Source organism: Acidimicrobiales bacterium (genome assembly GCA_041394185.1).
GTDB lineage: Bacteria > Actinomycetota > Acidimicrobiia > Acidimicrobiales > Poriferisodalaceae > JAAETH01.
The window spans coordinates 288358-749730 of sequence record JAWKIQ010000003.1 but is presented as its reverse complement, the minus strand read 5'-3'; the positions used below and the strand labels follow the sequence as shown (position 1 = coordinate 749730).

Sequence of the window (461373 nt, the reverse complement as noted above, 5' to 3'; positions counted from 1 at the left end):
GGTACCAGAGCCGTCAACGTGATGTCGCCCGATCGGGCATCTGCGCAGTTTGCCGTCAACAGGAACTCGAGCCTGTCCGGTAGCAGATCGAGCCCTGGCGACAACGACCACACCGGCCGCGCAGGTGCAGCTTCGAGTTCGGGAAGTCGCCCCTGCACTTCGACGACCAGGGCGGTGCGCTCGAGCCAGGCGGCGTGAAGGTCGGCCAGCGCCTGGGCGTCGGGCGCCGAACAGTCGACGAAGACGCGGGGGCACCCCTGCCATTCGGCCGGGGCGGGCTGGCCCGGCATGACCAGCACGCTGCGTCCCAGTTCGGCGGGCCCGCGGCCGGCGCTGGGCGCATGGGCTGGTCGGGCGACCGGTGCGGGCTGGACCGAGCCCTCCCCATGACACCGCCTTACCTCGGCCACGGATTCGTGGATACCGCCGCAGTTGCCACAATGGATGCTCGCCATACGTTGTGCGAGGCTACCCAGGGGGCGTGACAGCCAAGCCCCTGAACCCGGCGAGGAGACAACAGTTGAACAGAATCAGACGGTTCATGTCTGCGAAGGGGAAAGCCGGCTGGTGGTTCTACTTGTTCATCCGGACTTCGATACGCCGGGTGCTGTACCCGTACTTCAGGGTGCGTGTGGTCGGCCGCGAGCACCTCGATGCCGCGACGCCGCTGATCGTGGCCCCGACGCACAGGTCGAACCTCGACGCACCGCTTCTGGGCGCAGCCCCGAACTGGCGTTGCAGGTCGTTGTCGAAGGAGTCCCTGTTCGAGAACGCGGCTTTGGGCTGGGTCGTCACCGCTTTGGGCTCCTTCCCGGTCAAGCGCGGATCGGCCGATCGCGAGGCTCTGCGCACCGCCCAGCAGTTGCTGGCAGAAGGCGAACGGGTGCTCGTCTTCCCCGAAGGCACCCGCCAAAGCGGCAACAACATCGGCGAGATCTTCGACGGGACCGCGTACCTGGCCTCGAAGTCAGGCGCACGAGTGGTGCCCATTGGAATCTTCGGAACCGAGGCTGCACTGCCCTCGGGAGCGAAGCGGCCCAGGCGTTCCACCGTGACCATCGTGGTTGGCGAACCCATGGACCCGCCGATCAACCCCGACGGTGGCAGGGTCAAGAGAGAGCACCTGGCCACCTTCACCGCAGAGCTTCGAGAAACCCTGCAGTCGTTGATGGACGCGGCCATCGCCGATTCGGCGAGCCGCTGAAGAGGTTCAGGCCGGAAGCTCGACCGCCGCTGCCGCCATGGCATCGGCTACGAACTCGGCAATGCCGTCTGGCAGCTTCTTGCGGTTGAAGGTGCGGACCAGCACCACATTGGCGCCCTTGTAACGCAGGAGCTTTGCGAAGGCGCGGGTGACCTTGCCGGGGTGTATCGCATGTGTCAGGAACCCCGCCACCGGGATGTCCCAGAGGTCCGGCAGGTTGTAGAGGTTCTTGCGCCCGCCTGGCATGTGCCCGGTGACGATGACGCCGTCGGTCCAGCTGCCGATGAAGACCAGGTCGGCCTGGGTGAGAGCGTCGAGAGGAGCCTCGGCGACGGGCGCCAGCAGCACCTCGCCACCTGCTGCCGCTGCGGCTCCGGCGACGTACTCGGCAGCTCGTTTGGTGTTGCCCGTACGGCTCTCGAACAAAACGACGATCTTCATGGCTCGAAATAGTAGGTCAAGCGTCGTCCACCATGGACATGACGTCGAGTCCGGTCTTTCCCATGCCAGGGGTATCGATCTCGACCACGGGGTCGTCTACGTCGTCGTATTCGAGCCTGAGGGCCCGGCTCATGGTGGCGTGCATGATGTAGGTGGCCGTCACGTAGGTGAACTCGAGGATCTCCTGGTCGCTGAGGTGCTCGCGCATCGCGTCGAACACCGCTTCTGGCACCCTGCCGTGCGCCAATGCCAGTGCGTCGGTGTAGGCCAACAACGCCCGCTCGAGCCCGTCGAAGCAATCGGCGACCTGCCAGTGCGGAACTGCCTCGATCTCGTCGTCGGTCCAACCCACGTCGCGGGCCGCCTTGCAGTGCTGAGAGAACACGAAGCGACTGCCCACCACCCAACCGGCGCGCAGCTGACCGAGCTCGCGCAGCTTGGGGCTGAGCAGACGGTCGGGGCTTCGGTAGAACTGAAACCCCGCCGTTGTGTGGTCGAACGCGTCTGGCACCAGTGCAAAGACGGTCCACCAGTTGCCGGGGGTTCCCGTGGCGGTGCCGGGTTTGGCGACCGGGTCGCGGTCGCCGAACAGCGAGCGATAGACCGCCCGGGCAAACCCGTGGGCGTCGTCGCGTCCTACCTGGCCGAGCCGTGGCATCGGTCAGTTCGATGCCGCCGCCAGCGCTTCCCAGATGGCGAGGGGGCTGGTCGGCATGTCGATGTGTGTGACACCGAGGTGAGCCACCGCGTCGACCACAGCGTTGTGGATGGCCGGCGTCGAGCCGATGGTGCCCGATTCGCCGATGCCCTTGGCGCCCAGTGGGTTCTGCGGCGAGGGGGTCTCGGTGTTCGAGGTCTCGAAGCTGGGGAACTCGGCCGCGCTCGGAATCAGGTAATCCATCAGCGTGGCCGACACCGGGTTGCCGTCCTCGTCATAGCGGACCCACTCGAAAAGCGACTGGGCCGCGCCCTGTGCGATACCGCCGTGCTGCTGGCCGGTGACGAGCAGGGGGTTCAGGATGGTGCCGCAGTCGTCGACCGCGATATGGCGCAACATCTGAACTCCGCCGGTTTCGGTGTCGACCTCGACCACCGAGACGTGGGCGCCGAACGGGAATGTGGAGCCCTGCCCGTCGAACACCAGCTCGTGTACCAGACCAGCCTCCATGTCGGCCGGGCGCTTCGAGTCGTCGTTGGCGGCGGCCTTGAGGTCGGCCCACGAGATTGCGGCCGCGGGCACACCGGCGACCTGCAGCCCGCCATCGCCCACGACGATGTCGGCCGGGTCGGCTTCCAGCAGGTGAGCGGCCAGCTTCTTCGCCTTCTCGAGCACCTCGCCCGCTGCGACCTTCACGGCTGAACCCGCTGTCTGCAACGACCGCGAGCCCATGGTTCCAGAGCCCTGGGCGATGGTGTCTGAGTCGGACTGGATGAGGTTGACCTTGTCCATCGGAATGCCCAGGGCATCCGAGACGATCATCGAGAACGCCGTGTCGTGGCCCTGGCCGTGGGCCGAGGTGCCGACGTACATGTTGGCCGAGCCGTCGTCGTTGATCTCGACCTTGCCCCACTCGGTGTGTAGGCCGAAGGGGGCCGTCACCTCGACATAGGCCGACACGCCGATGCCCAGCTGCTTGGTGTCGCCCGACTGGCGCCTGAGGGCTTGCTCGGCGCGAAGGTCGGCGTACCCCGATGCCTCGAGAGCGGCGTCGAGAGCGGTCTCGTAGTCGCCCGAATCGTACGCGGCGCCGGTGCGGGTGGTGAGGGGAAAGGCGTCCTTGGGGATGAAGTTGGCCCTGCGCACCTCGGCGGGGTCCATTCCGATGGCTGCGGCGGCCATGTCGATGATGCGCTCGACCATCTGGGTGGCCTCGGGCCTGCCGGCTCCGCGGTAGGCAGCGATAGGCGTCTTGTTGGTGCAAACAGCGCGAGCGCGAAAGGCGATGGTGGGAATGTCGTACACAGCCTGCGACATCATCTGGGTGGCCGTGGGCAACACGGTTCCGACCAGCGGGTAGGCGCCGACGTCTGACAGCACATCGGAGCGCATGCCCACGATCTTGCCGTCGTTGTTGATGCCCATCTCGACGTTCATCACGAAGTCGCGGCCCTGGTTGAGCGCCACGAGGTCCTCTGAGCGGGTGCTGGCCCACTTGACGGGCCGATTGAGGTCTCGGGCCAGCCGGGTCACGATTCCGAACTCGACATAGTAGCCGGCCTTGTTCCCGAAGCCGCCACCCACCCACGGGGCGACCACTCGCAGCTTCTCTGGCTCGACTTCGGCCAGCGACGCGATGAGCGGCTTGATGGAGATGGCGTTCTGGGTGGGAACCCAGGCAGCGAGCCTGTCGCCCTCGGGAGCGACCACACAGCCGTTGGGCTCGAGGGGTATTCCGGCGAGGCGCTGGCTTACGATGCGCTGTGAGACGACGTGGTCGGCACCCGCAAGCGGATCGACGTCCCACTGGTGGGCCGTCTGGAACACGGCGTTCGATCCGATCTGATCCCAAATGACCGGCGCGCCCTCGTCGACCGCGGCCTCGACGTCGACCACCGGGTCGAGCGGCTCGTAATCGACGATGACCATCTCGGCTGCGTCGCGGGCATGGGTTTCGCTATCGGCCACCACCACCGCGACGATGTCGCCGACGAATCGAACCCGACCCTTGGCCAGGTGAGGTCTGGCCGCGCTGGGGTCGGTGAACAGAGACGGGCTGTCCGGCATGGCAAGCGTCTCAGCGGTGTGCACCGCCACCACCCCTGGCATGGACGTCGCGTCGGAGATGTCGAGTTCGACGATGTCGGCGTGGGAGATCGTCGAGCGTACGAAGACGGCGTGCAGGAGCCCGTCGAATTCGAGATCGTCGAAGTATTCGTTTGAGCCTCGGAGAAGGCCCTCGTCCTCTTTGCGCAGAACTGCGTGACCAAGGATCGAACCAGACATCGACATGTTGCCCCCGGGGATTCGTGTGAGTGGCCGTGTAAGCCGTTCACCGTAGATCAAGTAGCGGTCTGATTCCTCGCCCGGTTACGATTGGCCCGCACTTCTCCCTGCATTTCGATCTATTTCGAGCTGAGGATTGGTCCGGGGTCGGGCCATCGAGGAGGCATCTTCATGTCGTCGACATCGACCTTTGACGCGTCGGACCACGGCCGGCGTGTCGAAATGCTGCGAATGGCATCAGACTGCGAGTACGCACTGGTGGTGCTGGGGCGGGTAGCGGCAGCACTCGCGGCGCTCGAGACGGCGCCCGGCCGCAGGGTCGCCGCCGTTGGCACAGGTTTCTGGGACGGGCCCAACTCACAAGACGCTGCTGCAGCGGCAGCCGATGTGGTCGCGCGCTGCGGCGAGGCGAGGCGTCGGCTGGTCAGCCTGGCCGCCCTGGCGCGCCGCGACGCGGCCCTTCTGCGATGAGCCGGTGCGGCGCCGACATCGATTACCTCGACGCATTGGTGGCGAATCTCGGGCGTGCCGGCACGGATACCAAGCGGGCAGCGAGGCGTCTGGCCCAGCGCTCGCGCTCGACGGGCCTTTACGACTGCAGTCGTTGTGCGGCGGTCGTCGACCACATCTCGGCGTTGCTCGACGACCTGACCCGCCAGATCAGCAGGCAAGTCGAAGCGTTCCGGATCGCAGACACCGCCGCAAGGGCCGGTCTGATCGAACGCAAGTTGTCCGAAGCCCGGATGGCTCTCGAAGCACAGGCTGCATTGTCGCCTGGCGGGCCGACCCGCGCCGTCGAGGCATTGCTCGACGGTGGCCGCCAGATCATCCAGTTCGACCCCTCCGGCGAGGGTCGAGTAGTCGAGGTGTTCGGCGATCTGGCTACCGCACGCAACGTGGCCGTGGTTGTTGGTGGCATGGGCAGCAGCGTCGAGAACTTCGACTCGACGACCGCTAGCAGGGCCTCGAACCTGTTTCGGCGCGTGGCTGGATTGGGAGCGGAAGTGGCGGTGGTCGCATGGAATGGCTATGACGCACCAGACGAGCTGGGTGCTGGTCCGTTGGCCTGGACCGAGGTCGTCAGCAGGGCAGCGGCCGACGAGGGCATCGACGAGCTGAATTCGCTGCTTGACCAACTGGGGCTGCCCGACGCGGTTCATCTGACCCTGCTGGGTCACAGTTACGGATCGCTCGTGGTGGCGGGTGTGGCCGCGAGCAGGGCCGACGTCGACGATGTCGTGGTCATGGGCAGTCCGGGCGTTGGCGGGTCAGACCCTCGCAGGCTCAACGGTGGCGTGCGGATGTGGACCATGGCTGCAGCAAGCGATCCCATCGACGACCTGGGGTGGTTCGGGGGCGACCCCAACGATCCCGGCACTGGATGGATACCGGTCGACGTGGCCGGCGACAGTGGCCACGGGTCCTACCTGACCGACGGCAGCCGGTCGCTGGATCAAGCCGCGCTGGTGGTGATGGGGCGGGGCGACGAGGTCGACGTCATATCCCACGGGCTGTTCGATCGGCTCGTGGATCATTTTGACGACGGCGACGACCTCATCGATCTGTGGAGGCTGTTCATGCGGTGAGCGTGGCGGCGTAGGGTTGGCCCATGGACCACTCACCCGAGCTCGATCCGATCGTGTTGACCGTCTGGTCTGACTATCTCTGACCTTGGTGTCTCGTCGGGACCGTGCGTCTCGCAAAGCTCGCGGCAGCCGCCGGACCTTCGGTGTCGATCGAGTGGCGCAGCTACCTCTTGCGCCCCGAACCCGAGGAACGCTCTATGGAGAGCTTCACCCGATACACGGGGTCTTGGGCTCGGCCGGCGGAGCTAGAGCCCGAGGCGGGCTTCGTCGTGCCCTGGAGCCAGGAACACGAGCCGCCCAGCCACTCGCTTCCGGCCGCAATCGCAAGCCGGGTGGCAGCGACGTTCCCCGACCGTTGGGGCGCCTATCACGGCGCGCTGTTCCACGCGTACTTCGTCGAACACCGCACGATCTCTGATCCCACGGTGCTGGTCGAGCTGGCCGCGCGCGTCGGCATAGACCCCCATGCGTTCGCCGAGCGATTCAACGAGCACGCGGCGACCTTTGCCCGCGAATCGATCGACGATCACAATGCTGCGGTGCAAGCGGGCATCGGCGGGGTTCCCGCTGTGGTCGTCGACGGCAAGTACCTGATCACGGGCGCCGTCGACGTGGAGGACTATCTGGCGGCGATCGATCAGGTCAGGTCTGAGCGACAGCAAGGCTGACCGTGTCGGGCCGCCTGGCTAGATGTCAGCCTCGGCCTTGGCTGGGGTGGGGGTTTTGTGGACGTGACGCCGCGACTACCTCGACTCGGCGTTTCGACAGTTTCTCCAGCAGGTCGGCACGACTGGCGGCCGAGTAGATCTCCAACTCGGCGTCTTGTTCGGGGTCCACGGAGGCGGCTATCGAGATGGTCTGTTCCTCGATGTGGGCCGCGACCGACCTGACCACCCGCCTGGCACTGCGATCGAGCCCGATCGCAACTCGCAGTATCGAGGCCAGAACCTGGACTATCCACCGGTCGCGTTCGGCTAATTCGCTGAACTCGACGTGTTTGGCTTTGGGAGCACTCTTGCGGTGGTATCGAGCCACCTGGGCCACGAGGTTGCGCTCGTGTTCGGTGAATCCGGCCAACTGTTCGGTGTTCAATATCAGGTACTGGCTGTGCTTGTGATGTGCGCTGTGACTGACGAACACCCCGATGTTGTGCAGCAGTCCTGCTGTCTCGAGCAGGTCGCGTTCATCGGCCCCGAGCCCGTGCCAAACAGTGAGATCGTCGAAGAGCTCCAATGCCAGGTCGGTTATGTGTTCGGCGTGTTCGACGTCTTCTTCGTAGCGGCGGGCAACCGTGAGGGCGCTTTCGCGTCGCAGATCGGAAAGGTGGTGCAGCGTCGTGCCGCCCGTCCGTCGCTGTGAGATGTCGAGCACGATGCCCGCTCGCAGTGCCAGCTCGCTGATGGTCCACTGCTGGATCCCGAGCGATCGGGTGATCTCGTCGAGCAGGACGGCGCCCGCGGCGATGATGTCCTTGCGGCGCTCGTCGAGCCCGCTCATGGCCAAACGCTGCTTGGGTGTCGACGACACGAGCTGGTCTGTCAGCGAAGCAAGGTCGGACGAGTCCAACACCTCTGGCCGGCCGGCCATGACCGCCAGGGTCTCGGCCGTTCCCGAACTGGCGATGTGAAGGCCGGGGTCCAGCAAACCGATCTCGGCGGTGAGGGGCGTTATGAAGCTGCGCACGTATCGACGACACGCCAGTGTCGACTTCTCATCGCACACGCCACCCGGAAAGAACCGATCGGTCAGGCGTATGGCGCCCAGCTTGAGGCTTCGGGTCAACATTGGCTGGGCAGAGTCAGCGACGACGAATTCGGTCGAGCCGCCTCCGATGTCGACGACGAGATGTCTGCGGTCGACCGGCACCGACTGGATCACGCCCAGGTGAATCAGCCGCGCCTCCTCCGCTCCGCTGATGACCTCTACCTCGACGCCTGCCTCGGCCATGGCTCGATAGATGAAGTCGTCGCGGTTCTTGGCCTCGCGAACGGCGCTGGTTGCATAGGCGTGTAGCTCGGCATCCCACTGGCCCGCTATCGCCGCGAACCTGGTGAGGCACTCGATGCCGCGATCGATGGCGTCTGGCGACAGGCGCTTCATGTCGCCACCGCCCGAGCCCAGTCGAACCGGCTCCTTCTCCCGGGTCAGGATGCGAAACGATCCATCGTCGAGGGTTGCGGCGACCATCAGGTGCATCGAGTTCGTGCCGATGTCGACCGCTGCGATTGGTCGTGTCACGTCAAGGATCGTAGGCGCCCGATTCGCACCCGGCCGCGACCTTCGGCACACTCGTGCGGTGGTTGAACGGCGAGCGGACAGCTCATCGCCGGCGCGGCTCGCCTCGTTCGGGTCGTTCCTTCGCGGCGAAGACGGCAAGGTCTACGAGGGTTGGCTCGTCGTCGCTGCCGCCGCGTCAGTGGTGTCGCTGATCGCCGGGTTCTTCTTTTATGGGCTCGGCACCTTCTTCACCGAGTTCCAGGAGGAATTTGCCTGGTCGGCGGCCGCAACCTCGATCGGATTCTCGTTGCGCAGCGAGGTCGGCGGTATCGCCGCGCCTTTGGTGGGCTGGGCCCTCGACCGCTACCCGCCGCGCCATCTGCTGCGCGCCGGGCTGTTGCTGTCGGCGCTGGGCTGCGTAGCGATGTCGTACATATCCCAGTTGTGGCACTTCTACGCCGCGATGCTGATGATCGCTGTTGGCAACACCGCCTCGGGCGGCCAGGTCGGCCAGTACGTGACCGCCACCTGGTTCCGCAAGCGGCGAGCGTTCGCAATGTCGGTCATGACCTTCGGAGGGGCGCTGGGCGGCACCTTCGCCTACTTCGTGGCATTGGCCATCGAACAATTCGGGTGGCGTCCCACCCTACGCTTCATGGCCGCGGTGCTGGTGGTGGTGGCGTTCACGGTCGGGCATCGGGTCAGGCGCAGACCAGCCGATCATCACCAGCCCCTCGATGGCGCCGGAGACATGCAGGCCAGGGCCAGCGATCACGAAATCCCCATCGGCGCCGCCGTCAGGTCTCGGTCCTTCGTGTTGGTGAACCTGGCAACCCTGTTCACCGACTTCGTCCGGGTCGCTTTCGTGGTTCACGTCGCCGCTTTCATCGAGAGCGACCTCGGTGCCAGCAAGGGTCTGGCCGGGGCAGCGCTGTTGATCTTCTCGATCGCTTCGGCGCCCGGGCGTTTGGTCGTCGGTCTGCTGGGCGACCGGTTTGCATTGCGGGCCGTGTTCGCCTTGACCATGGCGCCGTTCATCGTGGGTTTCTTGCTGCTTGCGGTCGCCAGTCGTCCCTGGCATGCCATCGTCGCGGTGCTGGTGGTTTCACCGGGTTTCGGGGGCTCGATCCCGCTTCGCCCTGCGATCTATGCCGACTACTTCGGCATCGCCACCCTGGGGCGGGTGATGGGAATAGGCCGTCTGGTCTCGACCACCGGCGGGGCCCTGGGGGCGTGGGTGCTGGGTCGCCTCGTCGACACCAACGGCGGCGACTACACCACAGGCTGGATCGTGGCCGCCGTGCTGGCCGCGGTGACCGTGCCCCTGGCGCTCATCGCCAAGCCGCCGACGGCACTGCAGGCGCGCCATCAGGCGGTCTAGGGTCAAGGTGTGGCCCACCGCACCAGCTTTCGTGTCAGGTTCTCCGAGATCGACCCCTATCGCCATGTCAATCACGCTGTGTACGTGTCTTGGCTCGAGGCAGGTCGTGTCGAGGCGCTCGAAGACGCAGGCATGGGCCTCGACCTCCTGCAGGCCGACGGAATCCAGATCGTCATCACCGCGATCGACGTCAAGTTCAAGAAGCCGGCGGTGGCGGGAGACGTGGTGACGATCGAAACCGAGGTCGCCGAGACCCGCCGTGCGTCTTCGCGTTGGCACCAACGAGTGATGCGCGGCGAAGAGGTTCTCGTCACCGCCGATATCCATGTGGGCATCTGCGACGATGCCGGACGGCCAACCCGGCCACCAGAGGGGTTCATGCACAAGCTGGCGGCGCTCGGAAACTGAGTTGGTTCAGACGATGCGGCGTCGATGAGCCCAGTCGGTCAGTTCGTGGCGGTTCGACAACTGCAGCTTGCGCAAAATGGCCGAGGCGTGGGTCTCGACCGTCTTCACCGAAATCGACAGCCGCCGGGCGATCTCTTTGTAGGCATACCCTCGCGCCAGCAGCCTGAGGACCTCGCGCTCGCGTGTTGTCAGCTGGTCGAGTTCGGGGTCGTCCGGGGTCGGCAGATGCGACGCGAACGCGTCCAGCACGAAGCCGGCCAGTCGCGGCGAGAACACAGCATCGCCGTCGGCGACCCGCTGGATCGCGTCGAGTAGCTCGTCCGACCCGATGCTCTTGGTCACATATCCCCGGGCCCCGGCGCGTATGACGGCAATGACATCGTCGGCAGCATCTGACACCGACAGCGCCAAGAACTTGGTTTCGACCATCCTCTGTTCTATGCCTTCGATCACCGCTGGTGCGTTGCCGCCCGGCAGGTGGACATCGAGCAGCACGACGTCGGGCCGGCATCTCGTGATGACGTCGATGGCTTCGTCGACATCGGCCGCCTCGCCCATCACCTCGAACACATCGCCGATGGTCGACTTGACGCCAGACCGCACCAGTTCGTGATCGTCGACAACGACCACCTTCACCCGTTGGTTGTTGGTCATCCCGTCTCCTCGGATTCGGCCAGGTCGGCCGCTGTGAGCGGCAACTCGAGCTCGACCTCGGTGCCCTCGCCCGGAGCTGTGATCACCGTGGCCGCACCTCCGAGCCTGCGCATACGGCCTCTGATCGACTCGCTGACGCCCCTTCGATCGGCTGGCACCGACGCCTGGTCGTAGCCGCATCCGGTGTCGCGCACGAACACCTGGACCGCGTCGGCGCCAACCTCGGCGAACACGTCGATTCGGCTCGTGCCGCTGTGCCTGGCGGCGTTGTGCATGGCCTCTCGGGCTGCGGCCAGCAAGCCGTCGATGCGTTCGTCGGCCGGGCGGTCGCCGACCACCACCACATCGATCGGCACGCCATGGTCGTCTTCTACGGCAGCGGCCGCGGTCTCGAGGCCCTCTCTCAGCCGGTCGCTGTGGCCGAGCCGACCGTCTCCGTGCAGCCACGATCTCAGCTCGCGCTCTTGACGCCTGGCCAGCTGAGCCATGCGGGCCGGATCGTCGGCGCTTCGCTGGATCAACGACAGGGTCTGAAGCACCGAGTCGTGCAGGTGAGCGGCCAACTCGGCCTTTTCCTCGGATCGGATTCGGTTGCGTCGCTCGTCGATGAGGTCTGCGGTGACCGAGCGAATCCATGGGCCCAAGACGATGCCCAGCCCGGCGGCGATGGCGATGGTCGCGAACACCACGTTGTTGACCGCGTCGAAATCGAAGTTGAGGGCCAGCAGTGCCACCAGGCCGCCAATCGTCAGTCCCAGCCCGCCGAGCACCCGAACGGCGACGACGGTCGGTGATGTGCGCCGGCTGTCGCTGCCCATCACGAACTCGCCCAGGTTTACGCGTCCTCGCTCGACCGCGATGACAAATCCTGTTGCCAGGGCCGCAACCGGCCAGACGATCGAGTCGATGAAGCCAGGCCAGGTCGCCCTGATCGCCAGCAACAGTCCGAGGGTGATCAGGCCAACACCCAATACCCGCTCGCTGGCGTCGGCCCGGGTCAGATCGGCCAGGGCCCTGGGGTCGTCGGTGGGGTCGTTGGCGAGGGTCGCCAAGTACAACGCGACGTAGAACACGACGCCCAGACCGCCGGCGATCCCGAGGACAACAAACGACACGCGCACCACCAGGGGTCCGACCCCCAATGAGCCTGCGAGACCGGCGGCGGTGCCCGTCAGGACCACATCGCTGGCGGCGCGTGTCGGGCGCCAGTCGAACCAATGCGTCGGCGTCATGTCCCGGTCTCCACCCCAGCATGATCGCGTAGGCAGCTGACGACGGCATCAGGGGCCAACCCTGATGCCACCCCTACACCCCGTGTCTCGCTCAGGGGAGTTTCAGGGTCGTCCCCGATTGAGAACAGACGACCTTGGTCGGACGATTGGCCCATGATCGACAACGATATGGACATGAGTACATCGGGCACAGAGCGCAGAAGGCTTCGCCGCAGCAGCGACCAGAAGCTCGCCGGTGTTTGCGGCGGAATAGCCAACTACTTCGAGATCGACCCGACGATCGTGCGGATCGGATTCGTGATCTTGGCCCTGATCGGGTTCGGGGCCGGGGTTCTGGCCTACGGGGTCATGTGGCTGGTGATGCCCGATGCCTCAGACCACACCGCACTCGACTCGGTCAGCGAATCGGTCAGGGGCAGCAGCGACAAGCGCAAGGCCGTCGCCATCGTCATCGGTGGCCTTGGTTTGGTGTTGCTGGCCGACGGGCTGGTCGACATCCGCGGCGGTGTGTTGCTGCCTTTGGTGCTGGTGGCGGCGGGTGTTGCGTTGATCGCGGGCCGGGACCGGCCACCCCGCGACAACGACCCGTCGCCGCACACACCGGGGCCAACCGCGGCATCCGGACCCGAAGGCGCCGGCACTGTCGAACCCGTCGATTCATTCGCGCCCGCTGTGTCCGACTTCGACACGGGTGTCGTGCCGGTGGCCTACCCGTCCCCAACAGCGTCGGCTGGATCCGGCCCGCCGCCGGCATCGTCGGCTCCTGCTGCCGACACTGTGGGAGGTAAGCCGCGTCGGGCGCCCAAGCCACCAAGTGTCATCACCCCCACCGTGCTCAGCCTCATGGTGTTGGCCTCTGGGGTCGTGCTGGTTCTGGACCGCGGCGGTGCCGTCGATGCCTCATTGGTGATGATGGGTGCGATCTGGCTGGTGCTGATCGCAGCGGGCCTCTTGTTGTCGACGGTGCGAGGCCGGGCAACGGGACTGATCTTCGTGGGGATCGTGGTCGTGATGTTCACGCTGACTGCTCGCTGGGTCGACCCGATACTCGACGACGGCACAGGCGAGGTGCGCTTCGCCCCGTCGACACTGGCCGAACTGGAGTCCGAGTATCGCCTGGGGGCCGGTGAGCTGGTGGTGGACCTGAGAAACATCGAGGTAGCAGGGGAACAGCGCGAGCTCGACATAACTCTGGGTGTGGGCGAGCTTCGCGTCTACTTGCCTTCCGAACCGGCGATCGACCTTCGGGTCACCAACGACATCGGCAATGTCGACTACATCGATCGCAACGACCATCTGGCCGACATCAACAGGGCGGGGTTGAGCAACTCGTTGGACCTCAGCACGGACGGCAACTCGCGCGCCGACGGGCGGTTGGAGATCAACATCGATACCGGAATCGGAAACGTGGAGGTCGTCCGTGTCCCGTGAGTTGCTTCCCAAACACAGGCTGGCACCGGTGCCCCTCATCTTCGGAGTGGGGTTCCTGGTGATAGCCATCACCTCGATGGCCGACACATCGTTGGACGAGGCCGAGACCTGGCTCTGGGCCACGGCGTTGATAGTCGTCGGTCTGGCGGGCCTGGTGGCCGTGCTGGATCGGGTTCGTTCGTCGGCCGATCAGGACGAGCCGTCGGTCTCCGAAGCGGAACCTTCGCCATCTGACACCGAGTCGCCCGTCGAGTCGTGACGAAGGTGCACGGTGGTCTGGGGGAACGGGATCTCGATTCCCTCGGCATCAAAGCGGTCCTTGATTCTGCGTCTCAGGGTCCTGGCCACCGCCCACTGTTCGCTGGGTTCGGTCTTGACTGCCAGGCGGATGGTCACGGCCGAGTCGCCCAGATCCTGAACCCCCAGACCTCGGGTTCTTCGAGAATCGTCGCCGTGTCCAACTGTTCTTGCCACATGCCGTCGGCCACCTGTTTGATGACGGTCGAGGCCAGCTCCAGGTCGGTGTCGTAGCTGACCCCGACGTCGAGCACCGTACGAGCCCACATCTGCGACATGTTGCCCACCCTGCGGATTTCGCCGTTGGGAACCACCCACAGAACACCGGTTACGTCACGCAGGCGGGTGGTGCGCAGGGTCACGGCCTCGATGGTGCCGGTGGCCTCGCCCACATCGACCACGTCGCCGACACCGTATTGGTCTTCGATGACGATGAAGATGCCGGCGAGGAAGTCGCGCACCAGCGATTGGGCGCCAAAGCCGATCGCAATACCAGCGATGCCCGCTCCCGCGATGAGCGGGCCGAGACTGATGCCGACCTCGCCGAGAGCGATCAACAAGGCCATCACCCAGATCGTCGTAGTGGCCAGGCTCTTCAGAACCGCCCCCAAGGTGGTGGCCCGCTGCTTCGAGCGTTCCTTTGCCACCGCCAGAGATTCGAAGCGGCGGCGTGCCTTTTCGGCCAAGATCTCGGTGGGCCCCATAGGCGGTGCGCTCACAACGGCGGTGGGGTCGACCACAAGGTCTTCACGCTCGGCGATCAGGCGGGCGATGAAGCGATCGATGGCCCTTCTGACGACTCGCGACGCAATCCATGCGACGGCCAGGATCAGTAGAACTGTTGCCGGCTTTTCGATGGTCCACTCGGCCAGGCGAGCCAGGTTGTCGGAGTTGGTCCAGCCGTGCACCGCATCGCAGACGATCCCCGGGTCAGGTCCACACGCAGATTCGAGGTCGGCCAGATATTCGATACCCATGGCTTTGCAGTGAATCACGCTCGCCGTTGGTTCGTGCCCAAGACATCGTCCCAGACCTTGGTGGTTACTCCGAAGTTGGTGCGGCTCTTTGCGTGATGGGCCAGATGGTGGTGGCGCCGCTGGGCCGACACGGTGTGAGGCATGTGATGGATGCGCCAGTGGGTGGTTTCGTAGGCCGCATAGCCGACCACGAAGCCGAGCCAACGAGCCAACGAGCCTGAGGTTCGGGTGAACAGATAGGCAGGCGATGAAGCGGCGGCGACCGCGCCATGCCCCAGCAGCCGCTTCGGAAGTGATGTCGCCAACGGATCTCGGTGGTGCATCCGATGCTCGCTGCTGACCACCCTCGGTGAACCTGGGTGATGAAACCCCACACGGTGAACCAGGTACTCGACCAGCGTCCACATCGCTACGCCAAAGGCGAATGACGCTGCGTTCTTCAGCCTTCTCACGCACCCGATCTCACCAGCAACAGGCACCCGATGCAACGCGCCCTGCCTATGGCGCACCATGTTTCGCGCGCATAGGGTGACGCCGAACTACTTGATCGAGATGTCCCCAACCATGGCAGCGGCGCCGACAGACGAAAGACGTACTCAATCATTGGCGTGGGGTCGCGCCCTTCCGTGGATCGTTGCGGGTTCGATCGCCATCGCCTCGGTAGCGGTGTTCCTGGTGCGCAGAAGCTCGGTCCAAGCCGAGCGTGACAGGGCCATCTCGTCGGCCGAGGCCCTGTTTGCCAACGTCGTCAAAGACACCGAGAGCCGGATCGGTCTCGAACAGTCCAAGCTGCTGTTCCTGGCAAAGGGCGCAGCTGCGTGGGCCTCTTCGGCCGGTGCAAACGACACCACATCGTTGGCCCGGTACATGCAGAACCTGCCAGTCGTCGACCGTGTGCCTGCGCTCAGATGGGTTGCCCTGGCCGACCTCGCCGACGGTTCTGTGACCGTCTCTGCTGCAGCCAGCGGTTCTGGCGAGCCGCTCTTGGAAATGGAAGGCGTCGATCTCGGTGCCGACGCGCGGGTCATCGAAGCCATAGCCGACGCGCCGTCCGGAGACTTGTGCTCGGTGTCTGTTCTTGGTCCGGCCGGCGAAGAACAGGTGGTCCTGATCACCACGTTGCCCGAGAACCCCGGCCGAGTCGTCGTGCTCGGCTTCGTGGGTCCGGTGTTCCTGAGCCCCGCCCTCGCTCACGAGGGTGTCGATAGCGCTTTGGTTCCGCCCGATGGCGAGTTCTTGGTGACCAGGTCTGACGGCGGATTGCCAGACTTCCGCTCGACCGCGGATGGTGTCATCTCGTTGTCGTCGGACGAGTCTGTTTTTCGCTACTCGGCACAACAAGACATCTTCGGTTCCGAGTGGGTGTTGGTGATGTCCAGCGGCCAGGACTTCCTGGACATTCCCGGCAGCTCAGAACACTGGGTGATCCTGGCTGCTGGGCTGACCCTGGCTTTGGCCGTGCTCGGATTGTTGACCACGCGGCAGCGGGCATCGGACCGCCGGGCCAAGGTCGCCGCCGAGTTGAGTCGCTCGAACCGTCGCTACCTGACCGGATTCGAGCGGGCCCCGATCGGCTCGGCCGAGATCACCGTCGACGGAACAATCGTGCGATCGAACCGTACGATGGCTCGCCAGTTGGGACGCGCTGACCAAGACATCGAGGGTTCGCGACTGTTCGACTTCGTGCATCCGGCCGACGCCCAGGATCAGGCTGATCGCTTTGCCGGGATGGTCGAAGGCAACGACCACACCAGCCAGGCCGAGGTCAGGTACCTGAGGCCCGATGGGCATGTCGTGTGGATAACGGAGTCGATCTCGAGCCTCGACCGCGCGGACGACACCGACCGACGGTTCCTCGTGCAGTCGCTGGACACGACGGCGCGTCGCGTGGCCGAACTCGAACTCGAACACATGGCCTTCAACGACGCGCTGACCGGCTTGCCCAACCGCGTCAGGTTGCTGGAGCACCTCGGCCTGGTACTCGAGCAGAGCAGCCTCGACGCCAGCCCGGTCTCGTTGTTCTTCATCGACATCGATCGCTTCAAGGTCGTCAACGACAGCCTCGGTCACTCGGCGGGCGACGAGGTGATAGCGACGGTTGGTCGTCGTCTGGCAGACCTGGTCGAGGCGCCACACTTCATCGCCCGATTCGGTGGCGACGAGTTCGCCGTTGTGTGCAGCGGCGTCGACGACGGCGAGGCGCTCGATCGGTTCGCTGACGCGTTGTTGGCCGACGTCCGACAGCCGATAGCCGTGGGTGGTGATGTGATCCACGTCACCGCATCGATAGGTGTCATCGTCGGCTCGGGCCGAGACGATTCGCCCGAGTCGATGCTTCGCGATGCTGATGCGGCGATGTACCGGGCCAAGGCGGCTGGGCGAAACACCGTCGAGCGCTTCGAGTTCTCGATGCGTGCCGAAGCTGTGAGGCGGCTCGACCTCGAGCGGTCACTGCGAAAAGCCATCGAACGCGACGAATTCACCATCCACTATCAGCCGGTCATAGATCTCAGCACCAACCGAATCGCCGGATTCGAGGCCCTGCTGCGCTGGCATCACCCAGAACTCGGTCTGCTCGAGCCCAGTCAGTTCCTCCAGATCGCCGACGAGGCAGGTCTGATGGATGAGATCGACGAGGTCACGTTGCAGCGAGCTTGCGCCCAGCTCAACGACTGGTCGCAGCGAAGTGAAGCTGCCAAGTCGTGGCACCTAGCGGTGAACTGCTCGCCAAAGTGGTTCCACGACTCGCGCCTGCGCGAGCTGATACCAGCGGTGCTCGGGTCGAGCTCGCTCGAGGCCAACCGGCTCTGGCTCGAGGTCACCGAGAACGACCTGTTGAGCGACTCCGACGCGGCGATGGCGACTTTCAGCGACCTCCACGACCTTGGGGTGAACGTGGCCATCGACGACTTCGGCACCGGCTTCAGTTCGCTCAGCTATCTGAGCCAGTTCCACGTCGATCGGCTGAAGATCGACAGATCGTTCGTGCAGTCACTCGACCGCAGCGACGCCGACGAAGCCATCGTCGCCGCAGTGGTCGAGATGGCCTCGGCCCTGGGCATCGGCACCGTGGCCGAGGGTGCCGAGAGCGAGGCCCAGCTGGCGGCACTGCGCCGTCTGGGCGCCGATTATGTGCAGGGCTATCTGCTGAGCCGTCCTCTGGCGCCCGACGAGGTCGAGCGAGCACTGGCCGAAATCGACTGAGTTGACGGGCCAGGGAGTTCAGCGGCCCAGATTGGTGACCACGGCTTCGGCCTCGCCGACCAGGGAGGTCATTGTTTCGGCGACGGTCGAGCGCGCGTTCAGGTAGCCGACGCTCTGGCCGGCGCCCGAATGCATGAGCGGTGCGATTTCGTGGCGTTCGATCTGTCCGAGTATGTCGCCCACCAACACGTCTTGATAGGGCATCTTCAGCGGGCTCGGGGCGCCCTCGGCTGCCCATTCGTCGCTCCACGCCGTACGGATCTGCCTGAATGTCTTGCCGCTGTCGGCCCGACTGATGACGGTGTCGGCGCTGCCGGCCGCAATCAGCTTGTCGACGATCTGGCCCTCGACGTGGTTCTCTTCGCACACGAGCCAGATGGTGCCGGTCCAAACACCTACGGCTCCCATGGCCATGGCTGCGGCGATGTGTCTGCCCGTGGCCACACCGCCGGCGGCTACCACAGGAACGTCACCACAGACGTCGACTATCTGAGGTACCAGCGAGAAGGTGCCCACGGTTCCGGTGTGGGCTCCGGCGTCGTAGCCCTGGGCGACGATGATGTCTGCCCCGGCCTGCAGCGCCCGAACGGCGTGTTTGGGCTGTCCCACCAGGCTGATCATCTTCATGCCCCGCTCCTTCGACGGGCCGATGACCCATTCAGGAGACCCGATGCCCAGCGCCAAGATGGGCAGCTTCGAGTCCATCACGACGTCCACCTGGGCGCGTGCGCTGGCCTCGCTTCGTATGAACCGGGTGCGCATGCCGGGCATACCGTCGTCGGGTACGCCGTACTTCTCGCGCAGGCCGGCCACGAACTGTTTGTGTTCTTCGGGAATCGCGGCTTCGACCTCGTCACGGTTGTCGCGTTCTGGCATGCCGGGCGGTATCACCAGGTCGATGCCATAGGGCAAGTCGCCAAGCTCCTGGGCCATCGTGGTCAGCGCAACCTCGATCTCCTCGGGAGTCGAGCGCGTGGCGCCCCACACCCCGATACCGCCGGCCTTGGTTACCGCGATCGCCGCCTCGAGCGAGTGGGTGAACCCGAAGATGGGGTATTTGCATCCGAGATCGTCGCAAAGACGTGTGTGAATGGGGCTGGGCATTGGTTCTCCTCGGTCTGGACCGAAACTAGCCAACGGTGTGCCGCGATACCGAAGCGAGCTCGGCGACGGCTGCCTTGGCGCCGGCGAGGTCGTTGACCGAAACCGCTTTTGCTCCGTCAGGAGACAGGAACAAGAACACGACGTCAGCGACGGTTTCGCCGGTCGCACGCTCGAGCGCGATGGCATAGGTAGCACCCTGGAGCTCGTATTTGCCCATACGCCGCGACAGTTCGGCCTGATCCACCGAGTCGGTCTTGTAGTCGACGATCACCAGCCCGTCGCCACGGCGATACAGCAGATCGATGTAGCCCTCGATCGTGGTCGAGGAGTCGACGGGAGCCGCCACATAGGTTTCGCGCCAGTGAGGCAACGTCACGGCCTCGCGCACCACCGGACTGTCGAGTGCCGAGTGCACAAGATCTGCGATGAGGGCCTCGTATCCGATCACCGCCTCGGCCGCGGCCTGCGCGGCCACGGTCTGTTCGACCCCGGCACCGCCATCGAGGTCTATCGTCTGCAGCACGGCGTGAACCGCTCGCCCGATCGCCGTTCCGTAGCGGCCCTTGTTCCAGGGCGGGAGGTCGATGTCGCGAGGGCCCTTCTGCATTCCGGGGTCCACGACGGATTCTGTCGCCTGGTCGGTCCGGGGCGTTGCGTACTTTGCGATGGTGGTGGCGGCCAGAGTCGACGAGACCGCGCCGCGGGCCAGTGCGGCTGAACGGGCGGTCTCCCAACTGGGACGATCGATGGTGTCGGCGGTGTCGGGGCTGGGTTGACCCGCGCTGCGCTGTGGTGTCGGCGACGGCGCAAAAACTGCGTGGTTGGCGTTGCCGCGCGACGCGGCGGCCTCGATGAGTTGCGCACCTGACAAGAGGTTGGCCGGCCGCTCGGCGTTGTTCTTGTTGCGCTGCCGTGCAGAGCGGTGAAGAGATACGACTAGATGATCGCGGGCCCGGGTGGCCCCTACGTACAGCAGCCGGAGCCGCTCGAGGTGATCCATCTGTTCGTCGATGGGCTTGAACTCGTCGTAGTCGGCGGTGGCGAGGTCTTTGCTCATCTTGATGACCACGTCGCCGCCTCGAGGGAAGGCGACCTGAACGCCGGCGCGCCTGGCGGAACCCGCCGTGGTGAGGCCCGAGAGAACGGTGATGGGAAACTCGAGGCCCTTCGAGGCGTGGATGGTCATGATTCGGACCGCGTCGGCGTCGGTTTCGGGCAGAAGCGTCTCGGCTACGCGAGATCCCTCTGCGCTCTGCAGCGTGGCCCATGAGATGAACTGCCTCAGACCACCACCCTCGCTGTCGACGTAAGCGCGCGCTTGGTCCTGGACGAATCTCAGGCGGCGCCATACGTCGCGAGGTCGGCTGCGGGCAACCCCGAGCTCGAGGAGCCGACGCTCTCGGATGATGCGCTCGATCAGCGCGCTGGGCGTGGTCCACATGCGTGCCCGGTGCAGCTCGCCCAGGTGCAGCATTGCTTGGGCGACCGGGTCGTCTGCGGCGATTCCGGGTGGGGGATCGGCTTGATGGTTCCACGTTCCGCCATGAACACGCCGCCAACGAAAGAGGTCGTCGTCGCCGCATCCATAGGCCGCCGAGCGCAGCGCGGTGGCCAGCGACAGTTCGTCGGTGGGGTCATCGACCGCTCGCAGAACGGCCATCAATTCGCGAATCTCGGCCGTGCTCCAGACCAGCGAAGAGCTCTCGGCTCGATAGTCGATCTGGGCGCTCTCGAGCGCACGCTCGAGAGCCGGCAACGAGGTCCGGGCCGGCAGCAGGACGGTGATGTCGTTGGGTCGACACGGCCGCCAGGTGCCGGAGTCCTCGTCGTGGACCTGCCAACCCTGGTCCAGCGCCTGCCCGATCACTGCAGCCACGTCTTGGGCTTCGGCGCGGCGAAGTTCGTCGGCAGACAGTTCGCCGTGTTCGGTCGCCCCCAGCACGGTCACGTGGTTGGTCTTTTCGGACAGGGGCGGGCGCCACGCAAGGAGTGATTGGTATTCGGGCTGCCGGTCGGCCTCGCCGCGTATCAGCTCGGAGAACACGGTGTTGACCCACTCGATAACGGGCGAGACCGTGCGGAAGTTCGTGTCCAGGCTTACCGGGCTGTCCGAGAACGTGTTCCTGGCCTCCAGGAACAGCGACACATCGGCCCTGCGGAACCTGTAGATCGACTGCTTGGGGTCGCCCACGAAGAACAGGCGGCCGGCCTCGGTTGGTATCTGATTCCAGGGCTTTGTGCCGGCATCAGGGTCTGCGCTGGCGATCAGCACCGCCAGGTCGATCTGGATTGGATCGGTGTCTTGGAATTCGTCGAGTAGCAAGCGGCGGTAGCGGCCGCGAAGCGCCTGGCGCGTCTGCCACCCGGTCTGGGGGTTGCGAAGCATCTGGCGGGCGAGCACCAGCAGGTCGTGGAACTCGAGCCTGCCATTGGTGCGCCGGTCTTCGACGTGCTCGAGAGTGAACCCCGCCACCACCGATGCCAGCCGACGGATGGTGCTGTCGGTGAGGCGAGCCACCTCGTCTGCGGCCATCTGTTGGGCAGACCGAATCAGGGCTCTGACGTCGTCGACGTCGCACCGCCAATTCTTGGCGGTGCCGTTGAGCCGGCCGCCGGGCGGCGACCGCAACACCTCGACCAGATCGAGCACGTCGTCGGTCGATTCCAACACCTGTCCCCACCGAACCAGGTTTGGGATCCAGGTCAACAGCTTGTCGTCTGCGCTCTTGCACTGGTCGGTGAGGTCGTCGATCTGGGCGATTCGATCGAGGATTGGTTGTATGCGAGGCCTGCTGAGGGGACCCGTCGATTGGTCGGCCTCCGCGACCAGGTCCCAGTTGTCGCGAAAGGCGATTGCGACGTCTCGCAGGTGTACGTCGAGCCGGATGCCGAGCGTGTCTGCCAACAACAACAGCTCGGCCTGGTCGTCGTCGTCTAGCAACTCGTCGAGGAAGCTCCTCCAGCGTTCGTCGAAGGCGACCTGGCTGCTGATCTCGTCGAGGACCTCGATGCTGGGCGGCAGGCCCGCCTCGACGGGGTGCTCGCTGAGAACCCGCTGGGCAAAGGCGTGCAGGGTCGAGATGGCCGCCCCGTCGACCTGGTCGAGGGCTGCGCTGCACCGCTCGGCCAAGAGGGCATCGGTGGTTTCGTCGGCGGTCTCCTCGAGCTTGCGCCGAACCCGATCGCGCAGCTCGAGCGCAGCTTTCTCGGTGAAGGTGATGGCTGCGATGTGGCGCATCTCGACGCCGGAGGCAACCAGCTGTATGACCCTTTGAACCAGCGCGCTGGTCTTGCCCGACCCGGCCCCGGCCTCGACGAACATGGTCGAATCGAGCCGATGAGCGATCTGGTCGCGAGCCGCTTGGTCGGCCGGAACCCGCTGGGTGGTGTCGGCCTCGCTCGACTCGATGTTGTCGAGGTCTGGTGGCTGGGGTTCTGGTTCGAACTGGGAGAAGAGATCGAGCTGGCTCATGGCGCGCCCGGGGTATCGGCCATGTCGAGCAGGAGTTCGGGCTCGGCCAACTCGCGGTATGGCCGCAGCAGCGGGTCTGTACGTTTGCGCTCCCACTCGCGCCGCCGGGCGCCCGAGCCGAGATGATCTGGATCGCAGTAGTCACAGCTGACGAAGAACTCGAAGCTCTCTCCGCTGGGTCTGGCCGGGAACACACCCTGTTCGAGGCCGTCGAGGATCGTCGCGAGGACCTCGTCGAAACGACCGAGGGCATCGTCGTCGAGTTCGAACCCGATCGACTGGTAGTTCGCTTTCGAGGTTATGAACCAATACATCGCCCGAACCGGGGTCGACTGGTCGCCGTGTTCGCGTCTGGCTGCCAAGGCATACACGGGTAGCTGGAGCTTCGTGCCGTTCGCGGTCTTGTCGACATCGCGCTTGATGTCGGTGAAGCCCCGGCTGCTGCCGGTCTTGTAGTCGATGACGATGATCGAGCCGTCGGGCGCGATCTCGACGCGGTCTGCGCTGCCTCTGATGTCAATCGTGCGACCGTCTCGCAGCCGATGCCGCAGAGGGCTCGAGTCGCCGAGCCCGAATGCGAGCTCGGCTGCAACCAGTCGCCCCTGGTGCTCGCGCCTCAGTTCGTTATCGAGCACAGCGAGGACATCTGAGACGATGCGTTTGCGGTCGCGTTGCCAGAAGAGCCGCTTGCCGACCAATCCTCGGCTCTCGGCAAGGTCGCAGTGGTGATCGACGATGTGGCGCAGGCGCTGGCGCGCCTCTGGCGACCAGGGCCTGCCGGCGTCGGGCACCAGCCCTTGGGACAGCTCGGTGTTGACGAACTCGTCCAAGGCCGAGTGGATGAGGCTGCCCTTGTCGAGCGCCGAGATTCGTGTCGCCTCGTCTGGGCGCTCGATGGGCTCGATGCCGAGCGCGTACCGCATCAGGTACGCGTGGGGACACGACGCCCAGGTCTCGAGCCGGGTGGGAGAAAAGACCGGATGGTCGGAATGGTCGCCTCTGGGCGCGGTGAACACCGAGGTGAGGTTGCCGTCGAACCGGGTGAACGAGCGCGAGGCCCTGGCGGCTATCAGCTCGGCGCCGCGCCTGAAGGCAGGTTCGCGACGGGCCAATGGATCGGCTGCGAGATCGGCGCCGACCCCCTCGGCGGCCAACCGGTTGAGCAGGCGCTGGGCCTCGTACTCCTGATCGGTAGCCGGAAAGGGCGCGTCGCGTATTCCTGCGACGAAGCTGGGAATCTCGTGCGCCCAATCGCCGGCCGAGGCGACGGCAGCGAACTCCTCGCTCCATACCCGCCGCTCGGCGAGTGCGCCCGCCGTGTCCAGGAGCCATCGGCTTGGCACCCGTTCGGCGCTCTTTCGCAGGTCACCCCTTGGAAACGACAAGACCCGTTTGCCCGAGGCCGAGGCCAGCGCAGCCAGGAAGTCTCGGTGTTCGTCGTCGAGGCGGCCCGAGACCAGCGCCAGAGCGCCGTCGAGGACCGCGCGCTCGTGGTCAGGCAGTAGCGAATCGTCTCGTCTGGTTGCGGGGAACACCCCTTCGGCAAGCCCCAGAACAAACACCGCGTCGAGCTCGAGGCCCGCGAGCTGACCCGGATGACCTACGAACACACCTTCTCCGAAGGTGCCGCTTCGGCCCAATCCGGCCTCGAGCTCTGCGTCGAGTGCGCGTCGGAACGTTCCGAGGGTGGGGGCGAGCTCTATCTCGCCCAGGCCGGCCAGCCGGTCTAGTGCGGCGTCGATTCGATCGGCTGCTTCGATCTCGTGGTCTGGCCAGTGGCGCTGGTCTGATCCCAGATATCGATTGAGCAGCGAGCGGGCCCAGGCACATTTTTCGGGCCACGAGCTGGGCACGGCGCCCGGATCGGTCAGGGCGACCAGTTCGGCCACGAACCGGGCCAGCTCGGCCGCCGAGCGCATCTGGCGCACGGCGCGCCGCCGTCGCGCCGAACGATCTGGGCGATCGTCGTGTTCGTCGACCGACTCGAGTTGGGTGCGGGCATCGGCGATGACGCGCTCGAGGCGCTGATTCCACTGCTCTGGCGAGCGGGTGATGCCGGCCTCGCGGCTGAGACGCTCCCAGTCGGCGGTGGGGGTGATGCCTGGCGCGTCGGCGACTTGCCTGATGGGGGCCGAGGAGAGCAGCGCCATGACGTCGGCCCGGCTGTAGCCGTGGTCCGACAGCGACAAGAGACAACGCAACGTGCGCCCGACGACGCTGTGACCCACCTCGTGTATCGCCTGCCCGTTGAACGGAACACCTGCGGCGTCGAGCTGTTCGGCCAGCAGCCTTGCGTATGGGTCGGCCGAGCCGAACACGACGGCCATGCGTTCCAGCGGCGTGCCGTCGACGACCGCCCGGATCAGCGACCGCACGACCGTTCGAACCTCGTCGTCGGCGTCTGAGACCGACACGATGTTGGAGGCAACGGGCACCTCGGCCGCGACCTCGGGCAAAGACACGTTGAGCTGGGCGCAGATAGTGCGCGCCGACTGGTCGGCGCGCGGGTGTCCGGTTGTGCCGACAAGCACCACGACATCGTTGTGCCGAGCGATGGTGGTTAGCAGCCGAGCGGCGGCCGCTGTCAGGGTCTTGGGCAGGTGAACGATGATGCGGCCGCGCCTGGCCACTTGGTCTGGGTCGGCGTCGATAAGTGAGGTCGCAACATCGAACAGGTCGAATTCGTCGTACCAGTCGGCGGCCAAGGCCTGTTCGGTCTGTCTGTGGATGGAGACCACATCGGCAGCCCGGCTGGATTGATCAGCCAGCAGGTCCAGCTGTGGGTCGCTGAGGTCGCGCAGCTCGCGGTGTACGCGCAACAGCTGGCGCTCGGTCGACGGGTGTTCTCGTACCGCCGAGAACATCGAGCGCCGGCCGGCCAAGACCTGCCTGATCGCCGCGGCGACGACCGGATTGGAAACCGGGCGCCGTCCCATTGCGGCCAGGTCGGGTGCCCCGATCAGCTCGGCGAGCCGATAGGTGGTGATCAGGTCTATGCCGGCGATGCCGACTCCAGCGTCTGTGATCTGCTGGCGGGCCATCGCCCGCCTCACCGAGACGCCTACATAGTTCGACGAGACGATGATCGTGACCGGTGCCAGCGGATCGTCGGCCTTGGCCTGCGACACGAGGCGGCGCAAGACCGAACCCGCCCGCGGCCCGTACTCGGTTACGACGACTCGAAGACTCACGCCCTCAACCTATTCGGTGCCTGTGACGGTCGAACGAAGCAGGCGGCCTCGCGGTTCACATTCCCGGTTGGCAAGGAACCTGTTCATCGGCCCCTTAGCAGCGCTGTGCGCCGGTCGACGTGCCATGACGAAGCTCTGAGGGGACCGACATGTCTGCACAAAGTCCAATAGGCCGAGTTCTCGGATGGGGTGCCGTCGCAACCGTGGCGCTGATGGCTGTGTCGTCCTCGACCGGCGCACCGGCAATAGAAGGCCAGGTGGCCGGCATCAGCATCGAGCGCTCCACCGCCGTCGGCAGCCAGATGACAGCCTTTGCTTCGAACCCCCCAGTGGTGATCTCGGACCCCGGCGGGGTTGGCGACGTCGGCATGCCGATCCAGTACATCGACGGCCGCATCAGCGGCTACGACCTGGCTGGCTTGGTCGTGACCTACGACGATGCAACCGACGTGTTGACGGTGACCTTCGACGGCCCCGGGGTGGTCGGCGATGCCGACGGTGATGGAGATCCTTCGACGACCGGCCTGATACTGGCCGGGCTGGGCGGCGTCGACGAGATCGAATTCGGCGGGGGCGAACACTTCTCCCTTCTGATCGACGTCGACCAGGACGGCGCGTTCGATGCCATCGCCGGCGTTGCCTCGGGCAGTCCATTGTCTGGCTACAACGTCGCAGCGCACACCGGCGGCCCCTTCAGCTTCTTCCCTTCGTTCGGCGGTGCCTATGGCGTCTCGTTGCCACAACACAACTCGGGTGCGCCCGCGGCTCCAACCCCTGCATCACCGGACTTGACCGTGTCGATTCCGCGTTTCTCCGAGTTGGCGGTTTCGCTGGGGCTCGAAGACGACAGCCTCGACTTCAACGTCAACGCCCACGTGGGTTCTAGCTCTTCGGCCGGCATCGGCGCCGAGTTCGTGCCGACTGCAGGTGTTGGCGCCGAGGTGAGGCTCGACGCCAGAATCGGTGACAAGGTCTGGATCGACAACGACTTCGACGGCATACAGGATCCTGGCGAAACCGGGGCTCAGGGCGTGAAGGTCGACCTCATAGACGCTCTGGGCAACGTCGTGGCCACCGCGACCACCGATGCCGCCGGTGAGTACGAATTCGCAGCCCGCCCGGACTCGTATCAGGTGCGGTTCGGTCTGTTGCCCGACCATTCGTTCACCCATCGAGGGCCCGGAGGCACCGACGACAGCGATGCCGACCTGGTGACCGGCTTCACGTCGAGCTTCACGGTCGAGCAGGGCGACGAACGACTCGACCTCGACGCCGGCCTGGTTCCCCACGACCCGTCGATCGACATCGAGAAGTCGACCAATGGCGACGACGCCGACACCGCGCCAGGGCCCGAGCTGACTCCGGGGTCCGAGGCCGCGTTCACGTACGTCGTCACCAACGACGGCAATCTCGAACTGATCGACGTTGCTGTAGTCGACGACGTGCTGGGACCGATATGCACCTTTGCGACGCTGGCCCCCGGCGAAACCGACCAGTGCTCGACCACCGCCGTGGTTCAGCCGGGCCAATACGTGAACACCGGCTCGGTCACGGCGACGCCGACCATTCACGGAAGGCAACTCGACCAGGTCTTCGATTCCGATGCCAGCCACCACTTCGGGGCCGTCAGGTCGGGCGTTGTCCTGGAGAAGTCGACCAACGGCCTCGACTCCGATTCGGGCCCCGGTGAAACGCTGGTCAGCGGTTCGCTGGCTAGGTTCGAGTACGTCATCGTCAACCCAGGAAACGTGGACCTCGTCGACGTGATCGTCGTCGACGACGTGCTCGGCGAGATCTGTCGCATCGACCGGATCGCCGTGGCGTCGAGCGCTTCGTGCGAGGCACAGGCCACCGTGGTGCCAGGTCCCTACGCCAACATCGGCACTGTCACGGCGGTGCCGGCCTTTGGCGCGCTGCGCTTCGATCCGGTGACCGATTCGGACCCCAGCCACCACTATGGCGAGGTGGTAACGGGCATCGATATCGAGAAGTCGACCAACGGCCTCGACTCCGATGCCGCCCCAGGCGAAACACTCCAGAGCGGATCTATCGCGACCTTCGAATATGTGATCACCAACACCGGCAACGTCGACCTGATCGAGGTGTCGGTGACCGACGATCACATCGGCTTGGTTTGCACCATCGCGCGCCTTGCTCCCGGCGAGGCCGATAGCTGCACCACGAGCATCATCGTGGCGCCTGGACCATATGTGAACGAGGGTGTGGCTATCGGAATACCCGAGGTCGGATCGACCACGCTGGACACCGTGTCGGACACCGACCTGAGCCACCATTTCGGGTCGGTCGACCCCGCCGTCGACATAGAGAAGTCCACCAACGGCGAAGATGCCGACACGGGACCGGGCCCATCGATCTATGTGGGCGACCAGGTCACATGGCTGTACCGAGTGACCAACTCGGGCAATGTCACCCTGACCGACATCGCTGTCACCGACGACGTCGAGGGGCTGGTTTGCACCATCGCGTCGCTGGGGGCAGGCGAATCCGACAGCTGCGTATGGACTGGTACCGCAATCGAGGGCGCCTATGCCAACGTCGGTAGCGTCACCGCCGTGCCGCTTGTGGCTGGTACGAGCCTGCTGCCTGTCAGCGACGCAGACCCCAGCCACTACACCGGCGTCGTTCGGCCTCCCGCTTGTGTGCCCGACATAGCCGGACCGCTCATGTGGGCCGGCAAGATCGACCGTTGGGACAGCGGCCTCGACGCCCAGGCGGGTTCGTTCATCCGAATCGTCACAAACGAGCCCGATAGCTCGCCAGGGCAGCCGCACGAACAGGTCTACGTCCAGGTGGGTGACACGATCTATGGGCCCACTCCGGTGGGTCTTGGTGAACTCTCGTTCACGGTCGATAGCCCTGGGCGGGTGGTCATCCTGCACTACTCGGTCGTAACCGGCGACACGTCCAACCCCAACTCGGTTGCGTTCTCGTTCTGCGGTACCGATCTGACCTAGCCGCCCCGGCCCGACGTCTTCGCGGCCGGGCGGGCCGCGTGCGATGATCGAGGCCGGGCCGCGACGTCGATCGGAGCACTAGTGAACGACCACAGTTGGGGATTCGCGACCCGTTCGCTTCACGCGGGCGGGCGTCCCGACCCCACAACCGGCGCCCGGGCCGTGCCGATTTACCAGTCGACGAGCTTCGTGTTCGAGGACACAGCAGACGCAGCCGACCTGTTCGCGCTGCAGAAATACGGCACGATCTACAGTCGCATCTCGAACCCCACCGTCGCCGCCTTCGAAGAGCGGATGGCCTCGCTGGAAGGCGGCATCGGGGCGGTGGCCACATCGTCGGGTCTTGCGGCCGAGTTCCTCACGATCACCTCGCTGTGCGATTCGGGCGACAACTTCGTGGCATCGGCTTCGCTGTACGGCGGCACGGTGACCCAATTCGACATCACCCTTCGGCGCCTCGGCGTAGACGCCCGCTTCGTCGCCTCACACGACGCCGCCGACTTCGAGAAGTACATCGACGACAACACCAAGCTCGTCTACACGGAGATAATCGCCAACCCCAGCGGTGCGGTGGCCGACCTCGAAGCGATGGCAGAGATGGCCCACCGAAACGGTCTGCCCCTGGTCGTCGACGCCACTTTCTCGTCGCCCTACCTGTGCCGACCCATCGAGTTCGGGGCCGACGTGGTGGTGCACTCCGCCACCAAGTTCATTGGCGGCCATGGCACGTCCATCGGGGGCGTCATAGTCGAGTCGGGCACATTCGATTGGGCCAACGGCCGGTTCCCCCACTTCACCGAGCCGGTCGACAGCTACAACGGGCTGCGCTTCACCGAGAACTTCGGCGAGTATGCGTTCTGCACCAAGGTCAGGGTCGAGCAACTGCGCGACATCGGTGCAAGCTTGTCGCCGTTCAACGCGTTCATGCTTCTGCAGGGTCTGGAGACCCTGCCCCTGCGCATGCGTCAGCACGTAGCCAACGCTCGAGCGGTCGCCGAATGGCTCGACAGCGACGATCGGGTCACGTGGGTCGCCTACTCGGGCCTGTCCTCCTCGCCGTGGCACGAGCGCGCCATGCGATACATGCCCGAGGGCCCGGGAGCCATCTTCTCGTTCGGCGTCGAAGGTGGGCGCGACGGGGGTGCGCGCTTCATAGAGAACCTCGAGATGATCAGTCATCTGGCCAACGTCGGCGACGCAAAGACGCTTGTCATCCACCCGGCATCGACCACTCATCAACAGCTGAGCGACGAACAGCTGACCGCGTCGGGTGTGGCCGCCGACACCGTACGAATATCGGTGGGTCTGGAAGACCTGGACGACATCCTGTACGACCTCGACCAGGGTCTGCGTGCTGCAACCGGCAGGGGGAGGAACCGATGAGCCAGCTCACAGGATCGACCGACTGGACGCCGCCGTCGGCGCGCGAGCGCAAGGCCATCATGGACAGAACGCGCGCGGTCGCCATGGTCGGTGTGTCTTCGAAGCGGTCGCGTGCCTCCAACTTCGTCGCCACGTACCTGCTCAGCAGACCAGACGACTTCGAAGTGTGGTTCGTGAACCCCCGCGAAACCGAGATCCTCGGGCATCGGGTCTACGCGTCCCTGGCCGACCTTCCCGCCGCACCCGACATGGTGGACGTGTTTCGTCGTCCCGAAGACCTTCCTGCCGTGGCACGAGAGGCGGTCGAGGTCGGGGCCAAGGTGTTCTGGGCTCAACTAGGTCTGTCGAGCGACGAGGCGGCGGCTATCGCCCACAGTGCAGGGCTCGATGTGGTGATGGACCGATGCCTGAAGATCGAGCACGCCCGCTTCGCCGGCGGGCTGCATCTGGCCGGTTTCGACACCGGTGTGGTTTCGAGCCGACGGGGCGACGCCTACTCCTAGCTCGGGTCGATTGTTGCTGGCACAGGTGCCCGCCGTGTCGATTGTTGCTGGCACAGGTGCCCGCAATAGGCTCCGGTGATGACACGCCATCTCGAAGTCTCACGCGACATCGCTGCCTCCCCCCAAGCCGTATTCGACGCAATCTCCGACGTGACCCGCATGGGCGAGTGGTCTCCCGAGTGTTACGCGTGTGAATGGATCGACGGCGCCACCGGTCCCGCTGTCGGAGCCAAGTTCGACGGTCACAACCGCAATGGCGACAATGAGTGGACGACACAGGGCGAGATCGTCGAGTGTGTCCCGGGCGAGCGATTCGTCTTTCACGCTCTGGCGCGAGGGTTCCACTTCGCCACCTGGGGCTACCAGATCGAACCCACCGAGAACGGCTGCCGGGTCACCGAGACTTGGGACGACCTGCGCCCAGACGAGATCATCGCCCGCGGCCCGGCCATCTCGGGTGTAGAAGACCGCACCGCGTTCAACGCCCAGTCGATGGCCACCACACTCGAGCGTGTCGCTGCGGCCGTCGAATGAAGCAGCGTGTCGCTGCGGCCGTCGAATAAGGCACAATGCTCTAATGATCTCCGCCTTCGTGTTGATCCAGGCCCGCCCCGATGCCATCTCCGGGTTGGCTTCGACGATCGCCAACCTGAAGGGTGTTCGCGAGGCCCACAGCGTGGCCGGCGGCGAAGCCGATCTGGTTGCGGTGCTGGCCGTGGCGAACCACGAGGGGGTCGCCCGAGTTGTTACCGACGGGATCGCCAAGCTCGACGGAGTCATCTCGACACGCACGCTCATTGCGTTTCGCTCGTTCTCGCAAGAAGAGTACGCGGCAGCGTTCGACGGCTTTGGTGACTAGACCGCCAGGCCCCTGGCGGTGCTCAGCAGCAGGCTGCTGACCCTGCGAGGGTCTTCGTACATCATCGAGTGACCCGCTCGTTCGAGCACCACCACCGTCGTATCCGCCATCGCCTCGATCAGAGGTCCGGCAGCGCGCCCAGGCGTCATCTTGTCCTCGGCACCAACCACGATCGTCGCGCGAGCCTGCACGGCAGCGGCCGCCTCGAGCGCACCGTCGTATGAGGCGCAGGCCAACAGGTCGCCCGCCAAAACCCCCGGTGGCGACATCTCGACGAGGGCCCGCATGGCCCCCAGCATCGCCTGGCCGGGATTGGGGTTGGGCCCCAGCTTCGACCCGGGGTGGTGGCTCCAGCCCGCCATCAGGGCAGCGGCCGCAGCCACATCGTTGTCGGCGGCCTTCAGCAGATCGGGGTGCACGGGCATGGCCGCCGCTGTGCCCATCAGCACCAGACCCTTCACAAGGTCGGGCCTCGATGCTGCGGTTTCGAGGGCGACGAAGGTTCCCATCGAGTGTCCGACGATCAGGGCCTGACCCATGTCGACGGTCTTGATGAAACGACCCAGCCATGCGCCCATCTCGGCGACCGAGGCAAGCGCCGGGCCCTCGCTGAATCCGTGACCTGGAAGATCGACGGCCAGTGCCGCCACACCACGGTGGGCCAGATAGCGGGTCTGTAGTTGCCACACGGTCGAGTCCATGCCGGCGCCGTGAACCAACACGACCAGTGGCCAGCCGGGTCGAGGCTCGACACCGCCGGTCGCGGCGTGGGCCCGCTTGGAATCGACATCGAAGTTCACCGCTGGCTCGCTTTCAGCGCCCGCGCCAGATCGGACACGATGTCGGTTGGGTCCTCCAGGCCAACCGACACCCGTATGAGATCCTCGCCGATTCCGGCAGCGGTCAGTTCGTCTGCGGTCATCTGGCCATGGGTCGTGCTGGCTGGATGGATCACCAAGGTCTTGGCGTCGCCGACGTTGGCAACGTGTGACGCCAGTTGGCACGACTCGATGAACTTGCGTCCCGCCGGGCGTCCACCCGCTATGCCGAAACTGAACACCGAGCCCGTCCCGCGCGGAAAGAGCCGTTGGGCGAGATGGTGATCCGGGTGTGATTCGCGGCTGGGGTGGGCCACCCACGAGACAGCGTCGTTGCTTTCGAGCATGTCCAGGACGGTGATGGTGTTCGAGACGTGTTTGTCCATTCGCAGCGACAGCGTTTCGAGTCCCTGCAACAGTTGGAATGCGTTCATGGGGCTCATCGCTGCGCCGAAGTCTCGCAACCCCTCTGCCCTGGCTCTGGTGGCCAGCGCCAACGGGCCGAACTCCTCGTGAAAGCAGACCCCGTGATATCCCGCATAGGGCTCTGTCATCGTCGGGAACTTGCCGGATCGGGTCCAGTCGAAGCGACCTCCGTCGACCAGGACGCCGCCCAGCGCCACTCCGTGACCGCCGATCCACTTCGTTGCCGAGTGCATGACGATGTCGGCGCCGTGCTCGATGGGCCGCACCAGGTACGGGGTGGCGAACGTCGAGTCGACCATCAAGGGAACGGAGTTGCCATGGGCGACCTCGGCGATTGCGGCGATGTCCAACACCTCGCACCGCGGGTTTCCGATCGTCTCGGCAAAGACCAACTTCGTGTTGGGCCCGATGGCGCCGGCAAAGGCCGCAGGATCGCGCGGATCGACGAAGGTGGTTTCGATACCGAACCTGGGCAAGGTCAGGCTTAGCATGTTGAAGCTGCCGCCGTAGATGTTCTTCGACGCCACGATGTGGTCGCCGGCCGACAGCAACGTGGCGACCGCCAGGTGCATTGCCGCCATCCCGCTGGCGGTGCCGAGCGCGGCGACTCCGCCTTCGAGGGCTGCCATCCGCTCTTCGAAAGCCGCGACCGTCGGATTTGATATGCGGCTGTAGATGTGGCCCGGCGATTCGAGGTTGAACATCGCCGCAGCGTCATCCGCGCTGTCGAACTCATATGACGTCGTGAAATAGATCGGCTGAGCGCGGGCGCCCGTAGTCGGGTCGCTTCGCTGGCCCGCGTGCAGGCTCAGCGTGTCGAAGCGGTGAAGATCGGGTTCGACCACGAGCACCTCCTGTGGCCGAGACCGTAGCGCCTCTGACAGATCGGCTCAGCCCAGGAAACGAGACCGCTCGTCTGGTGTCGGCAGCCGACAGGTCTCACGCTTGCCGAACCACCTGTACCGGTTGTTTGCCATCAGGCGGTATAGCCGGTCGCGCAGAGGCCGAGGCACCACCCAAAGAAGCTTCGCCAGCCGCCACGGGAACGGTAGGTGAGATGCGATACGAACCACAGCCGTCGACTCAGAAGACACACGGTCGGCCTCGACGAAGTAGATCGTGTCGACGCCGATGCGGGCTTTGCCGATCAGGCTCGACCCCGTAGGGCTCTGATTCGATGCGAAACGCAGCCGCCCGCGCCGATCCAGGCGCACGAGCAGGTCCACCGCTTTGTTGCACAGATTGCAGACCCCATCGAATACCACCACGGGGTAGCCGGTGCTAGCCGGGTGGTGGGGAGGGTGGTCGGGTGAACTCACCCTGTCAGTATTCCTGCTGCCGGCCGATGTCGGGCCTACAGGCCAACGGTGGCGACGGCGCTGGTCGATGACGCCAGGATCTTGCTGGCATCGTCGGGGCGGCCGAGCAGGAAGCCCTGCACGTATGCGACGCCCGACGCTTTCAAGTTCGTCAGCTGGGCCTCGGTCTCGACGCCTTCGGCAACTATTGGTGCGCCAAGTGCCGATGCGATGGACACGATCGCTCCCAGAATCGCGCACGGCTCGCCGGGACTGCACGATGTCTGCTCTCTCATCTCGCCCAGCATCATCAGCAACGACCGGTCGATCTTCAATATGTCGAACGGGAGTGTCAGCAGCTTCTCCATGTTCGAGTACCCGGTTCCGAAGTCGTCCAGGGCAAATCGCACGCCGGCATGGCGCAGGCGTTCGATGCGTTCGAGCCCGTTGCCACCGTTTTCGAGCATGGCCGTCTCGGTGACCTCGAGCACCAGGCGCCCTGGCTCGATTCCGAACTCGTGAAGCATCGCGAGGACACCATCGGCGAAGCGGGGTTCGCTGATCTGTCGATTGGAGACATTGACCGAGACCTTGACCGAGCTGTCCATCCCCGCTGCATCCCAGGCTTGGATCTGTTCGAGGGCGCCAGCGAGCACCCAGTGCCCGATTTCGCAGATCAGGCCCGACTTCTCAGCGACGGGGATGAACTCGGCAGGCGAAACCGAGCCCAGTACGGGACTGTCCCAGCGCAACAAGGTTCCGACGCTGCTGAGCCGGCCGTCCGTTGTATCGAAGATCGGCTGGTAGACGAGCCTGAACTCGCGATCGAAATCAGCCGACCGCAGCGCCCTGCCCATCGCATTGAACGCGTCGAGTTCGTGGTTCATCTGAGGCTCGAAGACAACAGCCATATCACCGCCGCGGCGTTTGGCCTCGTAGAGGGCTGTGTCGGCGTGGCGCAGCATGTCGTCGGAGCGTTCGGCGTCGTCGACGATGGCGATGCCGATGCTGGTGCGCAGGCTTTCGGACCGCTCGTGTAGACGGAACGGGAGCCGCATCGTTTCGAGCAGCCTCTCGGCCAGCTTCATGACCGCATCGATGTCGCGGGCCCGCGAGGCCACCAGCGCAAACTCGTCACCACCCAGCCGAAGCAGGGTCTCGTCGTCGCGCAACACATCGGACAGGCGTCTTGTCACCAACTGCAGCAGCCGGTCTCCGGCGGCGTGCCCGAGAGTGTCATTGGTCGCCTTGAAGCCGTCGAGGTCCAGCATCAACAGGGCCGCGACACCGGTTCCGTTGCGAACCGTGGCCTTTGCGCGCTCGAGCTCGGGCTCTAGGGCACGACGGTTGGGGAGACCTGTCAGCTCATCGATCAGCGCCTGGCGCTGCAAGGTCGACTTGAGCGCCAGTTCGTGGGTTACGTCGCGCATGGTCACCAAGTGACCGTCGACCAATGTGTCGTCGGTGAGATCCGATACCCGCACCTCGAAGCTGTGAAGGTCACCCGAGTCGACGTGGAGCCTGAACACGCGAGACCGCCGTATTGCCCCCTCGCCCCGAAGATGGCGGTGCAGCGATACACGCTCTAGTGCGGTGGTGTGGGCGACGATGTCGTCGATCGTGCGGATGGCGTTGGGCCCGAAGGTCCGCGCAAGCGAAGCCGACGCGTAGCTCAGTGAACCGTCGGGCGCGATGACGACGATCACCTCGGGCGAGTCGTTCAAAAGGGCCTCGGTGCGAAGCCCAGCCTTTATTTCGGCCCTTGCCGCCAACTCGTCGCGCTGCACCCTCTGGCGCCATCGCATCGATGTGGCGGCGGCCAGCATCGCAGCCGTGAAGGACACGATCGATGCATAGCGCGCACGGGTCTCGGCCTGGTCTGCCATGTTCGAAGCCCGCGTAGCTGCGGCATCGAGAAGTATCGCCAAGTCGTCGTGGTCGTGTGGTGGCATTTCGCCGACGTCTCCGCTGCGCAGCGCCATCCCGCAGTTGACGATCGCAGTGATCTCGGCGTCGGCGAGTGAGCGTTCGTCGGAGTCCAGCCTGGCCAGCGCACGGTCGTGTTCGCCGTCCAGCGTTGCCAGAGCTTCCGCCAGGCCACGGTTGTCGAGGGACCCCGTGGCTCCGTACATGGCGTCGGCGAAGGCGACCGTCGCCGCAGAGTGCCTGAGGTTGTTGGCCTCATTCGCGGCCGTCCGGTGTGAAATGGCCGAACTGGTCGTGGTCCAAGAGATGACCACCGCTCCTAGAACGGCCGCTATGGCGAGCACAGGCGCAGATATCACTGCCGACCGCAGACCCCTGCGGCCTCTGGAGGGGCTTTCCAGAACACCCGAATCTGATCGGTGTCTTAGGCCCGAACCTTTACCCAGATCTCCCGTGTGGGGAATCGTGGTCACCCCAAGGGGGTTATCAAGCACACTGCGGACTCACCGGCTGCAGCAAATGTCCTCACTAGACTCGACAGTCGCCCGAGACGCACCACGAGAGGCATCGATGTCAGAAGTTCGCAACACCATCATCATCGGCTCAGGTCCAGCCGGCCTGACCGCCGCCGTGTACACGGCGCGTGCCAATCTCTCGCCGCTCGTCATCGAGGGCGAGCCGTCGTCGACATCAGATCAGCCGGGCGGACAGTTGATGCTGACGACCGAGGTCGAAAACTTTCCCGGCTTTCCCGAAGGTGTGATGGGTCCCGAGCTCATGCAGAACATGCGAGGCCAGGCCGAGCGCTTCGGCGCCGAGATCCGCACCGAGAAGGTTTCTCGCGTGGACCTTTCGCAGCGCCCGTTCCGGGTCTGGGTGGGCGATCCCGATGCCGCCGAGCCGACCTATACGGCCCGGTCGATAATCGTCGCCACCGGGGCCCAGTCGCTGATGTTGAATCTCGACCGCGAGGTCGAGCTGATCGGCCACGGGCTGTCGACTTGCGCCACCTGTGACGGGTTCTTCTTCCGAGAGCAGGAGATCGCCGTCGTGGGGGGTGGCGACTCGGCCATCGAGGAGGCCACCTTCCTCACCAAGTTCGCCAGCAAGGTCACCATCATCCACCGTCGTGACGAGCTGAGGGCCAGCAAGATCATGCAGGAGCGGGCCTTCGCCAACCCGAAGATCGAGTTCCTCTGGGACAGCACCGTGGTTGAGTACCTCGGAGATTCGAAGCTGTCCGGTGTGGTGGTCGAGAACACGGTCACCGGAGCCAGGTCAGAGCTGGCCCTGTCGGGGTTGTTCATCGCCATCGGCCACAAGCCCAACACCGGCTTGTTCGAAGGCCAGCTCGACATGGAAGACACCGGGTACCTCATCACCGGTCCGGGCACCTACACGAACATCGAGGGTGTGTTCGCGTGCGGGGATGTCCAGGACCACACCTACCGCCAAGCCATCACCGCGGCCGGCTCTGGCTGCATGGCCGCAATCGACGCCGAGCGCTGGCTGGAATCTCAGGAGGGCTGAGTGCCGATCGACGTCGATCGATACCTCGAACGCATACGCGTCGAGGGTCCCGTCGGCGTCGACCTCGACTCGCTGGCGCGCCTGCAGAGAGCCCACATGACCTGGGTGGCGTTCGAGAATCTCGACGTCTTCCACCGGGTCGGAGTGACGGTAGACCCAATCAGCAATGTCGCGAAGATCGTCGACCGTGGGCGCGGGGGCTGGTGCTTCGAGGTCAACGGTGCCTTTGCCGAGTTGTTGACCTCCATCGGCTTCCACGTGCGGCTCCTGGGGGCTGCGGTATTGCTCGATGGGCCCAATGACGTCGTAGACCATCTGACCCTCGAGGTGCGGCTCGACGATTCGTATCTGGTCGATGTCGGATTCGGCGAATCGTTCTGGTGCCCGCTTCGGCTGAACACCGACGCCGTGCAAGACGGCGGCGCCGGCCAGTTCGCGCTTTTCCCCAGCCCCAAGGGGACCACCCTGACCAGCGTGGCGGCCGACGGCGGCCTTGTGCCGCAGTATCGCTTCAAGCGCGTGAGTCTGACCATGGCGGACTTCGAGGCCGCTTCCCAGAGACTCCAGTCAGCGGCGGGTGGTCACTGGGTCGACAAGCCCTTCGCCACCCGGCTGATCGATGGTGGTCCTCGGCGGGTCACACTGCTGAAGGATCGGCTGAAACTTCACGACGGCACCGACGTTCAAACTGTGCCGGTTTCGGCAGATGAGTGGAGCACGGAACTGGATCGCTGGTTCCACATGCGAACCGAATCGTTCTAGATCCCGGGTCTGGCGCTTCGCCGACTCCCGGCACTCAAGAACTACAAAGAGTGGCTGGCCCAACGCTGTGGGCGCAACTAAAGTAGGCAGTCTGTGACCAAATCAGTGCACTCCCTTCGGGTGGTATGTCTCTTCGCGGCCCTCACCGTATTCATGGGCGTGGTCGCTTTTGACGCGCCCGCCCGAAGCGCAGACGCCCAATCTGGGTATCTGCTCGGCACCGATGCCGGCCGAATCTTCGCTTTCGGTGATTTCGAGCCGCGTCAGCTGGTCAGCGCAGAGCCGATTGTCGACTTCACTTCGCTTTCTGACGGGTCCGGCGTGGTGGCTATCGACGCTTCGGGCCACCTGATCTCGGCCGGAGCGGTTTCGGTGCCCGCTGGGGTCGACAATTCGGCTTGGGCAATCGACGAGTGGGCGGTGGGAATCGTCGCCGTGCCCGGGCGTGAAGGATTTTGGGCTATCACCAGCGCGGGTCGGGTGCAGGTGGTGGGCGACGCGCCGGCCATCGCCGATGTCTCGTCACTCGATCTGGCCAGCCCCGTGGTCGCCGGGTCTGCGACCCCCGACGGTAGGGGTCTGTATCTGATTGGCGCCGACGGTGGCATCTTCGCGCTGGGTACTGCCAGGTTCTTGGGTTCGGTGCCCGAGGTTCTTCCCGGCGTGAGGCTCGACGCGCCGATCGTCGGTCTGGCTCCCACACCGAGCGGTCGTGGCTATTGGCTCGTTGCATCCGACGGCGGATTGTTCTCGTTCGGTGACGCAGCCTTCCGCGGGTCGATTCCACAGATCCTGCCCGGCGTGACGCTCAACAAGCCCGTCGTTGGTGCCGTCGGCTATGGGAGTGGCTATCTGATGGTCGCCTCCGACGGCGGCATATTCAACTTCAGCGAACTCGAGTTTCTCGGCAGTCTCGGAGGCGACCCACCCGCCGACCCCGTTGTCGCTGTGGTGCCGGTCGTCAAGTCGGGCACGACGTCGACCTCGTCGACAACTGCAGCCACCACGACGACTACCACCGCCAGTTCGACCACGACAACCTCCACGTCGTCGTCCACCTCGACCACCACCACGACTACGACGGTTCCGGCGACGACCACGACGACCTCGGTCACGACTACGACGGTTCCGGCGACTACCACCACGACCACGACGGTTCCGGCGACTACCACCACGACCACGACGGCTCCGACGACCACCACGACCACCGTCGCGGCCGGCAGCGACGCGACCATCACGATCTGGCACGACACGACGCCAGACTTCGCCTTTGTGGGCGTGCCCCAGCGCTGGGCCAACGTGATGGGCGAGGTCTCGGATCCCGATGGCATTGCACTGGTTCAGTACCGGCTCAACTCGGGGCCCTGGACCGAGATGCAGATCGGTCCGGACGTGAGGCGTTTGGCTGGGCAGGGACATTTCAACATCGACCTGCTGCTGGACGACATGAACTCGGGGTCGAACACAGTGGTGATCAAGGTCACCGACGCCGATGGAGGAGTCACCACCAAGAACGTCACCGTTCGCAAGGGTTCGGGGCCAAACTGGCCGCTTCCCGTGACGGTCGACTGGTCGTCTTCGGGCAACATCACCAACCTTGCCCAGCCCATCGATGGCAAGTGGCGAGTGGTTGGCGGCAAACTCAACAACGTCGACGACGGCTACGACCGCATCATCGCCATCGGCGACACCGACTGGACCGACTACCAGGTTCAGGTGACGGTCCGGTACAACTCGATTCACCCCGACGCGTATTCGTGGCCATCCAATGGTCCTGGCGTCGGCTTCGCCCTTCGCTGGAACGGGCACAACGACACCGTGATGCCCGGCTCACAACCCTTGCTGGGGTTCCGACCCGACGGAATCAACCCGACACCGTTCGGTGGCATCTTCTTCTGGCGCGATCGCACCGATGCCGCCGCGGCGATCGAGCTGTACGACCATGACAATGTCGTTCGAGACCGCGACACCTCCGCGACGATGGCGCCGGGCGAGACCTGGGTGTTCAAGGCCCAGGTCTTCGGTTCGGGAAACGTCACATACAGGTTGAAAGCATGGCCCCAGGGTCAGGCCGAGCCCAGCAGCTGGAATCTTGAATACACGATCAGCGGTGATTCCGACGCCCCGTCGGGCGGCTCTTTGGCCCTGATCGCCCACGAGGTCGACGCCACCTTCGGCGACGTCGTGGTCACCCCCCTGTAGGCGTCATCCGGTGATTCTCAGCGCCACGGCGGGCGCGATACTCGCAGCCCGCCTCGCCGGGAACGCGGCTGCGGCCAGTGATGCAACCACAGGGCCTATCGCTATGAGCATGACCAGCGCGACGGGCACGACGAAGTCCATCGAACCGGCAGCGAACGCATCGACGTTGGAGACGACCTGCCAGGCCGTCAGGATGCCGAGAAGCACTCCCATCACCGCTCCCTGAAGCGACACGAACGTGGCCTCTACCAGGAAGGCCGATCTGACGGTCTGGGCCGGATAGCCGATCGCCCGGAGTGTGCCGATCTCGCGTCGGCGTTCGCGGACCGCTCTGACCAGCACGATTCCCAGGCCGGCGACACCGATCAGTAGGCCGAGGCCCAGGTAGCCCTGCAGGATTCGGATGAAGCTGTTCTGCTGGCTCAGTTCTTCCTCGATGATCGACTGCACCGATCGGGCTTCGGCTCCGTCGACCAGGAGCGCGCCGCTTATCCGGGCGGCGAGTTCGTCTGCGTCGGCTCCCGCAGCTGCCGAGACGAAATAGCGGCTCGGTGCGCTCGCCGTCGAATCGAGCAGCGCCATCGTGTCGCCCGAGGTGTAGATCGCGTTCCACAGCCAGTCGGCTCTGAGCACCCCGGCGACTTCGAGTTCCAGTGGGGCTCCGTCGACGTCGATGACCGTGATCGTGGTGCCGGGGCGCACAGCCGTGTCGCCGAACAGGTACTCGTCGACGACGACCAGACCGGGTTGCGAGAGCACGTCTTGCCAAACCTGCGCCGGGTCGTCGTATGCGTCGGCGAATCCCGACATGTCCGCTCCGCCGAAGCTCACGTATCGCTCGTCGACCGCCGTCACCGGGCGGCTGGTCTCGCCGAAGGGCCCCTCGACGTCGAAGCGTCTGCGGTCCAGAGGAGCGACGACCTCGACATCGGCGATGCCGAGCAGGTCGGCCGCGGAAGTAGGGCTGTTCGGGTTTGCCTCGATCACGATGTCGAAGCCCGCCGCGGTCTGATCGGCGATCGAGTCACCTTCGCTGTCGAACACCGCGACCAGCACGGCCATGAATGTGATCGTGAAGATCACGAGGGAGAACATGGCCAACAGGAGGGCGTTTCTGGCCGGGCGCGCCAGCGGATACGCGAGACCGAGCCGCAAAGCGACACCGCGGCGACCAGTGCCGAATCGACCCAACAAACGTTCCCACAGCGCCTGGTTCGCAATCGACAGGGCGACAGCACCCGATACGAGAACCACTCCCTGGAACACGAACACCGAGATCTCGGGGTTGTCCATGGCGCGAGGAAGCACCGAGAACACCGCTATTCCCCACGCGATCGACGCCGCGCCCGCGGCCGAGGCGGCGACGCGGGGTCGGATCAGGCCCGCGGACACGATGCCGACACCGGCGACCGCCATCGGGACCGACACGAGCGCCGCAATCGGGTTGTCGGCGCTCGTCGCTACGAACAACAAGGCGCCGCCCAGCAGCGCCAGGCCCAGGCCGCCGGCCATGGTCAACGTCCTTCGCCGGGCCGAGGGCGGGGCCGGGAGGTCGCGGATGGCAGCGATGACGTTCATTCTCGCCAGCCTGATGCTGGCGATCCACACCGCCGAAAGTGTCAGAACCAGTCCGATGGCACCTGCCAGGAGCAGGCTCGATCCGTTGACGGTGAATGCGAGGTTCAGACGGTCCTGCTCGAACACGCGGCCGGTGAGGCCGGCGACGACCCAGCCGACACCAACACCTGCGATCAGGCCCAACAAAGTCGACGCGATGGCGTGGGCTGTGCCTTCGAGGGCCATGAGCCTCACGACCTGGCCGCGGCGCAAACCAAGAGCCCGCAAGATTCCGAGCTGGGAGCGGCGCTCGTCGGTCAGCATCGTGACGATGTTGATCACCAGGAGGATTCCCGAGATGACCGCGAACGCTCCGATGCTCGAGAAGATGGTGGTGAAGTCGGCTCCTTCGGCGTCGGCCTCGGCCAACAGCTCTGCCTTCCAGTCGCCGAGTTCGTAGTCGGAGGCGGAGATTCCGGCCTCGTCCAGGCGACCCTGAGCCCATTCGATGACGGGTTGTGTCAGGTCTGCGCCGTCTATCACGCCACCGGTGTTGGAGATGTAGATGTAACGGGTTGGCGCTGTGGCGCCCTCGTTGGTCGCGACGGCGCGTTGGTAGAGGTCGTCGAGTGTTCCCGGCGGGAGGTGCACGTTGTCGGTTCCTCGACCGCCCAGGCCGACCCGCGGCGTCACCGCAGATACCTCCATCTCGAGCTTCTCGCCATACGCGTAGATGTCGATCCGGTCGCCCTCGTGGGCGTCGAGAGTTCGGGCGAGCGGCTCGGAGATGGTCACCTGGCCGGCGCCGGGGGTAGCGCCGGCTTCGGCCAGCCCAGAATCGTCACTTCCGGCGAACTGTCTCGCTGAGTCGAAGTCGATCTCGAACGCCCAAACCGACGGATCGGCCAGGCGTTGCGTCTGTTGTCCGTGCGAGGTGGCGATCCTCAACCCGGTGGCGCGCACGACACCGTCGACTTCGCCGGGGAGTTGTTCGCTGAGGGCGGCCCACGCCTGATCTGCCACGACGGGATCTTCGGTGGTGAGGACTTCGTCGATGGGTCCGAGGTTCGTTCTGGCCACGTCTCGGATCGTGCTGGCAACCGTGTCTCCCACCACGAAGCTCGCAGTGATGATCGCCGTGCCCAGAAGCGCGCCGGCAACCATCAACGACGTCTCGGCGGGACGCCTTACGAGGTTGCGCATCGCTTGACGGCGCAGGACCGGTCGTCTGATCAGGTCGTGAACGCACACGGCAACCAGCGCCCCGGCGATGACGAGCATGACGACGGCGGTCATCGGGTCGTCTCCTGGTCGGCGATGCGACCATCGACGATGCGAACCAGGCGGTGACCGCTTCGCCCGATCGCCTCGTCGTGGGTCACGACGACAAGGGTTTGGCCTGCTGCGTTCACCTCGAACAACAGCTCGAGGATCACCTCGGCTGTGGCGCTGTCGAGGTTGCCAGTCGGCTCGTCGGCCCAGATGATGTCGGGATCGGTGACGAGGGCTCTGGCGATGGCAACGCGTTGCTGTTCGCCACCCGACATCTCGTTTGGCCTGTGGCCGAGGCGGTCGGCCAGCCCGACCTTCTCGAGCATCGCGTTGGCGAGGCCGCGCGCCTCAGAAGACCTGGTGCCGGTGGCCAGCAGAGGCAGTTCGACGTTCTCGGCCGCCGACAGCACCGGGATCAGGTTGAAGCTCTGGAAGATGAACCCCATGGTCGTGGCCCGATGTTCGGTTCGGGCTCGATCGGACATGGTGTGGATATTCGCACCGGCGACGACCACCGACCCGGAGTCGATCGCATCCAAGCCCGAGAGGCAATTCAGAAGGGTTGTCTTGCCATGGCCAGACGGTCCCATCACCGTCAACATCTCGCCTCTGGCGACGGTGAGGTCTATGCCGCGCAGTGCTTCGACGGCGACGCTGCCGGACCGGTACGTCTTGGTTACGGCCGCGGCTTCGAGGATCGGGGTCTGCATCGACATCGCATGCCTAGCTGGAGAGGAATCGGTGAGGGTCATGACTACAGCTTGAGTCAGCCCAAGTCTCGTCACATCGGGGAAGAACCCCTGGCGTACCCCTAGGCGCGCCGAGATCTCTCGGGGTTGTCAGCCTTCGGTGGCAGGGTTCGACGGCGTCAGCCGATAGGCGCAGCGCCGGTCGCCGGCCAGCAGATGTGAGGTTCTCTCGACGGTCACGTCTGGTCCGAGCGCGGCCCTGAACACCTCGAGCTCTTCCGAACACAACCCGGTGCACGCCTCGGCGGCGTCGCTGATGGGGCAGTGGTGCTCGACGAGAGTCACCGAACCTTCTGGACCGGCGATCGCCTCGGCCATGTAGCCCTCTGCCGAGCGGACCCTGGCGAGAGCAGATGCCCGCTTGATGAGTGAATGGGCGGCGCCCTGAGGTATCGACTCGCGATAGTGCGCCAACTGACGTTCGCTTCGGTCGTGGACGACCTTGCGCAGGCCCTCTTCGCCCACGGTCCTGCGGATCGACGCAATCAATTCGATCGTCAGGTCGCGGTGGCGGTCGGGGAACAACTCAAGCGCCAGCTCGGTCATCGACCACGTGGCCGATGGTCGACCTCGGCCGCCCTGGCTCGTGGGTTCGGATCGCTCCACCAGGCCGTTCGATTCGAGGTCTTCGAGGTGTTGGCGAACGGCGTTCGGGGTGATGCCGAGGTGGTCGGCGAGGTCTGTGACCTTCGAGCCGCCAGATCGTTTGAGCACCTCGAGGAGCATGCGTTTGGCATCGGTGATGGCGGAGCGGCTGGGGGTGGGTGACTCGGCCATGGAAACACCGTACAGGTCGACCCAGAAGTTTAGACAAGTCATCACTTGACTTATTTGCTGCGGGCGCAAATACTCAAGCCATGACTTCGTTAAATCCAGTGGATCATGCAGAGGGCGCTCGAGTCACCGAGGCCGCTGTGGCGAGGGTCGACGAGCTGTCCGTCGGCCAGATGAAGATGGCCAAGGTCGGAGACCGCCGGGTGCTCGTTGCCTGCACCGCTTCTGGAATCTCGGCGATCGACAACGCCTGCCCGCATCAGGGGTACGGGCTGGTGACCGGTGCACTCGACGCGGATCTGGTGACGTGCCAGTGGCACAACTGGAAGTTCCGAGTGTCAGACGGCCGATGTGTGGTGGGCGAGGAAGACGTCGAGTCGCATGCGGTCAGCATTCGCGACAACGAGGTGTGGGTCACCGTGACCGAACCCACGGTTGCCGAGAAGCGCGAGCGTCTGTGGCCCAGCCTCCAGAAGGCGATCGCCAACGACTACAGAGGTCAGATCGCCAGAGATGCGGCCCGCTTGCTCGACACCGGAGTCAGCGCCGACGAGTTGATCTCGGCAGGCGTCGCCTGGCGTATAGCCCACAACGAATGGGGCATGGGTCACGAGATGGCCAATGCCGCCGACTGCCTGGTGCTGTCCGATTCCTACGAAGGGCTCGACAAGACCATTCCTGTTGCCCAGGCACTTGCCGGTTTGGCGGAGCAGACCCGCGACAGGCCGCGCAACGAGGCTCCGCCGGCCGACGGTTCGATCGATTTCCACCAGGCGGTCGAGAGTGAAGACGCGCTCGGCGCTGTGGCTGCGGTGCGATCCTTGGTGCAGGCCGGCGATCGAGATCAACTTCGCACGCTCTTCGTCGAGTCGGTCGGTCGCCATCACCTGAGTTACGGGCACGGTGCCATCTACGTCCAGAAGTCGTTCGAGCTCCTCGACAGGACCGGGTGGGCCCACGCCGACGAACTTCTCTCCGAGTTGGCCTCCACGATCGTCTACATGACGCGCGAGGACACCCTTCCTTACATGGCCAAGGCGATACGGTCCATCCGCGAAGTCGACCTCGGCGCTCTGGCCAACGCGCCGGTCTTCGCCGATCGCGCCGATGCTGCCGAGAGGTTCTCTCAGGTGCTGCTCGATGCGTCAGAAGCACCAATCGCAGAAGCCGTCGACGCAGCCGTGACCGAGCTGGGCGTCGAGGGCCTGCTCGACGCAGTCGTGTTGGCAGTCAGTAAGCGTCTGCTTCGCTACGACACCTCGTGCGAGTCGGACCCTGAGGGAACCTTCGGCTGGCTCGATATCTCGCATGGCATGACCTACGCCAGGGCGGCGCGTTGGGCTTGGAGGGCAAATCCCGGAGTCGACGCGGCCCGGCTGGTCCTGTTCACCGTGTTTCTCGCGTTCGACACGGGGCGCCTCGAGCGGCGTGTGGGTGTGTCCGAGTCCGTCGCTGCGAAGGCAGGATCGGATCTCGTGTCCGCGATCCTGGCCGGTGACGAGGCCGCGGCCGTGGGCGCCGCGCTCGACCTGACTGTCGACGAAGCACGTGATGCGCTCGGGCAGGTTGCTCTCAGCGACGCGGCCGGGTCCTTCATCGTCGCAGCGCATCTGGTGAAAGGGACCGTGGCGGCGTGGGAGGAGGCGGCCACCATCGGCTCGAACCTGCCCTTGGCGGCCGTCGCGCGGCTTGCGGCAGCGCCTCGTGCCGAACGTTTCGTCGCCCGCAGCGCCGCCGAGGCCATCGCTTTCATCAAGACCGGCCAGCCGCCTCAGCGCTGAATGTCGTCGAGGCACCTGGCGGCGGGCGGGGTCGGCGCAACGACTGGTCAGCTCAAGCGGTCCGGCGTCGTGAGCTCTCGGATCTGGCGGGCGACGTCGGCGGCGTGCTCGAGAACCACCCAGTGGTCGTCGGACGAATAGATGGTGAGAATCGCTCCGGGAATGAGTTCTTGGAGTCGGCGACCGAGCGGTAGCGGGCTGATGGGGTCTTCGTCGGCCCAAAGGAGCAGGCACGGAACGCGTACTCCCGCGATGTACTCGTCGAGTGCTGGCTGCGGGTCTGCAACCCACTGCGCATCCCCTGGTTGGGCCCGGAGGTGCCATTCGTCGAGCCCGAGGCGTTGCCGATCGATGCCTGCGGAGGTGACGGCGAGGACGAGATGCGTTACGAGGTCGGGACGTGCGATCGCAACCCGCATGGCAACGAAACCGCCCATCGACTGGCCGATGAGTGCCGACGGTGTCGTGATCTGCTCGATGGTCCAGTCGACGAGATCGTCGAAGCTGCGCACCGCGGGCGAGGGTGGGTGACCGCCGAGTCCAGGCCAGTCGAGGGCCTCGGAGGGGTAGTCGTCGAGCTGCTCGCGGATCGGGTCCCAGAATGATCCGTGGCCTGAACTGCCCGGGAGGAAAACGAGGTTGGTGGTTGGCTCGCTCGACGGGTTCACAGCGCGATGATTCCAGAAGCACGCTGCTTGCGGTTCATCGGCCGCCTCGGAGCGGTCGGTGCGCGACGACGGAACGCCGATCCCTCCAGGGCGTCGCCCTGCGACACGCGAGCCTGCTGGTCGCCGTGCGACGGGAAGGTCGGCCTCGTGGTGCCCACGACCTGATCATCGCCGCCATCGCCGCCGCCTCAGGACGCACGGTCGTGAGCGCTGATCGCCGTGCCTTCGATTTCACCTTGACGTGTCGTTGCTGCAGCGACTGGCCGACCGGGAGCTGGGGGTGATGCACTCACTCCACGACATCAGGGGCCAAGGCCCCGACCCTCTGCCCATCGGGTGGTGAGCGGCTACGCCAAGACCACGGACCTCCTGACGACCGGCTATGTGCCAGGCGCGGCCTCGACGATCGCTGACACCTTCGTCCGCATGATCTCGACACGGGAGAGCACCTCGGGCTTCATCGTCTGCATGTTCTCTTTGAGAAAGGCGTCAGGTATGACGTTGACTTCGACGATGGACTGACCGTCTCGAAACTGATCGCGCGTCAGGTCAAAGTCTTCACCATCGATGCGGTTCCAGTAGTGGTGCTCGGTCTGCTCGCCGTCGATGAATACCTTGCCCAACACCAAGTCGCCACCGAGGTACTCCCACGCGACGAACGCCGACGCGTCACACTGCTGCCAGGAGGGGTTCTCGGGTGTGAACCTTGCTGGCTCACCGCAGGTTTCGGGGCACCAGCTCTCCCGTATGGCTTGAAAGATCAGGTCACGATCCCACATCTGCGTTCTCCTCCGTCTTTGAATGATCCGTCCGCAAGGCGATCGTAGTGAAGGGCTGTCACAGCGATGCCGGGCGCGCGCTGTGCGCGACGGCCGATCTGACGGATCGACGATGCGGGCGCCCGTGGAGCCACCCTGGTCGAGTGCAGCGACCAGCGGCGTCGTCGTTGGTCGTTACAGCTCGTTGGTGAGGTCGTGGTTGTCGGCCACGCCCGTGTCAACGCGGATCGGCCCGTCCGGACGCGAGATGACGAACCCCTGAATGACGTCGTCTTCGGACGCACCGGACGCTCGGCGACCGATCGAGTCACGTACTCGCCAAAGGGATCTTGCCGGCGTTCGGGTCGATCCGGAAACCGCAGAACATGTTGACCTCGACCGTTGCGAGCCAGCGCTACGCGTCGGTCTTGGTGGCGAACGGGGTGTCGGGCGGGATCTGCTTGCGGAGCTGCGGACGAGCGCTTGGTAGTGGCCGCTGGACACCTCGCCATGGAGCGGGCGACGGGAATCGAACCCGGATCATCAGCTTGGAAGTCGCACGAAGCTGATTCGGCGGCGCCGTGACCTGCCGAAACGTACTGTGAGCAGGCGGTTTGTCGGATGTGTCGCCGTTCAGGCTATGCCGTGTTGTCCGCTGTGACCGGCTGGTGTTGGCTGTTCCAGGCACGCCGCAGGCACGGCGTCTCAGCGCTCGAACGCCATCGCCGGGCTACTCCCTGGGCGAGCAGCGGACGATGAGATCTCGTACCCGTCGGATCAGGGCGTTCGGCCGGTCCAGCAGCGCGGCTCGTTCATGCAGGATCGCGGGAGCCACGAAGCCGTGCTCGATGAGGGCGGCTGCGAACGTGATGTCCTTCTGTCGCCCGGCGACGAGCTTCGACACGACGAGATCGTGCGGTTCCAGGCAGCGGGCGTACCCGGGTCGGGAATCTGGCCTGTCGAGGATTTCGGCTCGGTCCTCCCAGCCAGCCGGAAGTACTGCCGTGCTGATCTGTACGCCCTGCGCGTAGTAGCCGTACTTCTCGTGGAACTGCGAGAGCTCTCCGATCGCTCCGTCGACGGCATCGGCCTTGCTGGCGTCGATGTCGTTGCGGAACGCAACGTCAGCCTCCATCGACATCGTGACCTCCTCGGGCAAGCGTCCGACGTCTGCTGCCCCGAGGATCGCCTGGCTGCCGATGATGACGATGTCGCCGTCGCCGGTGATCGTTGCGGCAGCTCGAACGATGTGCGCGAGCTGCTCGCGGTTCACCGGCGGCCTCGGGGATTGCCGACGTCCTTGGAGCGCCACGCCTCCAGAGCCTTCAGGCGCTGCTCCTCGGTGAGCGCGCCGGCGAACGGGGAGTTCTGCCGGAGCTCCCGCCCGCGCAGGGAGCGATCGGTGAGCGCCGCGAGAATTCGATCGACGGGACCGTTCAAGAGGCGCGTCCACTCGTCGAGCCACTTCTTGGCCTGTCCTCGGGCATTGGGACGCATCTTGTCGATGTGGCGGAGTGCGTCACCGATCGTGCGTTCAGGTTCGGTGGCGATCCGGCCGGCGACGACGTAGGCAAGCCAGAGGCTGCGACGTTCGTCGCGACTCAGCCGGTCGGTTCTCGACTTGAGGGCTTCGACGTCCCGGCGGGAGATTCGGCGATGCGTGCCCACGGTGGTGAAGGGAAGGTCGCCGCGGTCGCACAGGTCGACGACGTGCTGGCGCGTGCAGTTGAGGATCTTGGCCGCCTCGCCCGTGGTGAGCAGTTCGTCGCCCCTGGGTAAGAGATTGGGGTCACTCGCGATGCCACGCATGTCGACAGACTACGCCGTAAACCCAATAAACACAACAGAAGGCGCTTTATTGTGTTTCTTGGGTATGCCGCGAAAGTGTGGTAGTCGAACTGGCGCAGGTCGTTTGGGCTGGAGGCGCAGGCGGAATCCTGTCTGTTGCGGCTATACCAGCGCCTCACCCGGTCAGGATCTGCACCCTGACCTGGGGTTTCGCGTGGAGCGGACGACGGGAATCGAACCCGCATCATCAGCTTGGAAGTGGCACGAAGCTGATTCGGCGGGCGGCGCCGTGACCTGCCGAAACGTGCTGTGAGCAGGCCGTATGTCGGATCTGTCGCCGTTCAGATTATCCCGTGCCGTCCGCTGTGTCCGGCTGGTGTCGGCTGTTCCAGGCACATCGTAGGCACAGTCGCGGTAGCTGAATCTGGGGAAGTGTAAAACTATAGCAGATCTGCTATAGTTATCGCATGGCATTGGATGTCTGCTCGGTGCGGGAGGCCGCGGATCGGCTTGGTGTCGACCGGTCGCGCGTGCAGGCGTTGATCTCGGCGGGCGAGCTGCGGGCCGACAAGGTCGCTGGGCGCTGGCTGATTCCGATGTCGGAGCTGGAGCGGCGGGCGAGGTCGGAGAACGCCGGCGGTCGGCCCTGGTCGCAACATCGAGCATGGGCGTTCCTCCGCGCGGTCGAGGACGGGGAGGTGTCGCCTGATGTTCTGCGCAAGCGTGCGTGGCAGCTGCGGCGACGGGCGCGCCGGGTGGAGTTGGACGTGCTGCCCGAACTCGAGTCGCAGCTCCTCGATGATCAGCGTGTCCTCGTCGGTGGTGTGCACGCCGGCTCGCGATTCGGCGCTGCCGTGCGTCCGCAGTTCCCGGCCGACCTCTACGTAGTCGAGCGAGATGTCGACGCGGTGATCGCTGAGCACCATCTCTTCGCTTCGGACGTCCCGCGGGTCGTCCTGCACGTGGTGGACGACCCGGAGGGTGCGGCGAGCTCGCGGGAGCCGGGAGCGGTGCCGCTGGCCGCGGCGTGGCTCGACGTGCTCGAGGCCGGCGATCGCTCAGCCCGTGAGCTCGAACACGAGCTCGAACGCAGGTCGAGGTAGCTCGTGGACGCCATGCCGACCGTCGTCTTCCCGGCAGGCGACCTGCCCGCGACTTCGCGCCGGGTGTTCGAGGCGCTCGGCGATCTGGCGGCCGAGGTTCCGATCGACCGGTGGTGTCTGATCGGTGGCTTGATGGTCGAGGTGGTGCTGCGAAGCCGTGGCGGGACGCCACTGCGTCCGACTGACGACGGCGATGTGGTGGGCGATGTACATGCCGATCGAGAGATACTGGCGAGAATCTCGGAAGCGCTCCGCCGCGCTTCGTTCGAGTTGGTGGAGACGGGGATGGAGGGTGAGTTCGGTGTTCGTCACCGCCGATACGACGGAACGACGATCGATCTGCTCGCGCCCGAGAACCGCACGAGAAATGTCGAGCCGCCACGGCCCGGACTCGAGCTGCTCGCCGCGCCCGGCGCCGAGCAGGCATTGCTCACCGCTACTCCGATCCGAATCGACCTCGCAGGGGAGCGTGGCGTCGTGCTCAGGGTGCCGTCGCTCGCCGGTGCGCTCTTTGCGAAGACAACCGCCTGGAAGGAACTGGTCGCGTCGCCCGATCGGAGCAAGCACCTGAACGATGCCGCCATGTTGCTCGCCGCAGCGAGCCTGGACGACTTGGCGGTCGCCGACAACGGACCGATTCCGCCCAAGGCACTCCGACGACGTTGGAGATGGCTCCAGGAGGCGCTGTCGGACCACCGCGCAGCAGGTTGGGGAGACGTCCCGATGGAGGACCGCGCCCCCGCCCTCCAGCGTCTCGCGATCGTCCTGTCGGATTGAAGAACGACCGGAGTTGACTGGGCTGAGCGCGGCCCCATCAGGAGAGGGGGAACTCGGCGTCAAACGCGTTCCCATCGTCGCTGTGCCACCTCACTCGCACAACTGACTGCCCTGCGCTGCCGAACGTCTGCATGTGCAGGCCGGCCCGCCATTCGCCGCCTGGTGACAGCCTCCGCAGCGGGGACTCCTCGAGGCGGAGTACTCCACCGCCTTCGTCGCCTGTTGCATCCTCGACGCTGACATCGAAAGCGTCCGACTCGCCGACGTTGACCACGACGAATGTGTCCTTCGGCCCGTCGCGGACAACGAGTCGCGGAGCGGCGGGCGAGGAGATCGCCGACGGCGAGTCGGCAGACAGCAGCATTGAGCTGTAGAAGTCGAGTAGTTGATCCGCCGCCCAGTCCCGGTTCTCGCAGCCGTGCTCATGCGAAGCCTTGATCTCAAGCAGTCGGTCTGCGGACCAGTCCTGCGGGCGAAGCTGATCAATCTCGCGGTGGTGATTCGGGCACAGCAGCACCAAGTTCTCCGGGGCGTGTCGCTCCTCGTCGGTCATCTCCGGCGCATAGCGAGCAGCACCTGGCTTGGCCCCGCGGATGTGAGCGATGTCAGCTCGCACGCCGTTCCACTGAGGGTCGGTCAGGCGCTCATCGCACCCCGGAAAGGCGCACCGATTGCACGAGAGCGCAAACAGCTTCTTGATCGTCGTCAAGCTGGGACCCGCCATCGACAGAGTGTCGCGCACGGCGGTGCCCTGTCGACGGACGAGGAGCTCGGCGTCACTCTCTACTCCTCGATCTTGCGCGCGACACGCTGCCTGGACCGACCAGCCTGTGCGCTACATCGACACCGCCCGCCATCAGCCGCCGCAGCCGTCCCGTTTCCGAACGCCGCCCCAACTCCGACGCCCTACACATATGCACCACCGTTGCTGCACGCGTTCGGAAACGCGCTCTGGTCGGTGATGCCGCACATTTCCGAGCGGGTGAGCGAGCGCATCCGTGCCGAACTGTTCGGCATGTCGAGGGTGCGCTGAGCGGGATTATGCGTGGGTTCAGTCGGCGGGCGGGCGGTAGATGATTCCGTCGTCGCCTCCGGTGTTCGTGCCGTCGCGGTTGGATATGAAGCCGCCCCAGGTGAGCATGACTGCGTCGGCCCAGACGCCCGCGCCGTCGGACGCGGTTGGCCCCGTTTCCGGCGGGAAGGCGCGACAGTGGCTGGTGTGGGTTGGAGGGCCATCCGAGGTCGTTCCCGGACCAGAATGGGATCTCGTCGCCAGTCAAGACCGGGAGCCCGTAGCCGCCCTGTCCGGCGAGCTTGCTCGGCCGCCCGTCCGTCGTGGAGGCGAGGTTGACGTTGCGGTCGAGGAGTTCGATGGGATGCCCGCCCACCGTGTTCGCACCGCACCGCGAAGCAGCGACCCCGTACCCGAGCCGGTTGCGTGGGTCGCAACCCAGTGAACCATTTGTGACTGCCGCCGGAAGCTCAGGGAGTACGGAGAACGTTCAACGGATCTCGCAATCCGGCTACCAATGCGGAAGGTAGTGCCCCAAGTCCGACTGCGCCGACGGCCAGTGTCGCTGCCGCCAGCGGAAACTCCAGCCCGATCCAGCCGCCGATCGTGATTCGTAGCCAAACCACACCGATGAGGACCCCAACGCATGCGCCAGGTATGGCAGCGAGGACGGTCGAACTCTCGACGAGCGCAACGAGTTGCACGCGCGACGAGCCGAGCGCACGTCGACGTCCGTAGTCGCGCCGACGAGCGCTCACCACGGCGAACACCGCCAACGCTCCTGTGATCGACGCCAGGCCGAGCACTGCGGCGACCAGAACACTCCCGAACCGCACGGTTGCGCTTTCGACCTGCGCCTGCAAGTCTGCGACCTCGATAGGAAGCGACACGCTCATGGAGCCGGGAGCCACACCCAGCGCTGCGATGGCAGCAGGACCGACTGTGACTGCTGCCGCCGGCGAATCCACTACTACGTGGTATCGGCGGATGGTGGAGAGTCCGTCGGACTGTGCCGGTTCACCTCGTACGAGGACGAAGCTGCTCAGATCGGAGAAGGGCCCGGACGCTCTGAACCGACCGACGATTGGCCAGATGTGTCCGAAACTGTCGGTCACCGCGCCACCTGCTTCGGTGAGCCCCAATCGTGTCATCGCGGCTTCGTCGACGAACGCCCCGGGTTCGTCGCTTGTGAACACGAGTGCTTCGTTGGCGCCGAAAACGGCGCGCGCAGGCACGGGTGCCGCGCCAGGCATCGTGGTGAGGCGAACGTCTATGGTCGACCCGAGTCCGACAACGGCCAGCGCAAGATCGATGCTCTCGACGCGGGCGAGGGCACCTGGGACGATCAGCGTTGGATCCAGATCGTCTTCGATGACGACTGATTGCCCTCCGCCGGAGGTGAACACGGCGGCGATCTCGCGCTGCTGTTGGACGCTTCGGCCGACTGTCAGGAGTGTCGCTGCGACCGCGATCGCGACGATGGTCGCGATGATTGCCGAAGTAACCCGCTGGCTACGAGCGATTGCCCACGACTCGATGAAGATCGTCGCCGTCACGACCGCTGACCTGGTGAGAGGGCGCCAATGTCGATGACGCGATCACACACGGTTGCTACTCGCCTGTCATGTGTGGCCACGATGACGGTGCCGCCGGCATCGACGTGAGAGCGAAGACCGGCAATCACGACAGCCGCATTGTCTTCGTCAAGATTCCCGGTCGGCTCGTCGGCCAGAAGCACGGGAGGGTCGCCGAGCAGCGCTCGACACAACGCAACCCGCTGGGCTTGACCGCCCGATATCTCGCCTGGCCGTCTGGACGGTGGCAGGTCGACACCGAACTCCGCGAGGAGCGCGATCGCTCGATCTTCTCCTTCACGTCGCCGCCGGCCACGATACACGTCACCTTCGAGGACGTTGTCGAGCACGCTGCGCGAGGTGTCCAGCACGGCGTCTTGGAAGACGAACCCGATCGTGGTCGCCCGAATCAGCGAGCGGGCGGCGTCGCCGATTCTCCACGGGTCTCGTCCGTCGAGGCGCACGGCTCCCGCTACTGGTCTGTTGAGGAGCCCGATGACGAACAGGAGAGTTGACTTGCCGACGCCTGATTGGCCCGTCAGGCCCAGCATGCACCCTGCGGGCACGACGAGTGAGACGTCGCTGAAGATCGGTGGCGTGTCGCCGTAGGCGAAGCTCAGTTGATCGAGCTCAATCAACCGGTTCCTCCGGTAGAACGACCTCGGTGCCGTCTCGGATTCCGTCAACTATCGCCAGTCCATCGACTGAGGTGACAACCGAGACCGCGACTTCGCCCGTCGGAGTCCGCACCGAGGTGGCCCCGCCAGCGTCGTGGCGGATGGCAGCTGTGGGGACTATGACGCCAACGACTGGGCGCTGGATCACGATCTGAGCGCTGAGTCTGGCTGCTCCAGCGATCGGAACGACATCGCACGGAGCGTCACAGATCGGCGACCCGATCGGTTCAATCATGATCACTGCGAGGCCGTCGTTCGTTCTGGTCGAGGCGCCGAGGCGGCCCGTCCAGGGTTCGTCCCCGGCTCGCTGGACGACGACCTCCGCCGCCGACGGGATGGACTCCAGCTCCTCGATGGCGACTGTCACGGACACGCGCGGAGTCGACTCGAGCACCTCAGCCACAACGTCATTGGCATCCACCGGTACGCCCAAATCAACGATCGCCCGAACCGGGAACGGACCTGGACTCGGCAGAGCGGATACATCGCCGCGCTCGACGATCCCGGTGGCGTCCAGGTCGAGGTTCGTTTGCCATGCCGCAACAGCGTCGCTCGTGGCAGCATCGAACCGTTGATCCGCGTCTCCGGGGAGCAGTCCGGCACGCACCAAGAACTCCTCGAGCGCGAGCACGTCGCGTCCTGTGCTGCCGACCGTCATCTCGCGAAAGAACGGAACAGGACTCGCCACGGCAATCACTGGCCGCTCGTTGATGGAAACTATCGGGTCACCCTCGCTCACCTCGGTGTCCAGAGGAAGTTGCGTCACTACTCCCCCCGCCGCGGATCTCAAGCTGGATAACGGAACCCATTCTGCTTCAACTGAGAACGGAATGGAGCGACTGAGTTCACCGGAGCGCGCCATGTAGGTCGCTGCCGACGGTTCGGGCTGCTGCAAATCGGGTGGATCCGTAACGGTGCGTCCCGCCCAGAACGACAGTGCCGTCACGGAAAGGACGGACACGGCGAACAGAGCGAAACGCAACGGCCTCCGGACCGTCACTCCGGCCACGGTGGACAGCGACTCAGAGCCACCTGTTGGTCGTCGACCGACGCAAACTGCGACGACACCTCGGCCCACGGATCCCAAGGTGGGCCGTTGCCTTTGGCGAACTCTGCCCGGAAGAACTCACGCGACGGGGCCTGCGAGATCTCGTACCCCAACTGATCGAGGCAGTCTGCCACAACCACCCCACGGTCCAGATATCGATCGGCAGTCTCTGCGTCAACCGGGTTCGGTATAGCACCGAGCGGCTCCTGACAGCGCGACACGATCGTGTCCATCTCCGAGTCGGACATGCCGGCGCGCGGCCGGTATTCGAACGCCCCACCACCCTCGGGCAGCGGAATGACCTCGACACCGGCCTGTTCCAAACACCCTCTTACTGACGAGACCCACTCGGTGGGGGTCAACGGGGCCGTTGTACTGGCCTGTCCGGATTCGCCACCGCACGCCGCAACCGAGCACAGCACGAACGCGGCAAGCGGTGCAATCCGACTCAAGGGTCACCCGTACGGCTGACAGAACGCGTACGTGCTACCGAAGTTCAAGTAGTCCGCGCTAGCGACCCAGTTCCCTGAGTAAGCACCGTTGCGCGTGATAGTCGTCCAGTTCGGAAGGAAGTAGTTCGCTGTCGAACCGCCCGGAGGAGTGTGAGCAAGTCCACCGAGAGCACGTGCTTGCATCGCTGCGATCTTGGTGCCGCAGTTCTTGTAGCCGTTCTCGCTCTGAATCGCCAGTCCTACCGACGGGGACGTGAGGAGCGCTCGTGCGGCGATCAGCGGCACTGCTAGCCGACGACGAAGCCTGGGGTTGACTGACATTGGCATCTCCGATCTGCCCGCAACGACAACTGTACGTTCATGTGGCCGCGTGGTCAACGGGCCACCTCGCATCTGAGCGCCGAAACCGACGCGAACGGGCCATCTGCTTGTACGACCAGGCGAGAGCGCTCCTCAATACGGCCTGCTGCAGCTCGATATTCGCGCCGCCGCCGCGGCCTCGAACCCGTCCGGGATCCGGCACTATGCGCAGGCTGGACCACTCAATAATCCTCTCGCGGGTCGGCCGGCGGGCGGCCCGTTGGGAGGGTTTCCGGGAGCCAGGTTCGGTAGTCGGGAGGGTTTCCGGGAAGTCGGGAGGGTTTCCGGGAGGGTTTCCGGGAGTCGGGAACTGGAGTCTGGCTGGTTCCCGATCGAAAGGAGCGTCGGATGGGGGAGGAGAAGCGGAAGCCCGGACGACCGCGAAAGTGGGCGTCGGACGCCGAACGGATGCGGGCGACTCGCGCCGCGCGGCGAGCCGAGCGGGAAGCGGCCTCGTCGCAAGAAGAGAACGACTCCAGCGACGCCGCCCGGCGGTGTGGGACGCCCATGCCGGTCGTCTCGCCAGTCGCTCCAACGAATCAGCCGCCGGCGTCCGCGGTTGCTCCAGAGCAGCTCGCCGATCACACGGACTGCGAGGCGACCATCGGTGCGTTGCGCCGCGAGCTGGTCGACCTCGAGGAGCGGTACGACGATCTCGTGATGAGCCGGTGGATGCTCAGCCGGAAGTACGAGCACGCGCTCGGCAGAATGCGCTCGCACGACCCGGCCGGCATCGTCTGGCTGGTCGAGCGACTCGCCGACTGGGAGCGCGAGAACGAGGCGAGGCGGATCAGGCGGCTGCAGGAACCGCACCGGGAATTGGTGCGTCGCCGGTACGAGGAGGAGTTCGACCGGCGACTCCAACAAGCACGTCACGCGTCGCAGTAGTGAGTCAGCTCTCCATCCGACGGCCGATCGCGTCGGCGATCTCGCGGCTTCGGCTCTCCGCCGCCTTGAGGTAGCGGAGGCTCGCCGCGCTCGATGCGTGGCCCATGATCGACATGACCTCCCGGAGCGAGGCGCCCGCTGTTGCAGCCTCGGTGCCGGCGAGGTGGCGCAGATCGTGGAAGCGGACGTGGCTCAGGCCGACCGCGTCCCTCGCCTTCGACCACTGCGGGGCGAAGTACGTGTTCAGCAGCGGGCCGCCCCGGAGCGACGTGAAGACGAGCGCGCCCGGCTCGACGACATCGACGTACTCCTCGATGTGGGCGGCCAGTCGGACCGCGATCGACTCGGCGACCGGGACGGTCCGCACGGCGCTCTCTGTCTTCGGTGGTCCGAGGGTCGGTCCCTGGCCCTTGATGTCGTGGAGCGCCTGCATCACTCGCAGCTCCCGGCGGTGAAGATTGACGTGCTCCATTGTCAGGCCGGCCAACTCGCCGAAGCGCAGACCGCTCGCCGCTGCCGTCCAGACCAGGCACTCGAACCTCGGGTGGATGGCCCCGGCGAGGGCGCGCACGTCGTCCCACCGGAGGAGCGGGCGCTCGATCATCCGCTCGGCCGACGCTCCCTTGATGCGGACCGGGTTGCGGGCGATCAGGCCGTCGTCGACGGCGGTCGTCATGATCGAGCGAAACAGCCGGTAGATCTTCGCCACCGTGTTGTGGTGCAGGCCGCTCGCTGCCAGCCGGCCGTGCCACGTCCGCACCGCGACTGGGTGGACGTCGCACAGGTCCACGTCGGCGAAAACGGCCACGATGTGGCGGAGCTGGCCCTCGTAGATCTCACGCGTCCGCGGACGCACCGGACGCTCGGCGACCCACCGAGTCGCGTACTCAGCGAACGGGATCTTGCCGGCCTTCGGGTCGATCCAGACGCCGCGGAACATGTCGGCCTCGATCGTGGCGAGCCAGCGGCGCGCGTCGGTCTTGTTGGCGAACGTGGTGTCGGCCGGGATCTGTTTCCCGAGGTGCCAGTAGCGCGCTTGGTAGCGGCCGCTGGGCAGCTTGCGGATGCTGCCGAAGGAACGGGCTCGGGCCATGAAAGGCTCCTCGTGCTCGGTGCCAACTCGGTAGGCACGTGTAGGCACGACGGCCCGTGGGACCCATCGGCGTTACGCTCGCCCGGCCAGGAAATCATTCCTGACCTGGGGTTTCGCGTGGAGCGGACGACGGGAATCGAACCCGCATCATCAGCTTGGAAGGGTGCGGCCGTTCCTCATGTCGAGTCGGCGGGGCATAGGTTTTGCCCATGGCCGTATTTGATCCAATCGAAACAGCGTCGACCGACGAGCTGAGGGCGCTCCAACTCGAACGACTGAAGTGGTCGGTAGCCCACGCCTACGACAACGTCGATCACTACCGGAACGCGTTCGACGCCGCTGGGGCGGGCCCTGGCGACATCAACGGCCTCGAAGACTTGGCCTCGTTTCCCTTCTTGATGAAGGACGACCTCCGGGCCAACTATCCGTTCGGCATGTTCGCTGTACCCCGCAGCGAGGTGGTGCGGGTGCATGCATCGTCTGGCACCACAGGAAAGCCGACCGTGGTGGGCTACACCCGCGACGACATCGCCATGTGGGCCCATCTGATGGCGCGGTCGATGTTCGCCGGTGGAGCCCGGCCTGGCGATATAGCCCACGTCGCCTACGGATACGGCCTGTTCACCGGTGGTCTGGGCGCTCACTACGGAGCTGAGGCGCTTGGCTGCACGGTCGTGCCCATGTCTGGCGGTCAGACCGAAAAGCAGGTCAACTTGATCCGCGACTTCGAGCCCAGAGTCATCCTGGTGACCCCGTCCTACTGCCTGAACCTCATCGACGAGATGGAACGCCAAGGCATGGACCCGGCATCGTCTTCGCTCGAAGTGGGCCTGTTCGGAGCCGAGCCGTGGACCGACGAGCTGAGAACCGAGATCGAGAGGCGCCTGGGTATCGACGCGGTCGACATCTACGGCCTCTCCGAGGTCATGGGCCCTGGGGTGGCGAGCGAATGCGTCGAAACCAAGGACGGACCGACGGTTTGGGAGGACCACTTCTTCCCAGAGATCATCGACCCCGACACCGGTGAGGTACTTCCGGACGGGCAGTACGGCGAGCTCGTGTTCACCTCGCTGACCAAGCAGGCGTTCCCGGTCATCCGCTACCGCACCAGGGACATCACCCGACTGCTGCCGGGGACGGCACGTTCCATGCGCCGCATAGAGCGGGTGACAGGGCGAACCGACGACATGTTGATCATCCGTGGCGTCAACGTCTTCCCGTCCCAGATCGAAGCCGAGATCATGAAGGTGCCTGGGCTCAGCCCTCACTTCGTCATCGAGGTCGGGCGATCGGGCAATCTCCAGACCTTGACCATCCGGGTCGAACCCGAGCCCGGTGCGGCCGTCGACGGCCTCGATCACGAGCTCGTCCACAAGGTCAAGGGCAACATCGGGGTCAGCGCCACGGTGGTGCTCGCCGAGGTCGGTTCGATCGAACGATCGCAGGGCAAAGCGGTCAGGGTCATCCGCACCTGAACCTGAGTCACTCAGTGGTGTGACAAATCGGCGGTTTCGCGCGCATGGCTTCGTCGCCTATCATGGCGCGCTCCGACGGAGGGCCAACGACGTCCCGCCGTACCCGATCGCCATTCGCCCCCCGAGTACCGCGAGGACGTCGCCAATGAACACGCCTTCGAGCCACACCCCTGCACGCCACAGCGGCTTGCCGTCCAAGCAGGGTCTCTACGACCCGTCGTTCGAACACGATGCGTGCGGTGTCGCCTTCGTCGTCGACATGCACGGCCGCAAGAGCCACGAAATGGTTCGCCGGGGTCTTCAGTGCCTCTACAACCTCGACCATCGCGGAGCCACCGGCGCCGAGGTCAATACCGGCGACGGAGCCGGCATGCTCACCCAGATCCCCGACGGGTTCTTCAGGGCTGTGTGCGACTTCGAGCTGCCCGCCGCCGGCACCTATGCGTCAGGGATGGCGTTCCTTCCGGTCGAGGACCCAGACGCGGCAGCCCGATCGATCGAGAAGATCGCCAACGAAGAGGGAATGAGCGTCCTCGGCTGGCGTGCCGTGCCGACCGACGCTTCGACGCTCGGCAGCTTTGCCCTCGACGCCATGCCGGTCTTCAGGCAGGTCTTCCTGGCCGGCGCCGACAGCGAACTCAGCGGTATGGACCTCGAACGTCGTGCCTACGTGGTGCGCAAACGGATCGAACACGAGGTCGGGGTCTACTTCCCGAGCCTTTCGGGCCGCACCATCGTCTACAAGGGCATGCTCACCTGCGACCAGCTGCCGGTGGTGTTCCCCGACCTGCTCGACGAGCGTTACGAGTCGGCTCTTTCGCTGGTCCATTCGCGTTTCTCCACGAACACGTTCCCGTCGTGGCCCCTGGCGCACCCTTACCGGGTCATCGCCCACAACGGCGAGATCAACACCGTCATGGGCAACCGCAACTGGATGCGCGCCCGCGAAGGCAGCTTCAAGAGCGACGTGTTCGGCGACAGTCTCGAACGGGCCTTCCCGATCATGACGCCCGACGCTTCTGATACCGCCAGCTTCGACGAGGCGCTGGAGCTATTGCACCTGGCGGGTCGTGAGCTGCCCCACGCGGTGCTGATGATGATCCCCGAGGCGTGGGAGAACCACGAGACGATCTCGGACGCCAAGCGCGACTTCTACCAGTACCACGCCACATTGATGGAGCCGTGGGACGGACCGGCGTCGATCGCGTTCACCGACGGCACCGTCATCGGTGCGGTGCTTGACCGCAACGGTCTTCGCCCGTCGCGCTACTGGGTCACCTCAGAAGGCCTGGTCGTCATGGCCTCTGAGGTCGGTGTTCTCGACATCGATCAGTCGACCATCGTGCAGAAGGGCCGGCTCCAGCCGGGCCGCATGTTCCTGGTCGACACCTCGCAGGGCCGCATCGTCGACGACGACGAGATCAAGGGCGAGTTGGCAGCGGCGAAGCCTTACGGTGAATGGCTCCGCGACGGGCTGCTTCACCTCGAGGACCTGCCGTCGCGCTTCTTGTTGACCCCGCAGCACTCCTCGGTCGTGCAGCGCCAGCGCACTTTCGGATACACCACAGAAGAACTGCGCATCCTGCTCACGCCGATGGCACGCACCGGCGCCGAGCCGATCGGGTCGATGGGCAACGACACTCCCATCGCCGTACTGTCCGAACGGTCGCGGTTGCTGTTCGACTACTTCATCCAGCTGTTCGCCCAGGTGACCAACCCGCCCCTCGACGCGATCCGCGAGGAGATGGTCACGTCGACGGCCTCTTCGATCGGGCCGGAAGGCAACCTGCTCGACCCCGGACCCGAGTCGTGCCGGCACATCGTGGTCCCTTACCCACTCATCACCAACGAGGAGCTGGCCAAGATCCAGTACCTCAACGAGGACGGGTCGCGTCCCGAGTTCGCCTCGTTCGCCATCGACGGCCTGTACCCGGTCGCCGAAGGTGGTGCCGGAATGCGCCAGGCTCTCGACGACGTGTGCTCGAAGGTCAGCGAGGCCATCGACAACGGCGCCAAGATCATCATCTTGTCCGACCGTTACGGCGACGCCGAGATGGCGCCCATCCCGTCGCTGCTGCTCACCGGCGCAGTGCATCAGCACTTGGTGCGCGAAAGGACTCGGACCAAGGTCGGGTTGATCATCGAGTGCGGCGACGCACGCGAGGTCCATCACATGGCCCTGCTCCTCGGCTATGGGGCGGGTGCCATCAACCCGTACATGGCGTTCGAGTCGATCGTCGATCTGATCCAGCACGACGTCATGAACGATGTCGACGAGCGCACCGCTATTCGCAACTATGTCAAGGCGTGCTCGAAGGGTGTCCTGAAGGTGATGTCCAAGATGGGCATCTCGACCGTCGCCTCTTATGCAGGTGCCCAGGTCTTCGAATGTGTCGGGTTGTCAGGCAACGTCATCGACCGCTACTTCACAGGCACCACGTCCAAGCTCGGTGGCGTCGATCTCGATGTGCTGGCCGAAGAGGTGGCCAAGCGACATCGCTTCGCGTATCTCGACAATCCGACCGAGGCTGCCCACCGCGACCTGTGGGTCGGCGGCGAGTACCAGTGGCGGCGTGAGGGCGAATACCACCTCTTCAACCCCGAGACCGTCTACAAGCTTCAGCACGCAACGCGCGCCGGCCGCTACGACGTGTTCAAGGAGTACACGAACCTCGTCAACGATCAGTCGAAGCACCTGGCCACCATCCGTGGCCTGTTCGAGTTGAAGCCCTCCGAGAACGGTCCGATCCCGATCGACGAGGTCGAGCCGGCAAGCGAGATCTTCAAGCGGTTCTCCACCGGCGCCATGAGCTACGGCTCGATCTCGGCTGAGGCTCACGAGACCCTCGCCATCGCCATGAACCGCATCGGCGGCAAGTCGAACACCGGTGAGGGCGGCGAGGATCCCGAGCGCTTCGTTGCCGACGACAACGGCGACCTTCGACGTTCGGCCATCAAGCAGGTGGCATCGGGGCGTTTCGGCGTCACCAGCGAATACCTGGTGAACTCCGACGACATCCAGATCAAGATGGCCCAGGGCGCGAAGCCCGGCGAGGGCGGTCAGCTTCCAGGCCAGAAGGTCTGGCCGTGGATCGCGAAGACCCGACACTCGACACCTGGTGTGGGTCTCATCTCACCGCCCCCGCATCACGACATCTACTCGATCGAGGATCTCAAGCAGCTCATCCACGACCTGAAGAACTCCAATCCCGAAGCGCGCGTTCACGTGAAGCTGGTCGCCGAGACCGGTGTTGGCACGGTCGCCGCCGGTGTTTCGAAGGCCAAGGCCGACGTGGTGCTGATCTCGGGCCACGACGGCGGAACCGGTGCTTCCCCGCTGACCTCGCTCAAGCACGCCGGCGGTCCCTGGGAGCTCGGCCTCGCCGAAACCCAGCAGACGCTGCTGATCAACGGCCTTCGCGACCGCATCGTGGTCCAGACCGACGGTCAGCTGAAGACGGGGCGCGATGTCATCATCGCTGCGCTGCTCGGCGCCGAAGAGTTCGGCTTTGCCACGGCCCCCTTGGTCGTTTCTGGCTGCATCATGATGCGGGTGTGTCACCTCGACACCTGCCCCGTCGGTGTCGCCACCCAGAACAAGGCCCTCCGCGAGCGCTTCAGCGGCAAGCCGGAGTTCGTCGTGAACTTCTTCGAATACATCGCCGAGGAAGTCCGCGAGTACTTGGCCCAGCTCGGCTTCCGCTCGATCGAGGAAGCGGTCGGCAGGGTCGACTGCATCGACACCCACAAGGCGGTCGAGCACTGGAAGGCCGACGGCCTCGACCTGGCTCCGATCCTCCACGTGCCAGAGTCGCCATGGGAACAGGACCGGTTCTGCTCGAAGTCGCAGGATCACGGGCTCGACCGAGCCCTCGACAACGACTTGATCCGCGAGGCGGCGCCGGCGCTCGACGGCGGTCAGCCGGTGGTGATCGACTCACCGATCTCGAACGTCAACCGCACTGTCGGCACCCTTCTGGGTTACCAGTTGACCAAGCGCCATGGCGGCGCCGGTTTGCCGGACGACACGATCCAGATCAACTTCAAGGGATCGGCCGGGCAGAGCTTCGGTGCGTTCGTGCCAAAGGGCATAACCATGCGCCTCGAGGGCGACGCCAACGACTACGTGGGCAAGGGGTTGTCTGGCGGCAGGATCATCGTCAGGCCACCGCAGGAGATTCCCGAAGACTTCGTAGCCGAACAGAACGTCGTCGCGGGCAACGTGATCGGATACGGCGCCACCAGTGGAGAGCTGTACCTGCGAGGCATCGTCGGCGAGCGCTTCTGCGTTCGCAACTCGGGCGCTACCGCTGTTGTAGAAGGCGTCGGAGATCACGGATGTGAGTACATGACCGGTGGCCGGGTGACGGTCATCGGCCCGACCGGTCGCAACTTCGGTGCCGGCATGTCGGGCGGAATGGCGTTCGTCTACGACCCAGACGACGTGTTCCACCGCAACCTGAACAACGAGATGGTCGACCTCGAGGTCATGACCGACGACGACGCCGAACTGGTTCGCGAGGACTTGAAACGGCATCGGGACGAGACCGACTCACCGATCGCCAACGCGATCCTCGAACGATGGCATTCGAGGCGACGGCACTTCAAGAAGGTCATGCCCAAGGACTACAAGCGAGTTCTCGAGGCCATGGCCGCTGCCGAAGAACAGGGCAAAGACATCGAAGAGGCCGTCATGGCCGCTGCGAGGGGTTGATCATGGGCGACGTAAGAGGATTCCTGAAGCACGACCGCGAGCTGCCCAGCCGCAGGCCCGTTCCGGTGCGTCTGCACGACTGGCGCGAGGTCTACGAGCCCTTCTCCGACGATGCGTTGAAGGTTCAGGCCAGCCGCTGCATGGACTGTGGCATCCCGTTCTGCAACAACGGCTGCCCACTGGGCAACCTGATTCCCGACTGGAACGATCTCGTCTACCGCGATCAATGGCGCTCGGCGATCGATCGGTTGCATGCCACGAACAATTTCCCGGAGTTCACCGGGCGGCTGTGTCCTGCGCCTTGCGAAGGTGCGTGCGTGCTCGGTATCAACCAAGATCCCGTCACGATCAAGCAGGTCGAGGTGACCATCATCGATCATGCCTTCGAGCAGGGATGGGTCGTTCCTCAACCGCCGGCGATCAAGACCGGAAAAACGGTCGCCGTTGTCGGGTCCGGCCCTGCTGGTCTGGCTGCGGCCCAGCAGCTCACCAGAGCCGGCCACGACGTCACGGTCTTCGAGCGGGCCGATCGCATCGGCGGTCTGCTGCGCTACGGCATCCCAGAGTTCAAGATGGAGAAGCGCCACATCGACCGGCGTCTCGAACAGATGGAAGCCGAGGGCACGGTGTTCAAGACGAACACCAACGTCGGCGTCGACATCAGCGGCGACGAGCTGAAGTCGCAGTTCGACGCCGTGGTACTGGCCGGCGGTGCGACCCAGTGGCGCGATCTGCCGATCCCCGGGCGCGACTTCAAGGGGATCTACCAGGCCATGGAGTACCTGCCGTGGGCCAACCGGGCCCAGCTCGGCGACATGGCTGCCGATGAGGTCCCGATCTCGTCGGCGGGCAAACGGGTGGTCATCATCGGCGGAGGTGACACCGGCGCCGACTGCCTCGGCACGGCACACCGCCAAGGTGCGGTCTCCGTGCACCAGTTCGAGATCATGCCCCGGCCGCCAGAGCAGCGCTCCGAGCGCAACCCGTGGCCCACGTTCCCGATGACCTACAAGGTCACCTCGGCCCACGAGGAAGGTGGCGAGCGGGTCTACTCGGTCAACACCGAAGCGTTCCTGGGAGACGACGAGGGCAACCTGCGGGCGATCAAGGCCCATGAGGTGGTGCTGGTCGACGGCAAGTTCGAGAAGGTCGACGGTTCGGACTTCGAGCTGCCGTGCGAGCGCGTGTTCCTGGCGATGGGCTTCACCGGGCCAGAGCAGGGTGGTCTGCTCGATCAGCTCGGCGTCGAACTCGACCCGAGGACCAACGTCGCGCGCGACGACAGCTACAAGACAAACGCAGACAATGTCTGGGTTTGTGGCGACATGGGTCGCGGTCAGAGCCTCATCGTGTGGGCCATCGCCGAGGGGCGGGCATGCGCCGCCTCTGTCGACGAGGCCCTGATGGGCGAAACCGCTCTTCCGTCGCCGATCAAGCCCACCGACCGACCCCTCGTCTAGAGAGGCGCGCGCCCAGAGAGCGTCTGCAACAAGTCGTCCAGCTCGGGGTCGGCGGCTCCGCCGACCTCGGCGAGGACCTCGCTGCACTTGACGGCGGCCCGGCGAGCTTCTGCCGTGTCGCCGCGAGCCAGAAGGCTCCGCAGCACGATGAGGTGGGCCGGTTCGCTCCAAGGCTCCATCGCTGCGGCGCGTCGTGCGTGGGCCAGCGCCCTGTCCTGATGGTGCATGGCCAGGTGGGCTTGGGCCGACTCGAGCAGGGCTACGAGCAGCCGCGACCTCAACGACCACCTCTGCTCGTTCACCCAGTCGGCCTCGTCGGCGTCTGCGAGGAAGTCGCCCCTGTAGGTATCGACAGCGGCATCGAGATGGTCTGTCGCCTGTGAAACCAGTCCGTCCTCGCGCAGACGCCGTGCCGTTTCGAGAGATGTCTCGAACTCCCACACATCGACCCGTATGCGTTCGGTGTTCAACGCAAGGGTGGTGCCGTCAGAGCGGACGAAATAGGGCGCGTCACCCGATACCCGCTCGGGTTCGAGGACGCGCTGAAGCAGGTTCAGGGTCGTTCTCAGGTTGCGGCGTGCTGCGTCCGAATCGGCGTCGGGCCACAGCGCCGACATGACCGCTTCGCGCGTCGCCGCTGGGTGGACGATCAGATAGCCGAGCAGAGACCGCACCCGTTCACGGCGCCAGTCGGCGGCATCGACCGCCTTGTCGCCGATCAGCAGTTCGCTGTGCCCCAAGATTCGTACTGCCCTGGGTTCAGAAGGCGGAACCGGCACCTCGGCCAGCACGGTGCTCGCCGCCTGTTGCTGACCAGGCGTCTGTGACGAAGCTGCGCGCCTGACCAGAGCCCTGGCCGGTTCTCCCACGGTCGAGAACAGCCACTCCCACCCAGCCCGTGCCTCCGGCCGGCCACAACTGGTCGCCGCCAACAAGAACTCGACCATCCCGTCGAGGAACAGTGCGGTGAGGATCTCCCCTGGATGTTCTGGCCACCCGACCTCGGCCATCTCGTCCGGCGAGCCGGCCCGCCAAGCCGCCAGCGCGTCGTACAACTCGAGATCCCGTCTGTGCAGAGGCCCGTTCATGTGGGCGACGAGCTCGTCGCGTTGGTCGGGAATCAACTCGAGCACCAACCGAGGAGCGACCAGATACATAGCCCGGGCTACAGAGTCGACTGGATGGTCGCCAGTGCTCTGCAGCATGTGGTTCGTCGCAGTTGAGATATCGCCGCGCTGCAAGGCGAGCACGGCTTCGACCATGCGCAACTGCACGAGGGCCCGCCAGTTCGTGGCATCGCTCAGCTTGCGAGCCTCGAACAGGCAGTGGTCGGCTTCGTCGAGTTTGCCGAGGCACGCCAGGGCGCTGGCCTTGAAGGCCAGCCAGAGGAAGCGGTCCCGGCCGCCGGCCATCCCCGGTTCCGACCCGATCGTCTCGATGATTTGTTCCCAGGATCCCTCGCGTAGCAACGCCCACAGAACCGAGTCGGCGGTTCCAGGAAGGTGAGGCCAAAGATCGCTCGAGGCTCGGGCGGCATCCGACGACGGTCGCCCCAGCTGTGCCAGAGCACCCGCCTCCATCCATTTCGCCAGGGCCGACAGGGTCGGCGCCAAACGATCGGGTTCCAGCTCGGCCACGCGCTCAATGACGGCCTGGGGATCGCCGGCCGCCAAGGCCAGCATCGCTCCGCCGATCGTGGTGATCTGCCTGGCCGACCTCGAGCCGGCGACCGTCAACTCGCCTACCCGTTGCATCGAAGCCATGAGGCGTGGCATGTCGCGGCTCACGTAGGTGCTGAAGACGACCTGCCCGAGCGCAGCAGCTTCGGCTTCGATGTCGCCCCGGCTCCTGAAACCTGCTGCGGCGGCATCGAAGGCGCTCCGGCATTTCGGGCTGGACGGCTTGTCGGCGCGGATGGCCAGCCCCTCGACAAAGCTGAACTCGGGGCTGTCGCGCAGCTGATCAGGGAACGATGCAGCCCAGGTACTCACCCGCGCCGCCGGCGGCTGGTGTTTCGAGATGATCGCCTCCCTGACCGCAGCCAGAAGGTCCCGGTCTTCGCCGCGGGTCCGCAGCATCAACTCGACCGCCGCGTGGTGCTCGGAGCGCTCCATCAAGGACCTGAATGCGGCTGCGCGTATGGGGCCGGCATCGATGTCGAGCACTTCTGACCAGAGCCGATGCGCCTCCCAACCATCGCTGCGACGACTGACGAGCGGGATCGGTGCAAGCACCGCCGGCTCTTGTCCGGTGAGGGCTACAAGTGTCTCGCTGTCCATCTCTCGAAGGGCTGCCAGGTGATCGAGGGCGATCCGTTCGTCGTTCGAGAGATGTGGCAGCACCTCCTCATGGAGGAACCTCCGGTAGTCGGCGTGCTGAGAGGCGAGCGAGACGAGGGCCGGCCAGCCACCCAGGTTCAGTACCTGCTGACCACCGATGTCGAGCGCTTCGTCCTCGGTCAACAACAGGTCATCAGGCGAGATCCTGGTCAGCTCCCGCTGCGCTTCCCATCGAGAAAGAGCCAGCGGCGGCTCGCGCCGCGTCGACAGAACGAGGTGAGCGTTTGAGGGAAGTTGATCGCACAGCCACTGGATGAGGCGATTGGCCTCTCCGGCTTCGGTTCCGAGGTGATGGAGATCATCGAGGATCAGGCATACGGGTTCTGGCGCCATGCTCGCGACGGCCGATGAGAGTTCTTCAGGGTCAGAGATCGGCCCGATCCGTGCAGCCAGGGCGATCGATGCCAGCAGTTGGTGTGCGTCGATGTCGTCTGGCTGGCACGTCAGCCACCAGTCGGTACCCCTGGGTGCCAGCTGGTTCCCGTGATAGGCCAGAGCCAGTGCGGTCGTCTTGCCCGTGCCTGCACCGGCTGCCAGCAACGTCAGGCGCGTGGCGTGCCGGTGCACCAACTGCCTTTGGATGCGCCGGCGTGGAGCGACCCCGGCCGCCACGCTCGGAGGAACGAACCGATGGGGCCGCAGCATTGCGTCCGACGCACCGACAGGGGCCCTGCGGCGCGAACGATCCAGCGGCGACACTTCTCCCATCGGGCCACTCATCGGCACAATTCGAGCAGATCTGCATCATCGAAGCGTCACCGGCCCGTTGACGCTTCGATGACGGTCGGTTCTTACCGTCGGCTGCGATGCAGACATCTGCGACGAAATGGATCGGTCCGACCCTCATAGCTCTGGGCGTTCTGAGCGCGGTGGCCGGGATCATCGGCCTCGTGGGCCACTTCGCGTCTGATGATCAAGACGCGAACGCTGCCGTGTCGACCGAACCGCCCGACGTCGTCTCGACTACGACTCGAGAACCCACCACCACCTCGACAGGGGCCACCAGCACCAGCACCAGCACCACGACGACTGCGGCCCCCACTTCGACCACGTCCGAGCCGGCTGAGCCCCTCGACCCCCGTGCGACCGTCCAAGACTTCTTCGCGAACTGGGCCGTCGCCATCGGTGAGGCCGACGTCGAGTTCCTCCTGGCGGCTTTGCACCCGGCGGTCATCGATCGTTACGGCACCGAGCAGTGCGCTGCGTACCTCGAGCAGGTTGCCGGCCAGCCGATCGAAGTCGAGGTCGTCAGCACGTCAGAGCTGATCACCGGTGAGTTCGCCCGCGACGGCCTCACCCGAGTTATCGACGACCTGGTTCTCGTCGAAATCGCAAGGCGAGACCGAGGCGCAGAAGAAGCAGTCGTCCAGCAAACCCGGCTCGGTTTTGTCGAAGGCGAACCGCGCTGGTTCACCGACTGCGGAGAACCCCTCGAGGAGGCCCCGTGAAGCATGTATCAGCCGCATTGGTGTTGGTTGCCGTGGTGCTCTTCGCCGCGGCGCCCCACGCGATCGCGCAGCCATCGCCCGGGCCGGTGGACTGGTGTTTCGGCGTCACCCACTTCCCCGACGATCCCATCGACAACGCTCCCAGCCGCGCCGATGTCGCCTTCACGCTCGATCCGGGTTTGGCCGGCCAACAGCTGCTGATCGTGACGGATCACCCGACGCCCGACGGGTCGGTGTCAGCGGGCTCGGGAACGGTCGAGTCCGACGGCTCGGCGGAGGTGGGACTTCCTCTCTTCTCGTATGGGCCGTTGGCCCTGACTGCGGCCATGGTCGTCGAAGCGGGCATCCAGGTCGATCCCGCCGATGCCGCAACCCTGTCGGGCCCCGACGTGGTTGCCATCGACGTGTCTGGTGTCGGCCCATTCGAGGTCGACGATCAAGAGCCCGTCTGTTCAGCAGCGTCACTTACCAGAGCAACGACCACCACCACGTCGACCTCGACGTCGACCTCGACGATCCCCGAGACATCGGTTCCGGCGACGACGGTGCCTGTCACCACCGGGTCGGGCGGCGGCACCACCACAACGGGCGGCGGGTCGTCCACTGGCACGAAGGGGTTCCCGTGGACTCCGGTGGGTCTGCTGATACTGGCGCCGGTGCTCATCGGCGGGGGTGTGTTCTTCAGCAAGTACCGCCGACAGGGTTGGAACTACACCCTGAGGGTCGAAGACTGGACCTCGATCGAAGAACCCAAGGGTTCGTTTCCCTGGTACAGCGGCTTCAGTTCGATCCTGGAGACGGGCATCGTTCCCTGGGCCATAGATCTCGACCTCGAGTGCCGCCTGTACATAGTGCTGCGACTGGTGCGAAACGGCGTACCGGAAACATCCCACATAACGGTGCAGATCAACGGCGATCAAAAGGTCGGTACCACGTCTGCTGCGCCAGGTGCCAAGAGTGCAGGACTGAAGATCACCAGAGATCTGCACAAGGAGTTCGACGCCGATCAGCTGAAAAAGCTGCGTGGCAACAAGAACTCGGCTCTCGATCCCTTCGACGGCAAGTGGCTCGAGTTCGACTTCGCCAAGAAGGAACGGACCGTTGTGGTGCAGCGGCCCGTACCGCTCGAATCCGACCAGGAGGCCGAGGTTCACGGACAGCTGATCTATGCGGTGGCGGTGTTCGCCGAGCAGGCAAAGGCCACGAGCGAACTGTGGACCAAGGTCTGGTCTGAAGTCGACGGCGCGGCCGCGGCCGGGATCACGGCTCTGTCGTCTGCCGCCGGTGCCGGGTTCACAGCCGAGGGTGGGCCGGTTGCGGGCATGGCGGCATCGAAGGCCACCAGCACAGCGCTCGAAACGCTCTACAGCGCGACCAAGAAAGGGCTCCAGTCACAGCCGATTGCCTTCATCATGCCCGTCTTGTCGTCGTACTCAGGCAAGAAGATTCCGCTGTTGGATCCCCGTCCGCCTGCTCCCGGATCGGCCGGTCGCCGCACCATGGTGGCACCCGGGCTTCGCATCGCCAGCGACGAGGACTTCACGGTCAGCGACAACGACGCTCCCAACCAGTTCGAGGCCGCAGACACGATCTACCCCGAGAGTTTCGAGAACTATCCCGAACCTCCCGGCGATCTCGACTATTGGCAGTTGTGGCTCAGGTGGCGAGCCAACCTCTACATAATCAGGGGATAGTCAGTGGGTGATGTCGCGGGTCTCTCCGACGACGAACGCGAGGTGCATGATGGCCAGGAACAACACCACCGCCAAAGCGATCGCTGACGCATCGAGCCCGATCTGATCTGCTGACCAGCCGACGATGATCGGCCCGAGGACACCGCCCAGGTCCTGGAGTGAACCGAAGCCGGCCAAGAACGCGGCCCTGATGTCTGGCGGGGCCAGATCGCTCCCCATGGTCAGAAGCGTGCCGGCGCTCAATCCGTTGCCGACACCGACCACAGCTCCAGCGAGGGTTACGCCGGCGGTGCTGTCGACGGTTCCCAGCAACAACAGACCGAGGCCCATCAGCCCGAAGGCGGGAATCGTTGCGTACAGGCGGCCGAATCGGTCCATCACGTATCCAGACACCGGGAACAGCAGCAGATCGGCACCGGTGCCGACCGCAACTATCAACCCGACGGCCGTGGCCGACAGGCCCAGCTCGTCGGCGATGAGCGGGATGACGATCAGGCGCCCGCGGCGGGCAGCGATGATCAGCGCCGGGCCGATCGACGACGTGACCAGGTGTCGCCAGTATGGGCGCAGAGTCGCCAACAGGCGTCCTTCACGCTCGGCCGGCGCGGCGTCCTGGATCCGTCGCTCGTGGCCCAGGGCAGCTATGGGGATGGCACCGCAAGCGAACACCACCCCACAGATCGCGAAGGTCTTGGCGAAACCGATCTGGTCGGTTAGAACGCCTCCCAAAGGTGGTCCGATGAAGAATCCGAGGCGCGACAGGCCGCCCATCAGCGACATCGCCCGGCCCCGGAGCTGGCCTTCCACGGTCCTGGCCACATAGGCCTGGCGCGACAGTCGTATGCCGACGGTCGACATGCCAGTTGCCAGCCGGATCAAGATGAGCAGTCCGGCCACCTGTGTCAGCCCGAGCACAGCAGACAGGACGGCCATCGCCGTCACCGAGCCGACCAGCATCTTGTTCTCGCCCAACCGGCGGGTAGCCGCGCCGACCGGCAGGCCTCCGAGCGTTGCGCCAACGCCCGTCGCTGCCATCACGAGCGACAGGGTCGTGAACGACAGACCGATCTCCTCTAGATACAGCGGCAGGATCGGCAGCATCATGCCCATGCCGAAACTGAAGGCACCCCACGGCAGATAGACGGGCAGGATCAGGCGGCGTAGAGACGTTGCCGTCGACTCGCTGGTCATCGGCCCAAGACTCTGCCCGACGCCGCCCTGGTGATGCGATCATCGAGCGCTGCCCCGAGACCGGGAAGACCGGTCAACTCGATGACGATGAGGTCGTGTCCGCGCCGATCGCACTCACGCAGCTTGCTGTAGAGATCCCTTGCCACCTGATCGAGGTCTTCCCTGGCGCCCAACGCCACTGTTGTCCAACCCTCGAGGGGTTCCAGGGCGTGCTCGGAATAGGTCAACAGGCAGGGCCTTTCGCCAGAGTCGAGGCCCTTGGGATTGGCGCCGGCTTGCATGGCGACGGTGCGGGTCGCGGGCGAATAGTGCTTCAGCATCCTGCCCGGACTGGCCGAGGCGTCGTCGTCTCTCACCGCCGACGAGACACGGCCGATTCGGGGTACCCCGAGTCGCAGCCGCTCGGCTGTCAGCGCCCCGTGCCGCAGAATGATCACGTCCGAGCCATCGACCCTCACTACGGTCGATTCGATGCCTGCGCTGGCGGGGCCCCCGTCGAGGATCAGGTCGACGCTGTCACCGAGATCGTCTTCGACATGGTCGGCTGTGGTCGCGCTGACGTAGCTGAAACGATTGGCGCTGGGAGCCGCAAGCGGCTCGGCCACCACGTCCAGCAGTGAAGCTGCCAGCCAATGATCGGGGGCCCGCAGCGCCACATCAGGCAACCCCGATGTCACTGCCGAGGGAACCGCAGGTCCCTTTTTCATGACAATGGTCAGCGGGCCGGGCCAGAACGCGTCGATCAACTCTCGGGCCAGTGCCGGCACGTCGGCAACCAGATCGGTGAGATCCCACTGGGGTCTGACATGAACGATCAAGGGATCGTCGGGCGGGCGCCCCTTGGCCGCGAAAATCTTCCTGATGGCGCGTTCGTCCAGCGCCAAGGCACCAAGGCCATAGACGGTCTCGGTCGGGAAGGCGACCAAGCCACCCGCCCGCAATATCTGCGCTGCCTCGACGTAGGCGTTTGTGTTGTCGCCCTCCGGGTCGAGTCGCAGCCTTTGCACCGAGCCAGCCTATTGCCCGATCCGCTGAGGAGCCGTTTCCGGGGTCGGCTAGCGTGAAGGCCCAGCGACTTGGGGGTCACATGTCTGAACGTCCGTCATATCTCGGCTTGCTCAACGCCATTGCCGTCGCCGAAGGCCAAGCCGAGCAGTTCCTCAACTATTGGGCAGCCACCACCCCCAACGACGCTGTTCGCAAGGTCATCGCCACCGTGGCGCTGCGCGAAGGCGAACACGCAAAGGCATTCGAGAAGCGGATCTGCGAACTCGGCTACGAGATGAGGCCCGGCGAAGCCGACGACGAAAAGCTCGAGATCGCCGCGTCCGCCGAACTGACCGACCGCCAGAAGTTCGAGCGACTCGGCCTGGGCGAACGCAACGACGGACCCGACGTGTTCTCGCGGATGTTCGACGACAAGACCATCGACATCCAGACCGGGGCGTTGCTGGGCCGCTACATCGCCGAAGAGCGCGACTCGGGTCGCCTGCTGGCCGACTGCTACGAGCAGCTGTGCGAGTGCGAGCCCGAATCCGACGACGACGCCGTGCTCGACGACGTAGTCGCCCGTCTCGAACGCATCGAGAAGAAGATCCGCAAGCTCTCCAAGCGCTGACCCACGCCTCCGGGTGAGCTATCGCACAGCCTCCGGGTGAGCTATCGCACACCCTTCGGCTTCTGCTGCGACATGTAGCCGAACATGTAGCCGGCCACCCTCCTCATCTGGATCTCGTCAGCGCCCTCGGTGATCCGGTACCGGCGATGGTGGCGATAGATGTGTTCGAAGGGCTTGTGGCGTGAATACCCCAAACCCCCGTGCACCTGCATCGCCTGGTCGGCGGCATCGCAACACAGACGGTTCGCCTGGTAGTTGCACATCGACACCTTGTCCGAGGCCATGAAGGCCCCCTCGGTGTCCATGATCCAGGCCGTCTTGTGGATCAACGCCCGCAACATCTCGGCACGAGCCTGCAACTCGACCAGCGGGAACTGGATGCCCTGGTTGGTCGACAGAGCCTTGCCGAACGGCTTGCGCTGCATCGCGTATTCGACCGCCTCGTCGATGCAGAACTGGGCCGCCCCCAGGCTGGAGGCCGCCTGGCGTATGCGATTCTCGTTGAAGAAGTGCTGAACGACCTGCAGGCCTCGACCCTCACCGCCGAAGATCGCAGCGTCGGAAACCCTGACATCGGTGAGCCTCACATGGGCGTGGTCGCTTGGCATGTTGAACGTCCACAGGTACTCGACCACCTCGAAACCGTCGCTGTTGGCAGGAACCAGGAAACAGGTGATCCCGTCACCATCGCCGGGCTTGCCGCTGGTGCGGGCAAAGATCAGATCGTGGCTGGCCTTGTGGATGCCGGTGTTCCAGGTCTTCTCCCCGTTGATGATCCACTCATCACCGTCACGAACCGCCACGGTCTCCATGTGGGTGGCGTCCGAGCCGTGCTCGGGCTCGGTGATGCCGAACGCAAAACCTCGCCGACCTTCGGCGAGATCGTCGATCCATTCGGCCTTCTGCTCGTCGGTGCCATAGGCGATCATCAGCAACAGGCCGACGTTGTTGCCCACGATCGAGTGCTCGTTCTGCAGATCGTTGTGCAGGCCCAGACCCTTGCGGGCCAGGTGTTCGCGGATGAGAGCCATACCCAGGTTGGTTCCGTTCATGCCCCCGTACTCCTCGGAGACCGGGTAGCGATAGAAGCCAGCCTCGTCGGCCATCCGCTTGACCTTGTGCAACAGCGCTTCCCATTCCTCGTTGGGCAGGCCGCCGCGATCCCAGTCAGTGCGGGCATCTTCGCGTCGGTGATCGAAGAAGCGGATGTTGTCGTCGGAGCGCTCTAGGGGCTTGATCTGAGACTCTATGAACTCGTCGAGCCTGTCGAGCAGGTCCTGGATGTCTGAGGGGATGTTGAAGTCCACGGAAGCTCCTCGCTGCATTCACCGGCTCTTGCGACCCTAGCCAGCTCGGGCTGTCGGTCTGAAGTTCGTCGGGTCGGATGTGCCCGACTAGCGTCGAATCCCATGATCGCAGTCGACGAGTTCCGCCGGCAGGCCCGCAGCTGGATCGCCCAGAACAAGTCTTCGGCCCCACCCGACTGGGGTGCGATCATGCCTCCCGAACGACGCGAACAGGGTATGCAGTGGCAAAGCCGCCTGTTCGAGGCCGGGTATGCGGGCATTCACTGGCCCGTCGAGTACGGCGGCCGCGGTCTCAGTGTGGCGCACCACACAGCGTGGGCCGAAGAGTGCCAGTCTGCGGGTGTGCCGTCGATCCTGAACATGGTGGGTCTGGTTCTGGCTGCGGGTGCTCTCATGGGTTTCGGTACCGAAGCACAGAGGCAGGCTCACCTACCCGAGACCGTTCGCGGTCAGCGGGTTTGGTGCCAGCTGTTCTCCGAACCAGGGGCCGGGTCAGATCTGGCCTCCTTGTCGACCAAAGCCGAACGCGACGGCGACACATGGGTCGTCAACGGCCAGAAGGTCTGGTGTTCGGGCGGCAGAGCCTCAGACTGGGGCATCCTGTTGGCCCGCACCGAACCCGACGCCCGCAAACACGAAGGAATCTCGTTCTTCGTGATCGACATGCACTCGCCCGGCGTCGAGGTGCGGCCGCTCAAGCAGATGACCGGCGAGGCCGAATTCGACGAGGTCTTCTTCACCGACGTTCACCTGCCGGCCGATGCGCTGATAGGAGACCGCGGTCAAGGCTGGATGATCGCCATGGCAACGCTCACGAACGAACGCGGGCACATCGGCGGTTCCGGAAAGGCGATTCAGCGAGCCCTCGACGAGCTGTTGGCCGATGGTCGCCGGCTCGACCCGGTCAAGCGTGATCGGCTGATGGCGTTGTACGCGGCCGGGCGTGCGTACCTGCTGATGGCCGAGCGGCAGGGTTCACAAGCCTCGGCTGCATCATCGCTGGGCAAGCTTGCGATGACCCTGTTTCGGTTCGACCTGGCAGAGTTTCGCGCCGATGCCGAAGGGCCCCAGGCGATGCTCGACGGTGCCGGTTCGAGGGGCCTCATGGCCGCGCCCGGCGGGTGGTTCGGTGGGGGAACCAGTCAGGTGCAAAGAAACATCATCGGAGAGAGAATCCTGGGCCTGCCGCGCGAGCCCAGGCCCTGACCGCTAGTTGCGACGCACGAACCACACCTGCTCGGAAGGGTAGTGGCGGGCCCAAACAGCCGGCGTCTCGTAGTGGGTGCCCGACGCGTCGGCCGGGGCGCGCAGTTCGAGATAGTTCTCGACGGTGAAGCCCGACGATCTGAACAGCTCGAACCACGCTGAGATCGGCAGGTTGAACTCGATGCCGCCTGGGTCGACCTCGGCCTCGGTCCAGTCGACCTCGCCCAGCTCGAAGTAGCTGCGATGCAGCCGATGGTCGGTGGCAGATCCGTCTGGCGGAATGCACACGATCGCCAGCGGGGAGTTGCCCAGCATCACCAAACGACCGCCAGGCCGGAGCAGGCGCGCCGCCTCGGGAACCCAGACCCTGGGATCGCACCAGATAGCGGCACCGTATTCGCTGATCGCGAAGTCGTAGCTCTGATCGGGCTTGTCGACCTCTTCGGCATTTCCGTGGATCCACTCGATGTCGGTGATTTCGTGCTCGGAAGCCAATCGTGCCGCTGTGGCCAGCTGCTTCGCCGAGTTGTCGATGGCGGTGACCGTGGCCCCTCGCCTGTGCATCCACGCCGATACATATCCGGTGCCACATCCCAGCTCGATCGCTCGAAGGCCGGTCATGTCGTCGGGCAGCAGTGGCGCATCGGCCTGAGGAACGGCCCAGATGCCCCACGTGGGCTCCGACGCAGCCCAGGCACGCTCGCCCATCTCGACCCACTGGTCCGCGCTGGCGTCCCAGTGCCTTCTGTTCTCTGCGACGTGGCGTTTCATGTACCTGGCTTTCTGAATCGGTCTGGCTGTGGCCATTGTGCGCCAGCCGATGAGGCAGACTCGGGGAATTATGGATATCGACGTCACCGACACGGGCGTAGACGTCGTCGGTCGGGCCCGGTCGGCTCATCTCGACTGGGGATGGCTGCTCGACCACAGCGACGACCCGGCCAGCGTCGACGCTGCGACCGGTCAGAGGAAGGGCCAAACCTTCGGCGCAGAGACCCCGCCGGCACCAGCGGTGACCATCGACGCGCAACGGGTGTCGCTCGAGTGGCCCAACCGGATCACCTCGGTGTCGTTGGGGCTGATCGCCTCGGTTGTCGACCTTCCTGAGCCACAGCCCGGCAACAAGGACATCACCGCCATCGGTCAGCACGGGGCGCACCTGTGGGACGGCGCGCGGCCAACGTCCGTCGAAGCGGTCGGCTTCGCAGGCCTGGTCGACGGCAGCGAGTTGGGTCGATTCGTCGGTGGTTTGCAACAGCGCGGGTTCGCCGTCGTAGAGGACGTTCCCCTGGGACGGCAGGGCGTCGAAGCCGTTGCCGAACGCATCGGCTATGTGCGGCGGACCATATTCGGCGATGTGTGGGAGCTGGCCGCTGATGTATCGGGCCATGCCGACAGCGCCTATTCGCAGGTGTTCCTGGGGCCACACACCGACGCGACCTACATGCACGACGCCCCGGGCTTGCAACTGTTCGTGTGCCAGGAATGGGCCGCCCAGGGCGGACGCACGATCTTGACCGACGGTTTCGCGGCAGCCGAGCGGATCTGGTCGAGCGCCCCCGAGCAAGCAAGTCTGCTGGCCAACAACGACGTGGTCGGGCGCTATGTCGAACCCGGGGTTTATCTGCAGGCGGCAAGGCCTGCGCTGCGGCTGGACCGGTTCGGCCAACTGGTGCAGGTGAGCTACAACAACTACGACCGCGCGGCCTTCCACCTGGGTGACTCAGACCACCGTTTCCGGCTGGCCTACGCAGCGCTGGCACGCGAGGTGGACGATCAGGCTCACTGGATCACGCTCGATTGGGCGCCTGGCCGCGCTCTGGTGTTCGACAACTGGCGCGTGCTGCACGCCAGAGAACAGTTCAGTGGAATCAGGCGTTTTCTGGGCGCCTACCTGAACCACGAAGATCTCGAGAGCGCCGTCAGGCTGAACCTGACCTGATCGCCTGCCATATCGATTCCGGGGTCAGCGGCAGGTCGATGTGTTCGATGCCGAGGTGGGCCAACGCGTCGCAGACCGCATTATGAACCGCTGCGGTAGCTCCGTTGCAGCCGTTCTCGCCTATGCCCTTGGTGCCCAGTCGGTTGCGGTCGGTCGGGGTGCACAGCGTCGACGTCGAAACGAAGGGCACCTCTGCGGCCGAGGGCAGACCATAGGTCGCGAAGTACGCGTTCTGTGGTGTCCCCTCGGCGTCGTATCCGAGGTTCTCCCACAGCGCCTGGCCAATGCCGGCGACCGACCCTCCGTGTTGTTGCCCCTCGACCAACTCCGGTTGCAACACCACCCCACAGTCGTCGACCGCTGCGTGGGCCAGCAGCCTCACCAGCCCCGTTTCCAGGTCGACCTCGACCACCGATGCATGTGTTCCGTAGGGGTGAGCCTCGCCCGCGGCAGCGTCCGACCGCAGAGCTTGGATGCAGCGGTTGGTGCCGCGCTGCGCGATGTCGGCCCAGCTGACGCGACGGGCCGGAACCCCGGCCACCGACAAGCCAGCAGGCCCCGACTCGTCGGCGGGCGACACGACGATGTCGTCGGCCGAGGCCTCCAGCATTGTCGCTGCGATGTGACGGGCCATGTCCAACACGTCATCTGTTGCGTTGGCCAGTGCCGTGCCCAACACCTGTGTGGCCCGCGAGCCGCCGGTCGTCAGCGCCTGGGGAACGGCATCGCTGTCCGAGTCGACGAAGTCGACGTCCTCAGGACCCAGGCCCAGGGCATCGGCTACCAGGCTGGTCATCGTCGTCAAGTGCCCTTGGCCGTGTGAGGCGCTGCCGCACTGAACCAATGCTCGGCCGTCTGAGGTGATGGTCACCCGGGCCGAGTCGACAGGACTGCCGCGTCCCGATGTCTGGGCATAACAGGCGACCCCCACGCCGATGGCGTTGCTGTTGTTGGCGGCCCTTCTAAGCGATTGTTCGTCGCGCCAGCGACCCAGATCGACCAGATCGAGCGCTGCCTCCAGCGCCCTGTGAGGGTCGGCGACGTCATAGTGCACCCCGCCCGGCGCAGTGTGTGGAAGCTCGTCGGACCTCAGCAGGTTCCGTCGGCGCAGGCCTATCGGATCGATACCCAGACGGCGGGCTGCCACGTCGATGATGCGCTCACGGGCATGGTTGGCCTCGGGCTGCCCAGCACCTCGGTAGGCGCCCACCGGTGTGGTGTTCGTCAACGCAGCGACGCTGTTCCAGTGCAGATTCGGTATCCGGTACAACCCGGTCGCCTGGCGCATCATCGACACCATCAGCAGGCCGGACATGTGGGCTGTGGATCCGGCATCAACGACCATGTCGACCGACAGCGAATGGATGCTGCCGTCAGTTCCGAGGCCGAGCTTCACCCGGCTGTGGGTGTCGCGGCCGGCCACCATCGAGGTCAGGTTCTCCCACCGCGACTGCACGTGACGAACAGGTCGACCTAGTTCGATAGCCGCCTTCGCTACCGCTACGAACTCGATCGGCAGTGATGCCCGCCCGCCAAAGCCGCCGCCGACCGCTGGCGACCGCACCCGAATCCGAGATGGCTCCAGGCCCAGGCCGCGGGCCAGCTCGTCGCGAATTTCGTGCACTCCCTGCGAGGTGCACCAGATGTCCAAACCTCCCGATGTGGTCGGTCGCACGATGATTGCGTCGGGCTCCATCGGGGCAGAGGCGACCCGGTTGTTGCGAACGTCTACTTCCACGACCACAGAGCTCGCGGCGGTGGTGTGGTGCTCGTCGGCGGTATCGGACTTCGGCGACAGCGCCGTGGTGAACACCAGATTCGAACCAGATTCGGGATAGATGGGTTCGGCGTCCAGTGCACCACCAGGATCGACGATGGGGTCCAGGGGGTCTGTCTCGACCACCACCAGCTCGGCGGCGTCCTGGGCCTGCGCCACCGACTCGGCGACGACCATCGCCACCGCCTCGCCGACATGGCGAACGCGATCGGCGGCCAGGGGATGTCGCGCCTGGCCCTCGTCGAGCGTTCCGAAATGGACGAACGGCCCGAGGCCCAGGGTGTCAGCGGTGTACACGGCGGCCACACCGGGTTGGCCCTCAGCCTCTCCGACGTCGACCCCGGCCAAGGAACCATGTGCGATCTGCGAGCGCACGAACACGACCTCGAGCCCATCGAACGCCAGATCGGCGGTGAAGGCCCTGGTGCCGGCCAACAGCTCCCAGTCTTCGATTCTCAATCCGGCGAACCTCCCCTCTCGGTTCTCAAGCTAGGCGATTGCCACTAGCGCAGTCACATTGATTGAAAAGTATTGAAAAGGACTAGCAAGGCAGTTAGGTTGCTGTCGTGACCAAGGTTTCCGGGGAACCCGACGTGATGCGAACCACGGCTGCGCGGTGGACGGCGGACACCGAACGTCTCGCGAGGTCGGCGGCGTCGTTGTCTGAGGTCACCAGCCTGGTCAACTGGCGCTGCAGTGGCGTGGCCCTGGCCGACCCGGCCGAAGCGCTCCGGTCCATCTGTCGTCGCTGGGCTGACTTGGCGGCGACGATGGCTCGCGTCGCGGACGAAATGGCCAGCGCAGACTCAGACAACATGTCCAGGATCGTTGCCGGCGGGGTCACAACGGCCGCCGACGCCATGTGGCTCGGCGAGCACCTCGGCTTGTTCGATTCCGACATCGAAGACATCGCCGTCGCCGCCCTGGGTCTGGCAGCGCTGGGCGCCGACCTCGACTCGGCACGCGATCGGGTCCGCTCGGGCGGTGCCGAGGGCCAAACCGACGGGGTGGTCTCTCTGGAAGATCTTCGGTCTATGGCGAGCTCAGATCTGTTCACCGCCGAGCAGCGCAATATCGCGGGCCGTGTGCTGGCGTTCGTGGGCGACGACGACAGCCGTGCCGAACAGCTGGGCCTGAAGGGGGACGGCGGTTTAGGCTGGGCCGAGCTCGGCGGCATGGCCTTATCGGCCGCAGGGTTTGTGCCGGTGTTGGGCGATGCCATCGACGCCGGCTTCGTTGCTTATTACGTGGCGAAGGGTGATTGGGTCAACGCAGCATCACACGCCGTGGGGTTGGTGCCGCTGCCGGGCGTGTCGGGCACCGGGGTCAGGGCCACCCGCGAGGCCGCGCAGCGCCTGGGGTCGACGCTGGCTGAGCGTGGAGCTCGGGGTCTGGTCAACGAGATCGCCGACGAAACAGCCGAAAGCTGGCTCCAAGACCGAGTGGTCGACGTGTCAGGCGATGTCGTGTACGCGCTGACCGGCGATGCCGAACTGGCCGAGCTTGCCGAGTTGGCCTCTGGGGTGGTGCTCGAGGGCGGTTTTCCCGAGGTTCGGACCGTCGAGGAGATCTTCGCCGACCACTACGACGACTTCTTCGACACCGCGTTGGCCCTGAGCGACGTCGGCACGGGACCTGACCGACCATGACCGGCTACCGTCGCGCTCGTGATGACGTTGCTGTTGATTCTCGCGGCGATCGTGGCGGTGCTGGCGGCCGTGGCGGTGTACGACCTGGCTCAGAGGCGCCATGCCGTGCTGCGCAACTTTCCCGTCGTGGGCCATCTGAGGTTCATCCTCGAGCGCTTTGGCCCTGAACTGCGTCAGTACATCGTCACCAGCAACGACGAGGAACGCCCGTTCAGCCGAGATCAGCGACGTTGGGTCTATTCGACGGCCAAGGACGAGAACTCGTACTTCGGCTTCGGAACCGACAATCGCTTCGAGACCGACGGTCACCTGTTCTTTCGCCATGCAGCTTTTCCAGCTCGCGAAACGACCGCAGACAGCGTGCCGGCGGCCAAGGTCTTGGGTGCTTGGCGTCAGCGTCCCGAGGCGTTCAGGCCTTCGTCGTTGACCAACATCTCGGCGATGAGTTTCGGGTCGTTGTCGGGTCCGGCCGTGCACGCCCTCAACTCCGGAGCCGCTCTCGCTCGGTGTCTGCACAACACGGGCGAAGGTGGCATCAGCGCCCACCACAGGCACGGCGGCGAACTCGTGTTCCAGATCGGTACCGGCTATTTCGGTGCGCGCGACGACCGGGGCGAGTTCAGCCTCGATGTGCTGAAACGCTCCGTCGATAGCGCGCCGGTGAAGGCGATAGAGATCAAGCTGAGCCAGGGCGCCAAGCCCGGGTTGGGTGGGGTCCTGCCCGGCGAGAAGGTGACGTCGGAGATCTCTGCGGCACGAGGTGTGCCGGTGGGAATCACGGTGCGCAGCCCGGCGTACCACTCGCAGTTCGGTGATGTTCCGTCGATGGTGGCTTTCGTCGAGGCGCTGGCCGAGGCAACGGGCCTTCCGGTCGGCATCAAGTCTGCGGTCGGAGAGGTCGCGTTCTGGGACGAGCTGGCGCGCTTCATGGCCAGCACCGGCACGGGCCCAGATTTCATCACCGTCGATGGAGGTGAAGGTGGCACTGGGGCCGCCCCGCTGGCCTTCTCAGACCATGTAGCGCTGCCATTTCGCGAAGCGTTCGCCGTGGTGTTCAGTGCCTTTGCCCGGGTCGACCTGCACAACGACGTGTTCTTCGTCGGCTCGGGCAAGCTCGGGTTTCCCGCCGAAGCTGTGTTGGCCATGTCGATGGGTGTCGACATGTTGGGAGTGGCGCGAGAGGCGATGCTGGCCGTTGGGTGCATACAAGCGCAGCGGTGCCACACCGGCCACTGCCCCACGGGTGTTGCCACCCAATCCAAGTGGCTGATGCGCGGCCTCGACCCCACCGACAAGTCGGCGCGTCTGGCCAACTACGTCACGGGCATGAACTCCGAGATTCTCAAGCTCGCACACGCAGTGGGCGAGCAGCACCCGGGCCTGGTGCATCCCGACACCATTGCCATCAGAGATGGGGGCCGGGGCCTGGTGTCGGCGGCCGAGATGTTCGGTCTCGATCCTGCTTGGTACGGCGACGAGAGGCGTGAACGCCTGCTTGCATCGCTGGCCGGTTAGCCGGCCGGGCCTGCATCAACCCAGCGCATCCGCCGCCAGCGCGAGGATCTGGTCCACGTCGACCGGTGCGGTGTCGGGGTACACAATCGCAATCTTGGCGATGGCGTCAGCGGCTCGGATCATGGTCCACGACCACACCAGAACTCGCTGGTTTCCGTCGTCGTCGAGGTAGACGACCGTAACCCGGTAGCCGAAGCCATCGGTCCCGTCTGGTAGCCGTTCGGCCTCGATGATCGTTCCTTCCAGCGTTTCCGAGTCGTACAGCGTCTCGACCCCGCGCTGTACACAGTCGTGCACTCCTTCGGCCTTCCACTGATCGAACCGCTCGTCTGCGGCCAGCGCTAGCGGCGTGGCAGCCGGAGCCTCGACCACGAACCATTCGATGGCCAGGCCGTCGGGTCCGTCGAAGGCTGCACTGGAGACGGGACCCAAGTCGCTGACGATCGTGCTGAGACCCTCACAGAACTCTGCCAGTGGCAGTTCTGAATCGACCGGTGCCTCGGTCCTGGCGATCAAGCCCCACCTCGCGTCGAGATCGTCCACAGTCATCAGAGGCCCAGCGTCGTGGTCGTCGGCGGTAGTCGACGAGGAAGAGCCTGCGTCAGACGTTTCGGTCGTCGAAGCCAACTCCGACGTTTCGGTGGTCGAGGGCTGGGCGGTGGTGGGTGTGGCGAGCGCCTCGGTCGTGCTGGTCGAACTCGCATTGGTGATGGTCGTCTGTGTATCGGTGTCCGACCCGCCGGAGCATCCGGCGAAACCAAAGGTGACGAGCCCGAAGACCACCAGTGCTGTCAGCCGCGAACCGCAATTCCTCACTACCGTGCAGTCGGCCGCGATCACCTTTTCGAAAAGGTCGCGCCGACGACCAGGCCTGGCTGTCACAGGTCGATGAGAAGCTGTTTCCCATGGCAAAGCAACCTCCAACACCAATCCGCAGCTCGGCTCACAGCGCCCTGTCGGACCTGGTCTGTGGCATCGACGCCGCGTGGGGTAAAGGGTGGGCGCCAGACGAGCTGGTGAGGGCGGCCGACAAGCTCTTCGACTCGACCAACGCTGCCGTCATGGCGACGGCGATCATTTTGCACCGCAGATCCCACCCCGCACCGGCCGGCGAAGACTGGCTCGAGCGTCTCGACCATGTCGGACGGGTCGCTCCTACCGAGCACCCCGAACGGCTCTGCGACGCGCTTGGTGTCGATGACCGAACGTTGACCCAGGTGGCCGGCAATCTCGCCAGCTGGCTGAAGGTGCTGCCGCGTATGGCCTTCGTTTGTGCCCCGCCCGGAACCATCGCAGCGGGCGCGGCACGCAGACCCAAGGCAATCGACAAGGCGAAGCTGCTCGAGCGGGTCAGGGCGTTGCTGGCCAAGGCCGAGGCCACCCAGTTTCCTCACGAGGCGCAGGCTTTCACCGCCAAGGCCCAGCAGATCATGACCAGCCACTCGATCGAGCTTGCCATGCTCGACGATCCTGCCGGCGAGGCTCCCGCTGCTCTTCGCATCTGGCACGATCCGCCATATGCCAGCGCCAAGGGCGACCTGCTCGCGTCAATCGCAGCCGCAAACGGTTGTCGCACGGTTTCCCATGGTGGTTTGGATGTGTCGACGGTCTTCGGGTTCCGTCACGATCTCGATTCGGTCGAGCTCTTGCACACGTCGCTGTTGGTGCAGGCCACGGCCGAGATGACCCAGCTCGAGACTCAGTGGCAACACGACAGGCGCCGTATCCGTTCGTTCAGGCACAGCTTCCTGATCGGCTTCGCGTCACGCATCGGTCAGCGTCTAGAACAGGCGCGCCGCCTGGCCACCGAGCAGGCTGGTGTCTCGTCTGACGCTCTGCATCCGGTGTTGGTCAGCCGCTCGCTCGCTGTCGACCGTGCCGTCGACGAGGTCTACCCGAACCTCTCCAGCAAGCGGCGGTCGCTGAGCAACTCGGCCGGCTATGTCGCCGGTACCATCGCCGCAGACCGTGCCAGCATCGGCCCTTCTACGCGGGTTGGTCGCGGACGGGCGGGCTAGGCGGCTTGGCCAGGGTGAAGAACACCACGCCGCCCAGTGCCAGGAAGCTCAAAACAACGAAGCCGGTGCGGTAGCTGCCGGTCGTGTCGGCCAGGATGCCTGCCACCAACGGCCCCAGCACCGTGCCCAGCATCACTATCAACGAGCTGACGCCCATTATCGAGCCGAAGCTGGTCGACCCGAAATAGTCGGCGCGCAGCGCCTGCATCAAGGGGCCTCGCACACCCCATGCCAGTCCGTGCAACACGACAAATGTCCAAATCCTCAGGGCACCGTTGGCGTAGGCCAGTATCAGCAGCCCCGAGGTGTGGCCAAACATCGCCAGCGACGCCAACATGCGCTTGTTGAACCGATCGCCCAGCCATCCGCCCAAGAGCATTCCCACGATCTGAACCAACGGGAGGCCACCTGCGACAAAGCTGGCCTCGGTCAACGAGTAGCCGTGCTCGGATGTCAGCAGCAAAGACAGGTGGGCCAAGACGGCACCGACGACGAACAGGGCACTCATGTGGCCCAGCGAGATGAGCCAGAACGCCTTTGTGCGCATGGCCTCCCGAGCTGTGAAATGCACATCGGTCAGGCCTTCGGCGCGCGGCTGGGTCGACGGGGTCGCCGTTTCCGGGTCTATGCCGTCGACGAAGGTACCATGCTCGGCCGGCGTTCCTTCCAGGTAGGTAGCGAGAGGCCATGCACACACCAGGTAAATGACGGCAGACCCCGCGGCAGTTCCGCGCCAGCCGAACTCCTCGATGAAGAACGCCAGGGCGGGTATCAACACGCCGCCTATGGCAAATCCCATGCTGCCAATCGACAATGCGCGAGCCGACGACGTTCGAACCACTGGACGATGGCCACCGTGACCGTGAGAAACCCACTGAGGCTGGTGCCCACCGAGATCAAGACGAAGGCGCCGAAGAACTGCCAGAGGTTCTGAACCCTGCTGAACGCCAGCAGGCCGATGGCGGCCATCACTATGCCCAGGCGGGCTACTCGTCTTGCCCCGAAGCGGTCGAGCGCCCAACCCTGAATCGGTCCCAGCAACGCCGACTCGGCGCGGTTCATCGAGTACGCGGCCGACAACGTCGACTTGCTCCAGCCGAACTGCTGCTCGAGCACAACCGCGTACTGTCCGAAACCCTGCATCACCATGCCCGAGTAGAGGGCCTGCAGCACGGCGCCAGCTCCGACCACTCGCCAGCCGCGAAAGCTGAAGATGCCCGGCTTCTTCTGGCGGGGGGCGGTGGCGCTGGCGGTTTGCACGAGATCCGACGGTAGCCCGTGCAGGCCTTGGAGCCCCAAGCGGGCGGGCAGGCGGCCTCGAGCAGGTGTAACTGTCACAGCCCCGCGGCATGCTCTGTTGGTGCAACCCAGCCCAGCGTCGGAAATCACCCCAGACTCGATCGCCCTGTGGCTGATGTCGGTCATATCGAACGCCGACGAGTTGGCGCGCGCGCTCGACGAGGCAACCATCTCCCACCTGGCCGAGGCCATACGCGACGAACAACGCCGCAGGGCCATCGAATCGGGCGATCAAGACGCGGTCATCGACAGGGCCTTCGACATAGCGTTCGGAACCGACGGCATGGCGGTGGCACCGTTCATCAGTGCCCCGTTTGTCGTATGCCCGGGTTCGATGGTCGCCAAGTCCAAGACCAACTACCGATCACGGTTCATCAACGTCGACGACTGCTGGATCTGGGAATCGGGCGAGTTGGTGCGCGAGGACAAGCGCTCCAACCCGGGCAGCGACGAGGGTTTCAAGGCTGTGGCGTTGTTGCCCGTCATCGAAGGCATGGCTCTCGACCAGGTGACCGGTCGCCAGCGCCAAGGCCAGTATCAGGCCACCAAGATCGTGTCGTACGAGATCCGTGGCGGCGAACTGGTCGAGGTCAGTCAGCGCGATATCGATGTCCGCAAGGCGCCCAGGCGATGAGGCCTCCGGCCGGTCCGCTCACAGGTCGCGGCCGCGACGCATGAGCCAGAAGCCGCCTGCGGCCGCAGCAGCGACCAGAAGCACCGCGGCCACCACGACAACAGCCGATGTGCCTCCCGCGTCGGGGCCGGTTCGCGCCATCATCGACTGGCTCGGCTGCATCGGGTCGAGGTTCCAGGTGAACCTGCTGCCGTCGACCTCGTCGGCGTTGTGCTCGATCGCTTCGCCGGGAAGCTGCACGTGGAACTGGAACTGGGCCGAATCGAACAGGCTGTCGATGGGTATGCCCGCCGAATCCTCACCCAGCAGCGAGCCGTCGGCCTCGGTCTCGATAGAGGCCTCGAACAGCCATTCGTCGCCATCCTGGGTGATGTCGACCGACGAAGTGGTGCCGTCTCCCGACTCGCTGAACATCTCGAGCAGTTCGGCCAGCTCGTCGGCATTCGCGAACTCGACCGTCGCCTTTATTCCACAGAAGCCACCCTCGTCGTACTCGTCGATTTCGGCGTTCTCGGGCACGCCGTCCATCGACAGGCCGGTGTCGCCGCAGATCTCTTCCTTGGTGGTAGGCATCAACGAGAAGCCGTCTTCTGGTGCGGCACCTTCGGCGTCGCCCATCACCGACGCCATGTCGATGATCGTTTCGTAGTCGATAGCGGTGATGAACACGGCCTGGCCCGAGCCGTCCGGTTCGACCGCTATGTCGACGTCTACCTTGAAGCAGCCGCCGAGGACCAGCATGGTCAGGGCCGCCAGGGCACAGACGCGCAAGAGGGTTTTGTTCATGCTCCTACAGTCGTCGGAACGTGGGTCGTGCTGAAGCAGCATCGCCGCTCAGCCCTCGGCATCTCCGTGGGTTCGCAACCCGGCCGCCATGGCAGCGACAAGTGGTGAACCCGGATCGATGCTGGTTCGGTGAACGGTCGATTCGGACAATGCATAGGCCATCACATCGCCCGAACCCACAACCTGTGCGATGACGTGGACCATGGGGTCGCCGGCCAACAGGCAACCGGCCAGCAGGGCACCGTTGGCTGCCGCGGCCAGGTCGTCTACCAGTTCGTCGACGTTGGTGATGCCCGGACCCACCAGAGCCAGCGAGCCGTCGGCGATGTCGAGGCCCAAGGACTCTGGGCGGGTGACGAAGAACGCCAGCCCGAGGCCCTCGGCCATCTGCTGGCCACGAGCGCCGACCAGCAGCATCACCAGGAACTGCTGTATCGCTTCGGAGTCGGACAGGTCGATGCGGAACAGGGCGCCCTCGCCGCTGACCAACCCCTCGACCATGGCATCGGCCTGGTCCTTGGCTTGTTGGGTGAACTCCATGTCGTCTCCCGCCAGCTAGCGTGCCGTCTCGTGGATGTTTTTGAACGACCTGAGATCTCGGTACCCGACTCCGATCCGCCAGCAGAACTGGTGCTCGACGACCTCGTCGAGGGCGACGGTGTCGAGGCCACCCCCGGCACGATGGTCACGGTCGACTATGTCGGCGTCGCCTGGTCCACGGGGCGCGAGTTCGACGCTTCGTGGAACCGCGGCGACACCTTCTCGTTTGGTCTCGGCGCCGGTCAGGTGATCAGCGGCTGGGACCAGGGTGTTGCCGGGATGAAGGTCGGTGGCCGCCGCCAAATCACCATTCCGCCCCACCTGGGCTACGGATCCAGGGGCGCTGGGGGCGTGATCGCCCCCAACGAAACCCTGGTCTTCGTGGTCGACCTCAGAAGCGTCGGTTAGGCCTCGAGCTCGCCGGCAGGCTCGTCCAGGCCCAGTTCGGCGCGCAGCTCTGCCAGCTTGTCGTCGGCGCGCGACAGCGAAACCGCCTCGCGCAATTCGGCCTCGGCGCCCTCGGGGGTGGCCGACCGCAGCTCGGTCTTGGCCTTGGCCTCGGCCAGCCGGTCGTTGATCTTGTCCTCGACCTTCGAAAGGCTCGGAGCGTCCTTTTCGATGGTCTGGTTCAGTGCGTCCATCGTCGAGTTGATGGCTTCCTGCATCTTGGCCTGCTCGATGGCGCCCATGAGCTCCATGCGCTTGGCCGTCAGTTCCTGCAACCTCATGGCGTTCTGCTCGACAGCAGACTTGGCCGCCTCTGACTGATCGAGGGCCAGGGCGTACTGCTCTTTCAGCGAGCCCAGGTTGTTCTCTGCAGCGGTGAGCTTCATGGCGAGGCTCGACGCAGAGTTGGTCCACTTCGAAAGGGCGTCGGTGTCGCCTTCGGTCTTGGCCTTTTCGGCACGAAGAAGGGCGGCCTTGGCCATCTCGCGAGCCTCGGCGACGTCGTCGGCCGACTTCTCGATGCGCTGTTCCAGCTTGGTGCGGTGGGCGATGACCTTGGCGGCCTGAGCGCGCAGAGCCTGGTCCTGCTTGCGGGCTTCCTCCATCGCCATCTCGATCTCGATCTCGGGGTTCATGGCCGCCTCGGCCTTGCCCCTGAACCAGGTTCGGATGTAGTTGATGATGCGCTTGAACATGAGTGGGGATCTCCTCACCGGGCTGGATCGACGCAGGTCATGCTAGGTCTAGCGGCGGCGGGTTGCGCTGCCTCCGGCCGAACGTGACCTGGAGGCCGAGTTGCCTGAGCTGGTGCTGCGGGCCCGGCTGGCCGATCCACCCGTGCTGCCAGACGTCAGCGATCCGGCCCCGTTCCAACGCTTGGGGGGTTTGCGGCCGCCTCCGCCCCCGCGCAGAATTCCACCGACCAAGATGCCTGTGGCTACGTCGCCCAACCCGCCGCCCCGCGTCTTGGGGGCTTCCCAACCCTTGCGACGGTCGCGCCGCGGTTCGACGCGGCGGGGCTTGCGATAGCGGTCGTCGAGCCGTGAGTCGACCCTCTCTCGTTGGTCAGACCGGCTCGGCTCACGATCTGGCGTATCGGTCTCGGCTCTCGTCGGCGCGCCAGGTTGGGGTTCGGCCGGTTGGCCGCCGTCGAGGTCGGGGCGTTCGGGTTCGTCGGGAACCGGGTCACCCTCGATGATGGCTTCGGCCGCGTCCAGATGCCACGCCGCTGTGTCGGCCGCGTAGTCGACCTGCGTCACTTCCCAGAGCGACTTGGCGGCCTCGATCTGTTCTTGCAGTTCGAGGAATTGGTCGTTGCCCTTCCGGAAGTGGTCGGTGGCCTCGCTGTTGTCGGCCATCGTCACCCGATCGGCCAGGTCGACGATGTCTAGGCCGATGGCGTCGAGTTCGGTCTTCACCTGCTCCTTGCGCTGCGCCATCTGAGCTGCGACCTTCTTGCGGTTCCGCGAGCGGGTGAACAACACCAGGCCCACGACAGCGGCGATTATCACGCCGAAGAAAATCAGCACCCCACCGATGCCGCCGCCACCCGATTCGGCCGCGGGTTGGGTCGATGCGCCGCCGGTCGTCGTCTGGGTCGTTGCCGCAGTGGTGGTCGTGACCGGTGCCACGGTGCCCGGAAGCGCTTGGCCGAAGGCCACGATGCCGTCGCCGACATCATCGAAGCTTCCGAACGAGGCATCGACGGCGTTGGTGACCTCTACGTCGGTGTACACGGCGCTGGCCGCCGAGATGAACCCGGGCGTCACCAGCAACACCGTGCCGTTGGTCTTGTCGCGAAGCGAACGCGCCAGCGCTTCGGGGTCGGGCGGGTCTTCGCCCAAGGCAGCCACCAGAACGAATACGCCCTGGTCCTGAAGGCTCGCTATGGCCCTGCTGACGTCGGCCTCGGTGGTTCCAGAGCCTGCCTCGACGTAGTAGCCGGTGTCGTTGAGGTTGGCGGCGATGCGGTCGACGCTCTGGGCCGATGCCGGACCGGCCAGAGCCGCGATCACCAATACGGCCGTTGCGAGCGATAGGACGAGGCGTACCAGGCGTTTCGGCATGCTCCCGAGACTACGAGACTAGAAGCCGGGGCTCGACCTCAATGCTTCTTGATGCCCGACCGGATCAGGGGCCTGTCGAACATCTGCAAGAGCACGTTCAGGTCGCGCCGAAACCTCCGCACGAACCTACGCAGTCGCCAGCCCGGATGGTCGGGAGGCACCAGCGCAGGCACCTCGGCCAGCCATTTGATGCTGGGCGCCCACCAGGGTCTCACCATGTGGCCGAGGATGATCACGCGGCTGTCAGGGGTGTGGTTGACGTCGACCACCTCCATGATTCCGGTCGACTTGCGGCGCCGCGAGAACCGTTTGCCCGCCTCGGTGTCTTCGGTGGTGAAGCCGAAGTGGCCGGCCCATTCTGCGATCGCGGCCCACGGCTCGCCACTGAATCGAAAGTCTGCATGAGGCGTTGGCAGTGCCTGGGCCAGAGTCAGTTGGGCTGCTTCTGCAACACTCAGCGGGCCGGCCAGCGGCAGCTTCGAGCGGAGATGGACAGGGAATCTCGATCGGTCGTCGTCGAGGATGTCTATGAGGTCGACGAGTGCTCGCTGCAACAGGATGGCTCTGGTGTGGTCGGCGTCTGGGACGGCCATGGAGTGAACCGCCTCGTCCAGACGATGGATGCGCTTCGACAGCCGACCTTCCCCCTCGAGCATCGTGGCGAACGAGTCGTACCCCATGACGGTCGTAGAGCGCACCTCGTTCTCGGAGTCGACCAGCATCAGTTCGCCCAACGCTCGCTGTTCGGCGGACCAGATGCGAAGCTCAGGGCCCAGGTTGGGGTCTGGGTCGTCGATGATGTCGCTGATGCGCGACAACGACTGCACCAATTTGCGGTTGTCGCCCACATCGCCGATCTCGAGGAACTGCACCTCGCGCCGAAGCAACTCCCACCAGCCGAAGTACTGGGCCAGCAGCCATTGGGTGCTGCGTATGGCGTATTCGGAGTCTGCTTTGGTCGCGTTCATGTATCTGGAGAGGAAGTCCTCGCTGATCACCTGATACAGCCGGCGCTGGAGGTCGAAGGCCGCAACAACCAGCGGTTCGCGGTAGCGCTCGAGGCGTTCGATTATTGCTTCGCGCTGGCGGGCCTGACGCTCGGACCGCAACCTCCAGCCCGTGGTCACCACCGCCGTCACCAGCGCCAGCGTGCCCGACAAGACCGCGGTCGCCAGGGCGCTCATGGGTTCCTCCTTCGCTCGCTCGTACATTTCGCGAGCCATCTCGCAGACGGCCTACTGTCGTCGGAATGGAGCTGCAGGGCAAAGTCGTAGTCATCACGGGTGGGGCCAGCGGTATAGGGCTGGGTCTCGCAGAGCGTTTCGCAGCGGAGGGTGCGGCCCACATCGTCGTGGCCGACCGCGACGAGGCTGGTGCCCGATCAGCCGCCGAAAAGGTCGGCGGTACCGGGCTTGCAGTAGATGTCGCCGACCAGGACGCAGTCGCCGAACTGGTGCGTCGAACCGAGGCCGACCACGGACCCATCGATCTGTTCGTCAGCAATGCGGGCTATCTGACCATCGGTGGTCTGGAGGTTCCCGACAGCGAGATCCGCGACATGTTCGACGTGCATGTCATGGCTCACGTGTATGCCGCTCGCGCGGTTCTGCCGTCGATGATCGAGCGCGGAGAAGGTTATTTGCTGAACACCGCGTCAGCGGCTGGGTTGCTCGCCCAGGTCGGCAGCCTCGCCTACACCGTCACCAAGCATGCTGCCGTGGCGCTTTCCGAGTGGATCGCCATCACCCACGGCTACCAGGGCATCAAGGTCTCGGTCTTGTGCCCTCAGGCGGTGTCCACCAACATCGGGCAGAACAGCCCATCGAAGGACCGCGCCGGTGGCAGCGTCCTGGGTGTCGCCTCGGGCGATGGTGTGTTGACCCCCGAGCAATTGGCCCAAACGGTCGTCGAGGCCCTCGCCGAAGAGCGCTTCCACGTGCTGCCGCACCCAGAGGTGCAGACCTACGTCGAACGCAAAGCCACCGACATCGATCGCTGGATAGGGGGCATGCAGCGCATGCAGGCCCGCCTCTACGCCGACACCGAGCAGCCGGGCGACTGGCTCCTTTGACAGGCGCCCGCGCGGGGTCAGTCGGACCTGCCTGCGAGTCGCCTACCTCTGCTCTGCACCTCGGTCATCGCCTCGTCGAGGTCGATCGTCGTCAGCACGCGGTCGCTGACCACTCGTTCGCCCGCGACCCACACGTCGGTCACATCGCGGCTCTTGGTCGAGAACACCAGCCGTGACACCAGCTGGTCGATGTCGGTGTTCGGGTCGCTCAGCGGTTGCCAAGACGGACGGTCCAGGTCGACACGAACGATGTCGGCCCACGACCCTGTGGCCAGCGTGCCCACGTTCAGCCCCAGCGCTCGGCCGCCGTTCGCAGTTGCCATCAACAGGGCCTGGGTCGCGGTGAGCGCACCCGGGTCGTGGGCCTTGACGCGAGCCAGCAGCGGCGCCAGCGCCATCTCGTCCCATAGGTCGAGGTCGTCGTTGGATGCCGCCCCGTCGGTGCCGAGCGCCACGTTCACGCCCGCCGCCAGCAGTTCGCGCACGGGTGCAATCCCCGACCCGAGCTTCATGTTGCTGGTGGGGCAGTGGGCGACGTGGGTTCCGCGCTGGGCGAAGGCGGCGATGTCGTTGTCGTCGATCCACACGCTGTGGGCGCTCAGCACGTGTCCGTTCAGAATTCCCGCCTGCTCCAGAACCTGAACCGTGCTGCATCCGTGGGCCGACTCGAGAGCGGCTCCCTCGGTCATGGTCTCGGCGACATGCAGGTGCAGGACGGTCTCGAGGTCTATCGCCATCTGGGCCAGTTCGACTACGACGTCGATGGGAAGGTCGTAGGGCGAATGGGGTCCGATACCGACGGTAATCCTGCCGTTCGGATCGTGGAACTCCGAGTGCAACGTCCGGATCTCTGCCATGCGGTCGGCGAGCCCGTTGGGAGTGCGCATGTGCACCGCCCCGACCACGCCTGGCGTGCACAGGTGCCTTCCACCGGTTGCCAAGACGGCTTGGATCATCGCCGCGTCGTCGAAGTACATGTCGCACGTCGTCGTGACCCCGGCGAGAAGCATCTCGGCGACGGCCAGGCGCATGCCCCATTCGACGTCTCCCGGGCCCAGCCGGGCCTCGGTTGGCCATATCGCCTCGGTGAGCCATCGTTCGAGGGGCAGTCCATCGCCCAGACCTCGCAGCAACACCATCGGTGCGTGACCGTGCGCGTTCACCAGCCCGGGCATCAGCAACCCGCCGACGTTGTCGATGACCGAACAGTCGGTCTGGCGGCATGGACCTGCGTGCATCACGCGGCCTTGGTCGTCGATGTCGATCTGACCGGGCGAGTGCACCTGGGCAGCACCATCGATGCACGTGACCACGATGTCGGCGACGAGGCTTCGGCTCATTGCCCCATCGTGCACGCGGTTCAGTCCGAGCGTCGAGCCTTGGCCCGTTTCTTCTGGAGCTTCTTGGCCTTGTGGGTGAGGCGCTCGGCGGCTGCGAGGTGCTCTTTTGCCGACTGGTAGTGGGCCTTGGCCTTTTTCTTGCGGCCCTGCTCGAGCCTTCGATCACCCAGCCGCTGTTGGGCGATGCCCAACTCGTGTTCGCGCGCTGCTCGCCGCCGCAGCTTCTTGACCTGCTGCCGCAGCTCGTCGTCGGCCAGCAGGGCGTCGGCGATGGCGCGATCAAGCATCGAGCCTGGTGTCGAAGCCGTCGCTTCGTCCGTGTCGTCAGCGTCGTCAGCGTCGTCGGTGTCGTCCGTGTCGTCGATCTCGTCCGACTCGGCCACAACGGTCGTCGCGTCGATCGGCGCAGCCGCGGACTGTTCGATCTCGTCGGCCATGTCGGCCAGTTCGACCATGCCAGCCTCGATCTCGACATCGACGTCGACATCGGGATCGCTATCGGCTTCGGCAGCGATCGGAGCGTCAGTCGCTTGCGTCGAGGCGCTGTCGACATCGTCCAGAGCCAGCACCTCGGCCAGGGTCGACGGGGTGAACGAAGCAGGTTCTTCGGCCCCGGGCGGTGCCTGTACCGGTGCTTCTGCTTCTGCCTCTGGCGTCGGCAGATCTTCGGTATCGCTCCTGACCGATTCGGCTCCGGTTTCGACCTCTTCGGCCGCCTCCTCGACCACCTCGCTGTCCGAGACGGTCTGGGAGCGTCTGTCGATCTCTCGCCGGGCGTCGAGGATCCATGCCGGCACGGCCGGCTTGGGGTCCCCGAATTCGGACGAGCGGATGGAGGGATCGTCGTTTCTGGTCACTTGGGCCTCGACATCGGTGTCTCCGGGAGACGTGTTGTCGATCGTAGGTGGCGCGGCAAGTGCTTGGTCGTCGGCCCGCGTCGGTTCTTCGATGGTGGTCGTGACGTCGTCTTCGAGCTCGTCGTCGGGCTCCAGCGTTAGGTCGTCGGCAACCAGCGACGCTGGCAGTTCGGTGTCGGGGTCGATATCTGTGGCGTCCTCGCTCGGGTCATAGGCGGCGAGTTCGAGGTGGCCCGACCCGCGCCGATCGCCCGACTGGGTGATGTCGCTCGGGGTTTGTTCGTGAGTCGAGTCGGCTTCCACATCTTGGTTGTCGACCGTTGGTGTCGGGACCTGCGACGTATCACCAGCAGCAGTTTCGGTGAATTGGTGTATCGACGCTGCGGCGTCGGACGGAGCCCCGGCATTGCGCGGCACCGACGCGCTGGCGGCCGCCTGACTGCGACGCTTCTCGAGTCGTTCACCCAGCCACAAGAGGTCTGCCCATCGCGACGCCGACTGTTCGTCGGCACCTTCCTGGCGGGCCAAAGCGGCGATTGTGGCGTGGTGGTTGGCCGGCACCAGGTCGGCGCGGATGGTTCCGTCCTTGGCCTGTCGACCCACGCCGTTGTAGTAGCGCAACGCTGTCTGGCGCTCGTCTGGCGCCCATTGGGACAGTCGCTTGTGGGCCCACGAGCCCAGGCGATCCTGGGCGAACAAGCGCTCAGCGGCCACGGCCTGTCGGCGCCGGTACCTCGGCCTCCAGCCAAAAATCAGCCAAAGTACGAGCACCAGTAGCACAAGAGCCACGATGACGATGGCCCAGGTCTGCGCCGTGCTGATGGCGATTTGAGGATTCGGTTGCATTTCGGGTCCTCCGCGGTGCTGGCGAAACTAGCAACAGGTGAGGCCGAACGCCACTAATAGTGGTTGAATTCCCCGAGATGACGACAGTTGTTCACGCTTCGTGATGTCGAGTATCGGGAGTGTGGCGTGGGCGGTTGCGGCGCTAGGTTCCAGAGCGTGCAGTCGGAGAGCCCTCGCCTGAGCATCCTGGGATGGGACGAGTCTCACCGCGAACAGCTGGAGGCGCCGGGCCCGGGGCGAGTGCTGGCGCGGGTTGCCACCGAACACCGGGGCTATTACGACCTCTTCGGCCTCGAGCCCGACCCCTTGGTGGTCGCTGACAATGCCGTCGTTTCTCCGGCGTTTCGCCGTGGGGCGACCGGGCCTCTCGATTTTCCGAGCGTTGGCGACTGGGTCACCGTTTCACCCGCCGCGGGCGCCGAAGGTGCCGACGTCATCGAGACCGTCTTGTCGCGGCGGTCTTTGTTCGTTCGGCGTGCGCCGGGACGCGAGCCCCGCCCCCAGGCCGTTGGCGCAAACATCGACCATGTGCTCATCGTCACCGGGTTGGACGGAGACCTCAGCGAACGGCGCCTCGAGCGTTACTTGGCCGTCGCTTATGGAGGTCATGCCCAGCCCAGCATCGTCTTGTCCAAGGCCGATCGCGCCGGGCATAGCGACGACATAGCGGACGCTCTCGTAGCCATAGACAGGGTGGCTCCAGGCGTTCGGGTCATCGTGACCTCCAGTGTCAGCCGACGCGGCGTCGACGAACTCGCCGACCTCGCGGCCGACAACTCCACCGTGGCACTGGTTGGCTCATCAGGCGTCGGCAAATCGAGCCTGGTCAACGCACTGGTGGGCGAGCAGCTGCAGTTGGTCCAAGAAACCCGCCAGGACGGTCGCGGCAGGCACACCACCGTTCGGCGAGATCTGATCCCCATGGCCAGCGGTGGCCTGTTGTTGGACACGCCGGGCATGCGCGAGGTCCAGCTCTGGGACGACAGCGGTCTGGATCAGGCATTTCCCGAGATCGCCGAAGCAGCGGCCGATTGCCGTTTCGGCGACTGTGCCCATTCTGGTGAGCCAGGCTGCGCGGTGGCGGCCGCAGTCGACACTGGTCTGATCTCAGCAGCTCGCCTGGCCAGCTATCGCCAACTGGAGGCCGAGGTCGAGGCTCTGCACGACGAACTCGAAGAGCGCAGGCGAAACCGGGGGGAAGGGCGCCGCGAACGTTGACTAGCGGCCCCGAAAAACGGGTGGACGCTTCTCGGTGAAGGCTGCCACGCCCTCCTTGTAGTCGTCGCTCTCGAAACAGCGGTGCACAGCCTCTTTGACCGTGGCCATGTCTCGCTGCGACTCGGGCTTGGTCAGCTCGCGAACCGCCAGCTTCACAGCCGCGATGGTCAGGGGTGCGTTCTGGGCGATGCTCGACGCCAGCTCATCGACTCTGGCTTCCAGCTGATCCTTGGCCACCACCTCGTTTACCAGGCCCATGTCGAGCGCCTGCGGCGCGTTGAACCTCGATGCGGTGAACAAGATCTCCTTGGCATTCGACGGCCCGACCAACGAGATCAGCCCTGCGATGCCAGGAGCGTTGTAACCAACACCCAGCCGTGCTGCCGGAATTGCGAACTGGCCGTCGTCAGCAGATATCCGGATATCTGTGGTCAGCGCAACAGCCAGACCTCCGCCCAGGCAATAGCCGTGAATGGCGGCGATCACCGGGATGGGAAGCGATGCAAGTGCGGCCGTCGCCGCTCCGGTGGTGTCGTCGTAGGCCGTGTTGGCGTTGCCATCCGAGCGGTGTTCGGAGAACTGCGAGATGTCGGCACCCGACGCAAACGCGCGCTCGCCGGCACCCCTCAGCACCGCGACCCTGATGTCGGGATTCGAGGCGATGGTCTCGGCCGCGTCGCGCATCTCTGCCCACATGTTGCGGCTGATGGCGTTGTGGCGCTCGGGGTGGTCGAGGGTGATGGTTGCCTTCGGCCCATCGATGCTCAGTCGTACGGTTCCTGCCATGGCTGCAGAACGTACTAGTGAAGTGGGCCGCGACGGCCATCGTGGTGTTCTGGCGAACTAACATCGGCGCGGTCCGTTTGCGTCGAGCCCATTTCGCCCGGCCCGAGCCGAAAGCACGTTTCCCTTGTCGTTTCGCATTCGCGCCCTTTCCCTTCTCGGCGCATCATCGCTCCTAGCCGTTGCCTGCAGCGGCGGCTCGTCGACCTCGGTCGATGCAGACGCCCAGGCCGCAGCCCAGACCACGACCACCGTCGAGATCGACCCGATGCCCAGCGCCAGCAGCTCGACGACCGAGGCGACGACCACCACCGCGGCCGAGGTTCTCGACACCACCAGCACCACCGTGCCCGCCGGGCCTTTCGCTCCGTTCACCGGGCTGCCGGTCGAAGAGGAGCTCACCAGGCCAGCCGTGGTGATCAAGATCGACAACCACCCCAACGCCAGGCCCCAGTGGGGCATCAACAACGCGGACATCGTGTACGAAGAGGTGGTCGAAGGAAACATCACCCGCTTCGCAGCCGTCTTCCACAGCGTCGACGCGTCGCCGGTGGGGCCTGTGCGCTCGGCGCGAACCTCCGACTTCGATCTGCTGACCGACAAGAACACGCCTCTGTTTGCCAACTCCGGCGGCAATCCCACCGTGCTCAGCATGTTGCGCTCGGTCGACGCGGTGAACGTCAACGTCAACGCGCTTCCCAACCTGTACTACCGCGAGCGCTCCAGGCGAGCGCCCCACAACCTGATGACCTCGACCGCCGACCTGATCTCGGCGAAGGGATCAGACGGCGGCACGCCGCCGCCCATGTTCCAGTACCGCGTCGACGGCGAGTCTCTGCCCGAATCCGCAGTCGAGATCAGCGGTGTGGACATCGCGTATGGGGGACACAACGTCTCCTACGACTGGGATCCCGAGCTGGGTGGTTGGGCCCGAACCCAGAACGGAACGCCACACACCGATGTCGACGGAGTGCGCGTCGCCCCGCCGAACGTCGTGGTCCAGATCATCTCTTATGGTCGTTCGCCCGCCGATGCCTCGTCGCCCGAGGCGATCTTGATCGGCGAAGGCGACGCGATGATCCTCACCGATGGCCACCTCATCGAGGCCAGGTGGTCGAGGCCCACCAAGTCCGACGTGGCCCAGTTCACCACCCTCGATGGGCAACCGGTCGAGTTGACCCCTGGCCGCACCTGGGTGGCCCTGCCACGCGTCGGTCAGGTGACGACCCGCTAGGCGGCGCCAACCCGGTCAGTTACCAGGTATCCAGGCCGCGTCGCGTCGCTCTCTGAATGCAGCGATGCCCTCTGCGGCCTCTTCGCCTGCGAACAGTTCGGCAGATTCCTTGGCGAGCGTTTGGAACGCCGCCGATCGCTCCATGGTGGGCACCCGCGCTACCAGCGATTTGGCCAGGCCAAGAGCCTTCGGCGCACCCTTCACGACGTTGCCGACGATCTCGGCGAGAGCGGCATCCAGCTCGTCGTCGGGGACCGCCCGGCTGATGATGCCGACCTCGGCGGCGCGCCTGGCGCTGATGCGCTCGCCCGTCAAGAACAGTTCGCGTGCGTCGCCCTGGCGCATCTTGGGCAGGCACACCACCGAGATGATCGCCGGAATGACACCAAGGCGCACCTCGGTGAAGCCGAGCTTTGCCGAGTCGATCGCCACGGAGATGTCGCACGAAGCAGCCAACCCGACGCCACCGCCCATGCAGTGACCGGCGATGCGCCCGATCACCGGTTTAGGTGAGTCGAGGATCATCTCGAACACGTCGACGAAGGTGCGCCCAGAACCTGGCTGACCGGCCGGCTTGGAAGACGACAGGTCGGCGCCGGCGCAGAACGTGCCTCCGGTGTTGGTCAGCATGATCACCCTCACCAGCTCGTCTGCCAGAGCATCTTCGAGGTGTCCGGCCAGCGAATCGATCAGCTCGACGCTGAGGGCATTGCGATTGTCGGGACGGTTGAGCGTGATGGTGGCGACGCCGGCCTCGACGTCATACAGCGTGGCTTGGTCCATGTCGGGCGACACTACCCGCGCACCGGGCCTCAGGCCTTGGCTAGGGCAGGACCACGACCCGTGTGCCTACGGGAGCCCAGTTGTAGAGGAACTGGGCCTGGTCCAGGCGCTGACGAACACAACCGCTGCTCCGGTAGGTGCCCAACTGCTCCTCGGATTGCATCGGGCGCCCGTCGGAATAGGTCGGTATCGAGTGGAACCCGATGGCCAGCCTGCGCCCCTTGGCGAAGCGGACCATGTATTCCATCGTTATCCCATCGTGCCCGGCGGTGGCCCAGCGCGACTTCGAGAAGACCTCATAGTGGCCCGGAGCCGGCGTGTCCCTGCGGCCCGAGATCAGGTAGGTGGCAGTTATCGATTCATCGGCCTCGATCAGCCAGACCCGCTGGTCTGAGTTCGAGTACACGATTCGGCGCCCAGATCCGGAGTTGGCGGGAACGGGGGTGTCTCGGTAGGGGCTGCCGAGTGTCGTGACCAGCCAGTAGCCGCCTGCGGTCGATGCGATGTCGGCGACGGGTTCGGCCGCGGACGCGCCGATGCCGCCTTCGTACACGGCCGTTCCAAAAGCGAACACGGCCCCGTTTGACGCGGCGAGGTAATAGCCACCGCCGCCGGTGGCGATCGCTGCGCCCGCGAGGTCGACGCCGCCGGTGATGTGCGCCGTTGCCGAACCGTGGAATGGTGCGTCTCCGAACGCGAACACCCCACCGTCGCCGCCGAACAGCCAGTATCCGCCGCCTCCTGCAGTGGCGAGCATGTCGACCACCGGAGCCGCCAGCGCGATGTTGCCAGCCGATCCGTGGAATGCGGCGTTTCCGTAGGCGAAGACTCCTCCGTCCGATGCGGCCAGCCAATAACCGCCGCCATCTGGGGTGGGGGTGATTGCCTTGACTGGCGCCGCCAGCGCGATGTCGCCCGCCGACCCGTGGAACCTGGCATCTCCGTAGGCGAAGACGCCTCCGTCGGATCCGACCAGCCAGTAGCCATCACCGCTGGGGGTTGGTGCGATGTCGACGACAGGGGCTGCCAACGTCACGTCCGACGGATCACCGTGGTGCGCCGCGTCGCCAAACGAGTGCACCCCGCCGTCCTTGGTCAACAACCAGTAGCCGTTGCCGTCCGGGTGTGCGGCCATGGCCACCACCGGTGCTGCCAGGTCTACGTCGGCCAGCGACCCTTGAAACGCAGCGCTACCGAACTCGTGGACATCTCCGCCGCCCACAGCCAGGTTGGCGAACGTGTCGTCGGCTGCTGCGGGCTGGGTCGGGAACAGCGCAACCACCAAGGCTGCCGCGAGCGCCGCGACGACTATGCGCTTGGTGCTGTTTCGTCTCGAGGTGACGGTCGTGTCCATGGCTCCCCGTGGCGGGGGTGGCCATGTCTCGCTGCGCTGGCTCTAGTCCTCGGCGGCGAGGGTCACCACGACCCCGGCTTCGTCGGCTTGTTCGAACTGCAGGTCGGCAATTCGGCCTGCCTCTTTCAGGTCGGCAGAAGCCGCACTGACGAGAGTCAAACGCGAATCTGTGTCGCGCACAATTGCAGATTCGACCTCGGTGCGAAGTGAACGCTTGGCCTCGGTCTTGGCGCGCCTGATCTCGCCGAGAACCTCGGATGCGGCCTCGAACACGGCAGGGTCTGCGTCGGCTGCGAGCTGTCGAATCTGATCGGCCGACGGCCACGCTGCGCGGTGGATGGAACCCTCCTGCCACCACGACCAGACCTCCTCGGAGACGAAGGCCAGGTGGGGGGCGAACATGCGCTGAAGGGTCGACAGTGCCTCGACCAGCGTGCGTCTGGCAGATGCCACCGCCTGCTCGGATCCGGCCCCGTACGCGCGGCCCTTGACCAGCTCGACATAGTTGTCGCAGAAGGGCCAAAAGAAGCCCTCGGTGCGTTCGATGGCGCGGGCATAGTCGAAGTTCTCGAACGACTCGGTTGCCACCTGCACCACGTCGGCCAGGTTTGCGAGAACCGATTTGTCGAGCGGCTCGGTCACCTGACCGGCCCAAGCGTCGTCGCCCGCCAGCCCCAGGACAAACTTCGAGACGTTCAAGATCTTGATCGCCAGTCGACGCCCGACCTTCATCTGGCCCTCGTCGACAGCGGTGTCTGTGCCGGGCCGGCCGTTGACGGCCCAGTAGCGAACGGCGTCGGCGCCGAACTGTTCCAGTAGCGGCAGCGGTGTGACCACGTTGCCTTTCGACTTCGACATCTTCTTGCGGTCAGGGTCGAGGACCCAGCCGGACAGCGCGGCGTGCTTCCAGGGCAGCTGGTCGTGTTCGCTGTGCGAACGCACCACGGTAGAGAACAGCCAGGTGCGAATGATGTCGTGGCCCTGCGGGCGCATGTCCATCGGGTAGACGCGTTCGAAGAGGTCTGGATCGTCGATCCAGCGTCCGGCGATCTGGGGGGTCAGCGACGACGTGGCCCAGGTGTCCATGATGTCGGGGTCACCGACGAAGCCGCCGGGTTGACCCCGTTGTGCCTCGTCATAGCCATCGGGCACGTCGGTCGACGGGTCGATGGGCAGGGCTGCGGCATCGGGAATGAGCCGCTTGTCGTACTGGACCTCGCCGTTCTGGTCGACCTGGTACCACACCGGAATCGGAACTCCGAAGAAGCGCTGGCGGCTTATCAGCCAGTCGCCGTTGAGGCCCTCGACCCAGCTCTCGTAGCGCTGGCGCATGTACGACGGGTGCCAGGTGAGCTGGTTGCCGCGTTCCACCAGCTGGGCGCGCAGCCCCGCATCGCGGCCGCCGTTGCGGATGTACCACTGCCGGCTGGTGACGATCTCGAGCGGTCGATCGCCCTTCTCGAAGAACTTGACCATGTGCTCGATGGGTCGGGGCTCGCCGATGAGTATCCCCTGCTCTTGCAGCAGTTCGACGATGCGGCCCTTGGCCTGCTTGACGGTCTTTCCGGCGATCTCGCCATAGTTGGCGTTGGCGGCGTCGACGTCGGTCGACTCCCAGCCCGGGGATCCCCACTCGACGTGGGTCAGCCGGCCACGGCGATCGATGACCGAACGGGTGGGAAGGTTCAGCTCGCGCCACCAGGTGACGTCGGTTGTGTCGCCGAACGTACAGATCATCGCGATGCCAGAGCCCTTTTCGGGATCGGCCAGGTGGTGGGGCCTGACCTCGACCTCGACGCCGAACAGTGGCGTTATGACCGTCTGGCCGAACAGGGGCTGATAGCGCTCGTCGTCGGGGTGGGCGACCAAGGCGACACAGGCGGGCAGCAGTTCAGGGCGGGTTGTCTCGATGACCACCGGACCCTGGCCGTCGGCGCGCTGGAACGGGATCTTGTGATAGGCGCCCGACTGTTCCTTTTCTTCGATCTCGGCCTGTGCGACGGCGGTTTGGAATGTGACGTCCCAGATTGTCGGGGCCTCGGCCTGGTAGGCATCCCCGCGCTCGAGATTGCGCAGGAACGCGGTCTGGCTGGTGCGCTGGCTGACCTCGTCGATGGTCGCGTATGTCATCGACCAGTCGACCGACAGGCCCAGCGTGCGCCACAGGTGTTCGAAGGCCTGCTCGTCTTCGAGGGTCAGCTTGTGGCACAGATCGACGAAGTTCGGGCGGGAGATCGGCAGTGCCTGCTTTCCGGGCTTGGCCGGAGGCTTGAAATCTGGGTCGTGGGGAGCCGAGGGGTCGCAGCTGACGCCGTAATAGTTCTGAACGCGGCGCTCGGTGGGCAGGCCGTTGTCGTCCCAGCCCATCGGATAGAACACCTCTCGGCCTGCCATCCGCTGGTAGCGGGCGACGGCGTCTGTGTGGGTGTAGCTGAAGATGTGACCGACATGCAGCGAGCCGCTCACCGTCGGCGGCGGAGTGTCGATGGCGAAAATCTCGTCTCGGGTCTTGGAACGGTCGAAGCGGTACGTCCCGGCGGACTCCCAGACCTCGTTCCAGCGCTCTTCCATACCATCGAGCGTCGGCTTGTCGGGCATCTTCGTCATGGGGTTCAACGCTACCCAGCCCACGCCGGGCCTAGAGCCACCTTTTCCAGTCGGTGGCCGGGTATCCGGCCGGTGGCGATGTCGAAGTGTCACTCTTTGAGCGATGGGTCTGCTGTCGAGCGGGGATGAAAGCCGCGGTTCTGCCGATCGGACGCTCGCTGTCGAGCGCCGCGATGCTTCGCTGGTACGCCGCGCCAGAGGTGTTGCTGCAATAGCTATCGCACTGTTGCTGGTGACCGCTCAGCTACCAGACGATCCCGCTCCCATCGTCGATCCGGCCGTCGTCGCGGTTCTGGTGGGCCTCGGGCTGATGCTGGTAAACGTTCTCGACCCGGCCAGGCGCGACGGCGTGCCGATGTCGGTGTTGCGGCGGGCCGCGTTGGTGCAACTGGTCATCGACTCGGCGGTTGTGGTCGGTGTGGTGTGGTTGGCCGGTGCCGATCCCAGAGGTCCGCTGTGGGTTCTGCTCGTGCTTCCGATCCTCGAGGCCTCGCTGCGATTCGGTGGTCGGGCGGCGATGTTGACGCTGGGGGCGATGGCGGTCGACTACGTATTGCGCGATCTCTATTCGGCCGCTCGCTACGACACGGTCACGTTCTCTCCCGCCGTTGTCGTGCAGCGTGTCGGGGCTTTGGCGGTCATCGGCATCACCGCTGGTTTCATGGCTGCAGAACTGGCCAGGGAGGCCGGCCGGCACCGCCAGGCACGTCGTTTGGCCGAGCGCCATTCGGCCACGCTCGAGGTGGTGGCCGAGGCAGCCCGCAAGATGACGTCGCTGGATCGGGTGTCTGTGCTGCGCAGTCTCAGGTCGTCGGCACGTCAGTTGGGGTTCGACCGCGTCGCCGTGGCGCACTGGAACGGTGCGGTCTGGCGGGCCGAGGTGGTTGCCGAAGGAGAGGCCGACGACGACGAGATGTCGAGCCTGTCGGAACGCATTGCCAGAGATGTGGCTCGCAGCGCCCGCCCTTTGACCCTCGGGCCAGAACAGATTTCCAAGCTGGTGCCCGGCTGTGGTCTGGCAGCGGCCGCAGCGGTTCCGGTCAGGTCCGAGGGCGAGGTTGCGGCCGTTCTGGTCGTCGGTGGCGTGGTGTCAGACGAGGTGCTGGGCGCGCTCGAGCTCATGTCGGCTCACGCCGGCGTGGTGCTGACCCATGCGTCTGCCCACGCCGAGATCCAACGCCTGCAGAGCGAGCTTCAGCACCAGGCGTTCCACGATGCGCTCACCGGGCTGCCCAACCGAGCCAGCTTCGCCGCCCGCTTTCAGCGCCGCCGCGACCGCAGGGCCGACGATGCCAACGGCGTGGCGGTGTTGTTCATGGACCTCGACGGTTTCAAGGTCATCAACGACACCCTCGGGCACGCCGCGGGTGACGAGTTGTTGTCTGCGGTTGCCGTTCGGATTCGTGAGGCGCTGCGGCCCACCGACACCGTTGCCCGCCTGGGCGGCGACGAGTTCGTTGCGCTTCTCGAGAAGGTCACCGATGTCGAGGGTGCTCGCGCGGCCGCCGAGCGGGTTCTCGAGGCGCTCGAGGCCGACTTCGTGCTGACGAAGGCCCGGGTGCGCCTCACAGCATCGATCGGCGTGGCCTTCCGTGAGCAGCTGCCCGACGATGTCGACGAGCTTCTGCGAACAGCCGACGAGGCCATGTATGAAGCCAAGCGCGAGGGCAAGGCGCGCGTTGTGGTGCTCGACGATCCAGATGCGTCGATGGCCCACACCCATCTCGAAGCGGGTTGAACTCCTTGTTACCCACCGGTAACTTATAACTCGTTACCCACTGGTAACAAGGTTCCCGCACGCCGACGGGTCAGCCCAGCGGCGACCGACAACGGAGGGTCCGATGGACTTCTCGCTCGAGTTGAACGAAGACCAGATCCAGCTCCAGAAGTGGGTTCACGATTTCGCCGAAGACGTCGTGCGCCCCAACGCCGAGGAATGGGACGAACGCGAAGAGTTCCCCTACCCAATCGTCGAGCAGGCCCAGGCAATCGGCTTGTACGGCTGGGAGTTCATGGCCGAGGGCATGATGAACGACCCAACGGGCCTCACTCTTCCCGTTGCCATCGAAGAGCTGTTCTGGGGCGATGCCGGCATCGGCATGGCCATCATGGGCACCGGTCTGGCCGCGGCGGGTATCGCCGCCTCGGGCACGCCCGAGCAGGTCATGGAGTGGGTGCCCCAGTGCTATGGCACCCCTGGCGATCTCAAGCTCGGCGCCTTCGCCGCATCCGAGCCCGATGCCGGGTCTGACGTCGGTGGCTATCGCACCCACGCCGTCTACGACAAAAAGACCGACGAATGGGTGCTGAACGGCACCAAGGCGTGGATCACCAACGGCGGTATCGCCGATGTTCACGTGGTGGTGGCCGTTGTGGCTCCCGAGTTCGGATCGAAGGGTCACGCCTCGTTCATCGTTCCCCCCGGCACCAAGGGTCTGTCGATGGGGCAGAAGTACAAGAAGCACGGCATCCGTGCGTCGCACACAGCCGAGGTCGTCCTCGACGACGTTCGTGTTCCCGGCAGCTGCCTGCTCGGTGGCAAGGAAAAGCTCGACGAGCGCCTGGCCCGTGTCCGCGAGGGCAAGTCCGGCAATGCCCAGGCCGCCATGCAGACCTTCGAGGCGACCCGGCCCGCAGTGGGTGCCCAAGCCCTGGGTGTCGCACGAGCCGCGTATGAATACGCGCTCGAGTACGCCAAGGAGCGCCACGCGTTCGGTCGGCCGATCATCATGAACCAGTCGATCGCCTTCATGCTCGCCGACATGGCCACCGAGATCGACGCCAGCCGCATGCTGATCTGGCGTGCCGCCTGGCTCGGCAAGCAGCGCAAGTTCAAGAACGCCGAAGGCTCGATGGCCAAGCTGAAGGCCGGCCGCACCGCTACTTGGGTCACCGAGCGCGCCATCCAGATCCTCGGCGGCTACGGCTACACCCGCGAGTACCCAGTCGAGCGCTGGCACCGTGACGCCAAGATCCACGACATCTTCGAAGGCACCGAGCAGATCCAGCAGCTGGTGATCAGCAGGGCGATCTCCGGTCTGCGCATCGAGTAGCGCTTGCAGGGGGTTTGTGCGGATTTCGGGTCGTTCGGTACCCTCTAGTCCAGTCGCTCTCCTTCGAGGACGACTTCTGTTTGCTCGGTGGCTTGCACGACTGCCCTTAGCCGGTTGCCGAAGTCTGCCAGTCTTTGGTAGGTCGTGAGCAGGTGCAACGTTGACTCGTGCTGGCCTTCGAGAAGGTCGAGATCCAGGTCGGTTGCGAGGTGGACGCGCACGTTGATCTGTCCCCGATTCCCGTAGGGCACGACCGTCACACCAACGAGTTCTCTGTAGGAGTCTCGGGCTTCGATGCCTCCCGAAAGCGTCGGCAGGTCGTCAGCGTCGAGGGGGAACTGTGTGAGCCGGTCCGCGAATTCAACGACTGTCTGATCGGCGAACCAGGCACGTCCCGTGCCAGCGAAGCCCTGGGAGTGGCATTTCAGGGCGAGCCGGCCGGTTCCGTCGTGATCGTGTTGCCAGCAAACGGCCAGCTGGTCGCCAGTCAGGATCTCGGCCCGAGTGGCCCAGGTCTCGATCTCGACTCCTTCGTTTCTCCTGGCCGTCTTGAACCAGCTGGCAAGGTCGGCCCAACCGATGGTGGTGCCGACGCCGAAGCGGGTTTGGAGGTGCAGATCCAAAGCTTCGATGTAGCGGTCGAGCGTGGGGTTCTCCCAATCTGATTGTGATCTGCGGAGGTCGTGCCGTAGCGCCCGGAGGACGTCGCAAAGCTCTGCTGCCGTTCTGACCGGGTATTCGTCTGATAGTGGATCGATGAATCCCTCGCTCCACAGCTCGGTTTCATCGCTGGACACGAACTGCTTGACCGCGTCTCGGGTGAACGGAAGGCCAGAAGCTGGAAAGTCCCGACCGAGGAACTCGAACAATGAGTCGATGTCGTGGGGTCCCAAGGATGCCTTGTAGCCGGCAAAGTCATCCTGCGTTTCGCGCCACGAGGCGTAGCGCTTCTTGGACAAGCACATACCCGTGCTCGTATAGACAACTGTCAGCGAAGCCACTGGGCCACACTAGATCGAAGCGCTCGTCGGGCCGGTGGAAGGGGTCGCCGGTGCCGTCGATTGCTGTGCCAGTCTTGCATGGTGTTCGGCAAGCGGAGACGAGAGCGGGCATCGATGGTGTCCGATCCTGTGGAACTGCTTGGTGAGGTCGAGTTGTCGTCTGGGACCCTGGTCGTCATCGACTTCGGATTGCTGGGCATGTGGTCGCACTCGGAATCGCCTCAGATCGAAGATGGTGATCCCGAGCTCGCCGAGCGGGCGAACTCGGCAGTCGACCTTCAGATCGTCGGACCCGATGCGACCGAAGTCGCTCGTCATCTCGATCTCGCCGCAGCGAAGGAGACGTTCGTCTTCGACATGCCGCCCGACGGAATCGACACCGTGCGCTCGAAGGTCGCCTCGGTCTGCGACTCTCTCGGGCTAAAGGCGCGAGTGGTGGAGGTCGACCGCATGCCGCACGGCGAGCGCGTGGCTCGACTGGTTGCGCTCCAGCCGGTCGGCGTCGAGGTGCCGTTCCACGGACCATGGGCAGTGGCCGCGGGCGGATTGCCAACGGGGGTCGCGCTGCCGGTCCGCGGCGTTCGGATGCCATCGGACGCGCCGGATGCGGGTCGCTGGAAGTCCGTGTGGCTCGATGTCGCCGATGGTGCTGTCGCAGACTCGATCGAGATGGGCCATGTGCCGGTCGACGAGGCCCGGCTGATGCTGTGCGACCTCGATCTGCTCGGCGCGTGGGTGCACAACGAGTCGCTCGACGGCCTCTACGACGTCGCGTTCTGGGGGCGCGATGCTGTCGAGGTCGCCTCGATCACCGGTGCGACGCAGGACCCATTGCTAGGAAACGATGCATTCGGTTGGGCCGACCTCGGTCTCGACCGTGCGCGAGAGGTCGTGACCGAGATTTGGGAGGTTGAACAGGCTGGCGAGTTGAAGTTCGCTGCCGACGTCAGGCCGAACAGCCACCACCATCAGATCCTCCGGCAAACGGTCAACTCACCGACGGAGTCGGGTTCGATCGAACTCGCCGGGGGACGTGGCGTCGGCTTCTTCACGACATGGGGCGACGGCGTGTTTCCCGTCTACCGAGATGTCGCCGCGGACGGGACGCTCCTGCGGGTCCGAGTCGAGCTCGGCAGCGCTGAGATCGTGGCTCGTTCGAGGCGACTTGAAGAACTCTGGTTCGGCAGCCTGTCCCAGCTGGCCTTCGTGAGCGCAGCAGTCGCCAACGACGGGGCGCCCGTCGGCTTCGTGTATCGCGAGCCCACCGATCGAGAGAATGACAGCGGCTGGTGTGTGCTTGCCGGCAACGAGTCCGACGAGTATCTCGATGATCCGGCCAACTTCGTTCTCCTGCCGCTCCGCAATGTGATCGCGTTCGACGAGCAGCTCGAGGAGTTGTTCTCTCGACCGGCGCCCGTCGCGTTCGAACGGGCGCCCACCGGTGAGCTCCGCGAGTGTGAGCCGCCCGCAATCCGGGACTGAGCAGCGTGCGGGCGCGTCCCCGACGTGTGGCCGGATCCTCGAGCTCGTTTCAAACCTGAGGAAGACTACATCAGAGCCGAGGCGATCAAGGCGGCGCAAGGTCTCACGTCCGCCGGCTATATGGTTGGTCTGTCGGGCGTAGTCGCTCGCGATCGCAAGGTGACCTTCAGGCTTGGTGCGCCGGAGCCAGCGGCGTCATAGCCAGGCAATCTCGGGTCTGCGGATCGAGTAGTTCTGTGCCCTTGCCATCACGGTCGTTGCGCCAGGATGGCTAGGAAGGGCGGTTGCTCTTTGTGGATCTCTGCGAGTGGCGGCGATATCCACCGGAGCAACTCGACACAGTCATGCCAGACCTGCCCGAGCGGGAGCATGGTTGTTGTGCCCGGCGCCTGGATTCCGTCGATGATCGGCTCGTGGTGAGCGCAGCGGTTGCGAAGCCTCTGGAAGGTCTCTGCCCGAGCGTGAACGTCCTTGCGGGTCGGTCGTCGTGGCTCGCCGTTTCTGTTCAGCTCGCCGGTCGCGAAGCCACGTCGCAGCGCAGGTCGCCAGAGTCGGCGGTCATAGTCGATCGAGCGCCCGAGGGCGGAGTGGCCGCCTTTGCTGAGGAGCCGTACCCAAGTGCCCAGCGACAGCTCAGAGATGACCTTGCCTGCACCGACCGAGCCCTTGTCGAGCTTCCTTCTGTACTTCTGCACGACGTCGGTGAGCATCTCCGCTGTGATGTCGTCGAGAAGCAGAGACGAGCTCGTCCACCACGTCTCCGAGCCGCAGAGGTCGGTCAGCTGCTGGTGAATCGTGTTGCGTAGCGCCACCTCCAGGTCTGCAGCCAGAGGTGCGAAGCTGCTGGTGAGTTCTATGTTCCAGCGGTACAACTCCCAGGCGTGCCCGTCGTCCGAGGCGGCAGCGCGGAAGCGGTCGAAGCGCGGTGTGGAGACCGCCGACTCGATCGCAGGGTTGAAACTCATCCCGGTTGATGGTACAGTCCGAAGTAATTCCCCGGTGTCGCTAATGCTTCGGCATGCGCCCGGGGTATTGATTTTTTCGGTCTGAGCGACCGCCCCCCGTCACGCTTCGGCGCCGCTGGCGCCCGAAGGGTTCCCGAAGCGTGACGGGGGCGGCAACCCGATTCACGAGGAATCGACGGGCCGCCGCAATACGGACGATGCTCCACGGCGCGTTGGTGGGTGCGGTGGCACTCAATCCGGGTCGTAGAGCCCGAGGCGCTCGGTCTCGCGCACGAGTTCGTCCATGACCGCCGGCGGGCTGGCGGCGACGATGTCGTTCCGAAGAACCAGCTTCGTTCCTCGCTCGACGGGCTTGCCCTCGTTGAGGATGCCATGGTCGAACACGACGATCCGACCGGACTTGACCGCAACGGTCTCGCCGTCGATGACGGTTTCGCCCCCGACGCATTCCTCGGTCGGCAGATAGGCGAGCAGCGTCAGGAGGCTCCGTCGCGACTCGTCCGGCCGCCAGGGTTCGTCCTCGTGCTCGGAGAATGCGCCGCCCATCGAGTACAAGTAGAACCGGCTCAGAGGATTGCATCCGAGGAAGGTCCACTCGTCGATCGGCGGATCGAGTCGGGGCGTACCGGGGCCACCGAACCACTCGCCAGGCCGTCCCAGATACGGCGAGACCGCGTCCCAAAGCAGCTCGGCGATCTGAGGCGACTCGACGACAGCTCGTTGCCGTGCGGTGAAGGCACCTCGGTTCAGGTCTTGCGGTTCGAAGTCGGCTGAAGCGGCGGCGTCGCTGATCGCCGCCAGATCCGTTTCCGAGAGCGCGCTATCGAGCACGCGAATGTCTCGGCGCCGACGCTCGAACTGCATGAGTTGAGAGTACGACGCGGAAGATCCCGTGGAGGCCAGGTTTGCTAGGCGATGCTCCTGGCCGTGTTGCGTTGTGCTGGATGGCCGTTCTCGGGACGAGCCGGCCAATGCCATTCGGGCCGCAGCGACATCACCTCAGTTGCACCGACTGATCTACGTCTCTGAGCCGGTGCGGTGCTCCCGTCTGCATCGGTTCCCAGCCCGACTCGAGGGCGAACTTGATGATCGACGAGACAGCTGCGGGTGACGTGGGGCGTTCCTCGCCCCACGTCTATGGTCCAGTTTGAGCTTCGAGTCGCTGGCCCGAACCCGATCCATGTTGAACAGTGACCATCGCGTAGCCGCTGTCCATCGACAAGGCCCACCGGTATGGCACCCCGTCGACGACGATTCTTCGGGAGTTGCGCTTGGAGAGAGCCATGTACGCGACCATAGTTTTGGAGGCGAGAGCTGCGAGGACGATCCCTACTCCCATCCCTACTTTCGGCTCGGAGAAGGGATGAACAGCGGTTTGCATCGGAGAGCTGTAGTCAGCGTTTCCCCTGGTCAGGCAACGAAAACGGCCACAGCGGTCACCAGTGGCTAAGTCTCGGAAGACCCACTACATCTTCGAAGGCACCGAGCAGATCCAGCAGTTCGTCACCAGGAGGGCGATCTCCGGTCTGCGCATCGAGTAGCAAAGACCAGCTCAGACCAGGTTTCTATGTCTAGGGAGGTGGACACCCGGTCCACCTCCCTTTCCATCTCCCGATTCGATGTGTCCGATGTGAACGCTCTCGAGCCGACCGAGCTCCACCTGCGGCGTGGGCGAGTTGCTCGATCCCGGCTCACACCTCGTGATCCGAAGTCAACGTGATGCCAGTCGAGTTTGGTGTTGTATCGGACCAGACTAACCCGTCCCATCGGAACAAGTAGGTGCGAATGACCACGTCATCTGGGCCGCCGTAGATGGCGACGTCCACAGCGACCACATCGGATCGGTCGGTGTCGTATGTCGCAGATGCGGCGAACAATCTGGCTCCATTGGGGAGCTGAATGCCGAGCGGGGGGTTTCAAGGACGTCGACACTTGGAACGGCCGTAGCTCCGCCGTGGCGGATGAGCTCGACGAGGAGCTCATCGGACACCGGAATCAACACGTTGCCGAGGGGTGAAGGTACCTCGGTTCAGGTCTTGGGGCTCGAAGTTGGCAGAACGAGCGACCTCGCCGATAACGGCCAGGTCGTCGTCGGAAAAGGCGTCGTCGAGCACGAAGATGTCCGGTCGAACCCGAGATGCGCTCATGTCTAGAAGTCTGGCTCAAGGGCCGCCGGGTTGGGGATCGCATCTTCCCGGCCCGGCTTCGAGGGGATCGACGAGGGTGCAAGACTCTTCCGGTGGAGTGGACCGACGACATGACCTTGCGCTTGGCACCAGGGACCACGACGCAGGAGCTTGCGGCGTTCCTTGGTGAGGCTCGGTCGGGAGACGCGTCTCGGCGCAGCACCCTTCTCGGGTTGGCGGAACGGTTCGGCTTGTCGTTCGAGGACGCGCGGTTGTGCATGGGGCGACACGAGGCGGGAATCGTGCGTGCTCGCTCTGGGAACTCAGCGAACGAGCCAGACCGAGCGAAGGATCCAGTCGCGTGGTTGTCGTATCAGCAGGAGATGGGCTTCTCAGCTGGCGACGACGTCGATCCGTTCTCGCTCGCGCAGCGCGAGCAGGCAGCAGCGCTCCTCGACCGAGCGCGTCGCAGAGAGCCGACCAAGGGCACGGAGGACGTTGGTGTAGCGATCATCGCCACAGAGTTGGCCGCTACGTCGACGGAACCCGACGTGAACCGCTACTACCTCCTCCTCGAGGCTGCGACGGCCGTATCGGTGGCCGCCGAGACTCTGATCGACACGCTTGGCAAGCAACCGTGTGCCCAACAGGGTTCGCAGCAATGGGCCGACGGCCTTGCGCTTGCAGGTGCTGCTCGCGCTATCACAGCGAAGTTCGCCGCTCAGCCCGATCCGGAACTGGAGGAACGCGGGCTCGCTCTCGTCGGTCGGATCGTCACCCGGGTGCTGGGCCAGTCGTATGCGCACGTCGGCCGAGCGATGTATGAGTCGGCACTTTGCATTCAACGCAACGGCGACCCCAATCGGGCTGCCGAGCATGTCGACGCTGTGCTGACAGACTTCGCGCCGCTCCTGCGCCGGTTCGAGGACGAGGACCCCGTCGACGAGGACGTCATCGCGCTTGAGTATCTCCGAAGCTGCATCAAGCTTGTCGCACAGGTTCGCGGGAGCAGCAGCGAACTTCGGTCGCTTCTCAGCCAAACTGAAGAAGCGCTCGCCCGCGGCATCTTGGAGTGATATCCGAACGGTCGGCCATCCCTACTTTCGGCTCGAAGCAGGGATGATCAGCGGTCCGCAGCGGACACCTCGAATCAGTGTTTTCCCTGTTCAGGCAACGAAAACGGCCACAGCGGTCACCAGTGGATAAGTCTCGCGATCTCCGGTCTGCGCATCGAGTAGGAAAGCTCAGCTCAGACCAGGCTTCTGTGTCGCTGCGGTTCCGAACCTCCAGCGTCTTTGCGAGAATCACTTCGTGGCTTCGCTGGGCGGTTCGCTCGTCAACGAGATGTTCGACTTCGACGGTGGCCGCCGCGTGACTATGTACGTTCCACCTGGTCCGCCCAGGTCGGTCGTCTATGCCGCCGATGGCGGGTGGCATACCGAACGGCTTGCTCGTGCACTTGAGACTCCGCCGGAGAATCCGTCGACGGTGATCGTCGGCGTTCACGGCCTCGACGATGACGATGGGCGCCTCCACGAGTACGTCGAATCGTTCGGACGTGAGCGCTTCGAGGCGTTCGAACGGTTCTTCGTCGACGAGGTGAACGCGTGGGCGACGTCTGAGCTGGGCGTTCGGCTACCCGCCGAGCGCACTGCGGTCTGGGGCGCCTCGTTGGGTGGAGAGTTCGCTCTGGCCATGGGGTTGCGCCACCCGGCGAAGTTCGGCGCCGTCCTGTGTGCCTCGCCAGGTGGTGGCTTCACGCCAACCAGTTGTGAGCTGCCGTCTGAGGTTCCCCGCTCCTATCTGGTCGGCGGAACGCAGGAGCAGTGGTTCTTCGACAACGCGACGAGGTGGGCGGACGCACTAACCGATGCGGGTGGAGACGTCGTAATCGAACAGCGCGACGGAGAGCACGGCGGCGAGTTCTGGTACGACGAGATCCCCCGGATGATCGCCTGGGCATTCACCCGCTGACGCCAAGCCACGGACCACGGCACCGCTGTACGCTCGGCGCGTGTCCGACCACAGCGAAGTCATCGAGTGGATTGCCGATTCCGATCCGGCGCTGCAGTGGCAGGTCGCGCGCGACCTGCTCGACGCACCTGAGGTCGAGTGGGCGTCGATTCGCTCACGCATCGAGTCCGAAGGTGTGGGAGCCGCGCTGTTGTCTCTGCAAGGCTCCGACGGCCAGTGGTCTGGGGGAGCGTTCGTGCCCGGCGGCTACGACTGGAGCCGAATGCGGGAAGAGGGCCAGCCGTGGACCGCTACCACCTGGGCGCTGACGCAGCTTCGTGAGTTGGGGTGGGATCCTTCTTCGCCCCGAGCTCGCGAGACGGTTCGGCTGGTGGGTGAGAACGCCCGCTGGGACCACGATGGCCAGCCATATTGGTCGGGCGAGGTCGAGGAGTGCATCAACGGCCGGACGGTTGCCGACGGTGCGTACTTCGGTGTCGACGTCGCCCCGATCGTCTCGCGACTGGTAGGCGAGTCTCAGCCCGACGGCGGGTGGAACTGCGAACGGTGCAACGGATCGATCAGGTCGTCGTTCGCCACCACGATCAACGTTCTGGAGGGCTTGCTCGAATTCGAGCAAGCGACCGGTGGCACAGCCGAGTCGCGCGCTGCTCGGCGGCGGGGCGAGGAGTACTTGCTGCATCGTCGTCTGTTCCTGCGGGCCTCTACCGGTGAGCCTGCCGACGCGCAGTTCCTGTCGCTGACATACCCGACCCGCTGGAGGTACGACGTCCTCCGGGCGCTCGACTATTTCCGGTCCGCAGCTCGAGCCGATGGCATGGCCCCCGATGAGCGTCTCGCGGAGGCGATCGAGCTGGTGCGTTCGAAACGCGACGAAGCCGGTCGATGGCGCATGGATTGGAAGCCCCGTGGGCCGACGTTGCTAGACCTGGACGAAGGGCCAGGCCACGCGTCTCGCTGGATCACCCTGCGAGCACTTCGAGTCCTGCGCTGGTGGGACGATCACAACGACAGGCGCGCCAGCTAGTCGACTTCGTTGTCGTGGCGCCTGCGGTGGCATGGGCTGCAGCGGAGCTGGAGTTCGTCGGTGTGGGTGCGTCGGGTTTGGTGCCACGGCGGGTTGTGGTCGAAGGTCAGCAGATCCGATCGCCCACAGTCGATGCAGGCGCGATCGCGTTCTTTGACGAGCCGCTTCTGGCGCTTGTTCGGCAGGCGGCGCCGGGTGGAGGCGTTTACGGGCTTGCGGTCTGCGCCGTGGATGAGGAGCCGCACAAACGACCGGTCTAGAAGGCGGGCGACAGCCGATTCGGTCACGGGTGTGCCGTCGTCGAGCGTGCACCCGTCGCCGCGGACGTGGACCACGACCTCGTAGTCGATGTTGCCCCGCCCACCCCCGCCGGTGCCGTCGATGAGTCGGGCCAGGGCGTCGTGGCGCTGCTGGGCAACCGTTGGCCAGGTGCCGTCGGGCTCTCGCTCGAGCTTGGCGCGCATGACCTCGCTGTCGATGGCAGCCTGAAGGGCTCCGCCGATGATGCCGTTGGTGCGGATGGTGGTGGTGCGTGTGCCGTCGGCGTGATTGCGGATGTGAACCGAACGGTCTCGTCGATGGCGAGCGTCTATGACCTCGCCGGGCTCGTTGGCCATGGTCCAGGCCGCTATTGCTTCTGGAAGGTTTGCCGCTGGAACTCGCTCGGCCAGATCGAGAAGCTCGGCCTCGTTCTCGGCGGTGAGGTATCGGGTGAGGACCTGGATCTTGGCGTAGCTGAGCCTGCCTTCTGCAAATGCGCTCGCGGACGGACCAAATGCGCCGAGAGTGCGACCGATGCGTATCCACTCACGCACAGTGCTGGGGGCGACGTCGAGGCGTTCGGCAAGCCAATGGGCAGCCGACGGAGCACCTTGGGCGATCCACACGGGACCGTCGGCGAATCTCGCCGACCCGATGCACAGGTCGAAGTGGCCGCGGGAGATTCGCCTTCCGAGCTCGACCAGGCCTTGAGCCACCCTCGTCTCGGTCGCGAGTTGCTCTACATCGACCATCATTTCTTGCCCCTCACCGTTGTTTCTGCTGCCTTTGGTGGCTCTGACCGCTTTTGGCGTAGGCCAAAAGCGTACTGAGGGGGTGGGACAGCAAATAAGGACCCCAAACAGCACAAGAAGTAGTGAGGTGACATCGGAGGGTGAAATCCGTCCGTTCGCGAACGGAAATCAGGACCGAGTCTGGAAAGAGGCCATGCCATGGACACTTTGATTCAGCACCATGGCGGCATGAACGCACAAACGATCCCTGAACACCGAGGCGACACTGATCCCCGAGTCCTCATCGGTCGCGCCGTCGAAACCGCCGGCTCCGTAATCGGCGCAGTTCGACCCGATCAGTTGGACTCACCGACGCCGTGCACAGAGATGGACGTCCGCGCCATGCTGGGCCATCTCGTCGGCGTCATCGACCGCATCGCTGCCCTGGGGCGAGGGGAAGACCCCTTTTCCGTGGTGGAGGTCTCTGCCCCTAACGATGACTGGTCCCAAGCCTGGAAGGCGTCGGCGCGCAGCCTCGTCGATGCCTGGCAGGACGATGCCGTGCTCGACCAGCCGATGGAGCTGCCCTGGATCCAGGGCGATGGCGCCAAGGTGCTCTCTTCGTATTACTCCGAGCTGACCGTTCACACGTGGGACCTGGCCGTGGCAACTGGCCAGCGGCCGGTCTGGGACGATGACGTGGTGTCAGCGGCTCTGGAAACCGGCAGCTTTCTCCCCGCCGAGAATCGGTTGGCCCTGTTCGAGGAGATCTCCGCAGCAATGGGCCTCGACGAGGTGGGGGTGCCGTTCGCCGATGCGATCCAGACGTCTGATGATGCTCCGGCCATCGACCGCCTGGTCGCCTGGAACGGTCGCGACCCCGGCTGGGGCTAGCTGTGCTGGTCGATCCAGTCGACCATGGCCGGTACGCCCTTCTTGTGAGCAGTGCGACCGATGAACAGCCCGACATGCCCGGCGCTCAGCTCGAGGTCGGTCACATCGTCAGAGCCGAGCAACCCGCTGAGGGGCCGGGTTGCGTCGGCGGGCACGATGTGATCCTTGGTCCCGAAGACGTTCAGGAACGGAACCTCGATGTCGTTCAGCGATACCCGTCGCCCGGCCAGCTCGAGCTTGTCGGTCATGAACCCGTTGTCCTTGGCGAGCATCTGGGTCGTCTGGCGAAACGCGCGGCCGGCGAAGGGAATCTGATCGTTGCCCCACATGGTCATGGCGTTGTGAGCGGCCACGTAGTCGTCATTCCACAGGTTGGCCAGCAGGTTCATGTTCGCCGACAGCTCTGCCATGGGCGTCAGGGACCGAATGGCGTCGCCGATGACGTTGCCGGGAACATTGCCCGATTCGTCGGTGACCAGATCGGGGTCGAAGTTGCCGCTTCCGGCTCGAAGCTGCGCCGGCATCTTGTTGTTGTCGACCGGGGTCGCCAGAGCGATCAGGGTGTTGATGGGGTCGTTGGGGTGTGCGGCGGCGTACAACAGGGCCAAGACACCGCCAAAGCAATAGCCGAGCACGTTCGCGTTGTCGGCGCCGCTGAGGTTTGTGGCAAACCGAACGATCTCGGGCAGGTACTGATCGCTATAGGTCTCGAGGCCGTTGTCGGCATCGGCAGCGTCTGGGATGCCCCACTCGACCAGGTACACGTCGAGGCCCCTGTCGAGGAGCACCTCGACCACCGAGTTGCCAGGAACCAGATCGAAGATGTAGCTGCGGTTGACCAGGCTGTGAACCAGGATCAGTGGTGGGCCGCCCCGCCGCTTGTCGCTGCGATAGCGCCACAACTCGACCTTGTCGCGCTGCCACACCGTGTCCTTGGGAGTGCTGGCCAGCGGCGGTCGGTCCATCCGGGCGTAGTGCAGCAGCCCGTTGCGGAACCCCTTGACCGTTCGGGTTGCAGACGTCGACATGCGCTCGACGAGGTCGGCCACCGGGTCCTTCGAGCCCTCACTCATCTTCGTCACCCTTCTGGTCGAGGCCATCGATCTTGGCTTCGAATTCGTCCAGCCGCTTGTTCAAGAGCCTGATCTGGCGTTCGAGACCGGCGATCTGGTTGGAGACATCTCTGACGTCTGTACCCGAAGGCAGGTTCACAGCGTGAAGCTGTCGCTTGATGAAGGTGGCTACGTCGTCTCGGGCACGCTTTTGAACCGCCCGGCCCAAAGTGATCGCTTCGATCACATCGGGGTTGGCAAGCGCCTTTTGCAGCGGGGGAGCCACCTGCTCTTCGACAGCGTCGTATGTCTTCTTCCAGATGGGCGGTTCCATGAGGAAAGCCTAGTGCTGGCGTACTGGGGCGCGCTCGGCCGACCGACCCGGAGACTCGAGACTGCCGGTCAGGCCGCGGCGCCGGTGTCGCTGACGAGTTCGCCCTCGGCGAGCGTTATGACACGATCGAACGCGTGCATCACAGCGTCGTCGTGGGTGGCGACGATGACCGTGCCACCACCCGCCTTGACCTGGGCCAACAGGTCGAGCAGCGTCTGCTTGCCCTTCGCGTCGAGACCCGAGAACGGCTCGTCGATCAGCAGCAGCCGATACGGGCGGCAAACCGCAACGGTCAGGCCGGCCTTCTGGCGAAGTCCGCGGCTGAAGTCGGTCGGCAGATCGTCGATTCGCTTCTCGAGCCCGAAGGCCTCCAACAGTGCGTCGGTGTGCTGCTCGGCGGGCGTGGTTCCGTGAAGTCGGCTCAGGTATTCGAGGTGCTCGCCCAGGCTCAGGTCGTCGTAGAAAACCGGGGTGTCGGGCACGTACGAGACCGTGGCGCGAGATTCTTCGTCGCCGGCCGGTCCACCGGTTATGGCCACCCAGCCTTCGGTGGCCTCGATGAGTCCGGCTATGAGCGAAAGCAATGTCGATTTGCCAGAGCCGTTGTGTCCAACCAGTGCCACCGTCTCGCCGAAGCCGATCTCGAGGTCGATCGGGCCCAGGGCGCGGGTGGATCCATAGTCCTTCGTGAGTGCATGGCACTCGAGAAGCGGGCGGGGTCGACGCTTTGGTTCGTTCACCGCGGGGATCCTCCCTTGGCCTGCGCTGAGGCCTCTTCCATCGACTCCATGATCGAATCTCTCATGCGAATCCAGCCCAGCATCGCCGAGGCGACGATGAGCACTATCACCGCGATGGGCCGGGCCGCGTCGAGGGTCGAATCGCCGCGCTCGAGGGCTCGCTGAGCCACGATGACGGGCAGGGCGCCGCTGCCCGCCAGCACGACTGGCCACACGATCCGGAACAGGGCGGCCGAGCCGGCGATCTCGTCAGGCATGAACAGGCCGTTGCTCGCATCGCCGGCGTCGACGCGTTTGGTGCTGATGGCTCCGCCTGCGACCGCGACTCCGGCTGCGGGCAGAGATGCCAATGCCATGACGGCCAGTAAGTCGACCGAAGCTGCCGTCGCCGCGGAGACTGCGGCCACGATCAGCATCCACACCGTCATCGCTCCGGTGGCGACCAGAAGATGCTGGAACAAGACCGACGCGCTCTCGACCGGAGCACCGTTCAAGAACGACATGTGGTCGATCTCCTGGCTGAACGGCTCGACCATCTCCAAGGAAGCCAGGTAAGAGACAGCGACATAACCGAACGCCAGGGCGGGTGTTCCCTTCCAGGCCCCGGCCATTGCCAGCCCTGCGACCGTCGCCAGGGCCACGACCCGAACGATTCGTTGAATCGGCCACCGCAGGTAGCTGCAGAGGTCGCGGTACAGCACGGGCACTCTGGCGACCAGGCCATTCGGCGAGACACGTACATAGGGTCGCCCCCGCGGCCGCTCGAACCCGAGCTGGCGCCTGAGAAGGATCAACGATCGGATGTCTTGTTGGGCCAGTGCGAAGCGAACCTGGCGGATGAGCTTGGACCGTCGCGATGCTCGCTCGATCGAGAGGCCCCCGATGGCGAAGGCCCCGTAGGTCGCCAACCCGAAGGCAACGATCGGGGCAGCCAGAGCCCACCAGGTGAACTCGACCGGCCACAACGCCATCTGGCCGACCAGCGTGGTGGGAGCCGTAGAGGTGTGGTTGACGACGTCGACGGTCGCCCAAACCACCAGCGCACCCGCCCCGAAACTTCCAACCCAAGCCCGACGTCGCAAGACGGGCAACGATGCCGCCACCAACGCCATGCCGGCCGCTGCGGTCATGATGGTCAGACCGATCAGGGTGCCGCTGCCCAGCCAGGCCAGCGCCGAGCCGGGCAGGCGTCGCTGCACTAATTCGCCGGCCAGCAGCCCCGCCGCGGCCCCAAGCAAGGCAGCTGTGGCCAGCAGACGCAGAACCGCATTGCGGAGGGCAACCCTGCGTGCGATGGGGGTCATCAGAACGTGTTGAAGCTCGGCGGGGTCGAGCGCCAGCGGCCCTCCGCTGGTGCCCGAGCGCACTCCGGCCATCAGAGCCACGGCAGCTCCGAGGCCCAACCACGAAGGGGCGTAGGTCTCGATCCACGAGATTCCGGCCTCACCCGCGGGCGAGCCGTCGATGAAGCCGAGGGCGAGGTAGAAGCCGTAGAGGGCGAACAGCAGGGTCACATAGGCGCGGTACAGGACGTCTCCGACCTTGATGCTGCCCCGGTGCCGCAGGCGTACCAGTGCGCGCAGCTCGGAAAGCGCCCGGACCGGTTGAGAGGGGTCTGTCGGAGTCTTATCGCCAGGCGACTCGTCTTCACGCACTTGCACAACCCTACGTGCTCGTTGTGAGGTCAAAGGGCGCGGCGGTCTGTAAGGATCGACGGTCGTGAGCCAGCCGATCCACGATGACGAGCCCGACACCGGCGAGGCGGTGGTGCGTGCCCTGTTGGCTGCCGATCTTCCCCATCTGGCGAATGCCCCCGTCGAGTACCTGCAAACCTCGGGCACCGACAACGCCATGTGGCGCGTCGTCGTGGAGGGATCGTCCGATCTCGTCGTTCGGTTGCCCCGACGTTCGGGGGCAGCCGGCCAACTGACCCGCGAGGCGGCAGTGATGCAACAGCTGCGAGGGTCCGAGCTGGCCGACGTTGTTGCGGTACCGGCTGTCGTTCATGTCGGTGACCCGCAGCCGGCCTTCGGTCATCCGTGGGCTGTGTATGAGTGGCTCGATGGCGACGACGCCTGGTCGGCACGCGATGGGCTCGACCTCGAACAGCTGGCCGTCGACATCAGCCAAACGGTGGCGCGCATGCGCCATCTGAGGGTCAGCGGCGTGAGACAGCGTCGGCGGGGAGAGCGAGGTGGGCCCATCGAGGCGGTGCTGGAAAGGCTCGACAGGTGGTTGACCGACCCAGCCTGGAACGCCCGGGCCCTTATCGACGTCGACGCCGTTGCCGCCATCGCCGCCCAGGCGGTTGGTCTGCCCGACGCCGAGCCGGTGTTTGTCCATGGCGATCTGATTCCCGGAAACCTTCTGGTGCTCGATGGGCGCCTGTCGGCCGTCATCGACTGGGGCGGGGCCGGTTATGGAGACCCGGCTCAAGATCTGGCTCCGGCATGGTCGGTGCTGGACGGACCCGGCCGCCAGATCTTCCGCCGTCTCGTCGAGGCAGACGACCAGGCATGGATCCGTGGTCGCACGATCGAGCTGGAGCACGCGGTTGGTGCGGTTCTGTACTACGTGCCCAGGGGCCATCAGCTCGGCGACGTGATGGAGCGAACGCTGGGGCGGATCATCGAAGACGCATCCGGGGCTTAGGGTTCATGCCGTGGCCGATATCGAAGACGAACGGGTACGCAACGCTCTGGCGACCGACCTCACCATCGACATCATCACCACCGGTGCCCGCAGCGGCCTGCCCCGTGAGACCGAGATCTGGTTCACGCGGGTCGACGGCGAGATCTACATCTGCGGAACCCCGGCCGAGGACGGGGGAGTGGGCCCCAGATTCCCCCGTGACTGGCTGGCGAACATGAAGGCGCACCCGGAGTTCATCTTCCGCCTGAAAGAGTCGGTGGTCGCCGAGCTGCCGGCACGGGCGGTGATCGTCACCGATGCGCAGGAGCGCCGCCGGGTGTACTCGGCGCCGGAAGCCGGGTGGTACCTCGAGCAGACCGGCTCGCTCGATCGGCTGGTGGCCGACGCCCCTCTGGTCAGGGTCGAGTTCGTCTAGGCGCCGGTCGGCTGTTGTGTCGGCAGCGGGGTTGAAGGCTTGTTCGAGCGTGCCTTGGACAGCAACCACAGGCCGACCCAGCCCTCGCCGATCATCGAAGGTATTGCAACCATGGCCAGGAATGCGCCCGAGTAGGCCTCGTAGTTGGGCATCGCTGCGTTGGCGATGGTGTCGATCACGTAGGTGACTCCGGCGATGGCGACGATGACGCCCATCAGCCGCGAGCCGAGTCCGGTGCGGATGATCATCGAGCCCAACAGCACCAGGTGCAAACCGAAGGCGACCAGCCCGATCAGCCACAAGGCGTCGAACGATTCGAGCGCTGCCGTGACCTGAAGCTCGGCCTGTGCCCTGCCGAGTGTGGCCACGCGCGTGGGGTCATCGACGATGTGCAGGACTTCGAAGAACTCCATGACCGCAACGCCCAGGAACACGGTGTAGCCAAGTCGAGCCCACGCAGCCAGAAGCGACAGGTCGGGGTCGTGGTCTCGAAACACGACGTGCAGCGCCCACGCCACTGCAATGTCGATGACGAACACGGCCAGGAACGCGACCAGCCCCAGGCGAAACAGCCCGGTCGAAGATGCGATGTTGTCGAACGTCGCCGAGGGGTCGTCGGTGACGACCATCGACTCGAGGACCAAGAAGTTGGCGAAGATCGCAAGCGCGAACAGCAGCACATAGCCCACTCCGGCGATCAGGGCCGCCGTCTTGGGACTGGTGGTGCGTCGGGCGGTCAGCGTCGGCCTGGATGCGGTTGTGGCGGCTGCCGACACGGCGGGGTCGATGGTCATGGTGGTCATGGTGAATCTCCTGGTGGCTACGAACTGGTGGGTACGAGCTGGTGGTGTCGCCCTAGCCCCGGGGCCTCACGACGATGGCGGCCTTGCCCTTCAGGCGACCGCTGGCCAGGTCATCGACGGCGCGGGGCGTCTCGTCGAGTGCGTAGGTGCGGTCGAGAACAGGCACCACTGCAGCCGACGACATCAGATCGGCCAGACGGTCGATCCAGCGGTGGCTCTCTTGGCTGATGAACATGGCCAGCCGCTGCTTGATGAAGGGCGACATTGCCGCAGCTCGCATCTGGCGGCCGACACCGCCGGTGAAGCGGTTGCCATCCTCTCCGCCGACGAACACGAGGGTTCCGCGCGGGGCCAGCGCCCTGCGCAGGCGGCGGGTCGGGTTTCGGCCGCCTGCGTCGACGATGACGTCGAAGCGTCGGCTGCCATCGAGGTACGACGAACCGGCTTCGCCACCGTCGTAGGCGATGAACTCGGCGCCGAGGTCGCGAACGACATCGGCCTTGGCGGCGCTGGCCACTCCGGTGACGTCGGCGCCCAGCGCCCTGGCGATCTGCACTGCGTAGCTTCCGACGCCGCCGGAGGCTCCAATGACCAGAACCGACTGGCCAGCCTCGACGCCGGCGACTTCGGTCAGGGCCTGCAGAGCGGTGATACCCGAAATGGCTGCAACGGCAGCGCTTTCGAACGAGACGTTCTCGGGCTTGTGGCTGAGCTTCGCTTCGTCCGCGGCGACGTACTGGGCGTAGGCGCCCGAAGCGATTCCGAATACCTCGTCGCCGACCGCGACACGGGTCACCGAGTCACCGGTTGCGACGACACGGCCCGAAACATCCATGCCAGGCACTGGGTTCTTGGGTTTGGTCAGGCCGTAGCCCGCCAGACGAACCAGGTAGGGCAGCCCGGTCATCAGGTGCCACACCCCTCGGTCGACGCCCGCTGCGTGGACCTCTATGAGGACCTGCTGGTCGCCTATCTCGGGCATCGGGATGGTCTCGATGTTGAAGACGTCGGACGATCCGTAGCGCCGCTGGGTCACGGCGGTCATCGCTGCGTCCTTGCCGTCGGTGCTTTCGCTCGGTTGAAGGGCTGTCTTGTCCATCTCGAATCCCCTGATTCGTACTAAGTACTGGTTGCTTGATCGTCAAGATATTGGTACTAAGTACGATTGTCAACCCGAAATCGCCATTGGACGATCGAGGACACCAAGGAGAACCCACCTTTGGCACAGACCAAGAGGCCCCGCCTGAACCGAGAGCGGGTGTTGGCCGGCGCAATAGAGCTGGCCGACCAGATCGGCATCGAGGACCTGACGATTCGCCGACTCGCAGACCACCTCGAAACCAAGCCGATGACGCTGTACCACCACGTGCCGTCGAAGGACGACATAGTCGACGGCATGGTCGACCTCGTCTTCGCCCAGATAGAGCTGCCTCCCGAAGACCTGGCGTGGGATCAGGCCATCCGGGTTCGGTGCGTGTCTGCGCGCCAGGTGCTGAACCGCCATCCATGGGCTCCGCCATTGATGGAATCGCGGACCACGCCCGGGCCCGCGCTGTTGCGACACCACGACGCGGTGATCGGATGCCTTCTGCGTGGCGGGCTTTCGTTCGAACTGGCGGCTCACACCTACGCGGTGATCGACAGCTACCTCTACGGATTCACGATGCAGGAAGCCAACCTGCCCTTCAGCGGAGGCGAGGAGATCGCCGGTCTGGCCGACGAGATCATGGCGGCAATGCCGGTTGGCGAGTATCCGAACCTGGCCGAATTCACCGTCAACGTTGCGCTCAAACCCGGATACAGCTTCGGCAGATCTTTCGAGTTCGGCCTCGACCTGATCCTGGACGGCTTCGTTCGCGCCGCCGCCGCAGGCTGACCGCGGCAAACTGGTCACGTGGAGCACTTAGCACGACGGGTCGTGGTTACAGGGCGGGTTCAGGGTGTCTGGTACCGCGACTCGTGCATGCGACAGGCGACCCGACTGGGCGTCTCTGGTTGGGTTCGCAATCGCCTCGACGGCACGGTCGAGGGCCAATTCGAGGGCCCGGATGCGGCCGTCGAGGCGCTGGTCGCGTGGTGTCGGCGCGGACCTACGCATGCCGACGTCACCGCAGTTGAAGTGACCGACACCATCCCCTCTGGCTCTGAGTCGTTCTTCATAGCCGAGAGCGTCTGAGAGGCCATCGATGCAATTCGAGTTCCGGCGGTTGTCTCGACCCGACTTCGGACAGTTGTCTGACTGGCTGTCCGAGGCGCACGTGCGTCGGTGGTGGAATCACGACCCGTCACCCGTTGCCGTCGAAGACAACTTCGGTCCCACCGCCGATGGCCAGGAACCGGCCGAGGACTACATCGTCGAGTACACGGGTGAGCCCATCGGGGTCATCCAGTTCTGCATGTTCTCGGACTATCCCGAATACGTGGACGAGATGCGTTCGGTGTACCCGGTCGGTGATGGCGATGCATCGATCGACTACTTCATCGGCCGTGCCGACCTGGTGGGCATGGGCATCGGTCGGGCGATGATCGCAGCATTCGCGCAGACCGTATGGGCCACCAAGCCAGCCGTTCAGCGCCTCGTGGTGCCGGTCAACTCGTCCAACGTCGCGTCGTGGAGGGCGCTGTTGTCGGCCGGCTTCGAGCTCGTGGCTCGCGGCGACATGGTTCCCGACAACCCCGTCGATCGGCCGTTGCACGAGATCCTGCAGCTGACCAGGCCGACATAGCCGAGCCCGGAACCGATCAGTCGGCGACTATGTCGGCATCCAAGAGGATGCGCCAGCTGATCAGGCGCATCTCGCCGTTCACCTCGGTGACGGCAAGCCAGATTTCGCCAGGACCGTTTTCGAACTCCGCCTTGTGGCGTATCTCGGCGATGTCGTATGTGCCGGGCAGACCTGTGATTGGCGTGTTGTGCCACTCCCGGTGGTCCAACTGGGTGGCCTCACCCGTAAGGCGCCCCGAATACGACTCGAGCCCGACCAGCGACGACTCGGTCAGCTCTCTCGACACCAGATCGGTCGGCCAACGGTCCATCAACGCATCGGCCGACAGCTCGGGGAAGACCGCCACGACCGTCTCGTCGGCAAACGCCAGGGCACGGTCGACGTCGTAGCTGAACGGTTCGATTCGGCCCAATAGGGAGTCGTCCCTGGCGTTGTGGGCCACGGCTGCAAGGCCGAGAGTCGCAACTGCGACCGCTAGCAGAGCAGCGGTCTGAGGCAGGCCCCACGAATCTTCTCGGGTGCGCCAGACCACATGAGTGTTGGCCACCCGGTCGCCGACGCGCTGGCGATGGGGGCCCGCCACAGCGGCGACGAAGCCGACCAAGTACAGCACCGGAAATCCATCGACGAGACGGAAGAACGTGCGCAACACAACGGCCTTGAACCCCGGCCTGGCGCCGTCGTCGCCCACCACCTTGAGGCCCAGCAGGCCCTTGCCCGGGGTCGTGCCGGTGATGGCTTCAGATGCCAGGTAGTAAGTCATCGAGATCAGAGTTGCCAGAAGCAGGCGCCCGTTGCTGAGCGTCAACATGCCCGCCTGGCCGCCTTCGTCGCGCAACGTGTACGCGACTATCGACAGCGGCACCAGATCGATCAGCGCGGCCAGCGAGCGGCGTTTCATGGGCGCAGGGTCTGGACGCGACGCTGCGTTGGAGGATTCGTCGTCGGCATCGAAGCCGGCAGGTACCGCTGTCTCCAGCAGCTCGTCGTGCATTGTCATGGTCGTGCCTGTCGGCCGAGGCACGACCAACTTGCCGAGGCCTACAACCAGCGCTCGACCAGCACCAAGTCGTGGTCTTCGGGGTCGGGCCTGCGGGTGAAGCCCAAGCTCTCCATCAGGCTCAACATGTGTGTGTTGTTGCGCATGACCGAGCCCTCCATGACGGTCATCCCGTGGTCACGCGCCGCCCCGAACAGTGCCTTCATCAACCTGGTGCCTATGCCTTGTCGCTGCACCTTGTCGCCGACGACGATGGCGAACTCACAGCTGCGACCGTCGGGGTTGATCACATAGCGGGCCACGCCGGCCTGTTCCTGGCGGCCGTCGATTTCGACCATGGCCACCATTGCCATCTCTCGCCGGTAATCGATCTGCGTGAACTGCACCAGCATCTCGGGGCTCAGCTCGTTGAGAGCGCCCATGAACCGGAACATCCTGGCCTCGTCCGACAGCTCGCGCACGAACGTGGCCTCGCTGTCGGCGTCTTCTGGCCTGATCGGGCGAATCGTCAGCACGCTGCCATCCGACAGATGGTCCTCGATAACGAGGTGCCTGGGATAAGGGTGGATGGCGACGTGGTCGTAGTGACCCTCGCGTGCCGGTGGGCGGGCTATACGGATACGGGCATCGACGGCGACCACTCCGTCCGGCCCTGCGAACAGGGGGTTGATGTCCAGCTCGACGATCTCTGGCATCTCACAGACCAGGTCTGACACGCTCATCAGAACGTCTATGACCGCGCTGCGGTCGACTGCAGGACGGTCCCTGAACGCGTCCAGCAGCCTCGACACCTTGGTTCGGTTGATCAGGCGGTCGGTCAGCACGCTGTTCAGCGGGGGCAGGGCTACGGCGCTGTCCTCCAGAACCTCGACCATCGTGCCGCCCGCCCCAAACAGGATCGTGGGGCCGAACACCTGGTCTCGGCTGGCACCCACGACCAGCTCGCGTGCCGCGTTGACCTGGGCCATCTGCTCGACCGTGACCCCCTTGATGCGTGCGTCGGGGCGCTGCTGGGCCACCGAGTCGACGATGTCGCGAAACGCCCGCTTGACCTCGGCGGCATCGCCGATGTTGATGCGTACGCCGCCAACGTCGGACTTGTGGGTGATGTCGGGTGAGTTGATCTTCATGGCCACCGGAAACCCGACGGTCTCGGCCGCGATCAAAGCCTCGGTGGCAGTGCCGGCCTCCATGGTGACGTTGATGGGGATACGAAAGGCCCGCAACAGAGCCTTCGACTCGACGTCGGACAACATCTCGCGATCGTCGACCAGAGCAGACTCGACGATCATCCGTGCACCTTCGAGGTCGGGTGCGTGCTTGTCGGAGAGGGGTCCGGGTGTCTCCAGCGCCAGTCGTCGGTTTCGGTGGTGTTGCGCCAGGTACGAGAACGCCTCGACCGCTCGTTCGGGGGTGATGAAATCGGCTACGCCACTCTTGGAGAACAGCTTTCGACCCTCGGCGACCGCGGCCTCGCCCATCCAACACGCCAGCACGGGTTTGGCCGGGCGCTGGGGCAGTGCATCGATGACCGCCTGTGCGGCCGCTGTCGGGTCTGTCATCGCCTGAGGGGTCAACATGACCAACACGCCGTCGGTGTTCTTGTCGCCATAGCAGGCGCGCACCGCTGCGCCGTATTCGTCTGGGCCGGCGTCGCCCAAGATGTCGACCGGGTTGCCCTTGCTCCAGTAGGGCGGCAAGAACCCGTCGAGGTTGGCGATGGTGTCGTCGGTGAGGTCGGTCAGATGCAGGCCCATGTCGCCGGCACGGTCCGCGGCCAGCACACCGGCACCTCCGCCATTGGTGATGATCGTCAGCCGGTTGCCGTGGGCCCTGGCAGGCGACGACAGGATCTCGGCCGCAGCGAACAGCTGGCCGAACGTCTGGGCCCGAACCGCGCCGGCACGCTCGAGCGCGGCGTCGAACACAGCGTCTGAGCCGATCAGGGCGCCGGTGTGGGTGTGGGCGGCCTTGGAGCTGGCGATGTGGCGTCCTGACTTCAGCACGATCACCGGCTTGAGCCTGGCTGTGGCGCGCAGGGCCGAGATGAAGTCGGGGGCGTGCTTGACGCCCTCGACATAGAGCAGGATCGCGTCGGTCTGCGGGTCGATCGCCAGGAACTGCATGACGTCGCCGAAGTCGATGTCGGTCGAGTTGCCCAGGCTGACGAGCGCCGAGAATCCGAGGTGGTGTGGTCCGGCCCAGTCCGAGATCGCCGAACACAGCGCTCCCGACTGCGATACCAGGGCCAGGCGGCCACGCGGTGTGCCTCCCTTCAGGAAGGTGGCGTTCATGTTGTGGCCCGGACGCACCAGCCCTACACAGTTGGGCCCCATGAACCTGACACCAGCGTGTCTGGCTGCCGACAGCAGGTCGCGCTCGAGTCGCGCTCCGCTGCCATCGCCCTCTCCGAAGCCGGCCGACAGCACGATTGCGTTGTGTATCCCGACCTCGCCGAGATCGCGGATGATGCCAGGAACGGTCGCCGCCGGTGTTGCGATCACGGCCAGGTCGATCTCTTCTGGCACCTCGTGGATGGAGGCATAGCAGGCCCGGCCCGCCAGCTGATCGTGCTTGGGGTTTATCGGGACTATTGGTCCGTCGAAGTCGTCGGCGATGAGGTTGCCGAACACCTGGGCCCCCACGCTCTGCCCCGATTCGGAGGCCCCGAAGACCGCGATCGAGCGGGGGTTCATCAAACGGCTGAGCGGGCTTGCATCCATGATCTCGGGCCTTCTTTTCGGCTACTTCCACCGTACGCCCGGCGAGCCGCCGGGCTCCACGATTCGGGGTGTGACATTCGCCTGGTGCTCCGAACGGCAGCACTACCATCTCGCCCATGGCGCGCGTTGCGGAATCAGACCTGGTCGATTCGATTTTCGTCGAACGGTGGTCGCCGCGTGCGTTCACCGACGAGCCGGTGACCGACGCCGAGCTGGCCGCAGTTTTCGAAGCGGCTCGTTGGGCGCCATCGTGGATGAACAACCAGCCCTGGATATACCTCTACGCCACCACGCCCGAGGATCGCCAGGCGATGCTGTCGGTGTTCATGGACTACAGCCTGGCGTGGGTCTCCAAGGCCCCGGTTGTCGGCCTGGTGCTGGCCAAGACCGAGCTCGAGGGCTTCATGGGGCGCACCCGCGATTTCGACACCGGGGCCGCAACGATGTCAATGGCGCTGCAGGCCAACCGGCTGGGGCTGCACATGCATCTCGTGGGCGGCATCGTGCTCGACGCTGCGTACGAACTCACAGGCGCCGACCGTGACACCACGGAGATCCTGGCCGGGTTCGTCATCGGGCGGCGAGGCGATCCAGCCGATCTCCCCGAGGGGTTGCGAGAGCGCGAGGCGCCCAACGATCGCAACCCTGTGTCGTCTTTCGCTCACTGCGGCACCAGCCTGCCGCAGTAGCTGGGCTGTTCTCAGCGACCCTCGGCAGCGCGCCTTGCGGCCCGAAAATCTGGGGCTCGCTTCTCGAGAAACGCCGCGATGGCTTCCTTGTGCTCGACCGATTGGTAAGCCTGTTCGAGGGCTTGTGATTCGCGTCGCATCACCACGGACAGGTCTGGTTCGGTCGCGTTCAGCGTCAGCAGACGCTTGACGGTTCGCACCGCCTCGATCGAGTTCTCCGTCATCGATCGCAGACATTCCAGCGCGGTGTCCATGAGCTGGTCGGCGGGCACCGACCGGTCCACCAATCCGATCGTCGCAGCCTCGGGGCCCAGGATCGTCTTGCCGGTCAGGGCGAGTTCTGTGGCCTTACCGAACCCGCAGCGAAGGGTCAGGAACTTGGAGCTCGCAAGCTCGGGCACCACCCCCATCTTGATGAAGCGAGCCGACAACTTGGCGTCGTCGGACGCAATCAGCATGTCGCACGGCAGAGCTTGGGTGAGCCCCACACCGATGGCAGGCCCGTTGATGGCCGCGACCACGGGCTTCGATTCCCGGATCAGCTCGACCCAGTTGCCCATGGTCGGGCGCGACTCGACCGCACCGTCGGTTTGGGCTTTGAACACCGCCTCGACATCAGCGCCGGCGCAAAACCCACGACCGGCGCCGGTCAACAGGATGCCCTCGATGTCGGGGTCGTCGTTTGCCGAGCGGATGGCGTCGGCCATCTCGGCTCCCATCTGATGGGTCCAGGCATTGAGGCGCTCGGGCCGGTTCATCGTGATGGTAAGAACACCGTCGTCGACCGAGGTGAGGATCTGTTCGTAGGCTGCCACGCCCATCGAACGTAGTACCGGTCTGCTGGCGCGAACCAAGTGGGTCAGCGGCGACGCTTCTCGGCGAACATTGCCTGGTCGGCGCGTCGGATCGAGCTGTCGACCGAATCTTCCGGCGACGGGTTGACGAATCCGATCGACGCCTTGGGCCGCCACGACCCTCCCTCGAATTCGACCGGGTCGTCCAGAGCGCCGCGGATTCGCTCGACCAGAGATTGGCCGTGTTCGAGCACACCGTGGCGCAGCACGACCACGAACTCGTCGCCACCCCACCGCCCTACGGCGTCAGAGGGTCGGGTGTGAGCGGTCAGCCGACGAGCGACCTCGACCAGCACCAAGTCGCCGACGTCGTGACCCCACGTGTCGTTGACGGTCTTGAACCGGTCGAGATCCAGGAACACCACCAACAGATCGCCCAGCGACGTGGTCAGGGCATCGCTCAGGAATGCTTCGACGGCGGTGCGGTTCATCAGCTTGGTGAGCGGATCTTGCCTGGCGCGGTCCCTGAGGCGAACCGTCGAGGTGACGTCTTCCAACGAGCCGACGAAGCTCACCTCGCCGTCGCTCGCCTGGGCGACGGTACGCAGGTTCAGCCGCCAATGCGTATCGCCGTCGGCGCCGGTGAACTCGACCGACTGCGAGTCTCGGTGGCCACTGGCGGCCATGCGGGCGAAGAGCGAATCGATGGTGGGCCTAGCGGACTCACAAGCCAGATCCCTGACCCGCTCGACCCGGTCGTGCTCCTCGGCCAGCCGGCTCCACCTGGCGTTGTGGAAACCCACGGCACCGTCGACTCCGCACTGGAATACCGCGGCCGGAACCTCGTCTGCCAGGGCCTGGAAGTTCTCGGCCATCAACCGAAGATTGGCCTGGCTCGTGCGCAGGGCTTCCTCGTCGGCGATCTTGTCGGTGATGTCCCACATCACCACCAGCACGTCGCCCTGACCCGGCAGGGGGTTCGGCCTTCTGGCGTAGGAGTTCTCGATCCATACCGTCGATCCGTCGCGCCTGATCCACTTGCGCCTGCTGGTGATGGTCGCGTTGGGGTCTGCGGCCAATGCCTGTCGAACCCGGATGCTCGCGAGCACGTCCTCGGCCAGGTAGAACTCGGCCGGAAGACGTCCGACCATCTCGTGAGGCTCGTATCCCAGCATCGACATGCTGTCGCCTTCGACCCGCTTGATGACGCCCTCCAGATCGACGTCGAGCAGCATCCATCCCGTTGGGCGATGGCCACCTCCGGGCCCCGCGTCGAGTAGATCGTTCTCGATCAGACCGGTCGGTTCGGCAATGGCCAACATCGCGCCGACATCGGGGTGGTCGCAGAGATTGACGAGCTTGAGGTCGATGTGTTCTCGCTCGCCCACCGGACCGAAGCGAACGTGCTCGCTGATCACTTCGCCAGGGGAGGCGAGTGCACTTCCGTACAACTCCACGACCGCTGACCTGTCGTCGGGGTGAACCGATTCGACGAATTCGACCAGCCCGAAGGTCATCTCCTCGACCGAGGGGTCTACCAACCAGCCGGGAAGGGGCACGTACTCGCCCATCGAGTCGCGGGCGCTGACCTTGGCGTTGCGCGTCAAGGCAGTGATCGATTCCCTGGTCCATTCCACACGCAACACGTGGTTCCTATCGGCACTTTCGCGAGCTTCAGTGAGGTTTGGATAACAGCAATTCCGGGGCCAGGACTATGTTCGTCGTCGACGTCGCACGAGACAGGGGGAAGTCATGATCGATGCGTCTCAGACCTTGCCGCTGCTGGTCAAGCAGCGGGCCCAAGTCGACCCTGACAAGGTGTTCATCCATCAGGTCGAGACCGATACCTCCCTGACCTACGGCGAAGCTCACCGGCAGGCGCTTCGGTGGGCGCATGCTCTACAGCGCCTGCAAGTGGGGCGAGAAGACACCGTCATCTCGATGCTGCCCGTCGGTTTCGACGCGGTGAACTGCTGGGTCGGTTGCACCTGGCTGGTGGCCTGGGAGGTTCCGGTCAACACGGCCTACCAGGGCAAGATGCTGGACTATACGATCGAGAATTCTCGGGCTCGGGTCGGCGTGATCTCCGAGCGATATCTCGACCGGCTGGCGGCCTTGGACGGTCCGGTCGGCCATCTCGAGGTCGTTGTGGTGCCCGACGCCAGCGCTCCTCTGCCCAACCTGCCGTATCAGATGCTGGGCCCAGACGAGTTCTTCGCGGACCTGGACCAGCCCGCAGACGATTTCGCCGGCCCCCAGCCGTGGGACGTCAGCGAGATCTTCTACACCTCGGGTACCACCGGGCCATCCAAGGGTGTGCTGTACAGCCATGCCCAGTTGCACGCCACCACCATGGCGCTCGGCGAGCAGTGGACCGAAGACGACTGCTTCTACTGCCCATTCCCGATGTATCACGTGTCGGGAAAGATGTTCGTGTACGCCTTCGCGTTCACCGGCATGAAGGGAGTGTTCCGCGAATACTTCAAGACCGACGAGTTCTGGTCTGACGTGTCGCGATTTGGCTGCACATCGACCCTGCTGCTGGGGGCCATGGCCAACTTCATCTACAGGCAGCCACCAGCAGCCGACGACGCTTCGAACCCGCTGCGCGAGGTCTTGATGGTGCCGCTGATTCCCGAGATCGCCGATTTCAAGCAGCGGTTCGACCTGCGGGTGCACACCGTGTTCAACATGACCGAGATATCGAGCCCGATCGTCGCCCACTATGACGAGGTAGACCAGATGCCCTACACGGCGTGTGGGCGCACGCGTGAAGGTTACGAATGCCGGGTGGTCGACGAGTTCGACCGCGAGGTGGCCCCCGGCGAACTGGGCGAGCTGATCGTGCGATCGGACGAGCCATGGGTGCTGAACGCCGGCTACTTCGGGATGCCAGACAAGACGGTGGAGGCCTGGCGCAACGGGTGGTTCCACACCGGCGACGGCTTCTACCGCGACGAGCACGGCTGGTTCCACTTCGTCGACCGCAAGAAGGACGCCATCCGTCGGCGTGGCGAGAACATCTCTTCGATGGAGGTCGAGGCCCAGGTCAACGATCACCCTGCGGTCCTCGAGTCGGCCGCGGTTGCGGTGCCGTCCGAATGGGGCGAAGACGAGGTGCTGGTAGTAGTCGTTCCAAAACCCGGTCAGTCGGTCGACCCCGCAGAACTGCACGCCAGGCTCGGCGAGACCATGCCGCGGTTCATGGTGCCCCGCTTCATACGGGTCGCCGATTCACTGCCGAAAACCCCCACCGAGAAGGTGCGCAAGGTCGAACTGCGTGAGGCCGGCGTAACCACCGACACCTGGGACGCCGCCAGCTAGGGTGCCCGCATGGAACGACCCGTCAGCGGCAAATGGTTCGAGGAACTGACTCCTGGCCTGGTGATCCAGCACGCCATCAGGCGCACCCTGACCGAGGCCGACAACGTCTTGTTCACCTCGATCACCATGAATCCGGCATGGCTGCACCTCGACTTCGATTACGCAGAGAAGGAGACCGAGTTCGGCAAACCGTTGGTCAACTCGATGTTGACCATTGCAACGGTCATCGGCATCAGCGTTCACGAGACCACTCTCGGAACCACCGTGGCCAACCTCGGGTTCCGAGAGATCACTTTTCCGGCTCCGATGTTCCACGGCGACACACTGAGGGTCGAGACCCTGGTCGCCGAGGCTCGCGAGTCAAAGAGTCGGCCCACCCAGGGCGTCGTGACCTTCGAGCACCGCGCCTACAAGCAAGACGACACCCTGGTGTGTCGAGCGGTTCGTGACGCCCTGATGCTCAAGCGCCCAAGCTGACGATGCGCCTGGCCTGAGCGGCCAGCGGCTCATCCACCATCTGGCCCTCGAAATCGATTGCCGACACACCTCGCTCGACGGCCTCTTCGTAAGCGGCCAACAGGCGGCGGGCGCGGTCTACTTCGTCGGGCGAGGGGATGAAGGCATCGTTGGCTATCGCGACCTGGTTCGGGTGGATGCACAGCTTGCCGACGTAACCCAGAGCCCGGGCTTGGGCCGACTCGCGAGCGAATCGCTCGTCGTCTCTGAAGTTGGTGACCACCTGATCCAGGGTTGCAACCCCTGCAAGACGGCCTGCCAGCGCCACCTTCGAACGAGCGAACAAGACCTCTTCGTTCGACTCGGTCCTGACGCCGCCCATGTCGGCGATGAAGTCTTCGGCCCCGAAATATGCCGCGACAACCCGGGGGTGAGCCAGCAGCGGTCGGGCGTCGGCGACGCCGAGGGCCGTTTCGATTCCCGCCACGACACCCAGCTCGGGCAGGCCGGCGCGGTCCAGCAGAGCCGAGATGTGGTCCAGCCCAGCGACCGTCTCGACCTTGGGTATCACGACCGCCGCAAGCTCAGGCAACAGACCTTGGGAGATGTCGGCCTCGAACCATTCGCTGGTGGGCCCATTGACCCGTATGGTCACCGCGCACCCGCGCTGGATCAGGTCGGGTGCGATCTGTCTGGCGTTCGAGCGCCCCTCGTCCTTGGCGTTTGGTGGGGTGGCGTCTTCACAGTCGAGAACCACTGCGTCGGCGCCCCTGTCGGGCAGCTTGGCCATGAAGTCGGGCCTGACAGCCGGAGCGAACAACAGCGAGCGAAGGCGTTGGGGGGCTGGCTTGATCACACCGACGAGGCTAGACGAGCTCGAAACCGCCCAAGTCGATTGCCCTGCCGTTGACCAGCAGTTCGACTGCGTGCCATCCGCTGTAGTGGCGACGCGTCGATTGCTGGGCCACCGAGATCGTCTTGCGAACACTGCGCACAGCGTCGGGCTCGACCTCTAGCTCGGCGCCCTTGAAGACCTTCGCAGAGGTCGAACCATCGGCCTTGACGAAGTGGATCCTGATGTCGACCAACGCGCTTTCAGGCTCGGTGCCAGGGTTGTGGAGGTCGACCGCGACCACCACCTTGGTGCCTATCGCGGCGACCGACGGCTCGATCGACGTTCGAACGGGCGACAACCCCGACCGGTGTCCGAACCCCATGGCCTCGAGGGCTCCGGCATGTCCGGCCTTGATCAACGAACGGAGCCCGTGTCTGACCATGCGGCGACGTTCTGGCGACGCATCCACCAGCCAACGCCTGGCAACCTCCACGACTAGGTCGGGGTTGTCTTTGGCGATGTCGTTGAGGTTGTTGGCCACAGAGCGCCTGACGTACTCGGACGGATCGTCCTTCAGCACTTCGAGCAGATCCAACACCGGGGATGGATCGGCCTGAAACACGGGCAGCCGCCGCGCCCAGGGCAACCGGGGCCGGGTTCCCTCCGACACGAGACGCCGCACGTGCTCGTCGGGGTCGGTGGCCCATTGAGCGAGCCGCCTCATCGTTTGCTCGGGATGGGCTTCGATGAACGCTCTGATGCTGAACTCGGCTGTGAAGCGCTTCGTCAGCTCGCGCTGCAACTCCATCGATTGCTCGAAATGGTCCAGTCCGTGTTCGGCGACGAAGAACACCGCCGGCAGGTGCACGAACGGCCCCATCGGCGACCCATCGGCTGCGGGCCAGGCCTCGACCGCCTTGTGCAATATCGCGATCGCTGCGGATCGGTCCTGTGGGAGGTTCTGCGCCAGGCCTTCGGCAATGCGTCTGGCTCTGGGCGTCAGCTCGAGGTCGGCGTAGCCATCGGTGCAGTAGGCGATGAATCGGGCACGGTCGAACGACGGGTGTACCAGTTGGACCTGGGCGGCGATTGCATCGATTACGTCGACGCCGAAGCTGTCCTTCAGTGGCTCGGCCACCTGTGCGTCGCCGGCGATCGTCAGTCGAAGATGACCGGCACGTTGCGCGGTCCCCTGACCTGCCCACCTGCCCAGGTGACCTCGCCCTCGGGATCCAGGACGAACTCTGGGATGCGGGCGAGCCACTCCTCGATGGCGACCCTCAGCTCCATGCGGGCCAGGTTCGAGCCCGCACAGCGATGGATGCCCGCACCGAAGGCGACGTGGCGGTTGACCTCGCGGTCGATGACCACCTGGTCTGCGTCGGGAAACTGGTTGGGGTCGCGGTTGGCGGCCGGGAAGTTCAGCAGCACGCGGTCGCCCTTGTGCATCGGGCAGCCCTTGTACTCGTGGTCTTCGGTGACGATGCGCGCCATCGTCACCGGTGAGTAGGCGCGCAGCAGCTCTTCGACTGCGGTGTCCATCAACTCGGGCTCGGCCACCAGCCTGCGGCGATCGTCGTCGTGGGTGGCCAGATGCCAAAGCGCCGATCCGATGGCAGACCATGTCGTGTCCACTCCGGCGATGAGGGTCAGCGCCGCTGTGCCCAGGATGTGGGGGTCTGACACCTTCTCACCATCGACCTCGGCGCGCAGCAGCTCGCTGATGAGGTCGTCGCCATCGCCATCGCGACGTTGTTCGATCAACTCGTTGAAGTATGTGACCAGTTCTATGACGCCACGCTTGCGGCGCTCTTCGTCGTTGGCGAACTCGAGGATGTCTCGAACCCAGCCGACGAACACGTCGGACCGCTCCTCGGGAACACCGAGCACCTGGCCGATGATTCGCACGGGGATCTGCTGGGCGTAGTCGGCGGCGGCGTCGGCGCGACCGTTGTGGACGAACCCGTCGACCAGCTTGCGGCACAGGGCACGGGTGGTGATCTCGTAGTCGCCGACCCGCTTGGGCGAGAACCACGGCAGCAGCAGGCGCCTCGACCAGGTATGCACGGGCGGGTCGGCCGAGATCGGGGGAACACCGGCGGCCAACAGCGGAGCCTCACCATCCTGTTCGCCGTCGGGCGGCGGGAACACCGACACACTGCGCGAGCTGAAGTGTTCGACGTCGCGGGCGATCGCCGTGACGTCTTCGTAGGTCGTGGGCAGCCACGAACCCTGGTAGCGATCGGTGTGCGATACGGGGCACCGCTCGCGCAGTTCGTCCCAGATTGGGAACGGGTTCTCGATGTAGGTCGCATCGAAGATGTCGTAGTCGGTGGCCCAGTCGAGGTCGGTGTGGGTCATGCGCTTCGTTGCTCCTGTGGCGATACGACGGATGCTCAACCCAGTATCTACACGATGTGAGACGAATTGTCGCCATTCGTCTCGCGCGTCTATCGGCTCGATTCGCTGGCATCCATCACCGCAACAAAGCGCACCACGTCGCTCGGAGCGACCATCCCCACCGGTCGCAGGTCAGAGACCACCACGGCTCTGTGGCCGCGGTGGCGCTCGAAGTCGCGAAGCAAGTCGAGTACCGACGTGTCGGGCGACACGACGATCGACTGTTCTGGAGGCTTCGCCACGGACGCCAGCGCGGTAGTCGGCCATTCAGATCGAGGAACGCGGTGCAGCTCGGAGGCCTCGACCGTGCCGACCAGCAAGCCATTGTCGTCGACGACGGGGTATGCGGCGTGACGAGGGCCGCTCAACAGAGCGTCCGCCAGCTGTTCGAGCGACCAACTCGATCTGACGGTTGCAGGCGCCGGGGTCATCAACCGCGACACCGCGACGTCGGCCAGGGGTCGACCGTGGCGGACGTACTCGACCTCGCTTGCGGCCGCCTCGCTGATGAACCACCCGAGCACCACCAGCCACAGGCCACCAATGGCACCCAGGAAGATCATCTCGGCCAAGCCTGCGGCCACCAGAGCGAAGGCCAGTGCTCTGCCCAGCTTCGCTGCTGCAACGGTGGCAGCGACCTCGCTTCCGGTGCGGTGCCACATGTAGGCCTGATAGACCCGGCCACCGTCGAGCGGGAATGCCGGCACCAGGTTGAACACGGCCAACGCGATGTTGATGAAGCCCAGCCACAACAGCGCGGCCCGGGCGACACCGTCGATCGCCGAGCCGGCTGCCACGAACCCGGCACCAAGACCGAAGCTGACGGCCGGGCCCGCGATGGCAATTCGAAAGGCGCTCGAGGCCGACGGCACCGGCGAGTCGAGCGACGCCACGCCGCCGAAGATCCACAGGGTGATGCTGGATACCTCGACGCCTTCGCGCTGGGCGACCAGGGAATGGCCGAACTCGTGCGCCACCAGCCCGGCAAAGAACAGAATCGTCACCAGAAGCGCCCACAGCCGGTAGGCGGCGGTGTCATGGCCCGACGCCGAGCCCGGAAGGATGTCTTCGGCCAGGGTCCACGCGATGCCCAGGGCGATGAACATGACGCCCCAGTTGACGCGAACGGCGATGCCATGGATTCGAGCGATGGTCAGCCCGTTCATGACGGGGGCGGGTTGACCACCACCACCGGTGTCCGGGCGTCGCGAACGATCGACACCGCCACACTTCCCATCACCAGCCGCCGCAGACCAGAGCGTCCGTGAGTCGACATCACTATCAGCGACGATGTTCTGGCTTCGTCCAGGATTGCATCGGCCGGGTGGTCGCCGTGCAGAACCTCCCAGGTCGCGCCATGGGCCTCGGCCCGCCGCTTGACGTACATCGATTCGCGCCCCACCGCCTGGGGACCGAGGGCCTCGGTCGCCGCATCGATGTCGTGCTGGGAGATGACGCTGGTTACCTCGAGCGGCAACGCCAGCTGGTCTGCCCACCATTGACCGACCGGAAGCGCCGCCTCGGACAACGCCGAGCCATCGATGGGTACCAGAACCCCCCGAAGGTCGGCTATGGCCAGATCGGCATGCGGGCCCACCAGCATCGTGGGGCGATGACTGCCTCTGACCACGTGCTCTGCTGCCGATCCGACATAGCCATCGTGCAGCAGCGGCGATGTCGAGGTGGCCATGACGATGAGGTTGTGTTCGTCCGACTGGGCAGCGATCGCCTCGGGGGCGTGGGGTTCGACGACGATGCGCTGGCGCACCACCAGGCCACGGAACTTGCTTTCGAGTTCGTCTGCGCGCGCCTCGAGGTAGGCGGTCTGGGGGTCGAAATCGATGTCGGTTTCGACCGCGCTGAACAAGGTGAGCTTGGCGTCGATGGCCGAGGCGAGCTCGGCGGCCGGGCCCAAGGCACGGTCGGCCTTGGGATGACCACTGAGCGGACAGATGATCTCGGTGATCGGCATGGAACAACGATGACCAATGCCACATCGACGAGAACAGGGCAGAACGTCACCATGGCCGTTGGCCCGCGACCGTCCGACTACGCCTGCCTAGGTGTTGTGCCTCGAGGCGTCGTCGGCGGGGGTCTCGGTGGGAACCGTCCAGCGAACCGTCGTGCCCGACGCGGAAGTGTCGAATTCGAAAGACCCTCCGTGGGTCTGTGCCCGTCGCTCCATGTTCAGCAAGCCGTTGCCGCGAAACTCGTCCTGGTGTTCCTCGGTCGCCAGAGCGCCTCTGCCGTCGTCTGCGATCGCCAGATGGATGAAATCGGCGGTGATCTCGAGGGTGACTGTCGCCGAATCGGCCTCGGCGTGGTGAGCAACGTTGGCCAGCGCCTCGCGCACGGTGGCCGCCATGTCGCGCTGTATCGCGGGAGGCACCTTGGGCGCATTGTCAGCACGCTCGATGACGACCCCGGGCATGAAGCCCAAGCTGGCCCTGGCGGCGCCGGCGATCTCGGTGAGGGTGTCGGCCAGTTGGTCGGTCGGCTGGTGCAAGTCGAATATCGCCGATCGCAACTGGCTGATCGCCGCGTCGATGTCGTCGACGCAGCGAGACACGGTTTCGGCCAGCGCCGGTTCGTCTATGCGGCCCAGGGCGGCCTGAAGTGTCATGCCCGTGGCGAACAGCTGCTGGATCACGGTGTCGTGGAGGTCGCGGGCAATGCGGTCGCGATCGTCCATGACGCGAAGCCGGGCCCGGGCCGTCGACAGTTGCCGTTCGGCGTGATATCGGGCGACCGCATAACGAATCGAACGGGCAGCCGTTTCGGTGTCGACCCTTTGTTTGAACAGGTAGTCCTGGGCGCCGTGATCGACCGCCTGTACGGCAACTGCGGGGTCGTCGTATCCGGTCAGGACGACAATTGGGCAAGCCGGCGACGCGGCGACGACACGGTCGATCGAGTCGAGCCCGTCGGAGTCCGGGAGTGACAGATCTAGCAGCACGCAGTCGTAGGCACCCTCGTCCAGCGCCTGCAGCGCCTCGGCCAAATCGCAGGCCCTCTCGACGTGAAAGCGCGTCGAGTTGTCGCGCTCGAGTATGCGGTTGAGTGAGCGCGCGTCGATCTCGTTGTCCTCTACCAGGAGGACGCGCAGGTCTGCCAGCCCGTTCATCTAGGAGGCAGTGTGGCGGTCTTGAACCAGAAATCGTCGATCTTCGCTATGACATCCAACCAGCCGTCGAGATCGGCTGGTTTGGTTATGAATGCGCTGGCGCCGGCCTCGTATACCGAACGGATGTCGGTGTCGTCCGACGACGTGGTCAGCACCACGGTGGGGATCTCGCGCAGTGCGGGCACGCTGGACCGGTGCACCAGCAGGTCGAGGCCGTCGACTCCGGGCAGGTGCAGGTCGAACAGCATCATGTCCGGCAACTTCTGCTCGTCGGCCCACTCCCTCAGCAGGTCGATGGCCTCATCGCCGTTCGTGGCCACCTGGAACTCGTGGCCGAGACCCAGCCGCTTCGCGGCGCGTATCAGCGCACGGATGTCTAGGGGGTTGTCGTCGACCACGAGCATCCGAATGGACCCAGACGTCATGGGCGCGCTCCTTTCAAAGTGAAGGAGAACTGCGAGCCGTTGATGCCGTCCGAGTTCACCTGGATGGTGCCGCCGTGTCGCTCGACGATGCGTTGGCAGATCGCCAGCCCGAGCCCTGTGCCCGGGTAGCCGACATGGCCACGGCGAAACAGGTCGAACACCTTGGGTTGTTGATCTGGAGGAACCCCGATGCCGTTGTCGGTAACCGAGATGCGCCAGCTGCCGCCCTCGGGCATCGCAGCGACCTTTATCTCGAGGGGTCGTTCCTCTGACCTGTACTTGATCGCGTTCTGGATCAGGTTCGACAGAACCTGGCGCAGCTGTACACGATCGCCCGATACGTAGGGCATGGGCGAAACCTGGATCGAGATTCCTTCGGTCTGGAAGGTCAGCTCGTCGATCACGTCGTCGACCAGGCTCGCGAGATCGACGCGAGTATCGACCGACGCCCCCGTTCGTTCGACCCTCGAGTAGGACAACAGTCCCTTGATCAGTTCGTCCATTCGTTCGACGCTGTCGAGCACGTGGTGCCTGAGCGTGTCTGCCTCGTCGTCGAATATGTCTCCGGCTATTTCGCGGAGGTGCTCGTCGAGCAACTCGAGGCCCTGCCTGACGTTGCGCAGGGGCCCCTGCAGGTCGTGGGACGCGATGTAGGCGAACTGTTCGAGGTCGCGGTTCGAGCGCGCCAGCTCGGCCATAGAGGCCTCCAGCTCGGCCGTTCGCTGCTGAACGCGGTGTTCGAGAGTGTCGTTGGAGTCGCGCAGCATCTGCTCGATGCGCTTGCGCTCGGTCAGGTCGTGAACTATTCCGGTGAACAAGCGCCCCATGGGCGTCTCGGTGGCGCTCACTGCCAGAGCGACCGGAATGAGTCGACCGTCTGCGTGCAGCGCCTCGACCTCGCGGCCGATGCCGATGATGCGGGCTTCGTGGGTGGTCAGATACCGGCCTATGTAGTCGTCGTGGCGCGAGCGATAGGGCTCGGGCATCAGAACCGAGACGTTCTGGCCCTTCAGGAATTCGGGGTCGTGACCCAGCACCTTCGCCGTGGCCGCGTTGGCTTGCAGGATGATGCCGGCCTCGTCGATCAGCACGATCGGATCGACCGCCGTGGCCAACACTCCTTGCCATAGCTCCTGGCTGTGGTCTGCCGCTCTCTCGTTCACCTTGTCGCAACCTCGTTTGCTTCGGTGACGATGTAGCGCAGTGCGTGGTCGCGGCTTTCCGATTTCGAGCTGGTGGTGTCGACGGGGTGCGCCTCGTCCCACGGCTCTCGTTTGGACGCCATGTGGTCGACGATCTCGGGAGTTGCATCGCTGACCGTCCACGGTGAGGCCAGCCGCCGGGCTATGCGTTCCTTGGCGATGGAGGCGGGCAGCCTGCACTCGATCTCGATGACACGTGCGCCCGCGTCGGCAGCCGCTCGCCTTGCGATCTCGCGGTGGGCATCCACCGACCACGACGCGTCGAGCACGACGCTTTCCCCGTTGGCCAGCAGTGTCGAGGCCTCGCCGACCAGTTCGCGGTATGTCATCTCGGTCGATTCTGGCGTGTAGATGCCCCGTTCGGCGTCCGCCGTAGCCCTGTTGCTGTGGCCGATGCCTGCGATGTCCTTGCGAACCTCGTCGGTGTTGAGGACGGTCCAACCCATCGCAGCGCCGATCGCCTCGGCCAGGGTCGACTTGCCGCTGCCGGGTCCGCCACCCACCAGGATCATCCGAGGTCTGGCTCGGCCCAGGTGGCTGAGGCACTGGCCCAGATGTTCTCTTGCCGATCGTCGGTGCTCGACGTCGCCCGTCTGCAGGTAGCGAAGGGCCCAGATCTTCGCGCGGACCAGTGCCCGGTATGCCACGTAGTGGTGTGCCAGAGACGCGGGGTGCCTCTCGGCGGAGAACTCTTGATAGAAGCGCAGCAGTCTGGCCGCCGACTCGGGGCCGGCCAGCCTCTCGACATCCATGACCAGGAATGCGATATCGGCAAGTACGTCGCCCAATCGCAGCGTCTCGTCGAATGCGAGGCAATCGAGGATTCGTGGTCCGTCTTCGAGAACGAAGATGTCCTCGGCCATCAGGTCTCCGTGGCCATCGCGAGCCATGCCGCGCTCGATGCGGCGGGCGAACAGTTGGTGTCGGCCGTCGATGTAGCTCTTGGCCATCGTTTCGATGCGGCCCAGTTCGTCATCGCCAAACAGGCCGCGATCGACCATCTCACCGCGCATCTCGGCCAGGTTGTTCGCCCACCGGGTCCACTCGGCATCGGGGCCCGAGCACGACGCGGCGGCCTCGCTGGGCTCGAGCGAGGCGTGGAACCTGGCGATCTCCTTGGCCACCGAACGAAGGGCATCGCTGGATTCGGTCGTGCCCAACAGGCCTGCGAGCCGGCGATCGGCGGGCATGCGACGCATGACCAGGACATAGTCGGCGGGGGTGCCATTCTCGACCACCTCGGCGACGCCGAGATACACGTCGGGCGCCATCCTGCGGTTCAGCTCCAGTTCGAGTTGCTGAGCATCGCGCCTGGATTCGACGGTGGAGTGGTCGAGAAAGGCTGTCTGTATCGGTTTGAGGAACTTGTAGGCGCGATCGCCCACCATGCTGACGACCGAGATATGGGTCTCTGCTATGGCTGCGTAGGGCTGGTGCTGCGACACTTCGACTTCCGGGTGTTCCTCAGCGCGACCATTCGCGAGCTGCCGTCAAAGCCTCGACGGTGTCGGTGAGGCTGAGCAGGCCGGGTACGACGTCGTCGTCGAGCACCAGGACCTGGTGCGTCTGTGCCGCCAACATGGTGTCGACCGCCTCGCGCAGCGACGAGCGGGCCGAGATCGTGACCAGAGCCGTAGTCATCACATCGGCCGCCCACACCTGATCGAGATCGGCCCCTTCAGCCAGAGCCCGCACGATGTCGCCCTCCGACAGCACGCCCGCGACGTCGCCGTCATCGATGACCAGGCATAACGTCTGATCTGAGCCGGCTATCGCTCTTGCGACCTCGCGCAAGGTTGCCCGCGGCCCCGCGACACAGGAGGCATCGGCTACGAACGGCCCTACCTCGGAGTCGATCGAAGTCATCAACCGCCCTCGTGTTCGTCTGGGGCCGGCACGATCAGCAGCATGGTCTTGAGGTGGTGGACCGCGTAGGTCGTAACCGACCCCAGCAGCAAGCCGCGGAATCCGCCCAGACCACGGCTGCCCAGAACGACCAGCTCGGCGGGCCCGTCGGGGTGTTCTTCTGCCGCGTTGATCAACTGCACACCACAGTGGCCCAGGCGTACCTCGCCGTGGACCGGAACCGGGAACTCGCCCCCGTACTCGCCGGCCAGCGCTGCCAGTTCGTTCTCGAGGAACGATTCGCCTCCCTGCTGGACGGTCTCGAGGTCGATCGAGACGTACTCGACGCCCGTCGTCACCGGAATGGGAACAGCGTGGAACGCCACCAGTGTGGCCTCGCGGAACTGGGCTTCGGCCATAGCCTCTCTGAAGGCTGCCCTGGAGGCAGCCGAACCATCGATACCCACGACAATGTGTCGCATTTGTGCCCTCCCCGGGTTGCAGGTCAATCGTGGTTTCTGGAGCGCCGACTACAAAGGGCCAAAGGTCCCGGTTCGGTCACGCCAGTATTGCCAGATACGAAGCGGCGTACACCGTCGCCAGCATCGCCGCCGTGCCCTTCGCATGCTTGCGCCTGGCCATCAAGATCGCGACTGCGGCCGCCACCGCCAGCGCCGAAACCAGCGCCGCACTCGACGCCGAACCCGACACCGAGATGGGGAACAGCAAAGGGCCGATCCCCAGCGCCAGGCTGGCATCGACGAAAGAAGACCCGATCAGGTCACCAAGCGCCAGCGACGTCTGCCCCTGACGGATGGCCGCAGCATCGACGACGAGCTCTGGCAGAGACGTTCCCAGCGACAGCAGCAAGAAGCTGATGGCGAACTCGGGCAAACCGAGGCGATCGGCGACCTCGGCGAAACCGGTCACAGCCAGCGTCGCGCCTGCGCCCACGCCCGCCAGGCCAACGACCAGGCCACGCAGGTCCGTCCAGGTCCCGCGGCCGAACAGCTTCTGTTGCCTGGATGTGTGGACATATCCAGTGCGGTGTATCGCCAGGGCGCCGGCCGACCAGAAGGCCACCAGGACCGCGCCGTCGGTCCGGCTCAACTGCGAGTCAGCCGTCAAGGCGGCAGCCACGAGCAGGGCCAGCACGGTGACCAAACCGCTGGCGGCGACTAGTCCTCGATCGGCTACCAAGGGCCTGATCAAGCAAAGGATCGCCATGATCAGGGTCACCTGGGTCACCGCCGACCCGAGGGCGTCGCCCGTGACGATGTCACCATGGCCGGTAGCCGAAGCCATGATCCCGTTGGCGATCTCGGGTAGGTCGGTACCTATCGCCACCACCGTGAGGCCGATGACGAACGTCGACAGTCCCAGCCGTTCCGCCAGAGAGCGGGCCGAGTCGAGGGTCTGGTGACTGGCGAACACGGCGAGAGCCAGTCCGACGACGACCGCCGACGCCCACAGCGCGATCATTGGCTGACCCCGTGGAGTTGTGCCACCACGAGTTCAGCATCGGGTGGCCACTCTCGGCCGGCAAGGGTCCTTCGGTGGGTTCGGGAGAACCAGCGACCCGCTTGTCAGTCGTTGTGGTGATCGCGCTCGTCGAGACGGGCGGCCAGCGCCGCGACCTCGGTGCGCCGCGACATGCCCAGTTTCGTCAAGAGGTTCGACACGTAGTTCTTGACCGTCTTTTCGGCCAGAAACATCTCGTCTGCGATCTCGCGGTTGGTGTGGCCGTCGCCGATTAGGTCGAAGATCCGTCGCTCTTGCGGGGTGAGCCGATTGACGTCGCCGAACTCGGACTCGTTGATGCGCCTGAGCGCCAGCCGAGCCTCGGCCTCGTCGAGCAACTTGGCGCCGGTGGCCACCTTGCGGATGGCTTCGATGATGTCGTTGCCCTTGACCTGTTTGACCACGAAGCCGACCGCGCCGGCCATTGCCGCATCGACGATGGCCTGATCTGACGAGAACGACGTCAGGATCAGGCAGGCGACGTCGGGATGGGTGGATCGGATCTCTCGGCATACCTCGATGCCGTTGCCGTCGCCCAGGCGAACGTCCAGCACGGCCACGTCGGGACGCGCTTGGGCCACCGCGGCCATGGCGGTCGCTGCCGAATCGGCTTGTCCGGTAACGGTGAGGTCGTCTTCGGCCTCGATGAGCGCGGCGATACCCATGCGCACGACCTCGTGGTCGTCCAGCAGGAACACGCGAATAGGCCCGTCGGGTCTGTCCATGCGTCGAGATACTAGGCCCTAAGTCCCGAATTCCGCCGTTTCGGCCCCCTTGAACGGGTCGAAGCTTGCCCAGACCGTCGCTTGGGTCGATACTCCAGACAACCGACGGCGATATCGGAGGTTCCATGTCGACCGATGCCGACACCAGGTTCGAGATCTCCCACCGGGGGGGCGTCAGTGAACCGTCACTGCACAAGGCGATCGAGAAGGTGACGGCGGTGGCCGACCGCTGTCGCGAGGCCATCCATCACGTCGAGTTGAGACTCGTGGCCGACGGTCGGGCCGGCCGAAGCCGCCCGGTGCTGGCCGAAGCAACCCTCACCACCAAACGCAAGCCGGTCAGAGCCCACGTGGCGGCCTCGACCGTCGACGAGGCGGTAGATCTGCTGGTCGATCGGCTGAAGCGCCGGTTGGAACGGCACGAGGATCGTCTGCGCCACCAGCACGACCGGTCGCAGGGATCGGTTTCGGCGGCGATGCTGGCCTCAGAAAATGATCGGCCCGAGTTCGTCGATCTGCCCAGCGACTATCGCGAGATCGTTCGCAGCAAGTCGTTCTCGGATGGATCGATGACCATCGAGGAAGCCTTGTTCGACATCGAGCAACTAGACCATTCGTTCTATCTGTTCAGCAGTATCGAGGCCGGGTGCGACTGCGTGCTCGAACGCACGTCCAGCGGCTATCTGCTGCGCGTCATCGACCCCGACCAGTACGGGGGCGGCCCGATGCCCCCAACCGTCGAGATGAGCGAGGCGGTCGCACCGACACTCGGGCTGGAGGAGGCCCGCGAGTTCCTCGACTCGACCGGTGCCGATCGGGTATTCCACCGAGATCCGGGCGACGGCCGCGGCCAGGTCCTCTACCGTCGCTACGACGGACACTACGGATTGGTCACGCTCGACTGACGGCGGCCTTTCAGCCGGCCGGTACGACGATGGTTGGGCACACCGGCTGATGCAACAGGGCCGTCGTGACCGAGCCGATCACCAGGTGTTGCCATCCGGTCAGGCCGCGGGCGCCAACGACCAGCATCCGCGCCGATTCGCCCGCGCTGTGCAGCGCGCTGCGGGGATCGGCCCTGTCGATCTCGATCGAGATCCGCGCTCCGTCTGTTCCCAGTTCTTCGGTGACCTGGGCAACGACGGCCTCTACCGCTTGTTTGGTTTCCACCTGGGTGCGGTCGTCGACCACGGGCAGTTCCTGCCAGGCGCCGTGCACGACGAACGACCAGGCGCCCAGAGCGACCACGGGAACGTCGGCGGCAGTGTGCTGCAATGCCCAGCGCAGTGCGGCGACAGAATTGTCGCTGCCGTCGATACCCACCACGACTGGTCCCGAAGCATCACCACCATCGTGAGGAACCACCGCCAGTGGGATATCGGTCTTGCTGGCGCAATCGATCGACACCGATCCCAGGATGGTGTCGGCCACGGCGCCGCGCTCGCGCGTGCCAACCACCAGCATCGAGTGTCCTGCCGAGGCCTCTAGCAGGGTCGGGACCGTTCGGCCCTCCAGCACGAGCCGTCCGGCGATGCGATCGCGCTGCTCGGGCGACAAAGAGTCGTCGTTGACGATCCGGTCGAGAACGTCGTCGATACCGTGCTCTCGCCTGACGTATGCAACGGGTGCCGTCGAGCCGGCGAGCGCCACCTCCCACCAGGGAAGCTGCCATACCGCTATCGGGGTCACCGGACCCCACGACGGATCGGTTGAAACTGCCCACTTGAGTGCGGCGATCGAACCTGCAGAGCCATCGATGCCTACTGCGATGCCTGGTTTGAGCGTCTCGGTACCTGTCATGACCTGACTCTGTCATTTTGGGCGCAGAACTGCCAGAGGCGAAGGCCATCGTCGGCGCGTCAGTCGGGTCTGGGCAGCGAGAACAGGTCGGTCGACGACGAGTACCACGTGCCGGCGTGACGGCCCACGGCGGCCAGGCCCGCCGCATCGATGCGAGTGCCGTCGAGCACCCTGTTGGCCACGTGGATCATCACGATCTCGCCGATTACCAGGTGGTTGCCGCCATCGGCCCGACCGATGTGAATGATGTCGGTGACCCTGCACTCCATCGAAGCCGTCGCTTCGGCAACCCGCGGCGCCGCGACCTTCGTAGATGCCGCCTTTGTCAGGCCGACGTGATCGAACTCGTCTTCGTCGTGTGCGAGCGATGCCGACGAGGCGTTCATGGCCTCGACGGTCTCGATGGTGACGATGTTGACCGTGAACTCGGGAACCTCGCGCACGTTTGCCAGCGAGTCCTTGCGGCCGGTCCCCGCCGAGAATCCGACGTGGGGCGGGTCGCCCGCCAGCAGATTGAAGAACGAGTAGGGCGCGAGATTGGCCACGCCGCTGGCCGATACAGACCCGATCCAGCCGATCGGCCGTGGCACCACCAGCCCGGTGGTGAGCTTGTACGCATCTCGAGGGGTGATCTCGGAGAGGTCGAACGAGGTTGTTTCGGTCGGGTTGGACATGATCAGAAGTGTGGCTCAAGCCAGGTTCGGCTGGTGGTACTTCGCCTCCAACGCCAGCAGGAACCGTTTGGCGTCGAGCCCTCCGGCGAAACCCGTCAGCGATCCGTTCGATCCCACAATCCGGTGGCATGGCACGACGATCGACACAGGATTGCGCCCAACGGCCGCACCGACCGCTCGCGCCGAGCCGGGTTTACCTATGGCGTCGGCGATGGAGGCATATGTGCTGGTGCGGCCGTAGCCGACGCCCTTCAACGCGCCCCAGACAGCCCGTTGGAAGTCGGTGCCGCGCATGTCCAGGGCCAGGTCGAACTCGGTCAACCTGCGATCGAAGAAGTCGAGTAGCTGGGAGCGTGCCGCCTCGACATGGGCTGCTTGGGCTTGGCTGGTGCCGTCCACATACTGCAGCCTGACGCGCTTGGGGTCGTCGTTTGGCCACAAGATGGCGCAGATGCCAGATGCAGAAGCTACGACCGTCAGGTCGCCCAGAGGTGTCGGCACTGCGGCGCTCCCTGGTTCGTCGTGATCTCGGGTGTTGCGGGTCATGTTCGTCTCCGGTCGCGAGTGTTGCACGGGCCGAGTCTGGTCAGTCGCTTCACCATCCGCAGGACACATTCGGACATAGGCCGACCCGAGACGCAACCATGTCCGAATTTGTCCTGATGGATGCGGCCGAGTCTTGAGATGCTGTTCGGGTCGGCAATTCGAGATGGGGCAGGAGGGCTCATGGTCAAGGTCACGGCGGTGCGAACCACGGGCATCTACTGCCGTGCCGGCTGCCCGGCGCGGCCACACCAGGTCAACACCGTGCCGTATCGATCTCAGGTTGCAGCCGAGGCGGCCGGCTATCGCGCCTGCCTGCGTTGCCGTCCGGACCTGGAACCAGGCGAATCTGTCGGGGCCGACGCCCCCTATCCCGTGCGTCGCGCGGTAGACCTGGTCGCCCACGGGTATCTCGACACGCACACCGAGAGCGATCTGGCCGCGTTCGTCGGGTACAGCGCTCGCCACCTCAGGCGACTGTTCCTCGAGCATGTCGGGGCCACGCCCGACGCCGTTGGCAGGTCGCAGCGAGCCCACTTCGCGCGCAAACTTCTCGACGACACAGACCTGGCGCTAGCCGACATAGCAGCGGCCTCCGGGTTCTCTTCGGCCCGCCAGTTGTCCCGCGTGGTGACCGAGGTGTTCGGCTTTGCCCCATCCAGATTGAGGGGCGGCCAGAAGGGCGCCAGGGGAGATGTCGACGGCGGGTTCCCGCTGATGTTGGGCATGGACCCATCGAGCGTCCGGGACGTGATCGGCCACCTACAACCGCGCTGTGTGCCGGGCGTCGAGCACACCGAGGGGTTCAGCTATGCGAGGACCTTCGAGCACTTCGGTCATCCCGGAGTGCTCGAGATAGACGCATCCGATCAGGAGGCACGCCAGGTCGCCGCGGTGGTTCACCTGCCCAGCTACTCGGGTCTGGTGTCGCTGGTCGAGAGGACACGTCGACTGTTCGGCTTCGACCTGGACCTCGACGAAGCGAGATCGGCGCTGGCCGACGACGAACTGCTGGGGGAGCTGGTCGGCTCCACAGCTCCCCTGGTGCCGGGTTGTTGGGATCGTTTCGAGACAGCCGTGCGCATCGTCGTTGGCCAACAGGTCAGTGTCGTGGGTGGGTCGACACTGGCGGGCCGGGTGGCCGAGTCGTGTGGCCGACCGGTCGCCGGCGTCGGTGTCCTGGGACTGCAGAGGTTGTTCCCTTCACCAGAACAGCTGGCGGAGGCCGACCTTTCTGGTCTCGGAATGCCCTCGTCGCGGGCACAGACCATCATCGATCTGGCGGGTGGCGTGGCCTCAGGCGAGATAGGGCTGGACGGCGAGCCAGACGAACTGCGCAGCCAACTGATGGCGGTCAGGGGGGTTGGGCCGTGGACCGCAGAGATGGTGTGTCTACGAGTTGCCCGAGATCTGGATGCGTTTCCCAGCTCGGACCTGGTGTTGCGCGACGCCGTGGGCCGGCTGATCGGTCAAGGCAGGCCCTCTCAGGCCGTTGTGGCAGCGGTGGCCGAGCGTTGGCGGCCGTTTCGCGGCGTGGCCGCGACCGTTCTGTGGAACCGGTCGGCAGCCCGGTACTAGCTCCGGCTGATGCCGTTCCACAACAAGTCGGCGAGGTCGTCGGCGAGGGTCTCGGCGCTGACTTCGGGCTCGTGAGCCAGCCAGTGACGGCACGCACCTTCGGCCATCGACACGATTGCCGTGGCGGTTCGCCGCGGGAGCGGCCCGGCCTCTGATGCTTCTGCCAGATCGCCGACCGACTCGGTGATCGAGCGCTCGGCGTCGCGCAGCGCCGACCCGAATTCGCCGGTTGCCTGGGCCCGGCTGCCGAACAGCACCCGGAACTCGTTGCGATGCTCCTGGACGAAGCTGAAGTACGCGAGCAGGCCTTCGCGGATCTGGTCGCGCCCAGACCTCGCCGAACCGACGGCCTCACTGATGGTCGAGCTGAGGCGTCTGGCGATGTCGTCGAGCAACTCGAGGTACAGCTCGAGCTTCGATTCGAAGTGCTGGTAGATCACCGGCTTGGTGACACCGGCGGCCAGAGCGATGTCGTTCATCGACGCCCCGTGATAGCCCACTTCGGAAAAGACGTGGACGGCCTCGTCGAGCAGCTGGCGGCGGCGTTCGGCCGCGGGCATTCGGGCCATGTCAGTGCCCGTCTGGAAGGCCGAGGTCGGCCCGTTCGGCCGCCTTCACGGCGTAGCCGAAGATGATCGCGGGTGCCAAGATGATCGATCCGGCGACCAGGCAGGCAGTGATGGCCGCTGTCACGGGGCCCTCGAAGCCGGCGATGAAGCCGATTACGAACAGCACCAGGGCGAACAGGAACAGGCCATAACCAAGTCGCTGGCCTATCGAGACGAGCCTGGCTATCTGGGCGCGACGGCGAAGAACCGGGTCGGTGGTGTTCATCGGCTGTGTACGCCCGTTCTCACGGGTTCCAGTATGCCGATCCCTTCACCTCTGTGGGCATGTCGTCGAGGGGGTGCACGCTCGCCGCACCCAACCTGACGAAGTCCGGAAGGTCCTCGTCGTCTGTCGAGGCCGAGGGCGGAGCCGGGTCGCGCAGGTCTACGAAGGTCTCGGCGTTGGGGTCGGCCACGTGTTCGTGCTGCCGTCGGGGGCGTCCGATGCGAAGCCCGACGTTGACCAGCCCGAGGGCGGCGATGAGGTCTCCGAATGTCAGCACCTCGTCGAGGGGCCCCGCGGGCACGATGGCACCGAGGGGCATCAACATGTCGCCAGGCTGTTCGAAGCGCCTGCCTGCACCCAGTTCGACGAAGGCGATCGAGTCTGCGTCGGCGATGCCGGCATCGATGACTGCCGATTCGCGCACGGGCATGGCCCCATTGGCCATGATCGGAATGAGGTTGGCGGCGATTCCCACCAACACCACCGACATGCCGACCAGGTTCAGATTTGCGCCAGCGACGACGCCGAACAGCACCAGGCTAAGCGGCAGTATCAGAGCCTCGAACGGTGGCTCGCGATCGAACCACATGACTATCCCCAGGGCTGTAGCCGGCAGCAAGAGGCCCCAGAACCGCACCCTGAGGTCGCGTACGCCCGAGAGATCTCGCCCCCAGAGGAGGCCCGCGATCAACCCGACCGGCAAGGCAACTATCAGGATCCACACGAGCGAAAACCGTACCGCAGACCGCAGCGGTGGGGTGAGATCGCAGTTGTGATGGCTATCGCAAGCCTGCCGATCAGTAGTTGGCCGGCAACAGAAGCGAGAAGTTCTCGAAGAAGTAGAACAGTGCGATCAAGAAGATCGGCGTGCCCACGACATAGGACTGCCAGACCCCGAAGTGACGTGAGGCCATCCAGACTGCGAAGCCGATGAAAGCCGTCAGCAGCCCAAGGAATATCGCAGGCCACAAGGCGTCACCGCTGCCGCTGAGCCCATGGCCGGCCGAGTCGATCGAATCGAAGCTGGCCGTCTGGGTCGACGAATCGGTCTGCGGAGCGGGCACCGTGGTCGGAAACGGAGCCTCGGGCTGTTCGTCCCCGGGGATGAGGTCGGCGAGCTGAGACGGGTCGTCTACCACGATCGTCGTAGGCACCGTCTGTGGGCCGTCACCCTCGCTTGGCAACGCAGCGACCTGTTCTCCCGAATCCAGCAGCTGCTCGGGATCGGACGGTGCAGGGTCACCCAGAAGCTCAGCCACCACGATCATCCGCTGACGCGCGGTCAACTTGGGATGGCACGTGGTGAGGGTGAGCCGATTGTCATCGCTGGGGTCGAGGACATAGACGTCTTTGGGTGCCACGATGATGGTCTCGGTGACCCGATACACGAACGACCCCTGCAGGGTGGTCACATAGATCAGATCGTTCTCCTCGAGTTGATCGAGGTCCTCGAACGGCGCACCATAGGTCGTGCGGTGGCCTGCGATGGCCGCGTTGCCCGCCTGGCCGGGCAGGGGTGTTCCGGGGTAGTGCCCAGGGCCCTTCTTCAGGTCTTCGGTGCCGACGCCCTCGACGACCCACTTCGTCAGGCCGAGCCTGGGGATCCGAATCTCAGCCACCGCTTCGCCGTTCTCGGCCGGAGGTGGTGGTGGGCCGAAGTCGGCTGAGACCACCGATCCGGGCAGCCCCGACAGGTCGATTACGTCGGTCGTGCCCAGATTGCCGGTGCGGATGCGTTCGTCGCTAGCGGCGCCGACCGAAGCGGCTGGGGTCACCGCTTCGGGTTCGAGTGAAGACGGCAGCGGGTCGTCGTCGAGGCGCACGTCGTCGGCTCCTTCGCCCAACGTCTGGGCGAGGGCCTCGTCGAACTCGGCCGATAGCTCGCCCTGGGCCCGCCGTTCCTGAATCGCCGTACCCCACAACTGGTAGGCGACGAACAGCAGGATCAGCGTGCCCGAACCGATGAGCGTCCGGCCTATGTTGCCGATGATCCGGCTCCAGTTCACCTGGTCTCCTGTCGGGCGCGTCAGTGCCTCACGTCGTTAACTCGGTTCCCATCGGACAGTATTCCGTTCCCAATGAGCGATTGGGCATCGCTCGTACCCAATGAGCGAGAAGGGCACAGCTCGTGCCCGATGTACGCGGCGGCACACTACGATGCCCCGACGATGGCGCCGGTAATCGACTTCCGCGACGTCGTGGTGCTGCTAGGCCGCTTTCCAGCGCTCGCCGGCGCCTCGGCGACCGTCGACGAGGGTGAGGTCGTCTTGCTGCGCGGGCCCAACGGCGTTGGCAAGACAACCTTCTTGCGCACATGCGCGGGCCTCAACTCGATTTCGTCTGGCCTGGCCCAGGTGCTCGGTCACGATCTCGGCGCCGACCGGCGCCTGATACGGCGCCATGTCGGACTGCTGGGGCATCGCACCCACCTCTACGACGAACTCACGGTCGCCGACAACCTTCGATTCTGGGCCTCCACGATCGGCGTCTCGGCCGCCGATGCATTCGCGGCCGCCGAGCGCGTCGGGCTGTCGGGGCGCCTATTCGATGTCGAGGTTCAGCGCCTGTCGGCAGGTCAGCGCCGCCGCACCGCCCTGGCCGTCATAGTCGCCAGGCGACCACGCCTGTGGTTGCTCGACGAGCCACACGCCGGGCTGGATCACGAAGGCCGTGACCGACTTGATGCCCTGCTTCGCGACGCCGCCAACGCCGGCGCCACCGTGGTGTTCGCCAGCCACGAACTCGACCGTGCCGAGGCCGTTGCCGACCGTGTGCTCGAGTTTGCGGGCGGTCGAATCGAGGGGTCCCAACCATGATCGGGCCACGATGATCAGCGCAGTTTGGATGATCGCCCGCAAGGATCTGCTCATCGAGTGGAGGTCGCGCGTCACGCTCAATCAGGTCGCGCCGCTGGGTCTGTTGACCCTGGTCGTGTTCGCGTTCGCGTTCGATGCCAACCAGAGCCTGCTGAGCCGCGGTGCGCCCGGCCTGATCTGGGTGGGCGTTCTCTTCTCGGGCGTCTTGACCGTGCAGCGATCGTTCACCATCGAGGCCGCAGATGGCATCACCGACGCTCTTCGACTGTCTGGCATCGCCCCATCGGCCATGTTCTTGGGCAAGACCCTGGCGGTGGGAGTGCAGCTGCTGGTGCTCCAGATGATCCTGTTCGCCGGTGCAGTGGTGTTCTTCGACGCCCACGTCGCCGAGCCGTTGTTGCTGTTGGCAGCGGCGGTGGCCGGCACGGGCGGGTTCGCCGCCGTTGGGTCCATTTACGGGGCGATGTCGTTGGGCGTTCGGGTCAGGGAAACCCTGCTGCCCTTGCTGTTGATCCCTGTCGTCGCCCCGATTCTGCTGGCCGGAACGCGGGCTTTCGAGCGTGCGCTCGATGTGTCGACGCAGTCGGGCTGGAACTGGGTCGGATTGTTGGGGGTGATGTGGGGGGTATACCTGGCCGTGGGTACGCTTGCCTTCGGCCCGTTGCTGGAGGACAGTTGAGCGTGAGCGACGCGACCAAAACCCACCCGCCTTCGCGGTTCGGCTCAGAGCCGTTGCCCGTGACCTCTTCTGTCGGCACCTCTGTGCTCGGCTGGCTCGCGTTGGCTTCACTGGCCATCACCGCCGTCCTGGGGCTGTTCGTATCGCCTCGCGACGTGGTGCAGGGCGACGCGGTTCGGTTCTTGTACTTGCACGTTCCCGTCATATGGGTGGCCTACGGATGCTTCATTGCATGCGCCACGGCCAGCGCCTGGTTCTTGTGGAAAGCCAAGTCACGACCCGACAAGGGCCGTCACCTCGACCGCATCGCTGGTGCATCGGCAGAGGTGGGCGTGGTGTTCACCGCACTGGCCCTGGCCACGGGTGCCATGTGGGGCCGCATCACTTGGGGTGTCTACTGGCAGTGGGACGCTCGCTTGACGATGACCGCGATGATGTTCGTGTCGTTCCTGGGCTATCTGGCGTTGCGCCGGCTGCCAACCGAACCCGCGGTGCGGTCGAAGCGCGCGGCCATCGCTGCGCTGGTTTCGAGTGTCAACCTTCCATTGGTCCATTTCTCGGTCGACTGGTGGCGCACACTGCACCAGGAGGCGAGTCTCGGCGTCGACGACGCCCAGATCACGGGCGACATGTTCGCGATCTTGGGTTTTGCCTCGGTTGCGTTCATCGTTGCAGGGGCGTGGCTGGTGGTTCATCGATACCGGGTGATTCGCCTAGAGGAGATTCGCGACGAAGAGGGCCTCGAGCTGGCCATCGCTGCACGACGCGCCGAGGCGGGGGTGGGCTGACATGGACCACCTCGGCATGATTCTCTCGGGTTATGTGCTGGTGTTCGGAACCGTCCTGGCCTATGGGGCGTTCGTCATCGGCAAGGGACGGCGACTCGGGCGTGAGCTCGGGCTCACCTCCACCAACCCGCAGCGAGAACTCTCAGAAGAGGAGCACTGATGTCGGCTGGAGGCGAAGCCGACCTCGACCTCACACCCCGAACCGAGCTCGACGACGCCGAGGCCGTGCGTCGCGAGCTTCGCAAGGGGCAGCGCAAGTGGGTCGCGGTCATCGGCGTGGTCGTGGTGGTCGTACTGGGGTTCCTCGTCTTGCAGTTCCTGCGCGACGCAACCCTGTTCTTCCGCAACGTGGACGAGGCCATCGCCGACCGCACCGAGTTGGGCGATCGTCGCTTTCGGCTGCAGGGACGGGTGATCCCAGACACCGTGCAGTTCAGTGGCAGTTCGGTGACGTTCCAGATCGAGCACGAGTGCGCTGTGGCCGAGGTCAGCCACATCGGCGACCCGCCCGAGCTGTTCGACACGCCATGGATCCCGGTGGTGCTCGAGGGCAACTGGGAGGTTGGTGACGTGACACTGGTGTCGGGCTCCGACGATCACCTCTTCGTGAGCGATCGCATGATCGTCAAGCACACCAATGAGTACGCGGCCGAGAACTCCGATCGGGTCGAGGTGGTCGTTCCGGCGGACTATTTCGCCGAGTGCGGCTTCGGATCGGGCACCTGACGTGGCGGGCACGCTCGGACCCCTCTTCGTGATCTTCGGCCTGGTGTCGGCGCTCCTTGCAGCTCTGGTCACCGGCATCGGCCTGGCCACCAACCGACGCGACCTCATCTCGATGAGCGGCAAGTGGTCGATCTGGACGCTGCTCTCGGCTTCGGGTGCGGTCGCCGTCATGGAGTACTCGCTGCTGACCAACGACTTCTCCATGGCCTACGTCGCCGACAACAGCACCCTGGCCCTTCCGCTGCTCTACAAGATCGCGGCAATGTGGGCTTCGCTCGAAGGCTCGTTGATCCTTTGGGTGTTCGTGCTCTGCCTCTACATCTCGGCGGTCGCCTGGTGGTTCTCCAAGCGCCTCGACGACCGGCTCCTCGGCTTCGCGATGTTGACGCTGTTCATTGTCGCTGCATTCTTCTTCTTCCTGCTGGCTGGGCCGGCCAGCCCGTTCGACACCCTGTCGAACCCTCCGCTGGATGGCCGAGGCCCCAACCCGCTGCTCCAGAACCATCCACTGATGGCGATCCATCCGATCATGCTGTACCTCGGTTATGTCGGATTCACCGTGCCGTTCGCCTTCGCCATCGGTGCGCTCGCCACCGGGCGCCTCGGCGAGGGCTGGCTGATAGAGACCCGGGTGTGGACGGTTGCGGCATGGGGCTTCCTGAGCCTCGGCATCGTGCTCGGCGCCTGGTGGAGCTATGAGGTTCTCGGCTGGGGTGGCTATTGGGCTTGGGATCCGGTCGAGAACGTGTCGTTCGTGCCGTGGCTCACGGCTACAGCGTTCATCCACTCGGTGGTGGTTCAAGAACGACGGGGCATGCTGCGGGTCTGGAACCTGTCGCTGATCGTCTCGACCTTTGCCCTCACCATTCTCGGAACCTTCGTTACGCGCTCGGGCGTCCTCGACTCTGTCCACGAGTTCTCCGAGTCCGAGATTGGCCCCCTGCTGTTGGGCCTGTTCGCGGCGACCGTCCTGGTATCTGTGGCCCTGATCTTCTGGCGCATCGACATCCTGCGCTCGGCCGGGGCCATCGAGTCGCCGCTGTCGCGGGAGGGAAGCTTCCTGGGCAACAACCTCTTGTTCGGCGCCTTTGCCTTCGTGGTGCTGCTGGGAACACTGTTCCCACTGCTGGTCGAGGCCCTGAACGACGACCAGATCTCGGTCGGTTCACCCTATTTCGATCGGCTCACGGCGCCCATCGGTCTGGTCCTGTTGTTCCTGATGGCCATCTCGCCGATGTTGCCATGGCGCTCGACCGACCCAGAGCTGCTCAGCGAGCGTGCGTTTTGGCCTGCAGTTGCCGGCGTCGCGACCCTGATCATCGCTGTGGCGGCGGGAGCGGACTCGGTCGCCGAGATGTTTGCCTACCTGTTCTCGGGCATGGTCCTCGGCTCGGCCGGTCGCCAGCTGATCACAGCGGTACGAAGGCGCGGCATAGCCGGCCTGACCGGACGCTCCAGCGGAGGCATGGTCGCCCATATCGGTCTTGCGGTGCTGGCGCTGGGTTTCGTCGCCAGTCAGGCGCACAGCCACGAGGTAGAGGCCCGCCTGACCCCTGGCGAGTCGACAGAGGTCGCCGGCCACCAAATCGAGCTGCTCGGCCGGGTCGATCGGGTCGAGAACGGAAACCCCGTCACCGAGGTCAGCGTAAGGGTCAACAACAACGAGGTTCATCACCCGGCCCTCACCAACTACATCAACTACGGCATGAAGGTGGGCACGCCCTCCGTCGACACGGGCTGGCGCGACGACGTGTATCTGGTGGTCCTGGACGTCTCCGACAGCGGCGACTCGGCGCTGATCAGGGTGATCGTGCGCCCGCTGATCACATGGATCTGGACCGGAGGCATGTTGATGGCCCTCGGCACCGCTCTCGCATTGACCCCGGCCGGACGTCGCAGCAAACCAGAACCCATCGCCCAACCGATCAGCTCAGCACCTCCTGACGACGACAGAACCCCAGAAACCGTCGGGGCCTCGACATGACCGATGACGCAACGCCCGACAATGCCGACGCGCCCGCTTCACCGCTTTGGGCCAAGGTGGGCACGGTCGTGATTGCGTTGCTGCTCGTCGGCCTCATCGCCTTGCTGGCCACTCGAGACGACGACGACTCGGCGTCAGCGGCCTCGCCGCTAATCGGGCGTTTCGTGCCGGAGTTGGAGGCGACGACTCTCGACGGCGCCACCTTCGACATCGACGCGACCCGAGGCCGCTGGGTGCTGCTGAACTTCTTCGCCAGTTGGTGCATCCCCTGCGAAAACGAACATCCCGAATTGGTCGAGTTCTCAGAGCGCCATTCCGATGGTTCGGCCATGGTCGTGTCCGTGGTCATGGGCGACACGGCCGAGAACGCCCGCGCGTTCTTCCAGGCCAGAGGCGGTGACTGGCCGGTGCTGGTCGACGCGGAGTCTGCGCCAGCACGATTCGTCGTGTTGCAGGTACCCGAGTCGTTCCTCGTCTCGCCTGCTGGGGTAGTGGTCGCCAAGTGGAACGGCGAGATCACAGCCGATGTCGTCGATGCAGCAATCGCCGAACTGGAGGCGCTGGCTCAATGAACACCTCCGTTCGCAACAAGGCCTGGGTCGGGTTGTTGGTGGTGATGATCGCCGTCATCGGTGTGGGTTTGGCGCGGGCCGATTCGGGTCCTGTCTCGGACTCCGATCGGGCGCTGGCCATCAAGTCGACCACCCTCTGCCCGGTCTGCGATGGCCAGACCGTTGTCGAGTCGAACGCTCCCATCGCGGCATCGATACGTGCGTTCATAGACGAGCGAGTCGCGGCAGGCGACACCGACGAGCAGGTCAGGCAGGCCATAGAGGCCAGCTTCCCCGGCCAAGGGTTGTCGGCGATACCGCCCAGCGAAGGGGTCGGCGCCCTGGTCTGGGTTCTGCCCGTGCTGGCCCTGGCGGTGGGTGCAACGGTGCTGACCCTTGCGTTCAGACGGTGGGCCGCAACCTCGTCGCATCGCTCGACCGAAGCAGATCGCGACCTGGTGGCCCAGGTGAGGGCGAAGCGATGATCGACGAGCGCCGTTCTCGCCGGCTCGACCGACTGGTCGAGCAGCGCAACGAGCTACTCGCCGCCCTCGATCGGCTCGACGCCGAGTTGGCCAGGGGTGAGATCGACGAAGCCGACCATGCGGCTCTTTCGGACGATCTGACCCGCCGTGCAGCACGCATCATCCGACGCATCGACGATGTCGATCCGGCGCCCAAACCTGCCGACGACAGATCGACCACCAAGAACGTCATCGTGGTCTGTGTGGTAGCCGTGGCGGCCATCGCGTTGGGGTTCGTCGTCGCCTCGTTCTCGGGCGACCGCGGCTCGGGAGGTGCCACCGGAGAGATCGCTCTCAGCTCGCGAGATTTCCTGGGGCGGGCCGAGATAGCCCTTGGACAGGGAAGAGTCGACGAGGCCGCAACCGCAGTTGGCGAGGCTCTGGCCCTGGTGCCTGGCGACCCCGATGCCCTGGTGATGCAGGGTCGGGTGCTGCAGAGCCAGGGTGACGTTGTCGGTGCTGTTCAGTCGTTCGACCAGGCCCTCGCCGTCGAGCCGGACAACTTCGACGCGCTGGTGTTCAAGGCCCAGATCCTGATCCGCGTCCCCGACCCCGACATCCAGCAGCAGGCGATCGAGCTACTCGACGCCGCGATAGCCCAAGATCCTCTGACGTTCGAGGCTCACATGTGGCGAGGGTTTGCTGCTGCGAACGTCGAAAACGACCCCGAGGCTGCGATCGGCTATTACGAGGGAGTGCTCGAACGCAACCCGCCAGAGGCGATGCGGTCGGTGGTCGAAGGCCTGATCGACGAGTTGTCGGCACCCGCTCAGCCCTGATTCGGTCGCACCACCTGCTGTGAGGTGCTCACGAAAGCCGTGGGGGAGGGATGTAGCTCGCGTGATGGGGCTGGCCGTCTCGTATGTCGCAAACCCAGACCGATGCCTTCTGTACTGCCGGCGGACCATCGAGGGTCATTCCACGCAGGGCCAGGAGCCTGAGTACCTCGGGCAAGATGTCGCCGTGCGAGCACAACACCAGGCCGTCGTCTGGTGCTTGGCAGATCCACCCGACGACATTGCTGGGGTCTGATCCTTCGGCCAGTCGGTTGTCGACCTGAACCGCGACGCCCAACCTCGAGGCCAGCGGATCGACGGTCTGGGTGCACCTGATGGCGGGGCTCGAGTGCACGTTCGCTTGACCGACATCGAGCTCTGACAGAGCAACAGCTTGGGAGAGTCCCTTGTCGCTGAGCGGCCGCTGGGCGTCGGGAAGATTCCAGGCGGTCCTGGAGCCGGCGTGTGCGTGTCTGATCAGGTGAACCAGCATGATCTGGAGGGGCGTCTCCGTTGAGTGGCGTCACACCGTGGTGGTGCAGACCGTGTCTCCCATGGGTACCGAACGCTCGATTTGGGGGGTTCGCTCGCCGTGTAGGCCGGCCAACATGCCCCTGACCAAGCCGCGGTCGATGGCACACAGTACGGGATGCTCGACGGCGGCCTGTCCGAAGGGACAGTGTTCTGAGACGATGCGCAGCTGACCTGCTGCCCCCTCGGCGCGAGCCATGAAACCGTGTGATGTCAAGGCGTCGGCCACAGTGGCGACCGCGGCCTGCAGAGATCGATGGGCATCGCCGGGTTCGATCGACTCGGCCAGGGCCAGCCCGTACTCGACGCCGACCTCTTCGGCCAACCCTTCGGCCTCGTGATGGGGCAGGCGCGTCAATGCCCGGCCGAGCAGGGTGCCAAGCAGGTCGTCTCGCCGGACTGGGAAAGCCAGATGGATCTCGGTGGTGGCGGCGATGTAGCGCTTGGACGGACGCCCGGCGCCAGATGCCGGCTTGCCCATCTCGACGCGCAGGTGACCCGCCGAAACGAGCTTCTCGAGATGGTGCCTTGCCACGTTGGCGTGTAGATCGACCGCGGCGGCGACCTCGCTGGCGGTCATCCCGCCCTCGCTGTCGCGAACCCGAAGGTAGATGTCGCGGCGCGTGGGGTCGCCGAACGCCGAGGTGATCGATGTGACGGCGGCGTTGAACTCGTCGGGCGTCAACGGCGAATCGGCGGAATTGACCGACGACTGCGTTGCGGCAGGGTTGGGAGCGGGCGTCACGGAAGTAGATTCTACGGGCGCGGCGAGCCAGATCGCCCGTTCGATGGTCCAGCCACCCGCAACAGGAGATCCGATGCCGGTCAGCGAAGCCGACCTTGTAAGTGCCCTGGCCGATGTCGAGGACCCGCTCCTCAATCGTCCGGTCGGTCAGATGGGCATGCTCCGATCGGCCACCGTTGCCGGAAGCCGGGCCCACGCCCTGGTAGCGGTGCCCGCAGACGATCACCCATATCGGCCCGAACTCCAGCGAAGGCTCGAGCAGGCCGCATTGGCGGCAGGTGTCGATGGAATCGACATCGAGTTCGCCGTTTTCTCCGAAGCCGAGCAGCAGGCGCTGCGAGCCCAGCTGATCGGTGATCCCGCTTCCACGGCAGGCAGCCAGACCGGCCACGGCCACGCCGAGGGTCGGGCGATCCCCTTCGGCGACCCGGCCAGCAAGACCCGAATCCTGCTGATCTCGTCGGGCAAGGGTGGCGTAGGCAAATCGTCGGTCACCACCAACCTGGCGGTGGCGCTAGCGTCTGCCGGCAAAAAGACCGCTCTGATAGACGCCGACGTCTGGGGCTTTTCCATTCCCCGGATGCTCGGTGTGCAGCACCCGCCTGTCGTCATCGACCAGATGCTCGTGCCGGTCGAGGCCAACGGGGTCAGGTGTATCTCGATGGGGTTCTTCGCGGGCGAAGACCAGGCCGTCATCTGGCGAGGTCCGATGCTTCACAAGGCCCTCGAGCAGTTCCTCACCGACGTGTTCTGGGACGATCCCGACTATCTGCTGATCGATCTGCCACCCGGCACCGGCGACATCTCGCTTTCGATCTCGCAGTTCCTGCCCCGGGCAGAGGTGTTCGTGGTGACGACACCACAGCCTGCGGCCCAAAAGGTCGCCCAACGTGCAGCCTTCATGGCCGAGAAGGTCAACCTGTCGGTGCGGGGCGTGATCGAGAACATGAGCTGGTTCACCGGCGACGACGGCAAGCGCTACGAGATCTTTGGGGCCGGCGGTGGCAAGGAACTCGCCGATCGCCTGGACGTGCCCCTTGTCGGGCGGGTTCCGCTGGTCGTCGAACTGCGCGAGGGCAGCGACACCGGTGCGCCCATCACGGTCACCAACCCCGACAGCGAGGCGGCCAAGGTCTTCTTCGACATGGCTCGCAAGATCGACGAAGAGATGCAGCCAACGCGGCGATACCACCCGGGTCTGAAGCTGATCTGACCCGGCCCGGCCCCGTGGGGTGTCGCTAGCTGCTCACAGGCCCGGCGGGCGCACGAAGCCGCCCAAGGCCTCCTCGAGCATCCGGGCCACGGCCAGACAGGTTCGGTCCTCGAGATATGGGCCGACAACCTGTATGCCCACCGGCAGCCCGTCGGAGGTCTGTCCGACGGGGACCACGGTCGAGGGCAGGTAGACCACGCCCACAATTCCCATCCACGCCATCTGGTCGGTGTAGGGCCTCTGTTGGCCATCGACCTCGATGGTGCGCTTCGACATGGGCATCGAGTGGTCGTGCAGTATGGCCGCCCGCGGCGATACGGGCATCAGCATCACGTCGTGGTCCGCGAAGAACTCGTGCCACCGGGCCCGCAGTTGCAGCCTGCGCTCGTTGGAACCCAGCCAAGACCGATGTCTCTGAGCTGCATGGACGACCCCGAGACCGCCCTCGACGTCGGTGGCGCCGGCCATCTGCTCGAGCTCGGCAAGGCTCCATGACCCGGCCAGAGCTGCGCTGATCAGCTCGTCGAACGTGCGCAACGACTTGGCGAACGTCAGGTTTGGGCGGGCGTCGGTGTCGACTGCAGCCCCCATCTGTTCCAAAGCCGATGCCGCGCCTTCTAGCAGGGCCACGATCTTGGTCGACACCCTGCAGTCGGGGTCGTCGAGCCAGGCGCCGACGCGCAGCTTGGTCGGGTCGGTGGTGCGTGCCGGAGGCAACTCGACCTTCCACGCCTTACCCATCCAGTCGTCGGGGCCGGCCAACAGATCCAGGCCCAACTCGACATCGTCGACGTTGCGGGCCATGGGCCCCACCACGGCGATGTCGGCCTGGGTCAGCGTGCCGGGCATTCCCGGTATCTGTCCGCGAGCGCTGCAGAGGCCAAACGACGGCTTGTGCCCGACGACGCCGCACATGCCGGCCGGGTTGCGGATCGAGCCACCGATGTCGGATCCGATCTCGATGGGGGTCAGACCTGCGGCCAGAGCCGCGGCCGAGCCGCCGGACGAACCCCCCGGCGACCGGTCGAGGTCGAAGGGATTACATGTCGTGCCGTAGACGTCGTTGAAGCTCTGGACGTCGCCGGCCCAGATCGGAAGGTTGGTCTTGCCCAACACGATGGCGCCCGCCGCCTTGTAGCGCGCCACAGGGTCGGCGTCGATCTGGGGCACGAACTCTGCCAGTTCGGGTGCGCCCGAGGTGGTGATCAGGCCCTTTGTCTGCAGCGAGTCCTTCAGGGTGATGGGCACCCCGTGTAGCGGGCCGAGCGGCTGACCCTCCCTGACGGCCTCGTCAGCGGCTGCCGCTGCGGCCAGGGCTGCGTCGAGGTCGGTTCGAACCACGGCGTTTATGTCGCGGTCGACCCGATCGATGCGTTCCATCGCGGCCAACACCAGCTCGCGACTGCTGACTTGTTTGGCGGCAATGGCTGCGGCTTGGGCTCGGGCAGGTGAGAACGCTACTTCCTCGCTCATGGATGCCGACCGTACTCCCGTCGGAGGCCTCCGTGCCTATCTGACACCGCGGCCAATACAGTGGAGCGGTGCGTCCGAACCCGCTTCGTGACGCAGCAGGTCATCGAACACAGGAGACATTCGTGGACGTACGCATCGGGGTCATCAACTCGCCGCGCGAGCTCAGCTTCGAGATGGCAGACGACACCGACGTCGACAAGGTCAAGGCCGATGTCGATGCCGCAATGGCCGCCGAGACCGTTCTGTGGGTCACCGACAAGCAGGGCCGCCAGATCGGCGTTCCCGGAGGCAAGATCGCCTACGTCGAGGTAGGCGCCCAGACACGTGGCCGTATAGGTTTCGCTGGCAGCTGAAGCCAGCTCCTCCGGAGCTGACCGGGAGTCTCATTGACACGAATGACGGGCATGGCACGGCTCGGTGCCAATGTCACGACGGCCGAACTCACCCAGCTCGAGCGGGTGGTCGCTTGGTGGGGCCTGCTGGCCGACATCTCGTTCGCCGATCTGTTGCTGTTCGCCCCGGTACGCGACAACCGATTCGTGGTGGTCGGACAGATCCGGCCCTCGACGGCCCAGACCCTCTACCGCGACGACGAGGTGGGCCGGGTGTTCACCGAAGTCGAGCGTCCCCTCGTGGCCCGGGCGTTCAGGCTCGGCGAGATCGTCGACGGTGAGGTCACTCTGGCCGGGGGCAGTGGGCCCCGCGCCCGTGTCCACTGCATCCCGATACGCCTGGAGGGCAACGTAATCGGGGTGTTGTCGCGCGAACTGCGCCCCGATTTCGAACGTGTTCGGATGCTGGGCCAACTCGAGCGCAGCTACCTGGGTATCTACGAGCGCTTCGCCAAGATGATCGAGATCGGCGAGTTTCCCTTCGTCGACAGCGGCGTAGATCCCGAAGACCTACCCCGTATCGGCGACGGAGCCCTGGTCGTCGACGATCAGGCGCGCATCGTCTTTGCTTCACCCAACGCCGTTTCGACCCTGCACCGCCTCGGATTCGCCGGCGTGGTCGAGGGCCGGCGGCTCAGCGACCTGGGCCTGGATCAGCGAGTCGCTCGCGACGCCATGAGCCTCACGTCGCCCATGGCAGCCGAACTCGACAGGGGCGGGGTGTTCATTCAGCTCGTGGCCGTGCCCTTGTCCGGTGGCCGCGACAAGCGCGGTGCTCTGGTGATGATGCGCGATGTCACCGAACTGCGGCGTCGAGATCGCCTGTTGATGTCCAAGGATGCGACGATCCGCGAGATCCACCATCGGGTGAAGAACAACCTCCAGACCATCTCGTCGCTGTTGCGCATCCAGGGTCGAAGGCTCGAGAGCGCCGAGGCCAAGGTCGCCATCGAAGAGTCGGTTCGGCGCATCGCCGCGATCTCGTTGGTGCACGAGACATTGGCCCAGGAGACGGGCGAGGACATATCGCTTCTCGAGATCGTCAGGCAGATCGCCCGCACCATCGAGTCGAGCCTCACCGATATCCACAGGCGGGTTGCGATAACGGTCGTCGGCGATGTCGGGGTGGCTCCCGCAGAGGTGGTCACCCCGCTGGCGGTCGTCATCAACGAGCTGTTGCAGAACGTCGTCGACCATGCTTTTCCGCCCAGCAGGGAGGCGGTCGACGGTGTGGTCGGCACGGTTGTGGTCGAACTGCACGGCTCGGTACGCGCCGGGCTCTCGATAAGGGTTCACGATGATGGTGTGGGCCTGCCGGCCGATTTCGACCCCGATCGCTCGAGCGGCCTCGGAACCTCGATCGTCAAGACACTCGTGACCAGCGAACTCGGTGGCGATCTGACCATGACCAACAAGCCCGACGGTGGTGCTCTGGTGGTGCTGACCGTGCCGCCCTACCGGCGCGAGTAGGCGCCGGAGGCGAAGCGGGCGTCAGACGGCCAGCTTCGACATCATGGTGAACAGCTTGACCACGTCGCTTGGCCCATGGGTGGGATCGAGTTCGCGATAGACACCGTCGACGTTGACCGCCAGGCGTTCGCTGTCGAGCCAACCCGCGAACTGGCCGAGGCTTATGTCGGCTGCGGCTTGTTCGGCCGTCATCCCAGCAGCGTGGCGTGCCCGGGCCTCGGTGTCGACGTACTGGAGGTATTCCTTGACCCGCTCGACGCCGGCGGCGTCGGTGATCGGGCCATGCCCCGGAACTATCCGTGAAGCGTCGAGTTCGAGGATCAGGTCGCACGCTGCGACCCAGTTGGCGATGGGGCCGGCCCACATCAGGGGAGTGCCTTCGATGAACAAGATGTCGCCGGTATAGACGACGCCCGACTCTGGTACGTGAGCGATGACGTCACCTTGGGTATGAGCGGGGCCGACCTCGTACAGATCGACCGCGGTGTCGCCCACGATCACCTGGTGGCGCTGCTCGAATGTCACCGTAGGCGGTGTCAGCGTTATGCCTTCGAAGTCGAAGTCGCCGAAACAATCGAGAAGGTACTGGCCCAGGTCTCCCATGTTGGGGGCGGCCTTCATCATCTGGGCGAGCATGTCGGGTGGGGTGTGCAGCATCTCTTCTGCACAGGCCTTTGACGCGATTATCTGGGCGCCGGTGACTAGTTCGTTGCCATAACAGTGGTCGCCGTTCGCGTGGGTGTTGACCAGGTTCCTTATCGGTGCAGTTGCTGTGACCGCGGACATCTGGTCGAGCATGTCGCGCGTGAGCGCCAGGTCGAACAGTGTGTCGACCAGCAGCGATTCCTTGCCGCTGGTCACCAGTCCTGCGTTGCTCCAGCCCCAACCACCATCGGGCTGGAGGTACGCGAAGCAGCCATCACCGATGTCGTGGAGGCCCTTGCTGAAGTTGTTCGAGGTCGCCATGGGCAAACACTACGTGCTGCCCGGTGCGCAGGCTCAGCTGGCGCGTGCGGCGCGCCGGCGTGCCCGGCGAATCTCGCGTCGCTCTTCCTCGGAGGTTCCGCCCCAGACACCAGCATCCTGGTTGGTCTTCAAGGCGAACTCGAGGCACAACTCTCGTGCGTCACACTCGCCGCAGACCTTCTTGGCCGCAGCGATCTGGTCGAGCGCTAGGCCGGTCGTGCCGACCGGAAAGAACAGGGCTGGGTCGGTGTTGCGACACGCAGCCTGGTCCCACCAGAGCTTGCTGTCGAGCAGCATGCTCGCCTTGAGCACCATCTTGCCTCCCTTGCACCGCCGAGGCGGTGCCCCCGTGGTGAGGAGCCGCCGGACGAGGAGATCCGGTCACGAAGTTCCTGCACGCCGTGTGCAGGTTAGCCACCGTCAGACACGCGTAACAAGGGTTTCAAGAAAGATATTTCGAATATGGAATGAAATTCGTCTCCCGCGCCATGATGTGGGAATGTCAGGTCCCCTAGTGATTGCACATCGTGGTGCTTCGCGCGCCGAGCGTGAGAACACACTGCAGGCGTTTTCGACGGCGGTGCTCATGAAAGCCGATGCGATAGAGCTCGACGTTCGCCTCACCGCCGACTCTCAAATGGCGGTGCACCACGACGCGGGGTTCGAGACGCCAGAGGGTCAACGGCTGGTGGTCCAGTCGACCGTGGCCGAACTCGCGGGCCACATTCCGCTGCTGGAGGCGGCCCTGGACGCGTGTGCGGGTGTTCTGGTGAACATCGAGATCAAGAACATCGCCTCCGACCCAGACTTCGATCCCGACCGTCGGCTGGCGGGCCTGGTGGTCGACCTGCTGGCCGCACGTTCACGGCGCGACCGTGTTCTCGTCTCGTCCTTCGACCCGGGCACCATCACCCAGGTGCGCCGGCTCGACCCCGGTGTCGACACCGCCTTGTTGACCTATGACGACGATCCGGAGCGGTCGCTGTCGGCTTGCGTCGATGCAGGACATGTTGCGGTCCATCCATGGGATCGCAAGGTCGACGAACGATTCGTTGCCGCGGCGCATGCAGTGGGGCTGAAGGTCAACGTCTGGACCGTTGACGAGCCCGAGCGCATCGCTGAGCTCGCCCGGTGGGGTGTCGACGGAATCGTCACCAACGTCCCCGACGTTGCTCTGGCAACGCTCGGCAGATCCTGAAGCCAACCATCGACGCCCACAGCCGAGTCAGCTCGTGGGAAGAACCAGGCTGAGCACGTCGGGGCGCCATTGGAACTGGAGAACCTCGGCGTCGCCCAAATGGTCGCCGTCGACCTGGTACGGAAACGGCCCGTGCCCGGTGACGGTCAGGTCTGTCACGCCACTTCGATTCTCGACGATGGGGTCGTCGATGATCCGCCCGCCCCTGACCAGGTTGCCCACCAGGCGCATCATCGGCATAAACCCCATGCTCCTGACCCCGACCGTCGAAAGGGCGCTGTCGATGTCGGCGCTGGGGTCGATCGACAGCGGTCGGCTGCCCAGGTAGGTGTAGGGGTCGGTGTTCAGAACGATGCCGAGGTAGATGTCGTCAACAGATGTCTGGTCGCCGTAGGTGAACGCCATGCGCGGCCTGGATCGGTCGTAGTGGCGCATCCAGGTCGAAAACCCGGCCCAGATGAACAATGGGTGGCCCGCGTAACGTTTGAGGCTCGCCCTCTTCTCCACCTGCTCGACCACGGCGGCGTCGAAGCCGAGGCCTGCATGGAACAAGAAGTAGCGGCCGTTCACCGTCGGCAGGCCGATGCGGCGGATAGACCCGGCCTCGATGGCCTCGAGAACAGCTTCGGTGGCTTCCAGCGGGTCGTCGGGCGTGTGCAGCGTTCTGGCGAACACGTTGGTGCTGCCCCCAGGCAGGGCGGCCAATGCGCACGTGGTACCCGCCAGGCCGTTGGCGGTTTCGTTCAAGGTTCCGTCGCCACCCAGGCACACCACGACGTCGGTGCCCGTCGATGCCGCCCCCCTGGCCAACCTGCTCGCGTGGCCTCTTCTGGCCGTTGTGGCAACGGTTACCTCGTGTTCGCGAGACAGCGCCTTGCGGATCAGTACCCGGGTTCGGGCGGTCACCGAGCTGGCCGCGCCGTTGACTAGAAGGGTGATCCTCACAGCTCAAGTGTCGCGCCGCGCGGCTAGGTCGTGTGTCGTCGTCAGCAAGATCTGGGCGCAGTTTCGTGAGTGGGGGATTTCACATGCCTGACAACTTGCCCACGGCCCCCGGAGGGGCCAGACTCTGAGACCTATGAAGGTCGCAGTATGTGTGAAGCAAATTCCGGATCCAGCGGTTCCGGGCGAGCTCGACCCATCGACCAACACCCTCAAGCGCGATGACAAGCTGATTCTCGACGAGTCCGACTCCTACGGTGTCGAACTCGCCCTTCAGTTGGTCGAAGCAGCCGGAGGCGGTTCGGTCACCCTGGTGTCGATGGCTCCCCGCGGTGAGGTCTCGGGTCTTCGAACCGCTCTTGCCATGGGCGCCGACGACGCTGTGCTCGTCTCCGACGACGCACTGGCCGGTACCGACGCACTGGGCACCGCCAAGGTGCTCGGCGCGGCCATCGGTCGCCTGGGCGCCGACTTGGTGCTGGCGGGTGTCGAGTCGTCCGACGGCTACACCGGAACCGTTCCCGAGCAGATCGCTGCGGTCCTGGGTATCCCCTCGGTCACGTTCGCCAAGAAGATCGAGATCGGCGACGGTTCGTTGTCGATCGAGCGCCAGACCGACGACGGCTACGACGAGGTCACCTGCCCGATGCCGGCCCTGGTCTCGGTCACCGGTGGTGTTGTCGAACCCCGCTATCCGTCGTTCAAGGGCATCATGGCTGCCAAGAAGAAGCCGGTCGAACAACTCGGCATCGGCGATCTGGGCATCGATGCCGGCGCGGTCGGAACCACCGGCAGCCGTCAAGAGACGGTTGCGGTCGTAGACGCCGAAGAACGTGAGGCCGGCGAGATCGTGGTCGACGAGGGCGAAGGCTTCCAGCGCATCGTCCAGTACTTGACCGAGCTCAAGGTCATCTGAGGAGCGAACAAGTGTCAATCAACACCATCTGGGTCTACGCAGAGGGCGGCGACGCTCCATCTGCTCTCACTCTCGAGATGCTCACCAAGGCCCGTGAGCTCGCATCAGAGGTCTGCGCCGTGGTCGGCGGCGACGGAGCATCGCTGGCCGGTGCTCTGGGCGCCTACGGGGCCTCCAAGGTCTACGCGACCGGCGACCTCGGCGATGCCCTTCCGGGCATTCCGGTTGCCTCGGCCCTGGCCGGGCTCATCGGCGGTGGCACCAGCCCCGACGCCATCTTCTTCGGTCAGACCTACGAAGGCCGCGACGTTGCGTCGCGTTTGTCGGTCATGCTCGACCAGCCGGTTGTGACCAACAACGTCAACGCCAAGGTCGAAGGCGACACCCTGGTGTGCGACGAGCCCATCTTCGGCGGCACCAAGACCTTGTCGACGGCTTTCCGCAACGACGGCGTCAAGCTGGCGCTGTTCCGGCCCAAGTCCTTCGAGCCTTCCGAGGCGGGTGGCGGCCCGGCCGAGGTCGTGTCGATCGACGTCCCAGATCAGGGACAGGCCAAGATCGTGGCCCGCCACGTCGAAGAGCGGTCGGGTCCACAGCTCGATGCCGCTCCCATCGTCGTCGCCGGCGGCCGCGGCATGGGCAGCGTCGACAACTACGCCCTGGTCGAAGAGCTGGCCAAGCTCCTCAACGCCGCGCCTGGCGCTTCTCGTGCCATCGTCGACGCCGGCTGGGTTCCCTACGCCTACCAGGTGGGCCAGACAGGCAAGGTCGTCAAGCCCGACGTCTACATCGCTTGTGGCATCTCCGGTGCCACCCAGCACCTGGTCGGTATGAAGGGCTCGAAGAACATCATCGCCATCAACAAGGACGAGGAGGCTCCGATCTTCGGAATCGCCGACCTCGGAATCGTCGGTGACGTCAACAAGGTGATGCCGGCCCTCATCGCAGCCCTCAAGGGCTGAACAACGATTTCCGGCTCAGCCGGATCACGAATCCATCGACGGGTCGCCCTGCGGGGCGGCCCGTTCGTGGTCGTGGGCGTCTATGGCCCACGACACCCCGTGCTGGGGGTCCTCGACGGCCAGGCGAAGCCGCCAGCCTCGGTGCTCGTCGTGTGTGTCCCAAGCCCACCACCTGAGCTCTTCGAGCCACTCGCCGATGTCGTCTGGGTGGGGCGGCCAGGCCGGATCACCGGCGAGGGCCGCTACGGCGTGCCACGCGATGGCCCTGCCTGCGGCTGCGCCGCGTCGGCGGCCCTGTGCACCTCCGGACGCCGCGGTCCAGGCCATGAGTCTCAGAGCCTGCGCGGGCTCGAGTTCGGCGGCAGAGATCGGGCCGCGGCGCAACGCCGCAATGGCCTGGTGCGCCGATCCGACCACCGAGACCGTTACGCAGCTTCCTTCCGAACTGGACAACCACGGAGTTACCAGGTCGCGCAGGCCTTGCTCGGCGACATCGTCGGTTCTCAGGCGCCCCGGGGCAACCTCGTCGATCGGCCTGCGCACGGGTAGCGCTGTCGACGGCGCGTGGATCGAGTCGGGCTTGTATTCGGCCAGGTCGTAGTCGGGTTCCCAGCCTTGGAGAGCGCCCGGAAGCTCGAGTTCCGCAGAGTCCGAAGCGATCACATCACCGCGCACCACGGCCTCGGCCGCGACCTGGTTCCTCGCCGCGCCCTTGGGCAGGTGGGGTTCGATGTCGTCCCACAGATGAGCGTGGGCAGCGACCTCGGCCAGAGGTCCCACTGCGAACACCCCGGGAGACTCGACGACGACCTGTGCTGCCAGGTCGGGCGTGCCCCCCAGGACCAGCCGGTACTCGCCATACATCGCCGCCGGCCAGAGTTGGTGGCCCCGCTCGTGGCCACGTCGGCAACGGTTGTTCACCCTGGCCAACTCGACCCAGTCTTGCCGGTCGCAGATGGTTTCGATCGAGCGCAGGATCGCGTCCAGGTCGCCGCGGTCGATGTGAAGGTCGACGTCGTGGTCGGTGTTCACACCAGTGGCCAGGGCCAGCGTCGCCCTGTCGGGTCGTCGGGGAACAGGCCGTGCTCGACGACCCGATTGGCCCGGCGTAACAACGCGGCAACCTCGTCGTGGTCGAGCAACTCGGATATTTGCTCTGGAAAGTCTTCCGTCAGGTCGACCACATCTGCCATCAACCCCTCGTCGATGGGTTCGTGCTCGAAGTTCCAGATCACTGTTCGCAGCTTGAAGTCGGCCGCGAAGCAAAGACCGTGGTCGATGCCCCAGATGTGGCCTGTCGAGTCGATCAGGCAGTGGCCGCTCTTGCGGTCGGTGTTGTTGGCGAGCAGGTCGAACAGGCACAGGCGCTTCAGGGCCGGGTGATGCGAGGTGTCCTCGACGAGCGTGAAGTAGTGCTGCTCGTAGTCGGCTTCGACCAATAGCTGAACCGATCCCTTGCCGAATGGTCCCTCGCGTTCGATCGTGGGCGGAACTATGGGCCACCCCAGCGCCATCGCAAGCTCGTACGCTGCGATCTCGCGTCTGTACAAGCCGGGGGGAAAGTCCCAAAGCGGCCTCTCGCCTGCCGCCGGCTTGTACACCGCCGGCAGCACGTGTTCGTCGTCGACGACCCGCACCAGGAACGTCTGGTTCGAGGACCAGGGCATACGCCCCTCGACCTCGACCTCGCCTTCGCGAAGCTTGCTCTCGAGAGCCCTAAGAGCGGTCAGGTCGCTCATGGCTCAGTGTGGCCGATGACCGTTCTGCCGTCCGAAATCTCTGCCGTGCTCGATCAGCAACAGTGCATGACCGGCGAAACCCCTGGCCTGGGCGAACGTGAGACCAAAGCGCGCGGTTGCCGGTTCGTCGTCTTCGTCGTCGGTGAGTTCCTCGACGATGACGTGGACGCGGTCTGCGTCCTCCTCGATGCCAATGCCCAGAGAGGCGACCGTCCATGCGGCCATCAGGGGCTCGACGAGGTCTTCGGGACGAATGGGGTCTGAGGTGTCGCCCCGGTCGTCGAGTATCTCGAGGATGCCGCTGGCCAAGGCGTGGGCCTGTCCCTTTTCCAACTTCAGCGATACCAGATTGTGGGTATCGCGAGCCTGGAGGAAGAAGATGCGCTGGCCGGGCTCTCCGACGGTTCCGGTGACGAGGTTCGATACCTCGAGCATGTTGAAAGATTCGCTCATGTCGCTTCCTGGTTGAGGATCAGGCCGGGGCCAGTTCGGTCAGTGGTCCGCTGATCGAGTTCACAGCCAGTACCACCGGGCCTTCGGTGGTGTACAGCAGGGCCGAGATCGAGCATGGCGACACCACGACTCGCTGGAAGAGGTCGAGGTGGGTTCCCATGGCGGAGGCAACCAAGGCCCTGATCGGGTCGGCGTGCGAAACGCACACGATGGCCTCTCCGGCGTGTGCGGCGGCCAGGCCTGCGACCGTGTCATTGATACGGGCGTTCATGGCCGTGAACGACTCGCCCCCGGGGAAGGTGAAGCCGCTGGGATACTTCTGGACTGTCTTCCACTCGGGCAGCTTCGCCAGGTCTTTCAGGCGCCGTCCCGTCCAGTCTCCGACGTTCAGCTCGATCAGGCCCTTGTTGCTTCGGACGCGCAGGCCCAGGGCCTTTGCGATCGGGGCTGCCGTCTCGCGCGTGCGCTCGAGCGGTGACGCATAGACGGCGGTGACCTTCGAGCCCAGTTCAGCGATGCGGTCGGCCGCAGCCTGGGCTTGGAGCTGGCCCTTCTCGGCAAGGTGGAGGCCTGGCGTCCGGCCGGGGAGCTCGTCGCCCGTGGTCGGGGTCTTGCCGTGACGCACGAGCAGGACCAGGGTTGGTTTGGGTTTCGGGCTGGGCACGTCCAGAAAGCTATCCGACTATCGGGCCCTACCGGTCGAGCAGTTGAGCTACCCGGCGGCGGTAGGGTCGATTGCATGGAGAGGCGCAGGCAGCTGGAGCTCTTGGCTTGCGAGATCGCCGATTGTCGTGCATGCGACCGCCTCGTCGACTGGCGCGAACAGGTGGCCCGAGACAAGCGAGCGGCCTTTCGTGACCAGCAGTACTGGGGCAAAGCCGTCGCCGGCTTCGGTGACCCTGCGGCAAAGGTCATGGTGATCGGCCTGGCGCCTGCGGCCCACGGGGCCAACCGCACCGGGCGGGTGTTCACCGGCGATCGCTCGGGCGACTTTCTCTTTGCGTCGATGTTCCGGACCGGATTCGCCAACCAGCCCGAGTCGGTGGGTCCTGGCGATGGTCTCGAGTTGATCGGTGCCTATGTGACGGCGGCTGTGCGGTGCGCGCCCCCGGCCAACAAGCCCACCACCGAAGAGCGTGACCGCTGCCGGCCGTTCCTGGAACGCGAGCTCGAACTGCTCGAAGACGTCGAAGTGTTCGTGGCTCTCGGGCAGTTCGGCTACGGCGTGGCCTCCACACTCTTGGGGTTGAGGCCCCGACCCAAGTTCGGCCACGGGGTCGAGGCTCGGCTGCCCGATGGCCGAACCATCATCTGCTCGTTCCATCCGAGCCAACAGAACACCTTCACCGGGCGTCTGACGCCCGACATGCTCGACGCTGTGTTTGCCAGGGCCCGCGAACTCAGTCGCTGAACAGGTGGCGGTACTGCTCTCGCAATGCCGCCTTTTGGACCTTTCCCATGGCGTTTCTGGGGAGGTTCTCGAGTTGGATGTGGTGGCGTGGGTGCTTGAAGCGGGCCAGGTGTTGGTCGAGTGCCGGCCTGACCGACGCCTCGTCCCAGGCCCCCGCCACGACCGCCACGACCGCTTCACCGAAATCGGGGTGCGGAACCCCGATGACGGCCGACTCGGCGATGCCAGGAACCTCGTCGAGCACCAGTTCGATCTCCTTGGGATAGATGTTGTAGCCGCCCGAGATGATCATGTCGCCAGCGCGTCCTTCCAGGGTCAGCCGGCCATCGGCGGAGGTGTGGCCGACGTCGCCGGTGACGAACCATCCACCCGGGCGCATCTCTTCTGCGGTCTTGTCCGGCAGGCGCCAGTAGCCGTCGAACAGTCCAGGGCCACGAACCTCGACGATGCCGGCTTCGCCCGCCTCGACCACCTCGCCGTCGCGTGTGACCCTGATCTCGGTGTGGGGCAACGCAAAGCCGACGGTGCCGGGAACGCGATTGCCATCTAGCGGGTTCGAGGTGATGATGCCGCACTCGGTCATCCCGTACCGCTCGACGATCTGGTGTCGGGTGCGGGCGGTGAACTCTTCGTGGACCTGGGCCGTCATGGGGGCCGAACCCGATGTGAACAGACGCATCGACGAACAGGCATCTGGATCGAGCCGCGGGCTGGCCATCAGCCTGGTGTAGTGGGTCGGAACACCCATCATCACCGTTGACCGCGCAAGGGCGTCGATCGTTTGGTCGACATCGAAACGGTCGAAGTACTCGACCCGGGCTCCCGACAACATTGCGCTGTGCAGTGCGACGAAGAGCCCGTGCACGTGGAATATCGGCAGGATGTGAACCAGGGTGTCGTCGGGCCGAAAGCCCCAGATCTGGTTCAGGCCCCTGCCGTTTGCGATCAGGGCTGCGTGCGACAGCATCGCTCCCTTCGAGCGACCGGTGGTTCCCGACGTGTACAGCATCATCGCCAGGTCGCGGCCACCACGGCTCGTGACCTGCTCGCTGGCTTGCGCTTGGTCGGCCAGCCTCGCCAGCTCGCCCAGATCGACCATCGCACAGGCGTGGTCTGCGGTGGGTTGCGGCGAGCCGGGGTCGAGCACCACCAGCGACGGTTCGCTGTCGTCGACGAAATAGCCGACCTCGGCTGCGGTGTAGGCGGTGTTCAGCGGCACCTGAACCGCTCCGAGTTGAAGGCAACCCAGATACAGGGCGAGCGCGTCGACGCTCTTCGACACCTGCACCACAACCCGGTCGCCCGGCCCTACACCCAGGCCGACCATCGATGCCGCAAAGCGGGCGGCCATCTCGAAGACCTTCCCATAGGTCAGGGTCTGGTCGCCGGTGATGATGAATTCTCGCTGGTGATCCACATGGGCCAGCACGCGGTACAGGTTCTCGTCGATGGTCATCGTGCGAACTCCTCGACGATTGCCCGCAATGCCACCACCAACGATTGTTTGTCGGTTTCGGGCCGTACCCCCGACCTGACCAGCACCAGATCGAGCGCGGGCACCATCCAGATGTACTGCCCCTCGTAGCCGTGGCACGCGAAGGTTCCGAAGCCGTCTTCGTGCACCCAGAAATGCCCACCGTGGACAAAGTCGTCGACTCCGCGCGAGGCCTCGGTTGGGGTTCTGAATCGGTCTATCTGGTCGGCTGGGACCAGCTGTCGCTCGTCCCAGCGCCCGCCCCTGAGGCACAACAAACCGAACCGCGCAAAGTCGGCGGCGGTGCAATAACAGAACGACGAGCCGATGAAGGTGCCGCGGGCATCGAACTTGGGTATCGGCGAGGCCATGCCCACAGGGTCGAACAGCTCGCGACGCATGAAGGCCTCGAACCCTGGGGCGTCGCCGTCGAGGCCCAGATGGCCGGCGATGTGGCGGGCGAGAATGTTGGTGGTGCCCGAGCTGTATTGGTAGACCTCACCAGGCGCGGCTGCAGGTGGTTTGTCGGCTGCAAATCGGGCCGCATCGGCCTTGGCGTCGCCGAACAGCATCCTCACGACATCGCTTGGCTGGTCGGGTTCGTAGATCTCGGTCCACTCGAGGCCCGTGGTCATGGTCAGCAGATGCCGTGCCCGTATCTCGCGTCTGGGATCGTCCGGCGTCGCAACCCACTCTGGGGCCAGCACAGGTGCTTCCCAGTCGATTCCCGCAAGAGCGCCAAGCACGGCCGTCATCGACTTGGCCATCGACCACGATGGCAGCGTCGAGGCCGAGTCGACACCGTGGCCATATCGTTCGACCACCAGCGAGCCGCCCTGTACCAGCACCAGTGCATCGGTGCGTCCCAGCTCGGGGCGGCCCGACTCGAACAGCTCGTCCACGGCGGCCTGAAGTGCGTCCGGATTTGCTACGTCGGGCTCCGACGAGGGCCACTGATGAGTGGGCCATGGGGTGTCGGCTGGTTGGGTGGGCAGCGCGGGCAGCGACATCGTGCCATCCTCGTCTTCGTGGATTGGAGGCTTGATCGCTCGAACATACGTCACGACACCGGCCGCAAGCTCATCTACGCCGCTGCCGGTGTATTTCTGATGATGGTGGCGGCGTGCAGCGGCACAACCACGCGCATCGCCGAGCCGGGCGACGTCGCCGATGTAGAGGTCACATCGACGACCTCTACCTCGACAACGACCACCTCGACAACCACCACCACGATCGCCCCAAACCCGGGTATGGCAGCTTCGGTCGCCTTCCTCGACGCCTGTGTGTCTGGCGACGGCCTCACCGGGCCCTGCCACTGTGCCCTCAGCGCTCTGGCGACGGCTGTGCCCGCGGATCAGTGGGCGATCATGGAAGATCGTCTACAGGTCGACGGTCGTTTCCCCGAGGTCATGGGCGAGGCTCTGGTCGCCTGTCGTGAAGCCCCAGAACCCGCACTCGATGTCGCCGCCATCGATCCGCTGGTTCAGTCTTGTGTCGACGCCGGCACCGATCGGGCTGTTTGTCGATGTGCTGGCATTCGTGCGTGGCAGATCGTGCCGGTTGCCCTTCTGGGCGACTACGCAAACGACAGCGCCGCGGTGCCGAGTTTCGCCGACCTGGTCGACGCCTGCCGGATCTGACCCAAGCGCCTGCCGGCTATTTCTTGACAGGCGTTGGTAGGAGGGCCGGCTTGTCCCAGGCGAAGTCGGGCCAACGCGTGCGGCTCTTCTCGGCGAGTTTTTGCATCAGAGCGATGGCGCCCGGATCGTCGTCGCCAGGGCGACCGATCAGCGACCCGTCCTCGAGCATCTTGATGATGATCTCGCGGCCCAGGTCGGTCCTGACGATGGTCAGCGTCCAGTCGTTGTACTTGCCGATGCCTCCGGTGGAGATGTCGGCATGCTGGGCGGCGAAGTCAGGGCAGTGGTTGCAGCCCTCTCGCGTCCACGCGTGACACTCCTTGAGGTTGATCTCGTAATAGCCGCCGTCGTGGGTCCAGATCTGGAACACACCCTTGATGTTGGTCTTCTTTATCTGGGTGCGGTCGAGGCCGTACTTCAGCTCGAACAGCTCCTCGAAGATCGCCTCGTCGAAGCTCTTCGAGCACAACAGGCCGATGTTCAGGGCGAAACGGTTGCCCACCTTGCCGATCTTGCGGCTCTTCATCACGGGCACTATCGAGCTCTGGCAGCTCATGCCCACCAGGGCGATCTTCTTGGCTCCTGAATCGAGCGCCTCATCGAACGCCAGCGGGTTGGCCGAATAGGTGTAGCGGCTGCCCGCACCGCGGATGACGTCGTCCTTGTTGTAGGCCACGCCAGGTGACGCCGTCCACTGAGAGCCTTCGCCATCGCCGACATATGAGGTGAGGGCCGCGTCGATGTAACCGTGCTCGAGTGCCCAGATCAAGATGGCCGAGACCAGGCCCCCGTCTTGGCCGTGCTGGTGGACGAAATCGTCGCTGGCGCGGGTCAAGATGATGTCTTTGTAGATGCCGGCAGCGTCATCGGCCTGGCGGGTCCGGCCGAACAGGAACTCCTCGGCATCGTCTTCCCATGTGCGGAACCTGGGGCACGCCCTGGTGCAGCTGGTGCAGCCCTTCTCGCCGTGGACGCAGTTGTCGAGCCCGAGCTCTTCTTCGATGTGGAAGGGCTTGAACCCGCCCTGCTCGTGGTTGTAGCCGATCACGTCGTGGGGGCACGAGATCACGCAGCCCGAACACCCGGTGCACAGCCCGGTGGTGATGACCTCGCTGTAGAGCTCCTTCCACTGGAAGCTCCAGCGTTCCCGCGCTGGTTTCGAGGTTTCGGTATCGGCGATTTCGGTGTCGGTGGCGGACATGTGACGACTCTAGTCGTGCAGCGCCCGCTACCTGTTTGGCAGTCGCGTCCGCGCCTTTCGGTCGAACCCGGAGTTCAGTCGACGGCCGGAGTCTGGCCCTGGGCCGACAGGGCGGTTGTGGTGCGAAGCTCGAGCTCGGGTAGGAACCATGTGGCGACCACGAAGGCGGCCATTATCGGTATCGCTGCCACGAAGATCGAGTCGGTGGCAACCGCGACCGCATGCTCTACGGCGTCGCGGAGTGCCGGCTCGAGTCCTTGGATGTCCTCTGGGGTCGACAACAGGTCGTCGATCGCGACCCTGTCGGCCAGATCGTTCAGTTCGCTGCTGATGCGGGTGGTCAAGAGCGCGCCGTAAGCCCCGACCCCCACCGTCTGGCCGAGGGTTCGGAAGAAGTTGATGGCGGCGGTCCCAGCGCCCAGATCTCTGAGCTCCAGCGAATTCTGGGTAGCCGTGGTCATGGTCGGGAAGGCCGTACCCATTGCGAACCCGCCGATGGCCAGCCACGGGATCGCCGAAACGGCCGTCGAGTTCTCGTCGAGGGTCGAGTACGCAACCAGCGACACGACGGTCAGCACCGGGGCGCCTCTCAACAGCCATCGGTATCGACCGGTGCCGGTGGTGACCCTGCCGGCCAGGTACGAGCCGCAGGTCACGGCGACTGACATCGATGCGAGTATCAGGCCCGCCTTGGTGGCCGGCTCACCCATCGACACCTGGAAGAACAGGGGCATGAAGGCCATCACCGCCATGCCCGCCGACCCGTATGCAACGTTGCCGCCGATCAGGATCCGGAACGTCGGATTCCGAAACAGTCTCATCGGCAGGATGGGCTCGGCTGCTCGCATCTCCCACCAGACGAACACGACACCGCACACTGCACACAGGGCCAGCAAACCCGTCACCTGGACCGACGCCCACGGATATGTCTCGCCACCCCAGGCCAGGCCCAGGATCAGAGCGGTCACGCCCACGACCAGCACCGACGCGCCGAATATGTCCAGCGAGTGCTCACGCGCCGGAAGGGCGAACGTCAGGTTCCGGCGGATCATCACCCACGCTGCCGCGCCCAATGGGATGTTGATCAAGAAGATCCAGCGCCACGAGGCCACATCCACGAAGACGCCGCCGATCACCGGGCCGACCAGGGCCGAGAACGTGAAGTTCATGGTGTAGTACGCCATGTACCGGCCGCGCTCGCGCGGCGAGAAGATGTCGCCGATGACGATGAAGCCCATCGCCATCAGGCCTCCACCACCGATCCCCTGGAGGCCTCGCGAGATGACCAGCTGGATCATGTTTTGCGAGGCGGCCGCCATCACGGAGGTCGCCACGAACACCCCCAGCGCAACCTCGGTCAGGAGGCGCCGGCCGTACAGGTCGCTGAGCTTGCCGTACAGAGGTGTCGCTGCGACGGAGCCCAGCAGGTATGCCGTCAGCACCCACGGCAGCTGGTTGATTCCGCCGAGATCGCCTGCGATCGTCGGAAGTGCGGTCGACACCGCAGAGGTGTCGAGCGACGAGAGAAACGTCGCCATCATCATTCCGGTAAAGATCAGCAGCGTCTGGCGCTTGGTCAGATCCCCTTCACCTGTCACCGGCACAGGTTGTCAGCGCTCGACGCCCGGTACCAAGCCCGGCCCGCAGCGCTCAGGCCTGGGAGTCGCTGCTTTGGGCTGCGCGTGCGAGTTCGAGCACGCAGTCGAGGGCGTCGATGCGAAGCTTCTCGAGTACATCGCCGCTGAGGCAGCCGAGCACGGCGAGCTCCTCGGCCTCGCGGGCGAGGGCGAGGGCGAGGGCGCGAACGTAGGCGCTGCTTTCTTCCACCAATCCTCCCCTGCGGATCTGAACGAATTGCGTCATGGTGCCACTCGTCCGGACAACGAGACGATCCACGACGCACGCGTCGCGAACAAAATGTATGTTTGGCTCTGATGGGTTCGGAGCTGCTGATACTGGAGGCCGCCGCTGCTCGGGTTCTCGAGAGCGGTGACGTCTCTGAGGTGTATCGCCTCTCTACCTCTGAGATCGCCGAGCAGGCAGGTCTGACCCGCGGTGCTTTGACCCATCATTGGCCGACCCGCGGCGAGTTCGAAGCGGACCTCCTGCACCATCTGGCAGTCGGCGTGCGCGCCAGGTCTCGGCAACGACTTGGGGCCAGCCTCGAATCCGTTCTGACCGCGGCGACCAAGGTCAGCTTCGACGACATCTTCGGGGTGGCCATCGAGAGTTCGATCGATGCGGTGGCCCACAGCGACGACTTCCCGATCCTCGTCGGTCTGTGGGCCGCGTCCATGACCGATCGTCACCTGGCCGAGCCCCTCGCCGCTACCTGGGAAGACCTGGACACCGCCTTCAGCGAGCAGATTCGTCTTCTGCTGGCGGTGTTTCGCCTTCACATGAAGGAGGGTTTCACGCCCGCGCAGCTGGCGTCGGGCCTTATCAGCCTGGTGCAGGGGTACGCGATCCGTACCCGCATCGGTGGTGATACCGAGTGTTTCAGCCCCCAGGAGCGCTCGAGGCAGGTCCGCGCCTTCCTGCTTGCATACATCGAACCCAACTGAGTTTCGGCGCGGCCCGTCACCAGCAGCCCGCAGGGCCCGCGGACCTATCGGCTTGCCTGCGCATGGCGGGTGACGACAGGATGGTGTGACCAACCGTCCCGTTGCAGGCGGGCGAAGCGGGCCCATCGGCGGCGTGGCGGACGACGAAAGGTTCGACCATGCTTGCGCGCAATCGCACCCTGGTCGGCGGGGGGCTGGTACTGCTGCTCGCGTCGCTCATGCTCGTCTTCGTGCCGGGGGCTGGGGCCCAAAGCGACGACGACCCGTGTCTCGACAACATCCCCGACCAGATACCGATCGAGGATCTGAGCCTCGATCCCGAGACCGAGGGCAAGGGCGGATCACTCCCGTCGGTCCTCGACTCGGATGAGGTCGCCGGCATCCTTGCCGACGTGTACGCCCGAATCCCCGACACCGACGGCGACGGATTCCCCGACCTACCGGTTGATTCCGAGGGAAACACCGACTTCACCGCCCTGGACCGGCTACTGGGTGAGCCGGGGGTCAGGGACATCGCCCCCGGCGAGAACTCGAACGTGGTGACGGTCGATCAGGACGGCGCGATCGTCATCCAGGCGACCGACGAACTGGTTGAACAAGCCGATGAGCAGGTCAGGCGATCGGGGTGTGATCCGGGTCTGGTCGGCGGCTCGGGCTCGGTGCTCTCGGGTGCGTGTATGGGCACTGCCTGGTCGTACGACGCCGATGGACAGCCGCTGGATCAGGCGGTCGACTGGAGCTTCGCCAATCCGCCCGTCGATGTGTTCGGCGATGGGGCTGGCACCCAGGCTTTCACCTCGGACAATCCGTTCCAGGTCGACGCGAACGGATTCGTCATCTACACCGGCGTGGCCGGTGGCCTGGAGCCTGGTTCTGGTCCTCGCGACCACGACTGGTTCATCCAGCTGAAGCTGTTCGGCACGGGCACCACTCTCGACGCAGGAGGCGATCCGAACTCGTCGGGAGAAAACCGCAATGCGGGCGCGGTCAACCTGCGGGACGATCTCCCCGGCGCAGCAAAGATCAACGCCATCATCGGGGCGAACGGTCAGATGACAGCCGACGGCGGCGACTTCCGATGCGTTGGCTCAGGATTCGTCGACCTGAAGGGCGATATCGACCCCACCCTTCCAGGCGTCGGGCTCGTCGCCATCGCAGCCATCGGGCTGTTGTTCAACGCCAGGCCCGCCCTCACATGGGGAGGTTCGAAGTGACCGCTACCACTGCTAGGCGTCACCCCGTCAGGGGTGCCCTGTACGGAATCGTTCTGGGCTTGGGGCTCGCTCTTGTCGCCATCGGCCGCAAGCTCGTCACCCTCGATTCGATCATGCCCTTGGTCATCGTGGTCGTGGGCATCGTCATCGGGGTTTTGTGGTCGATGCTCGGCCCGGCCAAGAACCCCAAAGCACCGGCGCCGCCAGAAGCATCGGCGGACGGCGCGGACTAGATCACAAAACGCGCCCGCAGGCGCGTTTCGGGGCTGAAAGTGACCGGCGCGTCACCCACCGTCACCAAAGGTGCGCCCTCGGCAGGATTCGAACCTGCGCACATGGCTCCGGAGGCCACTGCTCTATCCCCTGAGCTACGAGGGCATCGATCGGAATCGATCGAACGGTCAATGTAGCGTCTCGCCGACGCGTCGGTGCCACGAATGCGCGGTTCGATGGCACGGCGCCGGCAGCGGTCCATACTGTTTCGATGTCAAGTCTCCTGGTCACCGGCGGAGCCGGATACATCGGCTCACACACGGTGAGAGCACTGGTGGCAGCTGGCCACGACGTCGTGGTGGTGGACGACCTGTCGGCCGGTCGATCCGAGGCGGTCGGCGATTGCGTGTTGGCTGTCGGCGACATCGGAGACAGGGGTTTTGTCGAATCCGTGTTCCGTTCTCACGGTCCATTCGACGGGGTCATTCATTTTGCCGGCTACATCGAGGTGGCCAGATCTGTTGTCGATCCGCTGGCCTTCTACGAGACCAACCTGTCGAAGGCGGCAACCCTGGTGTCGGCGTGCGTTGAGAACCATGTAGGGGCCTTCGTGTTCAGCTCGACCGCAGCGGTGTACGGAATCCCCGAACAACAGCCCATCGTCGAGAGCTCTCCGGTGGCTCCGATCAATCCATACGGCTCGTCCAAGGCCATGCTGGAGCGAGTGCTCGAGGATGTGCACGCCGCACACGCCATGCCTTGGATAGCGCTGCGCTACTTCAACGCTTGCGGGGCCGACCCCGACGGCGGAATCGGAGAGGACCACGACCCCGAAACCCATCTGATACCGCTGGCGATCGCTGCTGCGGCGGGCAGGCGGGACGAGATGAAGCTCTTCGGGACCGATTACCCCACGCCCGATGGCACGTGCGTGCGCGACTACATACACGTCAGCGATCTCGCTTCGGCGCACGTGCTGGCCGTCGAGGGACTGCTGAAGGGTGCTCCCAGCGGGGCCTACAACCTCGGAACGGGTGTTGGGCATTCCAACCGCGAGGTCCTCGACGCTGTCGGGCGCGTTGTCGGTACACCCGTGCCTTACAGCGAGGCAGAGAGGCGGCCTGGCGATCCGGCAGAGTTGGTGGCCGATGCCAGCCGTTTCCGGGCCCAGTTCGACTGGCAACCGAACCACTCCGACCTGGATCACATCGTCGAAACTGCCTATAGCTGGCATCGCAGCCTTTGGTCGTGAGTACCCTCGTGGGTTTGCGTCGAACATCAAGAGGCACATGTGATTCGCGACAACCTCTCCGCCGCCGTCGGTGCCGCTCTGCAGAGCATGGGCATCGATCCGCTACCCGATTTACACCTGGAGCGCCCGGCCCGACGTGAACATGGCGACTGGTCCACAAACGTCGCCCTGGCGTCCAAAGGCAGCCACGGTCGCAACCCCCGCGAGTTCGCTGCGGAACTGGTCGAGACCCTCGCCGCCATGCAGATCCGCCATGTCGACGCCATAGAGATCGCCGGACCCGGTTTCGTCAACTTCAGGCTCGCCGATACCTGGCTGCACGACGTGCTGGTCGAGGTTGTCGAGGCGGGTGACGCCTTCGGCAGGCCAGACATCGGTGGTGGATCGCAGGTGCTGGTCGAGTTCGTGTCGTCGAACCCCACGGGCCCTGTGCACGCCGGTCACGCCAGGGGCGCCATCTATGGTGACGCGTTGTCGCGGCTGCTGGAGGCGACCGGGCACCGGGTGACCCGAGAGTTCTACATAAACGACCGCGGCGTGCAGATGCAGAACTTTGCCGCGTCGTTGGCCGCGGTTCGTGATGGTCGTGAGGTTCCGGCCGACGGCTACGCAGGTCCATACATCCAGACGTGGGCGCGTGAGATGCCGGCCGGTGTCGACCCGCTCGAGTGGGGTTACGAACGCTGCCTCGGCTACATAGACGAGACCCTCAAGCGGCTGGGCGTCGAGTTCGACTCGTGGTTCAGCGAACGGTCGATGGTCGGCAGCGGTGCCATCGAGGAGACTCTGGGCGATCTCGCCGAGCGGGGCGTTGTCTACGAGTCGGATGGCGCAACCTGGTTGCGGTCGACAGATTTTGGCGACGACAAGGACCGGGTGCTGGTCAAGTCCGACGGTGAGTTCACCTACATCACTCCCGATATCGCCTACCACCGCACCAAGTACGCCCGCGGCTATGACCTGTTGATCAACGTGTTCGGCGCCGACCATCACGGGTACGTCACCCGGCTCAGGGCGGCGGTCGAGGCACTGGGCAACGACCCCGACCAACTCGAGGTGCGCATCACCCAGATGGTGCGGCTCGAGCGCGACGGTGAGGAAGTCAAGATCGGCAAGCGCAGCGGCGTGTTCATCGAACTCGCCGACCTCATCGACGAGGTCGGGGCCGACGCCACCAGGTTCACCTACCTGCTCCAGGGAATCGACTCGCAGCAGACGGTCGACTTGGCCGCCATGGCCGCCCAGTCGATGGACAATCCGGTCTATTACGTGCAGATGGCTCATGCCCGCGCCTGTTCGATCCTTCGCAAGGAGGTCGAGGTCGGGTTCGCCCGGCCGGGCCTCGAAGGCGTCGACCTGGGCCTGCTGGGAGCGGTGCGCGAACTCGAGGTCCTCAGGGCCATCAGCGAGATGAACGATGTGTTGTCGCTGGCGGTGCGCGACCGCGCTCCGCACAAGGTCATCACGTGGTTGCGCGAACTGGCTTCGGCGTTCCACGGCTTCTTCCACGACTGCTACGTGTTCGGCAACGACGTCGACCCCGAGCTGACAGCGGCTCGGCTTTGGCTGGTCGAGGCGGCGCGCACCGTCCTGGCTTCGAGCCTCTCGATCGTTGGTGTGTCGGCGCCGGAGGAACTGTGACGTCTGTCGCGTCGGCCGATGGCCCCATCCCCAGCCATCTTCTACCCGACAACGCATCCGTTGGGCCCAACGGTCACCTGCACATCGCCGGGGTCGATCTCGTCGAGTTGGCCTACGACTATGGCACCCCGCTGTTCGTCTACGACGAGGATCATCTGAGGGCGCGCTGTCGCGAAGCCGTCGAAGCCTTCGGCGATGGTGTCGCCTATGCCTCGAAGGCGTTCTTGTGTCGGGCCATGGCGAGGCTGGCCCATGAAGAGGGCATGCACATCGACGTGGCGACGGTGGGGGAGATGCAGGTGGCCCTGGCCGCAGACGTGCCCGCTTCTCGCCTGGTGATGCACGGCAACAACAAGGATTCGTCCGAATTGGCCGCTGCCCTCGAGGTCGGCGTCGGCCGCATCGTCGTCGACAGCTTCGACGAACTCGACAAGATCGAGGCTTTGGTGGCCGCCGGGGCCCCGGCGCCAACGGTGCTGCTGCGTGTGACACCGGGGGTCAAGGCCGAGACTCACGACTTCATCTCGACCGGCCAGGACGACTCGAAGTTCGGTTTCGGGGTCGCCAGCGGTGCCGCTGCCAAAGCGGTCGAGCGTGCGATGGCAAGCCCATCCATGAACGTCGTCGGCATCCATTGTCACATCGGATCGCAGGTCTTCAGGGTCGAATCGATGGCCGAAGCACTGGGCGTGGTCGCTCGCTTCAGCGAACCCTTCGGGCTGCCCGAGCTGTCGATCGGCGGCGGCCTTGGTGTGGCCTACATCGAGGCCGAAGCCACCCCGTCGATCGCCGCCTGGGGCGCGATGATTCGTGAGGCTGCCGATCGCCTCGGTATCGACGCGACGATCGGAGCCGAGCCAGGCCGGTCGATCACCGCGTCGGCAGCGGTGACGCTGTATCGCATCGGAACCATCAAGGAACTGCCAGGCATCAGGACCTACGTGGCCGTCGACGGTGGCTACGGCGATAATCCTCGACCCGTCCTCTATGGCAGCGATTACACGACCTTCCTGCCGCGCAGTCCCCTGGCCGATCGACCGATGATCGCACGAGTGGTCGGAAAGCACTGCGAGAGCGGCGATGTCTTGGTTCGCAACGCCCACTTGCCGGCCGACGTCGAGGTTGGCGACATCCTCGCGACGCCGGTTACCGGCGCCTACGGGCATTCGATGGGAAGCAACTACAACAAGGTCTTGCGCCCTGCCGTCGTGTTCGTTCGCGACGGGCAGGTCCGCGAGGTGATTCGGCGCGAGACCGTCGACGATCTGCTGATCACCGACGTCGGTTGATCGCCTCAGTCGATCGGCCCCACAAACGGCGTCTGGTGATGTCGGTGGGGCGGGTACGGTGGCGCCCATGACCGATTCGCCGACACGCGCCGACTCGCCCATTCGTGTGGGCATTCTCGGTTGCGGAACCGTGGGTTCGTCGCTGGTGAAGCTCATCCGCGACGAGGCCGACGCCGTCAGAACCAGGACCGGAATCGAACTCGAGGTCGCCAGGGTCGCCGTGCGCAACCTGTCGGCCGAAAGGGCCATTGACCTCGAGCCCGGGGTGCTTACACGCGATTCTGCCGCGCTGGTGGCAGATCCCGAGGTCGACATCGTGGTCGAGACCATCGGGGGGATCGAGCCTGCCAGGCATCTGACGCTGGCAGCCCTTCAGGCCGGGAAACCGGTCATAACGGCCAACAAGGAGTTGGTGGCCAACTGCAGTGCCGAGCTGTTCGAGGCTGCCAATCGCAGCGGTGTCGACTTGCTTTTCGAGGCCGCTGTGGGTGGCGGTATCCCTTTGATTCGGGTGTTGCGCGAATCGCTTGTGGGTGAGCGGATCACCACGATGATGGGCATCGTCAACGGAACCACCAACTACATCCTCACCAAGATGACCGACGAGGGAGCTCCGTACGCCACCGCCCTCGCAGATGCCCAACAGCTCGGATATGCCGAGGCCGACCCGACCGCCGACGTAGAGGGCTTCGATGCCGGCGCCAAGGCCGCAATCATGGCGACCGTGGCCTTCGGCGTGGGCGTGGTCCCCGGCGACGTCTATCAAGAGGGCATCAGCCGCATCACCCCGACCGACATCGAGGCCGCGCGTCGCCTCGATCACGTGATCAAGCTCCTGGCCATCGTCGAGCGATCCGGCGATGCCGTGTCGGCGCGGGTGCACCCGGCGATCGTCCCGGCCAATCATCCGCTCGCCAGCGTCCGCGACAGTTTCAACGCCGTGTTCATTCAGGGTCAGGCGGTTGACGATCTGATGCTCTATGGCCGCGGGGCCGGTGGCGCGCCAACCGCCAGCGCCATGTTCGGCGACCTCATCGAAGCGGCCGTCAACCTGCGGCGCGGCACCCACAACGAACTCTGGGGGCTCGAAGCCGCTGCCGTTGTTCCGATCGACGAGACATCTTCGGCGTTCTATGTGCCCATCGACGTGGTCGACGCTCCCGGAGTCCTTGCCGCAGTGGCCACGGTCTTCGGTCGCCACGAGGTATCGATCAGTTCGATGGAACAACACGACGAGGGCGACAACGCGAAGCTGCTGTTGATCACGCACCAGGCACGCGAGGCCGACATGCAGGCGACCGTCGCTGAGCTGCGCACGCTCGAGCCGGTGTTGAAGGTCGGCAACCTCATACGTGTCATCGGAAGCTGAGGTCTACATGAGGTACGTATCCACTCGCGGGGACGCGCCGGTGGTGGACTATTCGGGTGCGCTGCTGGCCGGCCTGGCCATCGATGGTGGCTTGTATGTGCCCGAGCGCTGGCCTCGCCTCGGCGCCGAGCAGCTCGAGCTGTGCCGTACCGAGCCGTACCACCGATGTGCGGCCGAGATCATCTGGCAATTCGTCGAGGGTTCGGCCATCGAGCGAGACGCTCTGGACGAGATGTGCGAGGCCGCATACGCAACCTTTCGCGACGCCGATGTGACGCCCGTCAGGAGCCTGGGTGACGACGAGCATCTTCTCGAGTTGTTCTGGGGCCCCACCCTGTCGTTCAAAGACGTCGCCCTGCAGTTGTTGGGCCGCTTGTTCGAGCACGAGTTGAGGCGCACGGGCGACTTCGTCACCATCGTCGGCGCCACATCGGGCGACACCGGCTCGGCCGCCATCGAAGCCTGCCGAGATCGCAGCGGCGTCGAGCTGGTCATGATGCATCCCCATGGTCGGGTGTCGGAGGTCCAGCGGCGCCAGATGACCACAGTGGGCTCGGCGAACATCCACAACCTCGCGGTCAGGGGCACGTTCGACGACTGCCAGGACATGGTCAAGGCGATGTTCGCCGACAACGCCTTGCGCGATCGGGTTCACCTGGCCGCCGTCAACTCCATCAACTGGGCAAGGGTCTCGGCCCAGGTCGTGTACTACGTGCGCACCGCGGTTCGGCTGTCGGATGGCTCGCCCGTGTCTTTCACCGTTCCGACGGGCAACTTCGGAAACATCTTGGCCGCTCACATCGCGCGGTTGATGGGCGCCCCGATCGGGCGTCTCGTCATCGCCAGCAACTCCAACGACATCCTCACCCGAACCATCTCGACCGGAACGATGTCGATCGACGAAGTGGTGCCGACGACCTCGCCGGCCATGGACATCCAGATCTCGTCGAACTTCGAACGTTTGCTGTTCGACCTGTATCGAAGAAGCGGCCCCGCGCTGGCCGAGGCGATGCGAGAGTTCCGGGCGTCGGGCTTGCTCGAGCTTCCCGACGAGGCGACCGATCTGTTGCGTCGAGACTTCGCAGCAGGAATGGCCACCGAGGATCAGGTTCTGTCGGCCATAGGGGCCTTCCATCGATCGCACGGTGAGCTCATCGACCCACACACCGCTGTTGGAATCCACGTCGGCAGGTCTCTGCGGCTGCCGGGCGAGACGATGGTGTACGTCGCCACTGCTCACCCGTCGAAGTTCCCCGACGCGGTTGTGGCCGCTACCGGGGTCCAGCCAGAACTGCCAGAGCATGTAAGGCCGATTCTCGAGCTGCCCGAGACCTTCGAGGTGGTCGATGCCAGCCTCGAGGTGGTGCGCGAGTTCGTGGCTGCTGTTCGTTCTTGATCGGTCACATCGCTGCTCAGTTTCGGCCGGTGGTTGCCGACAGGCGTTGGTGGCGATACATTTCGCATTGGCCTCGCGCCAACGCCGGTTGAGTTCGATCCCGGCCCGGCCTCTTTTCCCAAAGGGCAAAGCGCCGGTGATCCAGGGGAACTCAAAGTTCGTTTGCCCGGCTCGGGGGCCATTCCTTGTACTCCTAAATCGGAGAGATGCTTGATGAGCACTCAGCCCGAAACACTCGACCGGAGTGTGCTCGAACGCAAAGCTCGAGACGAGCTTCAACAGATCGCGGGAGCGATCGGCGCGTCCGTCAACTCGCGTGCCAAGAAGGCCGACATCGTCGACGCCATCCTGGCTGCGGCCGGCGGCACCAGCGCCCAGCCCTCGGAAGAGACCTCGTCGCCTTCCGACAACGGATCGTCCAGGCCCCGCACCCGCGTGCGAAGTGCCGGCAACCTGTTCGATGTCGACGACCTCGATGTTGCGGTTGATTCTTCGCCCGCTGTCCCCGAGCCCGAGGTCAAGGTTCCGGACGTCGAAACCCCCGACGAGGAACCGAAAGCCGAATGGGAGCTCGCAATGGAGGCCGATCAGCCAGATCGGGCTGGTTCGGACGGTCAGGCGAACGGCACAAAGCAAGCCTCGGTGCCGGCCGGGGGCCGATCTGAAGACTCTCCCAACGAAGACGGTCCGAAGCGCCGGGTGAGAACGGTCGGCAAGTCCGACGACGCCGCGGCCCCGGAGGCGAAGGAATCGGCTGGCGACAAGCGGCCTGACTCGAGCGCAGCATCCAAGGCCGAGTCCAACCAGCAGGGCAAGGCCGAGTCAAATCAGCAGGGCAAGGCCGAGTCAAATCAGTCCGGCTCGAATCGGTCTGGAGGTGGCCAGCAGGCCGATAAGCAGTCGGGCGACTCGGGCTCTGGCAAGTCGGGTTCGGCAAACTCGAACAACTCGGGCGCCGAGTCTGGGAACGATGCAGCCAACAGCGACGGCGGAAACGGCGACGATCAGGGCGATTCGAACAACAAGCGCCGGCGTCGTCGTCGGGGCCGCGAGCGCGAGCCTCGCGAGGAGCAGTTCACCGGTGACCCCGTCGAGGTCGAGGGCATCGTCGACCTGCGAGACGAGGGCTATGGCTTCTTGCGCACCAAGGGTTTCCTCCCGTCGAAGGAAGACTGCTACCTGCCCGCAAAGCTGGTGCGCCAGCACGGCCTGCGCAAGGGCGACACCATCACCGGCACCAGCCGGCCTGCGAACCGCAGCGAGAAGAACCCAGCGCTGTTGCGGGTCGACACGGTAAACGGGGTCGATCCCGAGGAAGCCAAGAAGCGGCCACGCTTCGAGAACCTGACGCCGCTGTTCCCAGACCAGAAGCTCCGGCTCGAGTTGACCAGCGATCCAAGCAACATGACGGCTCGCATCATCGATCTCGTATCGCCCATCGGCAAGGGTCAGCGCGGCCTCATCGTCTCGCCTCCAAAGGCGGGCAAGACCACGGTGATGAAGCAGATCGCACAATCGATCGAGGCCAACAACCCCGAGGTCGAGTTGATCGTTCTGCTCATCGATGAACGTCCCGAGGAGGTCACCGACATGCGTCGCTCGGTGCGCGGCACCGTGGTGGCGTCGACCTTTGACCGGCCATCCGACGAGCACACCCAGGTCGCAGAGGTCACCATCGAGCGCGCCAAGCGCATGGTCGAAGAGGGCAAGGACGTCGTCATCATCCTCGACGGCATCACCCGCCTGGCACGCGCCTACAACCTTGCAGCGCCCGCCACGGGCCGCATCATGTCGGGTGGTATCGACACCGGGGCGCTGTATCCGCCCAAGAAGTTCTTCGGTGCGGCGCGAAACGTCGAGGAGGGCGGTTCGCTGACGATCTTGGCGACCGCTCTTATCGAGACCGGCTCGAAGATGGATGAGGTGATCTTCGAGGAGTTCAAGGGCACTGGCAACATGGAGCTGCGCCTCGATCGTCGTCTCGCCGAGCGGCGCGTGTATCCGGCCATCGACGTCGATTCGTCGTCGACCCGTCACGAGGAGCTCTTGTTCGAGCGCAAGCAGCTGCAGCAGGTTTGGAAGCTGCGCCGGGTTCTGTCGGGCCTTTCCGGAGGTGACGGAGAGGGGCGTTCGGGCGCCGGTCTGGAGCTGTTGGTGGATCGTCTGAAGACGTTCCGGAACAACGACGAATTCCTCGCCGAGATTGCCAAAGCGCCGAGCCTGTAAGGCTCGCGCCAGAGGATGCAGCGCCGAGCCTGTAGGGCTCGCGCCAGAGGGTGCAGCGCCGAGCCTGTAGGGCTCGCGCCAGAGGGTGCAGCGCCGAGCCTGTAGCGCCTCGCCGAGACATTGGATAGAGTTGTCGGTCGGCCCTGAAGCCGTCGGCCGAAGCATCACGGAGTTTCTTGCAATGAAGGACGGAATCCATCCCGAGTACCGGCCCGTCGTGTTCCAGGACACGTCGACCGAGTTCTCCTTCTTGACCCAGTCGACAATCGAGACGCGCGAGACCATCGTGTGGGAAGACGGCAACGAGTATCCGTTGGCCAAGGCCGAGCTCACCAGCGCCAGCCATCCCTTCTACACCGGTCAGATGAAGATCGTCGACACCGCTGGTCGTGTCGAGCGTTTCGAGAAGCGCTACGGCGCTCGTCGTCGCGGCAAGTGACACACTTTTGGCCGTTGCCCTTCGGGCACGGTCGCTGAGCGCCCGATGGCGCTCGATCCTCAGCAGAGATCGCGGCTTCACGAGGCCAAGCTCCGCTCGCTGGCGCGCTCGCAGTTCGACGTCGAGTTGGTCGAGTCGAGCGGCAGCGAGAGCGGTGCTTTCGGTTGGTCTGCTGATCGCTGTTTCGCACTGATCGAAGGGCGTCCCGACACTTCGCTCGGGCGCGCCTTGGGCATGGCGCGTCGACGCGACAGCCAGCGGCTGGACGTGTTGTGTCAGGTCGGCGCAGGGTCGGTCGCCCTGCGCGCGTCACTGCTCGACCGCCCCGTCTGGGTTTGGGCGGTCGACGGAACGGCGGTCAACCCTGCCAACGCGGCTCCTGTCGACGTCGGAGCAGAGCCAGCGCCCGAAGCCCTGTCGCTGATTCCCGCCATCGAAGCGGCCGGTGCCCGGCCCTTCGTGGAACATGGCGTGGTTCTGGCCGAGGTCAGGGGCCTCGAGGTTGGGCGGGTCGAGGTGGACGAGTTCGGGCCTCGGCTGGTTGTGGGCGTCAGCGTCGACGACCGCATGATGAACGAGATAATCCACTCCAACGAACCTGCTGAGGTCACCTTGGCTCGCGTGGTCGATCTGGTCGAGCCGTATCGTCTGGCGGGTGCAGACCCGCACCCGTTCAATCGTTTGAGCCGCGAGCGCTTGTTGCGCCAGGTCATCATGGACGACCCGTCGTCGGTTGGGTTTCAGTGGGTTTCTCCGGCGCAACCGCCATCTCCTCGCCCCAACCTGGCCGATCCTTGTCCTGCGGTGGCACTTGCGGGAGACGGTGACGAGGTGGGGGCTGTTGTCGTGGCGTCGGTTGGCGTAGACCTCGAGCTGGTTCCCTTTGCCGCCCACGCCAGGCACCTGTTGGCTCCATCGGCCGAGCTGTTGGTCGTGGTGCCCGAACGTGACGCTGTCTCGTTCACCGCCGAATTGGTCGGTGGTGTCGTGGGTGGTGCCAGGTTGGTGACGGTGGGTAACGACTGGTTCGCCGCGGCAGGGCTGTAGCCTCGGCGAACGTGCTCGACCGACTGACCCAACTCGAAGACGAACTCACCGTTGTCGAGACCCAGCTGGGCGATCCCGACGTGGTCACCGATCGGTCTCGGTTCGCCGAGGTGGGCAGAAGGCACGCCGAGTTGTCCGAGGTCGTCGAGGTCGGCCGACGCTGGCGTTCGGCGATCGAAGACGCGGCCACGGCGCGAGAGATGTTGGAAGAGTCCAGCGGTGCCGATCGGCGCGAGATGACCGAGATGGTCGAAGCGGCCGATGCCGAGGTTGCCCGCCTGGAGGCCCAGTTCAAGCTCAAGCTGCTGCCCAAAGATCCCAACGATGGCAAGAACGTGATCCTCGAAATACGCGGCGCCGAGGGGGGAGAGGAGGCCAACCTGTTCGCCCGCGATCTCTTCGAGATGTACCGCAACTTCGCGTTGGCGCGGGGCTGGAAGCTCGAGATCATCAGCGCCGACCCCTCCGACCTGGGTGGCTACAGCGACATCACCGCTGTGGTGAAGGGCGATTCGGCGTGGTCGATGCTCAAGCACGAGGGAGGCCCTCACCGGGTGCAGCGGGTGCCCGTGACCGAGTCGCAGGGCCGGGTCCACACCTCGTCTGCCACCGTCACGGTGTTGCCGGAGGCCGACGAGGTCGAGGTCGACATAGATCCCAACGATCTGACCGTCGACGTCTTCAGGGCGTCGGGCCCCGGTGGTCAGTCGGTCAACACCACCGACTCAGCGGTTCGAATCACCCACAAGCCGACAGGCATGGTGGTGTCGATGCAGGATGAGAAGAGCCAGCTCCAGAACAAGGAGAAGGCGCTTCGGGTCTTGAGATCACGGTTGTTGAAAGCAGAACAGGATGCGAGGGCGGCCGAGCTCTCGGCCGCGAGACGCGACCAGGTGGGTGGTGGAGGTCGCAGCGAGAAGATCCGCACCTACAACTTCAAAGAAAACCGGGTCACCGATCATCGCATCGGGCTGACCCTGTACAAGCTCGACAAGGTCCTTTCGGGCGAACTCGACGAGGTGGTCGAGTCTTTGCAGCAAGACGAGCGCCAGCGTCAGCTCAGCACCGAGGGTTGAACGTCGGTGTCGGATGGGACTGTCCCTTGGAGTGCATTTGCAGCCGAGGCCGAGCGGCGGTTGGCTGAGGCGGGTATTGAACAGCCCGAGCTAGAGGGGCGTTGGCTGGTCGAGGAAGCGGCGGGCTTCTCTTCTGGAGAATGGTTCGAGCGCCGTTTCGAACTGGCCACGGTGCGGGGTGTGGCGCGTTTCGATCAGATGATCGAGCGACGGCTGGCCGGCGTGCCCATCCAGTACGTGCTGGGACATTGGCCGTTTCGAATGCTCGATTTGATGATCGACACACGTGTGCTGATTCCCCGGCCCGAGACCGAGGTGTTGGCGGGGTTGGTCTTGGATCGGCTGGCGTCGATCAGGTCGCCTTTGGTCGTCGATCTGGGTACTGGTAGCGGAGCGATCGGTCTGGCGGTGGCCTTTGAGCACCCGACGGCTCAGATCTGGCTCACAGATTCGGATCCAGATGCCATCAGTGTCGCACGCGCCAACCTCGCCGGTCTGGGGCGCCACGGTTCGCGTGTTGGCATCGTCGAGGGCGACTGGTTCGAGGCTCTTCCCGAAGACCTTCGCGGAACGGTCGACGTGTTGGTCTCCAACCCGCCGTATGTGGCCGATGACGCGCAGCTCGACGCCTCGGTGATCGACCACGAACCCCACACCGCCTTGTTCTCGGGCCCGCAGGGAACGAACGATCTGGCGATGATCGTGAATGGCGCACCTGGGTGGCTCGCCGAGTCTGGGGCCCTGTTTCTGGAGATGGGGCCACAACAGGTAGCTCTTGTGTGTTCCTGGTGTCGGGATGCGGGATTCGGATCGGTTGTGACAGCCCGCGACCTTGCCGGTATCGAGCGCTTCGTCATCGCAACCCGGGGCCAGCCCCTTTGAGTCGGGGGCCCTTTGGCCCAATAGAGTGAGGCCTGGTGACCGATCGACCTCCACGGATTCTCTTCGTTTGCACTGGCAACATCTGCCGCTCGCCGATGGGTCAGTACCTGATGTCTTCGAGGCTCGACGCGATGGGCATCGCCGCAAGCGTGCGATCTGCGGGCTTTGCCGCCGAGGGCCAGTCGATGCCAAAGCACGCCCTTTCGGTTCTTGCTGGTGCGGGCATAGATGCCTCGGCGCACCTGAGCACACGCATGACCCCCGACCACGTGCGGGGTGCCGATCTGATCTTGACCATGACCGGGCGGCACGCAACCGAGGCCGCCGTGCTCGATCTCGAGTCGGTGCCTCGGATCTATACCCTTCGCGAGTTCGCCATCAGGGCTTCGGGCTTCGGGCCACGCGATGCCGGGGCGAGCCTTCGCGACTATGTGCTCGATGTCGGGTCTGACCGCACGCCCGGTCACCTGGGTGCTGGGGGTTCGAGGGAGGACATCGCGGATCCGTATGGGCGCCGCAAGGGTGCCTACAAAAAGGCGTTCCAGGAGATCCAGACTGAAATCGACGCACTTGTACCGACGTTGTTCTCTGGTGGGCAGTCGCTCACGGGGTTAGGGTCCTGACTGTTGACAACAGCCGAAAACCACGTAAAGTGTTGACCTACCCAATAATTCTCACTCTCTGCTGCAGATGCCGAGAGATGGCGGGACTGCAAGGTGAATCAAATGCGAAAGAATCGTGAAGCTCTGAGGCGTTCGGGAGTTGCTGCGCTGGCCGTGGCGGCATGCCTTGCTCTGGGTTCTGCTCCGGCCGGTGCGGCGGACGCATACTCCGATGGTGGGTCCGGCAGCACCGGGCAGACGACCGATACCGGCGGCGGTTCGACAGGCGATACCGGCGGCACCGGGACCGGCGCCGACGGCACGACCGGTGGTGGCGACACCACCACCGGTACCGATACCTCTGCGGGTGGCACCACCGGCAGCGGCACTGTGGGTCAAGTCGACGATGGTCAACTGGCATTCACAGGTGGCGACGCCCTGTCCCTCACCCTCATCGGTGGCGCAGCGCTCGGAGCTGGAGCTCTCATGGTGGCCGTCAGTCGCCGCCGCGATGACGACTGATCTCGTCGAGCACAATCTAGGCTCTGCCGCTTGATGGGTTTCATCAAGCGCAACCTGCTTTCCGTCTTTGCTCTATTCGCTGTAGCGGTCTTCGTCTGGGCCATCTGGGCCGCGTACAACGCGAAGAAGGCTGTTGACGAGGCTCGCGAGGCGCAGTCGATAATCGAAGAGGTCGACTCCTTCAGGCTCGAGGACCTCCTCGCGGGTGACGCCATCGAACCTCTGGACGCCTCCGCGACCCTTCTCGAGTCGGCCCACGAGCGGCTCAGTCGGCCCTTGATGAGGCCTGCTCACTGGCTTCCGGTCCTGGGCCGCCAGATAAAGGCGGCAGACGATCTGTCGTCTGGAATCTCGGGCGTCTTGCGCGTTGCCTCGTCGTCAGTTCGCGACATCCGCTCGGGGTTCGACGAGGACAGCTCTGTTCTGGCTCGAATGCGTCTGGTGTCGGAGAACGTCGGGCTTGTCGAGGATGCGATCCAGGCCGCCGATCTGGGTGATGGCAATGCGCTGATATCGGTGTTGGCCGAGACCCGGGCCGAAGTCGTCGATCGCTTCGACCGCCTGCGGGCGACGGCCTCGCGGGTGAGGGCATCGACTTCGGCGGTCGCCGAGCTGTTGGATGGACCCGAGAATCACCTGTTGCTGATCGCCAACAACGCTGAGATGCGGGCGGGAAGCGGCATGATCCTCACGACCGGGGTGCTGCGGACCCAGGGCGGTGCCGTTGTGGTCACCGATCTCGGCAGCTCGTTCTACCGAAACCTAGAACCCGGCGCTGTCGAGCTCACGAAGACCTACGAAGACCACTTCGGCTTCGCCGAGGTCGAGACCGAGTGGCGCAACCTCGGACTCACCCCGAGGTTCCCCGAAACGGCCGAGTCGGCTCTGCGAATGTGGCAGGCGGCAACCGGGGAGGCTCTCGACGGTGTGATCCTGGTAGATCCGTTCATGCTCGAAGCCCTGCTCGCCGGCATGGGGCCCGTGACCGTCGACGGCCTCGACTACACCGAGGACAACATCCTCGAATACCTGCTCCATGGCCAGTATTTGACCATCGACGTCGAGCAGACCAACACCGAGCGGCGGCAGGCTGAACGATCGCTGGCACCAGCCATCTTGTCGGCGGCGCTGACAAGGGACCACGATCTGGACGAGTTCGTTCCCAGGGTCGCCCGGGCGCTCGCCGGACGCCATCTGCTGCTTTGGTCACCCGACGCCGACCGGCAGGCGGCATGGGCCGAGGCCCAACTCGACGGCGAACTCGTGCCCAACTCGTTGTCGCTCGCGTTCTCCAACCGGTCGCCTTCCAAGCTGGACTATTTCATCGAGGTTCGCACGGGTATGAAGGCTTCCGTCGAGGGTGATGTGCGCAGTGTCGAGGTCGAGATCGCCATAGACAACGTCGTCGATCCGTCTGAGGAACCCCTCTATATCACCGGGCCGCAGCCCACGGACGAGACTCCGGTCGAGCTTGGCGAGTATGTCGTACTGGTTACGGCGAACACCCCAGGCGCCGCTGTCGATTCGCGCTTCGACGGGGTCGACGACCTGGAGGTGGCAGGTGGCGACGGCCCTACCCGAATCGTGGCTACGTCTACCAGCGTGATGCCCGGTGAGCGCCAGACCGTGGTTTTGCGCTTCGAGTTGCCGGTGGAAGTCACGGAGCTTCGCCTTGAGCCCTCAGCGCGGTACTGGCCCATCGCCTGGCGCCTGGGCGACACCGACCATCGGGTGGACGAACCATTTGTCGTCGACCTCGAGTCGCTGCCGCCGATCGACTAGCGCCTCGCAGGCGGCCCGCGCGAGTTCTCGGGTTTTGTGTTGTAACTATTGCCCGCCACCCCTATGCTCGTCATGATTTCGTAACAAATGACCTCAAGTGGGCGTAGAGAAAGGCGATAGGTAGCACCATGCACTCGATGCGTCGCACCCTCAGCATCACTGTGGCGGTAATGCTCTTTTCGTCCCTGGCCTTCGTCTGGCCCAGGCAGGCCGAGGCTGCAGCCCCACCACTCACCGCTCACAAGATGGGTGCCTACGTCGGGTGGAGCACGGCGACCGCAGACTCCTTCGGCTCGACCGTCGGACGGCCGATCGAGTCGTTGACGCTGATGCTCGATCGCGACAGCTGGGCCGAGATGTCATCGTCAGCTCGTGGCCTGGGCAGCCTTTGGGGCGACCGCAACGTCCTGACCGTGGTTTCGTTCCCGATGTCGGTCGCGGGCGAGTCGCTTGCGCAGGGTAACTCGGGGGCCAACGATCAAAAGATCCGAGAGATCGCCCAGATCCTGGTCGACGGAGGCCTCGACGGCTCGGTCATGCGTGTCGGCTGGGAACACAACGGTTCCTGGAGTGAGTGGTCTTCGCTCAGCGATCCTGATGCCTACTCGGCCTACTTCCGGCGCATCGTGAACATCTTCCGCGACGTTTCGCCCGACTTCAGGTTCGAGTGGAACGTCAACATCCGCTACGTCGATGTAGATCTGCGGAGCTATCCCGGCGACGCTTACGTCGACGTCATCGGGATGGACATCTACAACTCGTCCTACGGCGAAACCCAGCGTGATCCGGTCGATCGTTGGAACACCTTCCTCAAGCGCGGCGCCGGGCTCGAATGGCACCGCGACTTCGCAGCGTCTCGGGGTAAGCCGATGGCCTATAGCGAATGGGCGCTGTCTGACAACCACCTGCCCGGCGTCGTGCACGATGATCCGTACTTCATCGAACAGATGCTGCGCTGGATCGCTACGAATAACGTGGCCTACGCCAACTATTTCCACTCGAACGAATTCAAACTGACGAACTACCCGAACGCCCTGAAGCGCTATCGCGAGGTTCTCCGGGAAGTGCCAGGCTCGGGTGGCGGCCCCGTGGTCACTCAGCCGACAACCACAACCACCGCGGCCCCGCGCCCCAAGCCCACCGCAGCGCCTACCACCACTACCACCACCCAGGCGCCCGCACCCCGGCCGACAACTACGGTCAAGCCATCGCCTCCTGCGACGACGACTCCCGTGGGCACCACGCCAACCACGACGGCTCCGGTTCCCCGAGGTGACGGCCAAACATGCGCACCTCCCAGCAATCCGCCCCGCTCTCCGGGGTCTGCTGTGGGCGCTGGATACTGGGTCATCGACACCTCGGGTGTGGTCAGTGCCCTGGGTGATGCTGGTTGGTACGGCGACCTGCGATCGACCGGGGTGACCCCGGTTGCAATCGCTGGATTGCCTGGCGGCGGCGGTTACTGGATCGTCGACGGCAGGGGTGTCGTCTATGCGTTCGGAGCGGCTCCGCACCTGGGTGACCTGTCGGGTTACTCGCTCGCGAGCCCGATCAAGTCGATCGTCGTTCACCCCAACGGGCACGGCTACTGGCTGATCGGGTCAGACGGCGGAGTGTTTGCCTTCGGTGTGCCCTTCCACGGCTCGATGGGCGACCAAGCCCTGGTGGCCCCCGTGGTGTCGGGTGAGGCAGCACACAGCGGCTACTGGCTGGTCGGATCCGATGGCGGTGTATTCTCCTTCGGTGTCCCGTTCCACGGCTCAACGGGCGGCATGCAGCTCGCTGCACCCGTCATCTCCCTCGCAGCTCACCCCCGCGGTGGCGGCTACTGGCTCTACGCCGGTGATGGCGGGGTCTTCGCCTTCGGCGTTCCTTTCCACGGTTCGATTCCCGGAATGGGCCTGTGCGATCCCCCGAACGCAACCGATCTCGAAGTCTCGCCCACAGGTGGGGGATACTGGGTGCTCGCCGATGACGGGCGCGTATTCCCATTCGGCGACGCTCCTACTCTCGGCCATGCCTCGCCGTCTGGCGCAGCGATCGATCTGGCGGTGATGTCGAGCAGATGAGCGGGTCAGACCGCGGCCTGGACGACCTGAAAAGAGCGCTCCGGTCGGTCGTGAAGGAGGCGGTGTGGGCCGCCACCAGTCACACGCCAGGCAGCAAGCCCGATATCGGACTGTTTGCATCGCGCCGAGGTGGCAGCACCTGGCTGATGCAGGTAATCGGCTCTGCGCCGGGTGTCAGGTCGCTCGACCAGCCCTTCTCGGTCATGACCGCGAACCTCACACCCGGGCACTACCGGCGCATCCCCAAATATCCCTATGGCGAGATCGTTTCGCCCGCCGAAGACGAGTTCGAGGCCCTCGAGGCATATGTCACGTCTTTGCTGGCGGGAGAGTTACCGCTGAATGCTCCATACCGGTTCTGGGAGCGCGGTTTCGAGCGCAAGACGAACCGCCAGGTTCTGAAGATCGTCGGCGCCAAGTCGATCATCGAGTGGCTCGATACCCGATTTGGCATCCAGGTCGTCTACGTCAGCCGTCATCCGATCACCCAGTCGTTGTCGTGCATCCGCAACGGCTGGACGCTCACCGCAAGAGCCTTCCTGGACAACCCGAGATTCGTCGATGCCTGGCTGCCGGGTCCTGTCGAGGCCCGTTGTCACGACATCTTGTCGAACGGAACCGAGCTTGAACGCTTCGTGATGAACTGGGGACTCGAGAACATGGTGCCCATCCGTTCAGACCGGCGAGATCATTGGTTGAACATCTCCTATGAGCACACCGCGCTTTTTCCCGACGCCACGATCGAGCTCCTCGACAGTCGACTCGATCTGGGAGGGGTCGAGATCTTGCGCAGTGCGCTCAACCGTCCTTCCCGATCGTCGCGGCTGTCCACCGCCGAGCGTCGTAGCGCCATGCGTCGCGGAGATGCACGGGAGCTGGTCGAGAGCCCTTTGCTGCGGGTCGACCCCAAACAACGCGCCGCGGCGATGCGAATCCTCGATGACCTGGGTGTTGCCATCTACTCGCCGGACTCTGCTCTTCCGGGCGGTGAATGATCGCCTGGCCCGCGACACGCCCTCAACCGTCATAGCCTGGTGGGCACCATGATCCTCTGGTTGTCAGGCGTGTCACCGGTCGGCGTCGACTCGGGTCTTGCTCTCTACTCTTCGGGACTGGCCGGAGCGGTGGCGTCGTGCGGCCATTCGATTGCGGCCATCGGTCTGGGTCGCTCCGGGCGAATTCGTGACGTGGACTGGACCGGCGTCGACTCGCCGATGTGCTCTCGGCTCTCGACGCTCAGGTCCCCGAATCCATACATCGCCGCCCGTCTCGACACCGAGGCTCACCGACGGGCGATCATCGAGGTGCTGGATCGCAAGCCACGCTTCGTCGTCTTTGACCATCTCATGTCGGCTTGGGCCCTCGACCTCGTAGCCGAGCGGATCCACCCGGACCACACCAAGCTGGTTCACGTATCCCACAACGACGAGCACCTGGTTCGCACGCGTTGGGCCCGAGGCATACCGGTTACCAGTCCAAAGGGTATCTACCTCAGATTCGACGCCAGGCGGGCTTCGCGGCTCCAGCGACGGCTGCTCGACTCGGTCGAGCTCGTCTCGGCCATAACCGATGTCGACAGCCAGACCATGGGCCGGCGTCACCCGCGGCCGAGCTACATCGTGTTGACTCCGGGCGCCGACGCCCCACCGGCTGCAGGCGACCCACCTCCGTTGGCCGAGCGGCCCCGCTCGGTGGTTCTCTTGGGCTCACTCGACTGGGAAGCCAAGCGCCAGAACGTGATCGAGGTCGTCGAGAGTCTCGACCAGCAGCTGGCACAGGCGGGCATCGGGCTAAGTGTCGTCGGGGGAGGCGACGACGAATTCGTCGCTTCCCAGCAAGGCCGGTGGAAGGCAACGAAGTTCACCGGTCGCGTCGACGATCTCGATGCGGAGCTGGCACGCCACCGGATAGGCCTGGTCGCCGAACCCATCGGCGGAGGTTTCAAGTTGAAGAGTCTCGACTACATCAACCGGGGACTGCCCATGCTGGTTCTCGACGGTTCGATGTCTGGGACGGGCCTCGAACCCGGCAGGCACTATCGAAGCGTGAGCGCCCTGAAAGACATGTCGAAGGCGATCGTTGAATCGATCGACGATGCCGAAACTCTCGAGACACTGGCAAGTGCAGCAGCGGTCGATTGTGCGGGTCGGTTCGACTGGTCAGCCAGAGGACATCAGTTCTCGGCCGCACTCGAAACCCTTGGTGTCGATTGATTGCGGCCGATGGATTGACATGGAGGCGAAAGGCAGGCGATGACGCATCGGCGAGTTCTCGTGCACGACTACTCCGGCCACCCGTTTCAGCTGCAGCTGAGCCGCGCCCTGGCAAACCGGGGCCATGAGGTCCTCCATCTGTATTCCAGTGACTTCACGACCGGACAAGGTGCTACGACCGTCACAGAAGAAGATCCGGATTCACTGGCGATCGAGCCGGTAGGCATCGGGCTGCAGTTTGCGAAGTACAGCCCGCTTCGCAGGACGATCCACGAGGTCCGCTACGGCTTGAAGCTTCGCAAGCGTGTGAAGCGCTGGGGCCCCGACGTGATCATTTCGTCTAACACCCCTCTGCTTTCGCAAGCCGTGTTGATGTCGCTCGTCGTGACACGGCGTATCCCGTTCGTCTTTTGGCTCCAAGACGTCTACAGCCTGCTGATCACCGAGGCGTTGGCCCAGCGGTTCGGCAAGGTGGGTCACTGGGTGGGCGCCTTGTTCGGCCGTCTCGAGGCCAAGATGCTGAGACTCTCGGACGCAGCAGTGGTCATCACCGATGACTTCCGCCCGATCCTGAGGCGCTGGAAGGTCGACTCGAGCCGAGTCAAGACCGTGCCGAACTGGGCGCCGCTCGAAGAGCTGCCGCCGACCTCTCGAGCCAATGCATGGGCGACCGAGTTCGGTCTTGCCGGCGAGTCGCCGGTGTTCGTGTACAGCGGGACGATAGGCCACAAACACCGCCCGGACCTTCTGCTGGCCTTGGCTGATGCGCTTCCGGATGCGACGGTTCTGGTGGTCTCGGAAGGTCCCGGGGCAGATTGGCTCCGCAAGCAGAACGACCAGAAGCGTCGTTCGAACCTGAGGGTCGTGCCCTTCCAACCCTACGAAAGGTTGCCCGAGGTCTTGGGCTCGGCAGACGTACTCGTCGCGGTGCTGGAACCGGACGCGGGCGTCTACTCTGTGCCCTCGAAGGTGCTCTCTTATCTCTGCGCAGGTCGCCCGATCCTTGCCTCCATGCCAATGGAGAATCTGGCCGCCCGGACGATTCTGGCCAACAACGCCGGCCTTGTTGCATCTCCCACCGACGATGATCAGTTCATTGCCTTCGGGCGGGAGCTGTTCGAAGACGCCGACCTGAGGATGCTCCAGGGCAAGGCTGCTCGCTCCTACGCAGCGAATGCTTTCGATATCGATTCGATTGCCGACCAATTCATCGAGACAGTGGACTCAGCCGTCGCAGTCAGGGCGACGAGAAACGGATAATCATGACCAACAAGGACGATCTCGTTGTCGTTGCCGGCGGCGGCGGCTTCATCGGTGGGCACCTCGTCAAGAGCCTCCTCGACGAGGGCTACACCAGGGTGCGCTCTGTTGACATCAAGCCAAAGAGCGAGTGGTACCAGGTCCACCCCGATGTCGAGAACCTCGAGCTGGACCTGACCCTGCGCGACAACTGCATGACGGCACTCGAAGGCGCCGACGACGTCTACAACCTCGCCGCTGACATGGGCGGTATGGGTTTCATCGAAACCCACAAGGCCCTGTGCATGCTTTCGGTTCTGATCAGCACCCACGTTCTCGTGGCCGCACAAGAGCAGGGCGTCAAGCGGGTCTTCTACTCGTCGTCTGCGTGTGTCTACAACGCCGAGAAGCAGACGTCACCTGACATCACCGCGCTCAAGGAAGCCGACGCCTACCCCGCTATGCCCGAGGACGGCTATGGCTGGGAGAAGCTGTTCAGCGAGCGGATGGCGCGCCACTTCCGTGAGGACTTCGGCCTTTACACGCGCGTGGCCCGTTTCCACAACGTGTACGGCCCCAACGGTACCTACGACGGCGGCCGCGAGAAGGCCCCGGCGGCGATGTGTCGCAAGGTCATCGAGGCCAAGCTGTCGGGCAACCACGAGATCGAGATCTGGGGCGACGGGGAACAGACCCGCAGCTTCATGTACATCGATGATTGCACCGAGGGCGTGCGACGCTTGATGGAGAGCGACGTCATCGAGCCCATCAATCTGGGGTCGGACGAACTCGTCTCGATCAACCAGCTGGTCTCGATCGTCGAGGACATCGCCGGCATCACGCTGAAGCGCAACTACAAGCTGGACGCCCCGCTCGGGGTGCGCGGTCGCAACAGCGACAACACGATGATCCAGGATCTCCTGGGGTGGGCCCCGTCGATCTCGCTCAGGGACGGTATGGAGCGCACCTACAGGTGGATCTACGACCAGATGACTGCCGGCTAGCGATTGGGACCCTGCGGCTCAACTCTGAGCACGGGTCCGGCGCCGGTTCCTGAGATGCCAGCGAATCTCTGTCAGCGGACCTACGGTCGCAAACACCGCAGCCGCCTTTGCCTTCTCGACTGGGCCCGCATCCCATCGACGAACAGCTGCGGCGTAGCCGCCGAGCAACGATCTGCTTCGTCCGGCCTTGGCCGAGTCGCCGAACCACGCTGCGACCGACCGAGCGTCGGTGTTGGCCTTTCTCGACGCGCCCATGTGTCGTCGGCGAAGGAACAGGCGTTCAGGCACCTCGTGGAACCGCCCTCGCAGGGCCAGCTCGGCCAACAGGGACACGTCAGAGGAGTCGAACAGCCCGATCATCGCCGTGTCGCGCAGCGCTTCGGTTCGGATCACTCCGAAGACTGCGTTGCAGAGCCCGACTCGCCACATCAGTGCCGCTGCACGGGCCGAGGCGCTCGCGTGGCCGATGTCGAGGTTGTCCTCGTAGTCGCGAACTCGGTCGCCGTGTTCGTTGATGATGACCGTCTTCGGGTACGCCAGGACCCTCCCGTCGTCGGCGTCGAGGGCCTCGACGCAGCGCTCGACGTAGGTGGGTTCGCAAAGGTCGTCGTGAGCCGCCCATTTGAAATAGGGCCCGGTGGCGGACTCGACCGCTCGGTTGTAGTTCCATGCCGCCCCCAGATTCTCCTGCGCAGGGAGCACTCGCACTCTGGCGTCGCGGTCGGCGGCACTCTGGGCGATTTCCAGCGACCGGTCGGTGCTTGCGTTGTCCGCGATTATGAGTTCGATCTCAGAGTGAGTTTGCGACAAGAGGTTCTCGATCGCTGTTTCGAGGTAATCGGCGCCGTTGTAGACGGGCAACCCGATCGAGACCAGCGAATCCGACATCCAAACCTCCAAGTCGATACCCATTCGGGCCCGAGTACGCAGTGCGGTGAGACGGCCAGGAAACCACAGCCATGACCAAGGCGACAGGCAAGCACGCTCCTGCCACCGTATCCGTCCGCGACAGCAGCCGCTGGGTGGTCGTGAGCCAGGTCGTCAAACAGGTCAGCCAGGTCGCAACCCTCTACGTCCTCGCTCGTCTAATCGCCCCGGCCGAGTTCGGAGTTCTGGTCCTGGCGACGTTCGTGACCCGCTTCGTCGACATGGTCATCGGCGACCTCGGAACGGCCTCTGCCATCATCCAGCGCCAGGATCTGGGCGAGGACGAATACTCGACGATCTTCTGGTTCAACGCAGCCGTGGGCATGGTCCTCACGGTGCTGGGAGTGATCGCCGCTCCGTTCATGGGCCCGGTGTTCGGCAGCGATAGGTCTGCCGAGGTCTTCCAGGTCGCCGTGTTGGCCTTCACGATCGCAGGCTTTGGCATGGTGCCCCAGGCCTTGTTGCGCAAGGGGCTGCGCTTCAACCAGTTGGTCAAGGTCGATCTGGTGGTCGTGGTCGTGACCACCACCGTTGCCTTGGCGGGCGCTGCGGCCGGATGGGGAGTGTGGGCACTGGTGATCTCGAACCTGGCCGGCGGTATCGCCAACACCGCCGGGGTCTGGGGTACCTCAGGTTTCAGGCCCCGAAGGGTGTACCGGGTCGAGCACCTCAGAACCGTCCGCTCGTACTCGGCCAACCTGTCGTTGTTCAGGTTCGTGAGCTTCTTTTCGATGTTCGGCGATCGCTTCCTGGTGGGGCGTGTCTTGGGCGAGCGGGCCGCAGGCCTTTACACCCAACCCAACCGTCTCAACCAGGTTCCTCTGGAAGTGACCGCCGTGATGTACAGGCGCGTTCTCTTCCCGTCTCTGTCAAAGATGCAAGACGACCTCGCCCGGATGCGAAAGAGCTACCTGCGAACCGTCGGAGCCGTGGTTACGGCCGGTGCTCCTGTGTATGTGGCGATGATCGTTCTGGCCGAACCCTTGGTGCTGGCGCTACTCGACGAGAAGTGGACAGATGCAATCCCTCTGGTTCCGATCATCTCGGGTGTAGGCCTGATGCAACTGGTCAGCAACTCGACCTCGATAGTGCTGCAGGCCAAGGGCCGCGCCGATCTGCTGCTGAAGCGTGAGTTCGTCGTGTTCGCGGTGCTCGGCACCGGCTATGGCATTGGCTTGACCCGCGGGGTGGAAGGGGTGGCCTGGGGTTACATGATCGCAGTCGGATTCCTGCTGTTGCCCACCCTCGAACTGTCGTTGCGCCAGATCGAGCAATCGATGGTGGGGTTCTGGGTCAACCTCTGGAGGCAGCTGGCGGCGATCGGCTGCCAGTTCGTGGTGACTTGGTACGTGGCAGACCAGATCGCAGACGGGGCGCACTGGACGAAGCTGATCGTGGCGACCGGGGCGGGCGTGCTGTCCTACCTGTTGGTACTGGTCGTCTCCAGAGACCGACACCTGGGCGAGCTGCTGTCGATGGGGGCACCCGCTCTCGGCAGGTGGTACAGCTCGAAGATCGTCAAGGAGGACCGGATTTGAACAGCGAGGCCGACGTATCCGGGGCACCGCTGATCGCGGTCGCCACCTGCACCTTCAGAAGACCTGAAGGGCTGAGGCGCCTGTACGAGGGTCTCGCCGCCATGGACCTCCCCAGCGACGTGTCGCTCGCGCTGATCACCATCGACAATGCCGGAGATGTCGAGTTGCCGAACTTCGAAGGTGACTGGCCATCGGTGATCGAGGTCGAGCACGAGCGGGGCATTCCCTTTGCCCGCAATCGAGCCGTATCGGTGGCGGCCAGGCTCGGAGCCGACGCACTCGTGTTCTTCGACGACGACGAGGTACCCAGACCGGACTGCTTGGTGCGCCTTGTCGAGACCTGGCGCACGACCGGCGCTTCGGTGGTGCAGGGGTCCTCGGTGCCGCGCTTCGATGTGGCGCCGCCCGCTTGGGTCGAGGCAGGGGCCTTCTTCGAGCGAAACCTCCCGACGGATGGCCAGCCGATCCAGGCATTCCACGCCCGAACCAGCAATGTCTTGATCGACATGAATGTGTTCTCGGTCGCAGATCCTCCGTTCGACACTCGTCTTCGTCTCACCGGAGGCTCCGACTCGTATCTCTTTCGCGTCGCAGCCGAGGCCGGCTGCCGGTTCGTGGCCGCGGGCTCGGCGCTGGTCGATGAGACAGTCCCCGCCAGCCGGGTCAGCGCTCGATGGCTTGTGAAGCGCCACTACCGAGTTGGTTGGGGTCGCAGCTACTACCTGCGTTCTAGGTCGCGAGACCCGCTCAAGTTCATGAAACGACTTGCGGCCGGTTTGCTGGGGGTTGCGGTGGCGCCCAAGAGGGCTTGGCAGAGTCGCCAAGACCCCAGACTCGCTGCCGTCCAAGCCGCGCGCCAGGCCGCCTATAGCGTTGGGCTGATAGTCGGGATGCTCGGCCGCAAACCCGCCGAATACAAAGATCTGCACGGGGCATGACAAGCGATGTAGCCGTTGGCTCGCAGAAGTCTGACGGCGGGTCCTGCACTGAAGTGACTTCAGGCCGACAGGTAACGGGTCGAGTTGTTCGAGGTTGTTGTTCCCGATCGTCCGACAAGCTCGGGCTCAAAACACGAAGGCAAGAAAAATGAGAGTTGGAATACTCGCAGGTGGGCTGGGCACGCGGTTGTCCGAAGAGACCGAACTCAAGCCAAAGCCAATGGTCGAGATCGGCGGACGTCCGATCCTGTGGCACATCATGCGGTACTACGCCCACTACGGCTTCAAGGAGTTCGCTGTCGCCTGTGGATACAAGGCCGACTACATCAAGCGCTGGTTCTCCGACGCGGTTTCGACCACAGGCAACCTCACCGTCGATTTTGCCAAGGGCGAGGTGCAGCCTCATGGTGATCACCCGTCGGGGCTCGACTGGAAGGTCGATCTCATCGACACGGGTCTGCCTACTGCCACCGGTGGCCGGATCAAGCGCCTTCAGCCATACCTGGGCGAGGGCACGTGCATGGTCACCTGGGGTGATGGCGTGTCCAACGTCGACCTCCACAAGTTGCTCGAATTCCATCGAGCCCACGGCAAGCTCGCAACGCTCACGGCCGTGCGCCCGCCGGCGCGGTTCGGTCACATGGAGATGAACGGCGACCAGATCCTCGAGTTCAACGAGAAGCCCCAGACGGGCGAGGGCTGGATCAACGGTGCGTTCTTCGTGTTCGAACCGGGGGTGTTCGACTACATCGAGGGCGACGACATCATGTTCGAGCGCGAGCCCCTCGAAGGGCTCGCCGCCGACGGTCAGCTGATGGCCTACAAACACCACGACTTCTGGCAGTGCATGGACACGGTGCGCGACAAGAAGAGGCTAGAAGACCTGTGGGCCACCGAAGCCCCATGGAAGGTCTGGGCCTGATCCGAGCTGGGCGCTCAATCGAAGCTGTCAGCGGCCGACGAGACCAGCGTTCACGCATGTTTGAACACGCTTAGTTGAAGAGGAATCAGATGAAGGTTCTTGTAACCGGACACGACGGATACATCGGGCAGGTACTCGTTCCGATGTTTCAGGCTGCGGGCCACGATGTGGTGGGCGTCGACAGCTTCTTGTTCGAGGAGTGCAAGTTCGGTGAGGACGCTTCGGAGGCTCCGGCCTTTCGGGTCGACGTTCGTGACATCGAGCCCGAGATGCTGAAGGGCGTCGACGCTGTGGTTCACCTGGCCGCCATCAGCAACGATCCGCTCGGCGACCTGAACCCCGACATCACCTACGACATCAACTACCGGGCCACCGTGCGCCTGGCCGAGATGGCAAAGGAAGCCGGCGTCCAGCGCTTCCTCTATTCGTCGTCGTGCTCGCTCTACGGTGCATCCTCGGACGCGCCGCTCACCGAGGACAGCGAGTTCAATCCGGTGACGCCCTACGGCGAGTCGAAGGTCATGAGCGAGGATGCACTCCGTGAGATGGCCGACGACGGGTTCAGCCCGACCTACCTGAGAAACGCAACCGCCTACGGCTCGTCGAGCCGCCTGCGCGGTGACCTGGTGGTCAACAACCTGACCGGGTTCGCCTACACGACGGGCAAGGTCTTCTTGAAGAGCGATGGCACTTCATGGCGTCCGCTGGTGCACATCGAGGACATCTCGCGGGCATTCCTCGCCCTCTCGGAGGCGCCGCGCGACGTGGTGCACAACGAGCCTTTCAACGTGGGCATGACAACCGAGAACTACCAGATCCGCGACGTGGCGCTGATGGTCGAGGAGATCGTGCCCAACAGCGTCGTGACGCTGTCGGACGAGGCCTTCAACGACATCCGTAACTATCGCGTCAGCTGCGACAAGCTGGCTCGCGAGGTGCCTGGGTTCAAGCCCCAGTGGACCGTGCGCCGCGGCATCGAGCAGTTGTTGGCCGACTATCAGAGGATCGGGCTGACACTCGAACAGCTAGAGGGCAATCGCTTCATGCGCGTCAAGACCATCTCGCGAAAGCTCGACGAACACCTTCTCGAGTCCGACCTGCGCTGGGCAGCCCAGGGCTGAGCCTCGATCACCGGAGAACAACTCAAATGCGAATCACCAAGTGTCGTGCATCGGGCAGCTCTGATCTGCGCCCCTTCCTCGATCTGGGCGTCACGCCGCTGGCCGACGCGCTGGTCAAGCCCCAGGATGTGGACGGTCCCGAAGCAAAGTTCCCATTGGAGCTGGCTTTTTGTCCAGAGTCTGCCCTGGTTCAGATAACCGAGGATGTACCCGAGGACGTCCTGTTCGTCGAGAACTACCTCTACTTCTCGTCCTTCAGCGACCACTTGCTGCGGCACTCGCGTGAGCATGCCCTGGCCGTCATCGAAGAGCGCGAGCTGGGCCCCGACAATCTCGTCGTCGAGCTTGCCTCTAACGATGGCTACCTACTGAAGAACTTCGTCGAGAAGGGCATACCGGTGCTGGGCATCGACCCGGCCCCAGATCAGGCCAAGGCGGCCAACGAGATCGGCGTACCGACGCTGGCCGAGTTCTTCGGAGAGGATCTGGCTCAGCGCCTGGTCGCGGAGGGCAAGCAGGCCGACGTGATCATCGCGAACAATGTGTTCGCCCATATCCCCGACATCAACGACTTCACGGCCGGCATGCGCACGCTGCTGAAGGACGACGGTGTGATTCACATCGAGAACCCCTACGTGCGCGATCTCATCGAGCACTGCGAGTTCGACACCATCTATCACGAGCACTTCTACTACCACTCGTGCACGTCGATAGACCGCCAGATGCGTCGCCACGGCATGTACCTGAATCATGTCGAGTACTTCCCCGACCTGCACGGCGGCACGCTGCGGTGGCACTGCGGAAAGCACGAGAACCCCAGCGAAACCGTCAAGGAGTACCTCGCCGCCGAGAAGGCCGCCGGGATGGACACCTTCGAGTACTACGCGGCCTTCGCCGACCGGGTCGCCGGGGTCAAGCGAGACCTGCTTGCTCTGTTGTCCGACCTCAAGTCACAGGGCAAGAAGATCGCTGCCTACGGTGCGGCGGCCAAGGGCGCGACGCTGGTCAACTATGTCGGCATCACCACCGACCTGGTCGACTTCGTGGTCGACCGCAACGTCCACAAGCAGGGCCTGCACATGCCCGGTACCCACCAGCCGATCAAGGACGTCTCGGCGCTTCTCGACGAGATGCCCGACTACGTGCTGCTGCTTGCCTGGAACTTCAAGAACGAGATCATGGCCCAGCAGGCCGAGTACATAGAACGGGGCGGCAAGTTCATCGTCCCCGTCCCGACCCCCAAGATCGTGGACTGAACATGACAGATCGCCGAATCACCTCCTGCCCTGCATGCGAGTCGACCAGCCTCGAGCTGGTGGCGACCGAAGACCAGATCCCCACGAACAGCTGCCTGCTGCTCGAATCGCGCGATGAAGCCGAGCGCTATCCGCGCGGCGACATGGCGCTGACGTTCTGCCAGTCGTGTGGCTTCTTGTTCAACGCCGACTTCGACCCGCAGCTGTCTGAGTATTCGGCGCGCTACGAGGAAACCCAGGGCTACTCGGCCAAGTTCGTCGAGTTCGCCAAGGACCTCGCCCAGCGCTGGGTCGACAAGTACGACCTGGCAGGCAAGAACGTCCTCGAGATCGGCTGTGGCTCGATGGGTGAGTTTCTCCAGTTCATGGTCGACGCGGGAGCGGGCAAGGGAATCGGAATAGACCCAGCCCTCAACGTCGAGCGCATCGAGCACCAGTTTCCCGAGAAGTTCGAGTGGATCGCCGACTTCTACAGCGAGAGCTATACGCACATTCAGGCCGACGCCGTGGTGTGCCGTCATACCCTCGAGCACATCTCGCCGGTGAAGCAGTTCATGGAGATGGTTCGTCGGTCCATCGGCGATCGCCCCGACACCATCGTGTTGTTCGAGCTTCCCGATGTGAAGCGCGTACTGGACGAGGTCGCCTTCTGGGACGTCTACTACGAGCACTGCTCGTATTTTTCTCTCGGGTCGTTGGCGCGGCTGTTCCGACGCACCGGGTTCGAGGTGCTACACCTCGAGCTCGACTACGACGATCAGTACCTGCTGATCGAGGCGCGGCCCTCTTCGGTGCCCGCTGCGGGTGAACCCCTCGACCTCGAAGACGACATGGACGCCCTGCGATCTGGTGTGGTGACCTACCGCGACGGCTATGCCAAGACGCTCGATCGATGGGGCACCGAGTTCGCTCGGCTGGCGGCCGAGGGTGGTCGGCCGGTCATCTGGGGCGCGGGCTCAAAGGGCGTGTCGTTCCTGACCAATCTGGGAACCGACGCAATCGAGTATGCGGTCGACATCAACCCGACCAAGCACGGATTCTTCATGGCCGGGACCGGTCAGGAGATCGTCGGGCCCGACTTCCTTGCCGCGTATCAGCCTCAGCTGGTCGTGGCGATGAACCCCATCTATATGCGCGAGATCCAGGCCGATCTCGATCGCCTGGGGGTCGACGCGCGGCTGACAGCCGTCTGATCGGTTGGCGAAACTGTAAGGGTTCGGCTGGCGCGGCGTTTGTCTGTTCGCATCAGCGACCTCGATTGTGCCGGACAGGATTTGCCCTGTCCCGACCATCTCGAGTCCTGATAGAAAACGGGTCTTGCCCGCATCGAGGGCACGCCGTCGAAGAAATTGGAACCCGACTTGAGAACCCCCAAGCGTATCCTCGCCCGCCTGCTCACGGTAGTGGTGCTGGCCACCAGCCTGGTAGTGATACCAGCCACCCAGGCCAGCGCGGCGCCCGTGTCGGCCGACGACTTCAACGGGTCGTCGATAAACACCAGCCTCTGGAAGAACTCGGTGGCCTCAGGGGCCTCCGTTTCCCATACGGGTGCCCAGGCTGCGCTGCTGGTTCCGGCCGGCTTCACGCCCTACAGCCCGTGGGTTTCGGGTAATCGCACGGCGACGATCTACCAGGAGATCACCGACGACGACCTCGACGTGGTAGCCGCGTTCGCAACCGTTCCGAACGAGGCCTATCAGATCCAGGGCATCCTGGTTTCTGACGCCGCGAACAGCACGTTCATTCGATTCGACGTGTACTTCGACGGTACCGCCGTGCACGCGTTCGCCGCCGAGCCGTCGGCGTCGACGACTCCCCTCATCGACACCGTTGTCCCGAACGCGAACCACGCCAAGTTCGTTCGGGTGGCGTATGACAACACCTCGGGTAACTGGACCCTGTTCACCTCAGACGTCGCCAATCCGGGCGCCTGGGCCGACCACGGAACCTTCAACCGTCCGATGGACCTCGGGCGTGCCGCCGTGTTCTCGGGTAGCTCCTACACCTCTGCGGGCCAGCCCGTTCCGGGTCACGTCGCGTTCGTCGATTACTTCGGCCCCTTGCCGATTCCTGGTGCCGCACTGGGGTCTGGCGCCGATTCCCAGAACCCCGTCAACTCGACGCCCACGATCGAAGCGACCTCGTCTTCGATGAAGGTCACCTGGACCACCAACGAGCCAACGATCTCGAAGCTGCGGGTCAACGGCGGCACGGCTGTGACCGCCGAAACCGACACCGGCACCTACGGCCTCAATCACGAGGTCATGCTCACCGGCCTCGCCCCGGCGACCACCTACAACCTCACGATCACCTCGACCGACTTCAACGGCCGCACTGACTCCGACGGCAGCCAGGCATCTACCCAAAGCGACGACGGCAGCCCCAGCATCGAGTTCTTCTACGGCGACGAACAAACCGTCGGAGCTCGAGGTGACGCACAACGCTGGTTCAACCTGATCGGAAACGTCGCCGACGCCAACCAGATAACCAGCATCACCTACAAATTGAACGGCGGAGCGAGCACCGCCGTGAACATCGGTCCTTCTCCTTCCGGCGCACCCCGCCGACTCGATGCCGTCGGCGATTTCAACGTCGACGTTCTGTTGTCGAGCCTCACGCTCGGAGAGAACACGATCGAGGTGACCGCACGCGACGAGTTCGGTAACGAAACGTCGAGGACCGCGACCGTCATCAAGGTCGACGGCGAGGTCGTTCCGGCGGTCGGTATCGATTGGTCCAAGGTGGACGATCTTGGCTCTTCGGTTTCGCCGGTCGATGGAGATTGGGAGATCCAGGGTTCGGGTCTGCGGTCGGTGGCGCCCGGCTACGACCGCATCATCGCCATCGGGGACACCTCGTGGACCAGCTACGAAGTGTCGACGACCTTCACGGTCAACTCCGTCACGGCCGACCGCGATGATCAGCCATCGAACGGCGCTGGGGTAGGGGTGTTCGTGCGCTGGAACGGACACAACGACTCGCTGTTGAGCGGCAGCCGTCCCGCGGTCGGCTTCTATCCTGACGCCAGCGCCGACCCGACGCCCTTCGGCGCCCTCATGTGGCTCGCCGACCCTGATGCACCCGATCCCGATGAGATCCAGATCCTCGAGGCCGACACCGGTCAAGCCATCGCCCAGCCCGCCGGATCTGCGCTCGACTTCGCCCCAGGATCGACGTACAACCTGCGGGCCAAGGTCGAGGGCAACACATACAGCCTCAAGATCTGGACCAGTGGCACCAGCGAGCCTGGCTCTTGGTTGACCTACACCGCCGACGGCGACGATCCCAACAGTGGTTCTCTGGCGTTGGTTGCACACGAGACCGATGCGACGTTCGGTCCGGTTGTGATCACCCCGCGCGACCCATCGGGCAGCAGCCGTGCGGCCACCCCCAGTGTGTCGCCGTCTGGTGGGGTGGTCGGCCAGAGCACCACTGTCGCTGTCGACCTTCCTGCGGGAGTGGTGGTTCACTACACCACCGACGGATCGACTCCCACACCGCTGTCGCCGGTTTACACCTCTTCGGTCCCTGTTGCCTCGACGATGAAGTTCATCGCCTACCAGGCCGACAAGGATCCCAGCAACGTGCTCACGGCAAACTTCACTGTCAATGCGGCACCCACCGTCTCTGCCGGTGCAGACGCGTCGATCGATCCGGGGGCGACCGCCACGCTTGGCGGCTCGGTCACCGATGATGGTGCAACTGGCAGCCTCGACATCGCCTGGAGCAAGGCCTCTGGCCCAGGCACCGTGAACTTCGCCAACGCCGGCGCAGCCTCGACCACCGCCACCTTCTCGGTTCCCGGCACCTATGTCCTCGTCCTCACGGCCGACGATGGCCAAGAGGTACGGTTCGACCAGGTCACCGTGCAGGTCGGGGGCGACGGATACTGGCTGGCCAATGGGCAGGGTCGGGTGGTCGCTTTCGGCGACCTCGAGAATCTCGGCGATCTGTCCGGCGTCCAGCTGGGTTCACCCGTGTCGGCAATTGCCGCCAACCGCACCCGAACCGGCTACTGGCTCGCCCAGCAAAACGGTGCCATCACCGAGTTCGGGTCGTCGCCTGATGTGGGCGGACTCGACGTGCTGAACATCACCCCCGCGTTTCCCATCGTCGACATGGCTGCCACATCGACAGGTCAGGGCGTTTACCTGCTCGGTGAAGATGGCGGCGTATTCGCCTTCGGCGACGCGGAGTTCTACGGCAGTACGGGCAATATCGCCCTCGACCAGCCGATCGTCAGCATGGCCAACCACGCGACCGGCAAGGGCTACTGGTTCGTGGCGCTCGATGGCGGTGTGTTCACCTTCGGTCCCGACGCGCCGTTCCTCGGCTCGGTGCCCGAGGTCGTGCCTTACTCTCAGCTCGCAGCAGACGTCGTTGCGATGGCGGTCACCCCGTCGGGTAACGGCTATTGGCTGGTCGCTGCCGACGGTGGCATCTTCGCCTTCGGTGACGCCGAGTTCTATGGTTCGATCCCCGGCGTGCTGCCACCCGGTACCCAGCTCGATCAACCGATCGTTGGCGTCGTAGCCACCCCGACGGGTAACGGCTATTGGCTTGTGGCTGCCGATGGTGGTGTATTCAGCTTCGGTGATGCCGAGTTCTTCGGCGCCGACCCGACCATTGGGCTCGTGGTCGGTCTGGCCTAGCGAGTCGGCCGTCGCAGACTTGAACACGGTCTGCGACGGCCGACGAGAATCGCAGCCGACGACTCAGGACGTGCCAGATGATCAACCGTTGTCCAGCCTGCGAAGGAACCAGGCGCGAATCCGTATTCCAGATGCGCGGCGTTCCGGTCTTCTGCAACGTCTTGTTCACCAGTCGCCAGGATGCCGAGGCTGCGGCGCTGGGCGACATCGACCTGGTCGTATGCCCTGACTGTTCGCTGTTGTACAACGCGGCCTTCGACGACCAGATCGTCGACTACTCGCCCGCCTACGAGAACAGCCTTCACCATTCGGCGGTGTTCCGGGACTTTGTCGAGGGTCTGGCAGACCGCCTCATCTCGACCTACGGGATTCGGGACGCCGACATCGTCGAGATCGGCGCAGGTGGTGGCCTGTTCTTGAACCTGCTCTGCGAGAAGGGCGCCAACCGTGGATTCGGCTACGACCCGTCCCACGACCCTCAGCGCTACCAGAGCCACCCGTTGGTGACCGTCGTGGCCGAGCCTTACCCCGAGACTCTCGATCATGCGGCCAAGCTCGTGTGTTCGCAGCATGTCCTCGAACACCTCACCGATCCGCGGACGCTCGTTTCGACCGTACGCCGATCGCTCGAAGACTTGCCCGAGGCCGTCGTGTATCACGAGGTTCCAGACGCCACGCACATGGTCGAACAGGTGGCGATCTGGGACCTGATCTACGAACACGTGTCTTACTTCTCGGCCACCAGCCTGGCTCAACTCCACCGCTCGTGTGGCTTCGAGGTTCTCGAAACCCGCACCGACTTCGGAGGCCAGTTTCTCTCGATCGAAGCGGTGCCCGGCTCGGTGTCCACAGAGGTCGTCGACCCGACAGCCGATCTGGAGCGAGCCCGGTCCTTCGGCTCTGACGCCGCAGCGCGTATTTCAGAGTGGTCTGATCGTCTGAGCGAACTCGTCTCCGACGGTCCCACGGTGATCTGGGGCGCCGGTTCGAAGGGCGTCCAGTTCCTCAACGCGGTCGATGGAGCCGACGCCGTAGTGGCGGCCGTCGACCTCAACCCGCACAAGTGGGGGCGCTTCGTACCCGGTGGCGGCCATCCGGTGATCGGCCCCGACAGTCTGGTCGAGCTGGCGCCGAGCCACGTGATAGCGATGAATCCGATCTATGCCCAAGAGATTGCCGATCAACTGTCCGATCTCGGGTTGGCTGCCCGGGTGCACTCGATGTGAGCTGTTCAGCTTGCACGCTCGACACGCCCTAGCCTCTTTGTTCGACGGCAGGAGGCACCGGGCTTGAGTGAACTGAGCGACACGTTGATCGTGCTCGGCACGGCCGTTGGTGGCACTGCGGTGCTGACCCCCATCGTTCGGCGCATCTCGTTCAAGGTCGGTGCCGTTGTCCAGCCCGACGCTCGCCGGGTGCACGAGGTGCCTACGGCCACCCTGGGCGGCGCGGCGATGTTCGCCTCGTTCCTCATGGCGTTTGCGGTTGCCTCTCGCCTCGACACGTTCTCGGAGGTGTTCAGCAGAACCTCCGAGCCCCTCGGTGTGGTTGCGGGCGCCGCCGTGATCTTCTTCGTAGGTGCGCTGGACGACCTGCGGCCCGTGTCGGCACCGGCCAAGCTCGCCGGGCAGGTGCTGGCGGCAAGCACGCTGTACCTGCTGGGCGTCACCCTCTTCTTCGTGCGTGTTCCCTTCGGGGGTTTGTGGGGTCTGTCGCCTGACATCGTCCCGTTGATCACCGTCTTTTGGGTGGTGTTGATGGCCAACGCCATCAACGTCATCGACGGCCTCGATGGGCTCGCCGCCGGCATCGTCGCCATCGCGGCCGGGGCGTTCTACCTCTACAACCAGGAGTTGCTCGATGCAGGGCTGATCAATTCGGCCAACGTGGGCCCGCTCATCGCGCTGGTTGCGTTCGGCTGTTGCCTTGGGTTCCTGCCACACAACTTCCACCCCGCCCACATCTTCATGGGCGACAGCGGTGCGCTGCTGTTGGGTCTGTTGATGGCGGCGTCCACCATGACCACCGGAGGCCGAGTCGTCGATCAGTTCTCGGGCCAGGTCTACTTCTTCTTTGCTCCGATGATCATCCCCTTCGTCGTGCTGGGTGTGCCGTTGTTCGACACGGCCTGGGCCGCGATCCGCCGGGCCCGCCAACGCGTTCCGATGAGCCAGGCAGACAAGAACCACCTGCACCACCGGCTCATGGCGTTGGGTCATGGACATCGCCGCTCGGTGCTCATCTTGTGGGGTTGGACAGCGCTGCTGTCGGGGGTCGTCCTGTATCCGACGATCACCGGCGATGGTGACGGGGTCGTTCCGTTCGCAGTCGGAGCGCTGGGTCTGCTGCTGTACACGATGTTCCACGGTGGCATCCGGCGAACCGCCACCTGAAAACTGCAGGTTTCGCGCATCTGAAGGTTGCGCCGAACATCGGCCGTCGAATAGCTTGTGCATGTATTCACAAGCTCCGGTCAGTCACCGGTCATTACATGCCGCGCGGCCTCTCGACCACGACCCCAACGGTCGGTTAGGGTTCCTCGCGGCATGATTCATGCCAAGACACCGAGCGCCAAGACACCGAGCAATCGAACCGCTCAAAACGATTCTGATCACCTGATGGACCTGGCCGCCAAGCGCGAACTCAACAACGGATTCGGCGACTCGCTTTCGCGCGCCTTCGAGCTCGCGGTGACGCCCGCTGTGTTCGCCGGATTCGGCTACCTCATCGATCGGCTGTTGGGCATCGTTCCGGTGTTCACGATCGCACTGATGGTCCTGGCAGTGTTCGGCGAGCTCGTCCTTTGGTGGTATCGCTACGACTACAAGATGTCGCAGCTCGAACAAGAACTCATCGCCAAGCGTTCGAGCGGCTCTGACGCTCAGGCCCCTTCGCAAGCTCCGGTCAAGGCGAAGGTCTTCGATGACGCCCGGCTGCCAACCGGCGTAACGCTCGACACCGCGCTTCCCACCGTCGACCCCTCGGGGGCGACCGAGCCAGAAGAGGCACGATGAGCGATCTGATGACGACTCGGCTCGAGGGCCCCGCACCCGAGCAGCAGATTGCGCTCGACATGGTCAAGCGTGCGCTGCCCGTGGTGCCCGTACTGCTCCTGCTCACCCTCGGCATCTGGGGCGTCAACGGCGCTTTGTCCGCCGGCTACGGCGTCGCGCTCATCTTGCTCAACTTTCTTCTCGCTGCGGGCCTGTTGGCCTGGAGCGCCCGCATCTCCCTCGGCATGTTGATGGGGGCCGCCCTGTTCGGCTTCCTGATACGCCTGGGACTGATTTCGCTGGCCATCTGGTTGGTGAAAGACGCATCGTGGGTCGAGCTGGTTCCGCTCGGCCTGACGGTCATCGTCACCCATCTCGGGCTTTTGGTCTGGGAAACGCGCTACGTTTCTGCGTCGCTTGCCTTTCCCGGTCTCAAGCCTTCAACCGACAACTCAAAGAACCAGAGGTAGACGAAGGTGATCTTCGGTCTCGAGTTCCCAACAATCGAACATCTAGTCGAGTGGCCCGGATTCTGGGGCGACACGACCGGCTCGGGCGATTGGCATGCACTTAACAAGATCGGCCTGTCGGCGCTCATCGCCACGGCGACCACCCTGGCGATCTACTTCATCGCGGCCAGCAAGGCCAAGACCCGCATGGTGCCATCCGGCGTGCAGACCATCGCCGAGGCGGGCATCGACTTCATCGACAACGGCATCATCGATCAGACGATGGGCGAAGAGGGCAGGGGCTGGAACCCGTTCCTGTTGTCGATCTTCAGCTTCGTTCTGATCACGAACCTGTTCGAGATCATCCCCGGTTGGCAGATGCCCGGCAACGCACGCATGGCCTTCCCGGCACTTCTTGCCCTCGTGGTGTGGGTTGCCTTCATCGGAACCGGCATCAAGCACCAGGGCCCGGCCTACTTCAAGAACGCGGTCATACCGCCCGGCGTGCCGGGTGCGCTCTTGCCGCTCGTGGCTCTGATCGAGTTCGTCTCGACCTTCCTGGTCCGCCCCTTCTCGTTGGCCGTGCGACTCTTCGCCAACATGCTCGCCGGGCACATCCTGCTCGTCACCTTCGTGGTTCTGTGCGAATCGCTCTGGACCACCGAGTGGTTTGCGGTGTTCTTGCCGCTGCCGTTCATCATGCTGGTGTTGCTCACCGGGTTCGAGCTCATGGTCTCGTTCCTTCAGGCATACATCTTCACGATCCTGGCGGCCGTCTACATCGGCTCGTCGCTGCACGCGGATCACTGATTTACAACTGTTCGACCCAATAGTGACCCCTCGGGTCACTCCAAAGCCGGCCCGAGAGGGTCGCAATCAACAAGGAAGAAAACCCAATGGAACTGCTTGCGCAGATCGCTGGTGAGGACCAGATCGCTTTCGGCGAGGCTGTGTCGGCCGGTTTCGCTTATGGCCTCGCTGCCATCGGCCCCGGCATCGGCATCGGCTACCTCGTCGGCCAGTCGGTCCAGGCCATGGCCCGCCAGCCCGAGGCCGCCGGCATGGTGCGGACCACGATGTTCCTCGGTATCGCTTTCACCGAGGCGCTCGCCCTCATCGGTTTCGTCGTGTTCATCCTTCTGAAGTTCGCCTGATCCAGGAGACTTAGCCGATGAACATCCAACTAATCGCCGCGGAGGGGCCTAACAACCCGATCCTCCCGGTGACAAACGAGATCATCTGGGGCAGCATCTCCTTCTTCTTGCTCTTGGTGCTGTTGGCCAAGCTGGCCTATCCGGCCATGCGCAAGGCCATGGACGACCGTTCTGCGAAGATCCAGGGCGATCTCGACGCGGCAGAAAACGCCAAGGCCGAGGCCGAGGCTCTGCGCGCCGAGTACGACGCCAAGATCGCCGAGGCCAAGGCCGAGGCATCGAGGATCCTCGAAGAAGCCCGCGCCGAGGCCGAGGCTGTCCGCTCCGAGCGCATCGGCGCCATCGACGGTGAAATCGCCGCCATGCGCGCCCAGGCCGATGCCGACATCGAGGCTGCCAAGGCCCGTGCCATGAGCGAGATGCGCTCGCAGGTCACCGCACTTGCGGTTGGTGCTGCAGAACGCATCGTCGAGCAGTCGCTCGACGCCGACGCCCAGGCTCAGCTGGTCAACAACTTCATCGACCGGGTCGGCGCCCAGAACTGACAGGGTCACGCCGGCCGAGGTCGGCTCACCACTAGCGGCCCGAGGGCCGCAATCAACGAGGAACACACGTATCGATGAGTGACAAGATCGACGGCTACGCCGCAGCGGTTACCGCCGTGGCATCGTCAGAGGGCATCCTCGACAGCATCGCCGACGAGTTCTACCGGTTCGCGCGCGCTGTCGAGTCCAGCGACGAACTGCGAGAAACCCTTAGCGACCGCAACCTTCCGTCGGGGCGGCGCCTGGGTATCGTCGACGACCTGCTGAAGAGTGCGCATCCGGTCACCACCAGCCTGGTGGCGATGCTGGTCAGCGCCGAGCGAGTTGGCGACATCGCCGAGATCGCCAATCGGGTCACCTCGATGGCAGCCGAGGCTCGCGGACAACGCGTCGCCGAGGTTCGCAGCGCCATTCCTCTTTCCCAAGACCAAATCGACCGCCTGTCCGATGCTCTGGGTCGGGCCACGGGCAATCCGGTCGATGTCAAGGTCATCATCGATCCGACCGTTCTGGGTGGCCTCGTCGCCCAGGTCGGCGACACCGTCATCGACGGGTCTGTGAAGACCCGTCTCGAGAAGCTCAAGGAACGGGTCTGAGACAATGACTGACCTCAACTTCGATATCGCATCCATCACCGACGCCATCCGTACGAACCTCGAGGGCTTCGACGCCGACATCGAGTCGGGCACCATCGGGCGCATCATCGAGGTCGGTGACGGCATCGCACGCGTCTCTGGCCTCCCCAACGCTGCGGTCAACGAGCTTCTCGAGTTCCAGAGTGGCGACGTCGGCTTGGCGCTGAACCTCGACGAGGACTCGATCGGCGCCGTGGTGCTCGGAGCGATCGAAAAGATCGAGGAAGGCCAATCGGTCAAGGCGACCGGTCGAATCCTCTCGGTTCCCGTCGGCGACGGCCTCATCGGGCGCGTTGTCAACGCCCTGGGCGAGCCCATCGACGGTAAGGGCCCGCTGCAGAACGTCGTCGAGCGCCGTATGGAGATCCAGGCGCCGGGCATCATGGGCCGCAAGCCGGTGCACGAGCCCATGCAGACCGGCATCAAGGCCATCGACTCGCTGATCCCCATCGGCCGAGGCCAGCGCGAGCTCATCATCGGCGACCGCAAGACCGGCAAGACCGCCATCGCCACCGACGCCATCCTGAACCAGAAGGGTTCGGGCATGAAGTGCATCTATGTGGCCATCGGTCAAAAGGCTTCCTCGGTTGCCCAGACGGTCGCCACCCTCGAAGAGCTCGGCGCCATGGAATATACCGTCGTGGTGGTGGCCGCGGCCTCCGATGCTGCACCGTTCAAGTACCTGGCCCCGTACGCCGGGTGCGCCATGGGTCAGCACTGGATGGACACCGGCGACCACGCCTTGGTGGTCTACGACGACCTCTCCAAGCAGGCCGAGGCCTATCGTCAGATGTCGCTGCTGCTGCGCCGTCCGCCAGGGCGCGAGGCATACCCGGGCGACGTCTTCTACCTCCACAGCCGCCTGCTCGAACGTGCGGCCAAGCTCAGCGACGAACTGGGTGCAGGCAGCCTCACGGCCCTCCCTGTAATCGAGACCAAGGCCGGCGATGTGTCGGCGTTCATTCCCACGAACGTCATCTCGATCACCGACGGTCAGATCTTCTTGCAGGACGACCTGTTCAAGTCGGGTGTTCGCCCCGCCATCGACGTCGGCATCTCGGTTTCCCGAGTTGGTTCGGCCGCCCAGACCAAGGCCATGAAGTCGGCTGTGGGCACGCTCAAGTCCGACCTTCAGCAGTTCCGTGAGCTCGAGGCATTCGCCGCCTTCGGTTCCGACCTCGACGCCGTGTCCCAGGCCCAGCTCGACCGTGGCTACCGCCTCACCGAGCTGCTCAAGCAGGGCATCAACTCGCCGGTGCCGATGGAAGAGCAGGTCGTCAGCATCTATGCGGGCACTCGCGGTCACCTCGACAAGATCGCCGTGCCAGACGTTGGTGCATTCGAGACAGCGTTGCTGGATCACTTCCGGAGCCGCCATAACGGCCTGCTCTCCAGCATTCGCGAAACCGGCAACGTCGACCTCGATGACCTCGAGAACATCGTCTCGGAGTTCGCTTCTAACTTCCAGGGAAGTGCGGCCTCGGCGGGCATCACCGTCGATCCCGAAGCGCAGCCCGATGCTTCGAGCAACATCGTCGACTCCGACATCACGATCCCAGAGCGTGACATCACCCGACCCGAAGAAGACTGAGGGGCAGTTCTAAGCCATGGCTGGCGGACAGGAACGAATCCTTCGTAGGCGGATCAGCTCGATCCAGTCGACGAAGAAGATCACGAGGGCGATGGAGCTCATCGCAGCCACGCGCGTCGTCAAGGCGATGCAGCGTGCAAATGCGGCGCGTCCCTACGCCGCCCGCATGACCTCTGCAATCGAGGACCTGGCCGCCGGTGGTGCCGGTGCCAATCATCCCCTGATGCGACAGGCCGAGCAGATCAACAAGGTCGGCATCGTCGTCATCACCTCAGACCGGGGTTTGGCCGGGCCGTACAACTCGTCGGTCATCAGGGCGGCCGAGCGTGAGGTCATGGCTGCCCAGACAGAGGGCAAGGACTACAGCCTCATTCTCATCGGCAAGAAGGCGCGCGACTACTTCCGGTTCCGCAACTATCGCATCGATGCCTTCTTCGAAGGAATGACCGACTCGCCGACCTACGACGATGCCAAGGCGGTCGCCGACCGTGTTGCCGAGGCCTTCAACGAGGGCGGCGTCGACCAGGTGATCCTCGCCTACCAGGAGTTCGTCTCGATCGGTACCCAGCGGGCCGTGCTGCGACAGTTCCTTCCGCTCGAAGGCCTCAGCGTGGTTGCCTCTGAAGGTGATGCGGCCGCCAGGGCCAGCTACAGCTTCGAGCCTTCGCCAGAAGGCGTGCTCGAAGCCCTGCTGCCTCGATATGTCGAGTCGCGCTTGTTCTCGGCCCTGCTCGATGCCAGCGCGTCCGAGCATGCCAACCGGCAGCGAGCGATGAAGGCCGCCACCGACAACGCGGAAGAGTTGCTCATCAAGCTTCAGCGTGCTCTCAGCCGGGCCCGCCAAGACGCCATCACCACCGAGATCATGGAGATCGTCGGCGGTGCCGAAGCGCTAGGCGGCGGTGCCGACGCCGACAAGGTCAAGGAGCTGCTGTTGGTAGGAGCAGCCGTCGGCGGCGCCCCGACCTCGGCTGCCCACTCGCTCATGGCGTCTGCTGCCGGCGGTTCTGGCCCTGTTCAGCCGGCTCCACAACCCGCGCCGCCAGCACCGAAGCCCGATATCGACATCGATTTCGCCGCCGCCCCCGAGCCTGCGTCGCAGGACGGCCCATACGGTCCGGGTTCGCACGCACCGCTTCCTGACAACTCGGCCCCCGATGGCTTCACCATCAAGGGCAACGCAGACTCGATGCTGTATCACCGGCCCTATAGCCGCAGCTACCGAGCGACCCTTGCCGAGGTTTGGTTCGACACCCCCGAACGGGCCGAGGCTGCGCGCTTCAAGCTCGCTGGGTCGCACCCCAAGAACTAGGCCTCAGGGCCTTGCAGATCGCAACAACCAACAGACCACGCCAGGAAACGACTCCGGTCGTCCCTCCAACCAGGAGCACACCACAGACATGACTGTCACCGACGAAGCACCCACGCTCAAGCAGGGCAAGGTCGTCTCGATCGCCGGTCCGGTGATCGACGTCGAGTTCCCACAACATGCGCTGCCCGAGATCAACACCGCGCTCGTTCGAGGTCGTGGTCGACGGCGAGTCGACGACGATCATGGCCGAGGTGGCCCAGCAGATCGGTCACAGCCGCATCCGAGCGATCGCACTCAAGCCGACCGACGGTTTGACCCGAGGCACTCCGGTCACCAACACCGGCGCCGGCATCATGGTTCCGGTCGGTGATGCAACCCTGGGCCACGTGTGGAACGTAATCGGCGAGCCTCTCGACGTTCCGGTCGAGTCGGTGCAGGTCAAGGAGCGGTGGCCGATTCACCGCCCGGCACCTCTGTTCGACGCCCTCGAGCCCTCGGCCAAGATGTTCGAGACCGGTATCAAGGTCATCGACCTGCTCACCCCTTACAAGGAGGGCGGCAAAATCGGTCTGTTCGGTGGTGCCGGCGTGGGCAAGACCGTTCTGATCCAGGAGATGATCACCCGCGTGGCCACCAACCACGGTGGTGTGTCGGTGTTCGCCGGCGTGGGCGAACGCACCCGTGAGGGCACCGACCTGTTCATCGAGATGGGCGAGGCCAAGATGGGTGCCGGCGAAGACGCCGCGACCGTGTTGTCCAAGGCCGCCCTTGTGTTCGGTCAGATGGACGAGCCCCCTGGCGTGCGCCTGCGTGTTGCACTGGCCGGCGTCACCATGGCCGAGTACTTCCGCGATGTTCAGGGCCAGGACGTGCTGCTGTTCATCGACAACATCTTCCGGTTCGTACAGGCGGGTTCCGAGGTGTCGACCCTGCTCGGCCGTATGCCATCGGCCGTGGGTTATCAGCCCACACTGGCCGACGAGATGGGCGACCTGCAGGAGCGCATCACCTCGACCCGCGGCAAGTCGATCACCTCGCTGCAGGCCGTGTACGTCCCCGCTGACGACTACACCGACCCGGCACCGTTCACCTCGTTCACCCACTTCGACGGAACTACCGAGCTCAGCCGTGACATTGCGGCCCTTGGTATCTATCCGGCCGTCGACCCGCTGTCGTCGACCTCGACGATCCTGCAGCCCGACGTCGTCGGCGACCGTCACTATCGCGTAGCCCGCCGTGTGCAGGAGATTCTCCAGCGCTACAAGGAGCTGCAGGACATCATCGCCATTCTCGGCCTCGACGAACTCTCAGAAGAGGACCGCATCACCGTCGACCGTGCCCGCAAGGTGCAGCGCTTCTTGTCGCAGCCGATGTTCGTGGCCGAGGTGTTCACCGGCCAGGCCGGCATCTTCACGCCGGTCGACGAGACGATCGAGTCGTTCGAGGCTCTGGTCAGCGGCGAGCTCGACCACCTGCCCGAGCAGGCCTTCTACATGGTCGGCGGCGCCGAGTCTGCCATGGCCAAGGCCGCCGAACTGCAGAAGAACGCCTGACGTCCCCCTCGGGGGTCCGGAGAAGAGAATCGATGAACGTAGAACTCGTCTCGCCAGAGCAGGTGTTGTGGTCTGGTGAAGCAACCCAGGTGCTCACCCGAACCCTCGATGGGGACATAGCCTTCCTGGACGGCCACGCTCCGTTCCTCGGTGCCTTGGCCATCGGTGTGGTCCAGATCTGGTCGACCGACAACCCAGAGCCGATCAGGGCTGCCGTGCACGGTGGTTTCATCGAGGTCAGCAACAACACGGTGTCGGTTCTGTCCGACATCGCCGAACTCGCTGGTGACATCGACGTCGAGCGGGCCCGTGCAGCGCGCGACGGAGCCAAGGCCATCCTTGCCATCGACGAACACGATTCGGTGGCCGCGGTTGCGCTCGAGCGTGCCGAAACACGACTGATTGCTGCGGGCGAGATCGTCGACGCTCACTGACCGTTACACCGGGATCATTTGGGGATTGATGATCTCGGTCAGGTGGGCTACGGTACGGCCCGCTCAAACAGTGTGACCGACGCCACGTCGGTAACTGAAGCCACCGACCATCTACAGGGGGAAATGTGACGCTCGTCGAAGAGCAGTCCGGACGCACCGGAACTGGCGCCCGCACGGTCGCATCGATGGCGAAAGGTTGGGCCACTCGCACACCCGAAGCGGTGGCCATGCGCGAAAAGGACTTCGGCATCTGGCGGGAGTACACCTGGGAGCGCACCTGGGACCTCATCGAGACCGCTGCCCACGGCCTGCTGGCCCTGGGTGTAGAGCCTGGCGATCGCGTGGCGATCCACTCCGAGGATCGTCCCGAGTGGGTCATCCTCGACCTGGCTACGGTGGCAGTGCGCGGAGTCACCGTCGGTCTGTATCCCACGAACCCCACCGCAGAGGTCGACTACCTGGTCGGCGACTGCACGCCTTGCGTGTTCTTCGCCGAAGACCAGGAGCAGGCCGACAAGGTGCTCAGTGTCGATGCCGAGACCGCCTCGTGCATCCGCAAGATCATCTTCACCGAGCCGCGCGGTTTCGGCGACTACGACGACCCGCGCCTCGTGTTCTGGGACTCGTTCCTCGAGATGGGTCGCGAGCACAGGGCGGCCAACCCGGGCGCGGTCGACACCCGCATGGCCGAGGCCACCGACGACGACATCATGACGCTGGTCTACACGTCGGGCACCACCGGGCCTCCCAAGGGTGCGATGCTCACCAACAAGAACGCCGCGTTCGCAATCGAGAAGATCATCAACATCGAGGGCCGGATGCCCGATGGCACCCCGCCCAATCAAAAGGATCTGATCGTCACCTACCTGCCGCTGTGTCACGTGGCAGAGCGGGTGTTCTCGACCTGGACGATGGTCGGCAACGGCCCTTGCCTCAACTTCGCAGAGTCCATCGACACGGTGGCGCTGAACCTGCGCGAGGTGCAGCCCACGCTGTTCTTCGCCGTGCCCCGCATCTGGGAGCGCCTCCACGCTACGGCGCTCATCAAGGGTGCAGACGCCAGCCGCTTCAAGCGACTGTGGCTCAACTTCGGCAACGCCCTTGCCAAGAAGGTGGGCCGCACCAAGGTGCAAAACGGCGGCGAGCACACGTTTGGTAGCCGCATCCTGGCTGCCATCGGCTTCGTACTGGTGTTCCGCTCGATGCGCGAGCGAATCGGCCTCAGGTATGTGCGTCACGCCGGAACCGGCGCGGCACCAATCGCCCCAGAGGTGCTCGAGTTCTTCATGGGCATCGGCGTGCCTGTCTTCGAGCTCTACGGCATGACCGAGAACTCGGCCGTGGCCACCTGCAACTTCCCGGGTCGTCTCAAGCTGGGCACCGTCGGTGAGCCCTACCCCGGCACCGAGCTGCGCCTCGACCCCGAGACCGGCGAGATCCAGTGCAAACACGATGGTGTGTTCGCCGGTTACTGGAACAAGCCCGACAAGACGGCCGAGACCATGACCGACGACGGCTGGCTCATGACCGGAGATGTCGGCGAGTGGGTCGACGGTACCCACGTGCGCATCATCGACCGCATCAAGCACATCATCATCACGTCGGGCGGCAAGAACATCTCGCCATCCGAGATCGAGAACAGCCTGAAGACCTCGCCCTACGTCAAGGAGGCGATGGTCATCGGCGACGGGCGCAAGTACCTGTCTGCACTCATCGGAATAGAGCTCGAGACCGTGGGCAACTGGGCCCTGCGTCAGAGCATCCCCTACACGACCTACCGCGACCTGTCCGAGAAGCCCGAGGTCATCGAGCTGATCCAAAAGGTCGTGGACGAGACGAACGAGAAGTTCGCCCGGGTCGAGAACGTACGCAAGTTCAAGCTCCTGCCCAAGGAGCTCGATCACGAAGACGGCGAGCTGACGGCGACCCAGAAGATAAAGCGCAGCTCGATGATGGAGATGTTCGGCGACCTCGTGGAGGAAATGTATAAATGAGCACCCTCGGCATGCTCGCCCAGGCGGGCACCGGGGCCACGTTCCTACAGACGCTGGTCAAGGCGGTCGCCCTCGGCTGCGTCTACATGATCATGGGACTTGGCTTCGTCATCATCTTCAAGGGCACGCAGGTGCTCAACTTCGCCGCCGGCGCCCTATCGATGACCGGTGCGATGGTGCTCACCATCCTGGTCGCAGATGGCGGCCTGCCGTTCTTGCCGCTGTCGAATCCGCTGGCACCTGACGAGGGTGTCACCCCCGGCATTCCGCAATGGCTGCTGAACGTCGGCTTGGCCCTGCTCATCGCTGCGCTGATCGGCCTGGTGGTCGAACGCATCGCCATCAGGCCCATGGTCGGACAACCCCTATTCGCCATGGCGGTCATCACCCTGGGCGTCGAGCTGGCCATCAGGCCATTCAACCTCGACGCCACCGCCCTGACCGGCCGCTCGTTGAACGTGCCGTGGGGTGCAGAATCGTGGGAGGTAGCGGGCGCAATCGTGCCGAAGTCCTACGTCGCAGCGATGATCTTCGCGGCGGTTGCCGGCGTGGCTGTGGTGCTGTTCTACCGGTCGCGTCTCGGCGTGGCGATGAGGGCCGTTGCGTTCGACCAAGAGGCCGCCATGGCCCAGGGCATCGACGTGGGGCGCGTATTTGCCATCGCATGGGCGCTCGGTGTGGCCTTGGCCGCCTTGGGCGGCATCGTCTACGGCATGGCACCGTTCCCGCCAGGTGGCAGCGTCAGCCAGGAGGTTCACCCCATCCTGGCGTTCCGAGTGTTGCCCGTGATCGTGTTGGGCGGCCTCGACTCGGTCATCGGCGCCGTCTATGGCGGCTTGATGATCGCTGCGGCCGAGGTGTTCGCCGGCCAGTACCTGGCCGACTACGGAAGCACCCTTGGCCCCGGTTACTCGACCATCGTGCCCTACATCGTCATGATGATCGTCCTGATCGTCAGGCCATTCGGCCTGTTCGGAACGCCTGAGATTCGGAGGGTCTGATCCAATGCTGAGACGACCACTCCTTCGTACGACCTACGAGCAGGACGCTGCGATCTTCCCAACCTGGTTCCAGCGGGGGGCTGTCAGCTTTTTGGCTGTCGGCTGTGTTCTGGCCACGCTCGGCTTCGCATTCTTCGACAACGTGCCCGCCTTCTTCCTGGGCAACCGCTGGATCGACCCCATCAGCAACATGATGCCCCTGGCCATTGCCGCCCTGGGCTTCAACATCCTCGTGGGTGTCGCCGGCCAGGTGTCGCTTGGGCACGCCTTCTTCATGGGCACGGGCGCCTACACGGCGGTGGCCTTGGGCGGCGACGGCGACGGCATCAAGGCATGCGTGCCTTGGCACGACGAGCTCGGCCTGCTCGAAAAGGCAGGCCAGTGTGGCCTCAACCTGCCCATCTGGATCTGGCTGCCGGCGGCAGGTATCGGGGCGGCCTTGGTCGGCCTCATCGTTGCCCCCGCCGCGGTCAAGGTGCGAGGCCTATACCTGGCCATCGCCACTGTCGGCCTGGTGTTCATCGGCCTGCACCTGGGGCGCATGTTCCCCGAGTACGCAGGCGACTTCGAGTCTGGCCGCAAGTGGCCCACCCTCGACTTCAAGCTGTGGAAGGAAGAAGACCCGCTCATCGCCTTCACCGACGACGGCAAGTGGTTTGGCCTGATACACCTCAGCGAAGAGCAAAAACAGCTGTTCTTGCTGATGGGGTTGCTGGTGTTCTTCGCCCTGCTGTCCAAGAACCTGATCCGCTCGCGAACGGGCCGGGCGCTGCAGGCCATCCGAGACCGTGACATCGCTGCCGAGGTCATGGGCGTCCCCGAGTTCAAGTACAAGCGAATCGCCTTCGCCATCAGCTCGGCATACGCCGGCATCGGCGGAGCGCTGTGGGCGTCGTACAACGGACGCTCGTCGCCAGTCGACTACTCGTTGTTCTTGTCGGTCGACTTCATCGCAATTCTGCTGATCGGTGGTGCCGGCACGATGGCGGGCACCCTGCTGGGAACCGTGTTCGTAGAGCTGATCCCCGACATCGTCGAGACCTTCACCGAGTGGCTCATCGACCAGCTCGACGGAAGCGGGCCGGCAAGCTGGATCGCCAACCTGCTGTTGACCTCGGGAAGCGGAGATTTCGGTGCTATCGCCACAGGTGCCGCTGCACCCGGTTGGCCGATGAGCGTGTTCTGGTGGAACTTCGTCATCTACGGCGTCTTGATAATCGTGTTCATGATCTTCGAACCGCTAGGCCTCTATGGCATTTGGCTGAAGGTTCGCAACTACTGGAAGACCTGGCCATTCAGCTACTGACGACCAGCAGACCGGACACCGGCTGTAAGGTCGCGTACAGATCGACTCGGGCCTAGCCAGGCCCGAGACAACAAGCGTGCTGGCGCCATCCTGGTGCCGCCACGACCACCACACCTCAGGAGGGTACAAATGCGAAGAATGCGATGGCTGCTTGCCATGTTGCTCGCGTTCTCGATGATCGCCGCAGCTTGCGGTGACAGCGATGACAGCAGCGATGACGGCGGCACCGATACAACAGCCGATGGTGGCTCGTCCGACGACGGCGGCTCCAGCGACGACGGCGGCTCCAGCGACGACGGCGGCTCGTCCGACGATGGCGGCGACGCCATGGAGGTAGTCACCGGCGATGGCGTCGATGGCAACGTCATCCGCGTCGGCCTCAACGCCGACCTCTCGGGCCCCTTCGCCGCTCTCGTCTCCGAGATCGTCGAAGGCCAGGAGGTCTACTGGGAGGTCTTCAACGAGAACGGCGGTTACAAGGGCTTCACCGTCGAGACCGTTGTGATCGACTCGGGCTACGCCACCGACAAGGGCATCCAGAACTACGAGGAGATGGCTCAGGAAGGCGCCGACGGCGTCTTGATGATCACCGAGAACACCGGTTCTCCGATCACCGCTGCCGTTGCCGAGCAGGCAATCGAGGACAACCTCCTGCTGATTCCGCTCAGCTGGGCGTCGCTGTGGCCAGATCCCGAGATCGGCGCTGCCGTTCTCGAGAAGCAGGCCACCTACTGCATCGAGTCGATCAACGGCGTCGAGTGGCTGAAGGACAAGGTCGAGAGCGAAGGCAAGGAGGCCAAGCTGGCCATCCTCAGCCGTCCGGGTGAGTACGGCGAAGACGGCGCTGCCGGCGCTGCCATCGCCGCTGCCGAACTGGGCATCGAGATCGTGTACGACGGCACCGGCCAGGTAGCCGGCGACGACCGCACCGGCGTTGTGGCCAGCCTTGTGGGCTCGGGCGCCACCATGGTGTGGACGACCATCACCCCAGGCGAGCTGCTCGACATCTTCGGCCAGGCCGTCAGCCAGGGCTTCGACGCCTACTGGTCCGGCAACAGCCCGACGTTCAGCTACCCCGTGCACCTCACCAGCGACTTCGCCGAAGAGTTCGACCAGTACTACTACCAGTCGTTCTACCAGGCACCTTGGGCCGCTGATGTTCCGGGCATGGAGACCCTGATGGCCGAGATGATCGCTCGTCGTCCCGACCTGAACATCTCCGACGTGTACACCACCGGTTGGATCGAGGGCATGATGGCCGAAACGCTCATCCGTGCCGCGATCGACGAAGGTGAACTCACCAGGGAGAAGCTGGTCGAGCTGGCCAACTCGGGCCTCACCGTCGACTTCCAGGGTCTGTCGGCCAACCAGTCGTGGCCGCCGGACTACAACGAAGCCGTCGTTCGCTCGACCTGGATCTATGACGTCGACCTGACCCAGTTCAACGTCATCCCGATGAACCAGGTCACCGCCGATAATCCGGGTGGCACCGGCATCGTTCCGCTCGAGATCGACTACATGGGATCCGTTGCAGGCAGCTATGTCTTCGACGGCCCCTGCATCGAGCCGGCCTCGTAGCACCAACTAGCCGATAGTCGGGCCGGGGCGTTCGTTCGCCCCGGCCCCTATCGCACCGCCTGTCCGTTCAAGCACCGAAAGCACTCTCACCAAAATGCTCCAACTGGCAAACCTCGAGGTCGTCTACAACGAGGTCATTCTCGTTCTGCGCGGCCTGTCGATCGAGGTGCCCGACGGTCATGTCGTGGCGCTTCTCGGTTCAAACGGTGCAGGCAAGACCACCACCGCTCGGGCCATTACCGGGCTTCTAGACGTCCACGAGGGCAAGGCCACGAAGGGCCATGTCACCTGGAACGGGGTCGACATAACCCACTCGAACCCCGCCGCCATCGTCAAGGCCGGTATCTCCCAGGTCATGGAAGGCCGCCGCATCTTCGGCGAGCTGACCGTCGACGAGAACCTCGCAACCGGGGCCTATACCAACCGTGCCAACGAGTCGGCCAACTACGAGCGGGTAATGGAACTGTTCCCCCGCCTCAAAGAGCGTCACACTCAGGTGGCCGGTTACCTGTCGGGCGGCGAGCAGCAGATGTTGGCCATCGGTCGTGCTCTCATGGCCGAACCCAAGCTGCTGATCCTCGACGAGCCCTCCCTGGGCCTTGCGCCGCTGTTGGTCGAACAGGTCCGCGACGTCATCGTCGAAATCAACAAGCAGGGCACCAGCGTCCTGCTGATCGAACAAAACGCAATCATGGCCCTCTCCATCGCCAACTACGGCTACATCATGGAGAACGGCAAGGTCGTCATGGACGGCGACGCCAAGAAGCTCCTGGCCGACGAAGATGTCCAGGAGTTCTACCTCGGCCTTCACGGTGATGAGGGCGAGAAGAAATCCTTCAGGGACGTCAAGCATTACAAGCGCCGCAAGCGCTGGGCTTCGTGAGCACCGGAGAATCCATGTCTGACAACAACCAACAGCCGCTGCTCGAGGTCGAGAACATCACGCTGCGATTCGGCGGTGTTACCGCCATCAACGACGTGTCGTTCAAGGTCAACGAGCGCGAGCTGTTCGCCATCATCGGCCCGAACGGTGCAGGCAAGACTTCGATCTTCAACACGTTGTCGCAGGTGTACCGCCCCCAGGAGGGCGACATCCGCTGGCGCGGCAACTCGATAATGGGCATGCGCCCAGATGCAGTTGCCCACATGGGCATCGCTCGTACGTTCCAGAACATCGAGCTGTTCCCCCAGATGACGGTTATCGACAACCTCCTCACCGGTCGCCACATCCGCATGCACAGCTCGTGGCTGGCCGGCTCTGTATGGCTTGGCAAGGCAAAGAAGGAGGAGATGGAGAATCGGCGTCGCGTCGAGGACATCATCGACTTCCTCGAGATCGAGCAGTGGCGTAAGCACCCCGTAGCCCTGCTGCCCTATGGTTTCCAGAAGCGCGTCGAGCTCGGTCGAGCACTGGCGATGGAGCCCGAGCTGCTGCTGCTGGACGAGCCGGTGGCCGGCATGAATCTCGAGGAAACCGAGGACATGGCTCGGTTCATTCTCGACATCCAGCGCGAGCTCGGCATCGCGATGATTCTCGTCGAGCACGACATGGGCCTGGTCATGGACCTGGCCGATCGCATCATGGTTCTCGACTTCGGCCAGAAGATCTCTGAGGGAACGCCGATCGAGGTTCAGCGCGACCCGGCGGTGATCTCGGCGTACCTCGGCAGCGAAATAGCCCAGGTATCGACCAGCATGGCCAACGAGGTCGCCGGAGCCGTAGACGCCGTCACCGAGTGACGGGCGACGGCATCTGGCCCGTGGCTGGGTCGGTCTAGTCGCGTTTGGCGACGTCTATCGTGGTGCCGTCGAACAAGGCAACCACCCCATTGGGGCCCACCACTTCGCCCGTGTGATGGGTCACCTTTCCCCGCCGCAAGCGGCGCGTCACCGTTACGATCAGCCGGTCGCCGGCGTGGGCAGGGGCGATGTATTGCATATTGGCGGTGCTCGCAAAAGCCATGCTCTCGCCGGCGTTGGAAGCAATCTGCATTGCCGAATCGGCCAAGGTGAACAAGACGCCACCGTGGCAAGTCGAGACTATGTTCAACATCGCCTCGGTGACCGTCATCGCCAGGCGAACCTCGCCGTAACCTCCGTCGACGAACTCGATGTTCAGTGCGCCGGCCGCCGCATCGTTTGAGAACAACGCCTGGGGATCCATCGATGGTGCTCCTGCTCAGCCTCTGGGAGGCTCGGGTAGAGGGCTCGCCAGCAGGTTGGCCGCCGCGCCCCTGAATGCCTGGCCCGAGTCGGGTAGTGCGCCGAAGAACTCGGCCTCTAGTTGGTTCTGGTGGGCGTAGGCGTCGGCTAGTCGGCGGCGACCATCATCGGTCAGCCGCACGGTCACCAGCCGACCGTCGTCGTGGTCGCGGCTGCGGGTGATCAGGCCATCGTCCTCGAGCTTGTTGAGGGCGCTGGAGATGGTGGCGCGTGTGAGACCCGACAGGCGGGCTATCTCACGGGGCTCGAGCTCGCCCATCGCCCACACGCAGAACATGATGCGAAAACCCGAGAACGACCAGCCTGCGGGCCGGTGAACAACGTGTTCCAGGTGGTGCACCCACCTTGTCGACAGGCGCACGAGGTCGAGGCTGGCCTTCAGAGCGTCGAGGTCGGCGTGCGGCACTGCCGATGACACGACATCGCCGACGGCTTCCTCGAACCGGGGGCTGCGCCGAACGCCCGAGCCCACCGAAGGGTCGGGCATCAGACGAAGCTCATGTGGCCAGCGTCGACCACAGAGCGGTAGTAGCAACCCGGGCGCGTGTCACCGTTGGCGTCGCGGGTGTGGCACGCGCCACCGCCGTCGCGGCGAACCAGGTACAACAGCGAGTTCTGCTCGCAGTTGACGCGCACGTCGACCAGCGACAGGGTGTCGCCCGACGTGGCGCCCTTGTGCCAGATCTCGTTGCGCGAGGTCGAGTACAACACCGCGCTGCGGCGCTCGAGCGTTGCCTCGAAGGCGTCCTGGTTGGCGTATCCGACGAACAACACCTCGAGGCTGTCGGCGTCCTGAAGCACCACAGGGATCACGTGGTGGCCGTCCCTGCCGATCTTGGCAACCTTCTCCCAGTCGAGTGCTAGGTCGAGACCCTCTTCTAGTGCTGAACTCATGTAGGGGAATCTAGTAGGGGCGAGGCCCTCAGAAGTCGACCGACGCGTAGCGGCGAAGCTTCGAGATGTTGTGTTGGGCGATGTCGCGCCTGACCGTGCCCGACTTGGACCTCATCACCAGCGAGTCGGTGGTGGCACCGGTGCTGCTGAACCGGACACCACGGAGCAGATCTCCGTCGGTTATTCCTGTGGCCGCGAAGAACACGTCGTCTGATGCGACCAGCGTGGAGTCGTCGAGCACTGCGTCGAGGTCGTACCCCGCAGCGATGGCCGCAGCCTTTTCCTTCTCGTTGCGAGGCCAGAGGCGGCCCTGGATCGCCCCTCCCATGCACTTCAATGCCGCTGCCGAAATCACCCCTTCTGGAGTGCCTCCAATGCCCATGAGCAGATCTGCTCCGGTGTTGGGTTCGGCGGTAGCGATGGCTCCGGCTACGTCGCCGTCGGGAATCAGACGAATGCGCGCGCCGGTCTCGCGGACCTCTCGAATCAGATCGGCGTGACGATCTCGGTCGAGTATCACCACGGCCACGTCGCGAACGTCTTTGCCCAGTGCTTCGGCAACGGCTTCGACGTTCTCGGTGGCCGTCTTGTTGATGTCGATGGCGTCGCGGGCCTGTGGTCCAGCAGCCACCTTTTCCATGTAGACACAGGGGCCTGGGAAATACATGGTGCCTCGGGGGGCCACGGCGATCACCGAGATGGCACCGCCGCGTCCCAGAGCCGTGAGTGTGGTGCCGTCGATCGGGTCGACGGCGATATCGGTGAGGGCGCCGGTGCCATCACCGATCTCCTCACCGTTGTAGAGCATCGGAGCCTCGTCCTTTTCGCCCTCGCCGATCACGACCAGGCCCGCCATCGGCACGCTCTGCAGCACGATTCGCATGGCGTCGACGGCCGCACCGTCGGCGCCGATCTTGTCTCCGCGGCCCATCCATCGGGCCGCAGCCAGTGCGGCCGCTTCGGTGGTGCGCACCAGCTCCATCGCCAGGTTGCGGTCGGGGGCTTCGCGTGTGGCAGGGTTCATATCGGCTCTCCGGGGGGCTAGGGGATCCGCTCGTTCGAAGATCATGCCCTGATCCTGTCGGCACCGCCAGCCGAGCATTAGGGGCGAAGAACCACCGAACAGATCTCACCGGGCGCCGCTAGCGTTTGGTCTCGTGATTGTCGCCGAGTTCGAAGTCTGGCACTCGCGCCCGGTTGCGCCCACGCGGCGAGTCGCGATCACCGGCGGCAAGCTCCCAATCGACCCTGCGCCCGGCTACGGCGGGCTCCTCTTGGCAGGGATAGTCGCGGCCTACAGCAAGGACCTCGACGAAGAGACACACGACGATCTGGTGGGGTTGATGGCCAAGGTGGTCTCGGGGGCGAAAATTCCCCAGCCTCAGCTGCGGCACCGGTTCCAGGTCGACCGGGTGGGGCTCTCCAGCTCGAAACATCGCCTGTTGGTGCGCGACGGTGAGCTCGTGTTGAGCCTCGAACCCGACTGTCCACCTGCCCCACAGGTGCTGGCGGCCGTGTACCGCACCGGGCAGTTCGAGCCTTCGCAGCGGCGCTCGATCATGACGCTGGTGTCGTCGGCGACCCGCTGGCGTCACGGCAACGTCGCAGGCCTCATCCCATGGCTGACCGGCGATCGGGTAGGTGATCAACTCGGTGAGATCATCGTCGACCCTAAGAGGTGGGCCTGCGATGTGTTCGGATTCGAATCCGATCCGGCGAACCACCGAGAGGTCCAGCGAAGGTTCAGGGCGCTGTTGCGCGACGCTCACCCCGACCATGGGGGAGAGTCCGAGCACGCTGCGGCCCAGATCATGCGCTTGAACGAAGCTCGACGGATTCTGCTCGCCAAGGGAGCATGAAATGAACACATCCAGCGCCCCCGCCAACCGCACTGCGGTGCCGCTACCCGACAGCAGCGACGTGGTCATCGTCGGTGCCGGCATCGTGGGGCTGGCTACGGCCCACCGGCTGCTGCAGCAGCGCCCGGGCGCCACGGTGGTGGTAATCGAGAAGGAGAGTGGCCTGGCGGCCCATCAGACGGGCCACAACAGTGGCGTGTTGCACTCGGGCGTCTACTACAAGCCGGGGTCGCTGAAGGCCAAGACCGCCGTGGCCGGGCGCTCGGCCATGGTGCGGTTCTGCGAAGAGAACGGCATCGACCACGATGTGTGCGGCAAGGTCATCGTCGCCACCTCGTCCGACGAACTGGGTCGCCTCGAGGATCTTTTCGAGCGGGCCGGCCACAACGGCATCGAGGCAACGATGCTGGGCCCCGACGAACTCGCCGAGTTCGAACCTCACGCGGCCGGTATCAGGGCCATTCACATCCCCTCCACGGGCATCGTCGACTACGGCCAGGTTTGCGAGGCTCTAGGTCGTCTGGTCGAGAAGGCCGGCGGCGTCATAGCCACCAATGCCTCGGTGTCGTCCCTAGCCGACGGTAAAGCACGTGCAGTGCGCGTCGCCACGTCTCGCGGCACGGTCGAAACCGATCTAGTGGTGAATTGCGCCGGCCTGCACAGCGATCAGGTGGCCAAACACGACAACGCCATCGACGACGGCACCCATATCGTGCCGTTCCGGGGCGAGTACTACGAGATACACGGCCCTCGCCGCTCGTTGGTCAAGAACCTGATCTACCCGGTTCCAGACCCGAGCTTCCCCTTCCTCGGCGTACACCTGACTCGCATGATCGATGGATCTATTCATGCCGGCCCCAACGCTGTACTGGCCCTGGCCCGCGAGGGCTACACGTGGCGAGACATCTCGCCGGCGCAACTGAAGGATCACGCCACCGACGCCGGCTTGTGGCGTCTGGGACGCAAGTACTGGAAGACCGGTGCGGGTGAAGTATGGCGATCGCTGAACAAGAAGGCGTTCGTCAAGGCGCTGCAGCGGCTGGTTCCAGAGATCGAAGCCGACGACCTGACCAAGTCGGAGGCGGGGGTCAGAGCTCAAGCTCTGCGGCCCACCGGTGAGCTGGTCGACGACTTCGCCATCGCCGAGACCCGACACGCAGTACATGTTCTGAACGCCCCCTCTCCGGCCGCCACGGCCTCCCTGGAGATCGCATCCAACATCGTGCAACGGGTCGAGGCGAGGTTGTGACCAGCAGCGTCGGGCTTGTATTGCTGACCCCGGGCAGTGGTGGGTCGGCCGATCATCCGACCCTGATCGACCTCGAACAACAGCTGAAGACCCGCTTGGGGCTCGAGGTGGTTCGCTACGACTTCGCCTATCGCAGAGCCGGCAAGAAGTCGCCGGGCCGAGCCGACCGCCTGGTCGGCGAACTGGCCGAGGTCGTGGCGCAGCACGCGGCCGATCGCGGGCTCGAAACCGGCTCTGTCGTCATCGGAGGCCGCAGCATGGGCGGTCGGGTCTGCTCGATGGCGGTGGCCGAAGGGTTGGCCGCTGCCGGGCTGTTGATGTTGAGCTATCCGCTGCACCCTCCGGGCAAGCCCGAGTCGACCAGGGTCGCGCACTGGCCCCAGATCGCAGTTCCTAGCCTGTTCGTGTCTGGCGACAACGACCCGTTCGGCCGGCCCGACGAGTTCGACCGCGAGTTCCCGGCGTTGGCCCACGCGCCCGCTGCCGTGTGGCTAGAGGGCGGGGCACACGACCCCAAGCGCAAGGATCATCGCGGCCGCATAGTCGACGAGACCGTCGACTGGATCTCGTCGACCTTCGGCTAGGTATGGCTCAGCCGGGCTGAGCATCCTCGGGATTCAGGTCGGTGAGGGTCCTGCCAGTTGTCTCGGGCAGCGTCACCAGGGCTATCAGCAGGCCCAGCAATGGGCCTATCCACAGCAGGGCTATGACCGAGCCGATCGAATCCCAACGGTCGCTTAGCCATCCGGTGACGGCCAGGCCCGTGATGGCGCCCGCAACCCCCGAAACGCTGATCCAGCCAACCGCACGATTGCGGATCTTGCTGGGGAACAGCTCGCCGCGATACACCCCCAGCGAAGGCAGAAGGCCACTGGAGGCAATGGCTGCCAGCAGGGCCAGAACCCACATCAACACCCCCGATGTGTTGAAGACCGCGCTGAGGGTGCCCAACCCCAGCACCGTCGAAGTCGCCAGCACGATCTTGCGGCCGACGGTGTCGGCGATACGGCCGGCTACCGCAAGCCCGATGCCGCCAGGCGTAGCCGTCGACAAGACGAAGAGCGTTATCTGGCCGGCGCTGAAGCCCCGTTCGTCGCGCAAGAACTCGTTTCTGAACTGGTCGGCGGGTGCCAGATACATCGCAATGGCGAAGGTCACGGCGCACAGGACGAGCAGCGGACCGATCCGGTCCGACAACCGGGCTGTTGACGAACCACGGTCGAACCATCTGCTCTCGGGAAGGTTGCGATGAAAGCTCAATGCGAGCAGGAACGCCATGGCCGGCGGCACGAAGACAACCCGCCAACCCCACACAGCTGAATCGGCGAAGGGCAGGATCCACAACACCATTCCTGCGCCGAGCGCCGAGGCCATGCCCACGAGGCTCAGCGCATAGGCCCGCGAACGGGCCGGCATCTCCTCGACCGCATACACCAGGATGACGGTCACCAGGGCTGCGTTGAAGGTTCGCATCAGCACCTGAGCCGCGGCAAAGGTGAACACGTCCGGAGCTGCTGCGGTGATCAGCGCGCTGAAGCCGCCGGCCCCCGTTGATATCACGGCCACCCGGCGGCGCCCCCGCCGATCGGCCAGCGCAACAACGGCGATGGCCAATAGTGTGCCCAGCCTGCCCGTTGCACTGACGACGCCCTGGGCGGTGCGGCTGAGGTCGAACTCGTCGGCGACGAAGGTGAGCGTTTGCCCCAGCAGGCTCCCCATGTAGCCGGTCAGCACCGCCGCAGCGGCGAGGGTGCCCAGCACGGTTGACGACCTGGCGTCGAGCCTGTCAGACGGTGCCCACCACGGCTGGCGCCCGTCGTGGTGAGGCGTCTTCAGGGCCCGTCGCACCAGCAGTGCAAATGCCCATCGAAACCACGGGATGGCCAGTTGGTACTGGATCTGCTCGATTGCGCCGCCGCTTTCGTCGTAGTCGACGTTGCGGCTGTAAGAGTTGAACGGGCCGTCGGCCGCCTCGAATCGGCCCCGGGCGACGCGGACCTCCAGCACGACGTCGTCGCGGGGCTCGTCCAGGAGCGCTGTTCCGGATGATCCCGGCGGGTGGTACTTGTGGATGTTCGGCATGGGTCGTCAGACGCCTGCCGGTTGCGCAGGAGTCAGGAGGCAACATACTGGTGCACATGGATCGCATCGTCGTGAGCGAGAGTGGACCCCTCGAAGGGGAGGTCCCAATCCACGGCGCCAAGAACTCGGTGCTGAAGCTGATGGCCGCCACATTGCTGGCGGCCGGTGACTACGAGCTGACAAACGTACCCGACATCGTCGATGTCAGGCTGATGGCCGACCTGCTCGAAGCCATGAACGTCGAGGTCGACCTGGCCCCGCCCAGGTGTCGGATCTCGGTGCCGGCGCTCGTGCGCCCAGAGGCTCCATACGAACTGGTGGAGCGGATGCGGGCTTCGATAGTGGTTCTAGGGCCGCTGCTCGCCCGCTATGGCCGGGCGCGTGTGGCGCTTCCGGGCGGTGACGACTTCGGCCCCCGGCCCATCGACATGCACCTCGACGCGCTCAGGCAGCTGGGCGCCCACTTCGACACGGCTCACGGCAACATCGAGGGCCGTGCCGATCGGTTGCTCGGAACCGAAGTGCTGCTCGAGTATCCGAGTGTGGGCGCCACCGAGAACATCTTGATGGCATCGGTGCTGGCGAAGGGCGAGACCGTCATCGAGAACGCTGCCCGTGAGCCAGAGATCTCAGACCTGGCGAACTTCCTGGTCGCTATGGGCGCCAGCATCGAAGGGGCCGGAACGTCGACCATCACGGTCGAAGGTGTCGACGAGCTGCACTCGACCGACCATCGGGTCGTGGCCGACCGGATCGAGGCAGCGACCTTTCTGTCCGCTCTTGGCGTTGCCGGGGGCGAGCTGACGCTGTCGGGGGCCAGGCCCGAACACATGGACATGTTGCTGCGCAAGCTGAGCGATATGGGTATGCAGATCTGCGCTACCGAAGGCGGCCTGTGGGCTGCGGTGCACGGACGCCTCGACTCGGTCGACATCGCAACATTGCCTTACCCGGGCGTCGCCACCGACTACAAGCCGTTCATCGTCGCGATGCTCACGGTTGCCAGCGGCGTCGGAATCGTCACCGAGAACATCTTCGGTGGGCGTTTCCGCTATGTGGACGAGCTTCGCCGAATGGGAGCAGACATACGCACCGAGGGTCACCACGCCGTCGTGAGGGGATGCGAACGACTGTCGGGTGCACCGGTGAAGGCCCACGACATACGGGCCGGGGCCGCCCTGGTGGTCGCCGGGCTGGGAGCAACAGGCTCGACCGAGATTTCGGGTGTCGACCACATCGATCGTGGGTATACAGACCTGGTAGGCGATCTGGCGGCCGTGGGTGCAAACATCCGGCGTTGCTCTTGAGGCCGCAGGGAATTTGGATCCGACGCGCAGCGTTGTACATGCTCAGTGCCGCAGAGATGAGGGTCACCAATGTCGCAAACCGATGACATGAGAGCTCAGGTCGAGAAAGTCATGACCGTCATCCGGCCCGCAATGCAGGCCGACGGTGGCGATATCGAGCTTGTCGATGTCGATACCGACAGCGGTGTGGTCACCGTCGAGTTGCTGGGTGCATGTGGTGATTGCCCGATGTCCGAGCAAGATCTCAAGCTGGGTGTCGAACGGGTTCTGATGCAGCGCGTTCCGGGCGTCACATCGGTGGTCAACAAATCGGTTCTACCCGCAGCAGCCGAGCAGACCTTCGAGCTTCGGGGCCTGAGCATCTAGTCTCGTTCCAGCCGAGCTGGGAGAAGCGAGATGTCAGAGCAGTTCGTAAAGGTCGACAGACGCGACGACGGCGTGGCCGTTGTCACCCTCGAGCGCCCCAAGGTCAACGCGCTGAACGCCCAATTGTTGGGCCAGTTGCTCGAGGCCGCCAATGACCTCACCGACAATCCTCCCGGTGCAGTCGTGGTCACCGGTGGTCCACGGGTATTCGCCGCGGGAGCCGACATCTCCGAATTTGGCGGACCCGAACGGGCTCGTGAGGTCGGAGGTGCGTTCAGAGCTGCGCTCGACGCCGTGGCGGCCATTCCTCGAATGACGATCGCCGCGGTCAACGGTGTCGCCCTGGGTGGTGGGTGTGAGTTGGCACTGGCGTGCGACATGCGCTTTGCCGCCACCGATGCCCGATTCGGCCAGCCCGAGATACTCCTGGGCATCATCCCGGGTGGGGGTGGCACCCAGCGCCTCACCAGGCTCGTCGGTGCGTCGCGTGCAAAGGACATCATCCTCAGCGGTCGCATGGTCGACGCCGAAGAAGCGTTGCGTATCGGCCTGGCGGATCGGGTGGTCGAGCCCGGAGAGGTGTTCGGCCAGGCGGTTGCCTATGCCGCGGAGCTCGCCAAGGGAGCTGTGTTGGGTCAGGCGCTGGCCAAGAGAGCCATCGACGACGGCCTCGATCAGACCCTGGCAGCCGGCCTCGACATCGAGTTGGCGCTGTTCGAGGAGGTCTTCACCACCGAAGACAGCCAGATCGGGGTCAAGTCGTTCCTCGAGAACGGTCCGGGCAAGGCGGCCTTCACCGGGCGTTGACCTGGGCTCGGTGGCCGGGTCAGACGTCGTCTGTTCGGCTGTGGGTGGGCCGGTTCTGAAGCGAGCGTGCCAGCCGGAACACGGCATCGGCCTCGTCGCGGCGCAGGTTGGTGTCGAGCATCCGTAGCTCGGCGGCGTTGGTGGCGTGCGCCGACACCAGATCGTCGCCCACCGCCGATCGGTACTCGGCCGCGATTCGCTCGCGTATCGCCTGGATGGCGGCTCGGTAAGCGAGCCCACCGTCGACGGTGTCGGTCTTCATCAGTACCCAGGTCATTGCCCGGTCGAGGCCGCGTTGGCCAACGCCCGCATTGGCCCAGTTGATGACCCTGGGGCCGTCTGGCCCCAACAAGACGTTGCCCGGGTGCAGGTCGAGGTGCACCAGCCCCTCGCCATGGAAGGCCAGGCGATCCGGCGGCACCGGCACGGAATCGAGTCGGTTGTGAAGATCGACGAGGGTTCTGGCATGACGCTTGTAGCGCCAAGGGTGAGCGGTCAAGTCGTCGAGCATGCTTGGACCGTCGACGCGTTCCATGACGATGGCTGCGTCATCGGGATGGGCGAAGACCTGCGGAACCGGGTACCCGTTTTGATGCAGCCACATCATCAGGTCGCGCTCGGCGGCCAAAGAAGCCCGATTGCGGTTGCGGCGAATGACCCTGTTGCGGCCGTATTCGTGGACGTCGCCATGTCTGCCAGTACCCACCAGAGACCCTTCGACAGCGTCGGGTTCGTAGATGTCGGGTCGGGTCTGTTCGTTGATGCGGTCGCGAAGCCGCTGGAGGTCTGACTTCATGGCCCGCATCCGCAGTGTTCTCGTGATGAGGTCTGCGGCCCTGCCGCCGAGCCACCAGGGGAGGGCAAACTCTTCCTCCCACGAGAGGTTTGTGCGATTGCCGCGCTGGGTCAACGCGATGATGCCGGTGCCCGAGATGGAACCCTCGCGGCGAATGCCGATGGCTTGACCCTCGTCCCATCGTTCGATGGTCATGCGCCCTGGCAGGCGCAGCGGCCCGATGCCAACGACAACGTCGAACACGGTTCCAGGGCCGGCGTGCTCGTCGGTTATGAACGAAAGTGACTCGACCGACTCGATCCAGTCGCGGTGGCCTTCGACATCGCTCAGCTGTGCCCACACCTCTTCGCTGGTGGCGTCGATTTCGACCGAAGCATGGGCTCTCACCGCCAAACCTCCTGTGCCAAACCTAGTGGCTGCGTCGGTAGACGCTGACTTGTGTAGTCGAGTCTTCGTCGAATGGATGCCCGGCCCAGTCGCCATAGCGGTGAACCAGCTCGAGCCCGGCGGCTTCGGCCATGTCGTCCATTTCATTGGGCGAGGTCGGCAGGATCGCCCACGGCCGCAGCCGCACCGAGCCATCGGCGCCGATGTGCACGTGGTTTCCGCGGGTGATTCTGGTGACTGCATCGGTGATGGTCGCCGTCAGCACCAGCCCGCCGTCTTCGAGGTGGCCCGCTTCGAGGCCCCTGCGCGACGGTGCGGCGCCTGGCACCACCGCCTCGACGAACAGCAAGCCTCCGGGAACCAGATGGCTGCCGACACAGGCCAGGCACGACCGTTGGGCGTCGAGGGAAACCAGGTTGAACAGCGTGTTGAAGGCGATCAACGCCGCGTCGAAGCTGCGGCCCAGCGAGAAGTCGGCCATGTCGGCTTCGACCGCGGTGATCAGGCCTGCGGGGTCGTTGCGGCTCAGGCGCTGGAGCATCGATGCGGACGCGTCGATGCCGACGACCTCACATCCAACACGGGCAAGCGCCAGGGCGATACGACCCGTGCCCACACCCAACTCGAGGACGCGCGGGCCGCGAGCCATAGCAGTAACCGTCCGCACCGTCGCATCGACGTCTGAGACGTGGGCGTACCAGTCGTCGTAGACGTCGGCGAACGACTCGCCGTATTGGTCAGCGCGGTACTCGACCATGCGACAAGCGTCTCACGTATACAGTCGGGCTGGTGGCCGGTCTGGTGGAATCTCTGCGCCCCAGAGGCGCGTTGGAGATAGTCGACGACGCCGCCGTGCTGCTGCGACGGCACTTCAACGAGCTGTCGATCCTGGCTGCCCTGGCCGTGTTGCCAGGCGTGTTGGTGTGGCTCAGCAACGGATTGCGCAGCAGAGTCGAGGATGCAGGATCGTTCGATCCCCGAGTGGTGTTCTTCTCCGATGACCAGACGATCGACAACGGACTGGTCGTTCTGCAGCTGTTCCTGGACTCCTATGGCCTGGCCCTGTTGGCCTACGGCACCACTCAACTCGTCGTGGCCGAACTGCTGGGCGCCTCGATCACCCGTGGGGCCCTGCTGGTGGGCACTCTGAAGGCCGCGCCCCGCATCTTGGTGGTGTGGCTGATCGTGCACTTCCTCGAGTTGTTGGGCCTTGTCGCAGCGGGCATCGGGGCGATAATCGCCATGGTGGTGTTCGTGGTGGCGATACCGGTTCTGGCCGCTGAGCCAGTTGCGGTATTTGGGGTGCCCCGACGTTGCCTCGAGCTGACCAAGGGCCAGCGCGGCAGGGTTTTTGGCGTGGCGCTGGTGTCGGCCGTGTTGAGCGTCTTGATCGGTCTGGCGCTTTCGTTCACACCGACCGAGCTCACCGGCATCTTCCTGGACGGCCGTCCTCTGGTAATCGCCTCGGTTGTGTTCCAGAGCCTGGCCGGCATGGTCGCCGCCTCAATCACCGCCGGCGCGGCGGCACACGCGCACATCGACCTCAGGGTTCGCAGCGAAGGGCTCGACATCGACGTCAAGCTGAGGTCGATGGCGTGAGAGCCGACGACGCAGACGATCTTCGCAACCGCGCGGAGGAGATCTTGTCGCGGCCCCAGTTCCGCGAGCCAGAGCCGTCGCTGCTCGATCGGTTCTTCGGCTGGCTTGGCGAGCAGCTCGACCGCATCCTCAGCCCGGTCTTTGACGCTCTGGGCCTGGGCGGGGTGGGTGGTGGCATGGCCTGGCTGCTCCTGGTCGTCATCGCCGCAGTCGTCTTGTACGTGCTGGCAAAGGCAGTGGTGAACTGGCGGGCCGGTTCGGTCGATGACGCGTCGGCCGGGTTCACCGTCGAGGCCAGCCGGGGGTGGTCGGCCGCGCGGTGGCGTCAGGCAGCAGCCGAACACGAGAGCGCCGGGCGATGGGACCAAGCCGTTCGGTGTCACTACCGAGCGACCATGGCCGATCTGGCTGCAGCCAGGAAGATCACAGATGTGCCCGGTGCGACATCTGGTGTGTGGCAACAGGAGGCTTCCACCAACAGGGTCGATCCCGAGGCTCTGCACGACCTCACCGACGTGTTCGACGGTGTTTGGTACGGATCCGCGCAGGCGCAGGCCTCCGATGTCGAGCGGGCGCGCAGCTATGGCGGTGCCGTCGTGGCGTCGGCCGAGGACCGCCCGTGAATCGTTCCGTGTTCGTGATCGTCGCCGCGGTGTTGGTGCTGATCGTCGCCGCGGCGACCTTCTTCGGAGACGCGGACGAGCGCCGCGGCGGCCCCCCTCTGGATCCGCAGAGCACCATCGACGATGGTTCGGCCGCTGCGTGGATACTGGTCGAGCAGACGGGACGCAGCATCGAAATCGGTGAATTCGACCCTGGGTCGGCCACCAACGTGTTGGTCGACCCGGTCGCATTGGACCAACCGGGTATCGACCGGGTACAGACCTATGTCGAGTCGGGCGGGCAGGTGGTGTTGCTCGACCCCGACGAGCGTCTGGTCGAGCTTGCCGGCGCCGGAACGCTCGACGACGATCTGGCGTGCGATGTCGAGGGCTTCACCGATGTCGACTCGCTCACCACTGGGGTTGCTCGCGCAATCGCATCGCCTGCCGGTGCCCAGAGTTGCTTCGAGGTCGCTGATGGGTGGCTGGTCGTGTCGGCGCCGATGGGCACCGGACGTCTTGTGGCCGTGGGGTCGTCCCGCCCGTTCATGAACCAGTGGCTCGCCGCCGACGACAACGCTGCTTTCGTGGTCGGTGTCGTGGGCCTCACCGAAGGGCCCATCACAGTTGTGGCCACAGAGAGGTTCGCGGCGATAGGGGCCGGCGATCTGACCTTGATGGAGCTGATATCGCCGGTTGCCTGGAGCGTCGTTGCGATGGTCTTGGTGGTGCTGGCCTTCTATGCGCTCACCCGCTCGCGTCGACTGGGTAACCCGGTCGACGAGACAGACCTGGTCGAGATCGACGCAACCGAGCTGACCAAGGCCACGGCACGCTTGTACGAGCGCAGCAAAGCTCGAAGCGTGGGCACCACCCGCATGTACTCGTTGCTAGATGACGACCTCGGTCGGCGTTGGCGGATAGACCCCAGAGAAGCCGGAGCCGAAGCCGTCGCGACCAAGGTCAGGGCCTTGCCAGGCGAGCGGCCGCTTCTGAAAGAGGCGCTGGACCCGCGCGCACCCGAAGACGATGCGGGCTATGTGAGGCGCATCGGCGCCTTGGTGCAGGCTCGCAGGATCGTGACCGGATCCAAGCGCAAAGAAATTCAAGAGGAACGGAGTCCCACATGACCTTCGCCGACGGCGACAACGAACTCGGCGCCACCGCAGGTGGGTCGGCTCAAGGTGGTTCTTCGGCTCGCGACGCCATCGCCGCGGTCAGAGACGAGATTTCGAAGGTGATCGTCGGTCAGCAGGGCGTGGTCACAGGCATACTCACGGCAATCCTGGTCGACGGCCACGTACTGCTCGAGGGTGTGCCTGGTGTCGCCAAGACCCTCATGGTCTCCACTCTGGCGCGGGCGCTCGATCTCGAGACCCGCAGGGTTCAGTTCACGCCCGACCTGATGCCAAGCGATCTAACGGGTCAGTTGGTTCTGGACCCGGGTCGTGCCGAGTTCGTGTTCAGACACGGGCCGGTGTTCACCAACCTGCTTCTGGCAGACGAACTCAATCGCACCCCGCCCAAGACTCAGGCGGCGCTGCTGGAATCGATGCAGGAACGACAGGTGTCGGTGGGCGGAGCGACGCGTCCGCTGCCGAATCCCTTCGTGGTCATCGCAACCCAGAACCCCATCGAGTACGAGGGCACCTACCCGCTGCCCGAGGCCCAACTCGACCGCTTCTTGTTCCTGCTGCTGGTCGAATACCCCAGCGCCGAAGACGAGGTCGACATCATGCGTCGTCACCACAACGGTCTCGACCCGCGCGACCCGTCGGCGGCCGGTGTGACTCGCGTGGCGGGTCCTGCCGACCTGGCGGCGGCACGACAAGAGATCGACCGTATAGGCGTGGACGACAAGGTTCTGGAGTACATCGTGGCGTTGTCGCGGGCCACCCGCAGTGACGGCGCCGTCGAGCTGGGCGTTTCGCCTCGCGGTGCCACCATGTTGTTGCACGCGGCCAAGGCCTGGTCGTGGATGAGCGGCCGCTCGTTCGTGACCCCAGACGAGGTGCAGGCGATGGCCAGGCCGGCGCTTCGTCACCGCATCAGGCTGCGCGCCGATGTGGTTCTGGACGGCACCCGCCCCGACGAGGTCATTGCCGACATCCTCGCGACGGTGCCGGTTCCCCGATGATCGCATTGGGGCCCCGCGCCTGGATGGCTGCCGCGGCCTCTACCCCTGTGGCGCTTCTGGTTGCGTGGGCTTCGGGAAGCTGGGTGCTCGGCACCGCCTCGGCCGTCGTGGCCACGCTGGCGACGGTGGTTTTCGATGCATCGCTCTGTGCAGCGCCACAAACGATCGAGATCGAACGGGGCCTACCCCACTCGATAGTGGTTGGTTCCACCGGCGAGGTGGGCTGGGCGATACGTAACCGGGGTGTCAGAAAGGCCCAGCTTGCTGTCAGCGATTCGTTGTATCCGTCGCTGGGTGCCGAACGTCGTTTCGCGGTAGAGGTCGACGCCGGTGGGCAGGCGCTGGTGACGACCCAGATGAAGCCGACCAGGCGGGGCCGCTTCGAGCTCGAACAGCTGGTCGTGCGAAGCGTCGGACCACTGGGCGTGGGTGCCAGGCAACAGACCCGACAGATGCCCGAGCTGATTCGTGTGGTGCCCGCGTTTCACAGCAAACGCGAGGTCGAGCTCAGGATGCAACGCGCCCGTCTGCTCGACATCGGGTCGCGATCGGTCAGGGCGTTCGGCGGCGGAACCGAGTTCGATCAGCTCCGCGACTACACACCCGACGACCAGTTCCGCAACATCGACTGGGCCGCGACCGCTCGGAGCGGCCGAACGATCGTCAGGCAGTACCGCGCCGAGCAGCACGAGACCGTGCTGCTGGTTCTCGACAACGGGCGCCTGATGGCAGCGCGTGCAGGTGGTGTCACGCGTCTGGAACACGCCATGGACGCCGTGATGGCGCTGGCGTCCGTCACCAGTCGCATCGGTGACCTTTCGGGGCTGGTGACATTCGACTCGGAAGTTCGCGACGTGGTGGCACCGGCCCGGGGCACCCGTCACCTCAATCGTCTGACAGAGCACATGTTCGACCTCCAGCCCGTGCTGGGCGAGTCGGACTATGCGGCGCTGGCGGCCCAGGTGCTGGCTCGGTTTCGGCGTCGCACGACGGTGGTCTTGCTGACCGACCTGGCCCCGGCCGTGGTCGACTCTTCGCTGGCAGGCGCGGTGAAGGCGTTGGCCCTGCGCCACGACGTGGTGGTGGGCGCGGTGGTGGCATCGGAGGTCATGCGCTGGGTCGACACGGTTCCTTCCGAGGTCGGCGAGGCACACCTGGTGGCGGCCGCCGCGGCCGCGATGCAAGAGCGCAAGCGTGCTGAGACAGCGCTGCGTGCGGCCGGAGCCCGAGTTCTCGACGCCGAGGCCGGCAGGCTGGGGCCTGAACTGGTCGATCTGTACCTCACCCGAAAGGCGCTTGGCCGGCCGTGATGGTGGAGCGATTCAAACCGTGGGTGAGGCAAGCACGTCGTTGAACCGGCCGGTGGCACCGCGTGCTGCGCCCGCCCTGCCGGCCGGGATCGTCCACAGCCAGAACGCGACGAATGCCAGGACACCTATCAGCACGCGAACCAGGGTCGACAACGGCGACGGAGTGACGAAACCCTCGATCAGCGCCGCTAGGCCGAACACGGGTATCAAACCCAGCACCACCACGGCCGTACGTTGGCCCTCGGTGGCGAGGGCCTGCGACCTCGACCGGTCACCGGGGGCGATGATGCTCCAGCCCAGGCCCAGCCCGGCACCGCCCGCAACGACGATGGCGGTCAGCTCCAGGAGTCCGTGGGGCAAGATGAGACCCCAGAACAGGGTGCCGCTGCCCGAGGCGTGCATCAAACCGGCGGCCAGCCCCAGGTTGGCCCCGTTGTACGCCAGAATCCACAGGGTGCCGATGCCCAGCGTCAAGCCCAAGGCGAATGCGAAGAACGCCACCTGGACGTTGTTGAAGAAGACTTCGGTCGAGAACTGGCCCGCGGGGTCCGACGAGTAATAGTCCTCGAACTCTTCTTCGACGTAGGCCTCTCGAACATATGCCGGGGCCGAAGCCTGCAGGGCGGCGTCGCTGTTGGCCAGCCACAGCCCAAACGCCAGTGCAGGGCCAAACGTGATGAACAGAGCCAGCAATATCCGGTGTCGGTGAGCCCATATCGCCGATGGGAAGGTCACGGCGAAGAACTGTCTGAAGCCGCGAATCGCCGACGACCTCGAGCCGTAGATGGCGCCGTTTGCCATGCCCACCAGTTCGGTGAGCGACCCGATCAGCAGGGGGTCGGGCAGGTGTGTTCGCAGCTCGGACAGGTCTGCCGACGTCAGGTGGTACAGCTGCACCAGTTCGTCGATCTCGTTGGGCTGCAGCCGCGAGTTGCGCGAGGCAGCCCGCGACGCCAGAACCTCGAGGCGGTCCCAGCGCGGCTTTCTCAGTTCGACGAACTTCCCGATGTCCACCGCCACCAACGTTACGGCACTGCTGTTGATCAGCGGGCCCCTTCGGCACACCCGACTGAAGCTTCTGTAGCTTGGTGTCCATGCCGAGCCCCGCACGCGGAGCCACGACAGCCAGTGGGCGAACCGATACAGCCACCATTGCCAGCCCGTTCGTCGGCTCGACTGCGGGATCGATGTGCGTCGTCACCCCCGAGGGTGTTCTGCTCGAATTTCGTCCCTCGGGCATAGCGACGCGGGCCATGGGCCGCCTGATCGACCTGTTGATCATGGGCGTCGGGTTCTGGCTGACTTCGTTGGTGCTCGTGCTGATTGCGGGTTCGGTCGAAAACTGGGTGGTAATCGCGACATTCGTGGCGCTGTCGTTTCTGATGCTGTTCGGGTATCCGGTTGCACTCGAGGTTTTTGGAGGTGGGCGCACCCTGGGGCACCGGGCCACCGGCACCAGGGTGATCCGTATCGACGGCGGGCCGGTGCGGTTTCGCAACTCGGCTATCCGCTCGATCATGTTCCTGATCGACGGACCCGTCACCTTGGGTTTCGGTGGCGTGGTGTCGATCATCGCTTCGTCGCGCGGTCAACGGTTGGGCGATCAGGCGGCAGGAACAATGGTCGTGAAGCTCGCCAACAAGGAGGCGGCCGACTTCAGCACCGCCCAGGTTCCTGCCGGCTGTGAGAAGCTCGCCGAGCGCCTCGACATCGGCCGCGTATCGCGCTCGGATGTTCTGCTTGCCGTCGAGCTGTTGCGCCGCGGGTCGAAGATGAGGTTCGGCGCCCAGACCGACTTGGGCGAACGGGTCGCCGCCCACCTAGACCACAAGTTGGGTTCGGTCCGAACCCCCGGATTGCCCGTCGATCAGTTCCTGACAACTGTTGTCGCCGTTTGGGCGCGCTCGGGTGGACGCCGTCTGGACACCTACCGACTCGACGGTGGCGCCGGGGTAGGCGAGGCGCAGCCCGACCACCGGCGCCGCCATGCCGCAAGAGCTGCCCCCCTTGTGGCCGGCGGCTTCACGGCACCGGGCTGATGAGCCCCGAACGACTCGCCCGTCTAGACCAATAACCTGGCCTTGTGACCGAGCCGCTCACCGCCTACCTCGACTGTGCGGCGTCCACTCCTCTGCGCAGCGAGGCCTGGGACGCCATGGCGCCGATCCTTCGCGACGGCTTCGGCAACCCGTCGGGTCAACACGCAGTCGCGCGCTCTGCACGCAAGGCGTTGGAAGAGGCGCGCGACCAGGTCGCGTCGGTGGTTGGGGCCAGCCCTCACGATGTGGTGTTCACCAGCGGCGGAACCGAATCTGACAACCTGGCCATCAAGGGCTTGACCGACGCCGAAAGGCCCGTGGCGGTGTGCGGGGCGACCGAACACCACGCCATCCTCGATCCGGTCGTCGCAGGTCACGGCCGCGTGGCCGGCGTCGACGGACAGGGTCGGGTCGACCTCGATCGGCTCGCGTCGGCTCTGGGGCACGATGTGGGCGTGGTGTCGGTGATGGCGGTCAACAACGAGACGGGGGTGGTCGCCGACCTGGCAGCCGTGGCCGAGGTGGTCAGGGATCTTGCCCCCCATGCGGTGCTGCACACCGATGCGGTGCAGGCGGCCAACTGGCTCGACTTGGCAGATGTGTTCAGGCACGTCGACGCCATGAGTCTTGCCGGGCACAAGTTCGGCGGACCCAAGGGGACCGGCGCGCTTGTGCTGTCCGAGCGGGCGCGTCCGCGGCCGATGCTGATCGGAGGCGGCCAAGAGCACGAGCGGCGCTCTGGCACCCAGAACGTGGCAGGCGCGGTCGGATTCGCCGCTGCACTGGACGTAACGGCGCGCCAGCGCTCGCTGCAGTGCGCTCGCATCGGCGCCCTGTCCGATCGAATACTCAACGAGGTCTCGAACATCGAGAGTGTGCAGGTCACGGTCGAGCCATCGCTTCGGGTTCCGGGCATCTGCCACCTGACCACCGAGGTCAGCAGTGAAGACCTCTTGCTGTTGCTGGACCGCGAAGGTGTGATGGCTTCGGCGGCCTCTTCGTGTGCCAGCGGTGCACTCGAGCCGTCCCACGTGTTGGTCGCCATGGGCCGCTCTGAAAGGCAGGCGGCCGGAGCCCTGCGCATATCCATGGCTCATAGCACCGTCGACGCCGAGGTCGATCGCCTGCTGCAGGTGCTTCCCGGCCTGGTTTCACGGTTGTCGGGCGGTCGGTCGCGATGAGGGTGTTGGTAGCGATGTCGGGCGGAGTCGATTCGTCGGTGGCCGCGGCCTTGATGGTCGAGCGCGGTCACGATGTCGAGGGTGTGACGCTGCGCCTGTGGGGCGGCGACTCCGACTCGGGGTGCTGCTCGGTTTCCGACGTCGACGACGCCAGACGCGTCGCCCAACAACTCGGGATAGTGCACCACGTGTTCAACTACGCGGATCGGTTCACCGATGCCGTTGTGCAGCCCTACGTCGACGCCCACGCTCAGGGTCTTACGCCGAACCCGTGCATAGCGTGCAACCGGCACATCAAGTTCGACCTCTTGGTCGATCGGGCCGACCTGCTCGGATTCGATGTCTTGGTGACCGGACACCATGTACGCAAGGTCGAGGTCGACGGCCGCCCGCGGTTGGCCAGATCGGCCGACCAAGCCAAAGACCAGTCGTACGTGCTGCACATGATCGACGAGGACGTGCTGGCGCGCTGCGAGTTCCCGCTGGGCGAGATGACAAAGGCCGACGTGCGAGCCCGCGCCGCGGAGCTGGGGCTGCGAACCGCAGACAAACCCGAGAGCCAAGACGTGTGTTTCATCACCTCGGTCGAGGGCAGGGCCCGGTTCCTGGGCAGCCGTATTCCCCTGCACGAGGCCGAGCTCGTCGACACCGATGGCAACACGGTCGGGCGCACCCAGGCCGTCGAGCTGATAACCATCGGTCAAAGGCGCGGTCTCGACCTTGGTGGCTCGACCGTCAGGCGCTACGCAGTCGACGTCGACGTCGCCGGTCGCCGGGTAGTGGTCGGAACAGCCGACGAGCTCGACACGTCCAACGTTGCGTTGACCGACCATCGATGGGTTAGCGGCCCGGTCGCCGGTGGGGTGCTGGCCCAGGTCTCGGCCCACGGCCGGCCTGCTGCGGCCACGCTGACGCCCCAAGGTGATCTGGTGTGGGACGAACCGCAACGCAAGGTCGCGCCGGGGCAGTCGGTGGTGTTCTATCGCGACGACGTGGTGCTGGGCGGTGCTCAGGCCGCGCCGTGACGCCAAGCGCCGGGCTCACGCCCGGCCCAGCCCCCTGGACCTGGCCGCGGTGACGAACGCCAGCGGCCGGGTCGGCACCACGTAGACCTTGCCCACCTTGGCCACGGCGGCCGCCTGGCCCTTGCCAGTTCGGGGCACGCATTCGACGACGTTTGTGAGGGCGATCTCTATGACGGCGCCGGGCGAATCACCCGTGGCGTCCAGAACTGAGTCGTCCTCGAGTTCGGCCTCTGGTGGCGCGGGACCCACCGATGCGACCGTCGACTTGATCATCAAGAACGCCTCGCGGGTTGCCAGGTGGTCGTGCAGAACCAACCCGGCGGGCACCAGCACCAACCATCTGCGCGCCAGTCCGTTGAGGGCGCGGGCAGCGATCATCGCCAAGTACAGGCCGACGACGAAGGTGACGGACCCGATGATCCAGCGCTCGTTGGCCAACATGATCGGGCCGGTGAGGACCCCGCCTACGAACAACATGACCCCCAGAGGAAGGCCAACCAGGGCCAACGCCATCGGCACCCTGAGGCTGAAGCGCAGCTCGTCGCCGTAGGAGGCGCCGTCTATCCATGCCTCGCCGACGAAGGGGCTGAGGCTGGTGGCAAGCACCACCAACGGAGGCGTGATGGCCCATGCCACTTCCGAAGCAGACAGGTCGGCCACGATCAGTGCGACAACCACCGCTACCAGGCCGGTGACGGTGGCCAGCCGCAGGGTTACCAGGGTGGCGGGTAGGCGCACGGCGACGCTGGTCAGCGCAACACCCCACAGGGCCCACGCACCCACACCGATGATCCAGCGCCCGGCCGTGGAGAGATCGGCCACCGACGCCTCGATGGCGTCACCGCTGCCGGCGATGGCGGCGGCCAGGGTGACGGCGAGCACGATCTGGTGGGTACGGCGAATGGTCAGGCGCGACACGGCGTGAAACGTTAGCTGTCCCGGGGCATCGGTAGAGTCCTGGCCGTGGAGTCACCGTCGAACCCCGATTCTGCCAGCCCCGACCCTGCCGACCGGGTCGATCAGCTGCGCCGCGCCATCACCCAGCACAACCGCGCCTATTACGCAGGCGCGCCCACGGTGCCCGACGCCGACTACGACGCGCTGGTGCGCGAGTTGAAACAACTCGAGGCGACCTATCCCGAACTGGCCGATGTCGAATCTCCGACCGCCACCGTCGGTGCGCCGGCGGCCTTCTCTCCCGTGGCCCACGCGGTCGCCATGACCTCGCTCGACAATGCGATGGACCACGACGAGCTCGACGCGTGGCACGAACGGGTTGCGCGCTCGCTCGCCGATGCCGGGGTCGATTCGCCCCGCTTCGTGTGCGAGCTCAAGTTCGACGGGCTGGCCATTTCGATTCGCTACGAGCACGGCCGATACACACAGGCGGCGACGCGGGGCGACGGGCGTGTCGGCGAAGACGTCACAGCCAACGTCGCTACCATCGCAGACGTTCCCCAGTCGCTGGCGGGCGATGCCCCCGAGGTGCTCGAGGTCAGGGGCGAGGTCTACATGCCGGTCTCGGCCTTCGATGCCCTGAACGAGCGCATGCTCGACGAGGGCAAGCAGATCTATGCGAACCCTCGCAACACGGCCGCCGGTTCGCTGCGCCAGAAGAACCCCCAAATCACCGCCCAGCGGGCTCTCAGGTTCTGGAGCTACGGCTTGGGGCAACTGGTCGGTATCGACGAACCGGCTACGTCGAGCCAGATGTTCGACGCGCTCGCCGCGTTTGGCCTGCCGGTCAACCCCGAGATCCGAACGGTTGGTTCCATCGCCGACGTCCACGCCTTTTGCCGCCACTGGGAACAGCACCGCCACGACCCCGACTACGAGATCGACGGCGTGGTGGTGAAGCTCGAATCGATCGCACACCGCAACCTGTTGGGCTATACCAGCCGGGCTCCTCGGTGGGCCATAGCGTTCAAGTTCCCGCCCGAGGAGAAGACCACCTTGTTGCGCGACATCATGGTGTCGATCGGGCGCACAGGCAGGGCCACACCGTTCGCCATGCTCGAGCCGGTGTTCGTCGGGGGCTCGACGGTAGGTGTTGCCACCCTTCACAACGAAGACCAGGTGCGTCTGAAAGATGTCCGGCCTGGCGACTCGGTCATCGTGCGCAAGGCGGGTGATGTCATCCCCGAGGTGGTCGGGCCGGTGCTGGCGAAACGGCCCGCTGAGTCGACGCCTTGGCAGTTTCCTACCAACTGCCCCCGCTGCGCCACCCCGCTGGTGCGCGGCGAGGGCGACGCCAACACGTTCTGTCCGAACCGTCGGTGTCCGGCGCGGGTCGAGCAAGGCCTGGCCCACTTCTCGGGGCGAGGTGCCATGGACATCGAGGGGTTGGGAGAGCGCACAGTCATCGCCCTGGTCGAGTCGGGGCTTGCGTCGGACGTGGCCGACCTATACGCGCTGACCCTCGACGACGTGTTGGGCCTCGAGGGATTTGGCGAGGTCAGCGCCGGCAACCTGTTGGCTTCCATCGACGCCAGCCGCGACCGACCCCTGCGCAACGTGCTGATCGGTTTGGGTATAGAGCACATGGGTCCCACCGCTTCAGAGGCCATCGCCCGTCGTTTCCGATCGATGGATGCCATCGTCGACGCCACCGCGGAAGACATCGCATCCATCGATGGCATCGGCCCCACCATCGCGGCCAGCGTTGCCGGCTTCTTCTCCGACGATGCCAACCGGGCGGTGGTCGGCAAGCTCGCCGACAACGGTGTCAGGCTCGATCGCGTCGACGTAGCCGAGGTTCAGCAGGTGCTCGACGGCAAGTCGGTGGTGGTCACGGGCACCGTCGAGGGTTATACCCGCGACGAGGCCACGGCGGCCATCAAAGACCGCGGCGGCAAGGCGCCTGGCTCGGTGTCGAAGAACACGTTTGCCTTGGTGGTGGGCGAAGGCGCCGGCGCCAGCAAGCTGACCAAGGCCGAGTCGCTCGGAATTCCGATGCTCGATGCCGAAGGCTTTGCCCACCTGCTCGAAACCGGCGAGCTGCCCGTTTGAGTCTTCAGGTGGTGGTGAACCGCCAGCCGATGGTTCTGACCTCGTCGTCCACCACCTGGTTGACGATCACGGCAGTGACCCTGACCTCGCCGACCTCGAACACCTCGATGACCCGTCCGGGCCCGGGGTCGAACGTGTAGATACCCAGGGCGTCACCTGCCGTGCTGACCTCGGATGGAGGTATTGCCACACCGTTGATGCTGAGTTGTGTCAACTCCCAGCCGGTGGCCAGGTCGATGGTCACGGTGGTCTGTCTGGGCTGGATCGACCCGTCGGTCGGAAACACCGAGTCGACCGCCAGGTCGAGCTGTGGTTTGGTCTCGGGGTCGCCACCCAGTGCGCCGGCGAAATAGAACGCTGCCGCGGCAAGGCACAGCCCGGTGGTGATGACTATGCGGGGAAGCCACTTCTCCCGGAACCCGTCACCGGGCTCGAACTTCGGGTACTTCTTGCGGTCGTCGCGGTTGGATCTGGCCACCCACACAGTCTGGCCGGTTCGGTGGTCGATCCACCCTCCACCACGGTCAAGTGGGGCAGTGAACGCCCGTGGTGACGAATTCGCCGCATGTTTCGGTACTGTCGGACATCGATGGCGACCACGACTGCGAAGGACGAATCGGCACCGGTCCTCGAGAATCGCTATCGCCTCGTCGCCCAACTGGGCTTCGGAGGCTCGGCACACGTCTACCTGGCCGACGACTTGCGGTTGCGTCGGCGCGTTGCGGTGAAGGTTCTGCATCCGGCGCTGGTGGGCAAGCCCGGGTTTGCCGAGCGGTTCGCCCACGAGGCCCAGAGCGCAGCGTCGTTCAGTCATCCACACGTCGTAGCGGTTCACGACTGGGGCGAGTGTGAGTTCGGGCCCTATCTGGTCACCGAGTATCTGGGCGGTGGCAGCCTTCACGGAATCATCGCCGCGGGCCACACCCTGACCCCCGCTCAGGCGGTCAAGGTCGGCCTCGAAGCCACCAGCGGTCTGGCGGCCGCCCACCAGCGAGGAATGGTCCACCGCGACGTCAAACCGGCGAATCTGCTGTTCGATCGCGGCGGGCGGCTGCGTGTGGCCGACTTTGGGCTCGTGCAGGTGCTCGGAGACACCGGCCTCACCGAGCCCGACTCGGCGGTGCTGGGAACGCTTCGATACGCGGCCCCCGAGCGGAGCAGGCCGGGCAGGGCGGATGGACGGACCGACGTGTACAGCCTGGCCGTCAGCCTGGTCGAGGCGGTGACCGGGGCAGTTCCCGGCCCGGTCGAGGATCCGCTCGAACTGCTTGCATTCCGCAGCACCAACGATCTCGAGGTGCCAGACATCTTTGGCCCCGCTGCAGAACCCCTGAGGCGGGCGGGTTCGGTCGAGGTAGGCGACAGGCCCACCGCGCTGGAGCTGATGCGCGAACTGGTGCGTTCTACCGAGGGCTTCGAGGCGCCAGGGGCCCTGCCCCTGGCCGGTTCGCTGCTGAACGTGGACGCGCTCGACACTGTCGACCCACAGTCGAGCCGATGGGCGGGCATCACGCTTCCAAGGGCCGCCGGCGCGGATCCCGACGCCACCCAGCCGGTCGGCGAACAAACCCAGGTGGGTGGGGCACTGTTCGATGATCCGGCGGCCGGATCTGCAGCGGTTGATGCCGCTGCCGACACAACGAAGCGCTCGCCGGGGGTCAGCGCGCGTCGAGGCCTCTGGCTGTTGGGTTCGGCTGCTGTTCTGGTGGCCATGGTCGCGGCAGCCATGTACCTGGTTTCGAGCCCCGAAACCGAGGCCGTTCCCTTGTTCGATCTCGGAGACCTGCGCAACAGCGATATCACCGAGGTGCGCTCGCTGGCAGACGCCAACGGTTGGGTGTTGGACGAGAAGCAGGTTCGAAGCGATGGATTCGAGAAGGGCACCGTCGTTCGTCAATCGCCAGAGGCCGGCTCGAAGCTGCCCGCCGATTTCGGCGTGACCGTCGATGTGGTCGTGGGTCCGCGGCTGACGATGGTGCCTTGGGTGGTGGGCCTGGAAGAACAGGCGGCCATCGAGCGCCTCGAGTCTCGGGGCTTTGGCGTCATCAGCCGCGAGCCACGTTTCGACGAGCAGGTTCCGGCCGGCGACGTGATGAGCGCAACCATCGACGGCGACTCGGTCGAGCCCGGACGCCTGCTGGAACCCGGCGTGTCGTTCGAGCTGGTGGTGTCGAGCGGCCCGGTCCCGCGAAGTGTTCCTAATCTGGTGGGGCTCACCCGTGACGAAGCTGCTGCCGCCGTTGCCCAGGTGCAGCTGAATCTGGTCGAGGAAGAAGAGCAGTTCTCCGAGACGGTGCCGGCCGGAGTTGTCATTTCGCAGAGCGTGTCTGCGTCGGTGGAACTGCCCCGTGGGTCGACCGTGGCGATTCGTGTCTCGAAAGGCCCAGATCGACGCGCGGTTCCAGATGTCGAAGGCATGACCATCGAAGAGGCCACGGCTGCACTGGAAGCGGTGGGTTTGGTGCGGTCGGGTGTTGCCGGGGGCGGCAACATCGTCGAATCGTCCAGTCCCGGTGCCGGAACTCTGCTGAAGCCGGGGGAGTCGGTCGAGCTCTGGGCTCCCCGGTAGCAGTTCGTGGGTTCACGCGATCAGTTTCACCGGCTCCGCGTCGGCGCGGCCGGAGCCACGCCAGTCACGTCGATACCGTGGCCGATCCTCTTCCGGCGCCGGGTGGCGCGGCGGCTCGAACGAAGCCCGCGCTATGGCGGTTATGTCCTCGGCGTGGCGCTGGCCGGAATGTTCTCGGTTGCGTTCACGGTGACGATCCTGGGCGTTGCCATCCGCGACATCGCCGCCGAGTTCGATGCGTCGGAGTCGGTTGTCTCGTGGGTCATCACGGGGCCGATTCTCGCGGTGGCGCTGGTCGGCCCGGCCCTGGGCCGTGCGGGCGACATGTTCGGCCACCGGCGGATGTACCTGCTGTCGATGGGGCTGTCGGCGGTGTTCGCCCTGATGATCGCGCTGAGCTGGAACGAATGGTCGCTGATCACGTTCCGGGTTCTGGGAGCCATCGGCGGAGCGGCGACCGGGCCGTCTGCCATGGCGATGATCAACCGGGCCTTCGAGCCCGAACGGCGGGTCCAGGCCATGGGCTATTGGTCGATGGTGGGGGCTGGCGCTCCGGTCCTGGGGGTTGTGTTCGGCGGGCCGATCGTCGACAACTACAACTGGCGCTGGATCTTTGTGTTTCAGGCGCCGCTTTCGTTGCTGGCGGTGTTGTTGGCAGCACTTGTATTGCCAGAGACCTCCCGAGAAGACGGCCTCTCGTTCGACTGGCGCGGCGCCGTGGCCCTCGGAACCGTCGTAGGTTTCGTGTTGTTGGTGGTCAATCGCGGGGCGGCGTGGGGCCTCACGTCGCCGGCAGTGGTGTTGGGCCTGGTGGGCATACCCCTGGCCGGCTGGTGGTTCTGGTCGATCGAGCGGCGCGGGCAGGCGCCGCTGTTTCCTCCTCACTACGCCCGGATGCGCAACGTCAGCGCACCCATCATCGCCCAGCTGACGATGAACTTCGCCTACATGGGTGGCTTCATCTTGACTCCACTGCTGCTGCAGGATGACTCGACCTTCGGCTTCACCGCCACCAAGGCCGGCTTGTACACGATTGCAAGGCCGCTCACGTTTGCCGTTGTCGGGCCGCTGATGGGATGGCTGGCGCTGAAGGTGGGCGAGCGCACCAATGCCGTCGTCGGATCTAGCGCCTTGTTCGGGTCGATGCTGATACTGGCGCTTGGGGCGTCGAGGCTCGACGACACCCTGATCCTTCTGGGTCTGGCCATCTCGGGTTTCGGGCTCGGCACAGCGGGCCCGTCGCTCACCGCCGTGATGGCCAACGCCGTCGACGAGTCGGACTTCGGCATTGCCGGCGCGGCTCAACAGATGGCATCGCAGGTCGGGGTGGTGATCGGCATCGAGTTGATGCAGGCGGTGCAGATCGGGGGAGAAGCAACCGCAGGCGTCGCAGATTCGTTTGCCCGCGCCTACCTGGTCGGTGGGCTGGTGTCGGGGTTGGCGATATTCGCCGCGGCCAGGGTCGTGTCGACCGAGCGAGCCGACCACGCTGCCGCGTGAGCGACCATTGCGCTATTCGGCGGTCAGTGACCGGAGGCGGCGAGCAACCTCGAGGTGGATCTCGTCAGGTGCAGCAGCGTTGGCCTGGGCGATCATCAGCTTGGCCATGTCGCCCTGGATCGCGATGCGGCCGGACATGAACGCCTGCATGATCTCCTGTGGATCCTGAGCCAGGAACAGGGTCTTGGCGGTTGCGTAGTCGGTGGTGATGGTCACGTCGGCCTCGTCGCTGTGCCCGCGCAGCACTTCGGCCAGACCCGACCTGGTGTCGACACACAACTCGAGTACGCCGTCACCAAATGGCACATCGTTGACGGTCTGGTTCATCACGATCGAGTCCGACGGTGGGTCGATGCGATCCTTGTACTCGTCCTGCAGGGCCAGCACGGCGTCGATCCATTCGTCGGTGAGAAAGGTGTGGGTCATGGTTTCCTCTATGGTGGCGAGTTCGGCGGCGGCCTGGGGCGGGTCGGCCTGGCTGGTTGTGCCACACCGATAACATCTCTGAGTCGGTCGACCACGGTAACCCCGTTCCAAACCGGTAATCGACTGGCAGTGGTCGGTGTTTCCGTGCCCTCCAATTATCGCCCGCTCACGAAGGGAACCGCCGGTGACGCAGAGGATCTCCAGAGACGAGGTGGCCCACGTCGCCCACCTCGCCAGGCTCCGACTCGACGACGCCGGACTGGACCATTTCACCTCACACCTGGCCAGCGTGCTGGGTCACGCAGCCGAGATCGAGGCCCTCGACCTCAGCGATGTGCCTCCGATGGTTCACCCGATGCCACTGGTCAACGTCATGCGAGATGACGTCGTCGATCTCGAGGTGAACAGGGCCGAGGTGTTGTCGCAGGCGCCCGACTCGTCCGACGGCTTCTTCGTGGTGCCACCGATCCTGGGCGACGACCGATGAGCTTTGAGACCGCATCCCAGATAGCCGAGTTGGTGCGATCGGGCCAGCGATCGGCTGTCGACGTGGTGGATGAACACCTCTCGCGCATCGACGCTCGCGACGGCGACATCAACGCCTTCAACCTGGTGTTGCGCGACGAGGCCCGCGCCAGGGCCGAGGCCATCGATGCCGACATCGCGTCCGGGCGCGACCCTGGCCGGTTGGCAGGCGTGCCCGTGGCTCTCAAAGACAACATGTGCACCAGGGGCGTACCCACCACCTGTTCGTCGAAGATCCTCGCCGATTGGCGGCCGCCCTATGACGCCACAGTCGTCGAGCGACTGGTCGCCCAAGGGGCGGTAGTGGTTGGCAAGACCAACCTCGACGAGTTCGCCATGGGCTCGTCCACCGAGAATTCGGCATTCGGGCCCACCCGCAACCCCCACGACCTTTCGCGCGTGCCCGGCGGCAGCTCTGGTGGCAGTGCAGCGGCCGTGGCCGCCGGGTTCGCACCCGTGGCCCTGGGGTCCGACACTGGCGGTTCCATTCGCCAGCCTGCGGCGCTGTGCGGAGTTGTTGGCGTCAAGCCCACGTACGGCACCGTGTCACGGTATGGCCTGGTCGCGTTCGCTTCGTCGCTCGATCAGATAGGCCCGTTTGCAGGCGATGTGACCGGCGCGGCTGTGACCCTGGAGGCCATCAGCGGGCACGACCGGCTCGACTCGACCTCTATCGACCAGCCGGCGCTGGACCTGGTCTCCCAACTCGACGCCGGAGTTGACGGCCTTCGCATCGGTGTTGTCGCCGAGTTGGCATCGGCCGCTGACCCAGATGTTCAGGCGCGCGTCGACGCGGCGCTTCAGGCGCTGGCCGCACAAGGCGCCGACATCGTCGAGGTCTCGGTACCCGCCATCACCTATGGGTTGACGGCGTACTACCTGATCGCCCCGGCCGAAGCGTCGTCGAACCTGGCGCGTTTCGACGGTGTCAGGTACGGCCTCAGGGTCGACGGAGCCGACGTGCACGAGATGATGGTCAACACCCGCACCGCCGGTTTCGGCGACGAGGTGAAGGCACGCATCATGTTGGGCACCTATGCGCTGTCAGCCGGCTATTACGACGCGTTCTACGGCAAGGCCCAGCGGCTGCGCACGCTGGTGCGGCGCGACTTCGACGCCGCCTACACCAACGTCGACGTGTTGATTTCGGCCACTTCGCCCAGCGTGGCGTTCGAGTTCGGCGCCAAGTCCGACCCGCTGGCCATGTACAAGTGCGACGTGTGCACCATCCCCAGCAACCTGGGCGGCGATCCGGCCATGTCGGTGCCGTTTGGCACCGGTGACCACGGCCTGCCCGTTGGGGTGCAGGTACTGGCGCCCCCCGCGGGCGAGCAGATGATGTTCAGGGTTGCGGCCGCCATCGAAAGGGCCAACACCAACCGCCAGGGAGGGGACGACCGATGACCGACACGACCTGGGAAACCGTTGTGGGGCTCGAGGTTCACGTCGAGCTCGCAACCAAGACCAAGCTGTTCTCGCCTGCCCCCAACCGCTTCGGCGACGAACCCAACACCAACGTTTCACCGGTCTGCCTTGGCCTTCCCGGAGTGCTGCCGGTTCTGAACCGCAAGGCGGTCGAGTTGGCGATCAAGCTGGGCTTGGCCCTCGAGTGCACTGTTCAGCCATCGGTGTTTGCCCGCAAGAACTACTTCTATCCCGACATGACCAAGAACTTCCAGACGAGCCAATACGACCGGCCAATCTGTGTAGACGGTCGACTCGAACTGCCCGACGGAACCATGGTGCGCATCGAGCGCGCCCATCTGGAGGAAGACGCGGGCAAGTCGACCCACGTTGGTGGCGATGCCGGCAGGGTCACAGGCGCCGATTATTCCAAGATCGACTACAACCGGGCCGGGGTGCCGCTGCTGGAGATCGTCAGCCACCCAGACATGCGATCTGCCGAACAGGCGCGGGCCTACGCCGAAGAGTTGAGGGCAATTCTGGTAGCGACCGGAACCTCCGATGCCAGGCTCGAAGAAGGGTCGATGCGTGTCGACGCCAACGTCAGCGTCCGGCCCGCGGGCTCTACCGAGCTGCGCACACGCTGCGAGATCAAGAACGTCAACTCGTTTCGGTCGCTCGGCAGAGCCATCGAGTACGAGGCCAGGCGTCACATCGCGCTGTACGAGCGCGGCGAGGCTCCGGTGCAAGAGACCCGCCACTGGAACGAGGACGACGGGCGCACCCACACCCTGCGCACCAAGGAAGACTCACACGATTATCGCTACTTCGACGAACCCGACCTGGTGCCGTTGGTTCCAGACTCCGAGCTGGTCGAGCGGATCCGAGCGACCCTTCCTACGCTCCCGGCACAGCGGCGTCATGCAGTCATCGACGCGACTGCCGCCACGGGCGAACAGGCCGCCGTGATCGTGGGGCGTGACCTCGACGACCTGGTGGTTCAGAGCGCGGGCCTCGGAGTCGACCGGGTGCGGCTGGTCAACCATGCGGTCAACAACCTCTCCGAGGGGGCTGGCATGCTCACGGCCGAGTCGTTTGCCTCTCTGGTGTCGATGGAGGTCGACGGCCAGCTCACGGCCACCCAGGCCAAGACCGTCCTGGCCGACCTGGTTCAGGGTGGGGGAGACCCGGCCCAGGTGGCCGCGGCCCACGGTTTCGAGGCCATGGCGGTCGACGAACTCGAGACCCTGGTCGACGAGGCGATTGCCGCAGATCCCGAGGCGTGGCAGAAGTTCTGCGCCGGCGAAGACCGTGTTCAGGGCGCCTTCGTTGGCTACATCATGAAGGCGACGCGGGGCCAGGCCGACGGCAAGGCGGTTTCGGCGCTGTTGCGCGCCAAACGTGGCTGACCATTTTCTCGGTAACGAGATCGAAGGCCCCGAGAGCGGGTGGCCCGAGGTTTGCGTCGATCCGATGATGCTGGAACGCGCTGTCGCCGGCCTTCGAACCGAGGGTCTGGCGGTGGAACCGGAGGCCTTGCCCCTGCCGGTGCTGGTGGCGCTGCGCGACGACCTCGAGGCTCATGGGGCTGACGAGTTCAGCCGGGCTGGTGTGGGACGAGAGGTGACCCACCAAACCCGGCCCGACATTCGAAGCGACAGGATCGTGTGGCTCGATGCCGATCGACCGGCGACCCGGTGGCTGTTCGCATGGGTCGAGCAGCTGCGGCTGGAGTTGAACCGGCAGCTCTTCCTCGGCCTGTTCGACTACGAGTGCCACTATGCCTGGTACCCGCAAGGGGCTTTCTACAAGGTCCACCTCGACGCGTTCAGAGGTGGTGGAAACCGCGTGGTGTCGACGGTTCTGTACCTGAATCAGGACTGGGCGCCCGGCGATGGCGGTGAACTGGTTGTGTACAAGGCGAGGCCCGCAGATGAGCCCTTTGTCTCCGACACCGTTCTGGCCGTCGTCGAGCCCCGCATGGGAACTCTTGCGGGGTTCCTCAGCGCGGAGATGCCTCACGAGGTGCTGCCCACCAACCGCACCAGATACAGCGTGGCCGGGTGGTACCGCCTCAATGCCAACGGCGGGCCGATGGTCGACCCGCCGTTGCTGAACGTTTGAGTTGCGGATCGCTCAGTACTTGACGACTGGGTCGAGTTCCTTGGCGTGATCGATCCAGCGCTGCACCTGTGACTCGACGGGAACCTGGCGAACCAGCTTGTTCTTGCGGCGAGCGTTGGCGGCGGTCATGGCCTCTGAGAGGTTGTCGGCGCGGCGACGGCGAAGTTCTTTCACCGTGTCGACGCCGGCGGCCTCCAACAGGTCGCTGTATTGGGTCGAGACACCACGTACACGGAACAGGTCGGCTCGGTTGACCCAGCCGAGGACGCGCTTTTCGTCGATGCCACAAGCTTCGGCGAGTTCCTTGCGTCCTTTGCGGGTCGCCCCTGCCTCGAGCAGCTTCTCGCAAGAGCGGATGCCGTTCTCGGCGAGCTTCTTCTGATACTTCGGGCCAATGCCCTCGATGCAGGTGATTGCGGTCATTTACGGGTCCTCCCCGTCTAGCGTGCGCAACGGTCAGAGTAGGGGGTCGACCAAATAGACGGGCGGATGTAGGACTTCCGCCCCAATAGATAGAGCGGATGTAGGACTTCGAGGTGGCTATTTGGTTGCGCCGGTGACCAACCACAGGTCTGTGCGATAGCGCAGGTGAAGTGTCGCGGCCCTGACCACCATGAACAGGGTCAGCGACGCCCAAAGCCAACCGATGCCAAGGCCGGCGCTCCATACGATTCCGGCCGCGACCGCGAACACCGCAGTAGAGGCCCACATCGCTTTGGCCAGGAAGGCCAGGTCAGAGGCTCCTATGAGAATGCCGTCGAGAGCAAAAACGTGTCCTCCGATGGGCTGCATGACCGCGACGTGCAGCAACAGGAAAGACGTCAACTCGATTACGGCGGTGTCATCGGTGAATACCCGAGCCAACGGGCCCGAAGACAGGGCGATGGCGGCTCCGGCAAACAGCCCGAAGACCACCGCCAGCTCGATCATCCGTGCCGACGCGGCCCGCGCGGCTCGCGCGTCGCCGGCCCCAAGCAGCCTTGCCACCAGTGCCTGACCGGCTATGGCTATGGCGTCGAGTGCCAAGGCCAAGGTCATCCAGACCTGAACAGCTATCTCGTGAGCGGCCAGTGCTGTGGTGCCCTTCGACGCTGCTACCACCACGGCGAACAGGAAGGCCCCCCTCAGGGCCGCGGTTCGTGCCACCAGGCTGAGCCCGCCGCGACCGGCGACGCGCATGGCGCTGGGTGACGGCCGCCAACCGATGTTGAAGTGGCGAACCGAGCGCAGGACCATGACCGTGTAGACGGCGGCCGCGATGGTCTCTGCGATGACTGTCGACCAGGCCGAACCGGCTATTCCCATGTCGAGCCCGAACACGAGCCAGATCTCGATGACGGCATTGGCGGCCGCGGTCGATACGGCCACAACAAGCGGGGTCTTGGTGTCCTGTAGGCCCCTGAGATAGCCGGTGCCGGCCAGCGACGCCAGCAAGGCGGGCACGCCTGCGCAGCTGATCTTGAGGTACGTCGACGCGTGTCCGACGACCTCGTCGCTGGCGTCGAAGCTGCGCAGAAGCGGATCTGCGGCCGCGTACAGAACGGCGCCTAGCACTGCTCCCAGTGCCAGCCCGAGCCACATGGATTGCAGTCCGAGCCTTGCCGCGGCGGCCTCGTCGCCGGCGCCCAACGCCCGGCCCACCGAGCCAGTGGTTCCGTAGGCCAGGAACACCAACATGTTGACCAACGTCAGCAAGACGGCCGAGGCGAGTGCGAGGCCGGCCAACTCCTGAGTGCCGATTCGTCCCACGATCGCCGTGTCGGTGAGCACGTACAGGGGCGCCGCTATCAGCGAACCGAACGCCGGCACTGCCAGGCGCAGGATGTCCCGGTCGTAGGGTGACTTCAGGGTGGGCATCAGATGTGGAGCCGCCGGATCTGGCCGTCGGCCTGCGAGATCAAGATGTCGCCGCGTTCGTCGGGTGAGATGTCGACCGGCGAGTCGGCCTGTGCCGGCAGCAGGCGGAGCCCGTCGTCGTCGACGATGAACAACTCGCCTGTGCAGAGGTCTGCCACTATCGAAGCGCTGCCGTTGGTGCTGGGGTGCAGGGCCGCTGGGGCCGGAGCACCCCCAATCACTGCGCAGCGGCCCCGCTCGTGGTCATAGGAGGCCAGGGGGTCGGTCAAGGCGATCCTGGAAGGGTCTTCGGCGAAGCCGACGTCGCCCTCGCGTGCGTTCCAGCCCAGGTCGTAGTGGGCCTGGTCGATGGCCAGGCGGTTGATCTCCTCGCGGCAGTTTTCTCCCACGTCGGCTACCCAGACCTGGGCGTCGTCGGCGCTGAGCCAGATTCGGTGCGGGTTGCGGACCCCCACCGCCCACACCAGCGAGCCGGCTCCGTCGGTGGGAACCAACGATGCCCGCCCCCAGTCGACCTTGCCGCGCAGGACCTTTCCGAGCAGCGAAGAGGGGTCGGCGGCGTTTCCGTGCGGGTCGCCTTGCAGGCCGCCGTCGCCTACGCCGACGAAGACCTCGCCGGCAGCCGACACAGCCAGCCCGCCCCCGTTGTGTCTGGGGTCGGGTTGGGCGACCTCGAGCAGCTCGGTGCCGGCATCGAAGGAGCCTTCGCCGATGCGTCGGTGTGAGGTCAAGACGGTGGCCCCTGTCTCGTCGGTGCGCAACACCAGCAGCGCATCCTGAAGCCAGGCCAGCTCCAGCAGGCCCTGATCGCCCGTGGTGGAGGTGCGTTCGGAGAGGTCGAGCACCGTCGACAAACCGCTTGTTGCCGACCACTCGACGACCAGGCCGCGCCTGGAAGCCGCGATCATGCTGCCGTCGTCGGACACGAGCACCGCGGTTGGGTCCTTGAAGTCTCGGACGGTGCTGATGTTCAACACGCCTGGCGTCTCGGCGAGCCCGACATCGGCGGTGGTAGGGCACGGTTTGGCCAGGGCCAGGGCCACAGGCTCGGGAACGAAATCAGGCGGCCGGAGCTGCTCGTCTGACACCGGCGCCAGCAGCGCGGCAGCCCCGAGCCAGAGCGCGACCAGGCTCGCGACGATGACGGTCGACGCTCGTGGACGGCTTGGCATCGACCGAACCATAGTCATGGGGGTTGCTTCCACAGTGGCTGATTGGGCAGAATGGGGGCGATGACTGTTGACACGGCAGCTCCCGACTCGGCTCGTTCCGCCGATCGCGCTGCGTTTATTGCCCGCTACGTAGTACTCAACTGAGCACACGGGATCCCCCGTGTGCTGTTTCGACCTCCCTCCGGGGAGGTCTTTTGTTGTCCGGACGCAGTCTCCCGCCCAAATCACAGAAAGCGAAACCGATGCGAATCACCGGTGCCCAAGCCCTGATCAAGAGCCTGGAACTCAGCGGTGTTGAGGTCGTATTCGGCCTGCCCGGGGGTGCCATCCTGCCGGTCTACGACCCGATCATCGAGTCCCCGATCCGCCACGTGCTCGTCAGGCACGAGCAGGGTGCCGGTCACATGGCCTCGGGCTACGCGACCGTCACGGGCAAGCCGGGCGTGGTGCTGGTCACCAGCGGCCCGGCGGCCACCAACATCGTCACACCATTGATGGACGCCTACATGGACTCTGTGCCCATGGTGGCCATCACCGGCCAGGTGGCATACGCCAGCATCGGAACAGATGCGTTCCAAGAGTGCGACACGGTTGGCATCACGCGCTCGGTGACCAAACACAACGAGCTGATCGCCGATCCGGCCGACATCCCTCGCCTCGTCCAGGAGGCCTTCCACATCGCGACTACCGGGCGACCCGGGCCCGTGTTGCTGGACCTGCCCAAAGACATCGCCAACATGGAGCTCGAGTGGGATCCCGAGTGGGAGACCACCTGGGGCCAGGGAATCGATCTTCCCGGGTACCAGCCTCGCCTCGACGTCGACCCGGCCGAGATCGCCCAGGCGGTCGAGTTGATCCGCTCGGCCGAGCGGCCCGTCGTCTACGCCGGTGGCGGCATCATGAAGGCCCGCGCGGTCGAGGCCCTTCGCGAGTTCGTCGACATGACCAAGATCCCGACGGTCACCACGTTGATGGCCCGCGGCGCGCTCCCAGACGACCATCCTCAGTGCCTGGGCATGCCCGGCATGCACGGCAACTACACGGCCATCACCGCCATGCAACGGGCCGACCTGTTGCTGGCCTTCGGTTCGAGGTTCGACGACCGCGTCACCGGCAAGGTCGACGCCTTCGCCCCGGGCGCCAAGGTCGTGCACATCGATATCGACCCGGCCGAACACGGCAAGGTTCGCAGGCCCGACGTTTCGATAGTCGGAGATGCCCGTCTGGTCATCGAAGCGATCAACTCCGAGCTGCGCTCGGGTGGGGTCGGTTCGGTCGATCTCGATCCTTGGCGGTCCACGGTGAGCGGCTGGCAGGAGGGCCACCCACTGCGCTACGAGCAGTCCGAGAGCGGATTCCCGCTCAAGCCGCAGTACTGCCTCGAGCGGCTGCGCGACATGTCGCCCGAAGACACCATCGTGGTGGCAGGCGTTGGCCAGCATCAGATGTGGGCCAGCCAGTTCTGGAAGTTCAACCACCCGTACAGCTGGGTCAACTCCGGCGGGCTCGGCACCATGGGTTATGCCGTGCCTGCAGCCGTTGGCGCAAAGGTCGCCAGACCCGACAAGACCGTGTGGGCGGTCGACGGTGACGGTTGCTTCCAGATGACCTTCCAAGAGCTCATCACCGCCGCTGCCGAGCGCATCCCGGTCAAGATCGCGATATTGAACAACGCGTACCTCGGCATGGTCAGGCAGTGGCAAGAGCTGTTCTACGAGGAGCGCTACAGCGAGGTCTATCTGTCGCAGGACCTGCCCGATTACGCCAAGCTCGCCGAGGCCATGGGTTGTGTCGGCTTGCGGGCCGACAAGGTCGACGAGGTCGACGCGGTCATCGAGCAGGCCAACGCCATAAACGACCGCCCGGTGGTCGTCGACTTCCGCGTCGACGAGTTCGAGAAGGTCTATCCGATGGTGCCCGCAGGCGGAAGCAACGATGTTGTGATCCTGGGGCCCGAAGGTGACGCAGAACTCGGCAAGTCAGGGCAGGCACCATCATGAATTCGCGCAAGCTCGAACAACTCCACATCGTCACCGCACTGGTCGAGAACAAGGCCGGCGTCCTGGCCCGGGTGGCCAGCTTGTTCGCCCGCCGTGGCTTCAACATCCACTCGCTGGCGGTTGCCCCCACCAACGATCCGGCGCAGAGCCGCATCACCGTGGTGGTCGACTTGGCATCGGCGCCGCTCGAGCAGATCGTCAAGCAGCTCGACAAGCTGATCAACGTGGTGCGCATCGAGGAGCTGAAGCCCTCGGACGCAGTCGAACGAGAGTTGATGCTGTTGACCGTGGTCAAGGGCGAACGGCCCCACGACGTGTTGCAGGCGGCGCTGCGCTTTGGTGGCTACGCTCTCGACTTCGATGCGGGTCACATCACCTTCAGCTTCTCGGCGTCGCCAGAGCGACTCGACGAGTGTGAGGAGCTGATGCAGCAGTTCGGTATCACCCGAATTCAGCGCACCGGCCGTGTCGCCCTGCCGCGTCTGTACGGCACCGACTGACCACGGGGCGGACACGCTCCACCGAACTAACCCCAGACCGACTACACACGAGGAGTCATACCTCATGGCAACCATTTACTACGACGACGATGCCGATCTCGGCCTGCTGGCCGGCAAGACCATCGGCATCCTGGGCTATGGCTCTCAGGGTCACGCTCATGCCTTGAACCTGCGCGACAGCGGCGTCAACGTCGTCGTGGGCCTGCGCGAGGGTTCGTCGTCCAAAGCCAAGGCCGAGTCCGAGGGCCTCACCGTGATGTCGGTGGCCGACGCCACCAAGGCATCGGACCTCATCATGATGGCCCTGCCCGACACCGAGCAGGCCCGCATCTACGAAGAGTCGATTGCGCCAAACCTCACGCCGGGCATGACCCTCGCCTTCTCGCACGGCTTCAACATCCACTTCGGCCAGATCACCCCGCCAGAAGACGTCAACGTCATCATGGTTGCCCCCAAGGGTCCTGGCCACAACGTGCGGCGCACCTATGTCGAGGGCGGTGGCGTGCCTTCGCTGATCGCCGTCCACCAGGATGCGACCGGCGACGCCAAGCAGATCGGCCTGGCCTATGCCAAGGGCATTGGCGGCACCCGCGGTGGCGTGCTCGAGACCACATTCGCCGAGGAAACCGAGACCGATCTGTTCGGCGAGCAGGTCGTGTTGTGCGGCGGCCTCACCGAGCTGATCCGTGCTGGCTACGACACCCTGGTCGAGGCCGGCTACCAGCCCGAGTCGGCCTATTTCGAAACCCTGCACGAGGTGAAGTTGATCGTGGACTTCATCTATGAGGCAGGCATCGCCGGCATGCGCTTCTCGATCTCTGACACCGCCGAGTACGGCGACTTGACCCGAGGGCCTCGCATCATCACCGACGAGACCCGCAAGGAGATGAAGAAGATCCTCACCGAGATCCAGGACGGTACGTTCGCCAACGAGTGGATCGACGAGAACCGCAACGGCCGACCCAACTACCTGCGACTTCGCGAAGAGGGCATGCAGCACCCGATCGAGGCTGTCGGCAAGGAACTCCGTGCGATGATGCCGTGGATCTCGGCTGGCAAGGCCGATATCACCGAGACGTCGGGCGGCGCAGTCTCGTAGCTACTGGCATCCGCACAGTTGGCGCACGGCCGAGTCGTCGTGCAAGTACGCGATGTTCCACAGCGCCGAGTCGGTCAGCACGAAGGCATCCGCGAGTCGGCTCCAGGTGTTGCCCACCTGGACGCCGACTCCGTCGGCCGCCAGCCGGTCCCAGGTGTCTGGCCGCTCGTCTCTGGCCGCCATCAGGTACGTGCTCAGAAATGCCATGTTGGCGGTGATGTATTCGGTGTCGGGGTAGACGTCGGCCCCGGCCAGCGCCCAGGCGTTCTTCAGCTCGGCCGTTATGGCGGTGTTGTGCGCTTCGCGCAGCAGGTTCCAGAAGTTACCGGTGAAGTGCAGGTCTGCCAGTGGGGTCAAGGCGGTGACCGTCGCCTGCGAGCCGAACTGGCTGAACAGCTCGTCTAGCGCGGGCCGGTGGGGCATTGCCGAGAACGTGTGGTTGAGGTCTGCCACCTGCTCGCACGCCGGTCCCGGACCAACCACCAGACACAGGCCGGTACCAGCTTGTGCGTGGTCGGCTGCAAGCGAGTCCAGCGTCGAGTTGACAGCACCCGCGATGCGGTCGGCATAGTCGCGCGACGACACGATTCGTGCCCCGTCGAGGGTTGCGTGCAGCCGCGACGCCATCAGCGGCTCGATGGCCAGGTAGGCGCCAAGTGGCCCGCTCAGCGACAGGATCTCGAGCGCCGTGGCGGTGGCGTCGTCGCCACCCGCACCTTCCAGCAGCGCTACCACCTCGACGGTTGGGGTGAAGCGCTCGGCGGGCGGAGTGGGAATCGACGGCTCGTCCGAAACCTCCACGGGGCTGCTCGTGGTCGTCGGTGCCTGGCTGGTCGATGGCGCTGTTTCCTGGGTCTCGGGTTGTGGGGCGTCGGGCTGAGAGCCGTCGCCCGGGCCATCTGTCGAGACCTCCGAGCCCTCATCTGAAGCCGAGATCAGATCTGTCTGGACCGGTTCTCCGGCCGACGGTACAGCCACCGGACCTGGTCTGGCTTGTGGGCTCGTCGGAAGCGGGGGTGTGTCGATCGTCGTGGTCGATGCGGGCGTAGCCAAGGTCGACGGGCCAGATGCTGCCGGAATTTCGGATGCCGAGCCCCGGCCTGTCATCGAAGCGAACGCGAACAATCCGACGACCGCCGCGCATGCGACGAGCGTCAGATAGTGAATCCACCCATCGTTCTTTCTCATGCCCACGGAGGACCTATCGGCCCCTTCTGGCTACATCTGAGGGCCTTTGGTTGGCGTCTTCATCGGGTCTTCATGGATCCGTGAGACCATGGTCGACCGACAGGTAGTCGGGCGACGCCGCAGGTGTTGACGACAGTGCTCGAAAGCAGGTGTGGATGAGGGTTCTCGTGGTCGAGGACGATCGCGCTCTGGGCGAAGTGGTCAGGCGCGGCCTGGCCGAGGACGGCCACGCCGTCGATCTGGCGGCCACGTTCGTCGACGCCGCGGAGGCCGTGTTCGTAGAGCCATACGACCTGGTCGTGCTGGACCTCGGCCTGCCCGATGGCGACGGCGTCGATCTGTGCCGGTCGATGCGCTCGGCCAAGCTCAACACCAAGATCTTGATGCTGACCGCCCGAGACGCCCTCAGCGACAAGGTCGGCGGACTCGACTCGGGGGCCGACGACTACCTGACCAAGCCCTTCCAGTTCCCTGAGTTGTCGGCCAGGGTCAGGGCGCTGCTGCGTCGTCCGGAGGTGTCGGAGACCCCAATCCTCGAGATCGGTGACGTACGCCTGGACCCCGCTGCGCGAACGGTTTGGCGCGGCAACATCGCCGTGCCGTTGACCAACAAGGAGTTCGCCCTGCTTCACCACCTGATGCGACATCGTGGTCAGGTGGTGACGCGCACGTCGTTGATCGACCACGTGTGGGATGCAAACTACGACGGGCTGTCGAATGTGGTCGACGTGCACGTGGCCAATCTTCGGCGCAAGCTCGACTTGCCCGGTGCTGACGGCGTCATCCAAACGGTTCGCGGCGTCGGTTATCGACTCAACGGCTGAGGTGAGAATTGAACCTGAGGATGCTGCGCATAAGGCTGACGCTCGTCTATGGGCTTCTCTCAGCTCTGGCCATATTCGCTTTGGCGTGGGTGGCGATCGACACCGGCCGCAGCCGGATCTTCGACTCGGCCGAACGAGAGGCTCTGGCAGCCGCGGGTGAGGTCGCCGCCGGCGAAGATCTGGCCAACTCGTGGTACGTCTCGATCGAGAACGACCCCGGCTATGAAGAGCCGCAGGCCGATGCCTGGATCGAGCCACCACTGCAGACGATCACCCAGAACGGGCTGTGGTACGACGACAGGTTCCCGCGGTTTGAGGACCAGAGCGGTCGATACATCGGCGCCGTCTATCCGCTGGACGAGTTCCAGGCCTTCGTGTCGTTCGTCGAGATCTCGAGCTATGAGGCCGACGCTCGGTCGTTGACCCTGCGGGTCTTGCTGGCAGGATTCGGGGCTGTCGCAGCGGTGGCGGCTTTGGGTTGGCTCGTCGCCGGTCGTTCGCTGAGGCCGACCCGTTTCGTGTTGGCCCAGCAGCGAGATTTCATCGCCGACGCCGCCCACGAGCTGCGCACCCCACTGGCCGTGATCCAGGCCTCGGCCACACAGGCATTGTCGAGACCGCGCGAGGCCGATGCGTACCGTCAGAGCCTGGGCGAGATCGCCGACGCCGCCGAACGTGCGTCGAGCGGGGTAAACGAACTGCTCGAGTTCGCCAGACTCGAAGCTGGTCAGGCGCTGCCCCGGCTGGCCCCCCTGCGCTTGGATCTGCTGGCAGAAGAGGTGGCTGCCTCGGTTCGCTCCGACGACTGCGCCATCGTCGCTGAAACGTCTGACTCGGTCGTGGTGGATGCGGACTACGCATTGTTGCGGCAGGCCGTGGCGACGATCGTCGAGAACGCTGTGGCTCGCTCGAGCAACGTGAACGTGAGGGTTGTCGCCGACAAGAATCTCGGACGCATCGAGGTCGCCGACGACGGGCCTGGTTTCGATCCGGGCCATCTGGCCCACGTATTCGATCGGTTCCACCGCGGCGATCGTTCTGGCTCGACCGGACTCGGCATGGCGATCGCCAAGAAGATCGTCGATTCTCACGGTGGCACCATCTCGGCAGACAACCGGACCGAGGGCGGCGCGATGGTGGTCATCGCCTTGCGTGTGTCGCACGCGTCCGACAGGGGTCTGCGGATGTGAAACGATGCTGAGGTGCGACCTATGGCCGGTCGGCTCCTCGTAGCGACACCGATACTGGGCGATCCGAATTTCTTTCGGACCGTCATCCTGCTGCTGGACCACGGCGACCATGGATCGGCGGGCGTCGTGCTCAACCGGCCAGTCGACGAGCGCGTCGTAGCCCTGATACCCAGTCTCGAAGGCTCCGTAGATGCCTCGGCCACGATCAGCTTCGGGGGGCCGGTCGAGCCCAACGGGGTCCTCGGTGTCACGCTGCAGAGCGGCGAGCTGGTGCCGGCCGACCTCGACGAGATCGACATCGGCAGACCATTGCGAATCTTCATGGGCTACGCGGGCTGGTCGCCCGGACAGCTCGAAGACGAGCTGTCGGAGCATGCCTGGTGGGTCATCGAGGGTCGCCCGGCCGACGTATTCGGGCCCGAGCCCGAAGAGCTCTGGCACCGGGTGGTAGCCCGTCAGCCCGACCGGCGCCGGTTGCTCGCCAACATGCCAGAGGATCCCAGAACCAACTGAAATAGCGGTTCTGGGCCCGGGCCGAGACCAGTATCGTCTCTGTCGACGACCACCCGAATCGAAGGATCGAACGTGTCTCGAGTCTCCGCTGCTCTATCCGCTATCACACCGTCGGCCACCCTTGCCGTCGATGCAAAGGCCAAGGCGCTGAAGGCCGCAGGCGAAGCGGTGATCGGATTCGGCGCCGGCGAACCCGACTTCGCCACACCCGACCACATCGTCGAGGTCGCAGCGGCCGCCTGCCACGATCCCAAGAATCACCGCTATAGCCCGGCCGGCGGACTGCCCGAGCTGAAGGAGGCCATCGCCGCAAAGACCAAGCGCGATTCGGGTCTCGAGGTCGCAGCCGCCGATGTCTTGGTCACCAACGGTGGCAAGCAGGCCGTGTTCAACACGATGTTGGCGTTGGTCGACCCTGGTGATGAGGTCATCCTCCCGGCTCCTTACTGGACCACCTACCCCGAGCCGATCAGGTTGGCCGGTGGCATCCCGGTTGTGATTCCCACCACGGCCGCGTCGGGCTTTCGAGTATCCGTCGACCAGCTGGAAGCGGCCAGAACCGACCGCACCAAGGCTCTGGTGTTCGTCTCGCCCTCAAATCCCACCGGTGCTGTGTATCCGGCCGAAGAGATTGCTGCCATCGGTGCTTGGGCCAGCGAGCACGGGATCTGGGTCATCACCGACGAGATCTACGAGCATCTCGTGTACGGCGATGCCGTACACGCATCGATGCCGGTTCTTTGCCCCGACATCGCCGATCGCTGTGTGGTGCTGAACGGTGTTGCCAAGACCTACGCCATGACCGGCTGGCGGGTCGGGTGGATGATCGGCCCGGCCGACGTAATCAAGGCCGCCACCAACCTCCAGTCTCACGCCACCAGCAACGTCGCCAACGTCAGCCAGATCGCAGCCCTGGCCGCCGTGTCGGGGTCGCTCGACGCCGTGTCCGAGATGCGCCAGGCCTTCGACCGGCGTCGCAAGATCATCCACGGGCTGCTCAACTCGATCGACGGTGTCGACTGCCCCGAGCCAGAGGGTGCGTTCTATGCGTTCCCGTCGTTCGAGGGCGTGCTCGGCACAGAGCTGGCCGGACGTCGAATCGACACCACGCTGGATTTGGCCGACGTCGTACTGGACCAGGCCAAGGTGGCGTTCGTGCCCGGGGAGGCCTTCGGGGCGCCCGGCTATGCCCGCTTCTCGTTTGCCACCAGCGACGACAACATCACCGAAGGAATCGGGCGCATCGCCCAGTTCCTCCAAGGCTGACCGGCGGCCCTCAGACCTTCGACGCCCTGAAGCCGTCGGCTTCGGCTGCCGAAGTGTCGCAGTAGCACCGATCGGCGATGGTGCGCTCATAGTTGCGCTGACCTTCGACGTGATAGATGCCGCTCGACTGCTTGAGCTTCACCGGGTGCGACTGGGGACAATTCCCGTCGACGGCGGCGATCCATGGCGGAGCGACCGGCTCTGGTGTGGGCGACGCAGAGGTCGAATCGGTCGCAGGTACGCTGACGCCGGTGTCGCGTCGCCGCAAAACGCCCGCCACCACCGCGCCGATGATGACGAGGATGATCATCTTGATGATCTTGTCCATTCCCATGACCGTAGTTGCCGATAGCGCTATTCGGCAGGTGGAGTGTTGCGGTGCTTGAGTCGCGAAGGTGGCACGCGTATGCGCTGCTGGCTCTGGCAGTACTGCTGGCAGCGTGTTCGGGTAGCGATGATGAGGCCCTCGGCGACCCGACCTCGACCAGCGAAACACGGTCAACGCTGCCCGAGTCAACGTCATCGACCTCGTCGGTGGCTGCCACGACACCCAGCAGCGATGCCGGGTCAGCGATCGCGACCCCACCCATCGCCGAGCGACTGAGAACCGGAGCTCTTCTCGGCATGTCCACTGGGCTCACTCGCGCCGAGCGACAGCCACGATGGGCCGAACTCGAGGAGCTGGCGGGGCGCACCTACGACATCGGGCATGTCTTTCATTCCTGGGACACGCCGATTCCGACCGAAGACGACCTCATGCACCTGGCCGACGGGCGCGTCCTGATGATCTCGTGGAACGGCACCGACACCAGAGAGATCGCGGCTGGCGCTCACGACGACTGGATTCGTTCCCAGGCGCAGGCGGTGCGCGACCTGGGCGAGCCGGTGATGCTGCGGTGGCTGTGGGAGATGGACGGACAACGGCGACGAGACTGGGTTCACTCTGGTGCCGATTACGTAGCTGCATGGAACCACGTCCGCGATCTGTTCGCCACCGTTGGTGCAGACAACGCCGAGTTCGTCTGGTGCCCCAACGAGGCCCTGTTCTGGAACGGTGGTGACCCGATGCCGTGGTACCCGGGTGACGACCAGGTCGACTGGCTGTGCGCAGACGGATACAACTGGGGCACCAGTTCGACAGCCGCAGACTGGCTGAGCTTCGACCAGATCTTCGGCGACTTCTACCGGTGGGCAGCGCCTAGGGGTCTGCCCATCATCATCGGCGAAACCGGCGTCGGCGAGGCCGAGCCCGAAGCCAAAGCCCAGTGGCTGCGGGCACTTCCGGATATGTTGAGGACCCAGTTCCCCGAGATCGATGCCGTGGTCTATTTCGACAAGGACTTCACGTTCCAAGGCCATCGAGACTGGCGGGTCGACACATCGGCCTCGTCGCTAGAGGCCTGGCTGGCCATCAGCGCCGATCCGTGGTTCAACTGAGGTTGGCATCGGCCTTGCGTTAGCCGCGGCGTTTGCCCCTGGGTTTCAGCGCCGAAACAAGCTCGTCGAGTCGCAGCAAGCCAGAGAACCGCGACAGGACCAGCAGGTGTATCGCGTAGGAGGTTGCGGCGACCAGCAGCACGAGGGCGAAGCTGGTGACGCCGCTGACCCGCAACACCAACGCGGGAATGCCCACACACACCAGGCCGATAGCGGCGGCCGTCGAGTGAGCTCGACCCAACGGGTTGATACCTATGCGGCGCTGGACCTGGGCCATGGGCACCAGGTTCGTGATCGCCAATCCGGCCGCCCATCCGATGGCGGCGCCCTTTACGCCCATGGTGGGGACCAACAAGGCGTCGAGGGTGAGCATCGTGGTGACCGCTGCCAGATTGTCGATGAGCGACTGGCGCGAGCCACCGTCCATCAGCAGTACTGCCTCGATCGGGCCAGATCCCGAAGCGACCATCATCGCCAGGCTCAGGATCGTCAACGCAGCCGCTCCTGTGGTGTACTCGGGGCCGAACAGCTGGGCCAGGAACGGTTCGCCGATGAGTGCCAAGACGATGTATCCGGGCCACACCACGGCGACCAGCCAGGCTGTTCCGGTCTTCAGCAGGTGTGCGGCCTCGTCGCGGTCGCTTCTTCCCAAGGCCTCGCTGACGAGGGGTGATACCGCCTGCACTATCGCACCGTTGACGAAGTTGCCCGCTATGAGCAGGCGCGACACGGCGGTGTAGACCGCCACCGGCCCCGGCCCGGCCAGGGTTGCGACGATCAGGATGTCTGCCCACCTCAACAGCACGTACAGCACGTTGGTTGCAGCCTGGGGAACGGTGAACTCCCAGTATTGCGAGGCCGTCACCTCCGAACCACCGTCGGGAGAGCTGGGCGAGTCGCTTTGAGTGCGGCCCGCCAGTCGCCAGAACCATGCCAGAGCGACTGCGAAAGCCACCGCGAACGACAGCGACCAGGCCAGCCCAACAACAGCTGCGCCGGCACCGAACGCCGAGACGATGACCACCATGCCCAACTGGCTGAGCGGCTTTGCGATGCGGTCGGCCAGGGCGGTTGGGGCCATGGTGCCCATGCCTCGCGTAGACGCCAGCAACACCGAGGCCAAAGCGGCCAGCGGGATGAATGGCATCATCGCCAGCAGGATTCGGGCCAACTCTTCCGGGTTGTCCTCGGTGAGCCAGGCGGCAATCTGGCCCCTTGCCAGAGCGATCGCCGCAGCTATGGCGCAACTTGTCACCAAGGCGGGCGCCGCTGCAGTCCTCAAGAGAGCCTTCGCAGAGCCGCGGTTCTGGGCGGTGAAGCGTACGAGGCCGACATCGGCCCCCAGGGCAGAGACGGCGAACACGATGTTGAACATCGCGATAGCGGTGAAAACCTGGCCGCTTCGCTGCTTGTCGAGAGCACCGGTGATGGCGACGATCACCAAGAAGGCGGCGATCCCGTTCACCACCGATCCGGCAAAGGCGATCAGGCCCGACCGGGCCAACGAGGTGGTTTCTGTACGACCTTCTAGGGCTTGGGACGCGGGTTCTGCCACATCAGTCCCACAGGCTGTCGGCGTCCCTGCCGATGCGCTGGGCAAGAGCCGCGTCAGAAGCCGCGAACTCCTCACGCAGCCTCAACCGCAGCGATTCGTCCATCGACGGATATCGCCGAGCGTTGTAGCGAGGAAACGAGATCGATCCCATCAAAGCGACCCCGAGGAAACGAAGCACCTCGTCGACGACCTGGGCCGGGTTGGCCTCGAGGTCGATCGTTCGGATCACCATCACGTTCGACTTGCCGAACAGTTCGTCGTAGCGCGAGATCTGTTCCATGTAGCGCCCGCGGGCGGCGTACGAGTAGTGCTGGTGTGCGTAGCTGACATACAGCGGATCGGCCGCCATGAGGTCGACCTCTCCTGCCAGACGTCGGGCTTCGAGGTCCAGTGCCGAGGCGAAGTCTTCGGTCTCGAACCCGCGCTTGACCTCGTGATTGTGGTGCGACAGGGCCCGCTCGACGGGGTCGCGGACGAGCACGAGGATCTTCGCGTCGGGGGTCGCCGCATGGATGCGCTCGGGCACAAAGGGGTGGAACAGGTAATAGGGCGACGCCTCGACGGTGCGCATGTCGCAGCCGTTCAGCTGCCGCGAGAGCTTCAAACGCGCCTGAGTAGGGAAGTGCGACCGGTACCAGTCGAGGTCGCCTGTGTAGTTGGTGTCGTAGAAGTGCACACCCTTCTCGAGCATCGGGCCCACGACCGAGCGGTGTTGGGTGAGGTACCGAAACAGCGAGGTGGTGCCACAACGTTGTGCGCCGACGATGTAGGTGTTGGGCAGCACGCGATAGCTCGAGGTCGCCCGTCCGTATCCCTTGGCGGCCTTCTTTATGGCGTCGCGGGCCGGCGTCGGAACGCCCGAACCTCCGAGCATTCGACGGGTAAACAGGCGAGGCTTGTCAGCGACCGGCGGGTCGTGGCGTTCGCTTCGCCGATCCTCGGTCTTCTCGCCGATACGCGGGATGTGGTGGCGCAATTCCACGATCAGTTCCTTATAGGTGCGGACCAGCTCGGCGTCGTCTCGCAGAGAAGATTCCGCGAATCGTAGAGCCAGCTCGATGAGGTACAGAACAGTGATCAGGTCGTGCTCGTCACCATCAACACCCAGCCGCGCGAGTTCCGAGGGAACCGTCTGCTGGACGTTGTCGAGGCCACTGGCCACCGACTTGCCAGACGAGTGGAACGAACGCTGGAAGTGATAGTGCACGAGGTCGAGACCGATTGGCACGTCGTCGGCGGCGCGCTCCCAATCCCACACACCGACGCGCCGGCCCATGCGGCGCATGTTCCACGGCGACCAGTCGCCGTGGGACGAGCCGAAGGTGACAGGGCGATCTCCGTGCGAGCTGAGGCACCGTGTCAGTGCTTCGCCCAGCTCCGCGCCCGCGGGGCCAAGCGCTTCGACCCGTGCCAGTTGGCGCAGTGTCCAATCGGCTTCGGCCAGGGGCACCCGCGACTGCTCGGTCAGGCTGGCCACCTCGGCAAGAGCCTCGAGAACCATGCGTGGTGGCATATCGATTGGGCCGTCGTCGACCAGGGGTGCCGTGATCAGGATCGACATCTCCCGCCACCGGCCGAAGTGAAGCAGCTTGGGAACGAGGAGGTTTCGGAAGAGTCTTCCATCGAACTTCTCGAGCTGCCCGGCTTCTGATTCGACCATGCGGCGGGTCGACTCATCCCAACCGATCTTGGCATAGGCGACCAGCGAACCGCTGCGGTCCATCAGCTGTAGAACCGGCTTGCGGTTGGGGCGCAGCGGGCCCAGGTTGACGGCGAGACAGAGTTCGTGGTCGTCGATCGCAGACTCGAGATACTCGGTCAGTGTGCGGGGCTCGCGATAGCTCGACCGCTCGGCCGCCTCGTCCATCGGGGCGCTGAACACTATGTCGGGGCCCAAAGCGAGGTGATCGATGCCCAGATGGGCGGCACTGGCACCCAGGTATCTGGCGATCGAGCCCAAGCTGTGACCACCCGATCTGGTGGCGGCCCGCCTCAGCACCGCTCCGCGAACGACTCGCGATGCCCCGCTGATCAGCATCCGTGGCTGGTTGACCGACGGGTAGACCGTGAAGCGGTCCAGCTCGACGTGGTCGTCCGGGCACTTGCCGCGGGTGGTCACCACGTTGGCGTCATGGCCTCTGAGGATGTCGATAATCCACTCGAGGCTGGGGTTAACGATCGGCTGTTCGACCACGGTAGACGTCAATGTTCAGGTCCTTGCGAGCTGCTGGGTTCCAGTCGGAACAACCTGCGTCGCAGTTGAGGATCTGGCGGGTGGGGCTTGCCCGTCTTCGTCCGGCACACCTCTCAGAGCTATGGCTCCGGCGATGAAGACGAGGAAGATCGGCTGGTTGATCAGCTCGTAGTACCACATCAACATGGGCACCAAAGCCGTGGTGACGTGTATCCAAACCCCTACGCGGTCTTGATTCTTGAGGGTTCGCCACGCCAGGCCTATCGAGAACATCACATAGATGACGGCGCCCGGGATGCCGTGACTGTAGAGGACAGTCCAGAATTGGCCGTGTGTTCCCACCGCCGGCAGGCCGGGCCGCTCCTCGTTGACCCTGGGTGCCCCGTAGCCGACCAGCGGCGAATCCTGCACCTGGTCGATGACCTGGCTGTAAAGCGTCAGCCTGCCGTCGTCAGAGTGGCCGTTGGCAATACGTTCCGAGATCAGGGTGCCAAGCGGCGAGGCGACCAGTGCCAGACCGATGACCGCACCGGCCACCAGCATTCCAACCAGGTACCGCATGTCGCCCTTGGAGGCCAGTACGAACACGCCGTAGGTGACGCCTACGAGCAGGCCGATCCAAAGGCCCCGGTTGACCGATACGACGATGGGCACAAGCGCCAAGAACCCGATCAGCACTATCCAGGTGCGCCACTTGCGGTCGAGGCCGGCGAAGGCAGCCATCATCAGCGGAGCCAATAGGGCCAGCGCCGAGCCCCATTCGTTGGTGAAGGTGAAGGGTGCTGTTGGGCGATACAGGGGGAACCCCAGGAAACTCTGGTTCTGGGCGAGCGTCGGGTGGACGAGGCTCACCGCATAGTCGTTCTGTCTTATTGCGGCGGGCAGGAGGCTCTCGGTTACCGAGGTGAACTCGAAGTCCCCGAAGGTCACCGCCAGATAACCGCCCAAGACAGCGAAGCCCGTGTAGATGACAGCCAGCTTCAATATCCGCTCGCGGGGGAGTTCCTTGTGCGAGAGATTGAACACGTACAAGAACACGACGGCAGTGGCGATGTACAACACCAGCCGGTAGCCGACGCTGATGAAGCGAAGGCCGTCTGCTTGGGTCATCGAGACGAACACCCACGCAATGAACAGCATGTAGGTGCCGAAGCCCTTGGGGGCCCGAACCGGTGTCTTTCGCAGCAGGATCGCGGCCATGGGGATCGCCGCGATCTGCCAGATGAGGCCGCCGAGACCAAGCGCCCACCACAACGGCATGCCCACGATGACCGCCGTCAGCGGCCACGATCTCGAGCGGGTCGGGCGGCCCGCCATCGTCAGATGCCCCGGCCGAAGCGCTGAATCTTGGCCACGACCGTGTCGGCGGATACCAGGCCGGTGCTGACCAGAAGGGCAAGGTAGGCGCGGCGCTCTCGCCACGACGAGCGCAAGGTCCGCCTGGACCATCGGCGGGCCTCCGAGCGGTTGCCGATGGCTGCGTGGGCGAACGCGATCTGGCCTTCGATGCGGGCCTTACCGACGCCATCACGATCGAACTCGGGGTAGCACCCCAGCAGATATGTGAGTGCGTCTATTCGCGTCTGCCAGTTCTCGACGAAAAAGCTCGCGGTGTGCCAAAGCACGTTGACGATGGCGTCTGGCACCACCGCTATGTCGGTGACCCTGGCGATCCTCAAAAGGTATTCGTAGTCCTCGGCGTAGCTCCCCGGCAGGGCCTCGTCGACCATGCCGACCTCATCGACGAGCGAACGCTCGAACACAAAAGACGACGGGTGCGCCTCGACGATGCGCGACCTGAGAAGGTCATCGAAAGTGATGCGGCCCATGTCAGGAACCCGCCGTGTGGTCGTGTCCTCGAAGTGCACGTCGATGGCGCCGACGGCCATGCGCATGTCCGAACTCTCGAGCACGGCAAGCTGAAGGGCGAGCTTGTCGCAGGACCATGTGTCGTCGTCGTCGCAAAAGGCGATGTAGGTGCCTGAGGCCAGTTCGAGCCCGGTGTTGCGTCCACCGGCGAGGCCGGGCTTGCGTTGGTTGGACACCGTGCGCACAGGACGGCGCGCGTCGTTGCTGTCGAGCGAGCCGTCGACCTCGGTCCGGTCGAACACAACGATGGCTTCGACGACTCCCTCGTAGCTCTGTGCGGCTATGGCGGCGAGGGTCTTGCGGAGCAACTCCGGCCGATCGCGCGTGGGCACGATCACGGTCACATCGACCTGACCGTCACGGCTTTCGTTCGTCATCTCTGCTCCTGTCTGCGGTAGCCATAGGCAGTGCTGAGGGGCCAGGTGAGGGCTCCGACAATCCGCTTGTCACGTGGTTCCATCTCATCGACCCAGGCGCGGTCCAGGCGCAGATCGACGCGCCCGTGCTTGAACCGACTGGGGTTGCCGGCCACGGTGTGAGTGGGGCCCAGCTCCACCCAGCCGTCGCCGATGTGGTCGAGTTCGAGAGGCGTGAGCCCCGCGAACTCCATCAGCGAAGCGACCTGGCCGCGCGGGTCGCTCATGACGTCTTCATACCGCACCAACTGGCGTGGGGTGCGCACTGTGCGCAAGCCGTGCAGCATCAGGTTGTAGCTGAGCCACTTGGAGCTGGTGCGAGCCGGTGAGTAGCGCGGCATCTCGTCGTGGCCGGCTGTGACCTCGGGCCTGGCGACCGTCTTCGCCCAGCTGTACGCAACACCCTGGCTCTCTCTCACCAGGTGGGCAACCCTCACGTCGATGCCTTCTATCTGCGACAGCAGGTAGGCGTAGGAAACGTGTTTGGTCGAGTCGACTATCACCTCTGCGCCGCTCACCTCGCGGATGGCGCGATAGATGTCGAGCAGGATCGAGGTGTAGCGGGCCTGAGCACGGGCCCGAGACGGATGCAGCTGCGGAACCACCATCAAGGGCACAAAGCGGTTGCGGTCGACTCGCCTCTGGAGGTCGATGACCTCGTCGAGGTCCAGGTGATCCCAGCCTCCGAAGGCCACCTCGCCGACACGCGTCCAGAACTCGCAGTCGCGGAGTGGTTTGGCGCAACCACACAACTCGTTGTCGGCAAGACCCCTGTGCCAAAGGTGGACCAACTCGCCTATGGAGACGGCGTTGGAGTGTTGACCGAGCACGTTGGCGACGATCGTCGACCCCGATCGACCAAGACCGGCTAGGAACAGGACCTTTACATCGTTCGCGTCTTCGCCGGCAGACGGGGTCGTTTGGGCCGCGCTGGTAGCGGGCTGCATCGAGGTCACCGCCTTCGCCCGGCGACCAGGCGTTCGACGATCTGACCAACCCGCCTCACCGTCATGTCGACGTGGCGCTGGTCTTGAGGGGGCAGTGTCTGAGGGTTGGCGATCATGTCGTCGAGAAGGGCGCGGAAGTCTTCCTCGGTGCGGGCGATGAGGATCTGGCCGGCGGCGGCCATGCGCTCGCAGAACAGCTGTTGGTGATTGTCGACGTGTTCGCCCAGTGCTGGGTCGCGCGGAACCACGATGGGCAGCTTCCCGGCGCGGCGGCACTCGACTATCGAGCCCGGTCCGCCGTGGGTGATGACGACGTCGGCGGCCTGCAGTTCGCGCACGAGGTCGTGGAACGCAAAGTATTCGACCGAAGGAGCACATCCGGGCTTCGAGTATCCGCGCTGGACGAACGCCTGGATCTGCTGGGGCCGTTCGATGGCAAGCCACGAATCGAACCATTCGACCGCCCGGTCGAACGGGTGCACGTCGGTTCCCAGCGACATCAGTACGTGCCGGGTGATGACCTTGGGCTTGCTCGAAGCAGCGGTGTGCTTGACCTGCACCTGGGTTTGGGCCGGACGCGGTGTCATCACAGAACCCTCCCTACGACGATGCCTCGTGGGTATAGCCCTCGCTGCTCTTCCCACTGCAGCAGGAACCGGTCGCTGAGCGGATAACACATGCGCCCGGCCATGGTCCGCGAATCGAGCCTGTCGTAGACCTCTAGGTACACGGTGTTGACCTTGCGCAGCTTCGCCGCGAGAAAGAAGGGTGGAGCTACTCCGGCCCCGGTGGAGACAACTACATCTGGCTTGAAGGTCGAGATCACACGATGGGCCAGAATGAAGTTCTTGGCCATGTTCGGTATGTTTCGTGTGGTCGGGTGGTTGGACCACACCACACGTTCACCCTCGAGCAGCGACTCGGCGTCGGGTTTTTCGGCCGTTACCCAAACGCGGTCGTGCTCTTCCCACCACGACCGGAGAGCCAGCAGCTGGTGAAGATGACCTCCATTTGAGGAAACCAACAGCAGTTTCATGTCACGAACGACCTCGTCGGGTTAGGCGATTGCCTCCCATCGGCTCACTTGGGCTCCGATGTGAGGTCGTGGCAGCGACAGATGACTGCTCGCCCGCCCCATCTGTGCATCGAGCGTAGCCATCGCTGAGGTGTCAGCGATACGCGCGGTCGCAGGCGTGTTGGTTCGTCAGCCGACGCTGCGGTCGCCGAAGCGTCGAGCGATCCATGAGGGCCTCACGGTGGTCGCAAGCCCGATGACCTTGGTGCCGGCCTCTTGGATCAGGCGCGCTGCGTCTGTGACGTCGTTGGTCGTCGTGCGACCACTCAGCCCGACCAGAAGAGCGCGGTCGCACAGGGCCGCGACACGAACCGCTTCGGCGTCGGTCAGCATGGGCGGTCCGTCGATGATCACCACGTCGACGAGTTGGCGGGCCTCTTCCAGCAGTGCGGTGAAGCGCTCCTCGTCGGGGAACCTGTCGTCGGGCCCAACCCGCATTCCTGGAGGCAAGACGTGCACTCCCGGTGCGATGACGCTCTCGTAGGAATCTGTCACCAGAATCACGTCGTGTCCGTCGAGGCGCAGAGCCGTCGCGATGTTGGAGGCGACTGTGCTGCGTCCTTCCTCGGGCCGAGCCGAGGTGATCATCACCGAAGGAGTCACCAGGCCGGCGGTATCTGCGATGACTATTCCGGCCAGTCGTCGCAGTGCCGTGGCAGGCTCGCTGCTGGGGTCGGTGGCGACGATTGGGTCCAGTGCCGAGCGCGAGATCTTGGGGATGTCGGCCAGAACCGGCAGCCCCGTCGGATGGGCGGGAGCAGCAGAACCGGCATCTTCGAAGACCAATCCATCGACCGCCGGCGCCTGCGACGTGACCTCGATCGCTTCGGGCTCGGGCTCGGGCTCGGGCTCGCGTTCGGGTTCGTACTCGGGCTCTGGTTCTGGTTCGTACTCGGGCTCTGGTGCTGGTTCGTACTCGTACTCGGGCTCTGGTTCGTACTCGTACTCGGGCTGCACCGGCGGCTCGGGCTCTACGATCGGCTGGGGTGCCACTGCCACGAACTCGGGTGACGGCTCGGTGTGCGAGTCGGCTGCGGCTGGGGCAGGAGCGGTCATCACCGCGGTGCCCGCCGCTGCGGGGACCCCGGCGTGGGTCGCGTGTTCGCTGTGTGCAACCTCGGGTTGTCCGCCAGCAGGGGCGGGCGACTCGAACGTGAACTGCGGGGCCGTTTGGCCCAGGTAGATGGTTCCGGACCCGGGGGCATCGGGAGCTTGACCAGGTGGGGGGGAGGTCGCGCCGCCCGAGCCGTCGGCTGAGGCCCCGGCCCTGCGAATTGCGGCCGAACGTTCGAACCCGACTGCCAGCACGAACCCCAGCAACAGGCCGGCGAATCCTAGGATCGCCATGATCAGGGGGCCGGTCGTGGACGTTACTGGCTCGCCCGGTCTGGCCTGTTCGAGTATCACGCCACCGTCGATCTCCAGGGTCGACAGCGACACGAGCGAGTCGCGAAGATCGGCGATCTGGCCGATTGTGAGATCGCGGCTGGTCCGCGCGGATGCCAACTCGGCGGGCGAGACGGTGTCTGGAAGTGCTGATAGCTGATTGCGCAGGGGCGTTATCGGGTCGCCCGTCGGATCGTTCTCGTCTCCGCTCAGCTGGCTGAGGGCGACCTGCTCCTCGAGGCGGGCGATGCGACTCTCGAGCTCGGAACGGTCGGCAGCCTCACGCTCGGCCGTTTCGATGGTCAGGTTCGCCTGGGTCAGGTCTCGCGTGTTCTCGGCGATGGCTTGGGCCAGCAACGTGGCCTGGCGATCTCGTTCGGCGACAGCGGCGTTCGATCGCGCGTCGAGATACGCCGCGGCGATTGCGTCGGCCACAGCAGCCGCAACATCGGGGTCTTCGTCGCCGTACTTGACGACCACGATCTGCGAATCGGTTCTCACGGTGACCGTGAGGTTGTCGTCGATCTCGTCGATGTCGAGGTCGGCGGGTACATCGTCCCCAAGCCTCTCCAGTGCCGACCTGGCTACCAGGTCGGAGCCCGCGATTTCGGTCTCGGTGTCTTCGTTGATCAGCTGATCGACGCGCAAGCTCGAGTCGAGGACCGAGTCGGTCACCGGCCTGATCAGCACCTTGGTTCGAGCCTCGTTGAGCTCGCTGGGGGCCGGGCGCAATACGAACCCGGCGACCAGCCCCAACAGGGCCAGGCCGACCGGCAGGTACCAGCGACGCAAGACTGCGCTGCTGAAGAAGCTCAATTCGACTGCGTCATTGCTCATGGTGTCTCTGTGCCTTCGGGGCGGGGCTGCCGAATGGCACGTCGACCGAGCAAACGGTCACCTTATGACTTCACATCTGAGCGATGTGGTATGACTTCAAGCGCTCGCCTGAGCGGTGCGGTGGCTCAGGCGGTGGGAAGCCAGGCGGGCCTGGTCGTCTCGAACGAATCGATGGCGTCGCCATGTCGCAGTGTCAGGCCGATGTCGTCGAGGCCTTGCAAGAAGCGCTCCTGGGTCTGCGAGTCGAGCGGGAAGTCGGCTTCGATTCCGAGTTCGGGCACCTCGATCTTCAACCGTTCGACATCAACAGTGATCTCGAGATCGGGGTTGGCGGCGACCTCGGCCAACAGCCGCTCGCCCAACTCGGCATCCACCGTCACCGGCACCAGGCCGTTCTTGGTGCAGTTGTTGCGGAAGATGTCGGCGAATCGCGGGGAGACGACAGCATCGAACCCGTACTGCTGAATGGCCCAAACCGCGTGTTCGCGTGACGAGCCGGTGCCGAAGTTGATGCCGGCGATGAGGATCTTCGCCCCCGCGAAGCGTTCGTCGTTCAAGATGAAGTCGCGATCATCTCGCCACTCGGAGAACAAGCCCTGTTCGAAGCCGGTGCGCTCGACTCGCTTGAGCCAGTCGCTGGGAATTATCTGATCGGTGTCGACATCGGAGCGATCGAGCGGCACTGCCGTTCCGGTGACGATTCTGACTGCCTTCATGGTCGGCTCCTGTGCGTTCAGTCGAGGTCGGAGGGAAGGGCGAAACGGCCTGCGATAGCGGTCGCAGCTGCCACAGCGGGCGACACCAGGTGGGTGCGGCCGCCGCGGCCTTGGCGTCCCTCGAAGTTGCGGTTGGACGTGCTTGCACACCTCTCGCCGGGGGCGAGCTTGTCCGGGTTCATTGCCAGGCACATGCTGCAACCCGGTTCGCGCCAGTCGAAGCCGGCGGCTCTGAACACCTCGTGCAAGCCCTCGGCCTCGGCCTGGGCCTTCACCGCGTGCGACCCCGGCACCACCAGGGTTCGGATGCCTTGGGCGACCTGCCTGCCTTCAGCTACCGCCGCTGCGGCCCGCAGGTCTTCGATGCGCGAGTTCGTGCACGAGCCGATGAAGACGGTGTCGACCGCGATGTCCCTGACCCGCTGGCCGGCCTGAAGCCCCATGTAGTCGAGAGCGCGCGCCGCCGCGTTGCGTGCGGCTGCATCGGCGAAGTCGTCAGGGTTGGGGATGTTGCCCTGCAGCGGCACCACCTGTGACGGGTTTGTGCCCCACGAAATGTGTGGCGTGATCTGTGACCCGTCGAGTACGACCTCGGCGTCGAATACAGCGTCATCATCGGTGCGCAACTGCTGCCATGCCGCCACGGCCGCGTCCCAAGATTCGCCAGAAGGAGCGTGAGCGCGCCCCTTGAGGTATTCGAAGGTGGTTTCGTCGGGGGCGATCAGGCCGGCCTTGGCGCCGGCCTCGATCGACATGTTGCAAACCGTCATCCGCCCCTCCATCGACAGGGCTTCGATGACAGGGCCCCGATACTCGAGGATCGACCCGATGCCGCCACCGGTGCCGATGCGGCCGATGATGGCCAATACGACGTCCTTGGCTGTCGATTCGGGAGGCAACTCGCCGTTGACCGTTATGGCCATCGTCTTGGGGCGCCGCTGCGGCAGGGTCTGGGTGGCCAGGACGTGCTCGACCTCGCTGGTGCCGATGCCAAAGGCGATGGAACCGAAGGCGCCGTGTGTGGCGGTGTGGCTGTCGCCGCACACGATGGTCATGCCGGGTTGGGTGCGGCCCTGTTCTGGGCCGATCACGTGCACGATGCCCTGGCCCGGGTCGCCCATCGGGAAGTTGGTGATGCCGAACTCGGCCGTGTTGGCCCTGAGGGTGTCGACCTGCTTGGCGCTGATCGGGTCCGCGATCGGCTGGTCGATGTCTGCGGTGGGCACGTTGTGGTCTTCGGTGGCGACTGTGAGGTCTGGCCGCCGCACCTTGCGGCCGGCCATCCGCAGCCCGTCGAACGCCTGCGGTGAGGTGACCTCGTGTATCAGGTGTAGGTCGATATAGAGAAGGTCCTGCTCGCCGTCGCTGTGGACCACGTGTTGGTCCCAGATCTTCTCGCTGAGTGTCTTGCCCATGTTGTGGAATCCCAAATAGTGAGACAGTAATCTCGCCTTGTGGACGAGATCATAAGCGGCGTCGGTGTTCTGGACAAGGCTCTGGCCCTGCTGTCGGTGGTCGACGCGAGGGCCTCGACGCTGTCAGAACTCGCCGCGAAGACCGGCTTCAGCCGCGCCACCACCCACCGCCTGGCCACCGCGTTGGTAGACCACCGGTTGTTGCGCCGCGACGGCGACGGCCGATACGAGCTCGGGTGGGCCCTGATACCGCTGGGGCGAACGGCAGCCGAGCGCCTGCCTCTGGCGCGTGCGGCCCGAGGCAGCCTGGAAGCGTTGCGTGACCGCTCCGGCGAGAGCACCCAGCTCTACGTCGTAGAGGGTGGCCAGCGCGTATGTGTGCTGGCGCTCGACTCGCCGGACGAACTGCGAACGGTGGTGGCCGTGGGGGCGAGGCTCCCTATGGACCGCGGTTCGGCTGCGGCAGCACTTCGCGGTGACGTTGGTGCCGGCGGGTGGGTCCAGAGTGTTGCCGAACGCGCACCCGGCGTGGCCGCGGTGTCGGCTCCGGTTCACCTGCCCGATGGCTCCATCATCGCTGCGTTGGGAGTGTCGGGGCCGGTCGAGCGTCTGGGCGTCTCGCCTGGTTTGCGCTACGGAGAGATGGTTCTGCAAGCCGCTCTGGAGGTGTCAGCGAAGCTTGCCGATTGAGGCCTCGACGCTGGTCACGGCGCGGTCCAGCGCCGGAACGAAGCGTCCAGGGTCGTCGATGACCACGGCGTGGCCTCCCGGAACCAGGTGCAGCGAGGCATGCGGCACCGCCTTGGCGATCATTTGCTGGCGTCGTGGCGAGACCACATCGTCATCGAGGGTCATCACGACGGCTGTTGGCACATCCAGGGACCCGATCCACCCGCGGCTGTCGAAGGTGCCGATCTCCTGGCCGGCCTCGAGTACGCGCACCCATCGATGGTTGGCGACCTCGGCCAGAGCCCACTGCCTGATGTCGCGATCGGGGCGGCCGGTCATGATGCGCAGAGCCGCGTTGCGCCTGACGGGCCCAGGCATCGCCCGGGCCAGCGCTGCGGTGGGACTCATGGCGGCGAACATCATGCGCTCGCGCGTCGAGTCCTTGAAGGTCGGAGCCGTCGAGCACAACACCAGGCCGGCAACCAGCGACGGGTGGCGGCGCCACAACAGTTGGGCCACGGCGCCACCCATCGAATAGCCCACGACAATGGCGCGATCGATGCCGAGCGTTCTCAACAAGGCGGCGGTGTCGTCGGCGCAGTCGGCCAGGCGAAATCGCTGGTTCGAGGTGATGCCCCTGCCGTGCCCCCGGTGATCCATGGCCACCACCCGCCTGGCGGCGCCGAGAGTGTCGTAGCTGGTGAACCAGTTGAGATCCGACGTGGCCGCCCAGCCGTGCAGCAGTATCACCGGGGTCGTGCCCGGGGCGTCGACACCGAAGTCGCGGACAAACGCAGTGCCGCGCTCGGCGATGGTCAGAGATCTTCCGGGCGGAAGGGCGGCGACGCGGTGCCTCGGTTCGTGCGCGCCCGCGCCTTCGGCTAGCTGGGCTGCTGTCATCGGGTTGGTCTCCATGGGGTCTCGAGCTTTGATCCCGCGCCTACGTCTTTGGACGTATGGGCGAGGCGATCGGTTCCCTGATGTTCGAACTTGCGACCAGACCCGTTCGGCCGTCAGTGCTCGACGGAGACGACCTCGACCTGGATCATCGCCCCGCTGGGGGCCTCGAAGCTGACCTTGTCGCCCGCCGACGAACCCTCGAGAGCCTTGCCCAGGGGTGATCCGGGAGACACCACATCGAGGCCTTCGCGCTTTTCTTCGATGCTGCCGAAGAGCATCTTTTCGGTGAACGAGTCGCCCTCGTAGCGCAGCTCGACGATGGCACCGGGCGACACAAGACCGGCCGACGCGGCCTCGATGATCTCGGAGTTCTCGATGATGGAAGCCAGTTGGGCGATGCGCCCCTCCATCTTGCCCTGCTCTTCTTTGGCCGCGTGATAGTCGCCATTCTCGCGAAGGTCGCCCATCAGCCGTGCCTGCTCGATCTTGTCGGCGATCTCGATGCGGCCCCTGGTTGTGAGGTCTTTGTGTTCTGCGACCAGGCGATCGTAGGCAGCCTGGGAGATTCGGTGGAGTTCGGCCATCCGACCAATGATAAGAGCGGCCCAACCGATCGGCACGGTGGTTCCTGTCGCAGCGATCCGCGAGCGTGCGACGTGGCAGGATGGGAGGTCGGATCGCGCGAGACTTGGCCGGCACCAAATCGGGTGGCGGATCGGTTCGACCATCGACAGGAGACAAAGTGACCCATCGCATCGCCGTAATCGGAGGCGACGGCATCGGCCCCGAGGTGATCGGGGTGACCGTCGACTTGATCCGTCAGCTCGGGGTCGACATCGAGACCACCGACTTCGATCTCGGCGGAGAGCGCTATTTGAAGGACGGCACCGTACTGCCCGACGACACCCTTGCCGAGCTGCGCGGCTTCGACGCGATCTTGCTGGGTGCCGTCGGTACGCCCGGTGTACCGCCCGGGGTGATCGAGCGTGGCTTGTTGTTGAAGGCTCGCTTTGCGCTCGACCTCTACGTCAACCTGCGCCCGTTCGTGGCACCAGGCCACGACTTCATGGTCATCAGGGAGAACACCGAGGGTACCTATGCCGGCGAGGGAGGCTTCCTTCGGCACGGAACCCCCCACGAGATCGCCACCCAGGGATCGGTCAACACCCGCATGGGTGTCGAGCGATGCGTGCGCTACGCGTTCTCGCTGGCCCAGAGCCGGCCGCGCAAGCACCTGACCCTGGTGCACAAGACCAACGTCCTGACCTTCGCTGGTGATCTGTGGCATCGCGTGTTCGAAGAGGTGGCCGACGAGTACCCAGAGGTGTCCACCGCCTACAACCACGTCGACGCGGCCTGCATCTACTTCGTCGAGGACCCGGCCCGCTATGACGTCATCGTGACCGACAACCTGTTCGGCGACATCCTCACCGATCTCGGTGGAGCAGTTTCTGGCGGCATCGGACGCGCCGCATCTGCCAACCTCAACCCGGCACGAACCGGACCATCACTGTTCGAACCGGTTCACGGCTCGGCGCCCGACATCGCCGGCAAGGGGCTGGCCAACCCGGTTGCTGCGGTGTTGTCCGGAGCCATGATGCTGGACTTCCTCGGCGAGACCGAGGCCGGCGCCCGGCTGGTCGCGGCATGTGATGCGGTAGACGACAACGGCGACACCGCAACCGTGGCCTCACGTTTGGCCGGGCTCCTATGACACCCTGCGGCGCTACAAGACCTTGCAGTGCTCGCCCCGTTGCAGTGAACTCTGATCAGCCCTTCACCCAGGTCCACCACCAGGAGTAATCGATGCCCATCACCCCATCTCACAAGATTTGGATGGACGGCGACCTCGTCGACTGGAGCGACGCCAAGGTCCATGTGCTCACGCACACGCTGCACTACGGCAACGGCGCGTTCGAGGGCATCCGTGCGTACGAGACACCCAAGGGCACGGCCATCTTCCGGCTCACCGAGCACATTCAGCGCCTGTTCGACAGCTGCAAGATCCTGGCCATCGACATCCCGTTCACCTTCGACGAACTGATGGACGCCACGAAGGAAACCGTTCGGGTCAACGGGCTTCCGTCTTGTTACATCCGCCCGCTGGTGTACCTGGGTTATGGCGAGATGGGCCTCAACCCGCTGCCATGCCCGGTGAACGTCGCCATCGCGGTGTGGCCTTGGGGGGCCTACCTGGGCGAGGAGAGCCTCTCCAAGGGCGTGAACATGATGATCTCGTCGTGGCAGCGTCACGACCCCAACGCCATGCCTCCAGCCGCGAAGGGTGTCGGCCACTACATCAACTCACAGATGGCCAAAGTGGCCGCGGTCAAGGCCGGCTACGACGAAGCCATCTTGTTGTCGCCTCAGGGCTACGTCAGCGAGTGCACGGGCGAGAACCTGTTCATCGTCAAGCATGGCGCCATCATCACGCCGCCCACCTCGGCCGGAGCGCTTGAAGGCATCACACAAGACGCCGTGCGCACCATCGCCGCCGACCTGGGAATCGAGTATCGCCAGGCCCACCTGCTGCGCTCGGACCTCTACACCGCCGATGAGGCGTTCTTGTCAGGAACTGCCGCCGAGGTCGTGCCCATCCGCTCGGTCGACAACCGCGTCATAGGCGATCGCGGCCCGGTCACCACCCAGATCCAGGAAACATTCTTCAAGGCGGTTCGGGGCGAGCTGCCTCAATACGAACGCTGGAACGAGTTGGTCGATGGCTGATTCATCCGCCGACGGCCAGCAAGCCCCGCCGGTCGATCGTTCGCCGCGATACGACGCGCGTTGGCCGCGTCGTGTCGAGATATTCGATACGACGCTGCGCGACGGTGTGCAGTTCGAGGGCATATCGGTCAGCTCCGACGACAAGCTCAGGGTCGCCCGCCAGCTCGACCGCCTGGGGGTTCACTGGATCGAGGGTGGCTACCCCGGTGCCAACCCCAAAGACCGCGACTTCTTCGACCGTGCCCGCACCGAGCTGAAGCTCGAAACGGCTCAGCTGGTGGCTTTCGGTTCGACCCGACGGCCCGCCGGCAAGGTCGACGACGACCCCACGCTCAGGGTGTTGGTCGAGGCGGGTGTGGGCACCGTGTGCATCGTGGGCAAGTCTTGGGACTACCACGTCACCGAGGCACTTCGCACCACCCTGGACGAGGGCGTGGCCATGGTCGGTGACTCGGTCAGGTTCCTGGCCGGCGAGGGCCTCAATGTCTTCTTCGATGCCGAGCACTTCTTCGACGGCTACATGCGCAACCCCGAGTTCACTCTGCGGGTGCTCGAGGCGGCCGCGGTCAACGGTGCCAGCGCTCTGGTGCTGTGCGACACCAACGGCGGCTCGCTGCCGCACCAGGTCGAGCCGGCCGTAGCCGCCATCGTCGACCACTTCGGCTCCGATGTGGCTATAGGCATCCACACACAGAACGACACCGGGTGTGCCGTCGCCAACGCTGTTGCCGCCGTACGAGCCGGGGCCACCCAGGTGCAGGGCACCATGAACGGCTACGGCGAGCGCACCGGAAACTGCGACAACACCCAACTGATACCCAACCTCACCCTGAAGATGGGCATCGAAACCCTGCCTGCGGGTCGCATGGACAAGCTCAGCTCCATCAGCCACCACGTCGCAGAACTGCTGAATATGCCACCCATGCACCAGCAGCCCTATGTGGGCAAGTCGGCCTTTGCTCACAAGGCGGGCTTGCACACCAGCGCCATCTCCAGACGAGCCGACAGCTACGAACACGTCGACCCGGCGGCGGTGGGCAACCACACCAGGTTCTTGGTGTCCGACCTCAGCGGCCGGGCCACGATCGAGCTCAAGGCTGCCGAGTTCGGAATCGAACTCGATGGTGCAGCTGTGTCCGACCTGGTCGACCGGCTCAAGCGTCTCGAGCACGAGGGTTATCACTACGAGGCGGCAGACGCCTCGCTCGAGATCTTGATGCGCGAGGCCTCCGGCTGGAACCCAGACTGGTTCGATGTCGAATCGTTCAGGGTGGTCACCGACCGCCGCGTCGATCGCAGCTTCGACACCGAGGCCACGGTAAAGGTGCTCGTCGGCGACCAACGTCGCGTTGCTGTCGGCGAGGGCAACGGTCCGGTCAATTCGCTCGACTCGGCTCTTCGTCAGGCCATAGGCGAGTTCTACCCCGAGCTGACCCGTATCCATCTGACCGACTACAAGGTGCGTGTCCTCGACTCGGCTGCCGCCACCGCGGCGGTCACCCGTGTGCTGATCGACCAGAGCGACGGTGAAGAGGTCTGGACGACCATCGGGGTTTCCGAGAACATCATCGAAGCCAGCTGGCTCGCCTTGCGAGACGGCCTCTACTACGGCCTGCTGCGAAGCGGCCACGACCAGGATTGATCCACGGAGGATCCCATGGCAGCCCCCTCATATGTACCGACATCGCCAACAGCGAAGGTGCGCAGCTACAGCGGTCCTGGTGTCGTCCCCGACAGCTGGTCGGCCGATCGCAGCGCAGCCGTGGATGGGCCCCAGCCACGGGGAGGGATGTACGGCAGCCAGGGACCAGACCAGGGCTACGCGCTGAAGCTCGCCGAGGCGCTGCGCCCCAAGCTGGTGCTGACCGAGGGCGAGTCGGCCGACGACGTCTTGGCCGGCGCCGTGCAGATCGGGCTCAAGCGCGCGTCGTTGTTCACCCGCGGCCCGGTGATCCACGACCTCAAGATCGCCTTGAACCTGTGGGGGTTCCTCGGTGACGCGCCGGCCGAGTTGGTCGAGCTGCGCAAACAACACTTCGACGGCGTTGCCAACCCTCACCACTGGGTACACATGCGAGCGCTGTCGGCCATGATCAGCGACGAGGTGCTGCGCCGCACCCCCGCCCAGATCGAATCCGAGCACCGCTCGAACTGGCGCTCGCTGCTGGGGCTGACCTGAGCCCGGCTCCCCGCCGCTTCGACCCACGCCTCGGCTAGCGTCACGGTCATGGAGTTCGACTACTCGAGCTGGGTGCGGCTGCACCGCATCGCCAACGCCGAGTTCGACTTTCGCGTTCGCCAGATCTTGCCCGAGTGGTGGGGTGCATCGACCCCGTGCGAAGAGTGGGACGTCTACGACCTGGTGAACCACTGTGTGGCCGAGAGCATGTGGGTGCCGCTGCTGCTTGCGGGTCATCACCCCAAGACCATCGGTGGTCTCGAAGGTGATCTCATAGAGGGCGATCCGGTCGATGTCTGGGAGGGCGCTCGCCTCGACGCGCTCGACGCGGTCGACGACTCTGGGGGTGACACCGAGGTGCACCTCGAGAGCGGGGTCACGACCGCGTTCGAGTATGTCCGCCAACGCACGGTCGATCTGGCCGTGCACGCCTGGGATCTGGCGCGCGCCATAGCAGTCGACGAGGCGCTCGACGCCGACCTGGTCGAGGGCGTGGCGTCCTATGTCCTACCCAGAGCCCACCACTTCCAGGCCGGGTCGCTCCTATTCGAGCCCTCGGTGCCGTCGACACCCGGCGCCGACCTGCTCGAGAAGGTACTGAACGTCCTCGGCAGGGAGACCGACTGATGGATCCGCGACAAGAGCACATCGAGGGGCTCAACCTCTCGAAGTTGAACCCAGTAGACATCGACGTCTTCTTTCGAACCCTGGCTCGGCGTGTTCCGCACGCCGTGGTCGACGACAAGCGCGCCCTGTTGTCGTCGGCCCGCAACCGCATCAAGCAGCTGGCCATCGACATGGGATCGGCGGACGCGATCTCGCTCGACGCGTCGCGCGTCGAGCGTATGTGCGAGCTGTTGGTAGAGCAGTTCCAGGGAATGAAGCGAAGGCAGTGGAAGGCTCGCATTGGCGAGAACCGCACCATCGACTACGTGCGCGAGCAGATTGGCGAGATAAGCGCCGACCTGCACGAACTGTCCCAGAACTAACTACGACTACGGCGCCAACACCGTCGCCAACAGTTCTCCCAAGTTGTCGACTGCTCCTGAGGGGCCCTGAATCAGCAGCACCTGTTCGGCCACACCGTCGGTGTCGACAAGCACTGTGGCGACCATCCGAGTGCTGCCCGCTGACGACGTCTCGAGCAAGATGATCGCCATGGCCTGGCGACCCGAAATGGTCACCTGGAGCGGATCGCTCGCAAGCGCAAGACTCGCCGGACCGTCGTCGAGGAACTGGTCGGGTGGCCTCGAGGTGATATCGACCACCCGAAGCCCAGTGGGTGTGGCTCCGTCGAGATCGTCGGCAAGCTCGGCGATGACGAGCCCGTCGGCACTGGTAGCCCAGCCGTCGGGACCAACGATTCTGAGACTCGGCCGTTCCGGGGCGGAACCGGTCTGTTCTGTGCCCTCGGCTGAGCGATCTCCTACCGCGGTGACGCCTGGAGAGGTCTCGGCTGTCGGTTCGGAGGTGGAGCCCCCGCATCCGACGACGGCGGTGAGGGAGACGCCGACGATCATCGCCCACGTCCATGTCCAAAAACGAGGTCGTCTCATCGGTGTCACCCCCTGTCCGAGGCGTCTTGCGCCAGCGTGAGATTGAAGTTGATGAAGGTGGACATCGCATTGACCGCACGGCGTGCTTCGGCCGCCCGGTCTGGGTCCCCAGCAGCCTCGTCGACAACGTCTGCCAACGCTGCCAGCGTCCGCCTGATGCCAGGGTTGGCGAGTGAAGGCACCAGGTGCGGTGTGTCGGATTCGCCTTCGCGCAACGAGCTGTCGGCGGCCGTTTCAGCGAGGATGTCGGCGAGCGCGATCAGGCCCTCTGCTGCCTCGACCGGGTCGAATCCGCCCGCTGGGGGCGCATCGAACCTGGCCCAACCGTACTCTTGGGCGACTCCGCACGCGGTGCGGAACAGAGAGGTGCTGTTGTCGAAGGTGTCGCAGATGGCACCGATCTTGTCCAGGTCGATTCCAAGGTTCTCGAGACCCAGAACGCCCAGAGCTGAGCGGTCGACCTCGGATCGCGTCTCGACTACGGCGACGACGTGGGCATCCATCGTCGTGGGGTCGTCTGCCCAGATTCCCGCACTTTCGGCTGGGAAGGTCAGTTGCCCGCTGATTGTGTCGGGCGAGACCCACCGCGCGTCGAGCGAGGCCTCCACCTCGGGCAGCGTGGTCTCGCCAAATCCGTCCTCGAAGTATCCCTCGACCTCGATGACCTCGTGTTCGGGATAGGTGACGATGGCGCGGATGCTGATCTGATCGCTCTGCGCGCCGGTCCACGACCCGTCGAATTCGATGGTGGTGGTGTAGCACGAGATGAAATGGAAGACCCAGGTGGTCGTGGCGAACGCGGTGGGATCCTCCTGCCGGCTCTCATAGCAGAATCTGACCTCAGCTTCGCCCAAGACCTCGAAGCCGGAAGCGGTTTGTGACGGTGCGAACATCAGCAATGCTTCGTTGGCCTCGACACGCCACTCTTGGATGACGTGGGTGTCGGCCGGTCGAAGCGGCGGCGCCACGAGCCCGCCGCCGGTGAACTCGCCTTCGAGAACGATGGTGCCGGCTGGGAGTTGCGAGAGATCAAACCGCTCATCGGCCTGCGACGAGGCATTGGTGGCGGAGAGCACAGTCGTCAACCAGAGCCCAACGACAAGCGTGGCGACGGGCACTCGGACGGTCATATTCCCACCTCCACTTCGCTGTGGGGTCCGATTCGATGATCTAGTCGTCCGGGGTTACCGACAAGGGCCGGATGGCAGGTGAGTGCAACTAGCCTGACGGGTCGTGACTGAATCGGTTCGCCCACGTCTTCGTTTCGCCCCGGCGCCCACCGGATATCTACATCTGGGCTCGGCCCGCACGGCGCTTTTCAACTGGCTCTACGCCCGCCACGCCGGGGGAGAGCTGGTTTTGCGGGTCGAAGACACCAATGCCGAACTCGCCAGGCCCGAACTGATCGACAACATCTACGAGTCGCTCGAGTGGTTGGGCATCGACTGGGATGGCGAGCCGGTGCGCCAGAGCCAGCGAGATCACCTGTACCAGGAGGCGGTCGACCGGCTGCTGGCCGATGGCCACGCCTACGTAGACGACGGTGCGGTTCGGTTCCGTGTGCCAGAAGAGGGATCAACGTCGTGGGACGACGTGGTTCGTGGAACCGTGACGTTCGAGAACGAGCACGTCGAAGACTTCGTGATCCGTCGCTCGGACGGCTCGGCGACCTTCTTCATGGCCAACGCAGTCGACGATCTCGACCTGGGAATCACCCATGTCGTGCGTGGCGAAGACCTGGTGAACGTCACGCCCAAGGTCATCTTGCTGAGGCGGGCCCTGGGGTCTGACTATCTGCCGGTGTTCGCCCATCTGCCGTTGATCGTGAATGATCAGCGCAAGAAGCTGTCGAAGCGCCGCGACGATGTTTCGCTCACCAGTTATCGCGAGCGCGGCTTTCTGCCCCAGGCGATGACCAACTACCTCGCACTGCTGGGGTGGGGGCCACCAGACGATGTCGAGGTTCGGCCGATGAGCGAGATCGTCGAGCTGTTCGAGTTGACCGACATCAACGCCTCGGCCGCGATGTTCGACATAAAGAAGCTCACCGCCATCAACGGCGAGTACATCAGGGCCATGGACGTCGATGATCTCGCTGCGGCCATCGAGCCGTATTTCGCCGCTCAACCCTGGGCCGACCGGGTCGGCGAGCCCTCGGTGGCCGATGTGGTGCCCCTGTTGCGCGAGCGCGCCAAGGTTCTCGAAGAGGCGCCCGGCATCGTCGACTTCTTGTTCCTGGACGACCCCGAGACCGACGACGAATCGTGGAACAAGGTCATGGGCACCGACACTGCACTGCCCATGCTCGATGCTGTCGTCGATGCTTATGGCGGCGTCGAGTGGTCGGCAGAGGCGTTGCATGCGGCCACGCAGGCGGCAGGCGAGGGGCTGGGGCTGAAGCTGGGCAAGGCCCAGGCTCCGGTGCGCGTCGCTGTCACCGGTCGCACCGTGGGGCCGCCGCTGTTCGAGAGCCTCGAGCTGATGGGTCGAGACGAGACGATTCGACGCATCGAAGCAGCAAGATCTCGTTTGACCTGACCGAATCGTCGGCTACCATCTCCAGTCGCTTCGATCGCACATAGGCCGGGGCACAACATCCTTCGGGGATGGTGTAATTGGCAACACAACTGGTTCTGGTCCAGTCATTGGGGGTTCGAGTCCTCCTCCCCGAACTCTGACGCTGTTGCGGCAACGGCCGCTATAGTGTCGAACTTGTCAGGCGGTCTGAGCCGCCCGGCTAGAGCTAGCCCCCATCGTCTAGCGGCCTAGGACACCACCCTCTCAAGGTGGCGGCACGGGTTCAAATCCCGTTGGGGGTGCCACTTCTGCCGCCGCTCTCGCGGCGGCAGCTGCTGTTTTGGCCCGGTGCCATTCCCGGCCGAGACACCCTCCGTCGCGAAGCTCGCTGTGTCGCCCGCGTTTGGCGGCTCTGCCTGCTGCTGGGCAACAATGGCGTTCATGACCGAACCCAACGATCCGGCCGCCGAAGTTCTCTACGAAGTAGACGGCCACGTCGCCACCATCACGCTCAATCGCCCCGATCGGCTCAATGCCATCACCGGCTCGATGCTTCAACAGTTCGGTGACAGCCTGTTGAAGGCCGATGGCGACATCAATGTCCGCGCCGTGGTCGTCACCGGCGCGGGGCGAGGCTTTTGCAGCGGTCTCGACATGAAGATGGCCGCCCAGGGCGAGGGCATCGGGTCAAGCGCCAACACCTCGTTCGCCATGCCACATACCCGTGATCTGCCGACCAACATCTTGTTCAACATGGACACGCCCGTCATAGCCGCTGTCAACGGCGCAGCGGCCGGCTACGGCCTGGACATGGCTCTGGGTTGTGACATGCGCATCGGCGGAACGTCGACCAAGTTGGTGCCCGGGTTTGCCAAGCGAGGCATCGTTCCCGAGTCGGGCGGTACCTGGTACCTGCCCAGGCTCATTGGCTGGGCCAAGGCCACCGAGATCGGATTTCGGGGCAACAACCTCAGCGCCGCAGAGGCCAAGGAAATCGGTCTGCTCAACGATGTCGTCGCCGACGAGGACGTGTTGACGGTGGCCAAGGAGTGGGCGGCCGAGATCGCAGCCAATGCACCCTTGGCAATCCAGTCGATGAAGAGGCTGTTCAGGCACGGGCTCACCGAAGACTTCGAGTCGCACAGCCACCACGTGCTGTTGCAGACGATGACCCTGTTCCGCACCCACGACTTCAAGGAATCGGTTCAGGCGTTCATGGAACGCCGCGATCCCCGGTTCGAGGGCCGCTAGGCCGGGCTCAGGAGGCCAGGAAGGCCACCGCGTCGTCCAAGGCTGCCCGGTCCTGGAGGTGGAACAGGTGTCCTCCCTGGTACATCTTCAGCGTCGAGCCCTGAATGCGACCTGCCAGGGTCTCGAGATTGTCGGGCGCTGCGATGCCGTCGTATAGGCCACCCTGGATCAGGCAGGGGCATCCGACGACGCCAAGCCTGTCGTAGGTGTCGTGGCCGGCTCTGGCCTCGAGTTGGCGGCGCGCTCCCACCTCGCGACCCGGTTCGCCGGCTCCGATGGCGGCGGTCTCCAACGCGAGATCGACCATCTTGTCGACCTCATCGCGATGTTCGGCTCGCCACTGTGCCGTGCGCCTGGTGTCGGCCAACTCGAGTCGTCTGGCGGCATCTGCTCGAGGGTCACCGGAGGGAGCAAGGGTGTGCAGCGGATAGCTCGCCCCGCCGATGCCACCGGTGGACGTGCACGCCAGCAACAGGCGCTCGACCCGCTGCGGCCAGGTGACAGCGAACTCTTGAGCCACCATCCCACCGAACGAGATGCCGAACACCTTCGCCGACGCCAGGTCCAGATGGTCGAGGAGCCTGGCCGCATCGGCTGCGTAGTCGGCCATCGTGAACGGCCTGTCGGGCTTGGACGAACGACCCAGTCCTCGCTGGTCGTAGGCGATGACCCGAAACGACTTTGCGAAGCGGCTGCGCAACAGGTTGGGTGCCCGGAGATCACCCCCGGTGCCGCTGATGAACAACAGCGGCTCGGCGTTGGCGGGGCCGGTCAGCTCGTAGACGAGCGAAATGTCGGGTCCTACCTGCAGCGTCGGCACGCCACAGATTCTGCACTCAGCAGCCGACGTCGGCCAACCCGGCCAGGTTGGCGCGCGGGTTGCTCGGAGCCGTGCCCGCCCATTGCGGGTTGCCGTTGGCCGCCGAGCGTCCGAACAGCTGCGCCACCCACATCTCGCCGTCGACGCACGCTATTCCGATGCCGACGGACGTATACGCCGTGTCGACGATCGAAGAGCGGTGTGAGGTGCTGTTCATGAGCCACTGGTGGGCGCTGGACGTGTTCGCCAGATGAGCCGAACCCCAGTAGATGTTCTCGCCCATAGCGGCGTAAGGAGATGGCATCGAAACCTGCACCGCATTGAGATTGCTGTGCCTCAGGCCGTTTCGGCTCATGTCGCGTGCCCACGACTCGGCCGCGGCGGCGAGGTTCGGATCCCACGCCAGGGCACTGCGTCCGCGCTGGGCGCGCTCGGCATTGACGCGTTGCAGGAGGTTGGCTTCGGCCGCAGCAGGTCCTGAGATCGCGTCGCCGAACCCGACCACGTCGCCCCCGGTCGAAGCGACGTAGTAACCGCCGCCCGAACGCGTCGGGCTCAGCGCCGTGACGTCGTTTCGGCCTGTGCCTCCGATGGAGCCGAGGAATGGTGCGTCGCCGAAGGCGAAGACGCCGCCGTCGGCGCCGACCATGAAATAGCCCCTGCCCGTGGTGCTGCGGGTGATGCCGATAACGGGCCGGTCCAGCACCAGGCCGCCGAGCGAGCCGTAGAAGGCGGCGTCTCCGAACGCGAACACGCCGCCGTCGGCACCAACCAACCAATATCCGCGACCGCTGGCGGTTGCGGTGATGTCGACCACTGGGCTGGCGAGGGCAACACCGCCCATCGAGCCGTGGAACGAGGCGTCTCCGAACGCGAACACGCCGCCGTCGGCGCCGACCAGCCAGTAGCCACGGCCTGAAGGGGTTGTGGCCATGGCGATGATGGGTTGGGCGAGCCGAACGCTGCGAAGGTCACCGCTGAACACGGCGTCGCCGAAGGCATACACGGCGCCGGCTGCATCCGCGATCCAGTACCCGGAACCCGAGGGGGTAACAGACAAAGTCGCGGCTTTGTTGACGTTCGCGTTACCGAGGTGAGGGGTGGAGGCGGCGTCGACGGCCCCGTTGGCGTGGAGGACCAGGTAGCCCCCTGGGGTGGAAGCGATGTCTACGACAGGCGAACTGGCGGCGTCGGCGCTGGTTGCAGAAAGCGGCAGCAAACCCAGCAACAAAGCGGAGATCACAAGGAACGCAGCTATTCGCCGGACCCGGCTTTGGCGCGTTCGCATGAGGATGTCGTTCATGTGGTACCTCGTGTCGGAACGCCCGCTTGCGCCCGCACAGTTACGAAACCGTAACAATAGAGCAACGCTCGTGACGAAACCAAGAAGTTTGATGAGATTTTCAGTCGGTCCTTCTCTGGCCCGGGAGCGCCGGTGGACCTCTACCATGTCGACCTGTGGCGGATCGGGTCGAGCGGATCACAGAACTACTGATGCTTCTGCTCGATACCGAGCAGCCGGTGACGTTCGAACAGATCGTCGAACACGGCGGCCTGTACCCAGACCGGGAAGAGGCATCGCGCAAGTCGTTCGAACGCGACAAGGCGGTACTCAGGTCTTTGGGGGTGACGATCCGAACGCCCATGGATCCTGCGACGGGCACCACCCGCTACACCATCGAGCCCGACGATTACTTCCTCGCCGACCTTGGGCTCGACGAAGCTGAACAGCTCGCGTTGCAGCTGGCGGCGTCTGTGGTGCGTCTGGACGAGAGTTGGGACGATCAGGCGATCGCCAAGATCGGCGGCACGATCTCGGCTCCGCCCATGGTGGTTGCAGAACTGCCCTCACTGGACCAGTTGCCCGTTGTTCATTCCGCCATTCGCGATCGGGCCCCTCTGGTATTCGACTACTCGGGCAAGAGCCGAACAGTCGAGGGCCTGGGCCTGTTCTACCGGGAGGGGAACTGGTACCTCAGCGGACGAGACGCCGATGTCGTCAAGACGTTTCGCATCGACCGCATCGCGGGCACGGTTCGTGTCGGCCGCGCGGGAAGCTACGAGATCGCCGGCGAATTCGACCCGGGCACTGCGATGCCCCGCGACCCAATGCTCATCGGCGAGGGAGAGGTCGTCAGTGCTTCGGTCTGGATCGACCAGGCGACGGCGGCACGAATCGTGCGACTGCGCGGTGTCGAGAGTGTGCTCGAGCGCCGCGACGATGGCTCGGTAGTGGTCGAGGTGTTGGTTCGCAATCGAAACGCGTTCAGGTCGTGGGTGCTGGGCCTTAGACACCACGCCGAGGTTCTGGAACCCAGCGAGCTTCGTGATGACATCGTGTCCTGGCTAGAGGCGATTGCGGGGGTCGGCTGATGGCGCGTCCTCCTGCCGAGGTCCGGTTGGCCCGCCTCTTGGTGGTGGTCCCGTGGGTGGTCGAACGAGATGGTGCGACAATCGGCGAGATCGCCGATCACTTCGGAATTCCCGAGGGAGATGTCCTGGCCGACCTGTCGTTGGTTCAGTGCTGTGAGATTCCGCCCTATGGGCCCGACAACACACTCGGCATCATCGTCGACGACGACCGGGTGATCGTCGAACCTGGTGCCATGTTGGGACGTCCGCTGCGCCTGGGGCCTCAGGAGGGATTCGGCCTGCTGGCCGCGGGTCGTGCTGCCCTGGCGGTGCTGGGCGATTCGACCGGTTCGCTCGCGACGGCTATGGACAAGCTCGAGGCGACTCTCGGCGACCAGAGTCCTCTCGCCGTCGACGTCGAGCGGCCCCCGCTGATCGACGATCTCCAGAACGCAGTCACCAGCCGACATCGAGTCGAGATCGACTACTACACGGCATACCGCGACGAGGTCACCACCAGGCAGATCGATCCGCTCAGTGTGTTGAACCACGACGGCGACTGGTATGTCCACGCCTGGTGTCACAGCGCCGGCGCGCTACGTACCTTTCGGGTCGACCGGATAGACGGTATGTCCAACACGGGGCAGGTCTTCGAGGCGCCGACCGAACCGTTGGATCCTCCACGCCTGGGCCCGGGTGGTGATGGGGTCGAGGTGACGCTGCGGATTCCGTCGACAGCGCGCTGGGTGGTCGAGTCGTACGAGACCTCCAGCGTCGAAGACCTGGGCGACGGCGTTCTGCAGGTGACCATGCCCATTGCCGGCAACGTCTTCCTCGAACGGCTGTTGCTGAGGATCGGGCCGACGGCTGTGGTCATAGCTCCAGAAGACCTGCGCAACGTCGGCTCCGACGCAGCGTCTCGAGTTCTCGATCTGTACGGCCGCCATCGGTGATCGGCGATCGCAGCGGCTTGGGCGGCCGGATCGTGTCGGAGGCAATCAATGCCGTGTGGGATTTCGCCCGCCGTCACGGCGGTATCGGAGCCAACCACCGCAAGGCGCGACAGTTCGGCGCCTTCGGCCATGGCAGCTACATCGGATTCCCCGGCGGAACCGTCTATGGCGAACGGTGGATCCACATCGGCAGTGACTCACTGATCGCCGACCATGTGACGATCAGCGCAGGAATGCTGCCAGGCCAGCAGATGGTGACCGATCCGGTTGTGCGCATCGGAAACAGATGCCTGATCGGCCGCTACAACAGCATCGTCGGCCATTTCTCGATCGACATCGGCGACGACGTCTTCACCGGCACCAACGTCTACATAACCGACCAGAACCACACGTACGAGGATCTCGAAGAGCCAATCGGCCGACAGCTGCCCGTCGAGGCTGCGGTCAGCATCGGTAGGGGGTCGTGGCTGGGCTCTGGGGTGGTGGTGCTGCCCGGTTCTCAGATCGGCGAGCACGTGGTGGTCGCAGCCAACTCGGTCGTGCGAGGAGTGGTACCCGATCGTTGCGTCGTTGCCGGTGTTCCGGCTCGAGTCGTAAGGCGTCACGATCCGGATTCGGGCTGGTCGGCAAAGGCCACATGACCGGCCGCCCCCGAATCTTGGTCCTCGGTGGTTCGGGGCTGGTCGGCTCGGCGGTGGTAGCAGAGGCAGCGCGCCGCGGATTCGATGTGGTTTGCGCTTCGCGGACCTCAGACCACTTCATCGACCTGGCCGATCTGTCCTCGATCGATGCCGCCCTGAGCACGATCGATGCTGACATCGTCGTCAACGCGGCCTACGTCAAGACCGGTCCGCAGGCTGACATGGTCACGGCGGTGGCTCCGGGCCTAGTCGCTCGGCGCTGTGCTGACGCCGGCGTCAGGTTCGTCCACGTCTCCACCGATGTCGTGTTCTCGAGTTCACCCAACTGGAGACACGAGAGCGACCCGACCGATCCGGTCGGCGCCTACGGCGAGCTCAAACTGCGGGCAGAACACGCAGTCTTGGAGGCCGATGGCGGCGCCGCCGTGGTTCGTACATCGCTGGTCATCGGATCATCGCAACGCCCCGGCGAGCAGGAGGCATTGGTTCGGCACGCCGTAGCCAACCCTGGGGACGTGGTGTTCTATCGCGACGAGTTGCGCGCTCCTGTAACGGCCACAGACCTGGCACGCGCCCTGGTGGACGTCGCGTCCAGCGGCGTGGCCGGTGTGTGGCATGTGGCGGGCCCCCAGGCGCTCAGCCGTCTGCAGATCGCCAAGCGGGTGGCGGCTCGGCTTGGTGTCGAAGCCCCGTTGGTAGGGGGAACGACCCCACCCGGAGCCGACAGGGCCAAACAGGTGTTGATCTCGTCGCTGCGCTTCGAGCGAGCTTTCGGCTGGAGCCCCGACGTCATCTAGCGCTCGCAGGCCCGTTGCTGGAAACTAGGGTTCGGGTCACCCGAGAGGAGACCGATGCAAACCGAGCTGTTGTTCCTTTCCGACGCGTATCAGACCGACATGGTCGCCGAGGTGATCGGTGTCGACGGCGACAAGGTGGCCTTGGACCGAACGGTGTTCTACGCGACCGGCGGTGGCCAACCCTGCGATCTGGGCCGGCTGGTGTGGGACGGGGGCGCTTCGTCTGTGGTCGATGTGCGCAAGGCTGGACCGACCGTGTGGCACACCCTCGATGGAGATGCTCCCGAAGTCGGTCAGCAGGTGACAGGCAAGATCGACTGGCAACGCAGGCATCAGCTGATGCGCACGCACACCGCCTTGCACATCTTGTGCGGAGTCATCTGGAATCGCTGGGGCACCGCGGTGACCGGGGGCAACATGGAGCCGCTGTCGGCCCGCATGGACTTCGAGTTCGACCCTTTGCCAGAAGGATTTGCCCGCGAGGTCGAGCAACTGGTCAACGACGAGATCGCAGCCGACAGACCCATCGAGGTGTCTTTCCTCGACCGGTCCGACGCCTTGTCCGACGCAGACCTGATCCGCACGAAGGTGAACCTGATTCCAGAGGCGGTCACCACGATTCGGGTGGTCGACATCGTCGGGCTCGACAAGCAGGCAGACGGCGGAACCCATGTGGCATCGACGGGCGAAGTCGGGCGATTCGAAGTGGTCAAGACCGAATCGAAAGGCAAGGGCAACAAGCGACTGAGGATCAGGTTGAGCTGATGAACGAACCGAGTATTCACGACGAGCTGACCGGTCAGACGGTCGAGTTGCTGCAGGCGATGATTCGTAACCGCTGCGTCAATGACGGCAGCGCCGAATCGGGCCACGAGATCCGCAATGTCGACCTGCTGCAGTCGTTCCTGGCCGGGCCGGGAGTCGAGTTCCAGACATGGGAACCGACGCCGGGCAGGTCCTCTCTGGTCGCGCGTATCGAAGGCACCGATCCGGACGCCCCCTCGGTGTGCCTGATGGGACACACAGACGTTGTCCCCGCCTCCGACGAGGGCTGGCAGCACGACCCGTTCGGTGGCGAGATCCACGACGGTGAGGTCTGGGGGCGCGGCGCCGTCGACATGTTGAACCTGACCTCTTCGATGGCGGTGGCCTTCAGGCACATCGCTCGCTCGGGCCGGCGCCCCAAGGGCGACCTCATCTATTTCGCAGTAGCCGACGAGGAGGCAGGTGGCCGACACGGGGCTGCCTGGTTCACCGACAACCAGTACGAACCCATCGCCGCCGACTATGTGTTGACCGAGTCTGGAGGCACGCCCATCGGGACATCGGGAGATCATGTCGGACGTATCACGGTGACCGTCGCCGAGAAGGGCATCGCATGGCGGCGCCTGACAGTCAGGGGCACACCAGGCCACGGTTCGATGCCCTTCGGAGCCGACAACGCCCTGGTGAAGGCGGCCGAGGTCGTCAGGCGCCTCGCTGCCTACCGCCCGGGCTCGGTTCTGTCAGACGTTTGGGCCGGCCAGGTCGAGGCGATGGGATTCGAAGGCCAACAGAGGGCGGCTCTGCTGGACCCGCTTACCGTTTGGGACGCCATCGCTGCCATCGACAACCCTGCGACAGCCAAGCGGCTTCACGCCTGCACACACACGACGTTTTCGCCCAATGTCATCCACGGCGGTTCGAAGACGAACACGATCCCCGACGAGGTCGTCATAGATGTCGACATCCGAACGGTTCCAGGCGAGAACAGGGCCGAGGTCGATGCCCACCTGCGAGCTGCCCTGGGCGAGTTGTTCGACGAGGTCGAGATCCGTTCGATCCACGACGACCCGTCGACGGCGTCGTCCACCGACACCCCGATGTGGGAGGCACTTTCGCGAGTGGCCCGTCGTCGCTACCCACAAGCAGCGTTGGTGCCGACCATGACCACCGGCGGAACCGATTCGCGCTTTTATCGAGCAAAGGGAGCGCAGTGTTATGGCGCCGGGCTGTTCAGCCTCCGATGCCGCTACGAGGACTTCGCGTCGAGGTTCCACGGCCGAAACGAGCGGGTCGACATCGAGTCGCTGGCTCTGACGACCGGCCTGTGGCTGGGCGTGGTGGACGAGTTCTGGGACCTTGCGTGACCGTGTGCCCCAGCAATCGTTCCGCGGGTGTGAGAAGCTGGCCTTCACCGCAAAGGGGGGATGAGCATGCTCATCAGTCAGATACTCCGACGCAAAGGTGGCGAGGTCTTCACGGCCCGGCCGGACAGCACGGTCGCGGAGGTGATCGCCGAGCTCGCGGCCCGTGGGGTGGGCGCTCTGGTGGTTTCGGGCGACGGCTCGACCATCTCGGGCATCGTCTCCGAGCGCGACATCGTGCGCTCGCTGGCGAGTCACGGGCCCGATCTGCTGGCCACCCCGGTTTCGCAGATCATGACCTCGACGGTCATCACGTGCGACATCGAGGCGACCAGCGAAGAGCTGATGTCGCTGATGACCAGAAGCCGCTTCAGGCACGTGCCTGTCGTGGATCAGGGTCGGTTGATCGGCGTCGTGTCGATCGGCGATGTCGTCAACGCCAGGGTCGGGGAACTCGAGAACGAGAAAGAGCATCTCGAGAGCTACATATCCGGACACTGAACCTGCGAGTCCGGGAGGCCGACCGTGGAGTCTCCTGACCACCTCGTAGATCACGTCGGCCGATGGGCCGATGTGAGCATTCTCGCGTTCGACGCCGACGACACGCTCTGGCACCACGAGCGCTACTTCGCCGGCGTTCAACAACGCGTCAGAGATCTCCTGTCGTCCTATGTGGCTCCTCGTGTGCTGGATGAGCGGCTGCTGGCGACCGAGCGCCGCAACCTCGAAGTCTTCGGCTATGGGGTCAAGGGTTTTGGTCTGTCGCTTATCGAGACGGCCATCGAGGTGACCGACGGAGCCGTTTCGTCAGCCGACATAAGCGCCATGCTCGGCCTGGTCCGCGAGCTGATGACACACCCGATCGACCTGCTGCCCGGTGTGGTGGAGGTTCTGGACCTGCTTCACGGAACCATGCCGCTGGCGGTTGTCACCAAGGGCGATCTGTTCCATCAAGAGGCGAAGCTGGCAGCTTCTGGGCTGGCCGATCGGTTCGAACACGTCGCGATCGTCAGCGAGAAGGATCACCGCACTTACTGCGGCCTATTCGAATCCTGGGGAGTCGAGCCGTCGACCATTGCGATGGTCGGAAACTCGATTCCCAGCGACGTGGCTCCGGTGCTGGAGGCCGGAGCCAGAGCCGCATGGGTGCCTTCGCAGCACCAGTGGGCCCTCGACGCCGCCCCGGTTCCTCCCGGAGTTCCCGTCCTCGAGTCGCTGCTGGATCTCAAGCTTCTGCTGGGCCTCGACTAGACCCGCGCCCAGCGCGGCGCAACTTGTCCAACACAACCACTTCAGCGACCCACGGGTCGTGACGACATCTCTCGACAGCGGCATCACCTCGGCGGGTGGCGAGCCGCAGTTCCCCAAGGCGCGGGCACGTCGAGAGGAACACGATCATGGCCGTCGGCCGCCCCCGCAACCACTGCTCCAACCCCAGACTGTTGTTGGTCGCGCTCGTCGTGACGCTGACAGCAGCGCTCCTGCTGGCCGTCGATTCCAGATCGGCGCAAGCATCGGCGGCCGTTCAGGGTCGCACCGTTTTTGGGCCGCTCGTACCCCCGGGCGATCGTGTGCTGGTCGGTGCCTACGTCGAGGCCAGAGGGGACTTCACCGACGCAGATCGTCGGGCCTCGGTCGAGGCACACGAAGCCTCGATAGGGCGACCCCTGGACATCGTCAACGAGTTCTTCTCGTTCTCGAAACCGTGGGCGATGGATCGGCTCGCCTGGCACATCGAGCAGGGACGCACGCCGATGGTGTCCTGGAACGGCACACATGCCGACGACATCCTCGCCGGGCGACACGACGAACTGATCAGGGAACGAGCCCGAGACGCCAAGCAGCTCGAAGTCACCTTCCTGCTTCGCTTCTTCTGGGAGATGGACGCTGCCAAAGGACGCAACTGGGGCTACCACGACGATCCAACGCTTTACCACCGCGTCTGGAAGCACGTCCGGACGATCTTCGACCAGGAAGGCGTCGACAATGCCGTCTGGGTCTGGACGCCGACCACCTGGCACTTCACGACCGGCAAGGCCGCCGAGTTCTATCCAGGCGACGATGTGGTCGACTGGATCGGGGCAGACGGATACCAGTGGTCGTGCACCGGCGACGGGCTCGACAGCTTCGGGGCGGTCTACCGAGACTTCCTGACGTGGGCGGCCGGCAAGAACAAGCCGGTCATCGCCGCCGAATGGGGAGCCGACGAGAGCCCGGCCAAGGTTCCGTTCATCCAGTCGGTTCCAGAGGTGCTGGCCGGCTACCCCAACATCGTGGCTCTGGTGGCGTTCGACTCGATCGATCCGGGAGGTCGTGGCTGCAACTTCCGGATAGACACCAGCGCCGCAGCGCTGCAGGCATACAGAGCCCTCGTCAACGATGCCCCGTTCGTGCCATCCACACCCACCACCACACTCCTGATACCCGAGACCAGTGTCACGACGGTCGTTCCCACGACTGTGACGACGGTCGTTCCCACGACTGTGACGACGGTCGTTCCCACGACTGTGACGACGGTCGTTCCCACGACTGTGACGACAGTGCCCGACGGATTGCCGCGCGGTGACGATCCGATCGATCCGCCACCACAACCCGATGCCGGCCTGGACCTGCGGAGTCCGATGTGGTTCGACGGACCGATCGCAGCCCCGGGCTCGATAGCGCTTCTGGTGGTCGGCGACTCCATCGAAATGGCAGTCGCCGACGTGCTCGTAGCGGACCGTCTGAAGGCACTGGGCCTCGATGTCAGGGTTGTGTCCGACGAGCAGCTCGGCCCCCACAGCGAGCCGGACGCCGACGTGATTCTCATCAGCGCAACGGTGTCTTCCGACGCCATCGGCGGCAAGCTCAGCTGGCGTCCGACGCCGATCATGGTCTGGAAGCCATGGCTGTTCGACGACCTCTGGCTGACCGACGCCATGCCCGATGTGACTTTCGGTTCGATCCTCGCCGCACCGGGACGTCACGCGATCGAGGGACGAGACATCGATCTCGTCTCAAAGGGGCGTGTGCCCTACGTGAGGCCCGCACCGGGAGGTCATGTCATTCTCACGATTTCCGACGCCCCGGTGCTGGTCCGCTGGAACAAGGGGAACCAACTGGCCGGGGGACGGATGGCTCCGGCGTGTCGGTCGACGTTCTTCGGCTATCACTCGACGATGGAGTCGCTGACAGCACAAGGCTGGGCGCAGTTCGACCAGAACCTCAACTGGCTAATGGGCGACTGTCAGGCGCAGCTGTGACGACTTGGGCGTCGTGGCCGCGGGGTCAAAACACATAGACGATCACAAGTCGTGCAGCCACGACGGTCAGCGCAAGCTTGAAGATGCGTCCGAACGTCTCTTCGCTGATCGAATCCAACACCCTGGCGCCCAGCTTTGTGCCCACGATCACCGCAGCAGCCGACAGCGCCACGACCCACAGATGGGCCGACAGGTCGAGTCCGTCTGCAGTGAAGACTCCCACCTTCACGACATGGCCAATGGTCTGAGCCGCCGCAAACGTGGCGATGAAACTGTGGCGTTGTTCGAGAGCGCTCCTGAAGAACGGGGCGATCATCGGGCCCGTCGCGCCGATGGGTATGTTCAAGAAGCCCTGCAACGCACCGACGGCCACGAAGCCATTGGGTGCAATCGGTTTGGCGGGGTTTGGCGTGATCAGACGCGGGAACCACACCGCTACGAGGGCGAACGCCCCGATCAGGGCGCGCCCCAGATCGGCGGGCAGGGCGTCGGCAGCCAGAAGGCCCAGCACTCCGGCGGGCACCAGGAGCAGGCTGTGGCGTACAACCACGGGCCATACGACGTGCTGGCGCAGCGTCAACGCCCGGGTCGAGTTGGAAGCTATCTGGATGGCTCCGTGCAGCGGAATGGCCACCGCCGGCTCGACCAGGGCGACCATCACCGTCAACAAGATGAGGCCGCCTCCCATGCCTGCGACCGCCGAAAGGGCCGATGTCGCCAGTGCAGCGACGGCGATTGTCAGTGCTTCCCAAACCCCCATGGCCCAAACAATACAAGTGCAAACTAGTAAATACAAATGCAATACATGTAGATCAATCGACGGCTAAATGCTTGACCCAGGCACTCTCACGGGGTCGAATGACGCCGATGTGGTTTGCGAATGCAGCCACCCGAACTCTCCAGGAGAACACCCATGGCAAACCTTTCGAAGTCCGACACGCTCAATGCAGTAGCCGAAGCTGCCGGCGTGACCAAGGCTCAGGCCGAGGCGGTCATTGACGCTTTCTGCGAATCGTGCGTGTCGGCTGCGAAGAACGGCGACAAGGTCAGCTGGCCCGGGTTCGGTTCATTCCAGGCCTCGCACCGTGCAGCTCGCACCGGTCGCAACCCCCGCACCGGCGAGCCGGTCGAGATCGCAGCAAGCACAGGCCTGAAGTTCACCGCCGCCAAGGCCGTCAAGGATTCACTCAACTGATCGGGCGGGTGCCGCTAGCGCACCCGAACTAGATTCACCGAGGTCGGAGGGAGCGCAGCGCGGGGCGCTCCCTTCTTCGTTGGCGGCCTCTAGAGGTCGTCGATCAGCTTGAACAGCTCGGCGTGGACGACGCCGGCGGCCTCTCCGCCACCGGCCAGGGTGTAGGTCACCCACTCGCCGAATCGGCTGCGTTGTGCGTCGTCGTCGGCGTCCGCGATGTCGTGTGTGGTCTCGAACTGCGACTCGTGTGCCAGCAGGGCGTTCGTCTTGTGGTCGGCGAATCCGGTCACGTCGATGGCCAGGTCTGGTTCTTCGCTCTCGAACAGCAGCAGCGCCTGGGGTCTGTGGTGAGCGATGTCGTGCTCTGGGAAGAAGAACGGATCGCGTGCGGCGACGACACCGTCGCATGCGAGCCACCCGGCGTTGCGATGGTCCGGGTGCAGGCGCCAGCGCTTCCACGGGTCGTGGCCCAACACCACGTCGGGCCTGAGCTTGCGGATCCAATAGGCCACCTGCGACCTCTGGCGCAGGCCGCTGTCGAGCTCGCCGTCAGGCCAGCCGAGGAACACGACCTGGCCGGTCGCGCCCAGCTCGCGGGCCGCGGCACGTTGCTCGGCTTGGCGGGTGGCCACCAACTGCGCCTGGTCGGCGTTGACGTCCCATGTTCCCTTTGAGCCGTCGGTGCAGATCAGGTGATGCACCACGCATCCCTCCGAAGCCCACTTGGCCAGGGTGGCGCCGCACTGGAACTCGGCGTCGTCGGGATGGGCGACGATGGCCAGCGCCGACGACGGCGTGGCGAAGTCAGTCTTCAGAACGGTCAATTGTTGTCCCCTGTGTGCTGATGAATCGCCGGCGCAGTTTCGACGATGCGGCGCAGCTCCATCGGTAACCGCTCGAGAGCGCCCGATAGGTCTTCTGGTTCGTCGAGATCCCAGCCGAGTGCGGTGCTGCAAACCACCTCCAGCGGCAGTCCCAGGCGCAGGGCCTCGCTGCGGTGGCGGTGGAACGAGCCAGGCCCGTAACACCAGCGAAAGTCGAAGCCGGTAGGTATCGCCATCACGTTCGTGCCGTCTAGGCGCCTGTCGGGCACTATCACCACTCCCTCGAAGCCGGGTTGTCCGACGTGGTCGAGGTCGGCGACCAGGGGAATGTCGCCGTGGGCCACAACGACACGTCCGAACCCACTTCTTTGCAGCTCGTCGACGCCCGACTCGACGGCTATGTTCAGGCCTGGCTCGGTGCACTCGATCGCCTGGGCTCCGAGGTTCTTGGCGACCCGGGCGACGTCGGGATCACCCGTGACCACGAACGCCTCCAGCCGACCGGCGGCGGCGACGGTGCGGCCCAGCATGGTCTCCGCGAGCTGGGCGCGCTGGTCTTCGTCCAGGAGCTGGTCCAGCCTGGTCTTGGCGCCTCGAAAGGACCTCACGGGAATCAGCAGAGCCGAATCTGAACTCATTGGCGGCGAAGTCTACGGCGCCTTCCAGTAGCCTCCATCCCCCGTGAGCCGCCGATTCAGACGCCAGACCGATGCTCCAGGCCCTTTGGTGGGGCGCGGCTGGCTGCAACCCCATTGGCTCGAGCGCCAGGCCGACCCCGAATCGCCGGCCTATACGGTGGGCGGCGTCGACCCCAGCAATACGACCGGACGCAACTGGACTGTGCTCGGCGCACTGTCGACCAGAGGACGCGGCGCGGTCGACCCCAAGGGGCTCGTGGTAACAGGCGGCCGTTTCGCCATCGACTGGTGGGTCAAGGGGCCACAGGGTTGGCAGTTCCCGTCGCGCACGGTGGCCGTTCGTCAATCGAGCCTCGAGCACACCCCGGTCGTGGAGACCCGAATGAGGGTCGGCGGCGGCGACGTCATCCACCGCAGCTACGCGATATCGGGTGGCGACGGTCACGCCGTCATCGAGATCGAGAACGCATCGTCGGAACCCGTAGCGGTCGGCATCGCTCTGCGTCCTTATGACCTCACAGGCCCGGGTCGCATCGACTCGATCGGCTACGTCTTTGACCACAAGGCGTTGACCGTCGACGGAACCCCTGCGCTGTTCTTGCCTCGCGAGCCCGGCTCAATTCTGGGCTCGAACATGGCCAGGGGCGACCTGGCCGAACTCGTCGGGGGTGAAGCCCTCGACGGCGAGGGTGACGTCGAGGGGGCGACCCTGCCTGTCGACTGTGCTTCGGGTCTGGCTCATTCGTTGGTGGTCTTCCCGCTGGTGCACTCGACGTCCATCAGGTTCACCGCCCCATTCTTGGTCGACGGCTCCCCGGCGACCCAGCGTCCGACCGACCCGCCTGCGTCCGAGCAGGTCGTGCGAGGGTGGCAGGCCCAAACCGAACGCGGCGCCCGCTTCGAGATTCCAGATGGGCCCATCGCCTCGGCCTTCGCAGCGGCACGGCGCCACCTGTTGTTGTTCAAGGTCGGCGATGCGTTTCAAGCCGAGCCGGTCGGCAACGCAGGCGTCGATTGGAACGATGTCGTGTCGTTGCTGATGGCCTGCGACCAGATGGGATGGCATGCCGACGCCGCCGAGGCACTGTTGTGCATCGACGATATGACGCGGCGCAACGGTTCGATCGAGGGCAGCGAAGGACACTCCGAAGGCACCGCGGCTGCGCTGGCCGCCATCGGCCACCACATCAGGCTGAGCCGGGTAGAGGCCATGGCGGTCGAACTGGTCGATCACGTGGTGGGGGCCGCAAGGTTCATCGAGAAGCGCAGGCGTCGCGGCGAACGCGACGAGCTGAGCGTCGGGTTGTTGCCGGCGCGCGAGGTCGCGGGCAGGCTCGAGTTCCGCTATGCCGACAACTTCTGGGCGTTGCGCGCGCTGCTAGATGCGGTCGAGATGTTGACCCTGGCGGGCGAGACCCAGGCGGCGTCCGATGTTGCGGCCATTGCCGCCGATCTGCGTGTCGACCTGTTGAGTTCGTTCGAGGCCGTTGTCGATCGGTTCGGTTCCGACGTGTTGCCCGCCACGCCCCATCGATCGATGGACGAGCGCGGAATCGACTCGCTGGTTGCCGTTTGGCCCACCCGCGTCCTCAAACCCCAACATCCGATGATGGCCGCAACGGCCGACGAGGTGAGGCGACGTTTCATGCACGGCGCCGCCCACCACAACTCGATAGGTCCACGGGGTCTGGCCACCCATCGCACCGTGCGGCTGGCGATGTACGAGCTGCTGGCGGGTGATCCGCGGTGTCTCGACCGGCTGCGGTGGATGGTCAACTCGGCGAGTTCGACCTTCACGTGGCCCCGCACGATCCACCCCAAACTGGGCACAGGAACCTCGGGCGATGGTCATCACGGTGCTGTCAGCGCACACTTCGTGAGTCTCGTGCGCTCGCTGCTGGTTCACTCGCCCCCGGGCGAGGAGACGGCGCTCTCGTTGCTGGCCGTCTACCCGCCCGAATGGCTCGGCCAGCCGATCGAGGTTCACGACGCCCCGACCGAGCACGGGATCTTGTCGTACGCGATCCGGTGGCATGCAAATCGTCCGGCGCTGTTGTGGGAACTGGTGCCCCACGGCGACAAACCCGTCACGATCCGGGTGCCTGGTCTGGACCCGAGCTGGTCGACCACCCAGCTCAAGGGTGATGCCCTCTTGGCAGAGGTTGCGGCGCCCGATTCTGCGGCGGCGCCGACCTTCCCGCCGCCCGAACAGGGGGGCTTCAGCTGAGAGCCCGCACGGCGGCCGTTGCGGCAGCGGCGACCACCACCACGACCACGAACGGCAGCTTCAACCTCAACGCCACGGCGGCAGCGATCACGCCTGCCATCCGCGCATCCAGCACCAGAGCCTTGTCCGACACCGCTGTCGAGGTGACCACCAGGGCTGCCAGCAGCGGAGCCGGCAGCACAGTGGCGAGCCGGTCGATCCAACCGGGCAGGCTGCGTTCACTCATCACCAGCGGGGCAAAGGCCTTGAGGGCATAGGTGGTCAGGCCCAGGACGATGATGGTCACTGTTGCAGCGCTCATCGAGGTGCGCTCCATGGCCGCAACACCAACACAGCGCCGGCGGCGCAGATGATGGGCAATCCGGGAGGCAGAGCCGGCGAGGTCGTCAAAGCGATGGCCGCGCCCAACACGGCGACCAGGCGCTGTTGGGGGCTCTGCAGACGTGGCCACAGCAGGGCCAAGAAGGCGGCCGGAATGGTCGCGTCGATGCCGGCCGACTCGATCAGGCCGTCGGCATCTCCCAGGGCCGCGTACCCCAACAGTGTTGCGGCATTCCACAGTGCGAACACCGCGAGGCCGCCCGCCAGGTACCCCAGTCGCTGAAGGCGACGCGTGGGTTGGGCCGACCCGACCGCGGTCGATTCGTCGATCATCAGTTGCGATGCGAGGGCTCGCCACCACCTGGGCCCAGCAAGTGCAGGTGCCATGATGACGCCGAATGCAAGCGAGCGCAGATTCAACAACGCGCCTGCCGTTACAGCCGCCGCCACCGAGCCTCCGTCGTTCAGAACAGATAGAGCCCCGTTGGGTGGTGGGGTTTCGTAGGTCCGCCAGCCGGTGAGCCATCGGCGTGATCCTTGTGTGTTCCTGCAAGAACTACCGAGGAGAACACACCGATGGCTCTCGATGAGTCTGCCCTGTCCGAACTTCTTGACGCGCTCGCTGACCGTGATCGCGGCGTGGACCTGGTCCGCGAGCTGGCCCAGTGGGTCGCCCAAGAACTGATCGAAGTCCAAGCCACCCAGGCGATCGGCGCCGGCCGTTACGAGCGTTCCGATGAGCGCGACCGAACGCAACGGCCACCGCCCACGCACGTTGACCACGAAGGCCGGCGACCTCGAGTTGGCGATCCCGAAGCTGCGCAAGGGCAGCTTCTTCCCGTCGATTCTCGAACCGCGACGCCGGATCGACCAGGCTCTCCACGCGGTCGTGATGGAGGCCTACGTGTCCGGTGTGTCGACCCGATCGGTCGACGCCCTGGTCGAGTCGATGGGTGCCTCCAGCGGGATCAAGAAGTCCGAGGTGTCACGGATCTGTGCCGGGCTGGACGAACGCGCCGGCGCGTTCCGGAACCGCACGCTCGGCCACACCGAGTTCCCATACGTCTACCTCGACGCGATCTACGTCCACGTCCGCGACGACTCCTTGGGCCAGGTCGTGTCCCGAGCGGTCGTGGTGGCGACCGGTGTCACCGCCGAGGGTGGCCGTGAGGTGCTCGGCGTCGATGTCGGCGACTCCGAGGCCGAGACGTTCTGGACGGCGTTCCTGCGCTCGCTCAAGGCCCGCGGGCTGTCCGGTGTGCGCCTCGTCATCTCCGACGCCCACGAGGGCCTGCGGGCCGCGATCCGCAAGACGTTGCAGGGCTCGAGCTGGCAGCGGTGCCGCGTTCACTACGTCCGCAACCTGTTGGCACCGGTGCCCAAAGCGCACCAGGAGATGGTCGCCGCCGCGCTCCGGTCGATCTTCGCGCTGACCACCCCGACGACGTGGCCGCCCGCTGGGACGAAGTCGCCGAAACACCATCGGGAGCGGTTCCCCAAGGCCGCTGCGCTGATGGACACCGCCAAGACCGACGTGTTGGCGTTCGCACCGCGCTCCCACGCGAGCACTGGCGACAGATCTGGTCGAACAACCCACTCGAGCGGCTCAACAAAGAGATCCGACGGCGCACCAACGTCGTGGGGATCTTCCCCAACGACCCGGCCGTGATCCGTCTCGTCGGCGCCGTGCTGTCCGACCAACACGACGAATGGGCCATCGCCCGCCGCTACTTCTCCGAAGCCTCGATGGCCAAGCTCTACGCCACGCGCGATACTGACCCGCCGTCACCGCCGAGCTCCAGCCCGGCACCTGACGGCCACCAGGGATCGCGTCACGCGAACCCCACCACTCCGCGGGGCTCATACCCAGAACACCTGCCGCCGCGAACTGGGCGCTGCCGCTGAACACCAACGCCGAGAAGCCAGCCGCCTCGAGCACATGGAAACCTGCTTGACGGCAAAGAACCCCGAAGGCGACGCCAAATGGCACAACGGCCAGCGATATGGACAGCGCCTGGCCATAGATCGACCGTTCCGGCGTGGGTTTCATTCGACGTTTGGTTCAGGAAATGTGGTGGTCGCGCTTGACTTCGGTGTCGCGCTGGAGCCAGTAGGAGACGGTCGAACTCCGCTCGGCGAGAGACCGCATGACCAGCGAGGGAACCTGCACCGTTCGGACCTGGGTGACAGCGATGGCGGTCGCCGGTACGCGGTTCGACTGGGGGTCGATATCGCCCAGAAGGGTGCCGCGCCCGCCGTGGCCAACCGATATGTCGTCGACTACCAATTCGACGACTCCGTCCAGGACAACCAGGACGCGTCGATCGACGGTGCCCTGGACCACCATCGTCGTGTGTTCGACGAAGGCCATTGCGTGCGCCGCCCGCGAGATGGCTCGCTTGTCGCGCGCCGACAGACCCGCGAATCCGGGTAGGCCGAACAAGTTGCTTCGAACCGGTTTCGGAAGCATGACCACAACCCTAGAGCTTCAGCTCTGTGCTGTGCAGGTTGATCGAATCCCTCACAGAACAGGGTGGTGCGTCCGATCGGAGTGGTGTTCGTGTCGAGATAGGACGGAGACGTCACGTGACCATGCGACGCATTAGCACCATCGCAGCAGCCCTGGGCCTACTTGCCGCGGCCTGCGGAGGCGGCGGCGGGACGTCGTCGTCTTCGGCCGCAGATCTAGAGTTGACCACCCAGACGCCAGATACAGCGATCGAGGCCGACCTCGACATCGAGGTGATCGATCGCGAGTTGGCAGGCGTCGACGAGGAACTCGAGTTGTTCCTTCAGGAGCTGCAGGTGACGATCGACGAACTCGGAGCCGAGTGCGCCGCGTCCGAGGCCCAGCCCCGTCAGAACGCCGACCTGTCTAACCGGGTATTCACCGGACCCGACCTTCGCTGCGTCGACCTGTCGGGCGCCAACCTGCGCAATGCGACCCTCGACGGAGTAGACCTGTCGGGTGCGAGCCTTGCCGGGGCCGATCTCACCGGAGCCAAACTCGACGTCGTGGCCGTGGGTGCTGACTTCACCAACGCCATCATCGACCACACCGACTTCCAGGACTCCGTGCTGTACGGCGCCCGCTTTGCCGGATCGACCATCACGGGCACGACGATGCCTGACAATCCGACAGCTCTGGCAATGGCCGATTTCACCGGCTCGACCATGGGCTGCGGCAGCCTCTACGGAGCACCGATGGTGATCCTGGCCGATGTCCAGATAACCGATACCTGCCAAGCCGACGCCTACGGCAGCCTCGAGATCGACGGCGTGTTCTATGGCGCCGATGTGCGGGGATTCGACTTCTCGGTCGTCTCGTTGCGCTCGGCCGACTTCCGCCGGTCGAATCTGGCCGGCGCATACTTCGGTGGCTATGGCATCTTGCCTGATGGTGCAGATTTCTCGGGTGCGGTGATGGTGGGCGTCAGCTTCACCAGCACGGCGATCTACGACGCTTCGTTCGTGGGCGCCGATCTGTCCTCGGCCGATCTCACGAACATGCTGTTGGCCGGCTCCGATCTGAGCGGGGCGGTCTTCGATGGCGCCGACATGTCGAATGCCGTCAGCGAGCGCAACTCCTACGTCGGAGCCAGCTTCGTCCAGACCATCATGGCCAACGCGAGCCTTGCCTACGACGACTTCTCCAACGCACTCTTCGACGGAGTGATGGCCGAGGGCCTGGTGCTCGACACCATCTTGTGCCCCGGGGCCACATCGAACGACTCGTTTGGCCTGTGCGTGTCCGATAGCGCCATGGTGTTCTGAATCAGCACAGTGTTCTGAACACCCGACCAGCACAGTGTTCTGAACACCCGACCAGCCGGACCACCGGCGACGGCCGAGCGGTGAGGGCGGCTAGGTTGGGGCGATGGTCGCTGGGAAGGCTCCCACCCTCAACTACGAGCGTTCCCGGTGGAGCAGCGGCGAGGCAGTTGTAGGTATCGACGAGGTTGGCAGAGGTGCGTGGGCCGGTCCGCTCACCATCGGTGCGGTCATCGTTCCCCCGGACAAGCGCGTCAACAACATCCGCGATTCCAAGCTGCTGTCCGCTGCACGGCGCGAGCAGTTGTTCGAACGCATCGTCGACTGGGCGACGGCGTGGTCGGTCGGCCACGCATCGCCCACAGAATGCGATCAGCTAGGCATGTCGCAGGCTCAACGATTGGCCGCTTCGAGGGCCCTCGCTGGGCTGGGTGTTCCCGTCGATCATGTGTTGGTAGACGGGCCTTGGGACTTTGTCGGGTCGCACAGCACCACCTGCATCGTCAAAGGCGACCGGGTCTCGTTGTCGATAGCAGCGGCCTCCATCGTCGCCAAGGTCACCCGTGACCGGATGATGATCGCCGAGGCCGAGAACTTCCCGGCCTATGGCTTCGACAGCAACAAGGGCTACCCGGCGCCCGATCACGTGGCGGCTCTCAGCGGCTACGGTCCAACCAGCATCCACAGGCGCAGCTGGGCTTTCATGGATTCGCTCCCATGGTCTGCGATTCGTCGCTTCGACCGCGAAGCCATGCGTCAGCCCTCGCTGTTTTGATCTACTTCTCAGGAGGGTCATGGGTACGAAGTTCTCGCGCTATCGCATCGAAGCAGGTTCGAAGGTCGACCTCGACAACCTCGACCCCGAAGACGACGCGGCTTTCGACGGTGACAAGGACGAGGCCTACGCCCGCCTCGACGAGATTCGCGACGACATCGCCGAGCTTCAGGAGAAGCTGTTCGCCCAGAACGAGAACAAGCTCCTCGTCGTGCTGCAGGCAATGGATACGGCCGGCAAGGACAGCACGATTCGCGACGTGTTCAAAGAGACCAGCCCCAACGGGGTGCACACGTTCTCGTTCGGCCGGCCCAGTGTCGAGGAGTTGGCCCACGACTATCTGTGGCGTGTTCACCAGCACGCGCCGGCAAAGGGCCAGATCCACATCTTCAACCGCAGCCATTACGAAGACGTCCTGGTGGTGAGGGTCAACGAGTTGGTCCCCGAGAAGGTCTGGAAGCGTCGCTACGACCACATCCGAAACTTCGAGCAGATGCTGGCCGACGAGGGGACGACGATCCTCAAGTTCTTCCTCCACATCAGCAAGGACGAGCAACGTCAGCGCCTTCAGGAGCGCGTGGACGAGCCGGAGAAGAACTGGAAGTTCGATCACGGCGACCTTCCCGTTCGTGCCCGCTGGAACCAGTACATGTCGGCCTACGAAGACGCCATCGAGCGCACGACCACCGACGACGCCCCCTGGTACATCATCCCTGCCAATCGCCGGTGGTATCGCAAGTTGGCGGTCGCCGAGATCGTCCGCGATGCCCTGCGCGACATCGATCCGCAGTATCCGCCACCTGCCGACGGGCTCGATGGGTTGGTGATCGAGTGACCCCCGGGTCGGCGGCGTTCGATGCCGGTCCGAACGGTGCCCAGGTGGGCTACTGGAACGGGCCGGGCGGCGCAGATTGGTCGGTCACCCGCGAGCGGCTGGACAAGATGCTCGAGCCCTTCGACCGGCTGTTGTTCGAGGCGGCCGACCTGTCGGCAGGCCACTCCGTGCTCGATATCGGCTGCGGCTGCGGTACGACGTCGCTCGTCGCGGCTGAAAAGGTTGGGAAATCGGGTCGTGTAGTCGGCGTCGATGTCAGCTCGCCCATGCTCGAAGTGGCTCGCGGCCGGGTTCGCAGCGACCAATCGGTCACCTTCGTCGAGGCCGATGCCCAAACGACCGACTTCGCTTCGCTGAGGGCCGACCGCATCATTTCGCGATTTGGCGTGATGTTCTTCGCCAATACCACGGCCGCCTTTGCCAACATCGCCAGTGCCGGCAGCCGCGGCGCCACTCTCAGCTTTGTCTGTTGGCAAGAGCCCAAACGCAACCCGTGGTTCGCGTTTGCGGGGCGGGCAGTCGCCGAGTTCGTCGAGCTTCCCCGCGGTGGACGAGGGGGCCCCGGACCATTCGCGCTGGCCGACCACGTCGCCATCGCCCAGGCGGTCATCGGTGCCGGCATGTCCGATCTCGAGATCACAGAGCACGAGGTCGCCGTCGACTTCGGTGGAGGCGGCAGCGTCGACGAGTTGGTCGAATTCGCCATGGACTTCGGGCCAATCGGCCGGGCTGTGGCCGGCGACGACCGATTGGCCCAGCGGGCCAGGGAGGCGCTGTCCGAAGCGATCGCCGAGCGATGGAACGACGGCCATGTCGAGCTCGACAGCGCTGTGTGGCTGGTGCGTGCCGCGGTCTGAATCGAGTACGCTCGCCCGCATGGGTCAGCCGGTTCGAGTGGTCGAAAAGAAGTCAGAGGCCTTTCCGGGCACGGTTCGGTATGAAACGAACCGCCCCCTCAGCGGCACTGGTCACAAGTCCTACAGCAGCGCCGAGAAGGCCATAAACGATCTCGACCCCGCCGATGTACTCGCCAAGCGCCTGTTCGAGCGTGGCGGCATCGAACACGTGCATGTCAATGGCAGCGTCATCACGGTCAGCTTCGAGCGTGGCGTCGACACCGAAGGTGTCACCGAGCTGGTCGAGAAGCTCTTCATCCACTACACCTGAGCCGCCGTTGTCAGTCGAACACATGTTCGGTTAGATTCATGGTGTGTCTTCTGGCGCCTCGATAAAGGCCGACCTGGCTTCATCCATAGAAGCGATCTCGCCCCTGACCTTGGCGCGCGATCAGGTCCTGCCGCTTTGTGATGCCATGGCAACGGTGATGCCCGGCGGTGTCTTGAGACGGGGCACTTCGGTTGTCGTCGATGGGTCGGCCTCGGTCTCCCTGGCGCTTGGTCTGGCCGCCGAGGCCACGGCCCAGGGTTCGTGGGTGGTCTTCGTCGGGGTCGAAGGGTTGTGCCTGTCTGCAGCAGAAGAGTTCGGCCTCGAGCTCGGTCGCGTTGCCCTCGTCGACGATCCTGGCGACAAGTGGGCCAACGTCGTTTCAGCCCTTGCAGGTGCCGTCGACATCGTCGTGACCAAGAGCCCGAACAGTTTCAGGGCTTCGGACGGTCGCCGTTTGTCGGCTCGTTTGCGCGAGCGCGGAGGGGTCATCATCGAGATCGGTGGTGGTGGGCGTCAGGTCATGCAGGCAGACGTCCGATTGTCGGCGGCCCGCCAGTCTTGGAGCGGTTTGGGGTTCGGATACGGGCTCTTGTCCAGCCGCCTGGTCACGGTCGAGGTCGGTGGTCGTGGTGCTGCTTCTCGCCCACGTTCGGTCGACGTCTTGTTGCCGGGCGAGTCAGGTCGCCCTGAGGCCGTGTCGTTTGCCCAGCGGTCGCAGCCGATGCGTACCTACGACACCATCGCCGATGTGGCTGACCTGACCGCCCGTTTGGCCAGTCGCTCGGTCGGCCACCACAGCGCCACCTAGCCATGTCGACCACACGCACCATGGTCGTGGTGTCGCCCCATTGGCCCCTGGTCGCGGCCAAGGTGCCGCCCGATGTGCCTGCAGCGGTGGTCAAGGCCAATCGGGTCGTCGAGGCAACACCTGCAGCACTGGCTCAGCGTGTCGCTGTTGGCATGAGGCGTCGAGAGTCGCAAGGGCGCTGCCCCCAGCTCGAGGTGATCGAGCACGATCCCGATCGAGACGCGAGATACTTCGAGCCGGTCGTCGCAGCACTCGAGAGGTTCACGCCGCGTGTAGAGATCCTCGGCCCGGGGCGATGTTCGTTCCCGACTCGTGGCCCCTCGCGCTATTTCGGAGGCGATCGGTCTCTGGCGGACCAGATTGTCCAGACCCTTCGAGCCGAGATCGCAGCCTTGTTCACCGCTGGGGGCTGTCCAGCCGGATACGAACCCAAGGTCGGTGTCGCCGACGGCTTGTTCTCGGCGGCCTTGGCCGCCGAGGTGGTCTCGGCCCGAGCCGATACTTGCGCGCTGGTCATCGAGCCTGGGGCCAGCCGGTCCTTCATCGCTCCAATGGCGGTCTCTGAACTCCAGCGTTGGTCGGCCCCGCTCGATGATGGCGAAAACCTGGTCGGACTCTTCTGGCGACTGGGGCTGAAGACGCTGGGTGATGTCGCCCGCTTGCCGCCTTCCGATCTTCTCGCTCGTTTCGGCTCTGATGGCTTGAGGGCTCATCAACTGGCATCCGGGCTGGACGAGCGTCCTCCCGACACCAGACCCGTGCCTCCCGAATCGATCGTCGAGGTTCGGCTCGACCCACCTGCCGATCGGGTCGACACGGCCAGCTTCGTCGCCAAGGCCATGGCCGACGATCTGCATCAACGACTGGGGCGCGACGGCCTGGCGTGCACGCGGATAATCGTCGAGGCCACAACCGCTAAGGGCGAGTGCCACAGCAGGGTGTGGCGTCACGAGGGTGCGCTGTCGGCTTCCGATGTCGCCGACCGGATGCGATGGCAACTCGATGGGTGGCTCTCGTCGCGGCATCGCCCTACCTCGGGCATCATCTTGTTGCGGCTGATTCCAGATGAGGTAGTGGCCGATGTCGGGCGTCAGTTGGGGTTCTGGGGTGGCCAGACCCTCGAGTCTCAGCGGGCGGCTCGTGCTCTGGCGCGGGTTCAGGGAATTTTGGGCCCCGACTCGGTGGCTGTGCCCGAAAAGCGCGGGGGCAGAGGGCTGGCCGAAGCCATCGGCCAGGTAGCGCTGCCCTTTGTCGACATCACAGACCCAGACCGCTCGCTCGAGGCCCCTGCAGCGTCGGCGCCTTGGCCCGGCCGCCTGCCGGCCCCCAACCCCACGCTGCTCGGAGGTAAGCCCATCGCCGAGGTGCTCGACGATCTCGGCCACCCGGTCGAGGTGAGTGGGCGCGGCGATCTCAGCGGTCCGCCAACCGTTGTCGTGTGGTCGGACGGCTCGCGTTCGGCGGTCGATTCGTGGGCCGGTCCTTGGCCCATCGACGAGCGCTGGTGGGAGCCTCGGTCGCATCGTCGTGCGGCCCGGTTTCAGTTCGTCTTGTCCGATGGCAGCGCCCACATCGTTTCTTTGTCCCAGCGAAGTTGGGTCCACGACGGCACATACGACTGAAGGTGTGTGATAACTATCGGCAGATGACCCAGCTTGCCGTGATCTTCGACGTCGGCGGAGTGCTGGTCGAGTCGCCCTTTGTTGCCGCACTTCGATGGCGGGCCGAGATGGGGTTGCCCGATGAAACGCTGGCCGTGTTCTTCGAGGAGTACGCCAGGCTTCCAGAGCCCGGCGCAGAGCCCCCGATGTGGCACCGGGTCGAGATGGGTCAGGTCGATGTGCAGCAGTTCCTGGATCATGTCCGCCCCCGCCTCGACGGCCTTGTCGATGACGATCACCCCATCCACACCATCACCGGTGCGGACTTCAACGTCTTCAGGGACGCCGGGGCTCACTGGCGCATGATCCACAAGGTGCGCGATTTGGCCGCCGCCGGTCACAAGACCGCGATTCTCACCAACAACGTCCGCGAGTGGGGCTCTTGGCGCGAGGTGATTCCGGTCGACTGGTTCGATGTGGTCATAGATTCTTCCGAGGTCGGGTTGCGCAAGCCAGATCCGGCCATTTGGCATCTGGCGCTAGAGCGCCTGGGCACGCCTGCCCACCGATCGATCTTCCTCGACGATCATCCGAGCAACGTGGAGGCAGCGGTCGACTTGGGTATCGCGGGCTTGACTGTGAGCGCCGACATCGACTTGGCCATCGAAGAGTTGGACCTCCTGGTCGAGGCCATGTCGGGTGGCCAGTCTCCATGAGCGACTGTGGGCTCGACCCGCGGCTTCAGGACGAGACCGAGCGCTGGTTCTTGCGACGTGGTGTTCCGCACTTCATCGACATGTACAACGCCGCCGAAGACATCTTCACCCGTGCTCTGCCGGTGTTGACCCTGGCGTTCATGGCCGAGTTCGTTGCGGCGGCCGACACCGAGTGGGACTGGTACCACAACCTCCTTGCGCTCTCGGGTGGGTTCTGCCTGCTCCTGGGGCTCTACGCGCTGTTCAACCGGTGGCGAGGCCGCTCGCTGTTGCAACAGCCCGACGACGTCGGGCCGGCCGAACTGGTGGCATTTGTGATCATCCCGGCTCTGTTGCCGTTGATCATCGGGGGCAGGTGGCGGGGTGCGCTGATCACAGTCGCGGTCAATGTGGTTTTGCTGGTGGTGCTGTACGTGGTGTTGCTGTATGGCCTGGTGCCCACGGCGCGCTGGGCGCTTGGCCACATGATTCGCCAGTTCAGCGGCATCGGAAGGCTGATGGCCAGGTCGTTGCCCTTGGTGTCGGTGTTCTCGATGTTCATCTTCCTCAATGCCGAGGTGTGGCAGGTGGCTGCCGACTTCGAGCCCGCCTATTTCTTCGTGACGATCGGAGTGTTGCTGGGCATCGCCACGGTTTTTGTGTTGTTTCGGCTGCCGCGTGAGGTCGACTCGTTGCGAAGATTTCAATCCTGGGAGCAGGTCGCCGAGATGCTGTCGGACGCCCCGCTCGAACCTTCGGACTGTGAAGGCCTGGATGGGCGGCCCGATCCGCCGCCCTTGACCCGGGCCGACTGGTTCAACGTGGGGGTCGTGTGGTGGTTCAGCCAGCTCATGCAGGTCTTGTTGGTCGGTGTTGTGATCACAGGGTTCTATACGGTGTTCGGGCTCTTCACCGTCCGGGAGGCCACCATTCTCCAGTGGACCGAGAACCAGGGTGTGTCGGGGTGGTCTTTGCCGGGCACGGGGTTGGTGGTCACCTGGGAGTTGGTGACCGTGGCCGCGTTCATCGGCGCGTTCTCGGCCCTTCAGTTCGCAATCTCGGCGGCTACCGACGATGCATACCGCGAAGAGTTCCTGGCCGAGTTGGTGCATGACATGCGTGAGGCGTTTGCCGTGCGCGCCGTGTATCTCGCCAAGCTCGGGGTCACCGTCAGCCGCTGAAGGCCACTCCCGGTCAACCTGAATGGACTAGCAGCCACCGAGCGTGGTTGACTGTGTGTTCTGTGTTTGCGCGTAAGTACCCCATGCATGACGCGACACGCACACTGGCTCTCAGGGCCCTAGCGGTGTTGGTTGCGTTCGTTCTGGTCGCCTCGATGGCGGCCGTCAAACCGGCGCGCGCCGATACCGAGGTGTGGTCTGGTCGGTCTCGAATCGTCGGTCAAGATTCTCTGCCCGATTTCGCTCATCCGGTCACTTCGGTCGCCGCCGACCCACGAACGGGCGGGTACTGGCTGTCGGCCGGCGATGGCGGGGTTTTCGCATTCGGCGGTGCCGCGTTCTTCGGTTCTGCCGGCGGCCTTGTGCTCGAGTCCGACGTGGTGGGTATCGCCGCAGCCCCCGATGGTCTGGGCTATTGGCTGGCCACTGCCAACGGAGCTGTGCTGGCCTTTGGGTCGGCCAGCTACGCGGGTTCGCTCAGCAACCTTCAACTGGCGGCACCCATCGTGTCTATCGTCGCGGCCCCCGACGGACGCGGCTACTGGATGTTGGGGTCCGATGGCGGAATCTTCGCCTTTGGCTCGGCCGGGTTCTTCGGCTCGGCTTCGGGGTGGCTGCCGACTGCGGCCGCAGACCTCGTTGTGACCAAGGGCGGCGACGGGTACTGGGTAGTGGGAGTCGACGGCCGGTCGTATGCGTTCGCGGGTGCTTGGCAATTGGCAGCCCCCAATCCCAGGGGAACGGTGGTCGGCGCCAGCCGCGGGCGCGGCGGAATTGTCATCGGCTGGGATTCGGGGGTCGTCGACAGGGTGCGGAGCAGGGCGGTCGACAGGACAGCGCTGGTCACCCTTTACGACGCGGTCGACGTCGACTTCGGTATCGACGGGCCCATCGTCGCCACCACCGGCGAGCGCGTGCGTCGGCTCGGCCCCAGTGTCGGGTTTCGCGGGCTCAACGCCGTAGGTCAGTTCGCCGACGCCAGCAGCGCCCAGGTTGGGGTGGTGTCGTTCTATACGAACTTCGTCGACGATCGCGACCTTCCCATCGGGGCCCTCGATCGCATTCACTCAGACGGGGCCATCCCGTTCATCACCTGGGAACCCTGGGATCCCAACCAGGAACCGCGCATCCAGCCCGACTTCCAACTGCGTGACATCGTCGACGGAAGCCACGACGGGCTGATTTGGCGCTGGGCAACCCAGGCAGCCTCTTACGACAAGCCCCTGATGATCAGGTTCGCCCACGAGATGAACGGCGACTGGTATCCGTGGTCTGAGGCCGTCAACGGCAACCGTCCAGGCGAGTTCGTAGCCGCATGGCGACACGTCCACGAGATCTTCGACAGGGCGGGGGCCGACAATGTGACCTGGGTCTGGAATCCCAATGTCGAGACGCCTTGGTCGCTCCCTTTGGCCGGCCTGTTCCCCGGTCACGATGTCGTCGACATGGTCGCAATCGACGGTTACAACGCGGGCACGGCCCTTCCGTGGGGCGGCTGGCGCAGCGCCGAGTCGGTCCTGGGCTGGGCGTTGGCCGACCTTCGGGCGGCTGCGCCGGGCCTTCCCGTGATCATCGGCGAGACTGCCAGCACCGAGTCTGGTGGCGACAAGGGCGGCTGGATTCGCGACATGTTCTCGTGGCTCGATTCCGACAATCGCGACATCTCGATGGTCGTCTGGTTCGACGAACCGAAGGAAACCACCTGGTGGGTCGGCAGCTCGCAATGGTCTGCGCTGTCCTTTGCCGAGGCAGGCGCCGACCACTGGTGTGGCTGCCTGCGCTAGTTCGATCCGATCGGGCGGCCGTCTACCCCGTCGAGGGGCTGTGGTGAGACACTTCTGATGTGGATCCACATTTCGTGCTCGATGTGCGCGCCGAGGTGCCGGACTCGGTTCACTTCGACGACCTGGGCGACCGTCTGAGGTTGGCGGCCAAGGAGCCCATCTCCGGCATCGCCAGCGGCCGCTTCGCAACGCCGTCTGTTCGCGTCGTCATCGATCTGGATGACCTCGCCGAAGGTGTTTCGATATTGGGGTTTGCCTTCACCCAATTCGCAATGCCGGTACTGGGGTCCAGACGCCAGCCGATCGACTTTCGTCCTGCGCCAAACCTCATGTCGCCCAAGGCGATGCTGCCCGTGTTGTTGCAGCGTCGCGACGGCGCGGTCTGTTTGCTAGCGCCGATCGACTCGTTCCATGAGCAGATCATCACCGTGGATCAAGACGACGAGGGCGTGCACAGCCTGGTGTGGGGATGGCATGGCGATCTCGACGAGGTCGACGAGGAGTTTGCGACCACATTGGGTATCTACCGAGGCTCGTCGGCCTCGGAGGTGCTCGAGCAGTGGTTCGGAGAGTTGGCGAACGAGGGCCAGATTCACGAAGGCGCCAGAGTCATCGATCCGGTGTTCGAGCAGCTGTCCTACTGGACCGACAACGGGGCGGCCTATTGGTATCGCACCGAACCCGACCTCGACATCACCGAGACGATCGGGCGCAAGCTCGACGAGCTCGGGCAACTGGGGGTGGCGATCGGCTCGGTCGAACTCGACTCGTGGTTCTACCCCCACGAGATCGCCAGACCCGTCTCCGAGGTTGGCTACCTTGCCGAGGTCCCGCCCACCGGAATGCTCGAATGGGTGCCGCGGCCCGATGTCTTGCCCTTGGGCATAGAGGGTCTGGGTGAACGGATGGGCCGGTTGCCCATGGTTCTGCACGCGCGGCACATATGTGCGAAGTCGCCGTACCTGAACCAGGGCGATTGGTGGGTCGACGAGCAGACGGGGTTGGCTCATCCCCACGACCAACGCTTCTTCGATCGGTGGTTTGTCGATGCGAAGGGTTGGGGGGCCACGTGCATCGAACTCGACTGGATGATGCCCGTTTGGTTCGGGGTGCGCGAGATGCGTCGTGTCCCCGGTCGGGCGTGGGCCTGGCAGTCGACCCTGGACCTGTTGGCAGACGAACACGACATGGCTCTCATCTGGTGCATGGCCACTCCAGCCGACCTGATCGCGGCTGCGGCTCTGCCTCGGGTGGGTGCGGTGCGGACCAGCGACGACTATCGCTATGCGCAAGACCCGGCCCGCCTGTGGCATTGGTATCTGGCGGTCAACAAGCTGGTCGCCGGTTTGGGCCATCGCACCTTCAAGGACTGCTTCTTCACCTCAGAGCCTGGGCCCGACTCCATCGATGGCGACCCCCATCGTGAGGTCGAGGCGTTGCTGGCAGCGATGTCGGCCGGGGTGGTCGGCATCGGCGATCGCATCGGGCGCACCGATGTGGCGATTGTCGAGCGGATCTGTCGCCCCGATGGGGTGATCGTGGGCCCAGACGCCCCCATGTCGTTGGCCGACCAGAGCATGTTCAGGGCGTGGTCTGACCCTGATGGGTTGTGTTGGGCGACTGCACGATCGGGCGACTGGCTCTACGTGCTGGCTCTGCACACCGCAGACACTGATGCGGCCATCGTCGACCGCTTCGTCCTCGACCACAAGATGCTGGTCTACGACTGGCGAAACGGAGAGGCTTCGCCAGACACGGTCGTCGACGTCGAGTTGGGCCGGCGCGACTGGGCGCTGTTCGTTTGTTGCCCGATAGAGGAACGGGGAGGGCGTCGCCGGGCTCTGATCGGAGACCCTTCCAGATACGCCACCATGGGTCGCCAGCGCGTGACCTACGACGGACAGACCGCCACCGCATCGCTGGCGGCCGGCGAGCAGCCAGCGAGGTTGAGGTGGTGGATCGAGGGTGAGGGCGTGCTGGATCGCTGAACGGGCTCAGGGATCGCGACTGGTCAGGCAGTACAGGCTGCCCGACGGGTCTTTCATGACGTTCCAGTGCTGGCCCACCGTCATAGCGGTGGCGCCCAACGCGGCGTGGGCCTCGGTCATGGCATCTTTGTGAGGTCCGCAGCCAATGTCGAGGTGCGCCTCGGCGCGGTCGCCGACATGGTCCGCACCGAGGCGTTGCAGGAGAACCCTGAGCGGCAGGTGCGGCCCCCCATCCAGGAAGGTGAACTCGTCGTAGTGGTCTGACGAGATGCGGTTCCAGCCGGTGAGAGCGCTCCAGAAGGCAGACTCGCGCTCGTAGAGGCTCGCCGGAATATCGATCGACAGTTGATTGACGCGGCTCGGATGGACACCGGCGACGGGTGGCGGAACCGAGCTCTCGCCGTGGTGCGTCACAAGGCAGAACACGAAGCCGCCTGGTGAGGTCATGATGGTCGTAGCGCGAGAGTCGATCGTCTTTGCGCCATGCTGCTGGGCCAAGTCCCTCGCCGCGTTGACGTCTTGGACGTGTAGGTCGAGGTGCACACGCGGGGCTTCGGCCAGCCGCTGAACGCGCAGGTAGGCGTCGCCCTGCGGTGGCAGCAGGGTCGCGAACTCGTGATTGTCACCTCGCGGGGCCGACAGCCTGGACGCCGTGATCTCGGCCCAGAACGCGACCGAGGCATCGAAGGTGGCCGCCGGCCGGTCGATGAACGCCGTCAGCCAGCCGATCTCGAGGTGCTGGTTCATCAGTGCTTGGAGCTGAGGGCCTCGATTTGGCTCATGTAGGTGGGCATGTCGAAGTAGTCGCGCCAAAGAACTATCAGGCCCGCCTCGTTTACCTCGAACACTCCCGCCACCGGCAACTCGAGCCAGCCATCACCGATCTTGAAGCGGTCGAGCCGTTCGTTCACGACCGTGTTTCCAGCTGCGAGCTGGCGCTTGATCGGCCAGTCGACCTCGGTGGCAGGGCCCAGAAAGGCCTCCAGCGTGGCAACGGTTGCTGCCTTGCCTGTGATCGGGTTGGTCGGCATGTTCTCGTACGAGACGTCTTCGGCCAGCAGGGCCGCGGCGCCCGCAATGTCTTTGCGCTCGATGGCGCTGATGAACGCATTCACCACTTCGCTCGGTGTCATGGGCCGAACCTAGCTCAGCTGTTGATGAACTCGATCATGCGAGCGGTCCACGTGCGATAGTCGGCCGCCGTCGAGCTGACGACCATCTGCGAATGGGCGATCAGGTCGTGCAGTTGTTCTGCCGTGTCCACGGGATGGCCGCTGTCGCCCGACCAGGCCAGTATCAGGGTTGGGGCTTCGATGCGGCCAACCAGCTCTCTGGGTGGCAGGTCGGCGGTGCCGGCGCCGCGCAGGCGAATTGCCAGACGCTGAGGATCGACCGTGCGCAGGTTGTTCACCTTGTTGTCGAACCAGTCGGCATCGTCAGCAACCGGGTCGGGCACCGGGCCCTGGTCGAGCGCACGGATCAGAGGCTCGGTTCCCTTGGTTTCGGCGATTCGAGCCATACGTTCGTACAGATCGACCTGCTGGGCCCGCGTCTCCCATGCCGTCGGCGGTATCACCAGGACCAGCTTGGCTATCCGATCTGGGGCCAGCACCGCAGCATGGATGGCCGTGGCCGTGCCCAGCGACGCTCCTGCGGCGACATAGGTGCCGATACCCAGCGCGTCGGCCAGCGCCAGCTGGTCCTGGGCCATTTGATCCCACGAGTAGGTAGAAGGCTCGGTCGTGGTCGTCGACTCACCGTGGCCTCTGGCGTCGTACCTGACAAGGTCCAAGTGGTCGGCGAGCGTGGCGTGATCGATCACGCCGTACCTGTTCTCGACATCGCGCGACCCGTGCAGCCCGTGGCCCCAGATCGTCGTGGGGCCTTGTCCCGAGCGGCTCCACTCGAATTCGACGCCGCGGACCTCGGTGCGGGGCACTGCGCCGTTCAGTCCTGGCTCGCAGCGTCGTCTGACGCGTCTTGTCGTGACGGCCCCGAGTGCGCCGCTATGGGGGCCGAACCGCCGGCACCCGCCGCCCGGAAGGCCTCGGCGGCCCTGGCGTTCTCGTTGATCTTGTTCAGCACGGCCTTCTGGGCTCGCTGGAAGTACTCGCGGTGGTCGATCACGAACTGGTTCGACTCGCGCATCGATTCGAGCTGGCCGTTGACCTCGGGAATCACATACCTGGCCACCATGTCCCAGCTCTTTGCGGTGTTCGCAGGCGAAGCCCAGTCGTTTACGAAACCGATCGCCACACCGAAACCACCAGTGACCTCGGCCATCTGGAGGATTCGTTCGATGAGATCGTCGGGGGTGCCGATGACTGCCGCTGCGCCCTCGGCCAAGGCCAGGGCCTCGATGGCGTCGCGGGTGGTGTCGAACTTGGGCACGCCCGGACGCTGGAGCGTGCCGACCGTGTAGTCGTTGTGCCAGCGCAAGAGGCCCCACTCGACCTCCTCGAACGCCTTCTCGCGCGTCTCGGCGATGTGCCAGTTGAACATGATGCGCCAGTTCGAGCGGTCGACGATCTGGCCGTGTTCGGCGGCTGCTTCCTCTGCGAAGCTCCACTGCAACGGCAGCGACGCCAGACCCTCGTCCGACATGGAACCGATCGACAGAACGCCGTCGCCGTACTTGCCCGCGAGCGTCATGCCCGAGGGGCTGATCATCGAGGCCGTCGCCATGGGCAGCACTTCTTGCAAGGGCAGAATCTGCAGCTTGGCGTCGTTCAGGGTGAACCACTCGCACTCGTAGCTGAAGCGCTCCTCGCCTGCCAGCAGTCGCTTGATGACTCCGATGGCTTCATCCTGGCGATCTCGCAGGACCACCGGGTCGATGCCAAACGTGTGTGCATCGGAGGGCAAGGCTCCTGGGCCGGTGCCGAGCAGGGCGCGTCCCTGGCTCATGTGGTCGAGTTGAACGATCCGCTGGGCCACGTTGAACGGGTGGTGGTAGGGCAGCGAGACCACACCGGTGCCGAGCTTGATGCGACCGGTGCGCATGGCCGCACCCGCCAGGAACATCTCCGGGGAAGCGATCACCTCCCAACCGGTCGAGTGGTGCTCGCCGCACCAGAACTCGTGGTATCCCAATCGGTCCAGCTGGGTCACCAGGTCCAGGTCGCGCTGCAGTTGCAGGGTCGGGCTCTCGCCCGGAAGGTGGTGGGGCGCGAGGAAGGCTCCGAACTTGAGTCTTTGCATGTTCTGCAGGCTATGCGAGGGCGCTCGCCTGGTGTCAGTTGAAGGTGCCGACCGTATAGCTGGTCATCGTCAACGAACCCATCGCTCCGCCTTCGATCAGAACCTGGGCTGTTTCGCCGACAGAATCGGCGATGCCCGCGATGTAGGCGAGGGGCAGGAAGTGATCTGGAGTGGGCACAGCCAGATCGAAGGCCGGATGTGTGACCACCGAGCCGAGATCTCCCGGGTTGGTGGTCATTACATGTGTCGTCGCAGCGTCGAAGGCGCGAGCCCACTCGGACGCCTCGTCTCGCAGCGCCGGGTTGAGTGCACCCAGATTGTGAACGACGTTGCCGCTCGCCATGACCATGACGCCCTCGTCGAGCAGCGGAGACAGCGACGCTCCAAGAGCCATGTGTTGCTCGATGGTCTTGGATGCATCCACCGACAACTGCACCACCGGGATGTCTGCTTCGGGGAAGACGTGCGCCAGCACCGACCAGGTCCCGTGATCCAGACCCCACTGATCCGCATCGAGGCCCACCCAGTTCGGTTCGGCCAGCTGGGCCACACGCGAAGCCAGCTCGGGCGCCCCTGGCGCCGGGTACTGGAAAGCGAAGAGCTCTGGCGGGAAGCCATAGAAGTCGTGGATCGTCCGTGGCTGATCCATCGCCGTGACCGCACTGTGGGCGATGTACCAGTGCGCCGAGACCATCACGATGCCTTCGGGGCGCGGAACCGACTGGCCCAACGCGCGCCAAGCCTCGGTATAGCGGTTGTTCTCGAGGGTATTCATCGGGCTGCCGTGACCTACGAACACTGCGGGCATCCTGGGCGACGTCATGCGGTGAACGCTATCGGCGCGGCTGGCACGCTCTGGCCGAGGTGGGCGCAGCCGATCGACGCCGCCGCGGACGCGTGGTGGCTACTGGTCGTGTCAGCGCTGGCACACAAGGTGGTGTCTCCGTGCAAATGTTGACTGTCCCACCCCTTCAGTAGGCTTTCGATCACAGATCGAAAGCCTGTTCGACACCGAGTAGGGGAAACAAAGAGGGGAACGTAACGGTGGAACCAGCGATCTACACAACACAAGAACTCGCCGTCTGTCCGTCCACGGTTCGTGACTGGATAGGCGTAGGCCCATCCGCTTGAACCGACCAACTCCAAACCCTCTGCGCACCATGCCACCGCAAGCATCACAAAGGCGGGTGAAGTCATCGCTGCACGGCTTGCTTGTCGGCGGGGTCTAGCATCGGCAGGCCACCAACAGGCTGGAGCCGAGCTGTTCACCTACCTACTCGCATTCGCCATCGTTGCTCTGGGCACATCGGTGCAGAGTTCGGTCGGGTTCGGCGCGAACCTCATCGCAATGCCGATGATCGCCCTGTTCGCCCCCGAGCTGGTGCCCGGCGCATCACTGTTCGCCATCAGCGCCATGAACGTCATGATGCTGGTCCGAGATCGAAAGGGCATCGAATTCGGGCCCGTCTCCAACGCACTGATCGGACGGGTGGGCGGAACGATCGCTGGTGCGTTGGTCATCGGTGCCCTGTCGGACCGCGGGCTTCGCATCGTCATAGCCCTGGCCGTCTTGGCCATGGTGGTGATCTCGTCGGTCACGACGGCACCCAGGCGCACCAGGCCCAACATGATCGTTGCCGGAACGGTTTCGGGCTTTGGGGCCGTCACGGCAGGTATCGGCGGGCCGCCCGTGGCCCTGATGTTTCAAAGCGCCGAAGGCAAGCAGATACGTGGCTCGATGGGTGGGTTCTTCGTGGTCGGAACGGCGATGACGCTGGTGGGCCTGGCCATCGCGGGCGAGTTCGGCCTCTACGAGCTGAAGTGGGGAGCCCTTCTGGTTCCCGCTGCGGTGGTCGGCTTCGTGCTGAGCCGCTACCTGATTCCCATCGTCGATCGCGGCTACACGCGTCCTGCCATCTTGTCGCTGTCGGCAGCGTCGGCAATTGTTCTGTTGGCCCGCGCCCTGCTCTAATCGGCCACATGCGAATCAAGGCAGGCCTCGACAACAGCGACCTCGCAGCCGTCCCGCGGCGCATAAAGGCCATAGAAGACAGCGGCTTCGACGGTGTGTCGGCAGCCGAGAACGCCCACGACCCGTTCCTGTCCTTGGCCATCGCTGCGGTGAACAGCACGAGGGTGACCCTCGAGACCGGCGTCGCCATAGCGTTTCCCCGTAGCCCGATGATGAGCGCCCAGGCTGCCTGGGACCTTCAGGCGGCCTCGAATGGTCGTTTCGTTCTGGGGATCGGCTCGCAGATAAAGGCCCACAACGAGCGGCGCTATTCGACGCCCTGGACAGCACCAGCTCCACGAATGCGCGAGTACATCAACTCGATCAGGGCCATTTGGCGAACCTGGCAGACCGGCGAGAAGCTCGACTTTCAGGGCGAGCACTACACGTTCACCCTGATGACACCCAACTTCTCGCCAGCGCCGCTCGAGTGCGCCCCGCCGGCCATCAAGATCTCCGCAGTTGGCCCCAACATGTTGGCGCTGGCTGGCGAGGCCTGCGATGGGGTATCGCTGCACGGATTCTGCACCCGCGACTACATCGCCGAACAGATCATGCCGAATCTCGAGCGTGGAATGATGCGCACCAACCGCAACCGCGAGAGCTTCGAAGTTTCTGGCGGTGGCTTCGTGGCTACCGGGGCCACCGATGAGGACGTGGCCAAAGCCGTCGAGTGGGTGCGCTACCGGGTGGCGTTCTATGGGTCGACGCGGGCCTATTGGCCGGTCCTGGCCCAGCATGGCCTCGAGGATCTGGGGCACAAACTTCTCGACATGACCAAGGCGGGCCACTGGGACCAGATCGCGGCCGAGGTCAGCGACGACGTCGTGAGGCTGTTCGCAGCGGTGGGTCGCCACGACGAGATCAAGGCTGCGATCGACGCCAGATTCGGCGGACTGGTGGATGCGGTCAACCCGACCACCCCGCCCTCTCCGGCAAGCACCCTGCCTCCTGACCTGATCGAGGACCTGAAGACGATCGGTTCGCCCTTCGAGGGTTTCACAACCGCTGTTTGACGCCTCGGGGTCGACATCGAGATCTCGGCCCGACCTCTTGACATGTATCGAACAGATGTTCGATCATCGCGCCTGTGGGATTCAACAACCCGGGCGTTTCGTGGACCGAACTAGAGGCCAGGCTCTCTGGCAGATTTGACGGTATTCCAGACGCGGCGCGCGCGTGGGAAGGTGCCGACGGCGGCGACAGCCCGGCATGGTCTCGCAAACGCTCGGCCTTTGAAGCTCCCGCCGTTGCCAGGCGGGTGTCGAAGACGCCCTATGCAGAGTTGCACTGCCATTCCAACTTCAGCTTCCTCGACGGGGCATCACATCCAGAAGAGCTGGTCACCGAAGCGGCCAGGCTCGATCTGAAGGCCTTGGCGATCACCGATCACGACGGCTTCTATGGGGTGGTTCGCTTCGCCGAAGCGGCCCGAGAGGTCGCAATGCCCACCGTATTTGGCTGTGAACTCACCCTCGGCGCTACCAAACCCCACAACGGGGTACCCGACCCCTACGGTGACCATCAGATCATCCTGGCCAGAGATCCCAAGGGCTACGCGGCGCTTGGCACATTGATCTCCAAGGCCCAGATGGCGGGCGAGAAGGGTGCACCTCGCTGCTCTATGGCAGATATCGCCCAGGCCGCGTCTTCGGGCGCAGCCGATCACTGGGTGTTGTTGACCGGTGGGCGTAAGGGGCGCGTGCCCCGAGCCCTGGTCGAACGTGGGCCGTCGGCTGCCGGTGTCGAGCTTCAACGCCTGGTCGATCTGGTCGGCAGGCACAACGTCTATGTCGAGTTGTGGGACCACGGTGATCCACTGGATGGGGCGCGCAACGACGCCTTGGCCCGTCTGGCGGCCAGATATGGCACGGGCCTGCTGGCCACCAACAACGTTCACTACGCAACCCCGTCGCGCCGTCGGTTGGCCACCGCCCTGGCTGCGGTCAGGGCCAGGCGCAGCCTCGAAGACCTCGACGGTTGGTTGCCCCCGGCCGCCACCGCACACTTGCGCTCCGGCGACGAGCAGGCCAGGCGGTTCGTTCGCTATCCGGGTGTGGTCGAAGCTGCGGCAGAGCTGGCGGCCGAATGTGCCTTCGACCTGAAGTTGGTGGCACCCAACCTGCCACCATTCCCGTGTCCGCCCGGTCATGACGAGATGAGCTGGTTGCGAGAGATCGTGCGCCGGGGTGCTCTGCAGCGCTACGGGCCACCCGAGCGCGAATGGGTGCCTGGTGCCTGGGCTCAGGTCGAACGAGAGCTGGATCTCATCGAACATCTCGGATTCCCCGGCTATTTCCTGGTGGTCTGGGACATCGTCGAGTTCTGCCGGCTGAACGACATCTACTGCCAGGGGAGGGGGTCGGCGGCCAATTCGGCTGTTTGTTATGTGCTCGGCGTAACCAAGGCCGACGCCGTCAGCCTGGGCCTGCTGTTCGAACGCTTCTTGTCGCCCGAGCGCGACGGCCCACCCGACATCGACATCGATATCGAGAGCGGCCGGCGCGAGGAGGTGATCCAGTACGTCTATCAAAAGCACGGCCGGGCCCACGCGGCCCAGGTGGCCAACGTCATCACCTACAGAGCCAAGTCTTCGGTGCGCGACATGGCCAAGGCTCTCGGTTATGCAACCGGTCAACAAGACGCCTTCGCAAAACAACTCGACCGGTGGGGTGGGCTCTCGAAGCTGCTCGAGGGTGAGGCCGAGCAGAACATCGCCACCGATCTGGACATTCCCCGTGAGGTGCTAGAGCTAGCGGCCCAGGTCGAGAACTTTCCGCGCCACCTCGGAATCCACTCGGGGGGCATGGTCATGTGCGACCGTCCAGTAGTGGAGGTCTGCCCCGTCGAATGGGGCCGCATGGCCAACCGAAGCGTTCTGCAGTGGGACAAAGACGACTGTGCAGCCGCAGGGCTGGTCAAGTTCGACCTGCTGGGTCTGGGCATGCTGACCGCGCTTCATCTGTCGGTCGACCTGATCGCCGCACACCATGACGTGAACGTCGACATCGCGGCTCTCCCACAAGAACCAGAGGTCTACGACATGTTGTGTGAGGCCGATTCGGTCGGGGTGTTCCAGGTCGAGTCTCGGGCCCAGATGGCCACCCTGCCCCGTTTGAAGCCGCGCAATTTCTACGACCTGGTGGTCGAGGTGGCCCTGATCCGCCCGGGCCCGATCCAGGGAGGGTCTGTTCACCCATACATCAGACGGCGCAACGGCAAAGAGCCCGTCACCTATCTGCATCCGCTGCTCGAGAACGCGCTTCAAAAGACCCTGGGCATCCCCTTGTTCCAAGAGCAGCTGATGCAGATGGCCATCGACGTGGCCGGATTCACCCCGGCCGAGTCAGACGAACTTCGCCAGGCGATGGGTTCGAAGCGCTCACAGGAACGGATGGCCAAACTCAAGCAGCGGCTTTATGACGGAATGGCCGAACGGGGCGTAACCGGGGCCATCGCGGATGAGATCTTCGACAAGATGGCTGCGTTCTCGAACTATGGCTTCCCCGAGAGCCACTCGGTTTCGTTCGCCTACTTGGTCTATGCCTCCAGCTGGATCAAGCTCCACTATCCGGCTGCGTTTTGTGCCGGCCTGCTGAATGCCCAGCCGATGGGCTTCTATTCGCCCCAGTCGCTGGTGCTGGATGCCCGGCGCCACGGTGTGGTGGTGCACACCCCAGACCTCAACGCTTCGGCCGATGTGGCAATCCTCGAACCGTGCCCCGAGGCGGCCGGAGGTGTAGCCGTGAGGTTGGGGCTTTCGTCTGTGCGCGGTGTCGGCGACGAGCTTGCCCTGGAGATCGCATCCAACGGGCCATACGAAACGATGGAGCAGCTCATACGCCGAACCGACGTGAACCTGACCCAAGTCGAGGCGCTGGCCACGGCTGGGGCGTTCGGCTGCTTTGGGCTGGATCGACGGTCGGCCCTATGGCAGGCGGGGTCGGTGATCCAGTCGCGGGCCGATCGTCTGCCCGGAATCGTCACTGGAGCCCATGCACCACAGCTGCCTGGAATGAGCGAACGCGAGGAGGCGGTGGCAGATCTCTGGGCGACCGGAGTGGCCCCAGACGGGCACCCCACCATCTTCTTGCGGAGCGATCTCGAGAAGATGGGCGCCACCACAGCGGCGGGGCTGAAGAAGCTCGAAAGTGGCACAAGGGTGTGGGTCGGTGGAGTCGTGACCCACAGGCAAAGGCCGGCGACGGCGGGCGGAACCCTGTTCATAAACCTCGAGGACGAGACCGGCCTGATCAACGTCGTTTGCAGCAGAGGGTGCTGGATCAGGCACCGTCAAGTGGCCAGGAGTGAACCGGCCCTGTTGATTCGAGGCCGCCTCGAAGCATCGGAGGGTGTTTACAACGTGATCGCCGAGAAGATCGAGCCCCTCTTGGTTGCAGCAGCAGTACCGTCTCGCGATTTTCGCTGAGCGTCGGAGTCCGCAGCCAAAACAGTGCGGTCAAAACAGAGAGGAGCTCCGGTGGTCACACCGGAGCTCCTCGACCGTCAGCGGGCGGGTGACGGCCGACCCTACGTGGCGGGCAGGAGGAGGGAGACCCGCCCGCCACGTCGATCTGTCAACGAACCCGAACCGGGATGGGGCGAAGCTGTTGCTCGAGGATCGCAGCTTCGAGTTCCAGCTCTGCGGCCCTGCGTCTGAGGGCGGCGGCCAGCGGCTGCAACTTGTTGTTGGCCTCACGGCGTAGATGCCTGGCTCGCCTGCGGAGTCGAATCATCAGTTGGCGGTTGTTGGTTTCCCCCGTCATCTCTTTCGCTTCTCCTCTGGCCCCACCGTTGGGGCCGGTTACCAATCTTCAACTACTCGTGCGCTGAAAACGTTCCCGGATCTCGCCGAAATCGCGGCTGGAGCCGCCGGTAACGCGGCACTACCTTCGTCACGTGCGATCAAAGGCCGCGGCAGCGGCATTCAACGCAATGGTTCTGGGCCTTTTGACGGTTTCGTCCGTCGTGGGTGCTTCGTCGGCAGCGGCACAAGAGGGGCCCGAGACATACGAGGGGCCGGCTTTCGAAGACCAGTTCGTCCTGGAAGGCGTTGGCCCGGGCAACTGTTGGCCACTGCAAGCCGTGGCCGGAACCACCGTCGACTGCCGCTTTCCCTTGATCGGCCGGGTCCAGGAGCCCGCCTTGTGGCAGGGCGCCGTGACGGTCAGGCAGTCAACCGACTGGGACGGAGCCGAGCCGCGGCCTTGCCGATTCGACGATGACGAGTTGTGGTGTCCAAACGTCGGCGTGAACTTCGAGTTCGGCCCCGTCGAGGTTTCGCTGGAACTCGAAGGTCAGACCCGAACGCTCGCCTCCTACGAAGTGGTCGAGCCATGGACGTTCGACTATTCGATGAGCCTGGTCGGCGGCGAGGAGCCCATCGCCTTCGAAGGTCGACCGTTGATCGTTTCGTCGTGGCGCAACGACCTCGAGTCGCAAGAGTCTTCGTATGTGATGGTCAGGCGGCGGCTGAATGTGAGCCGAGACGATCCGTTCGAGACGGTGATGATCGAGCCGCTGCAGACACCAGAGCCGGGGTCGTACGAAGGCGTCGAAACCCAGATCGACATCGACCTCGACCCGGGCCGCTATGCGGCGGTGTTGTGTGTCGGCCCGTCGCAGGCCGAGTGCTCGATGGTGCCGGGGACGTACTCGTTTCAGGTGATCGACCCGACCTTGCATGAACTCGTCGACCAGCACAATCGGCCTGATGCGGCCAGGATCAACCTTGTCTTCGTCGGGTCGAACCTTCCCGCCGGAGTTGCGCTGCCAACAATCGCCCGCCAGATGCTGACCATCGGCGGCCCGGCTGTGGTCGACTTCGAAGGCAACGTGTCAGAGGTTTCTGACACGACCAGCGCCGACGAAGTGGCCCATATCGGATTCGGGCCCTTCGCCATAGAGCCCCTACGGTCGGAGGTGGACAGGTTCAACCTCTGGTACCTCGATGGCGATCTGGTCGACCAGCGCGCCCTGTTCCACAACGCCGATCCGGAATTCGCCCGAGATGGCGAACTCGCCGGTTTCGATCTGCCCAACACGTCGATTGTCACGTTGCACCACAGTCATGGAACGTTCTCGCGTTCGGAAGCGTGGTGGACCAGCTTCCGGGGCAGAACCGATGTACCACAGCGCGACGAGATGGAATTCGGCGGGGCATATGTGTCCATCGATGCTCGCAACCCGCTTTGGTCTGCGACCACCCTGGCTCACGAGCTGGGTCACTCGTTGTTCGATCTGCGCGACGAATACACCGAGTTCGGGCGATCGACACAGTTCGGATACCCCAACTGCGCCGAAAGCGCCGAACAGGCTGATGAGTGGTGGGGCCCGCTAGAGGGTCAGGTCGACCCGTTCGTTCACGAGTACGCACAACTGCTGGATCGGTTCGATTTCTGGCTGCCAGACACCCTGATCGACGACGTGACCGTGGGCCTGATCGAGGGAGGCTGCTACGGATCGGGAGCCACGGCGTACCGTCCCACAGCCGACAGCCTGATGAACAACGAGATACCGGTGTTCGGGGCAGTGAACCGAGCGCGGGTCGAGGCCCTGCTCGACAGGTTCGAGTCGCGAGTCGATCTGGCCCGCATGGAAGATCTGAACCTGCGCTGCTTCCCGGCGACACGTGCCGAACCGGGTGCAGCTGTGCGCTGCAGCGGTGAGCTGGCCCGGTTCGTCGACGCTGCGGCCGGTTCGATCGAGCTGAGTATGGCCGGACAGGTCGTAGCCTGTTCGATCGACCGAGTCGACGACACGGGAGTGCGCGGAGTGTCTTGCCCAGAACTGATCGCTACGGGATTCGCCCCGTGGACCGTGGTTGTTTCGATCGATGACGGGCTGGGCCAGGTGGTGGCCCGCATCGAAGACGCAACTCCCGAACAATCCCAACCCGAGTCGCCGGTTGCCGACACGACCGCGACGTCCGAGATCGCCGTAGGCGAGGGCGAAGCCGACAATCCGGTCGCGGGCGGTGGAACCTACGACGGTGATGTGGTGTTGATTTCGGGCATCTTCGCGCTGGTGGTCATAGGCATCGGCGGGTGGCTGTTCTCGCGCTCGAACAAACGGGCTCGCGAACGGTCAGAACGCGAGCGGACACAGCCTTCAGGCGACGGTGAGGCCTAGGCCATTGGACGGCCGAAGGGTTTGTCGGTCCACGACGAGATGAAGGCTTCGGCCAGTTCGCACGCAGCGACGTAGGGGCCGGCCGGGCTCTCGAGGGTGGCCTCCAGCACGCTCGACAGGCGCTGTTGCGCGGCCGAGTGCAGTTGTGCGGCGTCGGCCTGGGAGGTGGCCGTGTCCAGCAGGCGACGGCCGAGCGAGGTGACGAAGGCAGGAACGATTCGGCCCCCTGACCGGCGCGACGTCGCGATCGCCTTGGTTACCACCGGCGACACGCCGTAACACACCACCGGTGTGTCGCCAAGAACGGCTGCGCCCTGGTCGGTCATGGCGCCTACCTTCGATCCGGCGATGACCAGGTCGACGCCTTCGCCCTTCCAGATCGTCCAGGCAGGCTTTGCGTCCCCGTGCGAGGCGATGGCCTGCTCGTCGCCGGCCAGACGATCGGCCAGGGCAGACGGAGGGATGTCACCCGACACAGCAGTCTTGCCGTCCGAGACCCGAGCGATTCGCGCGCCTGCGGTAGCCAGGCCCGCTGCAGCCAGGGCGGTGACCGAGTCGACGCCGTCGATCGCTATGGCCTTGCCGGACAGGTCGCCCAGAAGGGCAGCAGCGACCTGGACTATTCCGGCCGCTTCTAGGTCGTCTCCGATCTTCGCCCGGTCGACAGGTCGGGGGTCGTTGGCGGCAAGCTCGTTGAGGGTAGCCCTGGGCATGCGCAGGCCCTGGTCGAACATCAGCTTGTGAGCGCCGAGTTCGTCGGCCAGTTCGCCGGCCACGGCGCCGACCGTCGCTTCTCGCTCTTCTGGTGACACCTTCAGCCCGAGCGTCGCTCCACCCCACTTCGATTCGACGATGCCGAATCCGTAGGTGATCTCGCGCACATAGTCGATGGCGTTGGAAGGTATGAGCTTGTCGCCGAGTCGGGCGGGGCCGACAGAACTCTCGGCGTCGGGGAGGTCGACGATGAGAAATCCTTTGGCAGAAGTCAGGGTGCGTGTGTCCACACCGCAATCTTGTCAGCTGGCGACGGCACCTTCCCACACCAGCCTCGTCTGGTCGACGATGTCGGCGCCCGGGCCGCCTTCTGACGGGGCTTCTCGGTGCGACTCGACCCCTACCAGCCGGTCGACAGTGGCGTTCGCCGAGTCGACAAGCGCCCTCAGGTCGTATCCGCCCTCGACGAACATCACGGTCTGCCGGCCGTCGGACATCTGCAGTACACGGTCTGTGAACGTGGCGAAGTCGCCGGCGGTGAGATCGACGTTGGCGAGTGGGTCGGATCGATGGGCGTCATATCCGGCGGATACGAGAATCCAGTCGGGTCCGAACCAGTCGACGGCGTCGGCGACTAGGGTGTCGAACGCGTGGCGATAGACATCGCCTGTCGCGTGGGCGGGCATGGCTACGTTGATCGTGGTTCCCGGAGCTTGCGGTCCGCCCAGCTCGTGCAGCCAACCGCTGCCCGGATAGATGCCGGCCTCGTGCAGCGACACGAACAACACGTCGGGATCGTTCCAGAAGATGTCCTGGGTGCCGTTGCCGTGATGAACGTCCCAATCGATGATCGCGACCCGCTGGCCTTGCTTGCGTAGGTAGGCGGCGGTGACGGCGATGTTGTTGAAGAGGCAAAAGCCCATGGCCTGAACGGCTGTTGCGTGGTGGCCGGGCGGGCGCACCACGATGTATGCGTTGCGTGCGGTACCTCTGTCGATGGCCTCCACCGCCGTGATACCTGCACCTGCGGCGCCGAGGGCGGCCTCGAGTGAATGAGCAGACATCAGCGTGTCTGCGTCGATTGGGCCTCCGCCCTCTCGGTTCAGCTCGTTCAACCGCTCGATCAGACGCGGCGAGTGGACCCTGACCAGATCCTCGGTGCCGGCCTCGTTGGCGGTCAGCTGAACCGTGTGAGCCGAATGCTCTGGTGCCGTTCCCAGGCCGGCCAGGGCCTGGATGCGGCGAACCGACTCGGGGTGCCAGTCGCCGGTGTCGTGCTGTATCGAGAGTGGATGCGTGACGATGGCCAGATCGGCTGTCATGTGACCATCATGCACCCATCAGGGGTAATAGGCGAACAGCTCGGTGACCGCGATCGCCCTGGCTTCGAGCTCTTGCAACGTCTGGTAGCCGTCTCCGCCTGGCTCGATGTCGAGCGAATCTCGGCCCAGCGCCAGAAGCTTGAACAAGTAGAGGTGAGGGTCGTCGCCGTCTGGCGGGGCGGGCCCCGCATAACCGATCTCGCCGAAATCGTTCAGCGCTTGCCTAGCATCGGCAGGCACCTGGCCGGTGTCGAGGCCGGCGGCGAGGGGGTCTAGTCCCCAGATGGCCCAATGCACGAAGCCGCTGGCGTTGGGGTCTGTCACCACCAGTGCCAGCTCGACGGCTTCTGGTGGAGCCCCCGTCCACGCCAGGGGTGGTGACAGGTCGTCGCCGTCTCTCCTGGTGTAGACGGGCGGTATCTGACCGCCGGGTTCGAACGCATAGCTGGCCAGGGCGAATCCCGAGTCGGGTTCGAACACGGCGGGGGGCTCGGTATCGAGAACGATTGGCCGTGCGGTTGCGCCTCCGGTTCCGGGCTCTCTCAATGGGTTTCCGTCGGAGCACCCCACCAGGACAGCCAGCGAGAATCCGACCAATGCGATCGTTTTGAGCACGGTTGTGAGTGTGGCATGGCCACCATGGGCCATGCTTGTCGCGTGACCAGGCGGCCCCGATCGATGCGCAGCCGTCTCCCTGCCGTTTGGCATGTCCTGGGAGCCGACACGACCGCGGTCGCGCAGAGCCTGAGCGCCCTGACCATCTCGTCGGTTACCGCCGTCGGGGCCGGTCTGGCGTTGTCTGCAATGACCGGCACCCTCGCCGAGATACCTGGCCTGTTGGTGCTGGTGCCCGCGGCCATCGGCATGCGAGGCAACATCTTCGGCGCCCTCGGAAGTCGGCTGGCGACAGCCATTCACACCGGCTCGTTCGCCATTTCGCGCCGTGTCGACACGGTGGTCGGACAGAACGTTGTGGGCGCCCTGCTGCTGTCCGGGTCGATAGCCATAGTGCTGGCCGGGCTGGCGAGGGTTGCCGCGGCAGCGTTCGGTTTGGCCTCGGCACCGGTGGCCGACCTGGTGGTCGTGTCGTTCGTGGGGGCGTCGCTGTCTTCGCTGGTGGTCTTGGTGTTCACGCTGGCGCTTGCCAGCGCATCCGTCTCGCGCAACTGGGATCTCGACAACGTCAACGCGCCGCTGGTGTCGGCGGTCGGCGACGTCGTGACGTTGCCGGCCCTGTTCGTCGGCGCCCAACTCGTAGGAATCGAGCTCTTCACGCCCGGGTTCGCTGTGGTGGCTCTGGTCGCCAGTGCAGCCGCGTTCGTCCTGGTCGTTCGATCTCAGCTGGCGCTGCTGGCCGAGATCGTCCGCGAATCGTTGCCGGTCCTGGTGCTAGCAGGCGTGTTGGTGACCATCGCTGGGGTGGCGATCGAGCACCGCTTCGAGGCCTTCGAAGAGCAGCCCGCGCTGTTGATACTGGTTCCGGCCGCCCTCAGCGGCGCAGGCGCCATAGGCGGCATCCTGGCCAGCCAGCTTTCGAGCAAGCTGCACCTCGGTGTCATCGACACCGCACGGTTCCCGCAGCCCGCCGCACGCCGCGACATAGCGGTGGCCGGCGCTATCGCGGTGCCCGTGTTCGTGCTCAACGGGGTGCTGGCCGAGGTGGCGTCGATTCTGGGCAACCGGCCCGGCCCCGGCCTTGTGGACATGGTGGCCATCTCGTTGACCGGCGGCCTGCTGGCCACGTGCGCCGTGGTGATAATCGCGTACTACGGCGCCGTTGCCGCGGTTCGTTTCGGGGTCGATCCAGACACCTACGGAATTCCCATAGTCACCAGCGTCGTCGACCTCGTGGGCGCGTGGGCGCTGGTGTTCGCGATTGCGACATGGGGCGCGGGATGAGCGCTCGTCTAGTCTCAAGAAACCGAGAAATGCGTCGAACCAATGGATGACAAACCGAGAAACGTCAAGACGCTCTTGGCCGAGGCCAAGGACACCTCAGAGCTGATGGTCGACCTGGCCTATGCGGCGGTCTACTTCGGCGACGATGGCATGGCTGACGCTGTCGACGATCTCGAGGAGACCATGTCCGAGATCGTGGCCGAGATGAGGGCCATCGCCCTGGTCGCCGTGCGCAACCGCCGTGAGGCCGAAGCGATGACTTCGGTGCTTCACATCGTTGCCGCGATAGAACGCATCGCCAACGACGCGGTCGACATCAGCCGCATCGTCACCCGCAACCTGGGCATCCCCGCCGTTCTGATAGCCGATCTGGCACGTGCCGCCGAGGTCTCGCACCGACTGGTGGTTCGGGCCGGAAGTCATCTGGCGAACCGTCCTCTGTCCGACATGGAGTTGCCGGTGGTGGTCGGGATGAGGGTGGTTGCCATTCAGCGCGGCCGCCGCTGGAACACCGACGTCGATGGCGACACCATCGTCGAACCCGACGACGTGCTGTTCATGCGCGGTGAGCCGGCCGGCATAGTTCGGCTTCGCGAGTTGGCCGCCGCGCCCAGGTGGGAGCCTCCTGCACTGGAAGACCCCACCTCGCTGACCGACCTGGACCGTGCCGTCGACACCCTGGTCGAGATGAAGAACCTGTCCGAGACGGCGGTGGGCCTGGCGTACTCGTGCCTGGTGCTTCGCGACAAGGCCCTGGCACGCGAGGTCAAGTCGCTCGAGGATCGGCTCGACGAGATGAAGGCGTCGTTGCAGACATGGGTGCTGCGAGCGGGCCAGGAAAACCTCGATCCGTCGCCGCTGCGGGGCCTGCTGCACCTGGCAGAGGCGGCCGAAGACATCGGCGACCAGGCACTCGAGATGGTGGCCGTGGTTCTGGACGAACGCGACCTGCACCCAATCGTCACGCTGGCCCTGGGCGACGCCGACGAGGTGGTCGTGTCCATGCCGGTGGCTCCAGGCAGCGAGGCCGATGGCTCTGCCCTGGGTTCGCTGGGCCTCAACCTCGACCCGGGGTTTCACGTCTTGGCCATCCGGCGTGGAGCCACCTATCTGTACAACCCTCGCAAGTACGTGGTTCTGCACGCCGGCGACGAGGTCCTGGCGTCTGGTCCCGAGGAGGGTCAAGAGCGCCTGGCCGGACGGTTCGGCTACATGCTGGTCGAGGACGACGAGACCGGGGTCGACGAACTCATCCCCTTGTGACGTGCAGTGGGCGGCCGGCCAAACCCAACGCCGCCTCCATGATCGCCTCAGACATGGTCGGATGGGGGTGAATGGTGTCTGCCAGCTCGTCGATTGTTGATGCCATCTCGATGGCGTGTGCAACCTCGCCTGCCAGCTCGCTGACGCCCGCTCCAGCCATCTGGGCGCCGACGATGGTGCCCTGGGTGTCGGCCAGCAGGGTGACGAACCCGTTGCGGTCGTCGAGGGTCGCCGAGCGTGAACCGGCCGAGAAGGGGAACCGGAAGGTGTTGACCTCGATACCGGCCGCTGCCGCCGAAGCTGCGCTGAGACCCACCGACACCAGCTCGGGGTCGCAGAACACCACCTCGGGTATTGCAGCGGGGTCGAACGCTGCGGGCTGACCTGCGATCGACGCCGCTGCGACGGCCGCTTCGGCCGTGGCTTTGTGCGCCAGCGCCGGGCCGGCGGTGACGTCGCCTATTGCGTAGATGTGATCTGAGGCGCGTCGGGCCGCGTCGACGCGGATGTGTCCGGACTCGGTCAGCTGGGCGCCCACCACACCAAGGCCAAGCCCCTCGGTGTTCGGTCGTCTTCCGACGGCCACAACGATCAGATCGAAGGCCACCTTTTCAGACGACTCACCCGAGGTGATCACCAGCTGTTCGCCTTCGAGGCGAGACGCCAACGACGACGTCTTGACCGTGACCCCGAGCTCTTTCATGCGGCGGGCGACCAGGGACGACTGGCGCTTGTCCATCAGCGGCAGCACACGATCGGCGGCCTCGATGATGGTGACGCGAGATCCGAGCTTGGCGTATGCGGTGCCCAGCTCGACACCTATGTAGCCAGCACCGACGATTGCAAGGTCAGCAGGGATGTGGTCGAGTTCGAGGGCGCCGGTCGAGTCGGTGATCAGGGGATGGTCGAACGCCAGACCGTCCAGCTCGACCGGCCGAGAACCCGTTGCGATGATGGCGTCTGTGAACTCGACATGGCGGGGCGAACCCTCGCCGGCCTCGACCACGATTCGGTTGCGGCGGGCGAAGTGTGCGGTCCCTTGCCACCGCACCACCCCGGCGTTGTCGAGAAGGTGCGAGACGCCGCTGGTGAGGCCGTCGACGACGCTGTGGCGGTGCGCCCTCATCTGCTCGGCGTCGATGGTGGCCGATATCGCGACCCCGGTGCCGTCGGAAGTGTTGGCTCGATAGGCCAACTCTGCGGCATGGATGAGCACCTTCGACGGTATGCAGCCCACGTTGAGGCACGTTCCGCCGATGCTGCCTCGTTCGATGAGCACCACCGAGCGGCCGGCCTGGGCGCACCTGATGGCAGCTGTGTAGCCGCCCGGCCCTGCGCCGATGACCGCGACGTCGAACCGTTCGGCCACCTCTCCTACGACCATGAGTGCCCCGCTATCAAATCGCTACCATCACGATCGGGTTGCTGAGGTTGGCGATGATGCGCTCTTGGAACGCAGTCATGAGATCTCCGTCGATCAGGCGGTGATCTGCGCCGACAGCGATGGGCAGTGTTGGCCTGGCCACGACCTGGCCGTCGACCACGATCGGCCGGGGGCGGATCGAACCGAACCCGACGATGGCTGCCTCGGGCGCGCGGATGATCGGGGTTGCGCTTCGACCACCCAGACTGCCGTAGTTGGTGATGGTGCAGGTGCCGCCGTGCAGGTCAGAGGTCGATATCGAACCGTCGCGAGCGGCCGATGTGAGGCGCACTATCTCGGATGCGATCTGCAACAAGCTCAGGGCGTCTGCACCAGCCAACACCGGAACCAGCAATCCCTGTGGAGCCGCGACGGCGATACCTATGTTGACCTCGGCGTGCACGGTGATCGTTTCGGCCTCGGTGTCGATCGATGAGTTGACGGCGGGAAATGCTCTGAGCGCTTCGGCCACCGCGGCAACGAAGAAGGCCAGGGGAGTCAGAGCCGCGGCGGCATCACCATGCCTGTCCCGGAGGGCCCGACGGGCATCGAGCAAGGCGGTGGCGTCGAACTCGTCGTTGCCGTGGATGTGGGGTATCTGCCAAGAGCGTTCCATTGCCAGAGCGGTGACCCGCCTGATGCCGCGCAGCGGCACAACACCGGGTTCGGCCTGGCCCAGCTGGCCCGGCGTTGCGGGGGCGCGGACCACCACGCTGGGAGCGGGCCGTTGAGCGATAGGCCTGCTGCGAGCGGCCAGGTGGGCATCGAGGTCGTCTGCCGTGACCCGGCCGCCGGGCCCGGTGGCTTCGACCGTCGCAAGGTCGACACCTGCCGCCAGGGCCCGCTTGCGCACGGCCGGAGAGGCCTTCGCCCGCCCGGTTGTGCTGGTCGTGGGTTGGGTCGGTGGCGCCTTTTCGGGCGCGTCCGTTGGCGACGACGGTTCAGAGGGTTGTGCAGCCGCAGAGTTCGATGCGTCGGTGGCTTCGTAGGTGACGAGCACGCTGCCGACCTCGACGATGTCGCCGACCTGGGCTCCCAGAGCAACGACCGTGCCCCTGACCGGTGAGGGCAGCTGGGTCTGGCTCTTGTCGGTGAGGATCTCGACCAACGGCTGGTCGCGCTCGACGGTTTCGCCCACAGCCACCAACCATTCGAGGATTTCTGCCTGTTCGAGCCCCTCGCCTACGTCGGGCAATCTGAACTCGGTCATGGCGCTTCGACGACCCGTTTGGTGGCGGCCACCACTCGGCTCACATCGGGCACGTAGAAGTCCTCGAGCTGGCCCACCGGATATGGCGTATCCCAGCCAGACACTCGCGCGACGGGCGCTTCGAGGTCGTAGAACGCCGTGTCGTTGATGGTGGCGATGACCTCGGATGCGAAACCGTTGGTCTCGGGGGCTTCTTGAACCACCACCACCCGGCCGCACTGTGCCACTGCTTCAGCGATCGCCTCGACGTCGAAGGGAACGATCGAGCGAAGGTCCACGACCTTGGCCGAGATGCCTTCGGTGGCCAACTCCGCCGCCGCTCGTCTGGCGACATCGACCATGTAGCTCCAGGCGATTATGGCAACGTCGGAACCTTCGACGACGGTGCGCGCCTTGCCGATCTCGACCAGGTGTTCGCCCTCTGGGACCTGATCCTTGATCATCCGATAGCCACGGAGCGGTTCTAGGAACAGCACAGGATCTGGGTCACGGATTGCGCTGGCCAGCAGGCCCTTGGCGTCGGCGGCGCTTGCCGGCGCCACGATCTTCAGGCCGGGCACGTTGGCGAACTGGCTGAGAATCGAATCGCTGTGCAACTCGGGGGTGCGCACGCCGCCACCGAAAGGCGACCTAATGGTGATCTGCCCCTCGAATCGTCCGCGGGTGCGGTATCGGAGGCGAGCCGCCTGGCCGGCGATCTGATGCATGGCTTGATAGGCGAACCCCAGGAACTGGATCTCCGCCACCGGTATCTGTCCGGCAGCGGCCAGTCCGACCGATGTGCCGATGATCACCGCTTCGGCCAGCGGTGTGTCGACCACCCGGTCGGAGCCGAAACGGTCGGCGAGGCCTTCGGTTGCTCGGAAGACGCCGCCGTTGCGGGCAACGTCCTCACCCAGAACCATCACCCGGTCGCTGCGTTCCATCTCTTGGTGCAGCGTGTGGTTGATGGCCTCGAGCATGTTCATCTCGGTGCTCATCGCGGGTCCTCGCCATAGTGCTCGATCCAGCGTTGGCGTTGACGCTCGAGCCGTGGGGTCCGGGTCGCGTAAACGTGGTCGAACAACTCGATGGGGTTGGCTCGGTCGGCTTCGGCCGCAACGACCGCAGCCTCCATCTCGGCGTCGGCCGCGGCTGTGGCGGCTTCGGTGTCCGCGTCGGTCCAGATTCCACGCCGGGCCAGTTCGGTGCGGAAGCGATCGATTGGGTCTCGTCCCCGCGCCGCCTCTAGTTCGTCGGGTGGGACATAGCGGGTGGGGTCGTCTGCGGTGGTGTGTGGTGCCAGCCGGTAGGTGACTGCCTCTACCAGCGTGGGCCCAGCTCCCGACACTGCGCGGCTGCGGGCCTCACTGACTGCCTCGTGCACCGCCAACAGGTCGGTTCCGTCGACCGACGTGCCCGGAAAGCCGAAGGCATGAGACTTCGATGCAAAGTCTTTCGCTGCGGTTTGTTGCGCCACCGGGGTCGAGATCGCCCAACCGTTGTTGACCACGACGAAGATGACCGGGGCCTTGAGCACCCCGGCGAAGTTGGCCGCCTCGTAGAAGTCGCCCTCAGAGGTCGACCCGTCGCCCAGGAAGACCAGCACGCAGCCGTCTTGGCCGTTGCGTCGCATTCCCCAAGCCATGCCAACCGCGTGCGGAACCTGGGTGGCCAGGCTGATCTGGGGCGGCCACACATGGACATGTTCGGGCAGGTGGCCACCGTCTGGGTCGCCCAGGATGTAGCGCACGTAGCTTTCGAGCACCTCGGGGCCGAAACGCTGCAGCGCCACCGGCTCGCGGTACTGAGGAAGGACCCAGTCGGTGTCGGGGTCGAGGGCCCAGGCTGCGCCGACCACGACCGCCTCGCTGCCGTCGACCGGTGCGTTGGTGCCGGCCCGGCCCTGCCGTTGCAGGTTGAACGCCCGCTGCGAGCACACCCGGGCACCGATCATGTGGGTCAGGATCGACCGAAGATCATCGTCGGTGAGCGTTGTCGTCATCGACAGGCAATCCTGCCCCAGCGGTGCTGCCGGGGCAACCGATGTGGTCGCCCCGGCAAAGCCGAACGGCTACTCGTTGCTGGTACGCACGGCGACATCGTCGGTGCGCATGGCTTCGGCGATGCCCGCCACGGCGCCGAGCACGCCGGCGAAGTCGGCAGGCACAACCAGCTTGGTGGCCTGACCGTCGGCCAGGGCGGTGAGTGCCTCGAGATACTTGATGGCCAACAGGTCCTGGGTGGGCTCGCCGTCGTGGATCGCTTGGTAGACGGCCCGCACAGCGTCGGCCTCACCGGTGGCCACTGTCTGAAGACGGAACTGCTCGGCCTCGGCAACGGTGCGAACGGCCTGTGCGTCGCCCTCGGCGGTCAGGATCGCCGACTGCCTGTTGCCCTCGGCGCTCAGAATGGCGGCCTGCTTCTCGCCCTCGGCTCGCAGGATCTGCGATTCGCGAACGCCTTGGGCCTCGGTGACCACGGCACGCCTGGTGCGTTCGGCCTTCATCTGCTCGTGCATGGCAGCGACGACCTCGACGGGCGGGTCGATCCTTTGGATCTCGACCCTCACCACGCGCACGCCCCACTTGTCGGTGGCGTCGTCGAGGATGTTGCGGAGGGCGGCGTTGATGGTGTCGCGAGAGGTCAGCGCGGCGTCCAGGTCGAGGTCACCGACCAGGTTCCTGAGGTTTGTCTGGGCCAGCTTGGTGACGGCCATGACGAAGTTGGCGACGTTGTACACCAGGCGCTGAGGATCTGTCGGTTCGTAGAACACGACAGCGTCGACAGCGACCACCACGTTGTCCTTGGTGATGACTTCCTGGGGTGGTACGTCGACCACCTGTTCGCGCATGTCGACCAGACGGATGGTGTCGACGAAGGGAATGATGAACTGGAGCCCAGGGTCGGTGGTGACCTTGTACTTGCCCAGGCGCTCGACGATGCCCCGTTGATAGGGCCGGACGATCTTGATGGCAGAAGCCAGGAAGACCAGCACCAATACGGCCACTACGGCCAGTGCGATTACGACGGGCATGATCAGCTGCTCCCTTGTTCTACGTCGGCGGGAACAACGATTACGCGGGTTCCCTTGACTTCTGCGACTCTGACGATGGTTCCTTGTGGCAGCTCGGTGTCGTTTGCGCTCTCCGCCACCCAGATCTCAGCACCAAGCTTGACCCGGCCTGCCGCTGTTGGGCCTGCCGGCACGGTTTCGACGACGGGGCCTATCTCGTCGAGGAGGCGAGTGACGCCGACCCCTTTCGGAAGGGGTACGTCGTCGTCGTGTTTTCGGATGTACTTCAACGCCACCCAGAACAACGCCGCGCCGCCGGCAATGAAGACGATCCACTGAATTGGGACCGGAACGCCAAGGGCCGAAAGCACTAGGGCCACAGCCGCCGACACGGCGAACGGCAGGAGGTAGAACCCGGGCGAGATCATCTCGCCGACTACGAACACGCCGGCCAGAACCAGCCAGATCAGTGCCCAGTCGCCCGCATCCATCACAAACCTCCACGTCCTCGACGGCGTCGGTGTGAGGCCGTCAGGCCGTACCAACAATGTAGGGCTACAACGGCGCCAGGGCCCGGTTGGTTCCGGTCGCACGCTTGCTAGCGTGCGCAGAATGTCAGCCGAAAGCCGGGCCGCCGGCGAGCCCCTGTCGATCCTGACCGTCCACGCTCACCCCGACGACGAGAGCTCGAAGGGCCCCGGAACCATCAGGCGCCTCGCCGACGAAGGGGTCAGGACCACCCTCGTGTGCTGCACCGGAGGCGAAGCCGGCGACATCTTGAACCCGGCCATGGACAGGCCCGAGGTGGTCGACAACCTCGGCGAGGTGCGTCGCCGTGAACTCCAGCGTGCCGCCGACATCATCGGATACGGCGAGATCATCTCGCTGGGATATCGCGACAGCGGCATGCCAGACAGCGAGCACAACAAACACCCCGAGGCCTTCGCCAATATCGATACCGACGTGGCGGTCGCGCGGCTGGTCGAGATCATCCGGCGGGTCCGGCCCCAGGTCATCGTCACCTATCCAGAAGACCAATCGCGGTACCCGCACCCCGACCATCTGAAGGTCACCGAGATCAGCCTGCCCGCTTGGGATCTGGCGGGCGACCCAGACGCTTTCCCCGAATTGGGCGAACCATGGGTTCCTCTGAAGCTCTATTGCTCGATGTGGAGCCGTCGCCGCATGGTGTTGGTGCACGAGAAGTTCGCTGAACTTGGCCTCGAGTCGCCCTACGACGAGAAGTGGTTCGATCGGCCCGACCAAGACCACCACATCACCACCTCGGTCGAGGTCGACAACTCGATCCGCAGGCTGGCTCTGTTGGCGCACGAGACCCAGATCGATCCGACCTCACCCTTCTGGTTCGGGCTCCCCGATCACGTCCAGGATGCGATCCACCCATTCGACGACTACATGTTGATGAGGTCGCGAATCGACACCACCATGCCCGAGACCGACCTGTTCGCCGGCCTGAGGTGAGCGCCTTGTCTGCAATCGGTTCCGACGAGTGGATACAAGCCTTCGGCCAGGCGTTTGACGGTGTCGGTCTGGCCGAGGTCGACGTCTCCATCAGCCATGCGGTCGAGAAGACTCCGGCCGGAAAGGTGTCGTGGACCGAGAGGTGGAAGGGCGGCAAGCTCGCATCGGTGGCGCTCGGGGCCGACAAGGCGGCCGACATCGCGTTCACCACCAAGTGGTCAGACTTCTTGACCTACGTATCGGGCGATCGCACCCCATCGGTGATGTTCATGCAGGGGCGGCTGAAGATGACCGGGGACATGAGAATGCTGCTGGCCATCCTGCCGTCGATGGATCGGGATGGCTTCGTGTCTGGCTTGGCCCGGCTGGGTGCCGCCACCGACCGCTAGACGCCTTGGCGGCTGTGACCGGCGCGGACGAGATCTCTGAGGTCGCGGTAGCCGATCAACCTCACGTCGGCGTCGGCCAGCCTGGCGGCCACAGTGTGATCGGTCAGCAGCCCGAGGTCGTCGATCATCGTCTGCCAGCCGTTGGTGATGGCTTGTAGTTCCGAGGTGGCCACTGCGGGGGTCAGGCTGACCTCGGTCACGCCGGGTCGCAGGTCTTGCAGGAACTGTTCGATGTTGCCGGTCGATAGCCCGGCAACGACGCGATCCGCGTGCACCAACCCGCGGTCGGCAGCCAAGGCGGCGACTGGAAAGCCGGCCCTGTCGAGCGTGGTGTCGTCTGCCAACCTGACCGGAAGTGCGAACTCTTCGGCCAACTCGGCTATCACGTCGAACAGTTCGGGGCGCGAGATCATGACGTCGCCTTGGCTGGCCAAGTGGGTGACATCGATGCCCCACAGAACGGCGCGTTCGATCTGGGCGCGGCACTCGCGATAGACCTCGCTGGGGTCGGCGTGATCCCAGACGTCGGCGGTGGTCCTGGGAAACCCGCCGTCGCCGCCCAGCAGAGACGGTGCGTGGGTTATCGGGCCCCACTGATAGTGCTCGAACTCTGACGTGAGGGTCAGCGAAACCCCAATGTCGTCGCCTCGATAGTCGGCGGCGGCACCGCGGGCCCACGGGCACGGAACCCGCAGCCTGGCCGCGGTGGCAACACCCTCGCGGGTGGCCTCATACACGCCTCGGTTGCAGGCATGGCAGGTTCCCAGACCAGCGGCAACGATGATCACGGCGCGGGTGTCGGGGGCCAGCCCCAACCCTTCGAGCAGGCTCGACATCGGTTGAACGCTACCCGGACTCGGTCAATACGACATCGGGGCCACCGCAAGCGCCCCACAGACCCAGGTCGAACTCGCGGGCCCTCCGCTGTGCCTCTTCGAGTTGGGCGGCACGAGCCGTGTTCGGTTCGTACCGGAACGCAGCGGCATATCCGTCGCGGACGAGCAGCTCGTTGATGAACCCGTCGGAGCTGTACACGTACGCCAGCAGGCGGTCGTACTGGTCGCGTGGTTCCTGGTCGAGCTCGAGGTACACCCCTTCGCCCTCGTCGAGCAGTTGGCGCATGCGTTGTGTGGCCTCGTCGCCGTAGCACTCGGCATCGCGCAGGCCTCCGGTCTTTTCGGGCGTGTCGATGCCGATGAGGCGAACAGTCTCTTGGACACCATCTAGGTCGACCTCGATAGTGTCGCCGTCTATCACCCACATCACCCTGGCGTTGGGCACGATCGGCGCAGACGCGGCCGCGGTTGAGGTGGTGGCAGGGGCGGCGACAGTTGTTGTGGTGGTGCTGAAGCTGCCCGAGTCGGCGGTGGATGTCGAGCCGGTGCCCAGGCCGCAGCCGCTGAGAAGAACGGCCGCGGCCAACAGGCGTTTGATCACGTCAGATTCGCTCGATGATGGTGCCGGTGCCCAGCCCGCCACCACAGCACATGGTGACCAGGCCGAACTGCTTGTCGGTCCGGACCAGTTCGTGGACCGCCTTGGTGAGCAGGATCGAGCCGGTGCCACCCAGGGGGTGGCCAAGTGCGATTGCGCCGCCGTTGGGGTTGACCGTGTCCATGTCGGGCTGCATCTCGCGGGCCCACGCCAAGACCACCGAGGCGAAGGCCTCGTTGATCTCGACGACGTCGATGTCTGACATGGTGAGCCCGGTGCGGGCAAACAGGTGCCGCGTGGCCTCGATCGGGCCGGTGAGCATCAGCTCGGGGTCGCTGCCTACCAGGCAGGTGTCGACGATGCGCGCCAGCGGGTTGAGGCCCAGCTCTGCGGCCTTTTCGGCTGTCATCAGCAGGACGGCGCCGGCACCGTCGGAGATCTGTGAGGACGACCCGGCGGTGTGAACGCCGTTCTCGCGGGCGACGGGCTTGAGCTGCGCCAGGCTTTCCAGCGTGGTGTCGCGAAGCCCGCCGTCGCGGGTGACGGTGCGCGTTTCGCCAGTGGGGTTCCCCTCGGCGTCGAGCACGGGGGCTTCGACTGGGATGATCTGGGTGGCAAAGCGATCTTCGGCCCAGGCCTGGGCGGCGAGCTGCTGGCTGCGGAGACCGAACTGATCGCACTCTTCGCGGGTGATGCCCCACTTGTCGGCCATGCGTTCGGCGCCCTCGAACTGTGAGGTGTGCTCGTAGTGCTCGGTGTAGCGCTCGGTTGCGGTCTTCTTGCCCTTCTGGAAGGCGGATCCGATTGGGGTGCGGGTCATGGTCTCGACGCCACAACCGATGGCGGAATCGACCACGCCGCTGGCAACCAGCCCGTACGCGAGGTTTGTCGCCTGCTGGGACGAGCCGCACTGGGCGTCGACGGTGGTGGCGGCGACCTCGAGCGGGTAACCGTTCTGGAGCCATGCGGTGCGCGCGATGTTGAAGGTCTGTTCGCCTACCTGCGAAACGCAACCGCCGACGATCTGGCCGATCTGGCGGGGGTCGACCCCGCTGCGCTCGATGAGCCCCTTCTGGATGTCGGACAACAGATCGGACGGGTGGACACCGGCAAGTTCGCCATTGCGCCTCCCAACGGGGGAGCGGACGGCGTCGACAATCACGATTTCGGACATGGAATCAACATAGCTGTGAGGTACGGGGGCACCCAACGCGGCGTTCACGCGGCGTCGTCGAGAAACGCCGGCTTGGTGGCTTCGAGGATCTGGCGGGCTGCAGCGACCCCGCGCCGCCCCCGCTCGCGCACGTCGGGGGCCAGGCGCCAGTCACGGCCGGCTCCGTCGTTTCCGTCGATGAGGATCAATCGATTCGCTGACATGCCGATGAGTCTGCATAGGGGGTGGGACATTCACCCCCGCCCGACGCCGCGCAGGAGTCGATGCGATGAGATGGATAGCAATTGGTGCGGCCCTGGCCCTGGTCGCCCTGGTGGTGCACTGGCAGTGGTCGGGTACGCGTCGGGGCGGCTGGATGGTGTTGGCTGCGATCGTTCTCCTGCCGAGCGGGTTCTTCGCGTGGCGTGAATACACACTCGAATCGAAGCTGAGTGAGGTCGTCGAGTACGTGGCCGAACGTCCGGGCGCCACCGCCAACTGTCAGGGTTTCCTGCGCGAGTTCCGCCTCGACAGAAACCTCGGCGAGGTTGCGTTCGACGGCAAGGGCGGCACCTCCAGCGTCGCCCAGTTGCGCAGCGGTGTGTGCAGCGAGCTGCGCAGCTTCATAGGGGGTGGCTACAGCCGCCCCAGCTACGACGAAATCGTGGCCGTACATGTGCTGACCCACGAAGCGATTCACGTGGCGGGTGTCACCAGCGAAGCCGAGACCGAGTGCATCGCCATGCAGCGGTCCAGAGATGCCGCGATGATGCTGGGAGCCAGCGCGGCGACGGCCGACGCAATGGCCGCCCACTACTGGTCTTCGGTATTTCCGAGGATGCCCGGCTCGTACCGGGCCCTCGAGTGCTTTGAGGACGGCGATCTCGACCTCACCCCAGGCGACGGGGTGTGGCCCTGACCCGTCCAGGCGCAGATTTGTGACCTTTGTCGGTACTGCCGCGGAAGAAACGCGGCGCCTCGGCGGCTACGGTAGGGGCAGGACTTGTGTCCTGACCCGATCCACGACGACCTGGCTGAGACATGTCAATTGCAGAGACGACTCCAGTAGCCGCCAAGCGACCGACCGGGCTGAAGCCGGTCCTAGATGTGATCCCCGAAAGTTGTTACAAGCGATCCACGGCGCGGGGTGTGGGCATCATCGCCCGAGACTTCCTCTTCTATGGCCTCGCTATCTGGGGTCTGTTGTCCACCAACAACCCGCTGTTGCTGGTGCCGCTGTGGATCTTCGCCGGTATATCGGTGGCCAGCCTGTTCGTAATGGGTCACGACGCAGCTCACGAGGCGCTGTTCGACTCGAAGCGCCTCAACGCTTTCTTCGGCCGCTTGACGATGCTTCCCTCGTGGCACGCCACCGAGTTGTGGGTGTTCGGCCACAACCGCGTTCACCACGGCCACACCCTCAAGCAGGGCTTCGACTTCGTCTGGCATCCCGCTACGCCGGAGGAATACGCCCAGATGGGTTGGCTGAAGCGTTTCAGGCACCGGTTCGAGTGGGGTCCCTTCGGTGCCGGCGCCTATTACCTGCGCGAGGTCTTCTTCAACAAGATGGTGCGCTTCAAGCCGCCCAAGCGCTGGGCCAAGGCCATGTGGCGCGATCGAGCCATCGTTGCGGCCTTCGTCTTCGGCGCGCTTGCGCTGCTGGTCGTCACCAATGGTGTCGGGGGCGGTCTGTGGGCCTGGGTCAAGGTCGTAGTGGTGCCGTTCTTGCTGTTCTGCCAGGCCATCGGCTGGGTTGTCTACGTGCAGCACATCGACCCCGCGATCCGCTGGTGGCCGCGCCGCGAGTGGAACCGGTTCCGCGGCCAGGTCGAGGGCACGACGGTGTTGATCGGCCCGCCGGGCTGGGATTTCTTCTTCCACTGGATCATGGTGCACATCCCGCACCACGTGGATGCTCGCATCCCCTGCTATCGCCTGACCGAGGCCGCCCAGGCAATCAAGCGGTCGTTCCCAGACGAGGTCGTCTGGAAGAAGATCAAGGTCCGCGACTATTTCCGGTCGGTGCGCACCTGCAAGCTCCACGACTTCGAGAGCGGCAGGTGGCTGCCGTACTCGGCTGCCCGGTCGCTGCCGTCTGCTTCCTGATCAGCCTTCCAAGCTGATGATGCGGGTTCGATTCCCGTCGTCCGTTCTACGCGAAACCCCAGGTCAGGAGTGATTTCCTGGCAGGGGGAGCTCAACTCCGATGGGTCCCGCGGGCCGTCGTGCCTAGACGTACCTACCGTGTCGGCACCGTGGAGTAGCAGCCTCTGACGGCCCGAGCACGTTCCTCGGCAGCAACGCCAGCCAGCTGTCCAGCGGCCGCTACCGGCATTCGGAGAGTGGGAGTCGGGCCGTTCAGTAGATTCAACCGGTGAAGGCCGGTCGAGGGGTGTCGTACGATCGCAGCATGGCAAGGCGTCGGGGATCGGTGGGGTCCGAGTGCAATGAGTTGTTGGCTCTGATGTCCGGTGGAACCTCGGTTATCGACACGGTCGGGGCGCAATGATCCCGATCGAGGAGCTCGTCGAAGTTGACGACCCGGCGTGGCCAGCGCTGAGCGAGCGACTCCGCGAGGCCGAAAGCCGAGTCGTCGTTATGCCTATCGATGAGAGCGCGGGACGAGAGTGCCTGCATCGCCTCCAGGTCTCTGCTCGCTCGACGATGGGCGCGTTGGCACTTCACACCAGAGGCCTGCTCATCGATCACGGCTGGTTGCGGATTCTCGGCGGCGGAGCCGACCGACTGACCGACCTCGCGACCGCGAACTCTGATGAGCTGTCAGGTGCGGGCGGAGGCGGCGTACTGAACATCGGTCATGACGTTCTGGGCGGGCGTTTCGCGATCAATGGAGGAGCGTTGGAGGGCGAGCCCGGTGAAGTTCACTTCTGGGCTCCCGACACGCTCACCTGGCTGCCCTTGGGGAGCGGGTACTCCGGCTTCATCACGTGGTGCCTGTCGGGCGACCTCGACAGCTTCTACGCGGACCTCCGCTGGCCAGGGTGGGCCGACGAGATCGATCGGCTTGCGCCTGATCAGGGCCTCTCCGTGTGGCCACCGCTCTGCACAGCGGAGAGCAGGCCGATCTCTGTGACGTCGCGTCGAGCAGTGCCGTGGACGGAACTCGCCAGCCTCCTCGACGAACTCTCCGGCTTGCCGGCCGGACCTGTCAACTTCCGCGTCATCGACTGAGCCGCACGCTAGACCTCGCAGGCCCGCGATGATCGCATTCTTGCGGTACTGAATTGAACTCCGCTGGCCATTCGAGCGGATCGTCAGCGACAACATTCTGTTCCGAGGTTCGCGAGGCTTCCGGGACCTCTACATGCCTTTCGACCCGCTGCTCTTCTTCGCCGACACCGGAAACGGCGACCAGTTCGCATTCGTTCTCACGCCGCCACGAGATGACATCTTCGTCTGGGATCATGAGACCGACAGCCGAACTTGGGCAGCGGGCAGCCTTGACCAGTATCTGCAGTGGTGGGCCGACGGAACGCTCAAGATCTGAGCTGAGTGAATCGTCCGACTATTCGCGTTCTTGCGATGTCGCGTCCTGTGGCTGACGTCTCTTCGAGCTGCGCTTCTCGCTTGAGCCGGCGGCACGACGGATCACCTACCGGTTGACCGGATCGTCCGGCTCAGCACCTTCCACAGCACCGAAACAACGAGCGAGTCGAGATCGCCAGGGCTCGCGCGAGTCGCCACGTCTCGACCGTCAAGTGGTGGCGTCCTTCCCTGACGAAGTGCCGAAACGCCTCGAGGACGCAATCCAGGTCGCCGCCGCCGACATCGACGGCGTGTGAGGTCAGCCCTGCGGGCGGGCGATAGCCGGCCAGCGGTCTATTTCGATGGCGCTCTCTAGCGCCTTGGCGACCTGCAGCAGGTAGCGGTCTTTGCCGTGCGCCGCCACGAGCTGGATGCCAACGGGTAGCCCCTCGGGTGTGAAGCCTGCCGGCAGCGACAGGGCAGGGCAGCCGGTGACGGTTATGTCGCTGCAACTGCGCATCCACTCGATGTAGTTGCCCATCTCGACACCGTCGATCGAGCTGATCCACTCGGTGTCGACCGGGAAGGGCGGAACCTGGCTGACCGGGCATGCCAGCACGTCGTACTCGCCGAAGAAGTCGACCACCCCGGCGTGTATCTCGGCCTGCGAACGCACCGCGTCGGCCATGTCGCTGAGCGGGCGCCTGCGGGTTTCGTCGATGTTCCAGACCACGGTCGATTTCATGGCGTCGGGGTGCAGGTCGCGCAGTTGGCCCAGCTTGGAAGCGAACTCGACCGCACGCATCACCTGGAAGACCTCACCGGCCGCGCCGAGATCGGGGCAGGCGTCGTCGACGCGGGCGCCGAGCGTGTCGAACACTCCACGAATTGGGGCGAGCGCTGCCGTCACCGCGGGGTCGACAGGCAACCCGGTGAGGTTCGGTGCCCAGCCGACACGGACGCCGCGCAGGTCTGCGGGGTCGAGCGGTGCGGCAAACACGGCCGACTCGATGTGGGGCGACACCATCACCCTGGCGTCGGGTCCGGCGATGGCAGACAACAGCAGGGCTACATCGTCGACGGTTCGCCCCATCGGGCCCACCACACCCCATGGGGCCCAGATACTGCCCGAGGGCCAGGACGGAACCAGGCCCGGTGTCGGGCGCAAGCCGACGACGTTGCAGAACGACGCCGGATTGCGCAGCGAACCACCCATGTCGGAGCCGTCGGCCACAGGCACCATGCCGGTCGCCAAGGCCACGGCCGCACCGCCAGACGACCCGCCGCAGGTTCGGCTGGGGTCATAGGGGTTCAGCGTGGCGCCGAAGACGTTGTTGAAGGTCTGGCTGCCGGCACCGAACTCTGGTGTGTTGGTCTTTCCGATCTGCACCCCACCGGCGCTGCGCATGCGTTCGATGATGAGGTCGTCTTTGTCGGGTACGTCGTCGGCGAACAGTGGCGAGCCGTGGGTTGTGCGTATGCCCTCGGTGCGCGCCAAGTCTTTGTGGGCCATCGGAAGCCCGTGAAGCACCCCGAGCTGCTGGTTTCGGGCCAGCGCCTGATCTGCGGTCTGTGCCTGGCTCAGCGCCCGTTCGGGCACCAGGGTGACCACGGCGTTCAGGTGGGGGTTCACCCGATCGATCTGCTCGAGGTGGGCTTCCAGCAGCTCGACAGCCGAGATCTGCTTGCTGATGAGCAGCCTGTGCTGTTCGGTGGCCGATTCGAATACGACACTCACGATCGGCAACGCTACGGTTCGAGTTGTCCTCGGCCAAAACGGTTGTTGCCGCCATACCCAGATGGAGAGTCATGCCAGTTCCACAGCGCTTCGGAATCACCGTCCCCCTTGGTGGTCAGCCACTCCACGCCCAGCGCGACTCGATCGTCGAGTTGGCCGACTTGGGCTACACCGATCTGTGGACCGCCGAGAGCGACGGGTTCGACGGGTTCACCCCGTTGGCGCTGGCCAGCCAATGGGCGCCATCGATGCGTCTCGGCATAGCCATCGTCCCCGCCTACACCAGGGGTCCTGCCCTGATGGCCCAGACGGTGTCGGCCATCTGCAGTGCGGCGCCCGGCCGGTTTGCGATGGGCCTGGGATCTTCGTCGAACGTGATCGTCGAGCGCTGGAACGGCATCGCCTTCGAGGAGCCATACAAGAAGACGCGTGACATGGCCCGCTTCTTGAAGGCTGCGTTGACCGGCGAGAAGGTCGTCGAGTCGTACGAGACGTTCGAGGTCAATGGCTTTCGGCTGTCGTCGCCGCCCGAGCAGCAGCCGCCGATCCTCATCGCGGGGCTGCGCTCTGGGATGCTTCGAATGGCGGGCCGTGAGGGCGACGGCGCCATCATCAACTGGCTGGGCGCCGAGGATGTTCCGACCGTGACCCAGTACGTCCACGAGGGCGGGCCCGACAAGGAGATATGCGCTCGAATCTTCGTGTGCCCCAACCCCGACACCGAGACGGTAAGGGCTCAGGCCAAGCGGGCCATCGCCGCATACATGAACGTTCCGGTCTATGCCGCCTTCCAGCAGTGGTTGGGTCGCGGCGACCGTCTGCAGGGCATGTGGGATGCGTGGAGCGCTGGTGATCGCAAGGCCGCGCTGGATGCCATCCCCGACTCGGTGGTCGATGAGCTGGTCGTGCACGGCTCACCCGAAGAGTGCCGCGAACACATCGACCGTTATCACGCCAACGGGGTGACGACGTCGGCCATCGCTATCCTTCCATTCGGAGGGATAGATCCCCTCCAAGCCGCACGAGACCTTTCACCTGCTGCCCGGAGCTGAACCATGCCGTTCTTCGGTCGAGACAAGACCCGCATGATCGAACCCGATGAGGCCCTGCCTGGCCGGTCCATGTCGATGCCCGTCCCGGCCGGCCACTTCATCAACGGCAACCCGCTAGAGGGCCCTTGGCCCGACGGGTTCGAGACGGCCGTGTTCGGCATGGGTTGTTTCTGGGGTGCCGAGCGCAAGTTCTGGCAGGCCGAAGGCGTCTATTCGACGGCGGTCGGTTACGCGGGCGGGTTCACGCCCAACCCCACCTATGAAGAGGTGTGCACCGGGAAGACGGGTCACAACGAGGTCGTGCTGGTCGTGTTCGATCCAGACGTCGTCGACTTCGAGGGCATCTTGAAGATCTTCTGGGAGAACCACGACCCCACGCAGGGCATGCGACAGGGCAACGACATCGGCACCCAGTACCGCTCGGGCATCTACTACAACTCGCCCCAGCAGCAAGAGGCCGCCATCAAGACTCGCGATGCCTTTCAGGCCCAGCTGAGCGAGGCCCGGTTCGGGCAGATCACCACCGAGATAGTGCCTCTGGGCGACTTCTACTACGCAGAGGATTACCACCAGCAGTACCTCGGCAAGGTTCCGAACGGATACTGCGGTTTGGGTGGCACCGGTGTGTCCTGCCCGGTCGGGGTTCTCTGAACGCGTTGACAACGCCAGTCTTCGTCACTGACCGTGAGCCATTAACCACCGGTTAACGATCATCGGCTAGACACTGCGTCATGATGAAGAAGATGATCCTCGGCGTTTCGGCGTTCGTTCTGTTGCTCTCGGCGTGTGGGGGAGACGATGGCGACGACGGGGCTTCCGAACAAGAACAAGAAGTAATCGCCGCGCTCAGGTCGCAGGGTGGCGACAGCGCCAGCGCAGCCCCCATGGACGACCTGAGCGATGAAGAGGTGTCGTGTATTGCCAAGGGCATCGTCGCCGACGACGAACTGCTTGATTCGATCCTCGCCGACACCGAGTTCGAGGACCTGACGGTCGAACAGCAGGTCGACGCATTCGGCATGATGGTCGATTGCGCCGGCGACACCCTGGCCGGGGTCATGGCCGACGGCATGATGGAGGACAGCGGTCTGTCCGAGGAGCAGGCTCGGTGCTTCGCCGACGGTGTCATCGACGACCGTGACCTGATGGTCGGTTTGTTGCAGGCCTCGTCGGGCGGTGAGCCCGACGCCGACCTGATTCAGGCCATGTTCGGCCTGTTCGACGAGTGCGGAGTGTCGCTCAGCGATCTCGGCTAGCCGATGGCTCGGCTGCCGCAGTAGCGGCTAGGCGGTGAGTGCCAGCGGGTGCGAGAAGCCCAGATCCGACGCATGTGTGTGAAGGATCGTGAAGCTCAATTGATCGCACCGCTGGCACCGCCACCAGGCGATGTTGCGGGCATCGCCGCGGTCGACGAGCTCGACCATGTCGGCGGTGACGTTCTGGAATCGGTGGCAGGTGGTGCAGAAGTGGCCGTTCATCTCGAATCTCTCCGTTGCTGTCCCTACGGATGAGTGTGAACGAGCTTTGGCGGAATGTGGCACCGATTTGACGCCATGCAAGGCCGATGCTGTGATTTCATGTCGTGATTGACTCAATTGACCGCATGATCCTCCGTGAATTGCAGCGAGATGGTCGCCAGAGCAATCGCGAGCTGGCCGACAAGGTGGGCCTCAGCGCCAACGCCACGGGCGTGCGGCTGAAGCGCCTGTTCGAAGACGGCTACGTCGTAGGGGTCCATGCCCGTCTGAACCAGCCGGCCCTCGGACGTCCGATCGAGGCGATCGTCGAGTTGCGGTTGGTCTCTGGAGTGCACCCCGACCAGGTGGTCGAGTTCTTCCGCTCGGACCAGAGGGTCATCGAGGCGTGGCACATCACGGGCCGCACCGACTATCTGGTCAGGGTTGCGGCCGAGTCGACGAAAGATCTCCATGACCTGCTGCAGGAGATGGGCACGCGCAGGGGTCTGGTTACCGACATCGTCACCAGCCTGGTCCTCGAACGCATCTGGGCCCAGTGAGGCTCAGTTCGGTCTACCGAGTTCGATGACGGCCAACATGTGAGAAACCAGGTCGTCGTGGTTGGTGTGGGCGTTGAGGCCCGAGGGGTTGGGCATGACATATGCGGGTCGGCCACCGACCAGGGTTTCCTGCAAGCCGAGCGTCGCAGAACGGTTGTCGGAGGCCGCACGCCATCCGGTCACGCCGAGAACACATACGACTCGTGGGGCCAGCAGATCGACCAGGCCTTCGAGCCGCGTCATTCCGCTGTGATACTCGGCCCGGCGCAGCTCCGAAGCCCGAGCCGTCGGCCGTTTCACCAGGTCGGTGAAGCCGACGTGATGGTGCTGTAGGGCGTGTCGAGGCTCTCCTCGCCTGGAGACCAGGCCCGCTGCGATGGCCGCCTTCCAGAAACGATTGGATGGCCCCGCAAACCCGAAGCCGGCATCGCACGCGACCAGGCTCGGGTTCAGGCCGACGATCAGCACCGACATCTCGCCGTCCACACAGTCGGCCAGGCTCTGAGGCCTCGACACTCGATACTCGAGCTCGCGCCCCGCAGGCGTAGCGGTCTCGGACCGGCCTTCGATGGTCAGGCCCGCTCCATGGAACAGCAGGTCGATCTGACGGTCGTCGAGGGCCTGTGGGGTGACCCGGATTGTCGCGTCGCCGCCCACCTGCAGCGCGGTGTGCAGGTCGTGCAGCGTCAAGGCCAGCTCCGAGGCCTCGGAGCGCGGGCTCGTCGTCGCCATGGTTGCGTGTGTAAGGGCAGCCGGGCTTCAGAACCTGCCGGCGGCGGCCCTGATGGTGGCCTCGGCGACGGCGCGGCGATCGGCCCCCCACGGCAGCGGCATGAGGATCGGGTGATCGACCCCGGCGTCGACATAAGACGCAACGAACGAGTTGACCTGGGCCGGCGTCCCGATGAAGTCGATGGCCTGCACCATCTCGTCGGAGATGGCCTCGACTGCGCCGTCGCGGTCGCCGGCCGCGTAGCGCTCGCGCAGCTGGTCGATCTCTGCCTCGAATCCGGCGTGACGGAACATGCGGGCATAACCCTCCGCCATTGCGTAGCCGAACAGGTCGCGCCTGGCGTACGGAGCCGCCTCGTCGAAGTCGCACACACCCGCGTGTACATAGGCGAAGATCTGGGCATCTCCACCCTCGCGGATCTCGTCTATCGACTCCTGGACGTGTGAGGCGGGCAGGTAGTTCAGCAGAACCGCGTCGGCTAGCTCGCCGCCCAGGCGCAACATCTGGGGGTTGAGCGCTGCCAGCACCAGCTTGGGGCGGCGATCGCCCAGCCGTACGCCCAGCCGAAACTTGCGGACGCTCCAGAAGTCGCCGTCGAAGGTCACCGGTTCGCCCGACAACAGTTCCCTCAGCAACACCAGGTACTCGCGCATCTGGGCGATGGGTCGGTTCTGGTAGTCGGCGCCGTGCCATTGCCCGGCAACAACGGGGGTGCTGACCCCAACCCCGAGATAGATGTCGCGGTGGGGTGCCAGCGCCTGCAGCGACGCGGCCGACATCGCTGTGACCGAAGGAGACCGAATCTGCATGGGCACCACGCCCGTGCCGAGGTCCAGCCCGGGTGCTGCCACAGCGGCGGCTCCCAGCAGGGTGAAGGCGTCTGTGGCGTTCGCTTCTGCGGTCCAGAACGACGAATAGCCTAGGTCTTCGGCCATCGACGCAATCGAGGGCGCCGAGTGGGGGCCGAGCGCGCCGAGGCTCGCAAAGGTCAGTCCGAGAGGGGCGGGGTCGTCATGAACCGCGACCCTACAAGTCGCGCCGCCATTGGCGCCGGTGGTGTGTAGTGTGATCAGATCGGAAGCGCCGCCGGAGGGGAATTCGAAGCGGCTCCCAAACGTTGGAGAAGTCGATGACCGAAGCACCAGAATCCACAGTCCTCGACGAAGCCCTCGCCATCATCGATCGCGGTCTCAAGGACATGATCCAGCGGGGCTGGTGTCGACCAACGAGGTCGCTGACCTCTTGCTCGACGTTCGAGCGATCCTTGTTCAGGCGGACAAGCAGGTCGAGGTCGCCACGGCCTGATCGGCCGTGTCGCACATATCAGGAGCGCCGGCTCAGTAGTCGGTTTGCCAACCTGCCGAGAATCACGCCAGTGGCGAGTCCCGCAACTACGTCACTGGCGTGATGCATCTTCACGTGGATGCGGCTGCATGCCACGACTATTCCCGCGGCGTACCACAACGGCCCGAGCCTGCTTCCCCGGCTCAGGACGGCTGCTGCTGTCATGGCTGCGGACGCGTGGCCGCTGGGAAACGACGAGGTCAGCGGCTGCCTGACGTGATGTTTGGTGTCGAGATCGTCGCGGCGGGGTCTGACGCGCTTGAACAGGCGCTTGATCCCCTGGTTGACCAGCAGCGATTCGACGCCCATTACCGAGCTGAGCCGCACAGCGAACCCGGCGTCGCCGCGGCGGGCTGCCTCGAGGGCACCGCTCAGATGCCAGATGGTGCTCCAGTCGCCCAAGGTCGACGCCGTGTACATCACCCGATTGGCCACCGCATTGTTTCGCAGAGGCTCGAATGCTCGGTCGACGGCCTGGTCGAAGGCATCGACAGCAGGGCCGAACGGGCCAGGGTCTTGTGTTGTCATCGCAGCGACGACAGGAAGTCCCTGACGCGCCCGCCCACCAGTGCGGGGTCTTCGAATGGCCCGAAGTGCGACAAGGCGTCGTCTTTGTGGAACTGGGCGTGTGGCAGCTCTTGGGCCACCCCTGGTGCATACATGGGTGGGCCTGGTTCGGCTCGTCCCGAGGCCACCAATGCCGGCATCTCGACGGTTGGTAGGTCCTCGAAGATGCCGATCTGGGAGTTCATGAAGACTTCGGCCTCGATGTGGGGCGGGCACTTGAGGGTGACCGAGCCGTCTTCGGTGTCTTCGAAACCCTCGTCGACATACAGCCGAAGAACCTGGCGGTTGAGGCCGTCGAGCGGTGGCCTGCTGGAGTAGCGCTCGAATGCTGCTTCGCGAGACTCGAATGTGGCTCTGCGGCGTCTGGCCCCTTCGGCGATGGGTGAGTCGCGGCGTGTCGCCGCCGCGTCGCCGACGGCCGGGAAGATGATGGGTTCGAACAGGTACGCACCGCGCACCGCGTCGGGATTCTTCAGGCATGCCGCAGTGATGGCGGCTCCGCCCATCGAGTGCCCGAAGCCCAGCACCGGCGAACCGATGTAGTCGAACGCTGCCAAGACATCTTGGGTGTGTCCCCACCACGACATCGAGATCCCCTCGGGGGTGACCGAGTCGCCGTGGCCTCGCATGTCGATGGTCCACACGTGGAAGTCCTCGAGCAGCGACTGAATCATCGGCGCGTAGACGGCACCCAGGAAGCCGGTTGCGTGGCAAACCAACACCGGATCGCCCGACCCGCCCATGTCGTGCAGCGCGGGCCGCACGCCGTCGGTCGACTCGAGCAGCACGGTGGGGAACTTCGAAGCCAACTCAGCCTCCTGCTGTTGTGGTTGTTGCATCGGGCTCTGTTGTGGTGGTCGTGTTGCGCAACTCGGGCAGCGTCGGCGCAGTTGTCGAGTCGAGCTGTAACGGGGCCTCGGTGGTGGTGGTCGCCGCAGCTTCGTCGATCTCGGGAATGATGATCTGATCGCCTACCGCGATGCGCCCTGGGTCGCCGATGGTGGGATTGGCGTCGAGCAATTGCTGCAGGGTCAGGCCGAACGAGGCCGCCACCGCAGACAGGGTGTCGCCCTGTTGGATCGCGTAGATCTTGGGCCCGGGCGGCTGTGTGGTGGTGGTTGTGGTCAGCGCCGAGGGCGCTGTGGTCAGCACGCTTTGGCTGGTCGGTGGCGGTTCGGACGACGAGTCTGAAGAACCACAGGCCGCAAGCGTCAGCAGAAGAGTCGAGACAATCGGGAGCAGGCGCTTCACGGGCGACAAACTTAGCTTCCATGCGGGCGCCAGGCTCGAACGCCCGGGCGCGAGTTGGATATCAGACCGCAACACCCTCGGCCGTGGGCAGCGTCGAGGGCCAGACCGAGCGGTCTTGCCCGGCCATGAAGGGCTGGGGCTCGTGCTCGCCGATGGTGAGAATCTCGACGCCGTCTTCGTGGACCACGAGGGTGTGTTCGAACTGGGCGCTGTGGCTGAGGTCGACCGAGGTCGCTGTCCAGTCGTCGTCCCACATCTGGGCACGCCAGTTGCCCACGTTGATCATCGGTTCGATCGTGAACGTCATGCCCGGCACGATTTCGAACCGATGCTTGGGGTCGTAATAGTGCGGAACGTTGGGCTTCATGTGGAAGATGGGGCCGGTGCCGTGGCCCACGAACTCGCGCACCACCTGGAAGCCGTTCGATTCGGCGTGGGCCTGTATCGCCTTGCCGATCTCGTTGATCTGCCCGCCGGCTCGAACCGCCCCGATGCCGTGATACAGGCATTCTCGGGTGACGGTGACCAGTCGCTTCGAAACCTCGTTGACCTCGCCGACCAGGAAGGTCTCGCTGGTGTCGCCGTGAACACCGTCGAGGTAGATCGTCACGTCGCAGTTGACGATGTCGCCGTCTTCGAGCTGGCGCGAGTCGGGGATTCCGTGGCAGATGACCTCGTTGACCGACGTGCACAGCGACTTGGGGTAGCCGTTGTAGTTGAGCGGGCTGGGATAGCCGCCCTCGGCTATGTAGGCCTCGTGGGCCACCTCGTCGAGGTGCTCGGTGGTGACGCCAGGGCGGATCTCGGCGGCCACCTTGGCGAGAACGCGCCGTGCGGCGCGACCGGCCAGGCGCATGCGCTCGATGGTGTCCTGGCTCTGTGACAACGACTCGGGCTCGCGAACGATGGGGTAGCCGCGCTCGGCGTACTCGGGTCGGGGGATGTCGATTGGGACCTGGCGCATCGGCGAAACGATGCCGGGACGCACCGGTCTGGTGTTGCTGACCGCGTTGCGCGCAGCGGGACGTCGCTTTCGTCGTGCCATGGAAACGATTCTACAGAGCGGCCCCAGAATCGGCCCCTTGTCGGGACGTGTGAACCGCCCCGCCTGCCCGATCGCTCAAGCACGCATGGCAGATGCCGATGAGTAGGTGTGATTGCGATCTTGACGCTCAAGTTTCAAATGTTACGATCCGATGTCATGCCCATGCGTTCGTCGTTCAAGCGGTTCACGGTGCTCGCCCTAGCGTCTGTGCTTGCGCTGCCCTTCTTTGGCCCCGCCGCCAGCGCGTCCGATGGCTGGTCGAACGTCGTCGAAGGCGGCGACGAGATTCGCGATATCGCCTATCCACTGGGCGGCGGTGAGGGCTTCTACGTAGACACGTGGCTTTACCCGCGCGGGTCGCGCCGCCACATCGGCGTCGACATGATGGCCGAGAAGCTGGTGCCGGTTCTGGCCGCCAACGACGGTTGCGTCACCTATCTCGACTATGGGGGCCCGGGGGGCGGCAACATGTTGACCCTCACAGACGACGACGGGTGGCAGTACCGCTACATCCATCTGAACAACGACACGCCCGGCACCGACGATGGGGCAAACCCCTACGAGTGGGCCTTCGTCGGTGGCCTCGAAGAAGGCGACTGTGTTCGCCGAGGCGACCACATCTCCTTCGTCGGCGACAGTGGCAACGCCGAGGGAACGGGCGCCCACCTGCACTTCGAGATAAGGCGCCCCGACGGCAACTGGATAAACCCGTTCTATTCGGTCGAAGCGGCCCGCAACGCGCTGGCCGGCGATCCCGACGACATGGACGAGCCTGCGCCCAGCCAGACAGAGCAGACGCCCGGAGAGGGATCGGCCGAATGTGTTGTGGGCGAGCGGACGGCCCCCGAGGCGTCACCTGATGCGGCGACCGCTGCCGGCTACTGGGTGCTCGCCGACGACGGTTCTGTCAGCGCAATCGGCGTAGAGCACTACGGCGACCTCACCGACATCGAGGGTGCGGCGGCGCCGAGCTCGATGGCGCCCACACCCACCGGCCTCGGCTACTGGATCGTCGATGCCGACGGCGTGGTGCACCCGTTCGGAGATGCCCAGGCGTTCGGCGACATGAGCGGCTTCGACCTGAACGGACCGGTCAGGCGGATGGAGCCCGATCCCGACGGCCGTGGCTATTGGCTGGTAGCCGACGATGGCGGTGTATTCGCCTTCGGCTCGGCGCCGTTCCACGGGTCGACCGGGGCCATGAGGTTGCGCCAGCCGGTCATCTCGATGTCCTCTACAGCGGCTGGCGACGGCTACTGGCTGATCGCTTCTGACGGCGGCGTGTTCACCTTCGGCGGCGCCAAGTATCACGGGTCGACCGGTGGCATGACGCTGGACGCTCCGGTCATCGACATGGCGGTCGAACCCGACGGCGGTGGCTATTGGCTGTATGCCTCTGACGGTGGTGTGTTCAGCTTCGGCGTCGAGTTCTTCGGCAGCCTGCCCGGCTTGGGTCGCTGTGACCTGGCACCCGCCGTGGCCATGCGCCCAACCCCCACCGGTTTGGGCTATTGGATCCTCACCGCCAGCGGTGAGGTCATCGGGTTCGGCGACGCTGCCCAGTTCGATACAGCCGCCGAGATGCCTGAAGGGGCGACAGCCATAGACCTGGCCATCGCCCCTCCGCAAGCATCAGATGTGGATCTGGCTGCTATTCGCCTTTGAACGCCTTCAGTAGAGCGGCGAACTCGTCGGCGGGTCCGCCCGGAACCGTGTAGCCGGTCTCGTCGCGGATCTGGTCGAAGGCATCGCGAACGTCTTCGACCGAGTGGCCCGCCTTGTACCAGCCCTCGGTCATGCCGATGAAGAAGCGGGCGACACGTCCGCCGGCAACCGAGTAGATCTCGCCGCTGACCGGGCAGTCTTCGTGCACCAGCCAAGCCACCGTGGGTGCGACCATCGCAGGGTCGAGGTTGTCGGCCAGCGGGCCCAGTAGCTCTTCGGTCATGCGGGTGCGAGCGACCGGTGCCAGGGCGTTGACCTTGATGTTGTACTTGGCGCCCTCCGCGGCCAGCACTCGCGTGAATCCGACCAGGCCCATCTTGGCGGCGCCATAGTTGGCCTGCCCGAAGTTGCCGAGAATGCCAGAGTTCGACGAGGTGTTGACCACGCGGCCATAGCCCTGCTCGCGCATCTTCACCCACGCGGGGCGGGTGACGTAGAAAGCACCCTTCAGGTGCACGTCGATGACCGGCGTGACCATCGAGTCGTCCATGTTGTGGAACGTCTTGTCGCGCAAGATGCCGGCGTTGTTGATGACGATGTCGATCTGACCGAACTCGTCGAGGGCGGTCTGCACGATGGCGGTGCCACCCTCTTCGGTTGCAACCGAGTTGTGGTCGGCGACGGCGATGCCGCCCGCGGCCTCGATCTCGTCGACGACCTTTTGGGCTGCGCTGGCGTCGCCACCGCTGCCGTCGACGGCACCACCGAGGTCGTTGACGACTACGCGGGCGCCACGCGAGGCCAGCAACATGGCGTGTTCGCGGCCGAGGCCACCACCTGCACCGGTGACGATCGCCACCTTGTTGTCGTAGCCGAGGTCAGCCATTTGTATCTCCTGTCGGGGGTTTCTCCGGCAGGCGATGCTAGCTGCCCGTTCGGCAGGTTCTGGGCAGTGCAGGGGCCCGGTGGGGTCAGGCGCCGAGCTGCGCGGCTGCGTAGTCGGAAAGCCGCTTGTAGTCGACCTTGCCGTTGGCGGCCCGGCCGATCGTGTCGATGGTGAGGATGCGCTTGGGCGTCTTGTAGCCGGCCAGCTCTTCGCGAACGAACGCTATGACTGCGTCGGGGTCGAGCTGTTGTCCGGCTTCCATCTCGACCACACCGGTCACCGCTTGACCGAAACGTTCGTCTGGAACACCCACCACGACCGCGTCGTGGATCGATGGGTGGGTCTTGAGCCGCTCCTCGACCTCTTCGGGGAAGACCTTCTCGCCGCCGGTGTTGATGCACACTGAGCCGCGTCCCAGCAGTGTCAGCGAGCCGTCGGCTTCGACGATCGCATAGTCGCCTGGTGTCGAGTAGCGCTCGCCATCGATGGTGATGAAGGTGCGGGCCGTCTTCTCGGGGTCTTTGTAGTAACCGATGGGCAACACGCCCTTGACCGCTACGCGACCCATCTGGCCCGACCCGGGTTCGACACGGTTGCCGTCGTCGTCGATGACGATCGCTCGCTCGCCGAGCTCGAACTTGGCGGTCTTCACGGTGCCTGCACCTGTGGAAACCGACTGGCCCATGCCCAATGCCTCAGACGAGCTGAAGGCGTCGACCAGCATCATGTTGGGGTGATGACGCAGCAGGCCGTCCTTGGTCTCCTGGCTCCACATGACCCCAGACGAGGTGATCGCCACCAGCGACGAGATGTCGGGGTTGCCGCGCGCATCGAGCGCCCGCACGATGGGTTTGGCGAAAGCGTCTCCGACGATGGCGAGGCGGTTGACGCTCTCGCGCTCGATCACGTCGATCAGTTCATCGGCGTCGAAGTGGTGGTTGGTGAGGGTGATGACGGTGCCGCCGCCGTGCAGCACGGCGTGAGACGTGAACGCACCGGTGCCGTGCATCAGCGGGCAACACGGCACGGCTATCGGTGTTGGCGGGGCCAAGGTGTTGGCGGCGATCCAGTCGAGGTCTTGTTCCTCGGGCAGCTCTGGGTTGTTGGCCCTGAACACCTTCAGCAGTTCGTCCTGGGGCCACATGACACCCTTGGGCATGCCGGTGGTGCCGCCGGTGTAGAGCATGTAGAGGTCGTCGCCGCTGCGGCCCCAACTGCTCGACACGTTGTCGGCGGTGCCGGCTTGGGCCGCCTGCTCGTAGGGCGTTGCCCAATCGGGGCATGGACCGGTGCCGTCGTCGATCCACAGGTAGAGCTTCAGGTCGGGGAGGTCTCCGCGAATGTGTTCGATGTTCTCGACGAACATGCCCTGGAAGACCACGGCCACGGCGTCGGAGTTGTCCCACAGATAGCGCAGTTCGTGGTCTGTGTAGCGGTAGTTCGTGTTGACCGGCACCAGCCCGGCCTTGAAAATGCCGAACTGCGACTCCATGAATTCGGCGCAGTTGTACATGTACTGGGCGACCTTGTCCTGGGCCTTCACGCCTGGGATCGCCAGCAGCGCGGTCGCCACACCATTGGCGCGGCGGTTCATCTCGGACCAGGTGACGCGTGTGTCGCCGTGGATCAGCGCCTCACGGTCTGGCACCGTGGCCGCGTTCGTCTCCCAGATATCCGCGAAATTCCAGCCAGACACGTGGTCCCCCTGTTGGTCGGCTTCGATCAGGTTTCGAATCGTAGCTATGCGGAGGTTCGGGGCCCGAATCGGTGCCCGGTGGATCAGTCGAACGCGCCGTGGCGTCCCGCGCCCTGCGCGAAGCGGGTGGCGCCCTCGCGGGTTTCGCCCGAGTTGATGACCTCGAGCCCCAGCGCCGTCTCGTGCAACATCGCAGCAGCGAAGTCGAGGTCCCACTGCCGCTTGCTGGATGCGAGGTCAGAGCGCATGCACCGCTGTGGGAACGCGGCCATCTGGGTGGCCATTTCCAGCGCAGCGTCGAGAGCCTTGCCCGGCTCGACGATGCGATTGGCAAGGCCCATTTGACGGGCTTCGTCGCCGCTGACGCCGCGCCCGGTGAGTATCAGGTCGGCAGCGTTGCTTTGGCCTATGAGGCGCGGCAACCGCACCGTGCCGCCGTCTATCAGCGGAACTCCCCACCGCCTGCAGTAGACCCCGAACACGGCGTCTTCGGCAGCGACGCGCAGGTCGCACCAAACGGCCAGTTCGAGCCCACCGGCGACGGCGTGACCCTCGACAGCGGCGATGGTGGGCTTCGACAGGGTCATGCGGGTGGGTCCCATGGGCCCGTCGCCCGTGGGCGTAACTCGATTGCCGGTGCCGGCTGACACGGCCTTGAGGTCGGCGCCGGCACAGAACGTTCCCTGCGAACCGGTGAGGATGGCCACAGCGAGCGAGTCGTCGGCGTCGAAGTCTCGAAACGCTGCCGCCAGTGCCTGAGCGTGCGGCCGGTCGACAGCGTTGCGTACCTCGGGCCGGTCGATGGTGACGACCAGGGTCTTGTCGTGGGTGTCGGTGAGAATGGCCATGTTCAGTTGAACCTCGGCTTGCGCTTTTCTTCGATGGCGGCGATGCCCTCTTGTACGTCGGGGCCGGTGAAGCCGAGCATCTCGAGCGCCACCGACGTGTCGAATGTGGGGCCGGCCATGCGCAGCCAGTTGTTCAGCGAATACTTGGTGAACTGGATGGCCGACTGCGAGCCCTGGGCGAGATTGGTTGCTACGCGCATGGCCTCGTCGAACGTCTCACCCTCTTCGACCACCTTCGACACCAGGCCTATTCTCTCGGCCTCTTCTCCACTGATCATCTCGCAGGTCAGCAGGTAGTACTTGGCCTTGGCCATGCCGCACAGCAGGGGCCAGATGATCGCCGAGTGGTCACCGGCCGCCACGCCGAGCTTGGTGTGGCCATCCATGAGCTTGGCGTTGCGCGCGGCGATGGAAATGTCGGCCAGCAGAGCAACGGCGATGCCCGCGCCCACTGCGGGCCCTTCGATGGCCGAGATGATGATCTTGGAGCACTTGGCCATGTTGTAGACGATGTCGCGAGCCTCTCGCAGGGTGGCCAGGCGGGTATCCCAGTCTTGGGTGATGCGCTTGACCATGTCGATGTCGCCGCCGGCAGAGAACGCCTTGCCCGCTCCCTTGATCACCACAACGCGGACGCGATCGTCGCGGTCGATGACGGGCCAGACATCGCACAGAGCCATGTGTTTGGGTTCGTCGACGGCGTTGAGGCGCCCCGGCGTGTCGATGGTGATGACCATCACACCGTTTTCGTCTGGTTCGGCGATGTCGAGGGCGGAGAATGCGGCGTAGCGATCTGACATGGCGTCGAAGCTAGTCGTCCACCTGTGACGGCCCGAATTCGAGCGACATGGTGTGGCCGGTGGGCAACAATCACGGCATGTGTTCCAGCACGGTCAGGCGCTTCACGTCCGACGATCGCCCGCGTATCAAGTACATCGACAGCCGCGCCTTCGGTGTGGCACCCGATCCCGACGACATGGTCGAGCCTTGGCTCGATTCGTACGGGGGCAGTTGGGGTTATGTCGCCGAGATCGACGGCGAGGTCGTGGGTGGCACAGCGGCCTTCGACATGGAGGTGTCCATCCCGGGCTCAGACCCATTGCCGGCCGGTGGCGTCACCGGCGTTGGAGTGCTGCCCACTCATCGTCGCCGCGGCCTACTGAACTCGCTGATGCAGCGCCAGTTGAGCGACATGCGCAGCGGCGGGCTGGTCATGGCCACGCTGACGGCATCGGAGGCTCCGATCTATGGGCGCTTCGGGTTCGGGCGCATCGCCGTGTCGGCCAAGCGCGAGATCGACACCACCCGCGCCCAGTTGCGCGAAGACTTCACGCCTTCGGGGTCGGTTCGGTTCATCGATGTGGAAGAGGCGCGCCGGGTGATGCCGGGGCTGCGACGACGGTCTGGCCGCGACATTCCGGCGATGGTCACGGTCCCCGACAGCATCTGGGAGCGGATCTTCGCCGATTATGAAGCCGACCGCGACGGAGCGTCCGACCGCTTCTACGCGGTTCACGAGACCGCGGGCGAGATCGATGCGTGCGTCATGTATCGGGTTGTGTCGACGTGGACCGAGCGGGGCCCCAGTTACACGGTCAAGGTGTCGATGGCGTTCGGGCTCAACCGCCGAGCCGAGATGGAGCTGTGGGCGTTCGTCACGTCGCTCGATCTGGTTCGCAAGGTGGAAGGCTTTCGACCCAGCGACGACTTCCTCGAGTGGATGTTCTCCGACATGCGCGCCGTAGAGACGGTGTCGGTTCAAGACCACAACTGGGGACGCATCCTGGACCCCGTCGCAGCGTTCGAGGCTCGCACCTACCCGGTCGACGGCCAACTGGTCATCGGGTTCCGCGATCGCACGTTCGAAGACCAATCGGGCGCCTATCGGCTGACGATTGCGGATGGCCGCGGGCGGTGCGAGCGCTGCGACGACCAGCCGTCGATCGTCGCCGACGCCGCCGACTGGGCCTCGGTCTATTTCGGAGCAGTCGACGCGCGGGTGTTGGCGGCTGCGGGTCGTGTCGAAGGCGATGCCGACCGAGCGGCGCTGCACTTCGCCACCGACCGGGCGCCCTTCAGCGACGTCAACTATTGATCGGCAGGCAGGTCGCGTTCGCCACGCAAGATCTCGGCCACGTAACGAATCTGATCGCGGTTGCCGAAGGTGCGCTCCCAGGGGTGCAGCAGGCGGTCGTTGCCGTAGCGCGGGATCAGGTGGAAATGGAAGTGGAACTGCGACTGGTCGGCGTGGCGCCCGTTGTTGTTCAGCACGTTCAGGCCCAACGGCTGCAGGCGCTCACGGATGATGTGCGCTGTGTTCTTGACGGCCGTCATGACGTGGGCGGCGTCGTCGTCGTCGAGGTCCCAGACATCGACCACATGGCGCCTGGGGATGACCAGGCAGTGTCCTGCGGTCATCGGCAGCAGATCCATGAAAGCGATCGCGTGCTCGTCCTCGTAGACGTACTGGGCCGGCGATTGGCGGGCCTCGATGGCGCAGAACGTGCAGAAGCTCACGGCCGACGACCATACCCGGCTGCGCGATCTGTCAGTATCTCCCGGTGAGCTTGCCCCGGCCTCAAGGGTCTACGACCTCGAAGCTGTTGCGCCGCGCCTGGTTGATACCGGGCGTCGTGTTGGCCGCTGTCGCCGTCGTCGGCCTGTTCCCATTGCTGCTGGTCATCGCCCTGATCGTCGATGTGGTGTTCAGGCGGTGGAAGCTGACCACGGTGCGGATCCTCCTGGTCGCCGTGGCCTACCTGATCGTGTGTGTGGTGGTTCAGGTCTGGGGCCTGATGGTGTGGATCATGACCGGCTTCGGCCGCACGATCTTCACCGAGCATGGCCAACGCATGGTCAACCCCACGATCGAGATGTGGATCAGGGTGATGCTGCGGATTCTTCGCCTCATCGGCCTGCGAATCCGTTATGACCAGATCGACCCGTCGGTGTTCGCGGGTCGTGTCATCGTGGCGTCCAGGCACGAGAGCCTGGCCGACGTGTACGTGCCCACATGGCTGGCAGCGCTGGGCGGCCACCGTCTGCGGGTCGTGTTGGCTGCGGGCCTCAACCGCGAGCCTTCGCTGGACCTGTTCGGTCATTGGTCTCCCCAGTTCTTTGTCCGCCGTGAGGCCAGCGACATGCGCTCTGAGGTGGTGGCGCTGAAGCGACTGACCGAGGCTTCAGACGAGAACACCGCGTTCGTGATCTTCCCCGAGGGCGGCTTGGTACGAGAAAAGCGGCGTGAGCGCATATTGAAGCGCCTCGACAGCGAACGGCCCGATCTGGCGGAAAGAGCGCGTGCTCTGCGGCACCTGCTGGCACCGCGCATCGCCGGCACGTCGGCACTTCTCGACGGTGCAGAAGACGCGGCGGTGGTCATCGTGGGTCACTCGGGTATGGACCAACTGACAGATCCGGTGACGTGTTGGCGATCGATCCCACTGCAGCGCGACGTCGATCTGAAGGTGTGGCGATTCGAGCGATCGGAGATTCCCGATTCGCTGGCAGAGCGCGAACTGTGGTTGTTCGATCGGTGGGCCGAGATGGACGACTGGATCGAATCGAAGATGCCGGGCGCCCATTAGGCTCGGCCCAGGTTCGCTGACGGAGGTCCAATGAAGGTCGGAACGCTTCTCAACTACTCGGGTGACTACCTCGCCGCCATCGACGAGATCGTCGAACTCGAGCAGGCCGGCCTGGACGCAGTGTGGGTTCCCGAGGCCTACAGCTTCGACGCCGTCACCGTGATGGGTTTCTTGGCGGCCCGCACCCAGACCGTCGAGATCGGCTCGGGGATCTTGCCCGTCTACACGCGCACGCCAACTCTCCTGGCGATGACCGCCGCCGGTCTCGATGCCCTGTCGGGTGGTCGTGCCGTGCTTGGCCTGGGGGCGTCGGGCCCTCAGGTGATCGAGGGTTTCCACGGGGTCGAATACGACGCTCCGTTGGGCCGCACCCGCGAAACCATCGAGATCTGTCGCCAGGTGTGGCGTCGCGAGAAGGTCGAGTTCCACGGCAAGTACTACGACGTGCCGCTGCCCGAAGGTCAGGGCACGGGGCTCGGCAAGAGCCTGAAGCTGATCAATCACCCGGTGCGCGAGTCGATTCCGATCATCGTGGCAGCCCTCGGCGACAAGAACGTCGAGATGACCGCCGAACTGGCCAACGGATGGCTTCCTATCTGGTTCTGGCCCGAGCGAGCCGACCAGGTCTGGGGTGACGCGCTGGCGGCCGGTTATGCCAAGCGCGATGCCTCGTTGGGGCAGATGGACATCATCGCCGGGTCGGCCGTGGCCATCGGCGAAGGTGTCGAGCATCTTCGCGATCTCAGCCGTCCGATGGCCGCCCTGTACTTCGGTGGCATGGGCGCCAAGGGCCGCAACTTCTACAACAACGTGCTGAGGCGTTATGGATTCGAGGCCGAGGCAGAGGAGATCCAGAACCTCTACCTGTCGGGCCAGAAGAAGGAAGCCGAGGCGATGATCCCCGACGAGTTGTTGGCGTCGGCGTCGCTGATCGGCCCCGAGAGTTTCGTCAAGGAGCGGCTGCGCGCCCTGCGGGACGCCGGCGTCACCTACCTGAACATCTCTCCGTTGGCTTCGACCACCGCCGACAAGGCAGCTCTGGTCGACAAGCTCAAGACGATGATCGCCGACCTGTAACGACGCCACCCGCCGCTGTGCGGCTACTCGACGTAGGCGCCGTCTGAGGTGAACAGGCGGCGGTGCCACCTGCGGGGTGTGAACACGGCTGCTCTGGGATAGTCCTCGAACAGCCATCGCACGAAGTTGCGGCGGGTCCAGTCGTTCAGGTCGACGGTTGCCAACGAAGCGTTGGCGACGGGCCCAAAGCTCAGCAGCTTTGACAGGCCCGCTGCCATTCGATGGTCGGCCACCAGCGCCTTGCGCGCCGCGGCTTCATAGGCGGCCGACGCATTGTGCGGGGCTTCGCCTCGGTGCTCGACGATGGCACGGGCCGCCAGGATTCCCGTCTCGAGCGCCTGACCGATGCCCTCGCCACTCATCGGATCGGTGGCGCGGGCCGCATCACCAACGAACATCGTGCGCGGACCCACCAGCGAAACGTCGGGAATGTTCGCCGGGATGGGCCAGGCCCTATGCGGCCCTTCGGGCTCGTTGTCGCCCAGAACCTCTGCGATGTGCGGCCGGTTCAACAGGTCGCGCCACAGCGAAGCCATCTTCTTGCCCGACAACTCGTCGCCGCGCACCACGCCGAACCCGACGTTGACGGTTTGCCCGGTCAGGGGAAACGACCATGCGTACCCGGGCAGCAGGTCGGGCTCGAACCAACCCACAGCTTGCGTGCTTCGGGGCCACTGGCGCGCCTGTACTGGCGAAACGCATGCCACTCGCCGCGATAGCCGGGCTGGTCGAGGTGAAGCATCTTTCGCACAGGCGACCACATGCCGTCGGCGGCGATGACATGGGAGGCTGCAATGCTGCGGCCGTCATCGAACGCGACGCGGATGTGGCCGGGTTGCGGAACGACGTCGACCACCTTCGAGCCCTCGGTCACGGTGGCACCTTCGGCTCGGGCTCGTTGCACCAGAGCCGCATCGAGGTCGGCGCGGCTTGCGATGGCAGCGAAGCGACCGCGGTCGCGGGCAGCGGTAGCTCGAGCACCCGGCCATTGGGGGCGCGGATGTAGACGTCGTCGACATCGGTCCAAGACTCGACCATCGCCGGGTCCAGACCCAGGTCGTCCAGAAGTCTCAGTGCCAGCGTGGTCAAGCCGTCGCCGCAGCACTTGTCGCGGGAAACTGTGCTTTGTCGACCAGCAGGGCGTCGACGCCGCTGCGGGCGAGCTCGATTGCGGCGGCGGCTCCGGCGGGCCCGGCGCCGACGATGACCACCTCGTGGTCGATCGAAACCTCGTCGCGGGAACTTGTCACGGCCGCCGATCCTACGGGTGGTGAGCGCGGATTGGGCGTGGGTTGGGGGCCTTCACCGGGTGACGGCCAAGGCACCGCGGCCGTTGGCCTCGACGATGGGGCCGTTGGCCGCGGGGCTGCTGGGCGAAGCCGGGTCGACGTGACGGAAGGTCGCAGTCGCAAGGCCTGGGGTTATGTCGACCAGCACGTATCCGTGGTGGCGGGTCTCGAAGTAGGCGACGTCGTCGCTGGCGGCGACGGTCAGCTCGAGGCCGAGGGCCAGACGATCGTCGAGGGCGCTCGAGATGCTGGGCGTCACCAGTTCGGTGAAGGCGGTGTCGTTGGGGCCGCGCACCATGTTGACAGCGCCCAGGTGCACGTCGCCAGAAACGATCAGGGCTCGGTCGGCTTTCGACAAGGTCGCCAGCAGGCGGTCGCGGGCGGGGGAGTAGCCGTCCCACTGGTCGTTGTTCAACCCGGCGATGTCGCCGACCTCGATGAGCCAGTCGGCCACCACGGTCTGGCTCGCCAGTAACTGCCACACTGCCCTGGACCCTGAGATGCCCTCGTCGAGCCACTCTTCCTGGGCCTGGCCCAGCATGGTTCTGGACGGATCGTCGATGGCTTCGCACGCCTCGATCGCCGGCAATGCCTCGAGACGCTCGCACACCTGAGCGCTGCGATACTGACGTTCGTCGAGCAGCCACAGGGTTGCCAGATCACCCCAGTCGAGCTTCCGATAGATCTGCAGCGCGCCCGATTCGTCCGGCGGCCCGGTGCGAACGGGCTGATGCTCCCACCAAGCTCGATAGGCGGCCTGGCGGAGTGCCGCGAACTCGGCCGTGGGCTGCGCGCCGCTGGGCGAGTCTGCCGAATAGTTACTGAGCACCTCGTTGTCGTCCCAGACAGCGCACACGGGCATCGACGCGCGGGCCCTCTGCAGGGGCTCTTCGGCGGTGTACAGCGCCCATCGTCGCCTGAACGCCGTGAGGTCACCGGGGGTGGAGGTGCCGTGCTCGCGAACCTTGGGTTCTGTGCCGGAACGTGTGTAGATCATGTCGCCGAGCACGATGGCCATGTCTGGCTGGTCTTCGACGATGTGATCCCAGGCGGTGAAGTAGCCATCCTCGTAGTGCTGACAGCTGGCGAAGGCAACCCGCGTCGAGGCGGCCGAAGTGGGCGAGGTACGCGAGCGCCCCATGGGCGAGGCGACACCTCCCACATCGAAGCCGTAGAAGTAGACGGTGTCGGGCGATAGTCCTTCGGCGACCACGTGCACGCTATGGCCCAGGGTTTCGTCTGTGATGGTGGTGCCGCTGGCCACGGCCGCGGCACCGGGCTCGGTTGCGACCCACCACGACACCTCGACAGGGCCCGAGAACACCGGGTTGCCGGCCGAGCCGTCGACGAGGCGAGTCCAGATGACGAAGCCGTCGGTGCTGGGGTCGCCGCTTGCCACACCCAGGCCGAACGGGGCGGCACCTATGCCGGCCTGAAACGGGATCGTCGTGGTGGTTGCGGCCGTTTCGGCCGGCCCGGTCGGTTCGGTCGTGGGGGCGCCGGTGGTTGGCGCCGGGCTGACCGAGGTGGTGACCGCAGAATCGCTGTTGCCGCCGCCGGTGCATGCAGTAGCCGCACCGACCGCGGCCAGCGACAAGAACGTGCGGCGCTGCAAGCGTCAGCCGCCCGCGGTAGTTGTTGTGGCTGCGGTCGTGGTCGTGGTTGCTGCGGTAGTTGTAGTAGTGGCTGCAGCCGTGGTCGTGGTGGTGGTCGACGACGTTGCCGCAGTGGTCGTGGTGGTCGAGGCGGTTCCCTCAGACGTGGTGGTCGTCGAACCGGCGTCTGTGGTGGTTGTTGTTTCCTCGGCTTCGGTGGTCGTGGTGACGCTGGGGTCGCTGGGCGAGCCGTCGCAATTCTGGCCCTCTGGGCGGTAGCGCGCGGTTACCGTGTCGACCTCGGTGCGGCCGTCTAGCCAGTTGCGGGTGCGCTCGGTGACCACGTTGCGGCACACACCGTTCCACGACACCGACTGGTCGGTCTGTTCCACATCGACCACCTTGGTCGAGTACATCTGAACCGTGATCGACGTGTCGGTGTAGGTGGGCCACACCAGAATCGAGTACTCGGTGGGGTTGAAGATCTTCAGGTCTGGTTTGGGCCAGCTGATCGTCGCCTCGCGCCCGAACGGGTAGCGGCTGATGTAGATGGAATGGGCCTGATACTCGGGGAACTCGAGGCCGGCGAAGAACGCTGCGTTGAAGATCGTCGTGGCGAACTGGCTGACGCCGCCGCCGATGTCGCTGACGATGACGCCGTTCTGGATGAAGCCGCCACCCACGAAGCCCTTCTCGGTGGTGCGTTGGCCGACGATTCCGTTCATGGAAACGGTTTCGCCTGGGCCGATGATGGTGCCCCTGACGAGGTCGGCGAAGAGTTGGATGTTGGTGACACGGCTCTCGCAGCAGTTGTGCGGTGTGGTGAACTCTGACACCAACTCGATGATGCCCATCTCCTCGGCCGCGGCGATGGCCTCTTCCGGGGTTGCCGTGCGCACCGGCAACATCACGGGCACAGACGGGTCGTGGTCTGGTGCCTGCAGCGCTTCGATCAGTACGTCGAGGGCGTTGTCCTCGCAGCAGATCTGGGCGTCTTGTGCTGCGGTCACACTGACCTCGTTGTCGGCCACGGTGAACATCGGTTCGCTGCTGCCGCTGACGCCACCCTCGGCCATCAACGCCTCGATGTCGGCCACGGCCATTTCCCTATCGAAGACCAGCTCTGGCTCGCCCTGTTCGTTGAACTCGGACGAGAACCACCTGACGGCGGTTTCGGAGGGCAGTGTGGTCACGAAGTCGTTGACCTGGATCTGGGCGCCGCTGTTGATGATGGCGTTGGCCTCGGCGATCAGGGGAGCGAACTCGGCTTCGCCATAGCGCGGCTCGAGGGTGGTCCACTGGGCTTGCACCCGGATGGGTGACTCACCAGAGACAACCGCGTCCGGGATGGCGGCGATCACGGCATCGATGTCGAGCTGTTGTCCCGGCGTTCCGGGCACCAGTTGCAGCTGGCCGCTGGAACCATCGAGGCGGCCCTCGGTGGGCTGGGTGCGCACCAGGTTGAGCCCCTCGAGGCCACTTTCGGCGACCTGCGGGTCGAACCCCAACACCAGGTCCGAGCCGGTGGGGTTGAACAACGACGAGATCCACGAGACCGGGTTGCGCATGCCGGCTGCGTTCATGGCTGCGTTTGCGGTCTTCTCGACGTCGACGTGTACGCCCAGGCGACCCGCATCGAGTTCGATCTCGTCGTCGGGGGTTTCGATGATTATCGGGGTCTGCTCGAACCGAGTGGCCAGCGACTGGACCTTGGTTTGGAGGTCGTCTTCGCCCAGACCACCCACCGTGTCGCCGGCGATGTGGACGTTGCGGGCGACCTCGCCGCTGTGGCTCAGGCCGTCGCCCAGCCACACGCCGACGAGTAGCACCACCGGCAGGGCGACGACCGATGTCGCGGCCGCCCATCTGGGCATCGAGAAGAGTGAACGCACGGCGAACGATGGTACGCCCCGCGCGGCCCGAATTGAGGTCGCCGCCGTTCAGGTGTCACGATGCTGTCAACTGTCACCAGGAGATGGATAGCTATGAGCAGGTTGTGCGAAGGTCGGGTCGCGATCGTCACCGGAGCCGGCAGAGGTATCGGGCGCGAGCACGCCCTTATGCTCGCCGAGCACGGCGCCAAGGTCGTTGTGAACGATCTGGGCGGCGAGCGCGACGGAACCTCCACCGGAGATCTGTCGCCCGCTCAGCAGGTGGTCGAAGAGATCAAGGGCATGGGCGGCGAGGCGGTCGCCAACGGCGACGACGTTTCGAGCTGGGAGGGCGCCCAGCGGATGATCAACATGGCCGTCGAGAACTTCGGCGACTTGCACGTCGTGGTCAACAACGCCGGCATTCTGCGCGACCGCATGCTCACCAACATGACCGAAGCCGAGTGGGACGCGGTCATCCAGGTGCATCTGAAGGGCACCTTCGCTCCGGCTCGCTGGGCCGCGGCGTACTGGCGCGAGAAGGTCAAGGCGGGCGAGCAGGTCAGCGGTCGCATCATCAACACCACGTCGGTGTCGGGTATCTACGGCAACGTCGGCCAGACCAACTATGGCGCCGCCAAGGCCGGCATCGCCAGCTTCACCGTCATCGCGTCCCGCGAGCTCGCACGTTATGGGGTCACGGTCAACGCCGTGTCGCCGGGTGCACTCACTCGCATGACCGAGGATCTGGGCATGGGTTCGCTCGAGGGCGAAGACCGCGAGCGCATGTCGCCACGCTGGATCGCCCCCATCGTCACGTGGCTGGCCAGCGAGGAGAGCGCAGGCGTCACCGGCCGCATCTTCCAGGTGTCTGGGCGCGAGCTGGCGGTCGCCGAGGGCTGGCACAAGGGCCCCAGCGCCGACCCCATCGACGATCCGACCAAGATCGGTGAGGTCGCCAAGGATCTGGTTCGCAAGGCCAGGCTGAACGCCAATATGGCCGGCGACGACTTCGACGGCGGACTGGCCGAGTAGGGGCACATCGTGGGTCTGAACGCCAACGCTGTCGGGGCCGAGTCTGAACCGACCGATCGTTCGTGGACGTCAAAGGACGCCCTGCTGTATGCGGTGGGTGTCGGCGCAGGTGCCGTCGACCCCGCCGACGAGCTCGAGTTCACAACCGAGAACAGCCACGGCATCACCCAGCGGGTCTTGCCGACCATGGCCGTGGTGTTGGGGGCGGGCAACGCCTTGGCTGCGGCGGGTGACGTCGACTGGGGTCGGCTGCTTCACGGCTCGCAGGGTGTCACCCTGCACCAGGAGCTCAAGCCCGACGCCACAGTCACCTGCATCAACCGCATCGCCGGCATGTGGGACAAGGGCGAGGGCAAACACGCCATCATCGACCTCGAAACCGAGGCCGTCGACAAGGCCAGCGGAGAACCGGTGTTCACCACCCGTTCGTCCCTGGTCATCCGCGGGTCGGGTGGTTTCGGCGGCGAGTCCGGCGATACCGCACCCACGGTCTTTGCCCCCGACTCGACGCCCGATCACGAGGTGACGTACCAAACCCGCACAGATCAGGCGTTGACGTATCGCCTCAGTGGCGATCGCAACCCGCTGCACAGCGATCCGTGGTTTGCCACCGAACTGGCCGGTTTCCCCAAGCCGATCCTGCACGGGTTGTGCACCTATGGCTTCACCGGGCGAGCCCTTCTGCACACGCTGGCGGGCGGTGATCCGGCCCGGTTCGTGTCGATGGACTCGAGGTTCTCGAGCCCGGTGTTTCCGGGTGAATCGCTGACGGTCCGCATGTGGGGCGGCGATGGAGGCTGGGTTTACCAGACCCTTGCGTCGGTCGGAACCGACAACGAGCGGGTGGTCATCGACAACGGTTGGTGTGTTGTCCGCTGACGAACCAGTCGGCGTGGACGTCGACGTCGACGAGGCCAACGAGTATCTGGCGCACGTCCCTCATGCCCGACGGCTGGGCATGAGGGTCGCTGCGCACAGCGGCGATGTGTGCGACCTGGTGCTGCCATATTCCGACGACCTGGTCGGCGATCCGGACACAGGGGTCATACACGGCGGAGCCATCACCGCACTGCTGGACAATGCGGCCGGGTTCGTCGCCAGGCCGCCCGACGGGAACCGGGGCGAGACCGCCATCGCCACCCTCGATATGCGGATCGACTACATGCGCCCGGCCACGCCCGGAAGCGACATCGTGGCCAGGGCCGAAATCATCAGGCGCACGCGAAACATCTCGTTCGTGCGCGCCACGGCGTTCCACGAAGACCCGGGCGATCCGATCGCCATGTGCACGGCAGCGTTCATGATCGGCACCCCCAACACGCCGAGGACCCAGGGAGGGCCGTCGTGAAGTTCCTCGACGAGCTTCGGGCCCAAGGGCGGGGCCGCGACATAGCGGCCCTGGTCGACTATGTGCCCTATGCGCGCTTTCTGGGCATCGAGGTCGACCAGATGGGTGACGAGGTCATCACCGTGTTGCGGTCGAAGGACGACCTCATCGGCAACCAGACCATCGGAGCGCTGCATGGCGGTGTGGTGGGTGCCATGCTCGAACTGACGGCGACTCTGCAGCTGCTGTACGACCTCGAGTCGGCCAGCCTGCCCCGCACCGTCGACGTGTCGTTCGACTATCTGCGGTCGGCGCAGGGTCCGGTCACCTACGGGCGGGCCATTGTCACCCGTCGCGGGCGGCGCGTCGCCAATGTCAGGTCCGAGCTGTGGCAAGAGTCGCGCGACAAGCCGGTTGCCTTGTGCCACGGCCATTTCGTGCTGACACCGCTGGAACCGACAGACTAGGAACGGCCCCGGCCCTCGGATGGAGGATGCGATGAAGCTCGGATTGTTCGGTATCAACATGGGCGAGACCGGGTTGCCGGCCAACCTCGCCAAGGTCGCAAAGGCCGCCGAGGACGCGGGTTTCGAGTCTGTGTGGACCGGCGAACACATCGTGCTTCCAGATCCGCAGGCGCCACCTTCGCCCGCCCCTCCAGAGACGCCGATGGTCGACACCGCGGTTGCGCTGGCCTACATCGCAGCAGCTACCGAGACCATCAAGCTGGGTTCGGGGATCATCATCCTCCCGCAACGCCAGCCGGCCGTGCTGGCCAAGAGCCTGGCCTCTCTCGACCATGTCAGTGGCGGCAGGCTGATCTTCGGTCTCGGCGTGGGTTACCTAGAGCCCGAGATGACGGCGTGCTCGACCCCGATGGCTCGCAGAGGCGAGCGTGCCGACGAGTATCTGGCCGCAATGCGTGCGCTGTGGTCTGGCGATGCCGTTTCGTTCGAGGGCGATTTCGTGCGTTTCCAGTCGGTCACGGCCAACCCCAAGCCGGTGCAGTCGCAGATTCACACCGTTGTCGGGGGCCACAGCGACCGGGCGCTTCGGCGGGCGGTCGAGATGGCGCACGGCTGGTATGGCTTCATGCGCGATCTCGAGACAGCGTCCGACGATCTGGCCCGGCTCGAAAGAATCGCGGCAGAGGTCGAGCGCCCCGATTGGCTCGGACCACTCGAGATCTCGATCACGCCGGTGCGTCGCCCGCACGAAGCCGACTTGGAGGCCTATGCGGCGATGGGGGTCGATCGGCTGATCGTCCAACCCGGTTGGCATCGTGGCGTCGATGGTGCTCTGGCTCTCATCGAGGAGCTTGCGACAGACTGAGCCGGTGTCGGCATCGATCGAGTTCTGGCAGGCGGCGGTCTCGTGGGTTCTGATCGCCGTGGCCATCGCGCTGTCGCTTTGGCGGGGCTTGGGCATCGAGCATCGCATTGTGGTCGCCTCGCTGCGTGCCGCAGTGCAGCTGGTCGCGGTCGGCTATCTGTTCACGCTGGTCTTCGACAGCGACCTCGACGATCTGCTTGCGTGGACTTGGGTGCTGGTCATGGTCGCAATAACCGGCCTGGTTGCACACAGACGAGCGCCGGCCATCCCGGGCGGTCGGCGACTGACGATGACGGTGACCCTGGCTACCACGGGGTTGAGCCTGGCCGTTGTGTTCGGACTTGGCGTGCTGGACTACAGCCCGGTCAGCGTGGTGGTCATCGCCGGAATCACCATTGGCAATGTGTTGCCCGGTGTTGTGCTGGCGGCGAAGTCTGTGGTCGACCTGGTCCAGAACCGGCCGGGCGAAATCGAGCATCTGCTGGCGCTGGGGTTCGATCGGGCCGGGGTGGTGCGCTTTGCCGGACGCGATCTGGCGAACGCGCTGATTCCTCAGATCGAGCGCACCAACGTGGTGGGTCTGATCGCCCTTCCCGGTGCCATGACCGGCCTGTTGTTGGCCGGCGTCGATCCGCTCGATGCCGTTCTCATTCAGCTCGTCGTGATGTATCTGGTGCTCGGTGCCACCGCCACGTGTGTCGTGTTCGTGGTGTCGGCCGGCCTGCGTAATTGCTTCACTCCAGACCTGCGTCTGGCGCCCGCTGTGTCGGGTGGGGCGGGCTCGGGCTTCAGGCGGTTGCGTCGATCAGCACGAACATGATGTGACAGGGCTCGGTGCCCCTGTTCGACCACGCATGGTTGGTGCCTCTCTGGATTACTACGTCGCCCGCGTGCAGCAACACGTCGTCTTGTTCTTCGTCCAGCAGCATGGTGATCGATCCGGACAAGATGACCGCATAGTCGACCGAGTCGGTCCGGTGCATGAACGGGTGGCGGGCACCCTCGACGATGTTGTGGCTGGCGCCCATCTCGGCAAATGCGGTCTTGCCGTCGAGGGTCTGCCAGGACGTCGGGTCTTCGGGCAAGAACTCGATGATGCGAAAGATCGTGCCGTTCTTGGGCGGGTGCAGCACGAACGGCTCGGTCAGCGACTCTTCGGCGCCGTCGAAGCGGGCTGGGGTTTCGTCCGTCTGCCAGAGGTTGGTCATGGTGACCCCGGGCCGGCTGGCGCGTATCAGTATCTGGGTGGCGTACTCGTCGCTGACGACCACGGCCTTGCCGTGCTCGTCGTGGCCCGTTACCACTCGGCGGATCTTCGGGGCCATCGGCCGCCTCCTGGTGCCTTGAATCGATGAGGGTGGGGTTAGGCGAAGGCGTCGTCGCCGGCTTCGGCTGCGCCCTTGGCAGCTCCGGTGAACCGGGGGTAGTCGGTTCGGAAGGTTTCGAGGATCTCGTCCAGGGGCAGATCGTCGTACGAGCCGCGCTGGCGGGCGTATTCCATGTGGCGGTTGCCCGACTCGTCGTATGGGTGCATGAGGGCGTCGTCGGTGCCGTCGAACTCGAGAACCTTCACACCGAAGCGCTGACACAGCTCGATGTTGAACGCGGTGCTGAGCTTGAACCATCGGCCACCCAGCAGCAGTTCGCTGTAGCCGTGCCACAGGAACATGTCGGTGCCCATGCGCTCGCGCAGCTTGGGGCTGGTGAGGTGGTTGCGGACGTCGGCAAACCCCAGCCGGGCCGGAATGCCCCTGTTACGGGCCGCTGCGGTCAGCAACACCGACTTGGGAACACACCAGTTGACCTCTGAACGTGCGATGGTGCTGGCGCGGAACGCCCCTGCGTCGTGCGAAACGTTGTAGGGGTCGTAGCGGATCCCATCTCGAACCGCGTGGAACAGCCGCACGGCGACCTCGGTGGGGTCGGTGGCACCCCCAGCGGCGTCTGTTGCGTACTGCTCGACCTCTGGGCTGTCGCTGTCGATGAACCATGTCGGTTCGAGCCATGCCTGCTCGATTTCCATGACCCGAACCGTATCGGTGAGTTGTCGAGCGATGTGAATCAGCGGGTCCCTGAACTAGGTTGCCCGGCATGGCGCAGTTCGTCTTGGTACATGGTGCCTGGCACGGGGATGGTGTTGGGACGACGTCGCTGCTTCGCTGCGCGAGCGCGGACATGAGGTCGAGGTGGTCGACTTGCCGGGTCACGATCGCCCGGGCGACAGCTCTCGCAAGTGGAACTCAGCGGGTGCCTATGTCGAGGCGGTCAGCTCGGCGGTTGGCACCTGTGTCGAGCCGCCGATCCTGGTGGGGCACTCGATGGGCGGCTATGTGGTTCAGCGGTTCCTGGAACGGGCTTCGGTTCGCAAGGCGGTATTGGTCGCTTCGGTGCCGCGGCACGGCACTCTGGTGCCATATCTAAGGGCTATTCGACGGCATCCCGCGCCAGCCCTGTCGGCGGCGGCAACGGCCGATTTCTATCGGTTGGTCGGCTCGGTGGATCTCACGAGAGATCTCTTCTTCTCGTCGGAAACGCCCGAGGCAACTGTGCGCCACACCTTCGAGCGACTGCAGGGAGAGTCTGCACTGGCGATCGCTTCGATGACGCTGCGGCGTGTCAAGCCCAATCGGGTTGCCACTCCGGTGCATGTGATCGCCGGTCGGTACGACCAGGTCTTCACGGTGGCAGAACAGCAGGCGCTGGCCGATGCCTATGACACCGACCTAGAGGTGCTCGACGGGGGCCACGACCTGATGCTCGACACGTGTTGGCCGGTGTTGGCCGACGCCTTGCACCGTCTGACCTAGAGCATCGGGCTTTCGATCGTCCTCAGTCGTTGGTGGTTCTGGCCTGCAGTTCGACGACTTGCAGCGGGGTGATCGTCTCGGTGTCGATCGGATCGGCGGTGCCGGCATCGCCGTTCGAGTTGGTCCAGGTCACCTCCCAGACCACGGTCGTGGTGAAGTCCCACGTGCCGGTGGCCGAGTGCTCGGAGATGTACTGGTAGGTGTGGGTGCAAGCTTGTGATGGATCGGCACCCTCGGTGTATGGGTGGCCGAGCCCATCGCAGTCGATGGGGTTGGTTCCGTCGCCCGGGTTCAATCGAATGCCTACCGGGTTAGCGGTAGCCGTTGTTGCCAGACCCGGGATCTCGACCGTGACAGTCACGGGTGCCAGGCCGGCGGGGTCCAGCCAGACCCAGGTCTGCAGTCCCCACCAGGTGGTTCACGTCGGTCGCCGGCGACATCTGTGGGCTGGGTGGGGGCAAGATCTCGGCCAGTTCGGCGCGGGCTCGGGCGACCTCGTCGGCGGGCTGGTCTCGGTGATCCACGTGTAGTCGTAGGTCAGCTCGCCGTTGGGCCAAGCGCAGGTCACCAGGTAGAGGAACGTGTTTGGGTTGGCCGACGAGACGATGAACTCGTTGGCCTCGTCTGGCGTGAGGTCGGGCCCCATCGTGATCTCGCCGACCCTGAGCTTGCGATAGGTACACGTCGGCTGCCCTGACGATCCTGGAACGGTGATGACCTCACCGCCGGCAATGATGACAAGAACGGTGTCGGTGTCATCGTTCGTCGTCACCGGCGGCTCGTTGTCGCCGTCGTCTCCCCCGACTCCGGCCATCAACGGCCGGGCAGGGAACACGAGGAGGGCGATGACAGACCGCCGCTGTCACCCGCATGTCTGCCCTCGCGGACTGACAGTTGTTGGCTGCGATCGGCTTGCCAGCCGAATTTGGCCAGTGGACACAGTGAATATCTGAACGAATAGACCAGGTCGTCGACTATCGAGCCCGAGGTGGTGTCGAAGAACGACAGCGTCGTTGGTCAAGCAATAGACAACGAGGACCGATCCTCCATCGAGCGGCGTCGCGCTCTCGACGACGACCTCGTCGTATGTGCCGCTCGCTACGGCTTGGCCACGTTCCACCAGGGATGAGAGCGTCGACAGTCGCGCGGCAGTCCATCTTCGGTGAACCATCGTCCGAGGACGATCGGTCGGCCTCATGAGTGGTCTTCCATCGGTCGGAAAGGCTGTCTGGCCGGCTTGGAGGTCGGCTTCGATCTCGGCGGTGAGTTGCTCGAGGCTGGTGGTTGGGGTGGCTTCGGAAGTCGTCGTGGGAGCCTGAGACGTCGTGGTGGAGGCTTCGGTGGTGCTCGACGATGGCTGGGCGCTAGTGGTTGTGGCGATCGTCGATGTGGTCGTCAACTCGACGAGATCGGCGGAGTCCGAACTGGCGCTGCACGATGCAGCGAGACCCATGCCAATCAACGAGATTGCCAACATGCGAAGCTTGCCCACCGGTCTCCTCATAGTCACTAAAAGTAGTGTCTGACGTGTTCGGCTTCGACTATCTCACATCAGTACGACGCAGTAAATACTGAAACACTCCGAAAGTTGTGCTCCGTTGAGCGCAGGTGCCTACCCAAAGTGACCGACCTACGACAGCGAGATTCCTAGCTGGCGGAGCCTGTCGGCGAGCTGTTCGGGCAACGCATCGGCGCCAACGCCTCCGCTTTCGGCTTGCTCGACCTCGTCGACGGTGATGCCCAGATTGTCGGCGAACGTCGGGCGGTCGAGCCCGGCCCAACCTCTGGCGGTGACCACCGCCGCGGCAATCCGCGGGTGGGTGAAGCCGTCGGCTGCGTAGCGGCGCGCGAATCGCTCGATCAACGCGGCCATTTCGGCGGCCGCCTTGGAGTCGATGCCTGGCACCTCATTCACGACACCATCATGTCTGGATGTGCGCCGTCTGCCCGACGCCACACCCGACTGGCGATTTGGCGGACATTTTGGGTCGACTTGCCGTAGCGCTCGGCGATGGTGGCGGCCGCTGACGGATCGCCCTGCATCTGTTGCATCCGGTACTCGAGGGCAATCTCGAGGTGCAGATCGGGCACGCCGTCCCACCGAGACACGACGGCCTGCACGGCCGGCACGCGCTGGGCGAGGTCGATGAGGGTTCCGAGACACTCGCCCTCGTCGCAGCCGAGTGCCCGGGAACCCTCATCGGCGATATCGCCGAACTTGCCGTCGTCGAGGCTGGTGCGCATCTCGGCAGGAGTAACCAGAACGTCTATGGCGACCTGTCGAAGGGCCGCTCGGGCGAAGGTCCACGGCAGGGCGCCACCGTCTGCTCGCCAGCTCTTTGCGACCGCCGCAATGGCGAACGCGAAGTCGGCGACCAGCCCGGTGATCTCGCCGTCGGTGACGGGCGCTGTTGTGACCGACTGGGCGTGGAAACGTGCGGCACGCTCGAGCTCGGGTGCGAACTCGCGCATCAACGCGACGATCAGGGCATCGTCGCCAGCCGCCAAACCGGCCATGATGTGCTCGAGCCTGGCTCGTCTATCGGGCGGCATTCGTGTGGTCATGTCGTGGACCTCCTGTCTGAGGGAAGCGAACCGTCGCTTCGACTGGCCTCAACGATGACAGGGGGGTGGGACAGTCAACCGGAGACGACCACGATTCTGGCCACTACCTCGGCTCCGACGGTGACGTCGAAGGTGCCGAGTCGGTCGGCGTCGACGACAACGACCGCCGCATCGCCGTTGGTCGGAACCGACCCACCGAGGCCGGCCACAGCAAGATCGGCCTCGATTGGGGTGCGGACGGCCACCGCAACCACCGAACCGGCGAACACCGTCGTCGACTGGGGCGATGTGAGCCCAGGCTCATGCACAACATGAACCACGACATCGGCGTTGTCGACCGACAGTCGCTCATCGACCTCATCGACGAACACGTCGGGAATCTGTTCGCCGTCGGGGCCATCCTCGTCGGGGACCCTGATGCCTGCGGGCGCTTCGACGGCGCTGAGCAACTCGACGCCGATGAAATCGTCCATGCCCACCGTCTCGGTGTCGGCCGATACGTCGGATGCTGCGCTGCTGGTGGGCACCGGTTCGGCGCCCTCCGATGTCGCGGAGCAACTAGCCAAAGCCAGCGCTCCGAACACCAGCAGTGCGATGGCGCGGTGTGCAGATCGATCAGCCATTGGTGCACTCCGTGTTGATCGTCTGGCCCGTGCGGCGCACCCTCAGCCAGAACGGACCGGCGTCTGCGTCGTCGGCGGGTATCAGGAACTGGTCGACCTGGGTGAGGGTGGCGTACCAGAGGGTGTTGTCGGCCTGGCGAATCTGGAACGTGTCGATGTCGTCGAAACCGGTCCAGGTGAGCAGAAGCGACCCGTCGCCCTGCAATGTTGCCAGGCAGGCCTCGACCGGCGGTTCGACGTCTGGGTCGGGATCACATGGAGCATCGGTGACCACGGCGTCGACACGCGATCGGATGGCGAACGGGCCCATGGCTGCATCGTTGGCCGGGATGACGTAGGTCAAGACGTTGCCCGCATTGGCGTACCACGACTGTCCGGCGTCCTTGCGGACGACGTATGCGTCTTCGCCAGCGACGGCGGTCCAACGCAGCGTCACCGTTCCGTCGAGGTTCGGTGTGGCCACACACGAGAACTGATCGACCGGCGGGTCGACTGGTCCGGCCGTGATGGTCCATGCAACCGTGACGTCGGTCGAAGCGCCCAGCGGATCGCTGACGGTGATGGTCGAGGTCAAGGCGCCCGGTGTGGTGACTGTGCCGAACAGGCGGCCTGTCGACCTCAGCGTCACGCCATCAGGCAGCGAGTCGACCGTGTACGTCAGCGATGCGCCCTCTGGATCGACGGCCTGGACCTGGAGGTCCACGGCACTGCCGACGGTCAGGTTCTGGGCCGGCACGTCGGCGACCACAGGTGCCTGATTGTCGCCGCCTCCACCGTCGTTGGTCACGGTGAACTGCGAGGTCGCCGAGCCAGTGTTTCCGATGCCGTCGGTGGCGATGACGGTCAGCTCGTAGTCGTTGGGCTCGAGCAATCCGGCCTCCAACAACCATGTTGCGGTCGGCGAACCAAGACCCACGGTGGCGACGTTCAACTGGTTTGGCGTCGCTGACAGCGTGCCGTCGTCTTGCAGATAGCGCCCGTCGGCCGACCGCACCTCGGCGACGATCGATGCGACCGCGCCGTTGTCGGAAACCGATCCGCTGCCGACCACCGGCTGGCCGTTCGGAAGCTGTCCCGTGGGCTGGTCGATGACCACGATCGGGTCCACCTGCCCGTCGTTGGTCACGGTGAGCTGGCGCGTTTCGGCCGTGGTGTTTCCCGCTCCGTCGGTTGCTTCGACGACCAGTGTGTATGAACCGACCGGAACCGTTGTGACCTCGCCGCGGAAGGTCAGCTGGGGTGTGCCTGCGCCTCCGATGGCCAAGGGCAACTCGACCCGCTGAGCGCCGAGGTTTCCGTCGGCGTCAACCCACTGACCGTCTGCAGCCTGCAGTGTGGCGACCACTGTGGCTACGGCGGCATTGTCGGTCGCGGTGCCTTCGATGGTCAACGATTCCTCGGCCAGGATCTGCGCGGGCGGCTGGTCGACGACCAGGGCCGGTCGGCCGTCGCGAGGCACGCCGAGGGTGAGGTTGGGAGAGCCGTAGCCTGCCGACGCACCGCCCTGGTTGCCCGGATATCGCAGCGTTGTCGAGCTGACCCACGCCGACCGAATGATTCGCATCCCCGCGGTAGGCGTGACGGTGGCGTCGGGGTTGTAGAACCCTTCTCCGTCGGACATGCGGACGAATCCGACGACGTATTCGACCCCTGGCTGAAGGTCTACCGGCGTGGCCAGCTCGCTGCCGAACCATCCGTCGACAACCGGAGCGTCGGCAGGTACGTCTACCGATGCCACCAGCTGCTGGTTGTCTCGTCGCCAAACGCCAACCTGGGCCGCACGCGGGTTGTCGTTGATGCCGTTGTGGTTGGCGTCGAAGATCGACAGACCCAGCAGGCTTCGCGCCTCGTCCAGAGTGAACGTGTAGCCCAGCACGTAGTTGTTGTCGGTGCGGAAGGTGCCGCCGGTTTGGCTCAGCAGAGCGTTCGAGTCGTCGAACGCCACCGGTCCGACGTTGAACGTTGCGGTGGCGCTGCTGGTGTTGCCGGTGACGTCGGTGACCAGAGCAGTGGCCGTGTACCTACCCGGGGGAGCGACTATCTCGGCCGACCGTGCAGCCGCACTGACCTCGCCGGCTCCGTCGAGCTCGACGTCGACTGGGGTGCGAGTAGCGACGAGGTCACCGTTGGACGTCAGCCACCGGCCGTCTTGGTGTTGGGCGGTCAGCTCGATCGACGCGACACCCAGGTTGTCTCCGGCTGTGGCTGTCAGGCGCAGCGCCTCGTCGTCGAGGTTCCACGTCTGGGGGCCGGTGATGGCGACGGTGGGGGTGGTGTCGACCGGCACGCGCAGCAACATGTTGGGCATGCCGTAGCCCGTGGTGCCGCCGGTCATCTGGGCCGGGTAGACAATGCCGTTGGCGCCGGTCTGGTAGGCCCGTCGGGTCACCAGCACGCCGTCGATGGGTGCGGGGGTCACGTCGAAGTTGACGAAGCCTTCGCCGTCGACGAACCGTTCGAAACCGATCACGTACTCGACGCCTGCCTCGAGGGTGACTATTCCGTCGACGTTGGCGTAGAACCAGCCGTCGCGGCGCACCGTGTCTGGGGCGACCTCGACCTGGGCCATCAACTGGCGGTTCGAAACCCTCCAGATGGCGACGCTGGCAGGACGTGGATTGTCCAGGATCTCGTTCGAGTTCGCATCGCGGATGCCCAGAGCGGAAACCTCGCGTGGTTGGTCGAGCGTGAATGCATAGCCCAGGGTGTACGAGCCGTCGTTGCGCAGGGTTCCGCCGGTTTGGCCGGCCAATGCGGCGTCGAGGGCGAACGGTGGCCTGTCGGCTACCTCGATGGTTGCGCTGGCAGACACCGAGTTGCCAGACGCATCGCTGACGGTGACATCGACGGTGTAGACGTCGGGTGGCATGAACCCGCCGAGGTCGACCTCCCAGCGGACCCGGGGCTTACCCAGAGCCCGGCCGACTATCGACACCGGGTAGTCCGTCTGCTGGTCGACGATGGTGCCGCCGTCGGCGACCCAACGACCGTCGCTGGTGCGTACCTGGGCGACGATCTGGTCGACCACCGAATCGTCCTCGGCGACACCGCTCACCACGGCTCGGGTCTCGAGGCCGACAAGCCCGTCGGACTCGATGGTGGTGACCGGTGGGTTCTGTTCGAATCCGGTCTGGGTGAATGCCAGCGTGGTGGCCGTTGGCGACTGGTTGAAGAAGTGATCGACGGCGACCGCCGAAGCGACGTAGCTGCCGGCCGGGCTGGCGATCTGCACCTCGAACCCGCCGAACTGATCGGCGAAGACGGTGCGTTCGAACTCTGCCTGACCCAGAGAACCGTCGGCTTGGACCCAGCGGCCGTCGGCGGATTGGATCTTCAGCAAGAAGTGCGACACGCCGACGTCGTCGGTTGCCGTACCGCTGATGGTCGCGGGGCTGTTTACCTGGGCCCCAGCTGCCGGCGCCGTGAACTGAACTGGCGACGGTGCGGTGTTGTCTTCGGCGTCGGGGCCGAGGTCGAAGAACGCAAGCGAACCGACTCGGCGGTCGTTCACCCGGTTGCCGTCGAAGCCGGTCAACAAACCGCGGGTGGTGATGGTGAACTCGCGATGCCCGACCCAGGCGTCGCTGCCCGGGTTCCAGGCCAGTGGGGTGCCGTCCGTCAACGAGAGGGCGGCTATCTGCGTGCGCCAGGCGCCCCCGGCTCTACCCGATCCGGTGCACACGTTGAACCCCATCTTGGGGCTCATGACATCGGTTGGGCCGGGGCCCGTGTCGACCTTGCAGAAGTGCCCGCCCACGTACACGGCGGCATCGGACACGCCTATGGCAAAGGTGGAGTCGCGCATGTAGTGGCGCCAGCGGTAGCTCTGGCGGCCGTCGGTAGCGTCGACCAGGTACACATAGTCGGCGCTGGTGGCCTTGCCTGCCGACACGCCGATGACCGAACCATCGGGCGACACGGACACGTCGGTGATGTATCCGACGCCACCTGCGTATCCGGTCGACTCGTGCGACGTCAGAGCAGGTGCGTTCGGGTCGGAGATGTCTATTACGGCCGTGGGTGCTGCGACGGTGAGGCCGTTTCCACTGATGTTGCCGAAGCGTCCACCGAAGACCAGTCGGTTGCCGTCTGGGGTGGTGCCGATGTCCATGACCCGGCCCCATCCTTCGTTGTTCGTGACGAAGTCGAACTGGGTGCGGACGTCACCGGTTGTGGCGTCCAACTCGGCGATGGTCTCGACGTCGGCTCCACCGATTGTGGTGAAATCGCCGCCCACGAACAACCGATCGCCCAGGCGGTGGATGGCGGTGATCTTGCCGTTGGCGCCGATGGACACGAAGTCTGTGCTGACCGAACAGTCGGCCAGGTCTATGAGAGCGACCTTGTTTCGGGTGCGCTCGATGCCATCAGAGCCGGTGACCTTGCGGAACTTGCCGCCCACGTACACCTGCGTTGGGCTTGCGCCGGGTTCGAACGAGCGGATCTCGCGATCGAACTGGAACTGTCCGGCGCACACCATCTGCTTGGTGTCGATGTCGAACGCTGCGAAGTAGTTCTGCTGCAGTGTCGTGCCATCTTGCAGCTCGATCTGGGTGAAGCTGCCGCCGGCCACGATGTAGTTGCCGACCTGATCGGCGGCGTACACGACCGAACCACCGTTGTTGTTGGTGGTGCGGCTGCCGAGGATTCTCGGGAAGCCGGTTTCAGGCATCTCGGGAACCAACTGGCCATGTGGCAGCAGCACGGCGGCATCGGCGCCGCGCTCGTCGACCTTGCTGACGAACACCGCCATGAACCCGGCCAGCGCGGTGATGGCAAGGGTCATGAATAGCGCTCGGGTGGGATGAAGTTTCGCGAACAAGTGGCATTCCTAGGAACGGTTGCCAGCTCCCATCGGCGTTCTTCGTTTCCAATTGAGCCAGAAGCGATATGGTCAGACCCAGAGGTGGTGAGAGGGTCTGCTCGGCCGAGATGTGTGTTGCCGGGTAGTTCCCAGCTCGATGGAGAGACTCACGAGATTGCCCGGGACCGAGCTGGTCGTCGTCAGCGAAGGCTGGCGCGTGCCCGGCCTCAGCGCTGCCGGCCGTTTGGCGTTTGATCCGGCGACCAGCGAGGTGGTGGTGGTCGAGTTCGTCGACGACGCCGTCGACTTCACCGAAGCCGAGCTGAGGGTTGCGGCGGTGGTGGCCGACTTCGCCAGTCGACGATCCGAGATCGCCCGCTCGCTGGAACCGACGCTCATCGGTGCTGTCAACGACGATGGCCGTCTGCTCGACGGCTGGTCGGCGCCGCTTGGTTCGATCCGTGGCGAGGTTTGGTGGCCCGGCGGCAAGCTGGTCGTTCCCAAGCCGGCTCCGCCGGTCGGGTCCCAGAACGACGCCGACCCCACCTTTGTGGCCAGGCTTCGCCTGGCTCAGTCCAGATGGCGATCAGAGGTCTTGGGTGTGCCGGCAGGGTTGGGTCCGCAGCGTTCGGCCGGGCGTGAGCTTGGCAGCATGCTGACGCCCACCGACGCTGCGATGGGACGCAACTTCTTGACCCGCTCAGCGTGGGAGGTCGCCCAGGCTCGCATCGAGTCGGGGCCAGGCGTCGAGCCGTTTCGTTGCCGTGCAAATCTGCTGTCTTCGCAGCCGATGTCGTTCAACCTGTTCGGTCCATTGGTCGGCCATCTTGGTGTTGCCAGGCAGCTCCTATGTCCGCTGCTGCCCGGCGACGTCGAAGAGGTCACCTCGATACGCATCGAGTACGCCCCATCGCCAGCTGAGGAATATCTGGACGACCTGACCTCGTTCGACGTGTTCATCGAATACGTCGACGGCGACGGCGAGCGGGCCTTTGTTGGTGTCGAGACGAAGCTGACCGAGCCGTTTTCTCCGAAGGCCTACGACTCTGACCGATATCGCGAGCTGACCGACGCACCCGGGTCTCCGTGGGTGTCATCGAACTCGGCGTTGGCCGATCCGGCGTGGAACCAGCTGTGGCGCGACCACCTGCTGGTCGAGGCGACGCGCACGCATCGCGATGTCCCGCACGGCCGGCGAGGAGCCCTGGCTGTGGTGCATCACCCCGACGATCCGTCGATCGGCTCGGCAATCGCTGGATATCGGCGGTTCCTCAGGTATCCAGAGGCTGTGTTGGTGTGGCCCCTTGACCGGCTCTTAGCGACAATGCGGTCGGAGGCCGAAGACTTCAGGGTTGCTGACTGGTTGGATCGGTTCGCAGCCAGATATCTGTGAGCCGGGCGCCCAGCTCATGGGTCACTGCTGTTGTTGTTGGGCTGCCAACTCGGTGGCGATCAGGTCGACGGCGACGGGCTGGTGTCGGCGACGAGGCCGTTCGGACAGCGAGCGATCGACCTGCTCCATGCGGCGCATTTCGACTGTGGCCTCGACCTCGGGGCTGGCGTCGCCCACATAGACCCCTCGCACGGGTGCCACGTCGTCGTAGTCGCGACCATGGCCCACAACGACGTGTCGTTCGCCGACGGGTTGATCGTTGGTGGGGTCCAATGCCCACCAACCCTGCCCCGGGATGGCGGCTTCGACCCATGCGTGGGTCAGCACCTGCACGATGTGATCTTCGTCGGCCTCGAGGTCGGTTTCGTCGGCGGCGAACAAATAGCCCGAGACGTAGCGGGCGGGAATACCCACCGAGCGCATGAACCCAATGGTCAGATGGGCGAAGTCCTGACACACGCCCTGGCCCTTGTCGACGAGCGCTTCGAGGCTGATGCCGATGTGGGTCGAGCCCCGCTGATACGCCAGGCGGCTGCGGGTCAGTTCGACGATGGCAGACATGGCGCTCTTTACATCGCCCAAGCCCGAGATCGCATCGCGGGCGAGTTCGGCGTGCTGCGGTGTCCAGTCGACGTGGGGCGAACGCTGCAGCAGTTCGGAGTTGTCGATGCGAAACTGGTCGTCCAGCGCAGACATCGGCGCCGATTCGAGGACAGGCCGGGGGCGGGTTTCGACGGCTGCCTCTGCCAGGATCTCGAGCCGGCCGTGGGACTGGACGTGGCCGAAGTGTTCGACGGTTGTGCCCCAATAGTCGGTGAACGACAGCACCCGGGTGGTGGGGGTGGTCGACAGGCGATAGCCCAGCAGGCGCTGTCCCGTCATGTCCCTGGGGCGGACGCGCACCTCGTTGTGGGCCTCACGAACTGGCTCGGCGTAGGCGAAGTTCATCTGATAGCGGATGTCGAGCCTCATGAGATGTCGACTCCCGGGCGGATGAACTGGGCGTGCAACACCGGTGAATGGGCGGGGTTGAAGGCATATGCGGCGATGACGTCGCTCAGGCCCACCAGCGCGTTCTCGATGTCGTCCAGGAAGGTCAGCGCGTCGTTGTCGAGGCTGCCCACGACGTCTCCGAACTCGAGATTCGACCTGGCCCGTCCGCACAGCTGCCTGGCGGGTCCCAATCCGGGGCCGTATTCCTGCAGGGCTTCCAGGCGTTCGTCGACCCGGCGCAGACACGACAGGACCGACCTGGGTGTGTGGCCGGCGCACAGCAGGAAGGTGGCTATGCGCATCGGCTCGTCTGCATAGCCGAACTCGCGCCGGTAGGCCTGCAGCGATGACGAGCAGCGCAACAGCACCGATGGTTCAAATCCGGACCCTGCGTCTGCCAGGCCGACCCGGGCCAGGCGGCAGGTGATGATGCAGCGTTCGAGCATTCGGCCCGAGTCGAAGAACGTGTATGTCTCGTCGCGCGGCATTGCCTCGGCCGCCACGCCCGCCATGGCCTGGCAGGCCCTGCGCACCGAGGTGAACAGGTCGAAGGGCGTCAGCGCTAGCTGGCGGGCCAGGTCGCCTCGTTGCAGTTCCAGGTGCAGGCGGTTGGCCTCTTCCCACAACTCGACCGGCACCCGGTCGCGCACGGTGCGGAAGTTCTCGCGTAGCTGAAACACGGTCGCTTTCACCGAACCCTGGTGTTCGCCGTCGAGGAAGAGGCGGCGAATGACCTCGTCTCGGTCTGCGGCGCGCCCTCGTGCTTCTGGTGGGGCGGCTGCGCCGAACAGGCCAAGCATCGCCACCCATTCCGCGTGGGCCCTTTGCTCGCGCAGGTGCATCGAGTTGCGCCCTACGACATCGAGCGCCCTGGTGGTGGCTTCGGCGCGCTCGAGCTGGCGGCCTGCCCAGAAGAGGGCCTCGGCGTGTCGTGCCAGTATCACTTCTGTTCCTCGGCGGGATCGTCGGCCAGCACCCACGTGTCTTTCGACCCGCCACCCTGCGACGAGTTGACGATCAGTGATCCCTCGCGCATGGCAACCCTGGTGAGCCCACCCGGGAACACTCGTGTTCGTTTGCCCGTCAGCACGAATGGTCGCAGGTCCAGATGGCGCGGGGCCAGGGCGTCACCCGCCAACGAGGGCAGGCTCGACAGCTGCACCAGTTCTTGAACGATCCAGCCGCGATGATCGCTGCGGATTGCCTCGGCCGCGGCGTGAAGTTCGGCATCGGTGGCTGCCGGGCCGATGGTTATGCCGTAGCCGCCGGATTCGGCGACGGGTTTGATGACCAGTTGGTCCAGCCGGTTCAGGCAGTGTTCACGCTGGTCGTCGTCCCACATGACGTAGGTGTCGACGTTGGGCAGGATCGGGTCTTCGCTGAGGTAATAGCGAATGAGGTCGGGGACGTAGGGGTACACGGCCTTGTCGTCGGCAACCCCGTTGCCCAGCGCGTTGCACAAGGTGACGGTGCCGGCCCTGGCCGCTCCCAGCAGGCCCGCGACACCCAGCGTCGAGTCTGGCCGGAAAGACACCGGGTCTATGAAGGCGTCGTCGATTCGTCGGTAGATGACGTCCACCGGCGACAGCCCACCGACGGTGCGGGCGTAGACGACCTGGTCTTCCACCACCAGGTCGCGTCCCTCGACCAGTTCCACTCCCATTGCCCTGGCCAGGAAGGCGTGCTCGAAATAGGCGCTGTTGTAAATGCCCGGGGTCAATATGACGATGGTGGGCGAGTCGCCGGCTGCCGGCGGGGCGACGTCTTCCAGAGTGGTGCGCAGCAGTTGGCCGTACTGATCGACCGGGCGAATCTCCTGGTGCTCGAACAGGTTGGGGAATGCCCGGGTCATGGCGGCCCGGTTCTCTATGACATAGCTGATGCCGCTGGGGTTGCGCAGGTTGTCTTCCAGCACCGCGTATGCGCCGTCGTCTCCGCGAACCAGGTCGATGCCGGCGATCATGCAGCGGGCGCCGAACGGGACGTCGATGCCGAAGGCGTTGCGTTCGAACCCCTTCGACGACGTGACCAGCCAGCGGGGGATGATGCCGTCGTGAATGGCGGCTTGTTCGCCGGCGTATAGGTCGTCGAGGAACCGGTTGAGGGCGGTCACCCGCTGGGCCAGGCCGCGCTCGAGGTGGCGCCACTCGATGGCCTCGATGATGCGAGGAAACAGGTCCATGGGCCAGGTGCGCTCGGTGCCCTGGTCGTCCGAATAGACCGTGAAGGTGATGCCCTGCCGGCGAAACTCGGCTGCTACCAGCTGTTCGATGCGGCGGGCTTCGTCTGCGTCGATCTCGGCGAACCGGGCGACAACCCGCTCGTAGGTGGGTCTGGGCGCACCGCTGGCGTCGAACGCTTCATCGAAGCCGACCCCCGGCCGGTAGCCGTCCAACAGCCCTGCCACATACGCACCCTATGCGGCCGAGAACGTCTTTGCTCGTGAGGTTGACGTCAGAACAGAGCGCCGGCCGCCAAAACGACGCTGGCCACGCCAAGCATCGAGGCGATGTTTGCCGCCACCAGCTTGGGGGTCAGGTTTCGTACCTCATTGCGTAGGTCTTGGATTTCGATGCGAAGTTCGGTCTTGGCGATGTCGATGTCTGTGCGCGTTGCGAGGTCGGTCCATCCGGCGGGTGGGAGTAGTTCCATCAGGACCTCGCTTGGTTCGGGGCCGATGCTCTTGACGAGTGCGTCGTGGAGTCGGCGGCGGTCTGCGTCGCTGATCATGGTATTCCTCGGGTTGGGTCAATGTCCGAGGGGGAAGCTGCGGTTGACGCTATCGAACCGGTGAGACAGCGGGGTTGGGGGTTGGGTCAGCGGCGTGGGCCCCAGGGGCCGTTGACCACCAGCGCTTCGAGGGGTTCGCCGCGCACCAGGGCAACGGTTGCCCTGTGGTGCCCGGCCAAGATCAGCGCTTCCTCGCCATCTCTCACGTACACCAGCGGCAACCGATTGCCGGGGTCGAGGTCGGCTTGGTAGGTGTCGCCCTTGGTGGGGTAGTGCTCGCCCAGGTAGAAGTGCACGCCCGGGGTGGTGACCCACGGCTGGGTTGCCGACAGCTTGCGCGGGTCGATGGTGGTTGTGCGCGCCGACCGGATTGCCGAGGCGACCACTTCGGGGGCATAGCTGCGAAGCCGTTTGGACCGTTGAGCTCTGGGGAACGGCACGGGCAGCAGCGGGGCGGCCTCTTCGTTCAGCAACGCCTGTGGGCCTGCGGCGTGAATCACCGCAACCTCGGGCGAGTGCTGCAGATCGTCCAGCGCCGGGAGTTCGCAGCGAGGGTTGGGCGACGAAGTCAGGCCGGGTGGTCGGGCCCGCCAACGGGCCTCTGCCGGTGGCGTGCCCAGGGCTATCAGGGTCTGTTCTGCGACCGCTGCCGACGTGGCCAGGACCCGCTGGCGCATGCGGATCAGCTTTGCGGCCTCGCCGGCAACGCCGGTGCGCACGGCGTCGAGTCTGGTCGAAGTACCGACCTGCAGGCGGGGCGTAACCGTGTACGCGTCGAAATCGGACGAATGCCGGGTGACCATTTGGTCCTCCTCATCGGTCCTGGCGTTGCCACCGTGTCATGCGACCGGTTGGCGGACCGTCAAAGGGCCAGGTCCCTCGAGTCCTCTGGATGAAGTGTTGGTGACTGTAACGGAACCGGGCCGACGTGGCCACCCCCGCCGGGGCCCCGTCAACTGTTGGGGTCTGTCAGCGAGAATCGTCCGAAACAGCCCCAGCGTTCGCGCTCTTGCCAGACGCCTTCCGTTTCGCACCAGCCCTGGGTGTGGGGGTTCAGGCCCCAAACGGCGTGCACGTTCTCGCCGTTCGAGGTGCAGTCCTCCCACGTTTCCATCGAGATGAAGGGCGGAAAGTCGGGCCACACCGTGCTGTGTTGCTCCCAGCACCACGAGGTCGGGGGAGCGGTTGTCGTGGTGACGTCCTGTTCGCGTTGGCGAATCCAGTCGTCGTAAGCGGTCTTGGTGGCTCGGTAGTCACCAACCTCACACTCGGGATCTGTCGTGCGGTAGTAGATGCCCGTCGGGTCGACGCCGTCCATGCAGTAGATGTAGGTGGCCTCGGCGATAGTGGTGGTGGTTGGGGCCTGGGTCGTCGTGGTCGGCCTGGTTGTCGCGGTCGTAGTGGCCGAGGTGGTCGAAGTCGTAGTGGCCGATGTGGTCGTGGTCGCCGGTGCTGCTGTGGTCGAAGTGGTGACGGTGGTTGGCGTTGCTGTCGTTGGGGTCGCAGCGGTTGTCGTTGTCGGCGCTGTGTCGGGGGGAGCTGCCGTGGTGTCGGACGACCCCTGGCTGGCGGATTCGGCGGCTCCCGAGTCGGTTTTGTCCGTGGTCGTTGTGGTGGCGCGGGCCGTGGTCGTCGAAGCCGCTTGGGTGTCGGGCGGGTCCTGGGCCGACGTCGTGGATGGTGTCGCGTCTTCATCCGCGTCGGGTGACTCGCCGAGGTCGCGCGATGTCGCGGCGGTCGTAGTGTCTGCACCGGTCGTCGTCGGCAGCGTCGAGGCAGGTGCGGTCTGCTCGTCGACGCCGTCCGAATCGGCAACGACCAACTCGGCAACGTCGTCACCGTTTCTGTTGTTGTTCAGGACCAGGGTGCCTGCACCCAAAACGAGGACGAACGCCGCCGCGCCCACCACTTTTGTACGGTTCATCGGTTCCTCCGAGCCCAGATGATTTCGCGTCGGGTGTGCAGTTTCAACACCTACCTACCGGGCCCGTGTGACATCGGATTTGGTCGTGACCGTTGAACCCTGCGGAGCAGGCGAGAGAGAGCGTGGATGCGACGGAGAGCGACGGTGATCACCCTTGTCGTGATCGACCTGCTTCTCGTCGCCGTTCTGGTGGTGACCCGGCCTGACGGTCCGTCGGTGTCGGCGACCAGCGTTGGAGACACGACCATGGCGATGGCCGCATCGTCGTTCAGCACGGAAACGACCCATCCGACGGGCGCCCAGTCGCCGCCTCCGGGGAGCGAACAACCGCCGGTGGTCGAGTCGAGCGAGATCGCCGTGGTGGTCAGCCTCGTCGGCACCACAACCACGACGTCGCGCGATGGGGCAGCACCGCCGGCTTCGGCGGTCTCGACGTCCATCGTCTCGCCGACGGCAGCGGCGACACAAGAACCTTCGACGACGACCACCGCAAGCTCGACGACCTCCGTCGTGTCGTCGACCTCTGAGTCGACAACGACGTCGACCGCGGCCCCATCGACGACCACTACTGCGGTGCCCGAGTCGACATCCACCACCGTGGGGCAGACAACCTCAACCACGGCGGTCGGCCCGACTCCCAGTACGTCTTCCAGCACATCGACGTCGACCACCCCGCCGACCTCGAGCACCACGACAACAACGACCTCCAGCACAACCACGACGGCTCCGCCGGCTACGACGACTTCGACGGCCACAACGACCACGACCACGACCATCGTGGAGGTCGTCGGCTACTGCTATCGGGTTCTGCCCAATGGCCGGCTGGCGATGAATCCGGTCCGCTCGACGCCAGACGAGTGTCAGGCTGGGCACGTGTGGCTTCCTGCCAGACGTGGCTGAGCCTGCGTCACAGGCGCCCCGCTGGGTCGATGCGATTAATTCGTTTGCTCGCCCTTGGGGATGAGTCAATACTCACCGCCATGGAAACGACGCACAGAAAACTCAACGGCTTCGGGCCGATGCTGTCGTGCGTCGGGTTCCTACAGCAGTCACCAGATCGCCGGATCTGACTTCTACGTTCAGGGCTGCCCGCTGCGATGGCGGGGACTTCTTCACCTCGAAAGTGACACCACCGAGCTCCGCCGCACGGTTCTCGGGCAGTCCGTAGGAAAACAGATTCGGTAGCCGGCTCGTGATCCTGCTGCGCAGGACCGGAGTTCTTCTGGATCCCGAGGTCGCGGGTTCAAATCCCGCCTCCAGCGAATCGCTGGGGTAGCTCAGCTGGGAAGAGCACGGGGCTACGCCTGTCCGACCTGGATCTCAGGATGGCGAGCCGGCACCCAAGTCGCTGTACATCAGCGGCGGGCAGTTGCGACGAGCGGGGATACTTCTGGAGCCCAATGGCGGTTCGATTCCGCCGCCCCTTCCGGCCCGACCGGCAGGGGAGACCTCACTCACCGGGATCTCTGCCCGTTCCCTTTCCTACGAGGCCACACAACAGCCTCGCGCTACCCGAAACCCAACCCACCAGACCGTTGCGACCAAGCCCACGAAAGGAGAGACACGATGGCCAAGTTCAGCGGACGTATCAAGACCCCCATGCCCCGGGCGGCACTGACGACAATCAATCAGCGTGCTCGAACCTTCGAGGGTGGGCAGGGCTGGGTCGCCGATCCCGAGACCGAGCTGTTCTTGCTGGCCGCGACCATGATGGCCGGCGAGGGCAGCTTCTATGAGCCTGCCGAGGTGCGCGATGTGCGCTTCGTCCAGCTGGTGCATCGGTTGACGGCCACCAACCCTGCGTTCGTGGCTGGGCTTGCGGCGTATCTGCGCACCGAGCTGAAGATCCGTTCTGCGTCCATCATGCTGGCGGCCGAGTACGTCGCTGCCGGTGGCGAGGGCGGCCGTGCGGTCGTCAACTCGGTGCTGCAGCGTGGCGACGAGCCCGCCGAGATGGTGGCCTACTGGTTGGGTCGTTATGGCCGCTCGATGAAGATGGCGGTGAAGCGTGGTGTGGCAGATGCCGTGCAGCGTCTGTACACCGAGCGGGCTGCGCTGCGTTACGACGGCCAGAGCCGTGCGGTTCGTATGGCCGACGTCATCGAGTTGACGCACCCCAAGGCGCGCGACCAGCGGCAGGCTGCCTTGTATCGCTGGTTGCTCGACAGCCGTCACCATGGTGACGCCAAGGCCGACCCCGACGTGTTGCCGATGCTGGCTGCCGCCGAGGCGGTCGAGGCGGTGCCGCCCGACGAGCGTCGTGACTATCTGCGAGTGCACGGTGCCGAGGCGCTCGCCCGTGCGGGCGTCAGCTGGGAGCGTCTGTCGGGCTGGGTGCCCGGCGGCATGGACGCCGAGGCGTGGGAGGCCGTGCTGCCCTCGATGGGTGTCATGGCCCTCATCAGTAACCTGCGGAACTTCGACGAGCAGGCGATTTCGGCAGAGGCGGTAGACACCGTCATCTCCAGGATCACCGACCCCGTCGAGGTCGAGCGGGCCAGGCTGTTCCCGTACCAGGTGTGGGCGGCGTACAAGAACGCGCCGTCAGACAACTGGAAGCGGGCGCTGGGCATCACGCTCGAGCTGACCACGTCCAACGTGCCCGTGCTCGATCGCACCCTGGTGTTGATCGACATGTCGGGCTCGATGCAGGCGCCGGTTTCGGCCCGGTCGAAGGTGACCCGTGTCGAAGTTGCCGCTGTCATGGCAGCGGTGACCGCGACGAAGGGCGCCGATGTCAATGTGGCGATCTTCGGTGCGACGAACAGGGCGGTGCGCATCCGCAGGGGTGCGTCGGTCTTGGGTGTCGTGAACGATCTGGTCGCCATGATCGGCCACGTCGGGCACGCCACGTATGGCCACACCGCCATCGCCCACCAGTACAACAGGCGGCGTCACGACCGTGTCGTGATGTTCACCGACGACCAGCAGCACGACTCGGGTCGTGTCGACCTTCGCAAGGTCCCCCTGATCTACACCGTGGACCTGGGTGGCTATGCGATCAGGTCACTGCGCACCGGCGAGGCTGGTCGTTATGCGCTGGCCGGGTTCAGCGACGCCACGTTCACCTTGATGCGCACGCTCGAGGATGGACGTGACGCAGGCTGGCCGTTCTAGCCGAGGATGGCCCGGGGTGTGACGCCCCGGGCCATCTGCGCGTTGTCGGCGGGGCGAAGGACTTCGGCCGGCGAGAGCTGGCTCACCTGTTCATTCCGTCTGACGTGGTGCCGTCGAGTCGGTCTGTTTCGGCTGCGTAGTGGATGCTGGCCGCATCTGGCATTGCGTCGAGGTTCGAGTGAAGGTCGTTCCACCAGTCGTCCCGGCCGAGCCTACGAACAGCCTCAGTCACCACTTCGACCAGCGTCGTCCCGCGGTGTTCGGCGATGCGAGCGATCTCGTCGCGAAGCTCGACGGGCACTCGGAGGTTCGTGGATCGGTTTGGCACCATACGTGGACCTCATCTAAGTGCTCTAGGCATCGCCATGTCGAGCCGACGCTCCGCGGTCAGTCAAACTGAGCTACGAAGGATTTGGCTTGTCACTTCGAAGTGCTAAGAGTCTTTGCGAAGCTGGAGGCCAAAGCTGAAATGGAACGAATCGAACGAATCCGTGGATGCCTTCTCGGCGGAGCGGTTGGTGACGCCTTGGGCTCTCCCACCGAGTTCAAGCGGTGGTCTCAGATCGCTGATCAATACGGACCAGAAGGGATCGCCGACTTCGACGAGTCCTACGGGCGCGTTGGCGCAATCACCGACGACACCCAGATGACCTTGTTCACGGTCGAGGCGATCGTTCGGGCGATCGAGTCCTCCGACGGTCATCTTCCTGTCTCCAACGAAGCGCTGGCGGTCGAACTGCACCTCGCCTACCTGCGGTGGCTGACGACACAGGGGGTGAGCGGAGCGATCGACGTCGAGCTGTCGGGGCATCTGATCGAGATCAGCGGGCTTTGGTCTCGACGAGCCCCCGGCAACACGTGCCTGTCGGCTCTCCGCGAGGCGACCGTCGTAGGCACGCAGGCGGCCAACAACAGCAAGGGATGCGGTGGAGTCATGCGGACGGCGCCGATCGGATTCCTTGGTGACGGCTCGTATGAGCTGGGTTGCCTTGCGGCCGGTCTAACTCACGGCCACCCATCGGGGAAGACGTCGGCGGGAGCGCTGTCGTTCCTGATCGACGCCATCAAGGACGGCGCGTCGACCACTGACGCCGTCTCGTCAACCATCGACAGGCTCGCCAGGGATCCGGCCGCTGGAGAGGTCTTGGCCATGTTGCGAACCGCCGCGATGCTGGCGGCCTGCGAGTTCTCCGGCCCACCGACGCCGTCGGAGCTCGGTGAGGGCTGGGTGGGTGAAGAGGCTCTTGCCATCGCGGTCTGGTCGGTTGTGAGACACCGCGACGATCCAGCGCAGGCAGTTCGGGTTGCGGCCAATCATGACGGCGACACCGATAGCACTGCGTCCATCGCCGGACAGATAGTCGGAGCCGCTTACGGCACTGGGTGGCTGGACGAGTTCGACCTGCCCAACCTGGAACTCAGCGAAGAGATAGGAGCTCTGGCCTGGCGCTACGACGCCGCCCTAGGTTGATTCGTTCGGTCCGACCCGGCGGTCGATGCCCGAGGCTCGCGGTATCAGGGGCCGGGCGATCCACGGAAGCGAGAGAGTGCTTCATCGACGGCTTCTCGTATCCCGAGCCGAACGCCGTTGGCGCGCGAAGCCGCCATCACCTCGTCGAGCTTGTCTCGAAGCGCTCGTTCGTCAGCTGTGAAGACCGCGTCGAACGTTGGGTCCATCAGGTGCTCGGCTCGGGCGGAGGTTGCCGCGGCCAAGTAGTCGAGCAAGATCGCCAGACGCCTGACGGGGGTGGATGAGGCGCCGCCGACAGTCGATAAGAACTGGATGTCGCCATGCCACACCTCATGGACTAGTCGGGGCCTTTCGCTGGTCAGGACGGTTCCGAAGGGTGTCGTGTCATCACCGGCGGCCCGTGATTCGGAGAGTGTCGCCTGCACTTGGTGCACGATCCGGTGGAAATTGTCGTCCGACAGCGAGTATCCGACGAAGAGAAGGTGACGGGTCAGCAACATGGCGTGGACCAGTCCCGCCAGTGCCTGGCTCGAGTCCTCGAAGCGCAGGTAGTCGCTTCGGGACAAGACCAGTGGCCGCTTGTGATCGTCGAGCGATCCGTGGAGCTTCAACAGCCAGTGCTCCCCTGTCGCTGTTCCATCCTGCGGCAGTACCGAGGGCTTGCGGCCTGTGTCGCGCCATGCGCGCTCGAACATGGTGTCGTAGTTAGTAGTCATCGCCTCGGCGACGGGAAGCGACGCCAGAATCTGGTGCATCAGCGACAGATGTTCGGAGCCCACACTCTCTTCAATCGCCCAGCGCAGCCTCTTCTCGCCGATTCGTCCACTGAGAACCGCGCCTGCGTCCCGAGGGTCGAGGGTGTCGAGTTCGCTGATTTCAGCCTCGGTCAAACCGGCGAGGCTGCCGAGATCGAGAAGCATCTGCCTCCACGAAGGCAGCCCAGCGCCCATGCTGACCCCGGCACCGAGGAACAGCACCAGCCTCCCTGCGCGGGCCTTCGAGGCGAGTTCGTCTGCCCGTCGCATCTGTAGTTCGTCGAGTTCGGGCCAGTCCGGCATGTAGCGCCGTCGCGCCTCCTGGGCGGCCGAATAGGAGGCGTCGTCGGCAAGTACCAGAACGATGTCAGCATCGACGCTTTGCAGTTCATCGAGTAACGCATGGACGATCGCCTTGACGACCTCGCCTTTGCGATGTGACATGCCGCCTGCACCTGCCCCAACGAACGGCATGGCAACGAGCGGACGGTGGTCGCCGATTGGTCTGGTTGTCAGGCGAGAGTGGTGTTCGGCCGACTGGCGGAGGTACAGCCTCGCCGCCTCGGCATACCACCACGGCGGCTTTCGGCCTTCCCCTGTGTGCCCGGCCCAGACCGCCGGTTCGGTGTCGGATCCATCGCGAACTAAGACCACACGTCGGTCGCCGTCGGGCGGATCTACCAGGTGTCCGTCGCGCAGGGGCAGGTTCATGCGGTTCCACGGGCGAACCAGGTAGCCGGGAGAGTGGGTTGGCCCGCCTCCGCAGGGAACCAGGATGGCGTCGCATGTCAGGGCGAGAAGATCGCCACGGGTGACGAACAGGTGGCCGGCCATACCGAAATGACTACCACGACCTAGTCGCTGTCAAAGGGTCAGGCGTCGCTCGCATCGCCTCGTACGGTCGTAGCGGCTTCGCGGCGCTCTTCTCAAAACCAGCGGTAGCGATCGGAGGCCTGCGTGGCCGATAGGGAGGTGGCGATGAGTTCGTACTCGTCTGGGTGGAAGATGGCGCACGGGTAGGCGGCGAAGCGCTTCAGTACCCTCCACCAGAATCGCCATGTGATGTCGTCGTCATCGGTGCCCTGAACCCATTTGAAGGTGGCGGCCTGGGTGTCGACCTCGAAGAACATTGACGCGGTCGGGTGACTGAAAGATTGCGCCCAAGGCCATCGTCGGCCTGGTTCTTGGTGTTCGCTCACGAGCGTCCAACCGGGTTGCATCTTCTGCATGATCCCCAGGGCGTCGAGCATCCATTGGCGATCGTTCCGCGATACGTAGGTCGTGTCCCGCTCGTCGCCTCCGTTCGGGATCATTACCGGCGTGCCGTCATCCCCAGTGGTCAACGTCCAGCCATCGTCATACGCCCGCTCGACCGCGTTATGCCTCGTCTCGCCCGGCAACATTCGAATGGCCTCAATCCCGCTCCAACCCATGCCTAATCCCAAAGAACCGAGTAGCCGTGTGGATCGAGGTGAACCGAGTGCGCGCCACACGCTGGGCAGTCCCACGCCGTCGCCTCGGTTGCACCGGAGTCTGGGTGTCGGAGATCAACCAACTCGCCCCCGCAGTCGGGACAAGGATCGCCCGGCTCGCTGATCTCGACGTCGCCCAACGGCTCGAAGTCCTCGTAGCGCCTATCGACGGTGAAGATGCTCTTGCAGCCACGACACGAGACGGGCACCGCCTCGGAGGCCATCATCCCGACACCAACCAGCAGCATCCCGGACTGATAGCCGCAACTGGAGCACTCGTATGCTTCAGAGGTTCCCATGACTACCGATACCCCTTCTTGTCGGTGATCCAGCGCTCGTGCAGCGAGCTCCAGCGGAGTTCCATGTCGGGTCAGGCTCGCTGAGCCAGCGTCGCGAGGGCGGCTATGACGCCTCGTTCTCCCAACTCGGCATAGCCGTGCTGGACACCTGTTATCCGGCAGTGAGTGATCAGCGGTGTGGATAGAGCGTGCCCGATCCTCCCGTAGACGATCAGAACGATGTCGTCTTCGGGGTCGATGGCGTTCAGCCAATCGGTGTTGGCCGACTTGCTCTTCTCGGATTCGTGCCGCACTACGCGCTTTAGGCCCAATCTCGAGCAGAGGGAGTCCTCCCACGGACGTTCGATGTCGCCCACCAAACGAAGGGTGCGGTTCACAAATGTCTTTCCTATGGTCGAGATACTCCGGTCGCGCTGCATCGCCCGCCAGTCCGACAGCGCGTCGGAGTCTTCGAACACCCGCTCGATCTGATCCAGCAGGGTTGCGACAGTTCGCGACCTCTCCTCGTGCCCGAGGCACGCTCCCCGTATCGAATCGGCGAGGTCCAACGCGATGTCGGGCTGTCCAGATCGAGCTGCCACATCCAGCGCTTCGCAGATCAGCGAGAAGCCGACGCCCTCGGCATCGGTGTCGCCGGAGGTCAACAGGTCGGTCGCAATGGCAGACAGCAGCGAAGGTTGAACCGCTGGGGCAAGGTCGCGAACTCGCGGTGCCTGGTCCGCGAGAGAGGTCCAGTCGTGTCGGCTTGCCAGTACCCGGATCCACCTGTGGAGGTAGGGAGCCGTCTCGTCGGTCAGCCCGAGGTCTTCGATGAGGGTGCGCAGTGGTGCGTTCTCGATCGTTTCGGGGTCCGGCCACCGGGTCGTGATGAGCCGCCGCGCTGCCGCCATGTCGCTGTACCCACGTAGCTCGGCAGCATGCGCAGCGATTGACGCGTCGTCGATTCGACCCCATACAGCGTCGATTAGATCGGCGACGCGTTCCAGGCCGAGGTGGTTCGACCACAATTCGGGTGCGAGTTCGTGCACGACGGCGCTCGGCGAAGCTGCCAACGCGCTGATGAGCAGGCTCAGCGAAGCGTGGTCCTCGAGCGGTACTCGCCCGAATGCTGAACCGTCGATCGTCGAGCTTCCAAGGCGTGCTGACGCGGCAAGGTGCAGAAGCTCGGACCTCGGAGTCGCCTGGCTCATCTTCGCGACTGATGCGATCGTCTCTTCGAGCCTGCCGGCGTTGTAACACCGTTCCGCAAGGTTGAGTAGTAGGCGATCATCCTCTCCGCCCATAGGGATGAGGTGCTGTTGCAGGATGTCGATCCATGCATCATCTGCAAGTGCCGAAGTTCGTTCGAGGGCTGTTACCAAACGGTGAACACTTGCGGCGTCGACGGAGGAAGGCGACGAAGCGGTTGACGTAGCGACATCGGAGATTGCGTTGAGGGTGATGGCCGGTCGGCACGAGCGCATCGGCTCGGGCATGAGGTTCAGACGAAGGGTTCCGTTGCCTGATGCGAGCACCTGCAAAGGAACTCTCGCAGAGTCGTCGTTGATGGTGATCTCTCCATCAAGCTGCGCCCATCCACTCGGTGTGGATTCGATGACAATGGCCTCTGGCTTTGCTGCGGCGGCGATGTCGAGGTGGGCGAACAACCGAGTGCCTACCTGAACGGTCCCTCCTGGTTCGATCGGAAGACCTTCGACTGTTTCAACCCTGGAGAGTCGAGCGAAGCGCGAGCCGTCGAAAAAGCCGTTCCGGTCGAGGCGGCTACGCACGTCACGCCAGGCGGCCGATGCCTCGTCCCAACCGTTTGGGTTGCGGAGGCCAGGGTTTGGTTCGGAGAAGAGGAAGTAGGGCCGGGTCTTGTCTGTTTCCTTGCGGCCGGCGTCGTAGTCGGCGTCGGCGTCGGCTCTCCATTGTTCGGTGAGTCGTTCTGTGCCGAGGGTGAAGGACCCGACCCGGATGCCCAGGGTGATCTTCTCGGCCGATTCGTCAACCCGCTCGACGACAGCCCAGCGGATCGGCTCGAAGTCTCGATATGGCGAGTCGGCGAACACAATGCAAGCGCCGTCTCCGACTGCCACAGCCAGACCAGGCTGGATCCATCGTCGGTTATAGGAGATCTCGAAGTTTGCCCCGTCGGGGGCGGCCAGGATCGCCAGGTTCTGCTGGTGGTACTCGCGCACTCGAGATGACTTGACGAGGAAGAGGACTTCGCCAGTCCCGCTGCTTGTCATCCCTGTTCCCTCCGAACCAAGTGCGCTGCGCTCTACATGACCGATGGCCGTGACACACGCGAAGCCAGCCCCCCAAGGTTGTCACGTCGAGGGCATATGGGCTAGCTGACTACGATCGCCCGAGGAGGTGACGGTGGCGAAGCAGCGACTTCTAACTCCAACGAAGATCACAGCGTGGCTCGACTGCGCCCATTACCTGACGCTGTCGCGACTCGACGAGGCCGGACAACTGGACTTCGAGGCGGGTGGGTTCGGTTCGATGGCGCAAATGCTGGTCGATAAGGGCCTGGCGCACGAGAACGAATGCCTACAGCACTACCGGCAGACCAGGACCGTATTCGAGGTCCCTGACCGCCGAGAGCGAGAGACGTTCGCTGCCTGGGTTGATCATGTGTGCGATGTTCTCGCCGAAGGCCACGACGTCATCTACCAGATGCCGTTCGTTCACGACGGAATCCGGGGAGTCGCAGACTTCCTTGTACGGGTCGACTACGAAGACGGCTTCACGTATGAGCCGGTCGACGCCAAGCTCGCCCGAAGTGAAGCGAAGCCCGGGCACATACTGCAGCTCTGCTTCTACGCCGAGGCCATTGAGGCTGCAACGGGTCTGCGCCCGGAGAACCTCCACGTGTGGCTTGGCTCGGGCCAGACAGAGTCGGTTCGCGCCGACGATGTAGGCGCCTACTGGCGGCGATTGCGGCACCAGCTTCGGCGGGTCATGGACTCGGAGCAGGAAGACGAGACCACACCTGTCCCTTGCTACCACTGCGACTTCTGCGAGTACCAGGGCGTGTGCGACGCTGAGTGGCGAGCCAAAGACTCACTGGTCTACGTCTCTCGCCTGGGCTCAGCCGATCGAGCCGAGCTAGAGACGTCTGGCATAGCAACCATGGCGGAGCTCGCCGCAGGTCCAACCGTCGAGTCCATCCCGGCGGTTCGTCTCGAACGCCTGGTCGATCAGGCTTCACTCCAGGTCGAGGCACGAACGTCGGATGCTGAAGTGCCGCCCTTCCGGCCGATCGCCGCGAGCGAGGACCCCCTGTGGGGTCGCGGTCAGGAGCTGCTGCCACTACCGGACGAGGGCGACATCTTCCTCGATTTCGAGGGCCACCCGTTCTGGAAGCCGGCGACCGGTCTGATCTTCCTGTTCGGATACCTGGTGCGGCGATCTGGCACCTGGACCTTCGAGGAGATCTGGGCCCACGACGAGGCCGAGGAATCCGAGGCGGTAGCGAAGCTCATCGACTTGATCGGTGGCCGTCGTGAGGCCTACCCGGGCATGCACGTGTACCACTACAACCACACCGAACGGTCGACGCTCGAGGCGCTGACCATGAAGTACGGGGTCAGGATGCTTGAGCTTCGCAAGCTGATCGACACCGGGTGTTTCGTCGACTTGCTGCCGGTTGTAACGAACTCGTACCAGGTGGGTGTCGAGTCTTACGGGTTGAAGCACATGGAGCGTCTCGCCGGGTACGAGCGTGGCCACGAGATCGACCGTGGTGCCGGAGCCGTAGTCGAGTACGACGCCTTCACCATCGATGGTGACCCAGCGCGCCTCGAGGCGATCGCTTCGTACAACGAAGACGACGTTCGGGCAACGATGGCGTTGCGCGACTGGCTTGTCGTGCAACGAGCGACCGACATCGAATGGCGCGACGCATACCTGACCCCCGATAGCGACATTCCCGAGCTCGACGAGATGGTCAGCCGCCTGCTGGGCTTCGACGAGGACTCGCCCGAGAGACTGCTGGGCCATGTCCTCGGGTATTGGCAGCGTGAGTACCTGGCCAATCTTGCCCCAAAGCTGGTTGCTCTCGCCGGAGACTCACAAGCGGCGCTCGAACACCCGTCGGTGTTGGTCGATCTCGAGTGCCTCGGCCTGCAGCCTCGGTTTGGAAAGAACGACAGGCCGCTCACGCCAGCACTTCAGTTCACCTGGCCACCTCAAGAGCTGGACGCCCCGTATCCAGACCGGCCGCCCGAACCCCGGGTCCTCCTTGTTTCCAACGAGGGCTACAAGTTCAAAAGTGTGCACTCGTTCGACCGCGGCCAACGGTTAGTAGAGCTGCTGTGGAAAGACGACCCCGATGACCCGTTGCCCGTTCCAACTCGGATGGCCTTCTTTAACTGGGTCAGGCCGAATCCAAAGCCCGACGCCCTGAACGAGCTCGCGTCCGCTGTGCTCGACCCTGAGACTCATGGCGAGCCAAGTGAAGTGGCGATGGCGTTATTGCGCCGAGACAAGCCCCGTTTCGTGGCGGAGTGCGGTTTGACGGGCAAGGTGGTTCCCGACTCGGTTGAAGAGATGGTGGACTGGGTGCGCCATCTCGATCAGAGCTTCGTGGCTGTTCAGGGTCCCCCTGGAACCGGGAAGACCTGGCGCGGTGCGCGCATGGTGCATTCGCTGATACAGGCCGGACAGCGGGTCGGCATCACGGCGTTTAGCCACAGCGCCATCGACAACCTGCTCGCCGAGATCGTCGACGTGTTCAGCCAGGAGGACGATGTCGGTCTCAAGGCCGTGCGACGTGGCGAGGAGCCCCGCAGCGGTGGGCTGCCCGGTGTTTCGTATGCCGGCACCAACCCCGCAGCTGCGAAAGATGGCTACAACCTTGTGGCGGGCACGACATGGCTGTTCGCCAACGCCGACATGGCTGAGAACCCCGTCGACGTGCTCATCATCGATGAGGCGGGCCAGTTGTCTCTTGCTGATGCACTGGCTGCTTGCCGTTCTGCGAAGAATCTCGTTCTCTTGGGAGATCCACTCCAGCTGCCGCAGGTTTCACAGGCCTCGCATCCGGCGAGCAGCGGCTCAAGCGTTCTCGAACACGTCCTCGGAGACAACGTAACAATCCCGCCGGACAGGGGCGTGTTCCTCGCTGAGACCCGGCGGATGCATCCCAGTGTCTGCGAATTCATCTCCCACCAGATCTATGAGGGGCGCCTGTCGAGCAACTCTGAGTGCGCCCGCCAAAAGACCGCGCTTGGCACGGGCCTTCGCTGGCTTCGGGCTGACCACGAGGGGTGTTCGACTGAGAGCGAGCTTGAGGCAGAGCTGATCGCCGAGCAGATCGCCGCGTTGATCGGCACCGACTGGGTCGACTCCAAGAATGTGACTCGCCCGCTTGGTGCGGGAGACTTCATGGTGGTTGCGCCATACAACGACCAGGTTCGGTGCATTCAGAACCGCCTGAGGGCGAACTCAGCGACCCGCGATGTCGAGGCAGGCACGGTAGATCGCTTTCAAGGCCGCGAGGCCGCGGTCGTGTTCTTCAGCATGGCGTCGTCGTCCAGTGAAGACATGCCCCGGGGATACGGTTTTCTCTTCTCGCGGAACCGGCTTAACGTCGCGATTTCACGGGCTCGCTGTCTGGCGTATCTAGTGTGCTCCGAAACGCTGCTCGACAGCCGCGGCCGCTCGATCGACGACATGACATTGATCTCGACCCTGTGTTCGCTAGTTGAGTGGTGCAAACTGCCGACGGACAAACATTCGACGGAGCTGACCGCATGACAGTCGCTGACTATCGCCCGCAGTCGTCGCTTGGCTGGCTCGACTTTGATGCGGCTGCGTCGGAACGCGTCGGGACGCTATTGAGGGCACTCGACGAGCCCGGCACATTGGACCCGATAGGTCTAGGGCCTGTGCGTGATGCTCTCTCACAGATCTTGGCACCAGGGGTGTCCACGATTCAGACCCGGCTGCGGTATTTCGTCTTCCTGCCCTGGATCTTCCAGCGACTCGCGGAAGAACGCACAACGCCGGCACGCTTCGCGGCCAGGCTTCGGGACCACGAGGTAAGGCTGATCGATTGCCTTCACCATCTCGGTCCAAACCACGGAATCCAGGGCTACACCGTGCGGCACAACCTGAGCCGAATGCCCAGCGAGGCGTACTGGGGTGGACTGCGCAGCTGGGGCATCTGCCGGGTGAAGATGTCGCTCAACGAGTTTGGGCGGGCGTTCTCTGCGCTGACCCTTCGTGGACCCGAGCGCGACGACGACGGTGCAGCCATTGAGACGTCGTTTGGCTTGTGGGCACCAGTACCCGACCCACCGGACGACTTTCTCGACGCCGACATTTCGTTCGAGCTCACGGCGGACGAGGCCCGGTTCATAGGTGACCAGATTCGGCACCACCACCCAGACTCGTTGCTGGCAGTGGCGACAACGTTCGCCAGCGAGGCCGCGCTTGCCGAATACCCGTGGCAAGTTGAAGCGTCGAAGCTGCCGCCCCGAGTAGCCGAGATGGTTCGACACGCCAAGTGCGTTGCCGAGACAACCCTTGGGCCCCAGCTTCTCTACAACCTGCTTGTGGCCGAGCGAGCGAGCCAAGAGCTCGGCTGGGATACACGGGATCTGAGGGATCGACTCGCTGCAGCGCTCGATGAGTGGGTCGGCCTCATGAGTTCGGATTCGGAGTCGGTCGAGGTTTGGGCGGCCGATCGCGACAGCTTCTACAAAGCAATCGGTGGTGAGGAGGCTGTCCCCCGTTCCACCAGGGTGTTTGTCGACTCGATGATCGACGCAGCCATCGCTGACCCGGAGGGCCTGGCCGGCGACACCGCCGTCAGGAGTGCCATACGCGACCGCGAGATCAAGCTGAAAGGCAAGCGCGCTCGATTGGGTCCTCGGTCGGCCATCGAGACCTGGAACGGCGAGCCATTCGGCGGGATGCTGACGTTCAGGTGGCCCACCTGCGTGGGATACCTAGAGGACCTTGGCGCAGTGGAGGGCCTTTAGTGCTGGCCCCGACGCGCAGGCTCACTCTCATCGACGCGATGCGGCCGCCCGCTGGGATGGTCTTTGACGAGGCGATGGCGGTGACATTCACGCTCGACCTTCGGGCTCTGCTCGCCGCCCCGGCAGCGTTTGCCCTAGCCCCGCCGTCGCCAGATGCTACGGGCGACACTACGGGCGTCGAGCCGATCGAGCTACTGCATGCAGTTAGGTCGCATGCCGAGAACATCACGATCTTCAGTCAGGTGGGCGAGATTTCCCTGCCTCCGTCGCGGCGCGTGTTCGCGTTCCTCGAGTCCTCCGTCGTCCCAGTCACCGCCCCCCGTCATGGAGTCGTCCACCCAAAGGTGTGGGTTCTGCGCTACCGATCGGAAGAGGACCCGAGCGAGACGTGCTTGCGCGTCCTTTCTGGAAGCCGGAATCTCACCTTCGACACGAGCTGGGACACGATTCTGCGGCTCGACCAGTCGCTGAACGGACCTGGGGTGCCCGTCGTCGAGTTGGCGGACATGTTCGACTCTCTAGCGGCTTGCTCGCAAGGCTCCCTCGATTCACGCCACGCCGAGCGGGTGGGGTCGCTCGGGTCAGATCTTCGCAGCGCGCTCTTCGCCCTTCCCGATGGCGTCGATTCGTTGACGTTCCACGTGTTCGGGTTTGAGCCAAGGTCTCATCCGTTTCCCGAGACGCCTGACCGCTCGCTAGTGATCTCGCCCTTCGTCTCCGACGACTTCTTCCAACAGCTCAAGACGCCGCAGCTTGGGACGCTGGTCAGCCGGCCCGAATCGCTCGACGGGCTCGACCCACACTCATTCGATCGAGTCGAGGAGGTCCTGGTCTTCGACGATGGGGGCGAGATCGACCTGGCGAAGGGCGATGCGCTTGCCCCAGCTGACCCCGGACGTCCCCTTGAAGGGCTGCACGCGAAGCTTTTCGCGTTCGAGTTGGGAGAACGAGCCGCCGTCTATTGCGGGTCCGCGAATGCCACAGGCGCGGCGTTTGGCAGCAACGTCGAGGTTCTGGCGGAGCTTCAGGGATCTCGTTCTTCGCTTGGCATCGACGTTCTGCTGGGATCAGGCATTGACGAGCCGGGGATGCGGTCGCTGTTCTTGCCGTACCGGAGAAATATCGAAGAACCGGCGAACGATCCCGAGGTCGCTGGGTCGCGGGCAGATCAGGTCCGCCGCTCGCTAGCGCGGTTGGACGTCGTTGCGGCTGCCGTTCAGTCGAACGGCGGTTGGACCGTTTCATACTCGTCGAGTGATGCGGTTGCACTGCGCGAGGGCGTGGTAGCTAGCTGTTGGCCCCTGACCACGCCGGGGAACAGGAGGACGGTCGAGGATGGCAAGCCGCTTGACGAGTCGTTCGCAACCACATTGGAGGCGATCAGCGGGTTCCTCGCTTGGGAAGTCGTTGACGAGGAATCCGGTCAGGTTTCGTCTTGCGTAGTGCCGGTGCAGATAGCTGGGGTGCCAGAAGAACGCAACGCTGCACTGCTTCGGGTGTTGATCGGAAGCGCCGAACGATTCTTCCGATACCTCCTGGCGATGCTGGAGGACGACCCACTTCAATCCTCGTTCCTTGACGCAATCGAGCAACTCCACGACGGTCCTCCCGAAGCCAGGTCCCGGGAGCTACTCCCAGTGCTCGAGAAGATCTTGAGGTCGATGCGCCGCGATCCGGCACGACTCCTGGCCTTGGACCCACTCGTCCGTGCGCTAGCGGCGGATGATGCCCTTCCGGCCGGGTTTGATGCCCTGTGGTCGTCAGCTCTTCAAATCGCTCGGCAGAGAGTGGTCTCCCAATGACCAGCATGGGGAACGAGCAGTTCGCGCCGACGGTCTTGGCGTCGCTCAAGGATTTCCAGCGTGCCACAGCCAAGTGGGCTTTCGACCGGATGTTCGACGAAGCGGATCCTGCCGTGAAGTTCCTGGTGGCGGACGAGGTCGGGCTTGGAAAGACACACGTCGCCAAGGGCGTGATCGCCCAGGTCATAGACCATCTGGGCCGAACTGGTGACCGTCGACACGACATCGTGTACGTGTGTTCCAACGGAGCGATTGCCCGCCAGAACATGCGCAAACTGGTGCCTTACGGGGTCAAACCCATCGAGTCGGTCGACCGCCTGACGATGCTTCCGGCTGCCTCACTGGAGGATGGCCACGGCCGCGTGTCCGCGATAAACCTGCTGGCTATCACGCCGGGAACTTCACTGGCGTTCGGCGAGCACGCCGGCAAGTTCAAGGAACGCGCGGTTGCGTACGCGTTCCTGCGGGAGCTTTGGGGGCCGAGTGCGTTCAACGACCGGGGCCGCTGGGTCTTCTGGCACGGAGTAAGCGCCGGCAGCCCGGTCGACCGCCTGAAGAGCTACGAGCGGCGATACTCGAAGGCCGTCCGTGGTCGCGGTGCCGAACTGGCCGGGGTCCTCGCGGAGATCGACCGGTCGCGCGTCGGCGAGGGCCTCGCACCCCTCCGTGAAGTCTTCGACGAGCTCGTTGATGGGCTGCGATGGCAGCGGCAGTTTCCGAAGGAGCTCGTCCCGCTGAGGTCCGATTTCATGGCTTCGGTTCGGCGAGCGATGGCGACGGTTGGCATCAAGATGCTGCAGCCCGACTTGGTCATTCTCGACGAGTTCCAGCGTTTCAAGGACGTTCTCGACCCGACGCGTACCGACTGGTCTGCCGAACTCGCTCGGAGCCTGTTCGACTTCAGGGATCCCGATTCTGGTCGTCAGACCAGAACACTCCTGCTGTCGGCCACGCCTTACCGCATGTACACCACGCCCGATGACGTCGATGCTGACCACCACGCCGACTTCCTGTCGACCTGTGGGTTTCTCATCGGTGACGACGAAAGGGTCGGGCGGCTAACTCGACGCTTCAGAGACCTTCGCCTCGCGCTCACCGAACATGGCAGCGCCGATCTCGCCTCTAGCGCTTGTCTTGAGATTGAAGCCGAACTCCGTCGCGTTATGGCGAGGACCGAGCGATTGGCAGCAACGCCCGATCGCGACGGGATGTTGGTCGAGCGGGTAGTCGAAGCTCCGATCGCTTCAGCTGATCTTGAGGCATACATCAGGATGGGTGACCTGACTGAAGCTGTTCGCCAATCCGAACCCATCGAGTTCTGGAAGTCGAGCCCCTATCTCATCAACTTCATGGAGAACTACAAGGTCAAACAGGTCGTGGCAGAAGCCATTAGTGCGGGGCTGCTCGAGGACCCTCATCAGCTTGAACCCGGGCCCGGTCTTCTCGACTGGCGCGAAGTGGAGCGATACAGCGCGATCGATCCGCAGAACGGGCGTCTGCGATGGCTACTAGACGACTTGGACGAGCATTCAGCGTTCAAGCTCCTGTGGCTGCCACCTTCGCTGCCGTACTGGTCCTCTGGCTCGGTGTACGACTCAGACGAGGCTCGAAGGTTCACCAAGCGACTTGTCTTCTCGGGTTGGACCGTCGTCCCAAAGGTAATTTCGTCAGTTGTGAGTCATCACGCCGAGCGTGTTGCGTTCGGTCCGTCACCTCGGCAGGAGTACTCGGCGGACTACGCCACGCGCGGCGGCCGCAGACTGGTCTTCCGTCTGGCGGGCCGTGAGCCAGCCGCTATGACGACCTTCCTGTTTATATGGCCGAGCGCCACATTGGCGGCGATCGATGTTGTTCCTCCTAGTGATGCAACTCCTTCGCTCGACCAGGTGCGCTCGCGGGTACGGGAGCAACTAAGGCCGATGGTGGAATCGCTCACCGCGACAGCTCCAACTTCTGGTCCGGTCGATCAACGGTGGTACTGGGCGACGCCTCTGCTGCTGGATCTAAACAACTATCCGCGTGCGGTGGACGATTGGTTCGGGCGAATCGAGGCCTACGACGACTGGACGGGAGACACGCCACCAACGAATCTTCGACGCCACATGGACGAAGCGTGGCAACTCGTTCTGGAGGGTCCAGAGCACCTCGGACGACCGCCCGTGGACCTCGTCGAAACGATGACCACGGTGGCTCTCGGCGGTCCGGCCGTACTGGCGCTTCGTTCGATTGCGTCCGTGACAGGGATCGCTGTCGATGATCCGGTTGCTTTGGCATCTGCGGCGCGGTCGGTCTGGGGGTTCGTCAGCTTCTTCAACGCGCCCGATGTGACTGCTCTCGTTGTCGGGTCGGCGAATGCTGACGCCGTGGATGGATCGGAGGTCGGAGAGCGACAACAGCCCTATTGGCGGGCCGTGATGGACCACTGCGCATTGGGGAACCTGCAGGCGGTGCTCGACGAGCACGTGCACGTGCTCAAAGACTGGCTCGGGTACCCGTCGCTGCGTTCTTCGAGCGACCGCTCGGAAGCCGCGAAGGCGATAGCCGAGAAGATGGTTGACGCTCTCGACGTTCGCACCGCATCGTTCACAGTGGACGTTCCGCAGAGTGCCAACGGTCGGGCGAGGTTGGACGAGCATCGAATGCGCACCCGGTTCGCGGCGGCCTTCGGTAATCAGCGTTTGGAGGATGGTGGACAACAGCGCGTCGAGTCTGTAGCGACGGCGTTTAACTCTCCTTTCTGGCCCTTCGTGATGGCAACGACGTCGATAGGTCAGGAGGGCCTCGACTTTCACCTCTGGTGTCATGCAGTTGTCCACTGGAACCTGCCGTCCAACCCGGTCGATCTCGAACAGAGGGAAGGTCGAGTCCACCGCTACAAGGGGCACGCAGTCCGCAAGAACCTCGCGGCGAACGGGCCTCGGCCCGACATGTTGGGTCAAGGTGATCGGTGGGGACAGCTCTTCGATGCGGCTGCACGGGAGCGCCCGGACGATGCCAATGAGATGATGCCCTACTGGGTGTTTCCGGATGGCGATGCCAAGATCGAACGCCTGATCCCTGTGCTGCCGTTTAGCCGCGAGGCGGCCGCGCTTCCCCGGCTGAAGGCTTCGCTGGCCAACTACAGACTCGCGTTCGGCCAGCCGAGGCAGGAGGAGCTCGTCGCCTTCCTGCAGGCTCGTTTTCACGGAGACGAGTTGGCGACGCTCGCCGGGCGACTCAGGATCGACCTGTCAGCGCCGCAGCGCCCAACATGTTGCGCCGATTAATGGGGGCCTTTCTCGTCAGGGCGGCTAGCAACGCGGGCGAATTCGGACACGCGATCGAGGGTGTCGTAGGGATCGATCGTCCGAGTTCCGAAGCCTTCGAAGTCGTGGATCGCGGCGATCGTCTTCACGGCAGCATTTCGATCATCGCCGAGGCGTGGCGAGAATCTGGGGGCCTGGAAGCCTGGTCGCACCAACGACGACCTGCGCACACTACGGAGACGAGGGACCGTCAAACATCTGTCCCTTGTACACGAGAATCTCGCTGTGCTGGGGCTTGCCAAGGTCCCAGTCGCCTGACTGAAAGTACATGCCACCGGATCATCGCCCGCCACAGTGCAGCTGCGTCCTCTCTGCCGAGACCCGTCGCATGGCCAACGAGCTGAACCACTCCCCGAATCGCCGCCTGGTAACAAGGAAGTTCCGCAACCCGCGACGAGGGTGCAGGACGAGTTGCGGCGCTGGATGTGCTCCGCAGCTGTCGCTCGTCGAGCCCTGGCGGCGGTTGTAGCGCCTGGAAGGTCAGCGAAGGCGCTTTCCTGCGCCGAATGTGTCAGAGTCCTCAGGTCAGCCTGGTAGAAGCGGACCACATCCCTCCGGGTCCCGGCCCGGGGGAGCCACACCTCGCCTCCTTCTACGCATGCAGCCTCGGCGGCGGCCGCCCAAGTTCGGGCATAAGTTGCAGCGGTGGCAGCGACCCCACAAGCTCGACAAAGCGCGGAGTCGGTCGTCAACTTGCGAGGCACGGTCCACCAATCCTCGGCGGCATAGAGGCGCGTGGGCAACTTCGTCCTCCGGGCAGGGCCGGACGAGCGCCTCGAAGTTGGGGCTCGCCGACCCTCACCTCGAGGGCCGCCGCGGTGACGCTTGCGGATCCGACAAGCACAGAGCGCTCGGAAGCGAAGACCTTGGCGTGAAGGCTCTGAAGTAGACTGAGCTTCGCCTCGCGGTCTCGCAGCAAGGGCCATACCTCAAGATCACACGCCCGCATGAACCTCCATGACGTGCCACCGGCAGACGACGGTCACCTCCACTCCGGGCGAGACCTTCGCGAGGATTCGGTCGAGCTGCCGACCTTGACGAACGGGGCCATACCCAGCAGTTGGTCCCTGGCTGCTGTTGCAAGATCCAGGACAGCAGCGCCTGGATCCGCTATCGACGGAGACAAGGGCACCTGCGGAACTTTAGTGCGATCATGTCCCCCAGTCATTTCATCCTGGAGGCGACGACGCTCAGCGTTCTGCGTCTCATCCTCATGCACTGTTTCCATGCCATCAGCAGAAGCTTCAATCCGCGCCAAGCTTTCCGCAGCAGGCGCTGCGTCATGTCATCGAGGTCATTGGTCGAATCATCCGGGACCTCCTCCAAGACCTCAATGAGGTTCTCGTAGGCAGGATGGTCCCTGTTGAGGCGGATGAGGATCTCTCCTGCTCGCTGCTTGACGCTGAAGAAGCTTGAGCCCTCACCGGTGAACGTCGTGAAGAGGTACTGCTGTTCTCAATGGCATCCTCGGCAATCTGCCGTGCTTCAGCCTCGTCCAGCTCCCTCCTCCTCGACGAGCTCGCTGGTCAGCTCTTTGATGCGTGTCTCGGTGTCCAGCTTCCTCGCCTTCGTCGCTGGACCCGCCTGACCCCCCCCTGCTGCCGTTCCTTCGTCGGTAGTCGCCCGAATCTCAGCGCTGCTGCTGTCGTAGCGAGTCTTGCGAGCCCTCTTGTATTGGCACGCTGACCTTTGATCCGCTCGAAGATCTCGGAGAGACGCCGCTGAATCACACCGATGATCTCAACCCAGTGGCGCAGCCGATCGCCCTCCTCCATTCGCTTCCTTCGCGCTTCCTGCTCTGTTTGCCCATCCTCGTTCAGCAGGTCGGCGAAGTTGAGAGCCACGGTCGTAAAGTTGCGTGCGGTCTGCTTGTTATTCGTGACACCAAATACCTCGTCCAGTCCCGGCGGGAAGTCGACTCGACGCCCCACCAGCGCTCGCGGGTCATACGCAATAACCAGACTCTGGTCGAGCGCGAGCTCGTGCTCGGCCCGCATCAGCGACACACCAACATTCCGTGCAGCGTGACGGCCGTAGTCGGTGTTCCCGGCTTCTTTCCCATCGGCCCGGTTGCGCGCCGCTACGCGCAAGGCTGAAGCGAACCACGACTTCGTGGCTCTCGCCTCCCTGTCTCGACCGAGAACCGCTTCTTCCAGCGGTCGCCGTCGATCTCGAACATTGGCTCGGTGTCGAATGGCTTCGGGGTCGAGGTATTTGACATCGATAGCCAGGGTCGTTGGCAACGGCGAGTTGATCAAGGCGTTATGCGCCAAAGCGGATCACCGAACGCAACCATCCGGATTCGCGCCTGCCCGACGCGATGTAGGCGCGATACATCCGCCCAATCACAAACTCGCTTCGCTTGATGATCGTCGCACCGTTCTTCCACATGCATCGATCGAGGTCCGTCCACACAACCAGGGTTCCCGAGTCGTAAAGCCGACAGCACTCGCAGCATCCGTCCACAGCTCGGGTAAGGATCTGGCGCGGGCTCGGGTACCTCGCTCATATGGCGCTCGATTCCACATCGCGCAAGTCGATGGCGGTGTGAAGCGCGCCGAGCCAGGCCCGTCCTTCCAGCTCCAGACGTCAACCTTCGTGCACCGTGAGATCGAGGCGCTCGAAGCGCCCATGCCGAAGCGGCCAATGCCGGTCCTGTCGTCGAGCTGCGCAACGCCATTACCGAACTGCAAGCGCCATTCAGTGGATCGTATCCATTCCAGAGCCGTTGTCGAGGACAGCGACTTCCTCGATGGTCCACCTTTCCCGTTGGGCCACCTCTTTCACAGCGACTCTCCTTGCAGAGCAGCTCGACAGAGTCGGCGCCAGCTTGAAGTGAGTTGTCGATGAGCTCAGCAATTGCGTAGGCGGTGTTCTGATACCTGTTGTCTCGCATCGCCTTGACGGCGAGCGTAGCAGGCACCAAGTCGTACCGTTCGGTCATGACCACACATCCTCCCAGTTAGTGAATGCGTCTCTTGGTTGCCCAAAGCCGGGCAAGTTCATGTCGACGATCGTGACGATGACGGCCTCGGCGTTACCACCGGCACGCGTCCCTCGGATCGCGCGGCCCAACCATCTGGCTGTAGAGCACGAGAGACTGGGCAGGCCGCAATGACCGCAGCGCTCGTCCTTGGCGTGCCGAAGCCTGTCGTCAGAACTCCGTAGTTGCAGAGCACCCGACAGCCGGGCAATTCACCTTGTATCGATCGATGAGCGTCGCACGTTGCGTACGCTCGGTAGTTCCAGGGACCGCTGCCGCCCTCAAGGCCTCTGGCGTTGAGCACAGTCGAGAGTAGGCATGCTCGACTCGTGGCAGCGAAACACCAGGATCCGCTGATGGCGAGCTGCTCCACTCGGTCGATGATCAGCAGATTCCGCTTCTCGTCTGCGGCAAGATGTTCCAGCAGCGCTGGAGGAATGTCGAGGCTCTCCGTCAGTGCCTGAACCTCGTCGCTGGTCAACTCGTGGCCCTGGTGCTCGATCGCTTCGAACACCGGACGAGCTAGATATCCCCTCTTCGATAAGGTAGTCCACTGATCATTGAAACCAGCGACTCGCAGCGTCACCTTGTCGCATTGAACGCGGCGAGTTCTGCATCCTTCTCCGGATCGCTCCACGTAATGGCCCGGCGTCGCAGACAGTCCTAGCAATGGTGTGTCCAAGTGGCGTTTCTGCTAAACCGTCAAGGACGAATCGATATGCAGGTGCGAGCGCTTGGTGAGCCCTTATCATCAGCGACGATCAACGATGACCGGTCCGGGTGACGGGCCAGTACCCGGAGCATCAGCCACGCTTGGCCGTGGCAAAGGCCTTCGCCAGGCCGAGGACCACGAAGCCGTCGTGAGTCGATTCCACGTCGATCTTTCAAGGCCACCCCAATATCGAAAGACCTCTACCGGGCAGGTTTCCAAGCCCTGCCAGGCATGCTCAAACCTCGCTTGCCGCCTGCTCACACAGCTCCTCGCTGAATGCGAGCCAGACCACCAACCTCGGCTCTTGGGCGCAGCACGTCCGCGATCACGTGCATCGACGTCCGTGTCTTGCCCGCGCCTGTAGGCATGTGAAGCAAGGTCTTGTGCGGAAAGGCGCTAATGTGTTGAGGACCTCGTTGGCCGCCACTCAAGCGGTGAGGAAACAGGCCATAGACAGGCGATGTCTCTGCGATAGCGGAGCACTCTCCGATACATCCAAGGTCGCGAGAGGCCGAAGAAGTCGAACACTTCTCCTCGAATGCCTCCGGCCGTATCCGCATCGACCTGAGCATGCTCCAAGGCGACGTATCCTCGATCCGCCTAGTGCGTCGACCAGTGCTGAGGCCTCAAAGCCCTGGCAGGCTCTCCAGGAGTAGTCGCCGCTTCGCTTCGTCGCGGAGCATGACCGCCGCCGGGTACATCGAGCTAGCGAGTTCCCCAAGTGAACCAGTAGAGGTGCGCAGCGGATCAAGCGTGCGGATGAGGCGAACCGCGCTCGACCGAGGAGCTCGACGATGTCGTCGTCGTCTAGTCGAGCAAACAGATCTTCGTATCGCATAGCCATCCCGCCAGCCCGGCTTCCGACCTCAGAGGTGCCACACGTGGCATCCCACGGTGTCATCCCCCGTCGTCGTGAGTAAAGCGATGAGAACCTCCACTGTCTGCTGGGTCGCTCGCCTGCGCTCGACGCTGCGACTGTTCCAGGCTTGGCCATGTTCTCGTCGCCGCGGACTCGCAACTCGACGAGGGTCTCGCCAACGGACCTCGTGTACTGCCTGCCCTGCATCGCACGATCAGCGAGGTTCACATGACGTCCCACGCCCGCATCGCTGAGCACCTTCTGCTCGATCGCGACGGCTCGTTCAAATAGGTCCGGATGCCGCTGAGCGAGGCCAATCCACGCCGCCGTGCGCTGGAGGAGGCAGAAGTAGAAACCGGATCGCACCACTCGTAGTAGTGCGGCGAACCGACTTCCAGCGTCAGACACACCGCGACCTGTCATGTTCGATACCAGGGTTAGTGATGAGCCCGCTGCCAGCTCGTCGGCAAGCCAATTCACTCGAGGTGCGAGGATGCGTAGTCATTGGATGCTTGCAGCTGTCGCCGTCGTCCACGGGTAGTCCGCCTAGCCTCTTGCGAGCAAGGTTCCGAATCGGTGTCTCACCGCTCGAGTTCTGCCCGACCCTACAGTGCACAGATCTGGCAAGGTCGGCGTGATCGTCGTCGTAGTCAAGGGGCTTCCGCCAGAACCTCGATCAGTGGAGCGTTCGGTCGGCGTAAAAGGCGCTTGCTTGTGCTGCAGCGTGGCGCTGAGAACTCGGGCTGCGGGATCGCAGTTGTACAAGGGTCTCGATCCCGACCAAGTGTATGCCCGGCCCTGCATGGCAGTGCGTCGCTGAAGTCGGCGTCACCGTCGATGCGCCGGCCTCGAGGAGTGTCTTCTGTTCAATGGCGACGGCCTTTTCAAAGAGGCTTCGATGCTGCTCGGCGAGGCCCACCCACTCGGCCTTGCGCCAGAAGCAGAAGTAGCACCCAGACCGGGTTCTCCACTCGTAGTAGCGTCGGTAGCCCGATAGCAGCGTCCTCCAGGATCATTAGCACCCCGTCGGGTGGTCTGCGCCCGCCTCCACGAAAGGAAAGACAGCTCGGATGTTTGGCTTTCAGGAGACGTGCTCCTTCCGGTTCGATTCCTGTCGGCGCGGATGGCCACATAGGAAGTGGCCTCGTCGTCGCCGAGCCAATTCCTCAAGAGGGGCGATCTTCATCTGGCGGGTACACCAGCGGGCTTGCAGGGGATGGCAAAGTACGCCGCGGTACATCTTGAACCAGTGGTCGAAACCCCGATCAGAGTTGAGGTGGGATGCGCTTGCCGAGGACTGTCTCAAGCTTGGTTAGGTAGTCGTACGTCTCGGGCAGCTCAGCTCCTGTGTCGCAGAAGAAGTACTCGATGTCGAGTTCCGGTGAGCCCATGGCGAAGGTAGATGGCTAGAGCGACGAATCCTTGCCACCTGAGATGCCGCAGACATGCCGCATGTGCTCGAGAACTCCTACTGGTTGTCTGTGCCGGTCAGGGTTGACCATACCGCGTGTGCGTGACACGTCGTAGGGGCTGTCCGGGAGAAGCCGTTCGCCAAGCAGCGCGAGGATTGTCTTCGGCTCCGGCCGCTTGCGCGCCCTTGTCAGCCAACAGCCGGTCGATGAGAGGCTCGAGCAGCCGTCTGCGCTCGTCGGTTATATCGACTACTCGTGCCTCCTCGGCGCCATCTGAGCGGGTCACTGTCATGGAAGGCGTCGAAGCCTCTTCTCGTCCTGGAGCCCGCTCGGATCGTGCTGGATTGCTCCAGGCGCCTGGCAAACGTCTTCAAGCTCGGCAATGTTCGCCAGAACTTCTGCCTCGTTTCATCCGTCCACGAATCGGGATAGGCGGGCCCGTGACTGTCATTGCTATGTACTGGACCACTCTTCGTCGGAGGTGAATGGCTGGAGCCGTCACCAGGCCGGGCATCCGCGGTCGATGGTCCGTTTCCTTCGAGATGCTGCGCGCAGATTGACGAAGCTCAGCTCGATAGTCGTCGCTGGTAGTTCCGGTCGATGCTCGGAGATTGTCGACGACTTCTCGCGAGCAGGATTCCGCCCAGCAGCTTCTAGCCTGTTGATTGCGGAGGCCAAGGCGGAAGCGAAGCTGGTGTAGTCGACGACCGCGTCCTCGCCCGCGGGTTGGGACACTGCTGTGGCCGAGGACCGAGGGCAAGGTCTCGAAGAGCAGGACATCAGGTTCGCTGGCGCGGAAAAAGTGCCTGCGCACTGCTGCCTCAGCAGTCAGGTTGATGTTTGGCGTGCGTAGCTAGGTAGTGCGCTGGCTGTCGCTACGAGGTGCCCCACGATTGATAGTACGGTTGGCTGGCCATCTAGGGGCCGAATACCGAGAGCGTCGGCGGTGGTCTCGACGACTCGACGGCGGGGTCCAGGGTGGCTATAGTGCTTGATCTGAAAGTGGGCGGGGTTGCGCAGGAACCGCTCGAGAACATCATCGGTGAAGCGCGGGGCGTAAGTGCCGTGCTCGTAGAGGGCTACCTCATCACGATTGATGATGATCGCAGCGACGAGCACGGGAGCAACTGCGACTTTGATTCCAACCGGGGAGACGGCAGCGCATCGATTATCTGCTCGACGCCGACGCGATGCCCTCCTTAGCGAAGTCGAGCATCGACGTCAGGGTCTTCTCCAAGCTTTCGTCCAACCGGAGTTGTTCGCCGGTGCTGTAAGTTCGTACTGACCTTTGATGGACGCGGTGCATTCCTGTGGTGCCGAACACAGCGCGTCATACATAGCGCTGGGAGGGAATCCTTCGATCCCGAGTCGCTCGGTCTTTCTTTGGGCGGGTTAGTAGGGCTTGAGCAGCAGCCGCCGAGCCTTTGTTCCTTGTGAGGTCAGTTCGTGCCGATTTTCACATCTCGTTAGAACGGGTGGCGAATCCCTCGTAGGCCTTGCTCGCAAACATCCGACAGCAGCGGAAGCGACCGATTGTGGAGCCGGAAGTTCTGCCGCCGGAGTCTCGCCGCTCGACGAGCCGATACCGGGCGGCGTCCTCTCCGGCGTTGTGTCCGACGGTCTCTTCGAAGACGGATTCGAATCGGAGCATCGCTTCGGCTTCGCGCTCGCCGAGCCTGTGCTTGGCTACCCAGTCATCACCGACTAGCTCGGGATCGCCGGACACCTCCCGGATTGCTGCAAGCTCGACTGCCGCCAGTCGCAGAGCCGCGGTGTCCTCGGGCGGACCGCAATGACTGGTTTGCACACGTACCGGTTGCGACAACCGCAGGGAGTCGGTTTCCGACTACATATACGAGGAGCCCGTCCTCGTCTTCGGGTCCGGGGGCAATATCGCCATCGGAGTCCCAAGTTCGCGGTAATACGCGCAGTGTGCCGGTTTCGGGATCGAGTGCCTAGCAGCGACGACGGGTGGCATGCTTCGGGTTGCGCTGAGGAGCTCTTCCGCCGAACGTCCCGGAGAGTTGCGACGAGCGGCCGATATGGCGGACCGGATGTTCAAGTCGGATCCACGCCACAGGCGAAGCTCAATTGCGAACTCGCGGTAGGTCAGTCGGCCCGATTTCTCGAGATCGACAAGAAGCCCGTCGACCTTCGCCGCGCCTCGGTTCCGGGTCGGCCGTCTGTACACGCCCAGCTCACAACGGCCCGCGGCTCTGATCGCCCGTCCCGCCGAGACTAGGGTTCAGTAGCCCCACCGTCTTAAGAACTCGTCTGTGTGCCTCTGTGAGGTCGGTGGCATCTCGGATTGTGGTTTCGATTTCGACCATCTGGACGCCGTTTGCAGGCGCTAACCATCGTCGCAGCTGACTCGACGAAGCAGTCGTACACGCGGTCAAGCCGAACATCAGCAAGCCAGGACATCAGCCTTTCTGGTCGTTGAGCCAGGCAGGAACAGCCAGCGCGGCTCTGCAGAAGCGAGGAAGGAGAACAGTGTCCGTCTGTTTTGCCCGTAACGAGCGCATAGCTCGGGGAGAACGAGAAGCGTCGAAGGATGTAGCGGCCATGTGGCCGCTACCAGCTGCTCGTCAGCCAAGTGGCTGAGGCCGGCGTCAAGCAATTGGGAGGTTGCCTCGTCTCGCTCCACTTCCGGCATGCGGCCTCGTACGAGGGATCGTCACTATGCTCGAAGACCTGGAGCGCGATGAGGTGCTGGTCTGAGCCGGCGTGTCGACGTATGGGATGTCCTCGAACCGGCCCTGACCTTGCCCACTCTCTACGAAGCGTCTGCGACACGCTGTCGAGATACTTCTTCGAAAGCCAGATGCTGCATGGTGATCATGAGCAGCGAAGGGCGACCTGCCGCCGGCGCATGTGACCATTCGGCTAGCCTTTGCAGGAGATAGAGGTCTGCTTCGGATCGGGAATCAGCGAATGCTTCGAGGTTCTTCCCCGAACTCGTCAATGATGAGTAGAACGGGGGCGAATTCGGATAGCTGAGCGATGGCGTCGACAATGAAGCGATTGCTTGGCAATGCCCAAGTCTGATCAGCCAGCCCAGCCACGGCCTCGTCGACTCTGCATCTTGAGTTGGTTGTACTCTTCTTCCGTGTCGGTAACTGGTTCGAAGCGGAAGCTATGCCCGACTGAATGGCACGAACAGTTACCGAGATCGGCTCTCTCGATGCGGTGACGATCGCTCGGATGAATCCACGGCCGCCTATCGCGCCGCTGAGCCCGGCGAGAAGCCTTGCAGTTTCGGGGTCAGCCCCGGTCAGTATGAGCGCCGCAAGCGACTCGTCGCTCACGGGGCCCAGAAGCGAGTCAAGTGAATATGGCGAAACCCGACTTACCGGTTCCGTAGGGTCCGGTGATCGAGAAGGCGTTTGATCCGTTTCCACGCGAGCGAACGGGCGACCCTGCCGACAACAACATCAAGGGCACGTCCTGTCAGGGATGTAGCCGTCGATCGGCGGTGTTCGAGAGTCGCGCCTACATTCACAGACTCGCGAAGCGTCCTCGAGGCTGTACGAAGCTGGAGGCGAGGGCGGTCAGTGCTTTGGAGGCCTGCGTCGACTCTGTCTTGCAGCGGGGTCCACTCGATCGAGAATGTCGTCTGGTTCCGACGCGCCCAGACGTAGGCCGGTTCTAGCCCCGAACACAAACTGTCCGGGGACCGCATAAGTCTTCGTCGGCCCCATCGGCAGCAGCGAGAAGATGCGGGTCTGCGGGGCCTTGGCCGAAACCGACGCGCGAGTAGTGTGGTAAAGCAAGTACTTCTGTGGCGGCGGCAGCAGCAGATCCTTCGAAACCGATCTGGGTAACTCCAGCCGGCCTCTGCAAGCTTGACAACATCTGGATGAAGGGCGGCTGCCGTGGATAGGAGATCTGCCAGCCGGATCTGGTCAGTTGAAGACTCGTCCTGGGCTCCCCAGCCTCGGTCGCAAGCCGCGACATAATTGCTGCTGTTTTGCCGGTGGCCCTGTCCGGGCGAGAAAGTCGAGACATGCATACAAAGCGATGCTTGAAGGAAGTGTCGGTTTGCCTCCGAGCACGAACTGAAGGTACGTGTCGAGGCGTCGACGCACCGAAGGAGACCCAACTCACGGAACGGTGCGTCCACAGTGTCCTCGAAGGCTGGCGCTTGCCTTTTTCCCGGCTATTTGGCGCTTGCGTGGTTCTCAGCATGCAGGAGACGTCCTTGGCTACTGTGCCTTGTTGGACCTCCTTCCATCCCGACGTGGCTTCGAGCTGGTCCTCGACGAACGTATGAAGCTGTTCATCGGTGAACTCAATCGCGCCGAATTCGTTGAATGCCAACCACCAAACAGGTAGGTCGCACTTCGGGGCCAACAAGAGCCAGTGGAGCAACCAGAGGGAGCCAGGGTGCCTAGTGAAGGGGTCCCAGCCGCTTGCCAACAGTGGCGTGACTCGTGCCAGAGGGCTTAGAGCCGGAAACTGGGCTGGTATGGGTTCGTGAGCATGAAAGCGATTTGGTGGCGTGGCCCCAAAGCGGATCGACCGACCTGATTCTTACCGACCTGGACGCACGGTCGCATCATCGCCGAGGAACGCTCGGTCTTCGCCGGCATCGACCGCCTTCCTTGACCCAGCCCCACTGTGGTGAAGGTCTCGTGTCGCCCAAAGTGCGGCAAGCGCTCTTCAAGCCTCATCGGAGAACTACCTCCCCGACTTCGATGGGTTTGGCGTAACGGCGGCCAAGTCACGCACCCTGGCAACTGCTTTGACGATCACGGCCGTAGCTGTCTCTATATCGGCTGGCGTTGTTTCGAATCCCACCGGACAACCGGACTGTTTCGTAGGCTGCGGAGGCATCAATACCCATAGCTCGCAGCACGTGAGAGGGTTCGGGCACAGCGCTAGTGCATGCCGAGCCGGGACGTGCGATAGCAACCTCGGGCGTTCGCGATCACGGCCTCTGCATCAGCTCCGACGAACCTCACCGACAACGTGCTGGGCTGGGCAGTCCCGCTTCGTGTGATCCGAGAACACCTCGAGGGGTGCTGCGGTCACCAGGCGGTCATGCAGCAACGAGGTGAGTGCCCTGAGATGTTCAGCCCTCTCAGGAAGGGTCTCGCTTGTCCGTCGGGCAGCCTCACCGAACCCGACGATTCCCGGCACATTGAGAGTCCCTGACCTCAGCCCAAGCTTCATGGCCCCCCGGTCACGATCGTTGCGAGGCTAGTGCCACGACGAACGTAAAGGCAGCCGACTCCCTTCGGGCCTTCCAACTTGTGTGCAGAGAACGAAGCTAGGTCCACACCAAGTCATTCACGTCAACATGCATCTTGCCCAAAGCCTGGGTGGCATCGGTGTGCACGATACAGCGCCGCTTTCGCGGCCGAGTTCGGCGATCTTGGCGATGTTCTGCACGACCCCGGTTTCGTTGTTTCAGAGCATGATCGAGACAAGGCCAGCGCCCTCGAGCGCGGCGAGCCTGTCGAGGTCGATTCGCCCCTGCCCGATCGATCAGGACGACCCGGTAGCCATCCGGGTGCGCTAGCGCGGTGTCTAGGACAGCCTTGTGTTCTGTCGATGCGACCACGATTGGTCCGGGAGCGCCACGTAGCGCGATGTTCGACGCCTCGGTCGAGCCAGAGGTGAAGACGATTTCGCCAGGGCTCGCGCCGATAGCCCCTGCGATTTGTGATCTGGCACGCTTGACTGCGGCATCCGCCTGTCGGCCGGCTAGATGGCGAGGCCGGATTGGCCGGGTGGCTGCGGAACCACGGGAGCATGGCGGCGAGAACAGCCTCCGAAACGGGGGTCGTTGCGTTGTGATCGAGATACACCGATTTGATCTCAGCTTGCTCGCCGGCAAAACACAGAGGACGCCTCCTAAATGACAACGAAGACTCTAGGCGGCCCCTGGGACAACGATGGGTGATGGACCATAGTCGCCGCTCGGCGCTTGATCGGCCATGATAGGAACCGTGACGGTCGTAGAGCGCCACCGGACCGCAATCAGTCGGAGTCTTCCCCAGACCCATGAGTCAGGCCTACGAGGATGGGCTGCTCGTGGCCGAGCACTCCATATTCGACTACGGATGCGGTCGAGGTGACGACGTTCCTCGCAACCTGGACGAATCTCGGATTCAGCGTCGGCGGCTGGGATCCGGGTCACGCCCCAGACGAACCTGTGGTCTCGGCGGGATGGTGTGAACACGGGTGTCGTCAACGTCATTTATGACCCCAGAGAGCGTTAGGCACTTCGCGCTGCGGAACTTCGCTTCAAAGGTCCTAATCGTTTCGGCGCGGCTGACGTGGGACCCCGACGCCTCCGGAAAGCCGTTCGGCGACGGCCGTCTGACAGCAGCCGGAACCTTCAGAAGTTCTACACACAGGAGGAGCTGCGAGATTGATCGCCAGCATCACCGGCGAACGGCCAGTCACTGCCGCTCCGGGCGTTCCTACGTCTTTCGCGATCGCTCAGCGGCCCAGTCTCTTCTGCACGGCAGACTCGCTGCGACTCTCGGCCAAGACAAGGCATCGCCGAACTCATCTACGCCGAGAACGAGTCGGTGCTCGCCCCGGGCTAGAAGCCTGGGTCGTCGAACATCGGCGATTGCCTACGGCAAACGACCTGACCGGGTCGTCAGCCATCATCGATCAGTTCGAAGTATCAGATCAGCATTCTCGCTGATCCGGCGCGCAACGACTGCGAAGGGTCCGGACGCCGACCTCGGGGCCCGCAAGCGATCTGAGCAACGCTTTGAGGAGAACCTCGACGACCTTCAGCCTCTCATCGACTTCCTCACCGACCGGGCAGGCTCCCACGTGTAAGGGTGAAGTCCCCAACGAGGCCGCCATAGAAGCGAGTTCGGTTCCATTCGCGGAGCGTTCTCTCTCATCCGGCGAGTAACCGGTTCCAACAGGTGGCTCGAGTTCGAAGAGACAGCGGAACAACTTCCTCGTCTACGTCAAAAGCTTCAGCGCCTTCGGCGGCCGTCCGCGCTTTTAGCGGATCTGCCGACGACCCGTACGACGCAAAGGACCTGTTCGGCCTGTACGAGGCAACAAAAGAAGCCGACCGACTTCTGTACTGGATCGCAGATCTTCCCTCGACTGAACGAGGCGTGCCTCGACTCACCATTCGGCAAGCTGACACCTGAGGCGCTCTACATGTGCATGGAGTGGTCTCGAGCAGCTCTCCCGTTCTGCGCGGCTTCAGGCGCGGCGCGAGCGCTGACCGGAAACGTCGACGACACCACCATTCTCGTTGCACCGGCTGAAGCCGCAGGTGTCATTCCTCGCGTACCTGGAGTTCGACTCCGACCCGCATCCTGCGCCTTCCGGAAAGCTCGGTTGTCGCTCGGCTGCCCGAGTTGCGGGTCAGCTATCGGAACTTCAAACTCGAGAACCCGCCAATCCTTCACCGCAAAGAGACGTTCCTCCCAGAGGAGCACCCGGCGTATTCAAAGTTCGAGCGTCTCACCTCCAAGAGGAAAGGGCCGGGTTGCTGTCATCAAGCGACATCGGCCGCAGGCAGAACTGGGAGCAGGTTCTGGAGGAGGCCGGCAAGCGGCTAGCGAGCCGCTCTCGCTGCCTGATGCAAGGGCGCTGCGCGGCTCGGGTTGGGACGGCGACCTGGACGAGATGCGACAGGGTCGTACCGCATGATCCTCATCGACACTTCCGCGTGGGTCGAGTTCCTGAGGGGAACCGATTCGCCGACTTGTGTGGCCGTGGACGGCCTGCTCGGATCCGACATCGCCGTGTGCGATCCGGTGTCGATGGAGGTGCTGGCAGGGGCGCGTAACGAATCTCATCTCGCCTCGCTACGCGGCCTCATGGCCATGGCAACCGTGCTACCAACCGGCCCACTCGACTACGAACACGCAGCTGCCCTCTACCGCACCTGTCGGAGAGAGGGGCGCACGGTGAGAAAGCTCATCGACTGTCTGATCGCAGCGGTTGCCATCGAGGCGGGTGTTCCGGTCCTGCACGCAGACGCCGATTTCACGACCCTGGCAGAGCACACCGCACTGCGGGTCCACCGCGGGTCCGCTACTTAGTGCGCCTGGCACACGGGCTGTCCTGCCTGCGACCACGACTTGCGCACCGAGAGGGCAGTCGAGCCCGGCCGGGCTCAGAACAATGCGCCGGCGGTGATGACCGTTCCTGCCACCGCAAGCATCGAGGCGATGTTGGCCATGATCACCTTGGGCAGTTGCCCGTCGATCTGACCTTGGATGCCACGAATATCGCTCTTGAGTTCAGTGCGGAGGTCTTGGATGTCGCCCCTGAGTTCGGTGCGGAGGTGTTGGATGTCGCCCTTGAGTTCGGTGCGGAGGTCTTGGATCTCGATCCGCAACTCGGTCTTGGTGATCTCGATGTCGGTCTTCAGTTCGGTCCTGACCGAGTTGAGGTCTGTGCGCGTCACGAGGTCTGACCATCCGGCGGGTGGCAGGAGTTCCATCAGGACCTCGCTTGACTCGGGGCCGATGCTCTTGACGAGCGATTCGTAGAGCTGGCGTCGGTTTGCGTCGCTGATCATCGTAGTTCCTCGGACTCTTGTCGTTCGAGGGGAAGTGACGAAGCAAACTAGCCAGATGGTGGGACACCGGGCCATCCGGAGGCCCGGGCGCCGTTGATCAGGTCAGGCTTCCCAGTGGGGAACCCAGTCTCCGTCCAGCCGGAACGACAGCTGGGCGTCGTCTTCAATTCGCCTCGCAACGTGGAGCTCACCGACATCGGCGCCGTATCGCTCGGTCGCTCTGGCGAAGGTTTCGTGTGCCTTCTGCGTCATCGGTAGATCGGTGCCCACGTTCTGGGCGAGTTCGAGGGTCAGGCCTAGATCCTTCATGCACAGATCGAGGGTGAAGCTCGGGTCGTAGTGGCCCGCAAAGATCGAGGGTGCATCGTGTCGGGCGACAAAACTGTCGCCCACCGAGTCCTTGATCGCGTCCCACAACACATCGAGCTTCACGCCATTGGCCATGCCCAGAGCGAAGCCTTCGCCGATCGACGCTGCGTGAATGAACCAGAGCTGGTTCGTGACGAGCTTTGTCACGTTGCCGGTGCCGAGTGGGCCGCAGCGGATCACCCGACCCAGGTTCTCGAGGATCGGCACGCACCGGTCGAGGTCGTGGTCTGCTCCACCTGCAAACAGCGTGAGCCTGCCGTTGCGGGCTCCGTCCACGGCACCGGTGACAGGTGAGTCGACGACCGCCACACCCTCGGGGGCCGAGGCGGCCAGCTCGAGCACCAGCTCCTTGCGGTTGGTCGTGAGGTCGACCCACATGTCGCCCGGGGACAGGGCGGCGAGCACGCCGTCTTCGACCATCACGGCCTGAACGTGGTCGGGACGCGGCAGGGAGGTGAACAAGATGTCGGCCTCGCGGGCGCACGCCAGCGAGGACTCGGCCCGGTGCGCTCCCGCGCTGGTCACCGCGTCCACAGCCCCCTGGTCGATATCGAACGCATGAACCTCGTAGCCGGCGTCGGCGAGCCGTTTCGCCATTGGGGCACCCATGTTTCCGAGGCCGATGAACCCGAGCCTTGGTGTCATACGTTTCCTGCCGGTCGTTTGCCAGATGTCACAGCGCGAACCCACAGTATGTCGACCGTCAGGTCTGCGAGATGTCCAGGTGCACACGGTGGAGCACCTGGACCCGCAGACAGCTCGGCTCGGGACCGGTCAAGGGCCGAGGTGGTCGAAGTCCATCTCGTGGCGCTCGCCGAACCCGCCTCCGGTGGGGCCCAGCTCGTGGAATGCGACCAGGGTTCCGTCTACAGCAGCCGCGTCGAAACACAGGAAACCACCGCTGAGCTGCGAGTCGAGCTGAGTCGGATATGCGGTTATCGCGCCGGGGCATGCAACGGGCTCGAAGACCGCTCCCTCGAGCTCGACGCTCCAGAGCACCCTGCGGACCACGCCGGTCGGATCCTCGCGGATCACCGGTACGGCGATCAGCCCGCCCGGGTCGGCCGTTCTTTGCTCGTCCGACAGCGCCTCGACCGGAATGGTGCTGACGCGGCCCGCGCCCATCCCCGTCCAGGAAGACAAGGTGGGGATGTCGAGGCTGTCCGACCCCGTCTCGTAAGGCGTGGAGAAGAAGCCCCCGCCCCGCTCCTGGGTGGTGATCACGTCGATTCCCCACGCCTTGGAGAACAAGATGGCCCACACGCCGATTGCGGCGATGGCCAGGGCTGGCACGAGCGCGACGAACTCGACCGGCCGGAATGGTCCCCAGTCCCAACGGCCTGAGCGGCGTCTCCATTCGTATCCACCAACCAGGGCCAAGCAGACGAGTAGTCCGCCACCGGCGAACAGAGCGAACTCTGAATCGGAGATGTGCCACGAGCCGTCGCCCTCCAACCCCACGACTCTGCCCGTGATGGTCGAGGTTTCGACCTCTACCACTCCCTCGCCGGCCATCGACTCGTAGACCCCTTCGCCGACGGCGATCCAAGTCGAGCCATCCTGACGTTCACCGATGACGCTGAAGGTCGGATACGTGGTCTCCCTGCAACCTGCAGTTGTGCCGGTTCCAGGCCCTGAGCAGCGGCGGATCGTGTACGAGTCCTCGTGCCGTTCGAGCACAGCGCCCGCATCGGTCTCGGAGGGGCCATAGGCCTCGATGACGCCGACCGTCAGGAGCAGAGCGAAGAACCCGAGCACGGTCGAAATACCGAACAGGTATGCCACTCGTGCCCACCGGTTGTCGTGCCCGGGGACATCGGGAACGGCGTTTGCCTGCGTGTCGTCGACCACGTCTGCGCACACTAGAAACGCACCATTAACCGGCCCCACGGCTTGCGGGCACGTCGGTCAATCCGGCTTCAAGGGTCGTAGGATCCGCCGGTGCTCGCCAGAATCCGCCGCCCGGTTCCCCTGTATTGGGCGACCTTCCTGTTCATGGGCGTCTCGTTGGGCGCAACCGGGCCGGCCCTGACCGACCTGCGCGATCGCACCGGAAGCGACATCGGGGCCATCGGCATCCTGTTCGTTGGGCAGTCGGCCGGGTACATCGTCGGTTCGTTCGCCGGCGGCCAGCTCTATGACCGATTCCGGGGTCATCGGGTCTACGCCGGCTCGCTTGCGCTCGTATCGGCCGGCCTGATTGCGGTGCCAGTTCTGTCCTCGCTGTTGGGGCTGTTCGCAGCGTTTCTGCTGGTTGGCGTCGGTTCGGCCGTATGCGGCGTCGGCGCCAACACCTTGTTGATGTGGGAGCTGGGTAACCAGAGCAGCCGTGCGATGAACGTCATGCACCTGTGCTTCGGCATCGGCGCCCTCAGCGCACCGCTGTTCGTCGACGTCGGATTGGCGCTGGCGATGTGGCTTGCTGCTGGTGCGTGCCTCGCACTCGCCGCAGCGAGCCTGGTGATCCCCGCGCCGGTGGTTCGCCCATCGACCGGCGAGCAGTCGACCGAACAGCCTCGACTTCTGCTGGCTCTGTTGGCTTCCTTCTTCTTCGTGTACGTAGGCCTCGAGCTGGGTTTCGCCGGCTGGATTCACACCTACGCGGAAGAGATCGAACTCGGCGACACCGCCGCAACCTGGCTGACGACCACCTTCTGGATCGGGTTCACCGTCGGTCGCGCCGGATCTGCGGCACTTGCCCCCTACGTGCGGCCCAAATACGTCATGGCCGGGGCGTGCTGTGGAACCATCGCCGCGTCCGCTGCATTGACCATCGGAAACGGTGCCGCAGTAGTCATATGGGCATCTACGGCCTTGTTCGGCCTGTCGGCCGCGCCCCAGTTCCCAACGATGATGGCGTATCTCGAGCGCCGCATCCGGGTGACCGGACAAGCCACGTCCTGGTTCATCGGAGCGTCAGGATTCGGCGGATTGATCTTCCCGTGGCTGGTCGGACAGTGGTTTGCAGCGACCGGGCCCACCGCACTTCCGTGGGCCACGACCATCCTCGCCGGGGTGACAGGGGCCGCCTTCATCGTGTCGAACCGCGCCCTGGGTGGGTGAGCGGTTGGTCGAGTCCGTCAGAGGTTTTCCGGCTTTTGAGTTGTTTATCGAACATATGTTCGATACAGTCTGATCATGTCCTCGAAAGTACTGACACAAGTACGCAGCGGATCGCCACGTGCGATTTCTCGCGTGTCGGTCGATGTGTTCGCTGCGGACGATCTGATCGCCATGCAGGTGGTCGAGGTCGAGGCGATTCTGCGTGGCGTGCGGCGGGCGTTGGCTCGTCTCGGCGGCTACGAGGCCGAAGTGGTCGATGCCTTGGAGGTGCTGAAGCGCCGCGCCAGGCCCGCGCCGCCTCCGCCCGACCCCAGTCCCGAACCGCCACCCGACAAGGGTCAGGCTGCTGGGCCTGAACCTGAGCCCGAAGCACAGCCAGAGCCGGGGCCCGATCCTGGTGCCCAGCCCGATCCGGCAGTGGGTCCCAAGCCGTCGAGTCGCAGGCACGAGCAGATCCGCAAGCGGGCATCACGTATACGCGACTTCCCGCGTGCGGGGCAGGCACTCAAATCGGGGCGAATCAACATCGAGCAGTTCGACGAGCTGACGCGTTCGGGATTGGGCGTCGATGCGATAGACGCCTTGTTGCCCGAGGTCATCGCGTCCGAGTCTGCCGACGCGACCCGCCAGCTCGTCTTGGACGCCAAACGCAAGGCCGATCGCACCGACCCCAGGGTCAGATTGCTGCGCCAACAACACCTTCGCCGTTTTGCCCATGGCGTAGACGACGACGGGAACTTCTGGTTCAACCTCGTTGTCGACCCGCTGGTCGGTGAGGCGATCCTTCGGCTGTTCCACAAGGCCGAGCGGGCCCAGTGGCACAGCACAGACAAACTGAAACGACAAGACGGGCGAACGCCCGCCAACCGTGCGGCCGACGCTTTCGCGGGGCTCATCCTCAACGGCTCTCAGAACGACAAGCGACACCGCAAGGGTGATCTGCCCGACCACGGCGCCCACCTGGTGATCGACGTGCCCAACCTGATGAAGCTCCGATTGGGCGACCATCACGCCACGGCCCACACGATCAGCGGGTCACCGGTGCCCGCGGTCGAGTGGCAGAAACTCGTCGATGCCAGGGCCGAGATCTTCGCCTGGGTCTTGTCCTGTGACGGGATCGAGATGAACCTCGCCCGCAGCAGCCGACATGCCACCGAGGTCCAGAAGTTCGCGATGGCCATCCGCGATGGTGGCTGCGTCGGCCACGGATGCGATCGCGGCGCCGCCGCATGCGACGGGCATCACCTCATCGAGTGGGAACACTTCGGGCCAACCGACATCGCCTCCATGGCGCTCCAATGCCCAACGCATCACGCCAAGACCCACAAGGCCGGGGCCAAACTGACGCCCGGATCAGAACCCGGCCACTGGAAACTCATCCAACACCACACCGGCAAGACCATCGACGAGTGGGCCAACACTCTCCCGCCCTGGCGATCGAACCAACCGTTCGACGCAAACCTGAACTGAGCCATTGAACCCCACCGCCGAAAAGGCCGAGCGCCCGCACCCCTCACCAAGGCAGACTGCCGCCCATGAGTAACGACCTGGCCATCTCGGTCGAGGACCTTCAGAAATCATTCGGCGACACCCATGCCCTGAACGGGGTTGGGTTCGAGGTTCCGCGCGGCGCCATCTACGGGCTGTTGGGACCAAACGGTGCGGGCAAGACGACCACCGTCAGGATCCTCACCACGCTCCTCAACGCAGACGGCGGTTCCGCCACCATCGACGGCATCGACGTCATGGCCGACCCGCACGGCGTACGTCGTCGCATCGGCCTCACGGGCCAGTACGCGGCTGTCGAGGAACGTCTGACGGCCCGCGAGAACATGGAGTTCGTTGCCCGCCTGTTTCATATGCCTCGAAACGAGGTGAAGCAGCGATCCGTCGAGTTGCTCGAGCGCTTCGACCTCGCCGACGCCGCCGACCGAGTGGTCAAGGGTTACTCGGGCGGCATGCGTCGCCGACTCGACATAGCCATGAGCCTCATCGCCAGGCCGTCCGTGCTGTTCCTGGACGAGCCGACGACGGGACTCGATCCACGCAGCCGGCTCGCCATGTGGGACCTCATCGAAGAGCTCGAAGCCGACGGCACCACCGTCTTGCTCACCACCCAATACCTCGACGAAGCCGACCGGCTCGCCGAACGAATCATCGTCATCGATCACGGCACGGTCATAGCCAACGGAACCGCAGACCAGCTCAAAGATCAGATCGGCGGCGACCGGCTGACGGTGTCCATCGCCCGGGCCCAGAATCGCGACACGGCCCTGGCCACGCTGAGCCCTCTGTGCACAGGAAGGGTCGAGGTCGCCGCAGATGGCCTGTCGTTCTCGGCACCCATAAAGGCCGGCGACCGCGTGGTGCCCGGTGTAATTCGAGCCCTCGACGATGCGGGCATCGATGTGCTCGATGTCGAGGTCAGACGTCCGACCCTCGACGACGTGTTCCTGAGCCTCACCGGCCGACGCGCAGAGGGCGACCTCGAGGAGGCAATGTAATGACGGTCGTCGAGATGAGCCCCGTAAGTGCAGTGGTGCACGACTCGTGGGTCGAGGCCGAGCGGCACCTGCGCATCATTCCGCGCAACATCGAGCTGCTGATCTTCGCAACCATCCAGCCGATCATGTTCGTCGTTCTGTTCGTGTACGTCTTCGGCGGGTCGATCGAGGTGCCGGGTTTCGCCAACTACGACCAGTTCCTGATCCCGGGCATCTTCGCCCAGTCGGTGGTATTCGGCTCGGCCTTCACCGGTGTCGGCATCGCCGAAGACCTCAGCAAGGGCCTGGTCGACCGGCTCCGGTCGCTGCCCATGGCGCGCTCGGCAGTGCTGATCGGTCGCACGGTCAGCGACCTGGTGCGCAACTGCATCACGTTCGTCGTGATGCTGGTCGTGTCGTTCTGGCCCATCGGCTTCCGCTTCGAGGGAACACTTCTCGAAGCATTGCTGGCCACGCTGCTGCTGTTGTTCTTCAGCTACTCGCTGAGCTGGGTTCAGGCCCTGTTCGGCCTGTCGGTGGGCAGCGTCGAGGCCGCCAACTCGGCCGGCTTCATCTGGATGTTCCCGATGACGTTCGTGTCGTCGGCATTCGTCGATCCGGCCAGCATGCCCGGCTGGCTACAGCCGATAGCCGACGCCAACCCGTTCACCATCGTCACCAACGCTGCGCGGGCGCTCTACAACGGCAACCCGGTCGGCAACGACGCCATCTACTCGCTGATGTGGTCGGTGGGCATCATCGCTGTGTTCGCCACGCTGGCCATTCGCAAGTTCGAGCGCAGCACGGTCGCCTGAGCCCTGCGCTCGGGGCGGGTCGGGGCGGCGGCAGGCGAGGTCACGGCGCGGGATCGCCGCTCCACAAGAGGGTGTCGGGGTGGAACTGGCTCCATGCGAACCAGAACGCCTGGTGGGCTGCCACCGGCTCGTCGTCGTCCATCGCCGAATAGCCACCCGCGGTCGAGACGATGGCCACCGAGCCCAGGCGGGCCACTTGTGCACCCTCGGGCTGGGTGCTCGCCGCCTCATCGAGAGCCTCGACCGAGAACGCAACCGCAGTGCCGTCATCGAGCACTACTCCAACCACCGCGGCCTGCACAGGCAGACGCGGATCGGCATCGCCGATCGGAAAGATCGGCCCATCGTCGTCGCGGCCTTGCAGAGGATCGTCGGGATAGTCGCGGCCGATGCCACCGTCCTCGGCAACGATGCGGGTGTGGGGGTGAGCAGCTTTCCACTCGCCCCAGGTGGTCACCGTCACCGTGGCCTGGTCCAACACCACACCCGACTGCAGCAACGGGCCACTGACCGCCTCGCCGGTGAAGGTGTCGAAGGCCGACATGGTCAACAGATCGAACATCACCTTGTTGGACCGGCTCAACAGGCCCGAGGTTCGCAAGACGGGCGTGTCCATTCCTGCAGGAACCGAGTCGGTGTAGAACGCCTGTGCCGAGCCGCACAAGGTGCAGTAAGGGATGCCCATGCGACGGTCGCCGATGGTGATGTTGACCATCTCGTGGATCTCCATCACGTTGCGCGGGAACGCCACCGCCTCGTCACCCTGGACCACCCCGAACACGATCGAATCGTCGTCGTAATAGCCACCATCGGCAGCCGCAACCAGCGCCGGGTCGTCCAAAGACGGGATGCAGCCAGGGGCTGGACAAGGCGTCGTGGCGCCCAGGGGACGATCGTCGATGGACACGCCACCCCAAGACAGCCACCGCCAGTCGATGGTGGCATCCGCGTCGTCGAAGAAGGGCGCCCAGCGCGGCTCGACCAGGGTGAACAGCCTGCCCTTCAGGCGCCGGTAATCGGGTGGCGCAGGCGTGTCCCAGGCGATCAGCCGGTTGGTCGTCTCGTTCCAGGCCGTGAATTGGGTGACCTGACCGGCCAAGTCGGTGCCGGTCAACTCGTCGAACTCGCCGACGATGGTGTCGACGATGACCGGGTCGCCCACAAAGCGCAGCAGGTCGCTCAGCAACCATGCGTGCCGAGCGTCGGCGTTGCTCGAGAACTCGGTTACATCGGCCGTGTCGAAGCTGCCGGCGACGACCTCGTCTATCAACCGATCGAAAGCTGCCGTCGCCTCGGTCGCCGCTCGGTCGGGAGTGGAAGGAGGCGCGACCTGCGTTGTGGGTGCCGGGCTGTCGGCAGAGTCGGCATCGGTCGTGGCGTCGTCATCGGCACCAGCGCATGCCGCGCCGATCAGCGCCATGGCAAGAACTGCTGCGATCCGTCCCAGTCTCACCCTTGGGAGGCTAAGAGCCTCGAACCGGCGCCGGGGCTTCGATGTGGACAAGTTCACGAATTGTTCCGCACCGCCAGGCGACCGAGGTGAACCGCAGGGGAGTTGCGTGGCACGCTTGGCGAGTCCCGACGACTGTGCAGCGTCGCTCGGCCCAGGGGGAACAAATGGACGCCTACAAGAGCCACACCTTCGAAGAGCTGGTGGCGTTGCCCACCGTATTTCGAGACGACCTGTTCGAAGGCAAGACGGTGCTGGTCTCGGGCGCCGCTGGAGGCATCGGAATGGCCACGGCGACGTTGTTCGGGCGACTCGGCGCAACCGTTGTGACCTGTGGGCGCAACGCCGACAAGCTCGCCGACGTCGAGGCGAAACTGGCCTCTATCGGCGTCGAGTGCTGGTCGGTGCAGATGACCATCCGCGACCCTCAGCAGGTGTCCGACTTGATGGACGCTGTGTGGGAGCGACAGCGCGGCCTGGACATCCTCGTCAACAACGCCGGCGGCCAGTTCGCAGCCCAGTCGTTGGACATCAGTCCCAAGGGCTGGGCCGCCGTGGTCGAGACCAACCTGTACGGCACGTGGTACATGATGCAGGAGGCAGCCCGCAGGTGGATTGCCGACGACGGGGGACAGCACCGCCCCCTCGGCACTGTGCCCGATCGCTCGGTGGTCAACATGTCGACCCTCACCGGCAGGGGAGCGGTGGGCATTCCCCACACCAACGCCGCCCGGGCCGGACAAATCCAGCTGACCAAGAGCCTGGCGCTCGAATGGGCGCCCCACGGCATTCGCGCCAACGCCATCTCGATCGGCGTGGTCGCCAGCGAAGGGCTGGTGAACTACCCGCCCGAGGCCAAGCCCAGCTTCGACCACAACCCACAGCGCCGGCTGGGAGACGTTCACGACGTCGCCCAGGCCGCCGTTTACCTCAGCGCCCCCAGCGGCGATTTCATCACCGGGTCGGTGATCGAGGTCGCAGGCGGCGAGAACGTGTGGGGCGAGTACTGGCCGCTGGGCAAACCCGACTGGTATCTCATCGACGAGGGTTCGGGGCAGCGCGACTAGCTGAACACGAGCTTCAACAATGAGCGCTGACCTACGCCTGGGTGTACCGTGCCCACCAACTACTACCGGTGGTTGGGGGATCAGATGACCAAGGCGATTCGACTTCTGCTGGTGCTGGGGGTGCTGGCATCCGGCGTGTTCGTGTTCTCGGGCAGTGCTTCGGCGGCCGACGATTGTGCGCCGGGCACCTATTCGGCCGACGGCACGACCGACACCGGATGTATGCCGTGCCCGGCAGGCATGTTCCAGAGCGCGGCCGGCGCCACCGAGTGCACACCGTGCCCGGCAGGCACCTACCAGGATCAGATCGGCCAGGTCTCGTGCAACGACGCGATGCCTGGAAGCTTCGTGGCAGGTGAAGGGGCCGCACTGGCCGAGTTCTGCCAACCGGGAACATTCCAGGATTTGGCCGGCCAAGTCAGCTGCAACAATGCTCCAGCGGGCTATTACGTCGCCGGATTCGGCAGCATCGAAGCCACCGCCTGTGACATAGACACGTTCTCGGACTTCGAAGGCTCAGCTGCCTGCCAGCCGTGCCCGACAGGAACCTCCACCAACGGACAGATCGCCCAGACCGAGTGCACCGTCGTGCCGCCACCTCCCCCAGCCCTTCCCACCAGCAAGGACGACTGCAAGAAGGGTGGCTGGCAGACCTTTGGTGTGTTCAAGAACCAGGGTGATTGCGTCAGCTACGTAGCGACCGGCGGCAAGAACGGGCCTGCCAACAGCTGACCTGGTCGCCCCCACTCGACGTTTGTCGCCGCGACGGACAGGGCGATAGAACCTGAGAGTGCCAGAGCACTACTTCACACAGACCAGCGACGGATTCGAACCACTGCCCGAGGCCAGAGGCCCATGGGCAGCCGACATGTTGCACGGCCGGTTGCTGGGCGGTCTCGCCGCCCACGTGCTGGAACGCGACCACGGGCGGCCGCAATGGAGGGCGGCGCGGCTGACCGTTGACCTGTTTCGCCCAGCCGGGATGGAGCCGGTGCAGGTTCAGACGTCGCTGGTGCGCGAAGGCCGAAAGGTCTTGGTAGCCGACGCGGTGATGACCTGCGGCGGCCACACGGTGGGCCGAACCACCGCTGTGTTCCTGCCCGAGACACAAGAGCCGCCCGGCAACATCTGGCGACCGCAACCCAGCCAGTGGCCCGACCCAGACACTGTGCCGCCACCCGCCGACCGCCAGTCAGGACCCGACGACGAGATGGGTTGGCTGTTTCGCACGGTCGAGGGCGGTTTCTCGACCGGTCAACGCAGCCGGGTGTGGACCAAGGACACCGTCGACCTGGTCGAGGGCGTGCCCATGTCGCCTCTGGTGCGCGCCGCTGTGTCTGGCGACATCGCCTGCCCGCTGTCGAACAGCAGCGACCAGGGCCTGTACTACATCAACGCCGACTACACGATGCTGATCGGGCGCTATCCAGACGGCGACTGGGTCGGCGTCGAAGTCGACACCCAGATCGCTGCCGATGGCATATCGGTCGCCTCTGCGACGCTGGTCGATCGGTTGGGGCCCTTCGCCGCCAGTGGCGGCACGTCTATCGCCCGCCCACCACTGGTGCACGACGAGGCCCAATAGTCGGGGGCCCAACAGTCAGGCCCGGCGGTCAGGCCACTCGATACATCTCGTAGGTGAGAACCGAGGTTTCGCGATCGACGCGACCTATGGCCACGAACTGTTCGCGGTCGAGCCAGTCGTACTTCGGGTCGCCGCACTGGAAAGTAGGGGCCGAAACCGCTCTGCCTGTGGCGAAATCGATACGACCGCCGTACTCGACATAGACGTACACCTCGTCGTCGGTCTGGAGGGTGAAGCGCACATCGAGCGCCCCCCACGTGCCGTCTTCGGCGATGGTCAGCCAGTCGGCCGCCGACTTGCCGACCCGCTGGGCCTTGATGCCGTCGCCCTCCATGGTGATGTCGCCGACCTCGGCGATGTGACGCCGACCGAGCGGGCTAGTGAAGCGGAATGCATCTCCGCCCAGCTGGGCCTTGATGGTGGCCACGTGTTCGAGCTGCGGATCCGGCATCTGAATTCCCCCTGCGGTGTTGGCCGAGTCGACGAACCATACCCATCGCTCGCGGTGCCGGCCCAAACGGCAGCGGGCGATGAGCACTTGACTCTCCCTCCAGGGGAGAGTGCAGGCTTGGCCCATGACACAGATCGACCCCCTTATGCCGATTGGCATGTTCTCGCGAGCCTCGCTCGTGTCGATCAAGGCCCTGCGTTCGTATCACGAGAACGGCCTGTTGGTGCCGGCCTCCATCGACGCGGCAACCGGCTATCGCTCGTACCGGGTGAGCCAGTTGGCCGACGCCCAGATAATCAGACGGCTGCGCGACCTGGACATGCCGCTTCGAGATATCGCGGAGATCATGTCGGCTCGCGACCCGGAGGTCACCCGCAAGATCATCGCCGGCCATCAAGCCGCCATGGTCGAGCGGCTCGAACAGGTGGGGCGAATAGTCGACGAGCTCTACACCGCTGCTGCCGTTCCGACCATCGCCACTCCCGTTCACATCAGACAGCAGCCCGAGGGTCACGCCCTTGCGATAACGGGAGAGGTGATCGAGGGCGACTATGCGACGTTCCTGGGTGACGCCTTCGGGCGACTGTGGGGTGCGCTGATCGCAGAAGGTCTTGCGATGGTGGGGCCCAGCGCGGCGATGTATCCGGCCGAGGTGCGAGGGGATCGCGAGGAGGTCACTGCCTTCCTGCCGATAGGCGAGCCGGTGCAGTTGGGTCGCGCGGCCGTCGGCGCCGGGGTCACCCTGGCGTTGCTGCCCGAGGTGACGGCCGCGGTGATGACGCACGTTGGCAGCTTCGACACCATCGGCGACACCTACCGGCAGTTGGGCGCATGGGTGGCCACCAACGCCACCTCGCTGGAGGCGCCGATCAGAGAGCACTACGTCGTCAGCGTTGACGAGACAACCGGCCAGCTGTTGCCCGAGGACGAGCTGCGCACCGAGATCGTCTGGCCCATCGTGTCCGGCTCGGCCAGCCAGTGACAGACCCCAGCAACTACTCGAGAGGGAGAACCCGAATGACACTACAAACCGCCGCCATCACCTTCGACTGCGCCGATGCCTTGCGGGTAGCGAGGTTCTGGTCTGAGGCGCTGGGCAGGCCCATAGACGAAGGCCAGCCCCCCGCCAGCCAGTTCTTCGCCCGGATCGCGGGAGACCCTCAGACCGGCGCCCCCACGATGATGTTCATCGCCGTGCCCGAGGGCAAGTCGGTGAAGAACCGGGTGCATCTCGATCTCGACGCCGACGACCGCGAGGCCGAGGTACGGCGCCTGATCGAGCTGGGGGCAACGCACATCCACGACAAGGACGAGTGGGGTATCAGCTGGACGACTCTGGCCGACCCCGAGGGCAACGAGTTCTGCGTGGGTCAACACCCCCATTGAGTCGAACGAAACCGGCGGTCGGACCGGCCGACTGGTCGGGCATGGGTCTGTTCTCGAAGAAACAGCGCGAGCCCCTCGAGCATCCCGAGGTTGTGCGCAGCATCGAAGTGCCCGCCGGCGAAGCCGACGTCGTGCGGCAGCTAAACGCATACTCGGGCCTGCACTCGCCCAAACACGCCCACGAGATCGTCGTGAGGGTTGGCGAGCAGATGGGCGTGGTGCATGTCGAGCTGCCCTTGCGGATGCACCCGTGGACCTTTCACAACCTGGCGTTCTGGCTGCTCGACACACCCAACGCCCGCGACGGGCTGGTGCTGAGATCGGCCTCGGATGGCACCAACCCGGCCTATTCGCTGGTTCGTGACCCCGACATGGGCGACTGCATGTGTGGCGTCGACGCCGACGGCACGGGCTGGACAGTCCACGTTCCGGGCAACGAGGTGACCAAGGGCGAGCCGGTGCCTGCCACCGCGGCACCGCCATCGATGTCGATGCCGGCGACCTGGACCGAGGTGACGGTCTTGGTCGAAGACCCTCAACACGACCTGAACCCGCGCAACGAGGCCACGGCCAAATCGCGGTCGGGGCTGATCCCGCGCCACATGTCCTTCTGAGGTGGCGGGGCGACCTAGGGAGCGAACACCGGGCCGTCGAAGCGGTCGACGGTGGTGAAGTCCTCAACGTCGAGGCGGCGCAACTTGGTGAGCTGTTTCACCGGGTGGCCCAGCGGAACCAGCGCCGCGATTGCGTGGTGTGACGGAACGCCGAGCAGCGCCTGAACCTCTGGCTCCTTGCCCGCCAGGTAGGTGGTCAACACACCGCCGAGGCCTTCGTTGCGCGCCGCCAGCAGGATGTTCCAGACGAAGGGGTAGATCGAAGCACCGCTGATGACGCCGACGCGGTCTAGCTCCTTATCGAAGCTGGCGACCACGCTGAGATCGACCGTGACCACCAGCACGACCGGCGCGTCGACCATCTCCTCGAGTCCCGGGAATCTATGCCCTGCGGCCTCGGCCTGGGCGATATCGACCGACGTCGGGTGTATCGAGTTCCAAGGGGCTTCACCCGCCATCGCCTGGGCTACGTAGCGAGATGTCGTGGGCTTCACCAACGGCACGAAGGCTTGGCGGGTCTGTTTGTCCTTGACCACGATGACCCGCCAGCCCTGGCGATTGCCGCCGTTGGGAGCGAACCGTGCAACGTCGAGGATGCGATGAAGCTGCTGGTCGCTGACCGGTTCGTCGGTCCACTCGCGGCACGCGAACGTCGTGCGCATCACATCTTCCAGTTCCATCTTTCCCCCGTGGTGTGCGGCCCTCGGCCGCCAGGCTAGGGCAGCCGGAGCCAACTGGATTAGGTTCGCCCGTATCGCTGGCCTCAGGAGGAACCGCCGATGAGCACGCAGGACACGTCCGCCCAAGATGCGGGCAAGCCCCGCCGCGGGGGTCTCGTCGGCCACTACTTCGACCCGGCCAGCGTGGCCGACGGC

General features: G+C 64.8%; 430 protein-coding genes, 4 tRNA genes, 3 pseudogenes and 1 riboswitch (2 of these 438 cut by a window edge). Of the genes and pseudogenes, 231 read left to right on the top strand and 206 right to left on the bottom strand.

Annotated features, from left to right (window positions below; translation table 11 throughout):
• Positions 1-455, bottom strand: partial view of an ATP-dependent DNA helicase UvrD2 gene (locus R2770_17005; protein MEZ5282161.1) — the beginning only. The gene continues 2263 nt to the left of window position 1, outside the view; only the first 455 of its 2718 coding nucleotides appear in the window; the start codon lies at positions 453-455; the stop codon falls past the left edge of the window.
• 65 nt (positions 456-520) lie between these two features.
• Between R2770_17005 and R2770_17000 the strand changes: the two genes are divergently transcribed.
• Positions 521-1204 (top strand): lysophospholipid acyltransferase family protein, encoded by a 684-nt coding sequence (locus R2770_17000; GenBank protein ID MEZ5282160.1) that lies wholly within the window; start codon positions 521-523, stop codon positions 1202-1204.
• A gap of 6 nt (positions 1205-1210) precedes the next feature.
• Here the strand turns inward: R2770_17000 and R2770_16995 are convergent, their stop codons facing one another.
• Genes R2770_16995 through R2770_16985 form a run of 3 tightly spaced genes read right to left on the bottom strand, consistent with a single transcriptional unit; the run spans position 1211 to position 4589 of the window.
• On the bottom strand, positions 1211-1645 hold the full coding sequence (locus R2770_16995) for a hypothetical protein (protein MEZ5282159.1): 435 nt from the start codon (positions 1643-1645) through the stop codon (positions 1211-1213).
• 16 nt (positions 1646-1661) lie between these two features.
• Complete coding sequence (locus R2770_16990; GenBank protein MEZ5282158.1) at positions 1662-2303, bottom strand: carboxymuconolactone decarboxylase family protein; 642 nt, start codon at positions 2301-2303, stop codon at positions 1662-1664.
• A 3-nt stretch (positions 2304-2306) separates the two neighbouring features.
• A complete protein-coding gene (locus R2770_16985; GenBank protein MEZ5282157.1) occupies positions 2307-4589 on the bottom strand; it encodes a xanthine dehydrogenase family protein molybdopterin-binding subunit in 2283 nt (760 codons plus the stop codon).
• Positions 4590-4760: 171 nt separating this feature from the next.
• Between R2770_16985 and R2770_16980 the strand changes: the two genes are divergently transcribed.
• The 3 genes and pseudogenes from R2770_16980 to R2770_16970 all read left to right on the top strand — a co-directional run bounded on the left by R2770_16980 (position 4761) and on the right by R2770_16970 (position 6843).
• A complete protein-coding gene (locus R2770_16980; protein ID MEZ5282156.1) occupies positions 4761-5060 on the top strand; it encodes a hypothetical protein in 300 nt (99 codons plus the stop codon).
• Complete coding sequence (locus tag R2770_16975) at positions 5057-6175, top strand: alpha/beta hydrolase (GenBank protein ID MEZ5282155.1); 1119 nt, start codon at positions 5057-5059, stop codon at positions 6173-6175. Before R2770_16980 ends, R2770_16975 begins: the two co-directional genes overlap by 4 nt.
• Positions 6176-6270: 95 nt before the next feature.
• A pseudogene (locus R2770_16970) lies at positions 6271-6843 on the top strand (DsbA family protein).
• Between the two features lie 25 nt (positions 6844-6868).
• Here R2770_16970 and R2770_16965 read toward each other — a convergent pair.
• Positions 6869-8413, bottom strand: a complete 1545-nt coding sequence (locus R2770_16965) for a Ppx/GppA phosphatase family protein (GenBank protein MEZ5282154.1) — start codon at positions 8411-8413, stop codon at positions 6869-6871.
• Positions 8414-8471: 58 nt separating this feature from the next.
• Between R2770_16965 and R2770_16960 the strand changes: the two genes are divergently transcribed.
• Both R2770_16960 and R2770_16955 read left to right on the top strand, forming a co-directional pair.
• The gene (locus R2770_16960; GenBank protein ID MEZ5282153.1) at positions 8472-9773 is read left to right on the top strand and encodes an MFS transporter; all 1302 of its coding nucleotides are present in this window, start codon (positions 8472-8474) and stop codon (positions 9771-9773) included.
• Positions 9774-9782: 9 nt separating this feature from the next.
• The gene (locus R2770_16955; protein ID MEZ5282152.1) at positions 9783-10181 is read left to right on the top strand and encodes a thioesterase family protein; all 399 of its coding nucleotides are present in this window, start codon (positions 9783-9785) and stop codon (positions 10179-10181) included.
• A 6-nt stretch (positions 10182-10187) separates the two neighbouring features.
• On the opposite strand, the gene R2770_16950 is transcribed toward R2770_16955, so the two are convergent.
• Together R2770_16950 and R2770_16945 are read right to left on the bottom strand one after the other, a co-directional pair.
• Positions 10188-10835, bottom strand: a complete 648-nt coding sequence (locus R2770_16950; protein ID MEZ5282151.1) for a response regulator transcription factor — start codon at positions 10833-10835, stop codon at positions 10188-10190.
• Entirely contained in the window at positions 10832-12067 is a 1236-nt protein-coding gene (locus tag R2770_16945) for a PspC domain-containing protein (GenBank protein ID MEZ5282150.1), read from the bottom strand. The genes R2770_16950 and R2770_16945 overlap by 4 nt, the downstream gene beginning before the upstream one ends.
• A gap of 153 nt (positions 12068-12220) precedes the next feature.
• Here R2770_16945 and R2770_16940 point away from each other — a divergent pair, with 153 nt between their 5' ends.
• Positions 12221-13498, top strand: coding sequence for a PspC domain-containing protein (locus tag R2770_16940; protein MEZ5282149.1), 1278 nt, complete (start codon positions 12221-12223; stop codon positions 13496-13498).
• Positions 13488-13757: a hypothetical protein gene (locus tag R2770_16935; protein MEZ5282148.1), complete on the top strand. Its 270-nt coding sequence runs from the start codon at positions 13488-13490 to the stop codon at positions 13755-13757. The genes R2770_16940 and R2770_16935 overlap by 11 nt, the downstream gene beginning before the upstream one ends.
• A 133-nt stretch (positions 13758-13890) precedes the next feature.
• Here the strand turns inward: R2770_16935 and R2770_16930 are convergent, their stop codons facing one another.
• A complete protein-coding gene (locus tag R2770_16930; protein ID MEZ5282147.1) occupies positions 13891-14772 on the bottom strand; it encodes a mechanosensitive ion channel in 882 nt (293 codons plus the stop codon).
• A 14-nt stretch (positions 14773-14786) separates the two neighbouring features.
• Positions 14787-15224, bottom strand: a complete 438-nt coding sequence (locus tag R2770_16925; protein ID MEZ5282146.1) for a sterol desaturase family protein — start codon at positions 15222-15224, stop codon at positions 14787-14789.
• Positions 15225-15324: 100 nt separating this feature from the next.
• Between R2770_16925 and R2770_16920 the strand changes: the two genes are divergently transcribed.
• Complete coding sequence (locus R2770_16920; GenBank protein MEZ5282145.1) at positions 15325-17976, top strand: bifunctional diguanylate cyclase/phosphodiesterase; 2652 nt, start codon at positions 15325-15327, stop codon at positions 17974-17976.
• Positions 17977-17994: 18 nt separating this feature from the next.
• Here R2770_16920 and R2770_16915 read toward each other — a convergent pair whose 3' ends face one another.
• Genes R2770_16915 through R2770_16905 form a run of 3 tightly spaced genes read right to left on the bottom strand, consistent with a single transcriptional unit; the run spans position 17995 to position 25743 of the window.
• On the bottom strand, positions 17995-19080 hold the full coding sequence (locus R2770_16915; protein MEZ5282144.1) for a nitronate monooxygenase: 1086 nt from the start codon (positions 19078-19080) through the stop codon (positions 17995-17997).
• A gap of 25 nt (positions 19081-19105) precedes the next feature.
• Positions 19106-22552, bottom strand: coding sequence for a UvrD-helicase domain-containing protein (locus R2770_16910; protein MEZ5282143.1), 3447 nt, complete (start codon positions 22550-22552; stop codon positions 19106-19108).
• Positions 22549-25743: a PD-(D/E)XK nuclease family protein gene (locus R2770_16905; protein MEZ5282142.1), complete on the bottom strand. Its 3195-nt coding sequence runs from the start codon at positions 25741-25743 to the stop codon at positions 22549-22551. Before R2770_16905 ends, R2770_16910 begins: the two co-directional genes overlap by 4 nt.
• Before the next feature lie 149 nt (positions 25744-25892).
• Between R2770_16905 and R2770_16900 the strand changes: the two genes are divergently transcribed.
• From R2770_16900 to R2770_16880, 5 genes are all read left to right on the top strand, one after another.
• Positions 25893-28718, top strand: a complete 2826-nt coding sequence (locus R2770_16900) for an SdrD B-like domain-containing protein (GenBank protein ID MEZ5282141.1) — start codon at positions 25893-25895, stop codon at positions 28716-28718.
• 81 nt (positions 28719-28799) lie between these two features.
• Positions 28800-30101, top strand: coding sequence for an O-acetylhomoserine aminocarboxypropyltransferase/cysteine synthase family protein (locus R2770_16895; protein MEZ5282140.1), 1302 nt, complete (start codon positions 28800-28802; stop codon positions 30099-30101).
• Positions 30098-30604 carry a CoA-binding protein gene (locus R2770_16890; GenBank protein ID MEZ5282139.1) on the top strand — a complete coding sequence of 169 codons (507 nt, stop codon included), beginning with the start codon at positions 30098-30100 and terminating at the stop codon, positions 30602-30604. Before R2770_16895 ends, R2770_16890 begins: the two co-directional genes overlap by 4 nt.
• 78 nt (positions 30605-30682) lie before the next feature.
• On the top strand, positions 30683-31138 hold the full coding sequence (locus tag R2770_16885) for an SRPBCC family protein (protein MEZ5282138.1): 456 nt from the start codon (positions 30683-30685) through the stop codon (positions 31136-31138).
• Between the two features lie 43 nt (positions 31139-31181).
• Positions 31182-31463: an Lrp/AsnC ligand binding domain-containing protein gene (locus R2770_16880; protein ID MEZ5282137.1), complete on the top strand. Its 282-nt coding sequence runs from the start codon at positions 31182-31184 to the stop codon at positions 31461-31463.
• Here R2770_16880 and R2770_16875 read toward each other — a convergent pair.
• The 4 genes from R2770_16875 to R2770_16860 are packed head-to-tail and all read right to left on the bottom strand — an operon-like array spanning position 31460 to position 36290.
• Complete coding sequence (locus tag R2770_16875; GenBank protein MEZ5282136.1) at positions 31460-32263, bottom strand: alpha/beta hydrolase; 804 nt, start codon at positions 32261-32263, stop codon at positions 31460-31462. The two genes, R2770_16880 and R2770_16875, sit on opposite strands and share 4 nt — an antisense overlap.
• Positions 32260-33552, bottom strand: coding sequence for an O-acetylhomoserine aminocarboxypropyltransferase (locus tag R2770_16870; protein ID MEZ5282135.1), 1293 nt, complete (start codon positions 33550-33552; stop codon positions 32260-32262). The genes R2770_16875 and R2770_16870 overlap by 4 nt, the downstream gene beginning before the upstream one ends.
• Positions 33553-33597: 45 nt before the next feature.
• Positions 33598-34026 carry a thiol-disulfide oxidoreductase DCC family protein gene (locus R2770_16865; GenBank protein ID MEZ5282134.1) on the bottom strand — a complete coding sequence of 143 codons (429 nt, stop codon included), beginning with the start codon at positions 34024-34026 and terminating at the stop codon, positions 33598-33600.
• Positions 34027-34061: 35 nt separating this feature from the next.
• On the bottom strand, positions 34062-36290 hold the full coding sequence (locus R2770_16860) for an EAL domain-containing protein (protein ID MEZ5282133.1): 2229 nt from the start codon (positions 36288-36290) through the stop codon (positions 34062-34064).
• A 211-nt stretch (positions 36291-36501) separates the two neighbouring features.
• Here R2770_16860 and trxB point away from each other — a divergent pair, with 211 nt between their 5' ends.
• The 3 genes from trxB to R2770_16845 all read left to right on the top strand — a co-directional run bounded on the left by trxB (position 36502) and on the right by R2770_16845 (position 40425).
• Positions 36502-37461: a thioredoxin-disulfide reductase gene (gene trxB, locus R2770_16855; GenBank protein ID MEZ5282132.1), complete on the top strand. Its 960-nt coding sequence runs from the start codon at positions 36502-36504 to the stop codon at positions 37459-37461.
• Entirely contained in the window at positions 37462-38223 is a 762-nt protein-coding gene (locus tag R2770_16850; GenBank protein MEZ5282131.1) for an arylamine N-acetyltransferase, read from the top strand.
• 93 nt (positions 38224-38316) lie between these two features.
• Positions 38317-40425 (top strand): hypothetical protein, encoded by a 2109-nt coding sequence (locus R2770_16845; protein ID MEZ5282130.1) that lies wholly within the window; start codon positions 38317-38319, stop codon positions 40423-40425.
• Positions 40426-40428: 3 nt separating this feature from the next.
• On the opposite strand, the gene R2770_16840 is transcribed toward R2770_16845, so the two are convergent.
• From R2770_16840 to R2770_16830, 3 genes are all read right to left on the bottom strand, one after another.
• Positions 40429-43278 carry an FtsX-like permease family protein gene (locus R2770_16840; GenBank protein MEZ5282129.1) on the bottom strand — a complete coding sequence of 950 codons (2850 nt, stop codon included), beginning with the start codon at positions 43276-43278 and terminating at the stop codon, positions 40429-40431.
• The gene (locus R2770_16835; GenBank protein ID MEZ5282128.1) at positions 43275-44006 is read right to left on the bottom strand and encodes an ABC transporter ATP-binding protein; all 732 of its coding nucleotides are present in this window, start codon (positions 44004-44006) and stop codon (positions 43275-43277) included. Before R2770_16835 ends, R2770_16840 begins: the two co-directional genes overlap by 4 nt.
• A gap of 87 nt (positions 44007-44093) precedes the next feature.
• Positions 44094-44780 carry a metalloregulator ArsR/SmtB family transcription factor gene (locus R2770_16830; protein ID MEZ5282127.1) on the bottom strand — a complete coding sequence of 229 codons (687 nt, stop codon included), beginning with the start codon at positions 44778-44780 and terminating at the stop codon, positions 44094-44096.
• 80 nt (positions 44781-44860) lie between these two features.
• Between R2770_16830 and R2770_16825 the strand changes: the two genes are divergently transcribed.
• Entirely contained in the window at positions 44861-46558 is a 1698-nt protein-coding gene (locus R2770_16825) for a Rieske 2Fe-2S domain-containing protein (protein MEZ5282126.1), read from the top strand.
• Positions 46559-46605: 47 nt separating this feature from the next.
• On the opposite strand, the gene R2770_16820 is transcribed toward R2770_16825, so the two are convergent.
• The 5 genes from R2770_16820 to R2770_16800 all read right to left on the bottom strand — a co-directional run bounded on the left by R2770_16820 (position 46606) and on the right by R2770_16800 (position 49793).
• Positions 46606-47226, bottom strand: coding sequence for an alpha/beta hydrolase (locus R2770_16820; GenBank protein ID MEZ5282125.1), 621 nt, complete (start codon positions 47224-47226; stop codon positions 46606-46608).
• Positions 47223-47384 (bottom strand): hypothetical protein, encoded by a 162-nt coding sequence (locus tag R2770_16815; protein MEZ5282124.1) that lies wholly within the window; start codon positions 47382-47384, stop codon positions 47223-47225. The genes R2770_16820 and R2770_16815 overlap by 4 nt, the downstream gene beginning before the upstream one ends.
• Before the next feature lie 222 nt (positions 47385-47606).
• Positions 47607-48005 (bottom strand): hypothetical protein, encoded by a 399-nt coding sequence (locus R2770_16810; protein ID MEZ5282123.1) that lies wholly within the window; start codon positions 48003-48005, stop codon positions 47607-47609.
• Positions 48006-48714: 709 nt separating this feature from the next.
• On the bottom strand, positions 48715-49257 hold the full coding sequence (locus R2770_16805; protein MEZ5282122.1) for a DUF6036 family nucleotidyltransferase: 543 nt from the start codon (positions 49255-49257) through the stop codon (positions 48715-48717).
• Complete coding sequence (locus R2770_16800; GenBank protein MEZ5282121.1) at positions 49254-49793, bottom strand: helix-turn-helix domain-containing protein; 540 nt, start codon at positions 49791-49793, stop codon at positions 49254-49256. Before R2770_16800 ends, R2770_16805 begins: the two co-directional genes overlap by 4 nt.
• A gap of 446 nt (positions 49794-50239) precedes the next feature.
• Here R2770_16800 and R2770_16795 point away from each other — a divergent pair, with 446 nt between their 5' ends.
• Entirely contained in the window at positions 50240-50875 is a 636-nt protein-coding gene (locus R2770_16795) for a helix-turn-helix domain-containing protein (GenBank protein ID MEZ5282120.1), read from the top strand.
• 3 nt (positions 50876-50878) lie between these two features.
• On the top strand, positions 50879-51652 hold the full coding sequence (locus tag R2770_16790; GenBank protein ID MEZ5282119.1) for a hypothetical protein: 774 nt from the start codon (positions 50879-50881) through the stop codon (positions 51650-51652).
• A 37-nt stretch (positions 51653-51689) separates the two neighbouring features.
• Here the strand turns inward: R2770_16790 and R2770_16785 are convergent, their stop codons facing one another.
• From R2770_16785 to R2770_16765, 5 genes are all read right to left on the bottom strand, one after another.
• On the bottom strand, positions 51690-52361 hold the full coding sequence (locus R2770_16785) for an HNH endonuclease signature motif containing protein (protein MEZ5282118.1): 672 nt from the start codon (positions 52359-52361) through the stop codon (positions 51690-51692).
• Positions 52362-53134: 773 nt separating this feature from the next.
• The gene (locus R2770_16780) at positions 53135-54220 is read right to left on the bottom strand and encodes a hypothetical protein (GenBank protein ID MEZ5282117.1); all 1086 of its coding nucleotides are present in this window, start codon (positions 54218-54220) and stop codon (positions 53135-53137) included.
• Positions 54217-54876 carry an ATP-binding cassette domain-containing protein gene (locus R2770_16775; protein ID MEZ5282116.1) on the bottom strand — a complete coding sequence of 220 codons (660 nt, stop codon included), beginning with the start codon at positions 54874-54876 and terminating at the stop codon, positions 54217-54219. Before R2770_16775 ends, R2770_16780 begins: the two co-directional genes overlap by 4 nt.
• Positions 54869-55810, bottom strand: a complete 942-nt coding sequence (locus R2770_16770) for a peptidoglycan-binding domain-containing protein (protein MEZ5282115.1) — start codon at positions 55808-55810, stop codon at positions 54869-54871. The genes R2770_16775 and R2770_16770 overlap by 8 nt, the downstream gene beginning before the upstream one ends.
• Before the next feature lie 101 nt (positions 55811-55911).
• Positions 55912-56286 (bottom strand): hypothetical protein, encoded by a 375-nt coding sequence (locus tag R2770_16765; protein MEZ5282114.1) that lies wholly within the window; start codon positions 56284-56286, stop codon positions 55912-55914.
• A gap of 837 nt (positions 56287-57123) precedes the next feature.
• Here R2770_16765 and R2770_16760 point away from each other — a divergent pair.
• Entirely contained in the window at positions 57124-57663 is a 540-nt protein-coding gene (locus R2770_16760; GenBank protein ID MEZ5282113.1) for a hypothetical protein, read from the top strand.
• Between the two features lie 4 nt (positions 57664-57667).
• Here R2770_16760 and R2770_16755 read toward each other — a convergent pair whose 3' ends face one another.
• Positions 57668-58756, bottom strand: coding sequence for a tyrosine-type recombinase/integrase (locus tag R2770_16755; protein ID MEZ5282112.1), 1089 nt, complete (start codon positions 58754-58756; stop codon positions 57668-57670).
• 209 nt (positions 58757-58965) lie between these two features.
• Here R2770_16755 and paaK point away from each other — a divergent pair, with 209 nt between their 5' ends.
• The 3 genes from paaK (at position 58966) to R2770_16740 (ending at position 66405) form a co-directional block, all read left to right on the top strand.
• The gene (gene paaK, locus R2770_16750) at positions 58966-60231 is read left to right on the top strand and encodes a phenylacetate--CoA ligase PaaK (protein ID MEZ5282111.1); all 1266 of its coding nucleotides are present in this window, start codon (positions 58966-58968) and stop codon (positions 60229-60231) included.
• Between the two features lie 145 nt (positions 60232-60376).
• Positions 60377-64945, top strand: a complete 4569-nt coding sequence (gene gltB / locus R2770_16745) for a glutamate synthase large subunit (GenBank protein MEZ5282110.1) — start codon at positions 60377-60379, stop codon at positions 64943-64945.
• A gap of 2 nt (positions 64946-64947) precedes the next feature.
• A complete protein-coding gene (locus R2770_16740; protein MEZ5282109.1) occupies positions 64948-66405 on the top strand; it encodes a glutamate synthase subunit beta in 1458 nt (485 codons plus the stop codon).
• Here R2770_16740 and R2770_16735 read toward each other — a convergent pair.
• Positions 66402-69452, bottom strand: coding sequence for a BTAD domain-containing putative transcriptional regulator (locus R2770_16735; GenBank protein MEZ5282108.1), 3051 nt, complete (start codon positions 69450-69452; stop codon positions 66402-66404). The genes R2770_16740 and R2770_16735 overlap by 4 nt on opposite strands.
• Positions 69453-69550: 98 nt before the next feature.
• Between R2770_16735 and R2770_16730 the strand changes: the two genes are divergently transcribed.
• Both R2770_16730 and R2770_16725 read left to right on the top strand, forming a co-directional pair.
• The gene (locus R2770_16730; protein MEZ5282107.1) at positions 69551-70192 is read left to right on the top strand and encodes a hypothetical protein; all 642 of its coding nucleotides are present in this window, start codon (positions 69551-69553) and stop codon (positions 70190-70192) included.
• Entirely contained in the window at positions 70189-71886 is a 1698-nt protein-coding gene (locus R2770_16725; GenBank protein ID MEZ5282106.1) for a hypothetical protein, read from the top strand. The genes R2770_16730 and R2770_16725 overlap by 4 nt, the downstream gene beginning before the upstream one ends.
• Here R2770_16725 and R2770_16720 read toward each other — a convergent pair whose 3' ends face one another.
• Together R2770_16720 and R2770_16715 are read right to left on the bottom strand one after the other, a co-directional pair.
• Positions 71887-73077: an MFS transporter gene (locus R2770_16720; protein MEZ5282105.1), complete on the bottom strand. Its 1191-nt coding sequence runs from the start codon at positions 73075-73077 to the stop codon at positions 71887-71889.
• Complete coding sequence (locus R2770_16715; GenBank protein ID MEZ5282104.1) at positions 73074-74084, bottom strand: L-threonylcarbamoyladenylate synthase; 1011 nt, start codon at positions 74082-74084, stop codon at positions 73074-73076. The genes R2770_16720 and R2770_16715 overlap by 4 nt, the downstream gene beginning before the upstream one ends.
• Positions 74085-74164: 80 nt before the next feature.
• Here R2770_16715 and R2770_16710 point away from each other — a divergent pair, with 80 nt between their 5' ends.
• The gene (locus R2770_16710; protein ID MEZ5282103.1) at positions 74165-74695 is read left to right on the top strand and encodes a hypothetical protein; all 531 of its coding nucleotides are present in this window, start codon (positions 74165-74167) and stop codon (positions 74693-74695) included.
• A gap of 41 nt (positions 74696-74736) precedes the next feature.
• Here R2770_16710 and R2770_16705 read toward each other — a convergent pair whose 3' ends face one another.
• Positions 74737-76002, bottom strand: coding sequence for an acyl-CoA dehydrogenase family protein (locus tag R2770_16705; GenBank protein ID MEZ5282102.1), 1266 nt, complete (start codon positions 76000-76002; stop codon positions 74737-74739).
• A gap of 102 nt (positions 76003-76104) precedes the next feature.
• On the opposite strand from R2770_16705, the gene R2770_16700 reads away from it, so the two are divergent.
• Positions 76105-77208, top strand: a complete 1104-nt coding sequence (locus tag R2770_16700) for an acyl-CoA dehydrogenase family protein (GenBank protein MEZ5282101.1) — start codon at positions 76105-76107, stop codon at positions 77206-77208.
• 3 nt (positions 77209-77211) lie between these two features.
• Here R2770_16700 and R2770_16695 read toward each other — a convergent pair whose 3' ends face one another.
• Complete coding sequence (locus R2770_16695) at positions 77212-77979, bottom strand: methyltransferase domain-containing protein (protein MEZ5282100.1); 768 nt, start codon at positions 77977-77979, stop codon at positions 77212-77214.
• A gap of 70 nt (positions 77980-78049) precedes the next feature.
• Between R2770_16695 and R2770_16690 the strand changes: the two genes are divergently transcribed.
• Positions 78050-79150, top strand: a complete 1101-nt coding sequence (locus R2770_16690; protein MEZ5282099.1) for a TauD/TfdA family dioxygenase — start codon at positions 78050-78052, stop codon at positions 79148-79150.
• Here R2770_16690 and R2770_16685 read toward each other — a convergent pair.
• Positions 79131-81386 (bottom strand): xanthine dehydrogenase family protein molybdopterin-binding subunit, encoded by a 2256-nt coding sequence (locus R2770_16685; protein ID MEZ5282098.1) that lies wholly within the window; start codon positions 81384-81386, stop codon positions 79131-79133. The genes R2770_16690 and R2770_16685 overlap by 20 nt on opposite strands.
• A 107-nt stretch (positions 81387-81493) precedes the next feature.
• Between R2770_16685 and R2770_16680 the strand changes: the two genes are divergently transcribed.
• Positions 81494-82576, top strand: a complete 1083-nt coding sequence (locus R2770_16680) for a hypothetical protein (protein ID MEZ5282097.1) — start codon at positions 81494-81496, stop codon at positions 82574-82576.
• Between the two features lie 21 nt (positions 82577-82597).
• Complete coding sequence (locus R2770_16675; protein MEZ5282096.1) at positions 82598-84091, top strand: FMN-binding glutamate synthase family protein; 1494 nt, start codon at positions 82598-82600, stop codon at positions 84089-84091.
• Positions 84092-84106: 15 nt separating this feature from the next.
• Here the strand turns inward: R2770_16675 and R2770_16670 are convergent, their stop codons facing one another.
• Positions 84107-84973: a hypothetical protein gene (locus R2770_16670; protein ID MEZ5282095.1), complete on the bottom strand. Its 867-nt coding sequence runs from the start codon at positions 84971-84973 to the stop codon at positions 84107-84109.
• A 23-nt stretch (positions 84974-84996) separates the two neighbouring features.
• On the opposite strand from R2770_16670, the gene R2770_16665 reads away from it, so the two are divergent.
• Complete coding sequence (locus tag R2770_16665) at positions 84997-86109, top strand: DUF2786 domain-containing protein (GenBank protein MEZ5282094.1); 1113 nt, start codon at positions 84997-84999, stop codon at positions 86107-86109.
• On the opposite strand, the gene R2770_16660 is transcribed toward R2770_16665, so the two are convergent.
• Entirely contained in the window at positions 86078-86908 is an 831-nt protein-coding gene (locus R2770_16660; protein ID MEZ5282093.1) for an MFS transporter, read from the bottom strand. The two genes, R2770_16665 and R2770_16660, sit on opposite strands and share 32 nt — an antisense overlap.
• On the bottom strand, positions 86893-87369 hold the full coding sequence (locus tag R2770_16655) for an MFS transporter (GenBank protein MEZ5282092.1): 477 nt from the start codon (positions 87367-87369) through the stop codon (positions 86893-86895). Before R2770_16655 ends, R2770_16660 begins: the two co-directional genes overlap by 16 nt.
• Before the next feature lie 100 nt (positions 87370-87469).
• On the opposite strand from R2770_16655, the gene R2770_16650 reads away from it, so the two are divergent.
• The gene (locus tag R2770_16650) at positions 87470-88042 is read left to right on the top strand and encodes a hypothetical protein (GenBank protein ID MEZ5282091.1); all 573 of its coding nucleotides are present in this window, start codon (positions 87470-87472) and stop codon (positions 88040-88042) included.
• A gap of 18 nt (positions 88043-88060) precedes the next feature.
• On the opposite strand, the gene R2770_16645 is transcribed toward R2770_16650, so the two are convergent.
• Positions 88061-88828, bottom strand: coding sequence for a hypothetical protein (locus R2770_16645; protein ID MEZ5282090.1), 768 nt, complete (start codon positions 88826-88828; stop codon positions 88061-88063).
• Between the two features lie 48 nt (positions 88829-88876).
• Positions 88877-89368 carry a hypothetical protein gene (locus tag R2770_16640; GenBank protein MEZ5282089.1) on the bottom strand — a complete coding sequence of 164 codons (492 nt, stop codon included), beginning with the start codon at positions 89366-89368 and terminating at the stop codon, positions 88877-88879.
• A gap of 30 nt (positions 89369-89398) precedes the next feature.
• Here R2770_16640 and R2770_16635 point away from each other — a divergent pair, with 30 nt between their 5' ends.
• Positions 89399-89776 (top strand): FKBP-type peptidyl-prolyl cis-trans isomerase, encoded by a 378-nt coding sequence (locus R2770_16635; GenBank protein MEZ5282088.1) that lies wholly within the window; start codon positions 89399-89401, stop codon positions 89774-89776.
• Here R2770_16635 and R2770_16630 read toward each other — a convergent pair.
• The 3 genes from R2770_16630 to R2770_16620 are packed head-to-tail and all read right to left on the bottom strand — an operon-like array spanning position 89773 to position 93065.
• On the bottom strand, positions 89773-90510 hold the full coding sequence (locus tag R2770_16630) for a PspA/IM30 family protein (protein MEZ5282087.1): 738 nt from the start codon (positions 90508-90510) through the stop codon (positions 89773-89775). The genes R2770_16635 and R2770_16630 overlap by 4 nt on opposite strands.
• A gap of 48 nt (positions 90511-90558) precedes the next feature.
• Positions 90559-91881 (bottom strand): hypothetical protein, encoded by a 1323-nt coding sequence (locus tag R2770_16625; GenBank protein MEZ5282086.1) that lies wholly within the window; start codon positions 91879-91881, stop codon positions 90559-90561.
• A gap of 38 nt (positions 91882-91919) precedes the next feature.
• Positions 91920-93065, bottom strand: coding sequence for a hypothetical protein (locus tag R2770_16620; GenBank protein ID MEZ5282085.1), 1146 nt, complete (start codon positions 93063-93065; stop codon positions 91920-91922).
• A gap of 65 nt (positions 93066-93130) precedes the next feature.
• Between R2770_16620 and R2770_16615 the strand changes: the two genes are divergently transcribed.
• Complete coding sequence (locus R2770_16615) at positions 93131-93952, top strand: SDR family oxidoreductase (protein MEZ5282084.1); 822 nt, start codon at positions 93131-93133, stop codon at positions 93950-93952.
• Positions 93953-93969: 17 nt separating this feature from the next.
• Here R2770_16615 and R2770_16610 read toward each other — a convergent pair whose 3' ends face one another.
• Both R2770_16610 and R2770_16605 read right to left on the bottom strand, forming a co-directional pair.
• Positions 93970-95292 carry an amidohydrolase gene (locus R2770_16610; GenBank protein ID MEZ5282083.1) on the bottom strand — a complete coding sequence of 441 codons (1323 nt, stop codon included), beginning with the start codon at positions 95290-95292 and terminating at the stop codon, positions 93970-93972.
• 20 nt (positions 95293-95312) lie between these two features.
• On the bottom strand, positions 95313-96995 hold the full coding sequence (locus R2770_16605) for a hypothetical protein (GenBank protein MEZ5282082.1): 1683 nt from the start codon (positions 96993-96995) through the stop codon (positions 95313-95315).
• Between the two features lie 156 nt (positions 96996-97151).
• On the opposite strand from R2770_16605, the gene rsgA reads away from it, so the two are divergent.
• Positions 97152-98213 (top strand): ribosome small subunit-dependent GTPase A, encoded by a 1062-nt coding sequence (gene rsgA / locus R2770_16600; GenBank protein ID MEZ5282081.1) that lies wholly within the window; start codon positions 97152-97154, stop codon positions 98211-98213.
• Here the strand turns inward: rsgA and R2770_16595 are convergent, their stop codons facing one another.
• The gene (locus R2770_16595) at positions 98214-98999 is read right to left on the bottom strand and encodes an enoyl-CoA hydratase (GenBank protein MEZ5282080.1); all 786 of its coding nucleotides are present in this window, start codon (positions 98997-98999) and stop codon (positions 98214-98216) included.
• Positions 99000-99123: 124 nt separating this feature from the next.
• On the opposite strand from R2770_16595, the gene R2770_16590 reads away from it, so the two are divergent.
• A complete protein-coding gene (locus R2770_16590; GenBank protein MEZ5282079.1) occupies positions 99124-100230 on the top strand; it encodes a DUF3048 domain-containing protein in 1107 nt (368 codons plus the stop codon).
• Positions 100231-100245: 15 nt separating this feature from the next.
• Here the strand turns inward: R2770_16590 and R2770_16585 are convergent, their stop codons facing one another.
• From R2770_16585 to valS, 3 genes are read right to left on the bottom strand one after another with little or no spacing between them, the layout of a single operon-like run.
• On the bottom strand, positions 100246-101013 hold the full coding sequence (locus R2770_16585) for an enoyl-CoA hydratase-related protein (protein ID MEZ5282078.1): 768 nt from the start codon (positions 101011-101013) through the stop codon (positions 100246-100248).
• A 40-nt stretch (positions 101014-101053) separates the two neighbouring features.
• Complete coding sequence (locus tag R2770_16580; GenBank protein MEZ5282077.1) at positions 101054-102367, bottom strand: L,D-transpeptidase; 1314 nt, start codon at positions 102365-102367, stop codon at positions 101054-101056.
• A gap of 42 nt (positions 102368-102409) precedes the next feature.
• Positions 102410-104974, bottom strand: coding sequence for a valine--tRNA ligase (gene valS / locus R2770_16575; protein ID MEZ5282076.1), 2565 nt, complete (start codon positions 104972-104974; stop codon positions 102410-102412).
• Positions 104975-105077: 103 nt separating this feature from the next.
• On the opposite strand from valS, the gene R2770_16570 reads away from it, so the two are divergent.
• A complete protein-coding gene (locus tag R2770_16570; GenBank protein MEZ5282075.1) occupies positions 105078-106712 on the top strand; it encodes a GGDEF domain-containing protein in 1635 nt (544 codons plus the stop codon).
• Between the two features lie 103 nt (positions 106713-106815).
• The gene (locus R2770_16565) at positions 106816-108027 is read left to right on the top strand and encodes an acyl-CoA dehydrogenase family protein (protein MEZ5282074.1); all 1212 of its coding nucleotides are present in this window, start codon (positions 106816-106818) and stop codon (positions 108025-108027) included.
• A gap of 44 nt (positions 108028-108071) precedes the next feature.
• Here the strand turns inward: R2770_16565 and R2770_16560 are convergent, their stop codons facing one another.
• Positions 108072-109028, bottom strand: coding sequence for a hypothetical protein (locus tag R2770_16560; protein ID MEZ5282073.1), 957 nt, complete (start codon positions 109026-109028; stop codon positions 108072-108074).
• A 114-nt stretch (positions 109029-109142) separates the two neighbouring features.
• Here R2770_16560 and R2770_16555 point away from each other — a divergent pair, with 114 nt between their 5' ends.
• The gene (locus tag R2770_16555; GenBank protein ID MEZ5282072.1) at positions 109143-110510 is read left to right on the top strand and encodes a DUF2185 domain-containing protein; all 1368 of its coding nucleotides are present in this window, start codon (positions 109143-109145) and stop codon (positions 110508-110510) included.
• Positions 110511-110758: 248 nt separating this feature from the next.
• Here the strand turns inward: R2770_16555 and R2770_16550 are convergent, their stop codons facing one another.
• The 3 genes from R2770_16550 to R2770_16540 form a co-directional block, all read right to left on the bottom strand.
• Positions 110759-111475: an Abi family protein gene (locus R2770_16550; GenBank protein ID MEZ5282071.1), complete on the bottom strand. Its 717-nt coding sequence runs from the start codon at positions 111473-111475 to the stop codon at positions 110759-110761.
• 231 nt (positions 111476-111706) lie between these two features.
• Entirely contained in the window at positions 111707-112339 is a 633-nt protein-coding gene (locus R2770_16545; protein MEZ5282070.1) for a 2OG-Fe(II) oxygenase, read from the bottom strand.
• Positions 112340-113454: 1115 nt separating this feature from the next.
• Positions 113455-113622 (bottom strand): hypothetical protein, encoded by a 168-nt coding sequence (locus R2770_16540; protein MEZ5282069.1) that lies wholly within the window; start codon positions 113620-113622, stop codon positions 113455-113457.
• Between the two features lie 530 nt (positions 113623-114152).
• On the opposite strand from R2770_16540, the gene R2770_16535 reads away from it, so the two are divergent.
• The 3 genes from R2770_16535 to R2770_16525 all read left to right on the top strand — a co-directional run bounded on the left by R2770_16535 (position 114153) and on the right by R2770_16525 (position 116602).
• Positions 114153-114677, top strand: a complete 525-nt coding sequence (locus R2770_16535; protein ID MEZ5282068.1) for a hypothetical protein — start codon at positions 114153-114155, stop codon at positions 114675-114677.
• 235 nt (positions 114678-114912) lie between these two features.
• Complete coding sequence (locus tag R2770_16530) at positions 114913-115575, top strand: alpha/beta hydrolase-fold protein (protein MEZ5282067.1); 663 nt, start codon at positions 114913-114915, stop codon at positions 115573-115575.
• Positions 115576-115615: 40 nt separating this feature from the next.
• A complete protein-coding gene (locus R2770_16525; GenBank protein ID MEZ5282066.1) occupies positions 115616-116602 on the top strand; it encodes a hypothetical protein in 987 nt (328 codons plus the stop codon).
• On the opposite strand, the gene R2770_16520 is transcribed toward R2770_16525, so the two are convergent.
• Complete coding sequence (locus R2770_16520) at positions 116599-117618, bottom strand: DUF222 domain-containing protein (GenBank protein ID MEZ5282065.1); 1020 nt, start codon at positions 117616-117618, stop codon at positions 116599-116601. The genes R2770_16525 and R2770_16520 overlap by 4 nt on opposite strands.
• 225 nt (positions 117619-117843) lie before the next feature.
• On the opposite strand from R2770_16520, the gene R2770_16515 reads away from it, so the two are divergent.
• Positions 117844-118488, top strand: a complete 645-nt coding sequence (locus R2770_16515) for a TIGR03086 family metal-binding protein (protein ID MEZ5282064.1) — start codon at positions 117844-117846, stop codon at positions 118486-118488.
• Here the strand turns inward: R2770_16515 and R2770_16510 are convergent.
• The 4 genes from R2770_16510 to R2770_16495 all read right to left on the bottom strand — a co-directional run bounded on the left by R2770_16510 (position 118485) and on the right by R2770_16495 (position 122269).
• Entirely contained in the window at positions 118485-119561 is a 1077-nt protein-coding gene (locus R2770_16510; protein MEZ5282063.1) for an alpha/beta fold hydrolase, read from the bottom strand. The two genes, R2770_16515 and R2770_16510, sit on opposite strands and share 4 nt — an antisense overlap.
• Positions 119554-119874, bottom strand: a complete 321-nt coding sequence (locus R2770_16505) for a hypothetical protein (GenBank protein ID MEZ5282062.1) — start codon at positions 119872-119874, stop codon at positions 119554-119556. The genes R2770_16510 and R2770_16505 overlap by 8 nt, the downstream gene beginning before the upstream one ends.
• Before the next feature lie 68 nt (positions 119875-119942).
• Complete coding sequence (locus tag R2770_16500; GenBank protein MEZ5282061.1) at positions 119943-120614, bottom strand: ABC transporter ATP-binding protein; 672 nt, start codon at positions 120612-120614, stop codon at positions 119943-119945.
• Positions 120611-122269: a hypothetical protein gene (locus R2770_16495; GenBank protein ID MEZ5282060.1), complete on the bottom strand. Its 1659-nt coding sequence runs from the start codon at positions 122267-122269 to the stop codon at positions 120611-120613. The genes R2770_16500 and R2770_16495 overlap by 4 nt, the downstream gene beginning before the upstream one ends.
• 64 nt (positions 122270-122333) lie before the next feature.
• Here R2770_16495 and R2770_16490 point away from each other — a divergent pair, with 64 nt between their 5' ends.
• Together R2770_16490 and R2770_16485 are read left to right on the top strand one after the other, a co-directional pair.
• Positions 122334-123266 (top strand): phosphotransferase, encoded by a 933-nt coding sequence (locus tag R2770_16490; protein MEZ5282059.1) that lies wholly within the window; start codon positions 122334-122336, stop codon positions 123264-123266.
• Between the two features lie 10 nt (positions 123267-123276).
• Positions 123277-123681, top strand: coding sequence for a nitroreductase/quinone reductase family protein (locus R2770_16485; protein MEZ5282058.1), 405 nt, complete (start codon positions 123277-123279; stop codon positions 123679-123681).
• Here the strand turns inward: R2770_16485 and R2770_16480 are convergent.
• Together R2770_16480 and R2770_16475 are read right to left on the bottom strand one after the other, a co-directional pair.
• On the bottom strand, positions 123678-124484 hold the full coding sequence (locus R2770_16480) for a DUF4386 domain-containing protein (protein MEZ5282057.1): 807 nt from the start codon (positions 124482-124484) through the stop codon (positions 123678-123680). The two genes, R2770_16485 and R2770_16480, sit on opposite strands and share 4 nt — an antisense overlap.
• 52 nt (positions 124485-124536) lie before the next feature.
• Positions 124537-125583: an NAD(P)-dependent alcohol dehydrogenase gene (locus R2770_16475; GenBank protein ID MEZ5282056.1), complete on the bottom strand. Its 1047-nt coding sequence runs from the start codon at positions 125581-125583 to the stop codon at positions 124537-124539.
• Positions 125584-125649: 66 nt separating this feature from the next.
• Between R2770_16475 and R2770_16470 the strand changes: the two genes are divergently transcribed.
• The 3 genes from R2770_16470 to R2770_16460 are packed head-to-tail and all read left to right on the top strand — an operon-like array spanning position 125650 to position 127210.
• The gene (locus R2770_16470) at positions 125650-126360 is read left to right on the top strand and encodes a TetR/AcrR family transcriptional regulator C-terminal domain-containing protein (protein MEZ5282055.1); all 711 of its coding nucleotides are present in this window, start codon (positions 125650-125652) and stop codon (positions 126358-126360) included.
• Positions 126361-126378: 18 nt separating this feature from the next.
• On the top strand, positions 126379-126660 hold the full coding sequence (locus R2770_16465) for an acylphosphatase (protein MEZ5282054.1): 282 nt from the start codon (positions 126379-126381) through the stop codon (positions 126658-126660).
• A 10-nt stretch (positions 126661-126670) separates the two neighbouring features.
• Positions 126671-127210 (top strand): GNAT family N-acetyltransferase, encoded by a 540-nt coding sequence (locus tag R2770_16460; GenBank protein MEZ5282053.1) that lies wholly within the window; start codon positions 126671-126673, stop codon positions 127208-127210.
• A 16-nt stretch (positions 127211-127226) separates the two neighbouring features.
• On the opposite strand, the gene R2770_16455 is transcribed toward R2770_16460, so the two are convergent.
• Together R2770_16455 and R2770_16450 are read right to left on the bottom strand one after the other, a co-directional pair.
• Positions 127227-128210 (bottom strand): RDD family protein, encoded by a 984-nt coding sequence (locus R2770_16455; GenBank protein ID MEZ5282052.1) that lies wholly within the window; start codon positions 128208-128210, stop codon positions 127227-127229.
• 41 nt (positions 128211-128251) lie between these two features.
• Complete coding sequence (locus tag R2770_16450) at positions 128252-130933, bottom strand: bifunctional acetate--CoA ligase family protein/GNAT family N-acetyltransferase (GenBank protein MEZ5282051.1); 2682 nt, start codon at positions 130931-130933, stop codon at positions 128252-128254.
• A 116-nt stretch (positions 130934-131049) separates the two neighbouring features.
• Here R2770_16450 and R2770_16445 point away from each other — a divergent pair, with 116 nt between their 5' ends.
• A complete protein-coding gene (locus R2770_16445) occupies positions 131050-131622 on the top strand; it encodes a nitroreductase family protein (protein ID MEZ5282050.1) in 573 nt (190 codons plus the stop codon).
• Positions 131623-131633: 11 nt separating this feature from the next.
• Here the strand turns inward: R2770_16445 and R2770_16440 are convergent, their stop codons facing one another.
• On the bottom strand, positions 131634-132437 hold the full coding sequence (locus R2770_16440) for an enoyl-CoA hydratase-related protein (protein ID MEZ5282049.1): 804 nt from the start codon (positions 132435-132437) through the stop codon (positions 131634-131636).
• Positions 132438-132481: 44 nt separating this feature from the next.
• A complete protein-coding gene (locus tag R2770_16435) occupies positions 132482-134053 on the bottom strand; it encodes a diguanylate cyclase (protein ID MEZ5282048.1) in 1572 nt (523 codons plus the stop codon).
• Between the two features lie 115 nt (positions 134054-134168).
• Between R2770_16435 and R2770_16430 the strand changes: the two genes are divergently transcribed.
• Both R2770_16430 and R2770_16425 read left to right on the top strand, forming a co-directional pair.
• The gene (locus R2770_16430) at positions 134169-135740 is read left to right on the top strand and encodes an AMP-binding protein (protein MEZ5282047.1); all 1572 of its coding nucleotides are present in this window, start codon (positions 134169-134171) and stop codon (positions 135738-135740) included.
• A 9-nt stretch (positions 135741-135749) separates the two neighbouring features.
• Entirely contained in the window at positions 135750-136217 is a 468-nt protein-coding gene (locus R2770_16425; GenBank protein ID MEZ5282046.1) for a MaoC family dehydratase, read from the top strand.
• Here R2770_16425 and R2770_16420 read toward each other — a convergent pair.
• The 13 genes from R2770_16420 to R2770_16360 form a co-directional block, all read right to left on the bottom strand.
• A complete protein-coding gene (locus tag R2770_16420; protein MEZ5282045.1) occupies positions 136201-137052 on the bottom strand; it encodes a CoA ester lyase in 852 nt (283 codons plus the stop codon). The genes R2770_16425 and R2770_16420 overlap by 17 nt on opposite strands.
• Before the next feature lie 10 nt (positions 137053-137062).
• Entirely contained in the window at positions 137063-138169 is a 1107-nt protein-coding gene (locus R2770_16415; protein ID MEZ5282044.1) for a DNA alkylation repair protein, read from the bottom strand.
• A gap of 20 nt (positions 138170-138189) precedes the next feature.
• Positions 138190-139392, bottom strand: a complete 1203-nt coding sequence (locus R2770_16410; protein ID MEZ5282043.1) for a cytochrome P450 — start codon at positions 139390-139392, stop codon at positions 138190-138192.
• An 89-nt stretch (positions 139393-139481) separates the two neighbouring features.
• Positions 139482-140597 (bottom strand): site-2 protease family protein, encoded by a 1116-nt coding sequence (locus R2770_16405; protein MEZ5282042.1) that lies wholly within the window; start codon positions 140595-140597, stop codon positions 139482-139484.
• Positions 140594-141403 (bottom strand): universal stress protein, encoded by an 810-nt coding sequence (locus R2770_16400; protein MEZ5282041.1) that lies wholly within the window; start codon positions 141401-141403, stop codon positions 140594-140596. Before R2770_16400 ends, R2770_16405 begins: the two co-directional genes overlap by 4 nt.
• 87 nt (positions 141404-141490) lie before the next feature.
• Positions 141491-142555: a response regulator gene (locus R2770_16395; GenBank protein ID MEZ5282040.1), complete on the bottom strand. Its 1065-nt coding sequence runs from the start codon at positions 142553-142555 to the stop codon at positions 141491-141493.
• Complete coding sequence (locus R2770_16390; GenBank protein ID MEZ5282039.1) at positions 142552-142980, bottom strand: response regulator; 429 nt, start codon at positions 142978-142980, stop codon at positions 142552-142554. The genes R2770_16395 and R2770_16390 overlap by 4 nt, the downstream gene beginning before the upstream one ends.
• On the bottom strand, positions 142977-144143 hold the full coding sequence (locus R2770_16385) for an ATP-binding protein (protein MEZ5282038.1): 1167 nt from the start codon (positions 144141-144143) through the stop codon (positions 142977-142979). The genes R2770_16390 and R2770_16385 overlap by 4 nt, the downstream gene beginning before the upstream one ends.
• A complete protein-coding gene (locus R2770_16380; protein ID MEZ5282037.1) occupies positions 144140-145627 on the bottom strand; it encodes an AAA family ATPase in 1488 nt (495 codons plus the stop codon). The genes R2770_16385 and R2770_16380 overlap by 4 nt, the downstream gene beginning before the upstream one ends.
• A gap of 19 nt (positions 145628-145646) precedes the next feature.
• Positions 145647-146048, bottom strand: a complete 402-nt coding sequence (locus R2770_16375) for a CBS domain-containing protein (GenBank protein ID MEZ5282036.1) — start codon at positions 146046-146048, stop codon at positions 145647-145649.
• Positions 146048-146509, bottom strand: coding sequence for a universal stress protein (locus R2770_16370; GenBank protein MEZ5282035.1), 462 nt, complete (start codon positions 146507-146509; stop codon positions 146048-146050). The genes R2770_16375 and R2770_16370 overlap by 1 nt, the downstream gene beginning before the upstream one ends.
• 76 nt (positions 146510-146585) lie before the next feature.
• A complete protein-coding gene (locus R2770_16365; GenBank protein MEZ5282034.1) occupies positions 146586-147509 on the bottom strand; it encodes a hypothetical protein in 924 nt (307 codons plus the stop codon).
• 104 nt (positions 147510-147613) lie between these two features.
• The gene (locus R2770_16360; protein ID MEZ5282033.1) at positions 147614-148273 is read right to left on the bottom strand and encodes a response regulator transcription factor; all 660 of its coding nucleotides are present in this window, start codon (positions 148271-148273) and stop codon (positions 147614-147616) included.
• A 125-nt stretch (positions 148274-148398) separates the two neighbouring features.
• Between R2770_16360 and R2770_16355 the strand changes: the two genes are divergently transcribed.
• Complete coding sequence (locus R2770_16355; protein ID MEZ5282032.1) at positions 148399-149178, top strand: HPF/RaiA family ribosome-associated protein; 780 nt, start codon at positions 148399-148401, stop codon at positions 149176-149178.
• Positions 149179-149188: 10 nt separating this feature from the next.
• On the opposite strand, the gene R2770_16350 is transcribed toward R2770_16355, so the two are convergent.
• The 3 genes from R2770_16350 to R2770_16340 are packed head-to-tail and all read right to left on the bottom strand — an operon-like array spanning position 149189 to position 151293.
• Positions 149189-150073, bottom strand: coding sequence for a universal stress protein (locus R2770_16350; protein ID MEZ5282031.1), 885 nt, complete (start codon positions 150071-150073; stop codon positions 149189-149191).
• A gap of 59 nt (positions 150074-150132) precedes the next feature.
• Complete coding sequence (locus R2770_16345; protein MEZ5282030.1) at positions 150133-150747, bottom strand: flavin reductase family protein; 615 nt, start codon at positions 150745-150747, stop codon at positions 150133-150135.
• Positions 150748-150762: 15 nt separating this feature from the next.
• Positions 150763-151293 (bottom strand): methylated-DNA--[protein]-cysteine S-methyltransferase, encoded by a 531-nt coding sequence (locus R2770_16340; protein ID MEZ5282029.1) that lies wholly within the window; start codon positions 151291-151293, stop codon positions 150763-150765.
• A gap of 180 nt (positions 151294-151473) precedes the next feature.
• Here R2770_16340 and R2770_16335 point away from each other — a divergent pair, with 180 nt between their 5' ends.
• Positions 151474-152868: a helix-turn-helix domain-containing protein gene (locus R2770_16335; GenBank protein ID MEZ5282028.1), complete on the top strand. Its 1395-nt coding sequence runs from the start codon at positions 151474-151476 to the stop codon at positions 152866-152868.
• On the opposite strand, the gene R2770_16330 is transcribed toward R2770_16335, so the two are convergent.
• From R2770_16330 to R2770_16315, 4 genes are all read right to left on the bottom strand, one after another.
• The gene (locus R2770_16330) at positions 152865-153437 is read right to left on the bottom strand and encodes a TetR/AcrR family transcriptional regulator (GenBank protein ID MEZ5282027.1); all 573 of its coding nucleotides are present in this window, start codon (positions 153435-153437) and stop codon (positions 152865-152867) included. The two genes, R2770_16335 and R2770_16330, sit on opposite strands and share 4 nt — an antisense overlap.
• 1 nt (position 153438) lies before the next feature.
• Complete coding sequence (locus tag R2770_16325; GenBank protein MEZ5282026.1) at positions 153439-153702, bottom strand: hypothetical protein; 264 nt, start codon at positions 153700-153702, stop codon at positions 153439-153441.
• A gap of 19 nt (positions 153703-153721) precedes the next feature.
• A complete protein-coding gene (locus R2770_16320) occupies positions 153722-154426 on the bottom strand; it encodes a DUF5317 family protein (protein MEZ5282025.1) in 705 nt (234 codons plus the stop codon).
• A 73-nt stretch (positions 154427-154499) separates the two neighbouring features.
• Entirely contained in the window at positions 154500-155708 is a 1209-nt protein-coding gene (locus R2770_16315) for a sortase (protein MEZ5282024.1), read from the bottom strand.
• A gap of 162 nt (positions 155709-155870) precedes the next feature.
• Between R2770_16315 and ccmA the strand changes: the two genes are divergently transcribed.
• Genes ccmA through R2770_16270 form a run of 9 tightly spaced genes read left to right on the top strand, consistent with a single transcriptional unit; the run spans position 155871 to position 162549 of the window.
• Positions 155871-156518: a heme ABC exporter ATP-binding protein CcmA gene (ccmA, locus tag R2770_16310; GenBank protein ID MEZ5282023.1), complete on the top strand. Its 648-nt coding sequence runs from the start codon at positions 155871-155873 to the stop codon at positions 156516-156518.
• Positions 156519-156528: 10 nt separating this feature from the next.
• The gene (locus R2770_16305) at positions 156529-157197 is read left to right on the top strand and encodes a heme exporter protein CcmB (protein ID MEZ5282022.1); all 669 of its coding nucleotides are present in this window, start codon (positions 156529-156531) and stop codon (positions 157195-157197) included.
• 59 nt (positions 157198-157256) lie between these two features.
• Complete coding sequence (gene ccsA / locus R2770_16300; protein ID MEZ5282021.1) at positions 157257-157985, top strand: cytochrome c biogenesis protein CcsA; 729 nt, start codon at positions 157257-157259, stop codon at positions 157983-157985.
• A 1-nt stretch (position 157986) separates the two neighbouring features.
• Positions 157987-158145, top strand: a complete 159-nt coding sequence (locus tag R2770_16295; GenBank protein ID MEZ5282020.1) for a hypothetical protein — start codon at positions 157987-157989, stop codon at positions 158143-158145.
• Positions 158145-158711, top strand: a complete 567-nt coding sequence (locus R2770_16290; GenBank protein ID MEZ5282019.1) for a cytochrome c maturation protein CcmE — start codon at positions 158145-158147, stop codon at positions 158709-158711. Before R2770_16295 ends, R2770_16290 begins: the two co-directional genes overlap by 1 nt.
• Positions 158712-158754: 43 nt before the next feature.
• Positions 158755-160695, top strand: a complete 1941-nt coding sequence (locus R2770_16285) for a heme lyase CcmF/NrfE family subunit (protein ID MEZ5282018.1) — start codon at positions 158755-158757, stop codon at positions 160693-160695.
• Positions 160692-161267, top strand: coding sequence for a TlpA disulfide reductase family protein (locus R2770_16280; protein MEZ5282017.1), 576 nt, complete (start codon positions 160692-160694; stop codon positions 161265-161267). The genes R2770_16285 and R2770_16280 overlap by 4 nt, the downstream gene beginning before the upstream one ends.
• Positions 161264-161731, top strand: coding sequence for a cytochrome c-type biogenesis protein CcmH (locus R2770_16275; GenBank protein MEZ5282016.1), 468 nt, complete (start codon positions 161264-161266; stop codon positions 161729-161731). The genes R2770_16280 and R2770_16275 overlap by 4 nt, the downstream gene beginning before the upstream one ends.
• Positions 161728-162549, top strand: a complete 822-nt coding sequence (locus tag R2770_16270) for a tetratricopeptide repeat protein (protein ID MEZ5282015.1) — start codon at positions 161728-161730, stop codon at positions 162547-162549. The genes R2770_16275 and R2770_16270 overlap by 4 nt, the downstream gene beginning before the upstream one ends.
• A 28-nt stretch (positions 162550-162577) precedes the next feature.
• On the opposite strand, the gene R2770_16265 is transcribed toward R2770_16270, so the two are convergent.
• Positions 162578-163039 carry a histidine phosphatase family protein gene (locus tag R2770_16265; GenBank protein ID MEZ5282014.1) on the bottom strand — a complete coding sequence of 154 codons (462 nt, stop codon included), beginning with the start codon at positions 163037-163039 and terminating at the stop codon, positions 162578-162580.
• Positions 163040-163069: 30 nt separating this feature from the next.
• On the bottom strand, positions 163070-163822 hold the full coding sequence (locus R2770_16260) for a helix-turn-helix domain-containing protein (protein ID MEZ5282013.1): 753 nt from the start codon (positions 163820-163822) through the stop codon (positions 163070-163072).
• A gap of 73 nt (positions 163823-163895) precedes the next feature.
• Between R2770_16260 and R2770_16255 the strand changes: the two genes are divergently transcribed.
• Positions 163896-165035, top strand: a complete 1140-nt coding sequence (locus R2770_16255; GenBank protein MEZ5282012.1) for an Mrp/NBP35 family ATP-binding protein — start codon at positions 163896-163898, stop codon at positions 165033-165035.
• Positions 165036-165068: 33 nt separating this feature from the next.
• On the opposite strand, the gene R2770_16250 is transcribed toward R2770_16255, so the two are convergent.
• The gene (locus R2770_16250; protein ID MEZ5282011.1) at positions 165069-166508 is read right to left on the bottom strand and encodes an amidase; all 1440 of its coding nucleotides are present in this window, start codon (positions 166506-166508) and stop codon (positions 165069-165071) included.
• A 122-nt stretch (positions 166509-166630) separates the two neighbouring features.
• Here R2770_16250 and R2770_16245 point away from each other — a divergent pair, with 122 nt between their 5' ends.
• Positions 166631-166861: a DUF3107 domain-containing protein gene (locus R2770_16245; GenBank protein ID MEZ5282010.1), complete on the top strand. Its 231-nt coding sequence runs from the start codon at positions 166631-166633 to the stop codon at positions 166859-166861.
• Between the two features lie 51 nt (positions 166862-166912).
• Entirely contained in the window at positions 166913-168370 is a 1458-nt protein-coding gene (locus tag R2770_16240) for a histidine kinase N-terminal domain-containing protein (GenBank protein ID MEZ5282009.1), read from the top strand.
• A 21-nt stretch (positions 168371-168391) separates the two neighbouring features.
• Here R2770_16240 and R2770_16235 read toward each other — a convergent pair whose 3' ends face one another.
• On the bottom strand, positions 168392-169336 hold the full coding sequence (locus tag R2770_16235; GenBank protein MEZ5282008.1) for an MBL fold metallo-hydrolase: 945 nt from the start codon (positions 169334-169336) through the stop codon (positions 168392-168394).
• 33 nt (positions 169337-169369) lie between these two features.
• On the bottom strand, positions 169370-169651 hold the full coding sequence (locus R2770_16230; protein ID MEZ5282007.1) for a WhiB family transcriptional regulator: 282 nt from the start codon (positions 169649-169651) through the stop codon (positions 169370-169372).
• Positions 169652-169835: 184 nt separating this feature from the next.
• On the opposite strand from R2770_16230, the gene R2770_16225 reads away from it, so the two are divergent.
• Positions 169836-170534, top strand: coding sequence for a glycerophosphodiester phosphodiesterase (locus R2770_16225; GenBank protein MEZ5282006.1), 699 nt, complete (start codon positions 169836-169838; stop codon positions 170532-170534).
• A gap of 27 nt (positions 170535-170561) precedes the next feature.
• Here the strand turns inward: R2770_16225 and R2770_16220 are convergent, their stop codons facing one another.
• Positions 170562-171479, bottom strand: a complete 918-nt coding sequence (locus tag R2770_16220) for a diacylglycerol kinase family protein (GenBank protein MEZ5282005.1) — start codon at positions 171477-171479, stop codon at positions 170562-170564.
• A gap of 151 nt (positions 171480-171630) precedes the next feature.
• Between R2770_16220 and R2770_16215 the strand changes: the two genes are divergently transcribed.
• Both R2770_16215 and R2770_16210 read left to right on the top strand, forming a co-directional pair.
• On the top strand, positions 171631-172392 hold the full coding sequence (locus tag R2770_16215; protein MEZ5282004.1) for an electron transfer flavoprotein subunit beta/FixA family protein: 762 nt from the start codon (positions 171631-171633) through the stop codon (positions 172390-172392).
• An 11-nt stretch (positions 172393-172403) separates the two neighbouring features.
• On the top strand, positions 172404-173354 hold the full coding sequence (locus R2770_16210) for an electron transfer flavoprotein subunit alpha/FixB family protein (protein MEZ5282003.1): 951 nt from the start codon (positions 172404-172406) through the stop codon (positions 173352-173354).
• 24 nt (positions 173355-173378) lie between these two features.
• Here the strand turns inward: R2770_16210 and R2770_16205 are convergent, their stop codons facing one another.
• From R2770_16205 to R2770_16190, 4 genes are read right to left on the bottom strand one after another with little or no spacing between them, the layout of a single operon-like run.
• Positions 173379-174386, bottom strand: a complete 1008-nt coding sequence (locus R2770_16205) for a hypothetical protein (protein ID MEZ5282002.1) — start codon at positions 174384-174386, stop codon at positions 173379-173381.
• Complete coding sequence (locus R2770_16200) at positions 174383-175093, bottom strand: SCO1664 family protein (protein ID MEZ5282001.1); 711 nt, start codon at positions 175091-175093, stop codon at positions 174383-174385. The genes R2770_16205 and R2770_16200 overlap by 4 nt, the downstream gene beginning before the upstream one ends.
• A 3-nt stretch (positions 175094-175096) precedes the next feature.
• The gene (locus R2770_16195) at positions 175097-175546 is read right to left on the bottom strand and encodes a DUF3090 family protein (protein MEZ5282000.1); all 450 of its coding nucleotides are present in this window, start codon (positions 175544-175546) and stop codon (positions 175097-175099) included.
• A gap of 19 nt (positions 175547-175565) precedes the next feature.
• Entirely contained in the window at positions 175566-176210 is a 645-nt protein-coding gene (locus R2770_16190) for an MSMEG_4193 family putative phosphomutase (GenBank protein MEZ5281999.1), read from the bottom strand.
• A gap of 75 nt (positions 176211-176285) precedes the next feature.
• On the opposite strand from R2770_16190, the gene R2770_16185 reads away from it, so the two are divergent.
• Positions 176286-176957 (top strand): uracil-DNA glycosylase, encoded by a 672-nt coding sequence (locus R2770_16185; GenBank protein ID MEZ5281998.1) that lies wholly within the window; start codon positions 176286-176288, stop codon positions 176955-176957.
• Here R2770_16185 and R2770_16180 read toward each other — a convergent pair.
• Both R2770_16180 and R2770_16175 read right to left on the bottom strand, forming a co-directional pair.
• The gene (locus tag R2770_16180; GenBank protein MEZ5281997.1) at positions 176947-178413 is read right to left on the bottom strand and encodes an AMP-binding protein; all 1467 of its coding nucleotides are present in this window, start codon (positions 178411-178413) and stop codon (positions 176947-176949) included. The genes R2770_16185 and R2770_16180 overlap by 11 nt on opposite strands.
• Positions 178410-179441 (bottom strand): serine hydrolase, encoded by a 1032-nt coding sequence (locus tag R2770_16175; protein MEZ5281996.1) that lies wholly within the window; start codon positions 179439-179441, stop codon positions 178410-178412. The genes R2770_16180 and R2770_16175 overlap by 4 nt, the downstream gene beginning before the upstream one ends.
• A gap of 18 nt (positions 179442-179459) precedes the next feature.
• Here R2770_16175 and R2770_16170 point away from each other — a divergent pair, with 18 nt between their 5' ends.
• Entirely contained in the window at positions 179460-180071 is a 612-nt protein-coding gene (locus R2770_16170) for a hypothetical protein (GenBank protein MEZ5281995.1), read from the top strand.
• A gap of 16 nt (positions 180072-180087) precedes the next feature.
• Here R2770_16170 and R2770_16165 read toward each other — a convergent pair whose 3' ends face one another.
• The 3 genes from R2770_16165 to R2770_16155 all read right to left on the bottom strand — a co-directional run bounded on the left by R2770_16165 (position 180088) and on the right by R2770_16155 (position 183135).
• A complete protein-coding gene (locus R2770_16165) occupies positions 180088-181272 on the bottom strand; it encodes a Coenzyme F420 hydrogenase/dehydrogenase, beta subunit C-terminal domain (protein MEZ5281994.1) in 1185 nt (394 codons plus the stop codon).
• A gap of 74 nt (positions 181273-181346) precedes the next feature.
• A complete protein-coding gene (locus R2770_16160; protein MEZ5281993.1) occupies positions 181347-182870 on the bottom strand; it encodes an MDR family MFS transporter in 1524 nt (507 codons plus the stop codon).
• Positions 182871-182922: 52 nt separating this feature from the next.
• Entirely contained in the window at positions 182923-183135 is a 213-nt protein-coding gene (locus tag R2770_16155; GenBank protein MEZ5281992.1) for a hypothetical protein, read from the bottom strand.
• A 71-nt stretch (positions 183136-183206) separates the two neighbouring features.
• Between R2770_16155 and R2770_16150 the strand changes: the two genes are divergently transcribed.
• The 3 genes from R2770_16150 to R2770_16140 all read left to right on the top strand — a co-directional run bounded on the left by R2770_16150 (position 183207) and on the right by R2770_16140 (position 185283).
• Complete coding sequence (locus R2770_16150; GenBank protein MEZ5281991.1) at positions 183207-183836, top strand: TetR/AcrR family transcriptional regulator; 630 nt, start codon at positions 183207-183209, stop codon at positions 183834-183836.
• Between the two features lie 158 nt (positions 183837-183994).
• Positions 183995-185050 (top strand): hypothetical protein, encoded by a 1056-nt coding sequence (locus R2770_16145; protein MEZ5281990.1) that lies wholly within the window; start codon positions 183995-183997, stop codon positions 185048-185050.
• Positions 185047-185283, top strand: coding sequence for a hypothetical protein (locus R2770_16140; GenBank protein MEZ5281989.1), 237 nt, complete (start codon positions 185047-185049; stop codon positions 185281-185283). Before R2770_16145 ends, R2770_16140 begins: the two co-directional genes overlap by 4 nt.
• Before the next feature lie 73 nt (positions 185284-185356).
• On the opposite strand, the gene R2770_16135 is transcribed toward R2770_16140, so the two are convergent.
• A tRNA-Arg gene (locus tag R2770_16135) sits at positions 185357-185428 on the bottom strand.
• 106 nt (positions 185429-185534) lie between these two features.
• Between R2770_16135 and galE the strand changes: the two genes are divergently transcribed.
• From galE to R2770_16045, 18 genes are all read left to right on the top strand, one after another.
• Positions 185535-186515, top strand: coding sequence for a UDP-glucose 4-epimerase GalE (gene galE / locus R2770_16130; GenBank protein ID MEZ5281988.1), 981 nt, complete (start codon positions 185535-185537; stop codon positions 186513-186515).
• A gap of 39 nt (positions 186516-186554) precedes the next feature.
• The gene (locus R2770_16125; protein MEZ5281987.1) at positions 186555-188156 is read left to right on the top strand and encodes an arginine--tRNA ligase; all 1602 of its coding nucleotides are present in this window, start codon (positions 186555-186557) and stop codon (positions 188154-188156) included.
• Positions 188153-189445 (top strand): diaminopimelate decarboxylase, encoded by a 1293-nt coding sequence (lysA, locus tag R2770_16120; protein ID MEZ5281986.1) that lies wholly within the window; start codon positions 188153-188155, stop codon positions 189443-189445. The genes R2770_16125 and lysA overlap by 4 nt, the downstream gene beginning before the upstream one ends.
• Before the next feature lie 67 nt (positions 189446-189512).
• Positions 189513-190814: a homoserine dehydrogenase gene (locus R2770_16115; protein ID MEZ5281985.1), complete on the top strand. Its 1302-nt coding sequence runs from the start codon at positions 189513-189515 to the stop codon at positions 190812-190814.
• 7 nt (positions 190815-190821) lie between these two features.
• Positions 190822-192210 carry a threonine synthase gene (gene thrC / locus R2770_16110; protein MEZ5281984.1) on the top strand — a complete coding sequence of 463 codons (1389 nt, stop codon included), beginning with the start codon at positions 190822-190824 and terminating at the stop codon, positions 192208-192210.
• A gap of 213 nt (positions 192211-192423) precedes the next feature.
• Entirely contained in the window at positions 192424-194436 is a 2013-nt protein-coding gene (gene rho, locus R2770_16105) for a transcription termination factor Rho (GenBank protein ID MEZ5281983.1), read from the top strand.
• Between the two features lie 181 nt (positions 194437-194617).
• Entirely contained in the window at positions 194618-194875 is a 258-nt protein-coding gene (locus R2770_16100; GenBank protein ID MEZ5281982.1) for a type B 50S ribosomal protein L31, read from the top strand.
• Positions 194876-194920: 45 nt separating this feature from the next.
• Positions 194921-195922 carry a hypothetical protein gene (locus R2770_16095; GenBank protein MEZ5281981.1) on the top strand — a complete coding sequence of 334 codons (1002 nt, stop codon included), beginning with the start codon at positions 194921-194923 and terminating at the stop codon, positions 195920-195922.
• 11 nt (positions 195923-195933) lie between these two features.
• Positions 195934-196998 (top strand): peptide chain release factor 1, encoded by a 1065-nt coding sequence (gene prfA / locus R2770_16090; protein MEZ5281980.1) that lies wholly within the window; start codon positions 195934-195936, stop codon positions 196996-196998.
• A gap of 6 nt (positions 196999-197004) precedes the next feature.
• Positions 197005-197880, top strand: a complete 876-nt coding sequence (gene prmC / locus R2770_16085; protein MEZ5281979.1) for a peptide chain release factor N(5)-glutamine methyltransferase — start codon at positions 197005-197007, stop codon at positions 197878-197880.
• 35 nt (positions 197881-197915) lie between these two features.
• Positions 197916-198503, top strand: coding sequence for a hypothetical protein (locus tag R2770_16080; protein MEZ5281978.1), 588 nt, complete (start codon positions 197916-197918; stop codon positions 198501-198503).
• Between the two features lie 102 nt (positions 198504-198605).
• The gene (locus tag R2770_16075; protein ID MEZ5281977.1) at positions 198606-199004 is read left to right on the top strand and encodes a hypothetical protein; all 399 of its coding nucleotides are present in this window, start codon (positions 198606-198608) and stop codon (positions 199002-199004) included.
• A 33-nt stretch (positions 199005-199037) separates the two neighbouring features.
• Entirely contained in the window at positions 199038-200786 is a 1749-nt protein-coding gene (locus R2770_16070) for a DUF4012 domain-containing protein (GenBank protein MEZ5281976.1), read from the top strand.
• Positions 200787-200923: 137 nt separating this feature from the next.
• A complete protein-coding gene (locus R2770_16065; GenBank protein ID MEZ5281975.1) occupies positions 200924-202855 on the top strand; it encodes a glycosyl hydrolase in 1932 nt (643 codons plus the stop codon).
• Positions 202852-203850: a hypothetical protein gene (locus R2770_16060; protein ID MEZ5281974.1), complete on the top strand. Its 999-nt coding sequence runs from the start codon at positions 202852-202854 to the stop codon at positions 203848-203850. Before R2770_16065 ends, R2770_16060 begins: the two co-directional genes overlap by 4 nt.
• 48 nt (positions 203851-203898) lie before the next feature.
• Positions 203899-205068 carry a glycosyltransferase gene (locus R2770_16055; GenBank protein ID MEZ5281973.1) on the top strand — a complete coding sequence of 390 codons (1170 nt, stop codon included), beginning with the start codon at positions 203899-203901 and terminating at the stop codon, positions 205066-205068.
• A gap of 60 nt (positions 205069-205128) precedes the next feature.
• On the top strand, positions 205129-206328 hold the full coding sequence (locus R2770_16050; GenBank protein MEZ5281972.1) for a glycosyltransferase family 4 protein: 1200 nt from the start codon (positions 205129-205131) through the stop codon (positions 206326-206328).
• Between the two features lie 2 nt (positions 206329-206330).
• Positions 206331-207311 carry an NAD-dependent epimerase/dehydratase family protein gene (locus R2770_16045; GenBank protein MEZ5281971.1) on the top strand — a complete coding sequence of 327 codons (981 nt, stop codon included), beginning with the start codon at positions 206331-206333 and terminating at the stop codon, positions 207309-207311.
• An 18-nt stretch (positions 207312-207329) separates the two neighbouring features.
• Here R2770_16045 and R2770_16040 read toward each other — a convergent pair whose 3' ends face one another.
• On the bottom strand, positions 207330-208223 hold the full coding sequence (locus tag R2770_16040; protein MEZ5281970.1) for a glycosyltransferase family 2 protein: 894 nt from the start codon (positions 208221-208223) through the stop codon (positions 207330-207332).
• Between the two features lie 47 nt (positions 208224-208270).
• On the opposite strand from R2770_16040, the gene R2770_16035 reads away from it, so the two are divergent.
• From R2770_16035 to R2770_15910, 26 genes and pseudogenes are all read left to right on the top strand, one after another.
• On the top strand, positions 208271-209776 hold the full coding sequence (locus tag R2770_16035) for a lipopolysaccharide biosynthesis protein (GenBank protein MEZ5281969.1): 1506 nt from the start codon (positions 208271-208273) through the stop codon (positions 209774-209776).
• On the top strand, positions 209773-210714 hold the full coding sequence (locus R2770_16030; GenBank protein MEZ5281968.1) for a glycosyltransferase: 942 nt from the start codon (positions 209773-209775) through the stop codon (positions 210712-210714). The genes R2770_16035 and R2770_16030 overlap by 4 nt, the downstream gene beginning before the upstream one ends.
• Before the next feature lie 148 nt (positions 210715-210862).
• Positions 210863-211636 (top strand): glucose-1-phosphate cytidylyltransferase, encoded by a 774-nt coding sequence (gene rfbF, locus R2770_16025; protein ID MEZ5281967.1) that lies wholly within the window; start codon positions 210863-210865, stop codon positions 211634-211636.
• A gap of 89 nt (positions 211637-211725) precedes the next feature.
• On the top strand, positions 211726-212757 hold the full coding sequence (locus tag R2770_16020) for an SDR family oxidoreductase (GenBank protein MEZ5281966.1): 1032 nt from the start codon (positions 211726-211728) through the stop codon (positions 212755-212757).
• Positions 212758-212783: 26 nt separating this feature from the next.
• A complete protein-coding gene (locus R2770_16015; protein MEZ5281965.1) occupies positions 212784-214013 on the top strand; it encodes a class I SAM-dependent methyltransferase in 1230 nt (409 codons plus the stop codon).
• A gap of 2 nt (positions 214014-214015) precedes the next feature.
• Complete coding sequence (locus R2770_16010; GenBank protein MEZ5281964.1) at positions 214016-215206, top strand: class I SAM-dependent methyltransferase; 1191 nt, start codon at positions 214016-214018, stop codon at positions 215204-215206.
• A 168-nt stretch (positions 215207-215374) separates the two neighbouring features.
• A complete protein-coding gene (locus R2770_16005) occupies positions 215375-218665 on the top strand; it encodes an FN3 associated domain-containing protein (GenBank protein ID MEZ5281963.1) in 3291 nt (1096 codons plus the stop codon).
• 77 nt (positions 218666-218742) lie between these two features.
• Entirely contained in the window at positions 218743-219891 is a 1149-nt protein-coding gene (locus tag R2770_16000; protein MEZ5281962.1) for a methyltransferase domain-containing protein, read from the top strand.
• Between the two features lie 63 nt (positions 219892-219954).
• Complete coding sequence (locus R2770_15995; GenBank protein MEZ5281961.1) at positions 219955-221058, top strand: MraY family glycosyltransferase; 1104 nt, start codon at positions 219955-219957, stop codon at positions 221056-221058.
• A gap of 225 nt (positions 221059-221283) precedes the next feature.
• A complete protein-coding gene (locus R2770_15990) occupies positions 221284-221679 on the top strand; it encodes an AtpZ/AtpI family protein (protein ID MEZ5281960.1) in 396 nt (131 codons plus the stop codon).
• Positions 221676-222128 carry an ATP synthase subunit I gene (locus tag R2770_15985; protein ID MEZ5281959.1) on the top strand — a complete coding sequence of 151 codons (453 nt, stop codon included), beginning with the start codon at positions 221676-221678 and terminating at the stop codon, positions 222126-222128. Before R2770_15990 ends, R2770_15985 begins: the two co-directional genes overlap by 4 nt.
• A gap of 6 nt (positions 222129-222134) precedes the next feature.
• Positions 222135-222917: a F0F1 ATP synthase subunit A gene (gene atpB / locus R2770_15980; protein MEZ5281958.1), complete on the top strand. Its 783-nt coding sequence runs from the start codon at positions 222135-222137 to the stop codon at positions 222915-222917.
• Positions 222918-223003: 86 nt separating this feature from the next.
• Positions 223004-223261 carry an ATP synthase F0 subunit C gene (gene atpE, locus R2770_15975; protein ID MEZ5281957.1) on the top strand — a complete coding sequence of 86 codons (258 nt, stop codon included), beginning with the start codon at positions 223004-223006 and terminating at the stop codon, positions 223259-223261.
• A 17-nt stretch (positions 223262-223278) separates the two neighbouring features.
• Positions 223279-223806 (top strand): F0F1 ATP synthase subunit B, encoded by a 528-nt coding sequence (atpF, locus tag R2770_15970; protein ID MEZ5281956.1) that lies wholly within the window; start codon positions 223279-223281, stop codon positions 223804-223806.
• 74 nt (positions 223807-223880) lie between these two features.
• The gene (atpH, locus tag R2770_15965; GenBank protein MEZ5281955.1) at positions 223881-224402 is read left to right on the top strand and encodes an ATP synthase F1 subunit delta; all 522 of its coding nucleotides are present in this window, start codon (positions 223881-223883) and stop codon (positions 224400-224402) included.
• A 4-nt stretch (positions 224403-224406) separates the two neighbouring features.
• Positions 224407-226032 (top strand): F0F1 ATP synthase subunit alpha, encoded by a 1626-nt coding sequence (atpA, locus tag R2770_15960; GenBank protein MEZ5281954.1) that lies wholly within the window; start codon positions 224407-224409, stop codon positions 226030-226032.
• Between the two features lie 16 nt (positions 226033-226048).
• Positions 226049-227344, top strand: coding sequence for a F0F1 ATP synthase subunit gamma (locus tag R2770_15955; GenBank protein ID MEZ5281953.1), 1296 nt, complete (start codon positions 226049-226051; stop codon positions 227342-227344).
• An 88-nt stretch (positions 227345-227432) separates the two neighbouring features.
• Positions 227433-227516, top strand: a pseudogene (locus R2770_15950) (hypothetical protein).
• 4 nt (positions 227517-227520) lie between these two features.
• Entirely contained in the window at positions 227521-228897 is a 1377-nt protein-coding gene (gene atpD, locus R2770_15945; GenBank protein ID MEZ5281952.1) for a F0F1 ATP synthase subunit beta, read from the top strand.
• A gap of 32 nt (positions 228898-228929) precedes the next feature.
• On the top strand, positions 228930-229331 hold the full coding sequence (locus R2770_15940; GenBank protein MEZ5281951.1) for a F0F1 ATP synthase subunit epsilon: 402 nt from the start codon (positions 228930-228932) through the stop codon (positions 229329-229331).
• Between the two features lie 125 nt (positions 229332-229456).
• Positions 229457-231325, top strand: coding sequence for an AMP-binding protein (locus tag R2770_15935; protein ID MEZ5281950.1), 1869 nt, complete (start codon positions 229457-229459; stop codon positions 231323-231325).
• Positions 231322-232326 (top strand): branched-chain amino acid ABC transporter permease, encoded by a 1005-nt coding sequence (locus tag R2770_15930; protein ID MEZ5281949.1) that lies wholly within the window; start codon positions 231322-231324, stop codon positions 232324-232326. The genes R2770_15935 and R2770_15930 overlap by 4 nt, the downstream gene beginning before the upstream one ends.
• Before the next feature lie 4 nt (positions 232327-232330).
• Positions 232331-233632, top strand: coding sequence for a branched-chain amino acid ABC transporter permease (locus R2770_15925; protein MEZ5281948.1), 1302 nt, complete (start codon positions 232331-232333; stop codon positions 233630-233632).
• A 138-nt stretch (positions 233633-233770) separates the two neighbouring features.
• The gene (locus tag R2770_15920; GenBank protein ID MEZ5281947.1) at positions 233771-235210 is read left to right on the top strand and encodes an ABC transporter substrate-binding protein; all 1440 of its coding nucleotides are present in this window, start codon (positions 233771-233773) and stop codon (positions 235208-235210) included.
• A 94-nt stretch (positions 235211-235304) separates the two neighbouring features.
• Positions 235305-236093: an ABC transporter ATP-binding protein gene (locus R2770_15915; GenBank protein MEZ5281946.1), complete on the top strand. Its 789-nt coding sequence runs from the start codon at positions 235305-235307 to the stop codon at positions 236091-236093.
• A gap of 14 nt (positions 236094-236107) precedes the next feature.
• A complete protein-coding gene (locus R2770_15910) occupies positions 236108-236950 on the top strand; it encodes an ABC transporter ATP-binding protein (protein MEZ5281945.1) in 843 nt (280 codons plus the stop codon).
• A gap of 34 nt (positions 236951-236984) precedes the next feature.
• On the opposite strand, the gene R2770_15905 is transcribed toward R2770_15910, so the two are convergent.
• From R2770_15905 to glpX, 4 genes are read right to left on the bottom strand one after another with little or no spacing between them, the layout of a single operon-like run.
• The gene (locus R2770_15905) at positions 236985-237374 is read right to left on the bottom strand and encodes a hotdog fold thioesterase (GenBank protein MEZ5281944.1); all 390 of its coding nucleotides are present in this window, start codon (positions 237372-237374) and stop codon (positions 236985-236987) included.
• Positions 237375-237389: 15 nt separating this feature from the next.
• Positions 237390-237920 (bottom strand): MarR family transcriptional regulator, encoded by a 531-nt coding sequence (locus R2770_15900; GenBank protein MEZ5281943.1) that lies wholly within the window; start codon positions 237918-237920, stop codon positions 237390-237392.
• The gene (locus tag R2770_15895) at positions 237920-238327 is read right to left on the bottom strand and encodes a phosphoribosyl-AMP cyclohydrolase (protein ID MEZ5281942.1); all 408 of its coding nucleotides are present in this window, start codon (positions 238325-238327) and stop codon (positions 237920-237922) included. The genes R2770_15900 and R2770_15895 overlap by 1 nt, the downstream gene beginning before the upstream one ends.
• Positions 238328-238355: 28 nt before the next feature.
• Positions 238356-239351, bottom strand: coding sequence for a class II fructose-bisphosphatase (gene glpX / locus R2770_15890; protein MEZ5281941.1), 996 nt, complete (start codon positions 239349-239351; stop codon positions 238356-238358).
• 133 nt (positions 239352-239484) lie between these two features.
• Here glpX and R2770_15885 point away from each other — a divergent pair, with 133 nt between their 5' ends.
• Genes R2770_15885 through R2770_15875 form a run of 3 tightly spaced genes read left to right on the top strand, consistent with a single transcriptional unit; the run spans position 239485 to position 242019 of the window.
• Positions 239485-240186 carry a hypothetical protein gene (locus tag R2770_15885; protein MEZ5281940.1) on the top strand — a complete coding sequence of 234 codons (702 nt, stop codon included), beginning with the start codon at positions 239485-239487 and terminating at the stop codon, positions 240184-240186.
• A 1-nt stretch (position 240187) separates the two neighbouring features.
• Positions 240188-241435, top strand: a complete 1248-nt coding sequence (gene lhgO / locus R2770_15880; protein ID MEZ5281939.1) for an L-2-hydroxyglutarate oxidase — start codon at positions 240188-240190, stop codon at positions 241433-241435.
• Complete coding sequence (locus tag R2770_15875) at positions 241432-242019, top strand: alpha/beta family hydrolase (protein ID MEZ5281938.1); 588 nt, start codon at positions 241432-241434, stop codon at positions 242017-242019. The genes lhgO and R2770_15875 overlap by 4 nt, the downstream gene beginning before the upstream one ends.
• Positions 242020-242026: 7 nt before the next feature.
• Here R2770_15875 and R2770_15870 read toward each other — a convergent pair whose 3' ends face one another.
• Positions 242027-243517: an MFS transporter gene (locus tag R2770_15870; protein MEZ5281937.1), complete on the bottom strand. Its 1491-nt coding sequence runs from the start codon at positions 243515-243517 to the stop codon at positions 242027-242029.
• Between the two features lie 56 nt (positions 243518-243573).
• Here R2770_15870 and murA point away from each other — a divergent pair, with 56 nt between their 5' ends.
• The 3 genes from murA to R2770_15855 all read left to right on the top strand — a co-directional run bounded on the left by murA (position 243574) and on the right by R2770_15855 (position 245997).
• Entirely contained in the window at positions 243574-244824 is a 1251-nt protein-coding gene (murA, locus tag R2770_15865) for a UDP-N-acetylglucosamine 1-carboxyvinyltransferase (protein MEZ5281936.1), read from the top strand.
• Positions 244825-244911: 87 nt separating this feature from the next.
• The gene (locus tag R2770_15860) at positions 244912-245190 is read left to right on the top strand and encodes a NifU family protein (GenBank protein MEZ5281935.1); all 279 of its coding nucleotides are present in this window, start codon (positions 244912-244914) and stop codon (positions 245188-245190) included.
• A gap of 30 nt (positions 245191-245220) precedes the next feature.
• Positions 245221-245997 (top strand): enoyl-CoA hydratase-related protein, encoded by a 777-nt coding sequence (locus R2770_15855; GenBank protein MEZ5281934.1) that lies wholly within the window; start codon positions 245221-245223, stop codon positions 245995-245997.
• Positions 245998-246016: 19 nt separating this feature from the next.
• On the opposite strand, the gene R2770_15850 is transcribed toward R2770_15855, so the two are convergent.
• Positions 246017-247180, bottom strand: a complete 1164-nt coding sequence (locus tag R2770_15850; GenBank protein ID MEZ5281933.1) for a phosphotransferase — start codon at positions 247178-247180, stop codon at positions 246017-246019.
• Between the two features lie 22 nt (positions 247181-247202).
• Positions 247203-247937 carry a class I SAM-dependent methyltransferase gene (locus R2770_15845; GenBank protein ID MEZ5281932.1) on the bottom strand — a complete coding sequence of 245 codons (735 nt, stop codon included), beginning with the start codon at positions 247935-247937 and terminating at the stop codon, positions 247203-247205.
• A 32-nt stretch (positions 247938-247969) separates the two neighbouring features.
• Here R2770_15845 and R2770_15840 point away from each other — a divergent pair, with 32 nt between their 5' ends.
• Genes R2770_15840 through R2770_15820 form a run of 5 tightly spaced genes read left to right on the top strand, consistent with a single transcriptional unit; the run spans position 247970 to position 252828 of the window.
• Positions 247970-248779 (top strand): hypothetical protein, encoded by an 810-nt coding sequence (locus tag R2770_15840; GenBank protein MEZ5281931.1) that lies wholly within the window; start codon positions 247970-247972, stop codon positions 248777-248779.
• Positions 248776-249402 carry a DUF4129 domain-containing protein gene (locus R2770_15835; protein ID MEZ5281930.1) on the top strand — a complete coding sequence of 209 codons (627 nt, stop codon included), beginning with the start codon at positions 248776-248778 and terminating at the stop codon, positions 249400-249402. Before R2770_15840 ends, R2770_15835 begins: the two co-directional genes overlap by 4 nt.
• Positions 249399-250511 (top strand): DUF4350 domain-containing protein, encoded by a 1113-nt coding sequence (locus R2770_15830; GenBank protein ID MEZ5281929.1) that lies wholly within the window; start codon positions 249399-249401, stop codon positions 250509-250511. Before R2770_15835 ends, R2770_15830 begins: the two co-directional genes overlap by 4 nt.
• On the top strand, positions 250508-251518 hold the full coding sequence (locus tag R2770_15825; protein MEZ5281928.1) for a MoxR family ATPase: 1011 nt from the start codon (positions 250508-250510) through the stop codon (positions 251516-251518). The genes R2770_15830 and R2770_15825 overlap by 4 nt, the downstream gene beginning before the upstream one ends.
• A complete protein-coding gene (locus R2770_15820) occupies positions 251515-252828 on the top strand; it encodes a DUF58 domain-containing protein (protein ID MEZ5281927.1) in 1314 nt (437 codons plus the stop codon). Before R2770_15825 ends, R2770_15820 begins: the two co-directional genes overlap by 4 nt.
• A 12-nt stretch (positions 252829-252840) precedes the next feature.
• Here the strand turns inward: R2770_15820 and R2770_15815 are convergent, their stop codons facing one another.
• Positions 252841-253842 (bottom strand): stage II sporulation protein M, encoded by a 1002-nt coding sequence (locus R2770_15815; protein MEZ5281926.1) that lies wholly within the window; start codon positions 253840-253842, stop codon positions 252841-252843.
• Positions 253843-253922: 80 nt separating this feature from the next.
• On the opposite strand from R2770_15815, the gene R2770_15810 reads away from it, so the two are divergent.
• Genes R2770_15810 through mnmA form a run of 3 tightly spaced genes read left to right on the top strand, consistent with a single transcriptional unit; the run spans position 253923 to position 257073 of the window.
• Entirely contained in the window at positions 253923-254867 is a 945-nt protein-coding gene (locus tag R2770_15810; protein MEZ5281925.1) for an RDD family protein, read from the top strand.
• 44 nt (positions 254868-254911) lie between these two features.
• On the top strand, positions 254912-256048 hold the full coding sequence (locus R2770_15805; protein MEZ5281924.1) for an aminotransferase class V-fold PLP-dependent enzyme: 1137 nt from the start codon (positions 254912-254914) through the stop codon (positions 256046-256048).
• Complete coding sequence (gene mnmA / locus R2770_15800; GenBank protein ID MEZ5281923.1) at positions 256045-257073, top strand: tRNA 2-thiouridine(34) synthase MnmA; 1029 nt, start codon at positions 256045-256047, stop codon at positions 257071-257073. The genes R2770_15805 and mnmA overlap by 4 nt, the downstream gene beginning before the upstream one ends.
• Before the next feature lie 15 nt (positions 257074-257088).
• On the opposite strand, the gene R2770_15795 is transcribed toward mnmA, so the two are convergent.
• Positions 257089-257991, bottom strand: coding sequence for a hypothetical protein (locus tag R2770_15795; protein MEZ5281922.1), 903 nt, complete (start codon positions 257989-257991; stop codon positions 257089-257091).
• A gap of 45 nt (positions 257992-258036) precedes the next feature.
• On the opposite strand from R2770_15795, the gene ligA reads away from it, so the two are divergent.
• Positions 258037-260082, top strand: a complete 2046-nt coding sequence (gene ligA, locus R2770_15790; GenBank protein MEZ5281921.1) for an NAD-dependent DNA ligase LigA — start codon at positions 258037-258039, stop codon at positions 260080-260082.
• Between the two features lie 4 nt (positions 260083-260086).
• Here the strand turns inward: ligA and R2770_15785 are convergent, their stop codons facing one another.
• Positions 260087-260560: a hypothetical protein gene (locus tag R2770_15785; protein ID MEZ5281920.1), complete on the bottom strand. Its 474-nt coding sequence runs from the start codon at positions 260558-260560 to the stop codon at positions 260087-260089.
• A gap of 111 nt (positions 260561-260671) precedes the next feature.
• Here R2770_15785 and R2770_15780 point away from each other — a divergent pair, with 111 nt between their 5' ends.
• Positions 260672-262651, top strand: coding sequence for a PASTA domain-containing protein (locus R2770_15780; protein ID MEZ5281919.1), 1980 nt, complete (start codon positions 260672-260674; stop codon positions 262649-262651).
• Between the two features lie 6 nt (positions 262652-262657).
• Positions 262658-264151: an MFS transporter gene (locus R2770_15775; protein MEZ5281918.1), complete on the top strand. Its 1494-nt coding sequence runs from the start codon at positions 262658-262660 to the stop codon at positions 264149-264151.
• A 12-nt stretch (positions 264152-264163) separates the two neighbouring features.
• Here R2770_15775 and R2770_15770 read toward each other — a convergent pair whose 3' ends face one another.
• A complete protein-coding gene (locus R2770_15770) occupies positions 264164-264577 on the bottom strand; it encodes an SCP2 sterol-binding domain-containing protein (GenBank protein MEZ5281917.1) in 414 nt (137 codons plus the stop codon).
• A gap of 184 nt (positions 264578-264761) precedes the next feature.
• Here R2770_15770 and gatC point away from each other — a divergent pair, with 184 nt between their 5' ends.
• From gatC to R2770_15750, 4 genes are read left to right on the top strand one after another with little or no spacing between them, the layout of a single operon-like run.
• On the top strand, positions 264762-265064 hold the full coding sequence (gene gatC / locus R2770_15765; protein MEZ5281916.1) for an Asp-tRNA(Asn)/Glu-tRNA(Gln) amidotransferase subunit GatC: 303 nt from the start codon (positions 264762-264764) through the stop codon (positions 265062-265064).
• Positions 265061-266506, top strand: coding sequence for an Asp-tRNA(Asn)/Glu-tRNA(Gln) amidotransferase subunit GatA (gene gatA, locus R2770_15760; protein ID MEZ5281915.1), 1446 nt, complete (start codon positions 265061-265063; stop codon positions 266504-266506). Before gatC ends, gatA begins: the two co-directional genes overlap by 4 nt.
• Entirely contained in the window at positions 266503-267915 is a 1413-nt protein-coding gene (gene gatB, locus R2770_15755) for an Asp-tRNA(Asn)/Glu-tRNA(Gln) amidotransferase subunit GatB (protein ID MEZ5281914.1), read from the top strand. The genes gatA and gatB overlap by 4 nt, the downstream gene beginning before the upstream one ends.
• The gene (locus R2770_15750) at positions 267908-268630 is read left to right on the top strand and encodes a 2OG-Fe(II) oxygenase (GenBank protein MEZ5281913.1); all 723 of its coding nucleotides are present in this window, start codon (positions 267908-267910) and stop codon (positions 268628-268630) included. Before gatB ends, R2770_15750 begins: the two co-directional genes overlap by 8 nt.
• 12 nt (positions 268631-268642) lie before the next feature.
• Here R2770_15750 and R2770_15745 read toward each other — a convergent pair whose 3' ends face one another.
• The 3 genes from R2770_15745 to R2770_15735 all read right to left on the bottom strand — a co-directional run bounded on the left by R2770_15745 (position 268643) and on the right by R2770_15735 (position 271659).
• On the bottom strand, positions 268643-269053 hold the full coding sequence (locus R2770_15745; GenBank protein MEZ5281912.1) for a DUF4332 domain-containing protein: 411 nt from the start codon (positions 269051-269053) through the stop codon (positions 268643-268645).
• A gap of 117 nt (positions 269054-269170) precedes the next feature.
• Positions 269171-270487 (bottom strand): MATE family efflux transporter, encoded by a 1317-nt coding sequence (locus R2770_15740; GenBank protein MEZ5281911.1) that lies wholly within the window; start codon positions 270485-270487, stop codon positions 269171-269173.
• Positions 270487-271659: a PQQ-dependent sugar dehydrogenase gene (locus tag R2770_15735; protein MEZ5281910.1), complete on the bottom strand. Its 1173-nt coding sequence runs from the start codon at positions 271657-271659 to the stop codon at positions 270487-270489. The genes R2770_15740 and R2770_15735 overlap by 1 nt, the downstream gene beginning before the upstream one ends.
• A 242-nt stretch (positions 271660-271901) precedes the next feature.
• Here R2770_15735 and ilvB point away from each other — a divergent pair, with 242 nt between their 5' ends.
• The 3 genes from ilvB (at position 271902) to ilvC (ending at position 275258) form a co-directional block, all read left to right on the top strand.
• Positions 271902-273659, top strand: coding sequence for a biosynthetic-type acetolactate synthase large subunit (gene ilvB, locus R2770_15730; protein MEZ5281909.1), 1758 nt, complete (start codon positions 271902-271904; stop codon positions 273657-273659).
• Positions 273656-274159, top strand: coding sequence for an acetolactate synthase small subunit (gene ilvN, locus R2770_15725; protein MEZ5281908.1), 504 nt, complete (start codon positions 273656-273658; stop codon positions 274157-274159). Before ilvB ends, ilvN begins: the two co-directional genes overlap by 4 nt.
• A gap of 64 nt (positions 274160-274223) precedes the next feature.
• The gene (gene ilvC, locus R2770_15720; GenBank protein MEZ5281907.1) at positions 274224-275258 is read left to right on the top strand and encodes a ketol-acid reductoisomerase; all 1035 of its coding nucleotides are present in this window, start codon (positions 274224-274226) and stop codon (positions 275256-275258) included.
• Here ilvC and R2770_15715 read toward each other — a convergent pair whose 3' ends face one another.
• Positions 275259-276446 (bottom strand): hypothetical protein, encoded by a 1188-nt coding sequence (locus R2770_15715; protein ID MEZ5281906.1) that lies wholly within the window; start codon positions 276444-276446, stop codon positions 275259-275261.
• Positions 276447-276601: 155 nt separating this feature from the next.
• Between R2770_15715 and R2770_15710 the strand changes: the two genes are divergently transcribed.
• The 4 genes from R2770_15710 (at position 276602) to R2770_15695 (ending at position 280239) form a co-directional block, all read left to right on the top strand.
• A complete protein-coding gene (locus tag R2770_15710; protein MEZ5281905.1) occupies positions 276602-277270 on the top strand; it encodes a response regulator transcription factor in 669 nt (222 codons plus the stop codon).
• Between the two features lie 8 nt (positions 277271-277278).
• The gene (locus tag R2770_15705) at positions 277279-278460 is read left to right on the top strand and encodes a HAMP domain-containing sensor histidine kinase (protein ID MEZ5281904.1); all 1182 of its coding nucleotides are present in this window, start codon (positions 277279-277281) and stop codon (positions 278458-278460) included.
• 21 nt (positions 278461-278481) lie between these two features.
• Positions 278482-278973: a YqgE/AlgH family protein gene (locus R2770_15700; GenBank protein MEZ5281903.1), complete on the top strand. Its 492-nt coding sequence runs from the start codon at positions 278482-278484 to the stop codon at positions 278971-278973.
• 72 nt (positions 278974-279045) lie between these two features.
• Complete coding sequence (locus tag R2770_15695) at positions 279046-280239, top strand: pyridoxal phosphate-dependent aminotransferase (GenBank protein ID MEZ5281902.1); 1194 nt, start codon at positions 279046-279048, stop codon at positions 280237-280239.
• Positions 280240-280249: 10 nt separating this feature from the next.
• On the opposite strand, the gene R2770_15690 is transcribed toward R2770_15695, so the two are convergent.
• Positions 280250-280567, bottom strand: a complete 318-nt coding sequence (locus R2770_15690) for a hypothetical protein (protein ID MEZ5281901.1) — start codon at positions 280565-280567, stop codon at positions 280250-280252.
• 50 nt (positions 280568-280617) lie between these two features.
• Here R2770_15690 and R2770_15685 point away from each other — a divergent pair, with 50 nt between their 5' ends.
• Positions 280618-281676, top strand: coding sequence for a hypothetical protein (locus R2770_15685; protein MEZ5281900.1), 1059 nt, complete (start codon positions 280618-280620; stop codon positions 281674-281676).
• A 19-nt stretch (positions 281677-281695) separates the two neighbouring features.
• On the opposite strand, the gene R2770_15680 is transcribed toward R2770_15685, so the two are convergent.
• The 10 genes from R2770_15680 to leuC all read right to left on the bottom strand — a co-directional run bounded on the left by R2770_15680 (position 281696) and on the right by leuC (position 294101).
• Complete coding sequence (locus R2770_15680) at positions 281696-283231, bottom strand: oligosaccharide flippase family protein (GenBank protein ID MEZ5281899.1); 1536 nt, start codon at positions 283229-283231, stop codon at positions 281696-281698.
• A 1-nt stretch (position 283232) separates the two neighbouring features.
• Complete coding sequence (locus tag R2770_15675; GenBank protein MEZ5281898.1) at positions 283233-285437, bottom strand: sulfotransferase; 2205 nt, start codon at positions 285435-285437, stop codon at positions 283233-283235.
• A 3-nt stretch (positions 285438-285440) separates the two neighbouring features.
• Positions 285441-286742, bottom strand: a complete 1302-nt coding sequence (locus tag R2770_15670; protein ID MEZ5281897.1) for an O-antigen ligase family protein — start codon at positions 286740-286742, stop codon at positions 285441-285443.
• A 2-nt stretch (positions 286743-286744) separates the two neighbouring features.
• On the bottom strand, positions 286745-287671 hold the full coding sequence (locus R2770_15665; GenBank protein MEZ5281896.1) for a glycosyltransferase family A protein: 927 nt from the start codon (positions 287669-287671) through the stop codon (positions 286745-286747).
• Entirely contained in the window at positions 287668-288657 is a 990-nt protein-coding gene (locus R2770_15660) for a sulfotransferase (protein ID MEZ5281895.1), read from the bottom strand. The genes R2770_15665 and R2770_15660 overlap by 4 nt, the downstream gene beginning before the upstream one ends.
• A gap of 5 nt (positions 288658-288662) precedes the next feature.
• Complete coding sequence (locus R2770_15655) at positions 288663-289244, bottom strand: glycosyltransferase (GenBank protein MEZ5281894.1); 582 nt, start codon at positions 289242-289244, stop codon at positions 288663-288665.
• Positions 289244-289693: a PssD/Cps14F family polysaccharide biosynthesis glycosyltransferase gene (gene pssD, locus R2770_15650; protein MEZ5281893.1), complete on the bottom strand. Its 450-nt coding sequence runs from the start codon at positions 289691-289693 to the stop codon at positions 289244-289246. Before pssD ends, R2770_15655 begins: the two co-directional genes overlap by 1 nt.
• Before the next feature lie 168 nt (positions 289694-289861).
• Positions 289862-291955, bottom strand: a complete 2094-nt coding sequence (locus R2770_15645; GenBank protein MEZ5281892.1) for a hypothetical protein — start codon at positions 291953-291955, stop codon at positions 289862-289864.
• 125 nt (positions 291956-292080) lie between these two features.
• The gene (gene leuD / locus R2770_15640; GenBank protein ID MEZ5281891.1) at positions 292081-292671 is read right to left on the bottom strand and encodes a 3-isopropylmalate dehydratase small subunit; all 591 of its coding nucleotides are present in this window, start codon (positions 292669-292671) and stop codon (positions 292081-292083) included.
• Between the two features lie 17 nt (positions 292672-292688).
• Positions 292689-294101, bottom strand: a complete 1413-nt coding sequence (leuC, locus tag R2770_15635; GenBank protein MEZ5281890.1) for a 3-isopropylmalate dehydratase large subunit — start codon at positions 294099-294101, stop codon at positions 292689-292691.
• Positions 294102-294125: 24 nt separating this feature from the next.
• Here leuC and R2770_15630 point away from each other — a divergent pair, with 24 nt between their 5' ends.
• Positions 294126-294776, top strand: coding sequence for an IclR family transcriptional regulator (locus R2770_15630; GenBank protein MEZ5281889.1), 651 nt, complete (start codon positions 294126-294128; stop codon positions 294774-294776).
• On the opposite strand, the gene R2770_15625 is transcribed toward R2770_15630, so the two are convergent.
• Together R2770_15625 and greA are read right to left on the bottom strand one after the other, a co-directional pair.
• Entirely contained in the window at positions 294756-295655 is a 900-nt protein-coding gene (locus R2770_15625) for an alpha/beta hydrolase (GenBank protein MEZ5281888.1), read from the bottom strand. The two genes, R2770_15630 and R2770_15625, sit on opposite strands and share 21 nt — an antisense overlap.
• A 113-nt stretch (positions 295656-295768) precedes the next feature.
• On the bottom strand, positions 295769-296239 hold the full coding sequence (gene greA / locus R2770_15620) for a transcription elongation factor GreA (protein ID MEZ5281887.1): 471 nt from the start codon (positions 296237-296239) through the stop codon (positions 295769-295771).
• A gap of 158 nt (positions 296240-296397) precedes the next feature.
• Between greA and R2770_15615 the strand changes: the two genes are divergently transcribed.
• The 6 genes from R2770_15615 to R2770_15590 all read left to right on the top strand — a co-directional run bounded on the left by R2770_15615 (position 296398) and on the right by R2770_15590 (position 301550).
• Positions 296398-297369, top strand: coding sequence for a 3-isopropylmalate dehydrogenase (locus R2770_15615; protein MEZ5281886.1), 972 nt, complete (start codon positions 296398-296400; stop codon positions 297367-297369).
• Positions 297370-297461: 92 nt separating this feature from the next.
• Positions 297462-298382, top strand: a complete 921-nt coding sequence (locus R2770_15610) for a branched-chain amino acid transaminase (GenBank protein ID MEZ5281885.1) — start codon at positions 297462-297464, stop codon at positions 298380-298382.
• Positions 298375-300024 carry a citramalate synthase gene (cimA, locus tag R2770_15605; protein MEZ5281884.1) on the top strand — a complete coding sequence of 550 codons (1650 nt, stop codon included), beginning with the start codon at positions 298375-298377 and terminating at the stop codon, positions 300022-300024. The genes R2770_15610 and cimA overlap by 8 nt, the downstream gene beginning before the upstream one ends.
• A gap of 15 nt (positions 300025-300039) precedes the next feature.
• Positions 300040-300561 (top strand): hypothetical protein, encoded by a 522-nt coding sequence (locus R2770_15600; GenBank protein ID MEZ5281883.1) that lies wholly within the window; start codon positions 300040-300042, stop codon positions 300559-300561.
• A 48-nt stretch (positions 300562-300609) separates the two neighbouring features.
• Positions 300610-301188 carry a TIGR03086 family metal-binding protein gene (locus R2770_15595; protein ID MEZ5281882.1) on the top strand — a complete coding sequence of 193 codons (579 nt, stop codon included), beginning with the start codon at positions 300610-300612 and terminating at the stop codon, positions 301186-301188.
• Complete coding sequence (locus tag R2770_15590; GenBank protein ID MEZ5281881.1) at positions 301188-301550, top strand: hypothetical protein; 363 nt, start codon at positions 301188-301190, stop codon at positions 301548-301550. Before R2770_15595 ends, R2770_15590 begins: the two co-directional genes overlap by 1 nt.
• 6 nt (positions 301551-301556) lie before the next feature.
• On the opposite strand, the gene R2770_15585 is transcribed toward R2770_15590, so the two are convergent.
• Entirely contained in the window at positions 301557-302117 is a 561-nt protein-coding gene (locus R2770_15585) for a hypothetical protein (GenBank protein ID MEZ5281880.1), read from the bottom strand.
• Between the two features lie 5 nt (positions 302118-302122).
• Positions 302123-303247: a hypothetical protein gene (locus tag R2770_15580; GenBank protein MEZ5281879.1), complete on the bottom strand. Its 1125-nt coding sequence runs from the start codon at positions 303245-303247 to the stop codon at positions 302123-302125.
• 103 nt (positions 303248-303350) lie between these two features.
• On the opposite strand from R2770_15580, the gene gltX reads away from it, so the two are divergent.
• The 4 genes from gltX (at position 303351) to R2770_15560 (ending at position 305885) form a co-directional block, all read left to right on the top strand.
• Positions 303351-304655, top strand: a complete 1305-nt coding sequence (gltX, locus tag R2770_15575; GenBank protein ID MEZ5281878.1) for a glutamate--tRNA ligase — start codon at positions 303351-303353, stop codon at positions 304653-304655.
• A 62-nt stretch (positions 304656-304717) separates the two neighbouring features.
• Positions 304718-304789: transfer RNA gene (locus tag R2770_15570), tRNA-Gln, on the top strand.
• A gap of 74 nt (positions 304790-304863) precedes the next feature.
• Positions 304864-304939, top strand: a tRNA-Glu gene (locus R2770_15565).
• 136 nt (positions 304940-305075) lie between these two features.
• Positions 305076-305885, top strand: a complete 810-nt coding sequence (locus tag R2770_15560) for an enoyl-CoA hydratase-related protein (protein MEZ5281877.1) — start codon at positions 305076-305078, stop codon at positions 305883-305885.
• 7 nt (positions 305886-305892) lie between these two features.
• Here R2770_15560 and R2770_15555 read toward each other — a convergent pair whose 3' ends face one another.
• Both R2770_15555 and R2770_15550 read right to left on the bottom strand, forming a co-directional pair.
• Positions 305893-306705 carry an alpha/beta fold hydrolase gene (locus tag R2770_15555; protein MEZ5281876.1) on the bottom strand — a complete coding sequence of 271 codons (813 nt, stop codon included), beginning with the start codon at positions 306703-306705 and terminating at the stop codon, positions 305893-305895.
• Positions 306706-306721: 16 nt separating this feature from the next.
• Positions 306722-308008, bottom strand: coding sequence for a CAP domain-containing protein (locus R2770_15550; GenBank protein MEZ5281875.1), 1287 nt, complete (start codon positions 308006-308008; stop codon positions 306722-306724).
• A 155-nt stretch (positions 308009-308163) separates the two neighbouring features.
• Here R2770_15550 and R2770_15545 point away from each other — a divergent pair, with 155 nt between their 5' ends.
• From R2770_15545 to R2770_15505, 9 genes are all read left to right on the top strand, one after another.
• Positions 308164-309078 (top strand): WYL domain-containing protein, encoded by a 915-nt coding sequence (locus R2770_15545; GenBank protein ID MEZ5281874.1) that lies wholly within the window; start codon positions 308164-308166, stop codon positions 309076-309078.
• Positions 309078-310010: a WYL domain-containing protein gene (locus tag R2770_15540; GenBank protein MEZ5281873.1), complete on the top strand. Its 933-nt coding sequence runs from the start codon at positions 309078-309080 to the stop codon at positions 310008-310010. Before R2770_15545 ends, R2770_15540 begins: the two co-directional genes overlap by 1 nt.
• Complete coding sequence (locus R2770_15535; protein MEZ5281872.1) at positions 310007-310651, top strand: acyltransferase; 645 nt, start codon at positions 310007-310009, stop codon at positions 310649-310651. The genes R2770_15540 and R2770_15535 overlap by 4 nt, the downstream gene beginning before the upstream one ends.
• Positions 310648-311448 (top strand): sugar nucleotide-binding protein, encoded by an 801-nt coding sequence (locus R2770_15530; protein MEZ5281871.1) that lies wholly within the window; start codon positions 310648-310650, stop codon positions 311446-311448. The genes R2770_15535 and R2770_15530 overlap by 4 nt, the downstream gene beginning before the upstream one ends.
• A gap of 54 nt (positions 311449-311502) precedes the next feature.
• Positions 311503-312213 carry an alanyl-tRNA editing protein gene (locus tag R2770_15525; protein MEZ5281870.1) on the top strand — a complete coding sequence of 237 codons (711 nt, stop codon included), beginning with the start codon at positions 311503-311505 and terminating at the stop codon, positions 312211-312213.
• Positions 312213-313577: a M20/M25/M40 family metallo-hydrolase gene (locus tag R2770_15520; protein MEZ5281869.1), complete on the top strand. Its 1365-nt coding sequence runs from the start codon at positions 312213-312215 to the stop codon at positions 313575-313577. Before R2770_15525 ends, R2770_15520 begins: the two co-directional genes overlap by 1 nt.
• 60 nt (positions 313578-313637) lie before the next feature.
• Positions 313638-314075: a CBS domain-containing protein gene (locus R2770_15515; GenBank protein MEZ5281868.1), complete on the top strand. Its 438-nt coding sequence runs from the start codon at positions 313638-313640 to the stop codon at positions 314073-314075.
• Between the two features lie 72 nt (positions 314076-314147).
• Complete coding sequence (locus tag R2770_15510) at positions 314148-314825, top strand: HAD family hydrolase (protein ID MEZ5281867.1); 678 nt, start codon at positions 314148-314150, stop codon at positions 314823-314825.
• A gap of 146 nt (positions 314826-314971) precedes the next feature.
• Positions 314972-316816, top strand: a complete 1845-nt coding sequence (locus R2770_15505) for a glycosyl hydrolase (protein ID MEZ5281866.1) — start codon at positions 314972-314974, stop codon at positions 316814-316816.
• 25 nt (positions 316817-316841) lie between these two features.
• Here the strand turns inward: R2770_15505 and R2770_15500 are convergent, their stop codons facing one another.
• A complete protein-coding gene (locus R2770_15500) occupies positions 316842-317576 on the bottom strand; it encodes a sulfite exporter TauE/SafE family protein (GenBank protein ID MEZ5281865.1) in 735 nt (244 codons plus the stop codon).
• 153 nt (positions 317577-317729) lie between these two features.
• Between R2770_15500 and R2770_15495 the strand changes: the two genes are divergently transcribed.
• Positions 317730-318011: an HU family DNA-binding protein gene (locus tag R2770_15495; protein ID MEZ5281864.1), complete on the top strand. Its 282-nt coding sequence runs from the start codon at positions 317730-317732 to the stop codon at positions 318009-318011.
• Positions 318012-318100: 89 nt separating this feature from the next.
• On the opposite strand, the gene R2770_15490 is transcribed toward R2770_15495, so the two are convergent.
• Both R2770_15490 and cofC read right to left on the bottom strand, forming a co-directional pair.
• Positions 318101-318835 carry a PIG-L deacetylase family protein gene (locus R2770_15490; GenBank protein ID MEZ5281863.1) on the bottom strand — a complete coding sequence of 245 codons (735 nt, stop codon included), beginning with the start codon at positions 318833-318835 and terminating at the stop codon, positions 318101-318103.
• Positions 318832-319473: a 2-phospho-L-lactate guanylyltransferase gene (gene cofC, locus R2770_15485; GenBank protein ID MEZ5281862.1), complete on the bottom strand. Its 642-nt coding sequence runs from the start codon at positions 319471-319473 to the stop codon at positions 318832-318834. The genes R2770_15490 and cofC overlap by 4 nt, the downstream gene beginning before the upstream one ends.
• Before the next feature lie 43 nt (positions 319474-319516).
• On the opposite strand from cofC, the gene R2770_15480 reads away from it, so the two are divergent.
• The gene (locus R2770_15480; GenBank protein ID MEZ5281861.1) at positions 319517-321700 is read left to right on the top strand and encodes a hypothetical protein; all 2184 of its coding nucleotides are present in this window, start codon (positions 319517-319519) and stop codon (positions 321698-321700) included.
• Here the strand turns inward: R2770_15480 and R2770_15475 are convergent.
• Entirely contained in the window at positions 321693-322001 is a 309-nt protein-coding gene (locus R2770_15475; protein MEZ5281860.1) for an AzlD domain-containing protein, read from the bottom strand. The two genes, R2770_15480 and R2770_15475, sit on opposite strands and share 8 nt — an antisense overlap.
• A complete protein-coding gene (locus R2770_15470) occupies positions 321998-322717 on the bottom strand; it encodes an AzlC family ABC transporter permease (GenBank protein MEZ5281859.1) in 720 nt (239 codons plus the stop codon). The genes R2770_15475 and R2770_15470 overlap by 4 nt, the downstream gene beginning before the upstream one ends.
• Between R2770_15470 and R2770_15465 the strand changes: the two are divergent.
• Positions 322598-323779, top strand: a pseudogene (locus R2770_15465) (IS256 family transposase). The gene R2770_15470 and the pseudogene R2770_15465 sit on opposite strands and share 120 nt — an antisense overlap.
• Before the next feature lie 304 nt (positions 323780-324083).
• Here R2770_15465 and R2770_15460 read toward each other — a convergent pair.
• Positions 324084-324491, bottom strand: a complete 408-nt coding sequence (locus R2770_15460) for a cyclic nucleotide-binding domain-containing protein (protein ID MEZ5281858.1) — start codon at positions 324489-324491, stop codon at positions 324084-324086.
• Between the two features lie 122 nt (positions 324492-324613).
• On the opposite strand from R2770_15460, the gene R2770_15455 reads away from it, so the two are divergent.
• The 11 genes from R2770_15455 (at position 324614) to R2770_15405 (ending at position 336626) form a co-directional block, all read left to right on the top strand.
• Positions 324614-325795 (top strand): pentapeptide repeat-containing protein, encoded by a 1182-nt coding sequence (locus R2770_15455; GenBank protein ID MEZ5281857.1) that lies wholly within the window; start codon positions 324614-324616, stop codon positions 325793-325795.
• A 103-nt stretch (positions 325796-325898) separates the two neighbouring features.
• Positions 325899-326567, top strand: a complete 669-nt coding sequence (locus R2770_15450) for a ribonuclease HII (protein MEZ5281856.1) — start codon at positions 325899-325901, stop codon at positions 326565-326567.
• 19 nt (positions 326568-326586) lie between these two features.
• Positions 326587-327402: a polyphosphate kinase 2 family protein gene (locus R2770_15445; GenBank protein ID MEZ5281855.1), complete on the top strand. Its 816-nt coding sequence runs from the start codon at positions 326587-326589 to the stop codon at positions 327400-327402.
• Entirely contained in the window at positions 327399-328259 is an 861-nt protein-coding gene (locus R2770_15440; GenBank protein MEZ5281854.1) for a class I SAM-dependent methyltransferase, read from the top strand. The genes R2770_15445 and R2770_15440 overlap by 4 nt, the downstream gene beginning before the upstream one ends.
• Before the next feature lie 19 nt (positions 328260-328278).
• Entirely contained in the window at positions 328279-328569 is a 291-nt protein-coding gene (locus R2770_15435) for a hypothetical protein (GenBank protein ID MEZ5281853.1), read from the top strand.
• Between the two features lie 43 nt (positions 328570-328612).
• Positions 328613-329377, top strand: a complete 765-nt coding sequence (locus R2770_15430) for a hypothetical protein (protein MEZ5281852.1) — start codon at positions 328613-328615, stop codon at positions 329375-329377.
• 2 nt (positions 329378-329379) lie between these two features.
• On the top strand, positions 329380-330999 hold the full coding sequence (locus R2770_15425; GenBank protein MEZ5281851.1) for a DNA polymerase Y family protein: 1620 nt from the start codon (positions 329380-329382) through the stop codon (positions 330997-330999).
• A gap of 23 nt (positions 331000-331022) precedes the next feature.
• Complete coding sequence (locus tag R2770_15420; GenBank protein ID MEZ5281850.1) at positions 331023-331694, top strand: HAD family phosphatase; 672 nt, start codon at positions 331023-331025, stop codon at positions 331692-331694.
• The gene (locus R2770_15415) at positions 331691-332854 is read left to right on the top strand and encodes a hypothetical protein (GenBank protein ID MEZ5281849.1); all 1164 of its coding nucleotides are present in this window, start codon (positions 331691-331693) and stop codon (positions 332852-332854) included. The genes R2770_15420 and R2770_15415 overlap by 4 nt, the downstream gene beginning before the upstream one ends.
• Positions 332855-332937: 83 nt before the next feature.
• A complete protein-coding gene (locus R2770_15410; GenBank protein MEZ5281848.1) occupies positions 332938-334638 on the top strand; it encodes a glycosyl hydrolase in 1701 nt (566 codons plus the stop codon).
• A 59-nt stretch (positions 334639-334697) separates the two neighbouring features.
• A complete protein-coding gene (locus R2770_15405; protein MEZ5281847.1) occupies positions 334698-336626 on the top strand; it encodes a hypothetical protein in 1929 nt (642 codons plus the stop codon).
• A 6-nt stretch (positions 336627-336632) separates the two neighbouring features.
• Here R2770_15405 and R2770_15400 read toward each other — a convergent pair whose 3' ends face one another.
• The 5 genes from R2770_15400 to ygiD are packed head-to-tail and all read right to left on the bottom strand — an operon-like array spanning position 336633 to position 340650.
• Positions 336633-337373 (bottom strand): VOC family protein, encoded by a 741-nt coding sequence (locus R2770_15400; protein MEZ5281846.1) that lies wholly within the window; start codon positions 337371-337373, stop codon positions 336633-336635.
• Positions 337373-337759 (bottom strand): limonene-1,2-epoxide hydrolase family protein, encoded by a 387-nt coding sequence (locus R2770_15395; GenBank protein MEZ5281845.1) that lies wholly within the window; start codon positions 337757-337759, stop codon positions 337373-337375. The genes R2770_15400 and R2770_15395 overlap by 1 nt, the downstream gene beginning before the upstream one ends.
• Positions 337760-337773: 14 nt before the next feature.
• The gene (locus tag R2770_15390) at positions 337774-338565 is read right to left on the bottom strand and encodes an alpha/beta fold hydrolase (protein ID MEZ5281844.1); all 792 of its coding nucleotides are present in this window, start codon (positions 338563-338565) and stop codon (positions 337774-337776) included.
• 8 nt (positions 338566-338573) lie between these two features.
• Positions 338574-339827, bottom strand: a complete 1254-nt coding sequence (locus tag R2770_15385; GenBank protein MEZ5281843.1) for an LLM class flavin-dependent oxidoreductase — start codon at positions 339825-339827, stop codon at positions 338574-338576.
• Between the two features lie 34 nt (positions 339828-339861).
• A complete protein-coding gene (gene ygiD, locus R2770_15380; protein ID MEZ5281842.1) occupies positions 339862-340650 on the bottom strand; it encodes a 4,5-DOPA dioxygenase extradiol in 789 nt (262 codons plus the stop codon).
• 351 nt (positions 340651-341001) lie between these two features.
• On the opposite strand from ygiD, the gene R2770_15375 reads away from it, so the two are divergent.
• The 3 genes from R2770_15375 (at position 341002) to R2770_15365 (ending at position 346267) form a co-directional block, all read left to right on the top strand.
• Positions 341002-341799, top strand: coding sequence for a sulfite exporter TauE/SafE family protein (locus R2770_15375; GenBank protein ID MEZ5281841.1), 798 nt, complete (start codon positions 341002-341004; stop codon positions 341797-341799).
• Between the two features lie 8 nt (positions 341800-341807).
• Positions 341808-342854 (top strand): TIGR03617 family F420-dependent LLM class oxidoreductase, encoded by a 1047-nt coding sequence (locus tag R2770_15370; GenBank protein ID MEZ5281840.1) that lies wholly within the window; start codon positions 341808-341810, stop codon positions 342852-342854.
• Positions 342855-342928: 74 nt separating this feature from the next.
• On the top strand, positions 342929-346267 hold the full coding sequence (locus R2770_15365; protein ID MEZ5281839.1) for an error-prone DNA polymerase: 3339 nt from the start codon (positions 342929-342931) through the stop codon (positions 346265-346267).
• A 148-nt stretch (positions 346268-346415) separates the two neighbouring features.
• Here the strand turns inward: R2770_15365 and R2770_15360 are convergent, their stop codons facing one another.
• Entirely contained in the window at positions 346416-346604 is a 189-nt protein-coding gene (locus R2770_15360; GenBank protein ID MEZ5281838.1) for a hypothetical protein, read from the bottom strand.
• A gap of 133 nt (positions 346605-346737) precedes the next feature.
• On the opposite strand from R2770_15360, the gene R2770_15355 reads away from it, so the two are divergent.
• Positions 346738-348969, top strand: a complete 2232-nt coding sequence (locus R2770_15355) for a M64 family metallopeptidase (GenBank protein ID MEZ5281837.1) — start codon at positions 346738-346740, stop codon at positions 348967-348969.
• Here the strand turns inward: R2770_15355 and R2770_15350 are convergent.
• The 3 genes from R2770_15350 to R2770_15340 are packed head-to-tail and all read right to left on the bottom strand — an operon-like array spanning position 348966 to position 351620.
• A complete protein-coding gene (locus R2770_15350) occupies positions 348966-349973 on the bottom strand; it encodes a hypothetical protein (protein ID MEZ5281836.1) in 1008 nt (335 codons plus the stop codon). The two genes, R2770_15355 and R2770_15350, sit on opposite strands and share 4 nt — an antisense overlap.
• A 12-nt stretch (positions 349974-349985) precedes the next feature.
• Entirely contained in the window at positions 349986-351005 is a 1020-nt protein-coding gene (locus tag R2770_15345) for a histone deacetylase (protein ID MEZ5281835.1), read from the bottom strand.
• Between the two features lie 18 nt (positions 351006-351023).
• The gene (locus R2770_15340; GenBank protein ID MEZ5281834.1) at positions 351024-351620 is read right to left on the bottom strand and encodes a YbhB/YbcL family Raf kinase inhibitor-like protein; all 597 of its coding nucleotides are present in this window, start codon (positions 351618-351620) and stop codon (positions 351024-351026) included.
• A gap of 63 nt (positions 351621-351683) precedes the next feature.
• Between R2770_15340 and R2770_15335 the strand changes: the two genes are divergently transcribed.
• Together R2770_15335 and R2770_15330 are read left to right on the top strand one after the other, a co-directional pair.
• Positions 351684-352904, top strand: a complete 1221-nt coding sequence (locus R2770_15335) for a magnesium transporter (GenBank protein MEZ5281833.1) — start codon at positions 351684-351686, stop codon at positions 352902-352904.
• 42 nt (positions 352905-352946) lie between these two features.
• On the top strand, positions 352947-354167 hold the full coding sequence (locus R2770_15330; protein MEZ5281832.1) for a TrkA C-terminal domain-containing protein: 1221 nt from the start codon (positions 352947-352949) through the stop codon (positions 354165-354167).
• Here R2770_15330 and lpdA read toward each other — a convergent pair.
• The 6 genes from lpdA to R2770_15300 form a co-directional block, all read right to left on the bottom strand.
• On the bottom strand, positions 354154-355551 hold the full coding sequence (gene lpdA, locus R2770_15325; GenBank protein ID MEZ5281831.1) for a dihydrolipoyl dehydrogenase: 1398 nt from the start codon (positions 355549-355551) through the stop codon (positions 354154-354156). The genes R2770_15330 and lpdA overlap by 14 nt on opposite strands.
• A 13-nt stretch (positions 355552-355564) precedes the next feature.
• On the bottom strand, positions 355565-356800 hold the full coding sequence (locus R2770_15320; protein ID MEZ5281830.1) for a dihydrolipoamide acetyltransferase family protein: 1236 nt from the start codon (positions 356798-356800) through the stop codon (positions 355565-355567).
• Positions 356797-357780: an alpha-ketoacid dehydrogenase subunit beta gene (locus R2770_15315; protein ID MEZ5281829.1), complete on the bottom strand. Its 984-nt coding sequence runs from the start codon at positions 357778-357780 to the stop codon at positions 356797-356799. The genes R2770_15320 and R2770_15315 overlap by 4 nt, the downstream gene beginning before the upstream one ends.
• On the bottom strand, positions 357777-358784 hold the full coding sequence (locus R2770_15310; protein ID MEZ5281828.1) for a thiamine pyrophosphate-dependent enzyme: 1008 nt from the start codon (positions 358782-358784) through the stop codon (positions 357777-357779). Before R2770_15310 ends, R2770_15315 begins: the two co-directional genes overlap by 4 nt.
• A gap of 69 nt (positions 358785-358853) precedes the next feature.
• A complete protein-coding gene (locus tag R2770_15305) occupies positions 358854-359816 on the bottom strand; it encodes an SPFH domain-containing protein (protein MEZ5281827.1) in 963 nt (320 codons plus the stop codon).
• Between the two features lie 2 nt (positions 359817-359818).
• Positions 359819-360241, bottom strand: coding sequence for an NfeD family protein (locus R2770_15300; protein ID MEZ5281826.1), 423 nt, complete (start codon positions 360239-360241; stop codon positions 359819-359821).
• A 166-nt stretch (positions 360242-360407) separates the two neighbouring features.
• Here R2770_15300 and mca point away from each other — a divergent pair, with 166 nt between their 5' ends.
• Both mca and R2770_15290 read left to right on the top strand, forming a co-directional pair.
• A complete protein-coding gene (gene mca / locus R2770_15295) occupies positions 360408-361277 on the top strand; it encodes a mycothiol conjugate amidase Mca (GenBank protein MEZ5281825.1) in 870 nt (289 codons plus the stop codon).
• A gap of 5 nt (positions 361278-361282) precedes the next feature.
• Entirely contained in the window at positions 361283-361666 is a 384-nt protein-coding gene (locus R2770_15290) for an SCP2 sterol-binding domain-containing protein (GenBank protein ID MEZ5281824.1), read from the top strand.
• Here R2770_15290 and R2770_15285 read toward each other — a convergent pair.
• Genes R2770_15285 through R2770_15270 form a run of 4 tightly spaced genes read right to left on the bottom strand, consistent with a single transcriptional unit; the run spans position 361663 to position 364477 of the window.
• Positions 361663-362502, bottom strand: coding sequence for a ChbG/HpnK family deacetylase (locus tag R2770_15285; GenBank protein ID MEZ5281823.1), 840 nt, complete (start codon positions 362500-362502; stop codon positions 361663-361665). The two genes, R2770_15290 and R2770_15285, sit on opposite strands and share 4 nt — an antisense overlap.
• Positions 362503-362512: 10 nt before the next feature.
• The gene (locus R2770_15280; GenBank protein MEZ5281822.1) at positions 362513-363103 is read right to left on the bottom strand and encodes a thermonuclease family protein; all 591 of its coding nucleotides are present in this window, start codon (positions 363101-363103) and stop codon (positions 362513-362515) included.
• A gap of 1 nt (position 363104) precedes the next feature.
• Positions 363105-364274 (bottom strand): steroid 3-ketoacyl-CoA thiolase, encoded by a 1170-nt coding sequence (locus R2770_15275; protein ID MEZ5281821.1) that lies wholly within the window; start codon positions 364272-364274, stop codon positions 363105-363107.
• Positions 364275-364318: 44 nt separating this feature from the next.
• Positions 364319-364477, bottom strand: a complete 159-nt coding sequence (locus tag R2770_15270; protein ID MEZ5281820.1) for a hypothetical protein — start codon at positions 364475-364477, stop codon at positions 364319-364321.
• A 65-nt stretch (positions 364478-364542) separates the two neighbouring features.
• Here R2770_15270 and R2770_15265 point away from each other — a divergent pair, with 65 nt between their 5' ends.
• Positions 364543-365172, top strand: a complete 630-nt coding sequence (locus R2770_15265; GenBank protein ID MEZ5281819.1) for a hypothetical protein — start codon at positions 364543-364545, stop codon at positions 365170-365172.
• 182 nt (positions 365173-365354) lie between these two features.
• On the opposite strand, the gene R2770_15260 is transcribed toward R2770_15265, so the two are convergent.
• Entirely contained in the window at positions 365355-366296 is a 942-nt protein-coding gene (locus R2770_15260; protein ID MEZ5281818.1) for a hypothetical protein, read from the bottom strand.
• Positions 366297-366303: 7 nt separating this feature from the next.
• Between R2770_15260 and R2770_15255 the strand changes: the two genes are divergently transcribed.
• From R2770_15255 to R2770_15245, 3 genes are all read left to right on the top strand, one after another.
• Positions 366304-366408, top strand: a tRNA-Ser gene (locus R2770_15255).
• A gap of 350 nt (positions 366409-366758) precedes the next feature.
• A complete protein-coding gene (locus R2770_15250; GenBank protein MEZ5281817.1) occupies positions 366759-367445 on the top strand; it encodes a DUF2625 family protein in 687 nt (228 codons plus the stop codon).
• Positions 367446-367578: 133 nt separating this feature from the next.
• Positions 367579-367761 (top strand): SMI1/KNR4 family protein, encoded by a 183-nt coding sequence (locus tag R2770_15245; GenBank protein MEZ5281816.1) that lies wholly within the window; start codon positions 367579-367581, stop codon positions 367759-367761.
• A gap of 297 nt (positions 367762-368058) precedes the next feature.
• Here the strand turns inward: R2770_15245 and R2770_15240 are convergent, their stop codons facing one another.
• Complete coding sequence (locus tag R2770_15240) at positions 368059-369477, bottom strand: amidase (GenBank protein ID MEZ5281815.1); 1419 nt, start codon at positions 369475-369477, stop codon at positions 368059-368061.
• A 71-nt stretch (positions 369478-369548) separates the two neighbouring features.
• Here R2770_15240 and R2770_15235 point away from each other — a divergent pair, with 71 nt between their 5' ends.
• The 3 genes from R2770_15235 (at position 369549) to R2770_15225 (ending at position 371785) form a co-directional block, all read left to right on the top strand.
• Positions 369549-370529, top strand: coding sequence for an LLM class F420-dependent oxidoreductase (locus R2770_15235; GenBank protein MEZ5281814.1), 981 nt, complete (start codon positions 369549-369551; stop codon positions 370527-370529).
• Between the two features lie 33 nt (positions 370530-370562).
• The gene (gene msrA, locus R2770_15230) at positions 370563-371180 is read left to right on the top strand and encodes a peptide-methionine (S)-S-oxide reductase MsrA (protein MEZ5281813.1); all 618 of its coding nucleotides are present in this window, start codon (positions 370563-370565) and stop codon (positions 371178-371180) included.
• Between the two features lie 80 nt (positions 371181-371260).
• The gene (locus R2770_15225) at positions 371261-371785 is read left to right on the top strand and encodes a hypothetical protein (GenBank protein MEZ5281812.1); all 525 of its coding nucleotides are present in this window, start codon (positions 371261-371263) and stop codon (positions 371783-371785) included.
• Between the two features lie 27 nt (positions 371786-371812).
• Here R2770_15225 and R2770_15220 read toward each other — a convergent pair whose 3' ends face one another.
• Positions 371813-372007 (bottom strand): hypothetical protein, encoded by a 195-nt coding sequence (locus tag R2770_15220; GenBank protein MEZ5281811.1) that lies wholly within the window; start codon positions 372005-372007, stop codon positions 371813-371815.
• Positions 372008-372111: 104 nt separating this feature from the next.
• Between R2770_15220 and R2770_15215 the strand changes: the two genes are divergently transcribed.
• A complete protein-coding gene (locus R2770_15215; protein MEZ5281810.1) occupies positions 372112-372546 on the top strand; it encodes an Lrp/AsnC family transcriptional regulator in 435 nt (144 codons plus the stop codon).
• Between the two features lie 3 nt (positions 372547-372549).
• On the opposite strand, the gene R2770_15210 is transcribed toward R2770_15215, so the two are convergent.
• From R2770_15210 to map, 6 genes are all read right to left on the bottom strand, one after another.
• Positions 372550-373278: a mismatch-specific DNA-glycosylase gene (locus R2770_15210; GenBank protein MEZ5281809.1), complete on the bottom strand. Its 729-nt coding sequence runs from the start codon at positions 373276-373278 to the stop codon at positions 372550-372552.
• A gap of 27 nt (positions 373279-373305) precedes the next feature.
• Positions 373306-374421: an LLM class F420-dependent oxidoreductase gene (locus R2770_15205; GenBank protein ID MEZ5281808.1), complete on the bottom strand. Its 1116-nt coding sequence runs from the start codon at positions 374419-374421 to the stop codon at positions 373306-373308.
• Positions 374422-374602: 181 nt separating this feature from the next.
• On the bottom strand, positions 374603-375151 hold the full coding sequence (locus R2770_15200) for a phosphatase PAP2 family protein (GenBank protein ID MEZ5281807.1): 549 nt from the start codon (positions 375149-375151) through the stop codon (positions 374603-374605).
• A complete protein-coding gene (locus R2770_15195) occupies positions 375148-375999 on the bottom strand; it encodes an alpha/beta hydrolase (protein MEZ5281806.1) in 852 nt (283 codons plus the stop codon). Before R2770_15195 ends, R2770_15200 begins: the two co-directional genes overlap by 4 nt.
• A gap of 1 nt (position 376000) precedes the next feature.
• Positions 376001-376441 (bottom strand): LysM domain-containing protein, encoded by a 441-nt coding sequence (locus tag R2770_15190; protein ID MEZ5281805.1) that lies wholly within the window; start codon positions 376439-376441, stop codon positions 376001-376003.
• Between the two features lie 61 nt (positions 376442-376502).
• The gene (map, locus tag R2770_15185; protein MEZ5281804.1) at positions 376503-377486 is read right to left on the bottom strand and encodes a type I methionyl aminopeptidase; all 984 of its coding nucleotides are present in this window, start codon (positions 377484-377486) and stop codon (positions 376503-376505) included.
• Positions 377487-377642: 156 nt separating this feature from the next.
• On the opposite strand from map, the gene R2770_15180 reads away from it, so the two are divergent.
• The gene (locus R2770_15180; protein ID MEZ5281803.1) at positions 377643-379151 is read left to right on the top strand and encodes a M23 family metallopeptidase; all 1509 of its coding nucleotides are present in this window, start codon (positions 377643-377645) and stop codon (positions 379149-379151) included.
• Here the strand turns inward: R2770_15180 and R2770_15175 are convergent.
• From R2770_15175 to R2770_15160, 4 genes are all read right to left on the bottom strand, one after another.
• Entirely contained in the window at positions 379138-380037 is a 900-nt protein-coding gene (locus R2770_15175) for an SDR family oxidoreductase (GenBank protein ID MEZ5281802.1), read from the bottom strand. The genes R2770_15180 and R2770_15175 overlap by 14 nt on opposite strands.
• Before the next feature lie 85 nt (positions 380038-380122).
• Positions 380123-381733: an acyl-CoA synthetase gene (locus R2770_15170; protein MEZ5281801.1), complete on the bottom strand. Its 1611-nt coding sequence runs from the start codon at positions 381731-381733 to the stop codon at positions 380123-380125.
• Positions 381734-381816: 83 nt separating this feature from the next.
• Entirely contained in the window at positions 381817-382581 is a 765-nt protein-coding gene (locus tag R2770_15165; GenBank protein MEZ5281800.1) for a crotonase/enoyl-CoA hydratase family protein, read from the bottom strand.
• Between the two features lie 2 nt (positions 382582-382583).
• Complete coding sequence (locus R2770_15160) at positions 382584-383381, bottom strand: enoyl-CoA hydratase/isomerase family protein (protein MEZ5281799.1); 798 nt, start codon at positions 383379-383381, stop codon at positions 382584-382586.
• 59 nt (positions 383382-383440) lie between these two features.
• Between R2770_15160 and R2770_15155 the strand changes: the two genes are divergently transcribed.
• The gene (locus R2770_15155; protein ID MEZ5281798.1) at positions 383441-384676 is read left to right on the top strand and encodes a GNAT family N-acetyltransferase; all 1236 of its coding nucleotides are present in this window, start codon (positions 383441-383443) and stop codon (positions 384674-384676) included.
• On the opposite strand, the gene R2770_15150 is transcribed toward R2770_15155, so the two are convergent.
• Positions 384670-385098, bottom strand: a complete 429-nt coding sequence (locus R2770_15150; GenBank protein ID MEZ5281797.1) for an HIT domain-containing protein — start codon at positions 385096-385098, stop codon at positions 384670-384672. The two genes, R2770_15155 and R2770_15150, sit on opposite strands and share 7 nt — an antisense overlap.
• 44 nt (positions 385099-385142) lie before the next feature.
• On the opposite strand from R2770_15150, the gene R2770_15145 reads away from it, so the two are divergent.
• Both R2770_15145 and R2770_15140 read left to right on the top strand, forming a co-directional pair.
• A complete protein-coding gene (locus R2770_15145; GenBank protein ID MEZ5281796.1) occupies positions 385143-386168 on the top strand; it encodes a 1-acyl-sn-glycerol-3-phosphate acyltransferase in 1026 nt (341 codons plus the stop codon).
• Positions 386169-386198: 30 nt separating this feature from the next.
• Complete coding sequence (locus R2770_15140) at positions 386199-387245, top strand: LLM class F420-dependent oxidoreductase (GenBank protein ID MEZ5281795.1); 1047 nt, start codon at positions 386199-386201, stop codon at positions 387243-387245.
• Between the two features lie 23 nt (positions 387246-387268).
• Here the strand turns inward: R2770_15140 and R2770_15135 are convergent, their stop codons facing one another.
• Genes R2770_15135 through R2770_15110 form a run of 6 tightly spaced genes read right to left on the bottom strand, consistent with a single transcriptional unit; the run spans position 387269 to position 392021 of the window.
• Positions 387269-387898 carry a hypothetical protein gene (locus tag R2770_15135; protein MEZ5281794.1) on the bottom strand — a complete coding sequence of 210 codons (630 nt, stop codon included), beginning with the start codon at positions 387896-387898 and terminating at the stop codon, positions 387269-387271.
• Positions 387844-388149, bottom strand: coding sequence for an FAD-dependent monooxygenase (locus R2770_15130; GenBank protein MEZ5281793.1), 306 nt, complete (start codon positions 388147-388149; stop codon positions 387844-387846). Before R2770_15130 ends, R2770_15135 begins: the two co-directional genes overlap by 55 nt.
• Positions 388116-388334: a hypothetical protein gene (locus R2770_15125; protein ID MEZ5281792.1), complete on the bottom strand. Its 219-nt coding sequence runs from the start codon at positions 388332-388334 to the stop codon at positions 388116-388118. Before R2770_15125 ends, R2770_15130 begins: the two co-directional genes overlap by 34 nt.
• A complete protein-coding gene (locus tag R2770_15120) occupies positions 388331-388495 on the bottom strand; it encodes an FAD-dependent oxidoreductase (GenBank protein MEZ5281791.1) in 165 nt (54 codons plus the stop codon). The genes R2770_15125 and R2770_15120 overlap by 4 nt, the downstream gene beginning before the upstream one ends.
• 52 nt (positions 388496-388547) lie before the next feature.
• Complete coding sequence (locus R2770_15115; protein ID MEZ5281790.1) at positions 388548-390149, bottom strand: alkaline phosphatase D family protein; 1602 nt, start codon at positions 390147-390149, stop codon at positions 388548-388550.
• Between the two features lie 3 nt (positions 390150-390152).
• Positions 390153-392021, bottom strand: coding sequence for a VanW family protein (locus tag R2770_15110; protein MEZ5281789.1), 1869 nt, complete (start codon positions 392019-392021; stop codon positions 390153-390155).
• Positions 392022-392114: 93 nt separating this feature from the next.
• On the opposite strand from R2770_15110, the gene R2770_15105 reads away from it, so the two are divergent.
• Genes R2770_15105 through R2770_15080 form a run of 6 tightly spaced genes read left to right on the top strand, consistent with a single transcriptional unit; the run spans position 392115 to position 396514 of the window.
• Complete coding sequence (locus R2770_15105) at positions 392115-393035, top strand: SDR family oxidoreductase (GenBank protein MEZ5281788.1); 921 nt, start codon at positions 392115-392117, stop codon at positions 393033-393035.
• Between the two features lie 9 nt (positions 393036-393044).
• On the top strand, positions 393045-393914 hold the full coding sequence (locus R2770_15100) for a MaoC/PaaZ C-terminal domain-containing protein (GenBank protein MEZ5281787.1): 870 nt from the start codon (positions 393045-393047) through the stop codon (positions 393912-393914).
• Complete coding sequence (locus R2770_15095; protein MEZ5281786.1) at positions 393904-394383, top strand: PaaI family thioesterase; 480 nt, start codon at positions 393904-393906, stop codon at positions 394381-394383. Before R2770_15100 ends, R2770_15095 begins: the two co-directional genes overlap by 11 nt.
• The gene (locus R2770_15090) at positions 394380-394829 is read left to right on the top strand and encodes a PaaI family thioesterase (protein ID MEZ5281785.1); all 450 of its coding nucleotides are present in this window, start codon (positions 394380-394382) and stop codon (positions 394827-394829) included. Before R2770_15095 ends, R2770_15090 begins: the two co-directional genes overlap by 4 nt.
• A 31-nt stretch (positions 394830-394860) precedes the next feature.
• On the top strand, positions 394861-395694 hold the full coding sequence (locus R2770_15085; protein MEZ5281784.1) for a TIGR03619 family F420-dependent LLM class oxidoreductase: 834 nt from the start codon (positions 394861-394863) through the stop codon (positions 395692-395694).
• 4 nt (positions 395695-395698) lie between these two features.
• Positions 395699-396514 carry an ABC transporter permease gene (locus tag R2770_15080; GenBank protein ID MEZ5281783.1) on the top strand — a complete coding sequence of 272 codons (816 nt, stop codon included), beginning with the start codon at positions 395699-395701 and terminating at the stop codon, positions 396512-396514.
• Here the strand turns inward: R2770_15080 and R2770_15075 are convergent.
• Together R2770_15075 and R2770_15070 are read right to left on the bottom strand one after the other, a co-directional pair.
• The gene (locus R2770_15075; GenBank protein MEZ5281782.1) at positions 396483-397019 is read right to left on the bottom strand and encodes a cupin domain-containing protein; all 537 of its coding nucleotides are present in this window, start codon (positions 397017-397019) and stop codon (positions 396483-396485) included. The two genes, R2770_15080 and R2770_15075, sit on opposite strands and share 32 nt — an antisense overlap.
• 38 nt (positions 397020-397057) lie before the next feature.
• Positions 397058-397717: a transglutaminase family protein gene (locus R2770_15070; protein MEZ5281781.1), complete on the bottom strand. Its 660-nt coding sequence runs from the start codon at positions 397715-397717 to the stop codon at positions 397058-397060.
• 97 nt (positions 397718-397814) lie between these two features.
• Here R2770_15070 and R2770_15065 point away from each other — a divergent pair, with 97 nt between their 5' ends.
• The gene (locus tag R2770_15065; GenBank protein ID MEZ5281780.1) at positions 397815-398501 is read left to right on the top strand and encodes an alpha/beta hydrolase; all 687 of its coding nucleotides are present in this window, start codon (positions 397815-397817) and stop codon (positions 398499-398501) included.
• Positions 398502-398523: 22 nt separating this feature from the next.
• Here the strand turns inward: R2770_15065 and R2770_15060 are convergent, their stop codons facing one another.
• Complete coding sequence (locus R2770_15060; GenBank protein ID MEZ5281779.1) at positions 398524-398862, bottom strand: hypothetical protein; 339 nt, start codon at positions 398860-398862, stop codon at positions 398524-398526.
• Between the two features lie 57 nt (positions 398863-398919).
• Positions 398920-399273 carry a hypothetical protein gene (locus R2770_15055; protein ID MEZ5281778.1) on the bottom strand — a complete coding sequence of 118 codons (354 nt, stop codon included), beginning with the start codon at positions 399271-399273 and terminating at the stop codon, positions 398920-398922.
• 216 nt (positions 399274-399489) lie between these two features.
• Between R2770_15055 and R2770_15050 the strand changes: the two genes are divergently transcribed.
• Positions 399490-399630 (top strand): hypothetical protein, encoded by a 141-nt coding sequence (locus tag R2770_15050; GenBank protein MEZ5281777.1) that lies wholly within the window; start codon positions 399490-399492, stop codon positions 399628-399630.
• A 211-nt stretch (positions 399631-399841) separates the two neighbouring features.
• Complete coding sequence (locus R2770_15045) at positions 399842-400027, top strand: hypothetical protein (protein MEZ5281776.1); 186 nt, start codon at positions 399842-399844, stop codon at positions 400025-400027.
• 104 nt (positions 400028-400131) lie between these two features.
• On the opposite strand, the gene R2770_15040 is transcribed toward R2770_15045, so the two are convergent.
• The 4 genes from R2770_15040 to R2770_15025 all read right to left on the bottom strand — a co-directional run bounded on the left by R2770_15040 (position 400132) and on the right by R2770_15025 (position 406475).
• Complete coding sequence (locus tag R2770_15040) at positions 400132-400416, bottom strand: hypothetical protein (GenBank protein ID MEZ5281775.1); 285 nt, start codon at positions 400414-400416, stop codon at positions 400132-400134.
• Entirely contained in the window at positions 400413-401066 is a 654-nt protein-coding gene (locus R2770_15035; protein ID MEZ5281774.1) for a hypothetical protein, read from the bottom strand. Before R2770_15035 ends, R2770_15040 begins: the two co-directional genes overlap by 4 nt.
• A gap of 74 nt (positions 401067-401140) precedes the next feature.
• The gene (locus tag R2770_15030) at positions 401141-401689 is read right to left on the bottom strand and encodes a hypothetical protein (GenBank protein ID MEZ5281773.1); all 549 of its coding nucleotides are present in this window, start codon (positions 401687-401689) and stop codon (positions 401141-401143) included.
• Complete coding sequence (locus R2770_15025) at positions 401682-406475, bottom strand: putative Ig domain-containing protein (protein ID MEZ5281772.1); 4794 nt, start codon at positions 406473-406475, stop codon at positions 401682-401684. Before R2770_15025 ends, R2770_15030 begins: the two co-directional genes overlap by 8 nt.
• Positions 406476-406668: 193 nt before the next feature.
• On the opposite strand from R2770_15025, the gene R2770_15020 reads away from it, so the two are divergent.
• Complete coding sequence (locus R2770_15020; GenBank protein MEZ5281771.1) at positions 406669-407886, top strand: hypothetical protein; 1218 nt, start codon at positions 406669-406671, stop codon at positions 407884-407886.
• A 21-nt stretch (positions 407887-407907) separates the two neighbouring features.
• Here R2770_15020 and R2770_15015 read toward each other — a convergent pair whose 3' ends face one another.
• From R2770_15015 to R2770_14985, 7 genes are all read right to left on the bottom strand, one after another.
• The gene (locus R2770_15015; GenBank protein ID MEZ5281770.1) at positions 407908-408858 is read right to left on the bottom strand and encodes a transglutaminase family protein; all 951 of its coding nucleotides are present in this window, start codon (positions 408856-408858) and stop codon (positions 407908-407910) included.
• Positions 408855-409823 (bottom strand): alpha-E domain-containing protein, encoded by a 969-nt coding sequence (locus R2770_15010; GenBank protein MEZ5281769.1) that lies wholly within the window; start codon positions 409821-409823, stop codon positions 408855-408857. The genes R2770_15015 and R2770_15010 overlap by 4 nt, the downstream gene beginning before the upstream one ends.
• A complete protein-coding gene (locus R2770_15005; protein ID MEZ5281768.1) occupies positions 409820-411286 on the bottom strand; it encodes a circularly permuted type 2 ATP-grasp protein in 1467 nt (488 codons plus the stop codon). Before R2770_15005 ends, R2770_15010 begins: the two co-directional genes overlap by 4 nt.
• Positions 411287-411333: 47 nt before the next feature.
• Positions 411334-411609 (bottom strand): hypothetical protein, encoded by a 276-nt coding sequence (locus R2770_15000; protein ID MEZ5281767.1) that lies wholly within the window; start codon positions 411607-411609, stop codon positions 411334-411336.
• An 86-nt stretch (positions 411610-411695) separates the two neighbouring features.
• On the bottom strand, positions 411696-412412 hold the full coding sequence (locus R2770_14995) for a hypothetical protein (protein MEZ5281766.1): 717 nt from the start codon (positions 412410-412412) through the stop codon (positions 411696-411698).
• Positions 412413-412419: 7 nt separating this feature from the next.
• Positions 412420-412508: riboswitch (SAM riboswitch) on the bottom strand.
• 53 nt (positions 412509-412561) lie between these two features.
• On the bottom strand, positions 412562-413533 hold the full coding sequence (locus R2770_14990) for a hypothetical protein (protein MEZ5281765.1): 972 nt from the start codon (positions 413531-413533) through the stop codon (positions 412562-412564).
• A 50-nt stretch (positions 413534-413583) separates the two neighbouring features.
• On the bottom strand, positions 413584-414309 hold the full coding sequence (locus tag R2770_14985; GenBank protein ID MEZ5281764.1) for a hypothetical protein: 726 nt from the start codon (positions 414307-414309) through the stop codon (positions 413584-413586).
• Between the two features lie 790 nt (positions 414310-415099).
• On the opposite strand from R2770_14985, the gene R2770_14980 reads away from it, so the two are divergent.
• Entirely contained in the window at positions 415100-416650 is a 1551-nt protein-coding gene (locus R2770_14980; protein MEZ5281763.1) for a TROVE domain-containing protein, read from the top strand.
• Positions 416651-416732: 82 nt separating this feature from the next.
• Here the strand turns inward: R2770_14980 and R2770_14975 are convergent, their stop codons facing one another.
• Positions 416733-416951 (bottom strand): hypothetical protein, encoded by a 219-nt coding sequence (locus tag R2770_14975; protein MEZ5281762.1) that lies wholly within the window; start codon positions 416949-416951, stop codon positions 416733-416735.
• A 168-nt stretch (positions 416952-417119) separates the two neighbouring features.
• Here R2770_14975 and R2770_14970 point away from each other — a divergent pair, with 168 nt between their 5' ends.
• Complete coding sequence (locus R2770_14970) at positions 417120-418121, top strand: ADP-ribosylglycohydrolase family protein (GenBank protein MEZ5281761.1); 1002 nt, start codon at positions 417120-417122, stop codon at positions 418119-418121.
• Positions 418122-418165: 44 nt separating this feature from the next.
• Here the strand turns inward: R2770_14970 and R2770_14965 are convergent, their stop codons facing one another.
• The 4 genes from R2770_14965 to R2770_14950 all read right to left on the bottom strand — a co-directional run bounded on the left by R2770_14965 (position 418166) and on the right by R2770_14950 (position 422878).
• Complete coding sequence (locus R2770_14965; GenBank protein ID MEZ5281760.1) at positions 418166-419710, bottom strand: SIR2 family protein; 1545 nt, start codon at positions 419708-419710, stop codon at positions 418166-418168.
• 92 nt (positions 419711-419802) lie between these two features.
• Positions 419803-420309: a hypothetical protein gene (locus R2770_14960; protein ID MEZ5281759.1), complete on the bottom strand. Its 507-nt coding sequence runs from the start codon at positions 420307-420309 to the stop codon at positions 419803-419805.
• Positions 420310-420311: 2 nt separating this feature from the next.
• Positions 420312-420647 (bottom strand): hypothetical protein, encoded by a 336-nt coding sequence (locus R2770_14955; protein ID MEZ5281758.1) that lies wholly within the window; start codon positions 420645-420647, stop codon positions 420312-420314.
• A gap of 71 nt (positions 420648-420718) precedes the next feature.
• Positions 420719-422878, bottom strand: coding sequence for a hypothetical protein (locus R2770_14950; protein ID MEZ5281757.1), 2160 nt, complete (start codon positions 422876-422878; stop codon positions 420719-420721).
• A gap of 259 nt (positions 422879-423137) precedes the next feature.
• On the opposite strand from R2770_14950, the gene R2770_14945 reads away from it, so the two are divergent.
• From R2770_14945 to R2770_14920, 6 genes are all read left to right on the top strand, one after another.
• Entirely contained in the window at positions 423138-426395 is a 3258-nt protein-coding gene (locus R2770_14945) for a TM0106 family RecB-like putative nuclease (GenBank protein ID MEZ5281756.1), read from the top strand.
• A complete protein-coding gene (locus R2770_14940; protein MEZ5281755.1) occupies positions 426392-427624 on the top strand; it encodes a DUF6361 family protein in 1233 nt (410 codons plus the stop codon). Before R2770_14945 ends, R2770_14940 begins: the two co-directional genes overlap by 4 nt.
• An 80-nt stretch (positions 427625-427704) precedes the next feature.
• Positions 427705-429426 carry a phospholipase D family protein gene (locus R2770_14935; GenBank protein MEZ5281754.1) on the top strand — a complete coding sequence of 574 codons (1722 nt, stop codon included), beginning with the start codon at positions 427705-427707 and terminating at the stop codon, positions 429424-429426.
• Positions 429423-432692: a helicase-related protein gene (locus R2770_14930; GenBank protein MEZ5281753.1), complete on the top strand. Its 3270-nt coding sequence runs from the start codon at positions 429423-429425 to the stop codon at positions 432690-432692. The genes R2770_14935 and R2770_14930 overlap by 4 nt, the downstream gene beginning before the upstream one ends.
• Before the next feature lie 1787 nt (positions 432693-434479).
• Positions 434480-434827: a hypothetical protein gene (locus R2770_14925; GenBank protein MEZ5281752.1), complete on the top strand. Its 348-nt coding sequence runs from the start codon at positions 434480-434482 to the stop codon at positions 434825-434827.
• 4857 nt (positions 434828-439684) lie between these two features.
• Positions 439685-439900 (top strand): hypothetical protein, encoded by a 216-nt coding sequence (locus R2770_14920; protein ID MEZ5281751.1) that lies wholly within the window; start codon positions 439685-439687, stop codon positions 439898-439900.
• A gap of 1724 nt (positions 439901-441624) precedes the next feature.
• On the opposite strand, the gene R2770_14915 is transcribed toward R2770_14920, so the two are convergent.
• Positions 441625-442005 carry a hypothetical protein gene (locus R2770_14915; GenBank protein ID MEZ5281750.1) on the bottom strand — a complete coding sequence of 127 codons (381 nt, stop codon included), beginning with the start codon at positions 442003-442005 and terminating at the stop codon, positions 441625-441627.
• 4329 nt (positions 442006-446334) lie between these two features.
• Here R2770_14915 and R2770_14910 point away from each other — a divergent pair.
• A complete protein-coding gene (locus tag R2770_14910; GenBank protein ID MEZ5281749.1) occupies positions 446335-446733 on the top strand; it encodes a PIN domain nuclease in 399 nt (132 codons plus the stop codon).
• 74 nt (positions 446734-446807) lie between these two features.
• On the opposite strand, the gene R2770_14905 is transcribed toward R2770_14910, so the two are convergent.
• From R2770_14905 to R2770_14895, 3 genes are all read right to left on the bottom strand, one after another.
• Positions 446808-447215, bottom strand: coding sequence for a hypothetical protein (locus R2770_14905; protein MEZ5281748.1), 408 nt, complete (start codon positions 447213-447215; stop codon positions 446808-446810).
• A gap of 102 nt (positions 447216-447317) precedes the next feature.
• On the bottom strand, positions 447318-448229 hold the full coding sequence (locus R2770_14900; protein MEZ5281747.1) for an NAD(P)-dependent oxidoreductase: 912 nt from the start codon (positions 448227-448229) through the stop codon (positions 447318-447320).
• A 129-nt stretch (positions 448230-448358) separates the two neighbouring features.
• Positions 448359-449435: a hypothetical protein gene (locus tag R2770_14895; GenBank protein ID MEZ5281746.1), complete on the bottom strand. Its 1077-nt coding sequence runs from the start codon at positions 449433-449435 to the stop codon at positions 448359-448361.
• A 90-nt stretch (positions 449436-449525) separates the two neighbouring features.
• Between R2770_14895 and R2770_14890 the strand changes: the two genes are divergently transcribed.
• The 4 genes from R2770_14890 (at position 449526) to R2770_14875 (ending at position 453945) form a co-directional block, all read left to right on the top strand.
• Positions 449526-450647: an MFS transporter gene (locus tag R2770_14890; GenBank protein ID MEZ5281745.1), complete on the top strand. Its 1122-nt coding sequence runs from the start codon at positions 449526-449528 to the stop codon at positions 450645-450647.
• Between the two features lie 75 nt (positions 450648-450722).
• Positions 450723-452117 (top strand): DUF222 domain-containing protein, encoded by a 1395-nt coding sequence (locus R2770_14885; protein MEZ5281744.1) that lies wholly within the window; start codon positions 450723-450725, stop codon positions 452115-452117.
• Positions 452118-452182: 65 nt separating this feature from the next.
• Positions 452183-453151, top strand: coding sequence for an ATP-binding cassette domain-containing protein (locus tag R2770_14880; protein ID MEZ5281743.1), 969 nt, complete (start codon positions 452183-452185; stop codon positions 453149-453151).
• A complete protein-coding gene (locus R2770_14875; GenBank protein MEZ5281742.1) occupies positions 453151-453945 on the top strand; it encodes an ABC transporter permease in 795 nt (264 codons plus the stop codon). Before R2770_14880 ends, R2770_14875 begins: the two co-directional genes overlap by 1 nt.
• Positions 453946-453985: 40 nt before the next feature.
• Here the strand turns inward: R2770_14875 and R2770_14870 are convergent, their stop codons facing one another.
• Positions 453986-455398 (bottom strand): DUF3179 domain-containing (seleno)protein, encoded by a 1413-nt coding sequence (locus tag R2770_14870; GenBank protein MEZ5281741.1) that lies wholly within the window; start codon positions 455396-455398, stop codon positions 453986-453988.
• A 164-nt stretch (positions 455399-455562) separates the two neighbouring features.
• On the opposite strand from R2770_14870, the gene R2770_14865 reads away from it, so the two are divergent.
• The 3 genes from R2770_14865 to R2770_14855 all read left to right on the top strand — a co-directional run bounded on the left by R2770_14865 (position 455563) and on the right by R2770_14855 (position 458047).
• Positions 455563-456462 (top strand): SDR family oxidoreductase, encoded by a 900-nt coding sequence (locus tag R2770_14865; GenBank protein MEZ5281740.1) that lies wholly within the window; start codon positions 455563-455565, stop codon positions 456460-456462.
• Positions 456463-456546: 84 nt separating this feature from the next.
• Positions 456547-457194, top strand: coding sequence for a hypothetical protein (locus R2770_14860; GenBank protein MEZ5281739.1), 648 nt, complete (start codon positions 456547-456549; stop codon positions 457192-457194).
• Between the two features lie 58 nt (positions 457195-457252).
• The gene (locus tag R2770_14855; GenBank protein MEZ5281738.1) at positions 457253-458047 is read left to right on the top strand and encodes a thioesterase family protein; all 795 of its coding nucleotides are present in this window, start codon (positions 457253-457255) and stop codon (positions 458045-458047) included.
• Between the two features lie 28 nt (positions 458048-458075).
• Here the strand turns inward: R2770_14855 and R2770_14850 are convergent, their stop codons facing one another.
• Entirely contained in the window at positions 458076-458585 is a 510-nt protein-coding gene (locus R2770_14850; protein MEZ5281737.1) for a DUF3237 domain-containing protein, read from the bottom strand.
• Between the two features lie 37 nt (positions 458586-458622).
• Between R2770_14850 and R2770_14845 the strand changes: the two genes are divergently transcribed.
• From R2770_14845 to R2770_14835, 3 genes are read left to right on the top strand one after another with little or no spacing between them, the layout of a single operon-like run.
• On the top strand, positions 458623-459480 hold the full coding sequence (locus R2770_14845) for a MerR family transcriptional regulator (protein MEZ5281736.1): 858 nt from the start codon (positions 458623-458625) through the stop codon (positions 459478-459480).
• Positions 459481-459515: 35 nt separating this feature from the next.
• Positions 459516-459884 (top strand): VOC family protein, encoded by a 369-nt coding sequence (locus tag R2770_14840; GenBank protein MEZ5281735.1) that lies wholly within the window; start codon positions 459516-459518, stop codon positions 459882-459884.
• A gap of 41 nt (positions 459885-459925) precedes the next feature.
• Positions 459926-460498 (top strand): hypothetical protein, encoded by a 573-nt coding sequence (locus R2770_14835; protein MEZ5281734.1) that lies wholly within the window; start codon positions 459926-459928, stop codon positions 460496-460498.
• Between the two features lie 14 nt (positions 460499-460512).
• Here R2770_14835 and R2770_14830 read toward each other — a convergent pair whose 3' ends face one another.
• Entirely contained in the window at positions 460513-461178 is a 666-nt protein-coding gene (locus R2770_14830) for a nitroreductase family protein (protein MEZ5281733.1), read from the bottom strand.
• Between the two features lie 99 nt (positions 461179-461277).
• Here R2770_14830 and R2770_14825 point away from each other — a divergent pair, with 99 nt between their 5' ends.
• Positions 461278-461373, top strand: partial view of an alkyl sulfatase dimerization domain-containing protein gene (locus tag R2770_14825; protein ID MEZ5281732.1) — the 5' end (the start) only. It continues 1209 nt past the right edge of the window; 96 of the gene's 1305 nt are visible here — the first part of the coding sequence; its start codon is at positions 461278-461280; its stop codon lies off the right edge, out of view.

What these genes read in the sequence shown, in the direction of transcription:
- R2770_16995 (MEZ5282159.1), bottom strand. Translation starts at nt 1,645, where the DNA reads ATGAAGATCGTCGTTTTGTTCGAGAGCCGTACGGGCAACACCAAACGA.
- R2770_16990 (MEZ5282158.1), bottom strand. Translation starts at nt 2,303, where the DNA reads ATGCCACGGCTCGGCCAGGTAGGACGCGACGACGCCCACGGGTTTGCC.
- R2770_16985 (MEZ5282157.1), bottom strand. Translation starts at nt 4,589, where the DNA reads ATGTCTGGTTCGATCCTTGGTCACGCAGTTCTGCGCAAAGAGGACGAG.
- R2770_16980 (MEZ5282156.1), top strand. Translation starts at nt 4,761, where the DNA reads ATGTCGTCGACATCGACCTTTGACGCGTCGGACCACGGCCGGCGTGTC.
- R2770_16975 (MEZ5282155.1), top strand. Translation starts at nt 5,057, where the DNA reads ATGAGCCGGTGCGGCGCCGACATCGATTACCTCGACGCATTGGTGGCG.
- R2770_16950 (MEZ5282151.1), bottom strand. Translation starts at nt 10,835, where the DNA reads ATGACCAACAACCAACGGGTGAAGGTGGTCGTTGTCGACGATCACGAA.
- R2770_16945 (MEZ5282150.1), bottom strand. Translation starts at nt 12,067, where the DNA reads ATGACGCCGACGCATTGGTTCGACTGGCGCCCGACACGCGCCGCCAGC.
- R2770_16940 (MEZ5282149.1), top strand. Translation starts at nt 12,221, where the DNA reads ATGATCGACAACGATATGGACATGAGTACATCGGGCACAGAGCGCAGA.
- R2770_16930 (MEZ5282147.1), bottom strand. Translation starts at nt 14,772, where the DNA reads ATGGGTATCGAATATCTGGCCGACCTCGAATCTGCGTGTGGACCTGAC.
- R2770_16920 (MEZ5282145.1), top strand. Translation starts at nt 15,325, where the DNA reads ATGTCCCCAACCATGGCAGCGGCGCCGACAGACGAAAGACGTACTCAA.
- R2770_16915 (MEZ5282144.1), bottom strand. Translation starts at nt 19,080, where the DNA reads ATGCCCAGCCCCATTCACACACGTCTTTGCGACGATCTCGGATGCAAA.
- R2770_16910 (MEZ5282143.1), bottom strand. Translation starts at nt 22,552, where the DNA reads ATGAGCCAGCTCGATCTCTTCTCCCAGTTCGAACCAGAACCCCAGCCA.
- R2770_16900 (MEZ5282141.1), top strand. Translation starts at nt 25,893, where the DNA reads ATGTCTGCACAAAGTCCAATAGGCCGAGTTCTCGGATGGGGTGCCGTC.
- R2770_16890 (MEZ5282139.1), top strand. Translation starts at nt 30,098, where the DNA reads ATGAGCCAGCTCACAGGATCGACCGACTGGACGCCGCCGTCGGCGCGC.
- R2770_16885 (MEZ5282138.1), top strand. Translation starts at nt 30,683, where the DNA reads ATGACACGCCATCTCGAAGTCTCACGCGACATCGCTGCCTCCCCCCAA.
- R2770_16880 (MEZ5282137.1), top strand. Translation starts at nt 31,182, where the DNA reads ATGATCTCCGCCTTCGTGTTGATCCAGGCCCGCCCCGATGCCATCTCC.
- trxB (MEZ5282132.1), top strand. Translation starts at nt 36,502, where the DNA reads ATGTCAGAAGTTCGCAACACCATCATCATCGGCTCAGGTCCAGCCGGC.
- R2770_16840 (MEZ5282129.1), bottom strand. Translation starts at nt 43,278, where the DNA reads ATGACCGCCGTCGTCATGCTCGTCATCGCCGGGGCGCTGGTTGCCGTG.
- R2770_16835 (MEZ5282128.1), bottom strand. Translation starts at nt 44,006, where the DNA reads ATGACCCTCACCGATTCCTCTCCAGCTAGGCATGCGATGTCGATGCAG.
- R2770_16830 (MEZ5282127.1), bottom strand. Translation starts at nt 44,780, where the DNA reads ATGGCCGAGTCACCCACCCCCAGCCGCTCCGCCATCACCGATGCCAAA.
- R2770_16825 (MEZ5282126.1), top strand. Translation starts at nt 44,861, where the DNA reads ATGACTTCGTTAAATCCAGTGGATCATGCAGAGGGCGCTCGAGTCACC.
- R2770_16810 (MEZ5282123.1), bottom strand. Translation starts at nt 48,005, where the DNA reads ATGTGGGATCGTGACCTGATCTTTCAAGCCATACGGGAGAGCTGGTGC.
- R2770_16800 (MEZ5282121.1), bottom strand. Translation starts at nt 49,793, where the DNA reads ATGCGTGGCATCGCGAGTGACCCCAATCTCTTACCCAGGGGCGACGAA.
- R2770_16795 (MEZ5282120.1), top strand. Translation starts at nt 50,240, where the DNA reads ATGGCATTGGATGTCTGCTCGGTGCGGGAGGCCGCGGATCGGCTTGGT.
- R2770_16760 (MEZ5282113.1), top strand. Translation starts at nt 57,124, where the DNA reads ATGGGGGAGGAGAAGCGGAAGCCCGGACGACCGCGAAAGTGGGCGTCG.
- R2770_16755 (MEZ5282112.1), bottom strand. Translation starts at nt 58,756, where the DNA reads ATGGCCCGAGCCCGTTCCTTCGGCAGCATCCGCAAGCTGCCCAGCGGC.
- paaK (MEZ5282111.1), top strand. Translation starts at nt 58,966, where the DNA reads ATGGCCGTATTTGATCCAATCGAAACAGCGTCGACCGACGAGCTGAGG.
- gltB (MEZ5282110.1), top strand. Translation starts at nt 60,377, where the DNA reads ATGAACACGCCTTCGAGCCACACCCCTGCACGCCACAGCGGCTTGCCG.
- R2770_16740 (MEZ5282109.1), top strand. Translation starts at nt 64,948, where the DNA reads ATGGGCGACGTAAGAGGATTCCTGAAGCACGACCGCGAGCTGCCCAGC.
- R2770_16735 (MEZ5282108.1), bottom strand. Translation starts at nt 69,452, where the DNA reads ATGGGAGAAGTGTCGCCGCTGGATCGTTCGCGCCGCAGGGCCCCTGTC.
- R2770_16730 (MEZ5282107.1), top strand. Translation starts at nt 69,551, where the DNA reads ATGCAGACATCTGCGACGAAATGGATCGGTCCGACCCTCATAGCTCTG.
- R2770_16720 (MEZ5282105.1), bottom strand. Translation starts at nt 73,077, where the DNA reads ATGACCAGCGAGTCGACGGCAACGTCTCTACGCCGCCTGATCCTGCCC.
- R2770_16710 (MEZ5282103.1), top strand. Translation starts at nt 74,165, where the DNA reads ATGTCTGAACGTCCGTCATATCTCGGCTTGCTCAACGCCATTGCCGTC.
- R2770_16700 (MEZ5282101.1), top strand. Translation starts at nt 76,105, where the DNA reads ATGATCGCAGTCGACGAGTTCCGCCGGCAGGCCCGCAGCTGGATCGCC.
- R2770_16695 (MEZ5282100.1), bottom strand. Translation starts at nt 77,979, where the DNA reads ATGAAACGCCACGTCGCAGAGAACAGAAGGCACTGGGACGCCAGCGCG.
- R2770_16690 (MEZ5282099.1), top strand. Translation starts at nt 78,050, where the DNA reads ATGGATATCGACGTCACCGACACGGGCGTAGACGTCGTCGGTCGGGCC.
- R2770_16675 (MEZ5282096.1), top strand. Translation starts at nt 82,598, where the DNA reads ATGACGTTGCTGTTGATTCTCGCGGCGATCGTGGCGGTGCTGGCGGCC.
- R2770_16665 (MEZ5282094.1), top strand. Translation starts at nt 84,997, where the DNA reads ATGGCAAAGCAACCTCCAACACCAATCCGCAGCTCGGCTCACAGCGCC.
- R2770_16660 (MEZ5282093.1), bottom strand. Translation starts at nt 86,908, where the DNA reads ATGGGATTTGCCATAGGCGGCGTGTTGATACCCGCCCTGGCGTTCTTC.
- R2770_16645 (MEZ5282090.1), bottom strand. Translation starts at nt 88,828, where the DNA reads ATGAACAAAACCCTCTTGCGCGTCTGTGCCCTGGCGGCCCTGACCATG.
- R2770_16640 (MEZ5282089.1), bottom strand. Translation starts at nt 89,368, where the DNA reads ATGGAGTTCACCCAACAAGCCAAGGACCAGGCCGATGCCATGGTCGAG.
- R2770_16630 (MEZ5282087.1), bottom strand. Translation starts at nt 90,510, where the DNA reads ATGTTCAAGCGCATCATCAACTACATCCGAACCTGGTTCAGGGGCAAG.
- R2770_16625 (MEZ5282086.1), bottom strand. Translation starts at nt 91,881, where the DNA reads ATGCCGAAACGCCTGGTACGCCTCGTCCTATCGCTCGCAACGGCCGTA.
- R2770_16620 (MEZ5282085.1), bottom strand. Translation starts at nt 93,065, where the DNA reads ATGAGCGCCCTGGCGACCGCGGTCTTGTCGGGCACGCTGGCGCTGGTG.
- R2770_16615 (MEZ5282084.1), top strand. Translation starts at nt 93,131, where the DNA reads ATGGAGCTGCAGGGCAAAGTCGTAGTCATCACGGGTGGGGCCAGCGGT.
- R2770_16610 (MEZ5282083.1), bottom strand. Translation starts at nt 95,292, where the DNA reads ATGAGCCGAAGCCTCGTCGCCGACATCGTGGTCACGTGCATCGATGGT.
- R2770_16605 (MEZ5282082.1), bottom strand. Translation starts at nt 96,995, where the DNA reads ATGCAACCGAATCCTCAAATCGCCATCAGCACGGCGCAGACCTGGGCC.
- R2770_16595 (MEZ5282080.1), bottom strand. Translation starts at nt 98,999, where the DNA reads ATGGCAGGAACCGTACGACTGAGCATCGATGGGCCGAAGGCAACCATC.
- R2770_16585 (MEZ5282078.1), bottom strand. Translation starts at nt 101,013, where the DNA reads ATGGACCAAGCCACGCTGTATGACGTCGAGGCCGGCGTCGCCACCATC.
- R2770_16580 (MEZ5282077.1), bottom strand. Translation starts at nt 102,367, where the DNA reads ATGGACACGACCGTCACCTCGAGACGAAACAGCACCAAGCGCATAGTC.
- valS (MEZ5282076.1), bottom strand. Translation starts at nt 104,974, where the DNA reads ATGACGAAGATGCCCGACAAGCCGACGCTCGATGGTATGGAAGAGCGC.
- R2770_16570 (MEZ5282075.1), top strand. Translation starts at nt 105,078, where the DNA reads ATGGGTCTGCTGTCGAGCGGGGATGAAAGCCGCGGTTCTGCCGATCGG.
- R2770_16565 (MEZ5282074.1), top strand. Translation starts at nt 106,816, where the DNA reads ATGGACTTCTCGCTCGAGTTGAACGAAGACCAGATCCAGCTCCAGAAG.
- R2770_16555 (MEZ5282072.1), top strand. Translation starts at nt 109,143, where the DNA reads ATGGTGTCCGATCCTGTGGAACTGCTTGGTGAGGTCGAGTTGTCGTCT.
- R2770_16550 (MEZ5282071.1), bottom strand. Translation starts at nt 111,475, where the DNA reads ATGAGTTTCAACCCTGCGATCGAGTCGGCGGTCTCCACACCGCGCTTC.
- R2770_16545 (MEZ5282070.1), bottom strand. Translation starts at nt 112,339, where the DNA reads ATGCAGTTCGAGCGTCGGCGCCGAGACATTCGCGTGCTCGATAGCGCG.
- R2770_16540 (MEZ5282069.1), bottom strand. Translation starts at nt 113,622, where the DNA reads ATGAGCGCATCTCGGGTTCGACCGGACATCTTCGTGCTCGACGACGCC.
- R2770_16520 (MEZ5282065.1), bottom strand. Translation starts at nt 117,618, where the DNA reads ATGATGGTCGATGTAGAGCAACTCGCGACCGAGACGAGGGTGGCTCAA.
- R2770_16515 (MEZ5282064.1), top strand. Translation starts at nt 117,844, where the DNA reads ATGAACGCACAAACGATCCCTGAACACCGAGGCGACACTGATCCCCGA.
- R2770_16510 (MEZ5282063.1), bottom strand. Translation starts at nt 119,561, where the DNA reads ATGAGTGAGGGCTCGAAGGACCCGGTGGCCGACCTCGTCGAGCGCATG.
- R2770_16505 (MEZ5282062.1), bottom strand. Translation starts at nt 119,874, where the DNA reads ATGGAACCGCCCATCTGGAAGAAGACATACGACGCTGTCGAAGAGCAG.
- R2770_16480 (MEZ5282057.1), bottom strand. Translation starts at nt 124,484, where the DNA reads ATGACCACCATGACCATCGACCCCGCCGTGTCGGCAGCCGCCACAACC.
- R2770_16475 (MEZ5282056.1), bottom strand. Translation starts at nt 125,583, where the DNA reads ATGGACAAGACAGCCCTTCAACCGAGCGAAAGCACCGACGGCAAGGAC.
- R2770_16460 (MEZ5282053.1), top strand. Translation starts at nt 126,671, where the DNA reads ATGCAATTCGAGTTCCGGCGGTTGTCTCGACCCGACTTCGGACAGTTG.
- R2770_16455 (MEZ5282052.1), bottom strand. Translation starts at nt 128,210, where the DNA reads ATGACAATGCACGACGAGCTGCTGGAGACAGCGGTACCTGCCGGCTTC.
- R2770_16450 (MEZ5282051.1), bottom strand. Translation starts at nt 130,933, where the DNA reads ATGGATGCAAGCCCGCTCAGCCGTTTGATGAACCCCCGCTCGATCGCG.
- R2770_16445 (MEZ5282050.1), top strand. Translation starts at nt 131,050, where the DNA reads ATGGCGCGCGTTGCGGAATCAGACCTGGTCGATTCGATTTTCGTCGAA.
- R2770_16430 (MEZ5282047.1), top strand. Translation starts at nt 134,169, where the DNA reads ATGATCGATGCGTCTCAGACCTTGCCGCTGCTGGTCAAGCAGCGGGCC.
- R2770_16425 (MEZ5282046.1), top strand. Translation starts at nt 135,750, where the DNA reads ATGGAACGACCCGTCAGCGGCAAATGGTTCGAGGAACTGACTCCTGGC.
- R2770_16410 (MEZ5282043.1), bottom strand. Translation starts at nt 139,392, where the DNA reads ATGACCCACACCGACCTCGACTGGGCCACCGACTACGACATCTTCGAT.
- R2770_16405 (MEZ5282042.1), bottom strand. Translation starts at nt 140,597, where the DNA reads ATGAACGGGCTGACCATCGCTCGAATCCATGGCATCGCCGTTCGCGTC.
- R2770_16400 (MEZ5282041.1), bottom strand. Translation starts at nt 141,403, where the DNA reads ATGCCGATCACCGAGATCATCTGTCCGCTCAGTGGTCATCCCAAGGCC.
- R2770_16395 (MEZ5282040.1), bottom strand. Translation starts at nt 142,555, where the DNA reads ATGAACGGGCTGGCAGACCTGCGCGTCCTCCTGGTAGAGGACAACGAG.
- R2770_16390 (MEZ5282039.1), bottom strand. Translation starts at nt 142,980, where the DNA reads ATGACGTCTGGGTCCATTCGGATGCTCGTGGTCGACGACAACCCCCTA.
- R2770_16375 (MEZ5282036.1), bottom strand. Translation starts at nt 146,048, where the DNA reads ATGACTTCGATCGACTCCGAGGTAGGGCCGTTCGTAGCCGATGCCTCC.
- R2770_16370 (MEZ5282035.1), bottom strand. Translation starts at nt 146,509, where the DNA reads ATGCGACACATTGTCGTGGGTATCGATGGTTCGGCTGCCTCCAGGGCA.
- R2770_16365 (MEZ5282034.1), bottom strand. Translation starts at nt 147,509, where the DNA reads ATGATCGCGCTGTGGGCGTCGGCGGTCGTCGTCGGACTGGCTCTCGCC.
- R2770_16360 (MEZ5282033.1), bottom strand. Translation starts at nt 148,273, where the DNA reads ATGGACAGACCCGACGGGCCTATTCGCGTGTTCCTGCTGGACGACCAC.
- R2770_16355 (MEZ5282032.1), top strand. Translation starts at nt 148,399, where the DNA reads ATGTCGACCGATGCCGACACCAGGTTCGAGATCTCCCACCGGGGGGGC.
- R2770_16350 (MEZ5282031.1), bottom strand. Translation starts at nt 150,073, where the DNA reads ATGACAGGTACCGAGACGCTCAAACCAGGCATCGCAGTAGGCATCGAT.
- R2770_16345 (MEZ5282030.1), bottom strand. Translation starts at nt 150,747, where the DNA reads ATGTCCAACCCGACCGAAACAACCTCGTTCGACCTCTCCGAGATCACC.
- R2770_16340 (MEZ5282029.1), bottom strand. Translation starts at nt 151,293, where the DNA reads ATGACCCGCAACACCCGAGATCACGACGAACCAGGGAGCGCCGCAGTG.
- R2770_16335 (MEZ5282028.1), top strand. Translation starts at nt 151,474, where the DNA reads ATGGTCAAGGTCACGGCGGTGCGAACCACGGGCATCTACTGCCGTGCC.
- R2770_16330 (MEZ5282027.1), bottom strand. Translation starts at nt 153,437, where the DNA reads ATGGCCCGAATGCCCGCGGCCGAACGCCGCCGCCAGCTGCTCGACGAG.
- R2770_16325 (MEZ5282026.1), bottom strand. Translation starts at nt 153,702, where the DNA reads ATGAACACCACCGACCCGGTTCTTCGCCGTCGCGCCCAGATAGCCAGG.
- ccmA (MEZ5282023.1), top strand. Translation starts at nt 155,871, where the DNA reads ATGGCGCCGGTAATCGACTTCCGCGACGTCGTGGTGCTGCTAGGCCGC.
- R2770_16305 (MEZ5282022.1), top strand. Translation starts at nt 156,529, where the DNA reads ATGATCAGCGCAGTTTGGATGATCGCCCGCAAGGATCTGCTCATCGAG.
- R2770_16295 (MEZ5282020.1), top strand. Translation starts at nt 157,987, where the DNA reads ATGGACCACCTCGGCATGATTCTCTCGGGTTATGTGCTGGTGTTCGGA.
- R2770_16290 (MEZ5282019.1), top strand. Translation starts at nt 158,145, where the DNA reads ATGTCGGCTGGAGGCGAAGCCGACCTCGACCTCACACCCCGAACCGAG.
- R2770_16280 (MEZ5282017.1), top strand. Translation starts at nt 160,692, where the DNA reads ATGACCGATGACGCAACGCCCGACAATGCCGACGCGCCCGCTTCACCG.
- R2770_16275 (MEZ5282016.1), top strand. Translation starts at nt 161,264, where the DNA reads ATGAACACCTCCGTTCGCAACAAGGCCTGGGTCGGGTTGTTGGTGGTG.
- R2770_16270 (MEZ5282015.1), top strand. Translation starts at nt 161,728, where the DNA reads ATGATCGACGAGCGCCGTTCTCGCCGGCTCGACCGACTGGTCGAGCAG.
- R2770_16265 (MEZ5282014.1), bottom strand. Translation starts at nt 163,039, where the DNA reads ATGCTGGTTCACCTGATCAGACACGCACACGCCGGCTCCAGGACCGCC.
- R2770_16255 (MEZ5282012.1), top strand. Translation starts at nt 163,896, where the DNA reads ATGCCGGTCAGCGAAGCCGACCTTGTAAGTGCCCTGGCCGATGTCGAG.
- R2770_16250 (MEZ5282011.1), bottom strand. Translation starts at nt 166,508, where the DNA reads ATGAGCGAGGAAGTAGCGTTCTCACCTGCCCGAGCCCAAGCCGCAGCC.
- R2770_16240 (MEZ5282009.1), top strand. Translation starts at nt 166,913, where the DNA reads ATGGCACGGCTCGGTGCCAATGTCACGACGGCCGAACTCACCCAGCTC.
- R2770_16235 (MEZ5282008.1), bottom strand. Translation starts at nt 169,336, where the DNA reads ATGGCGACCTCGAACAACTTCAGCAAGGGCCTCCACGACATCGGTGAT.
- R2770_16230 (MEZ5282007.1), bottom strand. Translation starts at nt 169,651, where the DNA reads ATGGTGCTCAAGGCGAGCATGCTGCTCGACAGCAAGCTCTGGTGGGAC.
- R2770_16225 (MEZ5282006.1), top strand. Translation starts at nt 169,836, where the DNA reads ATGTCAGGTCCCCTAGTGATTGCACATCGTGGTGCTTCGCGCGCCGAG.
- R2770_16200 (MEZ5282001.1), bottom strand. Translation starts at nt 175,093, where the DNA reads ATGAGCGACCTGACCGCTCTTAGGGCTCTCGAGAGCAAGCTTCGCGAA.
- R2770_16195 (MEZ5282000.1), bottom strand. Translation starts at nt 175,546, where the DNA reads ATGAGCGAATCTTTCAACATGCTCGAGGTATCGAACCTCGTCACCGGA.
- R2770_16185 (MEZ5281998.1), top strand. Translation starts at nt 176,286, where the DNA reads ATGGAGAGGCGCAGGCAGCTGGAGCTCTTGGCTTGCGAGATCGCCGAT.
- R2770_16180 (MEZ5281997.1), bottom strand. Translation starts at nt 178,413, where the DNA reads ATGACCATCGACGAGAACCTGTACCGCGTGCTGGCCCATGTGGATCAC.
- R2770_16175 (MEZ5281996.1), bottom strand. Translation starts at nt 179,441, where the DNA reads ATGTCGCTGCCCGCGCTGCCCACCCAACCAGCCGACACCCCATGGCCC.
- R2770_16165 (MEZ5281994.1), bottom strand. Translation starts at nt 181,272, where the DNA reads ATGTCCGCCACCGACACCGAAATCGCCGATACCGAAACCTCGAAACCA.
- R2770_16155 (MEZ5281992.1), bottom strand. Translation starts at nt 183,135, where the DNA reads ATGACGCAATTCGTTCAGATCCGCAGGGGAGGATTGGTGGAAGAAAGC.
- R2770_16150 (MEZ5281991.1), top strand. Translation starts at nt 183,207, where the DNA reads ATGGGTTCGGAGCTGCTGATACTGGAGGCCGCCGCTGCTCGGGTTCTC.
- R2770_16145 (MEZ5281990.1), top strand. Translation starts at nt 183,995, where the DNA reads ATGCTTGCGCGCAATCGCACCCTGGTCGGCGGGGGGCTGGTACTGCTG.
- galE (MEZ5281988.1), top strand. Translation starts at nt 185,535, where the DNA reads ATGTCAAGTCTCCTGGTCACCGGCGGAGCCGGATACATCGGCTCACAC.
- R2770_16115 (MEZ5281985.1), top strand. Translation starts at nt 189,513, where the DNA reads ATGACCGATTCGCCGACACGCGCCGACTCGCCCATTCGTGTGGGCATT.
- thrC (MEZ5281984.1), top strand. Translation starts at nt 190,822, where the DNA reads ATGAGGTACGTATCCACTCGCGGGGACGCGCCGGTGGTGGACTATTCG.
- rho (MEZ5281983.1), top strand. Translation starts at nt 192,424, where the DNA reads ATGAGCACTCAGCCCGAAACACTCGACCGGAGTGTGCTCGAACGCAAA.
- R2770_16100 (MEZ5281982.1), top strand. Translation starts at nt 194,618, where the DNA reads ATGAAGGACGGAATCCATCCCGAGTACCGGCCCGTCGTGTTCCAGGAC.
- R2770_16095 (MEZ5281981.1), top strand. Translation starts at nt 194,921, where the DNA reads ATGGCGCTCGATCCTCAGCAGAGATCGCGGCTTCACGAGGCCAAGCTC.
- R2770_16075 (MEZ5281977.1), top strand. Translation starts at nt 198,606, where the DNA reads ATGCGAAAGAATCGTGAAGCTCTGAGGCGTTCGGGAGTTGCTGCGCTG.
- R2770_16070 (MEZ5281976.1), top strand. Translation starts at nt 199,038, where the DNA reads ATGGGTTTCATCAAGCGCAACCTGCTTTCCGTCTTTGCTCTATTCGCT.
- R2770_16065 (MEZ5281975.1), top strand. Translation starts at nt 200,924, where the DNA reads ATGCGTCGCACCCTCAGCATCACTGTGGCGGTAATGCTCTTTTCGTCC.
- R2770_16060 (MEZ5281974.1), top strand. Translation starts at nt 202,852, where the DNA reads ATGAGCGGGTCAGACCGCGGCCTGGACGACCTGAAAAGAGCGCTCCGG.
- R2770_16055 (MEZ5281973.1), top strand. Translation starts at nt 203,899, where the DNA reads ATGATCCTCTGGTTGTCAGGCGTGTCACCGGTCGGCGTCGACTCGGGT.
- R2770_16045 (MEZ5281971.1), top strand. Translation starts at nt 206,331, where the DNA reads ATGACCAACAAGGACGATCTCGTTGTCGTTGCCGGCGGCGGCGGCTTC.
- R2770_16040 (MEZ5281970.1), bottom strand. Translation starts at nt 208,223, where the DNA reads ATGGGTATCGACTTGGAGGTTTGGATGTCGGATTCGCTGGTCTCGATC.
- R2770_16035 (MEZ5281969.1), top strand. Translation starts at nt 208,271, where the DNA reads ATGACCAAGGCGACAGGCAAGCACGCTCCTGCCACCGTATCCGTCCGC.
- rfbF (MEZ5281967.1), top strand. Translation starts at nt 210,863, where the DNA reads ATGAGAGTTGGAATACTCGCAGGTGGGCTGGGCACGCGGTTGTCCGAA.
- R2770_16020 (MEZ5281966.1), top strand. Translation starts at nt 211,726, where the DNA reads ATGAAGGTTCTTGTAACCGGACACGACGGATACATCGGGCAGGTACTC.
- R2770_16015 (MEZ5281965.1), top strand. Translation starts at nt 212,784, where the DNA reads ATGCGAATCACCAAGTGTCGTGCATCGGGCAGCTCTGATCTGCGCCCC.
- R2770_16010 (MEZ5281964.1), top strand. Translation starts at nt 214,016, where the DNA reads ATGACAGATCGCCGAATCACCTCCTGCCCTGCATGCGAGTCGACCAGC.
- R2770_16000 (MEZ5281962.1), top strand. Translation starts at nt 218,743, where the DNA reads ATGATCAACCGTTGTCCAGCCTGCGAAGGAACCAGGCGCGAATCCGTA.
- R2770_15990 (MEZ5281960.1), top strand. Translation starts at nt 221,284, where the DNA reads ATGGACCTGGCCGCCAAGCGCGAACTCAACAACGGATTCGGCGACTCG.
- R2770_15985 (MEZ5281959.1), top strand. Translation starts at nt 221,676, where the DNA reads ATGAGCGATCTGATGACGACTCGGCTCGAGGGCCCCGCACCCGAGCAG.
- atpE (MEZ5281957.1), top strand. Translation starts at nt 223,004, where the DNA reads ATGGAACTGCTTGCGCAGATCGCTGGTGAGGACCAGATCGCTTTCGGC.
- atpF (MEZ5281956.1), top strand. Translation starts at nt 223,279, where the DNA reads ATGAACATCCAACTAATCGCCGCGGAGGGGCCTAACAACCCGATCCTC.
- atpH (MEZ5281955.1), top strand. Translation starts at nt 223,881, where the DNA reads ATGAGTGACAAGATCGACGGCTACGCCGCAGCGGTTACCGCCGTGGCA.
- atpA (MEZ5281954.1), top strand. Translation starts at nt 224,407, where the DNA reads ATGACTGACCTCAACTTCGATATCGCATCCATCACCGACGCCATCCGT.
- R2770_15955 (MEZ5281953.1), top strand. Translation starts at nt 226,049, where the DNA reads ATGGCTGGCGGACAGGAACGAATCCTTCGTAGGCGGATCAGCTCGATC.
- atpD (MEZ5281952.1), top strand. Translation starts at nt 227,521, where the DNA reads ATGCGCTGCCCGAGATCAACACCGCGCTCGTTCGAGGTCGTGGTCGAC.
- R2770_15940 (MEZ5281951.1), top strand. Translation starts at nt 228,930, where the DNA reads ATGAACGTAGAACTCGTCTCGCCAGAGCAGGTGTTGTGGTCTGGTGAA.
- R2770_15930 (MEZ5281949.1), top strand. Translation starts at nt 231,322, where the DNA reads ATGAGCACCCTCGGCATGCTCGCCCAGGCGGGCACCGGGGCCACGTTC.
- R2770_15925 (MEZ5281948.1), top strand. Translation starts at nt 232,331, where the DNA reads ATGCTGAGACGACCACTCCTTCGTACGACCTACGAGCAGGACGCTGCG.
- R2770_15920 (MEZ5281947.1), top strand. Translation starts at nt 233,771, where the DNA reads ATGCGATGGCTGCTTGCCATGTTGCTCGCGTTCTCGATGATCGCCGCA.
- R2770_15915 (MEZ5281946.1), top strand. Translation starts at nt 235,305, where the DNA reads ATGCTCCAACTGGCAAACCTCGAGGTCGTCTACAACGAGGTCATTCTC.
- R2770_15910 (MEZ5281945.1), top strand. Translation starts at nt 236,108, where the DNA reads ATGTCTGACAACAACCAACAGCCGCTGCTCGAGGTCGAGAACATCACG.
- R2770_15905 (MEZ5281944.1), bottom strand. Translation starts at nt 237,374, where the DNA reads ATGGATCCCCAGGCGTTGTTCTCAAACGATGCGGCGGCCGGCGCACTG.
- R2770_15900 (MEZ5281943.1), bottom strand. Translation starts at nt 237,920, where the DNA reads ATGCCCGACCCTTCGGTGGGCTCGGGCGTTCGGCGCAGCCCCCGGTTC.
- R2770_15895 (MEZ5281942.1), bottom strand. Translation starts at nt 238,327, where the DNA reads ATGAGTTCAGCACTAGAAGAGGGTCTCGACCTAGCACTCGACTGGGAG.
- glpX (MEZ5281941.1), bottom strand. Translation starts at nt 239,351, where the DNA reads ATGAACCCTGCCACACGCGAAGCCCCCGACCGCAACCTGGCGATGGAG.
- lhgO (MEZ5281939.1), top strand. Translation starts at nt 240,188, where the DNA reads ATGAACACATCCAGCGCCCCCGCCAACCGCACTGCGGTGCCGCTACCC.
- R2770_15870 (MEZ5281937.1), bottom strand. Translation starts at nt 243,517, where the DNA reads ATGCCGAACATCCACAAGTACCACCCGCCGGGATCATCCGGAACAGCG.
- murA (MEZ5281936.1), top strand. Translation starts at nt 243,574, where the DNA reads ATGGATCGCATCGTCGTGAGCGAGAGTGGACCCCTCGAAGGGGAGGTC.
- R2770_15860 (MEZ5281935.1), top strand. Translation starts at nt 244,912, where the DNA reads ATGAGAGCTCAGGTCGAGAAAGTCATGACCGTCATCCGGCCCGCAATG.
- R2770_15855 (MEZ5281934.1), top strand. Translation starts at nt 245,221, where the DNA reads ATGTCAGAGCAGTTCGTAAAGGTCGACAGACGCGACGACGGCGTGGCC.
- R2770_15845 (MEZ5281932.1), bottom strand. Translation starts at nt 247,937, where the DNA reads ATGGTCGAGTACCGCGCTGACCAATACGGCGAGTCGTTCGCCGACGTC.
- R2770_15825 (MEZ5281928.1), top strand. Translation starts at nt 250,508, where the DNA reads ATGACCTTCGCCGACGGCGACAACGAACTCGGCGCCACCGCAGGTGGG.
- R2770_15820 (MEZ5281927.1), top strand. Translation starts at nt 251,515, where the DNA reads ATGATCGCATTGGGGCCCCGCGCCTGGATGGCTGCCGCGGCCTCTACC.
- R2770_15810 (MEZ5281925.1), top strand. Translation starts at nt 253,923, where the DNA reads ATGCCGAGCCCCGCACGCGGAGCCACGACAGCCAGTGGGCGAACCGAT.
- mnmA (MEZ5281923.1), top strand. Translation starts at nt 256,045, where the DNA reads ATGAGGGTGTTGGTAGCGATGTCGGGCGGAGTCGATTCGTCGGTGGCC.
- R2770_15780 (MEZ5281919.1), top strand. Translation starts at nt 260,672, where the DNA reads ATGGCGACCACGACTGCGAAGGACGAATCGGCACCGGTCCTCGAGAAT.
- R2770_15770 (MEZ5281917.1), bottom strand. Translation starts at nt 264,577, where the DNA reads ATGACCCACACCTTTCTCACCGACGAATGGATCGACGCCGTGCTGGCC.
- gatA (MEZ5281915.1), top strand. Translation starts at nt 265,061, where the DNA reads ATGAGCTTTGAGACCGCATCCCAGATAGCCGAGTTGGTGCGATCGGGC.
- gatB (MEZ5281914.1), top strand. Translation starts at nt 266,503, where the DNA reads ATGACCGACACGACCTGGGAAACCGTTGTGGGGCTCGAGGTTCACGTC.
- R2770_15745 (MEZ5281912.1), bottom strand. Translation starts at nt 269,053, where the DNA reads ATGACCGCAATCACCTGCATCGAGGGCATTGGCCCGAAGTATCAGAAG.
- R2770_15740 (MEZ5281911.1), bottom strand. Translation starts at nt 270,487, where the DNA reads ATGCCCACCCTGAAGTCACCCTACGACCGGGACATCCTGCGCCTGGCA.
- R2770_15735 (MEZ5281910.1), bottom strand. Translation starts at nt 271,659, where the DNA reads ATGCCAAGCCGTCCACGAGCGTCGACCGTCATCGTCGCGAGCCTGGTC.
- ilvB (MEZ5281909.1), top strand. Translation starts at nt 271,902, where the DNA reads ATGCGAATCACCGGTGCCCAAGCCCTGATCAAGAGCCTGGAACTCAGC.
- ilvN (MEZ5281908.1), top strand. Translation starts at nt 273,656, where the DNA reads ATGAATTCGCGCAAGCTCGAACAACTCCACATCGTCACCGCACTGGTC.
- ilvC (MEZ5281907.1), top strand. Translation starts at nt 274,224, where the DNA reads ATGGCAACCATTTACTACGACGACGATGCCGATCTCGGCCTGCTGGCC.
- R2770_15715 (MEZ5281906.1), bottom strand. Translation starts at nt 276,446, where the DNA reads ATGAGAAAGAACGATGGGTGGATTCACTATCTGACGCTCGTCGCATGC.
- R2770_15710 (MEZ5281905.1), top strand. Translation starts at nt 276,602, where the DNA reads ATGAGGGTTCTCGTGGTCGAGGACGATCGCGCTCTGGGCGAAGTGGTC.
- R2770_15700 (MEZ5281903.1), top strand. Translation starts at nt 278,482, where the DNA reads ATGGCCGGTCGGCTCCTCGTAGCGACACCGATACTGGGCGATCCGAAT.
- R2770_15690 (MEZ5281901.1), bottom strand. Translation starts at nt 280,567, where the DNA reads ATGGACAAGATCATCAAGATGATCATCCTCGTCATCATCGGCGCGGTG.
- R2770_15670 (MEZ5281897.1), bottom strand. Translation starts at nt 286,742, where the DNA reads ATGGCGGGCCGCCCGACCCGCTCGAGATCGTGGCCGCTGACGGCGGTC.
- R2770_15665 (MEZ5281896.1), bottom strand. Translation starts at nt 287,671, where the DNA reads ATGACGAACGAAAGCCGTGACGGTCAGGTCGATGTGACCGTGATCGTG.
- R2770_15660 (MEZ5281895.1), bottom strand. Translation starts at nt 288,657, where the DNA reads ATGCAGCCCGCTACCAGCGCGGCCCAAACGACCCCGTCTGCCGGCGAA.
- R2770_15655 (MEZ5281894.1), bottom strand. Translation starts at nt 289,244, where the DNA reads ATGACACCGCGTCCGGCCCAAACCCAGGTGCAGGTCAAGCACACCGCT.
- pssD (MEZ5281893.1), bottom strand. Translation starts at nt 289,693, where the DNA reads ATGAAACTGCTGTTGGTTTCCTCAAATGGAGGTCATCTTCACCAGCTG.
- R2770_15645 (MEZ5281892.1), bottom strand. Translation starts at nt 291,955, where the DNA reads ATGAGCAATGACGCAGTCGAATTGAGCTTCTTCAGCAGCGCAGTCTTG.
- leuD (MEZ5281891.1), bottom strand. Translation starts at nt 292,671, where the DNA reads ATGAAGGCAGTCAGAATCGTCACCGGAACGGCAGTGCCGCTCGATCGC.
- R2770_15625 (MEZ5281888.1), bottom strand. Translation starts at nt 295,655, where the DNA reads ATGACAGCAGCCCAGCTAGCCGAAGGCGCGGGCGCGCACGAACCGAGG.
- greA (MEZ5281887.1), bottom strand. Translation starts at nt 296,239, where the DNA reads ATGGCCGAACTCCACCGAATCTCCCAGGCTGCCTACGATCGCCTGGTC.
- R2770_15610 (MEZ5281885.1), top strand. Translation starts at nt 297,462, where the DNA reads ATGCCCATCACCCCATCTCACAAGATTTGGATGGACGGCGACCTCGTC.
- cimA (MEZ5281884.1), top strand. Translation starts at nt 298,375, where the DNA reads ATGGCTGATTCATCCGCCGACGGCCAGCAAGCCCCGCCGGTCGATCGT.
- R2770_15600 (MEZ5281883.1), top strand. Translation starts at nt 300,040, where the DNA reads ATGGCAGCCCCCTCATATGTACCGACATCGCCAACAGCGAAGGTGCGC.
- R2770_15595 (MEZ5281882.1), top strand. Translation starts at nt 300,610, where the DNA reads ATGGAGTTCGACTACTCGAGCTGGGTGCGGCTGCACCGCATCGCCAAC.
- R2770_15590 (MEZ5281881.1), top strand. Translation starts at nt 301,188, where the DNA reads ATGGATCCGCGACAAGAGCACATCGAGGGGCTCAACCTCTCGAAGTTG.
- R2770_15585 (MEZ5281880.1), bottom strand. Translation starts at nt 302,117, where the DNA reads ATGAGACGACCTCGTTTTTGGACATGGACGTGGGCGATGATCGTCGGC.
- R2770_15580 (MEZ5281879.1), bottom strand. Translation starts at nt 303,247, where the DNA reads ATGACCGTCCGAGTGCCCGTCGCCACGCTTGTCGTTGGGCTCTGGTTG.
- R2770_15560 (MEZ5281877.1), top strand. Translation starts at nt 305,076, where the DNA reads ATGACCGAACCCAACGATCCGGCCGCCGAAGTTCTCTACGAAGTAGAC.
- R2770_15550 (MEZ5281875.1), bottom strand. Translation starts at nt 308,008, where the DNA reads ATGAACGACATCCTCATGCGAACGCGCCAAAGCCGGGTCCGGCGAATA.
- R2770_15540 (MEZ5281873.1), top strand. Translation starts at nt 309,078, where the DNA reads ATGGCGCGTCCTCCTGCCGAGGTCCGGTTGGCCCGCCTCTTGGTGGTG.
- R2770_15530 (MEZ5281871.1), top strand. Translation starts at nt 310,648, where the DNA reads ATGACCGGCCGCCCCCGAATCTTGGTCCTCGGTGGTTCGGGGCTGGTC.
- R2770_15525 (MEZ5281870.1), top strand. Translation starts at nt 311,503, where the DNA reads ATGCAAACCGAGCTGTTGTTCCTTTCCGACGCGTATCAGACCGACATG.
- R2770_15520 (MEZ5281869.1), top strand. Translation starts at nt 312,213, where the DNA reads ATGAACGAACCGAGTATTCACGACGAGCTGACCGGTCAGACGGTCGAG.
- R2770_15515 (MEZ5281868.1), top strand. Translation starts at nt 313,638, where the DNA reads ATGAGCATGCTCATCAGTCAGATACTCCGACGCAAAGGTGGCGAGGTC.
- R2770_15505 (MEZ5281866.1), top strand. Translation starts at nt 314,972, where the DNA reads ATGGCCGTCGGCCGCCCCCGCAACCACTGCTCCAACCCCAGACTGTTG.
- R2770_15500 (MEZ5281865.1), bottom strand. Translation starts at nt 317,576, where the DNA reads ATGGGGGTTTGGGAAGCACTGACAATCGCCGTCGCTGCACTGGCGACA.
- R2770_15495 (MEZ5281864.1), top strand. Translation starts at nt 317,730, where the DNA reads ATGGCAAACCTTTCGAAGTCCGACACGCTCAATGCAGTAGCCGAAGCT.
- cofC (MEZ5281862.1), bottom strand. Translation starts at nt 319,473, where the DNA reads ATGAGTTCAGATTCGGCTCTGCTGATTCCCGTGAGGTCCTTTCGAGGC.
- R2770_15475 (MEZ5281860.1), bottom strand. Translation starts at nt 322,001, where the DNA reads ATGAGCGCTGCAACAGTGACCATCATCGTCCTGGGCCTGACCACCTAT.
- R2770_15460 (MEZ5281858.1), bottom strand. Translation starts at nt 324,491, where the DNA reads ATGCTTCCGAAACCGGTTCGAAGCAACTTGTTCGGCCTACCCGGATTC.
- R2770_15455 (MEZ5281857.1), top strand. Translation starts at nt 324,614, where the DNA reads ATGCGACGCATTAGCACCATCGCAGCAGCCCTGGGCCTACTTGCCGCG.
- R2770_15450 (MEZ5281856.1), top strand. Translation starts at nt 325,899, where the DNA reads ATGGTCGCTGGGAAGGCTCCCACCCTCAACTACGAGCGTTCCCGGTGG.
- R2770_15445 (MEZ5281855.1), top strand. Translation starts at nt 326,587, where the DNA reads ATGGGTACGAAGTTCTCGCGCTATCGCATCGAAGCAGGTTCGAAGGTC.
- R2770_15435 (MEZ5281853.1), top strand. Translation starts at nt 328,279, where the DNA reads ATGGGTCAGCCGGTTCGAGTGGTCGAAAAGAAGTCAGAGGCCTTTCCG.
- R2770_15425 (MEZ5281851.1), top strand. Translation starts at nt 329,380, where the DNA reads ATGTCGACCACACGCACCATGGTCGTGGTGTCGCCCCATTGGCCCCTG.
- R2770_15420 (MEZ5281850.1), top strand. Translation starts at nt 331,023, where the DNA reads ATGACCCAGCTTGCCGTGATCTTCGACGTCGGCGGAGTGCTGGTCGAG.
- R2770_15415 (MEZ5281849.1), top strand. Translation starts at nt 331,691, where the DNA reads ATGAGCGACTGTGGGCTCGACCCGCGGCTTCAGGACGAGACCGAGCGC.
- R2770_15410 (MEZ5281848.1), top strand. Translation starts at nt 332,938, where the DNA reads ATGCATGACGCGACACGCACACTGGCTCTCAGGGCCCTAGCGGTGTTG.
- R2770_15400 (MEZ5281846.1), bottom strand. Translation starts at nt 337,373, where the DNA reads ATGAACCAGCACCTCGAGATCGGCTGGCTGACGGCGTTCATCGACCGG.
- R2770_15395 (MEZ5281845.1), bottom strand. Translation starts at nt 337,759, where the DNA reads ATGACACCGAGCGAAGTGGTGAATGCGTTCATCAGCGCCATCGAGCGC.
- R2770_15385 (MEZ5281843.1), bottom strand. Translation starts at nt 339,827, where the DNA reads ATGCAAAGACTCAAGTTCGGAGCCTTCCTCGCGCCCCACCACCTTCCG.
- ygiD (MEZ5281842.1), bottom strand. Translation starts at nt 340,650, where the DNA reads ATGACGTCGCCCAGGATGCCCGCAGTGTTCGTAGGTCACGGCAGCCCG.
- R2770_15370 (MEZ5281840.1), top strand. Translation starts at nt 341,808, where the DNA reads ATGCGAATCAAGGCAGGCCTCGACAACAGCGACCTCGCAGCCGTCCCG.
- R2770_15360 (MEZ5281838.1), bottom strand. Translation starts at nt 346,604, where the DNA reads ATGACGGGGGAAACCAACAACCGCCAACTGATGATTCGACTCCGCAGG.
- R2770_15345 (MEZ5281835.1), bottom strand. Translation starts at nt 351,005, where the DNA reads ATGACAGCCGATCTGGCCATCGTCACGCATCCACTCTCGATACAGCAC.
- R2770_15335 (MEZ5281833.1), top strand. Translation starts at nt 351,684, where the DNA reads ATGCGCAGCCGTCTCCCTGCCGTTTGGCATGTCCTGGGAGCCGACACG.
- R2770_15330 (MEZ5281832.1), top strand. Translation starts at nt 352,947, where the DNA reads ATGGATGACAAACCGAGAAACGTCAAGACGCTCTTGGCCGAGGCCAAG.
- lpdA (MEZ5281831.1), bottom strand. Translation starts at nt 355,551, where the DNA reads ATGGTCGTAGGAGAGGTGGCCGAACGGTTCGACGTCGCGGTCATCGGC.
- R2770_15320 (MEZ5281830.1), bottom strand. Translation starts at nt 356,800, where the DNA reads ATGACCGAGTTCAGATTGCCCGACGTAGGCGAGGGGCTCGAACAGGCA.
- R2770_15315 (MEZ5281829.1), bottom strand. Translation starts at nt 357,780, where the DNA reads ATGAGCACCGAGATGAACATGCTCGAGGCCATCAACCACACGCTGCAC.
- R2770_15310 (MEZ5281828.1), bottom strand. Translation starts at nt 358,784, where the DNA reads ATGACGACAACGCTCACCGACGATGATCTTCGGTCGATCCTGACCCAC.
- R2770_15305 (MEZ5281827.1), bottom strand. Translation starts at nt 359,816, where the DNA reads ATGCCCGTCGTAATCGCACTGGCCGTAGTGGCCGTATTGGTGCTGGTC.
- mca (MEZ5281825.1), top strand. Translation starts at nt 360,408, where the DNA reads ATGTCAGCCGAAAGCCGGGCCGCCGGCGAGCCCCTGTCGATCCTGACC.
- R2770_15285 (MEZ5281823.1), bottom strand. Translation starts at nt 362,502, where the DNA reads ATGTCGAGCCTGCTCGAAGGGTTGGGGCTGGCCCCCGACACCCGCGCC.
- R2770_15275 (MEZ5281821.1), bottom strand. Translation starts at nt 364,274, where the DNA reads ATGTCCGAAATCGTGATTGTCGACGCCGTCCGCTCCCCCGTTGGGAGG.
- R2770_15270 (MEZ5281820.1), bottom strand. Translation starts at nt 364,477, where the DNA reads ATGTCAGCGAATCGATTGATCCTCATCGACGGAAACGACGGAGCCGGC.
- R2770_15265 (MEZ5281819.1), top strand. Translation starts at nt 364,543, where the DNA reads ATGAGATGGATAGCAATTGGTGCGGCCCTGGCCCTGGTCGCCCTGGTG.
- R2770_15250 (MEZ5281817.1), top strand. Translation starts at nt 366,759, where the DNA reads ATGATCCCGATCGAGGAGCTCGTCGAAGTTGACGACCCGGCGTGGCCA.
- R2770_15245 (MEZ5281816.1), top strand. Translation starts at nt 367,579, where the DNA reads ATGCCTTTCGACCCGCTGCTCTTCTTCGCCGACACCGGAAACGGCGAC.
- R2770_15235 (MEZ5281814.1), top strand. Translation starts at nt 369,549, where the DNA reads ATGCCAGTTCCACAGCGCTTCGGAATCACCGTCCCCCTTGGTGGTCAG.
- msrA (MEZ5281813.1), top strand. Translation starts at nt 370,563, where the DNA reads ATGATCGAACCCGATGAGGCCCTGCCTGGCCGGTCCATGTCGATGCCC.
- R2770_15225 (MEZ5281812.1), top strand. Translation starts at nt 371,261, where the DNA reads ATGATGAAGAAGATGATCCTCGGCGTTTCGGCGTTCGTTCTGTTGCTC.
- R2770_15220 (MEZ5281811.1), bottom strand. Translation starts at nt 372,007, where the DNA reads ATGAACGGCCACTTCTGCACCACCTGCCACCGATTCCAGAACGTCACC.
- R2770_15210 (MEZ5281809.1), bottom strand. Translation starts at nt 373,278, where the DNA reads ATGGCGACGACGAGCCCGCGCTCCGAGGCCTCGGAGCTGGCCTTGACG.
- R2770_15200 (MEZ5281807.1), bottom strand. Translation starts at nt 375,151, where the DNA reads ATGACAACACAAGACCCTGGCCCGTTCGGCCCTGCTGTCGATGCCTTC.
- map (MEZ5281804.1), bottom strand. Translation starts at nt 377,486, where the DNA reads ATGGCACGACGAAAGCGACGTCCCGCTGCGCGCAACGCGGTCAGCAAC.
- R2770_15180 (MEZ5281803.1), top strand. Translation starts at nt 377,643, where the DNA reads ATGCCCATGCGTTCGTCGTTCAAGCGGTTCACGGTGCTCGCCCTAGCG.
- R2770_15175 (MEZ5281802.1), bottom strand. Translation starts at nt 380,037, where the DNA reads ATGGCTGACCTCGGCTACGACAACAAGGTGGCGATCGTCACCGGTGCA.
- R2770_15165 (MEZ5281800.1), bottom strand. Translation starts at nt 382,581, where the DNA reads ATGGCCATTCTCACCGACACCCACGACAAGACCCTGGTCGTCACCATC.
- R2770_15160 (MEZ5281799.1), bottom strand. Translation starts at nt 383,381, where the DNA reads ATGTCAGATCGCTACGCCGCATTCTCCGCCCTCGACATCGCCGAACCA.
- R2770_15140 (MEZ5281795.1), top strand. Translation starts at nt 386,199, where the DNA reads ATGAAGGTCGGAACGCTTCTCAACTACTCGGGTGACTACCTCGCCGCC.
- R2770_15105 (MEZ5281788.1), top strand. Translation starts at nt 392,115, where the DNA reads ATGAGCAGGTTGTGCGAAGGTCGGGTCGCGATCGTCACCGGAGCCGGC.
- R2770_15085 (MEZ5281784.1), top strand. Translation starts at nt 394,861, where the DNA reads ATGAAGCTCGGATTGTTCGGTATCAACATGGGCGAGACCGGGTTGCCG.
- R2770_15075 (MEZ5281782.1), bottom strand. Translation starts at nt 397,019, where the DNA reads ATGGCCCCGAAGATCCGCCGAGTGGTAACGGGCCACGACGAGCACGGC.
- R2770_15070 (MEZ5281781.1), bottom strand. Translation starts at nt 397,717, where the DNA reads ATGGAAATCGAGCAGGCATGGCTCGAACCGACATGGTTCATCGACAGC.
- R2770_15035 (MEZ5281774.1), bottom strand. Translation starts at nt 401,066, where the DNA reads ATGACCACACGAATGCCGCCCGATAGACGAGCCAGGCTCGAGCACATC.
- R2770_15030 (MEZ5281773.1), bottom strand. Translation starts at nt 401,689, where the DNA reads ATGGCTGATCGATCTGCACACCGCGCCATCGCACTGCTGGTGTTCGGA.
- R2770_15025 (MEZ5281772.1), bottom strand. Translation starts at nt 406,475, where the DNA reads ATGACCCTTGCCATCACCGCGCTGGCCGGGTTCATGGCGGTGTTCGTC.
- R2770_15015 (MEZ5281770.1), bottom strand. Translation starts at nt 408,858, where the DNA reads ATGAGGCTCGACATCCGCTATCAGATGAACTTCGCCTACGCCGAGCCA.
- R2770_15000 (MEZ5281767.1), bottom strand. Translation starts at nt 411,609, where the DNA reads ATGATCAGCGACGCAGACCGCCGCCGACTCCACGACGCACTCGTCAAG.
- R2770_14995 (MEZ5281766.1), bottom strand. Translation starts at nt 412,412, where the DNA reads ATGGTCACCCGGCATTCGTCCGATTTCGACGCGTACACGGTTACGCCC.
- R2770_14990 (MEZ5281765.1), bottom strand. Translation starts at nt 413,533, where the DNA reads ATGAACCGTACAAAAGTGGTGGGCGCGGCGGCGTTCGTCCTCGTTTTG.
- R2770_14985 (MEZ5281764.1), bottom strand. Translation starts at nt 414,309, where the DNA reads ATGGTCGTGGTCGTGGTCGTTGTGGCCGTCGAAGTCGTCGTAGCCGGC.
- R2770_14980 (MEZ5281763.1), top strand. Translation starts at nt 415,100, where the DNA reads ATGGCCAAGTTCAGCGGACGTATCAAGACCCCCATGCCCCGGGCGGCA.
- R2770_14970 (MEZ5281761.1), top strand. Translation starts at nt 417,120, where the DNA reads ATGGAACGAATCGAACGAATCCGTGGATGCCTTCTCGGCGGAGCGGTT.
- R2770_14965 (MEZ5281760.1), bottom strand. Translation starts at nt 419,710, where the DNA reads ATGGCCGGCCACCTGTTCGTCACCCGTGGCGATCTTCTCGCCCTGACA.
- R2770_14960 (MEZ5281759.1), bottom strand. Translation starts at nt 420,309, where the DNA reads ATGGGTTGGAGCGGGATTGAGGCCATTCGAATGTTGCCGGGCGAGACG.
- R2770_14955 (MEZ5281758.1), bottom strand. Translation starts at nt 420,647, where the DNA reads ATGGGAACCTCTGAAGCATACGAGTGCTCCAGTTGCGGCTATCAGTCC.
- R2770_14950 (MEZ5281757.1), bottom strand. Translation starts at nt 422,878, where the DNA reads ATGACAAGCAGCGGGACTGGCGAAGTCCTCTTCCTCGTCAAGTCATCT.
- R2770_14945 (MEZ5281756.1), top strand. Translation starts at nt 423,138, where the DNA reads ATGGCGCAAATGCTGGTCGATAAGGGCCTGGCGCACGAGAACGAATGC.
- R2770_14940 (MEZ5281755.1), top strand. Translation starts at nt 426,392, where the DNA reads ATGACAGTCGCTGACTATCGCCCGCAGTCGTCGCTTGGCTGGCTCGAC.
- R2770_14930 (MEZ5281753.1), top strand. Translation starts at nt 429,423, where the DNA reads ATGACCAGCATGGGGAACGAGCAGTTCGCGCCGACGGTCTTGGCGTCG.
- R2770_14910 (MEZ5281749.1), top strand. Translation starts at nt 446,335, where the DNA reads ATGATCCTCATCGACACTTCCGCGTGGGTCGAGTTCCTGAGGGGAACC.
- R2770_14905 (MEZ5281748.1), bottom strand. Translation starts at nt 447,215, where the DNA reads ATGATCAGCGACGCAAACCGACGCCAGCTCTACGAATCGCTCGTCAAG.
- R2770_14900 (MEZ5281747.1), bottom strand. Translation starts at nt 448,229, where the DNA reads ATGACACCAAGGCTCGGGTTCATCGGCCTCGGAAACATGGGTGCCCCA.
- R2770_14885 (MEZ5281744.1), top strand. Translation starts at nt 450,723, where the DNA reads ATGTCCTCGAAAGTACTGACACAAGTACGCAGCGGATCGCCACGTGCG.
- R2770_14880 (MEZ5281743.1), top strand. Translation starts at nt 452,183, where the DNA reads ATGAGTAACGACCTGGCCATCTCGGTCGAGGACCTTCAGAAATCATTC.
- R2770_14875 (MEZ5281742.1), top strand. Translation starts at nt 453,151, where the DNA reads ATGACGGTCGTCGAGATGAGCCCCGTAAGTGCAGTGGTGCACGACTCG.
- R2770_14865 (MEZ5281740.1), top strand. Translation starts at nt 455,563, where the DNA reads ATGGACGCCTACAAGAGCCACACCTTCGAAGAGCTGGTGGCGTTGCCC.
- R2770_14860 (MEZ5281739.1), top strand. Translation starts at nt 456,547, where the DNA reads ATGACCAAGGCGATTCGACTTCTGCTGGTGCTGGGGGTGCTGGCATCC.
- R2770_14845 (MEZ5281736.1), top strand. Translation starts at nt 458,623, where the DNA reads ATGACACAGATCGACCCCCTTATGCCGATTGGCATGTTCTCGCGAGCC.
- R2770_14840 (MEZ5281735.1), top strand. Translation starts at nt 459,516, where the DNA reads ATGACACTACAAACCGCCGCCATCACCTTCGACTGCGCCGATGCCTTG.
- R2770_14835 (MEZ5281734.1), top strand. Translation starts at nt 459,926, where the DNA reads ATGGGTCTGTTCTCGAAGAAACAGCGCGAGCCCCTCGAGCATCCCGAG.
- R2770_14830 (MEZ5281733.1), bottom strand. Translation starts at nt 461,178, where the DNA reads ATGGAACTGGAAGATGTGATGCGCACGACGTTCGCGTGCCGCGAGTGG.